Consider the following 461,373-nt stretch of genomic DNA (forward strand, 5'->3'; position numbering starts at 1 on the left):
GCTTGCGTGCCTGATCCAATGACAAGCCGTGAACGCTTTGCAGGATGCCGGTCAATTCGTCGCGCCGCGCCGCTGCAACGGGGGAGGTGTGTGCGATCTGATCGTAGAAATCTATCGCCTGAGCCGCCTGAAGCGGGTTTTCCGAATAGCTGTAGAGCGCGTCATAGACCTGAGCCCGCCCAAGCGTGACACGGGCCTGATCGACGCCTTCTTGTTCAGCGAATTCCAGCAAATCGTGCAAGTAAACTATGTCCTGTGGACGCAGGGCGCGAATCTTGGGGATTTCTTCGGCCAAGACGACGGCGGCAGTGGCATAGCCACCTTTGGCCGCGTTCATCAGCATGTCCATTCCTGCCTTGGGGTCGAGAGCGATACCATTGGTGCCACGCATCAGGTTCCGCCCATAACCGAACTGCGCGATTGGATAGCCCTTGAGCGCGAGCCGTTTGGTCATTTGTCCCGCGACATGGTGGCGGTCCTGACCGGCGGGGACGAGGCCGAAGTCGGGGCAAGCCTCGTTTCCGACCAGCCATGCGATGCTCTGTGCTGCAGGCAGGTTGTCGTCCAGCACGAGGGCGGTCAGTTGGTTGAAGGCGGTTTGTTCGCCATCACAGGCGCGCAGCGCCAGTTCAATGGCAGCCTGTCGCTGGGTTTCCAGAGGTTCGGGCAGTGAATCGCCCATCGCAGGATTTACAACGACAGACGCTGTGGCGAGTAGAGCCGCAACCATAAACGATTTCATGAAGCAAGACGTCCCCGGAACACAAAACGGTGTTCAGACGTCTATCAAGTAATGTCTAAAAACTCAACTATGACGTACGGTCCGGGACGGCGTTAATGTATTGCGATAGATTGGAAATACAGTCTCTCGCAATACGTGTGTTCAGATGATTTAGCTGCGCTCTTCGGCGACGATCTCTAGCATGCCTTCGAGGGGAACATAGCCCCGGATCATCTGGCTACCCATGACGAATGAGGGGGTACCGGATATGTCCAGTTTGGACGCAAGGGCACGGTTGGCGTCGATGACGGCTGTGACTTCATCGCTGCCCATATGCGCAAGGATTGGGGCTGCATCGAGGCCCAGTGAGCTGGCCAGTCGGCCAAGCGCCACTTCACTGGCGTCACCTTTGAAGTCGATCAATGCCTCATGCACCTGTTTGTAGGCGTCATCCCCAGCGACCTGCAGAGTGGCGATCGCAAAGCGCGAGGATACGACTGACGCTTCGCCGAGAATCGGGAATTCCTTGACGATCAGGCGGATGTTGCCATCCGCTGCCAGCAGCTCTTCGACCTCGGGAAAGGCCTTGCGGCAATAACCGCAGCGATAATCCATGAATTCAACGATGGTGATGTCGCCATCCGGGTTGCCGCCGATCCAAGAGTGGCCGTCAGCAAAGAGCGCGTCGGCATTGTCGGCCAGCAGATCGCCGTCATTGGCGGCCTGCATTGCGGCCTCACGTTCCTGCAACACCGCGACCGCTTCGTAGATCACTTCGGGGTTGTCCATCAGATAGGCCCGTACTTCTGCGCGAAAGGCAGTGCGATCTGCATCGCTCATCTCGGAGAGGTCGAGGGCATTGGCGGGGGCGGCGAGGGTCGCGCCAAGTGCTGCGGTGGTCAGTAGCGTACGGATCATGGTCTATTTCCTTTTCGAGGCGGCTTTGGCCGCAGAGAGCACATCCTGCGCCCGTTGCCAACCGGCAGAACCGCGTGGCAGCAGGTCAGAGGCGCGTTTTGCGTGCAGGCCTGCATCCTGCATCCGTCCCTGAAGCGCGTAACGCTCGGCGGTAACGATTGAAGCCATGCCCTTGTTTCCGGATTTGGCATAGGCAACTGCCAGATCGCGCATCACGCGCCCGTCACGGCCATCACGCGCGCGTGCCTTTTCCAACACTTGCAAGGCCTTGTTTATCTGGCCCTGCGCGACCAGTGCGCGCCCGTAAGAGCCGAGGATAAGCGGGTGGTTGGGCGCGGCATTCACGGCGCGGGCATAGGCGGCCGTGGCGGCGGCGAACTGACGGTTTTCCATCAGGATCTGGCCGCGTAGTTCGTGATAATAGGCGTCATTCGGACGCATCGCGATCGCTCGGTCCATCGCCTTGAGCGATTTTTTCAAATTCGAGCGACGGTGCCATGCCACGGCCTCGCGCATGTATCCCACGTCCTTGAACCCGCTTTCACCGGCGCGCGCGATGGTCCATTTCGGGCTGCGCTTGAAGGCCGACAGCTTGCCCTTGGCGCGGGCGAACCAATAGAGGTCGTTGTTGCTGGGCTTTACCTTGTTTCCGTGGGCGTCGGCCATGCGTTTGACCATGCGGTAACGGTCGGCGGACAGGGGGTGCGTGCGCGCATAGGGGTCTTGGCGCGCAGCGGACAGAGCCTCTTGGCCGCGAAAGATGTCCATCACTTCGGCTGCACCAGAAGGATCGAGACCGGCGCGCACCATGTAACGCACCGCGGCATTATCGGCGCTGCTTTCCTCGGCGCGGGTATGCGCAAAAAAGAGCCGGGTTGCAGTGCTGTTGATACCGATAGCGGCCCCGGCGGCGGCCTGAGCATTGCCAGAGATGGCTCCGGCGGCGGCGGCCAGCGCCATGCCGAGCCCCGCGGCAGTGCGCGCGTTGCGGATGTTGATCGGACGGCGCACCAGATGACCGTTGGCAATATGCGCCGCCTCATGGGCAATCACGGATTGCAGCATCTGCGGGGTTTGCATTTTTAGCAGCAGGCCGGAATGAATGAAGATATTGTCGCGATCCACCACAAACGCGTTCAGATTGCGGTCGTCGATGACAAGGATGCTCATCCGGCTGGGGCTAAGTCCTGCGGCCTTGAGCACCGGGGCAGCGAGCTGTTTCAGCGCGTATTCAATATCCGGGTCGCGCAACAGTGTCAGCGCGCGCGCGGGCTGGGCCAGCGTGAGCGCCAGAAGCGAGAGAACAGAAAGAAGACGAACGAGATGCATTGACGCCCCTGCGCGGGTGGAGTGATTAAGGATATAGGTGCAAGCACTCTAGGAACAATGACATGGATAACTCAACCCGGTCTCAGGTCGATCCCTTTATCGTGATGGACGTGATGGAGGCTGCGCGGCGGGCAGAGGCCGAGGGGCGGCATATCATCCACATGGAAGTGGGCCAACCCGGTACACCGGCGCCCGAAGGCGCACGGGCCGCATTGGCCGAGGCGATGCACCGGGATGCGATGGGCTATACCGTGGCATTGGGCCTGCCCGAACTGCGCGCGCGGATCGCGCAGCTCTATGGCACGTGGTACGATCTCGATCTTGATCCGGGGCGGGTGATTGTCACGCCGGGGTCGTCGGGGGCGTTCATTCTGGCGTTTACCGCGCTCTTTGACACGGGCGCACGGGTAGGGATCGGCGCGCCGGGGTATCCGTCTTATCGGCAAATCCTGCGGGCGCTGGATCTGGTGCCGGTCGATATCGAGACTGCAGCGGAAAATCGCCTGCAACCGGTGCCCGACGATATGGCGGGTCTGGCTCTGGATGGTCTGTTGGTGGCCAGTCCGGCGAATCCGTCGGGCACGATGCTGGATCGGCCTGCGCTGGCGGCACTGATGGGGGCGTGCGCCGAAGCGGGTGCCAGCTTTGTCAGTGATGAGATTTATCACGGTATCGAATACGAGGCCAAGGCGGTGAGCGCGCTGGAAATCAGCGATGATGCCTATGTGATCAATTCGTTTTCCAAATATTTCTCGATGACCGGCTGGCGGGTCGGCTGGATGGTGGTGCCCGAGGATCATGTGCGGGTGATCGAGCGGCTGGCGCAGAACCTGTTTATCTGCCCGCCCCATGTCAGCCAAGTGGCGGCACTGGCGGCAATGGAATGCGAGACCGAATTGCAGGCCAACATGGACGTTTATCGTACCAATCGCGCACTGATGCTGGAGGGATTGCCAAAGGCCGGTTTTGATCGCATCGCACCCCCCGACGGGGCGTTCTACGTCTATGCGGATGTGAGTCATCTGACCGATGACAGTCGCGCCTTTGCCGCCGAGATACTGGAACATGCGGGCGTCGCAGTCACGCCGGGGCTGGATTTCGATCCGGCGCGCGGGGCGGGCACATTGCGGTTTTCCTATGCGCGTGCGACGGCGGATATTGCCGAAGGGCTGCGGCGCTTGGCCGTTTACATGGCGACGCGGCAAGCGCGGTAGTGCGCGCATGCGCCAGATGCTATACTTTACCGCGAACAGGTCCGCGACGTGGCCTGAAACATGGCGAGTGAGTGAGCAGATGATCAGGGTATGTCTGACCTTTTTGGCGGCAGTCTGGCTGGCGACCGGCGCGGCAGCGCAAGGTGCTGGCGGGCAGGGATTCGGCGGGTTGGCGCGGCTGGATACCGACGAAAGCGGCATCACCGGGACACGGAATAACGTGCGGATCAATCTGGCACTCAGCCAAGGGGTGCCGTACCGCGTGTTCACGCTGGAGGATCCCGCGCGCGTCGTGTTGGATTTTCGCGAAGTGAACTGGACTGATGTGATCGGCGATGCGCTGAATGAAACCGACAATGTAACCGATGTGCGGGTCGGCGGATTTCGTCCCGGCTGGTCGCGCATGGTGGTTGATCTGGCGGGACCTTTCGCGCTGCAAAACGCAGATATGCGGGTCGACGAGGCCACCGGAGCAGCGGCATTGCGCGTGGTGCTGAAACGGGTCAGTGACGCAGAATTCTCTGCCCGTTCGGGCCTGCCTGCCGCGCCATCCTGGGACGTGATCCCGGAGGGCGACGGGACGGTTTCGCGACCTGCACGCGATCCTGACGCGCCGTTGCTGATCGTTCTGGACCCCGGACATGGGGGCATTGATCCGGGCGCGGAATCAGGCGCTGTGGTGGAAAAGGACCTGATGCTCAGCTTTGCGCGGCAGCTCAAAGAAGTGCTTGTGCGCGGCGGGGGTGTCGAGGTGATGCTGACCCGCGACGATGACAGCTTTGTTTCGCTGGAGCGCAGGGTGGCGATTGCGCACCAAGCGGGGGCGGATGTGTTTTTGTCGTTGCACACGGATTCGCTGGGCGAGGGGTCGGCGCGCGGTGCGACAGTCTATGTTTTATCGGCGGATGCCTCGGATGCGGCGAGTGCGGCATTGGCCGAACGCCACAACCGAGCCGATTTGCTGGCAGGGCTGGACCTGACGGGTACCGATGACATTGTTGCGGACATCCTGATGGATCTGGCCCGGATGGAAACCCAGCCGCGTGCGGACCTGTTGGCTCGCGCACTGGTATTGGGGATACGAGAAATGGATCTGCCGCTGAACAAGCGCCCGCTGCGCAGCGCCAGTTTTTCGGTGCTGAAATCGCCCGATATTCCGTCCATCCTGCTGGAACTGGGCTTTATCTCTGACGGGCGCGATCTGGATAATCTGGCCGATCCTGAATGGCGCAACCGCATGGCTATTGCCATCAGTGACGGGATCAAGGCGTGGTTGATTGCGGATGCCGCAGCGGCAGAACTGGTACGCCAGTGAGACAAAGCAGGGCGATGCGCGGAAACCGGCGCAGCCGGGTTCGCGTTCCCTTTTGACGCAAGGCGTTCGGGTGCCTATATGAAACCCGTAAACAGGTGAATTGGGGGCGGGATGCTCAGATCAGTGCTGACATTTTTTGGGTCGATTTTCACGCTGGTGACGCTCAGCCTTCTGATGGTTGCGCTGAGCATTGGCGCGATCTTCTATATTTACGGTCGCGACCTGCCCAGCCATCAGAGCCTTGCCAATTACACGCCGCCGACGATCAGCCGGATTTTTTCGGGAGAGGGCCGTATCATTGACGAGTTTTCCCGCGAGCGGCGCTTGTTCACCCCGGCCGAGGAGATACCCGTTCTGATCAAAGAGGCGTTCATTTCCGCCGAGGACAAGAATTTCTATACGCATTCGGGCTATGACGCGCGCGGTATCGTCGCGGCAGCGGTCGAGGCGGCGCGTACTCGTGGCGGCACCGTGCGCGGGGCATCGACGATCACGCAGCAGGTGATGAAGAACTTCTTGCTGTCCGGCGATCGCAAGATCGAGCGCAAGATCAAGGAAATCATCCTTGCCACCCGGATTGAAGAAACGCTGGACAAGGAAAGAATCCTTGAGCTGTACCTCAACGAGATTTTCCTCGGGCAGAATTCCTATGGTGTTGCGGCGGCGTCGCAGACCTATTTCAACAAATCCTTGGGCGAGTTGGCCCCGCATGAGGCGGCGTTTCTGGCGTCCATGCCCAAAGCACCGAGCGATTTTCATCCCGTCCGCGCCGCAGAGCGCCTGAAACAGCGGCGCGATTTCGTGCTGCGTGAAATGGCTGAAAATGGCTATATCACTCGCGCCGTTTACGAGTCGGAAAAAGCGCAGCCGCTGCGTTCGGTCCAAAATGGTGATTTTGAGCCGTTCTCGAAATCCTTGCCACCGCGCGACTATTTCACCGACGAAATCCGCCGCCAGTTGAGCCGTGATTTCGGTGAGGGTGAATTCTTTACCGGTGGTCTGTCGGTGCGCGCTACGATCGACCCGGAAATGCAGGTCGAGGCGGCGCTGGCCTTGCAATCCAAGCTGGAGGAATATGACCGCCAGCGTGGCAAGTGGCGCGGCACGGGCGTCACGTTGCCCGCCGAAAGCCTGACCAGTGAAGAGGCATGGCGCGAGGCGCTAGGCGCGGCAGATGTTGCGCGCGACATTCAGCTGGATGGGCAATGGTATCCGGCAGTGGTGCTGAAGATCGAGGATCAGAGCCTGAGCATCGGGATCGAGGGCGTGCCTGCGAGCGATGCAGAGCCGCAAGTGGTGCCGCGCAAGGATATATCGTGGTTGCCCGGAAATTTTCAGAAGACTTTCGAAGTCGGCGACGTCGTGCATGTGCGCCGTATGACGGGCAATGATGGCAGTTTCATTCGCTGGACGTTGCGGCAGGTGCCCGAAGTGCAGGGCGGGTTCATGGCGATGGACGTGAACACAGGCCGGGTGATCGCGATGCAGGGTGGTTTCAGCTACCAGTATTCGGTGTTCAACCGGGCAACACAGGCCAAACGTCAGCCGGGATCGAGCTTTAAGCCCTTTGTCTATGCCGCCGCGCTGGACAGTGGCTACAGCCCGGCGACGATCATCGTCGATGCCCCGATCGAGGTGAACACGCCGCAAGGGGTCTGGCGCCCACGCAATTCGTCGAACAAGTTTTATGGCCCGACACCATTGCGCACCGGAATCGAGCAGTCACGGAACCTGATGACCATTCGTCTGGCGCAAGAGATTGGGATGGAAACGGTGGCCTCTTATGCCGAGCGGTTCGGCGTTTATGATGATATGGGGCCATATCTGGCCAACTCGCTGGGATCGGAAGAGACCACGCTGTTCAACATGGTTGCGGCCTACGCGATGTTTGCCAATGGCGGCGAGCGGGTTGAGCCGACCTTGGTCGACCGGGTGCAGGACCGTTATGGCGAAACCGTCTATCGGCATGATCCGCGTCGCTGTGTCGATTGTTTTGATCCCAATATTCCGCCCACACGCGGCCCGCGGATCGTATCGGACCGCGAACGGGTGATAGATGCAGTGACGGCTTATCAGCTGACCTCGATGATGCGCGGCGTTGTGCAGCGCGGCACGGCGGCTGGCAACGTCCGTCTGGACGTACCTGTGGCGGGCAAGACAGGGACCACAAATGACGCGCGTGACGTGTGGTTCGTGGGCTTTACCAGCAACATCGTTGCAGGCTGCTACATCGGTTTTGATCAGCCGCGCGGGTTGGGTCGCGGGGCCTATGGTGCGGGCATGTGCGGGCCGGTGTTTACCCAGTTCATGCGTAAGGCGACCGCGAAATACGGTGGTGGCGAGTTTGAACTGCCACCGGGTGGCCACTTTATCAAGATCGACCGTTATACCGGCGCGCGCCTGCCCGACAACGCCAGCGGGCAATATGTGGTGGCGGAGTATTTCCGTGACGGAGAAGAGCCGATCTTTGGGCTGGCCTATGATGGTGGCTTTGCCATGGGCAACGATCTGGAGTTGTTCCAGTCCGACGAAGAGGCGGTAAAGGAAGTCACGACTTCGACCGGAGATACGGCCGTGGTGGGCGAGAAGGCGACGTTTGGCTCGATCAGTTCGGGTGGGCTGTACTGACGGACCACGTGCCGGGCTAAAGCCCGGCCTACGGGGTTTCGCTTGCCTTTTGACGTTTGGTTGCCAAACATAGCCGCATGGAAAATATCCCCGCCTTTTGCACTCAGTGCCGCTCTCGTTGTGGCTGTATCGCACATGTCGAAGGCGGTCGGCTGACCGAAATCGTCCCGGATCCGGGGCATCCCAGCGGTAAGAAGCTGTGCCCAAAGGGGCGCGCAGCACCTGAACTGATTTATCACGCGGACCGGCTGACGCATCCCATGCGGCGCGTCTCGCCTAAGGGCGAGCGTCCCGCGCGTTGGGAGCGGATCAGCTGGGGCACCGCGCTGGACGAGATCGCCGCCAAAATGGGGGCCATTCGCGCTGAGCACGGCGCTGAGCAGGTGGCGTTTTCGGTCACGACGCCCAGCGGCACACATATGTCCGACGGTATCGCGTGGGTGGAGCGGTTCATTCGCGGATTTGGCAGCCCCAACAACATTTACAGCACCGAGATTTGCAATTGGCACAAAGATCATGTCAGTCGCCTGACATATGGCTCTGATACAGGGGTGCCTGATTATGCGCGCAGTGACTGCATGTTGCTGTGGGGGCATAATCCGGTGGCGACATGGCTGGCCCGCTCGGTCGAGATGCAGGCCGCGATGAAGCGCGGTGCGAAGCTGATTGTCGTGGACCCGCGCGCGACATTGTTTGCGCGGCGTGCTGATTGCTGGTTGCGGTTGCGACCGGGCACAGATCAGGTGCTGGGGCTGGGGCTGATCCATATCCTGTTGCGTGATGGGACGTTTGACGCAGGCTTTACTGCACGTTGGACCAATGCGGCGGCGCTGGTGCGCGAGGACACCGGTGATCTGTTGCGCGATGCTGCGGGTGGATTGCAAGCGCTCGGTGCCGATGGCGGGGTGGTCGGTTATGACGGACAGAAGCGGGACTGGCGTGGACCGGTTGCGTTGTTCGGCGCGGCAGAGGTGAACGGTGTGCGCTGTCGTACGGCGCTGAGCCTGCTGCAAGAGGTTGTGGCACCGCATGATCCGACCAGTGTCGCGGATGAAACCGGGGTTGATCAGGATGCGCTGGAACAAGCGGCGCAGATGATGAGCGCGGCAGAGGCGCTGAGTTACTGTGCGTGGAACGGTGTCGCGCAAAGCCGGACGGCCAGCCAGACCGAAAGGGCGATGGCGATCCTCTACACCCTCATGGGGCATTACGGACAGCCCGGGGGCAATGTGCCGGGGGCGGCAGCGGCGTTTAACGATATCTCAGGCCTCGACCTGCTGAGTGACGCGCAAAAGGCCAAGGGCGTCGGGCGCGAGGCGCGTCCTATCGGGCCGGGCAATCAGGGCTGGGTCACCGCGCGGGATGTGTACCGCGCCGCGCTCGGGCAGGGGCGGTACCCTGTGCGCGCGCTGATCTCGTTCGGGGGGAACCTGCTGGCGGCGCAGCCTGATGCGGATCTGGCAACAGAGGCGTTCAAGGCGCTGGAATTACATGTGCATGCGGATTTCTTCCTGAATGCGACGGCAGAGTGGGCTGATATCGTGCTGCCCGCCGCGACATCGTGGGAGCGCGAAGGGCTGCGCCACGGCTTTGACGCCACTTTGGAAGGGCAACGCCGGGTTCAGTTGCGCCCCGCTGTCGTCGCCCCCATCGGGGAATCGCGCAGCGACGTGGCGATTGTGATGGCATTGGCGGATCGGCTGGGCATGTCGGAAATCATGTTTGACTGCGATGTGGATAAGGGGCACGCGCATTTGCTGGCCAATACCGGGGTGACGATCGATGCGTTGCGCGCACAACCCGAAGGTGTGGAGGTGCCGGGGCAGGTGCGGGTACGCGCCCACGAGACGGATGGGTTTGCCACGCCCAGCGGGGTAATCGAAATTTATTCCGAACAGATACGGCGCACGGGCCTGCCGCCGCTGCCGGTCTGGCGAGAGCAGGATGCCATGGTTGCGCCTGAAGGGTATCCGGTGCGCCTGAGCAGTGCAAAATCGGTCACCTATTGCCATTCACAGCACCGCAACATTGCATCATTGCGCCGGTTGCAACCGAACCCGCCACTAGAGATGGCCCCGGATGTGGCCGAGCCGCGGGGGATTGCGGACGGCGCATGGGTGGCTGTGACAACACCCAAGGGCAGATTTCTGGCGCAGGCCAAGGTAATCGCGGCACAAATCCCAGGCACGGTCGTCGCACAGCATGGCTGGTGGGTTCCGGGCAGCGCAGATGCCCCCTATGGCGAAGCCGATGCGATGGCGGCCAATATCAATCCAGCGATGGATACCAGCGAATGCGACCCGCTGACCGGGTCGATCCCACTACGGTCGGGATGGTGCGAGGTGGCGCTGCTCTGACGTTGCTTCCGACCCCTTAGGAGCTATGCTGCCGCTTGTCCGCCGCTGCGTGCTGCGATACACCCGCATCTGACCAGACAGGGACCTGAAAATGCGCGCGGAAATACAATCTCTTGTAGCTGAGATCGAGAACTCTCTGGAGTTGCTCCGTCAACGTATGGGGTGGGAGACGGCCCAGCACCGACTGGAGGAATTCAACGCGCGGGTCGAGGACCCCACATTGTGGGACGACCCTGCCAAGGCGCAAAAGCTGATGCGCGACCGCCAGGGACTGGTGGATGCGATGGCGACGCATGATGGCATCACCCAAGACCTGTCGGATAATGTCGAACTGATCGAGCTGGGTGAGATGGAGGACGACGGCGATGTTGTCGCCGAGGCCGAAAATGCCATCCGTGTCTTACAAAAACGCGCAGCCGCCAAGGAGCTGGAGGCACTGCTGGACGGCGAGGCGGACAGCAACGATACGTTTCTGGAGATCAATGCTGGCGCTGGTGGCACCGAGAGCTGTGACTGGGCCAGCATGTTGGCGCGGATGTATGTGCGCTGGGCGGAAAAGCGCGGTTATACAGTCGAGCTGCAATCGGAACAATCGGGTGACGAGGCGGGGATCAAGTCGGCGGCCTACAAGATCAGCGGGAACAACGCCTATGGCTGGTTGAAATCCGAGAGCGGCGTGCACCGGTTGGTGCGTATCTCGCCGTTCGATTCAGCGGCCAAGCGGCACACGTCGTTTTGTTCGGTCTGGGTCTATCCGGTGGTGGATGACGACATCGAGATCGAAGTGAACCCGGCTGATATCCGCATCGACACCTATCGCAGTTCCGGCGCGGGTGGGCAGCACGTCAACACCACCGACTCTGCCGTGCGGATCACGCACAATCCGACAGGCATTGTCGTGACCAGTTCGGAGAAATCACAGCACCAGAACCGTGACATCGCCATGAAGGCGCTGAAATCGCGGCTTTACCAGATGGAACTGGACCGCCGGAATGCCGCGATCAACGAGGCGCATGAGAGCAAGGGCGATGCCGGGTGGGGCAACCAGATCCGTTCTTATGTGTTGCAGCCCTATCAGATGGTCAAAGACCTGCGCACCAATCACGAGACATCGGACACCAAGGGTGTGCTGGACGGCGATCTGGACCCGTTCATGGCCGCGACGCTGGCGCTGAACGTGAGCGGCAAGAGCCGGGCCGAAGCGCAGGGCGATTGAGCGTCGTCGCCAGATTGGATCTGGTGACGACGGTGAGTATTCGAGGAACATTGAAAAAGGGCGGCTTTTTCCGGGGCGGGTCTTGCGCAGGCGGGTGTGCTGCGATTTGTTTGCGTGCGGGGAGGGACAGTCATGGATGATGTTCTGGCGATGGGCGCGCGTGCGCAGGTAACTGCGATCGTGAGTGGACGACTGAGCGCGGAAGACCTGATGCGGGCGTCGTTGACGCGAATAGAGTCCGCGAATGGCGCGGCGAATGCGATCGTATCGATGCGCAGCGCGGATGACCTAATGGCCGAAGCGCGCAGTGCAGATCTAGCCGAGGCGCGCGGCCCCCTGCATGGGCTGCCCGTGGCGATCAAGGATCTGGCCAATGCGCGTGGGTTGCCAACGTCGCAGGGGTCGCCGCTCTTTGCCGGGCAGATGGCGGATGCGGATGATCTGCATGTGGCGCGAATGCGTGCGGCAGGCGCAATCATCATTGGCAAAACCAATACACCCGAGTTCGGCCTCGGCAGTCAGACATTCAATCAGGTCTTTGGCGTAACACCAAACCCCTATGACGCGGACCGTACCTGTGGCGGATCGTCCGGTGGAGCAGCGGTGGCGCTGGCGTACGGGATGGTGTCGCTGGCGGACGGGTCGGACATGATGGGCAGTCTGCGCAACCCGGCGGGGTGGTGCAATGTCTACGGGATGCGGCCCAGTTGGGGTGTCGTGCCGGGCGAGGTCAGGGGCGACACATTCCTGCACCAGATATCGACGAATGGTCCTATGGCGCGCAGCCCCGACGATCTGAAATTGTTGCTGGAGGTGATGGCGGGGCCGGATCCGCGTCAGCCGCATGGTCGGGCACTGGAGCCAGCGCACGGAGCGGGGCGGCGTATTGGCTGGCTGGGCGACTGGGGCGGGGCGATGTCGTTTGAGCCGGGCATTCTGGCGCTCTGTGAAGCGGCGCTGGAGGCGATCGACGGCGCTGAGGTGGATGCACTGCCCGCGCCGTTCGCCCGCGACGCGTTGTGGCAGAGCTGGACGGATTTGCGCAGCTGGGCCGTGGGCGCGTCACTGGCCCCGATGATGGCGGATGAAACCATGCGCGCGCGGCTCAAACCTGAAGCCGTTTGGGAAGCCGAGCGCGGAGCGGCGATGAGTGCGATGCAGGTGCATCGTGCCAGTGTGACGCGGTCTGAATGGTTCATGGCCGCCGATGCGCTGTTTGAGCGCTACGATGTGTTGGCCATGCCCACGGCACAGGTCTGGCCATTTGGTCACGACCAGGCATGGCCAAAGACGATCAATGGTGTGGAAATGGACAGTTATCATCGCTGGATGGAGTGTGTGGTCCCTGCCAGCCTGATCGGATTGCCGGTGGTGGCTGTGCCTGCGGGATTCGGTGGAAATGGCCTGCCCATGGGGATGCAGTTGATCGGCAGACGGGGGGCGGATCGGGATCTGTTGGCGCTGGCTGAAACCTATCACCGTGCGACTGGTTGGCCACAGGCACGACCACCACAAAGCTGAGCCTGACATAGATCTTTGTGCGGCGCGTTCTGCCCGCTAACCTGACGGAGAAAGCGGGAAGGGGAGCCATGCCAGAGAACCGTGCGACAGACAGCGGTGTACCTGAACTGGGTGCCGTAAGTTTTGCAATGCTCGGCGCAGCCCTGCGGCGCGGGTGGGCAGACATGCGTCGTGCGCCGGGTTATGCGCTGTTGTTTGCAGGGATCTACGTCGTCTTTGGCTGGTTTCTGGCGTGGATAACCTTGGTGACAGGGCACAGTTACTGGCTGGTGTTCGCGGCGGTTGGTTTTCCTCTTTTCGGACCGTTTGCCGCTGTCGGGCTATATGAGGTGTCGCATCAATTGGAAGCGGGCAAACCGTTGAGCGCGCGCTGGATTTTTGGTGTGATTGCGCAGCAAAGCCAACGCCAACTGCCATCCCTTTGCGCGATTATCATCATGGTGTTTCTGTTCTGGTTCTTTCTGGCGCATATGATTTTCGCTCTGTTCATGGGACTGTCGGTGATGACGAACGTATCGTCATCCTATGCGGTATTCCTGACCATGAACGGATTGAGCATGCTGGTGGTGGGAACGGTCGTCGGGGGGATTTTTTCGTTGTTGATCTATGCAATCACGGTAATTGCGCTGCCGATGCTGTTGGATCGAGAAGTCGATTTCGTGAGCGCGATGATTGCCAGCGTCGGAGTTGTCACAGCAAATCCGGGGCCGATGCTGGCTTGGGCCATCTTTATCGCGGTCACGACGTTTCTGGCGATGCTGCCGGGGTTTCTGGGGCTGTTTCTGGTGTTGCCATTGCTGGGACACGCGACATGGCACCTGTACAGGTTGGCTTGTGCGGCGGTAGAGAGCTAAGCGATCCGTACATAGGATGTGTTGTTTATCGTGTGTTACCCCAGCGCCGCCGCTAAATGATCAAACACCATCCGAATGCGGCGACTGGTGTGCAATTCACGGTGCGTGGTTAGCCAGATCGGGACGGGAATAACCGGTAAATCAGGCAGCACGCGGATCATTTCCGGGCATCGGTCTGCGACGTCGTGCATCATCACGCCAATGCCAAGGCCCTGACGCACCATTTCCCACGCCACGACACCGCTTTGCGACGCCAGCTTAATATTGTTTTCGGTAAGGCTTAGGCCAAGCGCGTTCAGCCCGGAGAGAAGCCGCGTGTGGTCTGCATCGAAACCGATGAAGGCGGCATCGTTGAGATCTTCGAGCCGCGCGGGAATGCCGAAGCGTTCAATATAAGGCCGGGAGGCATAGAGGCCGGCCCAGCTGTCGCGCAGCAGCCGCGCGATCAGGTCGGGTTGATCGGGGCGGGCGTGGCGGATCGCGATATCGGCCTCGCGGCGGCGCAGGTCACTGATGGCGTTGGTTGCCACGATGTCGACCTCGATCCCCGGTGCATCAATGCGCAGAGTGTCCAGAATGGGCGCAAGCATATGTGCGGCAACCACGTCGCTGGCGCTGATCCGCACTTTACCCTCGATGGTCTGGCTGTGACCTGACGCGGTCAGGGAAATCCGGGTGGCGGCCTCGCCCATTGCGCGCACGTGTTCGAGCAGGTCGAGACCCGACGCGGTCAGCATCAGCGATTTCCCGCGACGTTCGAACAACACGATGCCCAGTGCGTCCTCTAGCCCGCTGACCTGCCGGCCAAGTGTCGGTTGCGCCAACCCAAGGGCACGGGCGGCAGCCGAGAGCGAGCCGAGTTCTACCGTCGCCAGAAACGCGCGGACTTGGTTCCAGTCAAATGTGATCGCCTTCCAGTTCATGCGTATATGCATAACCGTGTATCAGATTTATGCAATTTTATTTGCATATGAGTAGGGTTAAGACGCATGAAGATATGAGGAGAGAAACCATGCCCACGCAAGCACAGTTCTGGGACAGGATTGCCCCGAAATATGCGCAAAATCCGATTGCGGATGTGACCGCCTATGAGGCGACGATGGCGCGCACCAGTCAGTATCTAGGTGCCACTGATCGGGTGCTGGAACTGGGGTGCGGCACAGGGTCAACGGCCGTGCGATTGGCCCCGCAGGTGGCGCAGATCGTCGGCACGGATATTTCGCAAGAGATGATCCGGATTGCGAGAGGTCGGGCGGAAACGGCAGGCGCAAACAATCTGAGTTTCAACACCACGCATGAGTTTGACCAAGGGCCGCCCGCAGCCCCGTTCGACGCGGTTCTGGCGTTCAATTTCCTGCATCTGTTGGAAGATGTGCCCGCAACACTGCGCACAGTACATGCCCAGATCAAACCCGGAGGCATGTTCATATCGAAATCGGGCTGTTTAGGGGGCGGGTTGCCGTTCTTGAGATGGATGATCGGCGGGATGCAGTTGATCGGAAAGGCGCCGCATGTGGGTTTCATGACGCGGCAGGAACTGGAGCGCATGATCATCGAGGCAGGATTTGAAGTATTGGAGGCAGGGGATTATCCTGCCAACTCAGCGAACCATTTTGTGGCAGCCCGTAGATTGTAGAGTCGACTGTGGCTATTCCTCGCGCCCGTGTTCCATCAAACGCGCGCGCAGTAGCGCCGCCTCGCGGGCTCCGGCCTCTAGCGCGAACACATAGGCGTGGGTGAGATAGAAGCAGGCAGCGTCGAGGTCGTTGGCCTCGTCCGCCGCCTGCGTGTAAAGCTGGATCAGCCCGGCCTGATCGTGTCGGTCATGGGCCGCGATCATGGCTGCATCCAAGGCGCTCATTCTGCCGCGATGTCCTTGGCGCGGTGGGTTTCGACCTTGCCCGCGACCCAGTGATGGAAGCAGTGGGTGGGGCTGTCCATGACTGGCGAGAACCGCCCGCCATCGAACTGGGTCACATGGCGACCCTTTTGCATGCCTTCGACGACAAAAATATCTTCTTCGAACACGGTTTTCCAAAGCTGGGTGTTGCGTGCGCGCATGCCCTCATCCGTGCCGGGCACAGCGTAGTAAAGATGCACATGCTCGACAGTGCGCTCGTGGCTCTTCGGCTCTAGGATAATGGTGAATGCGTGGTCACGGTGCACCCCGAGCAGCACGTTGGGGTAGACGGCGATATATTCAGCCTGCTCATTCCACTTAGTGCCCACATCTTCGAAATCGGGGAAGGTATCGCCATGTTCATCGCGCAATTGGCGGTAGACCATGGTGCCTTGGCCAGAAAATGCCTCTGGCTGTTCGATGTGATAGTGATCCTCTAGCCGGGAATAGCTGTTCAGACCGGGGTGAATCCACGGCAGGTGGTAGCTTTCGCAGTAGTTTTCGACCGCCAGTTTCCAGTTGGTCTGAACCTCCAGCTGGAATTTGTTGTCATGTCCGCCGTGATAGAGGGGCAGCTCGAACTCCGACCAGCGGGTGATGATGTCTGACATCGCGTCCTCGAAGGCGGGTGCATCGCCGGACATGTTGATCCACACCACGTCGCGCCAGACGTGGCTGCGCACCTCGTTCAGGCCCAACTCGTCACGTTTGATCGCGGCATGGGTGTTTTGGCCGGGACCACCCACATGCGGCGTGCTGACCAGCTTGCCCTTGGTCGAATAGCACCACGAGTGGTAGGGGCAGCGAATGGCACCTTCGATCTTGCGTGGTTCCTCTACCAAAATCATGCCGCGGTGGCGGCAGATGTTCTGGAAGACGCGCACGTCGCCCTCTTTGTCACGAATGAGCAGCAGCGGCATGCCGAGAAACTCCATCGGGACGGCGTCGCCGGGTTCCGGCACGTCTGCGGCCACGGCAAGACCGGCCCATTGGGAAAAGAGCAGCGCGTGTTTTTCCTCCTGAAATACGTCGGCGTCGATGTAATGCGCATTGGGCAGGCCGTTGGCGATTTCGACCGGAGTGCGGACGTTCGACAGGTCTGTGATGGGTTTGTTCATTGGATTGCCTCCCTCGGGTCTGCTATCCAATTTGCCCAAAATTACAGGTTGGTGACCGCCTTTCCGCGACGGGACTTTTCCAAGGGCGACATGTGGGAAGGGCAGGAGTTTACGATCTCGCGCGACGTGGGCTAGCGAAAGGGCTGATCCAATTGCAAGAGGTTGGCATGGAACGGCGCGACGGCCTCGCGATCGATCAGCCCGGCCTGACGGGCCGTGGCTAAAACGGGGCCAGTGTTGCGACCGAGATGCTCGTACACCATGCGCGTGGCGCGGATGCCGGTCACTTTTTCGCGCACAGTGCGGGTGACGTAGCCGATCCAGAGATTTTGTTGAAAAGAGGTTTCTTGCGCGAGGAAGTTGAAGGAGCAGGCCATCGCGTTCTGATGGGTGGCGATCATCATGATGCCTTCTTCCTGTCGCATGACGATGCCGCGATATTCACGGTCGCGCGAATCCGTGGAAATACCCTGTCTGCGCAAGGCATCGCGTGGCTCGAACCCGCGCAGGAACGTGTAGCCGTCGTCGCGATAGACATAAACCAGCCCGAGAACAAACTTGGTCTCCTCGATGAAGCTGCGACGCACGAAACGATAGAAACCATCGGGAAAGAGGGCTGGTGGAACGTCAATCGGGGCGCGTCCGAAATATCCGTTCAGCTGAGGATGGCCGAGCAAATCAAAGGTGGCGGTGTTGAGGTCGGCGGCTGATTCCAGCAGGATACGGGCATCAACTCCGAAAAACCGACAGATGCGATAAAGCACGTCGGGGCGTGGAAAGCTCTCTCCGCTCAGGTATCTGTTGAATTGGGTCCGGTTGATCCCGAGGTCACGGCAAAGCCCGGCGACCGACGGGTAGTCGGCGCTGAGGGCGCGCAGATTCTTGCCAAACACCGCGCGCAGTTCGGCCGGATCTGCGTCGGTCTGGTCGCTCTGCGGTTGCTTATCCGATTTCGACTGGTTCATCAGTGACACCGAATCCGGTCAGGTGTATACATGTCTGAGCGCCCCCAAATGCCCCTTTCGGAGCATTGCATCACGTTTCTTTGCAACTGTCACGGGTGCTGACGCTATTTAGCGTCATTTTTTTACCATGTTGACACAAATGGGCTTTGGTGGACGCGGAATTGATCATGTTCCTTGTCTGCGATGCACGACATGCTGGTTTGTATGGACATGTTACAGATCGGGGGAAACATGCGCGGAAAAATGCACGGTGTCGTTCTTTGGAGTGATCAGGCTCAGGATCGGGCCGTGATCTGGTGCGAGGACCATGGAGATCTGGCGTTTTATCGGGGCCAAGGCAGCGATGCTGGCGCCGCGAGCCGTATCAAGGCCGGTGATATGGTGGCGTTTGATCTGTGTGAGGGCGGTGAAATGCGTTTGGCCAGAGCCCCCAGTCTGGTCGCACAAGAAAGCCACCCGACCCTGAGTCGCGCGCTGATGCAGGCGGGCATAAATGCTGGTGCGCTGCCCGACACCAGTACGGATTTGCCGTCGGCCACGTCGGTGGCCACGGGCGATGCGAGCCTGAGCAACGTGGTGCCCTTCCGCACGCAACGCTGCGCTGAAATCGCCTGAGGCGCACAGCCGTCCGATACAGATAAATGATGTATGATGAATACGCGGGGTAGAGATTACCCCGCGTATCTCATTCTTGCGGCTCAGATGCCGCGGGGCAGGGCGGCGACGCCGGTGCGGGCGATGTCCGACAGGCCCAGAGGGCGCATGAGGTCGGCAAAGGCGTCGATCTTGGCCGGCGTGCCGGTGATTTCAAACACGAAGCTGTCAAGCGTGCTGTCGACCACGTTGGCGCGAAAGATATCCGCCAGACGCAGGGCTTCGACGCGTTTCTCGTCCTTGCCCTCGACCTTGAGCAGCGCCAGTTCCCGTTCGACCGAGCGCCCCTCGACCGTCAGATCATGGACCTCGTGGACGGGCACGATGCGACCCAGCTGTGCCTTGATCTGTTCGATCACCTGCGGTGTGCCGGTGGTGACGATGGTGATGCGGCTGGTGTGGCCCTCGTGATCGATCTCGGCGACGGTCAGGCTGTCGATGTTATAGCCACGACCCGAGAAGAGGCCGATCACCCGTGCCAGCACGCCGGCCTCGTTGTCGACGATAACCGCCAGTGTGTGGCTTTCTTCAACGTCAGAGAAGGTGGGGCGTAGATTGTAGGCGGAGTGTTTTGTCGCGCCTTTTTTGATTTTTAGCGGGGACATTTTCGGCGTCCTTTATACTTTGTCGGGGTGGTGGGCTGAAGCCCACCTTACGAAAATTGGAAGGGCGGGTATGACACCCCCCTACGGATCACACCATCACCGCACCTTTGGAGCCGATGGCGTCCTTGGTGGAGGCTTCGCCCAGCAGCATTTTGTTGTGCGGCTCGCCTGACGGGATCATCGGGAAGCAGTTTTCGTGCTTTTCCACCAGACAATCAAAAATCACCGGGCCGTCGTGATTGATCATTTCCATGATCGCATCATCGAGATCGGCCGGGTCGTCGCATTTGATGCCCTTGGCACCGAACGCCTCGGCCAGCTTGACGAAATCGGGCAGCGCCTCGGACCAGCTGTGCGAATACCGCTCACCATGCAGCAATTCCTGCCACTGGCGTACCATGCCAAGACGTTCATTGTTCAGGATGAACTGCTTGACCGGCAGGCGGAACTGAACGGCTGTGCCCATTTCCTGCATGTTCATCAGCCAGCTTGCCTCGCCAGCGACGTTGACCACCAGCGCCTCTGGGTGGGCCATCTGCACACCGATAGAGGACGGGAAACCATAGCCCATCGTCCCAAGACCGCCCGACGTCATCCAGCGGTTCGGATCCTCAAAACCCAGATACTGCGCCGCCCACATCTGATGTTGGCCAACTTCGGTACAGATATAGCGGTCGTGGTCCTTGGTCAGTGCTTCTAGCCGGGCGAGCGCATGCTGTGGCTTGATGACTTTGCCTGTCTGCTTGAATGCCAGACAATCGATCTTGCGCCATTCGTCGATCTTGGCAGTCCACTTGTTCAGCGCCTCGCGGTTGACCTTGCGGCCGCGCGCCTTCCAGACTTTGAGCAAATCCTCAAGCACATGGGCCACGTCACCCACGATCGGAATATCGGCTTTGATTACCTTGTTGATCGAAGATGGATCAATGTCGATATGGGCCTTCACCGAACCGGGCGAGAATGCATCGAGGCGTCCAGTGATCCGGTCGTCAAAACGCGCGCCGACATTGATCATCAGATCGCAATCGTGCATCGCCATGTTCGCTTCGTAGAGGCCATGCATGCCGAGCATCCCCAACCAGTGTTTTCCACTGGCGGGATAGGCACCGAGGCCCATCAGTGTCGAGGTGATTGGTACGCCTGTCGCCTCGACCAGCTCGCGCAGGAGCTGACTGGCAGCGGGGCCGGAATTGATCACGCCACCGCCGGTATAGAATACCGGGCGTTTGGCAGTCTCCAGGGCTGCGACCAGTTCGGTAATGGCCTCCATGTCACCCTTGACCTGCGGCTGATAGTGGCTGGTGCGTATCTTTTGCGGCGCGGTGTAGGTGGCGCTGGCAAACTGCACGTCCTTCGGGATGTCCACCAGTACCGGACCGGGGCGGCCAGCGGTGGCGACGTGGAATGCCTCGTGAATGATGCCCGACAGATTCTCGGTGTCCTTGACCAGCCAGTTATGTTTCGTGCAGGGACGCGTAATGCCAACAGTATCGGCCTCTTGAAACGCGTCCGAACCGATCATGAATGTCGGCACCTGACCCGTCAGCACGACGATCGGAATGCTGTCCAAGAGCGCATCGGTCAATCCGGTCACGGCATTGGTGGCACCGGGGCCAGAAGTCACCAGCACGACGCCCGGCTTGCCCGTGGAACGTGCGTAGCCTTCGGCGGCGTGTACGGCACCTTGTTCGTGGCGCACCAGTATGTGGCGGATGTCGTTTTGTTGGAAAACTTCGTCATAAATCGGTAGCACCGCGCCTCCGGGGTATCCGAATACGACGTCCACGCCCTGATCCTTAAGGGCCTGAACCACCATTTTCGCTCCGGTCATCTGACGTGTCATCGTTTTGCTCCGTTTATGACATTCATCTTATTTGTCTCGCGCATAAAAAAGCCCCCGAAATTCGGGGGCGCATGGGGTACCGTTATGGTGTCCGTTACCGGCCCATGCGCCATTTGCCTACGACTACGACTAGTTGGGCCACGGTGGGCGCTCCTCATGCTGCGTGGCGGCGACATTATTGGCGCGGTCAGAAACCGTCAAGCGACAATTGCCTATAAAATGTCGCGCGGGGGCGAAAAACTTTGCATTTGTTGCGCAACTCCGTGTCTGGCAGGGTGACGTCGGGCTGTTACAGGACTCGCGCATATTCCGGGCGAACGACGATTCCCCCATGCCCGCAAAGGAGCCAGCCATGTGTTCGATCGATCTGAACCAGATTTCCGCCGATGATTGGGATGAACTGAACGATCCGCGACCCGATGTTACCGAGTTTGATCGTGTGGTCGACGCCGCGCTGTCACGCCGCGGGTTCGTCAGCGGGCTGGTTGCTTTTGGGTCTGGCGCGGCTGCGATGGGGATGATGCCGGGGGCAGCTCGGGCGATGGAAACCTCGCGGTTCGCCTTTGAGCCGATTGGATTACAGACTGATGCCACGGTGCATGTGCCCGATGGATACGAGTGGCAGATCGTGGCGCGCTGGGGTGATCCGCTGTATTCCGACGTTCCGGCATTCGATCACGCCACAGGCGGCGCGGCGGATTATACCGATCGGGTATTTGGCGAAAACACCGATGGGATGGAGATGTTCGTGGTGGGCGACAGGCAGGTCTTGGTCGTCAATCACGAATACGCCAACCGCAAAGTGAACCTGCCGCAGGCAACAGGCGGAACGCCTCGCGATGCGCAGGACGTGAAGAAGCTGCAAAAGCTGCAAGGCGTCGCCGTGATCGAGATTGCGCGCGGCGAGAGCGGTTGGCAGATCGTGCAGGATAGCTCCTTAAACCGGCGTATCACCCATCTGACGCCGATAGAGATCGCCGGACCTGCCGCCGGACATGCCCTGATGCAGACCCAAGCCGATCCTGAGGGCGTGCTGGCTCTGGGGACGATGAACAACTGTGGATCCGGCAAGACGCCGTGGGGCACCTATCTGACATGCGAGGAAAACTTTAACGGCTACTTTGGTGCAACAGATACCGACGCGATCTATCCAGCCATGGTGCAGGACGGTTATGAACGCTACGGGATCGGCACAGACGGCTGGGGGTACGACTATCACAAATGGGACGAGCGGTTCGATACCAGCGTAACCCCGAACGAGCCGCATCGCGTGGGCTGGGTGGTCGAGATCGACCCGGCAAACCCTGACGCAAATCCGGTCAAGCGCACGGGGCTGGGGCGTTTCAAACATGAGAACGCCGCCGTTGTTCTGGCCTCGGATGGGCGTGTGGTGATTTACATGGGGGACGACGAGCGGGGTGAGTTCCTGTATCGATTTGTTTCAAGCGGGACCTACGTGCCCGGCGGCAGCACCGAAGGTTTGCTGGACAATGGCACGCTTTCTGTCGCCAAGTTCAATGAGGACGGCACGGGTGAATGGCGCGCGCTGACGCCGGAAACCACTGGTATGACGAGCGCGGCCGAGATCCTGATCTTTGCCCGCATTGCGGCCTCTGCCGTCGGGGCGACGACGATGGACCGTCCCGAATGGATCGCGGTCAACCCTCACGCCATTGAGGCATATTGCTGTCTGACCAACAACAAGAACCGGGGCGTAAAACCGAACGCCGGTGGCGACGATACGTCGGTCAATGGCCCCAACCCGCGTCAGAGCAACAAATACGGCCAAATCGTGCGCTGGCGCCCTGTGAACGAAGACCACGGCGCTGATGGGTTCGAGTGGGACCTATACGTGATGGCCGGTAATCCGGAAGTGTACGACAATGCCTATGGCGGGTCGGACAACGTGACGGCGGGCAACATGTTCAACTCACCCGACGGGATGGTGTTCGACAGTGCCGGATTGTTGTGGATCCAGACCGATGGTGATGACAGCAATGATGGTGAGTTTGCAGGCATGGGCAACAATCAGATGCTGGCGGGCGATCCGGTCACCGGTGAAATCGCGCGGTTCCTGACCGGGCCGAAGGGCTGTGAGGTGACCGGGCTGACGTGGTCGGCGGATCGTCGCGCCATGTTTGTGGGCATTCAACACCCGGCTGCACCGTTCCCAGATGGCGAGGGCAAGTTACCGCGCTCGGCTGTGATTGCAGTGACCCGCTCTGATGGCGGGTTGGTCGGGTAGGGGCTGCCCCCAGTCATCCTTTGCCACGGCATGTCCTGCCGCTGTCGTCGGCGGAGCTGTCATCTGGCGCGCATGATCAGTGTGCGGACGGCGGGCATACTGGCTAGAGCTGTACTCCGGTGCCTTGAAGAACGCCGTGTTCCATAGCGTATCGGGTCAATCCGGCTGTAGAGCTGATGCCGAGCTTGCGCTTGATGTTCGCGCGATGGGTTTCGACGGTGCGTACCGAAATATCAAGCGCGCTCGCCACGGCCTTGTTCGACTTGCCCTGAGCCAATTGTAGCAGGATGGTCTGTTCGCGGTTTGTCAGTTGTTCGCGCGCTCCGTCGCCAGAGGGCGTGAGCGAGCCTTGCGCACCGGTACACAAGTAACGCTGACCGGTCATGACGACGTCGATGGCATGTTTGATCTCGTCCGTGGGCACATCTTTCAGCACATAGCCGACGGCGCCGTGGCTGAGTGCGGAGGAGATGTATTCGGGGCTGTCGTGCATGCTGAGGATCAGGATGCGAGTTTCGGGGCGGCGCTCCAGAATGATTTCGGTGGTACTGAGCCCGCCGATACCCGGCATGTTCAGATCGAGCAAGATCACATCTGGATCGAGTGCCTCGACCTGCTCGATGATCTGGCGGCCATCCGACAGCGTCGCAATAACGTCAATGTCATCATAGGTTTGCAGGATCGCCTCGACACCCTCGGCCACCATCGGGTGATCGTCGACGATCACGACGCGGGCGGGGGCGACGGAAGAGGTGGATTTGGTCATGCGCTTGCCTTTGTGGTTTCTTCTTTGTTTTGCGGACCGAGCATGTGGCTGAGTGGTACGGTTGCCTCGATCACGGTGCCACTGCGTGACGACAGAATGCGCAGCGTGCCATCCAGTTGTTCGATCCGCTCCTGCATATTGCGTAGACCCAGACCTGTGGGCGCGCTTTGCGCAGGATCAATGCCGATGCCATCGTCGGTAATGCGCAGCGTTGCGCCGCGATTATGGCCGCGCGCGTCGAGGGTGACACGGCGCGCGCCCGAGTGGCGCTCGACGTTGGTCAACGCCTCCTGAGCGACGCGGTAGAGGGCAGTCTTGGCCTCATCATCCAGACGGTTTCGAAAAACTGCTGTCTGGAATTCGGTCGCGATGCCGGTCCGTCTGCCGAATTCCTCGATCAGAGCATTGAGGGCAGGACCAAGGCCAAGATCGTCCAGTGTGCCGGGGCGCAGATCGCGACTGATCCTTCGGACCTCCTGAATCGCACCGGCAAGGTGGGTGATGCCCTTGTTCAGGTCTTCCGCCGCCCGCGCATCCCCAATTTCCAATCTCCGCCGCGCCATATCGAGCGCGTAACGGATACCTACAAGGATCTGGCTGATGCCGTCATGCAGTTCGCGCGCAACCCGGCCACGCTCTTCTTCCTGCGCGTCGAACACGCGCTGGGTCAGGGCCTTCAGCTTGGCATCGGCGAGGCGGCGTTCTCGGATGGTGATGAACAGCCCGGAGGTAAAGACAACCAGCAGCGCGATGAGGGTAAGACCGCCGATGTAGAGGAATGTGCGCTGTACGCGCGCCTCTACCTCGGCGCGGGATGCGGCAACCGTGGCGAGGACATCGTCGATGAACACCCCCGTTCCCACGACCCAGCGCCAATCCTGTAGGCCGATCACATAGGCGACCATGCGACCCGGCTCTCCGGTGCTGGGGCGGGGCCAGTCATAGGTGTGATAACCGCTGCCCGAGCGCGCCTGCGCAATCAACGTGTTGGTGATGTCGATGCCGTTCGCGTCGGTTAGCCCCATCCAGTTGCGGCCAATCTGACTGGTGTAGCGGGGGCTGACCAGATTGTTGCCGTCATAGTCGTAGACAAAGAAATATCCGTCGGTGCCATAGATCATGCTGGACAGAATGCGCGTCACGGCCAGCATCGCCTCGGCGTCGTCAGGGGCAGCGCGCCCGTAATTGTTGACGAACGCGGTCCGGGCAAGCGACAGGTAATTTTTGAGTTCTGCCCGCTTGGCTTCGATCAGCTGGCGTTCCAACGTCGCGATCTCGCGCTCGGCCAGATGGCGCGATTGCAGCGTGACCAGCACTGAGATGACCACCACCGCCAAAAGCAGAGGGAGCGTGGCTGTCAAAAACAGCTTTTGGCCGTAGTTCCGCCAGAGGCGGTCTGTGAAACGTCGCATGACGAATCGTTATACGCGGATCGCGCGCGCTGCCCAGCCCGATGGTGTGCAGATCGCTTGCAAAGCGGGCAGGTCTGTTCGGGTTGATTGCGAATATGCTGATTATCTACGCAGTAGTCGGTATTCCATTGCAAGCGACGTGGCGTTAGTGTGTCGCCACTTGCAACGATCCGCGCGCCGGCAACGAACCGAGTGCGCATCACTGATCTGGGAGGATATACTCATATGGATCGTCGTTCTTTTCTGAAGAATTCCGCACTTGGCGGCACTGCTGCCGCCGCCACATCGCTGGCTGCTCCGGCCTATGCGCAGGGCAACCGCACGCTGACCATGGTCACCACTTGGGGTCGTGGTTTGGCAGGCGTGTTCGACGCAGCGCAGCGCGCGGCCGACAACATCACCCAAATGTCGGGCGGTAGCCTGACTGTGGACGTGAAAGCCGCAGGCGAGCTGGTTGGCGCGTTCGAAGTGTTTGACGCTGTGACCTCGGGTCAGGCGGACATGTACCACGGCGCGGACTACTATTTTGTCGGTCAGCATCCCGGGTATGCGTTCTTCACGTCGGTGCCGTTCGGCATGACCGCGCAGGAACTGGCCAACTGGTACTATCATGGCAACGGTATGGCGCTGCATGATGAACTGGGCGAAATCTTTGGCCTGAAATCCTTCCTCGGTGGCAACACTGGCGCGCAGGCGGGCGGCTGGTTCGCTAAGGAAATCAACGGTCCCGAAGACTTTAACGGTCTGAAATTCCGGATGCCGGGTCTGGGCGGCAAGGCGCTGGGCAAGCTGGGCGCGAGCGTTCAGAACCTTCCCGGTTCCGAAGTGTATCAGGCACTGTCCTCGGGTGCGATCGACGGAACCGAGTGGATTGGCCCTTGGGCGGATGAAAAAGCTGGCTTCCAAGAGATCACCAAGTTCTACTACACCGCTGGTTTCCACGAGCCGGGTGCCGGTCTGAGCGTTGCGTGCAACCGCGAAGTGTTCGACAGCCTGTCGGCGGAACATCAGAAAATCGTCGAAATCGGTTCGGCCGAAGCGCACCAGTGGAACCTGGCGCAATTCCTGAACAACAACGGTGCAGCGTTGCAGCGTCTGCAGTCGGCTGGCGTGAAGACGCTGGAATTCCCCGATGCCGTCTGGGATGCGTTCGGCGAAGCCTCGATGGCTGTCCATGAAGAGAACATGGGCGACGATCTGTACAAGAAGATTTTTGACGACTACCAAGCGTCGCTCAAATCGTCTTCGGGCTGGATCAAGAAATCGGAAAGCGCGTACCGCTCGCAGCGTGACCGCGTTCTGGGCTAAACAACGTTCTCAACGTTTTGGCAGGCTCTGGGAAACCGGGGCCTGCCTATACGACTTGTGATGCTGGGAGGCATCACGGGTAAGACGGGCCAACAAAGGTCTGCAATCGGGGATTTGGGGGGACAATGCTGGAAGCGATTGTCTGGTTTTTCCAGAATATCGGCCTCGCGTTCTACAATTTCGGCTATGCGATCACACATCCGTCGCTGTGGCTGGATTGGTCGGACAAACAGGCCATCATGCGGGTCGTTTACTACGGCGGGTCCGTCGAGTTCTTCTTTGTGATTTTTACGGCGTTTCTGGTGCTGACGGCCGTCGGGCTGTGGCGCAACGGCTTCATGTGGGGTTGTGTGCGTGTATTGGAAGGGTTCGCAAATACGGTCGGCAGGCTCTTTGCATGGGCGGGGCTCTTGATGGTGCTCCAGCAGATCGTGATCGTTTTTGTTCAGCGCATCTTTGCCCGGCCCGACATTGCCATCGGCTTTGGTATCCCGATCCAGATGGACATCAGTTGGTGGGCGGAAGAGCTAAAGCTCTATAATGCGCTGATCGTGTGCCTGTGCTGTACCTACACATTTGTGCAGGGCAGCCATGTGCGCGTTGATCTGATCTATTCCGCTGTCAGTTTTCGGACCAAGCGGATCATCGACATGGTCGGCAGCCTCATATTCATGATGCCCACCGCAGTCCTGACATGGATGTATGGCTGGTACTTTATGTGGCGGCACATGATCGTGCCGAACCCATCCGCGTCGGATACGCTGGATCGGTTGTTGATGAAGGCGCGCGCATTGCGGTGGAACATCGAAACCATCGGATTCAGCCCGAACGGGTTCAATGCCTACTTCTTGTTCAAGCTGTTGTTGATCGCCTTTGCTGGCATGGTTTTCCTCCATGCGATTGCGTTCTTCTTCCGCTCTTATCTGGAGTGGAAGGAAGGCCCGGAATCAGAGAACAAATATCTCGACAAGGACAGTCTTGGCGAGGGCGAAGAAGCCTTTGAGGGCACGCATTAAGGGGACGCAGACGTTATGCTATTTGGATTGGACGGGGTCGAAGTCGGCCTGATAATCGTCTTCCTTTGCCTCTTTGGAGGCATTTTGTCAGGTTTTCCCGTGGCGTTTGCCATTGGCGGAGCCGGGGTGATTTCCTTTGGGATTATTGCGGCGCTGAATGATGCGGGGCTGTTGATCCATCAGGCGATCGATACGGGCAGCGATGCCTACAATGCGTTGATCGCGAGTGGCGTAAAGGCCGAGAGTATATCAATCTTCCGATACCCTGATCTGGTGCGAACCGCCGTGCCGGTGTTTCCGCAGGGCTGGGAGACTGCGCTGGACCGGAACGTGTCGTTCATCGTGAACCGCATCAACGAGCGCGTTCTGGCGGGCCAGTCGATCGAGACATTGCTGGCGGTGCTGATGTTCGTGCTGATGGGGATCACGTTGGAACGGTCAAAGATCGCCAATGATCTGCTGACCACTATGGCAAAGGTGTTCGGGCCTTTGCCCGGCGGTCTGGCTGTGTCCGTGGTCGTCGTGGGGGCGTTTCTGGCGGCCTCGACAGGGATTGTTGGCGCGACCGTGGTGACGATGGGCCTGCTGAGCCTGCCGACGATGCTACGCAATGGTTACAGCCCTGAAATCGCAACTGGCGTAATCGCCGCGTCGGGCACGCTGGGGCAGATCATTCCGCCGTCGATCGTTATCGTTCTGTTGGGGACATTGGCCGGGGATCTCTATTCGGTCGCGCAGGAAAATCGTGCCATCGAGGCAGGTTGTACCGACGCGCTGACCTATCTGGGAGAGCCTGCGGTCGTGTCCGTCGGGACGCTCTTTCAGGCCGCTCTGTTGCCGGGGATACTGCTGGCGCTGCTTTATGCGCTCTATGCCTTTGGCTATGCGCTGCTGAACCCGTCAAAGGCCCCTGCGGTCGAATTGGGGCGTTCGAATGATCATGTGATCACCCGCTCCGAGGCATTCACATGGTTCATCGGCGTGCCGGTGGGTCTGATTGCCGGTGTTATACTGCTGGCCAATGTTGGTGTCATCGGTTCGCAGAGCCTGATCGTGGACAGCTTTACCGATCGTGGTGAAAGCGCATCGCTGCGGACAAATGTCGGTGAGGAATGTCAGCAAGCAATGATCGAGCTGCATGGCCAGGACGCGTGGGATGCTGCACTGGCCGAGCAGAGCGCCATCGACTCGTCCGGGGGACAACAAGAGAGTGTCAAGCTGACGGAGGACCAGATCGCGGAACTGAAAATCCAGAAGGAAGCGGATGCGGCGCCCATCGGCACCGGAGTTTCTATCATCTTCCTGTTGTTCGCACTGGTGCTGGCTGTTGCACGCGGGGTTGCCCCTAATGCCGAGGCACGACCGTTGTTGATCGGTGCATTGGGTGTCGTGCTGGGACTGTTGATCGACATTGTCTTGATCTCGCCCTCGACCAGTTCGGGGCTGACCGTGATCTTGCTGCTCATCCCGATCGCGATGGCGTTTTATGGATGCGCAGCAGCAGCCGGACGGCTGGCGCAAAACGATATCATTCGGGTCGTTTTTCCGCCGCTGGTTCTGATTGTTGCGGTGCTGGGGTCAATCCTGGGCGGGATTACCAACCCGACGCCGGCTGCGGCGCTGGGGGCCGGTGGTGCGATTATGCTTGCGGCCTATCGCAAGCTGAAGGATCAGGAACGGTCTGGGGCAATCATCCTATGGTCGACCTTTGCGATCGGGCTGGCAATCCTGACGGGCATCAACTTTGATCTGCGGATCAATCAGGACGGGGTCGGCGCCGAGACTGTCATCGCCTTCGTCTTTGCCTATGCGGCCTATCTCTATGCGCTGTTTGGTCTGTTGTTCGCCTGCTGGGTGCTATTCACCCATGGCGTGTTGACGCCGATTGTGCGCGAGACGGCCAAGGTGACGTCGATGGTGTTTACGATTCTCATCGGCTCGCAATTGCTGAACCTCGTTGTGATCTCGTTCGGTGGAGAGCATTATATCCAGCAATTCCTGAAGTCGTTCGATAACGAACTCACGGTGTTTCTGATCGTGATGCTGGTGCTGTTCGTGCTGGGCTTTGTCCTCGATTTTCTGGAAATCATCTATATCGTGATCCCGATTGTCGGCCCGGTGATCTATGGCGGTACGTTCGATCCCAAATGGGTGACGATTATGATCGCGGTGAACCTGCAAACATCCTTCCTGACGCCGCCCTTCGGCTTTGCGCTGTTTTATCTGCGCGGCGTCGCGCCCAAGGAAGTCACGACAGGCCATATCTATCGCGGGGTGTTCCCTTTCGTTCTGATCCAGGTGATCGGACTGGCGATTTTATGGTTCTTCCCGGCGATCGTGACGATCTTCCCGGCATTGCTGAGCTAGGATCTGTTTCCGGGCACCGGAAAAACCAATCGGTTTTTCGGTGCCCGGACTTTGCGCGCTCCGCGTCGTGGCCAAGTGGGGTCCGGCGCGGGGGCGGCAACCTGATCTTGCCGTTTCAGGCGAGAATTCTGCTAAAGAAGCCGCGCCGCATATTCTGCTTGCTCGGTGCGCTCTCGGCCATATCCCGACCCATCATCCGGTGCGCGGCCTCGCTGCGCATGTGGCGGCCACGGGCCATGTAATATCCGGTGTCGATGGAACCGTCGGCGCGGGTTTTGATCTGCGGTGTTTCTGAGAGTTTCATGGTCTGTGCTCCTCGTGCGGTGACAGGTTCATCCAAGCACGCACGCGAATTCGCCGCTTGAAGACGGTCTTTAGAATGTCTTGTGTTTTTCTGGTCATTTCGAATGACTCGCGGGTTTCGCTTGGCATGAGGCGGAAAAACGCGGTTAGCTGGATAGATGATCTATCGCTTTGACCGGTTCAGCATCGACACGACGCGCCACGTTTTTGCCTGCGATGGCGAACCTGTGCATCTGGAGCCGCAGGTGTTTGCCCTTTTGACCGAACTGGCGCGGGCGCATGGTGCGCTGGTCAGTAAGGACCAACTGGTACAGTCGGTTTGGCAGGGGCTGGCCATCTCGGATGCGACCATCAGCGCGCGGATCAATGCCGCGCGTATGGCGCTGGGTGATACGGGCCGGGATCAGCGGATGATCCGCACAGTACCCAAACGCGGCTTTCAACTTGTACCCGAGGTGATCGGCCAAGATGTTCAGGGTGTTGGTGATGTTGCAATGGCAGCACCCAGCGTTCGGTTTGCGATGTCTGGCGACGGTGCGGCAATTGCGCATAGTGTTAACGGATCGGGACCGCCGCTGATGCGTGTTGGACATTGGCTGTCCCATCTGGAACTGGATTGGCGCTGTCCGGTCTGGCAGCCGTTCCTAGCGCGTCTGGGGCGAAATTTTACGCTGCATCGCTATGATCAGCGCGGCACAGGCCTGTCGGAGCGCGACCTGACGCGCGTTGATCTGGATGATTTTGTCGGCGATCTGCTGGCGGTGGCCGATGCGGCGGGGCTGGAGACGTTCCCGATCTTTGCAGCCTCGCAGGCCGTGCCGGTCGCGATCCGGTTCGCGGCACTTCACCCTGAACGCGTCAGCCGCATGGTGCTATATGGCGGATATGCGGTAGGCCGGGCATTGCGCCCGTCACGCCCGGGCGAGATGGATGAGGATACCGTTCTGGGACTGATCCGGGCGGGTTGGGGTCAGGTGGATAGCGCGTTTTTCAAGGCGTTCATCAGCCTGTTCATACCAGATGGCACGCCGGAACAGATCGCCAGCTTTGCCCGTGTGCAAAATCTGTCGATCACGTCCGAGAATGCCGCCATCTTGCGCGCGGCGGTGGATCGGTTCGATGCGTCGGACGATCTGGAACGGGTGCGCGTGCCCACATTGGTGATCCATGCGGGCGGTGATGCGATCCAGCCGATCACACAGAGTCAGCATATCGCGGGCACGATCCCCGGTGCGCGCTTTACGATGCTGGACAGCCGAAACCATGTGATGCTGCCGCAAGAACCCGGTTGGGAAGAGATGATGCAGGCGGTTACGGAATTTTGCCTGCGCTCGGATTAGCGCCGTGCGCAGGTCAGTTGTTTAGTTGATGTGGTGCAGTGTATCGAACTCGGCGCGCAGGGCGGCCACTTCGGGGGCGAGGGTGGCCGGCTCATCGGCGCGCAAGGCTTTTGCAATCAATCCGGCCAGTTGCGGCACATGGTCTGACGTCACCCCCCACCGAACCAGTTCGGGCGTCCCGATGCGCAAGCCGTTCATATCGCCGGGCACCGCATCTATCGGCAGACCGATGCCGCAGGCCAGAAATCCTGCCTTGCGCAGTGTTTTTGATGCGGCCTGCCCGCCGCCCCAATTGGCCGCCTCGATGGCGAACTGGTGCGAATTGGTGTATCCGCGTTTCGCGGCGAAAATCGGCACGCCCTCATCGGCGAGGGCTGCGGCCAGTGCCTGGGCCAGCGTGATCATCTCGGCCGCATAAGCCGCGCCGTGGTTTCGCCAATCCAGCATACCCATGGCCAGTGCGGCAGATTTAGCGGCATCGAAATTGGCGGTCATGCCGGGAAAGGCAATGGCGTCGAGCCGTTCCGCCATCTCGTCGTCATTGGTTACGATCAACCCACCGGCAGGACCACCGAGGCTTTTGTAGGTGCTCATCGTCATAAGATGTGCGCCGTTGTCCAGCGGATTGGCCCATGCGCGCCCGGCAATGATGCCGCATTGGTGCGCGGCGTCAAAGAGCAGCTTGGCGCCCACTTCATCCGCGATTTCGCGGACTTGGGCTACGGGATGCTCAAACAGGTTGAGGCTGCCTCCGATAGTGATCAATGCCGAATTTGATTTGTGCGCCAGTGTGCGCAGGGCGTCGACGTCGACGGTATATCCATCGGCACTGACCGAGGCAGGCAGGGAACGCAGGCCATAGAGGCCCGCACAGCCTGCACCATGATGGGTGACGTGACCCCCGATGCTGGCCGGGGGGGCGATGATCGCATCGCCGGGTTTGCACGTCGCCATAAAGGCATAGAGGTTGGCGATGGCACCAGAGGGCACGCGGATTTCAGCGTGACGCGCGCCGAAAACCTCGGCACAAAGCGCGGCGGCGATCACCTCAATCTCTTCGATGGCTTCCAGCCCCATTTCGTATTTGTCGCCGGGATACCCGAGCGACGGGCGCGATCCGATCCCGGAGGCCAACAGCGCCTCGGCGCGGGGGTTCATCACGTTGGTGGCCGGATTGAGGTTGAAGCAATCGCGCTCGTGGATCTGGCGATTATCCTCGGCGAGCGTTTCCAGTCGCGCGGCGATGTCGGGTGCGGTTGCACCCGCAGTACGCGTGGCGATGGTCTGAACGCGGGTTTCGCAAGCGGCGGGAACCCAAGGGCGAATGGCGAGTGTCATGGTATGGCTCCTGATGTGATAACACCATAAAGCGCGGGCTGGCTGGCGGCGCAAACCAGAATATGTAAAAGTGTCGTTAGAAAAACTAAGGGTAGATTATGTCGGTTTCACCACCACGGCCCAAAGGCCCACCGCTGAATGCCCTGCGTGCGTTCGAGGCCGCAGCACGGTTGGGTGGATTTGCGGCCGCCGCCGAAGAACTGAGCGTGACGCCGGGGGCTATTTCGCAACATATCCGCAGTCTTGAGGATTGGACCGGTGCACTACTGTTTGAGCGGCGCTCGCAAGGCGTGCGACTGACGGCGGCGGGTGCTGCGCTATTGCCCGGATTTACAGATGCGTTCAATCAGATGGGGCAGGCAGTGCGGGCCCTGCGCGCGTTGGGGAACATGCGCACCTTGCATATCGCCGTGCTGCCTAGTGTCGCGCAGTTATGGCTGGCGCCACGTTTGCCTGCGTTGCGGGCGGCCTTGCCGGGGGCAAGGATTTCGATATCGGCGCTCGAGATGCCGCCCAATCTGGATCGCGAGATGTTTGACCTCAGCCTGTTTCTGCGGGAACCAACGGGCACGCAGCAAGAGGACATTTTGGCCGATGACTGGATCTTGCCCGTTTGCTGTCCGACATTGGCGGCGGGGATTGCCGAGCCATCCGATCTGACGGGTCATACGCTGTTACACGATGCGATTTGGGCGGGGGACTGGGCGCATTGGACGCAGGCGGTGGGCTGTGAACTGCCCGATGGCGAGGACGGCCCGCAGTTTTCGCTATATGCGCTGGCGATGGCAGAGGCGCAGAGCGGAGCGGGTGTGCTGATGGGGCATGAGGTGCTGGTCTCTAGGGCGTTGGAGCATGGCGAACTGGTGGCACCGCTGCCGAACCGCGTGTCGACCGGCAAGGCGCTGGTTCTGGAACAGCCGAGAGTTGGGGCGACCAGAGAATTGAAACATCTGGTGGCGATGCTGAAAGACAGCGTTTAAACCCCCCCGGCGAACTGTCGGATCAGCCCCGGCTGGGTCGCAACGGCATCCCGTCGGGCAATGCGATATCCGCGACCTGTTCGGCGATTGGATCATTGCTGAGTGGATGGGCCTGTGCGCTGTAATCATCTGGATCGCGCATTTCTTCCCATGCACCACCAACGTAGATTTCCAAACCTGAGAAGCCAGCCTTGTACCCCATCTTGTCACTACCCGGCACCCAGTAGCCGAGGTAGACATGCGGCAGGCCGCTTTCTCGGGCGATATCGACGTGATCCAAGATCACATGAGTGCCCAGACTGTCACTGGCGCGGGCGGGATCAAAAAACGAGTACACCATGCTGGCGCCATCATCGAGCATATCAGTCAGGCAGACCGCGACCAGATCACCGGTGGCGGTATCGATATATTCGACCACGCGGGTGCGGATCGGTGTCTCTTCGACCATAGCGGCGAATTCGAACGCATCCATGTCGGCCATGCCGCCAGCGGCGTGGCGGCTTTCCAGATAGGTGCGAAAGAGCGCGTATTGCTCTTCTGTGGCCCAAGGCGATGTCGCGCGGCGTTCTAGTCCGGCGTTGCGACGCAGGGTGCGCCGCTGGCTCTTGGTCGGGGCGAATTTCGAGACGTCGATGCGCGCCGAAAGACAGGCGGCGCAATCCGAGCAAGACGGGCGGTAGAGCACGTTCTGCGACCGGCGAAAGCCCTGTTTGGACAGTTTGTCATTCAGCCGTTGTGCGCCATCGCCTTGTAGCGCCGTGAACAGTTTGCGCTCCATCCTGCCTTCCAGATAGGGGCAGGGCTGCGGGGCGGTCACGTAGAATTGGGGCGCAAGTGGCAGGGTGTGACGCATTCAGAAAGCTCGCAGTGAGGTTTTGGTGTGTGTGATCCTGACGATAACAACCACATGTGCATCCGCCAAGACCCTATTGCCTATGACATATCAGACCACCCAGAACGACCTAACGCGTGGCGCGCCGGTTGATCGCGACCGTGCCCAGCATCAGGTCGCTCAGCCCTTGTCCGCGGGGTGATGCCATCATCAGGACGACGGAAATCGCCTGAACGAAAATCATCCCGAACGAGACAGTATAGCCAAGGGTATGCAACGCCGCCGCCGGCAGGTCGAATTTCTCTCCGTTGAAGGTCCGAAACTCGATCGCCATCAAACGCATCCCCCACGTGGCCGATCCACTGGCCAGCGTCGCCGTCCGGTAGACGAAACCGAGCGTCAGAAACAGAAGCGGAAAGAACAGCAGACCGACAAACGCCGTGAGCAGCGTGGCAAGCAAAGTGAAGACGAGAATAATCACTGTGTCCACGCCCCATGCCGCCAGCCGTTTCATCGGCACATCGGCGTAAAACTCAGGTTGCGTGTCAGGGTCTGGAAGATGCCATGTCATATCGTGATTGGTCCGGTCAATTCAGAAGGTTTGTGGATGCATGCGGTCGGGTTGCGCCTGCATCAGATAATACGCGCGGCGATCGTTTCAATCGCGCGTACGCCAGCAAGGCCCGCCGCGGGGGCGGGCCAGACCGTTGACGGAATGGTTATGCTTCTTGGGGTGCCATGTCGTCACGGGCTTTGCGGGCGCGGTCATCCATGAACTGATCGAACTCGGACTTGTCCTTGGCCTGACGCAGACGGTCGAGGAAAGCTTCGAAATTTTCCTGTTCGTCCTGCAAGCGGCGCAGCGTTTCGTCGCGGTAGGCATCAAATGCGCTGTTGCCGCTGCTTCGGTGGGTCACGGATCTGCGCCCGAGGCGTGCATGGCCAGATTTACTGCAATTCATTTTATTGCTCCAGATCATGTAGAAGAGAAGGGCGAGGCCAACAGGCCAGACGACGATAAAGGCCAGTACCATGGCCGCAATCCATGCGCCGCGCCCGCGCGCGTCCAACCAGTCTTCGGCGCGTGAGAGCCACATCACCAGACGGTTATGCCTAGGTGCCATGGCGGATGGGGCGAGTGTGGTCATTCGGGTATCCTTTCTCGAAGGGCTATGTGAAGGTGGTTAACATAAATGAAGATGGCAACTGATCTTGGTTGTTCAAGGGTTGATGTAAATCTTTTTTACATTTGAGGCAGCGGTCGCCGGTTTGAGCCGACTAAACTGTGAAGTCCGCCAGTTCCGCCCCTGACACGCGCAGCACTTCACCGGGGGGCGCGCCGAATACGTGGCGTGGCGTACCGGCTGCGGCCCAGATCTGGTCAAACGCTAATAGGCGGCGGTCAAAATACGCGCGCGGTGCGCTCAGGTGCCCGACCGGAGATACACCGCCAATGGCAAATCCGGTTTGCGTACGGATCAGCGCAGCGTCGGCCTTGCCCAGCGGCTCGCCTGCCAACGCGCTGGCGCAGGCGGGGTCGACCTGTGCGCCGCCTGCGGTGATGAACAAGATCGCCGTACCGGTGTCCGATCCGGCAAAGATGATGGATTTGGCGATCTGGTCGATCTCGCAGCCAACCAGATCAGCAGCCATCTGAGCAGTGGTGGCGTGCCCGATCTCCTGAATGAGACAATCAAGACCGGCCTCGGTCAGGGCACGGGTCACACGTTTGAGGCTTTTGCTCATATGGGGGTCTCCTATGTTGCCGGTTTATGTGTCGTGCCCGGCATTGACCAGACCGGCGCGGGTTGTATCACTGGACAAATGGATTTTGTCAGCCGCATTACACGATTGCCACATTGCTTTGAGCCCGAGCACGGCGCGGAGGCGCGCGCACTGTTGCCTCGGTTAAGTGGTGATCTGGCTGCGTTGGTCGAGGGGGCCGCAGGATGCAGCCCCTATCTGCGGAGCCTCATGCAACAGGAAGCGTATTGGCTGTCCGACGCGTTGGACAATCCGGAGGGCGCGCGCGATGCTGTCTTTGATGCCCTGCGTGACGGTGCCAATGGTGCCGCACTGGCTGCGCTGTTGCGGCAGGCCAAGCGCCGCATCGCACTACTTGCAGGACTGGCCGATCTGGCGGGCGTCTGGACGCTGGAAGAGGTGACCGGCGCGTTGACCACTTTGGCCGATCTGGCCTGCGATGCCGCGATGCGCGAAACGGTCGGGGTGGAAATCAAACGTGGCAAGCTGCCCGGCGCGTGCGAGGACGATATCGCCAGTGCTGGAGGCATGGTCACGCTGGCGATGGGTAAAATGGGCGCGGGAGAACTGAATTACAGTTCTGACATCGACCTGATCTGCCTGTTCGACGAAACCCGGTTCGCGTGCGATGACTATCACGAGGCCCGTGCATCCTTTGTCAGGGCGACGCGGCGCATGACCGCACTGCTGAGCGATCGGACCGGCGACGGTTATGTGTTTCGTACCGATTTGCGTCTGCGCCCCGATCCCTCTGTCACGCCGGTCTGCATGGCCATGGCCACGGCAGAATCCTACTACGAAAGCCTCGGACGGACATGGGAGCGCGCGGCCTATATCAAGGCGCGTGCCTCGGCTGGCGATCTGGCCGCGGGCGAGCGGTTTCTGGAGGCGCTAACACCGTTCGTCTGGCGCAGGCATCTGGATTTCGCCGCCATTGAGGACGCGCATAACATGCGTCTTCGCATCCGTGCCCACAAGGGTCTGGGCGGTGCGATTGATCTGGATGGGCACAACATGAAGCTGGGGCGCGGTGGTATCCGCGAGATCGAGTTTTTCACCCAGACCCGCCAGATCATCGCCGGGGGGCGCGATCCCGATCTGCGGGTGCGCGGTACTGCCGAAGGACTGGCACGGTTGGCAGCAAAGGGCTGGGTGCCACAAGACGCGGCTGAGGCGCTGACCGATCACTATCGGTTTCACCGCGAAGTCGAGCACCGGCTTCAGATGTTGCGCGATGCGCAAACCCATGATCTGCCCAAGGCACCCGAGGAGTGGGATCGTTTGGCTGCCTTCATGGGGCGCGAGGCGGACGAGTTACGCGCCGAACTGGACACGCGACTGGCCGCTGTGCACGAGATGATCGAACATTTCTTCGATCCCGGTGCGGATGCGGCACCCCCTACACCCGTATCCGATGAGGTGGCGGCGTTGTCGCAAGAAGTCATTGCGCGCTGGCCCAGCTATCCGGCCCTGCGTTCGGCCCGCGCGGGCGAGATTTTTCGCCGACTGCGCCCGGATATCCTGTCGCGCTTGGCTGAAACGTCACACCCGTCCGAAGCCTTGTTGGCGTTTGACGGGTTTCTGTCGGGGTTGCCAGCCGGCGTTCAGGTGTTTTCGCTGTTCGAGGCCAACCCTCAACTGATTGACCTGTTGATCGATATCGTCGGGACAGCGCCGACATTAGCCACATATCTGTCGCGCAACGCGGCGGTGTTTGATGCGGTGATTGTCGGCGATTTCTTTGCGGCATGGCCGGGACGCGACGTATTGCTGGAGGGGCTGAGGGCGACCCTAGAGGCAGAGAGCGACTACGAGGCGCGTCTGGATGCGGCCCGGCGCTGGCGACGAGAATGGCATTTCCGCGTTGGGGTGCATCATTTGCGCGGGCTGATTTCCGGTGCAGAGGCAGGCACGCAATACGCCGATCTGGCCGATGCAATCCTGACAGTATTGTGGCCCGAGGTCGTCCGGCAATTCGCGGCCAAGCACGGTGATCCGCCGGGGCGCGGCGCGGTTGTCCTTGGAATGGGGTCGCTGGGTGCTGGATGGCTTAACGCCGGGTCGGATCTGGATCTGATCGTGATCTATGACGCTGACGGGGCAGAGGGATCGGACGGTGTGCGCCCACTGGCGACCCGTCCCTACTATGCGCGCCTGACGCAAGCGATGATCACTGCGCTTACGGCACCAATGGCGCAGGGGCGGTTATATGAGGTGGATATGCGCCTGCGCCCGTCAGGCAATCAGGGACCTGTCGCAACGGCGTGGAAATCCTTCCGCGATTACCAATCTGACGAGGCGTGGGTGTGGGAACATCTGGCATTGACGCGGGCACGGGTTGTGACTGGAGACGAGGCGCTCGGGAATGATGTGGAAACGTTCCGTCGTGAGCTGCTGGCGCGGCCACGCGACCGTGGAAAGGTGTTGAAGGAAGTGTCCGAGATGCGCGCACGTATCCGCGCGGCCAAGGCACCGGGAGGCCCATTAGATGCAAAGTTCGGGCCGGGACGGATACAAGAGATCGAACTGATCGCGCAGGCGGGAGCATTGATGGAGGGCAGTCCGGATCGCGGGACGCAGGCCGGGCTGAACGCCGGTGTCGCAATCGACTGGCTCAGTGACGCAGACGAGAGGGCGCTGACGGATGCTTATGCGCTTTGGTCTAGTCTGCTACAGGCGGCACGATTGCTGGGTGACAAACCCCTGAACCCGGATGCTCTGGGGGCGGGGGCCGGGCAGTTCGTGCTGCGTGAAACGGGTCAGCCTGACACTGCTGCATTGCTGGCGGGGCTGGAACACGTGACAGAACAGGCCGGACGGGTGATTGAAAGCGCGTTGTTGGCCGCACCGAAGGAGTAATGCAGGATGGAACGTGATCCGCTCGATCATAAAAGGCTGATCCGGGAATCCTACCGGATCGACGGCATCGTGGCCGAAGAATGCAGATCGATCTTTCTCGACTGGGCGCTGTCGCTGCCACAAGGGCAGGATACACAAGCCGCGATTGCGGTGATGTTGGACCGGTACGGGGCGGATAACCCGGACCATCCGATGACAGAAGTGTTACGCGGCGGGCAGCAAAGTGCGGCGCAACCGCGTCGTCGAGGCGGATGGAAGTCGCGACCTAGAGATTAACATCAACCACACGGCCAGCTATCGGCCCTGATAGGGTGCTCGGCGCAGATCCATAGAGTCGGCGCGGTTCCCATCACATTTAGACCACATTTCGTGTTGTGCAATTGATACCGCAAGTTTCAAAAATAGGCGATTTCAAACTGTTTTGTGCAGGCTATGGCGGGCTGATCCGCTAGGCTGCGTGCGGCTCAGCGTCCGAAACTGCCCTACAACCATCACCAGATTGCGCTGGATATGCCCAAAACAGGCCCCAATTCGCATGCATTCTCCTTGGCAGAAATTCAGGCAAAATGCCTTTGGAGGATGGAAATGAAAATGATCAAGATAGTGGCAGCAATGCTGATGGGCCTCGCGGTTTCCGCCTGCGCCTCTTCTGAACCAGAATTTGCGTCACGGAACGCACCGCTGGAGACACCCGAGCAAATCGCGCCTGTAGCAGTCAGTGTACAAACGGTCACTGTTAGCGTGCCTCGGGCGCTAAAGGTTTCGGAAGCCAACCGGTTCTATCCCGGCGGTGACATCGTCTGGCGCGAGGACCCGCGCGGGGATCGCCATGTGCAGGTGCAGAGAATTGTGCAGGATGCCATGGTCAAGGGTGTGACCGGCCTCAACAACGGTGTACCGGTCGAACTGTATGTAGAGGTGACACGCTTTCACGCGCTGACCCAAAAGGCGCGCTATACCACCGGTGGCGTACATGATCTGGAGTTTACAGTGACACTGCGGGACCCGGCCACAGGTAATCCATTGACGGAACCGCGACTGATCCGTGCTGACCTCAAAGCCTATGGCGGCAAGCAGGCGATTGCGGCCGAGGGACGCGGTGAAACGCAGAAAGTGCGTATCACCAACCATCTGGCAGAGGTGATCCGGGCCGAGATCACCCAGCCGGGCAGCTACAAGAGCGCCGACCTTGGGATGATGCGTCTGTTCAACAAATCCGGCAGCTGATCACTCTGGCCTTTCAGCCCACCTGAAAAATGCGTATGGGGACGGCATGATGCCGTCCCCTTTGCCTGTGATCCGCCTGAAACCCAAAACCTCGCCGCGCGGCATCCTGCGCGGCTTTCCTTGGGTTTATGACAACGAACTGGTCACCGACCGGCGCACCAAGGCGTTGGCTCCGGGCAGCATCGCCGTTTTGGAGGATGCGAACCGCCGGGCGCTGGCGGTGGTGGCGGTTAACCCTGCGTCGCGCATCATGGCGCGGGTATTGGACCGTGACCCGTCCGCAGTCGTCGACCGCGATTGGCTGCGGGTTCGGCTGACCCGCGCGCTGGAAATGCGTGCACGGCTCTATGATGCGCCATACTACCGTTTAATCCATGCCGAAGGGGATGGAATGCCGGGTGTCGTCATCGACCGTTTTGGAGACACCTGCGTGATCCAGCCCAATGCCGCATGGGCCGAGGCGCAATTGACCGATCTGGCTGATGTTCTGTCCGAAGTGACCGGCTGCGCGCATGTGCTGAAAAATGCAGGCGGTCGTGCACGCGGGTTAGAGGGGCTGGATGACGTTGGCGCTGTTCTGATCGGTGCCGCCCCTGACGCACCGGTGCCAGTGCCGATGAATGGCGCGACATATATGGCCGACTTGACCGGCGGGCAGAAGACCGGACTGTTTTATGATCAGCGGCCCAATCACGCTTTTGCGGCGTCGCTGGCACAGGGTGCGCGGGTTCTGGACGTGTTTTCGCATGTTGGTGGTTTTGGTCTGGCCGCGTTGGCGCATGGCGCGGCTTCTGCTTTGGCTGTCGACGGGTCAGAGCCCGCGCTCATGCTGGCCAAGGGTGGGGCGGCGTCGATGGGGGCCGAATCCCGTTTCGAGACGCGCAAAGGCGATGCGTTTGCGGTACTGACGTCCTTGGCCGACGAGGGGGTGACATTTGACATGGTAATCTGCGACCCGCCAGCCTTTGCCCCGTCAAAAAAGGCGTTGGAGGCCGGGCTGCGCGCCTATGAGCGTGTGGCGCGTCTGGCGGTGCCATTGGTCGCGCCGGGTGGGTATCTGGGGCTATGCTCATGCAGTCATGCCGTCGATTTGACGGCTTTCCGTGCCGCGTGTCTGCGCGGAATCGGACGCGCAGGAGGACAGGCGCAATTGATTCACACTGGCCAAGCGGGACCGGATCATCCAATGCACCCTATGTTGGCCGAAAGCGGGTATCTCAAGGCGTTGTTCTTTCGTCTATGAAGGTGTTGCTGGACACTTGCGTGATTTATCCAACGGTGATGCGACAAATGTTGCTAGGGGTCGCCCGGCAGGGCGCGTTCACGCCGCTATGGTCGGCCCGAATTATCGAAGAATGGCAGCGTGCGTCGGTCAAGCTGGGACCAGAGGGTGTCGCTCAGGCGGGGGCCGAGGCGGCGCTGTTGCGTGTAGCGTGGCCAGATGCCGAAGTGATTGCTTCGCCATCTCTGGAGGGGCGGCTGTGGCTGCCCGATCCGGCAGATATTCACGTTCTGGCCGCTGCAATCGCAGGGTCGGCAGACATGATCGTAACGCTGAACGCCAAGGATTTTCCGCGCAATGTACTGGCCGAAGAGGGTCTGACGCGCAGCGATCCAGACGCGTTCCTGCATGGTATCTGGCAAGCGCAGCCAGAGGTGGTCACGGGTGTGGCGAAGGAAGTTCTGGCAGAGGCGAACCGTCTGAGCGGTAAGGCCTGGGAGATGCGCGCGCTGTTGAAAAAGGCGCGATTGCCGCGGTTGGCCAAGGCAGTGGGCGGCGTGCCGGGGTGAAGCTCAGCCTACGCGGGCAATGCAATTTCGATCAGGTTTTCATCCGGGTCGCGAATGTAGAGCGAGATGATCGGCACCGTTGCACCAGAACGCGGCACTGGCCCGGCTTCGATCTGAATACCATGTGTCGACAGGTGGGCCTGCCACGCGTCCAGTGGTGTTTCGGTCAGAAAACACAGATCGGCGCTGCCGGGCAGGGGTGTTGCTGCATGTGGGGAAAAAGGGGCCGCCGCACTGTGCAGATTGATCTTTTGCGCCCCAAAATAGAGCGCCGTGCGTGTGCTACCATCTGCCCCGGTAAATGCCTCGTGTCGCATGCCGAGGATTTGGGTGTAAAACGCTGCCGCTGCGTGAATATCGCGAACGGTCAACACGAGATGGTCGAGCGCGCTGACCTGTGGCGGCTTCATCCCCATTTCGCCTCCAGTTTCTCGATGGCACCGATGCGTTCTTCGGTCTTGGGGTGGCTCATCAGCCATGCGGGCGCAGCCCCGGCACGGGCCTGTGTCAGCTTTTCAAGTTTGCGAAAGAGTGACTTCTGCGGCTCTGTCCCAATCCCGGCCTTGGTCAGTAGGGCGGCGGCGTATTCATCCGCCTCGTATTCGTCGCTGCGCGATAGTCTGGCCGCCAACAAAGACGTTAGCGCGCCGGCGATCCACGGGCCGATGAAGGGAATGAACCGGCCCAACACCATCGCCAGCGCGGTGCGCAAGGCGTTCTGGCCAGAGAAATCGATCATCCGGCGGCGTGAATGCCCCAACGCCACATGGCCCAATTCATGGGCGATCACCGATGCCAACTCATCCGCGTTGACCTCGCCCGACTGGAATTTTCGGTAAAACCCCCGAGTGATGAAGATGCGCCCATCTGGTGCGGCGAGGCCGTTGACCGGGTCGATCTCGTAGATATGCACGCGGATGCGCGGCAGATCGAGCGCCGCGGCAAGCCGATCCGTCATGTGTTTCAGGATCGGGTCTGCTAACTCGGATGAGAGGCGGTTTAACTCTTGCGTCGTACGCCAGACCGAGAAACGGTACATAACGAACGCATAGGCCACTGCGAGCAGGATGGGCGTAAACTTTAACATAGGCAATATATAGGCCTGCGGGTTCGCCTCATCCAGCCCTGCGGACTGTGTTTGGTTCAGGCTGTGAGCCATTATAGCGGCACGGCGCCGCCGCGCTGTAGGTCAGTTGGTGCCGGGGTGGCGCTATGTCGAACAACTGGCCCCGCCCAACACGCAGAATTTTGCGCAGTGCGGATGGTTGAGAGATACGTCACGCTCCGCTTCGGCCAAGGTGTTACCTAATTCAAACTCGGGCTCATACGGCAAAAGCGTACAGGCGAGCACCGCAGGGCGATCCGCACCGCGACGTTTCACCACCATACGTGAGGATGAACACATCACGGTGTCGGGCGATTTACCCAGAATGTCCCAACATTTCGTGGTGATTTCGGGAACCTCAACCGCTTCGTCCATTTCAGGGAACAGGACAGTCATTCCGGGATCGTTGGCGTCGATTTCAAACCCATGTTCAGCATATAATGCCGCATATCCCGCGCGAGATGCAGTTTCGGTTTCCCCCCAGACAGTGCGCCCGGCGACGGCCATGCGACCCCCGATCTGTTTCAGCCAGTTCATGCCCTCCAGCGTGCGGGCAAATGCGCCGCTGCCGCGTTCCTTGTCGTGCAGATCCTGCGACCAGTGATCAACCGAAATGCGCAGCGTCAGTTTATCGCCGTAGTCGCGGACCAGTTCGGCGATGCCGGATTTCACCGACTTGCGCATCATCGGGCGCATGGCGTTGGTCAGGATCAGCACGCTATAGCCGCGTTCCAAAGCGGCGCGGCTCATGGCGATCATTTCGGGGTTCATAAATGGCTCGCCGCCGGTAAAGGCGATTTCCTTCACGGGCCAGTCGCGGTCCTCGATCTGGTCCAGATAATCGGACACTTCTGCTTCGGTGATGTACACCAGCCGGTCGTTACTGGGAGAGCTTTCGATATAGCAGTTGGCGCAGGTGATGTTGCACAATGTGCCAGTGTTGAACCACAGCGTCTCTGGATGGGTCAACGCGACATGCGCGCGCGCCGTGCCTTGGGCGGTCTGGTTCGGATCCTGAAACTTGCCCGCGTTGACCGGGCCTGCGGCGACATCTTTCATAGTAGCATCCGATTATTCATTGCCTTTCCCCACTACCCGGTCCTTTGTTGCAAGAAAAGCCACCGCTCCGGGTTCTGACACAGTTGTGAACCGGGGCGGGGCTGTTACTCTTGCAGATATGCAAAGGGAGTTTTTGCGATGGTATCGCGTGTCATACCGGTGGATCCGTTTGACCTAGTGATTTTCGGCGGAACGGGCGATTTGGCCCGGCGCAAGATTCTGCCCGCGCTTTTTCGGCGGTTCTGTGCCGGGCAGATGGGCACCGACGCGCGTGTCGTCGGCGCAGCGCGCACCGAGATGGACAGCGCCGCCTACCGCGAGTTCGCACGCGAGGCGATTACAGAGTTCGATGACAATGAGGAATGCGCGGCAGAGAGTCTGGACGGGTTTCTGGAGCAACTGAGTTACATCACTTTGGATGCGCGCGGTGACACTGGCTGGCAGGCAATGAAAGCCGCGATGCGCGACGGGCCAATTCAGGCGTTTTATTTCTCGGTCGGGCCAGGACTCTTTGGTGATCTGGCCGAGCGTTTGCATGCCTATGAAATCGCGGGCCCCGACAGCCGGATCGTTGTGGAAAAGCCGTTTGGCCGCGATCTCGCTTCGGCACAAGCATTGAACAAGGGGTTGGCCAAGCATTTTGATGAAAGCCAGATTTACCGGATTGATCATTATCTGGGCAAGGAGACGGTCCAGAACCTGATGGCGATCCGGTTTGGCAACACCTTGTTCGAGCCGTTGTGGAATGCGCAATATGTCGATCACATCCAGATTACGGTGGCCGAGTCGGTCGGGGTGGGCACACGCGGCGGATATTACGACAAGTCCGGCGCGATGCGGGACATGATGCAGAACCACCTTATGCAGCTGCTGTGTCTCATTGCGATGGAGCCACCTGCCAAATTCGACCCAGCGGCCGTGCGCGACGAAAAGCTGAAGGTGATACGCGCGTTGGAGCCGGTCGATGCCGAAGATGTCGTGCGCGGGCAGTACGAGGGAACCGGCGAGTTGCCGGGGTATCGCAATCAGGTCGAGAACCGCGATACGCGCACGGAAAGTTTTGTGGCGCTCAAAGCGCGTATTGGCAACTGGCGTTGGGCGGGTACGCCGTTTTACATCCGCACGGGCAAACGGCTACGCGCGCGGGCCAGCGAAATTGCTGTGGTGTTCAAGGACGCGCCGCATTCCATTTTTGGCGCAGATGCAGGGCGTCACCGCAATATCCTGACGATCCGGTTGCAACCGAACGAAGGGATTGAGCTGGGTGTGACGATCAAGGAACCGGGGCCGGGCGGCATGCGTTTGGTGGATGTGCCGCTGGATATGAGTTTCGCCGAGGCCTTGGGACCGGATAGTGCTGACTTTCCTGATGCTTATGAACGGCTGATCATGGATGTGGTGCGCGGTGATCAGACATTGTTCATGCGCGGCGACGAGGTGGAAGCGGCGTGGGCATGGGTCGACCCGATTATCGACGCATGGCAGGAGGTCGAGAGCGATCCGATCCTGTATGCTTCGGGCAGCTCGGGGCCAGACGATGCGCTGCGACTGATGCACAAAGATGGACGGCGCTGGCGGGAGATTAAGCCATGAAACTTGTCGAATATGCTGACAGCGAAATGATGGCGATGGCCCTCGCCGATATGATGGCGAGCGAATTGCGCGCGGCGCTGCGACAGCGTGACCGCGTTCTGCTGGTGGTACCGGGGGGTACGACACCGGGACCGGTATTTGACGATCTGTGCGGCGCGCGTCTGGAATGGGAACGGGTGGATGTTCTGCCCAGCGATGAACGCTGGCGACCCGAAGCGCATATCCGCTCCAACGCGCGGCTGATCCGAGAGCGACTGTTGGTAGAAGAGGCGGCGTCGGCGCGCCTGTTGCCGATGTATGCCCGCGACCGCACCCCCGAGGATGCAGTAGGTGATCTGGCCGAGGCGATGGGCGCGAGCCTGCCGATATCGGTCCTGTTGCTGGGTATGGGGGCAGATATGCACACCGCATCCCTGTTTCCACGCGCTGACAATCTGGCACTCGCGCTGGAACCCGGCGCGCCGGTTCTGGTGCCGCTGAATGTCGCAGGAGAGCCGGAGCCACGGGTCAGCCTGTCGGCGCGTGTTCTGAATGACGCCATGTCCAAGCATCTGATCATAATCGGCGATGCCAAGAAGGCGGCACTGGAACGCGCGCGGGGGCAATCGCCTGAGGTCGCCCCGGTGGCGGCCGTGATGGATGACCTGACGGTACATTGGGCGCCGGAATAGGGGTGCATATGTGGGATAGACTGAAATCACTACATGACGGGCAGCAAAACAGAGATATTCTATCGCTCTTTGATGATCAGACACGCGCCGAGAAGTATTCTGTCCTCAGCGATGGGTTGCTCTTTGACTACTCCAAGACGCTGATTGACGCGGATGGTCACGCCGCGCTGATTGATCTGGCAGAGGCTCGCGGTCTCGTTTCGCGTCGCGATGCCATGTTCTGTGGTGATGCGATCAATGAAACCGAAGGGCGGGCGGTGCTTCACACGGCGCTGCGCAATCAGTCAGGCGGCGCAGTTAAGGTGCGCGGCGTGGATGTGATGCCGGGCATACGCGAGACACTGGCGCGCATGCGGTGTTTTGCCGAAGAGGTGCGGAGCGGTGCCTTTGCCGGGGCGGGCGGGCCGATCACGGATGTGGTCAACATCGGTATTGGCGGGTCGCATCTGGGGCCGGAAATGACCGCCCGCGCGCTGGGCCCGTACCATGATGGGCCACGGTGTCATTTCGTGTCGAATGTGGATGGTGCAGATATATCTGGCGCGCTGACGGACCTTGATCCGGGGCGCACACTGGTAATCATCGCATCCAAGACGTTTACCACCATCGAAACGATGACGAACGCGCGCACGGCACTTGACTGGATGGCACGCGGCGTCGACACGCCGGGCGATCAATTCGTGGCGCTCTCTTCTGCTTTGGACAGAACTGCCGAGTTCGGGATTCCGCCCGAACGTGTGTTCGGCTTTGGCGATTGGGTCGGTGGGCGGTATTCGATCTGGGGGCCGATTGGGCTGTCGTTGATGCTGGCGATCGGGGCAGAGCGGTTCGAGGACTTCCTGAGCGGCGGCGAGATGATGGATCGCCATTTCAAAACGGCCCCACTCGCGGACAATATGCCGGTTCAGCTGGCTTTGGTGGGGCTGTGGCATCATCAGGTCTGCGGCTATCCGACACGCGCGGTACTGCCCTATGATCAGCGTTTAGGCCGCCTGCCAGCCTATTTGCAGCAATTGGAGATGGAATCGAACGGCAAAAGCGTGGCGATGGATGGTGCCGCGCTGACCGGTCCCAGTGGTCCCGTCGTCTGGGGCGAGCCGGGGACGAATGGGCAGCATGCGTTTTATCAACTTATCCATCAGGGAACGCAGATTGTTCCGTGTGAATTCATGGTCGCGGCAGAAGGGCACGAACCAGAACTGACGCATCACCACAGGTTATTGGTGGCCAATTGTCTGGCGCAATCAGAGGCGTTGATGCGGGGGCGCAGCCTGAAGGACGCGCGGGCACTGATGGCGGCAGCAGGGTTCGAGGGGGATGATCTGGAGCGACAAGCACGGCATCGGGTCTTTGCTGGCAATCGTCCATCGACAACACTGGTTTACGACCGGCTAACGCCCAAGCGTTTGGGCCAGATCATCGCGCTCTATGAGCATCGCGTGTTTGTCGAGGGTGTTATTTTGGGGATCAACTCATTCGATCAGTGGGGGGTCGAGTTGGGTAAAGAACTGGCCAAGGCGTTGCAGCCAGTTCTGGAAGGGCAGGCGTCGGCCAAAGGCAAGGACGGATCAACCAGGCAGCTTCTTAGCTTTGTGCAATCCAATACTGATCAATCCGCCCTCTGAGCCCGGAGCATTCGGGGGCGCCCCGGGTGTCTGCGGAGTTACTTGGGCACGAGCACGCTGTTGACGACGTGGATCACGCCGTTTGACTGATCCACATCAGAAATCGTCACGCGGGCGGCGTTGCCGGATTCGTCGTAGATGTAGACATTGCCACCTTTGACTTGTGCTGACAGGGCATCGCCTGAAACCGCGTTGAAGTGATAGAAACCATCACTGCTCTTGCGGGCCGCGGCGGCGATCTGTTCTGCTGACCAGTCCCCGGCAACCACATGGGCGGTCAGGACCTTTTGCAGCATTTCCTTGTTCTCAGGCTTCAGCAATGTATCGACCGTGCCCTCTGGCAGGGCGGCAAAGGCTGAATTGACGGGTGCAAAGACTGTGAACGGGCCGTCGGAGTTGAGCGTGTCCACGAGGCCAGCGGCTTTGACGGCGGCAACAAGGGTGGTGTGATCCGCCGAGTTTACGGCGTTTTCCACGATTGTCTTGTTTTCAAACATCGGCGCGCCGCCGACATCGGGGTTAGCGGCCAGCGCGGTCGTGGCGGTCAATGCAGCAGCGCAGGTGAGCGCGATAAAACGTTTATGTGTCATTTGGTTATCCTCCATGTTTTGCCCTTTTTTCGGGCTTCATGGGGGTAGACACGCGGATGGCGCTCCAAGAGTTTCAACGGCGGGAAATATTTCCGCTATTTAATGCGGAATGTCGAAATCCGGTGGGGCCAGCGTAAAGCCATCGAATTCAAAACCGGGTGAGACTGTGCAGCCCACAAGCGTGAACGCGCCGGTCGAGCGGGCCTTTTGCCAGTGCCCAGTCGGCACGATGACCTGTGGGACCTCTCCAGCGGACAGGTTGGGACCAAGAGTTTGCTCTGTTGCGGGGCCATCTGCGTCTGCCGCAAGCGTCAGAACCAGCGGTGCACCCGCGTAAAAATGCCATATCTCGACCGCGTCCACCTTGTGCCAATGATTGTCTTCACCGCCGCGCAGCAAAAAGTAGATCGCAGTGCCCGTCGCGCGACCCGAGCCGCCCGCGCGCCATGTTTCACGAAAATACCCGCCCTCTGGGTGCGGGCTGAGATCGAGATACGCAATAATCTGATCAGGGGTCATGGTGATTTGTCTGTCGAATGATGGTGCATTGCGACCTTGCGGCTTTGGCTTTGCAAAGGCAACGGGCATGAATCTGACCGAAACGGGACAATTGCGCGGAAAAGCGCGTAGGCAGTGGGCGGCATCACATTTTTTGGGAACCATTCTTCGGGGTGAGGCGTCGTCTTCTTATATAGCACGCGACGCGACCGGGGTGACCCCGTGCGCGCAGCAACGCACCCAATGTAGTGAGGAGCATCAAATGAGATACTGGACATATACGGCAGCAGCTGCCGCCATTCTTGGCCTTTCGGCCTGTGATACGATGACGTCGGAACAACGCACTGTTGCCGGTGTGGCAGGCGGTGCAGCCGCCGGGTTGATCACCGCCGAGGCACTGGGTGCGGACGATGACTGGCGTCTGATCTCTGCGCTCGCGGGGGCAGCCGCCGGTACAGTCGTCGCGCAGAACCAGCAGGCGAAGGTCTGTGCTTATGCGCGCGGCGACGGCACCTATTACGAGGCACCTTGCCCGTAGGATGATTTTCTAAGCATCGTACAGAAAAGGCGCGGCATCACTGCCGCGCCTTAATTCATTCGAAGCACCTGATGTCACTTACGTAGGATACTGCGTCCGGCATATTCCGCCGTTTCACCCAGCAATTCCTCAATGCGAATCAGTTGGTTATACTTGGCCAACCGGTCGGACCGGGCGAGGCTTCCGGTCTTGATCTGTCCGCAATTGGTCGCGACAGCGAGATCGGCGATCGTGGCATCCTCGGTTTCACCCGACCGGTGTGACATGACGTTGGTCATGCGCGCACGGTGGGCCATATCAACGGCTTTCAGCGTTTCGGTCAGGGTGCCGATCTGGTTGACCTTGACCAACATAGAGTTGGCGGCACCATTGGCGATCCCTTCAGCCAGACGGGTAGGGTTGGTCACAAATAGGTCGTCACCGACCAGTTGCACCTTGTCTCCGATGGCCTTGGTCAGCGCGATCCATCCGTCCCAGTCATCCTCGGCCATGCCATCCTCGATCGAGATGATCGGATAATCTGCAACAAGGGACGCCAGATAGTTGGAGTTTTCTTCGGAGGTTAGGGATTCCCCCTCACCTGCAAGAACATACTTGCCTTCTTTGAAGTATTCCGTCGCTGCACAATCCAGCGCCAGATAGATGTCCTCGCCGGGTTTGTAACCGGCTTTTTCGATGCTGCGCAGGATGAAATCCAGTGCTTCGCGGGTGGATGCGATGTTGGGCGCAAAGCCACCTTCGTCGCCGATCCCGGTGCTGAGACCCGCAGCGGTCAGCTCTTTTTTCAGCGTGTGGAATACCTCTGCGCCCATACGGATGGCGTCGCGGATGTTGTCCGCACTCACCGGCATGATCATAAATTCTTGAATATCAATAGGATTATCAGCGTGTTCGCCGCCATTGATAATGTTCATCATCGGCACGGGTAACAGCCGCGCTGACGTGCCCCCAATATAGCGAAAGAGCGGCTGACCGGTGTAATCCGCTGCCGCCTTGGCCACGGCGAGGCTGACGCCAAGGATCGCATTGGCGCCGAGGCGTGCTTTGTTCGCAGTGCCGTCAAGTTCGATCATGCTCATGTCGATGGCGACCTGTTCTGTCGCGTCCATTCCGACAAGCGCATCGGCGATCTCACCGTTGACCGAGGCTACGGCCTCGAGGACGCCTTTGCCCAAATAGCGGTCTTTGTCACCATCGCGGCGCTCGACAGCCTCATGCGCGCCGGTGGATGCGCCAGAGGGGACGGCGGCTCGCCCAATGGTGCCGTCCTCGAGGATCACATCGACCTCAATTGTCGGATTGCCACGGCTGTCCAGAATTTCGCGTGCGTGAATGTCGATGATCGTGCTCATGGGCGTGCCCCTCTTGGCAGAAATGGTTTGCATGTCCCCTAGCAAAGTTGCGGGCAAAAGGGAAAGGGCCCGATTGTCTCAGCCTGTTTTCTGGCGCCGGGCCAGACGACGTTCGCGCACGAAGGTATATAGACCGGATGCGATGATCACCGCGGCACCGATCAACGTCCAGTCATCCGGGCGCTCACCCAACAGCAGCATCCCCAACAGCAGCGCGAAAATCAGCCTTGAGTAGCGAAACGGAGTGACAACAGCCACGTCGCCGATACGCATTGCGCCGACAATGGCGTAATAGCCGACCACGCCGAACACCATCGCGCCGCCGAGGATTGCCCAATCGCGGGGTTCCGGTGTGACCGCCCCGCCGCTGAGTGTCAGCATCAACAGGCCGGTCGGCAGCATGATTGCGAAGGCATAACATGACATCTGCATCGTACTGACGTTTGCGGGCGCGGCGCGCGTGGCCAGATCGCGAATGGCCAGGCCGACCACGCCCATGACAGCCCAAAGTGATGCTGGCTCAAACCCCTCAAGCCCCGGCCGGATAATCATCAGCACACCCATGAATCCGATCAGAATCGCGGCCCAGCGTCGCCAGCCAACCGCTGCGCCCATAAACAGGGCGGCACCGAGCGTGACCGCGAGCGGTGTCGCCTGAAGGATCGCCGCCGCTGATGATAACGACGTAAGTGCGATTGCCGTGACATAACCCACTGCCGCGATCAGCTCGCCCACGTTGCGCAGCATGACAGGTTTAGAGAACGCAACGCGCGAGAAGGCAGACTGCCCCTGCACCTGTGCGCTAATTCCGAAAATGAGGGCACCGGCCGTACCCAGCATGGCCAATAATTGCCCTACCGGCATGGCATCGGACAGCAATTTGATAAAGTAGTCCTCGACAGCGAAACCCGCCATCGCAAAGACCATAAGCACGCCGCCGTGCAGGTTGTCGCGCCATTCCATTTGAATTCATGCGTCCAATGTGACCCAGATCGGCACATGATCCGACGGCTTGTCGCGGGCGCGGATATCCTTGTCGATCTGGCAGTCGGTCAACAGGTCCGCGCATTGCGGGCTAAGCAGGAAATGGTCGATGCGGATGCCGTCATCCCGATTCCACGCGCCGGCCTGATAATCCCAGAACGTGTAATGGCCCGGTCCCTGAGTACGGGCGCGGAACGCTTCGGTGAAACCAAGGTTCACGATACGACGGAACGCGGCGCGGCTTTGGGGCAGGGCAAGCGCGTCCTTTGCCCACGCTTCGGGGCGCTTGGCATCTTCGTCCTGCGGAATGATGTTATAGTCACCTGCCATCAGGAAAGGTTCTTCGATTGCCAGCAATGCCTGTGCGCGGGCCTGCAATCGCTCCATCCAGGCCAGCTTGTAATCGTATTTCGGTCCGGGCGTCGGGTTGCCGTTGGGCAGGTAAAGGCCGCAGACCCGCACCGGGCGCTGGTCACCTATCACCGTTGCTTCGATCCAGCGGGCCTGTTCGTCACTGTCATCGCCGGGCAGACCGCGCGTGACGTCTTCCAGCGGCAGCTTTGACAGGATGGCGACGCCGTTGAACCCTTTTTGCCCATGGGTTTCGACGATGTAACCGCGATCCTCAAAGATCTCGCGCGGGAATGCCTCGTCGACCGATTTGATTTCCTGCAGCAGAATCACGTCGGCGTCGGCTTCATCCAGCCAGTCGGGCAGGGCGTTAATGCGTGCCTTGATCCCATTGATGTTAAAGCTCGCGATTTTCATGGGATCACCTCTCTGTCGTGTTTCTCTATCGCGCACGGAAAGCACAAGAGCAAGCCGTTCAGGCGGCGGCGTGACCGAATCAGGATTAGCGCAACTCAGTTGATTGTGCCGAGCGCCACTGATTCGTGCTGCCGTGATACGTGAGTGCTAAAAGTTATCCACAGAAAAACACGTTTAAGTAGTAATTTTATTTGAAAACCAGCGGCGCTCCGCTGCTGTTTCCAGCGTCGTGTTGAAAAAATTTTCCTTGGGTGATTTGAATGAAAAATAAATATAATCAATATGATGTAGCGTAGATTTGTCCGGTATGTAGCGGTGGCTTAGGGCGGTCCCTGTTCATAACTCTCTTGGCAACACAATTTAAACGTGTAATCGTTTTCGTGTCTGCAACTACAATCTGGGGAGATTGAAAAATGACTGCACAACTTAAAGAAGTATTCGAAGCCAACCTGACAAACTACGACGAAACCGCCAATCTGCATGATGGTTCGGCTGTCGAGGCGTTCACCTCTTCGCTCGGTCCTGTGATGGGTGCTGATGCGGGTCTTGGTGACGCAACCGAGATGTTCACTTCATCCTTGGCACCGACCGCACGCGGCGACGCCCGGACTGGCGACGCGACAGAAATGTTCACCTCATCGCTCAGCCCATCGGCCCGCAGTGAAAGCCAAACAGGTGACGCCGTGGAAATGTTCACTTCATCGCTGGCACCCCGTGCCGAAGGCGATGCGGCTACCGGCGATGCTGTCAGCCTGTTCACATCTTCGCTGGCGACAGCGAGCGGCGAAGCAGTGGGCGCATTCACCTCGTCCCTGAGCCCGCGCAGTGATGCACATGCCGAAGACGGTGACGCAGTCGAGATGTTCACTTCGAGCCTGTGATTGTGGATCGGAACGGGGCAGTTGCCCGCACGCTGGAAGGAAAGACCGATATGGAAAACGTCGTCCCGCTCAATACCCCGTTCCATCAACGCAGCAAGGCCGCACGCCAGGCGGCCTTGCTTCGATCCTTTGCCAGTCATCGCCGCAGCGGCGATGATGTTTTCTGGCTCAAGGAAAACGCCGAGGCGCTGAACATTCTGGAATGCACTGGTGCACGTCCCGCTCCGAGTGATCTGGAAGTTTATGCCGCGTTCTACGAAGACATCGAACGCCGGATGGAGTTTTTCCCACAGTATTACCGCTTTTTGCTCTCGCTTTGCCTCGATCTGGAAGATCTGGCAGGTGCGGGCGATAAGGGTCAGCGTCTGGCAGAGTGGGTGGCCCGCGAGGGGCTGGCCCAAGCCGAACTATCTGACTTGCAACGTGGCGAGGCGCGCCGCCTGTGCGCCCGGCGCGGTATCGACCCGCTGATCAAGGACGCAGGCCTAGGTGACAGATTGCGCGAATTCGCATCCCGCTCTGATACATTCGCGATGCCGAACAAGAAAGCCGCGTATGAGTTGACGCATATCGTGTTCTACCTTTCGGAATATGGTCGCCGCGATCCTGACCTGCCCGATGCGGCGATTGACAGCCTGATTTTTGCAGGCACTCTGGCATTTTTGGATTTCAACGTCGATCTGCTGGCAGAGATCTGCATCGCATTGCGCCATGCCCGCCAGACCCCGCCGGAAGTGTGGGAAATCTGGCTGACGCAGCAAACCCGCTGTTTTTCCATTACCGCGGATGCCGCTGCACCGCTGGGCGACGATTACCACGAATATCTGATGCTGAACTGGTTCATGGCCCAATCCGGGCAGGGTGGGTTTGCCGCCCAAGTGCCCGAAGGACGGGTTAGCTTTCGCAGGACACGCCCGCGTTCGGGACCGCTGCGCGAGTTGTCAGAATGCATCTACTCCATGGGCCGCACCCGATCTGGTGACTGGGAGGCGATGCGCGAAACCGTATCTGCGCGCCTGTCGCACGAAGCACACGCCGCGCTGGTGGCGGCAGAGGGTGCAAGCGACCGTTTCGGCCAGTTTTTCGCCGGGTTCGCGCGGGTCAATCTGCGCGAGGTGCGGGCATGATCGCCGCGCGGGCCGGTGGGGTGGTGTTGACGGGCGTGGCGCTGACGGCGATCTATACGTTCCTGATTTCGGGTGCGGATGCGATCACCAAGATGTTTGCAGCCTCCTACGCCGCACCACAGCTCTTTGCACTCTCGGGCGCGGTGGTGGCGGGGCTGGCCATGATGGTGAACCGGCGCGGACCGGCGCGACGCGACATGCGAACCAAGTGCCCGCGCGCGATGGGTATCCGTGTGACGGCGACGGTGTTTGGCGCCGTAGCGTTTTTCTACGCGTTCCGTCTGCTGCCTTTTGCCGAGGTGTTCCTCTTTATCGCGATGATCCCGCTATTTACCGCGCTTCTGTCCGGCCCTGTGTTGGGAGAGGCGGTGCGCCCTCAGGCATGGGCGGCGTTGATGCTGGGTGTCGTCGGATTGCTTTGCCTCTTTCCGGGCGGATTCGAAACGATACAGATGGGGCATTTGGTGGCGTTGGCTGCCGTGTTGTTGGGAACCGCATCGATGATGGCCTCGCGCTATATCGGGGTCCGTGACGACAACCTGTTGAGTCAGGTTTTCTATCCCAATCTGGGCCTGATGGTGGTCAGCCTTGCAGTGTTACCGTTTGTCTATACGCCCATGGCGCTTGCAGATCTGGGCTGGGCAGTGGTCTATGCCACCGTCCTGTTCTTTGCGCGCTGGGTTCTGGTCGCTGCGTTCAAGGCATTGCCTGCCTATGTGATCACGCCTTTGATGAACCTGCAATTCGTATGGATGGTCGTGCTGGGGGCTGCGGTTTTTGGTGAAACGCCTAGCAGCTTTGTCTATCTGGGCGCGGGGATCGTCATTACGGCCGGTATCTGGTTGATCTATGATCAGGCCGCCGCCCGCAATGAAATTCGCCCGATATGGCTGCCCAAGAAGGCGCGCGTGTTCCCGGCAGAATGATGGATCATTCGCCGGGGGCGATGGATACCAACATTCGTGTCACATCGAAAACGACGTGCCACATCCGCATGAACTGCTGGCATTCGGGTTCTCGATGACGAAACGCGCGCCGATCAGTTCTTCTGTGAAATCAATCGTGGCACCGGTCAGGAACGGCAGGGAAATGCTGTCCACAACAACCTTTTGCCCTAACCCTTCGAGGATCAGATCATCCGCGGCAGGGGCATCAAGCTTGATCTCATACTGGAACCCGGAACAGCCGCCACCTTCGACAGCGACGCGCAGAGCTTGACCCTGATCGCCTGCGCCGATCTCGTTCAGCCGCTCGAATGCGCGGGTGGTGACATTGGGGGGCAGGTTCATCGCACTCTCCTGATGTGCCAGCGATAAATGACAGCAGCGGTTTCGCTGCCGTTGTGATTGCAATATATGTGGGATGGGAACAGGCGACAAGGACCAGCGAAGATGACCGCGTGTATTGCGGCCAGCCCCGAACGTTCGCGCGGACGGCTGGTGAAAGAAGAAGAGAGCCTGTTTCGGTCCTGCTATCAGCGTGATCGCGACCGGATCATCCATTCCAGCGCCTTTCGAAGGCTCAAACACAAGACACAGGTGTTCGTTGAACATGAGGGCGATTATTTTCGCACGCGACTGACACATTCCATTGAGGTGGCGCAGGTTGCGCGAACGATCACCGGCGCGCTGGGACTGAACCCTGAGCTGACCGAGGCAGTGGCGCTGGCGCATGATCTGGGCCACACACCGTTCGGCCACACGGGCGAAGATGCGCTGCATGCGCTGATGGCGCCCTATGGCGGGTTCGATCACAACGCGCAGGCGATCCGTATCGTGACGATGCTGGAGCGACACTATGCTGAATTCGATGGTTTGAACCTGACATGGGACACGCTGGAAGGTATCGCCAAGCACAACGGTCCGGTGATAATTCCGACGGGGAGCGATCTGCCCTATGCGCTGGCCGAGTATAACGCCCGACATGACTTGGAACTGCATACCCACGCCAGTGCCGAGGCGCAGGTGGCGGCATTGTCTGACGATGTCGCCTACAACAATCACGACCTGCATGATGGGCTGCGCGCGGGGCTGTTCACCGAAGAAGAAATCGCTGAATTGCCGATTATCGGTGATTGTTATGCCGAGGTTGACCAGAACTATCCCCGGCTGGATGCCTACCGACGACGACACGAGGCGCTACGCCGCGTTTTTGGCGTGATGGTGGCAGATGTGATCGAAACCTCGCGTGCGGTGATCGCGGAATCCGATCTGGCAGACTCAGCTTCGGTGCGGCATCTGGGGCGACCTGTAATCAAGTTCTCCGACGAATTGTGGCGCGATCTGAAGCAGATACGGGATTTCCTCTTTACGCGCATGTACCGCGCGCCGTCGGTGATGTTGAAACGCGCGCAGGTCACGCAGGTCGTCAACGACCTGTTCCCGTTTTACATGGAATGTCCCAGCCATTTGCCGCAGCGCTGGCAGACAGATGTGGCGGCAGCCGGAACAACGCAGGCGCTGGCGCGTCTCGTTAGTGATTATATTGCCGGGATGACGGACCGGTTCGCGCTGTCGCAGCACGCTCGGCATTTGGGCGGGCCGGGCGGCGCCGGTTCCTGGGGGGATAAATAACATGGCAGCGGAAGCGGTGGCAGACGGAACAATTCCGGCGGTTATGGCCTTTGCACTGGTTGGCGTTCTGGGGGTCGGCGCGCAATGGGTCGCGTGGAAGATGCGGATGCCCGCCATCGTGCTGATGCTGATTGCGGGCCTCGCGATCGGGCCGGGTCTGGGCCTGTTCAACCCCGAGCGTGACATTGGTCCGTTGATGGGGCCGATGATCAGCGTGGCCGTGGCAATCATCCTGTTCGAAGGCGGTATGACGCTGAACCTGCACACCTTGCGCGAGGCTGCGGTGGGTGTGCGGCGATTGGTGATCATTGGCGCGCCGGTGGGTTGGCTGCTGTCGGCATTGGCGCTGCATTTCGTGGCGGGCCTGAGTTGGGCCAGCTCGGCGGTGTTTGGTGGGATCATGATCGTGACCGGCCCGACGGTGATCGCGCCGCTCTTGCGGCAGGCACGTTTGCAGCGACGTCCGGCGCAGCTGTTGCAATGGGAGGCGATCGTTAACGATCCTATCGGTGCGCTGGCTGCGGTGCTGGCGTTTGAGGTGGTGTTGATCACTGCGGCTGCAAACACGTTCGGCGATGCGGTCTGGGATATGGCAAAGGGGATCGGGATTGCCAGCGCGTTGGGCTTGGCTGCTGGTTGGCTGATTTCCGAGGCATTCCGTCGCGGTCGGGTGCCGGAATACATGAAGGTGCCGGTCCTCTTCGCGTTGTTGCTGCTGATCTTTGCGCTGTCCGATTACGTGCTGCACGAAAGCGGGCTGTTGGCCGTAACGATCATGGGATTCTACATCGCGAATGCAGGACTGCCCAGCTATACCGAATTGCGCCGGTTCAAGGAACACGCGACGATCCTGCTGGTGTCGGGTGTGTTCATTCTGCTGGCGGCGTCGATGGATCTGGAACGACTATCGTTGCTGGGCTGGCGCAGCGTGTTGTTTCTGGTCGTCGTGATCGTGCTCGTGCGGCCCGTAACTGTGCTGAGTGCGCTGGCATTCAGCAACGTCCCTATGCAAGAGCGGCTGTTGGTGGCATTCACCGGGCCACGCGGCGTGGTGCTGGTGGCTGTGGCCGGGCTGTTTTCCGAACGACTGGTGGCTGCGGGCTTTGAGGATGCGGGTCTGTTGACGCCGCTGGCCTTTGCTCTGGTGGCAGCGACCGTAGTGTTGCATGGATTTTCTCTACGTCCCATGGCGCGGCTCGTGGGGCTGGCGGGCGGACATATCCCCGGCGTGATATTCGCTGGCGGTTCGCAGTTTTCGACGTCGTTCGCCACGGCGCTGCGCGAGTACGAAGTGCCGGTGCTGGTCGCCGATCCGAACCGCGCCCGGCTACGCAGCGCACGCGAGGCAGGTTTGCCGATCTATGTCGGTGACATCCTATCCGACGGGGCGGAAAAAGGGGTGGAGTTCATCAGCTTTGGCCGGATCGTGACGACATCCGACAATGACGCCTACAATACGCTGGTTGCCACGGATCTTGCGCCGGAATTCGGGCGCGAGAACGTTTTTCAGCTGAAACGCGCGAAGCAGGACAGCCAGCGTCATGCCTTGCCTGCGACACTGGGAGGGCGGGTGGTCTGTGGCGGGTTGCGGTATCTGGAAATCGCGCAGCGCATGACCAACGGTTGGTCCGTGCGCGCCACCAAGCTGTCAGAAGAGTACGGTCTGAGCGATTGGCAGGCGGATAATCCGGATTCCATCCCGCTGGCGGAATTGGTCGCCGGACGGGAGCTGCGCCTGCTCGATCACAAGGCGAAGCTGCGCGGAGAGGCCGGAATGCACCTGCTGGCGTTGTCGCCTCCACGCGAGAAGGATCATAATGGCGCGCCCGAAGAGGCGGCAGCGGATTGACGCGGCGCGCGGGGCTGTTAAACCACCTCGCGACGCAAAGGATGACCCGATGAACCTGTTTACTGAGATCCGCAGCGCGGTGATTGACGCTCTTGATGTGCTTGAGGCCGACGGGGTGCTGCCCTCCGGGTTGGACAATGCCAACGTGACGGTGGAGCCGCCTCGCGATCCTGCGCATGGCGATATGGCAACCAACGCTGCAATGGTTCTGGCCAAACCCGCGGGCAAGAAGCCGCGCGATATTGCCGAGGCACTTGCTGCACAGCTATCCGCCGATCCGCGCATCACCTCTGCCGAAGTGGCGGGGCCGGGGTTCTTGAACCTGCGACTGGCGGATGAGCAGTGGCATGGCGTCCTGCGGGCCGTACTGGCGGCAGGAGCGGATTTTGGCCGTTCCGACATGGGGCAGGGGCGGCGCGTCAACGTGGAATATGTCAGCGCGAACCCGACCGGGCCCTTGCATGTGGGGCACACCCGCGGCGCGGTCTTTGGCGATGCTTTGGCGGGCCTGCTGGATTTTACCGGCCATGACGTTACCCGTGAATACTATATCAATGACGGTGGTGCGCAGGTCGATGTTTTGGCGCGGTCTGTCTATTTGCGCTATCTGGAAGCGCACGGGCAGGCGGTCGCGTTTGAGGATGGCACCTATCCCGGCGACTACCTGATCGCCGTGGGCGAGGCGTTGAAGGCCAAGGTCGGAGATGCCTATGTCGACCGCCCCGAGTCCGAATGGCTGGTTGTTGTGCGTGAGTTTGCCACTGATGCGATGATGGATCTGATCCGCGCGGATCTGAAGGCGCTGGGCGTCGAGATGGACATGTTCTACAGCGAAAAGTCGCTTTATGGCACTGGTCGGATCGAGGCGGCGCTGGAGGCGCTGGATGCCAAGGGGCTAATTTATGAAGGCGTGCTGGAGCCGCCTAAGGGCAAGCTGCCAGAGGATTGGGAGCCACGCGAACAGACGCTGTTCAAAAGCACCGAACATGGCGATGATGTAGATCGTCCGGTGAAGAAGTCGGATGGCGGGTGGACCTATTTCGCGCCTGACATCGCCTACCATTATGACAAGATTACCAGAGGCTTCGACGCGCTAATTGATGTGTTCGGCGCGGATCATGGTGGCTATGTTAAACGGATGAAGGCGGCTGTATCGGCGCTGTCAGATGGGCAGGTCAGTCTGGATGTGAAGCTGACCCAACTGGTGAAGCTCTATAAGAACGGCAAGCCGTTCAAGATGTCAAAGCGCGCGGGTACCTTCGTGACGCTGCGCGACGTGGTTGACCTTGTTGGGGCGGATGTGACCCGCTTTGTTATGCTGACGCGCAAGAACGATGCGCCGCTCGATTTCGACTTTGACAAGGTGCTGGAGCAATCCAAGGATAACCCGGTCTTTTACGTGCAATACGCCCATGCGAGGGTGTGCAGTGTGATGCGCAAAGCCGAGGCCGCTGGCATCGACGTCAATGATGATGTTCTCGCCAAGGCGGAACTGGAGCGTGTCAGTCACGAGGCCGAACTGACTTTGGCCCGCAAAATCGCGGAATGGCCGCGGTTGGTGGAAATCGCAGGGCGCACGAACGAGCCGCACCGCGTTGCTTTTTACCTCTATGATCTGGCCAGTGATCTGCACAGCCTATGGAACCGGGGACATGACCATCCCGAGTTGCGCTTCTTGCAGGAGAGTGATTCGGTTACAACACAGGCGAAAATTGCTCTCGCTCGGTCTGTGAATGTTGTTATTTCTGCAGGTCTTGGTATTCTTGGGGTCACTCCGGCTGACGAGATGCGGTAAACCGCGCAAATGCCGGGGGATATGAGGCAGCAATCATACACCCCGGCGACTATGTATCGCTGGTGGCAAAGAGGCGAGACATGGCAGAGATTTATGCGGACCGTCACCCGGACTGGGGTGCGTCTGAAACCAGTGGTTCATTTTCCAAGATCACCTATGTACTCGGCTCGCTTGTTTCGATCGGGTTGATCGTGGGCCTCGGATTATGGGGTTACAAGCTGCTGGTGAGAGACGTCAGTGGTGTGCCAGTTATTCGCGCCGCCGAAGGTCCGATTCGGGTACAACCCGAGAATCCGGGCGGAGAACAGGCGCTTAATCAAGGGCTGTCTGTGAATGATGTCGCGGCGGTTGGCGCCGCCGGTCAGACCCCTGATCAATTGATCCTGGCTCCGGCGCCGCTGGATCTGAGCGACGAGGATGCGCCCAGCACGTGGGCTTCGACGCAATCTGATCAAATGGTTCAGCAGGCGGCAACGCAAGCACCCGAAAAAGAACCGACAGCAGTACCCATGGATGACGCGGGTATGCTGGCGCTGGCCGACGCACTGGCTGACGGTGTCGAGCCTTTGGGCGAGGTCGCCCCCCCGCGCGAAGCGGAGGACGAAGAAGAAGCTCTCCAAACGCAGATCAAGGTCGTCAAGGGTGGTATTGGCACCTCGCTAAGGCCCAAGGCGCGTCCCGTTACGCTGTCGCGGGTTGAAACGGTTGCGGCAATCGACGATCTGGCAGGGCCGCGGGATATAGACCCGGATACAATCGCGCCGGGGACGCGGCTGGCACAGTTGGGGGCGTTCAAGACCGAAGAAATCGCGCGTGAAGAGTGGACACGACTGGCAGGCAAGTTCGAGGATTACCTGACGGGCAAGGATCGTGTGATCCAGCGCGCCACCAGCGGCGGGCGCACCTTCTATCGCCTGCGCGCGATGGGGTTCGAGGATCTGGGCGATGCGCGCCGGTTCTGTTCCGCGCTAGTCGCAGAGAAAGCGGAATGCATCCCGGTTGTTACCCGGTGAGGGCATGGGGTGCGACAATTCTGGATGCGACCGGATATCGGTTGAGTCCAGAGGAAAAATCCTTTTTCGCGCAGGTCGATCCGTTCGGGTTTATCCTCTTTGCCCGCAATATTGATACGCCGGATCAGGTGCGCGCGCTATGTGACGAGATGCGCAGCGCCGTTGCCCGGGACGTACCGATTACCATTGATCAGGAAGGCGGACGAGTGCAGCGCCTGCGATCACCGACATGGCGCGAGTGGTTACCACCTCAGACCTTGATTGAGCGCGCAGGCGGGCAGGCGGCAGAGGCGCTATACCTGCAATACCGGATCATCGCGTCAGAACTATATGCGCTGGGGATCGACAGCAATTGTGCGCCTCTGGTGGACGTCGCTGTGCCTGCAACCCATGCGTTCCTGAGGGATCGCTGCTATGGGACCGAGCCGGGCATTGTCGCTCTGATCGGGCGCGCCGTGGCTGATGGGCTGCTTGACGGCGGTGTGTTGCCGGTTCTCAAGCATATCCCCGGACATGGCCGCGCACAGGCGGACAGCCATTTGGACCTGCCCGTGGTCAGTGCCTCGCAGACGGAACTGATCGATTGCGACTTTGCCCCGTTCAAAGCGCTCAATGATCTGCCGATGGGGATGACGGCGCATCTGGTCTATGATGCCATCGACCCGCGTCCGGCGACGACATCACCTGTGATGATGCAGCTTATCCGTGACGAGATCGGCTTTGATGGACTGATTATGACCGACGATATCACGATGAAGGCCCTGACTGGCACATTGCCCGAGATCACGCGCGCCTCTCTGGCTGCTGGCTGTGACGTGGTGCTGTGCTGCAATGCCTCGCTGGAGGATCGTCGGGCCGTGGCAGACGCTGCTGGCCATATGACGCAACGCGGCCAGCGCCGTGCCGAAGCGGCCCTGAAGGCACGCAAAAGCCCCGATGAGGTTGACATTCCTGCGCTGGAGGCAACACTCGCCGCCATGATTGCAGGGCAGGGGCATGTCTGAGGACGATTTCGAGGATCCAAACACACCACAGCGTGTCGCCGACCGTGTGGCGGCCGAGGCACTCATCGTGGATGTGGATGGGTTCGAGGGGCCGCTTGACCTGCTATTGACGCTCAGCCGCACGCAGAAGGTGGATCTGCGCAAGATCAGTATTCTGCATCTGGCACGACAGTATCTGGCCTTTGTCGAAAAGGCGCGACAGCTACGGATTGAGCTGGCCGCCGATTATCTGGTGATGGCCGCGTGGCTCGCCTTTCTCAAGTCGCGTCTGCTGCTGCCACCCGACCCCACCGAAGAGGGACCCTCGGGCGAGGAACTGGCCGCGCATCTGGCGTTTCAGCTAGAGCGTTTACAGGCGATGCGGGACGCCGCCGCGCGATTGATGGCGCGGGATCGGCTGGGGCGTGATTTCTTTGGCCGCGGCATCCCCGAAGAGATCGAGAAGACCCGGCGCATCACCTATACCGCGTCGCTTCTGGATCTGATGCAAGGCTATGCTCGTATACGGACGCGCGACGAATTTCGCCCCTACGCCATGGACCGCGATGCGATCTATTCACTGGATCAGGCATTGGAACGGATGCGCGGACTGATCGGGTTTGCCGGGACATGGACTGATATATCAACGTATCTGCCAGAGAGTTTCAGCACTGACGAGGCCCGTCGCCGATCGGCCACGGCCTCGACCTTTGCAGCCTCGCTTGAACTGGCCAAAGAAGGTCGGATCGAACTGCGCCAGTCAGAGGTATTCGCGCCGATTCAGTTGCGTCGCAAGGATTAGAATTATGAGCGAAGACGCTGACAACACACCGGAAAGCCTGTTCGAAGCCCCCCCGATGGGGGAACAGGAACGCATGATCGAAGCAATCCTTTTTGCCAGTGCTGATCCGGTGACGGTCCGCGAGTTGAACGCACGTATGCCGCATGGCAGTGACGCCGCCGAGGCGCTCGTGCATCTGCGCAAGCGCTATGAGGGGCGCGGGGTGACATTGATGCGCGTGGGCGACGCCTGGGTGATGCGCACGGCCCCGGATCTGGGCTATCTTATGCAACGAGAGACAGTTGAAACACGCAAACTGAGCCGTGCCGCAATCGAAACTCTGGCAATCATCGCCTATCACCAGCCAGTCACCCGCGCCGAGATAGAGGAGATACGCGGCGTGTCAGTCAGCCGGGGCACGGTGGATCAGTTGCTCGATATGGAGTGGATCCGGTTTGGTCGTCGCAAAATGACGCCGGGCCGTCCGGTAACTTTCGTTGTGACGCAGTCCTTCCTCAGTCATTTTGGTCTGGAAAGCGCACGCGATTTGCCGGGATTGAAGGAGTTGCGGTCCGCCGGACTGCTGGACAGCAGATTGCCGCCCCTGTCGATGCCGGGGAGCGAGGCGGGCGACGACGACTCTGACGAAGGGATGATGCCTGACGAGGACCAAACCGAACTGTTTGAGGAATAGCGGCGGCTGCCCTGAAAATTCCTTGATTGTGTGCTATGTCCATCCTCAGAGGAAAACCGAGGAGGGCGCAATGAACGCCAATCAGATAATCAGCATGGTAATGCGCATGGTCATGCGCCGCCTGATGCGCGGTGGTGTGAACGCGGGCATGGACGCCGTGGGCAAACGGATGAACCGTAGCAAAGGCGGCACAGAACCGCGCGCGCAGGCACCAAGCCCTGAGAGCAAAGAAACCCAGAAGCGTATGAAGCAAACCATGCGTATGACGCGTAAAATAGGCCGGATGTAACTCGGGCGTTCAGCTACTTCTGAAGTGCTTTGACAGCTTGAGCCCCTGACCTTGGTAGTTCGAGGCCAACGCGGCGCCGTAAAGGCGCGCGGGCATCTGCGACATTCGCTCATAAACCAATCGACCGACGATTTGCCCATGCTCCAGCACAAAAGGCGCCTCGTGACAGCGGACCTCCAGCACCCCTCGAGAGCCGATCCCGTCGCTGGAATGGCCAAAGCCGGGATCAAAAAAGCCCGCGTAATGCACCCGAAATTCACCAACCATCGCCAAGTATGGGGCCATCTCTGCGGCGCAATTAGGGGGGATGGTGATCGCTTCGCGGCTCACCAATATGTAGAACGCGCCCGGATCGAGGATGATGCGCCCTTCGGATGTATGGATCTCTTCCCAGAACTCTGCCGGATCGTAGTGGCCCAACTTGTCTAAGTCGACCACGCCGGTGTGCGGTTTGGCACGATAGCCAACCAGATCGCCGCTGGCGGGTTTCAGATTGACCGAGAAGCCCAGCCCGTCGGAGATCACCGGCTCGCCTGACACGATTGGTACGGTCTGGTGCAGTTCGTGCAGTTCCTCGTCCGAGAGGACAGTCTTGCCAACGCGAAAGATGATCTGGTTCAGCATTTGCCCCGTGCGCGCAACGACAGAGAAGGAGCGTGGGCAGATTTCGACATAAAGCTGGCCATGATAGCCATCGGGAACGCGATCGAATTCAACGCCGTTGTCGGTAATCACACGTGTCAGAAGATCGAGCCGCCCGATGGAAGACTTGGCAGAGGCCGCGCCCGAGATACCGTCAGGCAGCGCCAGCGTCTCCATCAGGGGGACGACGTAAACGCAGCCCTTTTCCAGCACGGCACCGCGTGTCAGGTCCATTTCGTGCATTCCGAAATCGGACAGTCGATCGGTTACGGTTGCCGATTTTCCGGTCAGAAATGACGCACGCACGCGGTAGGCGGTCGTTCCCAGCCGCAGATCAAGTGACGCTGGCTGGATTTGGCCATCAAGGATCGGGTTCGTAGCGGCGATGTTACCCGCATCAATGAGCACCTGCATCTGGCTGTCACAGAGTACGCCTGTCGGCAGGTTATTATCGGCTAGGTCTGTCATAGGTATCCCCTGAAACGACAAAACGCCCGCAGGCTGGACCTGTCGGGCGTTTCGATCTTGGTCGGGCTAGCAGGACTCGAACCTGCGACCTTCCGTCCCCCAGACGGACGCGCTACCAGGCTGCGCCATAGCCCGACTTTGCGCGTTACATACCTGTTTTGAGCGCGGGGACAAGAGGTAATTCCCAACTTCCATGCTTAGGACTGCGTGCCCGAGGGGGGCGACGTATGCAGGGCGCGCAGACGGTCGGCCAACGCGCTCAGCGCGGCTGCCTGCGCGGGCGTAGCACGGGGTAGCGCCGCAAGGGCGCTCAGAGCCGAGGGCGTGTGCTGTAGTTCATCATCCTCGGGATCTGACGGAGTGGAAATTGGCGTGGCGCGCGGTGCTTCAGGTGTATCGCTGGACACGGGCTCGGGTACGGCTTCGGGTTCCGGGTCTTGCGCGGGCTCTGACATTGCTGTTTCGTCGGTCGTCGCTTGCTCGGGCTCCGCTTGCGATTGTTCATGCGTCGGCGCTGGCTCGGGCTTGGTCTCTGCCTTTGTTGCTGTCGCGTCTGGTTCGTCTGGGACGTCGTCGTTGGTATCGGCGGTGGCCGAATCATCGTCGTGCTGTGGAGCCCCAGCATTTTCGACGACCTCCGGTGCGTCCGGGCTGTCATTCTCTGGCTTTGCGCCGCCTTCTGTCTGAACGTCGTCGGCATCTGCACCGCGTTCCTCAAGGCTTTTCTTAAGAAAGCTGGGCATCCCATGCGTGCCGCCTGAGGGCGTGACAGGTGTCTGCTCTGGTGGCACCGTTGCGGCAGGTGTGTCGGCATCCGTGCTGATGCCGGACGAAGTGTGTTCCTCCTGCGGCTCGGTGCTGTCGGCTGCGACAGTCGGCTCGGCTGTGTCCGGGGCAGGCGGGGGGGGCACGTCAGTATCGGCTGAGGCGGCAGGTTCTGTCGACGTGTCAGGCTCGGTTGTGTTTGCGCCCGCGCTATCCGAAGTGGTCGGCGCTGTTTCTTCTTGCGGTTTGTCCCGCTCAAAGTTCAGAACTTTGCCCTTTGGCTCGGCCTCATTATCCGGCACATCAAGCGCGATCCCGCTGATTTCCTGCCCATCGTCGGCATTGGCATCGAGCAGCGGGGATAATGCGGAAACTTCTTTAACACCTTGCTCGCGCAGGATTTTCTGCACGCCTTTGATGGTCATCCCATCTTCGTGCAAAAGTTTGCGGATACCGCCCAGCAACTGCATGTCGGCAGGTCGATAATAGCGTCGCCCGCCGGCGCGCTTGACCGGTTTCACTTGCGTGAATTTGCTTTCCCAGAATCGCAGCACATGCGCGGGAATACCCAGCCAGTCGGCCACTTCGCTGATGGTACGAAAGGCATCGGCGGATTTCGCCATGATCCCGCCTTAGGCCTTGTTCCCGGCGGCAACGCGATCTTTCATCAGGTGTGATGGCCTGAAGGTCAGAACGCGGCGCGGGTTGATAGGCACCTCTTCGCCAGTCTTGGGGTTACGCCCGACGCGTGCAGATTTCTCGCGGACCGAGAACGTGCCGAAGGACGATATCTTGACTTGCTCGCCGCGAACCAGCGCATCGGACATATGATCCAGAACACTTTCAACCAGCTGAGCAGAGTCGTTGCGCGACAGGCCAACTTCGCGAAAGATCGCTTCGCTCAGGTCCATGCGCGTCAAGGTTTTGTCACTCATTCCGTCCCCCCGTTTTGTTTTCTTCACAATAGGGGCGAAGAATTTTGAAAGTCAATATAACAGCTTGTGAGCGGCAGCTTATGTTTACCAGATAGCGCGTCGCATATCACCAGCGCAAGGCCACTGCGCCCCACGCCAGACCGCCGCCGATGGCCTCACTTAGGATCAGATCGCCACGTTTGATACGACCGTCCCCGGCACCCACGGACAGCGCCAGCGGGATCGAGGCCGCGGACGTATTGCCGTGGTCCTGAACCGTCAGAATGACCTGATCCATCGGTACGTTCATTTTCCTGGCCGTGCCCGCGATGATCCGGATATTGGCCTGATGCGGTACGATCCAGTCCACGTCCGCCCCTGTCATGCCGATCTTATCCAGTGCGGCATCGGCGGTCTGCGTCAGTTTTTCAACAGCCTGTCGAAACAGGGGATTTCCCTGCATACGTAGCTTGCCGGAGGTGCCCGTCGTGCTGACGCCGCCATCCACGTACAGCATGTCGCGATGCCGTCCGTCGGAATGCAAATCGGTCGCCAGAATGCCACGGTCGGCGTTTGTGCCGTCGCCCTCTGCCGCCTCAAGGATCAGCGCACCGGCACCGTCGCCAAAGAGAACGCAAGTGCTGCGATCGGTCCAATCCATGATGCGGCTAAAGGTTTCGGCACCGATCACGAGCAACCGGTCGGCCTGGCCCGCAACGATGAGGGCGTTTGCATTGCAAAGCCCGTAGATGAACCCGGCGCAGACGGCCTGCACGTCAAACGCAAAGCCGCGTGTCATGCCCAGTTTGCTTTGGACCATTGTGGCGACAGATGGGAATGTCAGGTCCGGTGTCGACGTTGCGACGATGATCCCGTCGATGTCGTCGGGTTCAAGCCCTGCATCGGCTAAAGCGGCACGCGCGGCTTCAGTGGCAAGGTCAGAGGTGCTTTGATCATCGGACGCAAAATGACGCCGCTCAATACCAGAGCGGGTCCTGATCCATTCATCTGATGTGTCGAGCGAGGCTTCGAATTCTGAGTTCGGCACTATTCGTTCGGGCAGGTAATGCCCGATGCCTCGTGCGACGGCGCGTCTTGTCATATTTTCCCACCGTCTTCTTCGGTATCGGCATCCTGCGTGGGCAGCGAGGCAGATGCAACCCGCGCTGCGAGTTTTTCGGAAAATCCTGTTTCGGCCAGTTGAAATGCCAACCTGACGGCAGCCGAGACACCAGTGGCATCCGCTGCGCCGTGGGATTTGACCACCGTGCCGTTGAGACCGAGAAAAACACCGCCGTTGACCTGACGCGGGTCGATCCGTTTTTTCAAGCGCTGGAGTGAAGTGTAGGCCAACAGCGAAGCGAGTCGCGACAGCGGCGAGTATTTGAACGCCTCACGCAGCAGTTCCGCGATCAGCGTTGCAGTACCCTCGCCGGTTTTCAGCGCCACATTTCCGGTAAACCCGTCGGTGATGATCACGTCACAAGTGTCGCCGGGCAGGTCGCGTCCCTCGACAAAGCCGACGAAGTCAAAGTCGGCGGTGCGCGCATTGGCCGAAATGAGATCATATGCCTCTTTCAGCTCGGACCGACCTTTGTGTTCTTCGGTGCCCACGTTCAGCAGACCAATCCGGGGGCGCACCACGCCAAAGCCGTTGCGCGCGTAGGACGTGCCCATCAGGGCATATTGCATGAGATCCTTGGCATCGGCCCGAATATCGGCACCACCGTCGAGCAGAACGTTAAAACCCTGCGGATTGCGCGATGGCCACATGACGGCAATGGCCGGCCGGTAAATGCCGGGCAGGCGGCGCAGGCGCAGCGTGCTCATCATCATCAGCGCGCCGGTATTGCCACAAGAGACACAGACGGTCGCCTCACCATTGCGAACTGATTCGAGCGCGGACCACATCGACGTGTCCTTGCCGTGACGTATGACATGGCTGGGCTTGTCTTCCATCGATACGACATCGGGCGCATCGCGTATTACCACGCAATCCGACAGGTATTTGCGCTTGGCAACGAGCGGCTCAAGCTCGGCCTTGCGACCGTGCAGAATGAAACCGATTCGAGGATTTTTGCGCGCGGATTTGGCAATGCCGGCCACCACAGTGGCCGGGCCCATGTCGCCCCCCATCGCATCGACCGAAATGACGGTTCGTCCGGCCCCCGCCTTGTTATGATCGGGATGCGCGGTCATCAAAGCGGTCCGTCCTATGCGGGTCCCTCAGCGGGGTTAGGCTGCGTCTTCGTCCAGATCGACCTCGTCTGCCATCGCCACGATCTCGCGGTCGGCATAGTGGCCACAGGCCGAACACACGTGGTGCGGGCGTTTCAGTTCGCCGCAGTTGGGGCATTCGTTCGGGTTCGCTGCGCTGAGCGAGTCGTGCGCGCGGCGATTGTTGCGGCGCGATTTCGATACTTTGTTCTGCTGGACAGCCATTGTGCGATCCTACTATCTATCCTGTGGGCACAAGCGGCCCGGTTTCACGTGGTCACGCGGCTCTTAATCTGTCCAGAGCCAGCGGTTCAACCCCAAATTCCGATGGAACGGCGAAAATACAACGAAATCGCGCGGGAGCAAGCGGTTTTTCGCACCTTTGTGCGCTGTTGTTTAGTCGTCTTTTTCCAACTTTGATTTCAAGTCAGCCAAACCGGCGAAAGGTTTCAGGTCTTCATCCCGCAGGGGTGTCGCATCTGGTGGCGCAAAGACGGCTTCTTGCAATTCTGCGCCATCGGCGCGGGGGTAATCCGGTATCGCCAGCGCCAACGCCTCTTGCATGACTTGGGAAAGGTCGACCACGTCGGTTAGCTGCTCGATCGTTTCATCCTCTGGCATTTCGATCTCTTCAACATCCGCGTCGTCGGGCATTTCGGCGAGAAAGCGCCGTATCACCTTGCGATCTACACGGGTCGTGACGGGGGCAAGCGTGACAACGCACGATTGCACGACCGTCGCGCCTAAACTGGCGTCAAGAAGCCAGTCGCGCCGACCGTCAGGCGAAATCTGCCCTCGAAAGCTGAGCTTGCGGATCGCTTCGACGCCGAGCGCCTCTGCCAAAGCGGCGCGCGCGCCCGCGTCGGGAGACAATTCAAAAGGCGTCGCGCCACGTTGCGGTAGATCCGCAATGCGCAAAATTTCGGGGTTTTCGGACTGTCGTGTCATCGGATGGACATTTATCCTTTCTTGAACCTCTCGGTCACCTTGTTGTAAGCCGGATAAAAGCCTGACCGGGCTGAAATCAAGAGGGTACACATGACTGGGCTCAATTTTACGCTGCGCGCGATCGTCGTTGTACTGGGGCTTGTCTCCCTTGTGGCCTGTACTTCGATCTACCGCAACCATGGCTATGTCCCTCCCGAAGAAGATTTGAACCAGTTGGTGGTCGGGGTCGATTCGCGCGCCACGGTGGATGATGTAATTGGTGCCCCTTCGGCGGCCGGTATCCTGGGTGAAGGCGATTACTATTATGTGCGGAGCCGGATGAAACATTTCGGCATGATGCGCCCGGAGGTGATCGAGCGGCAGGTACTGGCGATCAGTTTCGACCAAAGTGACACAATCGCCAATATCGAAACCTTCAGCCTGCGTGACGGCAACATCGTGCCACTGACCCGGCGCGTGACCGATTCGTCGGTCACTGGCAAAGGTGTTCTGCGGCAGATCCTTGACAACTTTGGCAATATCGACCCCACACAGTTCTTCTAAGAGCGCGGGCCCTGCGTCACGGGTTCGTCACTATAGCGTCGTGGCATCGACATAGATTGTGCGTACTATCTGGCTTGGGTATTCTTGTACTCAGGCTTGGATAGGGAATGCCCATGCCGACATTGACGAAACGACGCTACCACACCCGCATCAGCACGGCGCGCGCCGATATTACGGCGGCGCAGAAGCTGCGTGCGCTGACCTTTGGCACCGGTGACGTGGACGGTTCGGACCGGGACAGGTTTGACGATATTTGCTCGCACATCCTGATCGAGGACAGCCGCAGTGGTGATCTGGTCTGCTGTTTTCGGATGCTGCCCCTTGGTGGCGGGGCCGAGATCGGGCGCAGCTACTCAGCACAATTCTACGAGCTGTCGGCGCTGGAGCGATTCGATGGGCCGATGGTCGAGATGGGACGGTTCTGTGTGCATCCAGAATGGTGTGATCCGGATATTCTGCGCGCGGCGTGGGGGGCGATGACGCGGTATGTGGATGATCACGGGGTCGAGATGCTGTTCGGCTGCTCATCCTTTCACGGCACCGACGCCGATAGCTATCTGGATGCCTTTGCGATGCTAAAGGAGCGGCACCTCGCACCGCGACGCTGGCTGCCAAGGGTCAAGGCACCTCTGGTGTTTCGATTTGCCCAGAAGCTACGGTTTCGCAAACCTGATGCAAAACAGGCGATGCTGCGAATGCCGCCGCTGTTACGGACCTATCTGATGATGGGCGGCTGGGTCAGCGACCATGCCGTGGTGGACCCCGAGATGGGCACGCTGCATGTCTTTACCGGCGTCGAAATCCGCGCGATTCCGGCGACGCGCAAGCGTCTGCTCCGCGCGGTCGCGCAGTAGACGAAGCGACACCTTGACGGGCAGGCAGGCGCAGGATAGCCCGCGCTCATGGCAACCAAGATACCCCTTTTGCAATTGAGTGACATCTCGCTGACATTCGGCGGCGAGCCTTTGTTTGCTGATCTGTCGCTGGTGGTTCAGCCGGGCGACCGGGTGGCACTGGTGGGGCGCAACGGATCGGGCAAATCGACGCTGATGAAGGTTATGGCCGGATTGGTGGAATCCGATACCGGGACGCTCGTCGTGCCGCCGGGAATCAGCGTGGGCTACATGGAGCAGGATCCCGACATGACGGGGTTTGCCACGCTGGGGGATTATGCTGCCAGCGCACTGGCCCCAGAAGATATGTACCGCGTCGAGATGGCGGGCGAGGGATTGAAGTTCGATCCGTCGCGTGCGGTTGGCACCGCATCTGGCGGCGAACGGCGGCGCGCGGCACTGGCCAAGCTGATGGCCGAGGCACCGGACCTGATGTTGCTGGACGAACCGACGAACCATCTGGATATCGAAGCGATTGCATGGTTGGAAGCGACGTTGAAGGAAACCCGCGCAGGGTATGTTCTGATCAGTCACGATCGCGCATTTTTGCGTGAACTTACCCGTGCAACCCTATGGATTGACAGGGGAATGGTGCGGCGTAACGAGCAGGGCTTCACCCATTTCGAGGCGTGGCGCGACAAGCTGTGGGAAGAAGAAGACCAGAGCCGTCACAAGCTGGATCGCAAGATCAAATCCGAAGGTCGCTGGGCCGTGGAAGGCATCAGCGCACGTCGAAAGCGCAATCAGGGGCGGGTGCGGGCGCTACAGGCATTGCGCGCAGAGCGCGCGGGGCAGATACGACGTCAAGGTGCGGCAGCGATGGCGCTGGAGGCCGGTCCAAAATCCGGCAAGCTGGTGTTCGAGGCGCGCGGGATTGCGAAATCCTATGGTGACACGCAAATCTTAACAAATTTCGACCTGCGCGTGCAGCGCGGGGATCGGGTGGCCTTTGTCGGGCCGAACGGCGTGGGCAAGACGACCTTGCTAAAGATGTTGCTCGGGGACGAGCAGCCGGACATTGGTGAGGTTCGACGCGGCACCAATCTGATGCCTGCCGTGTTTGACCAAAGCCGTGCGGCTCTCGATCCTGAGATGACGCTGTGGGACAGCCTGACAGGTGACCCCGAGATGCGCGTATCAGGCAAGGCGGATCAGGTTCTGGTGCGCGGTAGCCCGCGTCATGTGATTGGATACCTTAAGGAATTTTTGTTCGACGAACGGCAGGCGCGGGCCAAGGTCAAGGCGCTGTCGGGGGGCGAGAAGGCGCGGCTGCTGCTGGCCAAACTGATGGCCAAGGAAAGCAACCTTTTAGTGTTGGACGAGCCGACCAACGATCTGGATATCGAAACGCTCGACCTTTTGCAGGAATTGCTGGACGACTACGACGGCACGTTGCTGCTGGTGAGCCACGACCGCGATTTTCTGGACCGTGTCGCGACCACGACAATTGCTATGGAGGGCGACGACGGGCGGGCGACTGTCTATGCGGGCGGGTGGAGCGACTACCGCGCGCAGCGGTCCGCCGACAAGGCACCCGAATCCGCGAAAAATACAGCGAAGTCAAAGCCAAAGCCTGCGATTGAGGCGCCACGCAATGCCCCGAAGTTAAGCTTTACCGAAAAGCACCGCCTAGAGGCATTGCCAAGTGAAATGACGCGGCTGGAGGCGGAGATTGGTAAGCTGGAAGGGCTGCTGGCCGATGCAGAGCTGTTTACCCGCGAGCCAGTGAAATTTCGCAAAGCGACAGAGGCTCTGACCACCCGGCAAGAGGCGCTGAGTGCGGCGGAAGAGGAATGGCTGGAACTGGCGGAAAAGGCCGAAAACGGGACGTAGGTATTACGTAGGTATTACGTCGGTATCGTATCGGTGCGAAATCTTCGGACGGTCTGTGTCGCACAGGTCGCGGCGGGGGATGCACCCTGTGGCGCATCCCCCAAAATCTGTGATCAGAGCAGCGCCTTGACCTTGGCGGCCACGGCCTCGGCGGTGATGCCGAACTTCTCGAACAACGTTTCGGCAGGTGCAGATGCGCCGAAGCTGTCCATGCCGACAAAATCGGCCTTGTTCGATTTACCGCGCTCGCCAAACAGCCACTTGTCCCAGCCCTGACGCGCGGCGGCCTCAATGCCGACGCGCACGGGACCACCGGGCAGCACCCGGCGGCGCACGGCCTCGTCTTGTGCCTCGAACAGTTCCCAGCAGGGCATGGAAACGACACGCGTGCCGATACCGTCCGCTTGCAGCAGATCGCGTGCCTTCATGGCGATTTCCACCTCAGAGCCGGTGGCCATCAGGATCGCCTGACGCTTGCCGTCGGCGTCGGCCAGAACATAGGCCCCTTGCGCGGTCATGTTCTTTGTCTTGTGCTCGGTCCGCAGGGTCGGCAGTCCCTGACGGGTCAGAGACAGAACCGATGGTGTGGATTTGCTGGTCAGAGCCAGCTCCCATGCTTCGGCAGTCTCGACCGTGTCGCAGGGACGGAACACCCATGTGTTGGGGGTGGCGCGGCTGATTGCCAGATGCTCGATTGGTTGGTGCGTCGGGCCATCCTCGCCCAGACCGATGCTGTCATGGGTCATCACGAACACGGTGGGCACTTTCATCAGCGCGGCCAGACGCATCGCCGGGCGCGCGTAATCGGTAAAGCACATGAACGTGCCGCCATAGGGGCGGATGCCGCCATGCAAGGCCATACCGTTCATCGCGGACGCCATGCCATGCTCGCGAATGCCCCAATAGATATAGCGACCCTTGCGGTTGTCCGTATCGAACACGCCCAGATCACCGGTCTTGGTGTTGTTCGATCCTGTCAGATCGGCGGAGCCGCCGATGGTTTCGGGCATGATCGGATTGATGACTTCCAGCACCAGTTCACTGGATTTGCGGGTCGCCACCTTGGGGGCTTCTTCGCTGATCTGCTTTTTCAGCGCCTTGATGCGCGCTGACAGCGTTTTGGGCGCTTCCAGAGCAAAGACACGGGCGAATTCAGCCTGACGGCGGCTTGATGCTTCGGCCAGACGCGCCTCCCATGCGGTGCGGTCAGACGCCCCGCGGCTGCCGATCGCCTCCCACGCGGATTTGATATCGGCGGGTACTTCGAACGGGCCGGTGGTCCAGCCATATGCGGCCTTGGCGGCGGCGTTTTGTTCGTCATTGGTCAGCGCGCCATGGCCTTTGGACGTGTCCTGTGCGGCGTGACCGAGGGCGATATGCGTTTTGCACGCGATCATTGACGGCTTGGACGACGATTTTGCCTTGGTGATGGCGGCGTCGATTTCATCGGGGTTGTGGCCGTCGATCTCGATCACCTGCCACCCGGCAGAGCGGAAGCGTTTGACCTGATCTGTCCGGTCGCTGAGTTCCACAGTGCCGTCGATGGTGATGTTGTTGTTGTCCCAAAAGGCAATCAGCTTACCCAGTTTGTGACGCCCGGCGAGCGTGATCGCCTCTTGGCTGATGCCTTCCATCAGGCACCCGTCGCCTGCGATCACATAGGTGTGGTGATCCATCAGCTTGCGGCCATAACGGGCGCGTAGGATTTCCTCGGCCATGGCGAACCCGACGGCGTTGGTAATGCCCTGACCCAGCGGGCCGGTGGTGGTTTCAATCGCGTCGGCGAGAAAATTCTCTGGGTGGCCTGCGGTGCGGGCGCCCCATTGGCGGAAATTCTTGATCTCGCTCAGCGGGAACTGTTCATCGCCGACGAGGTGCAGCAGCGAATATAGCAACATGGAGCCGTGGCCCGCGCTGAGGATGAACCGATCGCGGTCGGGCCAGTTGGGAGCAGAGGCGTCGAATTTCAGGTGCTTCTCAAAGAGCACGGTTGCCACATCGGCCATGCCCATCGGCATGCCGGAGTGACCGGAGTTGGCCGCGTTCACGGCATCGAGCGTCAACGCGCGAATGGCGGTCGCCTTGGACCAGTGATCGGGGTTGGCGGTACGCAGGGCGGCGATATCCACGGTGGCTCTTCCTTTGAATGGCAACATCAATGGGCTGAATACCAGCTAAGAGGCAAAGATCAAGCGCCCGGAACGCGACGTATGGCGCGCAGGACAGCAAGGGGGAGCATTTTTCTCAATCCTTGGGTAGACTTGCTGCCAATGAGGTGTTTGGGCGATTCTGCCGCACGCCGAAAAACGAAGTGAGGATCTGAGGAGATGAGCGACATAGACGCCATGCAGGGCCGTATCATGGCCGCGCTGGACCGTATCGGTCAGGGGTTGGACACGTTGAGCGCCGATAGCGGCGCGGATGGCAGCGCAGAGACTGAAAAACTGCGTCGGGAACTGGAAGATGAGAAACTGGCCAATGCGCAACTCGAAGAGCGGGTGAAGACGCTGAAGGCGCGGCTGCAAGAGGCGGAAGAGGCCGCCGAGCAGGCGGCTGCGGTTGCGGATAGCAGTGCTGAAGAAGCGCATTCCGAGGCACTGCGCAAGCTGGACGCCGATTTACAGTCATTGCGTCATGCCAACCAGCAGCTACGCGACAACAATGCGGCATTGCGCGAGGCCAATGCCACCGGCGTGGTCGAGCCGCACCTGATCAACAAGGCGATGATGGCCGAATTGGAAGGGTTGCGTGCGGTACGCGCATCTGACCGGACCGAGGTGGATGCGGTTCTGGCCGAACTGGACAAGGTCGTGCGCGCGGCGGGGCAAGAGGCCGCTGCGGCGACCGACGACGACACGACAGCCCAGCCCGCTGATCAGGAGGATGAATGATGCCCGAGATTGATATCGAGATCGGCGGACGGACATTTCAGGTCGCATGTCAGCAGGGCGAGGAACATTACCTGCAAGCCGCAGCCAAGATGCTGGATGATGAGGCCGCGGTTCTGGCGGCACAGATTGGGCGCATACCCGAGGCGCGTATGCTGCTGATGGCGGGGTTGATGCTGGCCGACAAGACGGCGGGCATGCAGGACAAGCTGCGTGAAGCCGAGGATGCGATGGCCGAAAAAGAGGCAGAACTGGCGCAGTTGCGGGATGCGCCCGCGCCTGAGCCCGAACGTATCGAGGTGCCGGTGGTGCCAACGGCGGTGACCGATACACTGGCAGAGATTGCTGCCCGTGCCGAGGCTTTGGCCGAGACGGTCGATGGTAAGGCGGCAGGTTAAAACTGACCGACAAACCATTGAAGTGAAATCAGAAAAGGGCCGGCGGTGGGGCCGACCCTTTTCCTTTGTTTCTGGTCTGTAAGGTTACTGACCAAATTGACCGGGGTTTTCAATCCGCTCAATCTCGGCCATTTCGTCGGCTGTCATGCCGATCATGTAGCGTGGGCCGTCCACATCATCGACAATGGTGATGTCGCTGACGGGGAAATACATGAAGCTTTCATCGCTTTCATCGACTGGATCGACCACAACACCTTGAATGGTGCCAGCATTGGTCATCCATACGTCTTCGACGTCGCCAATTTTGACAAAGGCGTTACGATCAAGACCTTCGACGCTGAGATTGCCGGCGCCCTGATTGGTGGTGAAAACATCGCTGCCGATCAGCGTGGCAACGCCGTAGGTGGCCGCGTCCGGGCTAAGTGGGCCGTCTTGGCCGACCTCTGAACCGAGCTGTTCCAGCTGGGTCGTGGCGGTGTTGTCTGCGAGGACCGGAGTGGCGAAAAGAGCCAGTGCGGCGACCGTGGTTGTAAAGCGTTTCATCAGATTTCCTCCTTGGGGTTTCCGAAGTCGTTTCGATTATGCAGCCACAACGTCGCTACCCCTGTTGTTGGTTCCCATGACAGATGGCGATTGTGGGCGAAACCCTGTGGAAAGACCCAGTATGATGCTACGGCATACATTAGTTATGTGGTAGAAGTATTATAAAAATCAGTATCTTATATGGTTTCCTTAACAAATTCGTGATCTGAGCATATTTATATTCAAATAGGCCCGCGACGTAACGGCAAGCGGTGGCGCGATGCAGCGTTTACACGAGAAATACCGGCGCAAGCGGTGTTAAAAACACAAGAACATAGGCTGAACATCTCTTTATTTCACTGCATTGGCGCGCTAGGGTCTGCGCCATGAGCAGTTATGACGAATCCGACGCCTTTGAAGGCGCATCGCTGGCCGCGCGGGCAATGGCCGCCCGTGGCGCGCCATATTTGGACGAACTGAACCCGGCGCAGCGGGCCGCGGTCGAGGCGCTGGATGGTCCGGTCCTGATGCTGGCGGGGGCCGGCACCGGCAAGACCAAGGCGCTGACCGCACGGATCGTGCATCTGCTGAACACCGGGCGGGCGCGCCCGAACGAGATCCTGTCGGTTACGTTCACCAACAAGGCCGCGCGCGAGATGAAAGATCGCGTTGGCCGCCTGTTGGGGCAGAGCATCGAGGGGATGCCGTGGCTGGGCACCTTTCATTCGATTTGTGTCAAGCTGCTGCGCCGCCACGCCGAACTGGTCGGGCTGAAGTCGAATTTTACCATTCTGGACACCGACGATCAAGTTCGGCTGATGAAGCAGTTGATTCAGGCTGCGGGTATTGATGACAAGCGGTGGCCCGCACGCATGCTGGCCGGCATTATCGACAATTGGAAGAACCGGGCATGGACGCCCGCGAACCTGCCCGCGTCCGAGGCCGGGGCCTATGACGGCAAGGGGCCGCAGTTATACGCGCTCTATCAGGCGCGGTTGAAGGAACTGAACGCAGTGGATTTCGGTGATCTGCTGCTGCATGTGGTCACGATTTTTCAGACACATGACGATGTTTTGCAGCAGTATCAGCGGTGGTTCCGCTATATTCTGGTGGACGAGTATCAGGATACCAACGTGGCGCAGTACCTGTGGCTGCGGCTATTGGCCGGAGCGCACAAGAATATCTGCTGTGTCGGAGATGACGATCAGTCGATCTATGGCTGGCGTGGTGCAGAAGTAGGCAATATCCTGCGGTTTGAAAAGGATTTTCCCGGCGCACATGTGGTCAGGCTGGAGCAGAATTACCGCTCGACCCCGCATATTCTGGCCGCTGCCTCTGGCGTGATCGCGGGCAACAAGGGGCGATTGGGCAAGGAGTTGTGGACCGAGGCCGAGGAGGGCGAGAAGGTACGCCTGATCGGCCATTGGGACGGCGAGGAAGAGGCCCGCTGGATCGGCGAAGAAATCGAGGCGATGCAGGGCGGCACGCGTGGGATGCGTCCCATCCGCCGGGATGAGGTGGCGATCTTGGTACGCGCGTCCCACCAGATGCGCGCGTTCGAGGATCGGTTTCTGACCATCGGATTACCTTATCGGGTGATCGGCGGACCGCGCTTTTATGAGCGGATGGAGATTCGCGACGCGATGGCCTATTTCCGCGTTGTGACCAGCCCGAGCGATGATCTGGCATTCGAGCGGATCGTGAACACGCCCAAACGCGGGCTGGGTGACAAAGCGCAACAAACCATCCAGCGGATTGCCCGCGCCAATGGTGTGCCGCTGGTCCAGGGCGCGGCACTGGCGGTCGAGCAGGGCGAGATCAAGGGTAAGGGTGGCACCGAGTTGGCGCGTCTGCTGGACGGTCTGACGCGCTGGGGCCGGTTGATCGGGGATGCTAGTGTCAGCCATGTCGAGTTGGCCGAGATGATCCTAGATGAGAGCGGCTATACCGGCATGTGGCAAAACGACAAGACGCCCGAGGCGCCCGGTCGGCTGGAGAACCTCAAGGAATTGGTCAAGGCGCTGGAGCAGTTCGAGAACCTGCAAGGGTTTCTGGAGCATGTCAGTCTGATCATGGACAACGAAAGCGATGATACTGAGGAAAAAGTCAGCATCATGACGCTGCACGCGGCCAAGGGGCTGGAATTTCCCGCCGTGTTTCTGCCGGGCTGGGAGGATGGGCTGTTTCCGTCGCAGCGGTCTATGGACGAGAGCGGCCAAGTGGGCGTCGAGGAAGAACGGCGGCTGGCCTATGTCGGTATCACGCGGGCCGAAGAAGTCTGTACCATCTCATTTGCGGGCAACCGGCGGGTGTTCGGCCAATGGCAGTCCGCGTTGCCGTCGCGTTTCATCGATGAGTTGCCTGAGGCACATGTGGAGGTGCTGACGCCTCCGGGCCTCTATGGTGGTGGCTATGGCGCGGCGGGGATGGGGGGCGTGCAGAGCAGCATTGATGCGCGGGTCGCCGAGGCCAACGTTTACAATTCCCCCGGCTGGAAACGCCTGCAGGCGCGCGCCGGGCAGCGGCCTGTGGCGCAACCCGGCGAGGCGCGCAATACCGTGATCGACATGAAGGCGGTCAGTTCCCACAGCGTCGGCGAGCGCGTGTTTCATCAGAAATTCGGTTATGGCGCGATCATCGGGATCGAAGGCGACAAGCTGGAAATCGACTTTGAAAAGGCGGGTACCAAGAAAGTCGTGGCCCGGTTTATTTCTGCGGCGGATGATATCCCGTTTTAAATGGGATCAGCCGAGAAACCGCATCGCCTGCGTAATTCACCCCCAACCTGCCGCAAACAAGGTTTGCGCAACCTCGTACCGCTGCTACCATGTCATTTCCAAGGTGCCGCAGAATACGCGGAGAATTGGGAAGCCGGTGCAAGTCCGGCGCTGCCCCCGCAACGGTAAGGGAGGGTGATCGGGCGATATGCCACTGGGCCATCTGCGGTCTGGGAAGGTGCCATGATCACTTGGGTCCGCAAGACCCACCGACCAAGCCCGGAAACCAGCCTGGCCAGGGAATCCCTGGAACGTGACGTCGAATCGCGAGGGGCGATATGGGCGGTGATCGTGCCCGGGACATCGTGCCGGTTCGGTGCATCTCTCTCGTTATCCCTTGCCCTGATTGGCCCGGGGTGTGGCCACGGAGAAGAGAATATGAGTGTAACAGAGATCATCGCTGGGCTGGAACAGAATGGGGCGACCGGTGACGCGGCTATGGTTGCCGCGCGTCTGGGGTTTCTTGAATGGGCGTTTGCGGGCGCGCGGCCTGCAACCCCGGACGCGGCGCGTGCGGCCCTGAGCGAGCGTGCGGTACAACGCGCCGAGAGCGCGGCGGCGCAGGCCTTTGTGGCATATCTGCAAGACGCGACGCGCCCGATCACGGGCTCAGTGCGTCCGGGGGGCAAGCGGCGACGCCGCGCGCGGCCACATTGATGGCGCCGCTGACAGAACGGGACAAGATGCAGGCTGGCGATTGGTATCGGTGCCTTGACCCCGACCTGTTGGCGATGCAGGCGCGCGCCCGCGATGCCTGCCACCAGCACAGCACCACCGCACCCGACACGCGCGGGCCCATCGGCGCGACATTGCGCGCGCTGATGGCGCAGGTCGGCGAGGGGACCTTTGTCGAGGCGCCGTTTCATTGTGCATATGGGATCAACATTCATCTGGGGCGCGATGTCTATCTGAACGCAGGTTGCACCATTCTGGATACGGCACCGGTGCATATCGGCGATCGTTGCATGCTGGGGCCGCAGGTGCAGATTTATTGCCCCGAGCATCACCACGATCCTGTTCAGCGCCGGGCGGGGCTGGAACGTGCGCATCCCGTGACGCTGGGCGCGGATGTCTGGATCGGCGGCGGTGCGACCCTACTGGGTGGGGTGACGATTGGGGCTGGTGCGATTGTCGGCGCGGGCAGTGTGGTGACCCGCGACGTGCCGCAGGGGGCCACGGTGATGGGCAATCCGGCGCGCCAGCGCGGCTGAGGTTTCCACGACCCGCGCGGTCCCTTAGGATGGTTGTATCGCATCGCACCTGACAGGAGCATACTATGGCCGATCTTGAGACCCGTATCGCGCAAGGCAGGGGCGACATGCCTGCCGATCTGGTGCTGCGCGGCGGGCGGATGTTCGATCTGGTGACCGGCGAGATGCTGACTGGTGATGTGGCGATCTGCGGCGATCAGGTGGTGGGTATCTGCGATACTTATGACGGACGAGAGGTGATCGACGTTTCCGGCCTGACGCTGGTGCCGGGATTCATCGACACGCATCTGCATATCGAGAGCAGCCTTGTCACACCTTTCGAGTTCGACCGCTGCGTGGCGCCGCACGGGGTAACAACAGCGATCTGCGACCCACACGAGATTGCCAATGTGATCGGCCCGGACGGCATCCGCTGGTTTCAGGCAGCAAGCGAGCGCACGGTGATGGATATTCGGGTGCAGCTCAGTTCCTGTGTGCCATCGACCGAGATGGAAACCGCAGGCGCGCGGATCGACGCGGCGGATCTGGCACCACTGATGGGTCATGCGTCGGGCATCGGGCTGGCGGAGTTTATGAATTATCCCGGTGTGATCCATCGCGATCCGGGCGCGATGGCCAAGCTGGCGCTGTTCGCGGGCGGGCATGTTGACGGGCATTGCCCGCAACTGACAGGGCGGGACCTGAACGCCTATATCGCGGCGGGCATCCGTACCGAGCATGAGGCGACCACAGCCGAGGAGGCGCTGGAAAAGCTTCGCAAGGGGATGCGGGTGCTGATCCGCGAGGGATCGGTGTCCAAGGACCTGAATGCCTTGCAGCCGCTGCTGAACGAGCGCACTGCGCCTTACATGTGTCTGTGTACCGATGATCGAAACCCGTTGGACATCGCGGAGCAAGGGCATCTGGATTACATGATCCGCACGCTGATTTCGCTGGGCACGTCGCCCTTGGCCGCCTATCGCGCGGCGTCCTTGTCGGCGGCAGAGGCATTCGGGCTGAAGGATCGTGGCATGATCGCCCCGGGTCAGCGCGCTGATATCGTCGCGGTCGGCAGTCTAGAGGCGTGCGATGTGCAAGCGGTGTTTTGCGCCGGGCAGCGGGTCGACGCGCGCGCCTTTGATGCGCGCGGGACGTTGGAGCCTATCGGGCGGAATTCAGTCAAAGCCCCACGGCTGGAGGCAGCGCATTTCCGGGCCAAGGCCAACCGCGAGGACACCGATGTGATCGGTATTGTCGAGGGCAGGATCATCACGGAGCATCTAAAAGAACAGATCGCGATCGAGGACGGAGACAAGCGCCCGGACCCGGCCCGCGATCTGGCGCGTATCGCCGTGGTCGAGCGGCATGGCAAGAACGGCAATATCGCTACTGGTTTCGTCCGTGGCTTTGGCCTGAAGAGCGGGGCCATTGCCTCGACCGTGTGTCACGACCATCACAACATTGCCTGCGTGGGCGTGGATTATGCCGATATGGCGCTGGCGGCCAACCGGCTGGGCGAGATCGAGGGTGGTTTCGTCGTGGCGCAGGGCGGGCGGGTGCTGGCCGAACTGGCGCTGCCGGTGGCCGGGCTGATGAGCCTTGCACCGTTCGAGGACGTGCGCGACCGGCTGGTAGAGTTGCGCGATGCGGCGGTCAGCCTCGGGGTGGAACTGCACGAGCCGTTCCTGCAACTGGCCTTTCTTGCGTTGCCGGTCATTCCGGCCTTGAAGATCACCGACCGGGGCATGGTGGATGTGACCCGGTTCGAGATCATCGGCTAGGAGCCCGCAGGGCGGGTGGCCTGCTATCGGGCCTTTCGTGCGACTCCAATCTCAATGCGCGCTAAGGATAGCGAGGTAAAATTACGTCATGTGTGTTTTGGCATAGGCGATGGCCGCCTCTACCTCTGGGGCGGACGGGACGACGCCGGTGAAGCCCAGCAGATAGCCTTCGGTCCGCTCGATCCGGTCAGCGGCAGGTTCTTGCAGGTCCAGAGCGTAATAACCAATCTGTTGATAATATAGGATCCTGGCCCGCACATCGGCCTCGTAATTGCTATAGCCGTGGCGCGCGAACATCGCGGCAATTGCCGCATGGCGGGTGGCGTCGGTGTTCTCGATGACGCGGCGAATAGCGGTATCACGGCGGGCCCATTCGCGCACGGCAAAATCAAGTTTGTGATTAAAGAGTGCGGGGTTGATGAAGGCGCGAAACAGCAGACAAACCGCCTGCGTGATCGTGTCCGAGGGCATCGCGGCGTGGCGCAGGACAATGCCGGTGTTGGTGCTTTCCCAAACTTCGAGAAGTGCATCAAGAAGATCCTGCCGCGTATTGAAATACCAGTAGAAACTGGATCGAGATACGCCCAGCCGTTGGCCTAATCCCAGAATTTTGACGTGGCTGACACCGTCGCTGATGAGCACGTCCATCGCCATGCTCAACCAGTCGTCGCGGGTGGCCTTGACGTTACCGCCCGGAGAGTGCTTAGGGGTGTTATCTGTCGGGTTTGTCACGTTTGTCTTTCATCAGTCCGGTGGGTTGGCTCAACTTTCGGGTAGCGCGCCGCCCGCCTCTGTACCGCGCACGATGGCGTCATTGAGGGCTGCGGCACGATCGGGGTTGATGGCGGGAGGTCTGAACCCTGCCAGAATCTCCTGCCATTTGTGCGTGGCACGGGCATTGGCATCCTGCGCGCCGCGTTCTGTCCATGTGCCGAAATTCGACCAGTCGCCGATGAGCGGCTCGTAAAATTCGCTCTGGTAGCGTTCCAAAGTGTGCTGCGCGCCAAAGAAATGTCCGCCGGGTTGCACTTCTTCCAGCGCCGAAAGGCCGATATCGGCGTCGGTGGCGCTGACCCCGGCGCAAAGCTCTGCCACCATTTGCAACACTTCCATATCGGTGATCAGCTTTTCATAGCTGACAGTCAGCCCGCCCTCGATCCAGCCCGCAGCATGCACGATGACGGTGGCGCCTGCCAGCAAGCAGCCCCAACTGCCGAACTGGGTTTCGTTCGCGGCCTGCGCGTCGTTGATGTTGGCCGCCGATCCAGAGGCTCCGCGCCACGGCAGGCCAATCCTGCGCGCCAGTTGGCCCGCTGCCACAGACGCCTGAAAATGTTCAGGGGTGCCAAAGGCGGGGGCCCCTGATTTCATATCAACGTTCGAGGTGAACGTGCCGTAACACACTGGCGCGCCGGGCTGGGCCAGTTGCGTCAGGGTGATCGCGGCCAATGCTTCGGCATGGCTGAGCGTGATCGCGCCCGCGACGGTGATCGGTCCCATCGCGCCCATCAACGTGAACGGGGTGACAATGCTGACCTGTCGGGCGCGGGCAAAGTCAATCAGACCTTGGGCCATCGGTGTATCAATCTGACGGGGTGAATTGGTGTTTATGATTGTATAACAATGGGGTGCGCTGTGAAATTCATCATCTGTCAGGCCTCTGAAGTCGCGCAACAATTCAAAGCTTTGCTGCACTTGCGGTGTGCCGCGTGCGTACACAAACGGCAGCTTATCCGTCTGGGTCATCTGGGTCTGCATGGTGAAGTAGTGCCGCAGGTTCAGTGGAATATCCTGCGGTTCGATCAGCGGGGGAACCATGTGCAGAACGTCGAAATGCTGGGTCAATTGGGTCAGTTCGACATAGGATTTTGCATCTCCGGGCCGCCGGCCACGGGACAGGTCGGTGGCATGGGGCGCGCCTGCACCGGGCTGAAAAATCAGATTACCCAGTTCCAGTGTGATGTCCCGGTCGCGCGCACCGGCGCGGCAGTCGATCCGACGCGGTGCAATGGCAAGCGCGGCCTTGACCATGTCGCGCCCGATATGGACCATCTCTGTGCTGTCATTGACACGCGCACCACCCGCCCGGAAAAGCGCACGCGCCTCGGGCAACAGGACCTTTATCCCCAATCGTTCAAGCACATCGAGTGCGGTATTGTGCATCGCCTCGATCCGGTCCTCGGAAAAGACGCTCATCAATGGGAAAGGGTTGCGCAGAGTGCGGTAGTCGACCTTGCGGGTCGGCGCTGCGTCGGCATCGGCGTGTTTTGCGCGCCGCCCGCGGCGTTTGGGGGAAGTGTCGAGGGTCATTGCCGCCTCTCCCTATAAAGCGCGAGGTGATTCTGCTGCAGATGCTAGACACATGTGTACAGTGTGGAAAGAACATACTGGCGGCCTGTTGGGCGGGGCGGGCACCGCAGGGTTTTGGTTACGGGTTCGCGTTGGGAATTTGGGCCTGTGTCAGGTGGCCGAAGGATGCTAATAGGCGGATGACACAGCGAATGAGAGAGGGGTAATTATGGTTGATCTAGAGACATTTGGCGATCTGTCCGCAATCGAGATAGGCGAATTCAAGCCGAAGCCAACAACACTGACTGACGGGCAGAACGAAGCTGCCAAGGGGCTATGGTCCTCGGCGGATGGACGCACGTCCATCGGGGTATGGGAGTGCACACCGGGGCATTTTACCGCGGATCGCACCAAGGGCGGCGAATACTGCCACATCATTTCGGGCCGCGCGACGGTCAGCAATGCCGACGGGTCGCGCAGCCGCGATATCGGTCCGGGCGACCTGTTGGTGCTACCGCAGGGCTGGACGGGCGAGTGGGTAATCCATGAGCATATGCGCAAGCTCTACGTCATCAGCGCCTCATAAGGCTGCGCGCACCTCAGCGTCGTTGGCGTTTCACAAGACCAGTGCGATGAGCAGGATCAGTGCCAGCACGGCTCCGGCCCCGAAAATCCATTGCGCGGACGTTGCACGACGGCGGTCTGCCGGACTTTGATCCAGTGGGCGGGGTGCGTCCGAGGCACCAGCGTCACCCGGGCCGGCGCGCACTTCGCGCTCCGTGTCGGGGCGTGCCCCGGTGGATGCGGCGGGCGGGCCGCTCGGGTCGATCTGAGCGCCGGCTTCTGCGTCGGTCGTGCGGGATGCGGCGGGGGGATGCCGGGTCATGTCATCTCGCTGTTCAGGTGTCACGACATCATCCGTCCGAGGGTCATGTGGTGGTATTTCGTTATCTGGAATGTCGCGATTGTCGCGATTTTTCGGCGTCTTGGCGGCCATGGGATGTCCTTTCCAATTTGTGGAATGTGACAGGTCAACGGTGTGTCGCGGCAGGTGTTCCGGATTCGGGCTGATTGTTTTCGGTCAAAGTGCCGGCTCAGGCACCACCTGCGACCTTTCAGACTCACCTGATGGGAAACCTTGCAAAAGCCACAGATTGGCCGTTTTGACGCACGCCATTCGTGGGTATCTTGGGCAAAAGAATGAAGAGGCAGGACAGATGACGAATTTTCCCAGCATGTTGCGGGGCGCTGTGGCGTTCGCATTGGTTAACATTGGGGCGCTTCCTGTCGCCGCGCAGGACCGGGTGTCGATCCTGCTGGGTTCGCATCACGTCAACGCCAGCACCAACTTTGACGAGGTCAATCCCGGTGCGTTCCTGACTTGGGAGGGGGAGCGCGTGGACTGGACCGTGGGCGGGTTTCGCAACAGTTATGGGCGCGGGGCGGCGGCCGTGATGGCCGGATTGCCCCTCTATGAACGCGGCACGGCGCAGATCGCGTTGACCGGTGGGCTGGCTCTGTATCCCGGCGATGGCCGTCGATTCTGATGTGCATGCGGGCGACGTGATCCCGTTGGCGGGTATGCGCGCGCGCTATGGCAACGCGTTTGTTCAGGTTTTCCCCGGTGATGGGGGAACTGCGGATGCGGTGATAAGCTTTGGTTTGACCTTTGGGTTGCAGGATGCCGATCCCTGAGAACCAGAGCATGGGAGCGGGCGCCGCGTGTCTACCGATAGGTGTTCTGCATTAATAACATACCCAAGCTGTAATTCGTTTGACCGAGTGTCGTTGTGACAGCTAAGCTATTGAATATTGACAGTTCATTATTTCAAAAGCAGGCGATTCATGACTTTTTCAAATTTCACACTGCACCGAATTTTCGGTGCTGCGGCACTTTTCTTCGCTATTCAATGTGCTTCTGGGGCGGCGGCTGGTGATGCCCAGTTGGCCGACTATCACAGCCACAAATGGGGCGGCAGTTGCAATAGCGCCGATAGTTTTGCGGTAAAAATGCGGAATGCATCCGGGAACCGGCGGATTGACCTGAAAGTATGCCTGGAGCGCAAAGACGGAACCTGGACCTGTTACAGCAGTAGGAATATCGCCCCGGGTAAGGTCGTGCCGAGCTACTGGAGCTTTTCTGTCTGCGATGGCACTGGAAACTACAAGTGGTGGGATCACGTGACCGGCAGCGGCCAGAAGTTTGGCAATCCTTAGGGGGGAGTGGCGGATGGCCGAGGAGTCGAACCCCCAACCTTTCGGTGTCGTCACGGTTTTCAAGGCCGTTTGCCGCCCACGCAGCGAGACCATCCGTAATGGCGGTGAGCGGTGGTCTCGATCCACATTCTTTGAAAAAGAACGAAACGATTAGCAGTCGCACCCTAGCACCCGCTAGGTTCACTCACCTGAAATGAGTCAGAGACTGGATGATCGTTGCATGTTCATACGGGTCGTTTACAGCGGCGATAGCGTTTTGGCAACCCCTTTGCATGCAGGGGGGCGAGTGCGCGCAATTATTTATGCAAAAGTAATATCTTAGTTTCGGCGTGGTAGGCCCGGAGGGACTTGAACCCCCAACCAAAGCGTTATGAGCGCTCTGCTCTAACCAGTTGAGCTACAGGCCCGCCTGAGCGGCTTGGTACGCAGGGGCGCGGGCAACGTCAAGGCTTTCGAGATTGCGCGGCGCGCAGGGATGGTCTAACCCGTCGCCAACCTTGGGAGTGCTGCCATGACCGACAAGAAAAACGGGATCACCTACGCCGATGCGGGCGTGGATATAGACGCGGGCAATGCGCTGGTGGACCGGATCAAGCCCGCCGCCAAGCGGACCAACCGATCCGGCGTGATGTCGGGGCTGGGGGGCTTTGGTGCCCTGTTCGACCTCAAGGCTGCGGGATACGACGATCCGGTGCTGGTGGCGGCAACCGATGGGGTGGGCACCAAGCTGCGCATCGCAATCGACACCGACCATGTCGAGGGTGTGGGCATTGATCTGGTCGCGATGTGCGTCAACGATCTGGTGTGTCAGGGGGCCGAGCCGCTGTTTTTCCTCGATTACTTTGCCACGGGCAAGCTGGAGATGGAACAGGCGGCGCAGGTCATCGAGGGTATCGCAGAGGGTTGCGTACGCTCGGGGGCGGCGCTGATAGGCGGCGAGACAGCCGAAATGCCGGGCATGTATGACGGTGGCGATTTCGATCTGGCGGGTTTTGCCGTCGGCGCGATGGAGCGCGGTGCCAGCCTGCCTGACGGGGTGGTGGCGGGCGATATCCTGCTGGGACTGGCCAGCGACGGGGTTCATTCGAACGGCTATAGCCTTGTGCGCAAGCTGGTGGCGGTTTCGGGCCTTGGCTGGGACGCGGATTGCCCCTGGGGCGCTGCGGGCACGCTGGGCGCCGAATTGCTGACGCCGACACGGCTATACGTGCGGGCGGCATTGGCCGCGATCCGTGCGGGGGGCGTGCATGGTTTGGCGCATATCACCGGCGGTGGATTGACGGAAAACCTGCCGCGCGTGTTGCCTGAGGGGCTGGGCGCGCAGATTGATCTGGGCAGTTGGACCTTGCCGGGTGTGTTCCAATGGCTGGGCGAGACTGGCGGCATGGCCGAGGCCGAGATGCTCAAGACGTTCAACTGCGGGATCGGCATGATTCTGGTGGTGGATGCGGGCGCGGCCGAGGGGCTGATCACATTGCTGGAGGCGGGCGGTGAGAGCGTCACGCGTCTGGGCGAGGTAGTCGAGGGCGCTGGTGTGGACTATTCAGGCGCGCTTGCGTGAGCAAACGGGTTGCCATCCTGATTTCGGGCGGCGGGTCCAACATGGTCAGCCTTGTGCGCAGCATGACAGGCGATCATCCTGCCCGGCCCTGTCTGGTGCTGGCCAATAGCGCCGATGCGGGCGGACTGGCGCGCGCGGCAGAGATGGGGATCGCGACCGAGGTGCTGGATCACCGGCCGTTCAAGGGAGACCGCGGCCAGTTCGAGAACGCGCTGCATACGGTGATCTCAGGATATGCCCCGGACATCATCTGTCTGGCAGGATTCATGCGGGTACTGACCGAAGGTTTTGTCAGCCGTTGGCAGGGCCGGATGATCAATATCCACCCGTCGCTCCTGCCAAAGTATCGTGGCCTGCACACCCATGCGCGGGCGCTGGAGGCGGGCGAGACCGAGGCAGGTTGCACTGTCCATGAGGTGACGGCAGCACTGGATGACGGGCCGATTTTGGGGCAGGCGCGGGTGCCTGTGCTGGACGGTGACACGCCGGAAGCATTGGCCGCACGGGTGCTGGAGATGGAGCATCAGCTCTATCCGGCGGCGCTGCGCCGGTTCGCGGCAGGGGATCGGACGCCGATTCTCCTTGAATAGGGGTGGGGATGCTCGTGCGTGTTGCGCAAACCACCTAGCCATTTTCATTCGCCGCGCGCTACCTTATACGGAGGGCCTCTGGGGGCCGCAGAGCCGATAACAACAAAGAAACGATCACCCCATGCAAACACTCACCACCACCGACGCGCTGGCCGCTTTTTGCAAAGAGGCCGCCGGGTACCCCTACGTGACCGTCGACACCGAATTCCTGCGTGAGCGAACCTATTATTCCAAACTGTGTCTTGTGCAGTTGGCGATGCCGGGCGAGGGCGACGAGAATGCGGTTCTGGTCGATCCACTGGCAGAAGGCCTGTCGCTGGAGCCGTTATACGAGCTGTTTCGCGATGAGGCGGTGGTCAAGGTGTTTCACGCCGCGCGGCAGGATCTGGAGATATTCTTTGTTGATGCGGGGCTGATCCCCTCGCCGCTCTTTGACACGCAGGTGGCGGCGATGGTCTGTGGCTTTGGCGAGCAGGCAGGATACGAGACCTTGGTGCGGCGCATTGCCAAGCAGCAGCTGGACAAATCCTCGCGCTTTACCGACTGGTCGCGGCGGCCATTGTCGGATGCGCAGAAGACATATGCGCTGGGGGATGTGACGCATCTGCGCAAGATCTATGAATACCTTGCCAAGCAGCTGGAAAAGAGCGGGCGCGATAAATGGGTGGCAGAAGAGATGGCTGTGCTCAACGATCCGGCCACGTATGTGACCCGCCCCGAGGACGCGTGGATGCGGATCAAGACGCGCAATAATTCGGGCAAGTTTCTGGCCATCGTGCGCGAATTGGCCCGGTTCCGCGAGGCCCATGCCCAAGCACGGGACATCCCGCGCAACCGTGTGTTCAAGGATGATGCACTGGTGGAACTGGCCGCGACCAAGCCCGCCAGCGTGCAGGATCTGGGGCGCTCTCGGTTGCTGCTGCGCGAGGCCCGCAAGGGGGATATCGCCGAGGGCATACTGGCGGCAGTGGCCGCAGGGATAGCGGTGCCGCCCGAGCACCAACCCAAGCCGGATACCAGCCGCGACAAGATGCAGGTCAACCCAGCGATCGCCGATCTGTTGCGGGTCTTGCTCAAAGGCATTTCCGACCGCGAAGGCGTGGCGTCCAAGTTGATCGCCACGGCGTCGGATCTGGATGCAATCGCAGCCGGGCATCGCGACGCCGTGGCATTGAAGGGCTGGCGTCGCGAAGTGTTCGGCGACGAGGCATTGCGGCTATGTGCGGGCGAGATCGCGTTGCGCGTCAAGGGCAGCGCAATCGAGACGGTGGCTGTCTAGGACGCGCCCGGTGCCCCGGAGCAACGCCGGGGCACGTCTGCGCGGGGGGTCAACGGCGTGCGCTGGTGCGGGCGTTGGTCAATCCGGCCACGCGGATGGTGCGCACTTCGTTCAGAGTCTGATCCGAGATGAAGATGGCGGCATTCACCGTGCGGCTGCGCTGTGTGCCTTGTGGCAGGTTAGTTGGCTGAACCGCCTCCAGCATGTAGGTCATCACACCGTTTTGCGGCTCGCCGTCGTTTTGCGACTTTAGCCGTACGTCAAAGGCCCCCTGACGCATTGACACGCCGGTGGCACGCACGATTGCGCCGCCGGACGAGCGTTCAATGACGAGATCGGTCACTGTATGGATCGGGGTGCCGGCATATTTTTCCTCGTCGGATTTACGGCGAAAGATGCTGTCGCGCTGCTCGGGGATCAGCGGGTTCACCTCTTGGGGCGTTTCGGACGCGGCTGCGCGGGCGGCGCGACGCTCTACCCGGCTTCTGCCGAACCAGTTGCCGGGGTTCCAGTTGCTGTCGCGGACACCGCGGCCACAGGCGGCAAGTGCCGTGGTTGATCCCAGCATCAATAGTAGCGCGCGTCGTTGCATGTCCCGGTCCTTGCACTTGGCCTATACGCGGCGGACCCTATCCTGACAGGGCAGGGGCGCGCAAGGTATGGGCGCGGTCGGGCTGGACCTTTTGCGCGGTGAACCCTACGTCTGGGGCCGAGAGCATGTAAAAAGGTAGCAAGATGGCGCAGCCCGATTTTGAAGAGATCGTCGAGGACTTTGAATTTCTGGAAGATTGGGAGGACCGTTATCGCCATGTGATCGAACAGGGCCGCGCTATGGATCCGCTGGAGGATGCGCTGAAGGTGCCTGCCACCAAGGTCGATGGTTGTGCCAGTCAGGTCTGGTTGCATCCGCGGGTGGAGGCGGGTGTGTTTTCGTTCGATGGGGACAGTGATGCGATGATCGTGCGCGGACTGATTGCAGTGCTGCGTATGCTCTACAACGGGTTGCCGGTGGGGGATGTGGTCCGTGTTGACGCCGGGGGAGAGCTGGCGCGGCTGGGGCTGAACGATCACCTGTCGGCGCAACGCTCGAACGGATTGCGCGCGATGATCGAGCGGATCAGGCTGGTCGCGGGCGAGCACGTCTGAGACGCGCGAGAAAATTCGGCGAATTTTCCGGGGCCCCTATGAAGAGACGGGGGAAGAGGGGCCAGCCCCTCACCCCGGGATATTTTCAGCAAGAAGAAGGGCCTACCGGGCCTGTTTGGTCAGCGTCGTCGCCAGATCGCCATAGCCGGTGAAGCGATATTCGTAGTCCAGCCCCAGCCGCGCGGCGCAATCTTCGGCCTTGGCGCGCAGGGCCGGGTCGTCGGTCTGGGCCTGATAGACCAGCTTGGTATAGTTGCCGAATACCATTTCCAGCAGTTGCGGATAACGGTCCAGACCCATCGGTTTCCACACGAAAGCGTCGAATTGTTTGACCAGAAAATCGGTGAGGTAGAAGGCGGTGATCTCGTCATCATGTTCGGCAAAGGCGTCGTTGCCCTCGAAAAACGAGTAGCAATGCGGGCCGGCGACCATCTCGACCCCGAGTTCGGCGCATTTCGCTGCCAGTAAGCCACCAGTGCCGCAATCGGCGTAGACCACAAAAATCTGATCGAATTTTTCGCGGTGTTCACTGACCGCCGCCTCGACGGCCTCGGTGATCTTGTCGGGGTAGAGGTGGTATTTGGCCGGCAGGCAGGTCAGTGTCATGTGGTCCCAGCCGTTCAGGCGAATGAGGGCCAGAATTTCGCGGGCCAATGCACCGCAGGCGATCAGCAGGATGCGTCCGCGTGGCGCGGTAGGGGCCAGCCCGTCCTCGGTCAGGATTTGGTCGTCAAACTGGTGCATCAAGCTTTACCGCCGTTCCGTATGCCACGATCTCGGACGCGCCACTGGCGATCGCAGAGGTTTCCATGCGGACAGCTACGACCGCGTCGGCGCCCATGCGCTGTGCCGCGTCCGCCATGCGGTCCAGCGCCTGTTCGCGCGCGCCTGCCATGAGAGAGGAATAGCCGCGCACCTCGCCGCCAACGAGGTTCTTGAGCGACGCGACGATGTCGGTGCCCAGATGTTTGGCGCGCACAGTCGGTCCGCGGGCAAGGCCGAGGGTTTCGGTGATGGTGCGTCCGGCAATGTCGGGGGTGGTCACAATCAGCATCGTTCAGTTGTCCATGTTGTCATAATGGTCATCCTCGGTATTGCCGACCCGTTCAGAGATCACGCGAAAGACCACGTAGCCGACCAACGCGGCGGGGATCAGGCCGAGCCAGCCAAAAGGCAGTTCGAAGGCGGCGGCCAGCAAAACGGCAATCCAGACGGTTGCCCCGGCAGCGGCGACCACACAGACGAGGATCAGAACGAATTTATCCAATGGCATGGGCATTTCCTTCCTCTTATAGAGATAGGCCTGCACGGCGCATAAAAAAGCCCCGCCGGAAGGGCGGGGCCATTGAGATCGTAGGGGTTGGCGGGCCCTAGCCCGTTGCGCCCTGATTATGTTTGCGCGACACGAACTCCTTGGCGGTTTCCACCGCCACGGCGGCGTCGCGGCAATAGGCATCAGCGCCGATGGCCTTGCCGAATTCCTCGTTCAGCGGCGCGCCACCCACGAGGACGATGTAATCGTCGCGAATGCCCTGTTCGATCATCGTGTCGATAACGACTTTCATGTAGGGCATCGTCGTGGTCAGCAGGGCGGACATGCCGAGGATATCGGGGCCTTCGGACTCCAGCGCCTCAAGATAGTTCTCGACCGGGTTGTTGATGCCCAGATCCACCACTTCAAAACCGGCACCTTCCATCATCATAGAGACAAGGTTCTTGCCGATGTCGTGAATGTCGCCCTTGACCGTTCCGATGACCATCTTGCCGACGCGCGGTGCACCGGTTTCGGCCAGAAGTGGCTTGAGGATGAACATGCCGCCCTTCATCGCATTGGCCGCCAGCAGCACTTCGGGGACGAAAAGGATACCATCGCGGAAGTCCTTGCCGACGATTGTCATGCCGCCAACCAGTGCCTTGGTCAGAATGTCATAAGGGGCCCAGCCGCGTTCCAGAAGGATATTGACGCCTTCTTCGATCTCTTCCTTGAGACCGTCATAAAGGTCGTCGAACATCTGCTGGACCAGTTCCTCGTCGTCCAGTTCCGACAGGATGATGTCGTCATCTTCTTGCGACATGGATGCTATCCCCTTAGTTTGTGGGCCAATTTCGGGCCAAATAATCTCTGCGTCAGCTTTGGTACTTTTGCGTCACAGGCACTTTGCGAAATGCGACACTGGCCGCGTCTGTTCCGACGTATAGCGTTCATTTGCGTGTGCGATAATGACGAATCGTGCCGACGTGTCTGAAAAATCATCATGATGATTATGCCGCGATTGCGTATGTTCTCTTTTTGTTCTATAGTGGGAGCATGACTCATCATGCAACGATCCCTCTAGACCAAAAGCGCGCGGGCCGCGGAGCGGTCAGTAATGCGGTTGGCCGGTACGAGAGGTTCAGCCGTCGCTACGAGGTTGATGGATGGGCAGAGCCGGGCGGTGGTGGTGCGGACCCGGCACGGATGTTGCGTACACAGACGACGCTGGAGGTGCCGCGCAGGGTCATTACCTATAATCGGTCGCCTGACCTGCCGTTTGATCGGTCGATCAATCCCTATAGGGGGTGCGAGCATGGGTGCATCTATTGTTTCGCGCGCCCGAGCCATGCGTGGCTGGGCCTGTCGGCGGGTCTGGATTTCGAAACGCGTCTGGTGGCACGGCCCGATGCCCCGATGCTACTGCGCGACGAATTGCGTCATCGGGCCTATACACCGCGTACCATTGCCATCGGAACCAATACCGATCCTTACCAGCCGATCGAGAAAACCCATGAAGTGACGCGCGGGGTGCTGAAGGTATTGCGCGACTTCCGGCATCCGGTCGGTATCGTCACAAAAGGGACGCTGGTAGAGCGCGATATTGATATTCTACAGAACATGGCGCGGGACGGGTTGGTGCGTGTCGGGATTTCTGTCACGACGCTGGATCCGGTTCTGTCGCGTCGGCTGGAGCCGCGCGCACCAAGCCCCAAGCGCCGTCTGGCGACCATTGCCGCGCTAAGCGATGCGGGCATCCCGGTCAGGATCATGACATCACCGCTAATCCCCGGACTGACCGATCACGAGATGGAGGCGATGCTGGCGGCCGGGCGCGATGCCGGGGCGGTGGCCGCAAGCTGGATCATGCTGCGGTTGCCATTGGAGGTTGCGCCGCTGTTCAAGGAATGGCTGGCGGAGCATTATCCAGATCGGGCGGGGCGGGTTATGGGCCATGTGCGCGACATGCATGGCGGCAAGGATTACGACGCCAGATGGGGGCAGCGGATGCGGGGCACGGGCCCTTATGCAGAAATGGTTGCGCGGCGATTTGACGTTGCCGTGCGACGGCTGGGGCTGGACCGGGCGCTGCCTGCGCTGCGCACTGACCTGTTTCGGGCACCCGCGCAGAAGGGCGATCAGCTGGCGTTGTTCTGAGGGCGCGGGCGCAGGAGGTAGATGGCCAGCAGCACCGCCAGCAGCAATGCGCCGGGGCGCAGTACCAACCAATCAAGGTCCTCTCCGCGAAGCTCCCACGGCAGGCGGGTTCTGCAGGACGAGGTGTTGGGGCTGCCAAAGGCACAGGCCATCCCCATCACCCAGATATAGAAAATCGGCCAGCTGATCGCACCGACGCCGGCGATGATTATCAGGATGACGCGAGATATGCGGCGCATGGGGCAGGGCCTCAGGATTTCGTCTTGAGGGGGCGCGCGCCCTTACAGGGGCGGTGCGGCGGTTAGCGGCGACGGCGCGAGCGACGGGATGGTTCGGGATTGTCGTCGCCGGTGCCGTCCACGGCAGAGGAAAACGCGCCCATTGCTGCGGTGATCTGATCCAGTGTCGGGCGCTCGCCTCTGGGACGTTCTTCCAGTGCGGCGCGCATTTTCGACAGATGTTCGGGCATGGTCCCGCAGCAACCGCCGATGATGGTGGCGCCCGCGTCGCGTGCAAGGCAGGCATAGTCTGCCATCAGGTCGGGCGTGCCATCGTAATGAATATGGCCATCGACGTATTTGGGGATCCCGGCATTGCCCTTGGCGATGATCGGGCGCTCGGTACCTTGGGCCACGAAACCCAGAACCGTGCGCAACAGGTCAGATGCACCGACCCCGCAGTTTGCCCCGTAGGCCAGCGGCGTGTTATCCAGCGTTTCGACCATGTCGGCCATATCGGACGAGGTCAGCCCCATCATCGTGCGCCCGGCTGTGTCAAAGCTCATTGTGCCGCACCACGGCATATCGGCCAGTTTAAAGGCCTCGGCGGCGGCTTTGTATTCTTCGGGGGCGGAAATGGTTTCCAGCCATGCGACGTCGGCGCCACCCTCTTTCAGTCCTTCGGCCTGTTCGTGAAATATCTCGACGGCCAATTCGTGGGTCAACGGACCCATAGGCGCCATGATTTCGCCGGTGGGGCCGACCGACCCGGCAACGATGATGTCGCGATCTGTTTTATCGGCCACTTCGCGGCCCAGCTCGGCAGAGATGCGGGACAGTTCGCGCGCGCGTTTTTGTGCGCCGTGCAATTTCAGGCGGGCCGCGTTGCCGCCGAAAGAGTTGGTCAGGAACAGATCGCTGCCCGCGTCTACTGCCATCTGGTAGAGTTTGGTGATCCGGTCAGGGTGCCAGTCATTCCACATCTCGGGCGCCTCGCCTGCCTCTAGCCCCATGTTAAAGAGGTTGGTGCCGGTGGCCCCGTCGGCAAGTATCCATTCACGCGAGGCGAGCATGCGGGAAAGCGCGTTGGTCATAAGACCCTCCAGATCAGTAATGCCTGATTAGCAATGGCGGTGTTGTGTCATTTCGCCGGTAGGCGTGCAAATGCATATTGCTCATCATGTTGATGAGTCTGCTCAGGCGGCAGCAGGTTCACGCTGCCGCCCGGTCTGACGGGAATCGCAGTGTCGCGCGATCAGAGTTCTTTCATAATCTGCGCTTTGGCCTCGGCCAGTAGTTCCGCCATCTTGGCGCGGATCGTGTCGGGATCGGCCTTGTCGCCCAGATCGCCCGCGACCTTGCGTACGACGTCCTCTGATCCGGCCTCTTCAAAGTCGGCCTTGATGACTTCCTTGGCGTAGGCCAGTGCCTCGTCCTCGGATTTGCCCATCAGGTCGGCAGCCCAAAGGCCCAACAGCTTGTTGCGGCGCGCTTCGGCCTTGAAATTCATTGCCTCGTCATGGGCGTATTTGTTTTCGAATGCATTTTCGCGGTCGTCGAATGTGGTCATGGATCAGATCCCTCGGTTACTGGCGTTACTGTATGGCTCTGATATGCCTATCGCTGCGGCTGATCGCAAGACCCACGAACAGATGCGGCTGTCTGAAGCGCGGCATAAGGGCAGGCGCGGATAGAGGGGAACCCATTATGGCGGCGATATGCGCCGCAAGTTATGTATCCCCCCGCGACACAGTGGTACAATGTGCGGGAGGATGGTCCGTTAAATGCCTACCGGCAGTGTTACAGGCTTATTCGCCCGTGGCGGCCTTGATCCGGGCGAGCGCCATTCCCTCAAGATCCTCGACCCCTGGCTGAATGCGCGCGGCCCATTTTATGTTCTTGATTTCCTCTTCGCCGAAAGCCAGCTCTACCGCTGCACGCTTGTCATCGGGCAATAACTGGATGCCATTCTTTACGGCAGCCACCGCCCCGCTGCTGTCGGACATAAGTGTCACGATCTCGGGCTGAAGCACGAAGTTGATCCACTTATACGCGGCATCGTCTGCCTTGCCGAGACGCGGCAGAGAGAACCCATCGATCCAACCCAGGGCGCCGGTTTCCGGCGCAATAAAGTGAATGTTCGGATTCTTGTCATAGAGTTTGTAGGCGGTCGAGATCCCATGTCTCAGACGCCACCACTTCTTCCGAGAGGATGAGTGCTGCGAGATCGTCGCCACCGGTCCAGTAGGTTTTAACGACGCTTTTGCAGTCGATCAGTTTATCCGAGACCTTGTCCAGCATGTCCTCGTAGGCCTCGAGATCGCCATAGAGCGAGAACGGGTCGAACCCCATAGAGAATGCTGTTCCGATCAGGATCGTCCGGCGCAACCGCATGGATGTGCGTCCAGCGTATTCCTCGTTGCACAGATCGCCCCAGCCGCTGATGTCCGGCGCCTTGCTGACATCGGCCATAATGCCAGACGTGCCCCATTGATGTGGAACAGAATAGGCTTCTCCGTCGATTGTCGTATCGGCCTTGACCCGCTCGAGCATGGTCTGGTCCATCACGCTGGTGTCGATGCGGGACAGGTCGATCGGCTTGTAAATGTCGAATTCTTCCTGAGCGGCAGCCACCCTGTTAAAGCCCGGCTGGGCCAGATCGAATCCGGCACCGCCGGTTGCCCGCAGTTTGGCGATCATCTCTTCGTTGTTGGAAAAGGTCACCTCTACATCGATGTCGGGATACTTTTCCGTGAATTTCTGGATCACTTCTTCAGGGGCGTAGCTGCCCCAAGTGAGCAGGCGCAGCGTTTCGGCCGAGGCGGAACTCGAGACGAAGGCAGCTGTCGTCCCGATCAATAGAGCGCGCAGTGCGGGTCGCATAATGTCTTCTCCTATTGGGTTTGGATGTTGGGGCGGTGTTTCGCCCCTGAAAGAAGAAGATCAGCAATTGGTATTTTGAAAAAGGTAAATTCCACCCGGTTCGGCATACCAATTTCGACTGCAAGCCTGTCGGGCTGCCATCCGACAGGCAAGATTGCGGGCATGGTACACGCGCTTGCGGCAAACCCGTCCATAGACTAAGAGAGCGCCATGCACGAAAGGGCTTCGGCCCCGGACCTCGTGCCCCTGCCTGCGGATGGAGAAATCATGGCGCGTCGCAAGAAGATTTATGAAGGCAAGGCCAAGACCCTCTATGAAGGGCCCGAGCCGGGCACGATTGTCCAATATTTCAAGGATGACGCCACCGCGTTCAACGCTGAGAAGAAGGCGGTGATCGAGGGTAAGGGGGTGTTGAACAACATCCTCAGCGAATATTTCATGACCGGATTGGGCAATATCGGTGTTCCGACGCATTTCATGAAGCGTCTCAATATGCGTGAACAACTGGTGCGCGCCTGCGAGATTATTCCGCTGGAAGTGATCGTGCGCAATTATGCCGCAGGTACGATGGCCAAACGTCTGGGCATGGACGAAGGTACGCAACTGCCACGCCCGATCGTCGAATACTGCCTGAAGGACGACGCGCTGGGTGATCCGTTGGTCACAGAAGAACATATCGCCGCGTTCGGCTGGGCCAGCCAGCAGGATCTGGACGACATGCTGAGCCTTGCACTGCGGGTGAATGATTTTCTGGCCGGTGTCATGTACGGCGTCGGGATCAAGCTGATCGATTTCAAGATCGAGATCGGCCGTGTCTATGACGGTGATTTCCAGCGTCTGATCGTCGCCGACGAAATCAGCCCCGACAGCTGTCGTCTGTGGGATATCGAGACAGGTCAAAAGCTGGACAAGGATGTGTTCCGCCGTGATCTGGGCAGCCTGACGGACGCCTATACGGAAGTGGCCAAGCGTCTGGGTGTGCTGCCCAAGGGGGCGACGCCGATGGCACGCCCGACACTTATTAACTAATTCTGCGAAAGAGGCCTGCCATGAAAGCGCGCGTGCATATCATGTTGAAGAACGGGGTTCTGGACCCACAGGGCGAGGCGGTGCGTCATGCACTGGGATCGCTGGGGTTTGATGGCGTTGACGCCGTGCGTCAGGGCAAGGTGATCGAACTGGACCTGAATGAGACCGACGCCGAAAAGGCCCGCGAGAGCGTAAACGCGATGTGCGAGAAGCTGCTGGCGAATACCGTGATCGAAAGCTACTCGGTGGAGATCGCCTGATGCATGCGGCCGTCATCGTTTTTCCCGGATCGAACTGTGACCGCGATCTGGCCGTTGCGCTGGAACGGGCAGGGGCGCGCGTGTCGATGGTCTGGCACAAGGATACCAGCCTGCCGGACGGGGTCGACCTGATCGGTGTGCCGGGCGGGTTTTCCTTTGGCGATTATCTGCGTTGTGGCGCGATTGCCGCCAATTCGCCGATTTGCCGGTCGGTCGTGGCCCATGCAGACAAGGGCGGCTATGTGCTGGGCGTTTGCAACGGGTTTCAGATATTGACCGAAACCGGGCTTCTGCCGGGTGTTCTGCTGCGCAATGCGGCGCTGAAATATGTATGCAAGCCGGTTGGCCTGCGAGTCGAGACGGCGGCCAGCGCCTTTACCTCCGGGTATGGCGCAGGCGACACGATCACGGTGCCGATTGCGCACCATGATGGCAATTATCACGCTGATGCCGACACGCTGCGCGCGCTCAATGCCGAGGATCGCGTCGCGTTCCGCTATACCGACAACCCCAATGGATCGGCTGAGGATATCGCCGGTATCCTGTCCGCAAACCGGCGGGTGCTGGGAATGATGCCACATCCCGAGCGGATGGCAGAGGCGGCCCATGGCGGAACCGATGGCGCGGCGATGTTCAGCGGTCTGGTGGGGCAGTTGGCTGACGCGTAAGGCAGCGCGCTGCCAACCTGCGGTTACATGGCTAACCACTTGAGCAGCGGCACGCCCGGGCGTACCTTGGTCAGATGAGAGAACAATCCGTCTCCACCAGAACCAAACCCACACGTACCACCGGCTGGCGGGTGCGATTGGCGTTGTTGCTGATGACCGTGATGGCGATCGCGACGGTCTATGTGACCAACCGGTTGCTGACGGATCGCTTTACACAAAATACCCGCAACCGGGCAGAGCTGCGACTGGTGCTGTATTCGGGCAACTTGCTGAGCGAGTTGCGCCAGAACGCCATTGTACCGCAACTGTTGGCGCGAGACCCGGCGCTGATTTCAGCTCTGAATTCAGGCGACTACCAGCTATCGACGCAACGGTTGATCTCATTCGTGGATGAGATCAGCGCGGCCTCGCTGACATTGCTGGACAAAGACGGACGCACGGTGGCGTCCACGGATCGAAACTCACTTGGCAAAAACCACCGACAGGCGTCGTACTACATCGACGCGATCCGGTCGAAAGACACTGTTTTCAAGCTGATCCAGCGTGAAACGGGCAAGTTTGACTTCTTTTATTCGCGCCGGATCGAGAGTCAGGGCGGGCTGGTCGGTGTGATTTTGGTCGAGGTCGATCTGGCCAAGTACGAGCGCGCATGGGCAGGCATATCCGATGCGGTCGTCGTCACCGACAGCGAGGGCAACATCATCCTGTCGACAGAGCCGCGTTGGCGCGGATTGAGCGAGGCGGCGGCATTGCGGCGCGAACCTGTCACCAGTGCCATGGAACGCGCTATACAAGCCACAGCGGACTGGACCCAATTGCCTGCGGATGCCTATCTGCAGGGCGAGGCGGTGATGCGGGTCGAGGGGCGCGTGGCGTTTCGTGGATGGCGCATTGCCAGCTTCACATCTTACGGCAGCGTGCGCGAGAAGGTGAACGGGTTCCTGGCGCTCGAAATCATGGGTTTCGCGATTCTACTGGCGCTGGCGTTCTATTTTATGAACCGCAAGACAGCGGTGCGCATGGCGTTGTTTCAACGCGAGTCGGCAGAGCTTCGCGCATTGAACAGGCGGCTACAGCGGGAAATCGCCGAGCGTGAGCGCGTGCAGGAGAACCTCGCCGTGGCCGAACAGACCCTTGCCCAAAGTTCCAAACTGGCCGCGTTGGGAGAGATGTCCGCCGCGGTCAGTCACGAGTTGAATCAGCCGCTGGCCGCGATGAAGACCTATCTGGCGGGCGCGCGTCTGCTGTTGAACCGCAACCGACCGGACGAGGCGCTTTCATCGTTCCAGCGGATTGATGATCTGATCGAACGGATGGGCGCGATCACCAAGCAGCTGAAATCCTATGCGCGCCATTCAGGCGACACGTTCGAGCCAGTAAATATGGGCGATTCATTAGCTTCTGCATTGGCGATGATGGAGCCGCAACTGCGCCAGCGGCGGGTGATCATCGAACGCGCACTGCCCGATGCGCCTGTGATGGTAATGGGGGATCGGGTCCGGATCGAACAGGTGATGGTCAACCTCCTGCGCAACGCGCTGGATGCGACAGAGGGCGTTGAGAATGCGCAGATTGATATTGTGCTGGCGGCAGGTGACACCGCGACGCTATCGCTGCGCGACAACGGGCACGGGATCGACGATATCGATAACCTGTTCGAGCCGTTCTACACCACCAAGCAACCCGGCGACGGGGTTGGGCTGGGGCTTGCCATTTCATCAGGGATCGTGAACGACCTTGGCGGACGGTTGACGGCGCGCAATGCCGTGGCGGGGGGGGCTGTATTTGAAGTGCAACTGCCTATCTTGAACGAAGAGTCACCGGAAGAAACACGGGCCGCCGAGTAACGGCGCGCCACAAGAGCGGAGGGACGCCCATGGCCAATGCCATGAAGATCGCCATCGTTGATGATGAGAAAGACATGCGTCAGTCGATCAGCCAATGGCTGGCGCTGTCGGGCTATGACACTGAGACATTCTCATCCGCAGAGGATGCGCTGAAAAAGCTGGGGCCGGATTATCCCGGCATTGTGGTCAGCGATATCAAGATGCCGGGAATGGACGGCATGCAATTCCTGAAAAAGCTGATGGGGGCCGACAGTTCGCTGCCGGTCATCATGATCACCGGGCATGGCGATGTGCCGATGGCGGTCGAGGCAATGCGCGTCGGGGCCTATGATTTTCTGGAGAAGCCGTTTAACCCGGACCGCATGACCGAGCTGGCCAAGAAGGCCACCAATGCACGGCGTCTGACGTTGGACAACCGGGCGTTGCGACGCGAGTTGAGCGATGGCACGCAGCTGATGAAAAAGTTGATCGGCTCCAGCCCGGTGATGGAACGTCTGAAAGAGGACATTCTCGATCTGGGGCAGGCGGACGGCCATGTTTTGATCGACGGGGAAACCGGCACGGGCAAGACGTTGGTGGCACATGCGCTGCATGCGGTCGGCGCGCGTGCGGGCAAAAAGTTCGTTCTGGTATCTTGTGCCGCCCACGAGGAAGAGGCGCTGCTCAAACGGCTCTTTGGTCCGATGAACCCCGAGGATACCCGGCTACCTGCTGTAGAGGAGGCGCGCGGCGGGACATTGGTGGTCGAGGATATTGAGGCACTCAGCGACAGCGCGCAAGCACGGTTATTGACCTACCTCAATGACGAAGGCACGCCGCCCGAAACGCGGATCGTGGCGATCTCGAACCTTCAGGACGAGGGTAAGACATCCGAGGACGCGCTGCGGTCGGACCTGTTTTATCGTCTGGCCAGCCTGCGTATCACCGTGCCGCCACTGCGCCAGCGTGGCGAGGACATTCTGACGCTGTTTACCCGGTTTGCCGACCAGTTCGCGGATGATTACGGCTGTGAGCCGCCGCAGGTCAGCGCGCAAGAGGCCGCACAGCTGTTGCAAGCACCGTGGCCCGGCAATGTTCGCCAGCTCTTTAACGTGGCAGAACGCGCGGTGCTGCAATCGCGTCGCGGGTCGGGCACCATCGTATCGCTGCTAATGAGCGATCATCAGGATATGCAGCCGGTGATGACCACCGAAGGCAAGCCATTGAAGGAATATGTTGAGGCGTTCGAGCGGATGCTGATCGACAACACCATGCGCCGCCACAAGGGTAGCATCGCCGCCGTGATGGAGGAGCTGTGCCTGCCGCGTCGGACCCTGAACGAGAAAATGGCCAAGTACGGATTGCAGCGATCAGATTATCTGTAAGGGTTTAAAATCGCTTGGATCTGGCGTGATCAGGATGCCTGCGTCAGTGTCAGCCGACGGGTGTCAGGGGTATGCGTTCGCGGTGCAAGTCACTGATCCAAGCATTTTGCCCATTGTCATTCACTCGCCGCAACCATTAGGGTAGATACAGGATATTGCGCCCATTGGTGCAGTCCCTTGAGTTTCGCTGCTTCAGACATTTCCAGGATACGCTTCCGGTGGATCTGAGCAGACCGATTGGATCCCGTTATGCGGGATCACATACACGCCAGGCACCCGAAACGCGGGACTGCCCGGTCCTGAATGGGCATCTCAGTCGAGGTGCCGGAGAAGAACCGCGATGACGCGCGCGACAGAGGTACACAGATTGAGCGGGGCCGATACCGGCGCCCGCCTGTCGTCTTGCCTGCAGCGGATCGCCCTTATCAGACACCCCTTGCGATCCGATGCCCCACCGGGGCAATCCGGCCCGCCCGGGTGCACACGGAAAACATGGCTAAGAAAATGCTTATTGACGCCACCCACGCGGAAGAGACCCGCGTTGTGGTGGTTGACGGAAACAAGGTCGAGGAATTCGATTTCGAATCCGAGAATAAACGCCAGCTTGCTGGCAATATCTACCTCGCCAAGGTAACGCGGGTCGAACCGTCGCTTCAGGCGGCGTTTGTCGACTATGGCGGAAATCGTCACGGGTTCCTCGCGTTCTCGGAAATTCACCCCGATTATTACCAAATCCCCGTCGCCGACCGCGAGGCGCTGATGGAGGAAGAACGCGCCTATGCCGAGGCGATGAAGTCTGACGACGAAGACAACAAACCCAAGCGCCGGTCGCGCGGTGGGCGAGGGCGTTCCAAAACTGACTCCAAAGCGGAGAAAACCCAGAGCGACGACGCGGTGCAGACTGCCGAAGTGGCCGAGGACGCGATTTCTGGGATGGAGACGATTGACCTTGGCGATAGCGAAGAGGGCAGCTCGCCCATGGAGCGGGTTGCCGAGACGCCGGTCGAAGAGCCTGAAGCAGACGCGGCAACTGCCGAAACGCCTGATGCGACCGGTGGCGATGATCATGCCGACGCAAACCAAGACGGCGTCGAGGATGACGCCGAAGGTGATGCTGACGGTGACAGTGACGGTGACAAAGACAGCAAAACCCGCGCGTCGCGCAAGGATTCCAGCATCGAGGTTGTCGCCGACGAAGACGATCAAGACGACATCCGCCCGCCGCGCAAGCCGCGTCCCAAACGCTATAAGATTCAAGAAGTCATCAAGGTGCGCCAGATCCTGCTGGTGCAGGTCGTCAAGGAAGAGCGCGGAAACAAAGGCGCTGCCCTGACCACGTATCTGTCGCTGGCCGGTCGTTACTGTGTGTTGATGCCGAACACGGCGCGCGGGGGTGGTATCAGCCGCAAAATTACGAACGCGCCGGACCGCAAGAAGCTGAAAGAGATCGCCAACGAGATCGACGTGCCACAGGGCGCGGGTCTGATCGTGCGCACGGCGGGTGCCAAGCGGACCAAATCCGAAATCAAACGCGACTATGAGTATCTGCAACGTCTGTGGGAGCAAATTCGCGAACTGACGCTGAAATCCATCGCGCCGGCCAAGATCTATGAAGAGGGCGACCTGATCAAACGCTCGATTCGCGATCTCTATAATCGCGAGATCGACGAGGTTCTGGTCGAAGGCGAACGCGGCTACCGCATCGCCAAAGACTTTATGAAGATGATCATGCCGTCCCACGCCAAGAACGTGCGCCATTACGCGGATACGATGCCGCTCTTTGCGCGCTTTCAGGTGGAATCCTATCTGAATTCGATGTTCAACCCGACGGTTCAGCTGAAATCGGGTGGTTATATCGTGATCGGCGTGACCGAGGCGCTGGTCGCCATCGACGTCAACTCTGGTCGGGCCACCAAGGAAGGCTCGATCGAGGATACCGCGACCAAGACCAACCTTGAGGCCGCCGAAGAGGTGGCGCGTCAGTTGCGTCTGCGCGATCTGGCGGGTCTGATTGTCATCGACTTTATCGACATGGACGAGCGCAAGAACAACGCCGCCGTCGAAAAGCGGATGAAAGACAAGCTGAAGACCGACCGGGCGCGTATTCAGGTCAGCCGCATCTCGGGCTTTGGCTTGATGGAGATGAGCCGCCAGCGTCTGCGCCCCGGCATGATCGAGGCGACGACGCAGCCGTGCCCATCGTGCCACGGCACCGGATTGATCCGGTCAGACGACAATCTGGCGCTGAGTATTTTGCGTCAGATCGAGGAAGAAGGCGTACGTCGCCGCTCGCGCGAAGTGCTGGTGCGTGCACCGGTGGGGATCGCAAACTTCCTGATGAACCAAAAGCGCGAACATGTCGCGCAAATTGAGGCGCGCTATGGTCTGTCGGTGCGGATCGAGGGCGATCCGAGCCTGATCAGCCCTGATTTCACGTTGGAGAAGTTCAAGACCGCCACCCGCGCCGTGCCCGAAGTCACTGCACCGGTGGTATCGGTGGACAGTTCTTTGATGGCCGATATTGATGAGAGCGGAACGCAGGACGCCGATCCGGACGAGGCGCCAAGGGCCGACACCGATACGGAGGGCGGTGACGACAAGCCGAAAAAGCGCCGTCGTCGGCGTCGCAGCCGTAGCCGCGGTGGCAAGAATCGCAACGATGACGAGAATGGTGGCGATAACGAGAATGGCAACGACGGCAATGATGACGCAATCAACGCCGATGCCGCGCCAGACACCAAGCCGGATTCTGATGAGAAGAAGACTGCGCAATCCGACGCCAAAGAATCGGCGGACCCTGCTGGTGAAGAGGCCGAGAAGCCCAAACCGAAGCGCACGCGTAAACCGCGCGTCAAGAAGGCTGATGTAGAGGCAGAAGCGACGGCTGACGCGGCTGCAACGGGTGACAATGCTGCTGCCGATACGCCGGAAGAAGCGCCCAAACCAAAGCGCACCCGCAAACCGCGAGCCAAGAAGTCAGACATCGCCGCCGATGCTGCGGCTACTGACGAAGCTACGCCTGAACCTGCGCCGGTGGCAGAGCCCACACCGGCAGCGGAACCTGCGGCGCAGCAGGCTATTGAGCCGGTTGTTGAACAAGAGGCCGAAACCGCCGTGATGAAAGAGCCTGTGGCACCTCCTGCACCAGAGCCTGAACCGCAGGAAGACAAACCCAAGCGCAAGGGATGGTGGTCACTGGGCCGCTGACTGCGGGGTGGTTAGGCCAGTCTCTTAACGAGATGACTGTCTGAGGCGTTGTGCGGTGTAAAAGCCGCGCAGCGCCTCAGTCGCTTTTGCGCACCCGGTAGATGGTATGACCGTCGGCTTCGGTCACAGAGAGCAGCGTATGACCCGCCTCGGTGCAAAAATGCGGTACGTCGATCACGGCCGCCGGATCATCCGCACACAGGACGATTTCGCTACCGGCGGGCAGTGGTTTAAGCCGCTTGCGCAGTTTCAGGACGGGCAGGGGGCAAAGCAGCCCGATGGCATCGATTTTTTCCATAGTGGCGCAGATAATCATGCCGGGTGCCGCTGTCCACAAAGTTGTGACATTGCGCGCGGTGACGCCGTCCATGAATTGCGCTAAGGCGGGGGCATGTTCGGAATCGAAATCATAGATGCGGGCCTGATTCCCGCGATGGTCGTGGCACTTCTTGCCGGTGTCCTGTCATTTCTCAGCCCGTGTGTGCTGCCGATTGTGCCACCCTATCTGGCATATATGAGCGGCGTGACAGTGGGCGATCTCAGCGAGGATCGCGGCGCGCGGGGGCGGGCCATTGTCCCGGCGTTGTTCTTTGTGATGGGTCTGTCGACGATCTTTCTCCTGTTGGGATTTACGGCGTCGGTCATCGGCACGGTGTTTTTGCAATATCAGAGCGTTTTCAATACTGTAGCTGGTATTGTTGTCATGGTTTTCGGGGCGCATTTTATCGGCATTTACCGCATCGGGTTCCTTGACCGCGAGGCCCGTATGGATGCAGGCGACCGGGGTGGCAGCGCCTTTGGGGCCTATGTGCTGGGGCTGGCCTTTGCCTTTGGCTGGACGCCCTGCATCGGTCCGCAGTTGGGCGCGATCCTGTCGCTTGCGGCGTCTGAGGCATCGGTGACGCGGGGCACGCTGCTGCTGGCAGTCTATGCTATCGGTCTGGGCGTGCCCTTTTTGCTGGTCGCGGCGTTCCTACCGCGTCTCACCGGCACGATGGGCTGGATGAAGCGGCATATGGAGCAGATTGAACGGGTGATGGGGTTGCTGTTGTGGACCATCGGCCTGCTGATGTTGACGGGCGGGTTCTCGGCCTTTGCCTTCTGGTTGTTGGAGACGTTCCCGGCGTTGGCCGTGTTGGGGTAACTGTCGGCACGCGCGAAGCCTTACTCTTGCCAAACTCATGTTGTAGCATTGCCAAAAGGCAACGCCCAAAGGGTATGGCATGAGCAGCATCGCCAGCAAGACCGTCACAACACGCCGGGTATTCTATATCCCCGGCTATGATCCCATTCATCCGCGGCGCTACCGCGAACTGTATCGCACGGAAAGTGCGGCACAGGCGGAGATTTCGGGGTATGAGGTCACGTTAAAACCCAAGACCGGCACCGCACGCTATGGCTGGCGCGTCGAGGGGGACATTGCCGGACAGACAACCCATGCAGAGTTCGATGTGCTGGTCTGGTCCGATATCGTCCGCGATCTCGATGGAGCAGGGCATTTTCGCCACCTACATGCAGTTGGGTCGCACGGCATGGACCTATATCGCGAGCGGCGCGCTGGGGCGGCTCATGCGGCTGCGCAAGGGGCCGGTGATCGCGGCGTTGTACCCGGTGGGCTTTTTGCTGGTGCAGTTGATGCTGGCGTGTTTCGCCTTTGCTGCCATGTTGTGGCTGGGGATGTTCGCCACGGATCAGTTGGAGCGCGCCATATGGTCCGATCCGTCCTATGCGCCGCTCATCACAGTGGGTACAGGCGTGTCAGCCGCGCTGGGGGCGCTGGCGTTCTGGCGACTGTTGGTGTGGTTCAAGGCCAAGGATGGCAAGTTTTTTGCCTATTATCTGATGCATGATTATGCCTATTCGGCGCGTCACCGGGGTGCCAACCCGCCCGAGTTAGAGGCGCGCATGGCGGAATTCACCGAAGAGATCGCGGCGGCGCTGACCGGGGATGTGGACGAGGTGCTGGTCGTCGGACATTCGTCTGGCGCGCATCTGGCCGTGTCCATTCTGGCGGACCTGATCCGCGAGCGCCGGGCACCCGCGAACGGCCCGACCCTGTCGTTTCTATCGCTGGGCCAAGTGGTGCCGATGGTGTCGTTCCTGCCGGATGCGCAACGGCTGCGCGCCGATCTGCAATACCTGAGCGAGCGGGACGAGCTGACATGGGTCGACGTGACTGCGCCGGGGGATGGTTGTGCCTTTGCGCTATGTGATCCGGTCAGTGTCTCTGGCGTCGCGACAGATGCAAAACGCTGGCCATTGGTGGTGTCGGCGGCGTTTACCCAGACGCTGAGCCCCGAGCGGTGGAAAGAGTTGCGGTGGAAGTTCTTTCGTCTGCATTTCCAGTATCTCTGTGCCTTTGACCGGCCCGGCGATTATGACTATTTCCAGATCACCGCAGGGCCACAAACGCTGGCGGCGCGCTATGACGGACGCCCCCCGTCGAAAAGCCGGATCGAGAAGCCGGTGAATAAATTTCGGGATATTGCCGCGTGACCCTGCCACCCAAGCCACCGGCGCGCGCGGGGCGCGTATCGCTTTGGCGGTATTTGCGGCTCTTTCGGCAGGACATACTGTCGGCGCAGCCTGCGCGGCTCTATCGGGCGTGGATGGCCGAATTCCGCACGCCGTTCTTCCGCTCCTACATGTGTAACCAGCCGGAGCTTGTCGATCTGGTGCTGAAACAGCGCCCCGATGATTTTCCGAAATCGAACCGCGTGCGCGAAGGGCTGACACCGCTATTGGGCAACTCGGTCTTTGTCACCAATGGTGATGTGTGGAAACGGCAGCGCCGGATCATTGATCCGGCGTTCGAGGGTGGGCGGTTAAAGGGCACCTTTCCGGCGATGTGCGCCGCAGGACAGAGTGCCGTGGCCCGGCTGGCTGCAATGGCTGATGGCGCTCCGCGCGAGATCGAGGCAGAGACCAGCCATGTGGCGGCGGATGTGATTTTTCGCACACTCTTTTCCATCCCGATTGAAAACGAGATCGCGGGCCGCGTTTTTGCCGAATTTCGCGAACATCAGCGCGCGCAACCGGTAGTGAACCTCGGGGCGCTGTTGCCGTTGCCGTCTTGGGTGCCGCGATTTCATGCGCGTAGGACCAAGGCGACCGCTGCGATCATTCGCGGGCTGATCACACAACTGACCGCTGCGCGCATGGCCGAGATTGAGGCAGGCGCGGCGCCGGATGATCTGGCAACCAAGATTATGACCACGCCGGACCCGCTGGACGGCAAGACATTCGAGACCGAAGAGATGGTCGATCAAGTGGCGATATTCTTTCTCGCCGGGCACGAAACCAGCGCGTCGGCACTGGCGTGGGCGCTATATTTGCTGGCGATGTTTCCAGACTGGCAAGAGCAGGTGGCGGCAGAGGCAAGTACCGCGTTCGGCGATGGCACACCGGAATTTGCGCATATGTCCAAGCTGCGGATCACGCGCGATGTGTTCCGCGAGACGCTGCGCCTCTATCCGCCGGTGCCGATGATGGTGCGCGAGGCGTCGCAGGATGAGACGTTCCGCGGGCGTGCGGTGCGGCGTGGATCGCAGATCGTCCTCAGCCCGTGGCACCTGCACCGGCACGAGCGCCTGTGGGACGAACCTGATGTGTTCGATCCCGGACGCTATGGCACCGAGAATGGCAAGGCCTGCATGCGCAACGCCTACATGCCGTTTTCTGCCGGGCAAAGGGTCTGTACCGGGGCGGGATTCGCGATGATCGAGGGCGTGCTGCTGCTGGCGATGCTGGTGCGGGCCTATCGGTTCGATGTGGTGGCAGAACGGCCCGCGATGCCGGTGGCGCATCTGACCGTGCGGGGCAAGGACGGGATCTGGCTAAGAATTTCCAAGCGGTAGGACGTGGATCGCGCGGGGGCTGGCGGCCTTGATACCATGCGATCAGGTCATCAGCCGCGCATTCGCGCGCCATCAGCGTCGAACAGCGGCGTGGTGATCAGCGTTGCATCGCACATCTGCCCCAGGATTTCGATCTGCACTGCCAGACCGTTTTCTGCCTTGTCTCTGGGGATCAGCGCCAGTGCGATGGATTTGCCCGCATGGTGCGAATAACCGCCCGAGGTGCAGAAGCCGATCACATCCCCACCCAGCCAGACGGGTTCGTAGCCCGCTGCGTCCGCATCTGATGCGTCCACCTCAAAGGCGCAGAGCTGCCGCGCCGCGCCTGTGCTGCGCTCGGCCTCGGCGGCGGCACGGCCGATGAAGTCGGTGTTCTTGGACCATTGGATGAACCGATCCATGCCCGTTTCTGCCGGAGTGTAGTCGGGTGAAAACTCGTTGAGCCATGAGCCGAAGAATTTATCGAGACGCAGGGACATCATCGCACGCATGCCGAACGGACGCATGCCGTGCTCCTGACCCGCTTCCCAAAGAGTTTTCCATAGGGTGCGTTGTGCCATCGGATCGCAGTAAATCTCGTATCCCAGATCGCCGGTGTAGCTGACCCGTTGCACCAGACATTCGGCCATGCCGATATTGGCATGACGCAGATCCATAAAACGCATATCGCCGATCGGATCGCGGGTGCAGGCCAGCAGGACGTCGCGTGCCTTTGGTCCTGCGATCTGGAACCCGTTCAGGCGGTCACTGACATTTTCGACCGTCACATCGTCGGCCTCGTTGCGCTGGAACCAGCGCATGTGGACTGCCTGCGCGCCATAGGACGCCGTGAGTTGGAACGCCTGATCGCTGAGGCAGGACACAGTGAAATCGCCTATCAGCCGACCCTTGGCCGACAGCATTGGCGTCAGCGATAACCGACCGGGTTTGGGGATACGTCCGGCCATGATCCGGTCGAGCCACGCGCGCGCACCGGTGCCGGTAACAAGGTACTTGCCGAAATTGTGCACTTCGTTGATGCCCACGGCTTCGCGGACGGCGCGGACCTCGCGCGCGGTGGCGTCAAAAGCATTGGAACGTCGGAATGACGGGGTCTCGTAACGCGGCTCTTTTTCCTGTCCTGCCGGATCATGGTTTGAGGGCGAATACCCTGCGGCAAAGTAGTTGACCACTTCCAGTCCGTATTGCTGGCCCCAGACCGCGCCCATGTTGTCAAAGATGTCGTACATTGGTGTCGTACGAAACGGACGGGCTGCAGGCAGTTCCTCGTTCGGGTAGGCGACGGAAAACCGCTTTTGATAGTTCTCGATCACCTTGGGCAGGGTGTAGCCGGGGGTGATGATATCACCAAAGCGCGCCACATCCATCGCCGTCACGTCGCGTTCGCATTCGCCATCGATCATCCATTGCGCCAGCATCAGCCCGACGCCGCCCCCCTGACTGAACCCGGCCATGACGCCGCATGCGGACCAGTAATTGCGCATGCCCGGCACTGGTCCGACCAACGGGTTGCCATCGGGGGCAAAGGTGAAGGGGCCATGAATGACCGATTTGACGCCCGCGCGCTCTAGTGCCGGGAAGCGGCGATAGGCAAATTCGATGCTGGCCTCGATCTTGTCCAGATCATCGGGCAAGAGTTCATGCCCAAAGTCCCATGGTGTTCCATCCACAGCCCACGCTTTGCAAGGTTGCTCGTAAAACCCGATGCACAGGCCGCGCCCTTCCTGACGCAGATAGGATTCTCCGGCGGGATCCATGACATGCGGGTGTTCGCCGCCGCCATTGATGATCTCGACGATTTCGGGCACTTCGTCGGTGACGATATACTGGTGCTCCATCGGGTGCAGCGGCAGATAGACACCGGCCATCGCAGCGACCTCTCGCGCCCACAGGCCGCCCGCGTTGACGATGTGTTCGGCATGTATCGTGCCCTTGTCGGTGACCACATCCCATGTGCCATCAGGACGCTGGTTGGTCTCTGTCACCTTGCAATGCGTCTCAATCTCCGCACCGCCCATACGTGCGGCACGGGCGTAGGCGTGTGTGGTGCCCGACGGGTCGAGATGACCGTCAAGCGGATCGTAGAGCGCGCCGATGATGCCGTCGGTATTGGTGACGGGGGCGATTTTCGCGATGTCCTCGGGCCCGACGATTTCGGTCTCCAGCCCCATGTAGCGGTGCTTGGCCCGCTCCGCGAGGAGCATATCGAACCTGTCACGGTTGTCCGCGAGCGTGATGCCACCGACATGGTGCAGTCCGCAGGACATGCCGGTGATCTCCTCCAGTTCCTTGTACAGTTTGATGGTGTAGCCCTGCAATGCGGCCATGTTGGTGTCGCCATTGAGGGTGTGGAACCCGCCCGCCGCATGCCATGTGCTGCCGCTGGTCAGTTCGGACCGCTCGATCAGCATCACATCGGACCAGCCAAGCTTGGTCAGGTGGTAAAGTACGCTGCATCCGACGACACCGCCGCCGATCACGGCAACTCTGGTGGTGGTTCTCATGGCGGATCTCCTCTTGGTTGGGGGCAGCGTGGGGGTATGTTCGACCCCGTGCAAGTAGCATTGCGACATGACTTGTCGTGAATGGGCTCTGCGGTGTGGCCGGTTCTCGACTTTCTTGATCGATTGCAAAGACGGGCGTTAGCCTCGAGACGGGAGGGTATTTCGAGCTTTACCTAGGTTTCTGATAGCAAGTGTGTTGGCTGTCGGGTCGCCCGCAACCTGCGGGTACCAATCGCCGCTGCGCGAGAGTTGGAGCGGCTCAAAACGATCCGGCGCCAGTACAACAAGGAGGCCGAGAAGGGCGCAGATCTGAAGACGGCAATTTACAGGATGATTATCTGGTAGCGCGCGCAGATAACGAGGATAAGGTTCGGGGTGCCGCGAGGCCATGCGTAGGATCTTTGCCCGGCCACCAATATGCCTGACGCGTTAAGAACTGGGGGAGAAGTACCGACCGAATGGAAATATATTCTGCCGGGGGAAACCTTTGCCGTAGCACGGGGTTAACACGTCATGGATGACATCCGTCTATTGCCCGCAACACTGCTGCGCATGGCACGCCAGTACGCACGCAAGCTGTGGGTGCGGGTGGTGGCGATGGGCCTTCTGGCCGTTGTATCGCTGGGGCTTGCGCAGTTGGCAGGCATCTGGTTGCCAGAAGAGATCCGAGGACGGGTCAACGGCGCGTCGGTCGACCGGCTGTTGGATATTATCGCCAATGCGATGCTGGCGGTCACTATTTTCAGCATGACAGTTATGGTCACGGTCTACCGCAGTTCCTCCACGCAATGGACCCCACGGGTGCATCAGTTGATCATGCAGGACAAGACCACGCAGAAAACGCTGGCCGCGTTTATCGGGGCCTATGTCTATGCGCTGGTGGCAATCGTGATGCGCGAGGTGGCGGTGTTCGGGGATGATCACGCCTTTGTCGTGTTCTGGGTGACGGTGTTGGTGCTGGTTTTTGTCGTGGTCAATCTGGTGCGTTGGGTTCTGCACCTGCAAACGTTCGGCAGCCTGCTGGATACGACACGGCAAGTCGAGGACATCACCACTCGCCAGTTCAAGGAACGGCTGAAAACGCCCTGTCTGGGGGCCAATCCGTTGCCGGATGATCTGCCCGAGGAACTGCAACCGATCTGTGCCAAGCAGAGTGGCTATGTGCAGCATATCTATCCCGAGGGGCTGAATGCGGCGGCCAAACGCTTTGATGTGGATCTGTATCTGACGCAGGCAGTGGGTAGTTTCGTGTTCCTTAACCAACCGTTGGTTTGGGTCGGCGGCGTATGGGATGCTAAGGCGGAAGACGATGACAGCAGCGAAGGGCTGTCGTCGCTCATTCGCGATCATGTCATCATCGGCGATCTGCGTACCTATGATCAGGATCCACGCTTTGGTCTGATCGTCATGGGTGAGATGGCATCAAAGGCGCTGTCGCCGGGGATCAATGATCCGGGCACTGCGATCGATGTGATTACGCGGATCGGGCGCATCCTGTCGAGCTACTGGACCGAAGAGGACAACGAGGAGTCCCCTGAACTGAGCCGCCTCTATGTGCCGCCTTTGTCACCCGCGGACCTGATCGAGGACGGGTACAGCGCGCTGGCGCGTGACGGGGCGGCACTGGTCGAAGTGCAACAGCATCTGCAGGCGACGCTGGGCGGGTTGATGCGGCATCCCGATGTCGGACTGGCCAAGGCTGCGGAACACGCCGCGCGACGCTATCTGGTGCGGGCGATGCGGTCGCTACCGTTCGAGGATGATCGGGCAGAATTGCGGAGCAGCGCGCATGCGGATGTGCGCCGCAACGTTCCCAAATCGACAGCGCCGGGGGATCACGACTGAGGTGTATGGCTGATAAGTTTGTTTCGCGGCACCATTGGCTTACGTAACGTTAATCGAAATGGGAGTGATGCCATGCTGCGGGTTCTGATTTCAACCATTACCGTGATCGCGCTATTTTCGTTCTTGCCCAGCGGCCCGGGCGGGCTGGGTGGTTCGGCGGTCTACGCTAGCGGCGGAGGTGACGGGCCAAATTTGTTTAACAAGAAGCCCAAGAAGAAGGCGTTCAAAAAGCAACCCCAAAAGCCAGCGAACAAGAAAAAGCCGAAGAAAGCCGCAAAGAAGGAACCGCAGGGTCCGTTCATTCCCAATACAGACAGTCTGCGCGCCTCTCGCAACGGTCCTGCGCAACAGGCGCATGACAAGCTGCACAAATATGCGAAAGAGGACAATCTGAAAGGGTTGGCCACCTCGGCGAAGCGCATGAAGGCGTTCAAATCGATGGTTGACGGGCTGGTGGATCGAGCCAAGACCGCCGAGCAAAAGATTGACGCGAACAACGTCTACACGCAGCTCCAACGCTATCGCGGCGCGCACAAGAAAAACGCGGCATTGGGGTACTATGCTAACGGGATCTTGCGCGGGTTGGCCGCCATGTCAGCATATGAACGCTACATGGATGCGGACGGCAAGGCGGCGGTCGCCGAACGTTTCGGGGATGTGGGTAAGAAGGTCGATGCGCGGATCGCACTGGAGGACGCGCGAAAAGACTATAGTGACGCGCGCAACCGCGTACCGAAAGGGTTGCGCCCGCTGCACCCCGAACCCTAGGTGCGGCGTATTCTGGCCTTCTGGCCGTCCTTGCAGATTTTCAGGCACTTGTATTCCCGCGACGTGATCTGTCGCCATCTGGCAATTTGCGAGATGCGGGTGAAGTAAGTCTGGAGCAGACACAGCCAGGGACAAACCCATGAAAACCCATGCACAGGCCGTCGTGATCGGCGGCGGCGTCATCGGATGCTCGATCCTTTACCATTTGACTAAACAGGGCTGGGCCGACGTTGTCCTGCTGGAACGCAATGAGCTGACCAGTGGCAGTACATGGCATGCGGCGGCCAATATCCACGGGTTGCACGACAGCGCCAACATCAGTCGCCTGCAACACTACACGATGAACCTGTATAATTCGCTAGAGCAGGAAACTGGCCAAAGCTGTGGCGTGTTTCAGCCCGGCAGCCTCTATCTGGCGCAGACCGAAGCGCGCGAACACCAGCTGCGGCTGCAAGCGGCCAAGGCCAAGCTATACGGGATGAATTTTCACGAGATTGACCGTGCGAAAGCAGAGGAACTGCACCCGCTGGTCAATTTCGACGGCATTCGCTGCATCATGTGGGAGCCGGATGGCGGCAACGTGGACCCGTCTGGCGTGACCAATGCCTATGCGGCCGGCGCACGGCAGAACGGCGCCGAAATCCATCGCTTTACGCCCGTGACGGGCACTGTGGCGCAACCGGATGGCAGCTGGATCGTCGAGACGCCCAAGGGCAATATCCAGACCGAATGGGTGATCAATGCTGCGGGGCTGTGGGGGCGTGAAGTGGCGGCATTGGCCGGGATCGAACTGCCATTGCAGCCGACCGAACACCAATACTTCGTGACCGAAACCATCGCCGAGATTGCCGGTATGGATCGTCGCCTGCCATCCGTCGCGGACCGCGACGGGGAATATTACCTGCGCCAAGAGGGTAAGGGTCTGCTGATCGGGGCCTATGAACGGGACATGAAGTTCTGGGCAGAAGATGGCACGCCGCTGGATTTTGCGCATGACCTCTTTGCCGATGATCTGGACCGGATCGAGCCGAACATGATGCGCGCCATCGACCGCGTTCCGGCCGTGGGTGAGGCGGGGATCAAACGGGTCATCAATGGCCCGATGATCTGGTCCCCGGACAGCAACGTGATCCTTGGGCCGGTGCCCGAACTCAAAGGGTATTTCTGCTGTAACGGGATCATACCGGGGTTCAGTCAGTCAGCGGGCATGGGGCTGATGGTCGCCCAGTGGGTGACAGAGGGCGAGATGAAGTACGACATGTTCGCATGGGACATGGCACGGTTCGGGCATTGGGCGGACAAGGCGTTTACCAAGGCCAAGGTGCGTGACCAGTATGCGCATCGCTTTGCTATCCACTTTCCCAACGAGGAACGCAGCGCAGGGCGTCCGTGCCGGGTGCGGCCGATTTACGAGATGCAAAAGGACATGGGCGCGGTGTTCGGTCTCAACTATGGGTGGGAGCATCCCTTGTGGTTCGCCGATGCGCCGGGTGCAACGGACACCAACGGGTTTACCCGGCAGAACTGGTGGGGGCCGGTGGGTGATGAATGCAGGATGCTGCGCGAACGGGCCGGAATAATCGACATCTCGAACTTTGCCAAATACCGCTGTGCGGGGCCGGGGGCCGAGGATTGGTTGAACGCCGTTTTCGCCAACCGGATGCCCAAATCTGTCGGCCGGTCCTGCCTGACGCCGCTGATTTCGGTACGCGGCGGGATTGCAGGAGATTTTACCGTGACGCGCACAGGCGACGCGGAGTTCTGGATCATCGGATCAGGCATGGCAGAGCGGTATCACAAACGGTTCCTCCACATGGTGCCGCTGCCCGATGGCACAGTGTTCGAGAGCCATACCGAGGCAATGTGCGGTTTCAACGTGGCCGGTCCACAGGCGCGTAACATGCTGCAACACATGACGAATACATCACTGTCGACGCAGGATTTCCCGTTCATGCGGTCGAAGATGATCGAACTGGCGGGCGTGGAGTGCCTTGCGCTGCGGGTCAGCTTTACCGGTGATCTGGGATGGGAACTGCATTGCAAAACCCAAGATCAGGCGCAGCTATACGCGGCGCTGATTGCCGCCGGAAAGGAGATCGGTGCAGGGCCTGTCGGCGGGCGCGCATTGATGAGCTTGCGGGTCGAAAAAGGGTACGGGTCGTGGAGCCGGGAATACAGCCCCGAATACTGGCCCCAAGAGGTCGGGCTGGCGGGGTTGTGCAAGATGGACAAGGAGTTTTTGCACAAGCCCGCGCTGGCCAAGGTCATGGACAATGCCCCGCGCGAAACGCTGGTGTTGTTGCATGTGAACGAGGATGACACCGCAGCATCGAACGCCGATGCGACGGGCGGCGAGCCGATTTTCAAGGATGGCAAGGGGATCGGGCGGGTCACGTCGGGGACCTACGGCTATACCGTGGGGATGAGTCTGGCGCTGGGATATGTGAAGGGTGCGGTGCCGGGCGATACCGTCGAGGTGATGATCCTCGGGCGACCACACCGGGCGGTGATCCTTGCAGAACCGCCGTTCGACCCAAAAGGCGAGAAGTTGCGGGCGTGATAGCGGGCGGTGCCGTGATCATGTAAAACGCGGCAATGGTTCAAGGCATGACCCGTAAGCTGCTGAATTCTCGCATCGCAGCAGTGTGAGGTCGAGGCCGTTTCGGTATGGTTTTGCACCATACCGGACGCCATTGTTATCCGATAACATCCGGGGGACATTGTCTGTCCGATCCTGCAGCACGTAGAATTGCAGGTATCTCATCGGAACAACCGGAGGACTGCTTACCATGAGGCTGACATCTGTAGGGCGTGTGCGAAAAAGCGCAGGAAATATGATTGGCGGGGTGGGCATCCTACTGGCGGCAGTGCTGGGCGCACCACAGGCCGAGGCGCGCGAAATCTACTTTAAATGCGCACCGGGTGACACCAGCCCCGAGATCGGGCGACTGGTGGTCGAGATCCCCGAGGTCGGGCTTGACGCAAGATTTGCAGAACCGCGCGAAGGCGCCTACGAGATGGCATTTTTCGGTGATCTGCATCTGCGCGATCAGGACCCGAACCGGCCGCGCTGGCTCGGACGTCCGCGCTGTCGTCAGAGCTTTGACTGGCAAGAGACCTGGGCAGAGCCACGCCGCTTCTATCGCACGCCCGTCGGGGCGATGTCACAACACCGGGCGGGCATTCGTATCGTGATCGATAACGTCCCCCGCGATGTGTTGGTACAGTTTCGGCTGGGTGGTTCTGAACAGGACCGCTCGGGGCAGGATTTCATCGGCTTTGCGCCCGGAGAAACTGGCGGGCGGTTAGAGTTACAAGTCGCGCCGCGTGACCGACATGCACGTGTGATCGCGGGCGGGGCGGCACGACAGACGCTAAGGTTTGGGCAAAGCGGTCGCGTCTATGGCGGTCGTCGGCACGGGGCAGGCTACAACGGTGCCGCCGACGTTGTCTTGCGCTACCAGAATGTGCGCCGAAACCCGGCTTACTCGGGGTATCCGCCGGTGGTCGAACCAGAACCCGTACACAACCCCGCGCTGAAACGGGGATGCCGGAAATACGCGCGCGAGGCCGTGGGCCTGTTTGAAGAGGCGCAGGCGTTGGGCTGTGGGTTGCACGGGCGCGAATGGTCCGGTGACGCAGGCGGGCATTTTGATTGGTGCATGCAGGTCGGCAATCTCGATGCGGCGCGAACGCGTAACGCGGGACGGCGCGGCGCGATTAAGGCATGCCGCGGACAGGCGGGCGGCGGAAGCACCGGACATGCGGCAGGCTCAACCATACCGGACGAGGCCACCTGCCAAAGCTATGCCGTGACGGCGGCGGATAGTGCAAGAAAGGCGGCCAGCTTTGAGTGTGGGTTCAGCGGGGATCGCTGGGCGACGGATACACAAACGCATTATCGCTGGTGCATGGGGGCGGCGAGGCTGGACGATTTGCAGGCCGAACGTGTCGCGCGCGGTGAGAAACTGCATATCTGTATGCTGGACCAGCAGAGCGGCGGCAAATAGCGCGCCTGCGGCGCCGGTGGGCCTAAAGCTCGCTGATCTTCAACTTGGTGATCCGGTTGTCCTTGCGCGCGGTGACCTCGAAACGGAAACCGTGAAAATTGAACACTTGGTTCACCTTGGGGATCATCTGCGCCTCGTGGATCACAAGGCCCGCAACTGTGTTGGCCGCGTCGTCGGGCAGAGACCAGTCGGTGGCGCGGTTCAGGTCGCGGATGGTCATAGCACCATCAACGATAAACTGGTTGTCGTCGCCCTTTCTCAAGGAATGTTCGGCCTCTGGGTCGAACTCATCGGTGATTTCGCCGACGATTTCCTCTAAGATGTCCTCCAGCGTGATCAGGCCTTGCAGGGTGCCATATTCATCCACCACTAGCGCGAAATGCGTGCGCATGCGCAGGAACTGGCGCATCTGGTCATCGAGTGTCGTGGTTTCGGGTACGAAATAGGGTTTCATCGCGACGCTGGAGATATCGAAATTGCGCAACGCTGACGGCGCACCGTTGCGCCCCAGAACCAGTTTGTGCATGGCGCGCAACAGATCCTTGGCATGTACCACGCCGATGATGTTATCGGGGTCGCCCTTGAACACGGGCAGACGGGTATGCGGGCTTTGCAGGCATTGATCCAGAATCGCCTGCGGCTCTGAACTGCTGTCGATCATCTCGATCTGGCTGCGGTGAAGCATGATTTCCTCGACCGCGCGTTCGCCCAGATCAAGCGCACCCAGAATGCGGTCACGGTCCTCTTTTTCGACCACGCCTTCGGACTGGCCCAGATAAAGCGCACCGGCGATTTCCTCGCGCACGGCGAGGATATGGCTGTCGGGATCGGTTTTGACGCCAAAGAGGCTAAGGATGCCACGTACGAGAAAGCGGACCGCGGCGACCACCGGGGAAAACACGCGAATGACCAGCATGATCACGGGCGAGACGCGGCTGGCAGCCACCTCGGCATTGGTGATTGCATAGGTTTTCGGCAGCACTTCGGCAAAGATCAGAACCAGCAGCGTCATCACCAGCGTGGCCAGTGCCACGCCGGATCTCGCCGAATAGCCGCGTGAAGAGCGCCGTGGCGAGCGACGCAGCAAGGATGTTGACCAGATTGTTGCCTAACAGGACCGAGCCAATCAGGCGTTCGTTGTCTTCTGTGATGTCCAGCGCACGTTGGGCACCTGTATCGCCCTTCTCGGCACGCGCGCGCAGCTTGCCCCGCGAGGCCGCGGTCAGGGCGGTTTCGCTGCCGGAGAAGAAGCCGGAGAGGACCAGCAGCGCCAGAATTGCGCCGGTGGTAAGCCAGAAAGCCGCGTCGAGCGTCGCGCCGGTGGGGTCCATTGGGTCCTTCGAAGATCGTTTGTCAAAAACTGGTTATGGGGGCAGGTGGCGCGGTGTTCAAGGGTTGGAAAGCGTAGCGCCGACTAATCTGACCCCTTTGCCAGCGGGTGGTGCTCCAGAACCAGTGCCTTGAGCCGTTCCTCCAGCACATGCGTGTAAATCTCGGTTGTGGCGACATCGGCATGACCCAGAAGCGTCTGAATCGCACGCAAGTCCGCTCCGTTGGCCAACAGATGCGTGGCAAAGGCATGGCGCAGGGTATGAGGGGTCACGCGCGCCGGGCTGACGCCGCCCGCAACGGCGAGCTCTTTGATAAGGCCGTAAAACCGATGGCGCGTGAGATGGCCAAGTTTGCCCGCCGAAGCAAAAAGATATGGCGAGGGGCTTGCCCCTTTGGCGCGGGCCGCGTCGGCGCGGTCGTCATGATCCTTCAACCACGCCGCCAGTGCAACGCGTGCGGGGGATGACAGGGGGACCATGCGTTCCTTGCCGCCTTTGCCGCGAATAAGCAGCATACGCGGATCGCCGCGTGCCGCTGTGACCGGGAGCGAGACGAGTTCGGTGACACGCATACCAGTGGCATAGAGCAGTTCCATCAGACACGTGTTGCGCAAACGGTCGCGCGCGTTGCGTCCGTGGCTGCGTGCAGCGTCCAGCAGGCGATCGACCTCTTCCTCGGTCAGGGTTTTCGGCAGACGTTGGTCGCGCCCCGGTCCCTTCAGGCGGATGGCCGGATTATCTGCGCGCAACCGGTCCTCGAACGCAAAGCGGTAGAGCTGTTTGATCGCCGAAAGGCGGCGGGCACGGGTGGATTTCGCCAGCCCCTGAGCCTCGCAATGAATCAGGTAGTTTTCGACGTCCAACTGGCTGGCATTGGCAACGTTGTGCCCGGCGCGGCTCAGCCATTCCTGAAAATCGCCCAAATCACGTGCATAGGCCATGAGCGTATTCTCTGTCGCGCCCTGTTCGGCGGCTTGTGCCTCCAGAAAGGCGGAGATCCATGTGGTGCCGTCACTCATTCGCGGCGATCCAGAATAAGGATTTGCAGGGCTGTGCGCCGCGCAGTGTCCTCTAGCCCGACAGCGCGCAGGGTGGCGAGAGCGGCCGTGATATCGACCAGATCGCCAGACGCCTGATCGGCCTGATTGGCAGCCGACAGGATCGCCTCGCCCAGTTTGCCGTCCGCCAGCAATTGCGCGTGTTCAAGTGCAGGAGAAATGGGAGTGGCAAATGCGTCGGCAATGGCGCGCTCTGGTCCGCTGCTGGCCAGTGTTGCATCGGGTGCGCCGCGCGCGACAGAGGCAAGGAAAAGGGCGCTGCGCGACGCCCCGGCGCGATTGGCGATCTCTTCGTAATCTGATGTCAGCAACAGGATGCGAAAGGCCAGCGTCGCGGCGTGTGGCGGCAGGTCGAGCCGCGCCAATCGAGCCGAGAAAAGTCTGGCGAACGGGATTTCAAGGTGTTCGGCGCGCATCAGCCGCCACACCGGAGGCAGGGTACGGGTGACGGCGGCTACGTCGCGGGCTTCCAAAGCCGCCTCGAATTTTTGCACGGCTGACACACGTTCCCAGACACCACCCGATGCCGCAGGGCGCTGATCGGTATAAAGGCCCAGCAGCCGGTTTTCCGACAGTGCACCGGTGCGAACCAGCCGCTCGGCGGCTTCCAGTTCGGGCTTCCATCCCGAGGTGTTGCGTAGATCGGCAGTGGCGAAGGCCAAAGGCAGATTGCGTGTGGGCAGCGGTGTGCCGACCGCTTCGTATAGCCGAAAGAGCAACGGCGAAGGTTGCGCGACCGGTGCGAGAGAGATCGCTGTTTCAGCCATTTCAGGGTCAAGGAACTGCGCCAGAAGCTGGGCTTCTGTCGGGGGCAGAACATCCAACGCCTGTGCCGTGTCGTACAGCAGAAAGGCGGTTTGCCAGTCGCCGGTCAGGGCGGTGCAATAGATTTGGGCCGCGTATCCGGGGTGCAGGCCGGGGGTGTCGCGTAACGCGGTGCAGGCTTCCACTTCGTCCCCGCTGAGCAGGGTTAAATCGAACCAGGCGGGAAAGAGCAGCGGTGTCGTCGGTCCCGCGCGTTCCAGCAGGGCCTGCGCAGGGTCGACCGCACCGAACCGGATTAGCGCATCAACGCGAGCCTTTAGAAATGCGCCTTTGGCCCCTTGGGGCGGCTCGGCCTCGGCCAGAAGCAGGGTATAATATAGGGCCTGTATCGCGGGCAGTGGTTCGGCCGCCACATCGCGCCACAGGGGCAGGATGTCAGAGGCGGCGCTGGCTGACCAGAGTGTATCGGGCAGCCCGGTGACGGATGGCGGCAGCAGGCCGACGGCCTCGTGCCCAGCCTCTTCGAGCGGCATGACGGTGACATCGGGGATGGTCACGCCGGTGCTGACGGGCGGCTCGTTCTGCACTGGCTGACGAGGTGCGGCCAACGGTGGCGCACCGGGATCATTCAGCCAGTCGATGGCCGACAATGGTTGTTGGGCACCTGCCATGCCGCAAGACATGCAAGCAAACAGAGCGGCACCGAGAAATGTATCAGCCTGTCTCAAGGATGATTTCCTGCCGAATCTCATTGACGGGCGGAGAGAAGTCAGCGCCGAAAAACGGCCCGAGATATGCATAGCCAACCAGCCCTATGAAAGCGAGGATAGCCAAATAGAACAACCACTTGACGATTTTCAGCACGATGAGCCTGCCTGATTAGTTATTGCTTTTGTCCAACTTATAACTGGCCTTTTCAACAAGATCACGTCATTGGTTCACCTCAAATGCGATTTGGGCGGGGGAGTGCCGAGGCGTGAGTGAAGCCAAGGCGTGGAAACTGAAGAAAACCGTTGTTCTGGTGGGTATGATGGGCGCGGGCAAGACCGCTGTGGGCAAGGCTCTGGCGGTGCGGCTTGGGGCACAGTTCCTTGATTCCGATGCAGAGATCGAAGCCGCCGCCAACATGACCATTGCAGAAATTTTTCAACGTGACGGCGAGGCGTTTTTTCGCGATCGCGAGACAGAGGTCATCGACCGGCTGATGGAGACGCAATGCTGCGTCCTGTCCACAGGGGGCGGTGCATTTTTGTCCGAGCGCAATCGCGCGCTGATCTCGCAAAAGGGCGTATCGGTCTGGCTCAACGCCGAGTTGAAGCTGCTGTGGGGGCGGGTTCGGCACAAGGACACGCGGCCACTGTTGCGCACTGATAACCCCTACCAGACGCTACGCGCGCTCTATGACGCCCGCGTGCCGATCTATGCGCAGGCTGATCTGGCCGTGATGGCGCGGCCAGAATATTCGATTGATCAAATGACGGATCAGGTGATGGATGCGCTGGTTCAACGTCCGGACGTGGTGGAGGCAAATACATGACTGAAATCGTGCATGTGGCATTGGGATCGCGCGCCTACGACGTGCATGTGGGGCCGGGCCTGCTGGGGCAATCCGGGCGGCTGATTGCCCCGCTGCTACGGCGTCCGCGCGTCGTGGTGGTGACGGATGACAATGTCGGGCCGCTGCATCTGGAAACCTTGCGCAATGGTCTGGCGCAGAACGGTGTAAAGCTGGAATCGCTGGAACTGCCAGCTGGGGAAGCGACCAAGTCATGGCCGCATCTGGAGCGCACGGTGGAATGGTTGCTGGATCAGAAGGTCGAGCGCAATGACATCGTGATCGCGTTGGGGGGCGGTGTCATCGGCGATCTGGTGGGGTTTGCGGCAGCGGTCCTGCGCCGAGGCGTTCGGTTTGTGCAGATACCGACGAGCCTGCTGGCGCAAGTTGACAGTTCAGTTGGCGGCAAGACCGGAATCAATGCGCCGCACGGTAAAAACCTGATAGGCGCATTTCATCAGCCCAGCCTCGTTCTGGCCGATACTGATGTTTTGGCATCGCTTAGCCGTCGTGATTTTCTGACTGGATACGGTGAGGTGGTGAAATATGGACTGCTGGGAGATGCATCGTTTTTTCAATGGCTTGAGGTGAATGGTTCGCGTGCTGCCGATGGTGATATGGCGGCACGGATCAAGGCTGTGAAACGTTCGGTCGAGATGAAAGCCGAGATCGTTGTGCGCGATGAAACCGAACAAGGCGACCGGGCATTGCTCAACCTCGGGCACACGTTCTGTCATGCGCTGGAGGCGGCAACTGGGTATTCTGATCGCTTGCTGCATGGCGAAGGCGTCGCTATTGGCTGTACACTGGCGTTTGAGCTGTCCGCGCGTCTGGGACTATGCAGCCAAGAAGACCCAAGCCGGGTGCGCGCCCATCTGCGCGACATGAATATGAAGGTCGATCTGTCTGATATTGAAGGGGAATTGCCAGATGAAGAGGCGTTGGTCGCGTTGATGGGACAGGATAAGAAAGTGCTGGACGGTCAACTGCGGTTCGTGCTGGCGCGCGGGATCGGTGACGCCTTTGTGACATCAGACGTCCCGCGCGAGGCGGTTACGGGCGTGTTGCGGGATGCATTGGCCGGGCGTTAACCGGGGCGCTGACCGGGGCGCGCGTGTGCCGGGCTGAAGCCCGGCCTGCGGGATGTTGTCACGGTGCAGGGACAGTGTCCTGCGCTTTACCGATCTCGTCGAGTTTTTCCCGCAGGGTCATCTCGTCAAGCTGGTTCATCGGCAAGTTTACAAAGATCGAAATGCGATTGCGCAGCATCCGGTAGGTTTCTGCAAAAGCAAGCGCCTGTTCGGCCTCCGTGCCGGTCACAGCAGCAGGGTCGGGCAGACCCCAGTGCGCGCTGATCGGCTGACCGGGCCAGAACGGGCAGACCTCATTGGCGGCATTGTCACAGACGGTGAATACGAAATCCATTTGTGGCGCGTTCGGTGTGGCGAACTCGTCCCAGCTTTTGGCGCGCAGATCACCGGTGGGGTGGTTCATATTGTCCAGCAGGTGCAATGCGCGAGGGTGTGGGCTGTCCTTGGGGTCGCTGCCCGCTGAATAGGCGCGAAACCGGCCCAACCCTTCGCGATTCAGGATCGATTCGGCCAGAATCGAACGTGCAGAATTGCCCGTGCAGAGGAAAAGGACGTTCTTGATCGGATCGGACATGGTGGCTCCTGCGTCGGCACTGTTTACGTTCTCTTATCCATCGAGTTTGACAATCGCGTGACGTTTTTTCCCGGCACTCAGCTTGATCGGATTGGCCAATGCCGCTGCGTCGATCATCAGGCCCGCATTGCTGAGGGGTTCGTCGTCGATCCGCGCGCCGTTTTCGGAAATCAGGCGTTTGGCCTCTTTACCAGAGCCAGCCAAACCCGCGCGCACGATAAGCTGTACGATCGAGATGCCGTCACCGATGTCGCCAGCCGTGAGCGAAAGGGTGGGCAAATCATCCCCCACGCCGCCCTTCTCGAACACCTCGCGTGCGGTCGCCTCCGCAGTCTGCGCGGCTTCTGCGCCGTGCAACAGCGTTGTCACTTCATTGGCGAGGATAACCTTGGCTGCGTTGATCTCTGATCCGGCCAATGCGCCCAGCCGATCACATTCATCGACAGGCAGTTCGGTGTAGAGCTTGAGAAAGCGTCCGGTGTCGGCGTCGGTCGTGTTGCGCCAGAATTGCCAGAACTCATAGGGGCTGAGCATATCGGCGTTCAACCAGACGGCACCGCCTTGGGATTTGCCCATCTTCTTGCCGTCCGAAGTGGTCAGCAGGGGGGACGTGAGGCCGTAAATCTCGTTGTCCAGCACACGACGGGTCAGGTCGATTCCGTTGACGATGTTGCCCCATTGGTCCGAACCACCCATCTGCAACAGGCAGCCGTAGCGGCGGTTCAACTCAAGAAAATCATAGGCTTGCAGGATCATGTAGTTGAATTCGAGGAACGACAGCGATTGTTCGCGATCAAGGCGCGACTTTACCGACTCGAATGACAGCATCCGGTTGACCGAAAAATGCCGCCCGATGTCGCGCAGGAAATCTAAATAGTTCAACTGATCCAGCCATTCGGCATTGTTGATCATAATAGCGTCCTGTGCGCCATCGCCGTAGTTGAGATAGTTGGCAAAGACCCGTTGCATACCCGCGATATTCGCGTCGATCTGTTCAGGGCCGAGCAGCGGACGTTCGTCCGAACGAAAACTGGGATCGCCGACCTTGGTCGTGCCGCCGCCCATCAACGTAATCGGCTTGTGCCCGGTCTTTTGCAGCCAGCGCAGCATCATGATGTTCAGCAGATGGCCGACATGCAGCGACTGCGCCGTGGCGTCATAGCCAATATATGTCGGCACAATGCCAGCGCTCAGGGCGTCATCCAGCCCCTGATAATCGGTGCAATCGGCGAGAAAACCGCGCGCCATCATCGTTGCCATGAATTCTGATTTGGGGTGGTAGGTCATATTGCTTGTCCCGGGCAAGTTTGCGCGGCATGTATATGTGTGGATTGGGCAAAGGAAAAGGCCATGTTGAAGGCCGGACGCCTATGGGCGCTGGGGGCGATGTCGGGCACCTCTCTGGATGGTGTCGATGCGGCGCTGATCGAGACCGACGGACAGGACATTTTCGCCTTTGGCGACACTGCGTACCGGGCCTATTCGGATGCGGAACGCGCCGTGCTGAAAGCGGCGCTGGGGCGCTGGCCGGGGGATGATCTGGCCGAAGCGGAGGCCGTCGTTATGGCGGCACATATTGAGGTTCTACAAGGGTTTGACCGTGGTGCACTGGTCGGCTTTCACGGTCAGACGCTGGCCCATGAGCCACGTGGGCGCGGTACGCATCAAATCGGCGACGGGGCGGTACTGGCCGAGGCGCTGAACCGCCCGGTGGTCTGGGATTTTCGCAGTGCTGACATCGAATTAGGCGGGCAGGGTGCGCCGCTGGCCCCGTTCTATCATTTTGCCTGCGCGCGTCATATTGGGGCGGATGCGCCGCTGGCGTTCCTGAATCTGGGTGGTGTGGGCAATATCACATGGGTCGATCCGCGCTGCGCGCGACCAGAGGACGAGGGCGCGTTGCTGGCCTTTGACACCGGCCCGGCGAATGCACCGATCAACGATTTGATGATGGCGCGGCGGGGCGAGCCCTATGATCGCGACGGTCGGCTGGCAAAACGGGGCAACGTGGTGGACGGCGCGTTGGAGCTGTTTCTTGACGAGCCATATTTTATGGCCATGCCGCCGAAGTCGCTGGATCGCGATGCCTTTGCCGACATGATCGGGCTGGTGGGGGAATTGAGCGATGCAGACGCTGTTGCGACGCTGACGGGGATGGTCGCCGCAGCGGTGTTGCGCGGGATGGAGCATTGCCCGACCCCGCCCGAACGCATGTTGGTAACGGGAGGCGGGCGGCACAATCCGGTGATGATGGACATGTTGGGTGCCGCGCTTGATTGCCCGGTAGAGCCGGTCGAGGCCGTGGGGCTGGACGGGGATATGCTAGAAGCGCAAGCCTTTGCATTTTTGGCGGTGCGCGTGGCGCGCGGGCTGCCAACATCCGTACGTGGCACGACTGGGGTACGCGCCGCTGTGTCGGGCGGCATCCTGAGCAGGCCGGAGGGACAGTGATGGACTACGATCTGAACAAGGGCGCAGGGGGCGGCGTCAGGATGGGTATGATCGTGCTGCGGACTGATGAAACGTTGGAATTTGAGGCACGACAGGTGTTGGCCGGGCGCGATGCGCAACTGCTGCACAGTCGTATCCCTAATCAGAACGAGGTGTCACCTGAAACGCTGGCCGAGATGGAGCGCGCATTGCCCACGGCGGCGGGATTGCTGCCCGACGGGCTGGCAGCGATCGGCTATGGCTGTACGTCTGCGGCAACCGTGATCGGGGAGGACGCGGTGGCCCGCGCGATACAGGTGGCACAGGCGGGCGTGCCCGTCACCAACCCGATCAGCGCGGTAAAGGCGGCACTGGAGGCGCTGGGAGCGCGACGGATCGCCATGGTGACCCCCTATGTGCCCAGTGTGACCGCGCCGATGATCGCGTTGCTGGCACAAGGCGGGATTGAAGTCGTGCGCGAGATCAGTTTCGGCGAAGGTGATGACCGACGGGTGGCGCGTATCGCGCCACATTCGACGCGGGCCGCGATGCTGGAGGCCGGGCGTGATGACGGGGTTGATGCAGTCTTTGCCAGTTGCACCAATTTGCAGACGTTTCCTGTAATCGAACTGGTGGAAACCGAGTTGGGGCTGCCGGTGGTGACGTCCAATCAGGCGCTGTTGTGGCACATGCTGCGATTGGCTGGCGCGCAGGCGCAGGGGTGGGGGCCGGGACGGCTCTTCTGTCTGTAGCCGGATTTCCCTGTCTGCCGTTGTGCAAAACTTTGGCGCGGCAGAAGTATTTGTAGAAAGATGAAAACGGGAAGGCGCGACCTTGCCGATAAGGTGGTGCGCGCAGGGCGGTGTTTTGCCAAATTGCAAAGCGCCCCCATATAGTAGAGCATTCCAGTGGATAGGGTTTGACATATGGGTGAGGAAATTTCGCGCGGTGACGCAGAGGGCATTCGATGCGCCAGTGAATTGAGCGCGCATGTGCGCTGGCTTGACGGGATCACCGGGGCGGCACTGGGGGTGCTGGCGGTGGCGTCCGGCATTTACACCTATCTGGGGGTATCGTCGTTGTTGGATGATACAGGCATGTTGAGCTTTGCAGCGGCAGCGTCCTATTCCATCGCGGTTTCTGTCGGAATATTCGTGTTCTGGTCTTATTTGATGCGGCTCTTGCCCGCCGTGCGCACGATGGCGTCGCGGATCGGACTGATGGTATCGATGCTGATTGGCTCGTTGGCGATCATCGCGATGTCATCATGGTTAAACGCGGCGGCATTGGCGGGATCGGCGGCGGTCGAGCAGCATTTGGCCAAGACGGTGCAGGAATATCAGGCATCTCTGGAGCGCGCGAATGCGATTGCCGTGTCGGCACAAGGGCTAGAGCGGGATGTGGCACGGGTGCGGCAGTCGTTCGAGGATCTGAGCGAACAAGAGGCGGATGGAAACCTGTCGGGCCTCGCCGGACGCGGTGCGGTGTTCCGGGTGCTGCGGCAGAAGTCGGACGAACTGCGCAGTCTGGAGGCGCAGATCGCCAGTCAGGCCCCGCTGGTTCAGGCCGCGTTTGCCGAAGGCAACGCGATCCTGAGTCGGATGCGCACATTGACGGTGGAGCCCGGGCCGGTCGAGCCACGTTCGGTCCAGTTCAGCGAGGAAGCGGTGCGGCTGGCCGGCATCATTACCCAGTTGCGGCAGTTGTCAGTGGCCCCGCTGGTATCGCGCGCGGCGCAGGATCTGGCGGCATCGGTGGTATTGCCTGAACTTGATGGGCGCACCGGGGCCGCGCGTGGCGACCAGCAAAGCACGATCGCATCGGTTCTGGCAGTGCTGGGGCAACGTGCTGATACATTGCGCATGGCAGCCGAAGCGGTCGTCGCGATGCCAGCGCCGTCTGATACGACCTATACACCGATCTCGGCGGCGGATGCGGTGATCCTCTATGCGGGCAATTTCGCGCCATCATGGGCCGGGGCGATTGCCATTGATCTGTTACCGGCCGTGCTGGTGTTGATCCTGATGGTCACACAGGCCGCGATCCGTTCGGGGCGCGATGGGGTGCGGGTCGAAGAAACGCTGACCTTGTCAGAGTTGCGCGGTGCCATGTTGGCACTGCGTGAGATGGAAGGGATGCATGCGCCACCTGCTGCGGCTCCGGAAAAGGTGGAACTCGATCTCCGCAAGGCGACAGGGCTGAAACCTGTCGAAGACACCGGAAAGACGGGATGAGCGCCACCGAAAAATCTGCTCTGTCGCGCCGCTGGGATACGCGACGGGTGCTGATGGCGGTGCTGGGGCTGCAACTGGGCATGGCGTTGTTTCTGGCAGGGCGGGACGTCATCGGCGCAGTGCCGCAATTGGTCTGGCCTTCGCCGCAGCCGCAACTGACGACCCCCGTGGCACCCGGCGATCAGACGCGCCGGTATGCACCGCGCGACACGCCGCTGCGAGAGATGCCGGATCGGCCGTGGCGCAATACCGGCGATATGCCGCAGCGGCTGAGTTTCGAGCGCGTGGACGACGTGTTGCATCTGACCGGGGCGATCGAGGTTGGGGATGCCGCACGTTTCGCCGAAGCATTGACACGCGAATCCGGTCTGACAGCAGTGCAATTGAGCAGTCCGGGGGGATCGGTGCACGACGCATTGGAGATCGGTCGCAGTCTGCGCGCGGCTGGGTTGGACACCGTCATGGCGGCGCAGGATGTGTGTTTTTCTGCGTGCCCGTATATTCTGGCGAGCGGAGTTGCCCGCCACGTCGATCACGATGCGGCCGTTGGCGTGCATCAACATTATTTTGGACAGAGCACTGTATTGCCGGCGTTTCTGGCGGTGGAGGATATCCAGCGCGGGCAGGGTGAGGTCATGACATATCTTGATGCGATGGGGGTGGATACGCTGGTGATGCAGCACGCTCTGGCGACGCCGCCCGATGAGATCTATGTGCTACTGCGAGAGGAACTGCTGGATTATCGGTTGGCGACGGAAGTGATCGACTAGCGGCATATCCTCCTCGTCGATGCCGTGTGGCATGTTTGAGTATTCACGGAACATCGAAAACGTGCGGTGAACATGCCGTCAACGCTATCCTGATAATCCAATGTTCAACCCGCGCAGACAGCGTGCAGTTTCAGGGGTTTTCCACGAAAAAATAAAAATGTATCAGCGCGTGAGCATCTTCATGCCGCGCGAGAGGCCCTCTAGTGTCATTGGCACCATGCGCGTCTCGAATATTTCATAAATCATTTGTGTCGATTGCGTGTAGTTCCAACGGTATTCCGGCACCGGATTGATCCAGAGGTTGTCCGGCCATTGGTCGCGGGCGCGTTGCAGCCACGTCTGCCCGGATTCAGCATTCCAATGTTCGTTGGCGCCGCCGGGATAGGCGATCTCGTAGGGGGACATGGCGGCGTCCCCCACAAAGATACATTTGTAATCCGGTCCGTAGGTATGCAGGACGTCCTGTGTGGGGATTTGAGCATCCCAGCGGCGGCGGTTGTCGCGCCAGACGCCTTCGTAGAGGCAGTTGTGGAAATAGTGGTATTCGAGATGTTTGAATTCCGCGCGTGCAGCCGAAAACAATTCTTCGACCACGCGAATATGCGGGTCCATCGAACCACCAACGTCAAGAAAGAGCAGCACCTTGACTGCGTTGCGCCGTTCGGGGCGGGTCTGGACGTCGAGGTAGCCATGTTCGGCGGTGGCGCGGATGGTGCCATTGAGGTCGAGTTCTTCTTCGGCACCGTCACGTACCCATTGGCGCAGGCGCTTTAGCGCCACCTTGATATTGCGTGTGCCCAACTCAACATCGCCGTCGAGATTGCGAAATTCGCGTTTGTCCCAGACTTTGACCGCGCGCTGATGGCGCGATTTGTCCTGGCCGATGCGCACGCCTTCCGGGTTGTAGCCATAGGCACCGAAGGGCGAGGTACCTGCCGTGCCGATCCATTTGTTGCCGCCCTGATGGCGGGCCTGCTGTTCTTTCAGGCGCTCTTTGAGCGTTTCCATCAGCTTATCAAATCCGCCGAGCGCTTCGATCTCTGCCTTTTCCGCATCGCTTAGGTGTTTTTCCGCCAGCTTTTCAAGCCATTCAGCAGGCAGATCGACGGCGTCCAGCACCTGTTCTGCGGTGATCGCGTCCAGCCCTTGAAAGCTGTGGGCAAAGGCGCGATCAAAGCGGTCGATGTGGCGCTCGTCCTTTACCATCGCGGCGCGGGCGAGGTAGTAGAATGCCTCGACATCATAGGTGGCCAGACCGGCACTGACGCCATCAAGGAACGTCAGGTATTCGCGCAAGCTGACCGGAAGACCGGACTTTCGCAAAGTTTCAAAAAACGGCAGGAACATCGGCAGATCAGCGCATGGTCCGGTCGAGCAGGATGGTCGCAAAGAGACCAGCCAGCGCGAAGATCAGCGCATATACTGCGGCGTATTGCAGGATATCAGCCGTGCGCCCCTTGCGACGGCGGGCCTGGTAGGCCCCAAGCGCAGCCCCGATAAGGGCCGCTATCAGAATGATCATGGCTTACCCGTTTGTTCCTTTGAGCGGGTTCAAGGCACCAATTTCGCGCAGTTTTGCACGTACGGCCCAATCCGCGCCGTATCCGTATCGTGCCCAGCCAAGGCTGTCCAGACGCACTGTCCGGGCTTCGGCCACGCGACCAGTCAATTCCAGCGCCTCGGCGCGCAGCATCATCAATGAGGCGAGAAGAGCGGCGTTTTCGTGTTTCTCTGCAACGGGCAATTGCGGCGCCAGCAGCGTCAGGGCGACGTCACCGCGACCATGAGCAATGGCATAGGATGCCAGTTGAGCGGCGGCATGGGCGCGGTGCAATGCGGTGCCGGGGCTGCGCCGGTAATAGGCGTCGGCGGCGGCAAAATGGTTCTGGGCGAAATCTGGATCGGTGTTTTGCGTCAGGCGGCCCAATGCATAGTGGCTAAAGCCGCGGCGATGATCGGTCCAGCCCACCGTTTCAGCAACGTGCAGGGCGGATTGGGCCGCTGTTCGACGTTGCATGGGACCGGCGCCGGGGCCAAGGGCAGTCTGGATGGCGCGCACCCATGCGCGGGGGGTGGTGCTTGTGCGGCGCGGCGCGACATATTCACCATTTGGATTGAGACGCGCAAGGATGGCCGGCAGTCGGGCGGAAACCTCGCGACGGGACATACCCGATTGCAGTTCCGGGGCATAGAAGGCGCGCAGCATGAGCATGTCAAAGCCGGTCAGCACCGTATGAACGTTGTCGTCGTTAAAGACCGAATCGGGCAGACGGTACAAATCGTTGAGCGGACCAATGGCCTGCGCCAATTCCTCGTGCAGGCAATCGCGCACTTCCTGAGGGGCGGCGTCGCTGGGGACAAAAATCGCGATTTTGCGACGGGTGGTCAGCGCGCTCCAGTTCGTGAGGCGCGAGCGTTTAGCAGCACGGTACTGCGACAGGCGCGAAATGTTGGGCACGACGAAACATGCGGCCTGCGGCAGATGCCGTCGAATTTCTGAACGTGGGACGGCCTCAATCGTGATATTGGCGCTTGGGCCATTGATCAGGCTGATGTCGATACTCGCCTCGGTCCGCAGTCGGTGCAGCAGGCGATTGAGATCAGGCAGAAGTGTCGGAGGTGGCGCGCCCACCACCTTGACCGAGATCGGCCCCTCGAACCGCGACAGCACCTTTAGCTCGCGCCCCGATTCAAGCCGCAGACTAAGGTCGATGAAATCGCGCGCCATATCCTGATTTGAGCGTGCCGGGGGGGTGGGCCGCGGTACGGAAAACACCTTCATCGGGGGCATGGATGGGTCGGTTTGGGTTGCCGCGCGGGAGGTGACGTCCCCGGACGCACCGGGCATGCAAGCCCCTAGCATAAGGCAGATCGGCAGAATTAGACGACGCATAAGGCCCCCCGGAAAATCACGGTCACTGAAAACCCTCCGACCATCGTGGCGGAGGGCGCACATTACGACCGGCAATTGCAAAGGTGAGAACGATGGCCGAAAGCGACCATTGTCCCGTCCTAGCCTGCGCTATAACCGGATCGAGGGCAGTGTTGCGTCTCATCCTGTCGTCTGTAAGGAGCATTTGGGGCGAAATTTGGGCACGGTCTTCTGTATATCGCGAATTCCAACAATATCATTTAAATACAATTTGTTGCGATGCTGGTATTTACGAAGGTGACGCGGCATTTCGCGACCAATCTGTTCTGATGTGGCGGGTCGTCCTGCCCAAAGCCGGAACAGCGGGCGCGCCCATGCGCACCCGCCGCGTGCGTTTACCTACCCCGCAGCGGCCTAACGCTGTCGGCGCGCCATAAAGGCCAATCGCTCGAACAGATGCACATCCTGTTCGTTTTTCAACAACGCGCCATGCAGGCGCGGCAGGGCGTCCGCGCCGTCTTTCTTGAGGTCGTCAGCCGTCAGATCCTCGGCAAGCAGCAGTTTGAGCCAATCCAATACTTCAGAGGTGGAAGGCTTCTTCTTCAATCCTTGTTGCTCGCGAATCTCGTAGAACTGCGTGAGCGCAGTGGTCAGCAGCGCATCTTTGATACCGGGGTGATGAACTGCAACGATCTTCTTCATCGTGTCCATGTCCGGGAAGCGGATGTAGTGGAAAAAGCACCGTCGCAGAAAGGCGTCTGGCAGTTCTTTTTCATTGTTGGAGGTGATGATCACGATGGGACGCTGACGGGCGGCGATGGTCTCGCCGGTCTCGTAGACATGAAACTCCATCTTGTCGAGTTCCTGTAGCAGGTCGTTGGGAAATTCTATATCGGCCTTGTCGATCTCGTCGATCAACAGCACCACTTTTTGATCGGCAGTAAAGGCCTGCCACAGTTTGCCGGGGCGGATATAGTTGGCAACGTCATGCACTTTTTCCTCGCCCAGCTGGCTGTCCCGCAGGCGGCTGACAGCGTCGTATTCATACAGGCCCTGATGGGCGCGGGTGGTTGATTTGATATTCCACTCGATCATCTTCAGGCCAAGGCCGCGTGCGACCTGACGGGCCAGTTCGGTTTTGCCTGTTCCCGGTTCACCCTTTACCAGCAGGGGACGTTCAAGCGTAACAGCCGCATTCACCGCAACCGTCAAGTCCTGGGTTGCGACGTAATCGTCTGTGCCTTCGAATTTCATCACGTTATCAATCCTTTTCGGGCCGTTTCTCATCGGCGTCGCGCGGCACAGTAACGGGATGTGCAAAACACATCAATGGATGGTGATTGGCTAGTGACATTCAAGCACGCTTGCAGTAAATGCAGGCCAAAAGGGGAACGAGATTGTCTAAACCAGATATCGTAACCAGCCTTGATGTTGATGAGGACAAGCGCATGAAAGCCGAAGTTTTCCTGCCGGATGACTATCAGCCGGTCGACGACGAACCATTTATGAATGACCGCCAGACCGAATACTTCCGACGCAAGCTGCTGGAGTGGCGTGATGACCTTCTGGCGGGCAGCCGGGACACCATCGAGGGGCTGCAGGACGGTACGCGCGCGATCCCGGACGTCGCCGACCGCGCCAGCGAGGAAACCGACCGCGCGCTGGAATTGCGCACTCGTGATCGTCAGCGCAAGCTGGTGGCCAAGATCGATCAGGCGCTGCGTCGAATCGAAGAGGGTGAATATGGTTACTGCGAAGTGACCGGCGAACCGATCAGCCTGAAGCGTCTGGATGCACGCCCCATCGCGACCATGAGCCTTGAGGCACAAGAGCGTCACGAGCGCCGCGAAAAAGTTCACCGCGACGACTGACCACAGGGTTTCGTATCAGAATTATCTGCGCCGGGGCTTTCGCTCCGGCGTTTTTCGTTTCATCACCTGTGTATGGATCTAAGCGGGCTCAGGATCGCCGTTATCGGCGGCGGAATTGGCGGGTTGGCCGTCGCGCGCGCCTTCGCGCTGCGCGAGGCCAGCGTTACGGTTTATGAACAGGCCAATGCGATTGCCGAGGTCGGTGCAGGCTTGCAGATCAGCCCCAATGGGTTTTCTGTACTGCGCGCGTTGGGGCTGGGCGATGCGGTGCGCGATGTTGGTGTGCAGGCCGCTACCATTGCGTTGCATGATTATCGCGGGTCACGGGTGCTACAGCTCGATCTGGGGCGATTGACACAGCGCGACTATTGGTTCCTGCACCGGGCTGATTTGATTGACGTTCTGCGTCGCGGCGCGGTCGCGGCGGGGGTGAATATCCGGCTGGGATCGCGGGCCATAGAGGCCGCGCCGGGGCCGGTGTTGCGGCTGGAGGATGGTGCGGTCGACGCTGATCTGGTGATCGGCGCGGACGGGTTGCATTCGGTTCTGCGCCCGGCACTGAACGGCGTGGCAGAGCCATTTTTTACTGGTCAGGTGGCGTGGCGTGCGACCGTTCCGTGTTCGCGGGGCGGGGTGGCAGAGGCACGCGTGCATATGGGTCCACGTCGTCATCTGGTCAGTTATCCGCTGCGTGACGGGCAGATAATGAACATTGTCGCAGTCGAAGAGCGCGCCGAATGGACCGCCGAAAGCTGGAGCCACCGGGGGGATCCCGATACCCTGCGCGCGCGGTTCGCCGATTTTGGACCTGACGTGCAAACGATACTGGCCCGCGTGGACACCGTGCATCAATGGGGCCTTTTCCGACACCCTGTCGCGCGTGTCTGGGGGCAGGGCGGTACGGCGCTTCTGGGGGATGCGGCGCATCCGACGCTGCCCTTCATGGCGCAGGGTGCGTGCATGGCACTGGAGGATGCGTGGGTGTTGGCAGATGCGCTGACGATGGCGGAAGATATGGACGCGGCACTGGCAGCTTATCAAATGCGACGCGAGGCGCGGGTGCGGCGCGTCGTAGAGGCCGCGAACGGCAATGCGTGGAAATACCACCTTTCGTTTGGCCCACTGCGGTTCGCAGCGCATACAGCGATGCGTCTGGGAGGGGCGCTGGTGCCGCAGCGGATGATGCAACAGTTCGACTGGATTTACGGGTATGACGTGACGGGCGGACGTTAGCTCGACCCGGATCGCCCGCAGTAGGTCAAATCAGAACCGTTCAGGCGGGCTGGTTTCACCGTTTCTTCAGCGGTACGCCATAAAGTTCCATCTTGTGTCCGGTCAGGCGGTACCCCAGTTTCGCCGCGATCTTTTCTTGCAGGGCTTCGATCTCGGGGTCGACGAATTCGATTACGTCCCCCGTCTTGAGGTCGATCAGGTGGTCGTGGTGCTCTCGCTCAGCATCCTCGTAACGCGCACGACCGTCACCGAAATCGACCTTTTCAAGGATACCGCTTTCCTCGAACAGCTTGACCGTTCGGTAGACCGTCGCAAGCGAGATATGCGGATCACGCGCGCTGGCACGCGCGTAGAGCTCATCCACATCAGGATGATCATCGGACTCTTCCAATACGGCGGCGATGGTTCGCCTCTGATCTGTCATGCGCAGGCCCTTGGCCACGCAACGGTCGATGATTGTGTCGCTCATGGCCTGTCCCACGCCCGGTGCCTTACCCGAATACGGGCTTTGGCGGGCGGTTTCCACCGCTTTTCGGGGTTGGGCTGCTTGCCGAGGTTGACTTTGCTGCGTTGCAGTATCATATCCGCCTCAACCGACATTTCCTGCCGCGTGAGCAGCGGGCCGCCACAAGGGCGCGCCACTACAGACGAAATGTCGCGGAATGATCCCAAAATCACGCGTGGGGCCAACCGTCTGAACGGCGCTGTGGCATCTCCGCCAGTGCGTCAGGACCGGGCGGAACCACGATAACGGCAGGGCGCATATGGCGTGCCTGCACATAGTTTTTGCGTCCTTACATGGGCGCCCGAAAGGATATGAATTGAACTTGTTTGAAGAAATGGGGCTGCCCGGCAGTCTGGTCAAAAAACTTGCCGCGCAAGGTATCACCGACCCCACTCCGATCCAGAGCCATGCGATTCCGCATGCCTTGAACGGATTTGACGTGATGGGGCTGGCGCAGACCGGCACGGGCAAAACCGCCGCGTTTGGTCTGCCGCTGATCGCGCGGATGATGGAGGAACGGACGAAGCCGGGGCCCAAAGCGGTTGCCAGCCTGATTCTGGCCCCGACACGCGAATTGGCTGGCCAGATCAAGGATACGCTATTGCCGCTGGTCCGTGACACGCCGATGAAAATCGGTGTCGTTGTTGGCGGACAATCGATCAATGTGCAGATCAAGCGGCTGGAGAAGGGCACGCATATTCTGGTGGCGACGCCGGGCCGGTTGCTGGACCTGCTGGATCGTCGCGCCGTGCGGCTGGACGAGACCAAGTTCCTGGTGCTGGACGAGGCCGATCAGATGCTGGATCTCGGGTTCATCCACGCCCTGCGCAAGATTGCGGGTCTGATCCCGTCGGAACGCCAGACGATGCTGTTTTCGGCCACAATGCCCAAGCAGATGGAAGAAATTGCGGGAAGTTATCTGAAGCATCCCAAACGGGTACAAGTTGCCCCTCCGGGCAAGGCTGCGGATAAGGTCACGCAAGAAGTCCATTTTATCGCCAAGGCGGAAAAGCCGAACCTGCTGATCGAGTTGCTGGGCAAGCACCGGGATGAATTGGCGCTGGTTTTTGGCCGGACCAAGCATGGATCGGACAAGCTGGCGAAAAAGCTGATGTCAGCCGGGTTCGATGTTGCCGCCATTCATGGCAACAAAAGTCAGGGCCAACGTGATCGCGCGTTAAAGGCGTTCCGTGACGGTGAGGTAAAGGTACTGGTGGCCACCGATGTGGCGGCGCGCGGCCTCGATATCCCGGATGTGAAACATGTCTACAACTTTGACCTGCCGAACGTGCCGGACAACTACGTTCACCGTATTGGTCGGACCGCGCGGGCCGGCAAGGATGGGGCGGCGATCGCGTTCTGTTCACCTGACGAAATGGGCGAACTGAAGGACATTCAAAAAACGATGGGTATATCGATCCCTGTTGCGTCGGGGCGCGCATGGGAAGATTTGCCTGATCCCAAAGCCAAGCCAAAAGGGCGCGGTGGCTCTGGAGGTCCCGGTGGTCGACGTCGTGGCGGCGGTGGCGGCGGCCCCAAAGGGGGCGGCCAGGGTGGTCGTAATGCGCAGGGCGCAGCCGGTGGAGGCGCTGCCGGGCAGGGCAAGCCGCAACAGCGGCGTCGCCGTCGCGGTGGTGGCGGTCCCAAGGCTGCTGCCTGAAGCCTACATCTGCGTTAGATTACCTATCAATGACTGGCCCGGCGTCGCATGAACTATGCGCCGGGCTATTTGCGTGATCGATTGATCGCGCGCGCGTCATCGTCGACCGCTTGGATTAGCGTTATGGCCAAGTTGCTGACGCTCGGACTCTCCTCATATCGCCGCCAACACAACGTAATTCCGCCCTATTGTTTCGATACCGTAAACAAAGCGTTAGGAATCGAAGGATTGCGCGATGGAGTTGAATTGGATCAACGACGTCATCTTGAAACTCACCGGCCTGCTGGTCGGACCCGCAACGCGGTTCTGGCCAGTTTATCTGATTGTTTCGCTCCTGATCTGCATCGCAGTCATCGCGGCGCGACCGATGTACCGGACAAAGCTGCGTCGGCGACTGCCCACGTCGATCTGCAAGCAGGCCTCGTATTTATCTGATCTAAAATTTTTGATTCAGCGCCGTGGGATTACCGCGCCGAAATGGATCATTGCCATACTTTTCTGCGCTGTGCTGACGCACGGGGTGGCCGGGTTGTTTGGTGCAAGGTCGGAAACGTCTCTGCATAACCCGGTGGCTATCGCGGCTCTGCTGCTGTTGATCCACGATTTTGGCACCTATTGGCTGCACCGTGCGCGCAGGCACCTCGTGCCGTGGGCGACCTCTACACTGATGCGGAGTGTCTATATCGGCACGTTGCAGGGCGTTGCCATCGGATTGTTGATCCGTGATGTCCCGCTCCTAGCCCTGATCGGGGTGAATGCGGGTTATGCCGCGCTTTGCATGGCAGGGACGGGCCTGCGCCATAGTCATGTATGGTTGGGGTTCGGTCGCGTGTTGGAGCATATCCTGATCTCGCCCGCGCAACATCAAATCCACCATTCATCGGCCGCGGAACATCGTAACAAAAACTACGGTGAAGTGCTGGCGATCTGGGACTGGATGTTTGGCACGCTATACGTCTCGCGAAAACGCCATGACAGTTGGGTAGCCGCGAAAATGGTGTCGATTCACGACCATTCGACGCGGATAACCATGCAGATCGTGCAAGTGATAGACACGATGTTTGCATCGGCACAGCTGCCGACGGACAGGACGATCCACGCAAAATGAACGCTGGCTTTTCGGCTTATCTAAACGTGTTGCGGTTCGGCGCGGCCCTTGTCGTGTTGATGTCGCATTTTGGTTTCGTACGGTATTCCGGTGGCCGGTGGCTGTGGATACGCGAATTCAACTTTGGCAGCGACGCGGTGATCATTTTCTTTGTGCTGTCGGGGCTGGTGGTCGCGCAGGCGGCATCCCGCAAGCGCAGCGGACTCGGCGGCTTTGCCTTTGATCGGCTGACGCGGCTGTGGTCGGTTGCGATCCCCGCGCTGGTGATCGGTTTCACACTGGACCGGATTGGTGCGCGGATCGCCCCATCCGCGTATGAGGGATGGTTCTACGTGCCGCTGCCATTCGATGAACAAATGTGGCGCGGGATGAGTTTTTCCAATCAATGGGGCGGCATGGCAACCCGGTTGGGCACGAACGGGCCGTATTGGTCGCTGAGCTATGAGGCGGCTTACTATGCGCTGTTCGCGGTCGGTTTCTACTTGCGAGGGCTTTGGCGGGTGCTTCTGCTGGCGGTTGGTCTGTGGGTCTTTGGGCTGAACATCATGCTGCTTATGCCCGCGTGGCTGATGGGGGCTGCGCTCTATTTCTGGCTGGCGCGTGGCGTGCTGCCCCGGCGGCATTTGGCACTGCTGCTGGCTGTTGTGCCAGTGCTGGCCTATGGTGCCGCCGTTGCGACAGGACTACCCGAAGCTTTGCTGGTCGTAACCGATCCGCTGGACGAAGTGGTGAACCTGCGGTTCTCTGACGAACCGATCTGGAGCGCGATTCTGGGTGCGCTGGTCGCGGTTCATTTGATGGGCATGGCGGGGTTATTGACCGACACCAGCCTGTCGCGGGTCGCGCCGCGTGCGGCGTGGGCAGCGGGGGCGAGTTTCTCGCTTTACCTGATGCATTACCCGGCGTTGCAGTTCTTTGGCGGCATCATGCCGAAATCGCGCTATGCGACGCTGAACGAGGCGATGCTGCTGGCGGCGGTGCTGATGTTTTGCGCCCTGTTCGCGCGCCTGTTTGAACGGCCATTGCCGACGTTGCGCGCTGCACTGCTGCGGTTCGCCATGTGGATCAGACCAAATCCGGCTCGCGCCCCACACGGTTCGCCAGCCGACTGACGGTCAGACCTTGGACAATGATGGAAAACACGACGATCATATAGGTAACGGTCAGAATCAACGGCTTCCATTCGCCTTCTGGCAGGCTAAGAGCCAGCGCGACCGAAATCCCACCCTTCAGTCCGCCCCATGTCATGATTGGGATAACCCCTTTTCTGAAATCGCGAAATGGTTTCAACATCATCACCGGAATGGCCACGGCCGAGAGCCGTCCCAAGAGAGCCAATGCGATGGAAAACACGCCCGCGGTCAGGTAATCCGCGCCAAAGGCGATGGCGAACACCTCGAACCCGATCATCAAGAACAGGACCGCGTTCAAAATCTCATCGATTAGCTTCCAGAATCCATCGACATGGCGCCGGGTTTCCTCACTCATCCCGTACTTGGCGCCCACATCGCCGATCAGCAGCCCGGCACAGACGGCCATGATCGGGGCCGACACATGCAGCCAAACGGCCAGTTCATAGCCACCAAAGGCCAGTCCCAGCGTCAAAAGGACCTCTAGCGAGTAGTCGTCAATCAATCGCATCACCCGGAATGTCAGCCAACCCAGCACCAGTCCCAGCGCGGCCCCGCCCAGAGCCTCGCGCAGAAAGAGCGTGCCAGCATCCACAAGACCGCCCCCGCCGTGATGATCCCCGGATGGAAACGCGAGACCGACCAACACCAAAAACACCACATAGCCGACCCCGTCATTAAAGAGCGATTCGCCGGCAATCTGTGTTTCAAGTGATTTCGGCAGGTTCGCCTCGCGCAACACGCCCAGAACCGCCACAGGATCCGTGGGCGAGATCAGGGCACCAAAGACCAGCGCGATCATCAGCGGCATACCGGTGAGCCAACTGAAACCCACGCCGACGATGACTGTCGACAAGCCGACGCCGATGGTCGCCATCAGGAATACAAGTATCCACTCGGCCCGCAGGTCAGAGATCTTGACATGCAATGCCCCGGCAAAGAGCAGCAGCCCAAGCATGCCTTCCAGCAGGGCGTCGGAGAATTCGATACCGATGACAAAGATGCGTACCTGATCCGCCACTCCGAGTGCGGGCCAGACCAGATCGATGCCCAAAAGGGCAAAGGAGGCAAAGAGTGCCACCACCAGAATACCTATGGAAGAGGGCAGCTTGAGAAAGAGATAGTTGATCGCGCCGAACACGCCGGCCAGAACGATCAACAGGGATGTGATTTGCAGAATGTTCATGGACCGGATGCTCCGCCTGTCGCGCTGGGGGCAGACCTATCACGCGGAAAGGCGCAGCGGAACAGGCTGCGCGGTCAGGTGCCGCAGAATGTCTGTTGCACGATTTCGGACGGCTCTGGCGGATGTGTCAGATCACTGGCGTCCGGCTGGTCGACGAATGGACGAGATAACACATCAAGCAACCGCTGGAATGGAGCCATATCGCCGGAAACGGCGGCGGCGATCATCTGCTCAATCCGGTGATTGCGCGGAATGAATGCAGGATTGGCGTCATCCATGCGCGTCTGCCAATCAGGCTCTGATTGCACACGGGATCGCCAGCGCGCTTGCCACGGGTCAAACTGTGCAGGATCAAGGAACTGATCGCGCGCGGCGCGGGACGCAAGGGTGCGGAACGTGTTGGTGAAATCGGCACGACCGTGGGTCATCAAGTCCAGCAGATCGGTGATCAGCGCGCGATCTGCCTCGGTTGCGCTAGCAAGGCCGATCTTGGCCCCAAAGCGGCGCAGCCATTCAGCCTCGGCAATTTCGGGCATGGCATGCACGGCCTCTGTAAAAGCTGCAACAGCGGCTTTCTCGTCGGTCATCAACGGCACGAGCGATGAGGCGAACTGCGCTAGATTCCAAGTGATGACGTTTATCTGGTTGTCGTAGGCATACCGTCCCTGTGCGTCGATCGAACTAAAGACAGTCTGGGGGTGGTAGGTGTCAAGAAATGCGCATGGACCATAGTCGATCGTTTCGCCTGAAATGGCGGTGTTGTCGGTGTTCATCACGCCGTGGATAAACCCGACGGACATCCATTGCGCCACCAGATGCGCCTGCCGTTGTGCCACTGCATTCAAGAGGTCCGCAGGGCCGGTAGCCTGCGGATAATGCCGATCTATCACGTAATCGCAAAGTGTCTTCAGGGCATCTGTGTCACGCCGGGCGGCGAAATACTGAAACGTGCCCACGCGGACATGACTTGAGGCGACGCGCGCCAGAACTGCGCCGGGCAGCCCGCCTGACTCTCGATAGACCGGTTCGCCCGTGGCGACGGCGGCCAAGGCGCGCGTGGTTGGCACGCCCAAGGCATGCATTGCCTCGCTGACGACATATTCGCGCAGAACGGGACCCATCCACGCCCGCCCGTCACCCATGCGGCTATAGGGGGTGGGGCCAGAGCCCTTGAGCTGGATATCGCGTCTTTGCCCATCTCGGTCCACGACCTCGCCCAACAAGTTCGCGCGCCCGTCGCCCAGCGATGGGCTGAACCCGCCAAACTGGTGGCCAGCATAGGCCTGCGCCAATGGCTCTGCGCCGTCGGGTAACCGATTGCCGGAAAAAACTTCGGCCAGTTCTGAGTCGGTTCCACGGGTGATACCCAACTCATCCGCCAGTGCGGTGTTGAAATGCAGCAATTGCGGTGCGCGCACAGGTTTGGGATTGATCCGGGTGTGGAACGGCTGGGGTAGCTGCGCGTAGCTGTTATCAAAGGGTATTTGCAGGGCCATGACCTTTACCTAACGGCTGCGCGCAGGAATTCCAGTCTTTGACTTCGCATTGGCAAGTGTAAATGGGTATTTGCCCAAAAAAGAGAGGTGGGCCGGGTCATTTTTTTCTTTGGTCGACGCTCAAAAGCGCCGAGTCATCAACATATATTGCTCTCGCGGTTCAAAGTGCAGCTTGGCGTAGAGCGCGCGCGCCTTTTCGTTGTCGCGATGGACCTCCAGATGCAGCGCCTTCAGCCCGGCACCGGCCAGCGCCTTGGGCAATGCGCTGAGGATCTCGGTTCCGATGCCGCGCCCGCGCACGCCGGGGCGGATGTAGATTTCGTCGAGAAACCCATCAAGCCCACCGAATTCCAGTGACCAGCCAAAGCAGACCACGGCATACCCGATAGGCGCGCGGACGGGGCCGGCGATGTAGACTGCGCCATGCGGGGATCCGTCCAGCAGCGGTGTGAGGGCTGCGCGCAAGCCGGTGTCGTCCGGCGTGATCCCCGCTTCGGTTTGGAAGGCGATCACCAGCGGCAGCAGGCGATCCAGATCATCGGGTTTGGCGAGGGTCAAAGCGGTCACAGGCGGGCCAGCCTTTCGGTTAACAGGGCAAAGAAACCATCCGCATCCACATCACCGATAAAAAGTGCATTCGGCGCACGGTCAGTGACGCCCCACCAGTCGGCAACAGTCATGCCCATGGTCAGTTCCGACGTTGTTTCGACGGCGACGTTGACGTGACGACCGGAAAACAGGCTGGGTGCGATCAGATAGGCGGTCACGCAAGGGTCGTGCAGCGGTGCACCCGCGCTGCCATACTTTTCTCGGTCATAGCGCTCAAAGAAATCGGACATCTGCGCCACGGCAGTACCGACCGGCGTACCCAACGCGCGGAAGGCGTCATTTCGCGGGCGTGTCACCAGTGCCTTGTGCGTCACGTCGAGCGGCATCACGGTGATCGAGACGCCTGAGGAAAAGACGATATCGGCGGCGTCGGGATCGACGTAGATGTTGAATTCGGCGGTGGGCGTGATGTTGCCTACTTCAAAGTAAGCACCACCCATCAGGATGATTTCTTGTACTTTTTCAATAATATCCGACGCTTTGTTAAACGCTGTCGCGATATTGGTGAGCGGGCCTATGGGACACAGTGTGACTGTGTCTGCCGGGTGCGCGCGCAGGGTGTCGATGATGAAATCGACAGCGTGCTGATCCTGAAGCGGTATCGTGGGCTCCGGCAGGTCGGGGCCATCCAAGCCGGTGCGGCCATGTACATGCTCTGCTGTCACCAATGCCCGTCCCAGCGGGCGATCACACCCGGCGTAGATCGGCACATCCGGCCGTTCTGCCAACTCGCAGATGATCCGCGCGTTACGGGTGGTCAGGTCCAGCGGCACATTGCCAGCGACGCATGTAATGCCGATCAGGTCAATTTCGTCAGGGCTGGCCAGCGCCAGCAGGATGGCCACGGCGTCGTCCTGTCCGGGATCGGTGTCGATGATGATTTTGCGCGCGTTCATGCGCGCGACCATGCAACGGGCGCGGCGCATTGTCCATGTGGTGCGGGGTCAGTTGGGGAAAGATCGCCGGTAGTGGCGCAGCACAAAGAGGCGGATGGCCGACGCAAGGCCAATGTCGGTCCCGCGGTCCGCATCAATATCGGCAGCGAGCGCATTGACTGGTATGGATTTTTCAGCGGCAATATCACGAAAGGCCTGCCAAAACTCATCCTCAAGAGAGACGCTGGTACGATGACCGCGCAACGTGAGGGAGCGTTTGGCAGGCCGCTGTGTCATGGCCTGTCAGGTATCGCGTTTCTTGGCGTCCAGATTCTCCGCGATTTTCCGGGCCTTGGCTTTCAGCAGTTCTTTTTGCGCTTTGGTCTGGCCAAAGGTGACGGCGTTTTCGTCTGCGCGTGCCTTGCGAGAGGCGCGATTGCGCTCTTTCTTGGCTTGGTTCAGATTGATGGGGGCGCTCATTTTGGTCCTACCATGTTTTCGGGGCGTACAACCCGGTCGAAGGTTTCTGCGTCGACAAAGCCGAGCGCAATGGCTTCTTGCTTTAGTGTTGTGCCGTTCTTGTGGGCGGTCTTGGCGACCTTGGTGGCGTTATCATAGCCGATTTCGGGGGCGAGTGCAGTCACCAGCATCAGCGACTCGCGCATTAGCCGGTCAATACGGGTTTCGTCAGCCTGTAGGCCATCGACGAGATTATCGGTAAACGCCGAGGCGGCATCGCCCAAAAGCTGCATGGATTGCAGGACGTTATAGGACATCATGGGTTTGTAGACGTTCAGCTCGAAATGACCCTGCGATCCGGCAAAGCCGACGGCGGCATCATTGCCCATCACATGCGCGCAGACTTGAGTCAGTGCTTCGCATTGGGTCGGGTTCACCTTGCCCGGCATGATCGATGAGCCGGGCTCGTTCTCGGGCAGCACCAGCTCGCCCAAGCCGCAACGGGGGCCGGAACCGAGCAGACGAATGTCGTTGGCGATCTTAAACAATGAGGCGGCCACGGTTTTCAGCGCGCCAGAGATTTCGACCATTGCATCGTGGGCGGCGAGGGCCTCGAATTTATTGGGGGCGGTAACGAATGGCAGGCCCGTGATTTCGGCCATGTTTTTGGCCACCATCACGTCCCAGCCTTTGGTCGTGTTCAGGCCGGTGCCGACGGCTGTGCCGCCCTGCGCCAATTCATAGATACGTCCCAGCGCGTCCTTGATCCGCTGGATGCCCATAGCGACCTGATGAGCATAACCAGAGAATTCCTGCCCCAAGGTCAGTGGCGTGGCATCCTGTGTGTGGGTGCGACCGATCTTGATGATGTCGCCCCATGCATCGACTTTGGTCTGCAGGGCCGCGTGCAGTTTTTCCAGACCGGGCAGGGTGACGTCATGGGCGGTCATGGCTGCCGAAATGTGCATCGCGGTGGGAAAGGTATCGTTCGATGACTGGCCCATGTTGCAGTGATCGTTGGGATGGACGGGATCCTTGGATCCGATGGTGCCACCCAGAAGTTCGATCGCGCGGTTGGCGATCACTTCGTTGGCGTTCATATTGGATTGTGTGCCCGACCCGGTCTGCCAGACCACCAGCGGGAAATTATCATCCAGCTTGCCTGCGATGACCTCGCCGGCGGCCTCAATAATGGCATTGCCGCGTGTTTCGTCCAGTTTGCCCAGTTCGACGTTGGCTTGGGCGCAGGCTTTCTTAATGACGCCCAATGCCCGGACGATGGCGACGGGCTGTTTTTCCCAGCCGATGGGGAAATTCAGGATCGAACGTTGGGTTTGTGCGCCCCAATACTTATCTGCGGGGACTTCGAGCGGGCCAAAGCTGTCGGTTTCTGTGCGGGTGGCGGTCATGTCGCGGCTCTCCTGAAAAAGGTTGCGACAAGTCATACCGTCTGGCGCGGAAAGTTCAATGTGGCGTATGCGCGAGACCGACTTGGGCCAGCAGCCTCAGGCGGCTATCCCGAACGACCGGATCGAGGCGCGGAACGCCTACTTGCGAAAGCTGTCGAGGCTGACCACTTCGGCGTCGGGTTTGCCCTCGGGCAGGGCGTGGTCGTCATCGTCGGCATCGTCCTCGTCATCGCTTTCCTGCGTTTCAAAGCGCAGGCCGAATTCGACTGACGGATCGACGAAGGTCTGGATCGCATCGTAGGGGACATAAAGTGTCTCGGGCGCGTCGCCAAAATTCAGCGTGACGCCAAAACCGTCCTCGTTGACCTCCAGATTGTCGTACCAATGCTGCATGACGACGGTCATTTCGGTCGGATAGCGCTCCTTTAGCCAGTCGGCAAGTTGCGCGTCCGGGTGGGTCGTGTCGAAGGTGATAAAGAAATGATGCGCGCCGGGCAGGCCGTTCGCACGGACGTCTTTTAGCACTTCTTGAATCAGGCCGCGCATGGCCCGATGCATCAGATTTCCATAGTCAATGGTTCCAGACATGCACACCCCCGAATGTCTGCGGATCAGCATAAGGGATCTCGAAGCAAAACAAAAGGGGGTGCGAACGCCCTTTAGACCATCACATGCAGTATCGTGCCCGCTGCCGCCATTCCTGCCAATGCAAGCATCATTGGCAGGCGTAAAATCAGCATCAGGGATGCCGCCAGCATCACCAATCCGAATGCAGTGGTTGAAAAACTGGTCCAGACAGGCACGACGCTAAAGGATGTTCTGGTGACTTGATCAAAGAGCACATGCAGCGCGAACCAGACCGAAAGATTAAGGATCACACCGACCACTGCGGCAGAGATCGCGGCAAGCGCGCCGTTCAGGCGGGGCTGCGCCAGCAGCCACTCGACATAGGGGGCTCCGACAAAGATCCAAAGAAAACAAGGGGTGAATGTCACCCACAACGTCAACGCACCTGCCAACACCGCCAGTGACACTCCACCTTCGGCATACCCGGCCAGCAAGCCAACAAATTCAGTGACAAGGATCAAAGGACCGGGGGTGGTTTCGGCAAGGCCGAGCGCGTCGATCATCTGGGCTGTGCTGAGCCATCCGTGCGTTTCGACCACTGCCTGGGTCATGTAGGTCAGCACCGCATATGCGCCGCCGAACGTGACTATTGCCAGCTTGCTGAAGAAGAGCGCGATTGCGCCCAGAAAGTACGGGTCAATGAGATAGGCAAGCCCGACCGGCGCGGCCCAGATCGCGGCCCAGATCGCCACAGTCCCGAGCGTCTTGCGTGCCGGAACAGTGGGCGAGGGCGCTTGGTTGTCGTCAGGTGCGCCCCGTGCAGTGACATAACCCCACAGCGCGGCCAACGCGATGAGCGCCGGGAAGGGTACGGCAAGAAAGAACATGAGCGCGAAACTCAGGCCGGCCAACATCCAGTGTGCGGTGGCTTGCAGCGCCTTGCGCGACAGTGACCAGAGGGCGCGCAGAACGATGATGACCACAGCCGCCTTGATCCCCAGAAACGCGGCCTGAACCAAGGACAGTTGCCCATAGCTGGCATAGGCCAGTGCCAGCAGCAGGATCACGGCTGCGCCCGGCAGCACAAAGAGCAGTCCCGCGATCAGGCCACCGAGCGTGCCGCGTAGCCGCCAGCCCGCATAGGTGGCCAGTTGCATCGCTTCGGGGCCGGGCAGCAGCATGCAAAAACTGAGCGCGCCCAGAAACTGCGGTTCGGAAAGCCAGCCGCGCCGATCCACCAGTTCTTCGTGCATGAGCGAGATTTGCGCAGCGGGACCGCCAAAAGACAACAGGCCGATCCGGCCAAAACTGCGCAGGAAATCAGCCCGCGTCACCGTCTCAGTATGCATCTGCTCAGCCCGATATATGAGGCCAGTCATGGCCTTCGTCTACGCCGTCGCGTGCCCAGCGATAGAGGCCATCGTATAGTGCCAGTCCTGCCTTGAGCTGTTGTTGATCATCCTTGTACTGGCGTGACAGACCGACAGAGATGGCAAGCAGACCGGGAGCGACCGGGTGCAGATCGTGCCGATTGGTGTCGGCGGCGCGCACCGCAAGTGCGAGGCGTCCCAGCGCCGGGCATTTCAGTTCAAATTCCTCAATCATGGTATCGAACGTGCAGCGGTCACCGCGATGGCTGAAATGCACGCCCTCAATGTCAAAGGGGGTCGCGCCGAAGTGTTCTGCAGCGCTGGCTACCTCGGAGCGGGCGACAAAAAGAAATTTGGCCTCGCGATCAACGAAACGCCGGATCAACCAAGGACAGGCGATGCGGTCGATCTTGGGGCGGGTACGGGTGATCCAGCGTGTCGCGCCGTCTGTGCCAGTGGGCACTGCGGCCGCGGGTATCAGCGGGAGCACCGCATCGCGCCAGTTCAGAAGGCCACCCTTCAGGTATTCCGATGTCGCACCATTGGACTGAAGCCAGCTCACGACACCTTGGCTCAGCTTGCGCCCCTTTTGACAGACGATCACAGAAGCCCGCCCGGCCAAACGTACGATCAAACCGTCCAAGTCGGTATGTTTGTGACGGATCGCGCTGGGGATCATCCTTGGGTCGTCGGCAAAATCATCGCTGGTGCGGACATCGACAATCACGGGGCAATCGGGTGTACCGACCAATCGCATAAGCTGTTTGGTGGTGATTTCATTTGGGCCGGGCATACGGGCATCCTCTGAGTTTTGCAGTGGATGCGACTTTGGGCCAAGGCCTCACGGGGCAGTCGCAGCGCGCCCCTTTTCGTTTTTTGCCCCGCTGCAGCGCGTTTGTCAACTTCGGGCATTTCCAGACATGCAGCGGGCCTGCGCTCCTTCAGGCAGCATGCCCAACTGTTCGTAGAGAGTAATATAGTCGAGATGGTTGTGACCTTCTGCGATCTTGCCATCCTGCATCCGCACCAGAATCTGCCCGGTAACAGAGATGGGCGTGCTCTGCTTACGGCACTTTGCCGAGACGTCGATCAGGACACTCTACCGGTCGTCATCCTCCATGTAATGCGCGATCTGTATCCTGACGTCGGTTATGACGTGCGCGGTGACATCCGATATCATCATCTCGTGGATTGCCGCGAGGTCCTGCTGGTGCCAGACCCGGTCAAACCAGGTTTTCAATCATGTACGATGTGTTATGCGCTTCCTCCCGGATAGGTCCGCCTTGCGCGCAGCCTAGAGTAAACCGGGTCATCCCCATATCCTTACATACCGGGTCGTACGGATGTGGAGCGCGGAACTGTGGGTTGGGAAAGTGCAGGCTTCTGTTGCCAGGTGCCTGCGAACCCCGCCTTACGCGGCTAGGCGCAAGGGCTTAAGTTTCAGTCTCTCCGACCGCTTACGCGGCCATCGCTACTGGAGCACGATTGTCATTTGCAATTGTACTGTTCGGGCCGATACGGTGGCACCCCGCCGAGACAAAGCATAACCCCTTTAGACGTTCGTCGATCCTATTTCGACCCCGCTGTCCCCCAAATGAAGGGATGTTGGTGGAGTCGCCGGGTACCGCCCCCGGGTCCGATCCGCTTATTACGAGCGCGTTTATGTCCATAGTCCCCGAGGGGACAGAACTAATATAGGCGTCCCGGTTGCAGATGCAAAGGGGGTGAAACGATAAAGCCCCGCCGGGCACGGGGCCGGGCGGGGGTGGTGTCGCGGGCAGCGGGTCGTAGCAGGGCCAGATCAGCCCGCAGCGCGCGTCCTTGGTCGGAAATCGGTGGCATCCGTGACCGCGAAACGACCACCTTTCAGCTTTTGCAGCTTGCCGTCGCGCAGCAGCTTGCCAAAAGAGCGCAGCCCTTCTTCACGAGAGAAGTCAGCGGGGCTGGCCTCTTTCAGCTTGTGCATCAACATAGGGCGCGAAAATTCGGAATGTCCTTCTACATCCGACATATAGGCGGCTGCGGCCTCCAGCAGGTCGGGCAAGGACCGCGCGCCCATGTCTTCGGCAAAGTCGATGAAATTGCCAGCCTCTGTGGTGCTTTGCGGAGCAGGCGGATTGGAAGCTGTGGGTTGCGGGGCCTCAGAAGCCGGTGTTTCCTGCCGGGGTGCAGCAGCCAGATCAGAACGGCTGACACGGCGTGGGCGAACCGGCTCTGATGACGGTGCATCGATGCGCTGTTCTGCCACCAGCTTTAGCGGCGCGGGGCGTGTGCTACGCGGACGTTCGGAACGTGCTGAACGTTCGCCGGTCCCGCTGACGGCCTGCGGGCGGCGCGGACGCACGGCGCTTTTCAGATCAAGGCGATAGGGCTCATCGTCGACGTCCTCCTGCATGGCACCACCGGCGCTGCGTTCGGCCTTGGTGGCGGCGACGGCGGCACGCAGATGCTGGATAGCGTTCCGGCGTTCGTTCGACTCTGGCTCCTCGAGTTGCGTTGCGGCCTCATCAAAGATGCGCGGGGCCTGATCATCGGCCGCCATCGGCTCTAGGCGTTTGCCGCGTTTTGCGTCGGTGTCGCGAGCTTCGTGCGAGGCCTCGGATTGCGCTTTTGCGCTTTCGATGACCGCGTCGGCAGTATCTTCGACAGTGGTTTCCTGTGGGAATGACACCTCATCAGGGACTTGTTGCTGGGTGGCTGGACGGCGCGTTTGTTGCAGCTCGGCCTCGACCTCTGCTAGTTCACGCTGCAACTCTGCCTCGTCCTCGTCACTGAGCGGGGAAGGATCAGAACCCGAAGTATCAACTTCGCTGTCTGATGTTTCCTCAAGCGTGCCATCGGCAATGGCGTCGTCGATTTCGCGGCGTTTGACCTTGATGACACGCGCGGCGAGTGGCGGTTTGGTCGGTGCGTTCTCTGCGATTGCGTAGTCTGCATCGTCGGTTGTTGCAGACGCCTCATCGCGCAGCGCGTCGGCCATAAGTTGAGCCAGCGTGTCCTCGGCGGCGAGTTCGATTTCGACGCCGTCACCAGGCGTATCGTCGTCCTCAAACGCTATGTTATCGTTATCGTCATCATTCTCGTTAAGGTTTTCGCGATCGGCAAAGCTTTCGCTGCTCTCGTCGGCCCGAGACTCTTCGGACGCGAGATACGATTCGGAAGGTTCACTTTCGTCACCGTCCTGCCCGTCCTCGTCGGCGAGCACCTCAGTCTGCGCAGCGTCCTCTTGGGCGATTTCGTCTTCGTCGCCTGCAAGCAGAGCGTCGAGCATGGCCTGATCATCCGCGTCAGCGGTCGATGCCGTATCAGCGACAGCATCAGGTTCTTCCTCGGCGTCCTGATCGTCGCTGTCAGCAGTGTCCGCCAGCGGCGATGCGGCGTCTGGGGCGGTTTCAGCGGCCGGAGATATTGCGGTGAGATCATCGGCGTCGCTTTCATCAACCTTCTCATCGATCAGATGGGCAAGAATGTCTTCTTCGTCCTCATCTTCATAAGCTTCGACGTTTTCATATGATCCGGCGTCCGGCTGTGCAGCGGCATCGGGTTCATTGGCATCGTCCACCTCGAGAATTGCATCAAGGTCAGCGGCGGTGCTGCCGAGGAAATCGCGCGCCGCGGTATCTGCATGCTCGTCTTCCGAATAGCTGTTGTCAAAAGCCGGGCTGGCAGGTGAGGCAACCGCGCGAATGCGACGCAGCTTGTCCGCGACGCTTTCCGGTGCTGGTGCTGGTGCAGGGGCGATGGTTTCTACGTCGGCATATGCGTCCTCTGAATATGCCCCGTCGTCGGACGTAAATGCGTCGTCGTCGGTGTCGTCGCTTTCGGGTTGTGCCACGTCTACCGACGGTGTTGCCGTGTGTGATGCGGCTTCGGCCTCTGCCGTTTCTGCTTCGTCCCCATCAGAAGGCGCTTCTGCCGTGTCCCGAGCAGAAGACACGGCAGAATGGGCTGCATCAGCAGCCGCGTCGGTCAGGGCGGAGGCAGCGCCTGTGCGAAGCACAATCTGACCGTTTTCGTCATGGGCCTCGACCCGGCGGGCGACCTCGCGCTCGGCTATGCGGGCCAGCATTTCGGCGTCGGGTGTCGGGGGCTCTGCCCCGAAATAGCGGTCATCCGACGCGAGGTCACGGAAATATTCGGCGATAGCCTTCATCGTGTCGAAGGAATCGTCGAATCCTTCGAGAGTGCACGAAAAGGTGCCATAAGAGACGGTAAGAATTTTACTAGTACTGACCATTGTATGCTCGCTTTGCTTTGCCTGCAACGACAGTATGTACCACGTTTGCCGCGTCGAAAGGTGCCCGAATCTGCGATGTTTACCGTATCATTTCGTGACCAGAATGTGATTTGTTTCGTTAACAGAGTGTAATCCGGAGAGTTTTAGAATGATTGTTCACGCATCCAGCCCGATTACTTTGATTGGAGGTGCTGGAGTGAGTCGGGACGATCTGGCAGCAGCGCAAGCGATTGCTCCGGGTGTTGTGGCCGCGGATGGCGGAGCGGATGCTGCGTTGGCAAATGACGTGGTGCCCGACGCGGTGATTGGTGATTTTGATTCAATCAGCGATGACGCCCGGACGCGCATCCCCGCAGAACGTCTGCACGAGATAGCCGAACAAGACAGCAATGATTTCGACAAATGCCTGCGCAATATCATCGCGCCGCTGATCATCGGAATCGGGTTTAGTGGTGCGCGGCTCGACCATCAGTTGGCAGTATGTAACACGCTGGTTCGCCACCCGGCGCAGCGATGCCTGCTGATGGGCAGTGATGATCTGGTTTTCCTGTGCCCGCCCAGCCTGAAGCTTGGGTTGCCGAAAAAGTGCCCGATCTCCCTGTTTCCGATGGGCGCGGTAGAGGGGGTTTCCGATGGGCTGAAATGGCCAATTGCGGGTCTGAATTTTGCACCTGACGGACAGGTCGGGACATCCAACCGAGTCAAAGGGGCGGTGCATCTGTCGATGACGGCGCCAAAGATGTTGGTGATGGTCCCGAGGAAATATCTGGTTCCAGTCGCAGCGGCGCTGCAAGATGCGCCGGCGCGTTGGTAAGCAAAACACGTCGGGTCAGTCTGGCGGTGGTGTGAGTTTGCGATGCTGTTGTTATGGCGCGGGCAGGGGGCGACGCTTCAGGTCCAGGTGGCGTTCGCGTAAGAAGACGAAAAGCCCCGAGGCGATGATCAGCGCGATTCCGATCAGGCTAAGCATGTCAGGAAAGTCGCCAAAGAGGTAAAGCCCAAGCACTGTGGCACTGACGATCTCCAGATACTGGATTGGTGCAAGCAATGAGGCGGGTGCGTAGCTCAATGCAAAACTGAGGCAGATGTGGCTGAGCGTTGCGCATACACCCATGCCAAGGAGCAAGGCGACTGTCTGCATATCCGGCCAGACGGGATCGAGCGCCGTGATCCCCGACCCGTTGAACCAGATCAGAACGGGCACGCCCAAAGCCGTTGCCGCCAATCCGGTATAGGTTTGTAACGTGATCGGGTGCATCCGCGTCGCCATGCGGCGCGTCAGGATCATGTAGATGGCAAACAACATCGCGGTGCCCAAGGGCAGCATGGCGACCGGGCCGAATGTGGAAAAGGATGGTTGAATGATCAATAACGCCCCTGCGAACCCAACTGCGCATGCGATGTAGCGGCGTGGGCCAATCGGTTCGCGCAAGATCAACCCACCCAAGAGTGTCAGGATGAACGGTTCAACAAAGAAAATCGCGATGGCGTCGGCGATAGGCAATACCTGAAGCGCCTGAAAAAAGAGCGCAGTGGCGATCAGCATGATAGCTGCACGCACCAGGTGGAGGCAGGTTTCGGTACGGTCAGGAAGGTGCAACCAGCCCATCACGGCAGCCAGCGGTAACAGCAGGCCCGCCTGCATGAGAAAGCGCGTCACCGCAACCTGCGCCACGGCGACACTGTCGCCGATCAGCTTGGCAAAGGCATCCATCCCCGGTGCCAGCAACGCAAAGCCGACCATCAAGGCAATGCCCAATCCGGTTTTTTCCTGCAAGGCCATCAGCAGTTGGGGATGTTAACCGCAAGACCGCCGAGCGATGTTTCCTTGTATTTCTCGCTCATATCCACGCCGGTCTGGCGCATCGTTTCTATACACGCATCTAGCGGTACCAGATGCGTGCCGTCGCCGCGCAGCGCCAATGAGGCCGCCGAAACGGCCTTGATCGCGCCCAGCCCGTTGCGTTCGATGCAAGGTACTTGCACCAACCCCTTGACCGGATCGCAGGTCATGCCGAGGTGATGTTCCAATGCGATCTCGGCGGCATTTTCGATCTGCGCAGGCGTGCCACCCAGCACAGCGGCAAGGCCCGCTGCCCCCATCGCGGCAGCACTGCCCACTTCTGCCTGACAGCCGGCCTCGGCACCCGAGATCGACGCGTTCCACTTGACTAGACCGCCAATGGCCGCAGCAGTCAGCAAGAAATCCTCGACCTGTTCCACACGCGCGCCCGGCACATGATCCAGCCAGTAGCGGATGACAGCCGGCACCACGCCCGCGGCACCATTCGTCGGTGCGGTCACGACCTGCCCACCCGCGGCGTTTTCTTCGTTCACCGCCATGGCATAGACGCTCATCCAATCGTTGATCTTGTGCGGCGCGTTCTGGTTCGTACCCTTTTCAGCGATTAGTGCATCGCGGATGCCCTTGGCGCGGCGACGTACATTCAAACCGCCGGGCAGGGTGCCGTCTGTGGTCATGCCACGTTCGATGCAGTCATTCATCACCTGCCAGACCCGTTTCACGCCACTGGACAGATGCACCTCACCATTACGCGAAATCTCGTTCGCTTTTTTCATCTCGGCGATAGTCTTGCCCGACCGTTCGGCCATTTCGAGCATTTCTACGGCGGATTTGAACGGGTAGGGCACCGGATCGCCCTCGTCGGTGTTGCGCCCAGCTGCCAGTTCCGCCTCGGTCATCACAAAACCGCCGCCGATCGAATAGTAGGTTTCTTGCAGGATCACATCGCCCTGCTTGTCCGTTGCGCGCAGGATCATGCCATTCGCATGGCCGGGCAGATTGGGGCCAAAGTCAAAGACCAGATCATCCTTGGGGTTGAACGCCAGCACCGGCAGCCCTTCGGGTGTGATCGTATGGGTGTCGCGGATCGCGTCCAGCACGGTTTCGGCCTTTTCGTGGTCATAGGTTTCCGGCAGAAACCCCGCGAGTCCGAGAATCGTGGCACGGTCGGTGGCGTGACCGACGCCGGTAAAGGCGAGGCTGCCATGCAGCGTGCCACGAACGCCCGCACACTCGAACGGTGCTGCGCGCATTTTGTCCAGAAAACGCGCGGCGGCTACCATCGGCCCCATCGTGTGGGACGAGGACGGTCCAACCCCAATCTTGAACATATCGAAAACAGAGAGGAACATTGCGCGCGCCCTTGACCATTGGCTGACCGGAGTGGCCAGTGCGCCGCTTATAACGGTCCGGCTGAGCGTGGCTCAATCAGAAACGACAATTTGGCGCGCAAACGGGCCGGGCGCCGATGTCCGCGCCGTGGTCTGATATGGCGCGACCCATGTCTATGCGGGGGGGTGAGCTTTTGTTCAGGCGGATTTGCGCAGCGGATCTTCCAGTGCGATCTCGTCAAAAGTGGCTGCGGCCTTTTCGAAATTGTGAACCAGCGGATCGGTCAGCTTGGTCTGGGCGGCGAAATAACCGCCGACGCGGCAAATGTGAGCCGCAAAATCGGGATGCACGCCAGCATCGTCGTATTTTCGCACTTTCTCCTTGGTCAGCCAGCCGCGGCTTTTGGCCTCTTTTACAATCAGCTTGAACCGTTGGATGCAGTGAAATGTCATGTAGATGGACAGATATTCAAGATACGCCTCAAGCGTGTGTCCACAGTCAGGGTCAAAGCAGTCGATAACCACATCGACCATTTTTTCCGCGGACAGCGGCCATGCTTCATCCCCGATCAGCCACGCAACATCTTCGGCTCCGTGGCGCAGGCCTGAATATTCGAAGTCAAACCAACGCAGCTTGCCATCCTCTGCGATGGCGGCGTTGCCCGAACGGCAATCCCATTTGACAAATTGCACGCCTGCCTGTGCGACCGCCTCGCAAGCCGCGTCGCGGTTGAAATAGCGCGAGACGTTCCCATAGGGCTCCATCGCGTTGACGGCATAGACGAAGTTTTCGATCCACTCGTGATTGGTCCCTAGATGCGGCATCATTTCATGGAGTGTTGTTTTGCGGGCCGCGTTCTGGATTCGGAAGATGGCGCTTATAGCCTCGGCAGACAGGTCCAGCTGTCGCGCCTCGTCATGACGTACAATGTCGCGGTTCAGACGCTTGCGCCCGACATCGGACTGAAACATCACCTCGTCGACAACCCCAAGGCATTCCGGGATGTCATCGCAATGTGGTTGAAGGCTTTGCAGTACATAGGCCTCTAGGTGGGTGCGGCGGAAGTTCGGGCGCAGCGTGGCAATGATCGCGCGATCACCCATGTACAGCCGAAAGCTGGAGCGGCCCTCGCCGCCCGGGGCCGTAGCGCGATCAACTTTAGCGCCAAAATGCGCCTCGGCTGCCTCGACGATCCGGGCGAGGCGTTTCTTATTCTCACTGCTGCTCATGTCGGGTCCCCCGCTTCCTGCCAGTTTGGTTCAGGCGCGCAGTATCTCTCGGCGCTATGGCAGAACTAAGGCAACCACATGGTTCGGGTTGGGCGAATCAGCAAGCAAATCTGGTCGACCAACGATCTGGACAAGATTTGATTGACGCAGTTTTTGACAACGATGCGCCATATTTCGACCACACTGTTTCCAGTCCGATATTTTAAAATCCTTTAATATTAAGGGATTAATAATAAAGCTTGCCCGGAATTTGACGCATTTATAGCGTTTTTTGATCGTATTTTCATCACCCGTGAGGGCGCGTGGGGTTCTGGTGTTGGGGCCGTATCTGGAACGACCGCGTTGCGTGTGCTCACGGCTATTACAAGGAAGACGGCAATGGGGAAGCACTCTGAATTTGGCAGGCATTGGGGCGGCACGCGCGGTAGCGGCGGTGCCAAGGCAAGCGCGACGAAATCATATCACAACGGTGGTGTAGAAGGTGGGTCGTTTGCGTCTTGGTATGACGATCATCTCAGCGGTTTCTTTGATGGCTCCGGCTCTGGCGGTACGAAGGGTTCCGGCTCTGGCGGCACCAAGGGCTCCGGTTCCGGCGGTACGAAGGGCTCCGGCTCTGGCGGTACGAAGGGTTCCGGCTCTGGCGGCACCAAGGGCTCCGGTTCCGGCGGTACGAAGGGTTCCGGCTCTGGCGGCACGAAGGGCTCCGGTTCGGGTGGTACGAAAGGCTCCGGCTCTGGCGGCACGAAGGGTTCCGGCTCCGGCGGCACGAAGGGTTCCGGCTCCGGCGGCACGAAAGGTTCCGGCTCTGGCGGTACGAAAGGTTCCGGCTCTGGCGGCACCAAGGGCTCCGGCTCGGGTGGCACGAAGGGCTCCGGCTCCGGCGGTACGAAGGGTGGGGAGACCTGCGATCATGATGGTGGCAAGCAGACGCTGACGTTTACGCTGGGTGACAAGCCCGCTGTGAATATCGAGGTCAGCGAAACACCCACTGGCACACTGTTCTTTAACTTGGTTCCGACCACGTTCTTGTCCGAACAGGCCGATATCGATGGGATTTTCCTGAATCTGGCGGATGACAGCACGATTGACGAGCTGATGTTCTTTCCGGATGAGAACACCCGTGAGGTCACTGATATTCAGGCGCGCGCCAACGATGTGACTGGTTTGTCGAACGGTGCGTCCGTGACCCAGACCTTTGACGTGGCGCTACAATTCGGCCTTGTGCCGGACAGCACTGAAGGTGAAATAAATACTGTCAACTTCACACTCTGGTCCAGCACCGGTGATCTGACGTTCGACGATATCGACCTGAACAGCATGTCACTGATCGTCAATTCGGATACGGACGAACCGCTGATCCTTGAGGTCACGTCGAGTGATGTGGACGACCCGGACGATGGCCACGAGGATTGTGACCATGACGGCTCTGGCGGCACGAAGGGCTCCGGCTCTGGCGGCACCAAGGGTTCCGGCTCGGGCGGTACGAAGGGCTCCGGCTCTGGCGGCACCAAGGGTTCCGGCTCTGGCGGTACGAAGGGTTCCGGCTCTGGCGGCACGAAGGGCTCCGGCTCTGGCGGTACGAAGGGGTCCGGCTCTGGTGGCACCAAGGGTTCCGGCTCTGGCGGCACGAAGGGCTCCGGCTCTGGCGGCACCAAGGGTTCCGGCTCGGGCGGTACGAAGGGCTCCGGCTCTGGCGGCACCAAGGGTTCCGGCTCTGGCGGTACGAAGGGTTCCGGCTCTGGCGGCACCAAGGGTTCCGGCTCTGGCGGCACGAAGGGCTCCGGCTCTGGTGGCACCAAGGGTTCCGGCTCTGGCGGCACGAAGGGCTCCGGCTCTGGCGGCACCAAGGGTTCCGGCTCGGGCGGTACGAAGGGCTCCGGCTCTGGCGGCACCAAGGGTTCCGGCTCTGGCGGTACGAAGGGTTCCGGCTCTGGCGGCACGAAGGGCTCCGGCTCTGGCGGTACGAAGGGGTCCGGCTCTGGTGGCACCAAGGGTTCCGGCTCTGGCGGCACGAAGGGCTCCGGCTCTGGCGGCACCAAGGGTTCCGGCTCGGGCGGTACGAAGGGCTCCGGCTCTGGCGGCACCAAGGGTTCCGGCTCTGGCGGTACGAAGGGTTCCGGCTCTGGCGGCACGAAGGGCTCCGGCTCTGGCGGTACGAAGGGGTCCGGTTCTGGCGGTACGAAGGGGTCCGGTTCTGGCGGTACGAAGGGTTCCGGCTCGGGCGGTACGAAAGGTTCCGGCTCGGGCGGCACGAAGGGTTCCGGCTCGGGTGGCACGAAGGGTTCCGGCTCTGGCGGCACGAAGGGTTCCGGCTCTGGCGGTACGAAGGGCTCCGGTTCCGGCGGTACGAAGGGGTCCGGTTCTGGTGGTACCAAGGGTTCCGGCTCTGGCGGCACGAAGGGTTCCCATTATGCCTCGTCTGGCTTCCAATGGTCGACGAGCGATATCATGGCCCTTATGACCAAGAATCCGGATGATCTGGAAGATCCGGACAAGGACGAAGTGGAAGATGACGAAGAGGAAGACCACGTCTGGTGGTGATAGACCGATTGGATCGCGCCGCTCACCCCCGCGGCGGCGCGGTTCGCCCTCGATAATCCGGTTCGTTTCACAGGCCGGGCGGCAGCGATGCGCGCCCGGCCTTGATACGTGTGCCGACACCTAACCGCCAGCCGAGTGCTGAAACGACAGTGAGTATGGATTTGCGTGGGAGGTTAACCCGCCGCGTGACGGCGGCGGACGGTGCCGGGGCGGCCCGGGATTGACAACGTGGCGTCCATGCGTGGGGTGCGGCTGACAACCTTCCCCTTTGACACAATACAGAGTCGCGCCGCCCGCAGGCGCAGTGCCTCAATCGGATCACCGGCGTCGAGCACGACAAGAGACGCTCGTGCGCCGACGTGCAGACCATAATCCTTCAGCCCCATGATCTGAGCGTTCTGGATTGTGACCATGTCGAAGCAGCGGCGCATCTCTTCCGGGCTGCTCATCTGTGCAACGTGCAGGCCCATGAATGCGACGTCGAGCATGTCACCGGTGCCGAGCGAATACCACGGATCGCGCACGCAATCCTGTCCCCAGCCGACCGTGATGCCGTGGGCCTGCATTTCCTTTACCCGCGTCAGGCCGCGGCGTTTGGGAAACGTGTCGTGGCGCCCTTGCAACATGATGTTGATCAGCGGATTGGGGATTGCGGCAACGCCTGCCTCGGCGATGAGGGGCAGCAGTTTGGATACATAATAGTTGTCCATCGAATGCATCGACGTCAGGTGGCTGCCAGCCACGCGCCCCGAGAGACCATGCCGGTGCGTTTCCTGTGCCAGTGTTTCGATATGTCGTGAATAGGGGTCGTCGCTTTCGTCGCAATGCAGGTCGACCATCAGGCCGCGATCTGCCGCGATCTGGCACAGTTCACGCACGCTGTCCGCGCCGTCCTGCATAGTGCGCTCGAAATGCGGAATTCCGCCCACCACGTCCACGCCCATGTCGAGCGCGCGCAAAGTGTTGGCACGGGCAGTCGGGTCGCGGTAGAGGCCATCCTGAGGGAAAGCGACCAGTTGCAGATCGATGTAGCCTTTGACCTGCTCGCGGACCTCCAACATCGCTTCGACGCCCTTGAGTGTATCATCGCAGGTGTCTACATGGCTGCGGATCGCCAGCAAGCCCAACGAAGCAGCCCAGTCGCAATATTCCAGCGCGCGGATGACCATTTCCTCTTGTGTCACGATTTGCTTCAGTTCGCCCCAGAGGCCGATCCCTTCCAGCAATGTGCCAGAGGCATTGATGCGGGGCAGGCCATAGCTGAGCGTGGCATCAAGGTGGAAATGTGGGTCGACGAAGGGGGGCGCGACCAGATCACCGGTGGCGTCGATGACCTCGCCTGCCTCGGCTTCCAGAGGCTCGATCGCAGTGATTTTGCCACCGCGTATTCCGATATCCGTGACACGGCCATCTGGCAGCGCGCCGCCTTTGATAATCAGATCGAACATCAGCGTTCTCCCTTGTTGAATGGCACCATCAGAGCGGCGGGTACTTCGGCACGGCGCGACATGACGATGAGTGCCAGAATGCTGAGGAAATAGGGCATCATCAGGAACACCTGATAGGGGACATTGGCACCCAACGGCGTTTGTTGGATGCGGATTTGCAATGCGTCAAAGGCGGCAAAGAGGATCGCCCCCAACAGTGCCTTGCCCGGACGCCACGCGCCGAAGACCACCAGCGCGATACAGATCCAGCCGCGCCCGTTGACCATCTCGAAAAAGAAACTGTCAAAGGCGGACATCGTCAGAAATGCACCGCCCACTGCCATCAACCCGCTGCCGACAATAACCGCGCCCATGCGCAGCCCGGTGACCGACAACCCCTGTGCCGCAACCGCCGACGGGTTTTCACCGGCTGCGCGTAAGGCAAGGCCCAAAGGCGTGCGGTAGAGAACCAATGAGACGACTGCGACCAGCAAGAAGGCGAGATAGGTCAGTGGCGTTTGCGCAAAGAGTGCCGGGCCAATCATCGGAACATCTGACAAAAGCGGTATCTCATAAGGCTGGAACGCGTCGATCTTGGGTGGGCTGGTCACTTCGGGCAGGGCCAAGCGGTAGGCGTAGTAAGTCAGGGACGTAGCCAGCAATGTCACCCCGAGGCCGACAACGTGCTGCGACAAGCCGAATGGCACGGTGAGCGTCGAATGCACCAGTCCGAAACACATACCCACCACGAATGCGACCGCCACCCCGGTCCAAAGATCGGTGCCCGAGTAAACTGCCATCCAGCCAGCGAAGGCGCCCGCGACCATGATCCCCTCGATCCCGAGGTTCAGCACACCCGCGCGTTCGCAGATCAACTCGCCCAGTGTGGCAAAGATCAGCGGCGAAGCGATGCGGATCGCGGCGGTCCAGAAACTGGCGGACAGGAGGATATCGAACAGGTCCATGTTATTCCCTCACCACGCGAAATCGGGTCAGCAGGATCGCCACAACCATCAGCAACAGCGCCGTGGCCAGCATGATATCGGCCAGATAGGTCGGCACACCCACGGCGCGGCTCATGCTGTCGGCGCCGACGAAAATGCCTGCGACAAAGAGGGCTGCGGCGATCACCGCCAGCGGATTGAGCAAGGCCAGCATTGCCACGATGATGCCGGTGTAGCCAAAGCCCGGGCTGAGGTCGAGTGTGAGCGAACCTTTGAGGCCCGCCACCTCGGAGTAGCCTGCAAGAGCGGCCAGACCACCGGACAGCAATGCGGTTTTGATCAACACACGGTTGACCGGGATTCCGGCAAAACTGGCAGCCTCGCGGTTCAGACCGACAGCACGCATTTCATAGCCCAGTGTCGTGCGCGCCTGAATGATCCAGACGATCACGGCCGAGATGAGCGCAAGTCCAAAGCCCCAGTGCAGGCGCAGCCCCTCCACCATGCGCGGCAGTCGCGCCTCCGGGATCAGCCGTGCGGATTTGGGCCAGCCCATGCCCATCGGATCCTTGAGCGCACCTTCGAGCAGCATCGACACAAACAACAGAAAGATGAAGTTGAACAACAGCGTCGTGACCACTTCATCAACGCCGAACCTGACCTTTAGCAGGGCAGGGACCAGTAGCACCAGCGCGCCTGCGATCATCGCCAGAATGGCGAGCGTGGGCAGTAACAGGCCAGATGGCCAAGGCATCATGCCAGTGCCCAGAACTGCGACGATCAATGCGCCCGCATATAGCTGCGCCTCGGCACCGATGTTCCACAGTTTGGCGCGAAAGGCGACGGCGACTGCGAGGCCGGTGAAGATCAGAGGCGTGGCACGGTTGAGTGTCTCAAGCAGCGCAAATTTGCTGCCTGCCGCGCCCTTCAGGATGAGGCCCAGCACGCCAAAGGGATTGGCACCGGCAATCATTGCCAGCAGCGATGCAATGACAACCGTGGCAATAATAGCCAGTGCAGGTGGCAAGAGCGTGCGCGCGGCGCTGGGATTGGCAATGGGTTCAAGACGCATGAGCATGCTCCGGTTCGAACCCGTGCCCGGCCATCCAGATGCCCAGTTCTGCTGGTGTCATGCTGCCTCTGGCAAAGGCCGGGGACAGACGTCCCTCGGAGATGACGTGAATAACGTCGGACAGGGCCATGATTTCGTCCAGATCCTCGGAAATCAGGATCACAGCTGCGCCGCCATCGCGGGCCTCCAGCAGGCGTTCGTGCACGTAGTTGACTGCGCCGATATCCAGGCCGCGTACGGGTTGGTTCGCAAGGATGATGCGCGGGCTGGCCTCTAACACACGCCCAAGGATCAACTTTTGCATGTTACCACCTGACAGCAGGCGAATGCGCGTGGTGGGGCCGGGACAGCGGACATCATACGTCTTGATGATTTCATTGGTGAACTCTGCGGCGCGCTGCCAGTGCATCCAGCCGCGGGTGGAATAGGGCGCGTCCATGTAGCATTCGAGGATAGCGTTTTCCGTCAGATCGAAATCGGCGATTGTGCCCGTTTTGTGCCGGTCCTCGGGGATACGTGCGATGCCGTTATGTACCGCCGTGCGCGGCGACCAATGCGCCTGCGTTTCGCCGTTCAGCATCAGTGTGCCGGTCGTTGGGCTGCGGAGCCCGCCGATTAACCCGGCAAGGGCTGCCTGACCATTACCGGACACACCGGCAAGTCCGGTGATCTGACCCGCGCGCAGATCGAGCGTCAGGGATTTCAGGCCGGGGGCATTGCCCTCGTCTGGGGTGGATACGTCGACCAATTGCATCAGCGCGGGGCCGGGGGTACCTTTGGCGATCTTGGGGGCGGCGACTTCGGCGCCAACCATCCGCGCGGCCAGATCATGCCGGTCGGTGTCTGTTGTGCGCCCCTCATGGACCAGTTTGCCATGGCGTAGGATCAGCACCCGGTCGGATATCGCCATGACTTCATGCAGCTTGTGCGAGATGAAAACAATAGAGAGACCAAGTGCCACGGCCTTGCGGAGGGTTTCAAAAAGATCGTCGGTTTCTTGCGGGGTCAGAACCGCCGTGGGTTCGTCCAGAATAAGGATGCGTGCATCGCGGTAAAGCGCCTTGAGAATTTCGACCCGCTGACGTTCGCCCACGGTCAGCGCGCCGATACGAGCGTCGGGATCAACGCTAAGTTTAAAGTCCGCTGCCAACTTGGTGATGCGCGCAAGCGCGGCGGCGCGATCGGTGCCGAGCGACCATAACGAGCGGGTCCCGAGTGTCACGTTCTCGAGCACGGTCATGCCTTCGGCCAGCGTGAAGTGCTGGTGTACCATGCCGACACCAGCATCCAGTGCCGCGCGCGGATTACCGGGGGGCAGGGCGTTTCCCATGACTTCAACCGTCCCGGAGTCAGCGGTGTACTGCCCGAAAAGGATATTCATCAGCGTCGTCTTGCCCGCGCCGTTCTCGCCCAGAAGGGCAATCACTTCACCCTTATGCAGGGACAGGCTAACGGCATCATTCGCTGTGAGCGCGCCGAATGTTTTGGTGATGGAATCGAGGCGCAGGACAACCTGCGCCTCGTCATTGGCAGTCATTTACATCGACTTTGGTTCAGAATCGTCGATCTCGGTGACGAAATCACCTGACATGATCTCGGCCTTGCGCTGTTCGACCAGATCCAGTGCCTCTTGGGGCACTTTGCCGTCGAATGTGCCCAATGGCGCCAGTGATGCGCCGCCTTCTTTCATAAAGGAATAGACGCCGTAATCCGCAGCCTTGAAATTACCGGCCTTGACCTCTTCGATGGCTTTGTCCAGCGTCGGCTCAAAGTGCCAGATTGCGGATGCAACGACTGTTTCGGGATAGTCGGACTGGGTGTCGATCACGTTGCCGATGGCCAGTACGCCTTTTTCCTGCGCTGCGTCAGATACGCCAAAGCGTTCGGCATAGAGCATGTCCGCGCCCCCTTCGATCATCGCAAAGGCGGTTTCCTTGGCCTTTGGTGGATCGAACCATGACCCGATAAAGCTGACCTGGAATGACGCGTCGGGGCGGGTTTCCTTAACGCCCGCCATGAAGGCGTGCATCAAGCGGTTAACCTCGGGGATGGGGAAGCCACCGACCATGCCAATGCTGCCGGTTTCAGTCATTGCACCGGCGACTATGCCGCTGAGATAGGAGGCATCCTGAATGTAGTTGTCGAACACGGCCATGTTGGGCAACGCATCGTCGGGTTTAAAGCTGGAGCCCATCAGGAAAGCGATTTCGGGGTATTCGGCGGCGACTTCACGCGCTTCTGCCTCGACCGCGAACATTTCGCCGATGATCAGGGTATAGCCGCTTTCGGCGTATTCGCGCATGACGCGGGCATAGTCGGTGTTGCTGACATTTTCCGAATAGGTGTAGTCGATATCGCCGCGCTCTTGCGCTGTCAGGGCGGCCTTGTGAATGCGGCTCACCCATTGTTGTTCGACGGGTACGGTGTAGATACCGGCGGTCTTGATCGGGTCCATCGCCAGTGCGCGACCGGGGTGGAACGCTGCCGCCGTGGCCAGGGCAACACCTGCTGCCGTGGTCAGAAAGCGCCGCCGTGTCAGGCTGCCTGGCTGTGTCTTGGGCTGGGTCATTATGTATCCTCTCCGCTGTTTTGGTAGTATTTTTACCAAACGGTAAAATTATTTAAGGGCAAAAGCCAGATATTTCGGCATCGCAGAGCTGGCACATCGCGCGTGCGCTGAAATTTCGAGCAAATCGGCGTTGGCAACCCCCGCCTGCCGGATGCTGTCGCAGGACAGGACCAAGCGCAATGGAAAACCGCCAGCGGTGGGGTGCATATGCGGACGGTTTTGACTTGGTACGTGTGCAGCGGCGCAGTACCATCTTGCCGGATGTCATGCGTTGCTGCACGGGGCGGAACAGATGCCCCCAAAGGAGGTCTGATGAACGTCGATCTGCCGCCGAATTCACCACTACTGGACCGTTGTCCCGAGGCGTTGCCTGCGCGGGCCTATTACGATGCGGATTGGTGCACGCGCGAGTGTGCCGCGATTTGGGCGCGCCAATGGGTTTACGCAGGTCGCCACGATCAACAGCCTATCAACACGTTGCGCCGGATAGAGATCGCTGGGCAAAGCGTTGTTCTTGCGCGGGGTGGGGACGGAATGCTGCGCGCGTTCCACAACACCTGTCGCCACCGGGGCGCCGCGCTTTGTCAGGCCGAGCAAGAGGCGTATAACGGGAAGCTGATCAAATGCCCCTATCACGCATGGGCCTACGACGCGGCGGGGCGGCTGGTCTCAACCGGATATGCAACGCCGACCGCAGATTTCGACAAGTCCGCGCATGGGCTGTTTCCGGTGCATCTGAAGCTATGGAACGGGTTTGTCTTTCTCTGTCTGGCGGATACACCACCGGATTTCACACCAGACATCGGGCTGGACGCGCTGGACAACTGGCCGATGGCGAATCTGGTGGTCGGGCATGTGCTGGAAAAGGACATGGCCTGTAACTGGAAGGTGTTCTGGGAAAATTACAACGAATGTCTGCATTGTCCGGGCATCCATCCGGAGCTGAGCGATCTGGTGCCGGTCTATCGCAGCGGTATCATGTCGGCAGAGGAACGCGCGCGCGTTGCTGCCGGAGAGACGGCACAACCGGCGTTGAAACCCGGTGCGCGCAGTTGGACGCAAACGGGCGCGGCCTGCGGGCCGGAATTTCCCGATCTGACCGAGGAAGAACGCCAGCGCGGTCACACCTTCGTCACGCTCTACCCGACCATGTATATTGTCGGGCATGTGGACTATGTGCGCGCCGTGACGTTGACACCATTAGGACCGGAAACCACGCGACTGCGCGCTGAATGGCTGTTCGCGCCAAAGACGTTGGCACAGCCGGGATTTGATCTGGAAGGTGTGACCCGTTTTGCCAACACTGTGCTGATGCAGGACGGTGCAGCGTGCGAGATGAACCAGCGCGGATTACATTGCTCGAAATTCAACGCCGGGCGGTTGATGCCACAGGAATTCGCGATTTACGATTTCCATCAGTGGGTTCGCGAACAGATGGAGCGCGCCTGACGGCAAGAGAGCACGCCACCCATCGTGCAAGGGTGGCGCGCTCAATGAGATGTGACGCGGTTACGCCGGTTCCTGTTGCGTGATGCAGTGAATGCCGCCGCCGCCAATGGCGATCGCGTCGATATTGACCCGCTCTATGGTCCGATCCGGAAAGAAGTCCTGAAACAATTCTGCGGCGATGTCGTCCTCGCGGACGCCGTATTCTGGCATGATGACCGCATCATTGCAGATATAGGAGTTGACGTAAGAGCTACAGAACATGTCGGGATGCGGGAAATCGCCCATCGCAGGCGGGACTGTGCGGATCGTGATTGGCGCACCGGTCGCATCCGTCTGGCCCTGCATCGCAGCGACGTTGCGGGCATTGATCTTGTCCCAGTCGCTCCCCTCATCCGTCGGGCCTTCCATCAGTACCAGACCGGGTGCCATGAAGGCGGCAATGCCGTCAACATGACCGTTGGTTTCTACCTCCAATTCGCTACCGGGCAGCCAGATCACCTTGGTTCCGCCCAGCATTTCCATTAATTCGGCCTCGATTTGCGCGCGTGACCAGTCCGGGTTGCGGTTGGCATTGGGAAAGCAGGTTTCGGTGGTCAAGATGGTGCCACGACCATCAACATTGACGCCGCCGCCCTCGGCAATCAGTTTGCTGTCAAAGATCGGTACGCCTGCGGCATTCAGGATTGCGCTTGCCGCCCGGTCGTCACCATCGAAGGGGGTATATTTTTCACCCCACGCGTTAAAGCGAAAGTTCACGCCAGCCTTGGCGCCATTTGCACCCGTGACAAAACACGGACCGGCATCGCGACACCAACTGTCGTCGATAGGGCTTTCCAACACCTCGATATCACTCCCCAACAGGTCACGTGCGTCCGCCATATCCTGAGGACGCACCAGCATCGTCAGAGGTTCGTGTCGCGCGACTGCATGGGCGACATTGGCGTAGCTGCGCCGGGTCGCCTGCATGTCATCCCAGACAATCTCGCGGCAGGGCCACATCATCCACGTGCGGGCATGCGGTGCCCATTCGGGGGGCATGGAATAGCCTTGGGATTTTGGCGTGTTCATTGGGATACTCCTTGGTGGGGCTGGTGTTCGCTGCGAGGGTCAGAAGTCAGAAATGACACCAGCGTGGATGGCGTTGTGATCGGTGCGATTCAATCCGGGCAGGCGAAGGGGACAAAAGTGCTCGCCATCCCTTCGTTCATTGTCATGACTGTCAGCAGATTGGCGAGCGCGATCTCTTCTGCTGTGCGTGCGCATACCGTCCCTTGTGTCAGGCAGCCGGAGGCAATGAACCCGGCGTTCTGGTTCAGGAATTCGGGCCGCAGTCCAGCTGCCCCTTGTGCCGTGACCGCATCGGCAAACGCCTGTTGATAGAGATCGCACTTTCGCTGACTCCAGTCATCCTGCGCGACGGCCGAGAGGGGCAATGCGCAGAGCGTAAAGATACCCAGTGCCCGCGTCATTGCGTCAATGCCCTGCCAGCGGTGTCCCAACGGATGACTGCTGGCAGGATTTTGCCGGGGTTCATGCTGTAGCATGCGCTACGCTCCTTCATCGGCGAGGTAGTCCTTGATCGCGCCGCTGATGGCCGCAACTATTTCGTCGCATTCCTCTTTGCTGATAATCAGCGGTGGCGAGACGATCATGCGGTCGCCTACGGGGCGGACAATTACGCCGCGTTTCAGGCAACCTTGGAATATCTTTTCGCCGACGCCGTCACCAATGGCTTCTTTGGTGCCTTTGTCTTTTACCAGATCGACCCCCAGCATCAGGTGACTGCCCCGGACATCGCCGACAATGGGCAGGTTCATCAGTGATTTGGCGCTTTCCTGTAGGTAGGGACCCACCTCGCGGACATGTTCCAGGATGTTTTCGCGTTCCATGATCTCGATATTCTTGAGCGCCGCTGCACAAGCAACGGGATGGCCAAAATACGTGAGGCCCATCGATAGAACGCCGCCCTCGCATTGTGGCTGCGCGATCACATCGTAAACGCGAGTGCTAAGAAGGGTGGCTCCTAGGGGAATGTACCCAGAGCTAAGCCCCTTGGCACACACCATGATGTCGGGTTGGTAGTCATAGAGCGCATCGGACGCGAACCATTCGCCCAACCGGCCAAAGGCGGTTACAACCTCATCCGCGATATAGAGCATATCGTATTTCTGGCACACCTCCCACATCCGGCGATGATAGCCATCAGGTGCCACCAGCACGCCACCAGCCCCCATGATCGGTTCTGCGATGAAGGCCGCGACATTGTCGGGGCCGAGTTGCTGAATGCGGGCATCGAATTCGCGCACTAGGTAGTCGCAGTAATCAGCGTCGGACCAGCCGTCGGGCTTTTCATAGAGGTTGGCGGCGCTGACATGGTGGATGAAATCCTCGCCAATGCGGTCAAAGCCCATCTTGGTGCCGTGAATGCCGGTCAGGGACGCGGCGACATAGGTGGCACCGTGATAGGCGTTCGCCCGGCTGATGATCTTCTTCTTGCGGTGCTGGCCAAGCTGGTCAAAGTAGAAATGCACCAGCCGGATGGCCGCATCGTTGGCGGTGGAGCCGCCGCAAGTATAGTAGACATGGTTCAGGTCGCCCGGCGCCAGTTCCGCCAGTTTCGCGCCCAGCATCGAGGCCGGCACGTTGGTGGAATGCCCGAACGGGTTGTAATATTGCATCTTCATCACCTGTTCGGCGATGGTTTCTGCCATCTCCTTGCGGCCGTGTCCGATATTCACGCACCACAGCCCACCGATCCCGTCGAGCAGCTTGTTGCCTTCGCTGTCGATCACATGCATGCCGCTGGCGCTCTCGATGACTTGGCTGCCTTCTTCGCGGAATGTCGAGAAGTCGGTATAGGGATGCAAAAGGTGATCGCGGTCTGCGGTCCATGCATCGGTTTTCGTCTGGGCGGTCATGGCAGGCTCCTGTTCGAGAGATCGGGTATGTTCGCCATTTTCGACTCAGCCGCTGCTGGCCGCAATTTCCCGAAAGGGGTAGTTGCCACGATCAGTGATTTGGGACAGGTTTTCGACCTGCGGCATTTGGTCGGAGGTGGCAAGCCTGCCGAGATGACCTAGAATTTGATGACGAAGAGGCTAATGTTTGAAACGACACTAAGGAACCGAGCGTATTCCTGCCGCAACTCCCAGGAGGACCTATGAACAAAATTATTACCGCCGCCGCTGCATTGATGCTGGTCGCGCCAGCCCATGCCGAGAACCATGAGACAACCGAGATGGCCGCACCATCGGGCGATGTTGCCGCGGGTGAAAAGGCGTTTCGCCAATGCGTTTCCTGTCATATCGTCAAGAACGATGCAGGCGAGCTTTTGGCAGGAAGCAAGGCGCGATCCGGACCGAACCTATATGGCGCGGCAGGGCATCAGATCGCCGGGCGTGACGATTACAAATACGGCCCATCCATCGCAAAAATTGGTGCCGACGGAATGATCTGGGACGAAGAGTCCTTTGTTGCCTATGTGCAGGATCCCACCGGCTGGTTGCGCGAAACACTGGGTGATCCAGACGCGAAACGTAGCAAAATGACGTTCAAGGTGCGCAAGGCCGACAACGCTGTGGACCTCTACGCCTTTCTTTATTCGCTCAAGCCGCCAGTGAAGGAAGAAAAGGCAGAGTAGTCGTATCCGTTTCGTCGGAGCGCTAATTTTTCGGACCGGCCCATGACAATTGGGCCGGTCTGCTTATTAGGGCGCGATGCGCGCTTAGCACTTCACCTTTTCCATCCGGGGATCATAGAGAGGTGCCAGATGTGCCTTGGCAGGTACGCGTTTGGTTGCGACCTCCAGTTCATACTCGCCCTCCAGAACATAATCGCGGCTGACCCCGTCGGGGTTGCGGACGTACCCCATGCCGATGGATTGCCCCAGCGCATGACCGTACCCCGCAGAGCTAAGCCATCCGACGCGGACACCGTTGCGATAGATCGTTTCGCGTCCTGACAGGATCACGTCCGGATCGGCGGTAAAGGTCGTCATGCGTTTGGCCACACCCTTGGCGCGCTGTGCTTCGACCGCCGCGCGCCCCTTGAAGTCGATATTTTTCTTCAACTTGACCGCCCAGCCCAGCCCGGCCTCGTCAGGTGTGTGATCGGGGCCGATGTCAGACGACCATGCACGATAGCCTTTTTCCAGCCGCAGGGTCTCCAACGCGCGGTATCCTGCATTACGCAGCCCGTGTTTGGCACCCGCACGATGCAGCGCCTCGTATACAGTCACGGCATATTCGACCGGCAGGTGCAGTTCCCAGCCCAATTCGCCCACATAGGTCACCCGCAGGGCGTTCACCGGGCACGCCGCAATGCCTATCGTTTGCGCTGTGCCAAACGGGAACGCCGCGTCGCTCACGTCGCTGCGGGTCACTGATTGCAGGATATCGCGAGCTCGCGGACCAAAGAGCGACAGCACCGCATAAGCCGATGTCACATCGAATAGCTGCGCATTCATCCCGTCGGGTATATTACGTGCGATGTGATCGAAATCGTGCGTCGCAAAACCGGTGCCGGTGACGATATAGAATTCATCCTCGGCCCGGCGCACGGCAGTCAGATCGCATTCGATCCCCCCTTGATCGTTCAACATCTGGGTATAGGTCAGCGTGCCCACGGGTCCGGTTACGTCGTTGGCGGCGATCCAGCTCAGCGCGTCCTCGGCATCCGGCCCTTTCAGGACGAATTTAGCGAATGAAGTTTGATCAAACAGTACTGCAGCCTCGCGCGCGGCCTTGTGTTCGCGTGCGACGGCGCTGTGCCAGTTCGGACGGTCAAACGTGTAGATATCGTGCTGAACCTCGCCCGCGTCGGTGTCTGCGTACCAGTTCGGACGCTCCCAACCGAGCTTTTCGCCAAAAACAGCGCCCTCGGATTTGAGCGTGTCATAGAGTGGTGACTTGCGGCAGGGGCGACCGCTGTCGTGCTCTTCACTGGGCCACGCCATCGTATAGTGTTTGCCATATGCCTCATACGTACGGGCGCGGACCCAGTCGGTATCAAAATGCGGCGCGCCGAAGCGGCGGATATCAACAGACCACAGATCATAGGGCGGGCTGCCGTTGGCCACCCATTCCGCCAACGCCATCCCGGCGCCGCCACCTGCGGCGATACCAAAGGCGTTGAACCCTGCGCCGACGTAGAAATTGCGCAGTTCAGGTGCTTCGCCGAGGATGAAATTTCCATCGGGGGTAAAGCTTTCCGGTCCGTTGGTCAGGGTTTTGATGCCAGCGGTCTCCAACGCTGGCACCCGCCCCAGAGACAGTTCCATCAGTTGCTCGAAATGATCGAAATTACTGTCCAGAAGCGTATAGTGAAAATCCTTCGGAATGCCATTTTGGGCCCACATGATCGGGTTCTTCTCATAGCCGCCCATGACAAGACCACCGACTTCTTCCTTGTAGTAGGTCAGGCGGTCCGGGTCGCGTAGCGTTGGCATGTCAGAGGTGACGCCATCAATCGGCTCGGTCACCATGTATTGGTGTTCAACCGATACCAGCGGGACATTGACGCCGACCTGTTTGGCAAATTCGCGGGTCCATTGCCCGCAACAGGCGATCACAACGCCACAGTCGATGCGGCCCTTGTCGGTCTCGACGCCCTTGATCACGCCCTTTTCAACGATCACTTTCGTAACCTTGGTATCCTCGAAAATCTGCGCCCCGCCCATGCGCGCGCCCTTGGCCAGAGACAAGGTGATATCGGATGGGTTTGCCTGCCCATCCGTGGGCATGAAGGCCGCGCCGACGACATCATCGACCTGCATCAGCGGCCATAGCTCTTGCGCTTCCTTCGGCGTCAGCAGCTCCATCTCCAACCCAAAGGAATGGGCGGTGGTGGCCTGCCGCTTTACCTCTGTCCAGCGTTCCTCGTTACAGGCCAGACGCAGGCCGCCATTCATCTTCCAGCCGGTCGCCTGTCCGGTCTCGGCCTCCAGTTTTTTGTAGAGATCGACAGAGTAACCCAGCAATTGCGTGATGTTGGCCGAACTGCGCAACTGACCCACAAGGCCTGCGGCGTGAAATGTGGTGCCAGAGGTCAGTTTTTTGCGCTCCAGCAGGACAACGTCCCATCCGAGCCGACAAAGATGGTAGGCAGTAGAGCAGCCAATAATGCCGCCCCCCACGATGACGGCTTTGGCCGAAGTTGGGAAATCGCTCATGGTTGGTATCCTTGGGTAGTGAAGGCGGCAAAAGCGCCTGCATATCGGTCTAGGTTCTTATCGGTGTAGTCGGCGTAGTCGAAATCGAGCGTTGAAGTCAGTTCAGACATCATCGACCACATGGCTTCGCGTAGAAGTGAGGCACATTTCATCGCGTCATACCGGCGCCACAGCGCGGCGTCGGGCGATGCGCCATAGTAGCGCGTCAGCATCGCCTCTTCGGCATCGCGGGGCAGGGCGCAGTTGCTGGCCAACCCGCCCAGATCGAATAGCGGAGAGTTGAATCCGCCATATTCCCAATCAATCAGCCAGAGGGCACCATCGTCTGCACGTAACAGGTTCGCTGGCAGCAGATCGTTATGGCCGAGGACCAGTTTGACATGCCCGACTGCGCGCTCCAGCAGGGCGGCCTGTTCCAGCAGATCGGGCAGGGAAGACAGGTGCCGAGAGCCGCGTTCTATCAGGGTCGCGGCATAATCGCGCAAGATGTGAAAGACCCAGAAACTCAGGATCGGGCCGCGCAAATGGCTCGGCATCTGGCAGTGAAGGCGCGCGATCAGGTCGGTCGCGGCCATCAGCGTGGCATGATCGTGCAGATCGTCCTCTGCCAATGCCGTGCTGGGTATGAAGTCGAGAACCAGCACACCCGGTTCGAAGTGGTGTACCGCCGGAGATAGTCCGGCACTTTCGGCGGCGCGGCTAAGCGCAAGTTCGTGCCAGCGCAGGATGCCGTGTTCGGGAATGTCCTGTCCCAGACGGACCACATACTCACGCCCGCGATCGGTGACGCGGATGTTGTGATTGGTAATGCCGCCTTCCAGCGGCTCGATTTTGGTCGGCGCTGTCCAGCAGGTCAGCGCGCGTGCCGCTTCAATGGCTTCGTTGGGTGTCATGCGAGGCCCAGCCTTTCCTTTGAGTGGCGCGCCATCGCCGATACGATCCGGTCCGCAATGATCGCGATGAAGGCGACGCTGAGACCTGCGACGATGCCTTGGCCTGTATTGGCCTTTGTCAGCGCGATATAGACCTCTTGGCCCAGATCGCGGGTGCCGACGAGGGCAGTGATCACCAACATCGACAGCGCCAGCATTATTGTTTGATTAAGACCCAGAAGCAGCGAGGGAGCGGCCAAAGGCAATTTGACCCGCCATAGGAGCTGTCGTTTTGTGCAGCCGGATACGAGGCCCGCCTCGATCATTTGTGGCTCTATCGAGCGTATACCATGTGCCGCGTAGCGCACGGCAGGCGCCAGCGCGTATAGCACGACGGCAATCATCGCGGAAAAGTCGCCGACGCGAAACAGCATGACCACCGGTATCAGATAGACGAAGCTGGGCAGTGTCTGCAGCGTGTCAATAAATGCCCCGACCCAGCGGTGCGCGCGCGCATTCGCCCCTGCCCAGATGCCGAGTGGCACGCCGATCGCGTAGGCAATCAGGACCGAGACACCGCACAGGTAGATTGTGATCATTGCCTTGTTCCATAGCCCATTTGCCGCAATGAACGCCGTCATCAATGCTGCCATAACGCCCAGTTTCCAGCCGCCCACCTTGCCAGCTGCAAGGCCCGCAGCGACGATGCCCCACGCCCACGGGATGCCGGTGAAGAAACGTTTTACCGGCAGCAGAAGATAGGTGAGAAACACGTCCTTGATTGCCTCGAACGTGTCAAAGAAGGTCACGTTGACATAGCGCATCGCGTCTTCCCAGAAGGCCGACGTGGTTAGTGTCGCAGTCTCTGGATAGTCCTGAACGGCGGGGACGAAGAGGCCCGCAACATAGATCAGCACCACAACCGCGAATACTGTGGCGAACCACGGATGGCGCTGTAGGTAATTCAGATCGCGTCCCTGTACCGGGGCTGGCAGGCGTGTACTAAAGGCCTGACTGACACGATCCAGCGCGATGGCCATGACCACGATGGCCAAACCCGCCTCGATCCCGCCACCGATGTCCAGCCGACGCAACGCGCTCAGGACATCAAATCCCAGCCCGCCCGCACCGATCATAGAGGCGATGATCACCATGTTCAGCGTCAACATGATCACCTGATTGACGCCAACCATTAGCGTCGGGGCCGCTGAGGGTACCAATACCTTCCACATCATCTGGCGCTTGGTACAGCCCGCCATCTTGCCCGCCTCGACCACTTCGGCGGGCACGGTCTGTAGGGCAACGGTTGACACCCGAACCATAGGCGGCATGGCATAGATCACCGTGGCGACGAGGGCCGCGACCGGACCGAATCCAAAGAGAAAGAGGATCGGAACAAGGTAGGCAAAGACTGGAACTGTCTGCATCAGGTCCAAAAACGGGCGCAAGGCACGCTCGACCCAAGGCACCCGAAAGCTGAGGATACCAAGAGCCAGACCACCGACGACGCCGATGGGGACCGCGATCACGACAGAGGCAAGGGTGACCATTGCGCTGTCCCATTGGCCGAAAACGGCGAGGTAAAGGAAACAGGCACCAACCAGCCATGCCAGCCCCCAATCCTTGGCGACCCGTCCCAGCACCACCATGATGACGATGACGGCAATCCAGCTGAGTGGTGGCGCGATCTCTACCGCGTTGCTGCCCAAACCCTGTACGAAACCGTCTGCCAGAGCGGCCCGGGCCACATCATAGGGCACTTCGATGATTGCCGAGATGAAACGCGTGAGTTCTCGGAATGTGAAAATGCCAAAGGTTGCATCCTCAAGCAGCCAGCGCATCGCGTCTGAAATCCATGTCTCCAGCGGCATTTGCCATGCCTTGGGGAACCGGATGATCCAACGCGCGTCAAGCGCCTTGTACAATTGGAAAGACGTGGACGACAGGATCCATGTAACGGCCAGCAATCCCCACCAGAATAGGGCATGAGGGGTGGTGAACCGGCGCCAGTTCACGCGGCGCCTCGTCCGATGAGCACGTCAATCACCGCGCGTGCGTCCACGGTGCCCACAGGTGTTCCATCGGCATCCAGCACGCGGTGGGGGCGATCTGCGGCCTCGACCCGATCTGCCACGTCGGCAACACGATCGGTCGCCTGTAGATCGCCCGCATAGGGGCCGTCATCCGCGCCGGGTGACATGATGTTTTGAAGGCTCAGAACTTTGCCGCGTGGGATATGACGAGTGAATTCCGCGACATAGTCGGTGGCGGGATTCATGACCAGCTCCTCGGGCGTAGCCGTCTGTACGATACGACCGTCCTTCATTACTGCGATCCGGTCAGCAAGGCGGATTGCCTCGTCGAAGTCATGAGTGATGAACACGATGGTTTTTTTCAGCAATGCCTGAAGCCGCAGGAACTCATCCTGCATCTCGCGCCGGATCAGGGGGTCCAGCGCCGAAAAAGGCTCGTCTAGGAACCAGATCTCTGGCTCCACCACCAGACTGCGGGCGATGCCAACCCGCTGTTGTTGTCCGCCTGATAGCTGGCGAGGAAAATAGTTCTCGCGCCCTTTTAGACCGACGGTTTCGATCATTTCATGTGCGCGGGCCTCGCGTTTACGGCGTGGAACGCCCTGCACGTCGAGGGGGAACGCCACATTCTGCAACACTGTCAAATGGGGCAGGAGGGCAAAGTTCTGGAAAACCATGCCGATCTTCTTACGGCGCAGTTGGATCAATTCGGCTTCAGTCATGGCCAGCAGATCGTCGCCATCGAATAGGATGTCTCCACCGGTCGGTTCGATCAGGCGTGACAAGCAGCGTACAAGCGTGGATTTGCCGGACCCGGACAGGCCCATGATGACGAAAATCTCACCCTGCCCGATCTCGACGTTTGCGGCTCTGACCGCGCCAATCATGCCGGCCTCGCGCAGTTGTTCGGCGCTTGGATCGGGATTACGCTGAAGGAATTGCGCCGGGTCCGGGCCGTAAAGCTTCCAGACGTTGCGGCAGATCATCTTTTGGGGGCGTTCCATTGTCACCTCGTGACCACCTTAACAGAACCCGCTGACGCAGGATGCTGGGAAGAGGGAAAAAGAGGGGGCCGAAGCCCCCTCGTCCAGTCGCAGGGAGAGTTAGTTAATCCAGCCGTCGACCTTGGCGGCGTTTTCGGCCATCCAGGCGTCAGTGACGTCTTCGATTGATTTCCCTTCGAGATCGACAGCCGCAACGAGCGCGCCCATCTCTTCGTTGGTCAATGTGTAATTCTTGATGATGTCCGCAGCACCCGGCCATTTATCGGCGACACCGGACCATGCGACCTTCCAGATGGGTCCTGTCGGCTTGCCACAATCATAGGCGGCGCTGGTGTTCATGCCCACGGATGGATCGTTGTAGCATTCGGCGGAATAGGGGGGGAATTCGACAAACGAACCTTCGTATTTGGCCGGTGCCCAGTGCGGACTATAGAGCCAGAGCACGATTGGCGCCTCGCGCTGATAGGCCGATTCCAGTTCAGCAAAGAGGGCGGCATCGGTGCCGGCATGGACAACTTCGAAATCCATACCCAAGGCTTCGACACGTTCTTCATCAAAACCACCCCATGTTACCGGACCACCCAGATAGCGGCCCATCGGAGCGGTTTCAGACGTGGCAAATTCTGCCGCGCAGTCATTTAATGCAGTCCAGTCCGGCAGGCCGGGGCAGCGTTCCTCCATGTAGGCGGGATACCACCATTCCTCGATTGCGATCATTCCGCTTTCGCCCATGTTCACAACGTCGCCTGTGGCAGTGGCCTCATCCATCGCCTCGCGACCGGTGGTTTCCCAGATTTCTGTAGCGACATGCAGATCGCCGGTCTTCAGGCCGGCGAACTGCGCGATATAGTCGGCTTGAACGTACTCGACGTTATAGCCTGCTTTCATCAGCACCTCGCCCAGGATTGTCGTGTTTACGATTTGCCCGGTCCAATCATGAGTGGTCAGCTTGATCGGATCCTGATTTTCGACATCGGCAAGGGCCGGTGCGGCAATTGCTGCGGCAATTGCGGCAGCGGAGATAGTGGAGGTGAATTTCACGGCAGACTCCCTGTTTTATATGGCGCAGCTTGGCGCGGCGCCGTTTTGAATGGTGTATTCTGGATCGAGTGAACTGCAAAAAACAACATAATGCAACGTTTTTTGAGGTTTTATGTTGGAAAGTGTTGCCTGTCGTGCAAAAGCTAGGTTGAAGATTATCGACACTGCTGCGATTTGAAGCGCAGAACGGCACTCGAACTTGGAAATCCGCATGGAAAATGCCCATCCCAACCACCGCCAGCAGGAGATACTTGATGCGTTGCGCCGGGCGGGCGGTTCCCTACGGGTCCACAGGCTGGCGCGGGAGTTGCAGGTGTCCGAGGAAACTGTGCGACGAAACCTCAAGCGGCTGGCCGAAAGTGGGCAGGTCGAAAAAGTACATGGTGGTGCGCGACTGGCCGAAGATACCGGTGAAGGCGACTTTCAGCATCGGTTGCGCATCAGTCCGGAAGCCAAGCAGATCATTGCGCGTCATGTGGCGGCGCAAGTACGCGACGGCAGCTCACTTTTTCTGGATGTCGGTAGCACGACATCCTACATCGCTGACGCGTTGCGTGATCACGCCGAATTATTGGTGGTGACTAATTCTGTTTCGGTAGCCTACAAGCTGGCAACACGAAACGCTAATCAGGTCTACATGGCGGGCGGTGCGCTGCGCGCTCATGACGGCGGAGCATTTGGAGCAGAGGCGATGAGATTTGCCAACAATTTCAAGACGGATCTGGCGGTATTATCCTCTGCGGGCATAACGGCACAGAATGGGTTCATGCTGTATGACCTTGAAGAGGCGAATTTTAGTCGCGCGATCCTGCGCAATGCCGGGCGGCGCTGGGTCGCGGCGGATTCAACCAAGTTCGGTCGCGCGGCACCGATCACGTTGTGCGATCCCGCATTGATCAACGTATTGGTGACAGATGCAGCACCGCCACCTGATCTGGTGCAAGCCGCCAGTGACTGGGGCACAGATATTCAGGTGGCGGCATGAGTGGGCTCGACGAAATCGCGCGCCTGGCCGCGCGCATCGCCGAAGATGCAAGCACCATCCCAATGGAACACTTTCGGCAAGGCGGTCTCGGGATCGAGTTGAAGGGGGATGAAAGCCCGGTGACGGTCGCCGATCGTGCAACCGAAGAGGCCATTCGTGCTGCACTGGCCGAGGCGTTTCCCGAACATGGCATCTTTGGTGAGGAATTCGGCATAAGTGGTTCGTTGGACGGTCCGGCATGGATCATCGATCCGATTGACGGCACGCGATACTTTCTGTCCGGGTACCCCGGTTTCGGCATGCTGATCGGGCATTTGCAATCCGGCGTGCCGCAAGTGGGCGTTGTTCGTATGCCGGCATTAAATGAGACTTATGTCGGTGTTCGCGGGGGGGCGGCCACGCTGAACGGCACACCGATCCGTGTGCGTACGACGACCCAACTGACTGAGGCTCTGATTTTCGTGAACGAGCCGGAGCGTACCCATGCGGACGATCCCGCGCGGTTTGCCCGGCTCTGTAAAATCGGGCATACGCGGCGCATGTCCTACGATTGCTATCCGCATGCGATGGTTGCGGCGGGGCAGATTGATGCCGTCACGGATATGGGGCTGGAACCCTATGATTTTCTGCCCCTGACCCCTTTGATCGAGGCCGCGGGTGGAATCATCACCGATTGGCAAGGTCGCCCGCTGGATTTGGGCTCTGATGGCCGCGTGGTAACTGCGGCGACACCGGATCTGCATCGCGCAGTGTTGGAGGTGTTGAACGCGTAGGGCAGATCGTCTGCTCCGACCTTAGAGCGTCTTGGTCGCTTGCAGGACGTCTTCAGCGTGGCCCGGCACCTTGACCTTGCGCCAGACCTGCGCGATGCGCCCGTCACCATCAATCAGGAACGTGCTGCGCTCGATCCCGAGGAATTTCTTGCCGTACATGTTTTTCTCTTTCCACACACCGTAAGCTTCGCAGGTTTCGCTGTTTTCGTCGGACAGTAACGGCATTCCAAGGTCATGCTTGTCGCGAAACTTGGTATGTTTTAAGACACTGTCTTTGGAAATCCCCAGAACGGTCACACCAGCGGCCTGAAATTCGGGCAGAAGATCGGTAAATGCGCGCGCCTCCTTGGTGCAGCCGGGGGTGTTATCGCGTGGGTAGAAGAAGAGCACGACAGGCGCAGGACGCAGTGCACTAAGCTGAATTTCGCCACCACCATCGCGAGGCAGGGTAAAATCAGGTGCAATGTCAGAGATTTGTGGCATGAGCTATCCTTGGTGAAGGGAATATGCGTGTTACATTAGGGCAAATACGCAGGAAATAAACACGGTAATCGCGACAGGCAAACCCGATACGAATAGTTCACCCGTCAGGATGAGATGAGCACGACTGAGATCAACAACGCAAATGCGGATGACACACGACATCTGCGCCGCCAGCACCGCCGCCGGCGTCGGCGCAAGGTCGGGCTGTGGTCGTTGGTCAGTATGGCGGCTGTAGCAGGATTGGCCGTGTTGCTGATGCTGTCTTATCTGGGGACGCCGATCACCGTACCGGACTGGTTGCGTGCGCGTGTCACCGAGCGGATCAACGAAAACACCGGAGAGGTTCAGGTCGAACTGGGTCAGATGGTGGTAGTGATCGAAGAAGGCTGGAAGCCGCGATTGTCGCTGCGCGATGTGGTGTTGCGTGGACCGGACGGCGCGCATCTGGCGAACCTGACGGAGCTCGGGGGACGGGTGGCGATGCGCCCGCTCTTTCGCGGCGAATTGCAGCCGGGCAGCATTCGGGTTTCAGGGGTGCAACTGACTTTGCGCAGGGACAAGAGCGGTACAGTTGATGTTGCATTGGGCGGACCAGAGGCGGCGGGTGCTGGAGCACGCGGCTCTGCGGGGATCACCGCAATCATCAGTCAGATTGATGATGCATTGCAACGTCCTGAATTATTGTCACTTTCTCGTATTTCTGCCGATAATCTGACCCTGCGCTACGAGGATGCGCGAGCGGGGCGTGCGTGGAACATTGATGGTGGTCAGATTGCATTGACCCGCGACGAGGATGATTTGCGTATCCGGGGCAACTTTGCGCTGCTCGGTGCGCGGGCATATGCAACCACACTGGAAATGAACTACGCTAGCAGGATCGGTGACAACCGAGCAGAGTTCGGTGTCAACATCGAGGATGCGCCGTCTGAGGATATCGCCGGACAATCACCGGCTCTGGCATGGCTGGGGGCGTTGGACGCGCCTATTTCCGGGGCGTTACGGGTTGCGGTCGAAGAGGACGGGACTCTGGGCCCGCTCAATGCGACGCTGCAGATCGGTGCAGGTGTTCTGCAACCCACCGAAGCCACCAAACCAATCGCATTCTCATCTGCGCGCAGTTATTTCACCTATGACCCCAACACCCAGACCATGCGCTTCGAGAGTTTGTCGATCAGTAGCAAATGGGTCACGGCACGGGCCGAGGGCACGGCGTTTCTGGTGGGCGCGCGGGATGGCTGGCCTACTGAGTTGCAGGCGCAGATGCGCGTCACAGGAATAACTGCCGATCCGGCGGACCTATACCCGGAGCCGATCCTGATTGATGCCGCAACGATGGACATGCGCCTGCAGATGGAACCGTTTCACCTCAGCTTGGGGCAGTTGAGCCTGTCTGACCAAGGACAGCAACTGATCCTGAGCGGCGATCTGAAAGCGGAAGAGGCGGGCTGGTATCTGGCGCTTGATGGGCGCATGGACGGCCTCGGCCATGATCGCCTGTTAGAACTGTGGCCCGAGTCAACGAGTGGGAAAACCCGCGACTGGATCGCCGAAAATGTGACCGCCGCGCGGCTGAGCAATATCCAGTTGGCCGTGCGCTCGAAACCCAAGCACCGGCCTGACTTGTTTTTGGGATTTGACTATGACGGTTTGAACACCCGATTCATCAAGGAAATGCCGCCGATCACAGGGGCAAACGGGCATGCTTCGCTCTATGACGGGCGCTTTGTGATTCAGGCCGAGAAGGGCAGGGTGAAGGCATCGCAAGGTGGTTATATCGACATCGCGGGCACCAGCTTCGTGGTGCCGGACGTCTGGCGCAAGGATTCCATCGCTGAGGTTGCCCTAGAGACAGAGAGTACGATCACTGCGGCGTTGGCGTTGCTGGACGAGAAACCGTTCGAATTTCTCAGTAAGCAGGATAAGCCTGTCACATTGGCCGATGGCCGTGCCCGGTTAAGTGGGCAGTTGAAATTTCCGCTGGAGAAGAAAGTCGGTCCTGACGATGTCGATTTTGACATTGCGGGAGATTTAAGTGAGGTCCGCAGCTCGGCGTTGGTGCCGGGCCGCGTTTTGAGTGCGGCGGCATTGACCGTGAACGCGAATAACGAAACGCTGGAGATTGGCGGAGATGGTTTGCTGGGGCAGGTCCCGTTTACAGGACGCTGGCGATCCCCGATGGGACCGGAAGGCAAGGGCAAGAGCCGTCTGACCGGAACCATCGAAATATCAGAACGGTTCGCCGATGAGTTCGGCGTCGGATTGCCACCGGGCAGCCTAAGCGGGCAGGGACGCGGCGATATCACGGTTGATCTAAACCGGGACGGAACGGGCAACTTTGCCCTCAGTTCGGATATGTCAGGGGTTGGCCTGCAACTGGCACAGCTTGACTGGTCGCTGGCAAAGGCGGCGCGCGGCCAACTGGAATTGCGCGGCAGACTGGGCACCCCGCCACAGATTGATCTGATCGAGATGGATGCACCGGGATTGCGTGCCCGTGGCAGCATCCAGCTACGTCCGGGTGGCGCATTGGATCGGGCGCTGTTTTCGCGGGTTGAAGTTGGCCGCTGGCTCGATGCACCCGTCGAATTGGTGGGGCGCGGTGTCGGGCTCTCTCCGGCAGTGCTGGTGGATTCTGGAACCATTGACCTGCGCCAGACCACGCTCAGCGGCGGGCGTGACGCGAGCCAGAAACAAGGCGCGCCGATCAGCCTGAATCTGGACCGGTTGCAGATATCAGACGGAATGGCGCTGACGAACTTCAGTGCGAAGCTCGACACATCGAACGGCACCGAAGGCACGTTTTCGGGGCGGGTCAATGGCGCGACCGCTATCACCGGGCGTGTTGTGCCGCAGGGCGGGCGCAGTGCGTTTCGCATCCGATCGGATAATGCCGGTGGGGTTCTGGATGCAGCAGGTTTGCTAAAGAAAGCGCGTGGTGGTGATCTGGAACTGATCCTGACACCGGCGTCGGCGGCTGGTACGTATGATGGTCAGCTGGAGGCCGAGAACGTTTGGCTGACCGATGCGCCTGCACTGGCGGCGTTGTTGAGTTCGCTCAGCGTGGTGGGGCTGCTAGAGCAGATGTCGGGCAATGGTATTCTGTTCAATCAGGTGGACGCGCGGTTCCAGTTGTCGCCTGATCGGCTTACCCTGCTGTCCAGTAGTGCGGTCGGTGCATCGATGGGTATCTCGATGGACGGATATTACTTTATGGAAAACAACCAGATGGATATGCAGGGGGTTGTCTCGCCACTCTATCTGGTGAATCAGGTTGGCGGCGTCTTCACCCGTCAGGGCGAAGGGCTGGTAGGTATGAACTACAAGCTGAAGGGACCGGCAACTGCGCCGCGGGTGCACGTCAATCCGCTCTCGATCTTGACGCCGGGCATGTTCCGAGAGATTTTGCGCCGCTCTCCGCCCACGGTGGCCCGTGAACAGACAGATGGTGTGTCCGGGACGCCCGAACCCGAACAGCGTAGCGCACCACAATTGAACAACCGCCGCGACCGCTGAGAACGATCAGACCGACCGCGCAAGGAATACTGCCTCTATGAAGCTGAGTGATTTTGATTTCGATCTGCCCGAAACGCTGATCGCGACGCGGCCTGCACGTCCGCGTAGTGCCGCGCGGTTGCTGATCGCTGAAGGTGACCAGATCACAGACGCAAATGTTTATGATTTGCCGGATTGGTTGCGTCCGGGGGACCGGCTGGTTCTGAATGATACGCGGGTGATCCCCGCGCGCCTCAGCGGAATACGCCGCCGCAGCGGGGCTGCGGGCGAAACCGAGGCGAGGATCGAAGTAACGTTGCTGGAGCCGCAGGCCGAGGCTGGCGCTTGGCGAGCGATGATTAAACCGCTCAAGAAGCTGCGCGAGGGCGAGCAGGTGGTGTTTGGTGCCGGTTTGAGTGCGACGTTGCTGGCCAAGATTGATGGGCAGGGTGTTCTGCAATTCAATTTGTCCGGAGAGAACTTTGACGCCGCGCTGGCCGAGGCGGGGGCAATGCCGTTGCCGCCATACATTGCGGCCAAGCGTCCAGCGGATGCCCAAGACACCACCGATTACCAGACCGTTTGGGCCCGCCATGCAGGTGCGGTGGCGGCACCGACCGCATCGCTGCACTTTGATGCTGAACTGCTCGACGCGTTGCAGGCACGCGGAGTGACGATGAGCCATGTCACGCTGCATGTGGGCGCTGGTACATTTTTGCCGGTCAAGGTGGAGGACGTGACCACCCATAAGATGCATGCCGAATGGGGGGAAGTGACCGAAACGGCAGCGACCGAGATTGCGGCGACGCGCGCGGCAGGTGGGCGGGTGATCCCGGTGGGCACCACTGCCCTGCGCCTGATCGAAAGCGCGGCGCGCGAAAGCGGTGAAATTGCGCCGTGGCAGGGAGAGACGGATATCTTTATCTACCCCGGTTTCACCTTTCAGGTGACCGATGCTCTTATGACCAATTTTCACCTGCCAAAGTCCACGCTGATGATGCTGGTCTCGGCATGGATGGGGCAGGAGAGGGTCGCGCGAATTTACGCCCATGCCGTGGCGCACCAATACCGGTTTTTCTCTTATGGTGACGCTTCCCTGTTGATCCCGGATCAAATCGCTGCGACGGGAGCGCGCAAGCGACATGGCTGAGTCGTGAAATAGGGTGACAGACCCCGCCACGACCACTAGGCCGGGCAAAACAAAGTGGGAGAGCCGCGATGATCAAGGTCCTGTCTAGTGCTTGGGCGCTGCTTTTGGGGATGATGCTGTTGCAGGTCGGCAATGGTATGCAGGGCACCTTGTTGGGCGTGCGTGGGCAGATCGAGGGGTTTACCACGCTCGAAATATCGCTGGTGATGTCGGGTTATTTCGTCGGATTCCTGTTCGGCTCGCGTATGGCGCCCGAGATGATCCGTCGGGTCGGGCATGTGCGGGTATTTGCGGCGCTTGCATCGATGATCTCCGCGGTGATGATCCTGTATCCCACTTGGGCCGATCCCTGGGCCTGGGGCGTGGGGCGGGTTTTGATCGGGTTCTGTTTCTCCGGCGTGTATGTGACAGCAGAAAGCTGGCTGAACAACGCGGCCAGTAACGAAAACAGGGGTAAGGCACTGTCGCTTTACATGATCGTGCAAATGATCGGGATCGTGTCGGCACAAGGGCTGATGGTCGTGGCCGATCCGGGCGGTTTCATCCTGTTCATCATCCCGTCGGTTCTGATCTCTCTGTCGTTTGCGCCCATTTTGCTCTCAATCAGCCCCGTGCCTGCATTTGACACGACCAAACCAATGACATTACGCCAGATCATGAAAACCTCGCCTCTGGGCTGTGTTGGTATGTTCTTGTTGGGGGGCATTTTCTCGGCGCAGTTTGGCATGGCGGCGGTTTACGGTGCCGAGGCCGGGCTGCGGGTTGGACAAATCTCGATGTTCGTGTCGGCCTTTTATATTGGGGCGCTGATCATTCAGTATCCACTGGGCTGGATGTCTGATCGGATGGATAGACGCATGTTGATCGGTGTCGCAGCCGCCCTGATGGGGGTTGGTGCAGTGGTCGGAATGTTCTTTGGCGGTTACTACCCGGCGCTGTTGGTATCGGCCTTCTTTGTCGGGGGGTTGTCCAACCCGCTGTATTCGCTGCTGATCGCGTACACGAACGACTTTCTGGAGCATGAAGATATGGCCGCCGCGTCGGGCGGTATGGTGTTCATCAATGGTCTGGGTGCTGTGGCTGGTCCGGTGATTACAGGTTGGATGATGGGCATGATCGGCCCCAAAGGATTCTTTGTCTTCATCGCGTTTCTCGGGTTTGCCATGGCGATTTATGCCGCCTACCGCATGACACAGCGTGCCGCACCCTCGGTGGACGAAACGGATCGGTATGCACCAGTTACCGCGTCGTCCTCGCCTGTCGCGGTCACATGGGCGCAGGAATATGCGATCGATATTGCGCAAGAAGACGCCGAGGAACTGGAAACCTAGGCAATTGTGCTCGAATGTGACGGGTATGAAGCATTACGTTACTGTCAAAGCACGTGAAACTGTCATTAATCTGTCATGATAAGGCACGGAATGAGCGGGACAAATAAGGAGTGGACCTGTGGTAACGCCTGACGATGTACTGAGTTTCTGGCTGGATGAGGTCGGACCCAAGGGCTGGTACGATGTTTCCGAAGAGTTGGATGCAAAGATCAGCGACCGGTTTCAAGACGCTTGGCAGCGCGCACGGGAGGGGGCGAATGGTCTGTGGCTCACCTATCCGAATGGCACATTGGCCTATATCATCCTGATGGACCAGTTTCCGCGTAACATGTTCCGCGGGTCGGGCGACTCTTTTGCAACCGACAAGCATTCCGTGGCTGCGGCCAAGGTTGCCATTCATCGCAAATGGGATCTGCGTGTGGCAGAACCCGCACGTCAATTTTTCTACCTGCCGCTGATGCATGCCGAGAACCTGTGCGATCAGGAACGCTGCATTCGCATGATTTGCGAACGTATGCCCGAGAGTGGTGCAAGTAATCTGTTGCATGCGCGGGCGCATCGCGAGGTGATCCGCCAGTTTGGCCGCTTCCCCTATCGTAACGAAGCGTTGGGTCGGGCCTGCACCCTGCCTGAGCGTGCCTATCTTGAGGCCGGAGGATACGCCAGCACGGTGCGCCGACTGCAGCAGAAAGACGCAGCCTGACGGATCAGCCTTTGCTGGCCTCCGCGATCAAATCCTCAGACACCGGCGTATACGACAGGATGTCGTGGCGTATTGCTTTTGCGCGAGAAGCGCGCATAGTTGGCACTGATCGGGGGAATTCTAATGACGCTACGCATTATCGGATCCGGTTTTGGCCGCACCGGCACCACGTCCATGAAAGAGGCTCTGACGCAACTTGGGTTCGGTCCGTGCCATCACATGTCCGAAGCTCTCAAGGATCCGCAGACACATATGCCGAAGTGGCGCGCGGTCTTTTCCGGCGAACAGGTGGACTGGGATGAGGTCTTTGCCGGTTTCGAGGCTCAGGTCGATTGGCCCGGTGCCCATGTCTGGCCTCAGACCATGCGCGCCTTTCCAGAGGCAAAGGTGATCCACACGGAACGGCCTTCCGACGGTTGGTGGGAGAGTTTCAATCAAACCATCGGAAAGTTCTTTCGCATGCTGGACGATCTCGACCTGCCGCCGGAGATTGCCGAACTTTTTGCCGTCATGAAGGGCGGTATCATGCTGGACAATTTCGACGACTTTACGGATCGTGACAGCGCCATCGCCACTTATGAACGCAACAATGCACGGGTGCGCGAAGAGGTCCCGGCCGACCGGTTACTAGTCTTCGACGTACGTCAGGGTTGGGCGCCGCTCTGTGAATTTCTCGACGTGCCCGTGCCGCAAGAAGCATTTCCCAACCGTTTTCCGAAGCGCGAATTCTGGGAGCTTCTGGGCGGAGAACCCGAAGGCTAAGGTCTTCGCTCGGTTTTTCTTGCTCGGAGAAAGCGGAAAAGGCCCACGCATCGTCGCTGCCGTGGCATTTTGCATCCGCTCTAGAACTGAGATTGGACGCAAATGCTTTAGCTGGGCCTTCGAACCAAACGGCGTTGTGCGCCATTTCAGGATAGTTTAATATCAAACTAAATCCGGACAAGGAGGCGCAGATGGCCCCGAAGACCTATGATATGATCGTGATTGGCGCAGGCCCGGGGGGCTATGTGGCTGCCATAAGGGGGGCGCAGTTGGGGCTGAACGTATGTGTGGTCGAGCGAGAGCACATGGGCGGTATCTGCCTGAACTGGGGCTGTATCCCGACCAAGGCGATGCTGCGGTCGTCTGAGGTGTTCCACTTGATGCACCGGGCCAAGGAATTCGGGCTGAGTGCCGAGGGGATCAGCTATGATCTTGATGCAGTGGTAAAGCGCAGCCGCGCCGTAGCCAAACAACTGAACAGCGGTGTAGGCCACCTACTGAAGAAAAATAAAGTTACAACGATCATGGGGGTCGCCACACTGCCCGCCAATGGTCGTGTATCGGTCAAGACCGACAATGGCACCGAAGAACTGAGTGCCAAGCATATCGTACTGGCCACCGGGGCGCGCGCGCGTGAACTACCGGGACTGGAGGCCGACGGTGATCGCGTCTGGACCTACAAGCATGCGCTGGTTCCGCCGCATATGCCAAAGAAGCTGCTGGTGATCGGTTCGGGTGCAATCGGGATAGAGTTTGCAAGTTTTTACAACACGCTGGGATGCGAGACGACCGTGGTCGAGGTGATGGACCGTATCCTGCCCGTCGAGGATGCCGAGATCAGCGGCATGGCGAAGAAGGCCTTCAAGAAGCAAGGCATGACTATTTTGGAGAAGGCGGGCGTCAAGCAGCTAGACCGGGGCAAGGACACTGTGACCGCGCATATCGAACAAGGCGGCAAGGTCGAAAAGCAGGACTTTGATACGGTGATTTCCGCGGTTGGCATTGTCGGCAACACCGAGGGCCTAGGGCTGGACGCGTTGGGCGTCACCGTCGACCGAACTCATGTGGTGACGGATGCATACTGTCGTACTGAGGTCGAGGGCATATATGCCATCGGCGATATCGCAGGTGCGCCATGGCTGGCGCACAAGGCCAGCCACGAGGGTGTGATGGTGGCCGAGCTGATCGCCGGTGGACATCCGCATCCGGTCAAGCCAGAGAGCATCGCAGGCTGTACTTACTGCCATCCCCAGATTGCATCCGTGGGCCTGACCGAAGCCAAGGCCAAGGACGCGGGCCATGAAGTGCGCGTTGGTCGTTTCCCCTTCATCGGCAATGGCAAAGCCATCGCATTGGGAGAACCGGAGGGCATGGTCAAGACCGTGTTCGATGCCAAAACCGGAGAGCTGCTGGGCGCACATATGATTGGGGCTGAAGTGACAGAGCTGATTCAGGGGTACGTGGTCGGTCGCCAATTGGAGACGACCGAAGAAGACCTGATAAACACTGTTTTCCCGCATCCCACGCTGAGCGAGATGATGCATGAAAGCGTGCTGGACGCCTATGACCGGGTGATCCACATCTAGGTTGTGATCGGCGGCGGTGTTACCTCCGTGTCTCACACCCGACGCTATCGTTGTTTCTTTCCATACCGTAAATGGCGCAACCGAGGGCATCGATTGTCGCGCTAAGCGACGTTTGGCTCGATTCCATAAGACTGCAATATTTGCCCGAATCTTTGGATTGTGTATGCTGTGAGGCAGAAAATACCCTTGCACGGGAGCTTTCGATGTTTCGACGACTCGCTTTTGCATGTATTTTGTTGCCGTTTTTCGCGGCGGGCGGTGCCCTCGCGCAATCGACCTCGCAGGATTGGAATGGCCCTTATGTAGGCCTGCATCTCGGCGGTGCTTACGCCGGATTTACCAACCGGGTGCCGACTATGCCGGGACCAACGCAGGATGCCGGGACGTTTCTGGGCGGGGTGCAGTTGGGGTATAACTGGCAACAAGGTAACACTGTATTTGGTGCCGAGGTCGATTACTCTTTGATGGAGTTGCGTGGAAGTTCACCCGGTGGAAGTTTCGAAGAGAACAGTATGGGATCATTGCGTTTTCGTGCTGGGCAGGTTCTGGGTGAGACGCTGTTTTTCGGCTCTCTTGGCGTTGCGTGGACCGAGAAGAAGACCTCTCTGACCGGCCTTGGGTCGACCACGGATTATGAGCCGGGTTTGATGATCGGGGGCGGCGCCGAACGTTGGCTGGGTGAGAACCTGACTGGGCGGATCGAGGCATATTACGTTGACGTCCCCAAGTCGCGGCAGAATGTCGGCGGGGTTACGACCTCGGGTGGTTCGCAGAACGGCGTGTTTCGAGCCGGTCTGAACCTGCATTTCTGAGATACGCCGCCGGGGCGTGTCCAAAAAGGAGAAGAAACCATGAGACTGAAGCACATTTGGTTTGCGTTGGCGGCATTCATGGCCCTTTCGGCGGGGAGTTGTGGCGGCAATTTTTTCTGATCAATGGCCGCTCTGGCTGTGGCACACCGTTTTGCGGTAACTAGCCGACGACCAGTTACTGAATACCCAGCGCGCGCAAATTGTCACCAGACTGCGCAGGTTCACACTTTGTTCACACTTTCCCCTTGGAAGATTCACAGCACTCACCTATCTGTTGGACTCTGACTGCCGGGGGGCCACATGGCTGAGTTGAAGAACATTGAGGTGCGCGGCGCGCGCGAGCATAATCTGAAGAATATCGACGTGGATATTCCGCGCGACCAGCTTGTGGTCATTACGGGCCTAAGCGGGTCGGGTAAATCTTCGCTTGCGTTCGATACGATCTATGCCGAAGGGCAGCGCCGCTATGTGGAATCGCTGTCGGCATATGCGCGGCAGTTTCTGGACATGATGCAAAAGCCGGACGTAGACCACATCAGTGGCCTCAGCCCCGCGATCAGCATCGAGCAAAAGACCACCAGTAAAAACCCCCGTTCGACCGTCGGCACTGTGACCGAGATATACGACTACATGCGTCTGCTCTATGCGCGCGCAGGTACACCCTATAGCCCCGCCACCGGCAAACCGATCGAGGCGCAGCAGGTGCAGGACATGGTCGACCGCATCATGGGAATGGAAGAGGGCACACGCGCCTATCTGCTGGCGCCGATTGTGCGGGATCGCAAAGGCGAGTACCGCAAGGAATTCTTGGAGCTACGCAAGACCGGTTTTCAACGGGTCAAGGTGGATGGCGCGTTCTACGAGTTGGATGATCCGCCAACGCTGGATAAGAAGTTCCGCCACGATATTGACGTGGTCGTGGACCGGATCGTTGTGCGCGAGGGTTTGGAGACGCGGCTGGCGGATAGTCTGCGCACCGCGTTGGATCTGGCCGATGGCATCGCCATTCTGGAAACCGCACCGACGGACGCTGATCCTGAGCGCATTACGTTCTCCGAGAAATTCGCCTGTCCTGTCAGCGGCTTTACCATTCCCGAGATTGAGCCACGGCTGTTCTCCTTCAACGCACCATTCGGGGCGTGCCCGGTTTGCGACGGGTTGGGGATGGAGTTGTTCTTTGATGAGCGGTTGGTCGTGCCGGACCAAAACCTGAAAATTTACGATGGCGCGTTGGCACCGTGGCGCAAGGGCAAGAGCCCGTATTTTCTGCAAACCATCGAAGCGATCGCCAAGCATTACGAGTTCGACCAGAATACCCGGTGGAAAGATCTGGATGCTCATGTGCAGCAGGTGTTTTTACATGGGTCGGGTGATGAGGAGATCCCATTTCGCTACGACGAGGGCGGCCGCGTTTATCAGGTCACGCGTGTGTTCGAGGGTGTAATCCCGAACATGGAGCGACGCTATCGCGAGACAGATAGCAATTGGGTACGCGAGGAGTTTGAACGCTACCAGAACAATCGTCCTTGCGGTGCCTGCGCGGGCTACCGTCTGCGCGAAGAGGCTTTGGCTGTTAAGATCGGCTCTGCCAGTGGTGGGCAGAACCAGCTGCTGCATGTTGGGCAGGTGGTCCAGATGTCCATCCGCGAGGCGCTGGCATGGGTCGAAGAGGTCCCGAACCATCTAAGCAAGCAGAAGAACGAAATCGCCCGTGCGATCCTGAAGGAAATCCGTGAGCGACTTGGATTCCTGAACAATGTGGGCCTCGAATACCTGACGCTGAGCCGCAATGCCGGCACGTTGTCCGGAGGTGAAAGCCAACGCATCCGGTTGGCATCGCAGATCGGTTCAGGGCTGACCGGGGTACTCTACGTGTTGGATGAGCCGAGCATCGGACTTCACCAGCGCGACAATGACAGGCTGTTGGGCACACTCAAGAACCTGCGCGATCAGGGTAACACGGTGATCGTGGTAGAGCATGACGAAGAAGCGATCCGCGAGGCAGACTACGTCTTTGATATTGGTCCCGGTGCCGGGGTGCATGGCGGACAGGTCGTCAGCCATGGCGTGCCATCTGTGGTAGCTGCGGATGCGAATTCGATCACCGGGCAATACCTGTCAGGAACCAGAGAGATTTCGATCCCCGCAGTGCGACGTAAGGGGAATGGCAAAAAATTGAAGGTTGTCAAAGCGTCAGGCAACAACCTTAAAGAAGTTACAGCCGAATTCCCGCTGGGGAAATTCGTCTGTGTTACCGGCGTGTCGGGCGGTGGCAAGTCGACGCTGACCATCGAGACGCTATTCAAAACTGCCTCGATGCGGCTGAACGGTGCGCGTCAGACACCAGCCCCCTGTGAGACAATCAAGGGGCTGGAGCATCTGGACAAGGTGATCGACATTGATCAGCGTCCGATCGGCCGCACACCTCGTTCGAACCCCGCGACCTATACCGGCGCGTTCACACCGATCCGCGATTGGTTCGCGGGATTGCCCGAATCTAAGGCGCGCGGCTACAAGCCGGGTCGGTTCAGTTTCAACGTCAAGGGCGGGCGTTGCGAAGCGTGTCAGGGAGATGGGCTAATCAAGATTGAGATGCATTTTCTCCCAGATGTCTATGTCACCTGCGAGACGTGCCAAGGCGCGCGGTATAATCGCGAAACTTTGGAAATAAAGTTTAAAGGCAAGAGCATAGCCGATGTTCTTGATATGACGGTCGAGGACGCGCAGACCTTTTTTCAGGCGGTGCCGAGTATCCGCGAGAAGATGGACGCGCTGGTACGTGTCGGCCTTGGCTATATTAAGGTGGGTCAGCAGGCCACGACGCTGTCAGGTGGCGAAGCGCAACGCGTGAAACTGAGCAAGGAGCTCGCGAAACGGTCGACCGGACGTACGCTCTATATTCTGGATGAGCCCACGACGGGGCTGCATTTCGAAGATGTAAAGAAGCTGCTCGAGGTGCTGCATGAGTTGGTCGAGGGCGGTAACACGGTGATCGTGATCGAGCATAACCTTGATGTGATCAAGACCGCTGACTGGATCATCGACATCGGCCCCGAAGGCGGAGATGGCGGAGGAGAGATCGTTGCCGTAGGCACCCCGGAAAAGATCACTGACGAGGTGCGCAGCCACACGGGGCGCTATCTTAAACCGATGCTTGTGCCGAAAAACAAGGTCGCGGCGGAATGAGTCGAGCCGGGACGCCCCCGGCCGGGGGCGATCTTGGAACCCGCCAGAACAACACATGGTGTCGTGTGCGCGACCTGACCGGGGAACCTGATGTCCCGAATGGCGCGACGGACAGAAGGGGGGCCTTTGGGGAACATGCGGCGCGGCAGATGATGGACGCGGCTCAGGCCGAAGCCCGCGCCGAAGGGCTTTCGGACGTCGCGGACCACGCCGCGCGCTTGCCGTGGAAAAAGCGCGAGACTGGGACGAGAAGGGTGCACCTACCTGATGACACAAGATTTTCGCGGTCGGTCGCAGTATTGCGGAAAGCTCGCGACAAGCCGCGATGTGCGGTTGACTCCCTGACGCTTAGCCGCGTCCGCGCGTCTCGAACCGGGGCAGCATTGCGCTGAAATCGCGGCCGCGCCCATTCTCATCCTCGACAAACTGGCGATAGAGGGCGAGCGCCGCAGCGCCCATTGGCGTGTCAGCGTCGGCACTTTCGGCGGCGCTTTGGGCAAGCCCCAGATCCTTCAGCATCAATTCCGCCGCAAATCCGGGCTTGTAGTCGTTGTCGGCCGGGCTCTGCGGGCCGATACCCGGAGCGGGGCAATAGGCGTTCATCGACCAGCTATAGCCCGATGAAGTGCTGACCACGTCAAACATTGCCTGCCGATCCAGCCCCAACTTGTCCGCCAGTGCAAAAGCCTCGCATGTGGCGATCATAGTGACGCCGAGGATCATGTTGTTACAGATCTTGGCGGCCTGACCATTGCCCGACGGGCCGCAATGCACTGATTTCTGGCCCATGATATCGAATAGGGGCTGTGCCTTGGCCAGACCCGCATCATCGCCGCCGACCATGAAGGTGAGCGTACCGCCACTGGCACCGCCAATGCCGCCCGACACGGGCGCATCAAGCGCAGAAAGTCCCGCGGTGCGCGCATCGGCGGCAACCGCACGGGCGCTTTCAACGTCGACGGTAGAGCAATCGAGGAAAACCGCGCCCTTGCTCATCGCAGGGATGATTTCAGCGGCGACCGCCCGCAGGATGTCTCCGTTGGGCAGCATGGTGATGACGACGTCCGCATCGGTCGCCGCCGCCGCGGCGCTGCTGGCCACGCTGGCGCCTTCTGCCGTGGCGCCGGCCACATCAAAGCCGCTGACCTCATGCCCGGCCTTTGCCAGATTTGCCGCCATCGGCGCGCCCATGTTGCCCAGTCCGATAAATCCGATTTTCATGGCTTAGCCTTTCTTTTCAAAAGAGAGTTTGTTTGGACCGAGCGGCAAGAGCATATTGCTGACCGCGACGGCGGGCAGCGAATCCAGATCGTGTTGCCAGTTCGGGTTGCGGTCCTTGTCGATGATCGCGGCGCGAATGCCTTCCACGAAATCGCCGTGTTCCAACGCACGATACGTAAAGCGATACTCCAGATCGAGGGCCTTGCGAATGGTTAGTGCGTCACCGCGCAGGCGGTGCATCATCTCGACAGTGCAGGCCATCGATAATGGAGAACTGCGACCGAGCGCCTTGAGCGTGTCGGCAGCAAACTCTGCGTCAGCCGGATCAGCAGTCCGCAACGAACGCAAGATATCGCCAAGCGTTTCGCCAGCAAAGTGCCGGTCCACTGCCTTTTGCAAGGCAGGCAAGTTTGTCGCGGGTCGTGCATCTGTATTTTGTGTAAGAATTTCAACGTCACCCTTAGCGATGAGCGCCGATTTGAGAGAATCCCATTTGCTGGCTGGGATCAACATATCTGCAAAACCGGCATAGACAGCATCCGCGCCCCGCATCCGCGCAGTGGTAAGCCCCAGATATTCGCCGATACGCCCGGGTGCCAATGCAAGCATCATCGATCCGCCCACGTCGGGGACCAATCCGATGCTGCATTCAGGCATCGAGATGGAAGATTTATGATCGACAATGCGGTGTGTCCCGTGGCAACCGATACCGACACCGCCGCCCATGGTGAAACCCTGAAGGAATGACACGATCGGCTTTGAGTACTCAAAGATTTTGGCGTTCAGCCGGTACTCATCCGCCCAGAACGTTTGTCCATATGCGTAGTCTCCGGCCTTGCCGCGCTCATACAGTTCCTGAATATCACCGCCGGCACAGAATGCCTTGTCTCCGACCGCGTCAATCAGGATCAACCGAACATTGTCGTCATTAGCCCAGACATCCAACGCGTCCTCGATGGCTAGACACATGTCGTAGGTCAGGGCGTTCAACGCCTCGGGTCGGTCCAGTGTGATGCGTCCGGCGCAGCCTTCAGCGCGGATATGAATATCAGGCATTTTGGTCGGTTCCGTCGTTTAGCGTTCGTTCAGCATGTGCCGGGCCACGATGACACGCATGATTTCGTTCGTGCCTTCGAGGATCTCATGCACACGTAGGTCGCGCACGAGTTTTTCAATGCCATAATCGGCGAGGTAACCGTAGCCGCCGTGCAGTTGCAGGCACTGGTTGACGATGCGGCTGCCGGCCTCGGTGACGAATTTTTTGGCCATCGCGCAATGTTTGCTGGCGTCAGGCATGTTCTGGTCCAGTTTCCACGCGGCCTGACGCAAGAAGACCCGCGCAGCGGAGAGTTCGATCTCCATCTCGGCTAGGCGGAATTGCAATGCCTGAAACTGGTCGATGGATTTTCCAAAGGCTTTGCGCTCGGACATGTAAGATTGCGTCAGATGCATTGCTGTTTGCGCGGCACCAAGCGAGCAGGCCGAAATGTTCAGACGACCACCATCGAGGCCGGCCATCGCATATTTAAACCCTTTTCCTTCCTCGCCCACCAAATTTTCCGTCGGAATGTAGCAATTATCGAATTGTACCTGCCGAGTTGGCTGGCTGCGCCAACCCATTTTGTCTTCTAATCCGCCATATGACAGTCCCTCTGTCCCGGTCTCGACAAGGACGGTCGAGATGCCTTTGGGGCCATCCTCGCCGGTGCGCACCATGACCACGTAAGCGTCGGAATATCCGCCACCAGAGATAAACGCCTTGGTGCCGTTCAGGCTGTAACCCTCATTGGTCCGTTCTGCGCGGGTTTTGAGTGCCGCAGCGTCACTGCCCGAACCGGGCTCTGTCAGGCAATAACTCAGCACGGTTTGCATGCTCAGAACGTCGGGCATCACCCGCGCTTTCATATCTTCGCTGGCAAACGTGTCGATCATCTTGGCGCACATATTGTGAATCGACAGGAAGGCCGCGACGGACGGGCAGGCCATACTCAGCGCTTCGAACACCAGTGTCGCATCCAGCCGTGTCAGGCCGGAACCGCCTGTCTCCTCGGAGACGTAAAGTCCTCCGAAACCAAGTTCGGCGATCTGCGGCCAAAGTTCCTTTGGGATGGTGCCGTCGGCCTCCCATTTGCGGGCGTGGGGTGCGATGTTGTCTTGGCCAAATGCATAAGCCATGTCGAATATGGCCGTTTGTTCCTCGCTGAGTGCGAAATCCATCACTGTGTCCCCCCGGATCATGGAATTGAACGTATGTTTAATTATCAAACCTCACAGAAATATTGCAAGGCGGATATCGCTATCAGCGTCTGTTACAAATCGACGTGGAATTCGTCGATGAGATGCTGGACCACGGCGCGCAGGGCTGCATCCTTGTCGTCCTCGGCATCCATTTTTTCTGTGTATACGCGGCGCTGGCGGTCGGCACTGGTGCCATTTTGCGCAATCTTGGGCGCGCGCGCTACTTCGTCGAGCGAGTTGAAATAGGCCAGATCTTCGCCGGTCAGTTCCATGAGTTCATCCATCAGCGTTGCCATCGGGACAACTTCTCCGAGGCCAAGATCGATCAGGCCCTCGCGCACCCCATATCGCTGCGCGCGCCAGCGGTTCTCAGAGATCAGGAATGAATCATAGATGCGCCAGCGTTGGTTGCGTGTGGCCAACCGCCACAGCATACGAGCGCAGGCCTGTGTCAGCGCCGCAAGGCATAGCGTGTCCTCCAGTCGGGGCTGGACGTCGCAGATGCGCGATTCAATCGTTGGAAATTTCGACGAGGGTCGCAGATCCCACCATATCTTGGAGCTGTCCTCGATCACGCCGATATCGATGAGCACCTGTACCGAGCGTTCAAATTCACCAAAGCTGTCCATGCGCGGTGGCAGGCCGGTACGCGGGAGGTTGTCGAAAATCGTCAGCCGATAGCTGTCCAACCCGGTGTCGTGCCCTTGCCAGAAGGGTGACGAACAGCTGAGCGCCAGAAGATGCGGCAGAAAGTAACTCATCTGGTTCATCAGGTCGATACGCCGGTCGGGGTTCTCAATGCCTACATGGACATGCATACCACAGATCAGCATGCGCTGAACCACGCCCGCCAAATCGCTGGAGAGTGCGTTATAGCGATCTTTGTCGGTGTGTTTCTGTTCGCGCCAGTCGGAAAACGGATGACAGGATGCGGCGATGGGGGCGAGGTTGAATTTGGCCGCCTCACGGCTGACGCAACTGCGCAAGCGTTTGAGGTCTTCGCGCGCTTCGTGCACATCTCGGCAGACCTTGGTGCCGATTTCGATCTGGCAATTTAGAAATTCCGGACTGACCTGATCCTGTAACTCGGCAGAGCAGGCTTCCATCATCGTTTTTGGCGCTTCGGCAAGTGCGAGACTATCGCGATCCACCAATAGATATTCTTCTTCGATGCCGATGGAAAAGGCAGGTTCAGTCAGGGCCATGTTGGTCGTCCTCCATGACCATTATCAGAGCATATTGCAATACAGTCAGGCAAGCGCGTCAGCGACTGATGCGCTCGAAGGCGCGTTGGGCTTCCTCTACAAACCAGGCCAGCCGATTGGCCGCCGGGCCGGACGGTGCCAACGCGGCAGATTGCCCGTAGAGAGAGAAGTGATGCGTGGCGCTATCTGCGGCCAGTAATGGACGCGTATAGTGATACATCAGCGGGAAAGGAGCGGCTGCAACCTGTGCCATAGCATTCAGCCATGCGGTGCGATGCGCGCGGGCCGGTCGCCCTGAAACGGAGCAGCTGATACGAGTGCTGTCATCACTTCCGCCGTCGGTACTCTCAAAATGGTGTGCCTTCGGAGCGCTTTCATCTGACGTCAGAAAGCCAGTGCCGATCTGAACACCAGATGCGCCAAGCGCGAAGGCGGCGGCAATGCCGCGCCCATCCGCGATGCCACCTGCGGCGATTACCGGCACGTCCACCGCTGAGGCGATCTGTGGCACCAGCGCCAGCAACCCGATCTGCGCGTCATTTTCAACATCCAGAAACACGCCGCGATGGCCGCCGGCCTCCCAGCCTTGGGCGATGATCGCATCGACATTGCGGGCGGCCAGCCACTTGGCCTCGGCCACGGTTGTGGCTGATGACAGGATACGGGTTCCGGCGGCTTTCAACGAGGCAATCGCATCGGCCTCTGGCAGGCCAAAGTGAAAACTAGCCACTGCTGGAGGGTGTTCTAACAGGATGGCCAGATGTTCCGGGCCGAACGGAGTATAGGGTGCCTGAGGCATGGTATCTGGCGCTGAGACGCCTGCGGCGGCGTAGTATGGGGCCAGTACATCAAGCAACTGATTGTGATGTTCTTGTGTCATTTCCGGCGCGACGTGGCAGAAGAAATTCAGGTTCACGCCACGGTTGGTTTGCGCCGCGATTTCGCGGATATGTGCGCGAAGCGTGTCCAGTGGCATAGTCGCGCAACCATGCGACCCCAGCCCGCCAGCGTTCGATACGGCCGCCGCAAGGGCAGGGGTCGTCGTGCCGGCCATAGGGGCCAGAATGATCGGGTGTTCAATGTCCAGCAGGTCAATCAGGCGATTGTCAGGCCACATGTCACGGCTCCTAAGGTGAATGGCGAAACGAAAAGAGGCCGCGGGGATGACCCGCGACCTCTGATATTTATTGCGTTCTCAAATCGATCAATCCATCGCTTTGAAGTTGAACTCGCCGCCTTCCTTGATGCCGCTGGGCCAGCGCGCGGTGACGGTTTTGGTTCTTGTGTAGAACTTGAATGCGTCCGGACCGTGCTGGTTAAGGTCACCAAAGACCGATTTTTTCCAGCCGCCAAAAGTGTGATAGGCTAGCGGCACGGGGATCGGAACGTTGATGCCGATCATGCCGACATTGACCCGGTTAGCAAAGTCTCGCGCTGCATCACCATCGCGTGTGTAGATCGCAGTGCCGTTGCCCATCTCGTGATCCATGGCCAGCTTGATCGCTTCCTCGTAACTACCAGCGCGGACAGTGCTGAGGACGGGGCCGAAAATCTCGTGCTTGTAGATATCCATATCGGGTGTGACGCGGTCAAAGAGGTGTGGGCCGACGAAAAACCCATCCTCGTAGCCTTGCAGGCTGAAGCCACGGCCATCGACAACCAGTTCAGCGCCTTGGTCGATACCGGTCTGCACCAGACGCTCGATATTGGCTTTGGCGGCGGCGGTCACGACCGGGCCGTAATCGACGTCATCGCCCGAGGTGTATGGCCCGACCTTGAGCGCCTCGATGCGTGGCACCAGCTTCTCGATCAGCTTGTCTGCGGTTTCATCGCCCACGGGCACGGCGACCGAGATTGCCATGCAACGCTCGCCAGCCGCACCGTAGCCTGCGCCGATCAGCGCGTCAGCCGCCTGATCCATATCCGCGTCCGGCATGATGATCATGTGGTTCTTGGCGCCACCAAAGCACTGTACGCGTTTGCCTTGTGCGCAGCCGGTGCCGTAGATGTATTCAGCGATGGGGGTCGATCCGACAAAACCGATCGACTGGATGACATCATGGTAAAGGATCGCGTCAACTGCTTCTTTGTCACCGTTCACCACCTGAAGGATACCTTTGGGCAGACCTGCTTCCTCCATCAGCTCAGCCAGCATCAGGGGCACAGAAGGGTCGCGCTCGGATGGTTTCAGGATGAACGCGTTGCCGCAGGCGATGGCGGGGGCAAACATCCACATCGGGATCATCGCAGGGAAGTTAAAGGGAGTGATGCCAGCGGTAACGCCCAGTGGCTGGCGCATCGAATACATGTCGATACCCGGACCGGCGCTGTCGGTGAATTCACCCTTCAACAGTTGGGGCGCCCCGATGCAGTATTCGACCACTTCCAACCCGCGTTGCACGTCGCCCTTGGCGTCGGGAAAGGTCTTGCCATGTTCTGCGCTGAGGGCTTCGGCCAGCTTGTCCATGTCGCGGTTCAGCAGGTCGACGAACTTCATCAATACCCGTGCGCGGCGCTGCGGATTGGTCGCGGCCCATTTGGGCTGCGCTGCCTGTGCTGCGTCCACGGCCTTTTGCATCTCGTCTGCGTTGGCCAGCGGGCATTTCGCCTGCACGTCGCCAGTGGCTGGGTTATAGACATCCGAGAAGCGGCCCGAAGTCCCTTTGACATGGGCGCCGTTGATGTAATGCGTCAGTTCTTTCATGGAATCCTCCGATCAAGTTTGCGCGTAACCTACTCTTGCAAATTTCCTCATAAAAGGGGCAATCTCCCAAAGAGGGTTTGCATAATTGCAAAAGGGGGTAGGGCATGGACTCGCAATGGGATGATATGAAGGTATTTCTGGCGGTCGCCAGAAACGAAAGCCTGTCGGGGGCAGGGCGGGTTCTGAAGGTCGACCCGGCCACGGTAGGTCGACGGATCGCACGCCTTGAGGAATCGCTGAAGGTGGCGCTGTTTGCAAAATCGCCACAAGGTTACGCCCTAACCAACGAAGGCCAGCGCCTGATGAGCCATGCGACGCGCGCCGAGCAGGAAATGCTGATGGCTTTTGAGGATGTCGGCGAGCGGGGACGACAACTGAGCGGGCAGATCAGGCTGGGCGCGCCGGACGGGTCGGCCAACTTTCTGCTGCCGCAGGTTTGCGCCGGGATTGTCGAGCAGAACCCCGATTTGGAGGTGCAGATCGTGGCATTGCCGCGCGTCATCAACCTGTCAAAACGCGAGGCAGATATGGCAATCGCGGTGAGTGCGCCGACAGCAGGGCGACTGAGCGTGCAAAAGATTACCGACTACAAGTTACACCTCACAGCCTCGCGCAATTACCTCAAGAGCGCCGCCCCGATCCGCACCCGCGATGACCTGCGCCATCATAGGTTCGTGGGCTACATCCAAGATATGATTTTCGACAAGGAACTGGATTATCTGGGCGAGGCAGGGTTGGATAAGGTGCATTTGGCCAGCAACTCTGTATCGGTTCAGTTTAACTGGATCCGGCAGGCGGCAGGGATCGGGTTCATGCATGACTTTGCAATCCCGTTCAGCCGTGGTCTGCAGAAAGTGCTGACCGATGAGATCAGCCTGACACGCAGCTTCTATCTGGTGCGCCATGCCGAAGACCGACGGTTGGAACGGATGAACCGTTTTGCGGAGGCGCTGGCGACGGGTATCCGCAAAGAGGTCGCACGGTTGGAAGGGCAAACCTGATCACGGGTACCATTCCGCGTGTGATTTCTTCAGAAAGAGTGTTGTTCATGGTGTGCAGGTCCGGTCAGCGCATTTTGTATCGCATCAGGCAGGATAGCTTGACAGGTTTCGCCGGATCGGGGACGCTGAATCTGATAGCGTATTAAACCGCGAGGGAAACGAAATGCTGGTGCAACAAATCCTGAAGGCCAAGGGCGATACACCCGTGGTGACGATCAAACCCGGCACGCTGGTTTCGGATGCGGCCCGTATCCTTGCGGAGCGACGCATCGGCGGTCTGGTCGTGTCGCGCGATGGTGAAACAGTCGAAGGCATCCTGTCAGAACGTGACATCGTTCGGTCGCTCGCGGTCCGTGGAGCAAGCTGTCTGGCAGAAAAGATCGACGAGATGATGACGCGCAACCCGGTCTGTGCGGCCAAGCAAGACAGTTCAGATGTGGTTTTGGCGCGGATGACGGATGGACGTTTTCGCCACATGCCGGTGGTCGAGAATGGCAAGCTGGTGGGCATCGTCACCATTGGCGACGTGGTCTCGGCCCGGCTCACAGAATTGTCGATGGAAAAGGACGCCCTGCAAGGCATGATCATGGGGCACTGATCGCGCGGTCGCGATCATATTGCACTTGCAATGACGGGGATGTTTCGGCCTTCTGCCTGTGAAACAACCGTGACCATTCTATAGGCGACGAATCTCATGCGCATTGGCCTCTACCCCGGCACCTTTGACCCGATCACCTTGGGGCATATCGACATTATCCGACGGGCGTGCCTGTTGGTGGATCGTCTGGTGATCGGGGTCGCCATCAACGACGGCAAGGGGCCGTTGTTCTCGCTCGAAGAGCGGGTGGCGATGGTCGAGGCGGAATCGGCTGCGCTGGCAGAAAGCACTGGGACCGAAATTGTCGTGCATCCCTTTGACAATCTGCTGATCGATTGCGCCCGCGATGTCAGCGCACAAGTGATCGTGCGCGGACTGCGTGCGGTGGCTGATTTCGAATACGAATTTCAGATGGTTGGTATGAACCGTGCGTTGGATGCCTCGGTCGAGACTGTGTTTTTGATGGCGGATGCGAACCATCAGGCGATTGCATCGAAGCTGGTCAAGGAAATCGCGCGCTTGGGGGGCGATGTTCGCAAATTCGTCACGGGGCCAGTGAATGCGGCGTTGTTGGAGAAGTACAGCTAACGCGTTCCGATCTCGGCGGATCAGCGCCAGAATGCCATCCATTCGATCAGGTCAGCCAGTTTTTGCGCCACAAATATCGACCCTTCCCAATCCTGTAGCGCGTAATCAAGGATTAGCGCAAATGCGATCATCAGGCCGAGGCCAATGGCGATCTTGTTGGTCATTTACTCTACCCTGAAACGATTGCGACCCTGTCGGGTATGCCTGACAGGGCCGCATCGCGCAAGATTGCCAAGGTCAGTTTACCCCAGACGCCCCATCAGCGCAGCCAGATCGGCCATACGCACTGAAAAACCCCATTCGTTGTCGTACCATGCCAGAACACGGACCAGACGACCGCCAGTCACTTTGGTCTGGGCCGGAGCGAAGATGCTGCTTTCTTCGGTGTGGTTGAAGTCGATGCTGACCTTTGGCTCGGGATCATAGGCCAGAATGCCTTTCATCGCTCCATTGGCTGCCGTTTCGACGACGGCGTTCACCTCGGCCTCTGTCACGTCGCGGGACGCGATGAACGTCAGGTCCACAGCGGATACGTTCGGCGTCGGTACGCGGATGGCGGAGCCATCCAGCTTGCCTTTGAGGGCTGGCAGTACTTCGCCCAGTGCTTTGGCTGCACCAGTCGAGGTGGGGATCATCGACATTGCCGCTGCACGCGCTCGGTAGAGGTCCTTGTGGCGACGATCCAACGTCGGCTGATCGCCGGTATAAGCGTGGATCGTGGTCATGATACCGCTCTCGATGCCGATGCCTTCGTGCAGCACTTTGGCTAGCGGAGCAAGGCAGTTGGTGGTGCAGGACCCGTTCGAGATCATCCGCTCGCCCGGCTTCAGGTCTTCGTGGTTGACGCCCATGACCACGGTCCGGTCCACGTTCTTGCCCGGTGCGGACAACAGGACCTTACCCGCGCCGCGTTCCAGATGCTTGCTCGCTTTTTCACCGTCGTTGAATTTGCCGGTGCATTCCAGCAGGACGTCGACGCCGTCCCAGTCCAATTCGTCCAGGTCGTAAGTCGAGAACATCTGCATCGGGCCACGCCCAAGATCCATCGTACCGTCGCCAAGCGTGATTTCATTGGCAAAGCGACCGTGCACGCTGTCGTATTTAATCAGGTGGGCAGCGGTTTCCAGTGGGCCGGTGGCGTTGACCTTGACCACTTCGATATCATCGCGGCTGGATTGGGCAATATGCGCGAGGGTGGCGCGCCCGATGCGTCCAAACCCGTTGATGCCAACTTTGACGGTCATGTAAATTCCTCTCTGGCGGCTGATGTTGTTCGGCATATAGTCCTGCTAACCTCGCACCGAAAGGCGAAAAACGCTTGATCTCAGGGTGATAGCGATAACGGAGGCGGCAAATCGCCGTCGGGGACAGCTGGTTGCGCTAACGGGTGCGTTGCAGGTAGGCGCGTTTATCCTGTATTCCGCAGGTAACGTGAAGGAGAGATGAGATGAGCGGACTATTGGCGCTGCTGGATGACGTGGCTGGCATTGCCAAGATCGCCGCCGCATCGGTTGATGATGTGGTAGGGCAGGCGGCCAAGGCTGGCGCCAAGGCGGCAGGCGCCGTGATCGACGATGCCGCTGTCACCCCGAAATATGTTCAGGGTTTCGAGGCGCGCCGCGAATTGCCGATCATCTGGCGGATCGCGCGCGGTTCCCTAACCAACAAACTGGTGTTCCTGCTGCCTGCGGGTCTGGCGCTGAGCGCGTTCGCCCCTTGGGCGATCTCACCGCTGTTGATGCTGGGCGGGGCGTATCTGTGCTTTGAGGGGGCCGAGAAAGTGGCGCATGTTCTGGGGTTTGGCCACGCAGAGGGCGGACCCGATGGCAGTCACGCGGATGTAGATCCGGCGCATCTGGAAGAAGAAAAGGTGGCGGGTGCAATTAAGACCGATTTTATCCTGTCAGCCGAGATTATGACAATCGCACTCGCGGCGATCCCGGCCAGCGGCTTCTGGATGGAGGCGGCGACGCTGGCTTTGGTTGCGGTTATGATAACGGTCGCGGTTTATGGGGCTGTAGCGCTGATTGTCAAAGCCGATGACTTGGGTCTGTTAATGGCGGCGCGCGGGCGACTGAGGCTAACACGCGCAGCGGGACAAGGGATTGTTCGTGCAATGCCCAAGGTTCTGAAGCTGCTGATGATTGTCGGCACTGCCGCAATGCTCTGGGTTGGCGGAAGTATCATTCTGCACGGGCTGAAAGAGATGGGGCGAGCGGAACCCTATGACATGATCCATCACTGGGCAGAGGTTGCCGCGCATGGCGCCGGATCATTTGCGGCTACGACAGAGTGGTTTCTGGTTGCCGGTATGGACGGAATGCTGGGGCTGGCGCTGGGGTTCGTCCTGATTCCGGTGGGTACAAAGCTGATCGCGCCCATTTGGAAGGCGCTTCGGCGGCTTAATCCCGTTGTGTGATCAAGCCACCCGAACCGGAGCGCGCATCATTGCATACGCAGAGCGCCGTCCAACCGGATCACCTCGCCGTTGAGATAACCGCATTCGATGATGAACGCCGCAAGACGTGCGTACTCGGATGGATCACCCAGACGTTTGGGGCAGGTCACATCCTGTGCCAGACTGTCCTGTACCTCTTGCGGAAGCCCTTGCAGCATGGGGGTCAGGAAAATTCCCGGCGCAATGGCCATGACGCGGATCCCTTCCCGAGCCAGATCACGCGCCATCGGCAGGCTGAGGCCATAGATGCCCCCTTTGGACGCAGCATAGGCGGCTTGGCCCTTCTGTCCGTCAAAGGCGGCAACCGAAGCGGTGTTGATGATCACCCCACGCGCGCCATCGACCTCGGGTGCGTTCTGCGCGATTTCTGCGGCGGCTAGGCGTGCAACGTTGAAGCTGCCGACCAGATTGATGTCGATAACGCGTTGAAACCCGTCCAGAGAATGCGGGCCGTTCCTACCCAGAGTTTTTTCCGCCGGGGCGATGCCGGCGCAGTTGATTGCGGCTGTAATCCGGCCCATCGCCTGTTTTGCCTGCGCGATCGCGGCGCTGACGGACGCCTCGTTTGTGACGTCGGTTTCAGAAAAATGCGCACCGATTTCGGCAGCCAGTGCTGTGCCACGTTCAGTATCGCGATCGAGGATCGTTACGTCTGCTCCCACATTGCGAAAATGTCGTGCGGTGGCTTCACCGAGGCCCGAGGCCCCGCCAGTGATGATCGCGGCGGCATTCTGGATTTGCATGGCGACTCCCTTCGAGGAAATGAACAAGTGTTCAGATAACGTGATCCTGCTCCGCTGTCAAAGGGCGGGACGGATGAAACGGACGGTGGCAATCATTCCGATCACAGTGATAATGATGCGCAAGATGTGATGAAGCGTGACAAAGGCCGGATTGGCTTGAAGGCTGAGGGCGACCAGAGCCATCTCTGTGACACCACCGGGGGCAAAGGTAATCAACAGCACGTCGAAAGGTTCGCCCAGGACAGGCTGCAACAGCAATGCCATTGCTGCCGCCAGCAGTAGCATCCCCCCAACGGAAACAATGGCCAGTGTGGCGCCATGAAGGATCAAAGCGCGGCTTAGCCCTGTGAAGCGCAGCCCGAGGGCCGTGCCGATCACGATCTGCGCAAAATTCACCAGCCATTGCGGTACGTCGAGATGCCCCAACCCGCTGAGCGAAAGGATCGCAGCGACGGCCAATGGTCCGGTAATCTGCCCGGCGGGCAGGCGCATCACCCGTGCTATCCAGATACCCAGAGCGCCTGCTGCGGCTAGCCAAGGAAGCGCATGCCACGGCACTGGACCATGGGACAGGCTAAGACCTGCGGCACTGCCGACGGGCGCTCCAAGATAGAATGATAGCCCGATCGGCAATATGGTAACAACAAGGATAACGCGCAGAAACTGTTGCAACATCAGGCGTGGCATATCTGCGCCGGCTGCCTCGCCCAGCGCGATACTCTCGTACAGCCCACCGGGCGCGCCAGCGTAGAAGGCCGTCGCGCGATCATATCCGCCCAAGCGCCGAAACATCAGGTAGTTGAACATCATAGCTGTCGCGACAAAAACTATCAAAGCAAGGAAGCTGATGGCCAAGTCGCCAGCCTTGTCAAAGAGTGCGGGTGTCACCTGCGCACCAATCATCAGACCGATAATGGCCATGAACACGAGGCGGAATCGCTGGGGAAACTGATAACCGTCTGGCAGTTTATGTGGCAGCAGTGTTGCGACCATTCCCGAGGCCACCATCGGACCCAGCAAAAAAGGCAATGGCATCGCGGTACGTGTGGCAAGCGTTCCGGCGATTGCAGAGCAAAAGATCAGAAGTGTCGTGGTCCGCAGATGTGGCATGAGCATGTTGAAGCACCGGCTGCCCCAGTTGGCAATGGCAAAAGCCGAGGCCTGACAAGGGGATGCCGTTCCAAAACTCGCGCTGATGCGTTTACGCTATAGCAGAGTGTTTCAATCGTCGGGGCAGGGTGTCCCGGCTGCGTCCCAAACTTCGAGGTCGGAAATATGCTCTGCCAGTGAATAGGGGGCTGCTTCGCGGGTGCCGCCGGGTGACCATGCCCAATGCAGGATGATGTCATGGCCCAGATGTTCGGCCAGTTCCTCAGGCGTGCGTCCTCCGTTGCGCTCGGGGTCGCGTAACTGGTTACAGATAACCTCTGAAGGCTGCCCGAACCAGTGCGCCTCGGGAGGGGCCAGCATCCACGCAGTATCGACGCGCGGAGCTGCGTGCGGGGCCGGGTTGCCCCGGTCCGACACCGTGTGGCAGGTTTGGCAGGGGATGGTTTCTGCCCCGATGCGGCTGTCGCCTGCCTGAATGTTCATGCCATGGGGGCGTACCTTCCCATAACTGGAGCCAGACCACATGGGCCGATCCGATGGCCCGACATGGCAGTTGGCGCAGCGCGGATGTGATGTGACTTCGTAAACCCGCTCCCATGCCGCAAGGCCGTCGGCACGGTTGACGGTGTCTTGTGCTGCCATGCTTACGGGCAAAGGGGCAAGAATAGCAAAGAGCAAGACCAGACGGAGCACTTTGAACATTACGCGAAATCCACAAATTTGTTGAATGGCATCTCGCGTATGCGCACCCCTGTGGCGGCAAAAATTGCGCCTGCCAGTGCTGGTGCGGCGGGCGGCACGGGTGGCTCTCCGATGCCGCGCACTTGTTCACCGTTCTCCAAACCTCGAACAGTGATCCGGGGGCACTGATGCAGGCGCATTCCCTCAAAGTCGTGGTAGTTGGTTTGTGTTGCCGTGCCGCCCTGATAGGTGATCTGGCAGTTCATGGCGTGGCCCAGCCCCCAGATGACGCCGCCCGCGACGAGGTTTTCGAAATTGACCGGATCGATCACTGTGCCTACCTCGGCAGCGACCCAAGCCTCGGTAATGCGCAAACCACGATCTGTCTGACGTACTTCGACGATTTCTGCGCAAGGCACACCAAAAGAGTGGGTGAGTGCCACGCCACGCCCAATGCCTGTGCCCGGATGTGGGCCGGACCAGTTTGACATTTTGGCGACGGATTCTAGTGCAGCTCGGGCCAAAGGATCGCTACAAAGACGCAGTCGCTCGTGCAGCGGATCGGCCCCCGCAGCATGGATTATCTCATCCAGTCCAAGGTTGTAGAAGAACCCGCCGGTTGAAGCCCCGACAGATCGCCATGAACTGATCGGCGCCAATTCAGGCGCACGGTGTCCGGTGACACGGTGGTGGGGGATGGCAAAGGGCTGATCCCATGCTCCAGCGACGATCTGGCTGTCGGGGCCGGGTGGCGCAACGCTCTGCCGTCCCATCTGCGACGCAATGACCGATGGCATGGCGATTGAAAGGTCAAACGCCGTCACCTGACCGTTTTCGTGCGCACCGCGCATCCGGGCCATTGCGGGCTGGCGCATGTAGTCGTGGCGCATATCGGTTTCACGGCTGTAGGTCAGCTTGATCGGGGTGCCGGGCATCTGCATGGCGATCTCTGTCGCTTGTCGTACAACGGTATCCTCTAACCGATGGCCAAAGCTGCCGCCGATATAGGCGGCATGGACGGTGACGGCAGCGGACTTTACCTTCGCAATCTTGGCCACGTTGGATTGGACAAAGCGTGGGATTTGTGTGCCGGTCCAGACCTCGACCTGACCGTTGTTCACCAGCACGATAGCGCTAAGCGGTTCTAGGGGCGCATGAGCCAGATAAGGGGCGTGGTATTCGGCCGAGATGGTACCCGTGCCCTGAAATGCATCCGCTACATCCCCGTCATCGCGCGGGCGACTGTCGCGGTGGTCATTGGTGAAACTGTTGGCGAGCGCCTGCCAGTGCGCCTCCATTTCGGAAGGAAAGGGCGCGGGCGCCCACTCGGCCTTGATCAGGTCTGCCGCACGGAACGCATGCCACGTGGTCTTGGCCACAATACCAAGCCCCCCGGTCACTGGAACGACCGCTAGGATGCCGGGCGCGGCAAGAGCCGTATCAGCGTCATAAGACCTAAGCTGGCTGCCGGGTGCCGGGCCAAGCAGAACAGTGGCGTGCAGCATATCGAGCACCGTCAGGTCGATGCCGTAGCTTAGTGTGCCGGTGCATTTGGCCATCATGTCCAGCCGGTGCATCGGCTTGCCGATCAGCCGCCATTCGGATGCGGGGCGTAATGGTACATCTTGCGCCACCTCCAGTGTAGCGGCGGTTGCGGCGAGGGATGTGTAGGGTAGGGCGCGACCGTCTGGCAGGATGACGGCGCCATCTTTCGTGCGCAATCGGGTCAGGTCAGCACCGCTCTGCATTGCAGCGGCTCGTTTCAGCGTTTCGCGCGCCGATGCGCCTGCTGCGCGCAGTTTCACAAAGCCATCAGGCACGGTGGTTGACCCACCTGTGATCTGCATACCCATGAATTTCATCACTGCGTCGATCGTACCGTGAACGGTACTGTTCAGTAGGCCGTCTCCGGGCATCGCAAAGGCTGCGGCCTCTTCGGACAGAGCGGTATTCCAGTAGGCCGGGCTGGGTGGCCCGGGGTCGACGGTGATCTGGTCTAGTGCCACGTCAAGTTCTTCGGCTATCAGTGCCGCCTGAACGTGATAGGCACCTTGGCCCTTGTCGGCGCGTGGGGTGATCAGGGTGATGCCGTCCGCGTCGATACGCACATAGGGCGTGAGCGCGGCGCTGTCTTCGGGTAACCCATCCAGCAAGGGATTATCCACGGCTCTGCGGTATTGATAAATACCGAAGGCGACACCGCCAGCGACGGCCGCTGATCCGACTAGAAACGTGCGACGTGCGATTTTTCCGGCTTTGCTCATTTCGCTATGCCCCGCGCAGCGCCGTGGCGGCGGATTTCACCGCGGCACGGATACGTGGATAGGTTCCGCAGCGGCATAGATTGGCGCTCATCGCGGCGTCGATCTGGGCGTCGGTGGGGTCGGGTGTGTCCACAAGAAATGATGCCGCGGCCATGATTTGACCGGATTGACAATACCCGCATTGGGCCACCTGATGCTGGTGCCATGCCGCCTGCACGGCATGTAACGCGGCAGGAGTGCCCAGCCCTTCGATCGTCGTGATTTCACCCTGCACATCGCCGAGCAGTAATTGACAAGAGCGCACTGCAATCCCGTCTTCGTGCACCGTACAGGCGCCACATTGCGCGATCCCGCAACCGTATTTTGTGCCCGTCATCCCCAGTACATCGCGTAGAACCCACAGCAGGGGCATGTCCGGTTCTGCATCCACATCATGCGGGGTGCCGTTGACAATCAGTTGCACGCGGATCTCCTCGGGTTGCGAGTGTGTCTGGATGATAGCTCGATACGATGAGGTGGAAAATGCCCCTCTGACGAGAGTGACCTCACGGAATGCTTTGTGGAAGAAGACTTTCCGCCAGTCCCGCGCAGAGTTCCACTGATGCCAGCATGTTATCTACCCCGGTGATGCCACAGTCCCTGAGGCAGCGGTCGTGATCTCATTTCAACTATGGCCCCGTTTTATCTGTCTTGCGTGATTTCACCGCTGAACGCCCTTTGAATACGCCCCGGATGCGTGTGTCGTGCTGTCGGAAGATATGCGAACCCACCTTCACCAGCGTCGGATGACACCTGTCGCGGGTGATTTTCAGTCAGCAAAGGATCGCTGGATTGGAGCGGGTGAAGGGAATCGAACCCTCGTCACTTGCTTGGGAAGCAAATGCTCTACCATTGAGCTACACCCGCAACGTTGATTGGATTATCTATCGTGAGCGCAGAAGGCAAGTCTGAAACTTGGTCCGCCCGTGTGTTGATTGTCACTGAGAACTGACCCGGTATTTTCACCGAGATTTGACCCACCCTCAGTTATGCGTCGTGGTCTATGATGCGGTCAATGTTTTGGCCTCCTTTGCAGTTTTCTTTGCTGCCTCAGAACTGACCTTGAAGCGGTAGCTGTCGTTTCCGGTTTCGAGGATGTGGCAGCGGTGGGTAAGCCGATCCAAGAGAGCGGTGGTCATCTTTGCATCCCCGAAGACCTGCGCCCATTCTGAGAAGCTAAGGTTGGTGGTGATGATCACACTGGTGCGCTCATAGAGCTTACTGAGTAGGTGGAAGAGCAATGCCCCACCAGATGAACTGAACGGCAGGTAGCCAAGCTCGTCTAAGATAACCAAATCGACCTTGGTCAGCATCTCAGCCAGTTTCCCAGCCTTTCCAAGCGCTTTCTCTTGCTCCAGTGCATTAACCAATTCCACGGTCGAGAAGAAGCGGACCTTTCGCCTGTGATGCTCAATCGCCTGCACACCAATTGCTGTAGCAGTATGGCTTTTGCCGGTTCCGGGGCCGCCGATCAGCACGACATTTTCAGTCGCTTCAATGAACTCGCACCGATGCAACTGTCGGACTGTTGCCTCGTTGATCTCACTGGACGCAAAGTCAAAGCCGGTGAGGTCTTTATATGCGGGGAAGCGGGCGACCTTCGTGTGGTAGGCGATAGACCGTACCTCGCGCTCGGCGATCTCGGCCTTGAGCAGCTGTGACAGCATTGGTGTGGCAGCTTCGAACGCTGGCGCGCCCTGGGCGACCAAGTCTTCAATCGCATTTGCCATGCCGTACAGCTTGAGACTGCGTAGCATGATCACGATAGAAGCTCCTGCTGGGTCATGACGCATGGCGCTTCTCCTTAGTCTGTCGCAACCCGTCATAGCGATCGACGTTGGCCTCTGGCGTTGACTGCAATGCCAGTGCGTCCGGCGGATCGACCTCGGGGTGATCTGTCGGTCTGCGGTCGATCAATCGATGCAACAGGTTCAGGATGTGCGTCTTGGTGGGGACGCCCGCTTCAAGTGCCAGCTCCACTGCGCACAAAACGTCATCTTCGTTGTGCTGAAGGACCAGAGACAGAATGTCGACCATCTCTCGGTCACCGCCTTCTTTACGCAGCATGTGATCCTGAAGTTGCCGGAAGGCATCCGGCATCTCCGTGAACGGCGCACCATTGCGTAAGGCACCTGGTTTGCGTTGGATGACAGCGAGATAGTGACGCCAGTCATAGATGACCTTGCCGGGCTTGCGATGAGACCGCTCGATGATCCGCGCATGCTCGCAAACCGTTTGCCCTTCAGCGACCATGACCAGCCGTTCGGGATAGACATGCAAACTGACACGTCGGTTCGCAAAGCTGGCGGGAACGCTGTAGCGATTGCGTTCGAACGTGATCAGGCATGTGGGTGACACACGCTTACTATGTTCGATAAAGCCATCGAATGCCGGCGGCAGTGCCATCAGCGTGGGCTTCTCGGCCTCCCACACGTCAGCGATGGACCCCGGCAAAGCCTTGTGCGGTGTCTCTGCCCAAAGGGCGATACAGCGATCTTCAAGCCATTGGTTCAGCTCTGCCTGATCGGCAAAGACTGGCATGACCTGCCACATGCGGTTGCGCGCATCCTGCACGTTCTTCTCAACCTGGCCTTTCTCCCAACCTGCGGCTGGATTGCAGAACTCGGGCTCAAACACGTAGTGGCTGGCCATAGCCTTGAAGCGTGCATTGACGTCCCGCTGCTTGCCTTTGCCCACACGATCAACGGCGGTCTTCATATTGTCATAGATCCCGCGACCAGGCACGCCGCCGAAGACGCGGAATGCATGCCAGTGGGCGTCAAACAGCATCTCGTGCGTTTGCAGCGGGTAGGCCCGCACCAAGAAAGCCCGGCTGTGTGACAGTTTGATATGCGCGACCTGAAGTTTGACGCGCTCACCACCGATGTTGGCCCTGTCCTCGCTCCAATCGAATTGGAAGGCTTCGCCGGGCGCGAACACCAAAGGCACATAGGTGCCGCGCCCCGTCGTCTGTTCCGCTCGATGCCGATCTTCACGCCATGCCCGGGCGAAAGCTGCCACGCGTTCATAGGAACCATTATATCCCAGCTTCACCAGATCAGCATGCATTTGCTTCACTGTCCGCCGCTCTTTGCGTGACTTCCGCGTCTGGATTAAAAGCCAGGCTGACAGCCGATCCGCGTAGGGGTCCAGCTTGCTTGGACGCTTGGGCGTCTTGAACCTCGGCTCCACCGCACCTTCACGCAGATACTTCTTGATCGTGTTCCGAGACAAACCCGTCCGCCGGGCAATCTCCCTGATTGGCATTTTGTCACGCAATGCCCAGCGTCGAATGACACTCAAAAATCCCATGTCGATCACTCCAAATCCCCCCAACCAAAACCGTCGGGGAAGTGTGTTCACATGGGTCAGTTCTCAGTGACAATTTATGGGGCTACCGGGTCAGTTCTCAGTGACAATCAACACATATTGCCTGCGTTACAACTCGACCCAGCATCCACTGTGATTTCGGCGGAGATTGCACCCGCGATGACGGGCGCTTCAGACATGAGCCAGACTGTGCCAATCGATCTGGAAAAGATGCCGGAAGGGTTCCGACTTCAGCGGCTGACGTTCCTCGCTACACGAAAGTGCTTTGCGGGAATGGCGGGAAGCTTCATTGGCCGAGAAGAGCTGTTGCTTAAGCAGCTCATCAAACACGTGGAGACTTTCATTGGCTCAGATACGCTAGAAATCCCCTCGCTGTTTCACCAAGAACCTCTTCGCAAGCGCATACTCATCGGCCTTAACATCGACCTGATTGTTCAACATGTGAGCCAATACTTGCGACAAGAAAATCGTACTGCGCTTGAGCCGATTTTCGACGAGGATGAGCCTATCGGTCGAACGGGCGACATGCGCACATGGTACACCACCAAGCCGACGATAGTGGCCACCAAGTCGCACATCAGCCATGTCGTGGGTGATGCTGGTTGGGAAGGTTACGCCGCAAACGTCTTGGAGAAATCAGACAAGGTTAGATCATACGTCAAGAACGACCATCTTGGGTTTGAAATCTACTACCTGTGGAACGGCTCGAAGCGTCGCTATGTACCGGACTTTATAGTTGAGGCTTCGAACAGCTGCCTCTTGGTTCTTGAAATCAAGGGTCAAAAATCTCCCCAGAATGATGCGAAGCACGCTGCCCTCGAAGAATGGGTTGCGGCGGTCAATGAGGAAAAACGGTTCGGCAGTTGGTCTTGGGCAGTTGCCTATGAGCCGCACGAAGTAGATGATATTATCATTGCGCTTTAAGCGGATAGGCTGAATCGGCAAAAACAAACACAAACTAGGCACACAATGGCCAAGATCATCGCCCATTACATGCAACGAGCCAGCTAATGGGTAGGTGTTCAAATGATCACAAGGGAAGTTCGGTCTGGCGTGACGCAGGCCAAGCAGAACGAGGGTGCTTTAGCCTTAGTTTTTATCGAGTTTACTATGATTTCAGTGTTCGTCGGAGTATTCAACAGCAGTTGGGTATGGGGTGGTCTGACTTTCTTTGTTTCCCTTCTACTTCTCTGCACTGAACATGCTAGCAAGGCTATCCCTCCGCTTGCAACTATTGCTTGGGGCTACTTTGGTTTCACTATAGCGAATTACTTCGGCGGAACGAGCGCTGGAATAGTGGTTGGCCTGATTATAGCTGCGATGGCTTATGGTCTCCACATGCAGGCAATTGAAGGGATCGCCGATCAAAATTTCCAGGATGCCGATGAAAATAAGACTGCTGTCTCGAAGTCTCGCTTCAAAGGAAATGCCGGTCTGACTGATCTCGAACAAGAGCGGAGCCTCCGTGATGCATTCCGAAACAATGATATTGCAGCGCCCAGATCAACAGCCTTAGTTGAGGGCCGTTCTATCACTTTGTCAGTCTTCTGTATCGGCCTCTCGGCGATGGTGTTTTGGTGGTGGTATGAACCCGATCCAACGCGACAGTTTAGTGCTAGCTCTCTGCAGACATGGTCAGCTTTGAGTGATGCGGAGCGAGACATTTTTCGTATGATGCCGGTTGATCTGCGAGAGCGGGCTAATCGCCTGCAAGAGCACGACCGAGGCTACTTGATCACTGAATGGGATCGCCGCCGGAAGATGAGCTGCCCATTTGGTGCGCTCACGGTTGAGAAGTCCCGCGTTCTTTATGGCCTGCGTCGTTGCCGTTCAAAAGACGAAAGAGATTTAGCGAACTTTGCTCTCGACATTATGCTATCAAACTAAAGTGTGAGCCAAAGTGGTTTCTTGGTCCCAAATGCTCCCGATAGTACCCATCTTATTGCGCCCTATCCGCGTCCCAATCAACTTTCGGCAATAAAAATGGGTTAGACATTTCTGCCTAACCCATTCAATTCATTGGCTCCGGCGGTAGGGATCGAACCTACGACCAATTGATTAACAGTCAACTGCTCTACCGCTGAGCTACGCCGGAATACCGAGGTGCCGTATAGCAACCTCGATTTACCGCGTCCAGAGGGTTTGTGACAATTTTTTCTGCATATCTCAGTTGAGAGTGAAAATAGTTCCGGCGGCGAGGGGAGGTTTATGCGAAACGATGTTTTTTCCGTAGAGATCAATGAGATGTGCTAACACATTGCGTGTGGCAGCAGGCATCAGGCCCGCGGGCGTGTCGGTATATATGGCATCGGCAATTTGCCGTGCATTGGCCGGGCCAGCGTGCAGATGTTCCACAATGGCCGTTTCGCGTGCGCGTCGATGCTCAATCAGCCAGCTCAGACGTGCGTGCGGGTCCTCTATCGGGGCGCCGTGCCCGGGCATAAGGCGTGCTGCGCCGAGGTTGCGTAGGCGGTGGCAGGAGGCCATGAAATCGGTCACATCACCATCCGGTGGCGAGACCAGAGAGCTGGCCCACCCCATCACCAGGTCGCCGGTAAAGATGGTGTCATCTGACCTAAACGACATGTGATTGCCGAAATGACCGGGCGTCCATAGTCCCTCTAACCGCCAATCGGGCCCCTCTATAAAATCGTTGTCCTTCAGGGTGATATCGGGCGAAAATCGGCGATCCACGCCTTCGCCACCTGCTATCTCACCGGATTTAGCAAGCGCCGTCATCATGGCACTGCGGCCGGCCCGGGCATCGCCATAGGCGTAGACAGGCGCATCGGTGCGCGCGCTCAGATGTTCCGCCAGTGGAGAATGGTCGAGATGCGCATGGGTGACGAGGATGTGGGTGATCCGCTGACCTGTGTCGAGGGCGCTTAGAATGGCTTCCAGATGTGCAGGGTCCTGAGGGCCCGGATCAATCACAGCTATATCGCTATTTCCCAACATATAGGTGTTGGTGCCGCGCCAGGTCATAGGTGACGGGTTCGGTGCCAGAATACGCCGCAGGTGCGGTGCAATCAGTTCCGGCTTCCCCGGAGTAGGGTTGAATACGGCGTCTGCTGACATTGGCAAAAGGCTCCTCGGGGCGCGTCGTGGCGGGAATACGGGTTGCGCCGGATGGCGCACGGGTTAGGCTTATCTCATGTCTTTTGCTTGGCTCAAACGATATATGCCTCGGGGTCTATATGGCCGGGCCGCACTAATCCTGCTGCTGCCGGTGATTTCGGTGTTGGTGGTGGTCTCGGTCGTTTCGGTGCAACGGCTGATAGAGGGCGTGACCAAGCAGATGACCACAGCCACAGCCCGCGAAGTGCGGCTGGTTCTGGATCCGCGATCAGAGCCGAGAGATGCGGCTATCCTTGCCATTTCGGTGAACTCGATTTCACAAAGTGCAGTTCCCTCGACCGACATCAGGTCATGGTATGATTTCAGCGGCATCATCGTGATCCGCGAGTTCAGTCGTCTGTTACCCACGCTAAGGGCCGTGTCACTGGCGGATAGCCAGCTTGTGTCGCTGTATATCCAGACCGAGGATGGACCGATCGAAGTGCGCTTTGACAGACGACGGGTTTCGGCGGCGAACCCGCATCAGCTGTTTGTGAACATGGCGGTCTTTGGGGCGTTGATGACCCTTGTCGCTTTTCTTTACTTGCGCAACCAGTTGCGCCCCATCACGCGTCTGGCCAAGGCCGCAGCGGCGTTTGGCAGGGGGGAGCGTGTGACTTATCGTCCGGCTGGTGCGAACGAAGTGCGCGCGGCAGGTTTGGCCTTTGTCAGCATGCGTGCGCGCATAGAGCGGCAGATAGAGCAACGTACATTGATGCTGTCGGGGGTCAGCCACGACATGCGCACACCGCTCACGCGCCTGCGACTGAGCCTGGCGATGCTGGATGACGACGAGGAACGCGAACCGATGCTACGCGACGTGCGCGATATGGAGCGGCTGCTGGACGAATTCCTCGCCTTCGCGCGCGACGCCGCCGAAGGCGAGACAGAGCTGATCGACCCTGCTGCGTTGATCCGACAAATCGTCCAAGATTGCGAACGCGCACGTATCCCCGCGACATTGTACAAGATCGTCGGCGAGGGAGAGGTGCGATTGCGAGAGGCGGGCATACGCCGCGCTGTCGAGAATCTGATCGGCAATGCCGTGCGGTATGGCACCCGCGCCGAAGTTTCGATGCGTCTGACAGACAAGTCACTGCGCATTCGGGTCGAGGATGACGGGCCAGGTATTCCGCCTGACCGGCGTGAAGAGGCGACACGCGCGTTCACGCGGCTAGAGCCGGGACGAAATCAGGACAAGGGGACTGGTGTGGGCCTTGGACTGTCAATTGCAGCGGATGTCGCGCGAGTCCATGGCGGTAGTTTGCGATTGGGGCAGTCCGATCGGCTGGGCGGGCTTTGCGCTGATATCGTGATTGCTCGGTGATGCGCCGGAAACATACGAGGGTTAATATTTCGGACCGGTTTCATCCCAAATTCAGCGCAAGCGCGCAGCATTTGTGTGAAAATTCTGGCATTTCAAATGATTGTCTCGCAGTATTTGAAAACAGTTGCCGGGTTGTTTGATTTTGCGGGATGATCTCGCACCCTTAGGGGAAGGAAGTAGAATAACCTTGCGTCAGATCATTGCGTCGTGCCTTATGTTTTGCCCACCTGCTGGGCGGCGACGCCTGCCATCCAACTGTCGTGCGCGATTGCCGCGCGCAAGTATTCGTCTATCCAGGAGATCCGAATGACCGACAAATCTTCCGACATCGACCCGGTAGAATCCCGCGAATGGGAAGAGGCGATAGAAGATGTGATTGCCAAGGACGGCCCCGGTCGCGCGCATTTTCTGCTCGACCGCGCCGTGCGCGTCGCCCGAGAAGCGGGTGCAAACCTGCCATTCTCCGATACAACCGGGTATCAGAACACGATCCCGATCGAAGAACAGATTGGTGACTATGGCGATATTCCGATGGAATGGCGTATCCGCACGATCAACCGTTGGAATGCCATGGCAACGGTCGTCCGTCGCAACAAAATCAGCAGCGAATATGGTGGGCATATCGCGTCATTCGCGTCGTCAGCGACGATGTACGATATTGGCCTGAATCATTTTTGGCGAGCGCGGAATGAAAACCACGGTGGCGATCTGGTGTTTTTTCAAGGCCATGTGGTGCCGGGCATTTATGCGCGTTCCTTCATGGAGGGACGCATCAGCGCGGAACAGATGGATAATTTCCGCTCTGAGGTCGGCGGCGAGGGCCTAAGCAGTTATCCCCACCCTTGGCTGATGCCCGATTACTGGCAGTTCCCGACCGTCTCAATGGGGTTGGGGCCGTTGATGGCGATCTATCAGGCGCGTTTTATGAAATACATGCACAACCGGGGTCATATCGACATGGCCGACCGCAAGGTGTGGTGCTTCCTCGGCGATGGAGAAATGGACGAACCCGAGAGCCTCGGGGCGATCGGGCTCGCGGCACGCGAGCAGTTGGACAACCTCATCTTCGTGGTCAACTGCAACTTGCAGCGTCTCGACGGACCGGTGCGCGGCAATGGCAAGATCGTACAAGAGCTTGAGGGTGACTTTCGCGGCGCTGGCTGGAACGTGATCAAGCTCTTGTGGGGCAAGGGCTGGGATGAGTTGCTGGAGAAGGACGAGAGCGGCAAACTGCGACAGTTGATGGATGAAACCGTCGATGGTGATTATCAGACGTTCAAATCCAAAGACGGTGCCTATATCCGCAAGCATTTCTTTGGCAAATATCCTGAAACGGCTGCGCTGGTCGAAGACTGGAGCGATGAGCAGATTTGGGCGTTGCGCCGGGGCGGTCACAGCCCGCGCAAGGTGTATACAGCGTTCAAGCGCGCGTCGGAGACAAGGGAAAAACCTACGGTTCTGCTGGTCAAAACCGTCAAGGGCCTCGGTATGGGCGGCGCGGGTGAAGGACAGAACACCACCCACCAACAAAAGAAAATGAATGCTGAGCAGTTGAAGCATTTCCGCGATCGCTTTGATATTCCGGTGCCCGACGAGGACGTGGCCGATGCGCCGCTGGTTACGCTCAATGATGAGCAGAAGGCATATCTAAAGGCACGCCGCGACGCGTTAGGCGGTCCGTTCCCCCAACGGCAGTGGCGCGACGCGCCCAAGTTGGAAGTGCCAGACCTCGACAAATTCGAAGCGCAGCTCAAGGGCACGGGCGATCGCGAAATATCGACCACGATGGCCTTCGTACGCATCCTGACCACGCTCTTGCGTGACAAGAAGATGGGTAAGAATGTTGTACCGATCGTTCCGGACGAAAGCCGCACATTTGGGATGGAAGGGCTCTTTCGCTCGGTGGGTATCTACAACCCTCTTGGGCAGAATTACACGCCGCAAGATGCCGATCAGATGATGTTCTACAAGGAATCGAAAGACGGGCAGGTGCTTCAGGAGGGCATCAATGAGGCTGGCGCGATGTCGGACTGGATCGCGGCGGCGACGTCCTATTCCAATCACGGTGTGCCGATGGTGCCGTTCTACATCTACTATTCGATGTTCGGTTTCCAGAGGATCGGCGATCTGGCATGGGCAGCGGGCGACAGCCGGGCGCGCGGTTTCATGCTGGGTGGCACGGCTGGGCGCACGACGCTGAATGGTGAAGGGTTGCAGCACGAGGACGGTCACAGCCATGTTCTGGCGGGCACAATTCCAAACTGCATCAGCTATGACCCGACCTTCAGTTACGAAGTGGCGGTGATCATCCAGAACGGACTGCAACGGATGTATGTCGATCAGGAAGACGTCTATTTTTACCTGACGCTGATGAACGAAAATTATCAACACCCCGATATGCCAGAGGGGGTAGAGGACGGGATCCTCAAAGGTCTCTACCGGATGTCGAAGACCAAGAAACCCGGCAAGAAACATGTCAACCTTATGGGATCTGGCACGATTCTGGTTCAGGCGATCAAGGCGGCCGAGATGCTGAAGGACGATTTCGGCGTCACCAGTGATATCTGGTCGGCAACCTCGATGAACGAGTTGGCGCGTGATGGGCAGGACGTGTTGCGCCACAACCGGCTGAACCCGCTGAGCAAGCCACAAGAAGCTTATGTGAGCAAGGCGATGAAGGGCCTCAAGGGCCCGGTGATCTGTGCCACCGATTACATCAAGACATATGCGGAGCAGATACGCGCCTTTGTGCCGAACCGATTTACCGTGCTGGGCACTGACGGGTTCGGGCGTTCTGACAGCCGTGCCAATCTGCGCCGCTTCTTTGAGGTGGACGCGGCGCATATCGCGGCGGCGGCGATGACCGACCTTTTCCACGAGGGTGCAGTCAGCGAGGCGGAGCTGAAAAAGGCGCTGAAGAAATATGACATTGATGGCGACAAGCCCAACCCGCGTCTGGTGTGAGCGGATTGATCGGGAATAAAAGAGGACAGATGAAATGACAGTTGACGTGCATGTACCCGATATCGGTGATTTCACGGATGTACCGGTGATCTCGATCTTGGTCGCCGTTGGTGACACGGTCGCAGAAGAGGACCCGCTGATTGAACTGGAGAGTGACAAAGCGACGCTAGAAGTCCCAAGCCCTGCAGCCGGAAAGGTCGCAGAAATCAAGGTCAGTAAGGGTGACAAGGTGTCAGAAGGCGCGTTGATTCTGCTGCTAGAGGGGGACGCAAGCGGGTCAGGCGATACAGACGGTAGCGACGAGAAGCCGACGTCTGAGCAAAGCCCGAAGGCAGAAACATCTGGCCCGGCAAAGGAAACGACGGCAAGCCCGCCCAAGTCCGAGGCTGACGCGGCTCCGATGACGACGCCTGATTTCACAGGAATTCATGCATCCCCGTCGGTGCGTGCGTTTGCCCGCAGTCTTGATGTGGATCTGAACCAGATTTCCGGATCGGGGCGCAAGGGGCGCATTTTGCGCGAGGATGTCACTGGCGCATTCAAATCCACCGCAGCACCTGCTGCAACCACGTCCTCGGGACAGGGGGGCATGGGTATCCCGCCGATTCCGGCAGTGGATTTTTCCAAATTTGGTCCGGTGGAAGACGTGGAAATGCCACGCATTAAGAAACTGAGCGGCCCCGCGCTGCATCGTTCGTGGCTGAACATTCCGCATGTCACCCACAACGAAGAGGCCGACATCACCGATCTGGATGGCTATCGCCGCGAACTGGATGCCGAGGCCAAGAAGGAGGGTTACCGCGTCACGCTGCTCAGCTTTGTGATCAAAGCCAGCGTTTCGGCCCTTAAGCAACACTGGGAGGTCAACAGCTCGATCCACCCTGATGGTGATAAGCTGATTAAGAAAGACTTCTACAACATTGGTTTCGCAGCGGATACGCCAAACGGCCTGATGGTTCCTGTGATCCAGGATGCTGACCGCAAAGGCATTGTTCAGATCAGCAAGGAACTGGGCGACCTCAGCGCGAAGGCCCGCGATGGCAAGCTGAAGGGAGACGACATGTCGGGCGCGACCTTTACCATTTCGTCTCTGGGCGGGATCGGCGGCACGTCCTTCACGCCGATCGTGAATGCACCCGAGGTAGCGATCCTAGGTCTCACCCGGTCGAAAATGGCGCCGGTCTGGGATGGTGAGGCGTTCCAGCCACGCAACATGCAACCGCTGAGCCTGAGTTACGACCACCGCGCTATTGACGGCGCATTGGCTGCGCGGTTCTGCGCCAGCCTCAAACATCTGCTCGGCGATGTACGCCGGTTGATGCTGTAAGGGGGCAGAACGATGGATGTAAAAGTACCCGATATCGGCGACTTCAAAGACGTGCCCGTGATCACCGTGCTGGTGGCCGTAGGTGATACGGTCGCAGAAGAGGACCCGTTGATCGAACTGGAGAGCGACAAGGCGACGATGGAAGTGCCGAGCCCAGCGGCTGGCAAGGTAACGGAAATCAAGGTGAGCGAGGGTGACAAGGTCACCCAAGGCGACGTTATCATGGTGCTGGAAGGCGCAGATGCAGGTGACAGTACCGACGACGCGCCGAAAGCCGAGCAAGAAACCACTGCGCCGAAGTCGGTCGCGGCCACCGGAAGCGCCAAGGGCAAGGGCGACATGCACGCCGAGATCGTCGTGCTCGGTTCTGGTCCCGGCGGCTATACGGCGGCTTTTCGCGCCGCTGATCTGGGCAAGGACGTAATCCTGATCGAGAAATATCCGACGCTGGGCGGTGTCTGCCTGAACGTGGGTTGTATTCCGTCCAAGGCATTGTTGCACGCCGCCAAGGTGATAACCGAAGCCGAGGAGATGGGCGAACATGGTATCAGTTTTGCCAAGCCCAAGGTTGATATCGACGCTCTGCGCGGCTGGAAAGATGGCGTTGTCAGTCAGTTAACCGGTGGTCTTAAAGGTCTGGCAAAGGCGCGCAAAGTCAAAACCGTGACCGGGTATGGTAGATCTCGCCGGCCCGAACATGATTGAAGTCGAAGGCGCTGACGGCACCACGACCGTTAGTTTTGACCAATGCATCATCGCCGCTGGTTCGGAATCGGTGAAGCTGCCATTCATTCCGCATGACGATCCCCGCGTTGTCGACAGCACCGGCGCGCTGGAACTGGACGGTGTGCCCAAGCGCTTGTTGGTATTGGGTGGCGGAATCATTGGACTGGAGATGGCGTGCGTCTATGACGCGCTGGGTGCCAAGGTGACCATCGTTGAATTCATGGATCAGATTATCCCCGGCGCAGATAAGGACATCGTAAAGCCGCTGATGAAGCGTATCGACGCACGCTATGAAGCGATTGCATTGAAAACCAAGGTAACCGCTGTCGAGGCCCAGAAAAAAGGCCTCAAGGTTACGATGGAAGGCCCCGACGGCGAAGTGACAGATACCTTTGACAAGGTATTGGTGGCAGTGGGGCGTCGCCCTAACGGCAAGGCGATTGGTGCCGAGGCGGCAGGTGTCGCAGTCGACGAGCGCGGCTTTATTGCGGTGGACAAGCAGCAACGCACCGGGGTGGGTCATATTTTTGCGATCGGCGATGTGGTCGGGCAGCCGATGCTGGCGCATAAGGCCGTGCATGAAGGTAAGGTCGCGGCCGAAGTCGCTGCGGGACACAAACGCGTCTTTGATGCGCGCGTCATCCCATCGGTGGCCTATACTGATCCCGAAGTGGCATGGGTCGGTCTGACCGAGACAGAGGCGAAATCAAAGGGTATCAAGATCGGAAAGGGCGTTTTTCCTTGGGCCGCGTCTGGCCGGGCACTGTCCAACGGACGTTCGGAGGGGATGACCAAGGTTATTTTTGATCCCGAAGACGACCGTGTGCTCGGGGCTGCAATCGTCGGCACCAACGCGGGCGAACTGATTGCCGAGGTGGCGCTGGCCATTGAGATGGGCGCGGACGCCGTCGATCTGGGGCATACCATTCACCCGCACCCGACGCTGAGCGAGACGGTTAACTTTGCCGCCGAGATGTACGAGGGTACGATCACCGATCTCATGCCGCCGAGAAAGCGGACGTGATTGTGCGTTAAGTATTCGAAAACCATTGAAGGGCGGGGGCGGTCAATCCCCGCCGCCGATATGGGCACGGATGCGGGCGGTGCCGTCTTTCAGGTCAAAGCAGATGCGTGAGCTTAGCCCTCCGGCGTCCAGCAAGTCGCCTGCGGCGGGAGCGACATAGGCACGGCGGCCATCGGGCAGCATCACTTCATGCCACCGGTAAGAGGAGGAGGCGTCCGCCTCCTCTGTGACAGTCCATGGATCCGGCATGTATAAGACGGCATCGCGCAATGTTGCCAGTATCGGCGCAGATATCTGCGGGGCGCTGCGATAGTTATAAGAGCCCATGACGGCGCGCAGACGATCCAAGATCAACAAGAGATCATCACCTGACCATGCGATCAATGCGGCCTCGATCATGTCGCGCCCGGAAAAGATGGCATGTGGGGAACAGAACATATCCTCTACTTTGGAATACATCGCATGACCGGTTGCGATCTCAGTGGTCTCAATCCTTAGGTCAGGAAGGATGTCCATTGGCTCGTTCTGATGTGGATGATCAGAAAACATATCCAGAAAGCGCATCTGGGCAGACACGTCCGCGCGGCAGGTACCGCCGAAATCACGCAGACAGGAAAAGTCAGGTGCGACGTGATGCAACAACCATGGCTTTGCCGCCATGCCGTCGAGATCCGGACGCGGCGACATACCAGACCCCGCGTCTAACGCACCGTCGTTCTGGAGATGGCGCAAAGTGGCCTGAAAATGAACAATAGCTGTCGGAGGTTCGACAAGCGTCGAACGATCTACATGCAGCAGGGGATAGATATTTTCAGCGTGAACCGGCATGGCGAAGGCCATCGTCGTCAAGAAGGTCGAGCAAAGCTTGTCAGGTAGGGGCACACTGCGCCAAAGGGAGAATACAGACATGTCAGATGAAATCTGGCAGGTCGATCTGTGGCTGGCAAGCCGTTTCGTTATGTAGATAATGGCGATATTCTAGGTTTGTCATTGCCGATCTGCGTGCAATTGCCTTTTATACGCGCAATCGCTCCGCGTTAGACCCGACTACAGGAAAGCCCGAAAATGACTCGACCGACCGAGGAAAAATCAGAGGCTCCGTTTCTTCGTCTCGGTTGGCGGAACGGGCGCTTAGAGATGTCGGGTCGCCCCACTTGGCAGTCCGACCCGGAAGACCTGCATGAGACCAGCGTCGGTCGTCTATGGGCAAGGTGGAACTGGGACGGAACGCGACTGACTGCCGAAGTGGATCCTTTCGGCTTTTTCAATCTGTTCGTTTACGAAAAGGACGGTGTGATTGCGCTGTCTACTTCGCTGCTGGAATTGGTGGCCAAAGGCTGTGATGCAACGCAGGATCGGCGTGCTTTGGCGGTTTTTCATCGCATTGGCATTTTTATCCACGACGATACCCCCTTTGTTCATATCCACACCTTGCCACCGGGGGCCCGGTTGACTTGGGAAGCTGGCGTTCTGAGGATCGAAGGCGGGGTACCTATCCCGAAAGTTCAGACAATTGACCGTGAGCAGGCGGTTGAAGGCATGACGCATCATTTCCGCGTTGCCATGTCGCGCATATTGGCAGCTTGGGACGGGCCATTGACGTTACCGTTGAGCGGGGGGCGCGACTCGCGGCACACCTTGTTGGAAATGTTTCACCAAGGACGCCAGCCAGAAACCTGCGTCACGTTTCACCACAATGGGCATTCGATGAATGCCGAGGCACAGGCCGCGCGTGCGGTCGCGATCCGTGCCAATGTGCGTCACGATGTGCTGGGCCATGCCCGCCCACGACTGGCCGATAGTATGCGAGCCATCGTTAAAACCAGCCTATGCGCCGATGAACACGCCCAGATGATGCCACTGCATGACTACATGACAGGTCGTGAAGGGGCGGTGTTTGATGGGATCGCCGGTGATATCCTGACCAACCCGGACAGTGACGCGGATCGTTTCTACCGACTGGCGCTGGCGGATGATTATGCGGGGATCGCACAGGGCTTGGTTGAGGGCCATGGGCGGGTCATCTCGCAAGAGAACTGGGCGCGGGGCGCGGGGCCGATCTATTCACCCGGAATGGATGAAGAGGTGCTCGATTATATCGGACGTGCTGTCGCGGCTTACGCCGATGCGCCCGATCCGTATCAGGTGTTTTGGATGTACCACCGCACACGGAGAGAAATTAATTTTGTCCCGCAAGCTATTCTTGCGCAATCAAAAATTGTTTTTTGCCCTTACCTTGATGAAGACTTCGCAAACTTTTGCCTATCACTTCCCTATGCGGTGACAAAGGATCAGCAACTGCATAATGACGTGATCGCTCGGGCCTATCCGAAATATGCGGATATTCCCTATTCTGATGAGTTGGCCACACCGCCGCGACGCGGCGGCACTTTGCGGCACAAACTGCGTAGTGCGGTGGATGTGTGGCGGATCACCGGGTCTCTGGGGAATGTACCGGGAGGCATGCGAACATTCTTCTCCAAGTCGAACAGACTGCGCCGAAACCCGGATACAATGTATCGTCTGCATGCGGCCTGTCTCGATAAGCTGGATGCTGGACGTGCTCGCCATTTGCAGAAGCTGGCGGCAAAGTTGGAGCGGGATCGGCCAAAGCAGTTGATCTCGGACGCGATATGATGCTGGATCGCATAAAAAGGCGGCTACGGGTGATGGCCTACGAGCGTCGCCGAAACGGGGCGTTTCAACAGCCGTTTGACGCAGGTGCCAAACATCGAATTTTGCTGCTGGCCGTGGACCACCGTATCCCGCAGAGCCAGTTTTTTCCATTTCATTATTATGCCGACCGCTTTCGCGACCGGTACGACGCAGATATTCGCGAAGTGGTCATGGAAGAATATGGCGACCCTGCAAAGCATCCAGTTGATGCGACAACCGTTTGTTATCAGTCGAATTTCGACATATCTGATGAAAAATTGAACCGGCATATGTCTGAAATTCGGTCCCTTAACCCCCATGCGCGCATCATCTACATGGACTGGTTCGCACCAACAGATCTGCGAATGGCGTCACGAACGGCGACGCATGTTGATGCGTATCTGAGTAAACACTTGTTGCGCGACCGCGCGAGATACGACCGACCCACCTATGGCGACACAACGTTGATGGACTATTACGGTCAGTCATTTGGCTTGGAACATCAGACGCAACAGTTCGATATCCCCGTTGGCTTTTGGGATGGTTTGCATCTCGGGCCTTCCTTCGCCACAGCCGACTTTATGCTGCCGGTTTTCGACAAGGGGGCGCTGCCTCAGGGTGCGCGTCCTGTGGACCTGCATGCGCGCATCGCGATAGAGGGCACGTCGTGGTACCGCACGATGCGACAGGGGTGTGCTGATGCTGTGGCAGCATTGAACGGCGTGAACTGTGTGACGGGCACGGGGGTGAGGCATGATCTGTTTTTACGCGAAATGCGCGCGTCGAAGATTTGCTTTAGCCCGTTTGGCTATGGCGAGGTTCTGCTGGCGCGATTACGAGGCGGTGATGACTGGTGCGGTTCTGCTAAAGCAGGACATGAGCCATGTGGAAACCGACCCCGATATTTTCGTATCCGGAGAAACATATGTCCCGGTCGCGTGGGACCTGAGTGATTTCGCAGAAAAGGTTGAATGGCTCTTGCGCGACGAGGTGGCAAGACAACGGATCAGTGCGGCAGCGTTCGATGTGCTGCAGACCTATGCGCGGTCCGGTCGCTACGTCGACCAGATGGCGCCGGTGCTGGGGTTATGACCGAGTTGACTTTCGACCTGCCTGCGGTTGACGCAGTCGTCATTGGCCGTAACGAGGGCGCGCGGCTCGAGGCTTGTCTGGCGTCGCTTCGTGGGCAGGTGCGTCAACTGGTATACGTTGATAGTGGATCGACAGATGGTAGCGTGGCATTGGCCGAGCAGATGGGGGCAGAGGTTGTTCTGCTCGCCATGACCCAGCCCTTTACTGCGGCAAGGGCACGCAACGCTGGTCTGGACCAACTGAACGGTCATGGGCTGGTGATGCTGGTCGATGGTGACTGCCGGGTGCAGCCCGATTGGATCCATCAGGCGGCAATGCATTTGGCTGCGCATCCACAGGCGGCGGTGGTGTGTGGGCGACGACGAGAAGCCGACCCGCAGGCCAGTGTCTATAACAGATTGATTGACCGTGAGTGGGCCGGCCCTTCGGGGCAGGTTAATGCCTGCGGTGGCGATGCGATGATGCGACAGACAGCGTTGCGCGAGGTTGGAGGATACAATCCTCGCCTGATCGCTGGCGAAGAGCCAGATCTGTGTCTGCGTCTGCGCAGGGCAGGCTGGCAGATTTGGCGGATTGATGCGGAAATGACCCTGCACGATGCGGCGATATCACGGCTGGGGCAATGGTGGCGGCGCACCAAACGCGCAGGCCACGCCTATGCCGAGGGTGCAGCCCTTCATGGTGCCTCCCCAGACCGACATTGGGTCACCGAAACGCGCCGTGCGCTTTTTTGGGGGACAGGACTGCCCGTCGTTATCTTTGCGCTTTCGTTCGTCAGCCTGCACACCCTTTGGCTGTTGCTGGCGTACCCATTGCAAGTATGCCGAATTGCCATGCGACGTGGGACGGGCTGGGATTGGGCCTTTTTCATGGTGCTTGGCAAATTTGCAGAAGCGCAAGGCGCGATGGGATATTACTTCGGTCGCCTTCGGGGCAGAAAAACGGAACTGATTGAGTACAAATGACCCCATTGGGTCTGGGGATGAACCGGGCCTCTTGGGAACAAGAGGCCTTGATTGTTTCGGTCAGAGTCGGTTGGGGTGTCTTTAACGGCGCAGACGTCGCTGTAGCGCCTGTATCGTCAAACCCGGCAGAATTGCAAAGCAACTGGCATAGCGCGGGATCATCCGGCGCGGACTGCTCAGGGCGCGCCAAAGCCATTCCAGCGCCAGTGACCGAACCAGACGAGGTGCGCGGCGCTGGTGACCGCCTAAAAAATCAAGACCTGCGCCAATCGAGGCAAAGCCGACTGACGGGGCCAATTCGCGACCGCGGGCGGCCAGCTGTTCTTGCTTCGGCGCGCCAAGAGCCAGAAAGCACATGCCCGCGCCACTGGCTTCTAGCTCATGCAGAACAGTTCGGGCCGCGTCACCTTCGGGATCGAAACCCATCGGCGGGGCATGAACATAGGACACTTTCAGGCCGGTCACGGCGGCGGTCAGATATGTCTCGGCATCGTGCAAGGCGACATCGGTACTTCCGATCATCGCGATAGTCCGGCCTTCTTCTGCGGCAATCCTGCAAAGCGGCAACACCAGATCGGAACCGGGCAGTAACTCGACCGGTTGCCCGGCGAGGCGTGACAGCCAAACAATCGGTCGCCCGTCCGCCACCACCATGTCCTGAGCCGCATAGGCATCTGCGAACCGTGCATCGCTACGCAGCTTGACCAAGTGATCGAGGTTGAGCGTTGCCAAGGCAAATCCACGCTGTGCACCCAGACACTTGCCCACCTCCTCCATCAGCGCGCTGCGGGTGGGGGTGTTGACCTCGATACGGTTATTACCCGTAGAAAACTGCAAAACGGCGCTCCGCGCTCTGGTTGACTGCCTGACACAAGGCTTAGCCGGGACAGACGTGCTCGCAAAGCGAAAACCGAGGAGGCACCACAAATGAGGACAAAGCCATGCGACCATGATAGGGTACGGCTAATGCGGCACCAGATCGCACAGACCCAGATCATCAGAGCAGACCAACACGACAATGCCCAACACCATTGCATATCTGATGCTCATGTTCTGGCCGGTGGTCTGCGCCATCCTGTTTCGCCGACTGACGCCGGAACGGGCCATTATCTGGAGCATTCTGGGCGGCTATTTGCTTTTGCCTCAATCAGCCGAATTCGACCTGCCCTTGGTCCCGGATATGAACAAGACATCCATTCCGAATATCTGTGCTTTCGTTTTGTGTGTCTTTTACCTGAAAAAACGTATCAGCCTATGGCCGCAGAACTGGGCGATGCGGCTATTGCTGATGGGGTTCGTGATCGGTGTGGTGCCGACCGTTCTGACCAATGGCGATGCGATGATCTTTACCTTGTTGGGGGATACCGCTCCGATCGTGTTTTCCACGGCATCATTGCCGGGGCTGGGCCTGCGCGACTTGCTGTCAGTGGTGATCAATCAGATCATCGTTGTCCTGCCTTTTTTACTGGCGCGCAGCTACCTGTCGACCGAAACGGGATTGCGGGAATTGCTTTATGCGCTGGTCGTTGCTGCATTGTATTATTCAATACCGGCCCTGATCGAGATACGCCTCAGCCCGCAGATGAATGTCTGGGTCTATGGATTCTTCCAGCACAGTTTTGAGCAGATGATGCGCGATGGTGGTTTCCGGCCTCTGGTGTTCCTGCCGCACGCATTGTGGTTGGCGTTTTTTGTGATGAGCGCCGCAATGGCCGCGCTGGCACTGGGGCGGCAGTCGAGCGGGTCGGAACGGGTCAGGTTTTTCGCTTTCGCCGTTTACCTCTTGGTCCTCTTGGTCCTGTGCAAGAGCTTGGCCTCGATGATCTATGCGCTGCTGCTGGGGGGGCTGCTACTGGTGACGAGTGCCAGAATGCAAATCCGCGTTGCACTGATTTTTGCATTGGTCGCTGTCATATACCCCATGCTTCGGGATCAGGGGATGATCCCGATCGACGCAATTTTGCGACAGGCCGAGGCCTTTAATCCTGACCGGGCGCAATCGCTGGGGTATCGGTTTAGCAATGAAGAGGCGCTGCTGGAACGCGCGCATGAAAAATGGCTGTTTGGTTGGGGCGGCTGGGGGCGCAATCTGGTCCATGACATGCAGACTGGGCAGATCATCAGCATCCCAGACGGCGAATGGATCATCGTCTTTGGTACGTTCGGCTGGGTTGGGTATGTTTGTCAGATGGGACTGTTGGGTGGTCCGCTGATCGTGTTGTGGGCGAGGCTGCGAAACACTGGACCGCACGATGTGCCGCCCTATGTTGCGCCGCTGGCATTGCTCTTGGCGATCACGCTGATTGATATGCTGCTAAACGCGATCCTCACGCCCTATACGTGGATGATGGCGGGCGCGATCCTTGGCTGTTGCGAGCGCCTGAGCTCTGGTCATTCTCTGGGGGCATCAGTGGGGCAATCGGCTCGTAGAACCGTCATGGGCCGTCCGGCAGAGCGTCGCAGAACGTCGTTCTGAACCTGTCCCCGGTCCCGATGTTTTCGCCAAGGCTAGAGAATCAAATAGAATCACTGCCGACAAGCCTATTGTTGAAGAATATGGGCCAATTTGTTTCCACCTTGTGGTTTGTCGCGACTACCGGGTTAAACACAATGACGACACAATTTGAAAATTTCATTACAAAATGGTATGTTACGACTGTTAGTTGATCATTCGTTGAATGCATTGTTTCGTGAATTTTGGCAGATTTGCTACTACACTAACATTCCGACAACCGCATTTTGTAGCTAGTGGAGCTTTGCCGTTTGCCATGACCCAACCGCCCGCAGTTTCGATTTCCGGTGATGTTGCCATTGTCGGTATGGCTTTGACCGTGCCGGGTGCGGCCGATGTCTCTGCGTTTTGGGAAAACCTGCGCGACGGTGTCGAAAGCATCGAGGTGCAGGACGAGGCTGCGTTGCTGGCGGCGGGTGAGTCCCCAGAGCGGCTGCATCGCAAGAACTATGTGCCGGCGGCAGCCAAATTAGACGGGTACGATACTTTCGATGCCGAATTCTTTGGCTTTGGCCCGAAAGAGGCGGCAATCCTCGACCCTCAGCATCGCAAATTTCTTGAAGTCAGTTGGCAAGCGATGGAACAGGCTGGGAGGACGCCAGCGCAATTTCCTGGCCGAATTGGTGTTTATGCGGGCTGTGGCATGGGCAGCTATTTCTATTTCAATATCTGCTCCAACCCCGAACTGGTCGACGATGTGGGCATGTTCCTGCTGCGCCATACTGGCAATGACAAGGATTTCCTAAGCACCCGTGTCAGCCATGTTTTCGACCTCAAGGGTCCGAGCGTAAACATGCAGACCGCGTGCTCGACCTCACTGGTGGCGATGCATTACGCACGTCAGGCCCTGATGAACGGCGAATGTGATATGGCGCTGGCCGGTGGTGTGACGATCGAGTTGCCGCAGGGGCGTGGCTATCTCTTTAAGGAAAACGAGATTCTGTCACCGGACGGGCATTGTCATGCATTTGATCACCGCGCACAGGGTACGGTATTCGGCAGCGGCGCAGGCGCGGTGGCATTGCGACGGTTAGAAGATGCCGTAGCAGATGGTGACCACATCTGGGCCGTCATCAAAGGATCGGCCATTAACAATGACGGGGCGGCAAAAGCCGGCTATCTGGCGCCATCGGTTGACGGGCAGGCCGCAGCCGTGCGCGCCGCGCTCGCGGATGCCTCCGTGCCGGCCGAGAGCATAGGTTATATTGAGTGCCACGGCACCGGCACCTATCTGGGCGATCCCATCGAGGTGGCCGCGCTGACTGAAGCGTATCGTAGCCAGACTGACGCCAACGGTTTCTGTGGCATTGGCTCGGTAAAAACCAATATCGGCCATCTGGACACCGCCGCGGGTGTGGTTGGTGTGATCAAAACGGCACTCTCGTTGCATCATGGCGAAATCCCACCGAGTCTGGGCTATGAGGCACCCAATCCAACGATTGATTTTGATGAGAGCCCTTTCCACGTAAACGCCAGCCTTCGAAAATGGCCGGCGAGCGGCGGCCCACGTCGGGCCGCCGTCAATTCGTTGGGTGTTGGTGGAACGAATGCCCATATGGTGCTGGAACAAGCACCTGCGCGTGCGCCATCGGAGGAGTCAGACTTCCCGTTTCATGTGCTGTGCTTGTCTGCTCGCAACAAGGCGGGGCTAGAGGCAAATTCAGCGGCTCTGGCGGCGCATTTGCGCGCCAATTCCGATCAGCCATTGGCCGACATTGCGTGGACGCTGAAAGAGGGGCGTCACGGGTTCGACAAGCGCCGCGTTCTGGTGGCCGAAACCCACGAGGAGGTCGCCGCGCTGCTGGAGGTGGGTGATCCACAACGGGTATTCACCCATGATCTACTAGGCGAGGCACCCGAAACGGTGTTCATGTTCCCCGGCGGTGGTGCGCAATACCCCGGCATGGCCCGCGACCTGTATGAGACAGAGCCGGTCTTTGCCGAATGGATGGACCGAGGGCTGGCACATCTGGAACCGCAGTTGGAGTACGACATCCGCGCGCTTTGGCTACCTGAAACCGGAGCAGAAGCCGCCGCCGCCGACACGCTGAAGAAACCGTCGGTGCAACTGCCGCTGATTATGATCATCGAATATGCTTTGGCCCAACTTTGGATCAGTTGGGGCGTGCGTCCTGCTGCGCTGGTGGGCCATTCGATGGGTGAAAACACCGCTGCGTGCCTTGCAGGTGTGATGGCCTTCGAGGATTGCATTGATCTGGTGCTGTTGCGCGGGCGTCTGTTTGACACGGATGCCCGCCGGCGGCATGCTGAGTGTTTCTATGGCGCGCAGTGAACTGGAGCCACTGATAGGTGACGATCTGGACATCGCCAGTGTGAACGCGCCCGGTTTATGTGCCGTTTCCGGGCCGCAGGATCGACTGAATGCATTACAAATGCGTCTGGACGACGAAGGCGTCGACTACAATCGCGTGGCCATCGACATCGCTGCGCATTCGCGCATGCTCGATCCTATTCTGGACGATTTCCGTACATTTCTGCGCGGGCTGACACTGAACGCACCCAGCATTCCCTTTGCATCCAACCGCAGTGGTGAGATGATCACTGATGTTCAGGCGACCGATCCCGAATACTGGGTGCAACAGCTGCGCCACACTGTAAATTTCGCGGATTGTATCGACATGCTGGGTACAGAACCGGGCCGTGTGTTCGTCGAGGTTGGCCCGGGCAAGGCGCTCAGCTCTCTGGCGCAGATGAGCGAGACACTAAAGCCCGGACAAGTGCTGAGCACGTTACGCCATCCGGATCAGAAGATCGCCGACGACGTCTATTTCATCGGTGTGATCGGTCGGCTCTGGGCGTGCGGTGTTACGGCGGACTGGGCTCAGATTTGGGGTGATGCACGTCGTAACTCGGTATTGCTGCCGACGTATCAATTCCAACGCAGTCGATATTTCATCGAGCCGGGCAAAGCCACCCAGACGATCGACAGTGCGCTGTCACGTGCTGAAGACATGACCGAATGGGGCTACCGTCCGGTATGGAAACCTAGCCTTGCGGCCTGTGAATTTGACGTGCCCGATGATGTTGGGGCACCAGTTAACTGGCTGATCTTTGAAGATGATGCAGGTGTCGCAGCGCCTGTCATCGACGCGTTGCGCAAGGGCGGGCATACCGTCAGCACAGTGCGCTCTGGTGATAGCTTTCAGCGGCGTGGCGATGACGGGTTTATCCTGTCTCCGGAACAGGGTGTCGACGGGTACGAGGCGCTGTTGAGTGCGCTTTCCGGCGATGGCCGATTGCCGCACCGCATTGCACATTTCTGGCTTGTCACGGCAGACGAATCCCATCGCCCCGGCAGCAGCTTTTATGATCGCAACGTCGAACATGGCTTTTTCAGCTTGCTACATCTGGCGCAGGCAATGGGTGGGGCTGAGATGCCACAACCGTGTCACCTGAGCGTTGTCAGCAACGGCGCTGTGCAGCTACGCAAAGAGCCAGTATCCGCCCCCGAAAAAGCCTGCGTTCTGGGCCCCGTGGGCGTGCTTCCCCGTGAATTCCCCGGCGTTACCGCTTCGCTGCTGGATATTGAATTGCCAGACATGTCTGTGCGGCGCGGTTTTTTCGCGCGACAGGTTGATAGCGAATCCGCGGCTACTGCACTAACGCAGCAGCTTCTGGAGGATTTGCTGGCCGACGGAGAAAACCATGTTGCGGCCCTGCGTGGGGACAAGCGATACGTACAAGCGGTCAAACCCATCGCTTTGGATGCAGACCGTCATTCGCCTGTCTACAAGCAGCACGGCACTTATCTGATCACCGGTGGATTTGGTGGAATCGGCTTGAGCGTCGCGCGCGATCTGGCCGAGAATTTTTCTGCCAACATCGTCCTTTTGTCGCGCAGCGCCGTGCCCGACCGTGACACATGGGACGTCTACACACCCACCAGTCGCGCGGGCCGTCGTATCGCGGCCCTGCGCCAGATCGAGGCGCTTGGCGGTACGGTGATGATTGTGCAGGCGGATGTGACTGACATCGCGCAAATGCAGGATGTGGCTGATCAGATCCGCGCGCGCTTTGGTGCCGTGACCGGTGTCATCCATGCGGCTGGTACTATTGATGATGGGCCGATCCTGGCTAAGGACACGGCCAGCGTCCAAGGCGTTTTTGCGCCCAAGATCGGTGGTTTGCGCGTGCTCGACAAGGTTTTCCCGGACGGGAGCATCGAGCTGATGGTTTTGTTTTCCTCGTCCAGTACATGGACCCGCCCGGCTGGCCAAGTCGACTATGTGGCGGCCAATGCGTATCTTGATGCCTACGCTGCGGCCCGCCGGGATGACCAGACCCGCGTCGTGGCAATCAACTGGGGCGTCTGGAGCGATACCGGCATGGCCGCTCAATCCATGATGGCACGGCAGGGCGAGGCAGAAGTGCCAGAGGGGCGAACACTTGAGACGCCGCTGTTGGACGCGACATGGACTGATGCGACCGATGCGAGCCATTTCCGCGGGGTTCTGTCGGCGAAAAACAACTGGGTGTTGGCAGAGCACCGCACCCGTTCAGGCCAAATACTGCTTCCCGGTACCGGCGTGATCGAACTGGCAGCAGAGGCGATGACAGCGCAACAAGGCTGGTCTCCGTTCGAGATCAGCGACCTGTATTTCCTGCGCCCATTTGATGTGACCGAAGGGCAGGCACGCGCGATCACGCTTTCGCTCAGCGAGGAGGCACATGGGCAGCGGATGGCGTTGCGGGCAGATGTCACATTAGATGGGCGTAATGGCACGATTGAAACAGCCGAGGCGCGGTTGGCACCGCTCGGTGGCACACCGCCCGCGATTGACATTAACGGCATCACAGCGCGTTGTCTTGATATTCTTCCCGCGCCGTTTGTGTCGCCTCAGGAGGCGCATCTCGCCTTTGGTCCGCGCTGGCAGGTTGTAAACGACGCGCGATTTGGCACGACCGAGGGGATCGCCCGACTGTCACTGCCAGTCGCGGCGCGTAACGATCTGGCTGATGGGTATCTGGCACATCCTGCATTGATGGATCTTGCTACCGGTTGGGCGATCGCCCTGCACAAAGACTACGATCCGGCTCAGCTCTGGGTGCCAGCGGGCTATGGAACGGTGCGCCTGTACAAACCGCTGCCTGCCGCGCTGGTCAGCTGGGTTCGGCTGGGGGCATCTGCGACGACAGGCACGGCGGTGTTCGACATCACACTGGCCACGCCTGAAGGCGCGGTGGTCGCTGATATCCGCGCCTTCCAGATGCGCCGCCTTGATGGGACCGCCCTGACCGGAACGCCGGCGTTGACCGCCCGTGATGTGCAGTTCGAGGACGCAATTGCCGAGGCAGCACCACTGTCACCTGCAGAGGCGCGGCTGAGGCACAATATATCACTTGGTATTCGCGCGACAGAAGGCCCCGAGGCCCTGCGACGTGCGATCAGTCTGGGGCAGAGTCAGATCGTAGTTTCATCGCTGAATCTGCCTGCCCTGATCGATCAGGCGGGACAGCAAGACAACGCCGCCGAAAATGCCGACGCTCGTTTCGAGCGTCCCGATCTGGACAGCGATTTCGTCGCTCCTGCGCCGGGTGTTCAGAGCGCGCTGGCTGATATCTGGTCCGGCCTGCTAGGGGTCGCGGAGGTAGGTGCCGAGGACAGCTTCTTTGATCTTGGTGGGCATTCGCTGTTGGCGGTGCGGTTTTTCGCACAGGTCAAGCGGGACTATGGGGTGCAGTTTCCGATCTCGGTCCTGTTCGAAGCACCGACAATCGCCGCGTTGGCCGAGCGGATCGTCTCAGAAACCGGAATGGATGCGACTGCCGAGGAAGGTGCAGCACCACCCGGTAGGGCCGCGCCTGTCGCACCGATCCGCCGTCACCTTGTCGCGTTGCACCCGGATATGTCGGGCAGCAAGATGCCGTTTTTTATCGTCGCTGGTATGTTCGGCAACGTGTTGAACTTGCGGCATCTGGCGTTGTTGATGGGGCGCGAGCGTCCGGTCTGGGGGGTACAGGCGCGCGGGTTGATCGGTGACGAAACTCCACACAGGACCATTGCGGATGCTGCGCGCGACTACATTGCCGAGTTGCGCAGTGTGCAGCCCGATGGACCATATTATATTGGTGGTTTCTCTGGCGGGGGTATCACCGCGCTTGAGATGGCTCAGCAACTCACGGCGGCAGGGCAGGAGGTTCGGCTCTTGGCGATGCTTGATACGCCGTTACCGGTAAGGCCCAGCCTGACGCGCCGCGACAAAGCTCTGATCAAACTGGCCGAACTGCGCCGCAAGGGCCCGGCCTATCTGGTGGACTGGGCAAAATCGCGTATCTCTTGGGAGCTGGAAAAAAGGCGCGGTGTTTCGGTTGCGGATGATACCGGCAGCTTTAACAACGCCGAGATTGAAAGCGCCTTTCGTGCGGCCGTGGCGGATTATGATGTCGCGCCGTGGAATGGTCCCTTGACGCTTTTTCGCCCCAAGCTTGATCGTCATTGGAAGGTGTCGAATGGCAATTGGGTCAGTGCCGCGCGCGAGTATGTATATGACGACAATGAATGGACCCGACATGCCCCGCGCACAGAGGTGGTCGAAGTGCCGGGCGATCATGACAGCATGGTTCTGGTTCCCAACGTCAATGTGCTGGCCAAGCATTTGGGGGCACTTGCCCGCGCGGCCGACGCCCCTGCGGATCGAAGCGTCCAGCAAACGACCAAACTCGACGATGATACGCCGCCTGACTGGGCGCGTTGCGCAGCTGCGGAGTGATCCAGATGTCTGAACCCACAGTTTTAGCCATCGTGCTGAATTATCGCACGCCAGAGCTGACCATCAAGGCAACTGCGGCAGCCCTGCGCGAGATGCAGGGTATCAACGGCGAGATCATCGTGGTTGATAACGGATCGGAGGACGACAGCTGCGCGCTGATCTCAGCCGCGATTGATCGTAACGGCTGGGGTGTAGACGGACGTGTATCGCTTGCCCCGTCAGGGCGTAACGGCGGCTTTGGAGCAGGCAATAACTTCGGCATCCGGCAAGGTCTGAGTAACGGCAAAATCCCGGATTTCTACTACATCCTCAATTCAGACGCGTGGCCGGAACGCGGTGCTATCCGCGCATTGCTGAAGGTGATGCAGGACGATAAACGCGCCGGGATCGTCGGCAGCTTTATCCGCGGCGCCGATGGCCCGCCTCATCAAACGGCTTTTCGGTTCCCATCTATTGCTGGCGAGTTCGAGGGCGCTGTGCGTACCGGTGTGGTCTCTCGACTGCTGAAAGACAGTATCGTTCCCATGCCGATCCCTTCAGAGCTGACCCGCGTTGACTGGGTCGCCGGAGCGTCGGCGCTGTTGCGTCGGCGTATGCTCGAGGAGATAGGCCTCTTTGACGAGACGTTCTTTCTGTATTTCGAGGAAACCGACCTGTGTCGACGCGCTGCTCAGGCCGGGTGGCATACGCTTTATGCACCCGCCAGCGAGGTGGTGCACGTGGGGTCGGTCTCGACGGGTATGAGAACCTGGGCGCGCACACCGCAATACTGGTTTGATTCCCGGCGGCACTATTTTGTCAAAAACCATGGTCGGGCCTATGCGGTCGGCGCGACGGTGGCGCGGATCGCAGGCGCGGCGCTTTGGCGCGTGCGCGTTGCATTGTCCAGTCGAGCATTGGGCGACCCGCCGCATTTCTTGCGGGATCTCACGATTCACGCGCTGCGGGGGGTGTTTCGCCGCGACGTGTCTAAATCTGCTGCAACATTGCCCCAACTGACCACGAAGGATGTGAACAATGTTTGAATTTTCATGCATTCTGGTTGGGGATGAAACGCTCTTGATCGGCTGTGGCGAGCAGTTGATCGAGAGGGGTGCGCAGGTGCGCGCCGTAGCCACCCGTGATGCCTCTGTAGGTGCGTGGGCCGAAGGGCATGGTATTCCCACCATGCACGAGATCACCGACATCAAAGATCACATCGCACCGGGGTCTGTGGACTGGCTGTTAAGTATCGCCAACCTGCGCATCATTCCCAAGGATGTGTTGTCTCTACCTGCGCGTGGAGCGGTAAACTTTCACGATGGACCACTGCCCGAACTGGCGGGTCTAAACACGCCGGTCTGGGCGCTGATACAGGGCGCGCAAACCCACGGGATCACTTGGCACCATATGACAGCGGGGATCGACGAAGGCGATATCATCGTTCAGCGTCGCTTTGATATACGTGGGGATGACACGACGCATACGCTCAATGCACGTTGCTATGCCGAAGCGATGGACAGTTTCCCCGAAGTCATGGTCGAGTTGGCCTCAGACACACCGGCGCATCAACCACAAGGTTCGGCGGAACGACAATATTTTGGACTGACTGCGCGTCCCGAGGCCGCCGGGCATCTGGATTTTTCGCAATCTGTGCAGGTTCTGCTGGATTTGGTTCGCGCGCTTGATTTCAGCACGTATTGGAATCCGGTCACAACGGCCAAGATCACCTTGGGCGACACCGTTCTGGCCGTGGGCACCGCCGAGCGTGCAGAAGGAACGGGCCAGTGTGGGCAGGTTTTGGCCCTGACAGATACGATGATCACGGTGGCGGCTCAGGATGGTGCGCTGCGACTGTCTGATTTGCGGGATATGGCGGGGCGTCCGGCAGACCCAAGCGCGCTGTTGCAAGAGGGCGAGCGGATATCGATGCCCGAACCGCTGGAGGCGTTGGATCGTACGATGGCCACGCTGGCGCGGCACGAGGATTTCTGGCGTGCCCGTCTTGCACAAATGACTGCACTGCAAGTGCCGCTGGCAAAGAAGACCGGTCAGAGCCCGGATTGGGTGCCGGTCAATATCCCTGTTGATCCTGAGCTGGATTTTGCCACGCGGATTGCTGTCGTGTCGCAGTGGGCGCTATATGGGAGCGGACAGCAACAGGCAGATTTCGCCTATCACAGTCCGGTTTTGCGTCGCATGGGCACGCAGGACATATACGTCACCCAATGGGTGCCCCTACAATGTGGGGATGCTGAACAGATCGCGTCTCAGCTTGATCAGGCGGAGAAGCATACAGGCTTTGCCTGTGATATTTTCCTGCGTGATCCGGCATTACGGGATGTGAACACACCAGCTGTCGCGATCAGCGATACAGGGCCATTACCCGGTACGGTCGTGACGGTGACGCCGGGTAAAAGCGACACCATGACCCTGCATTTCGATCAGGCACGGCTGAGCGCAGAGGCGATCACGCTTCTACATGCGCGGCTTGAAGCGACGTTACGCAATGACAACCCGCGATCAACAGATGTATCCCTGATCGAGATCTGGAACGAAACCACCACGCCACTGCCTGAAATTCAAACCATCCATCGCGCATTCGCGGCGCAGGTGGCCAAGACACCTGATGCCGTGGCCGTGATCCATGAGGCTGAGGTGCTCAGTTATGCCGCTCTCAATGCGCGTGCGAATGCTGTGGCGGCGACTTTGATCAAAGCAGGCGTGCATCCGGGTGTGAATGTGGGTTTGTGCCTGCGCAGGGGGCCGGGGCTGTTGATCGGGGCACTGGCAATCCTGAAGGCTGGCGGAGCCTATCTGCCGCTTGATCCCGATTACCCGGCTGATCGCCTACAACATTGCCTGACAGACAGCGCCGCGTCCGTTATCCTGACAGAGGCTGCGCTGAAGACCACCCTGCCGATGGGCAACGCTCAGGTTATCATATTGGAAGATACTTCCGGTGTACAGGATGAGGACGTGGATGGCGGGGCAGGGCCGGATGATCTGGCATATCTGATCTATACCTCTGGCTCCACCGGTTTGCCCAAGGGCGTGATGGTCGAGCATCGCAATGTCGCAAACTTCTTTACCGGTATGGACGCATATATCACCCATAGCGAGGGTGACACATGGCTGGCCGTGACCAGCCTGGCGTTTGATATATCGGTGTTAGAGTTGTTCTATACTCTCGCGCGTGGCTACCGCGTGGTGATCGCGGGGGACGAAAATCGTGCCGCCGTCAGCGGTGGCGCTATCCCGGTTTCGGACAAGGGCATGGCCTTTGGCCTCTATTATTGGGGCAACGATGACGGGGCAGGTCCCAAGAAATATGAGCTGCTGTTGGAAGGCGCGAAATTTGCCGATCAAAATGGATTTACATCGCTCTGGACACCCGAGCGGCATTTCCATGCCTTTGGCGGTCCTTATCCAAACCCGGCGGTGACCGGTGCCGCAGTGGCAGCGGTAACCCAGAATCTGAGCGTCCGGGCAGGTAGCTGCGTGGCACCTCTACATCATCCGGCACGCATTGCCGAGGAATGGGCGGTCATTGATAACCTGACCAACGGACGCGCGGGCATTGCGTTTGCGTCGGGCTGGCAGCCGGATGACTTCATCCTTCGCCCCGAGAATACACCACCCCAGAACAAGCCCGCACTCTACGACACATTAGATACCGTACGCGCACTTTGGCGCGGCGATGAGATCGGGTTTCCGACGGCCAAGGGGGATGAACACCGGGTTCTGACCCAACCGCGTCCCGTCTCGCGTGAATTGCCTGTCTGGGTCACGACTGCGGGCAATCCGGCGACGTGGCGCGAGGCCGGGGAACTGGGGGCAAATGTGCTGACGCACCTTTTGGGCCAGAGCATCGACGAGGTGAAATCCAAGATAGAGATATATCACGCGGCCTTGCGAGAGGCCGGGCACGATCCGGATGATTTTCAGGTCACATTGATGCTGCACAGCTACATCGCGGAGGATCGTGAAACCGCACGTCGCATCGCGCGTGAACCGATGAAGGATTATCTGCGCAGTGCCGCGGGCTTGATCAAGCAATATGCTTGGGCCTTTCCAGCCTTCAAGAAGCCCGAAGGCGTCAAGAACGCATTCGAGATGGATCTCGGCGCGCTGGAGGCTGACGAACTGGAAGCAATCCTTGATTTCGCCTTTGAGCGTTATTTCGAGGATGCCGGGCTCTTTGGAACCGTTGAGGACGGCGTTGCGCGGACTGAACAGCTGAAGGCAATTGGCGTGACCGAGATTGCCTGCCTGATTGATTATGGCATTGACACACCCACGGTGATGGATGGGCTGAAATCGCTCGCCGAAGTGCTGCGCCGGGCCAATGTTCCTGTGGCGTTGGAGGAGGATGACTTCTCGATCGCGGCGCAGATTGTGCGCCACGGCGTCACCCATCTGCAATGCACGCCCAGCATGGCGCGGATCATGGCGATGAACACCGAGGCGCGGCATGCCCTCGGAAGGGTTCGCCACCTATACCTTGGCGGTGAGGCATTGCCGGGGGATCTGGTGCGTGATCTGCGCGATGCAACCAAAGCTGAAATTCTAAACATGTACGGCCCGACTGAAACCACGATCTGGTCCTCCGTGGCGAAGGTAGGCACCGATCCCGGCAATGTGGCTGGGATCGGGACGCCGGTGGCCAATACCGAAATGCATGTTCTTGATGCGGATGGTGCGCCGACGCCGATTGGTGTGCCCGGCACACTTTGGATTGGGGGCGCGGGCGTGACGCGGGGCTATTGGCAGCGTGATGACCTCACGGCTGAACGGTTTCGCCCTGTTCCCGCCAGTGGCAGTGCCGCGCGTCTCTACGATACTGGTGATCTGGCTGCGTGGCAGCCGGACGGCACGTTACTGTTCATCGGGCGCGCGGATAATCAGGTCAAGATCCGCGGTCAGCGGATCGAATTGGGGGAGATCGAAGCGTGCCTCAAGACAGTTTCTGGCGTCACCGAAGCCGTGGTCGTAGCGCGAACGGATTCGGATGGTGACACCCGGCTCACGGGGTACATTACCGCGTCTGCCGCAGTGCCTGAAATGATGTTGCGTCCGCACCTGCAACGGCAGTTGCCAGCAGTAATGGTACCCACGCATTTGATGCAGATCGAAAGATTTCCGCTGACGCCGAACAAGAAAATTGACCGCAATGCGCTGCCCGAACCAAGCGTAAAAGTTGCGCCGCCAGCTGCTGCCAATGTCACGCAGGCACCTGCATCGGATGTGGGGCGCATCGTGGCGGGCGTTTGGTCCGGGATCCTCGGGGTGGGAGCCATCGGAATACGCGATAATTTCTTTGATCTTGGCGGGCATTCACTGTTGGCGGTACAGGCACACAGAGATATTCGCGCGGCACTCGGCAATGCACGATTGACCATCACCGACGTTTTCCGTTTCCCCGTCTTCGGGGATCTCGTGGCACATCTGGAAGCCGCAGAACCCACACAAATATCGCAGCCAGAACCAGACGATGCGCCGGACCGGGCCACCACGATGTCCAAGCGGCGCGCGATGCGGGCGGGCCGGGGGGCAAAGCAATGATTGCCCTCAATGCCCAGACCGCCGCACCTCTGCGCAATGACCTCTCGATCGAAGCCGAGGTACGACAGATGTTCGGGCCGCGGGTCGCGGTATCGGTCACCGACCCTCGTAATCCCAAAGCGCCTTTGTGGCCCGCCGAGGCCGTCGCGATGACGCGTGCGACCTCTGCGCGCAAGTCTGAGTTTGCATCGGGGCGCGCTGCGGCACGACATGCGATGCAGTCGCTCGGGCATGCACCGCAGGCGGTACCCTGCGGTGCAGATCGCGCGCCTGTCTGGCCGCGCGGACTGACTGGTAGCATCAGTCACACGACGGGGGTTTGTATCGCTATTGTAGGCGAAACCGGTTCATTGCGCAGCGTTGGGGTGGATGTTGAGGATGACAGCCCGCTGGACGATGATCTGATCCCGTCCGTCTGCACGCTGGCGGAACGTGCATGGCTGGCGATCCAACCCGAGGCCATGCGCGGCAATCTTGCCAAGTTGATCTTTTCGGCCAAGGAATGTGCCTATAAATGTCAGTTTGCAGTCACGGGAACACTCTTTGATTTTGACACCTTGGAAATCACCCCTGACATAGACACCGGGCAGTTCGAGGCCACATTCACCCGTGATATTGCCCCTTTCGAGGCGGGGACGTGCTTTCACGGCAGGTTCACAGTTTGCCAAGGCGTGATCGTTACGGCGATGGTCCTTGCACGCAGCCCGCGCTGGACAATGCAGGGCCAATGAGCATGCATGTCCGCATCGGAATAGACGCAGGTGATATGGTATGCGGGGACGCATGATGATTTGGGCCATCTGCGGATTGGCCGCGCTGTCGATCGCACTGGTGGTAAGCTGGCGGGGACTTCGCAGCAATTTGCCATCGGCTGAGGTCGTGGCGGCTGCCTATTCGGTGCCTTTGCCTGCTCCGGCCGATCCGTTGCGAGTGTTTCACCTCGGTCATAGTTTGGTCGGACGCGACATGCCCGCCATGCTGGCGCAACTGGCCGGTGACGGACATCAGTACGATAGCCAGCTAGGCTGGGGCACGTCGCTAAAGGAACATTGGGAACCGGATACGCCAATCAATGGTTTCGAGACCGAGAACGCGCATCCCCATTTTCGCGATGCGCGCGACGCGATCGGATCAGGTGATTACGATGCGGTGATCCTGACGGAGATGATCGAGATCAAGGATGCGATCAAATATCACGAGAGCGCGGCCTATCTGGGAAAATGGGCTGCACTCGCACGTCAGGCCAGCCCGGCACCGCAGCTCTACCTGTATGAAACCTGGCATAATCTTGACGATCCCAAGGGGTGGCTGACACGCATCGATGCGGATCTGTCAAACCACTGGGAGAACGCACTGCTGCTGCAAATCCTAGAGCCCGATGCAGCACATTCGCCGATGCGAGTCATTCCTGCGGGGCAGGTGTTGGCGCGCTTTGTGCGCAGCGTCGAGGCGATGGGGGGCATGGTCGCAATGCAAGGGCGCGAGGATCTCTTTCAGCGGCGTGATGATGGAACACTTGATACGATCCATCTGAACGATCTAGGCGCTTATCTGGTGGCCTTGACGCATTACGCAGTGCTCTACCACCGCTCGCCGGTCGGGTTGCCCTATCAACTGCAACGGGCGGACGGCAGTGCCGCAGACGCGCCAGAACTGCAAGTCGCAGAGTTGATGCAGCAAACTGTTTGGGAGGTTGTGACAGGCTACCCAAAGACCGGGGTGGCGCCATGACACTGACACGGCGCGATTTCGGTGCACTTGCACTCAGCCCCTTGGCCGCAGCGGCGTTACCGGGCTGGGCGCAGCCTGTGTCACAGCCAATGGCGATGAACCTTGCACCAGTGACGGATTGGGCGACGCAGCAACCATTTCTGGACATCATGAAAACTGCGCGGCGTTGGATCGGACATCTCCCGGGCCAATGGGGTGGCGTCGAGTTTGACGCATTGGCGGCACGTGGCATTTTCGACGCGCAAGGGTGGCCCAAAGAAATACCCTCCGACCTAGGGTCGATTGGTACGCTTGTCCTGACGGATCTGCCAGAGGATGCCGATCTGGCTGGGCGCTATGTTCTGCGGTTTGACGGCAGCGGTATCGTCGAGGTCGCTGGGCGGGCGACAAACAAGCGGTATGGCAAAGGTGAAATCAGCTTTGATTTCACTCCCGGGCCGGGGCCCGTCGAAATCCGCATTCAGCGCAGCGATCGGCGCGGTACAGGCGATTATATACGCAACATCACAGTCACGCGCGCCGAAGATCGGGCGGCGTTTGAGGAAGGTCGTGTTTTTCGCACGGGTTTCCTCGACATGCTGCGCGGTTGCACTGCGTTGCGGTTCATGGACTGGATGAATACCAACGATTCCCGGCAGGGTGACTGGAACGCACGGCCAAAGCCAACAGACTTTTCTTATACGCGCCTAGGAATTCCAGCTGAAGTGATGATTGATCTGGCGAACACGCTGGAATGCGACGCGTGGTTCAACATGCCACATCTGGCAGAAGATACCTATCTGCGGGCCTTCGCCGAACTGGTGAAGGCAGGGCTTGCGCCGTCGCGCCGCGTCTATGTAGAGCAATCCAACGAGGTCTGGAACTGGCAATTCGAGCAGACAGAATGGGCCGATGCCCAAGCCGAGGCACGTTGGGGGCAGGAACATCGTGGCGCGCAGTTTCACGGGATGCGCGCAGCACATGTTGCGCGGATCTGGGCTGAGATATTCAATGGCGCAGATCGCACCCGGCTGATCAATGTCATTGCCACGCAAACCGGTTGGCTGGGGTTGGAGCGGGATATTTTGGGCGCGCCGCTCTATGTGGCCGAAAATCCAGCGCAGAACCTGCCGCCGCATACGGTGTTCGATGCCTATGCTGTCACCGGATACTTCGGGCACTCGCTGGGGACCGATCGACGTGCTGACCTGATGCATGACTGGCTGGATCAAAGCCGCGCCAAAGCGGAGGATGAGGCTGTGTCAATGGGCCTAACGGGCGCTGCGCTGTCGGATCATGTCACGGCACACCAGTACGATCAGGCGGTGATGCTGGCTGCTGCGGAATTGCGCGATGGTAGCGTAACGGGGCAGGCGGAGGATTCCATCGCCGATCTGCTGGGGCGCGTGCTGCCCTATCACGCAGGCGTCGCCGCCGAACATGACCTGCAATTGCTGATGTATGAGGGTGGCACACATGTGGTCGGGATCGGCTCTCAGGTCGAGGATATCGCGCTGACGGCGTTTTTTACTCATCTGAACTATACCCCCCAGATGGGTGCGCTTTATGACACGTTGCTGGCGGGATGGTTCGATCTGACGGGCGGAATTTTCAGCCACTATGCCGACATGCAGGCCCCTGGGAAATGGGGCAGTTGGGGCGCACTGCGTTATCCCGGTGATACCAATCCGCGCTGGGATGCTATCGCGCGGCTGCTATGAATACGCCACTTGCCGCCAGCGTGATCGTGCCAGCGCACAACGAAGCGGCGTATTTGGGCGATTGTCTGAACGCGGTACTGGCATCTGATCTGGGTCACGCGCAGATCGAGATATTGGTGGTTGCCAATGGCTGCACTGACAGCACCGCGCGCATCGCGCGGGATATCGGCGTTCGGGCGCCGGTTCCGCTACATGTGATTGAGACGCCCCAAGGGGGGAAGTTGCATGCCTTGCGTTTGGGGGACGAGGCGGCGCTGTATGGCACTCGAATATACTTGGATGCTGACGTTGTTGTGAGCCACGGGTTGATCGCTGAATTGATCAGCGTTCTGGCCGTCGAGGTGCCGCGCTACGCCAGCGGAGTCCCCCGGATTGCACGCGCGCGTGACGTCGTGACAAGAGCCTACGCGCGGTTTTGGCAGACGCTCCCCTTTGTTCAACAGAACGCGCCGGGATTTGGCGCCTTTGCGGTGAATGGTGCAGGACGCGCGCGCTGGGGGAATTGGCCCGACATCATCTCGGATGATACTTTCGTAAGGTTGCAGTTTACTCCGAAAGAGCGGGTGCGGGTGGAACACACCTATTGCTGGCCGATGGTCGAGGGCTTTGCCAACCTCGTGCGCGTCAGGCGGCGGCAGGATCGCGGGGTGGCGGAGATCGCCGAGCGGTATCCGCAGCTTTTGACCAACGATGATAAGGATGGCTTGGGTGTTGGTGGCATCGTGCGTCGCGCGTTCCGCGACCCTATAGGATTTATGGCCTATATCGGCGTGGCGTTGGCCACGAAACTACCCGGTCGAGGTGGCTGGGTACGCGGGCGGTGACCTATGTAGGGTTGACGTCTTTAGCGCGTTGGTGAACGGGCCGCACGCATCGCTGTGGCCAGTTTTGCGGCCTCTACCTCGACATCATGCCTTGCCAACACGCGCTTGCGGCCGGCTGCGCCCATCTTGTTGCGGTCCGAAGGTGAGAGGTTTGCCAACTCCTCTACCGCGTTGACAAGCGCATCAACATCGCCCGCTGGAACCAGCCAGCCGGTTTTACCGTCCTGCACCAACTCGGGCGTGCCCGCGATGTAGGTGGCGATCACTGGCCGGGCAGCGGCCATAGCCTCCATCACGACCATCGGCAGACCTTCGGCAAAGCTGGGCATGATCAACGCGTGGCTGGCTGCCAATGCATCGCGCACGCCCGCCTCATCCAGCCAGCCGGAAAAGGTAATGTTTCTACTTAATCCTGCCTCCTGCACCGCGGTTTCCAGATCACGCCGCATTGGGCCATCGCCGATCAGCGTCAGGTGTATCTCTGGGTGCCGGGCGACCAATCGCGTCCATGCAGGGATCAGTACCATCTGGCCTTTCTGCTCGACAAATCGGCCAATCGCGACGAAGGATAGCCCGTGCTCGGGCAGCGGTGTCTGGTTCGCAAACCGGGCGGGCACGATCCCGCAATGCACAACTCTGATGCGGTCCCAGTGATCGAAATCCACCCAGCGGCACAGCTGACTGCGGCCGAATTGGCTGATGGCAATGGTAAAGGCGGAATTTGCGATTTTGCTACCCAGCGACAGGGCGCGCGGCGCATCGAACTCTTCCGGTCCGTGAACCGTGAAAGAATAGCTTGGTCCGCCCAACAGATGGGCCAACATCGCTACGGTTGCCGCATTTGTGCCAAAATGTGCGTGGATATGCTCGGTGCTTTCAGCTGTGCAGCGGTGGGCTACATAGGCCGCCTCGACGAGGTAAATGAAGTGACGCAATCGACCAACCTCGGACACACCGCCCATGCGCCAGGCGTGGCTTATTGCGACCATTGCGGATCGGGGTTGCGTCAGCAGAATCCGAAGTACGGCACCGAACAACGCCAAAACACCAGCCTGCAATACGTAGTCCGTTCTCGTGGCTTCAGCTTTGTCCTCGGCGTCGACCAGCGGCACATCTGCAGCGCGCATCGCAAGACGGGAAATCTGAAATCCCTGACGCTCAAGCGCCTGCAATTCTCGGCGAATGAAGCTATGCGAAGGCTGCGGATAGGTGTTGAGGATGTAGGCGATTTTCAAAGGCGAATGGTTCCGGAGTTGAGTGTTGCATCGCACGGTAGGGCGGGGGGCGGCAAAGGGAAAGCATCCTGCATAAGATTTCCGCTGTTGCGCGGAGGTTTTGGCACAATCACCCAAAAGGTCAGCCACCAGAGATTGACCGCAGTCATGGTCGCGCATAGCGTTGAATTTATGCACAGGCCGCTGGCGGCACAGAGAAAAGCGGCGCAATGAAGTTTCTGATCCAGACAATGAGCGGCAACCAACTGACCGCGCGCATCCTGCGCAGTACGTCTTGGGTGCTGGTCGGATATGGCGGAGCGCAGGCGATACGGCTGGCGTCAAACCTGATCTTGACCCGTATTCTGTTCCCAGAGGCATTTGGCTTGATGGCGTTGGTGACCGTCATCACAGTGGGCCTGATGATGTTCTCGGACGTGGGCATCGGTCCCAGCATCAGTCAGAGCAAGCGCGGCGATGATCCCGCCTTTTTAAACACTGCATGGACGATTCAGGCGATGCGGGGGGGCAGCCTATGGGTGATCACCCTATTGCTGGCTTGGCCCGTGGCGCAATTCTATGATCAGCCCGATCTGGCCATATATCTGCCGATCGCTGGTTTGGCATTGGTCATCACCGGGTTTCTGCCGACCCGCGTTGAGACCGCGCGTCGGCATCTGGTTCTTGGTCGCCTGACCATGCTTGATCTGCTCGCCCAGTTGATCGGGCTGAGCATGATGGTGGTTCTAGCCCTCGTCACGCATTCGGTGCTCGCCTTGGTGCTTGGCGGGATTTTCAGCGCGCTGGCCAAACTGATCCTGACCTGGCGATACCTGCCGGGTGAACGCAACCGGTTCCAGTTAGAGCGCGCTGCAGTCGATGAACAGCTTCATTTTGGCAAGTGGATATTCCTGAGCACCGCGTTCTCCTTCATCAGCGCACAAGGCGATAAGGTGATCTTGGGCAAGCTGCTGCCATTGGGGATTCTGGGCGTTTACAACATCGGATATTTCCTTGCCAGTTTTCCGATCATGCTTGGCATGACGATGGCGCATCAGTTGATGATTCCGATCTTTCGGGATCGTCCTCCGGGGGCGTCGATCGCTAATCGCGCGAGCTTGCGCCGGATGCGGCTGGCAATGTCCGGCGGGCTGTTTGCGATGTTGGCTACGATGGCCTTTGCCGGTCCATGGTTGGTCGATCTGCTTTATGATGATCGCTATGGGCAGGCGGGTGCCATGATCGTGCTGATGGCCTGTGGGTTCCTTCCGCAGGTGATCGGGCTCAGCTATGATCGAGCGGCACTGGCTGCGGGGGATTCACGCGGTGCGTTTATCTTTTCCGGCACTCGGTCACTTGTGCAGATGTTCCTGCTCTATACCGGCTTTACCCACTATGGGCTGATTGGCGGGTTGGTCTCTTACGGGATCGCCATGGCGCTGGTTCATGCGGTACTGGTCGGGCTAGCGTTGCGCCACCGTGCGTGGGATCCTGTCCATGATCTGGGATTTGGCGCGCTGGCCTGTGCCATCACCATCGGAGCAGTCTGGGTGCACTTTGACGTGATCGCAGCGCTATCGGTGCTTGGGGGTTAAGGCACGCCGCAACCAACCCGATGACAGTTTACGACGGCGTACCGGTTTCATTTCAGGAATGGAAATGACAGGGCGCAGGCCGATGTCGCGTTCCATCTGTGCGGCAGAACGGATGACCGGGTGGCGCAAATCCAGCAGAAAAGCCAGGCCAATTCCCAAGAGCAGACTTGCGGCCGCGCCCAGAACAACGATCTGTTTGCGCGCCCTTGTGAATGGGTAATCGGGCAGCGGCGCGGGTTCCAGCACCGTCAGGCGTTCTGACTGGCGTTGGGTTTCGAGTTGGAAACCGACTTGGGCCTCTTTGCGCCGGGCGCTGACCTGTTGCAACTGGGCGCGTAGCTCGCCCAGCTGTCGATCATATTCAGCGAGTTGAAGGTCTAACTCTGGTGTGCCGACAAGGCTTTCGTTCAACGCCTCAAGTGTGCGTGCCAGCAGCGCACGTTCGGCCTCGAGGCCCTGCCTTTCGAGAAGGTCGGCCTCACGCTGGCGTTTCTCGATCCGGCTATTGGCAGGCGTGTCCAGACGGCGCTGTACTGCCAGCATACGCCGATCGATGTTCAGCATCGCTTCGGTCAGACTTTCGACTTCTCGTTGCGTCACTTCCAGATTACCCGGTGGTACTATGTCGTTCTCCGTGCGAAACTGGGTAATATCCGCCTCAAGCGTTGCAATTTCGGCTCTTACGGCCTGTTCCTGCAATTCAAAGAAGCCAAGTGTTTCGCGGGCCTGTTCCAGTCGTGTGCTGATGCTGAGAGCGATGGTGCGCAGTGAAAACTCATGCGCGATCTTCTGGGCACCCGCCGCTGTCGGCCAATTGGCGGTGATCCGCAGCAAAGAAACTGTGCCGTCATCGCTGTACCCCTCACGCGCGGCGGCGACGCCTTCCAGCTTGACCGCTTGGCGGATCAGCGCGACCTTTTCACTGTCGGACATGCCCTGAGCATCCGTGAAAAGGCCAAGCTTTTCGATCAGTTCCATCACGCCACCACGCGACATGACTTGTTGTTCGATCAGTTGTAGACGTCGGGCGGATGATCCGCCGATTGTCGTCGGTGCCAAATCGGCGGCAATGGTCGGACTCTGGACTTGCAGCACTTCAGACGATGTATAGAGGTGCGGTTTGGACAGCGCGTAGAAGAACCCGATGATGGAGCCGATCAAGAAGACGGCAAGTATCGTCACGATGCGGCGGCGCACCATGTCAATCGCGTCTGCAATCGAAAAAATCGATCCCATCTAGTCGCTCTCTGCCTCATCGCGCCTTTTGGCGGCTATTGTCCCGGCTAATCTCGGGTTGCTCGCCCTCAGGCCTCGCATATCATATAGGCAAAACTATGACGCACAGCCAGCTTTTGCAGCCTAGGCCGCCACTTTGCTGGCTGCAGTGCGGGTCCGGTTAAGGATCACGCCCAGCAGATTTGTCTTCCCCTGTAACCTGCGTTCGCATTCTTCGATTTGTGAACCGAGGGTTCTGCTGGCATCGGCCACGAGCAAGACGCCATCGACCTGAGGTAGAAACGCCTGAAGATCATCATACTCCAGCATCGGGGGCAGGTCGTAGAGAACGATATCCGGAAAAAGCGTGCCAATCATGTCATCCAGAACGGCGCCAGTGCGTTTGGAGTGCAGCATTTCCGACGGATTGACCGGACGCGCACGATTCAATCCGACGGTGAGTGTTTCAGAGCAGCGCAACAGATGATCACGCGCCGAGACTTGTCCCGCCAGATAGCGGTGCATATCACCGGGCCCTCGCAAACCCAGCGCCTTTGCGACGCCCGGATTGCGCTGATTCAGGTCCATGAGCACAGTGCGGAAATCGGGGATGCGGCTGATGCTGAGCGCCAGATTCACGGCTGTGAAGGTAGTCCCGCAACCAGATGTGGGCGCGGTGACTGCGATCCGGTTCCATACCTCGCTCTGGAGGGTTTGCAGCAGCTGCGTACGCAGGTCGTCGATCACCCGCAGGATGCGTCGATCGCCACCGGCGAGCGCCATTTGCGCATTGAGTGCCGAAGACGCACCATGGCCGAACGGCACCTGTTCAAGCGTTTCCCAACTGCCGCTATCATATTGCGAAATCTGGGCCGCCCGCTGTGCGGCGGGCAAGTTCAGTTCATCGTCTTCAAAATCATACTGATCAGCCAGACCGAGGGATGGGTCGCGTGTGCCCCATTTCGCCGGCATATACTGTCCGTTGACCCTGCGCGTCAGTTCCAGATCGAAGGGCAGATTGCGCAGATCTTCTGCTTCTGCGCGGACAGTACCACGCGTACCGCTGGCATCACGAGTGTGTTCGTGTGCCGACTGTGGCGTCTTGGATTGCGAGCGGCGTGTGCCGCGTGCGTCTTTATTTCTTTCCACAATTGCACCTTACAAAAATGTGCCAGATACCCAGTCCGGCAAGGCGCCCCCAAAAATCTCAGTATCCGGTTCGTTTCACCACGGCGCCTACCGTCAAAAGCAGGACCTTGAGATCCTGAACCAATGACAGGCAGCGATCATACTCTGCATCCAGCCGGACACGCAACTTGAACAGGCTTTCGTTGCGTTCGGACACCTGCCACAAACCGGTGATGCCGGGACGTAATGCGAAATAGTGATGCGCGTCACCATAGATTGACAACTGATCCACCATCATCGGGCGTGGGCCGACAAGGCTCATGTCGCCTTTCAGCACGTTCCAAAGCTGCGGCAACTCATCAAGAGATGTTTTGCGTAGGAATGCGCCAAAACGAGTTATACGCGGATCATTCTTCAGCTTCTGCGTTGCATCCCATTCGCGGCGCAAATCATCATTTTCGGCCAGCACTTGCTCTAACCGGGCGTCGGCATCGCGCACCATCGTGCGGAGCTTGAGGATTCGGAACACTGATCCACCCGCGCCTAGCCGTTCTTGGCGGTAGAACGGTGAACCGCCTTCAATCCAAAGAAGCAAAGCACTGATCGCGATCAGGAAAAGCGCGACGGGCGCAGTGACAAGTACGAAAGCAAGATCAAAGATCCGCTTGCCTGTCGTTCGATAAAACCTGCTCGAGGGCAGGGGCGGGGCAACAGGCGCCGACAGATTCAGTGGCCGCAATGCGTCAACGACCTCTGCGGGCGACGGACGCACGACATAGCTCAAAAGCGCCGCATGCGGAAAACCAGCCTGAGGCCGCCCGCCGCCCAAACCGTGCGGCTGGCGCATATGCAAATTCGTCTCGGTCATAGGCACTCCTACTCGTCCAAACCCCAAGTCACACCACTCAACAGCCTCTGCCCGGCGCCGCGATTACTGCGGCTTCCCGTGTTTCAAACCCGGCGCGGTTTGGCGGAAAATTTCCACCAGGACCGCATAAAGCGCCGGGATCAAGTTCGGTTTTGGACAGCTCAGAGACGAAAAATTGCCTCTAATTTGACAAAAACCAACCTACCAGTTCTCAACGATTTTTTAATGAATTCTGTAGAAACACATTGTTTCTTAAATCACTGTGATAGCCGGCTAACAACCTGAAAAAATTACATCTTTAGCGTGTATTTTGATGTGTCAAATGACAACGACCGGCCCCAAAATCGCCGACTGTTTCCGTTTGGGAAACGAGGCGTTAGGGATGATTGATAAATGTAAAAAATAGCGGCGGTTTTGCAACGCCGATTGTTTGCCCCATTTTGGGCCGAATTCACCAGAATCATAGCTGCATCCCCTGCTTCGAGCAGAGTTTGCCTCGGATCGATCGCCCATATGCAGGGGAATTATTCATGATTCCCGTCAGAATTGTGGCGGCTGATTCTATTTCCCAAGGCGGATATGGCTTCAATTGTGGCGCAGCTGACACCTCATCTTTGGTGGGCAGCCCTACATATCTACTAAATTTTTAGTTTGACTTTTCGCTCCCGAAACCATGACACTCATCGCATCGGGGGAGACCGATCAAAACAATCTAAGGGAGGAGACAAGATGCGTAAGTATCTGCTCTCCGCAGTTGCGGCCACTGCCGTGATTGCGGGGTCACATGCCGCGACGGCCGACGAGGCTGCGGCGCAACGCTGGATCGACAAGGAATTCCAGCCATCCACGCTCGGTAAGGATCAACAGCTGTCTGAAATGCAGTGGTTCATCAATGCGGCTCAGCCTTATGCCGGCATGGAAATCAACGTGCTGTCCGAGGGCATTCCAACCCATTCCTATGAATCGGATGTGTTGACCAAAGCCTTTGAGGAAATCACCGGGATCAAGGTCAATCATCAGATCCTTGGCGAAGGCGAGGTTGTTCAAGCGGTTCAGACCCAGATGCAAACCGGTCGGAATCTTTATGATGGATATGTCAACGACTCTGATCTCATCGGTACTCATTCGCGCCTGCAACTGGCGTATAATCTGACACAGCAGATGAACGGCGATTGGGCGGCGACTACGTCTCCAACGCTGGATCTGGATGATTTCATGGGCAGTCAGTTCACCACAGGTCCTGACGGCAATCTCTATCAACTTCCCGATCAACAATTTGCGAACCTCTATTGGTTCCGCAAGGACTGGTTTGATCGCGAAGACCTACAGGCGGCTTTCAAAGAAAAATATGGCTATGAGCTAGGCGTTCCAGTGAACTGGTCAGCCTATGAGGACATTGCCGAATTCTTTTCGAACGACGTCAAGGAAGTGGACGGCACGCGCATCTACGGCCACATGGACTATGGCAAGCGCGCCCCGGATCTGGGTTGGCGAATGACAGACGCATGGCTGTCGATGGCCGGTGCCGGCTCCAAGGGCGAGCCAAACGGCATTCCCATCGACGAATGGGGCATCCGCATGGAAGCGGGCACCTGTAACCCGGTCGGTGCTTCGGTGACACGCGGCGGGGCGGCCAACGGTCCGGCGGCGGTCTATGCGATCCGCAAGTGGGATGAATGGTTGCGGAACTATGCCCCTCCGGGCGCAGCGAGCTATGATTTCTACCAGTCTCTGCCTGCACTGGCGACAGGCAACGTGGCCCAGCAAATATTCTGGTACACGGCGTTCACTGCCGACATGGTCGCACCACAATCCGCTGGCAACAACACCGTGGATGGCGATGGCAACCCACTGTGGCGGATGGCGCCCAGCCCGCACGGTCCCTATTGGGAAGAGGGTCAGAAAGTCGGTTATCAGGACGTGGGTAGTTGGACCTTCCTCAAATCCACACCGTCTGACCGCGCGCAGGCTGCATGGCTCTATGCGCAGTTTGTGACCTCCAAGACCGTGGATGTGAAGAAATCCCATGTCGGTCTGACGTTCATTCGGGATAGTTCGGTCAATCACGAAAGCTTTAGTGAGCGTGCGCCGAAACTGGGCGGTCTGGTGGAATTCTATCGCTCGCCGGATCGCGTGGCTTGGTCGCCCACAGGCATCAACGTGCCGGATTACCCCAAGCTTGCGCAGATCTGGTGGCAGCAGATCGGTGACGTGAACTCGGGCGCCTTTACGCCTCAGGAAGCGATGGACCGACTTGCCGGCGAGATGGACATTACCATGTCACGCATGCAGGCCGCGGACGAGGCCGCGAACGTTTATGGCGGTTGTGGTCCACGTCTGAATGAAGAAAAGGACGCGGAGTGGTGGTTCGCCAATGGCGGTGCCAAGCCCAAGCTGGAGAATGAAAAGCCGCAGGGCGAGACCGTCAACTACGACGATCTGGTTGCCCGCTGGGCCGCTCAGTAATCCTTAACGCCAAAGCTGGGCCGGGACGCCAATCGCGCCCCGGCCTGTGCGCCCGAAACCGACAAGGGTTCATATGACACTCGAACTACACGGCATCACCAAGCACGTCGCGGGGCAGGTGCATATCAAACCAACGACACTGACCCTGCGCACGGGTCACTTCAATGTATTGCTGGGCCAAACCGGCGCAGGCAAGACATCTCTGATCAAGATGATGGCCGGGCTGGATCCGATTGCTGCCGGGCAGGTGATCATGGATGGAGAGGACGTCACGCGTCTGAGCACGCAAAAGCGTAACATCAGCCTCGTGCACCAATTTTTCGTCAATTACCCGCATATGACGGTGTTCGACAATATCGCCTCACCGCTGAAAGTTGCCGGTATGGCGAAATCCGAGATTCAGGGACGGGTAGAAGAAGCGGCTGACATCCTGCAATTGCGCCCGATGTTGCACCGCCGGCCACATGAACTATCTGGCGGGCAGCAACAGCGCACGGCCCTGGCGCGTGCCATTGCGAAGGAAAGCCGGGCGGTTTTTCTGGATGAACCGTTGGCCAACCTCGATTACAAACTGCGCGAAGAGTTGCGCGAGCAACTGCCAGAGCTTTTCGCGGGACGCGGTGCCGTGGTGGTTTATGCCACGTCAGAACCGGAAGAGGCGCTGTTGCTGGGTGGCGAAACCGGACTGATGGAGGATGGGAGCGTCGTCCAATTCGGCCCAACGGCGGATATCTACCGCGCGCCTGCGACGCTCAGCGCCGCGCGGGTGTTTTCCGATCCCCCGATCAACGTGGCCGAGGTTACCAAAACCGGCAACGAGATGCAGATGGGGGACGCTGTCCGTTGGTCCGTTCCAACCGCGCAGGCGGGGCTGGCCGATGGCACCTATGCTCTGGCCGTTCGGCCGCATCACGTAACGCCGCGCCCCAGCGCAACCGGAACGGTCCGCCTTAACGGTGAAGTGCTGGTAACAGAACTCAGCGGCTCGGAATCGAGCGCACATTTCCGATTGAATGATACCGCATGGGTATCGCTGTCTCGCGGGGTCCACCCGTTCGAGATCGGGCAGCAACACCCCTTCTATCTAGACCCGGCAGGATGTTTCTACTTTGGTCCCGATGGCACACTTGTCGCGCAAGGAGGGTCTGTCTGATGGCTAAAATCACGCTTAGGCGCCTGCGACACAGTTACGACCCATCCCCGAAGGGGCCAGAGGATTTTGCGCTGAAGCAGATTGACCTCGACTGGTCCGATGGTGGCGCTTATGCGCTGCTCGGCCCTTCAGGTTGTGGTAAATCCACCTTGCTTAACATCATATCCGGACTGTTGGTGCCGACCGAAGGTCAAGTGCTGTTTGACGGGCAGGATGTTACCGGATTGCCGCCAGACAAACGGAACATAGCACAAGTGTTCCAGTTTCCGGTGATCTACGACACCATGACTGTCTACGATAACCTTGCTTTTCCATTGCGCAATCGCGGAGTCGATGAGAGCCGCGTCGCGGCTCGGGTGGCCGAGATTGCACAGATGCTGGATGTGACCGACCTGCTTGGCGTACGTGCTGCGGGCCTTAGCCCTGACAACAAGCAAAAGATATCAATGGGCCGGGGATTGGTGCGCGATGACGTCAATGTGGTGATGTTTGACGAGCCGCTGACCGTCATTGACCCACATCTGAAATGGAAGCTGCGCAGCAAGCTGAAAGAGTTGCATGCACGGGTGCGTGCCACCATGATTTACGTGACACACGACCAGACCGAAGCTCTGACATTCGCTGATCAGGTTGTGGTAATGCAGGACGGCGAAATCGTACAGATCGGCACCCCGGTAGAACTGTTCGAGCGTCCCGCACACACATTCGTGGGTCATTTCATCGGCTCGCCCGGCATGAATATTCTACCCGCGACGCAAGAGGGCGAGCGCGTCATGCTCGATGGGCACGACATCGCGCTGGAGGGACCAATCACCTCCGGCTCCGGACAGCTGGAGATCGGCATTCGCCCCGAATTCATCGAATTGGCCGAAACTGGCTTGCCTGCGCGCGTCCGCCGTATGGCTGATGTGGGGCGGCATAATGTGGTCGAGGCGATGATCGGGGATATCCCTGTGAAACTGGTGACAGAGGGCCCGGTGCCCGCACAGGGCAGTGCCGTGCATTTGGCGTTCCGCCCGGATCATACGCGCGCCTATCGCGATGGATGGTTAGCCACAGAAAGGGTAATGCCATGAGAACCCATAACCAAAAGGCGTGGTTTTTCGTTCTGCCGGTCCTGCTGCTGGTGGCGTTCAACGCGCTGGTCCCGATGATGACAGTGGTCAACTATTCGGTGCAGGAAACCTTTGGTAACAATATCTTTTTCTGGGAAGGGTTGCGCTGGTTTCAGGAGTTGCTGAACTCCGATCGTTTCCACGCGGCGCTTGGGCGGCAGTTTCTCTTTACCGGGATTATCCTGATGATCGAAATCCCGCTGGGGATCATCATCGCGCTGTCCATGCCGCGAAAGGGGATGTGGGTACCGGTCTGTCTGGTTCTCATGGCACTGCCGATGTTGATCCCGTGGAACGTGGTCGGTGCGATGTGGAACATATTCACCCTGCCTAAGATCGGCATGCTGGGCTACTTTATGAACGACGTGTTGGGCGTGCCCTATGACATGACGCAAAACCCGGCAGCGGCATGGATCACGATCATCGTGATGGATGTCTGGCACTGGACGTCGCTGGTGGTGCTGCTCTGCTATGCGGGACTGGTCAGTATTCCGGATGCCTATTATCAGGCGGCCAAGATAGATGGCGCGTCAAACTGGGCGGTGTTCCGGCACATCCAACTACCCAAGATGAAGCAAGTGCTGACCATCGCTATCCTGCTGCGTTTCATGGACAGCTTCAACATCTACACCGAACCGTTCGTCTTGACCGGGGGCGGACCGGGCAATTCGACCACGTTGCTCAGCATTGATCTGGTCAAGATCGCGCTGGGGCAGTTCGACCTTGGCCCCGCAGCGGCGATGAGCCTGATCTACTTTGCGATCACCCTGTTGGTGTCATGGTTGTTCTACACGCTGATGACGAAGGATGACGAGCAATGAAAAAACGTAGTTTGATTCCCATCCTTTATATCGCGTTTCTAATGCTGCCAATCTACTGGCTGGTGTCGATGTCGTTCAAGACGACGAACGAGATCCTTTCAGGATTTTCGCTCTTTCCGCGCACGTTCACGTTAGAGAATTATCGTGTGATATTCACCGATCCCAGTTGGTACTGGGGTTACATTAACTCTATCATTTATGTCTCTTTGAACACGGTAATTTCAATCTGCGTGGCTCTGCCTGCGGCCTATGCGTTTTCGCGCTACCGCTTTTTGGGCGACAAACAGCTCTTCTTCTGGCTCTTGACCAATCGGATGGCTCCGGCGGCTGTTTTTGCGCTGCCGTTTTTCCAACTCTATTCGGCGGTCGGGCTGTTCGATACCCATTTGGCCGTGGCGCTGGCGCATTGCCTTTTCAATATTCCGCTTGCCGTGTGGATTCTCGAAGGGTTCATGCGCGGCATTCCCAAGGAACTGGATGAAACCGCCTATGTTGACGGTTACAGCTTTCCGCGCTTCTTCGTCACCATCTTTTTGCCGTCGATCAAGGCGGGCGTGGGCGTCGCGGCGTTCTTTTGCTTCATGTTTTCATGGGTTGAGCTGCTGCTCGCTAAAACCCTGACAGCGGTCGCTGCGAAACCGATCGCCGCAACCATGACCAAAACGGCGAGTAGCGCCGGGTATGAACTGGGGTTGTTGGCTGCGGCTGGAACATTGACCATCGTGCCGGGGGCGATCGTGATTTACTTTGTGCGCAACTACATCGCGAAGGGCTTTGCCCTGGGGAGGGTATGATGAAAGGATTGGCAATTCTGTTCCTGCTTATGTTCCCCGCTGCGGCCCAGGCCCAGAACAGTTGGGGGACTGTCGGGCAAGAACCGGATAAACCATTTTCATGGACTGCGCCGCTATGGCCAAGCTTCTGGATGGCATGGACGCCGGTTACTCTGCTGTTGTTTATCGGGATATTCTCCGCAATGGGTATCATTACCGTGCTGGAAATCAGACGCCCCGGAGGAGACGAACGCAAGGGTGCGCTGGGTCTGACCACCACACGGGGCGATCGGCTGTTCATTACGCTTTTGGGGACGGTTTATATTTTCCTAGCTTGGCTGGGGCTGGTCGGGATGCCACTCTGGGCTCCGCTTGGGATCAGCATTGCGTGGGGGATTTTCTGCTTTTGGAAGGTCTAACTTGGGTCGCTTGGCAGAGCGCCGCTTTTGTTGTCTACTAACCAGAGACGAGCAGATAAAAGTGTATAAATTGAACTGGGTAATGAATGCGGCAACGGAAGAAACACGATTTCCTTACTGATGTTGAACTCGAACTGATGTCTCATCTTTGGGATCTGGGGCGAGGCTCCGTTCGCGATGTTTTGGGATGCCTCGTTCCGGAACGCAAGCTGGCCTACACTTCTGCGGCCACAATCCTGCGGATCATGGAGCAAAAAGGGTTTGTTCGCAGCGACATGCAGGGCAAATCACTGATCTATGTACCTTTACTGGCCAAGGATACCTATCAGGCCAAAACCCTGCGCGATCTGTCGGACAAGCTGTTCGATGGCACACCGGCCACGCTGGTGGCACGGCTGGTCGATGATACCGGCATGTCGGAGCAGGCTCTCGAAGAGATACGGGCACTTCTGGACAGGAGACTGCGCGATGATCCGGCTGAATGATGCGTTTGATATCTATATCGATGCCAATATTGTCTTGGTGCTCACGGCGGCTGTCTGGATACTGACACGAGCGGCGTTACGCGCAACGCCACTGCGTGCGGCTTTCGCGCTGCAATTGCGGCTTGCTTATACATTGCTAGCAGCCATGGCGTTGGTGCCGCTGTCTGTTTTTGCGCTTGAACTGGCGCGCAACGGCGGTTTGCTGGACAAGAGCGCGGTGTTGAATTTATCCGATATCGCTGTTGCGCAATTTCTGGATGGCAGAATTGCCATGTCTCCGGTGGCATTCGAGGATATGCTGAATTGGCGCGCCAGATTTACACAAGCCATCGTCACACCGACCGGAGCGATCGGGTTGGTTATCGCGGTGTCACTGATGCTGGGCAGCGCGTTGGCGTTGGTGTGTAGCCTGCGCAGCCTGATTCGGGTGCACGGGCTGATTGGACGCAGCTATCTGTGGCGGCGGATCGGATCTGTTGATTTGCGATTGACTGACGAAATTCATGTGCCCTTTTCCACACGGGGCGTGCAGCGTCACTATGTTGTCCTGCCATCGGCGATGCTGGCGAGAGAGGGTGATTTGCGCATCGCGGTCGCGCACGAGTTACAACATGCACGCCAAGGGGATCTGGGATGGGCTCTCGCCATTGAGGGGTTGCGAGCGCTATTTTTCTGGAACCCCGCCTATCATTTCTGGCGCCGGGAGGTCGAACGCCTGCGCGAGCTTGCCTGTGACCAACAGGTACTGGCGCGCCGCCACTTCAGCGTCAAAGCGTATTGCGATTGTCTGATCCGTGCGTGTCGCAATAGTTTGCGCGACGACCGACGCCGCCAGATCGGCGTACCAGTGGTCAGCCTTGTTCCACTGCGTGCGGCGCGCGCCGGATGCCGCGCCTCTGTTGTGCTTCGCGGTCGGATTTTGTCGATGCTGCACGCGCGGCCTCTGGCGCGAATTGGGCGAGGGACGAATGCTGCAATCATCGGAATGGTGGTTGCGTCGCTGCTGATGCTGTCAGCCGCGACGCAACGCTCCGGTGACTGGAGCCACGATCGTCTGATGTTATCCACCATCGTCAATCTAGAGCGTTTGGCACAGCACAACGCGCCAGCACGTCTGGTCTGGTAGGCTGGTATCTGGGCCACGGGTCCTGCGCAGTCTGCATTCGGCGCTATACATTCCGCGCCACGCGGTTTAGGTGCCGCTGTCTTACGGTGCCGCATTGGCGACCCCATCCCCGAAAGAGACGGAACTGACGTGAAACAAGCTATTGCCGATGCCCTGCACGCCCGTGGATACACCACGCTCACACCCGTTCAACAGGCTGTTAGTCTGCCTGAACACGCTGGGGCCGACCTGCTGGTTTCTGCGCAAACCGGGTCGGGCAAGACGGTGGCATTTGGTATCGCCATCGCGCCGTCCATTCTGGGCGAGGCCGACAAGTTTGAGGCCGCCGGCGCGCCGCTGGCGCTGGTCATTGCACCCACGCGCGAATTGGCGATGCAGGTCAAACGCGAACTAGGTTGGCTATTCGCCGGGGCAGGGGCTGTGCTGGCCTCTTGTGTGGGTGGTATGGATATGCGCGATGAACGTCGCGCGTTGGCGCGCGGTGCGCATATCGTGGTGGCGACACCGGGCCGCTTGAGAGACCATCTGATGCGCGGGTCCATCGACTTGGGTGCAGTCCAAGCCGTTGTGTTGGACGAGGCCGATGAGATGCTTGACCTTGGGTTCCGAGAAGATCTGGAATTCATCCTCGGGCAGTCACCAGAGGATCGGCAGACGCTGCTTTTCTCTGCCACGGTGCCCAAAGCGATCGCGACGTTGGCGCAAAATTATCAGCGAGGCGCGATACGGGTCGCGACCCGCGCCGAAGAGTCTCAACATGCCGATATCGACTATCGTGCCATGTCTGTCGCTCCGCAGGATGCGGAAAACGCCATCATCAACGTATTGCGTTATTTCGAGGCCCCCAATGCCATCGTGTTCTGCAACACCCGCGCCATGGTCGGACGGATGACCACACGGTTGTCCAATCGCGGGTTTTCGGTCGTGGCGCTGTCGGGCGAGTTGAGCCAATCAGAGCGTAGCCACGCGCTTCAGGCGATGCGCGACGGGCGCGCGCGGGTTTGTGTTGCCACCGATGTGGCCGCACGCGGTATCGACCTGCCCAATCTCGATCTGGTGGTGCATGCCGAACTTCCCAGCAGCCACGAGACGTTGCTGCATCGTTCTGGTCGGACAGGGCGCGCCGGACGCAAAGGGGTCAGCGCGCTGATCGTACCCCCTAAGTCGCGCAAAAAGGCTGAGCGCATCCTGCAAGGGGCCAAGGTTCGCGCCACATGGACACCTGCACCGGGCGCAGATGAGGTCATGGCGCAGGATGAAACGCGCATGCTGGCCGATCCGGCGTGGCATGAAGCGGTCGCACCGGAAGAACAGGCCGCAGTGGACAAACTGACGGGGCATTTCACTGCGACGCAGTTGGCGGCAGCCTATCTGCGGCTGCGCGCTGAACGCCATTCAGCACCAGAGGATCTGTCCGATCCGGGGGCCAAGCCTGAGCCGCGCGCCCCGTTTGGTCCGTCGGTCTGGTTTTCGATCACCGGCGGTCGTGCTGCGGGTGCCGAACCGCGCCGGTTGTTGCCAGTGTTGTGCAATGCCGGGGGGATCACCCGCGATGACATCGGCGCGATCCGGGTTCGGGACGAAATGTCATATGTGGAAATTCGCAAACCCAGCGCCGCCAGTTTCATCGCTAGTATCGGTCCCGGCGGCACTGTCGAAGGGGGAGCAACTGTTACCCAAATGGATCGCGCGCCCGATTTCGTTAAATCCGGTGGCCCGGCGCGTCCTGCCAAACCAGCGCGCGCACCGAAATATGCAAAACCGGCAGGTGCGTCGAAACATGCCAAGCCCAAAACCAAGTCTGAAACCGCGATGGAAGACGGTGCATTGGTGTCAAAGCGCAGTCCAACAGCCAAGCGCGGCAAGCCAGACCATGCCAAGGGTCCGCCGCCACCCAAAGGCAAACCAAGCAGCAAGAAGAACCGTGTGCGCGCAGCGGCGGCAAAGAACGCTGGTAAACCCGGTGCTCGCGGCAAGGGTGGCCCGAAACGCGGCGCGTCCTAGCGGTGCCCGATCCCTGTCAGGTAGTGATCGTAAAATGCCTGCACCCCCCATTCCATCTGTGACAGAGGGCCGGGGACAAAGCGGTGGGCGTTTACACCCTCCTGATTGATGCGAATGATCCGCTCGTCATCCAGCGATGTGACATGCCACAGCCAAGTCAGCGCCGCGCGATCATAGTCGCGACCCTCTTGGGCATCGCCGCGGACATACCAGACGATCTGGATATCGGTTTGTTGCAGGGCACGCGGGACAAAGCGGTAGCCAACCACATGATCGGAATAGATCAGAAAATTGTTTAGAATTCCGATCTGCAGATCGGTCGTGCCGCCATCATACCCGGTCAACGTGCCCAGCAACGGGGCCAAAGGCGTGCCAGTCTGGCTGCCGGTCTGGTAGCCGGGATATAACGGGTAGCGCCGATAGTAAAAGTTCATACCATGATCGCCGGTGTTTGGCAGGCTGACGACCTGATCCGGCAGCCCGGCGGCGCGGCCCTTGTCGCGCATTGGGTCGAGCAGGTCGGGCGTCATCGACGCTGGATCCTTTAGGCTATGACTGCGCGAGTAGTCCTTGTGTGACGGCGCGCAATGATAGCATTCCATATAATTTTCCACAGCCAGCTTCCAGTTGGCAGGCACCGGATAGGATGCGCTATGGGCAATCCGCAGATTGTCCAATCCGAAGGGGGCAGCCAGTGGGCGCAGACGCTCCAATCCGGTGTCGATCTCGGGGGCGACCTCAGCCGGGCAGACGAATATCATGCCCTCGAACACGCGCAGATGCGCCTTGAACAGTCCGTATTGGGATGGATCAAAGTCCGGTCCCATCTCACGCCCGCCGCGCAGCTGACCGTTCAGGTCATAACTCCACGCATGGTAGGGGCAGACGAACAGACGCGTGTTTCCATGGGCCTCGGTGCAGACGCGTGACCCGCGATGGCGGCAAATGTTGAGATAGGCGCAAACATCGCCAGCACGGTTACGGGTAATGATCAGCGATTCCTGCGCGTAATCGAACAGAAAGTAGTCGCCGGGCTCGGGGATCTGGCAGACATGTCCGACCCAGATCCAACTGTGGTTCCAATAGGCTGCAATATCATGCTCGTAGATGTCCGGGCGTGTGTAAAAGGGGCGCGGCAGGGCAAAGCCGCTCTGACAGCTGCCGATAAGATCCCGTAGATCAGCGGGTGGTGCGGTGGTCATGGGCGCAATCCTTGAGGCGGGGCAGGTTTCTCATCTGACCAGAGAAACGCCTCTGATGGCAAGGGCACGGGCGTATACACAGACCCGGAAAGACCCGGGAACTGGTAACTTTTCGCGCCGAATCTTAGCGGATCCTGCCGGTGGTGCCCCTTTAGCCGACCATCATTTCCTTGGTTGCGGTCAGCTTAACGTCCGGATAATCGCGCTCAATCCGGTCGATATCCCATTGCAGCCGGGTCAGGTAGACAACGTCACCGTCATTATCATGGGCGATGTGCTGCTTGTTGGCCTCGATGAACTTATCGAGTGCGCGTTTCTCTCCCTGCGCCCACCGGGCCGAAGTGAACTGGCTGGCCTCGAACCGCACAGGCAGGCCGTATTCCAACTCGATCCGACTGGCCAGAACCTCGAATTGAAGGGCACCCACAACGCCGACGATAAACCCGGAACCGAAGGCCGGCTTGAACACTTTCGCTGCACCCTCTTCGGCGAACTGCATCAGGGCTTTCTCCAGATGCTTGGCTTTCATCGGATCGCCCGCGCGGGCCTGTTGCAATAGCTCAGGCGCAAAACTGGGGATGCCGGTCACGCGGATCGCCTCACCTTCGGTCAGCGTGTCACCGATGCGCAACTGGCCGTGGTTCGGAATCCCGATGATGTCACCCGCCCACGCCTCTTCGGCCAATTCGCGGTCAGAAGCGAGAAACAATACCGGATTGGCAATCGCCATCGGCTTTTTCGTGCGCACATGGGTCAGCTTCATACCGCGTTTGAAATGGCCCGATGCCAGACGAAGGAATGCCACGCGGTCTCGGTGTTTAGGGTCCATGTTGGCCTGCACTTTGAACACGAAGCCGGCAACCTTGTTTTCATCAGGGGCGATCTGCCGGGGTTGGGCCGATTGCACCTGTGGTTCTGGCCCATAGGTGCCGATCCCGTCCATCAGCTCTTTGACGCCGAACGAATTGATCGCCGAGCCGAACCAAATCGGGGTCATATGCCCCTCCAGCACGGCCTGAGGGTCGAGCGCGGGTAGTAGCTCTCGCGCCATTTCGACCTCTTCACGCAAGGTGGCGACCAGTTCAGCAGGCAGATGCTGTTCTAACGCCGGATCGCCGAGCCCTTTGATCTCAATGCTTTCAGCGACCTTGTTACGGTCAGCACGGTCCATCAGTTCCAGCCGGTCATTCAGCATGTCATAGCAACCGACAAAATCGCGACCTACGCCGATGGGCCAACTTGCAGGTGTTACATCAATTGCCAGATTTTCCTGAATCTCGTCAATGATCTCAAATGTCTCGCGGCTCTCGCGGTCCATCTTGTTACAAAAGGTCAGGATCGGCAGATCGCGCAGGCGACATACTTCAAAGAGTTTCTGCGTCTGACTCTCGACCCCTTTGGCGCCGTCGATCACCATCACGGCAGCGTCCACGGCTGTTAGGGTACGATAAGTATCTTCGGAGAAATCCGAGTGGCCGGGCGTATCCACCAGATTGAACCGGAAGTTCTTGAAATCAAAAGACATGGCCGAGGCGGACACCGAAATGCCCCGGTCCTTCTCCATCTGCATAAAGTCACTGCGCGTGCGCCGTGCCTCGCCTTTGGCGCGGACCTGACCGGCCATCTGGATGGCCCCACCAAAAAGCAGGAATTTCTCCGTCAGCGTCGTCTTGCCTGCATCCGGATGAGAGATGATCGCAAACGTGCGGCGCCGCGCAATTTCGGGCGGCAGATCGGGGCGGTTGGGGGCGGTGTCCAGCATATCCCCGCTATAGAGCGCAGCCGAGACGCGTGCAATACGCCAACGGGTGCAGCCGGAACTATGCTAGGTCCGCGCGCGTTGCCTCTATAGCATAGAAGGAGGATACTCATGTCACAGGACAAGAAAGCCCCGCCAAGAGACGCCAAAAAACCACCAAAAGCAGTTTCAATGACCGATGCAGAACCGGCCAATCCCGTTGCCGAGCGCAAACCGGGTGAACAGGCCAAAACGAACAACTCGGTCGAAGCCAAAGATGCATTTGGCGCGCCACGCCCTGATACGGAATGGACCCGAGAGGCGATGGAATCACAGATGCTGACACCCGGTTTCAACGGATCAGACGATCAGGTGAAGAAAGAGCGCGCAAAAGACCTGAAGGAATGACGCCTTAGCGCGTTGAGGCGCGTCTTAGCAGGGCTGCGGCATCGGGATGATCTAGCAACGCTTTGCTGACTTCGAAATCTAGATGGATGCGTTCGGCATGTCCGGTCAGGGATTGCGCCAGTTTCTCGCTTAGTTCCGGCGGCAATGCCGGTCGCGTGCGCGTATCGACCAACAGCGTTTCTGCTGCGATGCCTTCCGCGTAGATGATCTGGTGCGTATCAAAGAGCAGTTGAAAGTAATCCATGAACCCACCATCTGCCTGAACGATGGTATCTCCGTTTACCAAGTATCGCGCGCGCACCAGTAGTTCGTGCCGTCCGGCCCCCAACGCGTCAGAGCGCTGGTAGATGAACAGCCGGTGATCTGGGCTGACATACAGATCATTTGTGTTGTGCAATGCACCTGCTCGGATACAGATGGGGGCAAAAGCCCCAACCGCGCGCACGGTCGAGCTGCCAACCCAGCGAACCTTTTGCGGTCCATCGTCACGGGTGAGGACCGTGTCGCCAACTTTCAATTCTTCGATTGGTTTCTGTGCGCCGGATGCCAGAGTGATATGGGTGCCGCGCGAAAAGGAAACACAGGCCACTTCGGCAAATTTAGCTGCGGCGCCTTCGGTATCGATCCCAACCAGCGTATAATCCGTGCGTGGAGTCATAGGTGCCAGTGGCAGGGCGAAAACTGCATCCACATCGCCGATATGATCCACTTCGACGAGAATCAATATCTCTGTTGTGGCGCCTGATGCGCTCATCATTGTGAGACAGCAATCTAGGTGCAGCAGATTTCCCGGTCGGCCCAGTCGCGTGCCCTTGGCGACTGTCAAAACGCCAGCGTTGTCGGTGCTGAACGACAGTCGTTCCAGCGCACCACCCAAGTGCAATTCATAAGTGTCGTCGAGGTCTAGTTCCGCTGCAAAAGATAGCGGATCGCCGAGGTTCGCGCCATTCACCACGCTGATGGCTTCGGCGGGATAGACCGGGATGGATTGGACAATGGCTTGGGTCATTATTCAGGAACTCGTTTTTCGTCTTTTGGTCCGGGTGGGTCTGCCTTAACCTTAAGCTAGTGCCAAATTGTGGCAAAGACAGGTCGAACTACAGCGGATTTCAGGACATTCTGACCCGCCGGCGCGTTGGCGTCACGGGGAAATTCCGACCGTTTGACCATGGTCAGGTTTCGTCGCGGATATAGATGGAGAACAAGATATGGATATGGGTCTAAAAGGAAAGCGGGCACTGGTTTGTGCGTCATCCAAGGGACTGGGACTTGGCTGTGCGCGTGCGCTTGCGGCCGAAGGCGTGCATCTGGTGATGAACGCGCGCGGAGCCGAGGCGCTGGCCGCGTCCGCGCAGGCGATTCGAGATGAGTACGGCGTCGAAGTCACCGAGGTGGCGGTGGATGTGACGACATCAGAAGGGCAGGCCGCAGTGCTGAAGGCTGCAGGTGATGCTGACATTCTGGTAAACAACGCAGGCGGCCCCCCTCCGGGGACATGGCAGGATTGGGATCGCGATGATTTCATCAAGGCGTTGGATAGCAACATGCTGACCCCCATCGCGCTGATGAAAGCACTGCTGCCCGGCATGATGGACCGCGGCTGGGGCCGGGTGGTCAACATTACCTCAATGGCGGTAAAGGCACCCAACCCTGTGCTGGGCCTCAGCAATTCGGCGCGCACCGGGCTGACGGGGTATGTTGCAGGCACGTCACGGCAGGTCGCAGGATCGGGTGTGACCATCAACAACCTGCTGCCAGGCATGCACGCGACCGACCGCGCCGTTGCTCTTGATAAGGGCGCAGCCAAGGCGAACGATATTTCCGAAGCAGAGGCTAAAAAGCAGCGCAGCGCCACTATTCCTGTCGGGCGTTATGGCACGATCGAAGAATTCGGCGCTGCTTGCGCCTTTCTCTGTTCGAAGCAGGCAGGCTATATCGTCGGGCAGAACATTCTGCTCGATGGCGGCTTTGTTAACGCCACGATGTAAGCGCCTGCCATTCATCAACCGCGGTTGACGCATATTCACAAATGCGCCAACCGCGCGTTGTGGGGCTGGTCTACCGACATCTGTGCGGCTACCCGATTGAAGTTCTTATCAGAGCAAAAGGGGCCGCCGCATGCATGTTGCTGCCATAACTATTCTGTGTGGCCTCGTTGTGGCCGCCAGCCTGATCGCAGCGCCACGACGCGTCAGCATCGAAGGTTTTTTCAGTGGAGCGGGCGCTGATGGGCGCGCGCCATCTCTTTGGGTTCTGGTGCTCAGTCAGGTTACGACCTGGATTTTTGCCCGGTCACTAATGAATTCTGCAATTCTGGGTTATTTCTACGGCATCTGGGGTACGCTCGCCTATGCGACCTACTATGGCTCGTTCCTGACCGGGGGATTCATTGTGGCCCGGTTGCGTGCGGGCGGCGCGCGTTCTGTGCAGGACTGGTTAGGTGCGCAATTCGGCGCATCTGGACGGGGATGCTACAATCTGGTTATTGCATTGCGCCTGCTGTCAGAGGTGTTTGCCAATCTGCTGGTTGTCGGGTTGATCTTTGCCGCGGTGCTTCCGCAGATTGGGATGGCACGTGAGATGTCCATCGTAATCGTCGCGGCGCTGGGGTTGGCCTACAGCGCCTGGGGTGGGTTGAGCGCGGCCCTGCGCACAGACGTGCTTCAGATGACCGTCTTTCTCGTTATTTTCGCAGCGGCCTTCATCGCATTGGTCGTCAGTCCCGGCTTTTCCTTTACAGCAGTGTTGACCGCACCCGGTACGTCTGGTGCATGGAATGGGCAGGTATTGCTTCTGGTCGCGTTATTGCAGGTGTTTTCATACCCGGCGCATGATCCGGTGATGATGGATCGCGGTTTCCTCGCCGATCCGACCACCACGCGCCGTTCGTTTGTGCATGCATTCTGGATCTCTACAATCTGTATCATCGCCTTTGGCATGTTCGGCATTCAGGCGGGTCTGCTCGGTGTTGCCTATGAGGGGCAACTGCTGGGCACGTGGCGGGCAATGTTTCCTGCATGGCTCTACGTAGCATTGCTTGTCTCGCTGCTTGTGTCTGCACTCAGCACGTTGGATTCGGCTCTGGCCAGCGCTGCGCGATTGGTGGTCGAAGAGTTCGGCTTTGGACCACGCACGCTGGGTTCCGGACGTATGGCAATGTGTGGCTTTATGGCACTTGGGGCGGGGTTGACGCTGTGGGGCAATCAGACGCTATTTGACGCGGTCGCGGTCAGCGGTACGGCCAGTATGTTTCTGACACCTGTTATAATCGTTGGGCTCGTAATGGGTCGGCATATCGCGCTCTGGTCCTATTTTGCAGCATTTGCTGCTGCGATGGCGGGGGCGATGCTGTATTTTGGGCGCGATGCAATCTGGGCCGCCCGGATGGTGCCGGACGGGCATAAATATGAACAGTTGCTGGTGATCTGCCTTGTCGTCCTTCTGATCGGTTCCGTGGTCGTTTTGCTGGGGTCCTCTCGCCGGACATAGTGCCAGCGCGCAAGCCGCGCATGTCTTGCACGCAGCGGTCTGGGTTGCTATCTGCCGAATGAAAATCCCGATTGTTTTCATCGGAGAAGCACGAAGGACAGCCCTTGGCAGACCGGACCCCACGATTGGAGATCAAGAACCTCGTCCGCCGTTATGACGGGCGCGTGGTGGTCGATGATGTGTCGCTCAAGGTGTATCCGGGGCAGGTGACTTGTCTTCTGGGTCCCTCGGGTTGCGGCAAGTCCACCACGCTGCGAATGATCGCAGGTGTCGAGATGCAAGATTCGGGCGAGATTTGGGTTGATGGCAAGCTGGTGTGCGACACTGTTACCCGTGTGCCGCCCGAACGCCGCAATATTGGCCTGATGTTTCAGGATTTTGCACTCTTTCCGCATTTGTCGGTGTTTGAAAACGTCGGTTTCGGCCTCGGTGGTGACCGGGCCAAGCGCGCCGCACGCATCCGAGAGATGTTGGTCCGAGTCGGCCTTGCCCGGTTCGAGACATCACTGCCGCACGAGTTGTCAGGAGGAGAGCAACAACGAGTGGCACTTGCGCGTGCGCTGGCACCGCGCCCACGTATTATGCTGATGGACGAGCCGTTCTCGGGTCTAGACAACCGCCTGCGTGATGGTATTCGTGACGAAACGCTGGATATCCTGCGTGAAGAGGACGCGGCCGTTCTGCTGGTTACGCACGAGCCGGACGAGGCGATGCGGATGGCTGATGAAATTGCATTGATGCGCGCGGGTCAGATTGTGCAACAGGGTGCGCCTTATAATATATATAATGCGCCAGTAGATCGTGACTCTGTATCATTCTTTAGTGATATCAACGTGATACGTGGCGTCGTTCAGGGGGCGTTGACCGACACGCCCTTTGGTCAGTTTCTTACGCCTGGCGTCCCGGACGGACAGGCCGTTGATATCGTGATCCGACCGCAACATATTAAAATTGACTTTGATCGGCAGGGGCGCGGACCGAACCCGACGCCCGGCGATGGCACTCCTGCGCTTGGCGTGGTTCAGCGTGCGCGCTTCATGGGTTCCGAGAGCCTCGTTGAATTCAAGATGGCGCATGACGGGTCGATCCTGCGCGCAACTGTGCCCAATGTATTTTTGCCATCCGAAGGGCAGAATTTGTGGCTGATGATCCGGCGTGATCGGTGCTTTGTGTTCCCCGCTCGACAGGGTACCAGTACGGCTTGAGCGCGCTGGTCGATAAAAATGACGGCGCAGCCGCGCTTTCGTTCTTTTAACCTGCGTGCGGAGCGATTAGATACTATTGACGAAATTCCCGGGGTAAATGTGACACCGCCCCGAGACAGGGAGAATACGCATGCTGAACAATATTGGCCTTCCGGGCATCCTGCTCATAGCTGTTGTCGTGCTGGTCCTTTTCGGACGCGGCAAGATTTCATCGCTTATGGGCGAAGTGGGCAAGGGGATCACCTCGTTCAAGAAGGGCATCAACGACGGCAACAAAGAGCTGGAAGATGCCGCGAATGAATCCGGTGATGATGCCAAGGACGTGACGCCCGAAACCGAAAAAGACAAGGTCTGAACGTCATATGTTCGACCTTGGGTGGACAGAGCTGCTGGTGATTGGCATCGTGGCGTTGATCGTCGTGGGGCCCAAAGATCTGCCGGGAATGTTCCGCACAGTTGGCAAGTTCGTCGGCAAGGCCAAGGGCATGGCGCGCGAGTTTTCCAAGGCGATGAACGACGCAGCGGACGAAGCGGGCGTCAAGGACGTCAGCGATACTCTGCGCAAGGCCACGAACCCGGTCAGTTCTGCCATGTCCGAGGTACGCAAGACCACGGAAAGCTTTACGCAGGCGACCCGGGACGCGGGCAAGCCCAAGCTGAGTGCAGAACGGCAGGAAGCGGCAGATAAAATTCGCGAAAAGACTGCGGCGAAAGCCACCGAACGCAAGGCAGCAGAGGCTGCGGCTGCCGAGAAGGAAGCCAAAGCCACCAAGGCGAAACCGACCAAGACGGCCACCGCGAAGCAGCCCAAAGCCACGTCCACAGCGACCAAGAAGCCAGCGGCGCGCAAATCGCCTGCTAAGACGTCTGCGAAGTCGACCGCAGCCAAACCCGCGGCCAAAAAACCTGCTGCGCAAAAGACCGCTACCAAGCCCGCGACGAAAAAAGCGGCTAAGGACAAGGCATGAGCAACGTCGACGAAATCGAAGACAGCAGCGCACCGCTGATCGAGCATCTGGCGGAACTGCGCACAAGGCTGATCCGGTCCGTAGTTGCGTTTCTCATCGGCATGATCATCTGCTTTACCGTAGCGACACCGATCTTTAACTTCCTGACGGCACCGCTCTGTTCGGTGCTGGCCGATCGGGGGCAAGACTGCGACCTGATCTTTATTTCGCCTCAGGAAGGCTTCTTTGTTGCGATCAAGGTATCGCTCTTGGGCGGTTTCATCCTTGGTTTTCCCTACATTGCCAACCAGATGTGGCGCTTTGTGGCTCCGGGTTTGTACAAGACAGAGAAGGGCGCATTTCTACCCTTCCTCATCGCGTCACCCTTCATGTTCATACTTGGCGCCAGCTTTGCGTTCTACGTGGTAACGCCGCTGGCCTATGACTTCTTTCTGGGGTTCCAGCAGTTCGGCTCTGGTGGCGAGGCCATCGAGGGCGTACAGGGACCTGCGCCGCTTAGTGTCGTGTTTCAGGGATCTGCCCAAGAGTATCTCAACCTGACGATTAAGTTCATCGTCGCTTTTGGTTTGTGTTTCCAACTGCCCGTGTTGCTGACGCTGATGGGCAAGGCCGGTCTGGTCGGTGCCGAAGGACTAAAGGCTGTGCGTAAATACGCAGTGGTCGGCATTCTGGTGCTGGCCGCGCTGGTCACGCCACCGGATGTCATCACCCAAGTGATCCTCTTTGTGGTGGTTTACGGTCTCTATGAGATTTCGATCTTCCTCGTCCGGCGCGTAGAGCAAAAGCGCGAGGCCAAGCTGCGCGCAGAGGGCCTGTGGTTTGATGACGACGATGATATCGAAATGCCCGACGATGAGACGCATCCAGAGGATGTTTCGGACGAGACCGATCAGGACCCACGCCCATGAGTGATCCGCTAGAACGGATCGCCGCGGCGCTGGAACGGGTCAGCCCACCGCCGTTTGACGCGCCGGATTTCGCTGATGCAGATGCCTTTGTCTGGCACGTAGCACCTGACCGGCTGGAGCCGGTGCCGCATGTTTCGCGGGTCGACATGGGCCTGCTGCTGGGGGTGGATCGCTCGCGCGACACGCTGCTTGAAAACACCCGCCAGTTTGCGCGCGGGCTGCCTGCGAATAACGCGCTTCTCTGGGGCGCGCGGGGCATGGGGAAATCCAGCCTTGTCAAAGCGGTACATGCGGCTGTTGTCGCAGAGGGCGCACCCCTCAAAATCGTGGAACTGCAACGCGAAGACCTGACCAGCGTCACGCGTCTTCTGGCGCTGCTGCGCTCCAGTGATGCGCGATTTGTACTCTTTTGCGACGATCTCAGCTTTAGCCATGATGACCAACATTACAAATCGCTTAAGGCGGTATTGGATGGCGGAATCGAAGGGCGACCTGAGAATGTGGTGTTCTATGCCACGTCAAACCGCCGCCACCTTATGCCGCGCGACATGATTGAAAATGAACGTTCCAGCGCGATCAGTCCTAGCGAAGCAACCGAAGAAAAAGTGTCGCTTAGCGACCGCTTCGGTCTTTGGCTCGGCTTTCATCCTTGCGGGCAGGACGAATATCTGGCGATGATCCGGGGCTATTGTGATGCTTATGGCATCTACATTGACGATGAAGCCTTGCGCGCCGAAGCGATCGAGTGGCAAGCGACCCGAGGCGCGCGTTCGGGGCGAGTTGCGTGGCAATATGTCACCGACTTGGCCGGGCGACGCGGCATAGCGATTCCAACCTGATTATCCGCCTCATGCGCGATCAGAGCCCCCTACGGCGGGCAGGGCGTTTCGGTCCGTAAGGGCTTAACGCTCTTGGGCGTTGATCGTTTGTTTTCGACAGATTGCAGCCTGAAACATTCAGCAATTACTCAGTCAGATATGGTACCGGGTCCAGGCTTTCGAACCCATCGCGCACTTCGAAATGGACTGCGCCAGAGCCTGAGCTGCCTGCCTTTGCTAGTGTATCACCACGGCTCACCTTATCTCCGGTCTCGACCGTGACACTTTCGACATTCGAATAAACGGTCATCAGATTGTTATCGTGGCGGATCACGATGATAGATGTCCCGCTTGTTTCTGCGCCAATGTGCGCGATCGTCCCCTTGGCTGCCGATTTGACGGCTGTGCCGGGGGTGGCCGCGATGTCGATACCTTCGTTCTTGCCTTTGGAGTAGGCGCGCACGATGTCGCCGCGCACGGGATAGCTCATACGGGCTTTGCTCTTCTTGGTTTGGGTCGCACCAAGGTCGGGCGCATCACCCGGCTTTGTCTTTGGGGTTGAGATGTTGGTGACCGGGGTCGTGTCATCCTCTGGCAGCGGCTTTTCGGCACTTGGCGGCTCTGGCGTCGGCGATCCGACCCCCGGCGGCTCGGTCTGAGGCACCTCAGTCGCGTCAAATGGCTTGCCGACTTCGCCGGGCAAGGCGACAGGGATCAACAGATATTGTCCCTCACGTACACCAAAGTCAGAGCCCAGCCCGTTCCAGTCCGCGAGGCTGCGGATCGAGACATTATAGAGCCGCGCAATGGTATAGGCGGTCTCACCGCGTGCCACCTTGTGGCGAACCGGTTCTGCGCCGGTCTGCGGGGCAGGTTCCAGCGTGCTGGTCTCGACTTTGTTCTTGTCGGCCTTGTCTATGGCACCACCAGCGATGGTCGCTATATCCACACCACCGGGTTGGATCGGACCGCCTGCCGGTTCGGCAACACGACGGGGCAGGGCAACCACTTCGCCGCGACGGAGGTTGTCATCGGGTGAAATCCCGTTGAACCGGCCCAGTTCGGCGGCATCAATGCCGATTCGGGCCGCGAGGGTGGCTAAGGTATCACCACGCCGCGCGATTGCGACCTGATACCCCGGATAAGAGATGATTCCACGGCTATCCGGTTCCGGCCGATTGGCGGTCGCGGTGCGGGCCGCTTCGGCGGTATCCAGCCCATTGCCGATCCCCCCGCGCATATCAAAGTCGAGCGGACCATCACAGGCACCCAGAACCAGCGCTGCGGTGCCGGCCAAGAGCATGGCGGGGCGTTTGGAAAAACTCATCTCGATCGCGTCCTCATCATCTGCCCCTTATGCGCCGGGGCTTTGTCTTAGATACTCATACATTAGGCCGTATCGCGGCCTAAACCCTCGACCAGCGGCACAAATCGCACCGGTCGCAGCTCGTCATAGTCAAAGCCGTCCGCGCTACGCGTCACTCGGATCAGGCTTTGCACGGCGTCGGACTGTCCAACCGGCACGACCATGATACCCCCGATTTTGAGTTGCGCCAAGAGTGGTCCGGGGGGATCCTCGGCGGCGGCGGTCACGATGATACGATCAAACGGCGCCTGATCGGGTAAACCAAAGCTGCCGTCAGCCGTGAGGGCGGTGATGTTGGTCAAATCCAGCGCGCGAAAAATTTCGCTGGCTTCGCGCACCAGACGTTTGTGCCGGTCCACAGTATAGACCCGTCGCGCTAACTGGCTAAGGATTGCCGCCTGATAGCCAGAACCAGTGCCGACCTCCAGAACCTTGTCACGAGGACTGAGTTTCAACGCTTGGGTCATCAAGGCCACGACCGATGGTTGGCTGATTGTCTGCCCACAGGCAATGGGCAGCGGCATGTCCTCATAGGCGCGGTCGGCGAAATAGCCGCGAATAAATGGCCCGCGGTCGATCTTTTCCATCGCGCCCAACACGCGCGCGTCCGTCACCCCCTTGGAGCGCAGCGCGAAGAGGAACTGCATTTTGCGTTCGGCGATCTGGTCGGGGCCGGTCATTCGATGGCCTTCAGCGGCTCCAGGATATCATGGGCCGTCAGATCGGCCCGCATCGGCGTGACCGAAATGTAGCCTTTGAGGTTCATGTCAGCGTCGGACCCTTCTGACGTTGGCTGGCTCTGTGGTGCGCCGGTGATCCACAAGAACCGACGCCCCGAAGGTGACGTATGCGGCTGCACGCCAAAGCCCATGTCGCGACGGAACCCCTGCCGCGTGGCGCGCAGGCCTTTGACGGCGTCGCCGGGCACGGGGGGGAAGTTTACATTGTAGAAGATACCATAGTCGTCTTGTGTCCAGACACCCTTTTCCAACAAACGTTGAACCGTCGTCAGACCATGCTGACGGGAGGCATCAAACTGATCGTCCAAATCGCGGTTGTCGGGGCCGTAATACTGGCTGAGCGCGATTGCGGGCACGCCTTGCAGGGCAGCCTCCATTGCGGCGCCCAGAGTACCCGAATACACCGCGTTCTCGGCCGAGTTGTTTCCGCGGTTGACGCCCGACAACACCAGATCGGGACGTTTATCCTTCATGATGTCATGCAGGCCGGCCAGAACACAATCGGCGGGGCTGCCTTGTACCGCGTAGCGTCGTGTAGCCATCTGACTGACCATCATCGGCTGCGTGTAGGAGATGCAGTGCCCGACGCCTGACTGCTCGAATGCAGGGGCGACAGTCCACACCTCGCCGCTCGGACCCGCAAGCCCCGAAGCAATCTCTTGCATGACCTCTAGGCCCGGTGCGTTGATACCGTCGTCATTGGTGATGAGAATGCGCAAATGTCCGCTCCTGACAGCCGTTCGGCGTGGCTTTCGCCTTGTGTAGCGGGCAGGGGGCAGGCGGGCAAGCGGTTGCCCGCTTGGCGCAGACATGAATTCACTCGAGAAGCTCTAGCAGGCGGCGGGCTTCGGCACGTGGGTCGGTCAGATCATCACGGGTTTCGCCGGGATGGAACCGGGCGCGTGTGGCTGTCGGCATCGGTGCTGGGTTGACGATATGCACGCGTGGTCCGGTGCGCGATGTCTCGGACTGCCACGACCGCGCCAAAGCGATTTGCGCGGCCTTGGTTGCACCATAGGCGCCGTAAAACGTATCGCCTGCCTTAACGTCCTCGAAAAACATCGCTTGGCCGCTGTCGCCCAGCAAGGGTGCAATGAACGGAATCAGTTGTCCTGTGGCTGTAACGTTGCATGCCACGGATTTATCCCAGTCGCGCGCATCTAGATGCGCCGTCAGCGTAAGCGGTGCGGCGTGAACCGCCGTATGAACCCATAGTGCGATACTGCCCCAGCGATCATGAATCGAACGGCACAGCTGACGCATTGCATCGGGATTGGTGATGTCCATCGGGGCCAGTGTCGCACTATGCCCGGCAGCCTGAATGCGGTCATCAAGCTCTTCCAGCGCGCCGGTGGTACGGGCCACGGCAACGATGTGATACTGCGCTGCCAGTTCTTCGGCCAGTGCCGCACCGAGGCCGCGCGAGGCGCCGGTGATCAGTGCGACGGGGGTGGTGGTGTCTTTGGTCATGCTGGGGGCTTTTCATCCCTTGGCGCGCAAATCAAGAGGCAAAAGTGCCCGTCTTGAGTCAGCCGCCCGGAATGAGCATGCGTTCAGTGCGCCCATTATGCATCAGGATCATCTGGCCCTGCTCGATGGCAGCCACAGTTTGCTTGCCGATCTGATCGCCGGGTTTGACCTGCACGATTTTACCCGTGCTGGATTTCACCAGTGCATAGGCGCGATTCTTGGCGGTGACGGTCCCGATCAGAACGGTGCCTGATGGTATCTGGACCTCTTGAGTCGCCGCGGTCTTGACCACCTGCGACGGTGTCGTGGTATCGCTGAAGTCTGTCACGTTATCCCCTTTCAAGGCGTGGTTCAGCGCGCCGTCTAGGCCCAAATACCGGCAGGTGAAAGGGGGGTGATAACGCATCGGCGGGTTAATGCCGCAACGCAGCATCAGCAGCGGCAAAGCGCCGCTGGCGATCTATGAACAACAGAATCCGGATTGCGTGGTTTATTCGGCGGCCTTCAACTCGAAACCCTTTTCGATCTGGTCGGAAGGTTTCACCGGGTATTCGCCAGAAAAACACGCATCGCAATACTGCGGACAGGATGCATCGCGGCCCGATGCCTCTCCTACAGCGCGGTACAGACCATCAAGCGAAATAAACCGCAGGCTATCCACCTGCAAATGATCGCGCATTTCGTCCTCTGACATGGTCGCGGCCAGCAGCTTTTCGCGCTTGGGCGTGTCCACACCATAGAAACAGGGCCAGGCGGTCGGCGGGGACGCGATACGGAAATGTACCTCTTTCGCACCGGCATCGAGGATCATTTCCTTGATCTTGCGGCTTGTGGTACCTCGCACGACGCTGTCATCGACGAGGATCACGCGCTTGTCCTTGATCAGGGCGCGGTTGACGTTCAGCTTGAGCCGAACCCCCATATTGCGGATCTGCTCTGTCGGTTCGATGAAGGTCCGACCCATATACTGGTTCCGGATGATACCCATCGCATAGGGAATGCCGGATTCGTGGCTAAAGCCGATGGCCGCAGGAGTGCCGCTATCAGGAACCGGGCAGACAATATCGGCCTCCACCGGGGCCTCGCGGGCCAGCTCAATCCCGATCTGGCGGCGTGTCTCATAGACGCTGCGCTGTCCGATGATCGAATCCGGTCGGCTAAAGTAGACATGTTCGAAAATGCAGAACCGTGGTTTTTGCGGGCGGAAAGGAAAGTGGCTCTCAACACCATTGCCGTTGATCACGACCATCTCGCCGGGGGCCACTTCGCGTACATATTTCGCGCCGATAATATCCAGCGCGCAGGTTTCTGAGCTGAGAACCCAGCCATCCGCCACTTGTCCCAGTACCAACGGACGCACACCCAGCGGATCACGCACTCCAATCAGCTTGGTACGGGTCATCGCGACCACCGAAAACGCACCTTCAACCCGGCGCAGTGCATCTTCCATCCTCTCTGGGATGGTACGCTGCAGTGAGCGGGCCATTAGATGGATGATACATTCACTGTCGGAATTGGACTGGAAAATGCTGCCGCGTTCGATCAGCTCTTTGCGCAGCGCGTCTGCATTGGTGATGTTACCGTTATGGGCAATTGCGGCACCTCCCATGGCAAATTCGCCAAAGAAGGGCTGCACATCGCGAATAACCGGGGCCTTGCCGCCAGACGTGGAGTATCGCACATGCCCGATGGCCAGCGGGCCGGGCAGCGTTTCCATCAGGCTTTGCTTGGTAAAGTTATCGCGGACATAGCCGAATCGCCGGGCGCTGTTGAACCCGTGTTCGGGATGGTGGCAGACGATTCCGCCTGCCTCTTGGCCGCGGTGTTGCAGGGCGTGCAGGCCGAGTGCAACGAAATTGGCCGCATCCGTTACGCCGATCACGCCGAAAACGCCGCACTCTTCTTTTAGCTTATCCTCGTCGGCGGCGTCGCGCAGATACGAGGAATCGAACGGGTGGGCAGGGGGCATGTGCTTGGACAAGGCGGGGCAACTCCGAATCCGATTGTCACCGATGCGTCACACATAGGCGCTGCGTTCCCGGTTGTCACCCGTTGATCCGCAGACAGTGCGCTTTGTGACATCCCCGCCGCAACGTCACCTTGTGCGACAGGTGTCAGATCCGCGACAGCACCACGCCACCGGCCACCAGTGCTGCGGCCAGCAATCGTTTGGCTGTCAGTTCTTGTGCAGCTAAGCCGAATGCACCGAAATAATCCAAGAGCAGTGCCGCCACCATCTGACCCAATATCAACATGGTCGTGACAGTCAGCACACCCAAGACAGGCACGCTCCATAAAGCGGAGAAAACGTAAAGCGCGCCCAATGTGCCGCCGATCAACAGCCAGATCGGCACAGTGCCCAATCGGGTCAGACTGGCCCCGTCGCCAATGATCAGAGTCAGCAGTAGCAACACGAGAAAGCCAACGCCGAAAGACACGGTTGCGGCCGCCAACGGGCTGCCGATCCCGCGCCCGAGCATTGCATTAAGAGGGGCCTGAAGCGCAAGCGCCACACCCGAAGCGGCCATCAACACCAAGGCGATGAGGGTCGTATTCGTCATGGTGTTATTGTGCGTCGCAAGCGCCAACCAACGCCTCGTACTGGGCTGTAATCCAGCCAAGCGCCTGTTCCGGGTTGCCATCTTCGATACGCCCGGTGAGATGTGCGAAGACGCGGGCCGAACGGCTGTCGTCGATCATCTGGATATTCTGGCTGGTAATCACCGTCTCATAGACGAAATAGGCCACAGCCACGAGCAAAACGCCGCGCGCCACACCAAAGAGAAACCCGATCCCCTGATCAAGCCCTCCGAGCGCAGACCGCTGGACCAGTGATGAAAACAGCGGCGTGATCAGCGACGCCACAATGAGAGCCAGAGCGAAAACGATGGCAAAAGCACCGATCATGCTCAGCTCGCAACTGTCTGCGATGAAGTCACCGACAACCGGAATTTCCTTGACCAGTGGTTCGACCTGAGGGGCGAAAATGAAGGCGACGATGCCTGCCACGATCCATCCGGCGATTGCCAGTGCTTCGCGCACGAAACCGCGGCTATAGGCCAACAGCGCCGAAAGCACGATAACCAGCGCAACCACGCCGTCGATGATGGTGAAACCTTCCATATGCCTTGCCTCGTCCTGCTGGGGCGCTAGCCTGCGCCGAAAATGTCACCCACAAAAGCGGTCAAATCTTCGAGTCGTGTCAAACTCAGACCGCTCGCGCCACCGGGCTTGCCGCCTTTAGGTACGATTGCCGCGTTGAAACCAAGTTTTTGGGCTTCTTTCAACCTGTTTTCGGTCTGGGGGGCCGGGCGGAGTGCGCCAGAAAGGCTGATTTCGCCAAAAACAACTGTATCTGCGGGCAGTGCGCTATCTTCGCGTGCGCTCAGCAGTGCGGCTGCAACTGCCAGATCAGCGGCTGGCTCGCTGATCTTCATGCCACCGGCCACGTTGAGATAGACGTCGAGCCCCGCGAACGGAATGCCACAACGCGATTCGAGCACGGCGAGGATCATCGCCAGTCGCGCGCCGTCCCAGCCCACCACGGCGCGCCGCGGTTGAGAATGGGGCGTTGGCGCCACCAGCGCCTGTAACTCGACCAGCACGGGGCGGGTGCCCTCGATCCCGGCAAAGACGGCCGAACCCGGCGTAGGTTTGCCACGTTCACTGAGAAACAGTGCCGAGGGGTTGGTGACCTCGGAAAGGCCGCGCCCGGTCATCTCGAATACGCCGATCTCGTCGGCGGGGCCGAACCGGTTTTTGACTGCGCGCAAGATACGGAACTGATGACCGCGCTCGCCCTCGAAGTAAAGCACCGTATCAACCATGTGTTCGACGACGCGCGGGCCTGCGATCTGACCGTCTTTGGTGACGTGACCGACAAGAACAACACTGACGCCCCGGCGCTTGGCAAAGCTGGTCAGCTCATGGGCGGCTGCGCGCACCTGACTGACGCTGCCGGGGGCGCTGCCGATGGTATCGAGCCACATGGTCTGGATCGAATCTATGATCACCAGTTGCGGTTTTTCCGCCTCCATGGTGGTCAGGATGTCGCGCAGATTGGTCTCGGAGGCGAGTTGCACAGGCGCGTCTTGCAGCCCCAGCCGCTCGGCGCGCATACGCACTTGGGCGCTGGCCTCTTCTCCGGAAACATATATAGTTTTCAGACCCTTGCGAGAAAACGCTGAGGCGGCTTGTAACAGCAGGGTGGATTTTCCGATCCCCGGATCGCCACCTACGAGCAAGGCCGAAGCCGGTACGAGGCCGCCACCCAGAACGCGGTCCAGTTCAGCTAGTCCGCTATTGGTGCGTGGTGGTGGCGTTTCCTTGGCGGACAGGTCTGTGAGGGTCATGCCCTTGCCGCGCGCGTTGCCCAGCGAATTTTTGGCAGGTCCGGCGCTGAGACCGGTATCCTCGACAATCGTGTTCCACTCGCCGCATGCGTCGCATCGCCCGGACCATTTGTTATGGACCGCGCCGCAGGCATTGCAGGTGAAGCTGGGTGTTTTCGCCATGCTCTGGGTCATGCCCCAGCGCGCGGGCCGCGTCAAACCCCTTGTGGTTTGCGGCGCTGGGTCAAGTATCCAATGGCGATAGAGACAAGGATGCAACCGGTGAACAAATAGAGACCCCACGCGGTCTCGACCGTGGCCATGCCGACGCCTTTGACCACCACGATATAGAGCGCGATCAAGAACACGTCAGCCATCGCCAATTTGCCCAGTATCTGCAACGCAGGCAGGGTTTTACGCCGCATCAGGCCGAAATGGATGAGCGCCAGACCGACCGTTTTCGCATAGGGCGCAAAGAGGGCAAAGAATGTGACCAGAAGTGCCAGAACCACATCGGTTTCCCACAGCGATTGCAGACCGGAAATGACCGTGATTTCGGTGAGACCAAAGAGCGGCAGGTTCAGCCCCGCGCGCATCATCGGCGCGAACCACGCGAGTGGAAACAGGATCAGCAGCGTCAGGTTGGCGAGGCGAAGCATGGGGTAGCCTTGGGCAGGACTGGTTAACACCAGCTAGGCGTAGCGTACGATAGGTGCAAGGGCGGGTGTGTTCTGGCAGTTGAATTTTGGATCATAAGGTTTTGTAAGTTTGGCGAAATACTGGTTCGGTTTCATGTCGGTTTAACGTCGGTATTGCGTCGGTGCAGATTTCGGAAACATCAAGGAATTGGTTGCGCACGTCCGTGGGCCGGGCCTTAGCCCGGCAGGGACGACGGAATGTTGAGCGTCACATCGTGTGGCGGGGTGCCGGGCTGAAGCCCGGCCTACACCCTTTCTACCGTACCGCCTCGATCGGTCCATCGGCTCGACCGTGGATGAACTGATCTAGGTAAGGATCGCCCGACGCATCCATATCCGCGACCGGACCGGTCCATTGGATCACCCCGTCATGCAGCATGGCAACGTTGTCGGCGATGGCGCGCACGGAGGACATATCGTGGGTGATGGTCATGGCGGTTGCCCCCATCTCGACCACGATTTCGCGGATCAGGTCATTGATCACGCCGGACATGATCGGATCGAGGCCGGTGGTTGGTTCGTCAAAAAAGATGATTTCGGGCTCGGCTGCGATGGCGCGGGCCAATCCGACACGTTTTTGCATACCGCCCGACAGCTCTGCCGGGAAAAGGTCGGCCACATCCGGTGTCAGCCCGACGCGGCGCAGTTTTTCGATCGCGATGGCGCGAGCTTCGTCCTTTGGCCGTTTCAGTGAGCCGCGCAGCAGGCGAAAGGCGACGTTCTGCCAGACGGGCAGCGAATCAAACAGCGCACCGCCCTGAAACAGCATCCCGAAACGGGCGAGGAAACTGTCACGCTCGGCGCGTGCAACGTCCTCGCCATCCAGTGTGATCACGCCGCTATCGGGACGCACGAGGCCAAGAACAGATTTCAGGCAGACAGATTTGCCAGTGCCCGAGCCGCCGATCACGACCATCGACGTGCCCTTTGGAATGCTCAGGTTGACCCCGCGCAGGACCCGTTTCGGGCCAAAGGATTTATGGACGTCGTTAAGCTCAATCATATCGTGAAAAAGATGCTGGTAAGAAGGAAGTTGGCAGCAAGGATCAGCACTGCGGCGGCCTCGACCGCGCCTTTGGTCGCCCTACCGACGCCTGCCGCGCCGCGCGAGGTGTTCATGCCATAGTAGCAGCCCATCAGCGTGGCGATGAAACCAAACGCCGCGCCCTTGGCGAGGGACGAGACGATATCGCGCAATTCGATGAAATTTACGGTGTTTTGCAGATATGCAGCCGGGTTGAATCCCAGGCTGCGGGTGCCGACGATATAGCCGCCAAAAATGCCGATGATGTCGCCAATGCCAACCAACACCGGCACCATGATCAGCCCGGCCAGCACGCGGGGCACGGTGAGGTATTTCATTGGATGGGTGGACAGGGTGACGAGCGCATCAATCTGCTCGGTCACTTTCATGGTCGCGATTTCTGCCGCGATGGACGAGGTGACACGCGCGGCGATCATCAGGCCGACCAGCACCGGCCCCAATTCGCGCACCATGCCGATGGCGACGATTTGCGGCACGACCGCCTCTGCGTTGAACCGCGCGCCGCCAGAGTAGATCTGTAGTGCCAGTGCGCCGCCGGTGAAAAAGGCGGTCAGGCCCACAACCGGCAGGCTGAAATATCCAACGCTCAGGAGGGCGCCGCCGATCTCCTTCAGATAGATCGGCGGGCGGATCATATGGCCGAGGGTTTGCCCTGCATAAATCGAGATACGCCCCATTGCCGCGAGCGCGCCGAGGACGGTGCGACCGATTGAGGCGAGCAGGGCGGTGATCCAGCTCATCCGCCGAGATACCGACGGGTGTAGCGCGCGCCCAGCGAGGTCAGGATTTCGTAGCCGATGGTACCTGCAGCGGTCGCCAGCGTGTCAATCGACTGATGCGGGCCGAGCAACTGAACCGATTTTGGATCATGGCCAAGGTCCGTCACGTCAACGCCGATCAGATCCATCGAGATGCGGCCGGCGACGGGCAGGGCGGTATCTTCGGCGTGGACATGGGCGCGTGGGCCCATCGCGCGGATGATACCGTCGGCATAGCCGGCGCTGAGGGTCGCGATCCGGCTGGGACGTTTCGCAACCCAGCCATCGCCGTAACCAACCGTTTCGCCCGGAACCACATCGCGGCATTGGATCACGGGTATATCGAGTGTCACCACCGGGCGCGCCTCGACAAATGGCAAACCGCCATAAAGACCGATGCCCGGTCGCGTGAGGTCAAAGTGATACGCGGGGTCCAGCAGGGTCGCGCCGGTATTGGCCAAACTGAGCGGACAATCGCAGCCTTGGGTCATATCCAGAAACTGATTGAGCTGCTGCGGGTTCATCGCATGATCGCGCTCGTCGGCGCAGGCCAGATGGCTCATAATCAGTTGCGGGTTTTGTGCCAACGCGATGTCGCGTATCGCGCTCCATTCGGACGGCTCCATGCCGAGCCGGTTCATGCCGGTATCCAATTGCAGGGCAAAGCTGCGGTTCGGCAGCGCCTCGACATGGCGGATCATCTGGTCAAGCGAATTGATCACCGGCAGCAGACCGAGGTCACCGATCATGTCCCCGTCGCCGGGCATATGGCCCGACAGGACATAGATGGCAGGGCCGGGACCGAGCGCCTCGCGCAACGCGACGCCCTCTTCGGCAACGGCAACAAAGAACGTCCGGGCCCCGGCCCGCGCCAGCGCGCGTGCCACCCGATCCGCGCCCAGCCCGTAAGCATCGGCCTTGACCGCCGCACCGGTTTCGCCCTCTGACAAGGCATCCAGTGCGCGCCAGTTGGCGACAATGGCATTCAGATCGACTGTAAGGGTTGGCGTGCTCATATCAGGGGTTTTGACATGGAGGCGCGAGAGGTCAAGGGCAAAGCGTAACCTATGCGATGCATAAGGGGCGGCAGCCCGCCACAGGAAGAGGAAATTCGCGAATTTTCTCTGGCTTCCAGATTATTCGACGAAATATCTTTGGCACGCCGAGGCAGCAGGTTCAGAATTCCTGATCCCCGGATTGCTGCCATGGCTTTACCAAATTGCCAAAGCGGGTGAATCGACCCTCGAAGCTGAGTTCAATGGTACCGATCGGACCGTGACGCTGTTTGCCGATGATCACTTCTGCCTTGCCGTGCAGGCGCTCCATGCGTTCTTGCCATGCGGCGATCTCTTCGAGCTTCTCGTCAGAGGGTTTCTCGCGCTCGACATAGTATTCCTCGCGGAACACGAACATGACCACATCGGCGTCCTGCTCGATCGAGCCTGATTCTGCGCAGGTCGCTGAGTTGGGGGCGTTTGTCCTCGCGACTTTCGACCTGACGGCTGAGCTGTGACAGGGCGATTACCGGGATGTCGAGTTCTTTGGCGATGGCCTTGAGGCCCATGGTGATCTCGGAGATCTCGTTCACGCGGTTGTCGCTCTTGCCGGTACCACGGACCAGTTGCAGATAATCCACGATCAACACGTCGAGGCCTTGAGTCCGTTTCAGACGCCTTGCGCGGGCGGCAAGCTGGCTGATTGGCAGCGCCGGTGTGTCGTCGATGTAAAGCGGGCAGGATTCCAGCTGCTTGGCCGCATCGACGAATTTGCGGAATTCGGCCTCGGTCATATCGCCCGAGCGGATTTGCTGGCTGGGGATTTCAGAGGCTTCGGACAGGATCCGTGCGGCCAGCTGTTCGGCGCTCATCTCTAGGCTGTAGAAACCGACTACGCCGCCCTCGACGGCGCCTTGTGTGCCATCCGGTTTGGTGCCACGACGATAGGCCTTGGCGACGTTGAACGCGATGTTGGTGGCCAACGAAGTTTTGCCCATTGACGGGCGACCAGCGAGGATCAGCAGGTCGGATTTGTGCAACCCGCCCAGCATTTTATCCATGTCGATGAGGCCCGCAGAAACACCGGACAGCCCGCCGTCACGCTGATAGGCTGCGTTGGCGACGTTCACGGCGTCGGTGACGGCACTTAGAAAAGACTGAAAACCGCTTTGGGTCTGGCCCTGTTCGCTGAGTCTGTAGAGTTGCTGCTCGGCCTCGACGATCTGGTCGCTGGGCTCGCTGTCGACATCCATACGCGCGGCCTTGCCCGCGATGTCCTGCCCCAGACTGATCAATTCGCGACGGATCGCCAGATCATAGATCATTTGCGCGTAATCGCGCACCGCAAAGCTGCTGATGGCGGCCCCGGCGAGATTGACCAGATAGGCCGGTCCACCAAGTTCCTTCAGGCCTTCGTCCTCTTCGAGGAAGGCTTTGAGCGTGACAGGGGAGGCCAGATTGTTCTTGGCGATTCGCGCGGCGGCGGTCTCATAAATACGGGTATGAACCGGGTCGTAGAAATGTTGCGGCCCGATGATGCTGGCGATGCGATCATAGACATCATTGTTGGTCAGAATCGCGCCCAGCAACTGCTGCTCGGCCTCGATCGAATGGGGCATGGTGTCGGCGTTCTGAATTTCCGCGCCGGTCGCATTGAATGTGGTGATCTCGTTCATCTGGGGTCCCGTTGGCTGGCGGGGTTCGTCATACAAGTGCCCCGCATGGCCGTGCAATCCACCGCAGCCGAGTGCCGTCATGTATCTTTTTGTGGATAACATGGGGTCGGCTGGCGATGGCCTATATTGCGATGCAATACGCTCATCGGTCAAGATGTTGCGTCACTGTCGGGGCGCTGTCGAAATCGTGCGGCAAAGATGAAACAGCATCGTGCAATTGTTCCGGGGCGCTTGTGAGCTGATAACTCAGGCGAATCGCTCCCGTTATTTGCCTGTGGTGCGGCTTACTCCGGTTCGGCGCGTTGCCGCGCATCCTGCCACGCACGCGGCGCTTTGAGAAAAGATTCAACCTCTCGCAGGGTTTCGTCGTCAAAGCTGCCTTGGGCACGCGCCTCGTCCAGAACGTCCCACCATGTGCACAGGTGATGCAGGGTAACGCCATGGTCCCCCAGTGTTTTCATCGTGTCCGGAAAAATGCCGTAGTAAAAGATGACGGCGGTATGTGCGCAGGTCGCGCCCGTTTCGCGGATCGCATCGACAAAGCTGATCTTAGAGCCGCCATCGGTGGTTAGATCCTCGACCAGCAGCACGCGCTCGCCCTCGGTCATTACACCCTCGATTCGGGCGTTACGGCCATAGCCTTTGGCCTTTTTGCGCACATAGGTCATTGGCAGCGCCATCCGTTCGGCAACGAGGGCTGCAAAGGGGATGCCAGCCGTTTCGCCGCCTGCGATGTTATCGAAGGCCTCGAAACCGGCATTGCGCATCACAGTGACTGTCAGGAAATCCATCAGTGTGGCGCGGATGCGCGGAAAGCTGATCAGTTTGCGGCAATCAATATAGGTCGGACCGGGCAGGCCGGATGCGTAGATATACGGCTCTTTCGCGTTGAAATGGACGGCCCCGATTTCGAGCAGCATGCGGGCGGTGAGGCGGGCGATTTCGGCTTGGTCAGGGTAGGTGGCGGGGATCATGGGGCTGTCCTTTGCGGTGCGGGCCTTTGCGGTGCGGCGGGTAGAAGGCTCTTATTGCCTGCCCTCTCGGCCGGTGAACCCACCGCGCGGCAGCGGGCGAGGATATTGTTAGCCAGAAAATGCGCGCGATACGCGCCAATCAAGGTCAAAACCGGGGTCGAACACCGTCACAGGACCGTCATCGGTATCGATTTGCGTGGGGATCTGTGGTGCGCCGCGTTCCAGCGTCAGTTGGGTGTCGTTGGGAGGCAAGCCATAGAAGGCCGGGCCGTTGAGTGAGGTGAATGCCTCCAGCCGGTGCAATGCATTTTCTTCTTCGAACACATGGGCGAGGATCGGCAGCGTGTTCGGCGCGGTAAAGCAACCTGCGCAACCGCAGGGCTGAAGCTTGGCCGGGTCGGTGTGCGGCGCGCTGTCTGTGCCGAGAAAGAAACGCGCATCGTTGGAGGTGGCCGCAGCACGCAAGGCGAGGCGGTGTTCTTCTCGTTTGGCGACGGGCAGACAATAGTAATGGGGGCGGATGCCGCCAGCGAGGATGTGATTACGGTTGATCACGAGGTGGTGCGTGGTGATGGTCGCGGCAAGGCTACTGTCGGCGCTGCGCACGTAATCGGCAGCCTGAGCAGTGGTGATATGTTCCATCACGACGCGCAGGCCCGGCACACGGGCGCGCAGTGGATCGAGAACCCGGTCGATGAACGCCGCCTCGCGGTCAAAGATGTCGATGGTGGGATCGGTCACTTCGCCGTGCACGCAGAGCGGCAGGCCGATGTCGGCCATACGTTCCAGCACCGCCTGCACGCGGTCGAAATCGCTGACGCCGCTGGCGGAATTGGTGGTCGCACCTGCCGGGTAAAGCTTGACCGCTGTGATCAGTCCGCTGGCATGGGCGGCGGCGACGTCATCGGCATCGGTGTCTTCGGTCAGGTAAAGCGTCATCAAAGGCGCGAAGTTGCTGCCCGCGGGGCGCGCAGCCAAGATGCGGTCGCGGTAGGCTGTCGCATCGGCAGAGGTCACCACCGGCGGCACCAGATTGGGCATAATGATCGCACGGGCGAAATCGGCGGTGGAATGGGGCAGGACGGCGCGCAGCATTGCGCCGTCGCGCAGGTGCAGGTGCCAGTCATCGGGGGTGCGGATTGTCAGGCTCTGGGTCATGGCCCGGCTTTACACAATCGCGGGACGCAGCACCAGAGGCCGGTCGATGGGTTATCAGGTGCCGGTCTTCGGCGGGGCGGGTGCCTCTTCTTCGATCCCGGCCGGCAGGCTGGCGCCTTGGGCCTTGAGCGTGTCGATGGCGGCCTGTCTGTTACGACGAAAGCGCGGGGCGCGGCGTTGTTCGAGCACCTTATTGGTCAGAAGGATCGTCAGGTAGTGACGCGAGTCGGCGGTGACGCGGCGCAGCAGGTTGAACTGGTAGCCCGTATCGGAGCGGCGCGCGCGAAAGAGGCGGGCCAGAGCCGTGCGGGTCAGTTTGTCCGCGCTGGCCTGTGCCAGAATGCGGTAGAGCACCTGCATGCGAATAAGACTTTTGTCCAGATCCTCGGCCATGAAGCGCATGCGGAACTTGGTCACATTCGAGCGAGTAAAGAGAGCGGCGTGCATCGCGTCCAGCTCAATCTCGGGATCATAAAGAATATAGGCGTGATCGGCAGCATCCAGCATGTCGGGGGCATAGCCGTAGCGATCATCGAATGCGGTGCGGCGCATCCGTAGATAGCGATCATCCCATTCGGCCACGCGCGGATCAAGTGTCGCCTGAGGTTGGATCGCCACCACCTTGGCACCGGGGGCTGCGACGGAAAACGCCGCGGCGGCGTAGCCACAAGGCCCCGCGCCATAAAAGATGACCTGATCGAAGTCCTCGAAGAACCCGTCGTCGACGAGCCGATCAAAATAGCCATAAACCGAACGATCACGAAACCACGTGTCACCGTCGCTGACGAGGCAAAGATGCGACCAGCCCAGAGCCTTGACCATATCCCAGCCCATCGGCTGGCTATCCTCGGAAATCTCGGCGATCCGTTGGTGGGTCTCGAAAGTGACGAGCAGGATCGGCTTTTCTTCTACAAATATTGCGGCATGCCGGTCGCCCAGACGTTCCAGATAGCCATCCTCTTCGGTAAGCTCGGTCACTTTGTCGAGCCACGCATCGCGATCTTTCAGATCCGAAAGCGGCATGTCGAATGTATTGGCGGCGTCCTGCATAACGTCGGGTCCTTGCTGCTCGTTCGGTCTTATTTGGCCGGTTTGGAGACGGTTAATAGGGGGCAATCTGGGCAAAACTTGGGAAAATCCATGAGGATTGAACGACGTTGCGCGAATTTCAGCGGCGTAAGGGCACGCGAAATGAATGTGTTCTGGCGATTGTACTTCACCCGTGACAGGCGCATTCTGCCGCCGCAAAGAGATGGGGAGGCGGTGCCATGGACCGATTTGACGATATTCCCGAGACCGCATTGACGTGGTTTCAGGCGGGCAAAGGGGCGGCATTGGCCACAGTGGTCGAAACGTGGGGAAGTGCGCCGCGCCGAACCGGTGCTCAACTGGCAATTTCAGGGGCAGGTGAAATCGCTGGATCGGTATCGGGCGGCTGTGTTGAAGGCGCTGTGGTGGCAGAGGCGCTGGACGCCATTGAGACCGGCAAGCCGATGATGCTGGAATATGGTGTCAGTGACGGTGATGCCTTTGCCGTAGGGTTGGCATGCGGCGGCACGATCCGGGTGTTGGTCGAGCCGGTGGGGCAAGCCCTGCCAGAGCCACTGTTGGCGGAACTGATAGCCGCACGCGCGGCGCGCACGCCAGTTGCCTATGTTACCGGAATGAATGTCGCGCCCCGATTGGACCGGGTGGGGCATGAAGAGCGGTTTCGCATGGACCGCTCCGGGTTTGAGGCCAATGGCGAGACATTTGTTGCGATTCACAACCCGCCCTTGCGCCTGCTGATCGTGGGCGCTGTGCATATCGCGCAGGCATTGGTGCCGATGGCGCGGTTGGCGGGATTCGATCCGGTGCTGATTGATCCTCGGGCGGCGTTTGGCAATGATACACGGTTTCCCGGTGAAACGATCCTGGATGACTGGCCCGACGAAGGCGTGCGCGGTTATGGGCTTGATACGCGCACGGCGCTGGTGTTGTTGACCCATGACCCCAAACTGGATGATCCGGCGTTGATCGAGGCGTTGCAAAGCGACGCATTCTACATCGGTGCGCTGGGATCCAGCCGGACCCAGGCGGCGCGTGTCGCCCGGATGAAGGCTGCCGGAGTGACCGAGACACAGATTGCGCGCATTCACGGGCCAGTTGGCCTCGACCTTGGCGCGGCGGGACCGGCTGAGATCGCGGTGAGTATTCTGGCGGAAATGATCCGCGTGTTGAGGCAGGGCGCATGATCTTTGGTCCGGTTTCACTGGCGCAGGCGCAGGGCGGCATTCTGGCGCATTCGGTGGCTGTGCCGGGCGGTCGGTTGCGCAAGGGGGTGACGATTGGCCCGGACCAGATCGCGGCATTAGAGGCAGCGGGAATCGACGAGGTCACGATCGCACGGTTGGAGCCGGGCGATTTGCACGAGGATGCGGCGGCGACACGTCTGGCCGAGGCGGTTACGGACGGAGTGACGGGGATTTCATTGAGCCGTGCCTTTACCGGACGGGTGAACCTGCTGGCGGATGGACCGGGGGTGGTCACGCTGGACGCTGCGGCGATCCGAGCGGCCAATATGGTGCATCCGATGATTACCATCGCCACTGTTCCCGATCATCAGCAGATGCGTGCGGGCGGCATGATCGCGACGGTCAAGATCATCTCATATGCCGTGCCACAGGCGGCAGTGGACGAGGCGTGTGGGATCGCGCGTGCGACCATCGCGGTGGCTGTGCCAGTGGTAAAGACAGCAACGCTGATCGTGTCAGAGATCGCGGGCGGGCCGGGCGACAAAGGCAGTGACGCGATCCGTGCCCGGCTGGAGGCGCTTGGTATTGATCTGATCGAGATCGTAAGAGTACCGCATGAAACGGAGGCGCTGGCCGCGGCGCTCGGCGCGGCCAGCAGCGATCTGGTGTTGATCCTGACGGCCTCTGCCACATCGGACCCGAATGACACTGCGCCAGCGGCACTCTGGGCTGCGGGAGGGCAGGTCGAACGATTTGGCATGCCCGTCGATCCGGGAAATCTGTTGTTTCTGGGATCGCTGGGAGGCCGCCGGGTGATCGGTTTGCCCGGTTGTGTGCGGTCGCCTGCGCTCAACGGGGCCGATTGGGTGCTGAGCCGAGTGTCCTGTGGAATCGACGTCAGCCATGCCGATATTGCGGGTATGGGCGTCGGGGGGTTGCTGAAGGAAATACCGACCCGACCGATGCCCCGCCGAGGCCGCAAGGGTGCCGCGGGATGATCGCGGATATCTGGCACAGTTTCCGATCATTGCCCCTGTGGGTCCAAATCTGGGTGTTCGGTATTCTGGTGCCGGTCAATGCTGCGGCAATCCTGTGGGTGGATGCCCCCTATGGTGGCTGGGTTGCGGCGCTGGCGATTGGGGGGATGCTGCCGAATGTGTGGATCATGTTGCGTATGCGGGGATTCCCCCGATCAATGGCTGTACCGCACGTGTTAGTCTGGACGCCGCTCGTGGCATTGTTGGTCTGGTTACTGTCCGGTTTGGGCGGGGCGAGTGATGGGTACATTCGCTATCTGTGGCTGTTGCGGGCGGTCGATCTGATTTCGCTGGGGTTCGATTACGTGGATACGTACAGATGGTTGCGTGACAGATAAGCCGTTGCCCAAATGAAAACGGCGCCCGTTTCGGAGCGCCGTTGAAAACTAATCAGATGACAAGTGCTAGCGTGCAGTCGGGCCAATGATCATGATCATCTGGCGGCCTTCCATCTTGGGCATGTTTTCGACTTTGCCGACGCCGTCGACATCGGCGGCCACACGCTCTAGCAGGTTGCGACCCAGATCCTGGTGCGCCATTTCGCGACCGCGAAACCGCAGGGTAATCTTTACCTTGTCGCCATTCTCGAGAAACTTGAAGACGTTGCGCATCTTCACGTCATAATCATGGGTATCGGTGTTGGGCCGGAACTTGACCTCTTTCACCTCAATGATCTTCTGTTTCTTGCGGGCTTCGGCTTCGCGCTTTTGGGTTTCGTATTTGTATTTGCCGAAGTCCATAATCTTGCAGACCGGCGGGCTCGCGTTGGGCGAGATTTCGACGAGGTCCAGTCCGGCCTCTTCGGCCATTTCCAGACCGCGGCGGCCGGTTACAACACCGACGTTTTCGCCGTCGGCGCCAATCAGGCGGATTTCATCGTCTTTGATGCGCTCGTTAACACGGGGGCCTGTGTCGCGCGTTGGCGGCGCATTGTGGGGTCTGCGGGCTATGGTATTTATCCTTCGATGATTTGCAAGGTCGACTGAGTGGGCAAGCTAACTGTGCCAACCCCGCGTTTCAAGCCGCAAAATAGGCTGATCTGAGCCGATCGGGCGGATATTCCCCCTTGTGTCTTGGCAGGAGGGACGGCATTTGATCTGACAATAATGAAGGGCCTCCTATCTAGCATGAGGCCGAACGAACAAAGGGGACTAATTCAATGAAAAATCTGCTGTGGATTATTGTTGCTGCGGTTGTACTGGTCGGCGGGTATTTCCTGATGACGGGCAAGTCGCCAACTGAGATGGTCAGCACGACCGAAGAGCCGATCGAAGCGCCCGCCGAGGTCGAAGTGGCCGCCGAGCCGGAAGAACCTGCCGAGGAAGTGGCCATAGAAGAAGCAGAACCTGCCGAAGAAGTTGTCGAGCCCGTCGAAGAGACAACCGCCGAAGAACAGGTCGAAGAGGCCACCGAGTCGGCGTCTGACGCCGTTGAAGAGATGGCGGATGAAGCCAATTCTATGGCCGACGAGATCGCAACCGATGCCAACGAGGCAGTGAATGATGCGGCGCAGGATCTGACTGATGCGATGAATGACCTGACCGAAAACGCGGAATCCGCCACAGAGACAGCCGAAGAAGCCACCGAGTCGGCGTCTGACGCCGCAGCGGACACTGCGACAGAGGCAGCCGAAGCAACAGAAGAGGCCACCGAGGCGGCAACCGATGCCGCGACGGACACGGCAACCGAAGCGGCCGAGTCGGCGTCTGACGCAGCAGCGGATACTGCGACTGAGGCAACCGAAGCAACGGAGGCCACAGGAGACGCGGCGGAAGCTGCAACCGACGCAGCGGGTAACGACATTGCCGATTTGCTGACTGTGGATGGGTTCGATTATGATAAAGTGGTCGAATATGTGGACAATTCCGACCTGAACATAGGTGTGCGCATGGCCACCAAAACAGCGTTGGAACAGGCCCGCGACAATCCTGAAGTGTTGAAGCAAGTCCTGAGCCAGCTGCGTGAGCGTCTCGGCCTCTGATTACGATAATCAAGCTATGGGAAAGCCCGCCCCGGATCACCGAGGCGGGCTTTTTTATGGTCATGTGTCTGCGGTAGCTGGCCGGGTAGACCGGCCATCGATTCAATCCAGAAACGCTTTTTCCACAACGTAGTGTGCGGGTTTCGAGTTCGCGCCTTCCTCCAGCCCATACCCTTCGAGAAGCTCTTTTAGTTCAAGATTAAAGGCGAGATTGCCGCAAATCATCGCGCGATCAGTCTCAGGGCAGAGCGGTGGTACGCCCAATTCCTGAAATACGTCGCCAGAGCGCATCAGGTCTGTAATGCGGCCCATCTTGGTGCTCGGCTCTCGGGTGGTGGTGGGGTAATAGCGCAGTTTGTCGGCGAAACCCGCGCCAATCAGTTCGGCCAGCATTTCGTCGTTGCGGATGCTGTCGATCAATTCCGCGCCATATGTCAGCTCGCCTGCTTCGCGGCAGGTATGGGTGATGATCACCTCGTCATAATCCGTATATGTCTGGGGGTCGCGCAAAAGCGAGGCAAAGGGGGCAAAGCCGGTGCCGGTGGCAAAGAGCCACAGCCGTTTGCCGGGCAGCAACGCGTCATGCACCAGCGTGCCGACGGGTTTCGGGCGCAGGATGATCTGGTCGCCCGGCTGGATATGTTGCAGGCGGCTGGTCAGCGGGCCATCCTGAACCTTGATCGAATAGAATTCCAGTTCGTCATCCCAACTGGGTGATGCGATGGAGTAGGCGCGCAACAGTGGTTTTTGCTTGCCCGTCTCCGGATGAGGATCCCCCATCAGGCCGATCATCACGAATTCGCCCGAGCGGAACCGTAGTGTCGTGGGGCGCGTCACGCGAAAGGAAAACAGCCGATCGGTCCAATGTTTGACTTGGGTAACAGTCTGGGCGTCGGGCAGGGTCGGGACGGCACGGGTGGGCGCAGCATCGTTCACAGGCAAAATCTCGTTCATGGGTCCATTGACCAGCGGCTCGGCTGGCCCCTCTTACTATGCGTTGATTGGGATCAGGAAAAGGGGGGCTTAACCGCGCACCCGTGCCTGATAATCATTTGCCTGCCAGTTGGCCCGAAACAGCCACTGCTCCTCGGGTTGACGTGCAGCGAGGCTTGTGTCGATCTCGACCTCGTCAAAGCCGGATCGGCGGGCCATGGCGTATTGATCCGCGATCACATGCCCCCGCGCGCGCAGACGGCCTGTATAGCCGTGCAAGCGCAACTGCCGCGCGATGGTAAAGCCGCGCCCATCCGCCGAGTTGGGAAAATCCACGCGCACCATGCGCAGGCTGGGGATTTTTCCTACGACGGCATCCAGATCGGCATCCGCGGGCACATCCAGTACGTCCGTCTCATTGCTGGCCTCTTCCAGCGGTGTAAATGCTTCGTTCCAGCCGTCGGGGGCGAAGCCGTTATCCGTGACGATCACGCTCATGCGGTCACTCCTTGCCTTACAATCTTGCCATTCACGATATGAATACCGCATTCTGATTTTTCTTCGCCACGCCAGCGACCTGCGCGCGAATCTTCACCCGGTTTCACGGGCGAGGTGCAGGGCATGCAGCCGATCGACGGATAGCCGCGCGCCACCAGCGGATGACGCGGCAGGCGGTTTTCTTCCATGTAGGTGCGCACGTCGTCGGGCGTCCAATGTGCCAGCGGATTCACTTTCATCCGCCCGGTTGCATCCTCAGTCTCGAAGAAGTCCATCTCGGCGCGCGCACCACCCTGATAGCGTTTGCGCCCGGTGATCCAGCCATCGAACCCTTGCAAGGCGCGCTCCAGCGGGCGCGTTTTGCGCAGAGCGCAGCAGGCATCGGTGTCGCGTAGATGGAGTGTCTTGTCCGGGTCCTCGTTTGTCGCCTCCAGCGTGTCGGCGCGAATGATGCGGATATCCGTCAGGCCCAGCCGTTCGGCCAGTTCCTGCTGGTAAACCAGCGTTTCGGTAAAGAGCAGCTCGGTATCGAGAAAGATCACCGGCGTGCTGCGCCGGATCACCGAGACCATATGCAACAGCACGACCGATTCGGCACCAAAGCTGGACACCAGCGCCAATTGCCCGCTGTCGGGGGTGTTCAGCGCATGTTGCAGGACGGTATGGGCTGCGTTCAGCCGATACCAGTCATTCAGCGACGCAACCCGCCTGCCCAGATCATTCTGCGGCATAGGCTTGGGCCTCGGTTTGGTAGAGGGCCGCCTTGAACGGAGCCAGACCCACCCGCTGATAGGCGGCGAGAAATGTCTCTTCGGGGCCGGTGCGCAGGTCCAGATAGGCGTACACGATCCGCTCAATGGCCGGAACGATATCATCGGCCGAGAATCCCGGACCAGTGCGATCACCCAAACGCGCATCGGCCCGGTGGTCGCCGCCCAGCGTGATCTGATAGCTTTCCACGCCCGCGCGATCGAGGCCGAGGATGCCGATATGGCCGACATGGTGATGGCCGCAGGCATTGATGCAGCCTGATATCTTGATCTTCATCTCGCCGATTTCATGCTCCAGCTTCAGCTCGTCGAAGCGGGTCGCAATTTCCTGAGCAATGGGGATCGAGCGGGCGGTTGCCAGCGCGCAATAATCCATGCCGGGGCAGGCGATGATATCGCTGATCAGCCCGATATTGGCCGTCCCCAACCCTTCGGCCCGCAAAGCAGCGAACACACTGGGAATATGAGATTTGTGAACATGCGGCAGGATCACGTTCTGCTCGTGTGAAATGCGCAGTTCGTCATGGCCGTAACGTTCGGCCAGTGCCGCCATCAGGCGCATCTGGCGGGCAGAGGCGTCACCGGGCGTTTTTCCATGCGCCTTGAGCGAGATCGAGACGACCGCATAGCCCGGTGCACGGTGCTCTGACAGGTTGGTGTCTGCCCAAGAGCGAAAGATCGGATCGTGCTGGCGCGCATGATTGTACGGTTCGTCCGATGCAGTGAGAAACGCGGGTGGCGCAAAGTCGGCGCGGATCGCCGCCAGCATTTCCTGGTCAATACCTGCAAAGCTGGGTTTGATGATCGCAAACCGCTCGGCCACGCGAGCGCGGATATTTTCGATCCCGTGTTCGTGTACGGTGATCTTGATCCGCGATTTAAACTTGTTGTCGCGACGGCCCAGCAGGTTCCAGACGCTGACGACGGCCTCGATATAGGGCAGCAGATCGGACTCTGGCAGGAAATCGGCCAGCACTTTGCCGATCATCGGGGTGCGACCAAGGCCGCCACCGACGATGACCTGATAGCCGATTTCACCGTCGCGCTCGATAATGCGCAAGCCGATATCATGCGCTGCTGTTACGGCGCGGTCATTGGGGCTGCCGGTGACACCGACTTTGAACTTGCGCGGCAGAAACTGAAATTCGGGGTGGTCTGTGGACCATTGGCGGATCAGCTCGGCCACCGGGCGCGGATCGGCCACCTCGTCAGCGGCAGCGCCAGCAAAATGGTCGGCTGTCACGTTGCGGATGGTGTTGCCGCTGGTCTGGATCGCGTGCATCTGAACTTCGGCCAGCGCATCCAGCATATCGGGCACATCGGCGAGGTTAGGCCAGTTATACTGGATGTTCTGCCGGGTGGTGAAATGGCCGTAGCCCTTGTCCCATCGCTCGGCGATATCGGCCAGTTTGCGCATTTGGCGGCTGTTCAGCGTGCCGTAGGGGATCGCCACGCGCAGCATGTAGGCGTGCAGTTGCAGGTACAGCCCGTTCATCAGGCGCAGCGGCTTGAACTCGTCCTCGGTCAGCGAACCGTCGATGCGGCGTTCCACCTGAGCGCGGAACTGGCTGTTGCGGGCCGCGACAAAGGCGGAATCAAATTCGGAATAGGTATACATCAGATGTCTCCTGAAGGCAGTCTTGGCGCGCGGGGACGGATCAGGTCCGGGACGCGATGTCAGCTTGTTTGCCGTGGAAATGGTTGGATGGGCCGGTGCGGCGAAATTCCTCGCGGAAATGCACCGGTTCCGGGCCATCTGTGCCGGGCTTCATATCTGCCAGATAGACGCCGACCACTTCGCCAGTACGGGCCTGCGCGGACAGCAGGCGCAGATCGGCGTCGGCCTCGTCGGTCAGGACATCGGCATGGCGAAGATCTCGTGTCCACGTGTCCTGAGCGGTGAAGTAGACGACGTCGCCCTGAACAAGCGCGTTGGCGGTGATGACTTTAGGGGTGAATTCGCGGGGCATCAGGCAGTCTCCTGCAACGGTGTGAGATTGGGTAGAGGGGCAATGCCGGGGATGGCCAAGGCGGCGATCCCGGCACTGCGACAGGCCGCGATCATGCGGGCGTCGGGTGCGGCAGGCATCAGGCAGATGACATGGCGGCCAGCGGTGGCCGCGTCGATCAGCGGTCGGGCGGTGCGGGGCAGGGCGCCGAATGTGGCCTCGCGCCGTGCCAGATCAAGGATCTGAGGCGAGACACCCGCGCTATGCAGGACCAGATCAGCCTCGTGCAGGATGTTGCGGGTTTTCAGCGGCAGCAGTTCGGGATCGGCGGCAGCCACGATGGCAAAGCTCACACGGCCCATGCCGGGCTTGGCGTCCAGATGTGTGGCTAGTTGCGCGCGCAGCACGCCGCGCAGATCAGCACCGGCGTCACGGTCCAGCGCATCGGGACCTGTGGCAAAGAAGAATTCCGACCAAAAGCTGCGCCGCGCACGACCCATCGGGAGCGCCTCAGCCATCCGGCGAAAGGCGCTGGCCGCGCGCGCCAGCGGCCCCAGCGACGACGGCAGACGGGTTTCCAGATCCGCCTTGATCGCGCGGGCAAGCACCGGTGCGGTGCCTTCAGTCCCGATTGCAATGGTCACCGGATCACGGTCGACGATGGCGGGGGTGATGAACTGGCTGTCATGGAGGTTATCCACGATGTTGCTCAGCACATTTTCGTCGCGGGCGATCGCAGTGGTGCGCGCGTCCTCGGCTGCCTCCTCGTCAGCGGCGTAAAACAGCGCGGCACCGCGCAGATCGCCGGGTGCAACGGGGCGGCGCAGCAGATCAAGCGCTCCCGTGTCGGCCCATGCCACGATTTCCTCGGCCGGGGTCGAGGCGTGGACGATCAGACGTGCTTGGGTCTTCATCAGCAGCCGCAATTTGGCAAGTGCGGCATCACCGCCGCCCGACAGAACGATCCGGCGTCCTTCTAGCGCCAGGAAGATGGGAAAATGTTTCATGTGCGGCATGCCTGCTCTTTGGTTGACTTGCCTCAATATAGAAAATATTTCCATTTATGCGCCAGATGTGCGGATCAATAAGGACATACGTTCCAAGTTGACTCGAAACATGCTGGAACGTTCCAAATGGAAAAGGATAATGGAATGTCTGTCCGCATCGACGATCTGGATCGAAAAATCCTCATTGAGTTACAATCCGATGGCGGGCAATCGCTGGACGATATCGCGCGGTCCGTAGGCAGTTCAAAGACGCCCGTGTGGAACCGGATTCGCAAAATGCGCGAACGTGGGGTGATCCGGCAACAGACCTATCTGCTGGATGCAGAAGCGTTGGGATTTGAGGCGTGCTTTTTTGTCCTGATCCGAACTTCGGAACATGATGCCGGTTGGCAGAAGCTATTCCTGAAGGCGCTGCAAGATCGGCCAGAGGTGCAGGAAGCGCATCGGCTGGCCGGGGATATTGATTACATCCTGAAGGTCCGTGTGGCCAATGCGCGGGCTTATGACATCTTTTATCAGGCGCTGATTTCAGAGGTGAAGGTGCATAACGTGACGGCACTGTTGTCGATGGAAGAGATCAAGTCGACGACAATGCTGCCGTTGTGACGCGTGGCGGGGTGCCGGGCTGAAGCCCGGCCTACGGGCCGCCGGGTGCTGTTAAGAAGCGGCTTTCAACGCGTTGATAATGGGTGTGAAATCCTCGGCCTTTAGGCTCGCGCCACCGACCAAAGCCCCGTCGACGTTGGAAACCTCGAAAATCTCGGCCGCGTTGCCGGGTTTGACCGATCCGCCATAGAGCAAACGCATGCCGTTCGCCTCAGCCTCGCCAAAGCGGGTGGTCAGACGGGCACGGATGAAATCATGCACTTCGCCGATCTGCGCAGGCGTCGGGGTCAGGCCGCTGCCGATGGCCCAGCACGGCTCGTAGGCGATCACGGTATTGGCGGCAACGGCCGTGTCGGGTACGGAAATCGACAGTTGGCCTGCGATGATGTCGAGTGTGTTGGCCGCCTCTCGCTGTGCCAGACTTTCACCCAGACAGATGATGGCCGTCAGGCCCGCAGCATGGGCTGCCTTGGACTTGGCGCGCACGTCTTCGCTGCTTTCTTCATGTGCATCGCGGCGCTCTGAATGGCCGACGATAACGGCGGTGGCGCCCGCGTCCTTTAGCATGACGGCAGACAGATCGCCGGTAAACGCACCCGAGGCACGCGCGTGGCAGTCCTGAGCGCCGATTTGCACTGCCCCACCATTGATGGCCGCACATGCGGGTACAATCAGCGTCGTTGGCGGGCAGATCAGAATATCTGTAGCCGGATCGGGATGGTCGGCATTCAGTGCCGAAATCTGGGACAGATCAGCAAGTAACCCGTGCATTTTCCAGTTGCCTGCCGCAAGTTTCCGTCGCATGGCCTACCCCTTTTGCTGCGCTTCGATTGCCTGCCTTGCCCAATCGCAAGCTAGGTTCGGATCGTCAAGGGCGTCATCGGGCATGGTCCAATACCCCATCGTGGCGATCTTGCCATCCTTGCTTGTCATGCTGAATTTGCGCGCGCCTGCCGCACCCAGCCGATCCGCAAAAGTGTCGACAGCCTTGAGGAACAGGGTGCTGTCGCTGTCGAGGATCGCGAAGATCGTGCCGTTGGCATAAAAAGTGGCCCCGCCCATCATCTTGCGGTGGGTGATCGTTCCGAGAGGGGCGAACAGGTCGCGCGCATAGGCAATGTCTGCGTTTGAGACGCTCATTCCTTTTGGCTGAGAGTTTCGTCGAACTTGATCGACTCGCCGCAGCCGCAGGCCTCTGTCACGTTGGGATTGTTAAAGCGAAAGCCTGATTCCAGCAGGCTTACAGTATAGTCAATCTCGGTGCCAAAGAGGAACATCTGTGCCATCGGTGCGATCATTATGCGCGCGCCGTCCTGTTCCACGACTTCATCGTGGGGGTCCACCTCGGTCACATAGTCCATGGTATATTCCATGCCTGCACAGCCGCCCTTTTTGACGCCGATGCGCAGCCCCTGATGGCCATCCTTGGTCATCAGCTTTGCAATCTGCTTTGCGGCTTTGTCGGTCATGCTGACCGCTTGTTTTCCGGGTATGCCGAACATGGTGGAACCTCGTGCTTCTGAGTTCAGACCTAATGTGCCTGCGTCGCGATCTCAAGCGGGGGCAGGGCAGAAAGCCACAGTTGCGTGCCCAGCGCGACAGCAATCGCCCAACTAACCGATGCGAGCGTGCCGATGATGACATATTCTGCCGTGCGTTGATCGCGCGTGGCGGTACCATAGCGCAGAATGGATTTGGCGGTGATCAGAAAACCGACGCCCAGTGGCAGGTTGGCAAGGATCAGCAGATAGATCAGCCCACGTTCCAGCACACCAATCAGCCGCCCGCCATCGCGCAGCCCGTTATTGCGGATACGCTGGCTGTGGGGACGCATCAGCAGCCCGACCGCGTATTGGCCTGCGGTGATGCTGAGGATGAACCCGGTCAGCAGCGCATAGAGCGGCAAAAGGCCGGGGTGGTGCGCCCAAGCGCCATCCTGCCATAGCGTCGGGGCAATATAGGCGGCTGCCAGTAGTGTTAAGCCATGCGTGCCCTGATCGGCCATGAAGGCGGAAAACCCGCGAAACCGGTTATATTGCCGCGCGGCCAGTATCTTGGTCGCGTCGATTGCCACATGTGTGACAGCGAGGGTTGTCAGGATCGGATCGTAGGGAGTGCCCAAGGCTGCATGGGCCGTGAGCCAGACGATGCCACCATGCAGGAGCATCACAAGCGGGCGTGATTTGTTGGCGTTGATCCAGTCGGTTTGGAGCGCGAAATCGGCGAGGACGTGGGCGAAAAGCAGCGCGGAGAGGGTGGCGATCATGTATTTTCCCCTTAATCAACGCAAGTGTTTGAGCTTGCGTTTGAAGATCGCAAGCCATTTGGCTTTCGCTTTTTCATTGTTCGCTTTCTATGGCTTCGAGCGCATCAATGAGAGCCGGGAGACCGGCACTGTTCAATGCCTGATCGACAGCTTGTCTGGAGATTCCGAGCGATTCGGCCGCAACGCGACGGGGGCCGCTGTCAGGCGGAAGTGTCAGACATAGCGAGCGCGCCTGCGCCTGAGTCCAGCTCTGCGAAATATGGTCAGCCAGTCTAAATGCGGCATCGACTGCCCCGCCTTGAGCATGTGCCATTAGCGTATGGCCAGTCAATTCCTCTAGAAGGCGACCGGATGCAGTGAAGGCAATTCCGTGCGCGCTGTTGAGATCTGCCATCATCTGATCAAGCGCCTCACCTTCGCTCGTAGCTATAGCGATGCGCGTCGCATAGTCTGGCCCGAGAAGGCGAAGGCGTGCTTGGATGTAAAGGGAAAGTCTGAGTGCAAAGCCCTGACGGTTAGTCGCCAACTGCCATCCGTCGCCACCACGCCGATCAAATCCTGTTATGGTTTCATCGTCGCCGGTGTGACCCCAGCCGGAAGCTTCCAACGAAACCTCTTGTATGCTCCGCATGATTTCGTCCAGTGCATCAGGATCGATTTCGGAGGAAGCTACGATATCACCGGTAAGTACAGCCCACTTCATACGCAAGCTATACAGCTTGCTTTTACAAAATGCAAGCCAAAACGCTTGCGCCCTACATGAACCCCAGTTCCAGACGCGCTTCGTCGCTCATCATGTCCATGCCCCAGGGCGGTTCCCACGTGAGTTCCACATCGACCTGTTTGATACCGGCCAGAGGTTCCACCGCTTCCGCGACCCAGCCGGGCATTTCGCCCGCCACAGGACAGCCGGGGGCGGTCAGGGTCATCACGATCTTGACCGCGTTTTCGGCGTCGATGTCGATAGTGTAGATCAAACCCAGATCATAGATGTTTACCGGAATCTCGGGGTCGAACACGCTGCGGCACGCCTCGACGATCGCATCATATTGCGGATGGTCGGTGCTGGACGGGGCGATCAGGGGAATGCCTTCAAAGGGCTGCGGGTTCTCTGTCATGTTGGGGCCTGCTGCGTTACCTGAGCAAACATATAGGGATTACTGCAGCCCACGTCCAGAGCACCGGCAGTGACGAGAGGTCGCAACAAGGGCGCAACGGTTACTTGACCTTGCGTCGGCGGATCGGCGCGGGACGCACGCGCGTTTCGATCATCTCGTAAAGCGTGCCGACGATATTCTTGCCCGTCGACCCCTCGATCCCCTCAAAGCCGGGGGAGGAATTGACCTCTAGTACTTTGGGGCCTTTTTCAGCGCGCAGCAGATCAACGCCAGCCATGTTCAGGTCAAAAGCCTTGGCCGCGCGCAGGGCGGTATCGCGTTCTTCCTTGGTGATACGCACGGATTTGGCGCTACCGCCGCGATGCAGGTTCGAGCGAAAATCGCCCTCTGCACCGGTGCGTTTCATCGAGGCCACGACCTTGCCACCGATCACAAGACATCGAATATCCTCTCCGGCGGCTTCCTTGACGAAATCCTGCACGAGAAAGTTCGCCTTGAGCCCGCGAAAGGCGTCAATAACCGATTCCGCCGCCTTGCGGGTTTCGGCCAGCACGACACCCTTGCCTTGGGTCGACTCCAGCAGTTTCACGATCAACGGGGCCGTGCCGACGAGGCCGATGATGTTGCCAGTATCGCGTGGGCTGGCGGCAAAGGCCGTGTTGGGCATACCGATTTTGGCGCGGGCCATGATCTGATGGGCGTGCAGCTTGTCCCGGCTGGCGACGATGCCGGTGCTGCCGTTGACGCACCATGTGCCGATGGTTTCGAACTGGCGCAGGATTGCAGCACCATAGGGCGTGATCGACGCACCGATGCGTGGGATCACCGCATCGAAACGTGGCAAGCGTTTGCCATCGTAGTGCACTTCGGGCGCCATCGCGTTGATTGCCATATAACAGCGGGTGGTATTGATTACCTCGACCGTATGACCGCGCTTTTCGCCCTCTTCGACCAGACGGCGGGTCGAATAGTTATCCTCGCGGCTGAGCACCGCGATACGCAACGCACGATCAGGTGCGGATTGGCGCATCTTGGCTGTGTGATAGACATCATAGCTGAGTTCGGGCTGCAGGAACCGGTCGGTCGCGACGATCGAGATATGATCCTTCAACGCCTGCCGACCCAGCAACATCCGGCTGTTCATCCCCGCCCGGTTGGTCAGCGTAATCTCTATCGGCCAATGGTCACCGTTCACCGAAAGGTTCGTCTGAATGACGAAGCGCGATTCCTTTTCGCCGTTTGATGAGGTCACATCGCGTCGGTCGATGATCGGTGCCGAACACGGGATGATCAGATCATCGCGCCCCGGAATGGGATGCACGGTAAAGCGGACTTTGGGTTTTGCCACAGGTCCGAAGGTTTCGATATCGAACGCATGAAGCGCCGAGGTACGAGCACCGGTATCGACCTTGGCCCGGATCGCGGGCACACCCAGATCCGGTAATCCGACCCATTCCTCCCAACCGAATTGCAACGGTTCAACCGGCTCGGATGGGGACATAGGTGGCTCCTGTTGAATTTCTCTGGGCTGCGATTCGGGGCAGGGTAAAGGGTTTCGCAGGGGGCGTAACCCAGGATTTCGGACATACGTTACGTAGCGCGGCGGGAAAAATATTCCTCGTCGTCTATTTATTCACGTCGTCCTCGAAGTAGCGCACTTGCCCCTCGCGTAAACGAAACGTGCGGCGCAGTGCCGCCCATGCGATCAGCGACAGCGCGGCAAAAATCACCAGTAACAGCGGCAGGCCCCAGCCGCCGCCCGTTACGGCCAGCAACAGCCCGACAAGTGCTGCGCCGATGGCAAAGCCCAGAAAAAGAAATCCGGGCAGCATGACCTCGACAATCGCCAACACCAGCGCGGCGGCAATCCACACCCACCACAGCGACCAGAGTGCGGCGGACAGGGTCACGATTTGCCCTTTAGCATCTTGAATGCGTCACCGAACGCCTCAAGCGCGCTGGCGGGGACAACGATGGTGGATGATCCGGGGCTGGCCCCCAGCGCATTTAGCGCCTCGACCTGTTTTAACGCGACCTGATATTGCGCTGCCTCCAGCCCGTTAGCGGCAATCGCCTGCGCCACGGCAGAGGTGGCATAGGCTTCGGCATCGGCCTGAATGCGGCGTGCCTTGGCGATCTGTTCGGCAGCATAGAGTTCTGCATCGGCGTTCAGCTCGACACTGCGTTTATGGCCTTCGGCCTCGGTCACCTGCGCGCGGCGGGCGCGTTCGGCATTGAGCTGTTGAAGCATGGCGTCGCGCGTGGCTTGATCCAGATTGACGTCGAGGATTTCGGCGCGGGTGACTTCGATACCCCAGTCATCAACGGAATCCTCGACCAGTACCTTGATCGTCGCGATCAGTTCATTCCGGTTCGACTGCACCTCATCAAGGTCCATCTTGCCGATCTCGGCACGGACAATCCCGGCCACGGTGGTCGAAATCGCGGCATCGACGTCGCGGATACGGTAGACGGTTTTTTCCGGCTGGGTGATCCGGTAGAAAACCGACGTGTCGACCTGCACCAGCACGTTGTCTTTGGTGATGGCGTCCTGACTGGCGGTCGGCAGTTGCCGTTCGAGGATTGAAATCTTGTGTGCGATCCGGTCGAGGAAGGGCACGATCAGGTTGATTCCCGGCCCGAGAACGGAATGCAGGCGGCCGAAGCGTTCGACCACATGCTGTTCGGATTGCGGTACGATCTTGACGGCCTTGATCGCCAGAACGACCAACAGCACGGCACCGAGAAGATAGAGCAGATTTTGTTCCAGCAGATCGCTGAGCAGCGTATCAATATCCAAGGCTGATCGTCCTTACATTGGGTGCCAATGCAAGAGATATGGCCTCAGTTCTGGAAAACTGCAACGGTTCTGAGATGTCTCAGGACGTAGGCAGACCCTGCACATTCTCTGACGGCAGCATCTGACGGCCTGTCTCGCGTTCTATTTCTCGGGCCTTTTCCAATAGCTGTTCGCGCATTTTGCATTCCATCGCCCAAGACATGGCGGGATCGGAGGTCGGCAGACCAAAGAGGACCTTTTGTCCGAACACGTCTTGTCCGGTCACCATTACCTTCGCCTTGTCCAATGGTCCCGTATCTTCGCCATCTTCTGTCTCTACCTTGTCGAAAAAGAAGTCGCGCAGGGCGTCAACATCCGCCGTCTGCGCCAGTGTCAGTTCGATCAGGCGGATCATTCGGACATCCTCAATCGACCAGTTTTGAAACGCATCCCTGACAAAATAACTGACTGGCACAATCAGGCGATTACCGTTCCAGATAGCGAGTTGGACATAAGTGAAATGAATACGTTCAACCGTGCAGAAATGGCCCTCGAAAATCAACTGGTCACCGATCCGCGCGGACCGGTTCATCGCGATTTGCACGGATGCCAGAATATTGCCCAGCACCTCGCGCGCGGCAAAGCCCAACACGATGGTCAGCGCGCCGGCGGAGGCCAACAGTGACAGACCCAAGGTCTCGAACGTGTTGGCAGAACTCAGGATCAGCCCGGCCCCGGTAATCACGGCGATTACAATGATGAATTTACGTGCCGCCGATATGGTCGTGGCCATGTTGCGCAGATGCGCGTTTTCGGGTTCGGCCAGTTCATGCGGATTGTTCTGGCTGATGTGGTCGAGCACTTCGTCGATGATCAGCACGACAGCGAGGGTTACGGCGGTGACAAAGCCGATCACCACGGCCGGGCTGACGAAGCTGTCAAGCAGACCAGACACAACCATCACATTGCGTGTCACAAAGCCGATGAACCCTACCGTGATGGCGATGGTGGCGGGCCAGCGCAAAGCCCGTACGATGGCGCGGGTTAGACGGGTATCGCGTCGCCGTTGAAACCCGCCGACAATGCGGTATGCCAACCACCCGACCAGCGCCGATACGATCACCAGCAGCGGTAAAAACAGAACTTCCCACAGGTACATGCCCGCCACGGCGCGCTGACGAGACCATGCAGGCAGCCTTTTTTCCAGATTGGTCGGTCCATAGCGCATGTGAAGCGCGCCTATGTTGCCGACGCTTTGGCGGGCGAACACCCAAACCGCGTCGCTGGTCGCGGGCGCAACCCGGTTCAGGCGGACTGGCACTTCGCGATACCCAAGATCGAGCCAGTCAAGCACGATCGAGCGGCGCACCCGCCCGACAGCCTCGTTGTCACTGGGGCCGCTGAGCCATCCATCAGGGCGATCAGGCAGCCGGTCCCATGGTATGACGACCTTGCGATCCATCACGACAAAGAGTTGTTCGGCCAGTAACGGTCCGGCCAGCGGCTGGTTCGGAGCGGGAATGTCACCGAGATCAAGCAGGTGTGCGGCTTCAGCGAAACTCCCCTGATGGCCCAATTCCAGAAAGCTCTCGATCGTGCCTTGTGGCGTGCTTCGGTCCAGACTGGGTGGAGGCGTGCCCAGACCAGCATTGAGGGGTGGCACATCGAAGGCGGCATCCTGAGCGGCAGCGGACGAGATCAGTACCCAGATCAGGGCAATCTGCGCCCCGAGGCGCGACAGTCGGAGCATGATGCGGTGTCCCTTGGCGTAGTGCCGGATAAGCAGTGTCATATGACACAACACCAAATGCGCGCATTTGTTCCCATTGCCTGCCCGCGCGCCAAAGCCTATAGCGCGGCCATGACCCGATTTTCCTTTGACCTCAAGGCCCGTGACGGGCGCGCGCGCAGCGGCGTGATCAGCACCCCGCGCGGCGAGATACGTACGCCTGCCTTCATGCCCGTCGGCACCGCCGCGACCGTCAAGGCGATGCTGCCAGAAAGCGTTGCCGCCACCGGGGCGGACATCCTGCTGGGCAACACCTACCACCTGATGCTGCGCCCCACGGCAGAGCGGATTGACCGGCTGGGCGGATTGCACAAGTTCATGAACTGGGACCGCCCGATCCTGACGGACAGCGGCGGATTTCAGGTGATGAGCCTCGCCGGCCTGCGTAAGCTGACTGAAGAGGGCGTTACGTTCAAAAGCCATATCGACGGATCAAAGCATAGCCTGACACCGGAACGGTCGATGGAGATACAGCGTCTGCTGGGCAGTGACATCGTGATGTGTTTCGATGAATGCCCGGCGCTGCCTGCCGATCGCAAGCGGATCGAGGCCAGCATGCAGCTGTCGATGCGTTGGGCGGCGCGGTCTCGGGATGCGTTCGGTGACAGGCCCGGTCATGCCCTCTTTGGCATTCAACAGGGCGGGTTGGACGAAGACCTGCGCGGGCAGAGTGCGGAGGCGTTGCGCGGCATTGGTTTTGACGGTTATGCGGTCGGCGGACTGGCTGTGGGCGAGGGACAGGAGGCGATGTTCAGCGTGCTGGACTTTGCGCCGGATCAGCTGCCGGAGGACAAGCCGCGCTACCTGATGGGCGTGGGCAAGCCCGATGATATCGTGGGTGCCGTAGCGCGCGGGATTGACATGATGGACTGTGTATTGCCGTCACGCTCTGGCCGGACGGGTCAGGTCTTTACCCGGCGCGGCGTCGTGAACATCAAAAATGCGCGTCATGCGGATGATCCGCGCCCGCTGGATGAAGATTGCACATGTCCCGCCTGCACGGGGTATTCCCGTGCATATCTGCATCACGTTTTTCGCAGCCACGAGATGATCAGTGGCATGCTGCTGACATGGCATAACCTGCATTACTTCCAGGAACTGATGTCTGGGATGCGCGATGCGATCTCAGAAGGCACCTTTGACGCTTGGCAGGAGGGATTTCACGCGCAGCGGACCAAAGGCGATATCATCCCGATTTGAACGTGGACGTGGTATTACGCCGGGACGGTGTTGAGTATCGTGAAGAACATTGAAAGACATTTGAGAAATCGATTTGCGGCAAGGGTTGCCCCACGATTGCTGAAATTTCACGCCATTTGTGAACGGATCGCCCTTGCTGAGCGGTGCAGGGGCGGGCATTGTGCCCCGACCGAGGTTGAAACAGGTGCACGCGCGCCCCAGATTAACCTCCTGTAACGGAGAGGGCGTGGCTGCCGCCAGGCGGGGCCGGACCCTCTTGCCAATAAAGACCCGGGCACAGACCCGGGCATTGCAAAGGAAAGAGCATGCAAGAGCCCCTCAATTCCTCTTACCCGGTGCTGCCACTGCGCGATATCGTGGTGTTCCCGCACATGATCGTGCCGCTGTTCGTTGGCCGCGACAAATCCGTGCGCGCGCTAGAAGAGGTGATGGCCGATGACAAACAAATCCTGCTCTCCAGTCAGGTCGACCCCAGCGAGGATGACCCCGAGGTTGGCGGTATCTACAAGGCAGGCGTTCTGGCCAATGTGCTGCAACTGCTGAAGCTGCCCGATGGCACGGTCAAGGTGCTGGTCGAGGGTGTCGCGCGGGTGCGGATCGTCGAATACCTTGAGAATGAAGACTTCTTTGAAGCGCGTGCCGAGTATCTGACCGAGATGCCGGGTGACGCTGCCACGATTGAGGCGCTGTTGCGCACCGTGGGCAACGAGTTCGAGCGTTACGCCAAGGTCAAGAAGAACATCCCCGAAGAGGCGCTGGCGGCTGTGTCCGGCTCGGAAGAGCCCGCGCGGCTGGCCGATCTGGTCGCGGGTCATCTGGGCATCGAGGTGGAGCAAAAGCAGGAACTGCTGGAAACGCTGTCCGTTTCCGAGCGGCTGGAGAAGGTTTATGGCCTGATGCAGGGCGAAATGAGCGTCTTGCAGGTCGAAAAGAAGATCAAGACCCGCGTCAAATCCCAGATGGAGCGCACCCAGCGGGAATATTATCTGAATGAGCAAATGAAGGCCATTCAGAAGGAGCTGGGCGATGGCGAAGAGGGCGAAGGCGAGATTGCCGAGCTGGAAGCACGCATCAAGGAAACCAAGCTGAGCAAGGAAGCGCGCGAAAAGGCCGAGGGCGAGCTGAAAAAGCTCAAGAACATGAGCCCCATGAGTGCCGAGGCGACGGTAGTGCGCAATTACCTCGACTGGATGCTATCGATCCCGTGGGGCACCAAGTCGCGCGTCAAGAAAGATCTGAGCCGTGCGGAGAAGATCCTCGACGACGATCACTATGGTCTGGAGAAGGTCAAGGAACGCATTGTCGAATACCTCGCGGTGCAGCAACGTTCGAAAAAGCTGAAGGGGCCGATCATGTGCCTCGTCGGCCCTCCGGGCGTGGGCAAGACCTCCTTGGGTAAATCCGTGGCGCGTGCCACGGGTCGCGAATTCATCCGTATCTCGCTCGGCGGCGTCCGGGACGAGAGCGAGATCCGCGGCCATCGGCGAACCTATATCGGATCCATGCCCGGTAAGATCATTCAGGCGTTGAAAAAGGCCAAGACCACGAATCCCCTGATCCTGCTCGACGAGATCGACAAGATGGGACAGGATTTTCGGGGTGACCCGGCGTCGGCGATGCTCGAAGTGCTGGATCCGGAACAAAACTCTACCTTTGTGGATCACTACATGGAGGTCGAATATGACCTCTCGAACGTGATGTTCCTGACCACTTCGAACAGCTACAACATGCCGGGACCATTGATGGACCGGATGGAGATCATCCCGCTGGCGGGCTATACCGAAGACGAAAAGCGCGAGATTGCCAAGCAGCACCTGTTGAGCAAGCAGGTCAAGAACCACGGGCTAAAAAAGAACGAGTTTGAGCTGACCGATGACGCGCTGACCGGTATGATCCGGCACTATACGCGCGAAGCGGGCGTGCGGAACCTTGAGCGCGAGATTGCCAAGGTGGCGCGTAAGGCGGTGACAAAGATCATCAAGAAAGAGGCCGAAACCATCCGTGTGGACGCTGACAATCTGGGTGATTTCCTTGGTGTGAAAAAGTTCAAATACGGACTGGCCGAAGAACGTGATCAGGTCGGTGTCGTCACCGGGCTGGCCTATACGTCGGTCGGTGGTGAACTGCTGAACATCGAGGCGTTGCGTCTGCCGGGCAAGGGTCGGATGAAAACCACCGGCAAGCTGGGCGATGTGATGAAGGAATCGATCGATGCGGCGTCCAGCTATGTCCGTTCGGTCGCACCGACATTGGGGATCAAGCCGCCGCGCTTTGACAAGTGGGACATCCACGTTCACGTCCCCGAAGGGGCCACACCCAAGGATGGACCGTCAGCGGGTCTGGCAATGGTCACATCCATCGTGTCGGTTCTGACTGGTATTCCGGTGCGCAAGGACATCGCCATGACCGGCGAAGTCACGTTGCGCGGCAATGCGCTGCCCATTGGCGGGTTGAAGGAAAAGCTGCTGGCGGCGTTGCGCGGCGGGATCAAGACCGTGATCATCCCGCAGGAAAACGAGAAGGATCTGGTGGAAATCCCTGAGAATGTGAAGCAAGGGATGGAGATCATTCCGGTGACCCATGTACGCGATGTGCTGCGTCTGGCGCTGACCGAAGTGCCAGAACCCATCGAATGGGATGAGGCCGCCGAAGAGGCCGCCGCCGCCGAAGCCGCGCTCAAGAACGAGAGTAAGGGCAGCGGTGCGACAGCACATTAAGTTACTGCAATAAGATATTGAAAAGGGGTGCTTATGGCGCCCCTTTTTTGTGTGAGGCGGCGTATCTGGAGGTCGGCTTATGCAGGTGTCGCGTTACGCCGCAAATCCGCGAGCAGATCGCCATAGGCCTTTTCGGCTCGTCTGATCCGCGAGGCGGGCAGCGATTCTGTTTCGACCCGGATCAACGCCTCGAACCCCAGCATGAACGGCAGAAACGTATTGCGTTCGACGGGCTCTAGCTGGAAGGCGGCGCAGAATGCCTCGAACCCTGCGCGACTAACACCGTAAATCAGCGGGCTACCCATGTCGACGCGCCGTCGCCCCAAATGCATCAGAAACCGCGCCATATCCTTGTAAATGGGCATCCGCCGCGAGCCGCCAATGTCGATACCGGTAAGTTGGTTTTCTTTTGCAATCAGGTTGTTGGGGTGAAAATCGCCATGGCTGATTGCTGTGCGCCATTGGGCTTTTTCGATCTGCCCAGCCAGTCGCGCCATTTCGGTCATAATGCGAGATTCCAGTTCTGCGAGATGCGCCCATGGCTGTTTCTCAGACGCGGCACGCGCGCGACGCAGCCAGCCTTTGGCCGAGGCGACGCGCCAGCCTTCGCTCATCGCTGTGCTTTTGCGCAACCAATCCGCAGCTGCGGGCAGGTAGGGCGACCGGTCGGCAGGGTCCAATGTCCACAGATGCTCCAACAACGGGGTGCCGGGGACGGCCGCAGTGACCACAATACCGTGCGCAGAACAGGCAAAGAGCGGCCGGGCGATGCGCAGGGTGCCTTCGCTCATATATGGCCAGAGACGCTGCATTTCGTCCCATTCGCGTGCTGCGGTGTCGTCGTCCGGAGACAAGAACAAGCGCACCACGGCGTCGTGCCCCTCGAACTCGGCGTGAAAGATGGCCCGTTTCCCCTTTACATGGCGGATCAGAGCGCGCGGTTTGATCTGTGCCACGCGCGGGTCAGTCGCGCACGCCGATTCCAACTGGTGGGCAATCACCATTGCACTGTCAAAATCCGCTGAAGGAGGGGTGAATTCGGGCTGCGTCATGCCTCAATTGAGCCGAACAGCGAAAGGCCGTCAACCGAATTGAACCCGACCTCGTGCATCGCTAAGGTGCCCGGACATTCAGCCAGCAGGGAGGCATCGCCAATGGCCGATAAGTCGGTTTCGGAAATGACGTTTGAAGAGGCAATGACCGAGCTGGAGCAGGTGGTCGGCCAACTGGAGCGCGGCGATGTCGCGCTTGATGCGTCAATCACCTTGTACGAACGCGGTGCGGCATTGAAAAAACGCTGTGAAGACAAACTGAAAGAAGCAGAAGAGAAAGTTGCGGCGATCACTCTGGATGCCAGCGGTCAACCCACCGGAACAACTCCGGTCGAGGCGCAGTAACGCCTGTGCAGGACAAGCTGGAAGCAACGCAGCGTGCGGTCGCGGCGCATCTGGCGCATGTGCTCACCGCTATTGGGGATGCCCCGGTTGCGCAGGCGATGCGTTACGCCGTTACGGGTGGCAAGGGCATTCGCGCTATGTTGGTGATCGAGGGGGCACGGCTGCACGGTGTGGGCGCGGACCGGGCGCTGTGGCCTGCAGCGGCCATCGAGGCGATGCATGCCTATAGTCTGGTCCATGATGACCTGCCTGCCATGGACGATGACGCGCTGCGCCGCGGGCAACCGACGGTGCATATCCGCTGGGATGAAGCGACCGCAATTCTGGCCGGTGATGCATTGCAGGCGCTGGCGTTTGAACTGACCACGCATCCCGACGTTGGTGCAGGAGAGGTGCGCGCGGAACTGGCACTGAACCTTGCAAAGGCGGCAGGGGCACAAGGCATGGTTCTGGGGCAAGCACTGGATATTGCGGCCGAAACTGCGTCAGAGCCGCTGGACATCGCGCAGATCACAGCCCTTCAGGCTGGCAAGACCGGGGCCTTGATCGACTGGGCGGCGACATGCGGCGCGCGGATGGCAGGGGCCGATACCGATCCGCTGCGGCGGTATGCTGCCGCTGTCGGGCTGGCGTTCCAAATTCAGGATGATGTGATCGACGTGACCGGAGATGCCGACGCCGCGGGCAAGGCCGTGGGCAAGGATGCTGCTGCGGGCAAGGCCACGTTTGTGTCGCTATTGGGATTGGATGGGGCAAAGCGCCGCGCCGCCGCGCTGGTTGACGATGCTGTGGATGCTCTATCTATTTACGGTAAGGACGCGGAAACCTTGCAGCAATTGGCGCGTTTCGTTATCTCGCGCGAGAGCTGAACATAGCCAGCCCGGAACCCGTACGCCGACGGAGGCAAGCCATTTAATGTCGAACCGCCCAGAAACACCGCTGCTTGACAGTGTTGGCAGCCCCTCAGACATGAAGCGTTTCAGCGACGCGGAGTTGACGCAACTGGCGCATGAGCTGCGCAGTGAAACCGTCAGCGCGGTCAGCGAAACCGGAGGCCATCTGGGCGCGGGCCTTGGCGTGGTCGAGTTGACTGTGGCGTTGCATGCGATCTTTGACGCGCCGCGCGACAAGATCATCTGGGACGTGAGCCACCAATGTTACCCGCACAAGATCCTGACCGGCAGGCGTGACCGCATTCGCACGATCCGGCAGAAGGACGGGCTGAGCGGTTTTACCAAGCGCAGCGAATCGCCCTATGACCCGTTTGGTGCGGCGCACAGCTCGACCTCGATCAGCGCGGCACTGGGATTTGCCGTGGCGCGCGATCTGGGCGGGGCAAGCGAGACCGGACATGGTGATGCCATCGCCGTGATCGGCGACGGTGCGATGAGCGCAGGCATGGCGTTCGAGGCGTTGAACAATGCCGGGCATCTGAAAAAGCGGCTGATTGTCATCCTGAACGATAACGAGATGTCGATTGCACCCCCGGTAGGGGCATTTTCATCATACCTGTCAAGACTTTATGCCGAGGCACCGTTTCAGGAACTGAAAGCGGCGGCCAAGGGCGCTGTGTCGTTATTGCCGGGGCCGTTCCAACAGGGCGCGCGCAGGGCCAAAGATCTGCTCAAAGGTTTTGCCGTAGGCGGCACGCTCTTTGAAGAGTTGGGGTTTTCCTATGTCGGACCGATTGATGGTCACGATATGGATCAGCTGCTACCGGTGTTGCGTACGGTGCAACAGCGCGCAACGGGACCGATCCTGATCCATGTTCTGACCAAGAAAGGCAAAGGATATGGCCCGGCCGAAGAGGCGCGCGATGGCGGTCACGCCACGGCAAAGTTCGATGTGGTGTCGGGCAAGCAAAAGAAAGCGCCCAGCAACGCACCGAGCTACACGTCAGTCTTTGGTCGAGCATTGGTCGAACACGCGTCTCGCGACGACCGGATTTGCGCCGTCACGGCCGCGATGCCGGACGGGACCGGGCTGAACCTGTTCAACGAACGATACCCAAGCCGGTGTTTCGATGTGGGAATCGCAGAGCAACATGCGGTGACATTTGCTGCGGGCATGGCGGCGGGCGGCTTGCGTCCGTTCTGCGCGCTGTATTCGACATTCCTGCAACGTGGTTATGATCAGGTAGTGCATGATGTTGCGATCCAGCGCCTGCCGGTACGCTTTGCCATTGACCGCGCCGGGTTGGTCGGGGCCGATGGAGCGACCCACGCAGGCAGCTACGATGTCGCGTTTCTAAGCAACCTGCCGGGGTTCGTGGTCATGGCCGCAGCGGACGAGGCCGAATTGGTGCATATGGTTGCGACGGCGGCGGCGCATGATGATGGTCCCATCGCATTCCGTTATCCGCGTGGCGAAGGCGAAGGGGTGGAAATGCCCCAGGCCGGTGTACCGCTGGAAATCGGCAAGGCACGGATGATCCAAGAGGGTACTCGGGTCGCGTTGCTCAGCTTTGGCACGCGATTGGGCGAAGTTCGCCGCGCGGCGGAAAGCCTGGGCGCCAAGGGCATTGCGCCCACCATCGTCGACGCGCGGTTTGCCAAACCTCTGGACCACGACATGATCCTGCGATTGGCGCGCGAACATGAGGCACTGATTACGATTGAAGAAGGCGCGATCGGCGGGTTCGGCAGTCATGTTGCGCAGTTGCTGGCCGAGGAGGGCGTTTTCGACAGCGGCCTGAAATTCCGCTCGATGGTGCTACCTGACATTTTCATTGATCAGGCCAGCCCGGAAGACATGTACAAGGTTGCCGGAATGGATGCCGCGCAAATTGAGGCCAAGGTACTGGATGTTCTGGGCGTTGCACAGATATCTGGAAAACGCGCCTGACGTTGGGTATTGTAAATTTATCCACAGACTTATCCACAGGGACCTGTGAATAAAGTTGATAATTACATGCTGGACTTTGAGGCCAATCCCTCCATTTCGTAGATGGTACGATACGGAGGTTTGCAAATGCGCGTACTGAACACCCTCATATTCCTGCCGGTTTTCTTGCTGGGGCTGGCTGCCCCTGCGGCTGCGCTCGACAGCAGCGCAGGTCGGCTTAAGGTGGAGACAGTCGCAAGCGGACTGAAGTCGCCATGGTCGTTCGGGTTTCTGCCCGGAGGCGGGGTCTTGATCACCGAAAAGCGCGGTCGCCTATGGTATGTCGGGACGGATGGTCAGCGGCGTGCAGTGGGCGGTGTCGGGCCGGTGGACGTGAACGGGCAGGGCGGTCTGCTGGATGTTCTGGTCCCGCGCGACTTTGCACAAAGTCGGCAGCTCTATTTCAGTCATGCGCTCGCACAGCCGGGTGGCGGGTCAGGTACTGCCGTTGCGACGGCCCGGTTGAATGGCGATGCAAGTAGCCTGACCGGCTGGCGAGTGATCTTTGAGATGGAAAGAGGTAGCAGCGGCGGGCGTCATTTCGGCTCGCGGTTGGTCGAAGGACGCGATGGTATGTTGTTTGTCACGGTAGGCGAGCGCGGTGACAGGCCGTCAGCGCAGGATCTGGGGCGCGAAAACGGCTCTGTCCTGCGGATCAGCCGGGACGGACGTGTGCCCGGTGACAACCCGTTCGTCGGGACAGCAGGGGCGCAGCCCGAAATCTGGTCTTATGGCCATCGAAACCCGCAGGGTGCCACATTGGACCTGCGAGGGCAGCTTTGGGTCAGCGAACACGGCGCCAAAGGAGGCGACGAGGTGAACCGTATCCGCAAGGGCGCGAATTTCGGTTGGCCGGTGATTTCCTACGGGCGGCACTATTCGGGTCGTAAGATCGGCGAAGGCACCGCAAAACCGGGAATGGAGCAGCCCGCCTATTACTGGGATCCCTCGATCGCCCCTTCGGGGTTGATGATCTATTCCGGGCGGCTCTGGCCCAAATGGCGCGGTCATTTCTTTGTCGGGTCATTGAAATTTGGCCATGTGGCGCGGTTATCAGGCCAGCCGCTGGCATTGCGCGAGCGGATCAAAGGCGACGAAACATCGCGCACCCGTGACATTCGCGAAGCCCCAGATGGCACAATTTGGGTGTTGTCCGAAGGGCAGGGCGCGTTGTTTCGACTTTCTCCCTAGTCAGGTGGACGAACGCATGCCAAGCTGACCGGATAGAGTTTACAGATTATGAGGTTCTGAATGCGATATTTCCTCGCTTTAATCTTATCTTTGGTTCTGACCATGCCAGCGGCCGCACAGACCGACGAGCCGATTTTCAAAGACTACGCAGACATGCGCGCGACGCTAGACGGGCTGATCATGTCACGCGACATCGCGGACGTGATGCGTGCCTTTGGCGGCGCGGACGAGATGACGGAACAAGAATTGACAGGCCTTCAGGAACGGGTACGCCGCCTGTTTCCGCAGGATTTCGAGCATGTGGATGTGATGAAGATCGACGAGATGGGCGGCGGCTGGCGGCAGGAGCTATACGTCTACTGGACCGGGCTGCGTTATCTGTATGTTTATGTACTTCTGCATGATCGTGGAGACAGATTGATCGCGGTGCATTTCAAGTTCAACACAACGTTTGCCACGTTGAACGAGCTGTTTTAAACGGCAGATGTCAGACAGACAGACGCGAGGCATGTGCACCGCGCTCACGGTAGGGCGTCGTGTCATAATGCGCACGGTAGCATTTTGAGAAATGCGATGGCGAAGAGAACCCGCAGGCCAGTGCGACGTTGATCACGGTCATATCGGTCTGCATCAACAGGTTACGGGCCTTTTGCAGCCGCAACTCCATGTAATAGCGTTTTGGTGAACGGCTGAGATAGCGGCGAAAGAGACGCTCTAACTGACGCGTGGACATGCCCGCGTCCTTGGCAAGGATTGATGGGCTGATCGGTTCTTCGATATTGGCCTCCATCATCTGGATGACCTGGCTTAGCTTGGGGTGTCGCACACCGATGCGGGTCGGCACAGATAGGCGCTGCGTGTCCTGATCGGTGCGGATCGAGCTGTAGATGAGTTGATCGGCCACCGCGCTGGCAAGCTTTTCATCGTGGTCATCCGCAATCAGCTTGAGCATCAGATCAATAGAGGACGTGCCCCCCGCAGTGGTCATCCGGTTGCCGTCAACGGTGAACACCGATTTGGTCAGATTGACCTCTTCGAACTCTTCAGAGAAGCTGTCGTGATTTTCCCAGTGGATCGTGGCGCGTTTGCCCTCCAGCAGACCGGCACGCGCCAGAACATAGGACGCGGTGCACAATCCGCCGATTTTCAACCCACGTCGCGCCTCGCGCCGCAGCCAGCTGAGCAGTCGTTTCGTGGTGGCCTGTTGTATGTCTGCCCCGCCACAAATCAGCACTGTGTCGTCACGAGTCAGCTCATCCAGATTCATGTCAATCTGGAACCGCGCGCCGGCAGAACAGGCAATGGTTGTTTCCGTGTCGCCAGCAACGACCCACGAATACAGAGTACGTTCAGCCATGCGATTTGCGATGCGAAGGCATTCAACGGCGGCGGCGAAACTGAGCAGCGTAAAATTATCAACCAGAACGAATACGAAACGACGTGGGGCACGCTGGGTGCCTGTCGGACCTTTTGTCGTCATTTCGACCATCGGATGCCACTCCTGCGTTACGGTCCCTTGTTCAGATCGTGTTTCACGAAAATGTCGCAAATGACAAGGCTTGGGCAGCTAAATTGCAATAAATTGCACCATCCCCATATGGTCTATCAGAAACGCCTTTGCTAAAGAAGCAATTCAATCTGACGCATATCGGAGACTGAGACCATGACAGAATGGCAAAAAACCACCTGGCGCAGCAAGCCACGGGTGCAGATGCCGGACTATATCGACGCGGACGCGTTGACCGAGGTCGAAGCGAAACTGTCGCAGTTTCCGCCGTTGGTCTTTGCCGGAGAGGCGCGCCGCCTGAAGGCAGAGCTGGGCGCCGCATCCCGCGGCGAAGCGTTCCTGCTGCAAGGTGGGGACTGCGCCGAGAGTTTCGACCAGTTCAGTGCCGATGCGATCCGTGACACGTTCAAGGTGATGTTGCAGATGGCGATGGTACTGACCTTCGCGGCCAAGGTACCCGTGGTAAAAGTGGGCCGCATGGCTGGGCAATTTGCCAAGCCACGCAGCGCGCCGACCGAAACGCAGGGCGGTGTGGAATTGCCCAGCTATCGCGGCGATATCATCAACGAGCTGGCGTTCACCGAAGGCGCGCGGGTTCCCGACCCGACCAAGATGCTTCAGGCCTATACGCAGGCGGCGGGCACGTTGAACCTGCTGCGCGCGTTTTCCAAGGGCGGTTATGCGGACATGCACAAGGTGCATAGCTGGACGCTTGGCTTTACCGAGGGCGAAAAAGCCGAGCGGTATCGTGATATGGCCAACCGGATCAGTGACGCGCTCGACTTTATGAAGGCCGCCGGGCTGGACAGTGACAGCAACGAAGCGTTGCAGACGGTCGATTTCTACACCAGTCACGAGTCGCTGTTGCTGGAATACGAAGAGGCGCTGACGCGGCTCGACAGTACTTCGGGCAAATGGCTCGCGGGGTCTGGTCATATGATCTGGATCGGTGATCGCACACGGCAACCCGATGGCGCGCACGTGGAATTCGCACGTGGTGTACTGAACCCGATTGGCATGAAATGCGGGCCGTCGATGACATCCGAAGACCTGAAAGTGCTAATGGCACGGCTAAACCCGAAAAACGAGGCGGGTCGCCTATCATTGATCGCACGGTTCGGGGCGGGCAACGTCAACGAACACCTGCCGCGCCTCATTCGCACGGTAGAGGAAGAGGGCGCCAACGTCGTCTGGGTCTGTGATCCGATGCACGGCAACACCATCAAATCGGCAAGCGGGTACAAGACCCGTCCCTTTGAGGCGGTGCTGCGCGAGGTTCGTGAATTCTTTGGCATTCACAAGGCCGAGGGTACGATTCCCGGTGGTGTGCATTTCGAAATGACAGGTCAGGACGTGACCGAGTGCACCGGCGGCGTGCGTGCGGTCAGCGACGAAGATCTGAGTGATCGCTACCACACGGCCTGCGACCCACGCCTTAACGCGTCGCAATCGCTGGAGCTGGCTTTTCTAGTGGCTGAAGAACTGTCAGGTCTGCGCGGCGAACGTCCGGCTGTCGAAGCCGTTTGACGGGTGCCGGGCCGAAACGCGGCCTAAACCAACAAAGTATTAAGAGGCCGGGTTTTCGCCCGGCCTTTTTCATTTCCGCAGTGCCAGATCATTCGGACTGAACCAACCGCAGGTATGGCCGCTCTGACGTCTTTCGGGGGGCGAAGTCGGCGCGGGTATCGGCGAATCCTACCTCTGCGGAGAGTGCCGGGTCGATGGCCGAAGTCCGGTGGTGGGTGATGTCAAAGCGCCGTGGCGCGCGGATCACGTCGCCGTGGGTGATCAAACACCCCAATGCGCGCGAAATATCACCCAGATCGCTGGCCAACGGCAGCAGCACCATAGAGCCGGTCAGCGCAGATGTGCCGTAAGCCCCGTCTGATCGCAGCGACAGGTGCATAATGGCGGGAGCATCGAACACCTGCACCAAGTGTTGTGCCAATGCGTCGCGCTGGTCGGGGTTGAAAAAAGCGCTGATCGGCATGCCGCGCACTTCCATTCCCAACAGGTCCGACAGATGTGCCCCTGCCACCCGCAGACGCGCCAGACCGGGCGCGATCCTCTCGACGATGAAGGCGTTGGACAAAAGCGGCTCAATGCCGCGCGGATCAATATCAGATCGACGTGGTACAGGACCGTTGACGCGACACCGTTGCCAATAGGCGATGACCGCCTCCATAGCCTGCGTATCCTCAGCTTCGTTCGGACATGGGTGCAGATGATGGACATCATCCGTGTCATGGTTACCGGGCTTATCACTACAGTCTTCGTCATACATGTTACGCACCTCTCGTATCCGTCCCGCCGGGCGTTGCGTCCGGGGCATTGAAGATATCGCACATTTCAAAGCGATATTATCTAAAATCCGCTGCAATTGGTTAACCCGTCGCGCGCCAAGGATAGGACGTGGCGCATGCTTGCCTATACTGGGGCAACCCCTTAGGACACGAAGCATGATGTGATCTGGCTATCCAGGAGGATCTCGCTTGCTGATATCAATGACCGGTTTTGCCGCGGCACGCGGCGCGCATGAGGGGTATTCTTGGGTCTGGGAATTGCGCAGCGTAAATGGCAAGGGGCTGGATCTGCGTGTACGCGCGCCTGATTGGATCGACGGGCTGGAGGCCGGGCTGCGTGCACGGCTGACCAAGGCACTGGCCCGTGGCAATGTCTCTGTCGGGTTGCGTATTCAGGCCGAAGAACAGGGGGGCGGTTGCGTGTAAACGCGGCGCAGCTCGATGATGTTCTGGCCGCAATGGCAGAGGTCGAGGCGCGGGCAATGGCGCAGGGGCTGTCGCTGGCACCTGCGCGCCCCGGCGATGTACTGTCTGTGCGTGGCGTGTTGGAAACAGCCAGCGCAGATCAGGACAGCAGCGCCCTATCCAAGGTGTTGTTGGCAGATTTTTATTCGGTTCTGGACGCGTTTCAGCAGATGCGCGCCACCGAGGGCAAAGCGTTGCACAGTATTCTGACAGAGCAATTGGACGAGGTCGCGCGATTGACGGATGAGGCGGTGATCGCTGCCGAAGAACGGAGGGACGAGGTGGCGAGTGCACTGCGCGCGTCGCTGGCGCGGGTGATGGACAATACCGACGGCGTGGACGAGGCGCGGCTGACGCAGGAATTGGCGCTGATTGCTGTCAAATCGGATGTGACCGAAGAGATTGACCGCCTGCGAACCCATGTGACCGCAGCGCGCGACCTGCTGACGCAGGATGGCGCTGTTGGGCGCAAGCTGGATTTCCTGATGCAGGAGTTCAACCGCGAGGCCAACACGCTGTGTTCAAAGGCGCAGTCGGGTAGTTTGACGACCATCGGTCTTGCGCTCAAGGCAGTGATCGACCAGATGCGTGAACAGGTGCAGAATGTGGAATAGCCCTCAGATGCAAAAGGATTGGATATGACCCAGCGGCGCGGCCTTTTGATTATTCTGTCGTCACCGTCTGGTGCCGGAAAGTCCACATTGTCGCGGCGACTGTTGGAATGGGACGAGGGTCTCAGTTTTTCAGTTTCGGCCACCACGCGCGCGCCGCGCGATGGCGAAGTGGATGGCGAGCATTATCATTTCCTCACCGAAGAACGATTTCGCCGTGATGTGGCCGAGGGAGAGATGCTGGAACATGCCTTTGTCTTTGGTAACTTTTACGGCTCACCCAAAGCTCCTGTTGAAACCGCGATAGATGCCGGGCGCGATGTGCTGTTTGACATTGACTGGCAGGGGGCGCAGCAAATCCAGAACTCTGATCTAGGCAAGCACACGCTGTCGATCTTTATCCTGCCGCCCTCGATCCCCGAACTGCATCGCCGGCTGGATGCGCGCGGGCAGGACACCGCAGAGGTGATCGCCAAGCGCATGCAAAAGAGTTGGGATGAAATCAGCCACTGGGCCGAGTATGACTATGTGCTGGTCAATGACGATCTGGACGCGACCGAGGCGCAATTGAAAGAGATCATCTCGGCCGCGCGGCTGCGGCGTATCCAGCAACCGAGCCTGACCCAGCACGTGCGCAATTTGCAACTGCAATTCGAGGATCGCAAATGACACTTTATGCTTTGGGCGGTATTGAGCCGCAGCCGCCGGAAGACGGCGATTACTGGGTCGCGCCTGATGCCAACGTGATCGGGCGGGTGTCGCTGGAAAGCGGCACGTCGATCTGGTTCGGTGCCACGTTGCGGGGCGATAACGAGCTGATCACAGTCGGGGCCGGCAGCAATGTGCAGGAAAACACCGTCATGCACACGGATATAGGGTACCCGCTGCGTATCGGCGCGGGTTGCACCATCGGACACAAGGCGATGCTGCATGGTTGTACCATCGGAACCAACTCCCTGATCGGGATGGGCGCGACGATCCTCAATGGGGCGCAGATCGGCGACAATTGCCTGATCGGCGCAGGTGCGCTGATTACCGAAGGCAAAGTGATCCCCAATGGCAGTCTGGTAATGGGCAGTCCGGGCAAAGTGGTGCGCCAGCTGGACGCACAGGCGATTGCGGGACTGAAGGCCAGTGCGTTGCACTATCAGGAAAACATGCGGAGGTTCCGGGCCGGGCTGATGCCGCTGGCCGTACCACTGCGCGGATAGAGCGGATGCAGACGGTCGATTTCAACGCATTGTTACAAGCGGTGCCGATGCCCGCGCTGCTGATTGGTGCGACCGAGCAGATTGTCGGAGCAAACGACCGCGCGCGCGCGTTGTTGGGTGGCGCGCTGACGGGGCGGCATTTTATCACCGCATTACGTCAACCGAACGTGCTGGATGCCATCGAGGGGGCAATGCGCGATCACGATCAGCGCACCACCCGGTATCTGTCCAGTGATGGGGCGCAGGACACCACTTTCATCGTGACTGCCAGCTATGTGGAATTCGCCGGAGAGGTCGGTGTGCTGGTGTGTCTGGAGGACATCACCCATCTGGAGCAAGCCGACCAGATGCGACGGGATTTTGTCGCAAATGTCAGCCATGAGTTGCGCACACCTTTGACGGCGTTGCTGGGGTTTATTGAGACGCTGCAAGGACCGGCAAAGGATGACATGGCAGCGCAAAAACGGTTCCTGACCACAATGCACCACGAGGCCAGCCGGATGGAGCGTCTGGTGCGCGATCTGCTGTCGCTCAGCCGGGTCGAGGGACAAGAGCGTATGCGCCCCAAGGATATGGTCGATCTGGGCGCATTGCTAAAGTCAGTCTGCCACACATTGCGCCCGCTGACCGAAAGCGCGGCGGTCGAGGTGGTTCTCGATCTGCCAGATGACGGTATCAGCGTGCCGGGCGATTCCGATCAGTTGCGGCAGGTCATTACCAACCTGCTGGAGAATGCGCTGAAATACGGAGGGGCCGGCAAACGGGTCGACGTTACTCTGCATCTATCAGAGGCCGAACCGGCGCTACGCGGGTCGGGGGCGGTGATCGCGGTTACGGATCAGGGGCCGGGAATCGACCCTCAGCATATGCCGCGACTCACCGAGCGATTCTATCGCGTGGACAGCCACCGCAGTCGTGAAATGGGTGGGACCGGCTTGGGCTTGGCGATTGTTAAACATATCGTCAATCGCCACCGTGGGCGACTGAGGATTGACAGCAAGGTAGGAATTGGCAGCACATTCAAGGTGTTGCTGCCAGCCGCACCCCAGTAGGGCGATTACCGCATTTGCAGCAACCCCGCGTGTGACCCTACGGCATCCAGCGGTGTCATGTTCTCGTTACAAAACTGCAACAAAAGCGCAGCAGAGCAGGGATATTCAGCAACCTGTGAGGGGCTGAGCAAGCCTCCGCCCAAAAACGAAATCAGGAGTTTTACATGTCCTTTGGAAAAGTCAGCACCTCTGTGCTTGCCCTCGTTGCCGTGTCTGCCACTGCGGCTGCTGCGCGCGACGAAATCCGCATCGTCGGTTCATCCACGGTATTCCCCTACACCCAAGCTGTGGCCGAGCAATTCTCGAACGTCACTGGCGCGCCTTCGCCAATCGTTGAGTCGACCGGCACCGGCGGTGGCATGAAAATCTTTTGCGGCGGTATCGGCGAAGGCCACCCCGACATCACTGGTGCCTCGCGCGCAATGAAGGCATCCGAATATGCGTTGTGCATTGAGAACGGCGTGACAGAGGTCACCGAAGTTCAGATCGGCAATGACGGGTTGTCCATCGCTGTTTCGCGCGAGAGCGCGCACGACTGGGATTTGACCGAAGAGCAGGTTTACCTCGCACTTGCGGCTGAGGTTCCCGTCGATGGCGCAATGGTCGCCAATCCCTACATGAAATGGTCCGACATCGACGCCAGTCTGCCGAATGAAGATATCCTTGCCTATGGCCCCCCGCCGACATCGGGCACCCGTGATGCATTCGTCGAACTGGCAATTGTCGACGGCTGCATGGACATCCCGATGATCAAGGAAAAAGGTCACGACTGGGCCGAAGATAACTGCGCGCGTCTGCGTCAGGACGGCCCCTTTGTCGAAGCCGGCGAAAACGACAACCTGATCGTCCAACGCCTGCAAGCCGACGCGAACGCGGTTGGCATCTTTGGCTACTCGTTCCTGTATGAGAACTCGGACACGCTGAAAGCTGTGTCGATTGAAGGTGTCGAGCCCAGCTTTGATACCATTGAGAGCGGCGACTACGACATCTCGCGCCCGTTGTTCTTCTACGTCAAGAACGCGCATCGCGGCGTGATCCCGAACCTTCAAGAGTTCATCGAGGAATATGTTTCCGAAGATGCAATGGGTCCGGGTGGCTACCTGTCCGAGCGCGGCCTCGTCCCGCTGGGTGACGCGACGCGCACCAAGATGCAGGACAACGCTGTAGAAGCGATGAACATGGAAGCAAAATCCTGATCATCCGCTCTGTTCAATCGGCTGCCCGGCGCGACACCGTCGGGCGGCCTCTTTTTCTCGGATCGAGGGCGTCATGACCACCGCTGCCTTTCTCTGCCTGCTCGTGCTTTCCATTTTTGGCTATGTCTGGAATCGTCAGGCTGCGGCCGGTATCAGAAATGGTGGGGCGCGACTCCATTCGTTGATGCGCTTTCACGGCTCTTATTCTCTGCTTATGATCTTGGTGCCAACACTGGTGCTGATACTGTTGTGGCTGGTGCTGCAGGGCACCGTGATTGACGCGATCCTCAAATCCGACATTTCCGACCGTCTCGAGGGGCTGGGGACAGGTGAGGTCCAGCTGATCGTCGCCGAAATCAAGTCCATCGCCATCGGCAACATCTTTGGCACTCCCGAGCAATGGAAGCTCGACGCCGCAGAGCGGTATGTCGCCGCGAACGCGCGCAGCGGCCAGCTGTTGCTGGTCATGGTGGTGGCGCTCTCGCTGGTCCTGATGGTCTTTTCCCGCCGCAAGGTTTCTGCCGAGTTTCGTGCCCGTCACGGTGTGGAACGTATAGTATCGGGCCTGATGATCTTTTGTGCGGTGGCGGCAATTTTTGTCACCATCGGTATCGTTGCCTCGCTGGTGTTTGAGACGGCAAAATTCTTTGCCAAGGTGCCGGTCACCGAATTCCTGTTCGGGACCAACTGGGAGCCACAAATCCCACTGCGCGAGGATCAAATCGCGGCTGAGGGAGCATTCGGTTGGCTGCCGGTGTTTCTGGGCACATTGGTGATCACGGCCATCGCCCTGTTTCTGGCAGTGCCGGTCGGGCTGATGTCGGCAATCTATCTGAATGAGTTTGCACCAAAGCGGGTGCGCGCGGTTGCGAAGCCGTTTCTCGAAATCCTCGCCGGGGTGCCAACGGTTGTCTATGGCTTCTTTGCGGTTCTGGTCGTGGCACCTGCAATCCGGAGTTTCGGTCAGTCCATCGGGCTTGACGTATCGCCAAACACTGCGCTTGCAGCGGGCAGCGTGATGGGGATCATGCTGATCCCATTCATCTCTTCCTTTGCCGATGATGCGTTGTCGGCGGTACCGCAAAGCCTGCGTGATGGCGCGCTGGGGCTGGGGGCGACGCGAGCCGAAATGATGACGAATATCCTGTTTCCGGCCGCCATACCCGGCATCGTCGGCGGCGTCCTGTTGGCCGTCAGCCGCGCCATCGGTGAAACGATGATCGTGGTCATGGCGGCGGGACTGATTGCCAAGATGACGATCAACCCGCTGGATAGCGTAACAACCGTGACCGTTCAGATTGTTACCTTGCTGATCGGGGATACGTCCTTTGACAACCCCAAGACATTGGCGGCTTTCGCACTAGGCATGATGCTGTTCATCGTCACGCTGATAATCAACGTCTTCGCCTTGCGTATCGTGCGCAAGTATCGCGAAGCCTACGACTAAGGACCCTCGCAATGACTGATATTTCCGCGAACAAGTCGTCCATAGTGTCGGCAGGCAATTCAAACGTGAAACGACGCAACCGCAATCAGGTGATCCTTCAGGGGTTGGGAATCGCTGCGATCAGCTTTGCTGCGGTGATGCTGTTTATCCTGATTGCATCGCTGGTCAGCAGCGGCCACAAGGCGTTCATTCAAACACATATTGAACTTGAAGTGTTTATTGATCCTGACGAAATCTCGAAGGACAAAATACAACGCGGTAAGTTTGATGATATCCTGCTTCACAGTCTCCAGTCATATTTTCCCGAAGTGTCGGGCCGGGCTGACCTGCGTAAACTGGAGAGCATTCTGTCGAAGGGCGCACAATTTCAGTTGCGCGACCGGGTAAAGGATAACCCAGACCTGATCGGAGAGATCCTGACGATCAAAGTGCCGGTTTCAGACGATTATGACCAACTGACCAAAGGCCAGGTCAACCGAGACAGCCCCGAGAACCAACGCAAGCTGTCGGACCGCCAGATCGGATGGTTTGATACGTTGCAACAGGCTGGCACTATCAGCCAACCATTGAACTGGGGGTTGATCACCAACGCCGACTCCCGCTTTCCTGAACTGGCGGGCCTCAAAGGCGCGCTGATCGGTAGCTTTTGGGCACTTCTGGTGTGTTTTCTGATCTCGTTCCCAATCGGTATTGGCGCGGCAATCTATCTGGAGGAATTCGCACCAAGGACGCGGTTCAGCGACATTATCGAGGTGAACATCAATAATCTGGCGGCGGTGCCTTCGGTCGTCTTTGGCTTGCTGGCATTGGCGGTGTTCATAGGCTGGTTCGGTATGCCACGCTCCGCGCCGCTGGTGGGGGGGATGACGCTTGCGCTGATGACCATGCCGACGATCATCATCGCCACGCGCGCCGCGCTCAAGGCCGTGCCACCCTCGATCCGCGAGGCGGCGCTGGGTGTCGGCGCGTCCAAGCATCAGGTGGTATTCGGTCACGTCCTGCCTCTGGCCATGCCGGGTATCCTGACCGGCACGATCATCGGTCTGGCGCAGGCACTGGGGGAGACGGCCCCGTTGTTGTTGATCGGGATGAACGCATTTATCACCTCTGCCCCCGATACACCGCTCGACAGTGCGACCGCACTGCCGACGCAGATTTTCATATGGGCCGACAGCCCGGAGCGCGGCTTTGTCAGCCGGACGTCTGCCGCCATTCTGGTGCTGCTGACCTTCCTGATCACGATGAACGCCGTCGCCATCTTCCTGCGCAGCAAGTTTGAGCGGAAGTGGTAGAAAAGGATAGAAACGATGTATGACGCCCCCAATCTTGCGGAGAACAAAGTGAACCAACAAGATATCAAATTTTCCGCCCGCGGCGTGCAGGTCCACTATGGTGACACCCACGCCATCAAGGATGTCAGTGTGGACATCGCGGACAAGACGGTGACAGCCTTTATCGGGCCTTCGGGTTGTGGCAAGTCCACCTTCTTGCGTTGCCTGAACCGGATGAACGACACCATCGACGTGTGCCGAGTGACCGGTGACATCCGCCTTGATGGCACTGATATCTATGACAAGCGTGTGGATCCCGTCCAGCTACGTGCTCAGGTCGGAATGGTCTTTCAAAAGCCGAACCCGTTCCCCAAGTCCATTTACGACAACGTTGCTTACGGGCCGCGCATTCACGGAATGGCCCGCACCAAGAGCGATCTGGATGATATCGTGGAAAGAGCATTGCGCCGTGGTGCGATCTGGAACGAGGTCAAGGACCGGTTGCATGCACCCGGCACCGGCCTGTCAGGCGGCCAGCAACAGCGCCTGTGCATCGCGCGGGCCGTGGCCACCGAGCCCGAAGTGCTGCTGATGGACGAGCCGTGCAGCGCGCTTGACCCGATTGCAACGGCACAGGTCGAAGAGCTGATTGACGAGTTGCGCGGCAATTATTCGGTGGTGATCGTCACCCACTCGATGCAGCAGGCGGCGCGCGTCAGCCAGAAGACCGCATTTTTCCACCTCGGCCATCTGGTCGAATTTGGCGACACGGCACAAATATTCACCAACCCCGAAGATGAGCGGACAGAGTCCTACATCACCGGACGGATCGGCTAGGGAGAGAACAGATGCAGGATACTCATATCGCCTCGGCCTTTGACCGCGATCTGGAGACGATTCAGGCCCAAATTATGAAGATGGGCGGGCTTGTCGAGGAGGCAATCATAGACGCCGCTATTTCGCTAGAGACACGCGACGGAGAGTTGGCAGATACCGTGCGCCGCCGCGACAAGGCGATTGATGCGCTCGAGATGCAGATCAATGAAGAAGCCGCGCGCGTCATCGCGCTTCGGTCGCCCACGGCCAAGGATCTGCGTCTGATCCTGTCCGTGATCAAGATCAGCGCCAATCTGGAACGGATCGGTGATTACGCCAAGAACATGGCCAAGCGGACGGGGCTGCTGGCGGGCTACGCACCTGTCGAGGGATCACCGGCCGCGTTGCGCCGGATGGCGCGCGAGGTGGAGCGTATGCTCAAGGACGCGCTGGACAGCTATATTCAGCGCGATGTGGCACTGGCAGCCGAAATCATCCAGCGTGATGAGGATGTCGATCAGATGTATAATGCTCTGTTCCGCGAATTCCTGACCTTTATGATGGAAGATCCGCGTAATATCACGTCGTGCATGCATCTGCATTTCATCGCCAAGAACACCGAACGTATGGGGGATCATGTCACCTCGATCGCCGAACAGGTTATTTATCTGGTAACAGGTGAGATGCCCGATGAAGCCCGTCCAAAGGGTGATCTGACATCGACTGACGCCGGGTTGGGTGTGTAAAGGAGCAGATGGAATGAGTTTTGATCGCCCCAGGATTTTGCTGGTCGAGGACGAACCGGCACAACGCGAGGTGCTGACCTACAATCTGGAGGCGGACGGGTTTCAGGTGGCCACCGCCGAAGACGGCGAAGAAGCATTGCTGATGGTTCCCGAAGTTCAACCCGACGTTATTGTTCTTGATTGGATGCTACCACGGGTGTCGGGGATCGAAGTGTGCCGCCAGCTCAAGATCAAGGCCGAGACGCGCGCGGTGCCGATCATCATGCTGTCGGCACGTTCCGAAGAGGTGGACCGCGTACGTGGATTAGAGACGGGTGCGGATGACTATGTCGTGAAACCCTATTCTGTTGTGGAGTTGATGGCGCGGGTGCGCGCGCAGTTGCGCCGTACACGGCCAGCCACGGTCGGCCAGCGACTGGAATACGCCGATATCGTACTTGATGCGGAAACCCACCGTGTCACACGGTCCCAAAAGCAGCTCAAGCTGGGGCCGACCGAGTTTCGACTGATGGCGACGTTCATGGAAAAGCCGGGCCGCGTCTGGAGCCGCGATCAATTGCTGGACCGTGTCTGGGGCCGTGACATCTATGTGGACACCCGGACCGTCGATGTGCATATCGGACGGTTGCGCAAGGCGCTGTGCCAGCATGGTGGTGACGATCCGCTGCGGACGGTGCGCGGCGCGGGTTACGCGCTCGGTTGAAGAACGCGGCGGTCGGTTGCAAAATCCCAAGCCGGAACGCCAGAGCTTTTCGTGCATCTAGCGCGGGAGCAAATCATCTTCGTTGATCTGGCTGCCAATCCAGTCACGAAACTTGGCCAATGCGGCATCCTGCGCTCTGGCTTCTGGCCAGACCAGCCAATAAGCCCCCGGTGATGCTGTCGCACCACCCCATGCCGCGACGAGCCGCCCGGCGGCCAGTTCCTGCTCTGCCAGATAGTCGGGCAACAGCGCCACGCCCAGGCCATGCAGCGCGGCCTGCGTGATGGTTGCGAACTGATCATGGACCGTTCCGGCGGCGCGGGTCACCTCGACGCCATGCGCAGCAAACCATGCCGGCCATGCTTCAGGCCGCGTCTCGATATGCAACAGGGGCAGGGACAACAAATCCTGTGCCGTTCGCGGCGGATGCTCGGCCAAAAGACCGGGCGCGCAGACCGCGATCACAGCTTCGGGCCGCAGCCTTATACCGTCAGTGCCGGGCCAATCAGGCTGACCGAAATGAATCGCCGCGTCGAATCCTTCTGCGGCAAAGTTGAACGCCCGGAAGCGTGTTGAAAGGTTGATTGTCACTTCGGGATGGGCGCGGGCGAAATCCGGCAGGCGGGGCACCAGCCAGCGCATGCCGAAGGTGGGCAGAATTGCCAGATTCAGGCTACCGCCCGCCGGGTTGAGCGCCGCTTTCATCGACGCCTGGGCAATTTGTCCCAGCGCGTTGCGAATTTCCCCGGCATAGGCGACGCCCTCGGAGCTAAGGGTCATACCGCGCCCCTCGCGGCGGATCAGAGACACGCCCAACTGTTCCTCTAACGTCTGCAACTGTCGGCTGACCGCACTTTGGCTCAGCGATAGGGCGTCGGCGGCCGCCGTGGCGCTGCCAAGACGATCGAGCGCCTCGATCGCGCGTAGGCTGGCGATGGATGGCAGAAAACGGCGGGGCAGGGGCATCTATGCGATTTCCTCATGTATGATTGCCAAAACCTCGCTATTCTTTTGCCCTTATGCGCGGTATAGAGCAAGCCAACATGACGCAGCTTGCGCAAACCGCATGAAAGGACCCGACATGAGCCTCGACGCCCCCAAACTCAAAGCCAAAGATGCCCCCGATCTGGGAAATTTTGACTGGCAGGATCCGTTTCGCCTGAACGATCAGCTCGAAGAAGACGAGCGGATGATCGCACAGAGCGCGCGCAGTTTTGCGCAGGAAAAGTTGCAGCCCCGCGTAATCAAGGCTTATGCCGAAGAAACCGTTGCGCCCGAGTTGTTCGCCGAGATGGGCGAAATGGGCCTGTTGGGTACGACCATTCCAGAGGAATATGGTGGGCTGGGCGGCGGTTATGTCGGCTACGGTCTGGTCGCGCGCGAGATAGAGCGTGTTGACAGCGGATACCGGTCGATGATGTCCGTGCAATCGAGCCTCGTGATGTATCCGATCTACGCCTATGGCAGCGAAGAGCAGCGGCAGAAGTATTTGCCGGGTCTCGCTGCTGGCACATTGATTGGGTGCTTTGGCCTGACAGAGCCCGATGCGGGCAGTGACCCGTCGGGCATGAAAACCCGCGCGGTAAAGACCGATGGCGGCTATCGTCTGAACGGGTCGAAAATGTGGATTTCCAACAGTCCCATCGCCGACGTGTTCGTTGTCTGGGCCAAATCCGACGCGCATGACGGCAAAATTCGTGGATTCGTTCTGGAAAAAGACACCAAGGGCCTTAGCGCGCCGAAGATCACCGGCAAGCAAAGTCTGCGCGCCTCTGTCACCGGTGAAATCGTGTTGAAGGATGTCGAAGTTGGCGAAGACGCGTTGCTGCCCAATGTCGAGGGGCTGAAAGGTCCGTTTGGCTGTCTCAACCGTGCGCGCTATGGCATCGCATGGGGGGTTATGGGCGCAGCCGAATTCTGCTGGCACGGGGCACGCCAATATGGGCTGGACCGCCATCAGTTCCGCAAGCCATTGGCACAGACGCAGCTGTTTCAGTTGAAACTGGCCAACATGCAGACCGAAATCACGCTGGGCCTGCAGGCGGCACTGCGGGTGGGGCGCCTGATGGATGATGCCAATGCGGCGCCAGAGATGATTTCGCTGATCAAGCGTAACAACTGTGGCAAGGCGCTGGATATTGCGCGCATGTCCCGCGACATGCATGGCGGCAATGGCATTTCCGAAGAATTCCAGGTGATCCGTCACATGATGAACCTTGAGACCGTGAACACCTATGAGGGGACGCATGACGTGCATGCGCTGATCCTCGGGCGGGCGCAAACCGGGCTGCAGGCGTTTTTCTGATCCCTGTCCTAGGGCGCGCATGACGTGACACAAGTGCAGTGGTTGTGCAATTTTGCACAACCACTCATTACCGCTTGCTATTGCGTGGCGCGTACTTACCTGCTCAATCCCGGGTCTGGCAGATTTGACGCCGCCCACTGTTGATTGAGCATATAAATGACCCTCGCCACCGACCCCAGCTTTGTTTCCGGCAATCTGATGCGCCATGTCTCGGTCATGTCGCTTACGTCCAGTATCGGGCTGATGGCGATCTTTGCGGTCGATCTGATCGATATTCTGTTCATCTCGATGTTGGGGCAGGAGGCGCTTGCCGCAGCTGCGGGCTACGCCAGCACGGTGATGTTCTTTGCCAGCGCGATCAACATCGGCCTCTCGATTGCTGCCGGCGCATTGGTTTCGCGCGCGCTAGGCGGCAAGGACGAACAGGACGCGCAGGAATTTGCGGCCAGTGTCGCTGTTATTGCCGTGATCGTGGGCCTGCTGGTGCCGCTGCTGGCGCTGCCAAATATGACCTGGTTGCTGAGTTTGATTGGTGCCGAGGGCGAGGTCGCGATCGCCGCTGAGCGATATCTGTGGATTATCCTGCCGACCACCGCGATTTCCGGGCTTGGCATGACGGCCGTCGCGGTATTGCGCGCCTATGGCGATGCGGGCCGGGCGATGTATCCGGCATTGGTCGGAGGCACGGTCAATGCTGTGCTGGATCCGATCCTTATCTTCTCTCTCGGGATGGGGCTGGATGGGGCTGCTGTTGCCACGGTGCTGGCGCGGATTGCCACGATGCTGACGGCATTCTATCCGGCAATCCGGCGTTACGCAGCGTTTTCTCTACCCAGAACGCGATGCATAGTACGTGATTTTCGCATGACATCGCAGATTGCGATCCCTGCTGTACTGGCAACGATCGCGACACCTGTCGGATCTCGCCATTGTCACACGTGAGATGGCCAATCACGGAACGGATGCTGTTGCCGCACTGGCGGTTATCAACCGAATGACACCTGTTGTCTTTGCGGTTGTGCTGGCGCTGTCGGGGGCCATCGGTCCGATCATCGGTCAAAACTTTGGAGCAGGTCAGATGGGACGGGTGCGCGAGGCGTTCTTTGATGGGCTGACCTTTGTGGCCCTGTATGTGATTGCGGTCTCGGTATTGCTCTTTATTCTGCGCGGACATATCGCCGATCTCTTTGACGCAACGGGTGAAATGCAGGCGTTGATCTTCCTCTTTTGCGGTCCGCTCGCGTTGGCCACATTCTTTAACGGTGCAATCTTCGTCGCCAATGCGTCGTTCAACAACCTTGGCCATCCGGGATATTCCACTTGGATCAACTGGGGACGCCATACGATTGGGACATGGCCACTGGTCATCGGGGGCGCTGCGCTATGGGGCGCGCCGGGTGTTTTGATCGGTCAGGCTGCCGGCGGTGTGATTTTTGCCTTTATCGCTGTGTGGCTCAGCCTGCGGGTGATTGGCAATCCCACCGTCAATCCGCCCGTTCCGCATTTCCAGTACAAGGATCTACGGATGCATGTGATGTGCAATAGAAATCAGCGGTGATGCCGGGGGCAAAATGCCCCGCTTGGCCCATGCCCAAAGGTCTGACTACTGTTCAGACAACAGCCATTCGGGCAGCCCATTGCGCGCAACACCGTTTAGGGCAACATCTGCACAATCCTGCAAACTGCCGAACCGCACATCACGGCCTGTCAGACCTTTGGCGTAATGAGAGTACTTTCCCGAGTTTGTCATCAGTACAGATGCTGTCGGAGGAAAGATCGGCTCTGTGATCGAACACCAGCAAAGGTCAGGGATGATCCGGACGCCGGCCGCCTCAAGACGTTTCACGATGCCTTCGTCAGTGGCCTCGGCCAGAACGTTGCGCCCCACCGTTACGATTGTTTTGGTGTTGGCGTGACAGGTTCCATCGCCGATGAAGTTTGCGAAGTTTCGACATTCAGTCAAGGATGCGTGCGGGCTGCCGATTGCGACCAGATCAACATGATTATCCGCGGCATTAAATTCCTGCCAAAGTTGCGCCAGACTAGCCGCTGTTATGTCATGCCGTTCAGCGTCCGCAGGTAGGGGCAGGGCACCTTCTGGCGTATGGCCGCGAACGTGCAGCATTGGCGCAGCGGATGTCGTGCCAAAGGCCGCGCAAAGCGCCTTGAGATCATCTGGCGTGGGTGACGCGGCTTCGAGCCCGGTGAGCATGGGGATACCACTTGGCGAGGCGGCTCCAGCCAGCCAGCCAAGCATCGGCCAGATTGCATCATCGTAAGACGCAGGCAGGTGGACATGCACCTCGCAATTGGGCCGTCGGTTTTGGGCCAGATAGACCCCCGTATCGGGCGCGCGTCCGGTCATTGCGATGAACAGGTCCAGATAGTCGGGATGTTTTTGTGTACGCGCACCCAGTACCGAGTTTGCATAGATGACTGCGTTGGACTCGGACCACCCAATCGCCTCGCCTTCGGCGGGAGTATCATCCAGCAAATAGGGAGCACAGGTAAATGTCGGACGCGCACCCATGTTGACATAGGCATCGGCGAGGCGGCTCGCCTTGGAGCCGAACACCGGTACCACGCCCTGATCTTGCCAGTTCTCCCGATCCACCGAAATGGCATTGATCGTTGTGGGGATGGTGGTTCTGGCCCCCATGTGATGCATCTTTTCCGCAAAGTCGAGGTTGGCGTCATGGGCCAAAATGCAGCCGTCGATATGGGCGCGCGACACATCGATCAAGCGGGTTGCACCCTGCGCGGCGGCCATCAGGCACAGGACTTCCATGGCGATCTTCTGGGCGTCGCCACCTTGTCCGCTCAGCATTTTTTGATCGTTTTCACTCAGGCTCAACATGTGGGCGTTGGGCTGATGCAAGGCAATGGCTTGTTCATCAAACAGCAATTCTGCGTCCCGAACCTCTGCCACCTCGGCCGCAGACAAGGCGTCATAGATCGAGGGCGCAAGCCGCAGGATTGCGATCGGCCGATCAAAGAGCCGTGCCGCGATCATGGCACCCAGTGTCAGAATGTCCTCTTCTTCCCGAAAGACGAGCGCGGCAGGGGCCTGCCCGTTACGCGCCAGTTGCAGCATGACACCGCTGCCACTGCACGACCCCCGAGAGGTCGGCATCAGGACAATCCGACCCGCAAGGGTGGCCCCGTGGTCGGGATGATGAGCGTCGATGATCACCCCGGTGTCAGGGTCAACCCCGCCCCAGAAGCTTAACCCTTCCTTACAGGTCAAAACCTGCCCGCGCGCGTTGTTCTGGACAAAGAGTGTCGCTTTGTGTTCGGCTGTCGTCGTCATGTCAGGCCTTTCAGGTCGTCGGTGAGAGGATACGCCATCTGCGCAATGCGCATTGCTCGGAATGCCGGAAAAGAAGCAGGTATTAACCCCACCCCTAGCACGCGCGTTCTCTTTTCGATTTCAGATAATTGCCGAGCGACGTCTTGACGCCTTGCACATGGTCGTATGTCAGCGCGGCTGCTCGGTCAGCATCTCCGGCCTCGCAGGCCAGCAAAATACATTCGTGTTCTTGGGTGGCCGTTTCCATTCTTCCACTCAGAGAAAGCTGTGTGCGCAGATAACGATCCACCCGATCCAGAAGACGGTTGATGACACCCAGATAGTTTGGTGATCGTCCAGCCTCGTAAAGACAGCAGTGAAACTGACGGTTTAGGGCGGTCCATGCTTCTGGTTTTGTCGCCACGGCAAAATTTTCAAAATGTGACCGCGCCTTGGCACATGTCTCTTTGGTCATCAGGGGAACGGCCCGCCGGATCGCATCGCTTTCGACGACAGAGCGCAGGTCGATGATTTCGTTGAACTCTTCTATTGATATGGCCGCGACAACGGCGCCCTTATACCGGCGCGTTTCGACAAGGCCGAGTTGTTCAAGTCGTGCGATCGCCTCGCGAACAGGGATGCGACTGGTGTTGAATGCTTTGGCAATTTCTTCCTGACGCAAAGGGGCGCTGTCTTCCAACTCGCCCAGAATGATGGCCTGACGCAATGCGTCGAAAATAATTTGTGTTGCTGATTTGGTCTGAGCGACGTTCACTGACTTGAAGCCCATGTTATCCTCCAACTGTACCAGTGCCGTTTCCATCGTCGATTGGTCGAATTAAACTCAGTAATTGATTTTTGGATAATGTTTATTGTATCCAATCTAGGCGCACTAGAATCAAACCACAACAGGGAATTGACATGAAAAGCATCATACTCACTGCCATATCAGCCGCGGCGATCGCAGCGTCGAGCGTCGCGACACCCGTGGCGGCCGACACACTTGACGATGTCGTTGACCGTGGAACGCTACGCTGCGGCGTCGTTCTGGACTTTCCACCAATCGGGTATCGTGACGAGAATAACGAACCTGCCGGCTTTGACGTGGATTACTGCGCCGATCTGGCGGCGGCCCTTGAGGTCGAGCATGAAATCCTGCCTCTGACATGGTCCGAGCGTCTGCCAGTTATCGTCACCGGACGCGCGGATGTTGTCTTTGGCGGCACCTCTGACAGCCTTGCACGTGCCCGTACGGTCGGTTTCACCATCCCATACGCAATCTACTATGCGCAGGGTGTGGTTGGTGCGGACAGCGGCATCGAGACATTCGAGGACATTCGCGGCAAACGCGTCGCGGCGGCTGTCGGCACGGTGCCAGAGCAAGAGTGGCTCAAGATCGCTGCCGAATGGGGCGAAGAAGGCAACTACCAAGGCTATCAGTCCGAGAACGAGGTTTTCTTGGCTGTTGCACAAGGTAAAGCCGATATCGGTATCACCACGAACACAACCGTCAAGCCAATCACCCAGCAATATGAAAATATTCTGGCTGGTCCGCGTATGCCTTGGACAACCGACTACACCTCGGTTGTGGGCAAGCGTGAAGACGTTACTTGGCTGAACTACCTCAACCTGTTTGTCACACATCAGGTCCGCTCTGGCCGTTACCAAGAACTCTGGGGACAGTATGTTGGCGGCGAAGCACCTGAGCTACGCATTCCCGGCGTAATGTACTAAGCTGATTTCCTCGCCCATTCATTTGGGCGAGGAACCACACAGGACAGGGCCTCAGGTATGTTCGACTACAACTTCCACTGGCGGCCGGTCTTGAAGAGCCTGCCAGACTTGCTAGAGGCAGGCCTTACAACGCTTCAGGTTGCTGTGCTGTCGATGGTGATCGGCATCATCATCGGGCTGGTGCTGGCCTTGGCCCGTATGCATTTGCGCGGACCGTTGAAATGGTGCGCATCGATCTGGGTCGAACTGGCCCGCAACACGCCCGCATTGTTCCAGCTGTTTTTCTTCGGGTTCGGTCTGGGGGCGATTGGCCTGCATTTGTCGCCCTATACCATCGTGCTTGCAGCGCTCAGCTTTAACTGCGCAGGCTATCTGGCCGAAAACTTTCGCGGCGGATTTCAGGCCATTCCAGATACCCAAATTCGTGCAGCCCGATCATTGGGCATGACAGCTTGGCAAAGCTATACACGGATCATCATCCCGCAGGTTTTCCGCATCGTCTATCACCCGTTGACCAATCAGATGGTCTGGGCGGTGCTGATGTCATCGCTGGGGATGCTGGTCGGGTTCCGTGAACTGTCGGGCGAAACACAGGCACTGGCCAGCCGGACCTACCGGATTTTCGAGTATTTCGCCGTCACGGCTGTCATCTACTACGTGATCGTCAAAATCATTCTGGGCGCGTCGCGACTGCTGGCGACCCGCCTGTTCAAGTATTGAGGAGAGCCGCATGGAACCGACCATTAGTTTCTTTTCCGGCTTTCAGCTCAACGATCTGTGGTTTTTGGCAGAAGCGGCATGGAAGACGCTGTTGATCTCAGTCTTGTCGATCTCGATCGGCACTGTGCTGGGCATCTTCTTTGGCTGGATTTTATACGAGGGGCGGTGGACCGCTGCCCTGACGCTTGGCCCATTGCTCGATGTTTTTCGATCCGTGCCGCTGATCATTCAGTTGGTCCTGTTCTACAACTTCGCACCGATCATCGGGCTGAACCTTGACCCGTTCCTGTCCGGGGTCGTCATCTTGTCGATTTACTGCGCTGCTTTGGTGGCCAACGTGGCGCGTGGCGGCATGGAGGCCGTCGGCAACACGATGCGCCGGGCGGCACGCTCGCTCGGGATGAGCTACTGGCAAGACCTGCGTTACGTGGTCCTGCCGATTGGTGGTCGGGCTGTGTTCCCTTCATGGGTCGGCGTCGCGCTTGGCGTGATGAAAGACAGCGCGCTGGTATCGGTTCTGGGCTACATTGAACTGCTCAAAGCCAGCCAGATTCTGATCACCCGAACGCAGGAACCGCTGCTTATCCTGACACTCGCTGGCGCGTTCTACTTTGCGCTGTCATATCCAATTTCGCGCTACGCCGCGACACTCGAAAAACGGTGGGCCTCATGATTGAAATTCGCGGACTGGAAAAATACTTTGGCACGTTGCAAGTCCTCAAAGGCATCGACCTAGATGTTCCCAAGGGCGAGGTCCTGTCCGTCATTGGCGCATCAGGTTCGGGCAAGTCGACCTTGCTTTACTGCATCAACGGGCTGGAGCCGATACAAGCCGGTTCTGTCAAAGTTGACGGCACGGATGTTCACGCCAAAGGCACCGACATCAACGCATTGCGTCAGAAACTGGGAATGGTGTTCCAGCAGTGGAACAGTTTTCCGCATCTGACGGCGTTGGAAAACGTGGCTCTGGCCCCGAAGATCGTCAAGGGCAAGTCCAAGGCCGAAGCGCGTGATATCGCCGCGAAACGACTGGAGCATGTCGGTCTGGGTGACAAGCTAAACGTTTATCCAAGCGCGCTGTCCGGTGGTCAACAACAGCGCCTTGCCATCGCGCGGGCATTGGCGATGGAACCCGAATACATGCTGTTTGACGAGGCGACATCGGCACTGGATCCTGAACTGGTCGGCGAAGTTCTGGACACCATGCGTCTGTTGGCCGAAGAAGGCATGACCATGATCTGCGTGACGCATGAGATGAGCTTTGCGCGGGATGTATCTGACCGGGTTGCATTTTTCCATCAGGGAGTGATCGAGGAAATCGACACGCCATCTGCAATCTTTGGCGCACCCAAGTCTGAGCACCTTCAGAAATTTCTCTCTAACATCAGGTAAGTTACCGCAATGCGCAGTGCGAAAGTAATCCATGTGGTGTCTTGCCATGCCGAAGGCGAGGTTGGTGATGTAATCGTAGGCGGTATCGCGCCGCCGCCCGGTGACACAATCTGGGAGCAGCGCAACTGGATCGCCGAGGATGACACCCTGCGTAACTTTGTCCTGAACGAGCCGCGCGGCGGGGTTTTTCGGCATGTGAACCTGCTGGTGCCGGCCAAACATCCGGATGCGCAAGCGGCATGGATCATCATGGAGCCGGAACATACGCCCCCTATGTCGGGGTCAAATTCAATCTGCGTGTCGACGGTCCTGCTGGATACCGGGATCATCCCGATGGTGGAACCGATCACAGAAATGACGCTGGAGGCGCCGGGCGGTCTGGTGCGGGTCCGCGCGCATTGCGCGAATGGCAAGGCTGAGCGTATTGAAGTCGAGAATCTGCCATCGTTTGCTGGCCTGCTGGATGTTCCGCTTGAAATCGAAGATGTGGGAACGATCACCGTCGATACGGCCTTTGGTGGCGACAGTTTCGTGGTTGTTGACCCAACATCGCTAGGGGTGGATTTCGACCCGGATCAGGCACAGGCCCTCGCGCAGTTAGGGGTGAAAATCACCAATGCTGCCAATGAACAACTGGCCTTTCATCATCCCACGCAGCCGGATTGGCGGCATCATTCATTCTGTCTGTTTGCAGGGGCGTTGGAACGGGGCGAGAACGGGCTGCGCGCCAAATCGGTGGTGTCAATTCAGCCGGGTAAACTGGATCGTTCGCCCACCGGGACGGCGGTTTCCGCCCGCATGGCCCTGTTACATGCCAAAGGTCAGATGAAGGTCGGGGATAGATTGACCGGCGTTTCGATCATCGGGTCGGAATTTCATGGCAAGATTCTGGGCGAAACGATGGTGGGGGATGTGCCCGCTATTCGGCCGCAGATCAGCGGTCGGGGTTGGGTGACAGGCACCCATCAGCACATGCTGGATCCGAGCGATCCCTGGCCCGAAGGGTACCGGCTGTCAGACACGTGGCCGAAATACACCTGATTGCCAGAGGGTAGAGTTTCCGGCTCAACAGAAAAGGCCACAATCCCAGCAGGTTGTGGCCTCTTGTTTTCGTTATCTGCGACCCCCTGTTTACAGGTCGTCTGGCAGCAGGTCTTCGGGCATATCCTGATAACAGACAGGCCGCAGGAACCGACGGATCGACAGCGTTCCGACCGACGTCGCGCCGAAATTCGTCGAGGCCGGGTAGGGGCCACCGTGCACCATCGTATCGCTAACCTCGACGCCGGTGGGGAACCCGTTGGCCAGCACGCGGCCTGCCTTGCGTTCCAAAATAGGCATGAAGCTGGCTGCATCCGTCGTATCCTCGGCGTCGACATGAACCGTGCATGTCAGTTGCCCTTGAAGGCTGTGAGCGACCTCGCGCATCTGATCAAGCGTGTCTGCGGTTACGATCACACCAAGCGGGCCGAACACCTCTTCTGCCAGTTCTGCGTTCGCCAACCAGTCTTTTGCGGTCGTGGCGTAGAGATAAGGCATTGCGTTGCGGTTGTCGCAGCTGTTTGCCAGCAACTCTTGCACACCTGTGACGCTTGCGACGCGGTTCTGACCATCACGATATGCCGCCGCGATACCGTCGGTCAGCATGGTTTGCGCATCAATCTGCGACAGCGCCTCGGTTGCGTCTTTGGCGAAACTGTCGGCGTGTTTTCCCGCCAGCACGACGGCGATACCGGGATTGGTACAGAACTGTCCCGCGCCCATGGTCAGCGATCCGGCCCAGCCTTTGGCAATCGCATCACCACGATTGGCCAGCGCGCCAGAGAAGATGAACATCGGGTTCACGGACCCCAATTCGCCAAAGAACGGGATCGGTTCAGCGCGCGCGGCACATAGATCGAACAACGCACGACCACCAGCGAGTGAGCCGGTGAAACCGACGGCCTTGATCAATGGATGCTGAACCAGCGCGGATCCGACCTGACGGTTACCACCCTGGATCAGGCTGAATACGCCGGGATGGACCCCGCATTTCTGGATCGCGGCGTGGATCGCCTCGGCCACAATCTCGCTGGTGCCGGGATGAGCGCTGTGGCCCTTGACCACGACAGGGCACCCGGCGGCCAGCGCGGCAGCCGTGTCACCACCGGCGGTGGAAAATGCCAAGGGAAAATTCGAAGCACCAAAGACGGCCACAGGACCAATCGGGCGCTGGATCATCCGCAGGTCGGACCGGGGCAGGGGTTGTCGGTCTGGCAGCGCTTCATCGTGACGCCGGTCAAGATAGCCGCCTTGCAGGATATGGCTGGCAAACAGGCGTAGCTGACCAGTGGTTCGACCGCGCTCCCCGTTCAGGCGCATCTCTGGCAGGCCAGATTCCTGTGTGCCGATCTCGGTGATTGCATCGGCCCGCGCTTCGATTTCATCGGCGATCGCGTTCAGGAACGCTGCACGCTCTTCGCGAGTGGAGTAGGCATAGCTCCAGAATGCATCTTCTGCGGCTTCGGCGGCGGCATCGACATCGCCGACACGACCAACGGCAAAGGAATGGGCCGATCCGGATGCAGGTTCTGACGAGAACCGGGCATCACCATCCACCCAATTGCCTGCGATCAAATGTTTTCCGTGGGGTGCGAAGGTCATCAAACTCTCTTTTCTGCCTGCTAGGCTGCCGATTCCAATTTGTGGATATTGTATCCAAAAATACAGAAGGTGCAAACACCCAAAGGTCGTAGAACCGGGATGTCACAGATTGTCGTCAGCCCGCTTGGCCGCCATCAACTCCAGCAGATTTTTCTTGGTCCGTGAAATGTGGCGCGTCAAGAGGGCGCAGCCTTGTTCGGTGTTGCCCTCACGCGCCAATTCCAACAGTTCCCGATGTTCTTGTCGGGCGGGATCTCGTTGCTTCATCACGCTCAGGTGCATGCGAACGTAGCGATCAGATTGTAGGTTGATCCGTTGCAGCACATCATTGGTCAGCCCGCGGTTCGCCGCGGCATATAGGGCAGAGTGGTAATCATAGTTCAACGCGCCCCACTTGCCGACATCATCCGCATCGTAGGAGAGCTCCATCGCCTCGAGAATTCTCTCGCAGCGCTCAACATGTGGTGCCGTCATCGCAGGGATAGCCCTGCGAAACAGGTCCACTTCGATCAGGATGCGCAGGTCGAAGATCTCGCCGATCTCGTCCAGCGAATGTTTTGTTACCGTCGCGCCCTGATTGTTGGTCAGTTGCACCAAACCTTCGGCATCAAGACGTTTCAGGGCTTCGCGGACAGGCATTCGAGAGACGTCATACTCTTCTGCCAGCGCTTCCTGACGGATGGTGACGCCTTCTGAAAGGTCGCCGTTCAAAATTCGCTCTCGGATGTCACTTGTGATGACATCGGGAAGGCTCTGTCGGGTTATTGATCTTTTCCCAGCCACTTTGGAAATCTCTTACAATTCTGCATTTTGGATATAGCTATTCGTTTCAGATTGTTTTTCCAACATATTATTGCTGTATGGTTTCGACAAAATGGGGCTGTACGGGCAAGCCATAAGGTCGTATCCATTATCCAATAATGCCTAATAATAACGGAAAATCAGACAGATGAACCAGACCGTTAAGATCCGACTGAACGACGTTAAGACGCTGGCCCATGACATCCTGAAAGGGGCTGGATACGGCGCTGACCACGCCCAGTCCATTGCCGAAATGCTCTACACGTGCCAGCTGGATGATTGTCAGTCGCACGGTCTGTTTCGTCTCTTCATGTGTATCGACACCATTAAGGCAGGCAAAATCGACGGGCAGGCTGAACCGCAGATCACGAATCCCGGTAAGGCGATCATTCGTGCCGACGCCCGTGGGGGAATGTCGTTGTTGGCGATGCAGGCGGCGATGCCAGAGCTGATCGACAAAACCCGCGAATTCGGGGTTGCCGCAATGGCGATTAATCGCTGCTTTCATTTCTCTGCGTTGTGGCCCGAGGTGGAGCGTTTGTCTGCCGCCGGTCTGGCGGCGATAGCGATGGTTCCCAGCCATTCATGGGTGGCCCCGGCAGGCGGCACGCGTGGCACACTTGGGACCAATCCACTTGCGTTCAGTTGGCCGCGTCAGGGAAAAATGCCTTTCACCTTTGATTTCGCAACCAGTGCCTTTGCGCGTGGTGAAATCGAGCTTTACAAGCGTGCGGGCAAGCCGCTGCCAGATGGCGTCGCGATCGACAAAGAGGGCAACCCAACCAACGACCCGGACGCGGCGCTGGGTGGTGCGATGCTGACGTTTGGTGGTTACAAGGGTTCGGCCCTGTCGATTATGATCGAACTGATGGCTGGCCCGATGATCGACGATCTGACCAGTCTGGAAAGTCACGAGTTTGCCGAGGGCAAAGGTGGCGCGCCATATCATGGCGAGATTGTTCTGGCCTTTGATCCCGCACAATTCTCGGGTGGGAAACTGGCGGAAAACGATGCGCGTGCCGAACGTCTTTTTGCGGATATCATAGATCAGGGCGCACGCCTGCCGTCGCAACGTCGCTTTGCCGCGCGCGAGCGGAATCTGCATCGCGGATATGTCGAGATACCTGCCGCGCTTCACGAGGATTTGCTGGCGCTTCTGCCCTGATTGCAGTTGTGCAGTCTCAGCAGGGGTGAGCGCCCATTCAGAACCGAGAGGGTGCGAAAGCGGCGGTTGGCAAACTGAGGCCTTCGCCGGACATCTGCGCGGATACCAGTTCTGCTGTTGCAGCGGATTGCGTCAGTCCCAAATGCCCGTGACCAAAGGCATAGAAAACGTTCGGCGCGCGCGGGGACGGGCCGATCACGGGCAGGCTGTCGGGCATCGAAGGCCGGAACCCCATCCATTGACGGCCGCCATCGGTCTGTAGACCGGGCAGGAACTTTGCGGCCTTTTGCAGCAGGATATCAGCACGCTTGAAGTTGGGCGGAAGTTTCAAACCGCCCAGTTCGACCGCCCCGCCGACCCGCACGCCGCCGTTGATACGCGACACAACAAATCCATGACTGCCAAATGTCAGATGGGTGCGCAGATCAAAAGCGCCCTCGGGCAGCGTGGTATTGTATCCACGCTCGGTTTCCAGCGGGATACGATCCCCCAATGTGCGTGCCAGATGGTGTGACCATGCGCCGGCGGCCACCACCACACGAGAGCTGTGCAAGTCGCCTGTAGCCGTTTTCAGCTTTACGTCATTTTCATCCTGCTTCAGCGCCAAAATTTCGGTCTGCTCAATTACGCCCCCCCGGTTTCGAAAGCACTGCGCCAGATGTTCGGTCCAGCGTCGGGGGTCCACGGTATTCAGCCATTCAGGCGTAAAGCCCGCATGGGTGAACCGATCAGCAAGTCCCGGCTGAATCTCAGCGATTGCGCCGGGGCTATGCAGATGTTCGAACTTCACGCCGTGTTGGCGGCGCAACTCCCATCCTTGCAGGCTCGCGCGAAACTCCTGTTCACCTTCGTAGAGCTGCAATTGCCCATCGCGCTGCATCAGAGATTCGCCATCATGTTGGATGATTTGGCGTTCCAGTGCGTCGCGCGACAGGGCATTGAGTTGCGACTGTGCCGTTAGGGATGCCGCGTAGCGATCCCGCCAACTTGCACGCCAAAACCGCAGCATCCACGGCGCAATTTTCAATGCATATGCTGGCGGAACGGACAGGGGACCAAGCGGATCAAGCAGCCATTTGGGCGCCTTCAGCATGATTCCCGGTGTTGCCAAAGGGACGATGTCGGCAAACGCAAAGGCACCCGCGCTTGCGGCGGATGCTTCGCTTGCGACACCGGTGCGGTCGAGAACCCGAACCTTGAATCCGCAACGCTGCAATTCCAAGGCCACGCTGATGCCGATGATCCCGGCCCCGATGACCTTGACTTCGTTATGTTCCATTACAAATCCAAAAGAGCGGATAGCGACCTGATCAACTCAGGGTCTAGATATCAGATGACAGCGAAATGCCCTGTCTGTAGGGGTCGTTTTCACGGAAAATCAACGTGCTTTCGGCCATGATATATGCTTGGCCAGTGATGCTTGGGATAACCCCACCGCCTGATCCGGTTTGATAGGACAAGCGGTAGGGGCTGCCGATCACGCTTTCCTGAACAATCTCTTGTCCCGGTTGCAGACGCCCATCCGCCGCGAGACAGGCCAACCGCGCAGAACTGCCCGTGCCGCAAGGGGATCTGTCATAGGTGTCATCCGGGCAAAGCACGAAATTACGGCTATGAATGGATTCATCCGGTGACGCGCCCTGAAAGATCACGTGATCAATTGGCTGGCCCGCATCGCCGCCGACACCCTGCGCAATCGACGCCTCGCGAATGGCGATACCCGCGTCGGTCAGCGCGCGAATGTTCTGAACGGTAACGGCAATCGGACTGGGATCGATGATGTAAAACCAGTTGCCCCCATATGCCACGTCGCCTGTGAACGTGCCCAGACCATCAACCGTGACCTGGACGGCGCGGCTGGTGCGGCGGCTTTCGATGTTGGTGATCGTTACGGTGTTGGGGTCGGACAAAAGTACCTCGACAACGCCTACGGGCGTTTCAATCTTGTGTCGTCCGATCCCGATCCGTCCCAGATGGGCAAGAGTCACGGCTAAACCAATGGTGCCATGCCCGCACATTCCCAGCACAGCCTCGGAATCAAAGTAGATCACGCCAGTGACGCACTCAGGGTCAACAGGCTCGACCAGAAGCGCGCCGACCATCGCGACCTGACCGCGTGGTTCCAGCATGACCGAACGATAGAAGGGTTCGTATTCGGTTGCCAGTAACTGCGCGCGCTCGGACAGTGGTCCCGTCCCGAGGTCGGGACCGCTGTCAAGGATCACGCGGGTTGGCTCCCCGCCTGTGTGGCTGTCGACTACATGCATTCGGTAATGATTCCACCTTGCTTTGCCCAGTCAGCAAACCATGCGCGGAACAGGCTGTATTGTTGTTCGCAATAGTTGCGCTGCGCGTCTGTCAGTTCATCTGTCTCGTTGAAATGCAGACGATATTCCTCTTCGCCATTCAATACGAGCAGATGCTTGTAATAAAGGACAAGATCCGTACCCTCATCAAAGCTGGAAAGGACGCCGATTGCCTCTTCCAGTTCGCGGGCACGCATCCTTGCCTCGGCACTGCCTTGGGCCGCTTTTTGCGACAGGGCGGCCAGCAGCAGGGCTTCTTTGGGCAGGGCAGTTCCGATGCCGGTGATTGACCCGGTTGCACCGCAATTGACAAACCCGTGGAAGACTTCGGTGTCGACCCCCACCATCAGAGTGACATTGTCATCTTGGGATGTGATGTATTCGGCTGCGTAGCGCAGATCATCCTTGCCGCCGAACTCCTTGAAACCGATCAGGTTTGGGTGTTCGGCGCGTAGAGCAAAGAACAGGTCTGCCCGTGTGGCAAACCCGTAAACCGGGCTGTTATAGATGACCGCAGGCACGTCGGGTGCCGCGTTCAGGATCGACTTGAAATGGTTCTTTTGTGCCAGTGCCGACGATCCGCGTGACAGCACACGTGGAATGACCATCAAACCGGCGGCGCCGACTTTCTGGGCATGTGCGGCATGTGCCGTCGCAGACTTTGAATTGATCGCTCCTGTGCCGACAACGACCGGAATACCTGCGTTTACCAGACGTTCGACTCCTTCCATCCGTTCTTCATCCGAAAGCAGCGGCCAATCCCCCATTGATCCGCAATACACGACAGCGGACATACCAGCCGCGATCATCTCCTTGGCCTTTTTAACCAGTGCATCGAAATCAGGCGTGCGATCTGCTTTGCAGGGGGTCATGAGTGCCGGCATCGTGCCGGTAAAGATGTTGGACATGGTGCTTCTCCTTGGTATCTTAAACGGCTCGATTTCGAGCTATGGCTGATGCGTGGCGCTTGGTGCAGGCTGTGCAGAATACACGGGCTGCGGGTTTTGTTTTGTGTTCTGGCAGGGCACAGAATCCCCGGGAACGCGTCTTTGTCAATTCAGTAATGGATGTTGTATCCAAAATCCATTGGAAAGTTCAACTCGCCCGCACGACGTCGCCAATGAGGCGCCCTCAGTGATGTTCGCTGCTTGAACGTCGACTGCCGTAATGTGTTGCCACCGTCTGATCTGCGGCGTTGACAAATCTGGCTGCAACGCCATAGGGTTTCAAATAAGAAACGACACTGATGCGCTTGCCACCTCTTACTTACCACGACAGGACACGCCGCCGATGCAGGTTTATTGGTCCCCCAATCAGACAAAACATCAGGGCGCACGATTTCTGAAAGCCGGAATGTTGCGTCAAAGCCCGGAAACGCCGAACCGGGCCAATCTCATCCTCAACGCGCTCTGCGAACCAGAGTTCACGATAAGTGAACCGGTCGATCTGGGTCTTGCGCCTTTGCTGCGAACGCATCCGATCGAATATCTAGATTTCCTGCAAACGATACATGCGCGGTGGGTGGCAGAGTTTGGCACCAATGCCGCGATCTTGCCAAATGTGATGGCGGGCGGAAAATCATCCCATGTACCGGTCGGCACGGTCGGTGCCTTGGGTTTTTACGTCAATGACCTTGCGGCGGAGGTTCGAGATGGCACGTGGAGCGCCGTATATGCCTCGGCCCAATGTGCCGCGAACGCCGCCCAGATGGTCACAACGTCAGACGATGCGGCCTACGCCCTGTGCCGCCCGCCGGGCCATCATGCGGCGGCGGCGCTGGCAATGGGGTTTTGTTTCCTGAACAACGCCGCGATCGCGGCAGAGGAATTGAGACAGCGATATGCAAAGGTCGCGATCGTCGATATCGACGTGCATCACGGCAATGGCACACAGGACATCTTTTATAATCGCGCCGACGTGTTGACCGCCTCGATGCATTCCGATCCGTCCTCTTACTATCCGTTTCACACCGGGTATGAGGATGAATGTGGGGTAGGGGCAGGCGAGGGTTTCAACACCAATGTCTGCTTTGCCGCCGATGCGGATGATGGCGGCTTTCTGAACGCATTCGAAAAGATTGCCGACGCTGTGGAGGTGTTTCAGCCAGATGCCGTGGTGATCGCCCTTGGGCTGGACGCACTGCGCTCTGATCCGCATGGCGGTCACTCTATCACGCCCGATGGCTATGTCGCACTGGCCCGGCTGATACGCGACTGGTCGCTGCCGACCGTCTTTGTTCAGGAAGGCGGATATGAGAGCGAAGAACTGGGTCCGACCGTCAGCCGGTTCCTCAGGGAGTTTGAGCATGGATAAACCTACACTTCTTATTGTGTCGGTCGGTGAGTTGGGCACAAATGTGCTGGAAGCAGCGGCACGCTCGGGCCTGTTCAGCAGGATTGTTATTGCTGGCAGGAATGCAGCCAAAGCGCGCGCGCGGGCAAATGGCGCTCTGATCGGTGCGGGACTTGAGGGCCACTATCCAACCATCGTTGGAGAGCAGCTGGATGTCGACAACCCCTCATTCGTCAAGGACATCAAGGCGATCAATCCGGATTTCGTCTTTACCACCGCAACCCTGATGCCTTGGTGGCAGGTCGACCAGTCGTCTGCGCCCAAGCTGCCCTTTGGCGGCTATGTATCATTGCATCTGGCCGTAATGAAAACCTTTCGGGATCGCCTCGCCGAGGCGGATCTGGATGCCATCTGGATCGGCGCATCCTATCCGGATGTGGTGAACCCGATTCTGTGCCGCACAGGCTTTGGCCCGCTATGCGGGATCGGCAATGTGCAGGAGCCAATTCCGAAATTGCTATCGGGCCTCAGCAACCGATTGCAGGTGCCAACCGATGAAATCTCGGTCAGGCTTGTGGCGCAACATGCCTTTGAGTACCCGGTCTTGTCTGACGGCGCATCTGCCGATCTGCCGCCATATCTGCTTCATGCCGAAGCAAACGGCAACGATGTCACCGAGCTTGCCCGAGAGATCTTGTTAGAGCCTTTCCCGTTCACGTTCGACCTGTTCTTTAACCGAGTAACAGCATCTGCCGCCATTCAGGCCTTCGATAGTTTCGTCATCCCAGAGGCGACAGCCGTACATCTGCCCGCACCCAACGGTCTGGTGGGCGGTTATCCGGTCACTGTGCAGAACAATGAGATCAAACTGGACCTACACCCAGCATGGAGCGAGGCCGACGCAATCGACACAAACCTGCGTTCGCTACCGTGCGAGGGCATCGAAGCGATTGAGGCCGACGGTTCCGTTACCTTTACCGAGGTCACGCAGGCAGCGTTTGCCAAGCTGGTCGGTAAGCCCATTGAGCGCGTGACGATCCACACAGCCGCAGAACAAGCCCAAGAGATACTCAAGGCGCTCTGAGCGCACGCAGACAATCCAAACAGATGGAAACGCAACTATGAAAACCGAAAAATCAGCAAAGTTCTTTGACCGGGCCATGAAGGTGCTGGTCGAAGGGTGCAGTTCCGCGTCCCGCGGGCCGCTCAACTACAGCCCACATCCGTCGTATTTCAAAAAAGGGCAGGGCGCGCGCCTGTGGGATGTCGACGACAACGAGTTCATCGACTGGCAGCTGTCCTTTGGTTGCCTGCCTCTGGGTCACGCGCACCCCAAAATTGTCGAGGTTATCCGCGAGCAAGTCGAAAACGGCACCCACTTTGCCACGGCTCTGGAAATCGAGGTTGAGGTGGCCGAGATGATGGTGGCCATGCTGGGGCATGTCGACAAGGTGCGCTTTGCCAATACCGGCACAGAGGCTTGCATGACAGCCGTTCGCATGGCGCGCGGCATCACCGGCAAGCGCAAGGTGCTGAAGTTCGAAGGCCATTATCACGGCTGGTATGATGGTCTGTTGGTCAGCTCCAACCCCCAGCCGGTGACCACTCTGGGGCACCCGAATGATCCAGTGAGAATACCCGATAGTTCCGGCCTGACCCCCGGATCGTGGGAGGATACACTCGTATCGGTCTGGAATGACATCGACGCGCTGGAGCGTATCCTTAAGATCCGCGGGCACGAAATCGCTTGTGTGATGATGGAAGGGGCCATGTCCAATATGGGCGTAATTCCTGCGAAAGACGGCTATCTCAAACAGGTGCAGGAGTTGTGTCGCAAGTACGATGTGTTGTTCTATCTGGATGAGACCGTGACAGGGTTCCGGGTCGCGCCCGGTGGCGCGGCAGAGCTGTACGGGTTGCAGCCCGATATCGTGACCTACGGCAAGGCACTGGGGCAAGGCTTCCCCGTTGCCGCCATTGCGGGTCCCGACCACATCATGGAAAGCATCGAATACGGCAAAGTCCTGCATTATGGCAGCCACAATGCACCCCGGCTGGGGCTATACGCGGTCAAGGCTATGCTCGAAGAGATGACAAAAGACGACAACGCCGGGTTCCGGAAAATAACCGAAATCGGAGAACAGATGACCACCCGGCTGAACGCGGCCGCACGTGATGCCGGTCAGAACATGCGGGTTCAGAATATCGGATCGATGTTCCACCCGGTGTTCACCGACCTGGAAGAGATCACCGGATACCGCGATTTTTGCGCCTCGGTTGATCTGGGGAAATATGCCGCCTTTGCCGCCGGTATGCGCGAAGAAGGTGTGTTCTTTACCGGGAACAAGATCCTGCACAACCTCAGCTGTACCGCGCATACGCAAGAGGACATTGATGTTTCGATCGCGGCGGCAACAAAGGTGCTGCACGAGATGCCGAAATAGCGCGCGAGCGCGAGGGCGGGGTTACTCGAGCCAGACCCACAGGAGTTTTGATTCCTCGTAGGTCCGGTTCACCACCAGATGCTTTTCATTGCTGTCAAAGTAGACCGAGTCGCCGGTTTCCATTGCAATGGGATCATTATCGCCGCCCACGAAATCGACAGACCCTGACAGGACATAAAAGAATTCCTCGCCCTTGTGTGCTGCTGGTTCCTTGGCGGGCAGGCCGTTAGATGTAACCGTGGTCACAAAGGGCACCATGCGCCGGGTTTGCAGGTCTGAGAACAGAAATTCGAACTCGTAATGCTGGTCGGTCATCTTGAAACCGCTTTGCGCACGGCTCAGTGAAATTCCGACATTGCCCAGGCTGTCACGGGACAAGAGATAAGAAGTCGATATCTCGAGGCCTTTTGAGATTTTTTCCATCATCTCGAATGTCGGCGAAATGATACCGTTCTCGATCTTTGATATGTTGGATTTGGACACGTTCGAATCCCGCGCAAGAGCCGAGATTGAAACGCCCGCTTTGGTCCTGATCGCCTTGAGCCGTGCACCGATGCTCACGGTATCGGAGGGCGATGCATTTGGCTGTGGGACGATTGTCTGTCCAGTCCCGATCAGCTTGTGTATCTTGGAAAAGCTCTGCATCAGCCCCGTGTCATTCGTCCCATGGTGTTGCCTTGAACAAACTACCGGACCATTGCGCCAGTGAATAGGGCAAAGGATACCATGATTTGGTAATCGTCACCCGGTTGCAAAAGCGGCGTCCATAGCCTCCAAGAATCGTTCCGCATCAGGCTGTTGCATCACCAAAGGCGGCCGGATTTTCAGGATGTTTGCCCCCGGTCCGGTGGCGCTGATCAGCACGCCGTTCTGACGCAGGTGGTTGACCACATGGGCCGCACGTCGGGCATCGGGTGCATTGGTGTCATGGTCGGTCACGCATTCCATCGCCAAAAACATCCCCGCACCACGTACATCCGCGACGCCTCCGCGATGGGTGCCGATATCTTGCAACCCTTGCTTCAACACGCGGCCGATGCTCCGGGCATTCTGCTGCAATTCTTCGCCCTCGATGACGTCCAGCACCGCCATGCCCGCAGCCGCCGCCACAGGGCTTCCGCCAAATGTGTTGAAATAACGGGCCTTTGTGCCGAACTCTTCGACCATATCATGGCGCATGGCAACGCCTGAGACGGGGAATCCATTTCCCATAGGCTTGCCCATCGTGACCATGTCGGGGATTATGTCATGCCGCTGAAATCCCCAAAATTGATCACCGGTGCGTGCGAACCCCGCCTGCACTTCGTCGGCGATGAAAATACCCCCCTCGGCACGGATCAGCTCAACGGCTGGTTTCAGAAAACCCGCCGGATCGGGGTACAGTCCGTCACTGGAAAAGAGCGTGTCGACGATCAGCGCCGCAGGTTCGATGCCATCCTGACGCATCTCGGCAATTGCAATGGCAAGGTCAGCGGCAAGGCGCGCACCCTGTTCCTCGGGGGGAACCGTCAGCGCATTTGGTGCAGGGATCAGCCGCACGCGGGCGCCCCGATCCACGAAATCACCCAAGGATGGCGACAATTCAGAGACGGCCTCTGTCAGGCCATGATAAGCCAGACGCGTGACGATAACGCCCTGACGCCGGGTATGAGATCGGGCAATACGCAACGCCAGATCGTTGGCTTCTGATCCGGTGCAGGCGAACATGATATGCGCCAGAGCGTCCGGCATCGTAGCCAAAAGCCGCTCAGCATAGTTAACCACGTTGTCGTGCAGATATCGGGTGTGGGTGTTCAGAATGCCTAATTGACCAGTGATGGCGTTGACCACCTTTGGATGGCAATGCCCCACCGAGGCGACATTGTTATAGCAATCAAGATAGGCCTTGCCATCCTTGTCCCACAGCCAGACGCCCTCGCCGCGCACCAAGTGCAGGGGTTGTTCGTAAAATAGGCGATACGCAGGCCCCAGTGCATCATTGCGTCGGGCGATCAGTGCTGCATCTTCCACATTGAGCTGGGTGCCTTGTGTCGAGTCGTAGGCGTTGACCATTGTCATGGTCGATTACTCCTTCTCAGATGCGCGCATAGCGGCTTGTAGAGCGTTGATGACATCAGCGTGGCTGATTTGATCCAGTGCATTCAGTCCGCGTAGCGATGCCGCACCATTGCGTTGGATATACTCGGCGTTCTGCGGATACCGACGCGCCCGCCACGCGCCGATGCCCAGCGTCGTCGCATGGCGCAGTCGGATCAGATCGGGCAACATCTCGATCTCGGCATCCTCGAGCGGCAGGACCGAATTGTAGCCGGTGATCATCTTGGCAATGTGGTCCATCGGGCGCGGGCCGTTGGCGATCTGATAGGAACAGGCGACAGCCAGATCGCAGGCGATGGGCGTATGCACCATGTCGCCAAAGTCGATGATCCCGGTGATCCGCGTCGCGCGCGGTGCATCAACCAGCAGGTTGTGCGGATTGAAATCGTTGTGAACGCATTGTGCGCGGAGGTTTGGCAGACGGGGCGCGATCTCGGCATCGAACCGGTCCAGCAAACGTGTTAATCGACCACGCAGATCGCTATCCTCTACAGCGGCCAGCATTGGCCGCAACCGATGCGCCTGCTTGATGTCCCATTGGAGCAGATGCCCGCCCGCCGGATGGAAAAACCCCCGCAATGCGCGGGTCAACCGTGCCAGCAGCGCGCCGATATCATGGTACAACCCCGAGCCGTCCTCGGCCATGCTGAGGACGGTGCCATTCAGATACGTCAGCAGGCGCACCACATGGGCCTGACCTGTCGGTTCGGTGATAATGTGCGAGGCAGCGCCAGATAACGTTTGGCAGACATGTGGCACCGGGAGAGACGGATCAACTGCCATCAGGTGTATCAATGCAGCGGTCTGCATGTCTGTCACGGCGCGATCTTCGGCGGCGTTGGTAATTTTCAGCAGCGCCTCTTGCCCGGAGGCCAGAGATATATGGAAATTCGCATCTTTCTCCGCGCTAAGCGGACGGATCGTGCCGGTGATCCCGTAGATCTCCATAGCCAGATCCGCGGCACGTTCGACGCTGATCGCCGGCGCATCGTGACTGAGCAGATCGGCAGTGGAAACACCCGCAACTGCATCGGCTACAGCGATCACCGCAGGCAGTCGACCCGCCTGCGTAGAGTGGGGGACACTCATCAGGTTTTCACCGGTTCGACGCCACACCATTCAGCAATGAACAGTGCCATCGCTTGGGTGATCCGCTGCACAGATGACAGGCTGACACATTCATCAATTCCGTGGATGTTGCGCGAAATCGGCCCATAACACAGCGCCGGAATATTGTTGTAGAGCGCATAAACGCGCGTATCGAGGTAGCCCGCAGTCATAAAGGATTTCAGTGGCTGCCCGAGCGCGGATTGATGCGCCCTGCCGAGCACGGCTTCGGCCTCAGAGCCCGGTTCCAGCACGTAACCTTCGGCAAAAAAGCCGTTGAAGACGACGCGCGGCGGACTGTTGGACAGAAAGCTGTCCTTCTGCGCAAAGGCGGCGACCCGATCTGTGATCTGCTGTGCTGCGTCTTCGGCGGTCTGGCCGGGATAGATCGATACACGGCAATCGATGTTGCACCAGCTTGGCACAGAAGAGGCCCAATCGCCGCCCTCGATCTTGCCGATGTTCAAGTTGATCGGGTGCGCCTCGTCCTCGAAATGGGGATGCGCGCCTTTTTCCGCATTCCAATCGGATCTCGATCTCGCGCAGCGCGGCGATGATCCGGGTCGCGCCGTCGATCGCGTTGGCACCTTCGCCCATTTCACGCACATGCACGGGCACGCCGCGCACCTGTATCTGAAACCACAGCACGCCTGTGTTCGCCCGCACCAGCATCTCATCCTCGGGTTCAGGGATCAGCACAGCATCGGCGGTGTAACCTTCCAGATAAGTCTGCAAAGCACCGTTACCGGTGGATTCCTCCTCGACCACGGATTGCACATAAACCGTTGCCGCAGGTTGCAGGCCAATCCGCCGCAAGGCATCGAGGGCAAAGATATTTGCCGCTGCCCCGGCCTTCATATCGCCGGCACCGCGGCCATACATCCAATCGCCATCAATCCTGCCCGAAAAGGGCGGATCGTTCCACATGTCGTGCAACCCTTCGGGCACAACATCAAGATGCGATTGCAGGATCAGCGAGCGGCCCGTTTCATCGCGGGGGCGATGGATACCGACGACAATGGGGGCGTCCGAGTGGTCTTTGGTAAATTTTGATCCGCCGGGATGCGCCTCGATCGCCGCGCGGTCCATCGCGAAACGATCCATTGCATAGTCACGGGACCGAAGTTCGTTGAACAGCAGGTCCTGAATGGCATGTTCGCGACCACGCAGTGATGGCATCTGGACGAGCTTTTGGGTGAATGCGACCTGATCGTCAAACCCGTCCACGACGGATTTAATGATGCGATCGCGCAAATTAGAGTCGAGTGTCATGAGTTTGGCCTTTCGGTTCTCAAATCAGATCATTGCTTCGATCAGGAACGGCCCCGGTTCGGCTGCGGCATCTTCAATCGCGCGTATCAGGTCCTGAACGTCATCGACCCGGCGGCCCGGCACGCCCATTCCGCGCGCCATTGCGACAAAATCAAGCTCCGGCCGGTCGAGATTCAACATGCTCAACGCATCCGGGCCGGGCTGAGCACCAACATTGTGCAATTCACCCTTCAGGATCTCATAGGATTGGTTGGCCAAGATGATCGTGGTGACGTTCGATCCCTCGCGCGCCTGCGTCCATAGACCTTGTATCGTGTACATAGCTGATCCGTCGGCCTGCAGTGTGATTACCGGCCGGTCAGGGCAGGCGATCGCGGCCCCCGCCGACAGTGGTATCCCGATACCGATAGAGCCACCGGTGAGCGCCAGCCAGGTGTTCGGGTTGGCGACATCCCCAGCGGGGAAGGTATCGCCGCCCGATGAAACCGCTTCATCAATGATGATGGCATCCTCCGGCAGCGCATTGGCGAGGGCCGCTGCGATATTCTTTAACGTGATCGCACCGGCCTGCGGGCGTGCAGGCACAGCAGCATCGCGCGGCTTACTCGGCTGTGCGCCGATACGGTCGGCAAGGGCGGCCAGTGCCGCCGGACCATCACCATCCAGTCCGGTCAGCGTGACTGTGTCACAGTTTTCGGGCAGTAGCAGGCTCGGCTTGCCGGGGTAGGCAAAGAAGGCAACCGGCGGGACGGCTTCGACCAAAACAGCGCGGCTGTAAGGGGCAAGACATTCCAATGCGGCGTTGATGGGGTACGGAATTTTTGAGATCGGCACGCGCCCCCGACCACGCTCCATCCGACGGTTAGAGGTCGGCGCAAGGATATCCGCGCCGGTTTTCTCTGCGATGCCTTGCAGCAGAGCCATTGCCGCGACATCCTCAAGCACCGAATTTGCTGCAATGATGACGGTTCTGTCGCCGCTCTCCAACGCATGCACGGCGGCACTCAGCGTGTCTTCGTTCAGCGGGGTAGGGCCATCAGGCGCAATTTCGGCAGCGATCTTACCGCCGTCGTCCCAGCCAATATCAGCGGGTGCAACCAGCGTGGCGATCCGTCCGGGCGCCCCCTTGGCGACACGCAGCGCCTCCATTGCGTCCGCCGCGAAACTGGCCGCGTCACGCCCCGAACGCACCCAGTCCGAGAAAGGCGCGCAGGCACCCTCGACATCGGCCGACAATGGCGCATCGTATTTCTGGTGGCGCAGTGCGTGATCGCCGACCAGATTAACCATGGGCACGCGGGCCTTGCGCGCGTTGTGCAGGTTGGCCGCCGCATTGGCAAAACCGGGAGCAAGGTGCAACAGGGTCACGGCTGGCTTGCCAGCCATGCGTGCATAGCCATCAGCGGCACCGGTTACGACCCCTTCGAACAGACCCAGCACGCAATGCATCAGCTTAGTCCGGTCCAGCGCATCCACGAATTGCATCTCGGACGTGCCGGGGTTTGCAAAGCACACGTCAACGCCTGCGGAGTTCAGGCTGCGCACAACGCTCTCGGCGCCGTTCATTTCCTTTGGATGGCTGGTCATCGGGTCGCCTCGCGGAAGGTGGTGAGAAATGATTTCGCATTGTCTGCCAGCGATGGGCCCAGATATCCGCCTTCCTGCACCAACGCGGTAGGCAGGTTCATTGCCGCCAGCCGACGGGCCATTTCTGCAAAACCTTCGGGATAGACCGACACGCCAGCCAGGGGATCATCTGCAGCCATGTCAAAGCCAAGCGAAACCACCAGCGCGTCAGCGCCGAACGCTTCGATCGCCGCAATCCCCTTGTCGAGCGCCGCCAGCACGGTGTCCTCGCTGGCCCCTTGCTCAAGCAGGATGTTCAGAGATTTCCCTGCCCCTTCGCCTTCGCCGGTCTCATCGGCATGCCCAAGAAAGAAAGTCGGGTAGGTGGTCGGGTCAGGGTGTAGCGAGCAAAAGAATATATCGCCCCGTTCATACAAAATATCGAGAGAACCATTGCCTGTATGCACGTCGATATCAATCAACGCGACCTTCTTGAACGTCGACGTCATGTGATGCGCCACGATGCAGGCGTTGTTAAAGAAGCAGAATCCGTTGGAGCAATCGCGCATCGCATGATGTCCGGGTGGGCGGCACAGGGCATAGGCCGCGCGCGCGCCTGACATGACCTCTTCGGCGGCCTCAATGGCCGTTTGCGCCGACCAATATGCCGCCTCCCAAGTGCCTGCGGTCAGAGGCGTCGAGGTGTCCGTCATCCACCAACCGAGCTGGCCGTGAATGTCGCGCGGCTCCTTGCCGCGGCGCAAGCCGGGATGCGTCGTTGGGATCGCCAGTGCCTCGGTTCCGGCACTCTCAACGAATCGCGCATGGGCATCGGGCAGAAAATCCACGTAATCTGGATTATGCACAGCCTTGATCGGAGCAAGTCCGTGATCGCGCGGGGCGCTGATTTCGAATCCTTCACCTATTAGCATATCGCGCAGGATCTCAGCCCGTTGTGGTTGTTCCTGATGCGGCATCGCGGCCCCGCGCCGGAAATAGACCGTAGGCGCATGCCCCAATTGACGCGCATCGAAGAAGGCTTTCATGTCCGGACCTTTCGCAAGTGACAAGTTATTTCGCCCTAGGAAATAGCGCCCAGTAGCGATCCGAGGGCAACATTGCAGTTTTTGTTTGCCGGTTCAATATTATTGATGCATGATGCATCAAAATTGGCAGTGTGAACGCATAGACCAATGAGAGAGGGGGGAGATGAAGGAAATTAGCAAAGACTCCCTTGGACATACTATTTACGGACGGGTCTGTCAGGATCTGGTACGCGGCAAGCTGCGCCCGAATCAAAAGATCACGATCCGTGGACTGGCCGATGCGCTGGGAACCAGTTCCACCCCTGTGCGGGATGCAGTTCAGCGTTTGCTACAGGACAACGCATTGGATCAGCGCTCTGTGCGGGATGTGCGTGTGCCAGTTCTGAGCACAGGGCAGTACATGGAAATTTCCAGAATGCGTGTCGAGTTGGAGGGACTTGCCGCGGCCAAGGCCGCCGAAGTCGCCGCGGGCAGGGATGTTGCTCGACTACAACGTATCATTGCCCGCAACGAAGAGGCGATAGCAGCGGATCGCTGGCCGCAGGCGGCCGAGCTGAATCAGCAATTTCACTTCGCGCTGGCCGAGATCGCGCAGATGCCCGTTCTGTTAGACACCCTACACCGGCTCTGGTTGCGGATGGGGCCACTGATCGCGAGTTATTATGCCAGCGCGCAAGAGGACATGGTGCAACAACATCACGCCATCGTTTCAGCCTGCGAGCGTCGCGATCCTGATGCCGCTCGAGCCGCGATGCGCGCAGATATCAAAGGATCAAGGGAGGGGATAATCGCATACATCACATCGCTCAAAGCAGACTGACAAACGCCCAGATGCCGCTGCTCCAGTGCCGGGGTGACGTCAGGTCAATTGTTAAGTTAAGCTGACTCGAGCATCGAGTCTCGAACCGATCGCAACAACAGGGAAAGTTAAATGTTAAAACAACTCAAATTTGCTGCCGCTGCCGTCGCTCTTGCGCTGGCCGGGCCGCTTGCCGCGCAAGATGGCGAGCCGCAGGCGGGGGGAACGCTCAACGTCGTCATTCAACCTGAACCACCCGGATTGATGATCGGATTGATTCAGAACGGTCCGACCCAAATGGTCGCCGGCGACATTTATGAAAGCCTGCTGCGCTACGATTTTGACCTTACGCCCTCGGGGCAGTTGGCCGAATCGTGGACAATTTCCGAAGACGGCAAGACCTACACCTTCAAACTGCACGATGGCGTCACCTTCCACGACGGCGAACCCTTTACATCCGCAGACGTAAAATTCTCGATGGATGTGTTCTTGCGTGAATCCCATTCACGGATGCGGACCTACATGGAGCACGTCGAAAGCATCGACACTCCGGATCCGCTGACGGTGGTTTTCAACCTGAAACAGCCGTTTGGCCCCTTCATCGGCATTTTCGAGCCGGGCACCGCACCGATGATCCCCAAGCACATCTATGAAGGCACTGATTTCGCCAACAACCCGGCGAACAACACGCCCATCGGCACCGGTCCCTTCAAATTCGATGAGTGGGTCAAGGGCAGTTATATCCATCTGGTCAAGAACGATGACTACTACATGGATGGCAAACCCTATGTCGATGACATCTATTATCACGTCATTCCTGACGCGGCCTCGCGTGCGGTAGCCTACGAGACGGGCAAGGTGGACGTGCTTCCGGGTGGATCGATCGAGAATTTCGACGTGCCACGTATCCGCGATATGGAGAACACCTGCCTCACCGACAAAGGCTGGGAATTCTTTGGACCACTGTCATGGATCTGGATCAACCTGAACAACAAGCCAATGGATGATCTGAAGGTTCGTCAGGCCATGATGCATGCGCTCGACCGCGAGTTCGCCAAGGACGCGCTGTGGAATGGTCTGGGCAAGGTTGCGACCGGGCCATTGTCTTCCTCGACAAGGTTCCATGCAAGCGACACGCCGGACATCACCTACAATCCGGAAAAGGCAAAAGCCCTGCTTGAGGAATCAAGCTACGACGGCGAGACGATCCGCCTTCTGGGTCTGCCATATGGCGAGACATGGCAACGCTGGGCCGAAGCGGTCAAACAAAACCTGACCGAGATCGGCATGAACGTCGAGATCGTTCCATCCGACGTTGCAGGCTGGAACCAAAAGATCAGCGACCGCGACTTTGATCTGGCGTTTACGTATCTCTATCAATACGGCGATCCAGCTCTGGGCGTTTCCCGGACTTACATGAGCACCAATGCTGCGCCGGGTTCCCCATGGAACAACGTCGCGAACTATCAGAACCTTGAAACGGACAAAATGTTCGACGAGGCAGCCCTGATGGCCAGCCCCGAGGATCGCAAGGCTGCCTACAAGAAAATTCAGGATCAGATCGTCTCTGACGTGCCGAATCTGTGGCTTCTTGAACTGGGTTTCCCAACGATCTCTCGTTGCAACATCAAGAATCCGGTCAACACCGCCTTTGGTGTCAATGACGGCTTCCGGGATGTCTGGATCGACAAAAACTAAGGCAACTGCCTGATGGTCCGGGCTGCTATGGTGGCCCGGACCTACCGATAATCAATAAACGGGGCGGACCGCGTGATACGTTTCATTCTGGGCAGGCTGGTCAAGGCGGTGTTTATCCTGCTGGCCATCCTCGTCTTTAACTTTCTGCTGATCCATGCAGCACCCGGTGATCCCGCTGCCGTCATGGCAGGCGAGGCAGGCGCCGCGGACGAGAAATTTCTCGCCGACCTGCGGGCGCGGTTTGGCCTAGATCAACCGCTATACATCCAACTCTGGACGTACCTAAAAGGTGCCATTCAGATGGATCTTGGGTTTTCTTATCGCCAGCAAATGCCGGTGGCCGAACTGATCGCCAGCCGTTTGCCCGCGACTTTGCTTCTGACTGGCGTGGCGTTCGTGTTGTCGCTGGTGCTTGGCGTAATCGCGGGCGTCGCCGCCTCTGCACGGCAGGGATCGTGGGGCGATACTGTGATCTCAACACTGGCGCTGCTGTTTTACGCGACACCATTGTTCTGGGTGGCGCTGATGGCATCGCTCGTCTTTTCGGTCTGGCTGGGCTGGCTGCCCGGTTTTGGCTACCAGACGATCGGCGCAGGCTACACAGGATTTGCGCATGTCATGGATGTTGCCAAACATCTGGTGCTGCCAGCCTCGACATTGGGCCTCTTCTTTATGGCGATCTACATGCGTATGACACGCGCTTCGATGCTGGAAGTCAGCCGACTGGACTTTGTCAAAACCGCCCGTGCAAAGGGCCTGAAACGCAGCGTGATCCAGCGTCGGCATATCCTGCGCAACGCATTGTTGCCTGTCATCACTCTGGCTGGTCTTCAGGCGGGGCAAATATTCGGTGGGGCAATCCTGACCGAGACGGTCTTTGCCTGGCCCGGCATCGGGCGGCTGATGTTCGAGGCGATCAACCAGCGCGACTATGCTGTGATCCTCGGGGTTTTCTACATCTCCGGCGCCATGGTGCTGCTCTTCAATCTGATTACCGATGTCATCTACGTCATCGTTGACCCGCGCATAAGGCTGACAGGATGAAGGATTTCTGGAAACGTTTCCGCTATAACCGTGGTGCCGTGATCGGGCTGGTAATTCTGGCCATTGTGATTGCCACCGCGATCGCAGCCCCATTCATTTTTCCGCAAAGCCCATGGAAGATGGTGCAACGCCCATTCCTGCCGCCGTTCACACAAGATGGTCTGCCGTTGGGCACCGATGCATTGGGCCGTGATGTGCTGTCAGGTCTGGCACATGGGGCGTATGTCAGCCTGCTGGTCGGGTTGGTGTCGACCGTTGTGGCGCTTGCCATCGGGGTGCCGGTCGGGGCCTTGGCCGGGTATTTCGTCGGACGGACGGATGACGCGCTGATGCGCTTTACTGAATTCTTTCAGACGATCCCCAGTTTTGCATTGGCAATCGTTTTGTTGGCGATCTTTCAGCCCAGTCTGACCTTTGTCATCATCGCCATTGCGATCGTATCCTGGCCGCCGGTGGCCCGCCTTGTGCGTGGCGAGGTCCTGAGCCTGCGCACTCGCGAATTTGTCGAGGCGGCAACGCTGTCGGGCTTGGGGAATACTCAGATCATCCTGCGGCACATCCTGCCCAATGCGCTGCCGCCGATCATCGTTCTGGCATCATTGATGGTGGCGCAAGCAATCCTATTGGAAAGCTCGCTGTCCTTTTTGGGGCTAGGCGACCCGAATATCATGTCATGGGGATATATGATCGGTGCTGCGCGGACCGTCATCCGCACTGCATGGTGGCTGTCCTTCCTGCCGGGCATGGCAATCCTGCTAACCGTGTTGGCGCTGAACCTGATTGGTGAGGGGCTGAACGACGCATTGAATCCGCGTTTGACGAGGAAATCCGAATGAGCCTGCTGAGCATCCGCGACCTTGCCATTGCCCTGCCAGAGGGTGCTGACCGACAACTGGCGGCGAAAGACATCAACTTTGACCTAGAGGCCGGCGAGATCCTGTGCATTGTTGGCGAAAGTGGATCGGGCAAGTCGATGTCCGCCAATGCGGTGATGGGCCTCTTGCCACAAGGCGTCAAAGCGGTCGGCGGCACGATCAACTTTGACGGACAAGAAATACTGGGCCTGTCTGAGAGCCAGATGATGGCACTGCGCGGTCGGCGGATTTCTATGATCTTTCAGGAACCGCTGAGCGCGCTCAATCCACTGTTGAGGGTAGGGGCCCAGATCGCCGAAGTCTTTGAGGCGCACGGCGTCCTGAAAGGCCCCGAACGTCACGCGCGGGCGTTAAAGCTGTTAGACGAGGTCGGCATCCCCGATCCAGAAGCCGCAATCCGGGCCTATCCATTCCAGTTGTCGGGAGGGCAACGCCAACGCGTGATGATCGCCATGGCACTCGCACTGGAGCCGGACATCCTGATTGCCGACGAGCCGACAACGGCGCTTGATGTCACCACGCAGGCACAGATACTGAAACTGATCGAGGATCTGCGCCAGTCACGCCGCATGGCCGTCATTTTCATTACCCATGATTTTGGCGTTGTGGCCGATATTGCGGACCGCGTTATCGTTATGCAGACTGGCGAGATCGTGGAAACCGGCACCGCCGACGACGTGCTACTGAAACCCAAACATCCCTATACCCAATCGCTGATCGATGCGATCCCACGCCTGACGCGCCACGACGAGGCAACCGAGACGGAGCGCAAGCCCATCCTGACTGTCGAGGGACTGAACAAGACGTTTAAGACCGGCTCTGGCACCTTGTTTGGCAAGCAACGCGTGGTAAAGGCGGTTCAGGACGTCAACTTTGAGCTGTTCGCAGGTGAGACCATCGGCATCGTCGGTGAAAGCGGATCGGGGAAATCCACAGTCGGTCGCTGTCTGGTGCGTCTCATTGACCCCGAAGCGGGCCGGGTGATGATTGAGGGTGCCGACATCGCACATATGTCCGGTGCACAACTTCGCAATCAACGACGCAAAATGCAGATGATCTTTCAGGATCCGTTCTCGTCCTTGAACCCACGCGCGCGAGTCTCTCGCATCCTGACCGAAGGACTGATTGCCCATCGCACATCAAAATCCGAAGCGATGGAGAAGGCTCGTGCATTGCTTGAAATGGTCGGCCTTGACGCGTCGGCCATGGGGCGCTTCCCGCACGAGTTTTCGGGTGGTCAGCGGCAACGGATCGGCATTGCGCGCGCGTTGGCGCTGGATCCATCGATCATCATCGCGGATGAAGCGGTGTCGGCACTCGACGTTTCCATCCAGGCGCAGGTTTTGGACCTTCTGGCGGACCTCAAAACACGGCTTAATCTGTCGATGCTGTTCATCACCCACGATCTGCGCGTCGCTGCGCGTATCTGTGACAGGATCATCGTCATGCAGAAGGGGCGTATCGTCGAAGTGGGTCCAACCGGCAAGGTGCTGCATGATCCCGACACGGCCTATACCCGGAGCCTGTTGGATGCGATCCCGGGGCAAGAGTACGAACGCGCGCTTGCTGAGGTGGAATGAACCGCTAGATGGCCAACATCGCGTGTGACTTTGACCCGTTGGGCGTGCGCGCCATTACCAACCCGCTGCGCGGGCCGGAATTCCGCATCGCGAACAAGGGATCTGGAATCCCATGGAAAAGTAATGCCAGCGCCCTCTGGGTCGGCTCTGAGAAGTAGTTCTGATCGGATTGTTCTGTTGCGATCCACCTGCGCATCTTTCGGGCTATGGCCTTTGTTAGAACGGTGGACAGCAGCATGGCTGAGAACCAAAAAGGATGTGACATGTTACAAAATACAGACGCAGCACAGATCGAAATCAATGGTGATCGCCTGTTCGATACGCTGAACCAATCCGCGCAGATCGGTCCCGGCCGGGCGGGTGGGCTGCGTCGTCTGGCTCTGTCTGACGCCGACAAGCAGATGCGTGATCTGTTTGTTCGCTGGTGCGAAGATCTTGGCTGTGTTGTGCGTATAGATCAGGCAGGCAATATGTTTGCCCGGATGGAGGGACGCGAGGATTTGCCGCCGGTCCTGATCGGAAGTCATCTGGACACGCAGATGGCGGGGGGACGGTTCGACGGTATCCTAGGTGTGTTGACCGGGCTAGAGATCCTGCGCGTGTTGAAAGAGGTGGGAATCACTCCAAAGCGTCCGATCGAGGTGGTGAACTGGGCCAATGAGGAAGGTGCACGATCTGCGCCCCCGATGACGTCATCCGCCGTTTTTGCCGGGGTCAAGACACTCGACTGGCTCTACGCGCTGAAGGACGACGACGGGTTAACCTTCGGCGATGAACTGGCGCGGATCGGCTACAAAGGTAAGACACCCGCCGCGGCCTTTCCGATCGACTCCTATTTCGAATTCCACATTGAACAGGGGCCCGAACTCCATAACAAAAGCTTGCCATTGGGAGTGGTGGTCGGTGGGTACAAATCCCACGGCATGAACGTGATTTTTCGGGGCGAAACCGCCCATTCAGGGCCCACGGCGATGGAAAACCGACGTAATGCGCTGGTCGGTGCGGCCAAGTTCATCTCGGCGGTGAATGACATCGGCTGGGCCCATGCGCCCATTGGCAAATCGACCGCCAGCCGGATCAGCCTGTGGCCCAACAAAAACGGGATCCTGCCGGATTATGCAGAAACCACCGTGGACATGCGCCACCGTGACAAGAACGTTACTGATCAGATGGTGGTGCAAGCACGTGAAGCATTGACCGAAGCGGCCCGAGTTGCGCAGGTGGATTATGAAATCGAGGCGGAATGGACCTTTGGCGATGAGGTTTTCGATCCTGAGTTGATCGAATTGATCTGTGATACAGCGCGCGGGCAGGGCATTGAGCCGTTGAAAATGCGCAGTCAGGCCGGACATGATGCCTATAACCTGTGCCATGTAGCACCGACCGCGTTGATTTTCTGCCCGTGCATAGATGGGATCACTCACAACGAGGCCGAGAACATCGCGCGTGAACCGACGGTCCAGGCCGCTACCGTCGTTCTGCAAGCGGTGCTGGCTAGAGCGAACCGTTAGGGCAGCCTCTGGTAGTCCGGCTGACGCGCATCGATGATGTGGCTTTCGTCGCAACAGCTTTGTGCTGAAACCGTCATACGGCAATGCGCATAATCAGTATTATGTAAATAATACATCTTACGATTATCGCCACAATATCCATCAAGAAGAATGGGTTACGACCCAATCATAACTTATCACTCCGATCGGCTACACCCCCAAGAAACGATCTGCTACGTGGGAGTCCAGCTTGCTAAATGGTCCTTGCCACACGCTTTCTCCGCGCTCCAGTATCACCGCGCGATCTGCGACGGCGCGCAACTCTCCCAGCGATTTGTCGATGACGAGAATTGCCATTTCTGTCTGCGTACGTAGCGCCGACAATGCGGCCCAGATTTCTGCGCGTATCAGCGGGGCCAGACCTTCGGTCGCCTCATCTAGAATCAACATTCGCGGATTTGTCATCAACGCGCGGCCAATCGCCAGCATCTGTTGCTCCCCGCCTGACAGCGTTGCCGCGACCTGATCACGGCGCTCTTCAAGCCGCGGAAAAAGCGAGGAAACACGGGCCAGATCCCAATATCCCGACCGCGCAGCAGCAATCAAATTCTCGCGAACCGTTAGCGGCGCAAAGCAGCGTCGTCCTTCAGGCACGAGGCCAAGACCCAGCCTCGCGGCTCTGGCGCTACTCAGCGGCCCCAATTCACGCCCCGCAAAGCGCAGCCGGCCGCCTGTCGGCAGCATTCGGCAGATTGCCTTGACCGTGGTTGATTTTCCCATTCCATTCCGACCCATTAGGGCTAGAACTTCACCCTCGGAAACGGTAAACGACACGTCAAAGAGCGCCTGAGCAGGTCCATAAGACGCTGTGACATGCTCCAGTTCCAGCAGGCTCATGCCGTGTCCCCCAGATAGGCCGCGCGAACTTGGGGGTCTGACCGAATTTCAGCAACTGTACCAGTCGCGATGATCTGGCCATAGACCAGCACACTGATCCGGTCAGCCAGCGCAAAGACCGCGTCCATGTCATGCTCGACAAGCAGCACAGGTGCCTCAGCGCGCAAACCATCCAGCAATGTAGTGATCTGCGCGGCGCCTTCCAGCCCCAGCCCGGCCATCGGTTCGTCCATAACGAATGCTTTGGGCGCCAGTGTCAGCGCAATCGCAATCTCCAACTGACGCCGTTGGCCGTGGGACAGGATTCCGGTCCGGTGCGCCGCGAATTCGGCAAGCCCAACACGCTCTAGCGCCTGCATGGCATGGGCACGCAGATCGGAATGTGACAATGCAGGTCGGAAAAACCCGAGCCTCCAACCGGATGCGCCAAAGGCCCCCAGTAATGCGTTCTGCAAAACGGTGTCTTCCATTGCCAGCGCGGACACCTGAAATGTGCGCGCCATCCCTGCCCGCACCCGCGCTGCAACACCCCAGCCCGTCACATCTTGCCCAGACAGCAAGACTTGTCCGGTGTCGGGTTGAAGTCCACCGCATATCTGTCCGATAAGAGTAGATTTTCCAGCGCCGTTGGGACCAATTATGGCGTGTATCTCACCCGCCCGTAGCTCCAACGACACATCGCGGCTTGCCTCGAGCGCACCAAACCGTTTGGACAATCCACGGGTTTCGATCACCGGGTCAGTCATGGGCAGATCTCTGACGTGTCGCGATCCCGATCAGACCGCCGGGCGCAAACAACACGACCGACAACAAAAGCAGTCCGAGGTAGATATGCCAGTACTCGCTGAGACCACCCAACCAATGCTCGAGCGCGATGAACATCGCGGCCCCGGCCAACGGACCACATAACCGCGCTGTACCACCAAGGATGATGAACACCATGATTTCTCCGGACAATTGCCAGCTGAACATCGTAGGGCTGACGAACCGGTTAAGGTCAGCAAAGAGCGCACCAGCCAAACCAGTGATCATTCCTGAAAGTATGAACGCAGTAAGCCGCAGACGAAACGGATTCAGTCCTGCGGCCTGCACCCGCTCGGGGGATTGGCGTGCGGCGTTCAACGCCAGCCCAAAGGGCGCGCGTACCAATGCTGCATGGAACGCCAGCGCCAGCAGCAACAGCACGAAACAGATGGAAAAGAACTGGATCGGGACAAGCGTATTCAACCCGGGGAACGCGTTGCGAACATAGATGCTCAGCCCATCTTCGCCACCATATGCGGGCCAAAATATTGAAAAGTAATAAAACATCTGACCAAAGGCGAGCGTGATCATGATAAAATAGACGCCGCCGGTACGAAGTGACACCAATCCGATCAGCAGTGCGGCAATCCCCGATGCGATTATCGCCGTCAGCCATATCACCGGCATGGATTTGGTGCCTTCGATCACCAGAGGTCCCAGAGTGAGCGGCTGATAGCTTTGCGCATGGCTGGCAAGGATGCCCATCGCATACCCGCCAATGCCAAAGAAAACCGCATGACCGAGGCTGACCAACCCGCCCTGCCCCAGCGCGATATTCAGCCCGACACCGGCCAGCGCGAGGATCGCCACCTTAGTCGCCAAGGTGATAGTAAACGGCTCGTCCGCGCTGTAGGCCCAGAAAACCACCAACAGCAGCCCCCCTAGCAGAGCGGCATTAAAATAGCGTTCAGCGATCATGCAGCATCACCAAAGAGGCCCTTGGGGCGAAGAAATAGCACGGCCGCCATTAACAGATAGATCAGCATAGATGCCAGTGCCGATCCCGCCGACGTGGCGCTGGAATTCTCCATGAACGTGGCAAAAAACCGGGGCAACAACACACCACCCAGCGTATCGGTCAGCCCCACGAGTATCGCGCCAACCAGCGCCCCTTTGATCGAGCCGATGCCACCGATCACAATGACCACAAACGCAAGAATCAACACCGGTTCGCCCATACCGACCTGTACTGACTGAATCGTGCCCACCAATGCGCCAGCCAGCCCTGCCAGTGCGGCACCAATCGCAAAGACAATCGTGTAAAGCCTTGAAATATCGACACCAAGTGCTGCGATCATTTCACGGTCGGCCTCGCCTGCGCGGATCTGAATGCCCAACCGTGTGCGCGCGATCATCAGATATAGCATACCTGCGACCGTCAACCCGATCGCGATCAGCGACAGCCGATATAGTGGGTACTGTATCCCCCCCGGTAACGTGATTGGTCCGGCCAGATAGTCGGGAACATTGAGGTAAAGTGGAAAAGAACCGAATATCCAACGAGTGCCTTCAGAGAAAATCAGGATCAGCGCAAAGGTCGCCAACACCTGATCCAGATGGTCACGCGCATATAGTCGCCGGATCACTAATATCTCAACAATCGCGCCCGCCGCAGCGGCAGCGGCCAGCGACGCGGCCAATGCCAACAGAAACGATCCGGTCGCCGCCGCCACGACCGCAGCCGCAAACGCCCCGATCATATAAAGCGACCCATGTGCAAGGTTGATCAGGCCCATCACGCCGAACACCAGCGTCAGGCCCGATGCCATCAAGAACAGCATCACACCCAGCTGAAGACCGTTCAGCACCTGTTCGGCGAATAAAACAAATGTCATGGGGAAACCTGATATGTGCCCCGGCGAACGCGCCGCCGGGGCGGATCAGCCTACATCTTGCAATCTGCGGCGTAGACATCCTGATGATCTTCCAGCGCAACACCGATGATTTTGTTGGTGTAAACGTCGCCTTCCTTGATCACTTCGCGAACGTAAATGTCCTGGATCGGGTGATGGTTGTTACCAAACGCGAAATCACCACGGACACTCTCGAAATCTGCTTCCTTCAACGCGGCGCGGAATGCGTCAGCGTCGTGGATATCGGCCTTGCCCATGGCGCTGATCAGCAGGTTCGCAGTGTCATAGCCCTGTGATGCATATAGCGATGGCAAACGGCCATATTCGGCCTGAAAGGCTTCGACGAATGCTTTGTTGGCAGCGTTGTCGATATCCTTGTTCCATTGGCTGGTGTTTACGACGCCCAACGCCGCATCGCCCACGGCCTGCAGGATGCCCTGATCAAAGCTGAACGCAGGTCCAACCACGGGCAGATCAATGCCACTGTCGGCGTATTGCTTGAGGAAGGAAATACCCATTCCGCCCGGAAGAAAGAAGAAGACGCTGTCGGCATCACTGGCCCGAATCTGTGCCAGTTCTGCGGCGTAATCTTTTTGACCCAGTTGAGTGAACAGCTCGCCTGCCAGTTCGCCCGCATATTGCCGTTTATAGCCGGTCAACGCATCCTGCCCCGCCGGATAGTTGGGCGCGAGGATAAAGCTGTTCTTATAACCAGCGGAATTGGCATAGGCGCCGGCCGCCTCGTGCAGGTTGTCATTCTGCCATGCGACGTTGAAGTAGTTCTCGTGGCAGCCCTTACCTGCCAGCGCCGAAGGGCCCGCATTGGGCGACAGATATATTTTCCCCTGCGCGGTTGCGCTCGGCACCACTGCCATCGCCAAATTTGACCAGATGATACCGGTCATAATATCGACCTTTTCGGATTGGATCATTTTGTCAGCGAGTTGCACGGCGATGTCGGGTTTGCGCTGATCATCCTCGATGATCACTTCGATATGTCCGGTATCGGCCATTTTTACGGCCAGCATGAACCCGTCGCGCACATCAATCCCCAGACCCGCACCACCGCCGGACAGCGTGGTGATCATGCCGACCTTGACATCACTCATATGCGCACCGGCCGTTGCGGCCGTTCCCAGCATCGCGGTGCCTAGGGCGACCGCCGAAGCCGCCGCTGCGATCAGTTTGAATTTCATTATCTCTCTCCCTTTTGGTGATGCCGGACGCGTGTCTTTTTCGCGCCTTCGGTTGCTTGATTAACTTGACGCCTAACAAAGATCAAAACGCCGCCCAAGGGAAGGGTCCAGCCACACTTTCCCGCGCTTTCATGGCGTCAATCTGTGCTGTGGGGCCATATGCGAGCACGCAACATGGTCGCGCGTAATCGCCGCCCGCTCGCAATGGCGGCTCGACAGGTATGGGCGCACCAGTCTAAGACTTGGGAAAAGAGGCGCAAAATGACTTCGATCCTGATCCTGAACGGCCCCAACCTGAACCTGCTTGGCACCCGCCAGCCTGACGTCTATGGGCACACGACCCTCGCCGACATCGAGGCGATGTGCCGGACCAAGGCAACGGCATTGGGTATCGCGATCGCCTTCGGCCAAAGCAACAGCGAAGGGGCGCTGGTGGATCATATTCATGCCGCGCGCGGCGTCCATGACGGAATCATCCTGAACGCCGGCGCCTACACGCATACCTCCATCGCCCTTATGGATGCGATCAGTTCGGTGGAGATACCGACAGTTGAGCTTCACCTCTCAAACATCCATTCTCGCGAGGAATTTCGCCATCGCAGTTACATCGCCAAGGTTGCGCTCGGGGTGATCTGTGGCTTTGGTGCGACGGGTTACACCCTTGCGATGGACGCGCTGGCGGGGCATCTCGGACAGGCGGGATGATCTCACCCCCGGAGCTGCAGCAGTTTCTTTCTGTCTCCACCATCGAAGAATTGTGGGGCTTGCTCAGCGCGCGATTGGAGCAAGCTGGTTTTGACAGACTGCTCTATGGTGCCACGCGGTATCGCAGTGGCGCATCTTTGGGCGATCCCGAGGATTTCATCCTGCTCAGCACACATGACACTGCCTACACCGACAAGTTCGTCGGCGGCGCACTCTATTTTCACGCGCCCATGGTCAAATGGGCACTTGAGAACGACGGCGCTTCGTCTTGGTCCGTGTTGCGGGGACGCGCGCAGGATGGCCTGATGACCGACGCAGAGCGCAAAGTCATGGCATTCAACGCCGAACACGGGGTGACGGCGGGGTACTCCATCAGCTTTCGCTCCGCGTCGCCTCGGATAAAAGGGGCCATGGCACTGACGGCGCGCGCAGGGCTGGATCAGTCCGATGCAGATCGCAACTGGGATGCGCATGGGGCAGACATTCAGGCGCTTTGCACCATCGCGCATTTGCGCTTTCTCTTGTTACCGTACATCGCACCGGGTCGTGTGCTGACGTCACGCCAACGCGAGGTTCTTAGCTGGGTCGGCGACGGCAAAACCATTCAGGACATTGCCCTGCTGTTGGAACTGACACCTGCCACGATTGAAAAACACCTGCGTCTGGCGCGTGATGCGCTTTGCGTCGAGACCACAGCGCAGGCCGTGCTAAAAGCCTCTTTTCAACACCAGATCTACATTTCGGCGGCGTGACCAATAAAGCCCACTTGGCATTTTAACCAAAAGGTAAGGAATCCCGGACTTCTCGGATGCGGTATTAGAGCGCATGCTGTGGATGTTCCGTGAGTGGTGGCTTTTTTAGCCCGGGGACATCGGGTCAAAACCCTTGCGATTTCAAGGCTCTTCTGATCTGTCCGGTCTGACCGGATACCGACAGCCGACCGGATTTGAGGATCGGCTGTCGGTGCTTCTCCTGACGCATCAACGCAAACGGGGCGTCCTATCTGGACGCCCCGTTGCAAACTCAATCCGGTAAAAGAGATCAGCCTTTGGCTGCTTTCGCCACTTCGGCGGCAAAGTCTTCTTTCTCGACTTCGATGCCTTCGCCCACTTCGAGACGGACAAAACCGGTGATCTCTGCCCCCGCTTCCTTGGCGGCATCTTCAACCGTCAAGTCAGGGTTCATAACAAAAGCCTGCCCCATCAACGTGGCTTCGGCGACAAATTTCTTCATCCGGCCGACGATCATCTTTTCGATGACTTGCTCAGGCTTGCCGCTTTCACGGGCGATGTCGATTTGAACCTGACGTTCTTTCTCGACGACCGACGCATCCAGCTCTGCCTCATTCAGCGCGGCCGGATTGGTGGCGGCGATGTGCATTGCGATCTGTTTGCCGAATGCCGCGTCCCCAGTGAGCGCGACCAGAACGCCGATCTTGCCCATGCCATCGGTGGCAGCGTTGTGCACGTAAGAAACAACCGTATCACCGTTCACTGACGCCATGCGGCGCAGTGACATGTTTTCACCAATGGTGGCGATCTTGGCCGTGATTGTGTCCTCGACAGATTTGCCATCGAGATCGGCCGCCTTTAGCGCGTCGAGGTCTTCGGATTTGACCGCGACATCGGCGATGGCAGCGACCATCGCCTGAAAATCAGCGTTCTTGGCGACAAAATCGGTTTCGGAGTTGATTTCGACCGCGACACCGCGCCCGCCTTCAACCTTCACAGCCACGAGGCCCTCTGCCGCGGTGCGGCCCGATTTCTTGGCCGCTTTCGCCAGACCCTTGGTGCGCAGCCAGTCAACAGCCGCCTCCATGTCACCATCGGTTTCGGTCAATGCTTTTTTCGCGTCCATCATGCCGGCACCTGTGGTGTCGCGCAGCTCTTTTACCATTGCAGCGGTAATCGCCATTGTGGCTCTCCTCAGAATTCAGATCGGATGGGGGCGGTGATACCCGCCCCCTCATGTCAGTTTCGCGACGTACGAGGCCTTTGGCTTATGCCTTGGCTTCTTCCGTTGCTTCTGCAGCAGGTGCAGCTTCTTCTGCGGCTGCAGGCTCGGCGATCTCTTCGACCGGCGCTTGTTCCATCGCACCAATATCCACGCCAGCGGCGCCCAGTTGTGCGGACATGCCATCCAGTGCCGCACGGCTGACCAGATCACAGTAGAGCGCAATGGCGCGCGCCGCATCATCGTTTCCGGGAATGATGTAGTCGATGCCATCTGGCGAGCAGTTGGTGTCGACGATCGCGACAACCGGGATGCCCAGTTTGTTAGCTTCGGCGACGGCAAGAGCTTCTTTCTTAACGTCAATGACGAACAGCAGATCAGGTACGCCACCCATTTCGCGGATACCGCCCAGCGACGCCTGCAGCTTGGCTTGGTCGCGCTCAATGCCCAGACGTTCTTTCTTGGTCAGGCCTTCGGCGCCGCCCTCCAGCGATTCGTCGATTTCTTTCAGACGGTGGATGGATTTCGACACGGTCTGCCAGTTGGTCAGCGTGCCGCCCAGCCAGCGGTGGTTCATGTAGTATTGCGCGCATTTTTCTGCGGCTTCTGCAACCGGACCAGCGGCCTGACGCTTGGTTCCGACGAACAGGATACGGCCGTTCTTGGCAACGGTTTCACGCACCACGTTCAGCGCCGCGTCCAGCATGGGAACCGTCTGTGTCAGGTCCATGATGTGAATGCCATTGCGCGCGCCATAGATGAACTCGCCCATGCGGGGGTTCCAACGCTGCGTCTGGTGGCCAAAGTGAACGCCAGCTTCGAGCAGCTGACGCATGGAGAACTCGGGAAGAGCCATGTCGTATTCCTTTTCCGGTTTTCGCCTCGGCACGGGGAGAGAGGCGGATGCCTCAACCGGTGGACAAATGGGGATGTCTCCCCCATGAGCCCGCCCGTACCTGCGGATTTCAATGGCGCGCGTATAGCTGCGGTTGTCGGGAGACGCAAGACCACCCTGCCAAATTATGATACCGTGCTGCCAGAGGGATCAGGTATGCCCAAACGCAGCGAAGAAGAACATCTGGAGTGGATGCGCAAAAACATGCCCGGCGTGATCGCGGTGCTGGCGATTGCAACCTTCGTGATTTTCCGCATGGCCGATAAACCTGTCGGCACCGCATTCTGGGCCGCCACTCTGATGGCAGCGATGGCCGCCTTCCTGACCATCGTGCGGATGCTACTGGGCGTGAATGCCAGCATCGCTGCGATCTTTGTACTGGTCGTGATCGGATGGCGGCTTCAGGCAACAGGCGTTTTCTGACCGCCACAATGGTTGATTGGTGGGTGCGCGTGCCCTGCCCGGCTGACGACATACCAACTACAAAAACACCCGTTCCACGAACCAATACGCTCCCACTGCCGCAATCACGCATGACGCGGGAACGGCGATCCGGGCGCGGTACCAGTCCTTGTTACGGAACCACACACCGACTGCCAGAAACGCCAGTGCAATCACGGTCAGCTGGCCCAGTTCGACGCCCACGTTGAAGCCAAGCAGCGCCGGGATGAACTGTTCTTGTGGCAATCCGAACTCACCCAGCACACTGGCAAAGCCCAGCCCGTGCAACAACCCGAAGCAAAAGATCACCACAGGCCGCCAGGGGCTAAGCCCGCGTGCCCAGATGTTTTCGACCGCGACATAAGTAATCGAGGCGGCGATCAGCGGCTCAACAATGCTGCCCGGTACGGTGACCCAGCCCAATGCCCCCAAGGCCAGCGTGACTGTGTGCGCGGCGGTGAATGCAGTGACCTGCCACAGCAGCGGACGAAACCGCGAGGACAGGAAAAACAGGCCCAGTACAAACAGGATATGATCCAGTCCCTTGGGCAGGATATGGTCGAAACCGACAGGGATGTAACTGGCAAAGGCCTGCCACCCCCCTGCGCATCGCCCCCGCCGATACCGATTGCCGGGCTGGATTCGCCGCCCGCGATATAGCCAGTGTAAGGTTTCTCGACCCCCTGTTGACGCAACACCAGCTCGCCAAAGCCCGCGCCCCATCCCATCGTCACGGTTTGGGTGCCGCTTGGGACTGGTCCGCTCAGGTGCAGCACCGTGTTGCGCGGTAGCTCTGTATTGCCCACCGCTGCGACCTCAACCATGTCCAGTTGAAGCGGTATGGCCGTTTCACCGGCCCGCAATGTGATCCCGGCGGCCAAATCATCCCAGCCTTCACGCAACCGGGTTTCCAGTGCCTCAGGTGGAAGGGCACGCAGCGCGTCGTAACTATCGGATTGGTCGGTTTCATTGGTGTTCGTCACGTTGTCCAGGTCAATGCCCGCCACGAATGCTTCGGCGTTCATTTTGATTTGCAGCGCGGCTTGGCCATCCGTGACAGTCAGATCGGCAATGCTGGGCGAAACCTCGTGCGATAGCGCCGCCATACCCCAGAACATCATAACAAAGCTTGACAGTGCTGCGCACCAGTTCAGTTTACCCACCATGAAACACCACCTCACCATTACACTCGCCTGTCTAGTTACCTTGCTTTGGCCAGCGCGCGCCAGCCTTGCTCACGAGTTTTGGATCGAACCTACGCAGTTTCAAGTCGAAAATGGCGCCACGCTCACAGCGTCGTTGCGCAATGGGCAGGATTTCGAGGGTATCAACCTGGCCTATTTCGACCGCCGCATCGTTCGTTTTGATTGGCATATGAACGGCGTAACCACACCCGTTGTGGCCCGCGCGGGCGATACCCCGGCACTCAGCATGACAGCTCCTGCGCCGGGGTTGATGATCCTCACGTATCAATCCACGCCCAGCAAGGTCAGCTACAGCGAATGGGAGAAATTCGCGCGTTTCGCTGAACATAAGCGTTTTGCAGATATTACCTCACGCCATGCGGAGCGCGACCTGCCCGACGCCGACTTCACCGAAGTCTATACCCGTTATGCCAAAAGCCTGATCGGCATAGCGGGAGCGCGGGGCGACGACCATGCCACAGGGCTGGAGATTGAGATCGTCGCGCTGCAAAACCCCTATACCCGTAGTGAAACTGACCCCTTGCCCGTGCAGGTACTCTACCAGAACGTCCCGCGCGCCGACGCGCAGGTCGAGATTTTTGCGCGTGCGCCGGATGGTACCGTCACCGTGTCGACAGCCCAAACGGACGACCAAGGTATTGCACAGGTGCCTGTGCAGCCCGGCCATGCCTATCTGTTGGACAATGTGGTGTTGCGCGCCCCTGCGCCTGATGTGGCTGCCGAACATGATGCGGTGTGGGAAACGCTTTGGGCATCGCTTACCTTTGCGATCCCCAACTGATCCGGTCTGCATTGATTGTTCTGGGGCATCGGCCTGCCACATTGGGCGGTCATTAGGCTTGTTTCCACCGCGTCAGCGCGCCACAAGGTTATCATGCAGCCAGACGAACAAATCCTGTGTATCGGATCGGTCCTGTGGGACATCATCGGACGATCCGCCAGCCATATGCAACAAGGTGCAGATGTGCCGGGCCGTATCCGCCGCCTTCCCGGCGGTGTTGCGCTTAACATCGCGATGGCGCTGGTGCGCGCCGGTCTGCGCCCGTCCATGCTCAGCGCTGTGGGTCGTGATCCTGAAGGCGACGAATTGATCACAGCTTGCGGTCATTTGGGGATCGAGACGCAGCATATCTACCGCTCTGACGACCTGCCAACGGACCGCTACATGGCGGTCGAAGGGGCCAACGGCCTGATCGCCGCCATTGCCGACGCCCATTCACTCGAGGCAGCAGGGGACAAGATCCTGTCGCCGCTCGCCGATGGCCGCCTCGGCAGTGCTGAGCAGCCTTATATCGGTCCGGTGGCACTGGACGGTAACCTGACGCAAAACCTGTTGGAGACGATTGCCACCAGTGATTTGCTGGCGCGTGCCGATCTGCGTGTCGCGCCCGCATCACCTGGAAAGGCCGAACGCCTGCTGCCTTTTGTGCAACGCCATGATGCAGTCCTCTATGTCAATATCGAAGAGGCGGGCATCCTTTGCCAGCGGCAGTTCCGCACCGCGCCCGAGGCCGCCGAGGGGCTGCTGGAACGCGGTGCCGCGCGCGCACTGGTCACCGATGGCGGCAATGCAGCCTGCGATGCTGGGCAATCGGGGCCCGTCACGGCGATGCCGCGCGAAGTGTTGGTTACCCGTGTTACAGGCGCCGGTGACACGTTCATGGCCGCCCATATCGCGGCCGAACTGCGAGGTGCTGATCGCTCTGCTGCTCTGGCCCATGCGCTCGACACGGCTGCCACCTATGTTTCTGGAGATATTGCCACATGATCCTGCTTCACTGGTCTGACGAGGTACGCGCCGCACGCGACGCCGACGCCCCGATCGTGGCGCTCGAAAGCACCATCATCACCCACGGCATGCCCTATCCGCAGAACCTGCAAACGGCCCGCGCGGTAGAGGATGCAGTGCGCGCCAACGGTGCGGTGCCCGCCACCATCGCCGTCTTGGACGGGGTGCTGCACATCGGACTGAGCGATGCGCAACTTGATGCGCTGGCGCAGACACCAGACGCGCGCAAACTCAGCCGCGCCGACCTAGCCGCCTGTATCGCCACCGGTGGCACGGGTGCCACGACGGTGTCGGCCACAATGATTGCCGCCGCACATGCCGGGATCGCGGTCTTTGCCACCGGAGGGATCGGCGGCGTTCACAAGGGCGCTGAAACGACGTTCGACATTTCAGCCGACTTACAGGAATTGGCGCAAACCCCGGTCACAGTGGTCTGCGCCGGAGCCAAAGCAATCTTGGATCTGCCAAAAACCTTCGAAGTTCTGGAAACGCTGGGTGTTCCGGTTATTGCCTACGGACAGGACGTCCTACCCGCCTTCTGGTCGACACGCTCTGATCTGGGTGCACCTTTGCGCATGGACCGCGCTGCACAGATTGCGGCGGCCCACCGCGTGCGGGGCGCGCTTGGTCTGCCCGGCGGACAGTTGGTTGCAAATCCGATCCCCACCACGGATCAAATTTCCACTGAGATAATGGCGCCACTGATCGCGCAGGCCACTGCCGAGGCCGAGGCGGCAGGGATCACCGGTAAGGCCGTGACGCCGTATCTGCTGGATCGCCTTTATACGCTAACCGATGGACGCTCGCTCAAGGCCAACATCGCGTTGGTTTTGAACAATGCGCGCCTTGGCGCTGAAATCGCTTGTTGCCTATCTGTCAGGCAAGGTTGAATGTCTTTTCTGTCTGCCCCGCTGCCGGCGCGCATCACCATTGCTGCCCACGTCAATTGCGCTTAGATAACTGAAGATTAATGAAGCGAGCCACCCGATGAACACGCCTTTCGACGAAGATCCGGTCGTTCCGCGCCGCCCCGGCCTGCTGGCACGGTTCCGCGCGAGCTTCCTGACGGGGCTGGTGGTGATCGCCCCTGTTGGTCTGACGGTATGGCTGATCTGGACACTGATCGGATGGGTGGACGGCGTTGTTCTGCCGCTGGTGCCCTATGAATTCAATCCCGAACGATACATCGGTATCAACCTGCGCGGCGTCGGGGTCATTTTCTTTCTGGTGTTCACGGTTATTGTCGGCTGGATTGCCAAGGGGCTTATCGGAAAGTCGCTGATCCGGTTTGCGGAATCTTTGGTGGACCGGATGCCCGTGGTCCGCTCGATCTACTCGGGTGTGAAACAGATCGCCGAAACGATTTTTGCCCAGACCGAGCGTTCTTTCGAAAAAGCCTGCCTTATCCAGTATCCGCGCAAAGGGATATGGGCCATCGGATTTATCTCGACCTCGGCCAAAGGCGAGATTTCGCGCCGCGCGGAAACCGGCGGGCAGTTGATGAGCATTTTTCTGCCCACCACGCCGAATCCAACTTCGGGTTTTCTGCTCTTTGTTCCAAAAGAGGACGTGATCGAGCTCGATATGACTGTCGAGGATGCGGCTAAGCTGGTGATTTCGGCCGGGCTTGTCTATCCGGGCAGCAAGAAATCACCGGACGACGCAGACACCGCTGACAAGGACGACTGAGGACGGTGCCACCGCGAATGTGGCCATTGCGTACCCGGTGCGTACCCGGCCTTGGCTTTGGACTAAACGCAAAACGCGTTAGCTAAACATCGCCGTCAGGTCGGTGGTGCCACGGGTGCCGATATCGTCCTTGTGCGCATCCAGAAACGCTCCCGCCGCCGCGCGGCCTGCATCCCTTAGTTTGCCCAGCATAAAGGCTGTCGGCACCAGTTTGGTCGCGACAGACAGATCACGCATAAGCGCATCATCGGCAACCATGTGCACATATAGCCGCTTGAGCCCGCCTTCGGGAACGCGCCCAGTATCCAACAGCCGCTGCGCAAAGGAAATCGCGCGCAATTCGCGCAAAAGCGAACTGTTAAAACTGATTTCGTTGATCCGGTTCTGGATGTCTTGCGGGCTGCGCGGGACTTCGGCGCGTTCAAGTGGATTGATGTTAACAATGAGGATATCAGCGGGCAGATCAGCGTCAAAGAGCGGAAAGAGCGCCGGATTGCCTGTATAACCACCATCCCAGTAATGCGCTCCGTCGATCTCTACTGCCTGAAACAATGTCGGCAGGCAGGCGGACGCCAATAGCGCATCGGTGCTGATGTCATGGCCGGAAAAGATGCGTATCTTGCCACTATGCACATTGGTTGCCCCGACGCAGAGCAGCGGCGCGTCTTCTGCGCAAACTTTGTCATATTCGAAGGCTTCGACTACGGTGCGCAATGGATTGCTGTAGAATGGCCCATAGGCATAGGGGGATACCATGCGTGACAGTGTATCGGTGATCGTGAAAGGCCAGGATTGCTCCAGTGCTGCGCTGACCGAAGCTGGCATCGGCAGCGCCCCGGCCATCCACGCCGGCATGCGCATGTCCTGAACGGCCCCCATCCGCCCCCAAAGCCAGTTAAGGTTAGCGCGCGCGCCGTCGCGCCCGTTTTCGACCCAACCAGCCTTGAAAGCGGCACCGTTCAGCGCCCCGGCAGAGGTGCCCGAAATCGCCGCCACCTCTATCTCTTCGTCGTCCAGAAGCCGGTCCAGAACTCCCCAAGTGAACGCCCCATGTGCGCCGCCACCTTGAAGGGCCAGATTGATACGTTTCACTGCCATAGATTGCTGACCCTTCTGAGCATAGGTTGGATGCCTCCGGCGGGTATATTTTCAGCCAGAAGAAGTAAAAGAGAGGTCACTCAGAGCGCAGTCCAGCCGCCATCGACGCTGATTGTGGTGCCCGTGATCTGCGCTGCCGCGTCCGAGCACAGGAACAGGGCCGTGCCGCCCAGTTGCTCAACGGTGGCGAATTCCTTGGATGGCTGGCGGGTCAGCATGACATCGCGGATCACATCCTCGCGGCTCATGTCGTATTCTTTCATCGTGTCGGGAATTTGTGCCTCTACCAGAGGGGTCAGCACATAGCCCGGACAGATAGCGTTGGCGGTGATCGGCTCTTGGGCCGTTTCCAACGCCACGACCTTGGTCATGCCGACGATGCCATGTTTGGCCGCGACATAAGCGGATTTGTACGGCGAGGCGGTCAACCCATGGGCGCTGGCGATGTTGACGATACGGCCCCACCCTGCCTTGCGCATCATCGGCAGCGCGGCGGCGGTGGTGTGAAATGCCGAATTCAGGTTGATCGCAATGATTGCGTCCCACTTTGCCGTCGGGAATTCGTCAATGGGCGCCACATGCTGGATGCCGGCGTTGTTGATCAGGATATCACAGGCGCCTGCGGTCTCGATTAGCCCACGGCAGGCATCAGGATCGGACATGTCCGCCTGAATATATCTGACGTTCGCGCCGGTTTCCTCGGCAACATCGCGTGCCAATGCGTGATCCTCGGGCGAATCGGTGAACGAGTTGAGCACCACATCTGCACCTGCCTTGGCCAACTCGCGTGCGATCCCCAGCCCGATACCAGAATTCGATCCTGTGACGATGGCGGTCTTGCCTTTGACGCTCATGTGATGCACTCCCTTTCTGACGTTGCAGGTGCAGCATACCATGCTGCAATTGCGAATGTCAGGGCGGATTTTCGGGCATCGTTCAAGGGCTGATCTGTCGATGTGCAAACAGATGGCTGGTTCAAAAAAAAAACGCCAGCGCAAGGCTGGCGTTAAGTTATTGAGGCAGGTTTCATACAGGCAAGAAACCTATCGAGCAGTGAGACCTTTATAATCAATCTCGCGGCCGCATCCAAGCTAAAAGTTTGAAAAGACATGAAACCGACTTTACCGTTTGCCCCAAACAAACAACGCGCACGAAGGATTGTTGCCGATATGAGATCACTATTTTTCCGCGCGACACAGCGTCTTGATGCACTTTTGCCCGCTGCTGTTCTGGCGATTCTGCTGTCCAAATCTGCTCTTGCCGACTCGGCGCATGGCATAGCTATGTATGGCTCTCCCGCCTTGCCACCTGATTTTGTGTCCTTACCTTACGCCAATCCAGACGCTCCCAAAGGGGGGCGTGTTGCGACGGGCAATGTCGGCGGGTTCGATCTCGCTCAATCCGTTTCAGCTGACCGGCTCCCCGCCATGGCAACTGCGATATTTTGCCTACGAGTCCCTGATGGGCCGATCTTGGGACGAACCGTTCACGATTTACGGCCTGTTGGCCGAATCGGTCGAGACAGGCGCGAATCGCGAATGGGTCGAATTCACCCTTCGGCCCGAGGCCCGATTCTCTGACGGCACACCGGTCACGCCCGAAGATGTGATCTGGTCGTTCCGCACGATCGGCAGCGAGGGTCACCTGCGTTATCGTGATCTGTGGTCCAAGGTCGAAACGATTGAGCAGACCGGCCCGCGATCCGTACGCCTGACATTCAACGCCGCTGAGCAGGACCTCGCCTTGCTGGCCGGACTGCGCCCGATCCTGAAGAAAGACCAGTGGAGCGAAACTGCCTTTGTCGATGGCACGATCGAGGACATTCCGATCGGCACCGCGCCCTATGTCGTGTCCAGCTACGAGGTGAATCGCAATGTCGTGCTGACCCGTAATCCCGACTATTGGGGCAAGGACCTGCCCCTGCGGCGAGGGACCAACAATTTCGACGAAATCCGGATCGAGTTCTACGGCGACAACGCAGTGTTAAAGGAAGCATTCAAAGGGGGCACGGTGTCTTACGTCCGCGAATTCAACGCCGAGAAATGGGAGACGCAATATGATTTCCCAAGCGTTCAGAACGGCGACATCGTAAAATCAGAGATCCCGCATCAAAAGCCGTCAGGCATCACCGGCTTCGTGATGAACACGCGGAATCCGCCACTGAATGATTGGCGGGTCCGAGAGGCATTGCTGCATGCGTTCAATTTTGAATACATCAACGACACTCTCACAGGTGGTCGCCAGCCCCGCATCACGTCGTACTTCTCCGGCTCGGAACTGGCCATGTTGCCTGGTCCCGCCCCCGACGAGGTGCGCGCATTGTTGGAACCTTTTTGGGAAACCCTGCTGCCCGGCACGCTGGAGGGGTACGCCCTGCCGGTCAGCGATGGCACACAACGCAACCGGCGCAATATCAGGGCAGCGATGAAGCTGTTGCAAGAGGCGGGATGGACTGTGCAGGAAGGCGTGATGCGCAACGCGGCGGGTCAACCATTGGAACTGACCGTTGTTCTGCAACAGGACGGGTTGATCCAACAGGCCACCTCGATCATGGATATCTATGCACGGGCGTTAGAAAGGCTGGGGATCAGGCTGACGATCGAAAGCATCGACAAGGCGCAATATGCCGAGCGCGAACGCACCTATGATTTTGACCTGACCTTCATCCGCCGGGCGCTGTCGCTCAGCCCCGGTAACGAGCAGTATTTTTACTGGGGGTCGGATGGCGTTGACACGCCGGGCAGCCGTAACCTGATGGGAATGAACAGCCCCGCCGCCGAGGCGATGATCGCCGCGATGCTGGCAGCAGACACCCGAGAGGCATTTATCACAGCCACCCGCGCGCTGGATCGGGTGTTGATTTCAGGTCGCTATGTTATTCCGATTCATCAGTACTCTGTCGGGCGTATTGCCCATATCCGTCAGTTGCACTATCCTGATGATCGGTTACCGATCTATGGCGATGGTGTGGGGTTCCTGCCCGAAGTCTGGTGGTATGCCGATGAGTAGACGAGCAGAAGATCATCACAGACTGAGAAAATCAGCGCGATGAATGAAACGAACGAAAAGCAGGCAAGGCTAATTTGATGAGAAAGTGGATCGTTGTTGCGATGCTGACCGCGTTGGCGGGATGTGCCACTGTGGATGGTGTCGGACGTGACATCTCTGGTGCAGCGCGTGGCGTGCAAGGCTGGTTCTGACCAGTTCGCCCGTCAGCACAAGCACATGGTCTCGAAATCGAATCGGGGCATGAATAACGATAGAACCTCGGGCGCATCCGGGGCTTTTTCTGTTTGTCAGGTCAGGGCGGTAACCCACAGGATCGTGGCGTCCTCGGGGCTGGTTGAAATGACATTATGCCCCATCGTCGCGTCATAATAGACGCTATCCCCGCGACGCATCTCGACGGGTTCGTAGAATTCGGTGTAGAGCCGGATAACCCCGGTCAACACATAGAGAAACTCTTCGCCGTCGTGACGCACCCATCCGTCGAACTCTTCGATTTTGCGCGCGCGGATGCGGGCCGTGTAGGGCATCATCGCCTTTTGTCGCAGGCTACCAGCCATCAACGTGTGCTCATAGGTGGCTGTGGCATAGGGCGTTCCACGCCCTACACGGGTCACATCCATGCGCCCGTTGATTTGCCCCTGCTGAGGTGGAGTAAAAAGCTGCGGCACCGAAATCTCTAGCCCGACCGCCAGCTTTTTCAGAGCATCATAGGTTGGCGACATCTGGCCGTTTTCGATCTTTGATAGCGTTGACCGCGCCAGACCCGCCTGACGGGCGGCTTGTTCCAGCGTCCAACCGCGGGATTTTCGCAGGTCACGGACCCGCGCGCCCAAGTTTAATGGCTCGCCCTGATCTGTTGCGCCATCGTCACGGGATATCTGGATCAGGTTTGCATTGCGTGTGCTCATATTCTCCACCTATACGCCAGCCATTTGTGGGCTTGCAATGGTCGCGCGTGCGGCCTAGGCCAATGATATGGTATCTCTTTTCGATGTGGGACCCTTCCCACCCTGCCCCGCTTCATTCAATATGGCCGCCCATGTGCTGGACTGCGCAGCGACGCACCCGGACAAGGTAGCACTGTCGATACTTGGTTTAAATCGTGCGACGCACTGGCGGTATGGTGAACTCCGCTCTGCTGTATTGGCCACCGGCCAAGGGTTGCTGGCCGCCGGCGCGTCCCCCGGAGACCGGGTGTTATTGCGGCTTGGAAATACTGTCGAGTATCCCATTGCCTATCTGGCGGCAATTGCCGTGGGCATAGTCCCGATTCCCACGTCACCACAATTAACGGCGACCGAGGTCGCCAAGGTGTTGACCCATCTCGAGCCAACCCTGATCCTGCATGACGCCGATGTATCCTGTGCAGAAACCGACCGACCTGTCCTGAATACCCGTGCCCTGCGCGCCTTTTGGGGCGGTCCAGAGGCCGATTGGCAGATGGGCGATCCGAACCGTCCAGCCTATATCGTCTATACCTCCGGTACGTCGGGCACGCCGCGCGCCGTGGTCCATGCCCATCGCGCAGTCTGGGCGCGGCAAATGATGCATACCGGTTGGCTCGGGGTTTCTGCCGACGACAGATTGCTTCATGCCGGGGCGTTCAACTGGACCTACACGATGGGTGTCGGATTGATGGATCCGTGGCGTGCTGGCGCGACGGCATTAATCCCCGAACCGGGGGTTGCCGCAGAGCAGCTACCTCTCATTCTTAAATCTTATGAAGCCACGATATTTGCGGCCGCACCAGGTGTTTACCGTAAGTTTCTAAAGCAGGGCAGTTCCCTTAACCTGCCCAAGATTCGCCATGGCGTGTCCGCAGGGGAAAAGCTGTCCCAATCAATCGCCGATAATTGGCGACAGGCGACGGGTACGCCGATTTTCGAGGCATATGGCCTCTCGGAATGTTCGACATTTCTCTCGGGGTCGCCGTCTCAGCCGGCCCCACCCGGTACGCTTGGCAGACCACAACCGGGCCGCCGCGTTGCTATCCTTGGTGACGACGGCCCCGTTCCGATCGGAACACCCGGTGTGATATCTGTTCATCGCGCTGATCCGGGACTGATGCTGGGCTACGAAGGCGCGGCCGAGGCAACAGCGGCCAAGATGCAAGGCGACTGGTTTCGGACTGGTGATTTGGGTCAGATGGATGCAGATGGCGCGATCACCTATCTGGGTCGAGACGACGATATGATGAACGCAGGAGGTTTCCGTGTTTCCCCGCTCGAGGTGGAAGCGGCATTGGCAGATTGTCCCGGCATCGGCCAAATCGCGGTGACGGACATCGAAATCAAGACCGATGTGCGCATCATCGCCGCCTTCTACACCAGTGATACACCACAGAAGGACGCGGACCTGCGCGCCTATGCCAGCACGAAGTTAGCCAACTACAAGCAGCCCCGTGCCTATTATCGTGTTGATCACATTCCAGCGAACGCGAATGGTAAAGTCGCGCGAAAGTCACTGCATTCACTTCTCGAAGGATAATGCCTAGTCACATTTTCCCCGCCTTTACCCGTCGTCTGACGCGGCAAAATGGAATTGACCTTGCTTTCTGCTGATCGAGCATAACGCGAGGCCCTGCCCGAGAGCTTCAGCAACTGCTATCTGTCGGATGTTAATAAGGCCAAAGTTCACGCCTGATGTTTTGCGACGTGCGAGCGCCTGGCAGCAGTGACAAAGGAGGGTTTGGCGCTCGACAAGGGGTCAAATCCGCGATGCGCACGGTCAAGTACAACGGCAGCATACCCCGCTGTCTGGATGACGCCTGACAGGTGTAGGTTAGCCTAAGATTGATTTCTTCCCGTTTGGCTGCCCTATTTCGCAAGCATGGCGATCAGATTTGACCCGCTTTCGGGGTGTACCACACGCTGTTCCGGCCTATATGTGCCCTCCATCCTGTCTTCTTGGGAATGCCCATTCTATCAAAAGGCCCTGCTGTCATGACTGATACTGTCAAGCTCGACATCATCTCTGATCCGATCTGCCCATGGTGTTACATCGGCAAGACACTGCTCGACCGCGCGTTGGAGCAGCGCCCGGATCATCCCTTTGTTATTGAATGGCATCCCTTTCAGCTCAACCCTGACATGCCAGCCGACGGCATGGATCGCCGCGCGTATCTAGAAACCAAGTTTGGCGGCAAGGAGGGTGCGGTGCGTGCCTACGCGCCCGTGGTAGAACGCGCCAAGGCGGCGGGCCTTGGCATCAATTTCGAGGCGATGCAGCGAACGCCCAACACGCTTGATGCGCACAGACTACTGCATTGGGCCGGGATCGAGGGCAAGCAGGACGCCGTTGCGATGGCATTATTCCGCGCCTATTTTGAGGATGGTCGTGATATCGGCGACCACGAGGTTCTGGGCGACATCGCCGACGGGTTGGGCATGGATGCCGCCGTGGTGCACAAACTGTTGAAAAGCGACGCGGATCGCGACGACATCAGCGCCCGTGACACACAGTTCCGTGAGATGGGGATTACCGGTGTGCCGACCTTTATCGTCAACGGTCAGCATGCTGTGCCGGGCTGTCAGGACACAGATCTGTGGTTGCAGGTGATCGACGATATCATCGCCCGCATTCAGGCCGCCGACTGACTTTGCCGATGACCAGCTTTCGGGTCATCACCCTTGTTTCCACATTGCTGCTGGTGATGTGCAGCGGCACGGTATTCTTCGGGCTGACCGTAGGCTGGAGTTAGCTCGACGCCTATTTCTTCACCGTCGTGACCCTGCTTACCGTCGGATATGGCAGCCTTGTCCCGGTCACGGCCGCGGGCAAGATCGGTACGCCGAGCTTCATCTTTGTCGGCCTCGGGGCTTTCGCGGTCACGATACAACAATTCGTTAGCTACACATTACGCGAGCGAGAACATGGCGGTCATCTGCGGCGCCACCCCGCGGGGGCGTTTGCCCACAAAGAAGATCGATCCGGTCCCGAGGACTGATCCGCTAGCAGATCATAGGCGCTTTGCCTGCAAGTAAAATTGTATACGTTCGCATACAGTGCTTCCCCCTCCCCGCTTTTTGAGGTATGAGGCCCCATAAATTCAATTCACCTTTCCCCGCAAAGGACACCAGAATGACCGATACATCCCGTCCCGATATCATCTACACCAAGGTCGACGAGGCGCCCGAACGCGCCAGCGCATCGTTGTTGCCGATCATTCAACGATTTGCCGCCGCTGCAGATGTTTCTATCGGTACCAAGGATATCTCTCTGGCGGGGCGCATCCTCGCTACCTTTCCGGATCACCTGACAGACGATCAACGTATTCCTGATGATCTGGCAGATTTGGGTGAGTTGGTGAAAACACCAGATGCAAACGTCATCAAACTTCCCAACATCTCTGCCTCGGTGCCGCAATTGCTCGCGGCAGTCCGTGAATTGCAGTCCCAAGGCTATGCGGTGCCAGATTATCCCGAAACACCCGAAACGGATGCGCAAAAGCAGATCCGCGCGCGTTTTGACACGATCAAGGGGTCTGCGGTGAACCCGGTCCTACGCGAAGGCAATTCCGACCGCCGGGCCGCGGCTGCTGTCAAAAAATTCGCGCAGAACAATCCCCACCGCATGGGCGAGTGGAGAGCAGACAGCAAAACGCGTGTTACCAGCATGTCCGGCGATGATTTCTTCTCGAACGAAAAATCCATCACTCTGAAAGATGCCGCCACAGCTAGGATTGTGTTGAAAACGGCCTCTGGCGAGACAGTTCTAAAGGACGCGGTTTCCTACCCGGCAGGCACCGTGGTCGATGCTACATTTATGTCGGCTGAGGCATTGGACGACTTTCTCGCGGCCGAGATCGACCGGACCAAGTCCGAAGGCGTGCTGTTTTCACTGCATATGAAAGCTACGATGATGAAGGTTTCCGACCCGATCATCTTTGGCCACGCGGTCAAAGCCTGGCTCGCGCCGGTATTCGAGATCCACGGTGATCGGATGAACGATCTGGGCGTGAACCCCAATTCCGGCCTTGGCGATCTGCTCGAGCGGGTCAAGGATGTCCCCGAGATCATGGCTGCGATTGAGGCAGTCACGGCAGAGCGTCCGCCGATGTACATGGTGAACTCGGACAAGGGTATCACCAACCTGCACGTACCATCTGACGTGATCATTGATGCGTCTATGCCCGCCCTGATCCGCGCGGGCGGCAAGGGCTGGGGCCCTGATGGCAACGAGGCAGATACCGTTTGCGTCATCCCCGACAACTCTTATGCACCTGTCTATGATGAGGCGGTCAAGTTCTTCAAAGCCAATGGCAAGCTGAACCCCGCCACGGCGGGGACTGTCCAAAACATCGGCCTGATGGCGCAAAAGGCCGAGGAATACGGCAGCCATCCGACCACCTTTGAAATCCCCGAAGATGGGACGGTTCAGATGATCCTGGGCGATGGGACAGTTCTGCATGAACATGCCGTTTCCAAGGACGATATCTGGCGGTCTGCGTCGGCCCGCAAGGCGCCAATTGAGGATTGGGTCAATCTGGCCATCGAACGTCAGAAAGCGACTGGCTATCGCTCGATCTTCTGGCTGGACGCGAACCGCGCCCACGATGCTGAGCTCATCGCGCTGGTCAAACCGATCCTTGAGGCCAAAGGTGTAACCGACAAATTCGAAATCATGGCCCCAGCCGAGGCAACGCGCGCGTCACTGGAAACAATCACCAAGGGTGAGAACACCATCGCAATCACCGGCAACGTGCTGCGCGATTATCTGACTGACCTCTTTCCGATCCTCGAACTGGCGACATCGGCCAAAATGCTATCAATTGTGAAGCTGATGCAAGGCGGCGGCCTCTTTGAGACTGGCGCAGGTGGCTCTGCGCCCAAACACGTTCAGCAGCTGGATGAGGAAAACCACCTGCGTTGGGACAGTCTGGGAGAGTTCTGCGCACTCGGCGAAAGTTTCAAGTTTCTTGCCGATGCCAAGGGCAATGTGCGCGCGCGCGTTCTGGGCGAGGCAGTCGAGGCCGCAACCCAGGGCATTCTGGATCACGACCGTTCGCCCAGCCGCAAAGTCGGTCAGCCGGATAATCGCGATAGTCACTATTGGTTCGCCCGTTACTGGGCCGAAGCACTGGCGGCACAGTCGGATGACGCGGCATTGGCCGAAGAATTCGCACCGGTGGCCAAAGCATTGGCCGAAAACGAGACCGCGATCACCTCCGAACTGGCCGCTGCGCAGGGTCGACCGGCAGATACCGGTGGCTATTTCCACCCCGACCCGAAAAAGCTAACGGCTGTCATGCGCCCGAGTGCGACGTTGAATGGGATCATTGGCTAAACCGTGAATTGACCAGCATGACAACACCGCCTTTGACCTTCGTCAAGGCGGTGCTATCTGCTGTGCAGGCAAACCACGCATATCTGTAGCATTCCGAAAGGCTGTCACATGTCCAAGATCAAAGTCGATAATCCCATTGTAGAGCTAGACGGCGATGAAATGACCCGGATCATGTGGGATTTCATCAAGAAAAAGCTGATCTTGCCATATCTCGATATTGATCTGAAATACTATGATCTGGGCATCGAAGAACGCGACCGTACCGAAGATCAGATCACCGTCGATGCCGCCCACGCGATTCAGGAATTCGGGGTCGGCGTAAAGTGCGCCACGATTACGCCGGATGAAGCGCGGGTCGAGGAATTCGGCCTGAAGAAGATGTGGCGCAGCCCAAATGGCACGATCCGCAATATCCTGGGCGGAGTGATCTTTCGCGAGCCGATCATCTGCAAGAACGTGCCGCGCCTCGTCCCCGGCTGGACCAAACCTATCGTTGTGGGGCGTCATGCGTTCGGCGATCAATACCGCGCCACCGATTTTAAATTTCCCGGCGCGGGCAAGCTGACGATCAAGTTCGTCGGCGAAGATGGCACAGAGATAGAGCACGAAGTATTCGACGCCCCCGACAGCGGCGTGGTCATGGCGATGTACAACCTCGACAAGTCGATCATTGATTTCGCCCGTGCGTCAATGAACTATGGTCTGGCAAAAGGTTGGCCGGTTTACCTGTCGACCAAGAACACCATTCTCAAGCAGTACGATGGTCGGTTTTTGGAACTGTTTCAGCAGATTTTCGACACTGAATTTGCCGACAAGTTCAAAGCGGCAGGCATCACCTATGAACACCGCCTGATCGACGACATGGTTGCCTGCGCGATGAAATGGAATGGTGGCTATGTCTGGGCGTGCAAAAACTACGACGGCGATGTGCAATCTGACACCGTTGCGCAGGGTTTTGGATCGCTCGGATTGATGACGTCCGTTTTGATGACACCGGACGGACAGACCGTCGAGGCCGAAGCGGCACACGGCACTGTGACGCGACACTACCGCCAGCACCAGAAGGGCGAAGCGACATCGACCAATTCAATCGCGTCAATTTACGCATGGACCGGCGGACTGAAGCATCGCGCAAAGCTGGACGAGAACGATCCGTTGCTGAACTTTGCCGAAACTCTGGAAAAGGTCGTGGTGGACACAGTCGAATCTGGTCACATGACTAAGGATCTGGCGCTTTTAGTTGGTCCGGACCAAAGTTGGCTGACCACGATGGGTTTCCTTGAAAAGGTCGATGAGAATTTGAACAAAGCGCTGCCGGGCTAAGCCTTCGTACACCTTTCATTTCCCCCATTTGGGCGGGGGTATCCAAAGCGCCCGTCCTTTTAAACGCTGTCGTTTCGGAACCTTCCCATGGCTCACCGGGTTGTTCATTGCAACAACAAGGACGGGATATGGCGGACAGCACCGAGACGATTGCAGACAACGCGGCTGAGGTCGCCAGCGCGGCATCACAGTCTGTTTGGGCAATAGCCCCAGAACCGATGCGCGAAAAGCTGAACGATTACATCGAAGGTTTCTGGGCCGTTCTGCCTCAACTCATCGCGTCGCTTATCTTTGTTTTGTTGGTTTGGGTCGTTGCTGCACTTGTACGTGCCTTCCTGCCCCGTATCCTTCGACGCGCGCGAACCCGCAACGCGTTGATCGAAGTGTCTACAATGCTGTTGACCGTACTGATTTGGTTTTTCGGCCTTCTTATTGCGGCAACGATCGCTTTCCCCACCATAACCCCCGGCAAGGCACTAACGGCGCTGGGTGTGGGCGGTATCGCGATCGGTTTGGCGTTCAAGGACACGTTTGAGAATTTCTTTGCCGGTGTACTGGTTCTTCTTCGAGAGCCGTTTACCCGAGGTGATTTTATCGAATGCGAGGGCATCGAAGGACAGGTTGAACTGGTCACGGTTCGGGACACGCGGTTGCGCCAGACCGACGGTCAATTGGTTGTCACACCTAATGGATTCTTGTTCAAAAATCCGGTCACTGTACGCACATCAAAGGACCTGCGCCGCACCACGATTATCTGTGGCGTCGCATACGGAGAGGATGTAGATGCCGCGCGCGACGTCATAGCAGAGGCGGTGCGCAAGGTTGATTTAGTGCACAGCGATGTCAAAGATGTACAAATCTATGCCCACGAATTCGCGGATAGCTCCATAAATTTTGAAATCACTTGGTGGACCGGCTCTACGCCGCTCGATATCCGGCAATCGCGTGACAAAGTCATTGCCGCGGTAAAGAGGGCGCTTGACGACGCCGAAATCGAAATTCCGTTTCCTTATCGGACACTCACGTTCAAGGACCCGCTTCGCACCCGCGCAGAGAACGGCAAAGATTCGGAACGTTCTGACGAGGATACAGTCAATGCATAATCACCAGTGTTGGCGTCATCCCATTTGGCGTAACCGCTTGAGCAGGCTGGATGTGTCCCAGCGTCCTCCGCCCATTTTCTGTACATCCTTGTAGAACTGGTCGACCAGTGCCGTGACCGGCAGAGATGCGCCGGTTTCATTGGCCGTATCCAGACAGATCCCCAGATCCTTGCGCATCCAGTCCACCGCAAATCCGTGTTCGAAATGGTCGTCCAGCATCGTCTCGTACCGGTTTGCCATCTGCCAACTCCCGGCGGCTCCCTGGCTGATCACTTCGGTGACCGCGCGCCCGTCCAGCCCTGCCTTTTCGGCAAAGTGCAGCGCCTCGCTCAGCCCCTGAACCAGTCCGGCAATGGCGATCTGATTGCACATTTTTGTTACTTGCCCCGCCCCGCTATCACCGATCCGGCGACAAAGCTTGGCATAGGTATTCATCACCGGTTCGGCTGCATCATAGGCCGATTGGTCACCGCCACACATGATGGATAGCTGCCCATTTTCCGCGCCCGCCTGCCCGCCTGAGATTGGCGCATCGACGAAATTCAATCCGGCATCCTTGGCCATCGCATACAACTCTTCGGTAACTTTTGATGACACGGTCGTATGATCGACAAAGGTCGCGCCGGGTTTCATCCCTGCAAAAGCACCATCTTCACCCAGACAAACCGAGCGCAAATCATCGTCATTGCCAACGCAGGCCATTACGAAATCGGCGTCTGCCGCAGCCTCTCTTGGGGTTGTCGCATGGGTGCCACCGTGTTCGGAGGCCCATTTTTCTGCCTTTGCGGTGGTCCGGTTGTACACACAGACCGAATGACCCGCAGCCTGCAAGTGGCCCGCCATCGGATAGCCCATAACTCCCATGCCCAAGAATGCCAGTGTGCTCATGTTCTTTCCCCGCTTGCCATTGTCTTGGCCTGAATTTCTGACTATCCCGGCCCAGGATGCAAGGGCAAATGACAGGTTAAGTGGCGCGGCCAATGGCAGATCTCTTCAAATGGTTGATGCGGATCACGGGCGTGCTGTTGGCGCTGGCGGTACTGGCGGTCATCGGGCTCTACTTTTTGTTGTCACGCTCACTGCCCGAGTACGATAAATCGCTCGATGTGGCGGGCCTCTCTGCGCCGGTCGAGATTGTACGCAACAACGCCAACGTTCCACACATCTTCAGCGAAAAAGATACCGGTGTCTTCTTTGGCCTTGGATATTCGCATGCGCAGGACCGGCTATGGCAGATGATCGTATTGCGCCGCACAGCGCAGGGTCGCCTGTCAGAGGTGTTCGGGACACGGACACTGAGCGTAGACAAACTGCTGCGCCGGTTCGACATCTACGGGGCCGCGCGTGCATCGGTGGCGGCGCAGGATCCGGCCACGACGGCCGCACTCGAAGCTTATGCCGCGGGAGTGAACGCCCGCGTGGACGAAATCAATTCCTCGGCCTTGGGGCGCGGCGCGCCCGAGATGTTCCTCTTTAATGCACCGATTTCGCCTTGGTCTGCCACGGACAGCATTGCAATTATCAAGCTGATGGCGGTTCAGCTATCGGCCCAGATGAGTCACGAGGTACGCCGCGCGCGCACATCGCTGGTTCTGGGGGACTCAGCCCGGTTGGCGGATATTCTGCCCGATGCGCCCGGCACCGGTATCGCCGCACTGCCGGACTACGCCCAGTTGATGCCGGGGCTGGAGCTTCCGCGCTATGCGATCGGCACACCGATGCCGCAACACCCGCTTTCTCCATTCCCTGCGCCAGAATTCGCCGGTGCCTCGAACGCATGGGCCGCAGCGCCGTCGCGTTCCGCTGCTGGCGGTACACTCTTGGCTAACGATCCCCATCTGGGGTTTTCAGCGCCTGCGATCTGGTATCTGGCACGGCTGGAACTGGTCAGCGGAGGGGTGATCGGTGGTACAATACCCGGTGTACCGGCCGTTCTGACAGGGCGCAGTGAACGGTTGGGATGGGGCATCACCTCGGCCAATCTTGACGATCAGGACGTCTATATCGAGCAGTTGAATCCCGACAACCCCGAAGAATACCTGACGCCGGATGGATTCAAACCATTCGAAACGCGCCGCTCGATCATCAACATTTCCGGAGAGGACCCGGTGACGATGACCTTGCGGTGGACCGAGAATGGCCCGGTGCTGCCCGGGTCGCACTACAACCTAGGGACGGTGACACCTTCTGGTCATGTGGCCAGCCTCGCTTGGACCGCGCTCAGCGCGCATGATACAACCATGAGCGCCGCGATTGCCCTGATGCGGGCAGGTACCGTCGAGGATGCACTTGAGGCCGGTGAACTCTTTGTAGCTCCGGCCCAGAATCTTACCGTCGTGGATCGTGAAAAAATAGCGATGAAACTGATGGGTGCAATGCCCCGCCGCAACGCCGATCACGAAAGCCAGGGACGCCTGCCCAGTCGCGGTTGGATTGATAATAACCGCTGGCAGGGGCGTTTTCCGCACTCTGCGAACCCAGAATTCGTAGCCCCGGTTGGTGGTATCCTTGGCAATACCAATAACAAGACGGTTGACCGGCCTTTTCCCCAACATGTCAGCTATGTCTGGGGCGATACGCAGCGTATTCATCGCTGGCAGCGGTTGATGCAAACCCGACATGTCCACACCAGAGACAGCTTTATCGAGGCGCAACTGGATACCGTCAGCTTTACCGCAAGGTCGTTGCTGCCACTCATTGGTGCCGATCTGTGGTTTACTGGCGAAAGCGCGCCCGAAGGCTCTGCTCAGGGTCTGCGTCAACGTGCCCTGTCGCTTTTGGCCGATTGGAATGGCGAGATGAACGAACATCGGCCAGAACCGCTAATTTACGCGGCATGGCTGCGTGCGCTCCAAACGCGATTGGCCAAGGACGAATTAGGACCGCTCAACTCCGAGTTCACCCATGCCGACCCGATATTTATCGAGCGCGTCTATCGCGATGTAGATGGCGCGGCGATCTGGTGCGACGTGGTCCAGTCCAGCCCGGTTGAGACCTGCACAGATATCGCCCGACTGGCGTTGGACGATGCATTGGTCTGGATCACAGACCGCTATGGAACAGCTTTGGAATCGCTTCGCTGGGGCGATGTTCATCAGGCGGTTCAGGATCATCCGGTTTTGGGGGACGTCCCGTGGGTGCGGTATTTCGTCAACATCCGACAATCCACCTCGGGTGGCGACCACACACTGCAACGCGGACTGACACGCGGCACAGGACCGGACCCATTCCAGAACGTGCATGGTGCCGGATATCGTGGTGTATATGACTTTGCAGACCCTGACAGCAGCGTTTTCGTTATCTCTACCGGTCAGTCGGGGCACTTCCTCAGCAGGTATTACGATGATCTTGCGCAGCTTTGGCGGCGAGGGGAGTATATTCCGATGTCACTAGATCCGCAGTTGGCCCGCGCGGCGGCAGTCGGGATCACCAACCTGCGCCCTGCCAGTCCCTAGATCGTGATGATCAACCACCCCATGTAAGCCAGATACGCCGCGAACAACAGCGCGCCTTCTGCCCGTGAAATCCGCGCCCCGGAATAGCCGAGCACAAGCAGCAGCACCGTGGCGCCCAACATCACCCATATGTCAAACGCCGCGATCTGATCGGGAATATTCAGCGGCTGTACCAAGGCAGTCACTCCGAGAATGCCGAGGATGTTGAAAACATTGCTGCCCAGAATATTGCCCAACGCCACCTCGCCTTCTCCCTTGCGTGCAGCAATTACCGATGTGACCAATTCGGGCATGGAGGTGCCGACTGCAACGATTGTAAGACCGATCAGAGCCTCTGAAAGTCCCAGATCTGCCGCGACTGCGATTGCGCCACTGACCAAAGCATGCGCGCCCAGCAGGACGAAGATCAAACCGCAGGTGAAGAGCAGCGCCGCGCGGCCGATACCGGAGCGGGTCATTGAAACGTCGTCGACCGTCTCTGGTGCGTGACTGCGATGCTCCAGCCAAAACGTGGCGACAAGATACAGGACCAACACCAAAAACAACCCCAACCCCGCGAGTCGTCCCATTGTGCCCGATAGCACGGCGATAACGCACAGCACTGTTGCCAGCAGCATCACCGCGCCGTCCCGTGCCAGCACGCCCTGCGGCACCGCCAAGGCCGATATTATCGCCGCCAGGCCTAGGATGAGCAGAATGTTGCTAATATTGCTGCCGACAACGTTACCGACGGCAATACCCGGCGACCCTGCCAATGCAGCATTGAGGCTGGCAGCAAGTTCTGGGGCGGATGTGCCGAATCCGACTAGTGTTATTCCGATCACCATCGAACTCATGCCGATTCCGCGCGCCATCGACACAGCGCCACGAACCAGCAATTCGCCACCCGCCAAAAGGGCGATCAACCCTATGCTAACGAGAAAAATATCCATCACCGGCGTTTACTCTGGGCTTTGAAACCGGGATGCCTGGGGCAAAGCCGACCCGCAGTACTGCGCAAATGGGAGCGAGATGTTATGCTGTCAAGGGGCCTAGTTCAGCGCGTTAAACTGCGCCGCTTCGCGCGCCGTCCAACGTATCGTCAGGTCGAATCCACTGTCGGTTTGCACTTCGTGTTCAACCAGCCCACGCTCAAACAGCCAAGCACGTTTGCGGCCTTCGTCAAAACGCAGATGTAGCTGTTTCTCTTCGGTCTCTGGCGTGAGCGCCGCTGCGATGCGCGCCACCAATGCCGACATTCCCTCTCCCGTCACTGCGGAAAGTGCCTGTACGTCCTCTAACCGCTCTGCGCGGGTCATCATCGCCGCGCGGTCATCATCGTCCAGTAGATCAATCTTGTTCCATATCTCGATTCTCGGCGTGTCCTCTGCCACATCAAGGCTTTCCAGAATTGCCTCTACGTCCTTCTTCTGAGCTTCTGTCTCGGGGTGGGCAATATCGCGCACATGGCAAATCAGGTCCGCACTCAGCACCTCTTCCAGTGTTGCCCGAAAAGCAGCGACCAGCTCTGTCGGCAAATCGGAAATAAAACCAACGGTGTCACTCAGAATAAGCTCTGGACCACCTTCCGGCAATTCGATCCGGCGCATCGTTGGGTCAAGCGTGGCAAAGAGCATGTCCTCTGCCATCACTTCGGCCCCTGTGAGGTGGTTGAACAGCGTCGACTTGCCGGCGTTCGTGTATCCCACCAATGCGACGATCGGGAATGGCACCTTGGCTCGTGCAGCCCGATGCAGGGTCCGGGTTTTGACCACCTTTTCCAACTGGCGGCGCAGGCGCACCAACTGATCGTCAATGGCCCTTCGGTCCGCCTCGATCTGCGTTTCACCGGGGCCACCGACGAAACCGAGACCGCCACGTTGCCGCTCCAAGTGCGTCCAGGCCCGTACCAGCCTTGTGCGCTGATAGCTCAGCGCAGCCATCTCGACCTGCAATACACCTTCTCGGGTGGCGGCACGGTCACTGAAAATCTCCAGAATCAACCCGGTTCGGTCCAATAGCTTTACGCCCCAGGCTTTTTCGAGATTGCGTTGTTGTACTGGCGTCACGGGCCCGTCGATCAACACTAGTTCGATGTCTTCCGCCTCGAATTTTGCGCGCAGTTCTTCGATCTTGCCCTTACCGAACAGCATACCGGGATGTGCCTTGGGCAGCTTGACGACTGTGCCACCCACTGCCTTGAGACCGGGCAGCGCGTGAGCCAGCCCCATCGCCTCTTCCAATGCCAACGCGGGTGTGCGGGCAGAGTCGTCGCGAGACCAGATATCAGGGTGCAGCACCCATGCGCGGGTGTCTACGGGCGCGTGATCCATCAAGTGGGGTCGTCACCATCATAAAGGTTGATCGGCGACGACGGCATGATGGTCGAAACCGCATGCTTATAGACCAGCTGAGACTGCCCATCGCGGCGCAGCAGAATACAGAAGTTGTCGAACCAAGTAATAACGCCCTGCAACTTCACACCATTGATCAGGAAAACCGTGACAGGTGTTTTCGTTTTGCGCACTTGATTCAGAAATGCGTCCTGCAGATTTTGACGGTCAGAAGCCATTTATCCCCAAAGCCTTTATTCTTGTATGCGCGGCGGATCCGTGCCGGAATTTTATACTTGATACCAAGTATGTCTCGCCCGTGACAGAGTTTCCAGCCTAAAAATCAATTCCCTGTCAGTGTTTAGTTCCAACTCGTCTCAATCCCGCCACAGGGACGGATTGATCAACGCGATTATCGCCAGCGTTTCGAGCCGTCCCAACACCATAGCAGCGCATAATACCAGTTTCGCTGCCGGACCGATCTGACTAAGTATGATCGGCGCCTCGCCGGCTACTTGGGTCAGTGGCCCCGTGGTCGACAGCGTGGCGATCGACAGGATCAACGATGGTTCGAACCCGAGCCCGAGCCCGCAAAGAATGACCGTGATCGTCGCCAATGACAGCGCAAAGAGCATAAAGAAAATCCAAGCCACGAATGCGCCCTGCCGTCGCATGCGGCGGCTGCGCGCGCCTGCCCGCCCCACTGACGACGGATGTACCAGTCGTTCCATCTCGCGCTGACCGTTGAGGTAAAGCGCGTAGACCCGCAACAGCTTGACCCCGCCGGCCGTGGTCGCGACACCGCCCCCCACCAGCGACAGGCCCAACAGAATCAGCCCCGGCGTCCCAAGACCGGACCAGTCACGCGCCGTCTCCCAATAGGCACTTTCAAATCCGGTTGTGCTCAGGAATGACAATACGCTGAACGTGCCCCCCCAGAGCGCCCCGATGGCCGTCGGGATTTCTTCGAACTGGTCCACCTCGAGCGCACCCAACCAATGTCTTGAAAACAGCAGCAACGGTACACCGAGGATCAATAGCATTCCCAGCCGAAACTCTGGATCATGATGCAGTCCGGGGCGCGCAGTCGTGATCGTGTCGGATGAAAACGTGAGGCGTGAAAGTGCAAACATCATGAAAAAGAAGATCACGATCTCTCCACCCAGACCGGAGCCGGCATTCTGAACGCCGTTGACCGGTGAAATGCCACTGGTGGCCATGGTTGACATCGCATGTACAACCGCCACCAGCGGCCGATCGCCACACAACACCAGAAAGAGCCAAAGCGCCGCAGTCAATCCGATATAGATCGGCCCCAGCAAATACGTGGCCTGCCCCATGCGCTTGCCCGCGCCCGCGCGCTCGAACCGATCGAGACGTGTCTCGCCCTGCCCCGGCTCAGCCGTTGCTGTAACTTCGAAACCACCCAAATTTAGAGGCGCAAGTACCGCCGAGGCAGCAACCCACATCAGCAATCCGCCGAACCAGCCGACCATGCCCCGCCAGAGGTGCAGGCTATCGCCCAGACGACCCGGTGTGTTAAAGAGCGTCGTGCCCGTGGTGGTCAGTGACGAGACCATCTCGAAGTAAGCATTCAGAAAACTTGTATTGCGCACACCCTCGTAAAACGGCACCGCAAGGAACACCGGAAGCACGATGAATGTCAGGCACAGTGACAGAAGGTTGCTCAGGTCGCTGGCCTCGTGGCGACTGACGTTGCCGCTCATTGCCAAGCCAATCAATCCGACGGCGGCAAGCCCCAATATCCCGGAATATGCAAAGCTGCGAGAAACTGAATGATCCTCCAGCACCAGTGCATGCAACGCAGGCAGGAACATGGCAACGGATGCGATGCCTCCCAGGATCAGGATCAGAGGAAACCGCAGCAAGCGGTCCGATATCGGGTTAGAAGAAATCAATCGAAACCTGAAGCAGCTGCTCAACCCGCGCCACATCCGATGCCATGGCAAAGATCACGATGACGTCGCCTTCTTCGATACGCATCGTGCCAGTCGGCTTGAAAATCTCCTTCCCCTTCTTCACCGCGCCAATCAACACGCCTTCGGGGAAATCAATATCGCGGATCGCGGCACCCGCGATGGAAGACGTGGACATGACTTGCGCTTCGATCACCTCAGCTTCGGCATCGCCGATAGAGTAGACACCGCGCACCCGCCCATGTCGGATATGGCGCAGGATCGAACTGACTGTAGTCGCACGGGGGTTGATATAGGCATCTACCCCGATAGGCTGAAGTAATGGCACCAGCGTCGGATCATTGACCAGACTGATGGCAAAGGGGCAGCCTTCGGATTTGGCGCGCACCGCGGCCAGCAGGTTTGTCTTGTCATCGTCGGTCACAGCCAGCACGGCATCGGCACGCGAAATGCCTGCCTCGTTCAACAGCGTGCTATCTAGCGCATCACCATTCAGCACGATGGTTCGTTCCAGCGCGTCGGCGGCATGTTCGGCACGGGCGCGGCTTCGTTCAATCATCTTGGCGCGGATACGCCGTCCGCTGGTTTCCAGCGCGCGCGCAACCGCCAGCCCGACATTGCCGCCACCCAAGATCACGACGCGTTCCTGCTTTTGCGCTTTCTTGCCGAACACCTCCAGCGTGCGTGGAATATCTTCGTTCGGGGCAAAGACATAGCATTCGTCATCGACAAACAGCTGATCTCCGGCCTCCGGCGCAAACAGTCGCCCCTCTCGGCGCACGGCCAGAACCACAACCCGTAGCGTCGAAAACAGATCGCTTAACTGGCGCAGTGGCGTGTTGACCACAGGACAATCTTCTTCGAGGCGCAGGCCCATGAGCTGAGCTTTGCCATCAAAAAACTTTTCCGTATCAAAAGCCGCTGGGGCACCCAAACGTTGCAACGCGGCTTCTGCCACTTCTTTTTCCGGGCTGATCACCACGTCGATCGGCATATGATCACGCCGATAGAGGTCGGAATAGATAGCATCCAGATAGGATTGACTGCGCAGGCGCGCAATCTTGCGACTGATGGCAAAGACCGAATGGGCGACCTGGCATGTGACCATGTTCACCTCGTCCGAATAGGTCGCGGCGATGATCATATCGGCGTCGCGCGCGCCCGCACGATCCAAAACGTCAGGATAACTGGCAAAACCAGCCAGTCCCTGCACATCTAGTGTATCAGTGGCGCGGCGCACCAGATCGGGGTTGCTGTCAACAACAGTAACGTCGTTACGTTCGCCCGACAGATGCCGGGCAATCTGCCAGCCAACCTGCCCCGCACCGCAAATGATGACCTTCATATGACCTCAAGCCTCTGGCCCTGACCGGACCCAAGGCATGGCAGAGGGGGCGTGCGGGGTCAAATCAATTCACAGCCAGCGATGGTGCTGGCCTGCCTATTCGTCCGCCTCCTCCTCTGCAATCTTGGCCACGCGCGCGCCGGATTTTGCCGACGTGACCACGCCCAGCGATTTCAGCTTGCGATGTAGTGCGCTGCGCTCCATTCCGACGAACTCAGCGGTGCGGCTGATATTTCCTCCAAACCGGTTGATCTGTGTCAGCAGGTACTCTCGTTCGAAGGCTTCTCGTGCTTCGCGTAGCGGCATTGTAGCGAGCGCCCCGGCCAATACCACGCGTCCATCGTCCGGGCCGACGGCGCTTTCACCGGGCAATTCCTGTGTCTCGATATCGCCTGTGCCTTCCCCTAGGATCAAAACCCGTTCGACCATATTGCGCAACTGGCGCACGTTTCCGGGCCATGGCATCGTCTGCAACAACGCATTTGCCTCTCCGCTCAGCTTGCGGAGTGGCAACCCTTGCGTTTTGTTCAGCATCTCGATGAAGTAGTTGGCAAGTAGGGGAATATCGTCTCGACGCTCTTCCAGCGATGGCACACTGATCGGTACAACGTTCAAGCGATGGAAAAGCTCGCGGCGGAACCTGTCGGCCGCAATTTCAGTCTCCAGATCATGGCTGGTAGAGCTGATCACGCGCAGGTCGACCTGAACTTTTTCCGAGCCACCGACACGCAGGAATTGCTGGTCAACCAGTACGCGCAAAATCTTGGACTGTGTACCCGGAGGCATATCCGCCACCTCGTCGAAATAGATCACACCACCGCTGGCCTCTTCCAGCAGGCCCGGCTCTATCCCGCGGTCTTCGCTTTCACGTCCAAACAGCACCTCTTCCATGCGCTCGGCCTCGATTGATGCGCACCCGACTGAGATGAAAGGCGCATCCGCCCGGTTGGAATTGACATGGATATACCGCGCCGCCAGTTCCTTGCCACTGCCCGCCGGACCGGTCAACATGACCCGCCCATTCGAGCGTGTAACTTTGTCCAACTGACTGACCAAGGAACGAAAGACGCTGCTTTCGCCCAGCATGTCCGCCGGGCCGGTCTCACGCCGTTTAAGACTTTGGTTCTCGCGTCGCAGGCGGCTGGTTTCCATACCGCGACGTATGACGACCATCAGTTGATCAATGTTGAACGGTTTCTCAATGAAATCGTAGGCACCCTGCTTGATCGCGGCGACAGCGATCTCGATATTGCCATGGCCAGAGATGATGACCACCGGCACATCGGGATAGTCGCGCTTCACCGCCTTAAGGATGTCGATCCCATCCATGTTGCTGTCTTTCAGCCAGATATCCAAAATCAACAATGCCGGGGGCTGTTCTGCAATCGCTGCCATCGCGTCGTCCGAATTCCCCGCCAGCCGAGTGGAATATCCCTCGTCCTCCAGAATATCCGAGATCAGCTCACGAATATCACGCTCGTCGTCTACAATCAGAATATCGTTCATGGGTCCCCTCACACTGCCTCTGCGGCATGACCTGTGCCGCTGTCCGCTACTGTCAAATCAAGGGTGATGACTGCCATCGCCCCCCTATGCGCCCCGTCGGAAAACGGATCGGCATCCACCAGTTCCAACTTGCCGCCATGTTCTTCGATAATCTTCTTCACGATCGGCAGGCCTAATCCGGTGCCCTTGTCGCGGGTCGTCACATATGGCTCAAACAATCGTGATCTGTCCTCCGGCAGGCCGACGCCGTTATCGGCGATGCGCAGTTCGGCGCGACCTGCGTTGCGACAACTTGAAATCCTGATGGTTGGTTTAAACCCCTCAGGGTCACACCCTTTTTCCACAATGGTTTCCGTTGCTTCTCCGGCATTCTTTATCAAATTCGTCAGAGCTTGACTGATCATGGTTGCATCTACATCGGCCCACAAATCGCCATCGGCAAAGTCGGTCTCGAACCGCACGTCAGGCTGCCCGGCTTCTTGTAACAACGTGGCCTCACGTATCAGACGCGTCAGGCTCTCGGCTTTGCGCTGTGGCTCGGGCATGCGGGCGAATTTGGAAAACTCATCGACAATGCGGCGCAGATCATCTGTCTGGCGAACGATCACGCCGGTCAACTGCGCAAGATCGGCCGCATCTTTTTCCTCCAGCAACTTGGAGAATTTTCGCTGGGTGCGTTCTGCCGACAGCTTGATCGGCGTCAGCGGATTCTTGATCTCATGCGCAATGCGCCGCGCGACATCGCCCCATGCCGCCATACGCTGTGCACTGACCAGATTGGTTACATCGTCAAAGGCCACCACATACCCCTCGCGTCGGCCAGATTCGCTGCGGCGGGTGGAAATGCGCAACAGCAGATGCTCTTGCGTGCCGCCCCGCGTCACGCGGACTTCGTCCTGAACAAAATCGGCCGCACTGCGTCGGAGGCGATCAAAAAGGTCGGCAAATTCCGGCACTGCTACGGACAGGTCGACCGATTGCCGGTCTTCCTGCCAGTCAAGCAGCCGTTCAGCGGCGCGGTTCACAAAGGTGACACGCCCTTTGGCATCTAGTCCGACAACGCCCGATGAAACCGAACCGAGCACGGAATCAAACAGCCTGCGGCGGCGCTCTACCTGTTCGGTATTGCTTAGCAGCTTGGCGCGCTGCGCCTTTAGCTGCCGGGTCATCTGGTTGAAAAATGTACTGAGTTGCGCGATCTCGTCGTTGCCGTCTTCCTCTCGGACCTGCGTATCCAGATCGCCGGCACCGACACGCTGTGCAGCGCTGGTCAGACGTCCCACCGGGCGCGATAACCGCTCTGCGAACCACAGACCCAGCCACACAGCAGCGAGAATCAAAATGACGGCAAAGCCTAGGTATAACAGGCCGAATTCAAACAGAACCCGCCCCCGTTCGCTTTCACGTTGTTGATAGAAAACGGCCGTTTCCTTGGTCTCGTCCAGCAGGTTCAGGATGTCACCATCCACGTTGCGGCTGACATAGAGAAACCGGTCGGGAATGGTCCGCAAGGGCAACAGCGCGCGAAATTCGTTGTTGTCCCAATCCTGAATGACGATCACATCCTCATCCAGCGCGCGCTTGATTTGTTCTGGAGTCGGTTCCTCGAAATCAAAGAGGTACGAACTTTGGCCACGGGCACGGATCTCGCCCGTTCCGTCAATCACAAAAGCCTCGCGCAGGCCACGCTGGATTTCGCGCTGCCCCTCCGACAGCACTTTGCGGATGTCACCATCATCCAGAAACACGGTCGCGCGCTTGGTCGCATTTATGATCGATGCCAGAACTTGTGCATCGGTGATCAGGTCGCGCCGGTGTTCCTCTTCATACGCCTCCGCCGCAGCAACCGAGTTGCTGACCACGCGCCCTACACGATCGGAAAACCACGCCTCTAACCCCATGTTGACAGAAAGCGTTGCGAAAACCGCGACAGTAACCGTGGGCAGGAGCGCCATCACTGCAAACACGCCGGTCAGGCGCAGGTGCAGACGTGAACCCGCCGATTGATCGCGGCGTGCCGCTATCATCTGCACCACACGTTGCAGAACCAGCGCTGCAACGATGATGACATAAATCAGGTCCGACAACAGCACGATGCGCAGTACGTTGGATTGCGCACCTTGTTCGAGCGGTCCCATTACAAGGAACGTAACCAGTGCCAGAACTGGCCCCAAAACGACCAGACCCAGCGTCGCAACGTTCTGAAAACGTTGCCAGCGCCGCAGCCGGACGATCCGATCCCACGTGGTTTTGCGTGTCCCGGTTGCCACCGGTCCCCCCCTGTCTCTGAGGCATGCTGGCATAGCACACCACAACATCTTGTGGCGAAAACGGACAGTGCCCCTTTTGCGCCACAGGTATGTTGCGGTTTTACATCAACTTGCGCCGACGAGTCACGCGAATATCCAGATCGGTGATCTTCTTGCGCAGAGTGTTACGGTTGATGCCCAGCAGATCGGCGCATTTTGCCTGATTTCCACCCGTTGCCTCAAGCGCGATTTCGATTAACGGCAACTCCACTTCGCGTAGGATACGCGGGTACAGGCCAGCGGGCGGTAACATCGCACCGTGCAGATCAAAATAGCGCCGCAGATGCTGCGCAACCGAACTGGCCAACCGTTCAGAATCGCCCTGCCCCATCACCGGCTCTGCGGCGGGCTGGTTCCCCAATACCGCGATGACCTCGTCGCGGCTGATCTCATCCGCGCGCGCGGTCAACCCCATGCGTCGCACTGCATTCTCCAACTGGCGAACATTGCCCGGCCAGCTGTAATTGCGCAGCGTCGTCAGCGCGGCTTCGGACACACGGCGACCAGACGCGCCGTCGCGTTCGGATTTTTGCAAGAAATGCGTGATCAGTAACGGAATATCATCAACGCGTTCACGTAAACCGGGCACATCAATCACGGCCCCACCCAAGCGATAGTACAAATCATCACGCATTTCGCCGGGTTGTGACAGTCGGGACTGGCTTGTTGCCATGAAGCGCGGCAGGTGATCGCCCGGCGCGTCCATCATACGCACCACGCGCCCCTGCGCCGCATCGTCGAGATCTGTGACTTCGTCCAGTACGATGGTTCCGCCCTTTGCGCGCGCCATGATACGTGCGGGTCCTTCAAGGTCATTCAAATCTGCAGGCGTTACGGTGATGAAGGGCAACGTGCGGCGATCCGAAAAATCATGGATCGCCCGTGCGATCAGCGATTTTCCTGTACCCGACTCGCCGCGGATCAGTACCGGCAAGTCGGCATTCATCACCTTGGCCACGACGCGATACAGCGCCTGCATTGCAGGTGTCTGACCGATAAGCGGTAAATCCTCCGGGCGGTCCACCCGATCATTGTCAACGCGGCCGCCGCTCCTGCGCCGACTCTCCAGCGCGCGCGCAGTGCGCTTCATCAGATCGGGCAGATCAAAGGGCTTGGGCAGGTAGTCATACGCCTCTGCCTCGGCAGCCTGAATAGCCGTCATGATGGTGTTCTGGGCGGATATCACGATGACCGGCATGCCGGGCCGGTCTTCGGCGATCTTCGGCAGCATCTCCAATCCGTTACCATCCGGCATGATCACGTCCGAAATCACAACATCTCCGCGCCCTTCAGCCACCCAGCGCATCAGCGTCGTCAGCGAAGAGGTCGCATGCACCTTGCATCCCGCGCGAGTCAGTGCCTGCGTCAGGACCGTACGAATTGTACGGTCATCATCGGCGACCAGAACCGTGCCATCCATCAGCCGTTCTCCTTATCAGTGGTTTGCGCGCGTGCCAGCGAAATGCGGAATATCGTTCGTCCCGGAACCGAACTGACCGAAATCCAGCCGCCAATTTCAGAAATGATTTTGGCCGCAAGCGCGAGGCCGAGGCCGGTGCCGTTTTCACGGCCGGAGACGAACGGATCGAAAACGTCGTCCGCGATGTCAGCAGGCAGACCGGGACCATCGTCGATGACCTCTATCTGCAAGGGCAATGACCGCCCCGCGCCATCAGAGCCGCGAACCCGCAAGGACTGCTCGTAATAGGTACGCAAGGTGATCGTGCCCCCCTGCCCACCTGCTGCTTCGGCAGCGTTCTTCAACAGATTCTGAATCACTTGCAGCAATTGATCAGGATCGCCGCTGGCAGATGGCAACGATGGATCGTAGGCCTCGATCACAGTCATGTCGGCGGCAAATCCCAGCAAAGCAGAACGCCGGGCACGATCCAAAACATCGTGGATGTTCACCGGTTGCAACCGCGGGGCTGTCACATTGCCGAACTGCTCTACCTGATCGAGAATACCAACGATCCGACGGCTTTCACTGACGATCAGATCGGTAAGCTCAAGGTCGTCGGGCGACAGCCCCATAGACAGCAATTGCGCGGCGCCAGTGATTCCCGCCAGCGGGTTCTTGATCTCGTGGGCCATCATTTCGGCCATGCCGATTGCCGACTTGGCCGCAGATTTCACGGAATGGTTCTGTGTCATCCGTCCCGCCAACTCGCGCGGGGACACCAACACCAGCATGTGCCCCGGTGACCCGCCAAGCGGTGCAATTTGAAGATTGCACTGTAACGGTGCCCGGCTACCGGTGCCGATATCCACATCATTGACAAACAACGGCGTTCCGATTTGCCGGGCGCGGGCGAATGCCTCTTCCAGAGGCGCGTCGACCATCAAGATGTCCCAGACGGGTACGCCGATAACCGCCTTGGCAGAAGAGTTCAGAAACCCTTCGGCTGCGGGATTGATCCGGACAATCCGATCACTCGTGTCGAGGATCAGCCCCGGCACCGGCAGCGAAGTCCAGATTGCATCGTCCCCATCGATCATGCAGCAGCCTCCTGCGGCGTACTCAACGCCTCTGGCAGCAGACGCAGGACATCTGTGGGCGCGCGGCTGGTCAGGATGCGGCGACGCATCTCTATTCCTACCTCAGCACCGTCCAAGTACCATCCCAAGTGCTTGCGCGCGACACGTAGTCCTAGGTCAATCCCGTAAAAGCCAAGTATTGCTTCGTAATGGTTGGAAACCATCTGGATCAGTTCCGGCCCTTGCGGAACCACCGGCGCGGGCGCACCAAAAAGCTCATGTGCGATTTCAGCCAACAGCCAGGGCCGCCCTTGCGCGCCGCGACCGACCATCACACCATCTGCCCCGGATTGGTCCAACGCACGACATGCGGTGTCCTCATCAATGATATCTCCGTTAGCGATAACAGGGATGCGCACCGCATCCTTGATCTTTCGGATTGCGGCCCAGTCGGCGCTGCCTTTGTAAAACTGACACCGCGTACGCCCATGGATCGTGATCATCTTGACCCCTGCCCCCTCAGCCCGGCGGGCCAACTCGGGTGCGTTCATCAGGGTGTCATCCCACCCCAACCGGGTCTTGAGCGTGACCGGAACATCGACGGCAGCCACGACTGCGTCAATCAGGCTGAGCGCATGATCGAGATCTTTCATCAAGGCCGAACCAGAAGCGCCTGTGCCACTGGCGCTGGTCACCCGCTTGGCCGGGCAACCCATATTGATGTCGATCAGACGCGCGCCATTCGCGCAGGCCATGCGCGCAGCTTCGGCCATCCAATAGCCCTCGCGCCCGGCAATCTGCACTGCGCTTGCCTCTTGACCGAAACCCAGTTCAGCGCGCTCGCGCACGCCCGGCTTTGCCTGTACCATCTCTTGGCTGGCGACCATTTCGCTGACAACAAGCCCTGCACCAAAGCCCGCGACCAACGTGCGAAAGGGCAAATCGGTGATTCCGGCCAATGGTGCCAGCAGGACTGGTGGCGTCAGGGTCATATTCGGTAGCGTCAGGTGCAAATGCTCAATCCTTGTGCAATGTGGTCGTTTTACCTGTCTGGGTTTAGTATCACAACAAACACAGGGTATATTTGCACGATCCCTGGCAGAATTGCCTAAAATTTAGGCGCTCAACAGCCCCATTGCGCTGGCTGGACCGGCCGGGCTATCACACGCCGTATGAAAGTCGCCGCTATCATCGTCGCCGCCGGGCGTGGCACCCGCGCAGGCGGGCCAGTGCCAAAGCAGTGGCAACCGCTGGCAGACCGGCGCGTGATCGATTGGGCTCTCTCTCTTTTCCTCTCGCACCCCCGCATTTCACGAGTCGTTCTCGTACTGCATCCCGATGATCTGCCTGACTGGCCGGAAACGCGCGGCATCGAGGCTGTAACCGGAGATGCCTCGCGCACCGCATCCGTGCGAAACGGGCTGGAGCATCTGGCCAGCAGCGATGTGACCCACGTTCTGATCCATGATGTTGCCCGCCCCTGCACTTCACCTGAAACGATTGATGCCGTGCTAGACGCGCTGGGGGTCGCCGCCGCCCCGGCGCTGCCCGTCACGGACGCGCTCTGGCACGGGGAAAATGATCGTGTAGTTGGCACACAAGATCGCACCGGACTCTTTCGTGCCCAAACGCCACAGGGTTTCGAGTTTGCGGCCATACTCGCGGCGCACCGGAACCATCCGGACATTGCCGCCGATGACGTCACCATTGCGCGGGCCGCCGGGCTTGACGTGGTGATCGTGCCGGGTGATGAATCCAACCTGAAAATAACGCATCCAAGCGATTTCGCGCGCGCAGAGATGCACCTGAGGGGACAGATGGATATTCGCATCGGTAATGGCTATGACGTGCATCGCTTTGGTCCCGGAAATCACGTTATGCTCTGTGGCATCGCGGTACCGCATGATCGCGGGTTACAAGGGCATTCTGATGCAGATGTCGGGCTTCACGCGCTGACGGATGCGATCTATGGTGCCCTTGCCGAGGGTGATATTGGTCGCCACTTCCCCCCCAGTGATCCGCAGTGGAAAGGTGCCGAAAGCCATATCTTTTTGCGCCACGCGGTTGAACTGGCAACAGAAAAAGGCTTTAGGATCAGCAATATGGATCTCACACTTGTGTGTGAACATCCTAAAATCGGCCCGCATGCCGCAGCGATGCAGTCAGTTGTGGGCGAGATGACGGACCTTGCGCCAAACCGCATCTCGATCAAGGCCACCACGTCAGAACGATTGGGCTTTACCGGTCGCGAAGAAGGCATTGCCGCAATCGCAACTGCCTTGTTGATAAAACCATGAAAATTGCCGCCCTTATCGCCACCGTCTGCGGTGTTGGACATTTGCGCCCGGCACCGGGCACATGGGGGTCTCTGGCCGCGTTACCATTGGGCTGGCTGATCCACGTGATTGGCGGACCATGGTTACTATTAATTGCGATTATATCCGGATTTATCAAAGGTGTATGGGCCACAACTCAGGTTACGCGCGGAAGTGATGATCACGATCCTTCTGAGATTGTCATAGACGAGGTCGTGGGCCAGTGGATCGCGCTGCTGCCGCTGTCATTCGGCGCATGGCACGCTGGTGCTTCAATTACTGCGCTTTGGCCGGGCTGGATCGCGGCCTTTGCTCTTTTCCGGCTTTTTGACATTGCCAAACCCGGCCCTGTGGGTTGGGCAGATCGGCGTGGCGATCCGCTGGGCGTGATGCTCGATGATGTCATCGCGGGCATCTTTGCCGCTGTTGGTGTCATCCTGTTTGCGGCCATTAGCCACGGGGTTTTGGGATTGTGAACGCCGCGGCTGTTTTGAACGCCGCACGCGCGGCCGGGCTGCGGATCACCACCGCAGAAAGCTGTACAGGCGGTATGGTCGCCGCGGCCCTCACGGATATTCCCGGCAGCTCGGACGTGGTTGAACGAGGGTTTGTAACCTATTCAAATACCGCAAAAATAGAGATGCTTGGTGTTTTGCAGGACACACTGGAACGCTATGGTGCCGTTTCCGAGCAGGTCGCCGCCGAGATGGCCACTGGCGCGCTGACACATGCGCATGCAGAACTGGCCGTTTCGATCACAGGTGTCGCCGGTCCCGGTGGATCGGATCACAAGCCCGAAGGTCGCGTATGCTTTGGCATTGCGCGCGCAGGTATGCCCGCCGTCCTCGTCGAAACGCAGGAGTTCGGCCCACTTGGTCGCACAGCTGTTCGGCAGGCCGCTTGCGCTCATGCGCTTACATTGCTGTTGCGTGCCGCGTCCTAAGTTCGGCGCAGTTTTCGGCATATCCCTCCAGTCGCGCCCAGCAATCAGGCACGTGGCAAATTGCTAGCTTCGTCCGCAGCGTCACCAGACCACGGCAACGCACAATCCTGACTATGTGATCGTTGGCACCGCGATGCTTTGGGTCGGGTGGTTCGGCTTTAACGGTGGCTCGCAACTGGCTGCCGATGACGGGGCAGCGATGGCGCTTACGGTCACGCATATCTCCGCCGCAGTGGCATCTTTGGCACGATTATGGTCGCCGTGTTTGGTGCCGGCACTTGGGCGGCGCAACTGGGGTCATTGTGACCATCGTGCTGGTCAAGCTGGTCAGCCTAGTCACACTACGGCGAGTCGATGCCGAATCCGAGACGAACGGTCTGGACCTCAGCTCTCATGGCGACCGCGCCTACGACATGTCCAGTTAATGCCGCAAGTTCGATAAAGAGAGCAAACCAGCGCGCGCCGAATTAGCCGTAAAGGGCGTCGGCGCGCGCCTCGAATGCGCGTACGATCCGTTGCATCGCCTCATAAAAAAATAGCCCACCCGCTTTTTGCAACAAGAGATTTCGGAACTCGAAATCAACTTCGAACGAAACATCACAGCCAGCGTCGGTATCGGTGAAACCCCACTTGGAAATCATATACTTAAACGGGCCATCCAAGTATTCCGTGTCGATCGTCAGCGCATCCGGGCGCAAAACGACGCGACTGGTGAACCGTTCGCGGAACACCTTGAAGCTGATCACCAGATCAGCGGTCATCACCTCACTCCCATCATCCTGAGGCGTGACAGAACGTATCCGCGCGGCTGCGGTCCACGGCAGGAACTCGGGGTAATGCGCCACATCAGCCACCAGATCATACATCTGCTGCGCGGTGTATGGCAGTTGGCGGGTTTCAGAGTGGCTGGTCAATTGCGCCTCGGATTTCGCGTGACAGGAGTTCACGTTGTCTTAGACTGGACCCGGAAATTCAAGGGGGCTGCATGAGCGACAAACCATACGTGATCGACCAGATGATTTCTGCCAAATCCATCGCCGCGCGGATCGAAACACTGGCGGGCGAGATCGAGACGGAGTTTTCAGGCACCGAAAAGCTGGTCGTCGTTGGACTGCTGCGCGGCTCGTTCGTCTTTATTGCCGATCTGGTCCGAGAATTGCCGCTGCCCGTCGAGGTCGATTTTGTCGAAACCTCCTCCTATGGCAACGCGATGGAGAGTAGTCGGGAAGTTCGTATTCTCAAAGACTTGCGCGGCGACATTGAAGGGCGCGATGTGTTGGTCGTCGAGGATATCGTCGATACCGGGCACACGCTTGCCCATGTGTTGACGCTGCTGAACAACCGCAAACCACGCAAGCTGCGGACGATTGCATTACTGGACAAACCGTCGCGCCGCGAAGCGCCGATCAAGGCAGACTGGACCGGGTTCGAAATACCCGACGAATTCGTTGTCGGTTATGGGATTGATTATGCACAACGTAACCGCAACCTGCCCTATATCGGCAAGGTGCGGTTTACCGGGACGTGACACCTGCGCCATGAATACCCGTTGGTTGCTCAAAATGGCCCGCTGGGCGCAGAACCCACCCAGTCCGGCAAAGGTCAAGTTCGTACTGGGGATCGTTGTCCTGTGCCTCGCGCTGGCGGCGTATGAACATTTCTATGGCTGGCCAGACGCCCTGACGCCGAACCGCGATGTGCATCGTGGTTACAAGCCATAGAAAGCAAAGGGGAAAGTGGCGCGGTTGACGGGGCTCGAACCCGCGACCCCCGGCGTGACAGGCCGGTACTCTAACCAACTGAGCTACAACCGCGCGTGAGGGGTGGATTAGGCCAAGCGCGCAGGCCAGTCAATGCCCCAAAGCAGATAAAAGCTGCATGGCGGTGCGATTTTTGAATCGCGCGCCAATACGGAATGAACCACGTCGTTGGAAAACACCTGAATGTCTGAAAATGCAGCGGTGGCGCGGTTGACGGGGCTCGAACCCGCGACCCCCGGCGTGACAGGCCGGTACTCTAACCAACTGAGCTACAACCGCCCACTGCGCGCTCTGTTCGGAGCGTTAGAAGGGTTTAGTGGCGGCGCGCAGCGGCGTCAAGCGCAGAGGCCGGTATCACGTCGGTAAAACGTCGGTATTGCGTCAGTGCGATCTGCGTTCGCCTCGGGACCATCAGAAACAGGTCGGTCTGCGATCTCGCTCGCGGCATTTTGCTATGCGAAACGCGTGTCACTGGTCGTGGGTGTTCGGGGGGACCGGTCTTTTGCTATGCGAAAGGCGCTTGGTGGGTGATGAGAGGCTCGAACTCCCGACATCTTCGGTGTAAACGAAGCGCTCTACCAACTGAGCTAATCACCCTGCCATGCGCCTCTTAACGGGACACGCCACGCCGCGCAAGAGGGTCTGTTGAATTCTGTGTATTCTGCCGGCGTAGTCGTCGCTACTGCGGTGTCTCCAGCAGTGTTTCTTCACCGTTGCTCAACAAAAAGACGCATCCCTGCCGGTTGGGAAGCGTGGCCATCGCCGGGCGATCCAGATTGCAGATCAGGCCGCGCATCACCTGCCCCAACAGCCCATGAGATACGACGATGGCGGGCGCACGCAGGCGGGCCAGAAACCGACGCACGCGGGCCTCTAGTTCGTCGAAGCCTTCTCCGCCCGGTGCAGCGGCGTAGATGTCCAGATCTGTGCCAGCATGAGGCAATTCCGATTTCAGGCATCCCTCCCAGTCGCCGGTGCCCACCTCTGCCAAGTCCTGTGATATCTCGAACGTGGTGCCCGGCATTGCAATCTCGGCCGTCGCCTGCGCGCGCCCCAGCGGCGAGACGTAAACTGCGCCGCCAGCGGCCAGAACGCGCGGTACAATCGGCGCGATAAGCGTGGCCTGCTGTGCAGCCTGCGCCTTGCCCTGCGTGGTCAGGTCGGAATCCAGTCGCCCCTGAATGCGACCTTCAAGGTTCCACAATGTTTGGCCATGTCGCAGAAACCAGATATCGGGATAATCAGGCAAGAGACCAGTCTTTCATATTGGTAGTGCGCAGAACTTGGCGACGTATGCGTATAACAGGTGGTTTTCACCCGCTCTCGGCATTCCGCGAAGCGAAACGCCTGCCGCTAAATGGTGGGTGGTTGAAGAGACGGGCATTTCGCGGGGCGAGATACCTTTGGTGGGTGATAAGAGATTCGAACTCCTGACATCTTCGATGTGAACGAAGCGCTCTACCACTGAGCTAATCACCCGCCGCGCGTTGTTTAGCGTCAGTCAGTCGTGTCTGCAACACTCTCTTTCACGTCCAGCGCGCCCGCTGCACGCGGTTTTTTCTGGCGTATCTTGGCGACGATAATTCGGGCGGTCGGGGTTTCCTTGGTCCGATTATGTTTCAGCTTGCCCAAGGGTTGCAGGTTAAGTTCGCGCCCTTCGGCCAGTGCCTCTCCGAGAACGGCAATCATCGCCTCTACGACCGGTTTGGCATATTTTTTCTTGATGTCGGAACGTTCAACAACCTTGGCCAAAAGCTCTTGCTTTTTCATCTCAAGATCTGCTGCTGGCTCTGTCACCACTGGCGATGCCGCTACAACGGGTCCGCGATCCGCGCGTTTTACAGGTTTTACCCCCGGTGGTTTGGGAACACCGGGATTCAGTCGCGCCTTGGCGGGCGGTTTCGGATTCTTGGACCGAGACGGTGATTTCGCCTTGGTGGTGCCCTCAGCTGTCGATTTGGTACGGGTTGTCATTATGTTTGCCCCCATTGTTTCTGCTCTGGAAACAGATTAGGAGGAATGCCCTCGAATAGCCAGCGGACAGTTGACGTGGCTGCGGGTGCGCAGATAAAATGGCAACACAAATTTCTGGGGGAAATATTGTGAAAAATTCTATTTGTGTTTTGGGTTGCGTGCTTTTTCTCGCTGCAACTCCAGCAGTATCCGGTAGCTTGTCTGACCCGATCGTGACGTCCGAAGTGGTGGCCGAAGCGGCGGTGCAAAGCAGCAATGGTGATGTGCAGGGCATGATCGCCCTGCTGACCGTTGCATTGATTCTGGGCGCCGCTATGGGAGCCGGTGGCTAACCCCCCTGCCCTAGATCTCTACGTTGGGTCAGTGCCACATCCCGGTATTGGCCTTGCCCGTCAGGATCGGATTTCTCAACGTCCCTTGAACAGTCCGCCGAGGATACCGCGCACGATACGGCGGCCGGTGGTCCCTTTCATTTCCTTGATCACGGCACCGCTGATGGCCTTGCCGAACTGGGTGCCGAACCCTTCGTCACGAGAGCTGGATCTGGTCACGCGCTTACCCGAGTAGCGACGCCCTGCATTGAATTCGCGTTCTGCGGTACTTTGTTCATCCGCCGCTTCTTCGGCGGTTTGTGCTTCGCGTGCAGCTGTTTCAGCCCGCCCCTTGAGGATCTCATAGGCAGACCGGCGGTCGATCAACGCCTCGTATTTGCCCGCGATAGGAGAGGTTTTCATCAGTTTTTGCCGGTGGGCGGTGTCGATTGGCCCCAGTTTCGACGATGGCGGTCGGATCAGTGTGCGCTCGACGACGCCGGGCGCGCCCTTGGATTCTAGCATCGAGGTCACGGCCTCGCCGGTGCCGACGTCCCGGATCGCGTCAACGGTGCTAAAGCGCGCGTTGGGGCGATAGGTTTCGGCAGCGCGTTTCAGCGCCTTGCGATCGCGCGCGGTAAAGGCGCGCAGGGCATGCTGTATCCGGTTGCCCAACTGCCCCAGAATATCCTCGGGTACGTCATCAGGATTCTGGGTGATGAAATAGACACCTACCCCCTTGGACCGGATCAGGCGCGCGACCTGCTCGACCTTGTCCACCAGCGCCTTTGGCGCATCGTCGAACAGCAGATGCGCCTCGTCAAAGAAAAAGACCAGCTTGGGTTTGTCCGGGTCGCCCACTTCGGGCAGCGTCTCGAACAGTTCGCTAAGCAACCACAGCAGGAACGTGGCGTAGAGGCGCGGCGCGCCCATTAGCTTGTCAGACGCGAGGATATTGATGCGGCCCCGGCCATCCGGATCGGTGCGGATCAGATCGGCCAGTTCCAGCGCGGGTTCACCAAACAGCGCGCTACCGCCCTGATTTTCGAGCACCATCAACTGTCGCTGGATCGCGCCCACGGATTGCGGCGAGACGTTCCCGTAGCGTAGCGAAAGCGCATCGCGGTTCTCGCCAATCCAGACCAGCAATGCCTGCAAATCCTTGAGGTCCAGCAGCGGCATGCCGTCCTCGTCGGCCACGCGAAAGGCGATGTTCATGATGCCCTCTTGGGCGTCGGTCAACTCCATCAGACGGCTGAGCAGCAAGGGCCCCATTTCGGCCACTGTGGTTCTGACAGGGTGGCCCTGTTGGCCGAAAAGGTCCCAGAATGTGACGGGGAACGATTGATAGCTGTAATCAGTAAAACCGATCTTGGCAGCGCGACTGGTGAACGCGTCGTGCAACTTGAAATCGACGCTGCCGGCTTCTGCCAGCCCCGACAGGTCGCCCTTTACATCCGACAGGAATACCGGGACGCCCGCCGCCGAGAACCCTTCTGCGAGAATTTGCAGCGTGACGGTCTTGCCGGTACCGGTGGCCCCGGCAATCAGCCCGTGACGGTTGGCGTAGTCAAGGCGCAGTCCTTGCTTTTCACCGTATTCCGGCCCGCCGCCGCCGATAAAGACCTTGTTTTCCAATGCTATGCCCCCAGAATTATGCCCATCGCGCGCATAGACCATACTTAATTAACCACTCCCCGCCAGTATAAAACAGTCCCGATGCCGCATGTCCTCTTGGTGTCTGGGGCGACTTCCTCCCTGTCAGACTGGTCGCGCCCTCGGGTGCGGCCTTTTTTCGGTTCCGATTGCCGATATTTTGGCTGTTGACGATGATTCCATTCTGTCCTAGCGTCCATCTAATATTTAGTCGGCCATGTCCGGCAGGGAGAAAACGCGAGAAGGGGCCGTCGAGGCCCCTTTTCTTTGCCCGCCGACTGTCGCGTTTACTATGGTCTTTATTCAGCCGCTATTGAGAACAAGCAGCAGAATTCCGCCTTGCGGCGTCAAGCGGTCTGCGATTTATTCCTGACACTGGCGACGCAACATGTTAGATCGCCACTGACTTTAAATGATAGACGGGGACACTATGCCCAGATCACTTTCCATATTGGCGGTTGCACTGGCCGCGACCCTTGGTCATGCGGCTCTGGCCCAAGAGGCCACAACAGCGGAACCCGAAGACTCCACGGCAGCAGAAGCCGCCGAAGGCAGCGCAACGGGCGACTCTGCGTTCTCCACAGGCCGAGAAGTGTCAGAAGACGAAAGCCCGACATACATCAAAGAGACGTTCGGTGATTGGAGCTTGCGCTGTTTTCGCACGCAAGGAGAAGACGATCTTTGCCAGCTCTATCAACTGCTGACCGAAGCAGAGGGTAATCCCGTCGCCGAATTCAGCATTTTCGATATCGAGGATCAGGGTGCGGCAATCGCGGGCGGCACGGTCATTGTGCCTCTCTTTACGCTACTGACCGAAGAGTTGAAAATCTCGGTCGATGGCGGCAATCCCAAAAGCTATCCCTACCGTGTCTGCACCGAGTCCGGTTGTATTGCCCAGATCGGCCTGACGAGCGAAGACATTGCGTCGTTCAAGCGCGGAGCAAAGGCGACGATCACGCTGGTTCCCGCTCAGGCGGCGGATCAAAAGGTCCGCATCAACGTGTCGCTGAGCGGGTTTACCAAAGGCTTCGACGCCGTTTCAGTCTTTAAGGACTAGAGTCGCAGCGATCCGCGATGGAAATCAAAAAATGGCCCGGCTCTGAAATTTCAGGCCGGGCCATTTTTTGAATGCGATGTCAGGTACGTCCTGCCGTGTTCGGCTGTGTCTAAACCCCACGCAGCGCCAGCACAGCATTCAGCCCGCCGAAGGCGAATGCGTTCGATAGCGCCACGTCGATACGCGCCTCGCGCGCCTCGTTCGGCACAACATCCAGCGCACATTCCGGGTCGGGTTCTTCGTAACCGATCGTTGGTGCGATCACGCCGTCGCGCACAGCCATGATGCAGGCCAGCAATTCAACCGCGCCAGTGCCGCCGATCAGGTGACCATGCATGGATTTGGTCGACGACATCATCAGCTTGTCCGCGTGTGCGCCGAAAACGTCTGCAACCGCAGCACTCTCGGTTTTGTCATTGGCAGCCGTACCCGTGCCATGCGCGTTGATATAACCGACATCCTCGGGATTCACGCGCGCATCCTGCATCGCCCCCGCGATGGCACGCGCCGCGCCCTGTTTGGATGGCATCACGATGTCGGCGGCATCTGACGACATGGCATAACCGATCACTTCGGCAAGAATCTCGGCACCACGCTTTTTCGCGTGCTCGTATTCCTCGAACACAAAAATGCCGGCCCCCTCGCCCTGTACCATGCCATTGCGGTTGGCCGAGAATGGGCGGCAGGCGTCCTTGGACATGACGCGCAACCCCTCCCACGCCTTAACGCCGCCAAAGCACAACATGGATTCCGACCCACCGGTGATCATCGCGGGTGTGACGCCGCCATGTACCATCTGAAAGGCCTGCGCCATTGCATGATTGGACGATGCACAGGCCGTGGACACGGTAAAGCTGGGTCCTTTGAGGTTGAACTCCATCGACACATGACTGGCGGCGGCGTTGTTCATCAGCTTGGGCACCACGAACGGATGCACCCGGTTTTTGCCGTCTTCATAGACTGTGCGGTAATTTTCATCGAGCGTGGTCATGCCGCCGCCCGAATTGCCTAGGATCACCCCGGCACGCGCGGCCAGTTCGCCGGAAAACTCCAGACCAGATTGCGAGATCGCCTCGCGCGCGGCAATCAGCGTGAACTGTGTAAAACGATCGTAAAGCGACAGCTGCTGACGGTTAAAGCGCGCCTCGGGTTCGTAGCCGCGCACCTGCCCGCCAATGCGAATTTGCAGGCGTTCCACATCACGAAACTCCAGCGGACCGATCCCGCAGCGGCCCTCGCGCATCGCCTCTAGCGTGGTGGGGACGTCATGGCCCAGTGAATTGATGGTGCCGGCACCGGTGATGACAACGCGTTTCACGACTGCTCTTTCACCAGCTTCGTGATGCCAGCGACGATGCTGGCAACGGTAGAGATGTCAAAATCGCTCTCTGTCGGTTCGTTGGCATTGAACGGAACGTTGATGTCGAATTCTTCCTCGATCGCGAAAATGCTTTCGACCAGACCGAGGCTGTCGATGCCCAGTTCTTCGAGCGTGCTCGACATCGTGACATCGGATGGCTCCAGTACAGCCTGCTCTGCGATGATGGCTATCACCCGGTCCGGTATGTCGCTCATGTGTTCTGCATCCTCTTCGGCGTCCTTGCCGTATTGTTCTAAAGCATTCCGCATTCTTTTAGATGCGTAATGTGACATCTCTGGGTCTGCCGCGATAACGTGTCGCGGCTATTGCCTTGTATAGCACGACATATCGTCCAGATGCAGAAACGCTTTAGTCGCTCTGCTTTGGCTTGAAAACCGCTTTCTTGATCTCCGCCACGTCAGCAAAAAGACGCGTCAGACGTCGCATGCCTTTGTACATCTCCACATGGCTATCCATTTTTACCGCCGGATACCCCATCATCGCGCGCCCTGCGGGCACATTGCTGATCACGCCAGAGCCGCCGCCGATGATCGCTCGATCCCCGATAAAGGTGTTGTCAGCCACCGCCGCACGTCCACCCAGAACCACGTGATTGCCGACCGTCACCGACCCCGCCAGCCCGACCATGCCGCAAATCAGGGTATCTGTCCCGACGACACAATTATGACCGATCATCACGGCTGCGTCGAGTTTGGTTCGGTCCCCGATGACCGTATCGCGGATCGTGCCGCGATCGATCACCGTATTCGCCCCAATCTCAACCTCGTCACCGATCCGGACCGATCCAAGACTGTGAATACGAGAGTAAGGCTGTGCTTTTGCCTCGCTCTGATCGCCCAGTGTTTCGCGGACCTTTTCGGCGGCCGATACCTCGGCGGTGACAAAGCTGAACCCGTCCCCCCCCAGAACCGCGCCGGGGTGGATGATCACACGCGCGCCGATACGTACACGCGCCGCGATACGTGCGCCTTCGCGGATTTGGCCATTCGCGCCGATTGTCGCATCCGCCCCGATGCTGACATGCGGGCCAATCCGGGTATCGTCACCGATACGCGCCCGCGCGCCGATAACGGCCAGTGGCCCAACATGAACGCGCGCGCCCAGTTCGGCGCTGGGATCAATGACCGCAGAGGGATGAATGCCATCCTCCCAGCCCTCTCCGGGGTCCATCATCGCGGTGAGTGCTGACATGGCGAAGCGAGGACGCGGCGGTAGAATCGCGGCCTTCAGCCCCAACGCCTGCCAATCGGCCCCTTCCCAGAGGATCGCCGCCACTGCGCGCCCCTTTGGCAGCGCCTCGGCATAGGCGGGTTTGGTGGCCAGCGCCAAGTCGCGCGGTCCGGCCTCTGCCGGCTCTGCGACGCGGTCGATTTCAATGTCACAGGCACCCAAGGCTGTCGCCCCGAGTGCCTGCGCAATCTCTTTAATCGTATAGGCCATCTGAACCCTCAATTCCGAGGGTGTATTTAGCCCTGAAAGGCGCGCAGTGAAACCCCTGCCTTTTGCAGAGCGGACCAAATCCGTGCATCGCGTCCATAAACGTCATCGCGGTATTGCGTCGGGCCTTTGGCTTGCGTGAATGCCGTCCGATATATGATATGCACCGGGACTTTCTTTTTCAGCTTTACTTGGGTTTGCTGCCGCGTATCCAAAATCGAGTGGAAGAACGTCTTTGGGTCCGCTTCCTGCTTGGCCAGGATCGCATAGGCAAAGTCGAAGGGATCCTGCAAACGGATGCAACCGTGGCTGAAGGCCCGGACGTTGCGTTGGAACAGGCTCTTGGATGGGGTGTCGTGCAGGTAGATGTTATGCTTGTTCGGGAACATGAACTTGACCAGCCCCAGCGCGTTGCGCGACGATGGCGGCTGTTTCAGGTCAAAGGGGAAATTACGCGCGTTGTAAGCGCCGAAGTTGATGTTTGCCCGGCTGACCTGCTGTCCGCGTGCATTATAGAGCTTGAGGTGGCCTGCCGCTCCGGGATTGCGCTGCATCTGCGGCAGGTATTCCTTGACCGCAATCGAGCGTGGCACATTCCAGGTCGGATTGATCTCGAGATATTCCATCTCGTCCGAGAATTCGGGCGACCGGCGATCGCCGGTATTTTTGCCAACCACGGCGCGGGTTTTGAATGTTACCTTGTCGTCGTCAATGATACGGGCGCTGAAATCGGTCAGGTTGACCAGCACGTGCCGTTTGCCGCGTGGCATGTTCAGCCAGCGCTCGCGTTCCATTGCGACCATGATCGAGGCCAGCCGCGTCTCGACCGTTTCGTTGATTTCCTTGATCGTGGATGCCCCGGCGGTGCCGTCGGCCTCCAGCCCGTGGGCGGCCTGAAACCGCTGAACGGCCTGTTCGATCTTTACGTCATAGGTGCTGGAGGACGAGCGCGCCAGAAAGCCCATCAGCGTCAGCCGGTTCCGCAGGGCCACGACGGCATTGCCCGAGGATCCGGGTTTGAGCGCGTTGGCAGGCACCTTGGGACCCCAGCCACCAGCGCCTAACTGGCGCTCCAGCCGGGTCTTTTCCTTCAGTAGGCGGGCGTATTCGCCGGATGTCGGCGGCAGAGCGCGGAAAAACCCCCGCGGGCTACTTTTGGTGAAATTGGTCAGATAGGACGTGGGATCGCGATACGGCACCGCCCGCACGATTCCGCTGTCCACGTCGGATGGAATCAGCATGCCGGTTTGCAAGTCGCGTGCCAGCCGCAGGAATGTGCGGCTCAACTCGACCTCGACGCGGCCCAGATCACGCGGGGTGCGGGCCGATTTCATCATCGTCATCAGATTGGCCGCATCATATCGTGACGCCGGCAGGCCATGAACGCTGGATTCCTCGATCGCCTGCAAAAGCGCCTGACGCCGCTGGCGGTCCTTGCTATCCTGCCCCGTCCAGATGCCCGTGTAATCATTGGCCCGGTAGAATGCTGACAATGCTTCATCGCGCGCCGCCGCTTCGGCAACGGATTGCTTGAACGCCGTTACTTGCGCCGTGACAGGCGCGGGCAACGCAAACACAGCCAGCAAGACGGCGGCGAGACCCGTCATCAGCCAGCGTTGAATGGAATATGAAGCCGTGAAAAACATCGATCCCCCCGAGGAAAAAGAACAACATGTGGTTACAGGTGCCTAATAATCTGGGCGGCAGCCCCCTACTGTCCATTCAATTTTGCGCCATCGCTTTGCTAAGTTATGTCCTGCGGCCAATTCGCACCGGTTTCGTGGGATTTGACACAGTTCAGATGTTTTGCGCGGATTTGTGCCGAAAACCCTTGCCCGGACAAAAAAGCACCAACCGACGGGTTGGTTAGCGATTCTTTATATGTCATACGTATGGTGCATCTGGGGACGAGATGAACGTATCCGCGGCAACGCGGGCAAACGAAGTGACGGGACAGGCGCAGATACATGACTTTTGACAATTCGGGACACGTGACGCGACGCGCGTTGCTGGGTGCTTTTGCGGCGACAACGCTTGTGGCAGCCCCCACATTCTCCAACGCAGCTGGTTTTCTCAAGGGTGCCGGCGATATTCGCAGACTTAGGATGGTTTCGACCCGTACGGGCGAAAAAATCGACACGATCTACTGGATTGAAGGCCAGTATATCAAAGATGCGGTGAAAGAGATTTCGATCTTTATGCGCGACTGGCGGCTGGACGAAGTCAAAAACATCGACACCCGCACCATCGACATCATGGCCGCGAGCCATAATCTGGTCGATACGAGTGAACCCTACACCCTGCTTTCAGGCTATCGTAACCCCAACACCAACGCCATGCTGCGCCGCCGGTCCAGCAATGTCGCGCGCAACTCGCGCCACATGGCAGGCCAAGCCGCTGATCTGCGCCTGAAGTCGCGATCGGTCGGACAATTGACCAAAGCAGCCGTTGCCTGTCACAGCGGCGGCGTCGGGAGATATTCCCGCGCCAATTTTGTCCACATGGATTGCGGTCCCACCCGCACATGGGGCGGCTGACAAGACCCCTCCAAGCCTCTCTCAGGTTCAAAAACGCCGATCCGTAACCGGGTCGGCGTTTTTTTTTGTTCTTGGATTTGATGTCAGCGACCAGCAACAGAGCTGCCGCTGGAAGTGGGGTTAGTCAGGCGTAGCCTTACCCTCGGGCCAGCTTGGCCATCCGCGCGTCGCGCAGGCGCGCGAAATCGTCGCCCGCGTGGTAGGATGACCGCGTCAGTGGCGTGGCTGATACCATCAGGAAGCCTTTGCCATAGGCGGCCTTTTCATAGGCGGCGAATTCTTCGGGCGTCACGAAACGGTCAATCGCGTGGTGCTTGGGCGTGGGTTGCAGATATTGGCCAATGGTCAGGAAATCGACGTCGGCCGCGCGCATGTCATCCATGACTTGATGCACTGCTTGGCGATCTTCGCCCAATCCCGCCATGATACCGGATTTGGTAAAGATCGTAGGATCCAGTTCCTTGACCCGTTGCAACAAGCGCAGACTGTGGAAATAACGCGCGCCTGCGCGTACTTCTGGATAAAGGCCGGGCACAGTTTCAAGGTTATGATTGAATACATCCGGTTTTGCGGCCACGACCACTTCGACAACTTCGGGCGCGCAATGCAGGAAATCCGGCGTCAGGATTTCGATGGTCGTCTTTGGGCTGCGGTGACGAATCGCGCGGATCGTCTGGGCAAAGTGTTCGGCTCCGCCGTCCTCGATATCGTCGCGATCAACCGAGGTGACAACCACGTGGTTGAGGCCCAGTTTCTGTACCGCGTCGGCCACCCTGCCCGGCTCGAACGCATCCAGATCCTCTGGTGGTTTGCCGGTGGCGATGTTGCAGAAACTACAGGCCCGGGTGCAAACCTCGCCCATGATCATCATGGTGGCGTGGCCTTGGCTCCAGCATTCGCCGACGTTGGGGCATCCGGCCTCTTCGCAGACGGTAACGAGCTTGTGCTCACGCATGATGTTGCGGGTGTCGGCGTAGCCCTGACCAGACGGGGCCTTGACCCTGATCCAGCTGGGCTTTTTCGGTTGAGGATTGTCCGGGCGACGGGCTTTTTCGGGGTGCCGCTGTTCGGGTATCTTGAGGTCACGCACGTTATTTTCCCCGCGAAAGGTTTGGTAACTCTGTTTAGCTATAAGAGGTGGCGGGGGAAAGTTCCAGTGACGCAATGCTGCCATGCGGCGCACGCGATTTGGGTAATGAGTATCCCCCGCACCCGTGTTTTTGGGTGAACTGGTGCCAGTGACCTGCCATCCGACCTGATCGGATGGCAGGTATCAGTCATAGCCAGTGTTCATAGCTCTGGTGTGGTGATGCGCACGTCCTCGATCAGCGCGCTGCCAACGCGCGCCAAAACCCCGGCCAGTTGATCCAGCCAGCCCTCTGTCCGGGTCGCCATACGGTGAACCAGTGCAATCTCTCGACCCGGCTCTGGCCCGGCGAACCGCATGAGGTGCACACCTGATGTTGACCGCGTTTCTGTCATTGCCGCCAGTTCCGGCATCAAGGTCAGGCCGAATCCCGCTGCTACCAGTCGCGTAAGTGTTGCAAGCGACGAGGCCGCCATGTCGATCTGCGCATGTTGCCTGCCGCGACCGCACAGGTCCAGCGCCTGATCAGTGAGGCAATGACCATCCTCCAAGAGCAACAACTGCGCATCGCCCAGACCATCGGGGCGCAGCGCCTCTACCCCTGCCCCGAGAGCCTGAAGCCGTGCGTTGCTGCCAGCCAGCAAGAACCGATCCTCAAAAAGCGGAATCGCATGCAACCCGTCGGCCTCGACCGGCAAGGCCATGACTGCGGCATCCAACGCGCCATCCGACAGATCGGCGATCAATCGTTCGGTTTTGGATTCGTGAATCTGCACGTCCATCGAGATGTCATGGCTGCGCAACGCCTCTAGCGTGCCGGGCAGGATATAGGGTGCAATCGTCGGAATCATCCCAAGTCGCAACCGCCCCGACAGCCCGCCCTGCCAACGCGCTGCTTCCTCAAGGCTTTGCATTTCTGCATGGACGCGCTCTGCATGGTTCAGGATCAACCGCCCGAAAGGCGTCAGTATCGCGTGGCGCGCGCGCCGCTCGACCAGAGGTTGGCCCAGTTGTGCCTCCATCTCGCGGATTTGCACAGACAATGCGGGTTGCGAGATGCTGACCATCTCGGCGGCGCGGCCAAAATGGCGCTGCGCGGCCAGCGCGCGAAAATAGCTAAGTTGGCGAAGTGTGATGTTCATAACCTTGGATTATCGCAATCAGAAGAAACTGCAATTGGATTTTATTGCACCGATACCAGACACTCTGTTTAGAATCGTTCCAGACAAACGGGCGGCCTGCGCGGCCCCCGACCAGATAATCAACGGAGGATACCCCATGGACGGCGACATCAAATGCCCTTTTGCAATGCAGAAACCAGTCACGAACCGCGACTGGTGGCCAGAGCAACTGAACCTGAAAGTGCTGCATCAGCACGGCCGCACCCCCGATCCGTTGGGTGACGATTTCAATTATGCCGAGGCGTTCAAAACCCTTGATCTGGACGCGGTAAAGCAAGACCTTTTCGCTCTGATGACGGACAGTCAGGACTGGTGGCCTGCGGATTACGGCCATTACGGCCCGCTCTTTATCCGCATGGCGTGGCATAGTGCCGGCACCTATCGCACCGGCGACGGGCGCGGCGGTGCATCGACCGGTAACCAGCGGTTTGCACCGCTTAACAGCTGGCCTGACAACGGCAACCTCGACAAGGCGCGCCGCCTGCTGTGGCCGGTCAAGAAGAAATACGGTAACGCGCTGAGCTGGGGTGACCTGATGGTTCTGGCGGGCAATTGCGCCATCGAATCAATGGGCGGCAAGGTCTTTGGCTTTGGCGGCGGCCGGACTGATATCTTTGAACCCGAAGAAGACATCTATTGGGGTGCAGAGGGCGAGTGGCTGGCCACGTCCGACAAGGAAAACAGCCGCTATTCCGGCGAGCGCAATCTGGAAAACCCGCTGGCCGCCGTGCAGATGGGCCTGATCTACGTCAACCCCGAAGGCCCGGACGGTAACCCCGATCCGGTCGCATCCGGCCATGATATCCGCGAGACGTTCACGCGCATGGGTGTCGATGATGCCGAAACGGTTGCCCTGGTTGCGGGTGGTCACACCTTTGGCAAGGCGCATGGCGCAGGCGATCCGATCTATGTTGGTCCCGAGCCGGAAGCGGGTGACATGGCCGACATGGGGTTCGGTTGGAAGAACACCCATGAAAGCGGCATGGGTGCGCATGCCACCACATCCGGTATCGAAGGCGCGTGGAAGCCGAACCCGACAACGTGGGACATGGGCTTTTTCGATGTGTTGTTCGGCAATGAGTGGCGGCTGACCAAAAGCCCGGCAGGCGCACAGCAGTGGACGCCCAAGGATTGCAAGCCCGAGCATATGGTTGAAGACGCGCATGACCCGTCCAAGAAGCATCCGCCGATGATGACCACCGCCGATCTGGCGATGCGGTTTGACGAGAAATATGAAAAAATCTCGCGTCGTTTCCATGCCAACCCTGAAGAATTCGCCGAAGCCTTTTCCCGCGCGTGGTTCAAGCTGACCCATCGCGACATGGGACCGAAGGTACGTTATCTGGGCAAGGATGTGCCGTCAGAAGACCTGATCTGGCAGGACCCGGTCCCGGCTGTCGATCACCCGTTGATCGACGCGGACGATATCGCACAACTGAAATCCGATCTGCTTGGCAGTGGTCTGAGCGTGTCGCAGTTGGTCAGCACCGCATGGGCATCGGCCTCGACCTTCCGCGGGTCCGACAACCGGGGTGGTGCGAATGGCGCGCGTATCCGTCTGGCACCTCAGCGGAGCTGGGAGGTTAACCAGCCTGCCGAGCTGTCCAAGGTTCTGGATGTGCTGGAAGGCGTGCAAGCGACCTTTAACAATGCTCAATCGGGGGGCAAGCGCGTGTCGCTGGCCGATCTTATCGTGCTGGGCGGATGTGCCGCGGTCGAACAGGCCGCCAGCGAAGGTGGCCACAACATCGACGTGCCGTTCCATCCGGGTCGCATGGATGCGACTGCGGAACAGACCGACACTGACAGCTTTGCCGTGCTGGAGCCGGTCGTCGACGGGTTCCGCAATTACATGCAGGCAGAATACAGCATACCGGCGGAAAAGCTGCTGGTTGATCGTGCCCAACTGATGGGGCTGAACGCCCCCGAAATGACCGTACTGGTCGGCGGATTGCGGGTGCTGGGCGCCAACACGGGCGGATCGAGCCACGGCGTTCTTACCGACCGTGTCGGCACGCTGAGCAATGACTTCTTTGCCAACCTGCTGGACATGAACATCGGCTGGGCGTCGTCCAACGAGTCGCAGACCGAATTCGAGGGCAAAGATCGCAAGACCGGTGCTGTCAAATGGACCGGCACCCGTGCCGATCTGGTATTTGGCTCCAGCTCGCAACTGCGGTCGATTGCCGAGGTCTATGGTCAGGACGATGCAGGGCCGCGCTTTATCCGCGATTTCGTTGCCGCGTGGTCCAAGGTGATGGATGCAGATCGGTTCGATCTGGCCTAAGCTACGGTAGTATAAACAAGAAAACGCCCCGCACCTGTCGGGGCGTTCTCATTTCTGCGTCCTTGGCAGTGGACCTTCTGCGCCGTGTTTGGCATACGCTGAAGGCAACAAAAAAGGGGGGCATGATGGACTGGCAGTCACACCGGCGCGAGGCCCATAACCTCAGCCACTTGCAAGAATACCTCAAGCAGATCGTCTATGGTGGCAATGATGGGATCGTGACGACCTTTGCCATCGTTGCAGGCTTTGCCGGGGCGGCGGCGGACGGGGTAGCGCAGATCGGTGGGCTGGCTGTGTTGGTTTTTGGCCTCGCCAACCTCTTTGCCGACGCAACCAGCATGGGCTTGGGCGAATTTTTATCCTTGCGGTCGCAACACGATCTGTACCACGCCCGCCGTCATAGTGAATTGCGCGAGATCGCCACGAACCCCGAGCACGAACAGGTCGAACTGTTTATGATTCTGCAACAGCGTGGGCTGCCAGCGGGTGAGGCAGATACGCTGGCGGATATTCTGACCCGACACCCGCCGATTATGGCCGATCTGATGATGACCTACGAATTCGGCATGCAGGATCCGGCGGACGAAAGCCCCGCGGTCAGCGGCTTGTTCACTTTTGGATCGTTTCTTGTGTTCGGGGCTGTGCCTTTGGTCCCCTATTTTTTGCGTGAACCCACGCAAGACACCTTTTATCTGTCGATCGCCGCGACGCTCGCGGCGTTGATTTCGCTGGGCCTGCTACGGTGGAGTGCAACGGGTGAGCGGCTGGTTCGCACCGTCACCGAGACGGTGTTGGTCGGCACTGTTTGCGCGTTGGTGGCCTACGGGGTTGGGGCATTGGTCGGTGGCTGAATGAGCCACTGACGGCCCGCGCTACCCGATCATGCCGCCCGCATCGCCCAGCATGGCGTAGTGCCGCTTGAGCCTTTGCAGCGCTATACGCAGCACGATCTTGCCCGATCGTGCAGACCACCCCATGCGTTTTTCCGCGCTTTCCAGCCCTTCAAGCTGGCAACAACACCGCAGGGCGATATCCCCCAGACCGGGGCCCAGATCACGCAGAGCGCCCTGAACCCTGCGACGCGCTGCGATGGCTCCGCTGGTTTGTGCGGGCTCCGCAGCGCCGTCGATGTCGGTACACGTCAGGAACCGATCCCAATCCTGCGCGGCGTCCGCACCCATCTGGGACAGTTCGAAATCCTCGCGCAGCCGTTCGCCCGCGCTGACCAGATCCTCTGAGACAAAGCGTTCCCCGTCTCGGTCGCGTCGGCGCGACAGTGCCACGAGCGGAGATTCAGCAATGCCGTACCTGATCCTGCCACGCGCCTCTTCCGGGTCAGAGGTCAGTGGTGTTGACGCATCTCGTCCGACAAATGTTACTTTCGCGTCGGCAAATCCTGACGCATGGTTTTCACCAGCGGCAAGCATCTGACCGACGGCCGCGCGCCCTTTGCGCGTTATGGTGTAACGTGCGATCCGGCCCGGTTGCTCGCACACGATCCATCCTTTGAGCGCCATTGCCTCGGCAATTTCCCGGTCAACCACTGCGGTGCGCGTGGCCTCGCCGGTTGCACCGTCACGCACGACGACCGCCTTATCCATTTGCGACGCAACAGCCAGAACCGCACCGGTTTCACATAGTCGTCGCAGGATGCGCTGGCTTTCGGTCTTTAACCGGGCTTCTGAAACTTGACCCAGATCTTTGGCAATTTTCGTCATTGGTTTCCCCTTGAGTGAGGAACCGGTTTTTTTGCAGGGGGCTAGGCGCTGTCCGAGTGTGCGCAGCGCTTCATCGACAAGATGATCATCGCGACGCGTCTCGAAACGCCTGATCCGACGCAGGATAGTGGACGCATGGCAGCCCGTTCCCCGCGCCAGTGCGCGGATGGAAGCACCCGTCTCGGTATGCAACAGATACAACAGCGCCCCGTCTGGTACCCAAGACGGAACACATTTCGTGCCCCTCAGAGACCTGCCCCAATTTTGCATCCGCTACCCTCCATTATTGTGGTGCTTGCCCGGATCAGGCGGGGTACACCATCGTTCTCACAAGTTGCCCAAGCCTTTCATAGACTTATCCACAGATTTACTCACAGCGTTGTCCACAGCGGCGGAACGCAACCTAGGCGAGCAAATGTTACCGGTTCGTTAATTGTTGCTTGCCCCTCAACCTTTGTTTCGAATTGGTAAACAATCAGCCACAGGTGCGTTCGCTGCGATGACGAGAAGCGCAACACCCGCTTAGGTTGCGTCATGGTGATCCGATCTGAAAACCGGAGACCCGATATGAATGAGATTATGCACACCCTCGCCACGTTGCGCCGGCCCCGCATCCTGATCCGCGCCGCCCGTATCGGGGCCGCAGATTATCGTCGCGAGGCGCATCTAAGGCGGTATCTGGGACAGGGCCGCCTGCCGCGCAGCGACGCCGCCCTGAGCGATCTGGTCGAAATGGAAGCGGCGCTGGAAAACCAGCGCCGCGAAGATAACGCGGGCTATTCGGCCTCGCGCCATGTCGATATTCTGATTGCGATGATGGGTGAGGCGCGCATGCTGCGCGCCATCACCCCACAGCCCGTTACATAAAGGCGTCGGGCATCGACTCTTTCTTGCGCGCGGTGTAGTCGGCCAGCCCTTCGGCGATACCTTCGTCGAGGGGCGGCTGCTGATAGGTGTCCAGCATCCGGCGCATCCGTGCATTGGCCAGTGTCATCGTATCGCGTGCGCCGTCCTCTTCCCACGTCTCGAATGGCTTGTAGTCCAGCACTTCGGTACGCCAGAAGGCGTCCTTGAAATTCGCCTGCGTATGGGCACAACCGAGATAGTGCCCGCCGGGGCCAACCTCGCGGATGGCGTCCATCGCCTGACCGTTTTCGTCATGCATGACACCGCGCGCCATATGGTGCAGAACGCCCAGCTGATCGGCGTCCATCACGAATTTCTCGAACGACGATACCAGTCCCCCTTCGAGCCAACCACACGAATGCAGCATGAAATTCACGCCGCCCAGCAGCACCGCGTTATGAGTATGCGCCGTTTCATATGCTGCCTGTGCATCGGGAAGTTTAGAGCCACAAAGCCCCCCGCCAGAGCGATACGGCAGGTTCAGGCGGCGCGCGAGCTGACCGGCACCATAGAGGATATGACTGGCTTCTGGTGTGCCAAAGGTCGGCGCGCCGGAGTTCATGTCGATTGATGTCACAAACGCGCCAAAGATCACTGGCGCGCCGGGTTTCACCAACTGGCTATAGGCGATGCCGGCCAATACTTCGGCCAAAACCTGCGTCAGCGTACCAACCACCGACACCGGCGCCATCGCGCCACCTACAATGAAGGGCGACAGGATGCAGGCCTGATTGTTCTGCGCGTAGACTTCCATTGCGCCCATCATCACGTCGTCGAAGGTCATCGGCGAGTTCACGTTGATGAGCGAGGTCATAACGGTGTTTTCCTGCACGAAATCCTTGCCAAAGAGGATCTCACACATATCGACGCTGTCCTGTGCGCGGCTGGGTTCGGTCACAGAGCCCATGAACGGTTTGTCCGACAGAGTCATGTGGGCATGCAGCATGTCGAGGTGACGCTTGTTCACCGCCACGTCTGTCGGCTCGCATACCGTGCCGCCCGAATGGTGCAACCATTTGGACATATAGCCGAGCTTCACGAATTTGCGGAAATCGTCCATTGTTGCATAGCGGCGGCCACCATCCATGTCGCGCACGAAGGGCGGGCCGTAGACAGGCGCGCAAACCAAACTGTTACCACCGATTTCGACGGTGCGCGCAGGGTTGCGGGCGTGTTGGGTGATCCGGCTGGGTGCGGTCGCGCACAGCTTGCGCGCCAAACCCTTGGGGATGCGCACGCGTTCGCCATCGATATCAGCCCCGGCCTCGCGCCAGCGGTCCAGCGCTGCGGGGTTGTTCACGAAATTGACACCGACCTCTTGCAGGATCGTTTCGGCATTGGCCTCGATGACCTCCAGCGCCTCTTCGCTCAGCGGCTCATAGAGCGGGATATTCCGCTCGATGAACCTGGCGGTTTCGATGCTAACGGCCGTGCGTTCGGCTCTGCGTGCGGCACCGCCGCCTCCCCTTGCCCGTCTGGGGGCTGCTGTTTCGGACATATGTGACTTCCCTCGTCAGTCGTGACGGCCCATCGAGCCTTGAATACCACCCGACAATATCCGAACGCGAAACCGCGCCACAGGAGATAACCGCCCCTTGAGGGGGGAAAGCGACATGTCGTGATCAGACAATGCCCCGGCTGGACCGTCATCAACCCGCCAAAACCCGATCCGCCCTCTTGCTTTGGGCCGCGCTGCGCCCTACTAGGCGAACATGACAGATACATCGCATGACCGCCTTTTGATTATCGACTTTGGCAGCCAAGTGACGCAGTTGATTGCGCGTCGCCTGCGCGAGCTGAATGTTTATTGCGAAATTCACCCCTTCAATACTGTCACGGACAGATTCCTAGAGGAATTTGCGCCGCGAGCCGTGATATTGTCCGGCGGACCGTGCAGTGTGCTGGATACGGACTCTCCGCGACCGCCTGCCGATGTTTTCGACCTCGGCGTGCCGATTCTGGGCATTTGCTACGGCCAGCAGGTGATGATGCAGATGTTGGGCGGTCAGGTCGAGCGCGGCGATTCCACGGCCGAGTTCGGTCGCGCCTACGTGGTTCCCGGCGCCGAGCGTATCGACATGCTGAACGGTTGGTTTTTGGAGGAACGCGAACAGGTCTGGATGAGCCATGGCGACCATGTCAGCCATATCGCCCCCGGTTTTGCCGTCTATGCGACGTCACCCGGCGCGCCCTTTGCCATCACCGCCGATCTGGACCGCAATTTCTATGCGGTGCAGTTTCATCCCGAGGTGCATCACACCCCGAACGGCAAGACACTGTATGAGAACTTCGTCAAACTGGCTGGTTTCAAGGGTGACTGGACCATGGCCGCCTACCGCGACGAGGCCATTCGCGCCATCCGCGAACAGGTCGGCGACGATCATGTGATCTGTGGTCTGTCGGGCGGGGTCGACAGCTCTGTTGCCGCTGTTCTGATTCACGAGGCGATCGGCGATCAACTGACATGCGTATTCGTCGACCACGGTCTATTGCGTCAGGGCGAGGCCGATGAAGTCGTGGGCATGTTCCGTGATCATTACAACATCCCCTTGATTCATGCCGATGAGGCAGATCTGTTTCTGGGTGAGCTTGACGGCGTAAGTGACCCGGAAACCAAGAGAAAAATTATTGGCCGCCTGTTCATAGACGTATTCCAGAAACATGCCAATTCTATCGAGAACGCGAAATTCCTGGCCCAAGGAACGCTCTACCCGGACGTGATTGAATCGGTCAGTTTCTCTGGCGGGCCCAGTGTCACGATCAAAAGCCACCACAATGTCGGTGGCTTGCCGGAAAAAATGGGGCTCAAACTGGTTGAGCCGCTGCGCGAACTGTTCAAGGACGAAGTGCGCGCCCTAGGCCGCGAACTGGGTTTGCCCGACAGCTTCATCGGGCGGCACCCCTTCCCCGGCCCCGGTCTGGCAATCCGCTGTCCCGGCGAGATCACCCGGGAAAAGCTGGAAATTCTGCGCAAGGCCGACGCGGTCTATATTGACCAGATCCGCAAACATGGCCTCTACGACGAAATCTGGCAGGCGTTTGTCGCTATTCTGCCCGTGCGCACGGTGGGTGTGATGGGTGACGGGCGCACCTATGATTTTGCATGCGCCCTGCGCGCAGTGACTTCTGTCGATGGGATGACGGCGGATTATTATCCTTTCAGCCATGACTTTCTGGGTGAAACGGCGACGCGCATCATCAATGAGGTACGCGGGATCAACCGAGTAACCTACGATATTACCAGTAAACCCCCCGGAACGATTGAATGGGAATAAGGTCATAACGGCAGGAAATTTCGGCATCGAGACATGGGTATGAGGTGGGTCAGGTCAGACACCGCCAAGATCGTACTGGCCGTTTTCCTGATCTTTGCCCTGCTGGAGCAGATTGTTCGGATCTTTGATCTGCGCACCCGCCTCTCTGCCGCGCCAGCCGCCGTCAGCGAGGCAAACTATTCCTTGCGCGACATCCACGGCGAGGATTGGCAGGATTACATCGTGGTTGGACGCGAACAAACCACGTCGGCGATCTATAGCCCGTTCATCGAGTATATCAGTGGCCCGATCGACGGGGCGTTTGTGACTGTTACGGACGCGGGCCTGCGCTGCCATGACGCGGCCAAAAGCGCCTGCAGCATTTCGGGTGGCGCGGGAGAGGTATGGGTCTTCGGGGGCTCCACGACCTTTGGCTACGGCGTCAAGAATAACGAAACGATTCCTGCCTATCTGAACCAGATGCTGCCGGCCTACAATGTTCTGAACTTTGGCGTCGCTTCGTATTATTCGACGATCGAGCGGATCGCGTTTCTGAACCTGCTAACACATTTTGACCCACCTGCCGCCGTCGTCTTTATCGATGGTCTGAATGATTTCTATTATCATCGCATTCCTGACGAGAGCATGGTCTCGGACGAGTTGCGCAACACGTTTGAACTGCCGGATGCCGCGCGAACCCTGTCCAAATTGAATACATTGGCGCAGAAGTCCGAACTGATCAGCCTCATATTTGATATGGCGGGTGATAAAGCAGACAAAACGCCGATCCTGCTGCGGTCGGATGAGGCGCTCGGCAGAATAATCGAGCGGCTGGAACGTAACATCGCAATGCGCACAGCAGTCGCGAACGGGTTCGGGACAAGAATCGTTAACGTTCTTCAGCCTGTTCCACTCTACGGGCCGGGCCACGCGACATCGTATGTTCCGGCGGAATTCCTGCATTTCAAGGATCACGTCAACAGTGGTCGTGGTTACGAATTGATCCATGAGCGCCCGACGCTGCTGTCCAACCCCACGGTGCTGAATCTGGCCGAACTGGGTGCGACAGGTCAAATGTATGTCGATACAGTGCACTATCATCCGGAATTTAACCGGCTCATCGCAGAACGGATATTTCAGAAACTACAATTAGATTAATCCACGGAGCTTGTGGGTATTACGGCGGCTCCTGAACGGAGAATTTGAAAATGAAGATTTGGTATTTGCTGCGGCATTTCAAAGCGCTGAGCGACTGGGAACGACGCGGTTGGTCCGACCACGCGCCACAGTTTGTCAAACAGGCGATTTTCGAGAAATACGCAATCGACGGTGCCACTTGGGTAGAGACCGGGACGTTCATGGGCCGGACGACGCGGTTTCTGGCATCGCTGTCGCCGCTTGTCTATACGATCGAGCCTGCGCCCAAATTGTTCAAACGTGCGAAACGTCGTTTCAAGAACACTCATGTTCATGTCCTGAATGGCACCAGCGAGGACATCATCCCCGCATTGCTGCCCAAACTGAACAGTGATGTTTGCTTCTGGCTCGACGGGCATTACTCTGCCGGACAGACCCACAGAGGGCCAACCGATTGCCCGATTGAACAAGAGCTTTTCGCCATTGCCGCAAACCTCGACAACTTTGAAAAGATGAGTATCCTGATCGACGACATTCGCCTGTTCGTGCCCAGCGAAACCACCTACACAGACTATCCAACGGTTGATTTTCTGGTCGACTGGGCGCGGAGGTATGACTTCGAATGGCGCATCGAGCAGGATATTTTTGTCATGCGTAATTGGTCTGAGGGCTGACTTTCGCGCCATGACATTGCCGAGCAATACCAAGACCATTCCCGAGACAGCAAATGTGCTGGGCGCCGCGCTGTGGATGACCGGGGCGATCGCGTCATTTTCGCTGATGGCGATTTCGGGCCGCGCAGTCAGCTTTGAGCTGGACACCTTTGAAATCATGCTGTTCCGCAGTGCCGTCGGCCTGATCGTCGTGTTGATCGTGGCCGGTATGGCAGGCACGCTGCATCAGGTTTCGCGCCGCCATCTGGGGCTGCATTTGCAGCGCAACATCTGTCATTTCGCGGGGCAGAACCTATGGTTTCTGGCGATTACATTGATTCCGCTGGCGCAGGTATTTGCGTTAGAGTTTACGGCCCCGCTTTGGGCATTGCTGATGGCACCGTTTGTTCTGGGCGAGCGGCTGACGCGTGTGCGGGTGTTGGCAGCGATGACCGGGTTCATCGGTATCCTTATCGTCGCCCGGCCTGCCCCTGACACGATCAGTATTGGCATGCTCGCCGGGATCACTGCCGCGGTCGGTTTCGCCGGTGCGGCAGTGCTGACACGGAAACTGACGCGCTCAGAGAGCCTCACCTGCATTCTCGTATATATGACGGCTATGCAGTCGGTCCTCGGTATTGTCTGCGCGGGAATTGATGGGGACATCGCGCTGCCCTCGGCAGGGTCTGTTCCCTGGCTGATCCTGATCGCGCTTTGTGGGTTGGTTGCGCATTTCTGCCTGACCAAGGCTTTGATGATCGCCCCGGCATCGGTGGTGATGCCTTTTGACTTCGTCCGCCTACCCCTGATCGCAGTGGTCGGGGCGCTGATCTACGGAGAGGTGTTGGATATCTACGTCTTTATCGGCGCCGTGGTGATTTTCGGGGCCAACTACATCAATATCCTATCCGAAATCCGTGCGCGACGCCTGCGAGCCAGCGCCGTGTGACTTTTTTGTGTCATTTTCTACGCCCGTATGCCTGCCGCATTTCGTGACGCGGCGTCATTATATCGCGATAAAAATCCAGACGGTATGACAATTCGCAACTTCTGGAGGAGCGAAACAATGAAATCCACTGTCCTGTCTGTCGCCTCTGCGATGACCTTGGCCGCAGGTGCGGCAACTGCTGGCGGTCTTGACCGTAGCGGCACCCCGATCGATATCATCTTTGAAAAGGGCAACTATGCCGAGCTGTCTTTTGGCTTTGCTGCGCCGGATGTGACCGGGAACGATGTACTGGGCAACAGCATTCCGAATATTGCCAATGATTTCGCAATGGTCGGCGCGGCCGTAAAAATGCAGTTCAGCGATTCATTCTCGGTTGGCGTGATCTTTGATCAACCCTACGCGGCAGATGTTTCGTACTCCGGAAACCGTCTGACAACGATGCTGGGCGGTACATCAGCCGACGCCAGCAGCAACGCGCTGACCATTTTGCTCAAATACAATCTGAGCGATCGTCTTTCGATCTACGGTGGTCCACGCGTCGTCGAAGCCGATGGTGACATCACTCTGTCCGGACGCGCCTATGGGCCGCTCAATGGCAACAATTACAGCTTTGATTCCAGCCGTGGCATTGGTTACGTCGTGGGCGCTGCGTATGAAATCCCCGATATCGCGTTCCGCGCCTCGCTGACCTATCACTCGAATGTACGTCTGGATCTGAACACCACGATCACGCCCTTTGGCGGTGGCCCGATTCCCGTCGGTTCGACCCAAGCCAAGCTGCCCGAAAGCATCAAGCTGGCCGTTCAGTCGGGCGTCGCCAAGGACACTCTGGTGTTTGGTAGTGTGCGTTGGTCAAACTGGAGCGAGTTCAAGCTGGACCCGGCGGGTCTCACGCCCAACTTGGCCGAGCTGGATGACAGCATCATTTATGAAATCGGTGTCGGGCGCAAATTCTCGGACAAATTCTCGGCTTCGATCAGCTATGCCTATGATCACAGCGATGGCAACGATCTGGTGTCACCCCTCGGCCCACGTGATGGCGAGCAGTCGATCTCGGTGGGTGGCAAGTATCAGGTCACCGACGCGATCAACGTATCCGGCGGTATCAAATACATCTGGTTCGGCGACGCCCGTCCGGAAACCGGTACACCAGACGTCGCGCGTGGGGCGTTCAACAGCAACACCGCGATTGCCGCTGGTTTCAAGGTTGGTATCAACTTCTGATTTCAACCAATCTGGTATCTTGTTTGACCCCGCAGAGCATGTCTTTGCGGGGTTTTTTCGTGTTTCGTGGGTTGCGCGTTCAATAGATTCAGGTTGTGTTTCAACTTGGGGGGAAAACGGTATAGGACACCGCTAAAGAAGGGCGGCACGATGATTTACGAAACACCTGAGGACTGGCGCGATGCCCCGCACAAGCGGGTGCTGTTCTATGGAATGTCCGGTTTAGGCAAAACGCATTTGTCGAACATGTTGCGAGGCTCTGGCGGGTGGTTTCACTATTCCATCGATTATCGCATCGGCACGCGCTACATGGGCGAACTGATCGCCGATAATGCCAAACGTCATGCGATGCAGGTGCCGTTCCTGCGAGAATTGTTGTTGTCGGATTCGATCTATATCGGCTCCAACATCACCTTTGATAATCTGGCACCGGTATCGACCTATCTGGGCAAACCCGGAAATCCTGAGCGTGGTGGTTTGCCGATAGACGACTATCACCACAGGCAAGAGCAGTTCCGCCAAGCTGAGATTGCGGCGCTGAATGATACCGGCCATTTTGTCGAGCGGGCGCAATCGCTCTATGGGTATCCGCATTTCATTTGCGACACGGGCGGTTCAATCTGCGAGTGGGTGGATGGGGACGATCCGAACGACCCACTGCTGACCGAGCTATCACAACAATGCCTGCTGGTGCAGCTCAGGGGCACTGACGCGCATACCCAAGAACTGATCCGACGCTTTGACCGCGCGCCCAAGCCGATGGCCTATCAGCCCGAATTTCTGGACACGGCATGGAATGTTTATCTAAAAGAAAACAACATGCTGCCTACCGATGTTGATCCTGATACCTTTATCCGCTGGACCTATGCACGCGCGCTGGCCCATCGCGCGCCACGCTACGATGCAATGGCGCCTTGGGGCCTCACGCTGGAGGCATCGGACGTTGCGCAGGTCAAGGATACTGACGATTTCGATGCGCTGATCATGCGCGCGCTAGAAAACCGCGGCTAAGCCGCCTATCTATCCTCTTTCCACCCCCTGCCAAAGGCCAGAACAATGCCCATCAAAATCCCCGCCTCGCTGCCCGCCTACGACGTGCTGACGCGCGAGGGTGTTATGGTGATGGACGAGGATTCCGCCGCGCGTCAGGATATACGCCCGTTGCGCATCGGTCTGCTGAACCTGATGCCAAAGAAGATACAGACCGAAACGCAGTTTGCCCGCCTCATTGGCGCGACGCCTCTACAGATCGAGCTGAGCCTGATCCGTATGTCCGAGCACGAGGCCAGAAACACGGCCGCCGAGCATATGGAGAGTTTCTATCGTCCCTTCAGTGAAGTCGAAGCCTCGGGAGAGTATTTTGATGGCCTCGTCATTACCGGCGCACCGATCGAACATCTGCCCTTTGAGGAGGTGACATACTGGGACGAGCTACGCACAGTCTTTGACTGGACCCAGAGCCATGTGCATTCAACATTCGGCGTGTGCTGGGGCGGCATGGCGATGATCAACCATTTTCATGGTGTGGCCAAGCACATGCTGCCAGCCAAGGCATTCGGCTGTTTCCGGCATCGCAACATGTTTCCTGCGTCGCCGTATCTGCGGGGGTTTTCAGATGATTGCGTGATTCCGGTCAGCCGCTGGACCGAAATGCGCAAATCCGAGATTGACGCCGCCGCTGGTCTGACCACGCTGCTACACAGCGAAGAAGTCGGCCCTTGTCTGGTCGAAGATCCGGCACGGCGCGCCCTCTATATTTTCAACCATCTGGAATATGATAGTGACACGCTGAAGCAAGAATACGACCGCGACGCTTCGCAGGGTGAACCGATCAATGTGCCCGGCAACTATTATCCAGACGATGATCCCACACGCCCACCGCAGAACCGTTGGCGCAGTCACGCACATTTGCTCTATGGTAACTGGATCAACCAGATATACCAGACAACCCCCTTTGAGATGTCGCAGATCGGTCTAGGTTCCGCCTGAACACCCCAATGATAGGGAGAGGCGGACAATGACGACGAAACTGATACTGATGGCGCTAGCGGCTGTGGCTCTGGCCGCCGGCTGCGGCGGGTTGGCTGGCAAACGCGAGCGTGATGCGCGTACCGAATTTCCGCCGATTGGGCAATTTGTCGAGGTAGGTGACACGACGGTGCACGCGTGGGTTCGTGGCTCTGGTCCCGATCTGGTGCTGATCCACGGGGCTGGGGGTAATCTGCGTGATTTCACCTTTCGTCTCGCTGACCAACTGACCAATCGTTACCGTGTCATCGCCTTTGATCGCCCCGGTCATGGATGGACTGACCGACTGCCGGGTTTTGGTGGCGCAGGTAGCACACGCGGCGAGAGCCCGGCAGAACAGGCAGCATTGCTGCAAAAAGCGGCAAAGCAACTGGGCGTGCAGCGCCCGATAGTGCTGGGGCATTCCTTTGGCGGTGCCGTGGCTCTGGCATGGGGACTGTCGCAACCGCGTGACACGGCTGCGCTGGTGATTGTCGGCGGGGTATCGCAGCCCTGGCCGGGCGAGATTGACCGCTATTACAAGGTCACCAGTTCGGCCATTGGGGGCGCCACTGTCGTTCCCCTGATCACCGCACTGGCTCCGGATAGCCGTATCGAGGATGCACTCGCAGGGATCTTTGCGCCGCAAAGTCCGCCCGACGGCTATGCTGAATATGTCGGCCCCGGCCTAACGCTGCGCCGCGCGTCCCTGCGTGCAAATGGTCAGCAAGTGAGCAGTCTAAAGGCCCATGTCACCGAAATGTCAAAACGTTACGCCGACACGCTGACGATGCCTGTCGAGATCGTGCACGGCACCGCCGATACCACCGTCCCGTTGCAAATTCATGCAGAACCGCTGGCCCGTCAGCTGCGCCGCGGTACGCTGACGCAGTTAGAGGGCGTCGGGCACATGCCGCAGCACGCGGCCCCCACCGCTGTGATCGCCGCGGTCGACCGCGCCGCGCGGCGCGCCCGATTGCGCTGAGCCTGTCGGCAGGCCATAATGCGCAAAAAAGGGAGCAGCTTCATGGACCTACCGTTTGACGGTGCGATCAGCGCCTATTTCAACGCCGAGGCACCAGAAGACGTGCGCAACGCCATCCGTCGCGCCGAAAAGGGCGACATTCTGGATGGCGATTATCCACATTCCGACCGGATGCCTCGCAAGGCCTATGAAAAGGATCTTGCCAAGCTTCAGATCGAACTGGTCAAGCTGCAAGCGTGGAGCAAGGAAAGCGGCGCCCGTATCGCATTGATTTATGAGGGCCGAGATGCCGCCGGAAAAGGCGGCACAATCAAACGTTTCCGAGAGAATCTTAATCCTAGAGGCGCGCGCGTTGTTGCGCTGCCAAAGCCGTCGGACACCGAACAGACGCAATGGTATTTCCAGCGCTACATCGACCATCTGCCTGCTGCCGGTGAAATCGCGTTTTTCGATCGCAGCTGGTACAACCGCGGTGTCGTGGAAAAGGTCTTTGGTTTTTGCACTGATACGCAGCGCGAGCATTTCTTTGCACAGGTGACTGATTTTGAGCGGATGCTTGTCGAGGACGGGATTATTCTCGTCAAATTCTGGCTGAATGTGGGGCGGGCCGAACAGTTGCGCCGCTTCCTAAGCCGAGAGCGCGACCCGCTAAAGCAATGGAAGTTGAGCTGGATCGACGTCGAAGGGCTAAAGCGGTGGGATGCCTATTCCGCTGCCATCGCCGAGACGCTTGAGCGTAGCCATAGGGATGCTGCCCCCTGGACCATCGTACGGTCGGACGACAAACGCCGCGCACGGCTGGCAGCGATCCGTACCGTGCTGCACCGAGTGGACTATGCCAACAAGGACGTGCAGGCCATCGGTCCAATCGACACAGACATTTGCGGCGGCCCCGATATCTGGAATGTCTAAACGTGGCTATCACCACGGCAACCTGCGTCAGGCGTTGGTCGAAGCAGCACTGGCGTTGATCGAGGCGAAAGGACCGACCGGCTTTACCCTATCGGAGGCGGCCAAGCAGGCCGGTGTGACCCCTGCCGCAGTCTATCGCCACTTTGCCGGGCGCGACGATCTGATCGCCGAAGCCGCGCGGCAGGGTTACGAGATTTTCGCCGAGTTGATGCAATATGCCTATGATGACGGCCAACCTTCGGCCCTCGCAGCGTTCGAGGCAACGGGCCGAGCCTATCTGGCGTTTGCCAGAAAGCATCCGGGCCATTACATCGCGATGTTTGAAAGCGGAATTTCGGTCAACCGCACTGTTGATCTGGCGGCTGTCGCACTGCGCGCCCGCAGCGTTCTGGAAAAGGCAGCACTTGAACTGTCACAGCACATTCCTGCGCACAAACGCCCCCCGCCTGCAATGTTCTCGGCGCATATCTGGGCGCTGAGCCATGGTGTGGTGGAGCTGTTTGCGCGCGGCTCGCCCGGTACGCAGTCGCCCTACCCGCCCGAAGACCTGCTGGAAAGCGGTATCGGCATTTACCTGCGCGGGCTGGGCCTGTTGCCGCCCGATCAATAGCCGCCGCGACGCTATCACAATCGACATGTGCCCTGCGCTTTATTCTCCGGTGGAGCGGCGCAAAGTCTTGGAGAATGTCAGCACCAGCATGGAACTGACAATCCAGCCCAGCAGTTTGTAAATCGATCCGGCCAACTGCCAGAACCTAGGTGTATCGAGAAAAGAACGCGACCATGTGGGCACTTCTGGTGCCTGCGTCATATCGGCCCTCACCCGGCACAGGCGCTCTTGGCCCAGCTCGATCAGCGGCACGAATTTGTCCAGCGCAAAGAGGATCGGCAGGATTTCATTGCGACAGGGTTCATTTGGGATCGCCGGTCGGCCGCCTTGTATGAACGCGGAATCCGGGCTGGTGTTCAAGACGAGGACATCGCGACTGAGCGCCATATGTGTACCCATGACACCAAGCGCGACCATCAGAATGAATGTCGATAACGACCGGTAAATGGAAAACCCATAGCCAAATGCGACGCCGAACATCCAGATAAAGGGACGAAGGAGGATGTTGGTCTGTGTCCCGTTCTGCCATCTGGCCTTGAGCCGCGAAATCCGGCGGAACCCTTCCTCATCGCCCTGATGTCGCATGACCTGCGCCAATTGCTCCATCGGCTGGGGATTGAACTCCATCCGGGTGGGTCGGTAATCATAGAACTGTAGCTTCAGCCATCTCTTGCGTTTTTTCCATGGGCGCGCGCCGTCTCTCAGAGGCTCCATATGCCTCACGGAGCGCGCCAAGATCACGAGTGCGCACAAGAATATCGACCATTGTACCATCCATCCGTAATCTCGTGTCATCGCCGCATCGAGGGCTCCTTCGATGAACATCAGCGCTGCATAGCCAATCAGACCAAAGACAACGGCCCAAATCAGCCAAAATAGCCCCGGTGATTTTCGGCGCGTTTCCCGCTGCATATGCCGCGCTTTCTTGCGTCCGACCACTTTGGGTCTGGGGTCAGGCATTTCCAGCGCATCATAGGTAAACCCCGACAGATCGAGACGGACCGTCTTGGGCCATTTGTTCCCGTGATTGTCGGTGAGTTTGCCCACGTGACTGTTGCGCAGCCCGATGGTGGGACGCAGGCGAAACGTGTCCTCTGTCACGCCACGCTCCTTGACGAACGCCCGCTTGGCGCGCCGGGGCATTTTCTCGAAACGATGCTCGGTTGCCAACAACGGCGCTCTGGGCCAGTCATCGCTGAATGTCGCCACGGCCTCTTCAGTGAAATAAAGCGGCTGTGCTGGCCAGGTCATCGTCGGCAAATCCGAATGGAGTTCTTCTTCGTCCAGCATTTCGACCACGTGGTTGCGCCTGTGAACCACGAATTTGGACCGGAACAACGACTCGCCATACCAGATGGACGCGTGCGCCCCAAAGAGACAGTTGCCTCGTTTTGCCTCTTTCAGTTCTTCTGCGGTCATTAGCGTTAATGGTTCGATCGCCTCGCGACCGAAATCGGGGAGCTGCTGATAGGTCCAGTCATCGGGTTCCACGATGCGGAAATGGCCCGCGTCGGCCATCAGAGTGCCGCAGAAGACGCGCAGATAGTCCTTCTTCTGTTCGTCGGTTTCCAGCAGCAGATCACCGCGCCTGAACGCCGGGAAGAACGCCTTGCCTGCGCCTTCGAGTAGCTGAAAATGTCGACCCACGCGGATGGCTTCGCCAAAATGCTTCCGTCCGCGAAACGACACCTGAAACTCCCACAACTCCGCATCCTTGGCAAAGCTGAGCGGGGTCACACGGCACGCCACCGGCTTGCGCGTGGACAGGGTTTTGCGCATCGCGCCCCAGCTATCCTCGGAATCCACCGTCAGAGTGCCCAGATCCAGCCCGACCGATGCCCGCGAAGCGTTGAGCATCAGCGCATTCACGGCTTTGGGCGGGCTCATTAACGTCAGCCCATTGCTGAACCCGAGATTGATCGAAGTTTCGACCTTGCATTCCGACAGTGTCACCGACCCGCGCCATTCACCGCTGAGGAACAGGCTGCCGCCGACATTGCACCCGCTGAAGTTGGCGAGAAGCACTTCATCATGTTCAGGTGTGGCTTCGGCCTCGTTCGGGCGCGCTATGCGGCGGGGGCGCACCAGAATTGTTTGCAGATTGATCGTGCCCGCAACGATGCAGTTTATTGCTTGAATTTGGCCGCGTATGTCTGTTTGAAGCCCGTTGGAGCTCGCCTGCAGGCTGCGAATCCGTGAATTGCTGAGTTCGAGCGCGACCAGATGGTTGCGTTCTTCCGCGATCAACGCGGCGCCCGCAATATCAAGCGCACCGTCAATCTCGCTGTTCAGAAAATCAACCAGCCCCTTGGCCTCAAAACGCACAGCAGATTTGTCTTGGGGCTTTACGTCCCGCAATCCGACAAACCCGCTGATCCGCGCCTGTTGCGCATTCAATGCGGACCCTTCTCCGGCAATGAGCTTGCTGCTGGCGAGAAAAAGATTGGCGCCGATCCGGGACGCTGCAACAGAAACGCCACCCAATACGGCGCTACCTTCATAGATATTTACACTCTTCGCAATGCATGCGTTGCCAAGTGACACCGCATATTCGAGGATCGTATTGGTCGTATCGATATGCGCGCGCGGTGGTGGACCACACAGCAGCGATCTCTTGATCACGAAGGACTGATCAAGGTCCGCATTGTGAAAGTTCAGTCGGCACATCCCCTGTGCCGCCACGCCCTCGATCACCGATGCATTTTCGGGCGCGTTCTCATCACCGTGATCAGGATCGAATGCGCCGGTCATTGGGCCGCGATCTTTGCCATACCAAGTATCACGCGCCACGATACCTGTGCGATTGTCGTCCGGCTCTGACGAGAAAACCTGTTCAAATTCAACCTGACCGAACACTTTGCAGGCCTCGGCAGTCACGACCCTGAGGCCACATTTCTGAAACCGCAGCCCCAGCAGGGTCGATCCGGTCAGATCGATCTCGTCAGCAAAATGACAATCAATGAAATAGAGGCCGATCAACCCCTCTTGACGACCGCGAAAGAGGTTGGCCAGATCGACGCGCCCATGAATATACGCATGACTGAGGGTAAATGTCCGCTCTTCCAGCGGGGCGACCTTGTGCCGTTCATGTGCATTGAAAATTGCTTTGACCAGCAGATCGGCGCTGATCTCAGGACGATCTTCGGAACTGGGAAATACCGTCGTCGACCTGGTCAATATCGTCTTCGTATCCAATTGGCATCTCCGATAGGTGTGCCACGTTACGCAACCATACGCAGTTAGAGCAACCAGTCATTCGGCCTCGAAAACGAGAAAAGGGCCACCCGAAGGCAGCCCTTTTCCAAAAATATGCAGGCGTCTTAACGCTTGGAGAACTGGAAGCTCTTCCGGGCTTTGGCCTTGCCGTATTTCTTACGCTCAACCACGCGGCTGTCGCGGGTCAGGAAGCCCGCAGCCTTGAGCGCGGCGCGCAGGCTGGGATCATAGAGCTGCAGAGCCTTCGAGACGCCGTGCTTGACCGCGCCGGCCTGACCAGAAAGGCCACCACCAGTGACAGTCGCCATCACGTCAAACTGATCCTCAGTGCCCGACACGGTGAAGGGCTGGCGCAGGATCATTTGCAGAACGGGACGCGCGAAATAGACGCTCATCTCTTTGCCGTTCACGGTAACCTTGCCGGAGCCCGGCTTGATCCACACGCGGGCGATAGCGTCTTTACGCTTGCCCGTGGCGTAAGAGCGGCCCAGATCATCACGGACGGGTTCGCGGGTGATTGCCTCTTCGGCGGGTGCGGCGGTCACGCCTTCGGCAACCGCTTCGAGCCCTTCGAGGGATTTGATTTCTTCAGCCATCAGTATGCCACCCGAGTATTCTTGGAGTTCATGTTCTTCACATCCAGCACTTCGGGGCTTTGCGCCTCGTGGGGATGTTCGGTGCCCGCATAGACGCGCAGATTGGTCATCTGTGTGCGGCTCAGACGGTTGCCCGGCAGCATGCGCTTGACAGCTTGCATAACCACACGTTCGGGGTACTTGCCCTCAAGGATCTGACCGGTGGTGCGGGATTTGATCCCACCCGGATGGCCGGTATGCCAGTAGTTGGGCTTTTCACGCTTCTTGCCGGTCAACTGAACCTTGTCCGCATTGATGACGATGACGTTGTCGCCCATGTCCATGTGGGGGGTAAAGCTGGCCTTATGCTTGCCGCGCAGGCGGGTGGCGATAATCGAGGCGAGACGGCCCAGAACAACGCCCTCGGCGTCGATCAGGATCCATTTCTTGTCGATATCTGCCGGAGTTGCAGAGAATGTCTTCATTGTGTGTCGAAACCTTATCTGGTGTCCGTTTGGGACGCGTCGGAACGCACCCGTATGTGATGGGCGGTGTATATAGGGACTGCGCGCCACGTCAAGCGAGGTTTTACTTAATAAACAAAGCAAAAACAGCAAGTTAGTATTTAGGTATTATAATACCCCACTAAAAATCAACATTCACGGGCGGTCGCGACAGCAGCGCCGAAATACGACGCAGGCCGTCCTCGAGTGCGGATTGTTCGGCAATGGCGTTCAGGGTCAGGCGTACTGCATGTGGTGCTGCCCCGTCTGGCGGTGCAAATTCATCTGCGGGCTTGATTCGCAGTCCTTCTGCCTCGCAGGCCATGGCAAATGTCGAGCCACGCCACCCCTGCGGCAGCCGCAGCCACACAAAGGAAACATCGGTGCGCCACTTGATGTCCCATTGGCCCAGTATATTGACGGCAATCTGTACCCGGTGCGCCACTTCGCGCTCCACAAGATCGCGAATCCGCTCCGCCTCGCCAGAGCGGATCAACTCAGCGCAGAGATCCAGAACCGGCTGCGGCAAGCCGTAGAAGGTGGATTGCGCCACTTGGCGTGCCGTCGATGCCTGCTCTGCCGGGCAGGCTGCGAACCCGAAACGCAACGCGGCAGAGACCGATTTCGTCAGGGAGGAAACCAACCAGCCGCGTTCCGGGCAGATGGCGCGGAATGTGGGCATGTCGGGGCGGTTTATCACATGGCAATCATCCTCGATGATCTGCAACTGATACCGTCGGGCAATGTCACCGATGCGCTGACGACGTTCCAGACTCATGCGGGCGGTGGTTGGGCTGTGCGCGTGAGGCGACAATAGCAAGACCTGCCCCCCGTGGCGGCGCAATGCCTCTTCCAGACGGTCGGGACGCAGGCCCTCTTGATCGATCTCGACCCCGATCAACTGTGCACGCAGCAACCGCGCGGCATGGCGCACACCGGGATAGGCCAAGCCTTCGGTCAGGACTACGGGACTCGCACCGTGCAAACAGGCCTGAAGTGCCATCATCACCGTGTTTTGCGCCCCAAGCCCCAGCACGATGTCATCTGCTACCAATCGCCCGGCGCGCTCCGGCCCGATCCAGCGAACCACCTGTTGACGTGCAGCCAGATCGGTCTGTGACGTCGGATAATCAAGATAGGGCGCGTCCTGCATTTGGCCCAATTGGCGCAGCACGGTGCGGATTGCCGCGCTCTGCCCCACTTCGGGCACACGGGCGGCGCGAAAATCCAGCAAATCCGTTTGCGCAAGCCCGATCAGCGGTTCCGGCGGCGGCGGGGCCAACTGCGGTGCGCCGGTGACAAAGGTGCCGCGTCCGACAGCAGCCTCTACCAGCCCTTCGTCAGTCGCCAGCTTGTAGGCGCGCGCGACTGTGCCCGGCGTGATACCAAACTCCCAAGCGAGCTCTCGCACGGGTGGCATCTTGGTGCCGGGCTTTAGGCGGCCAGATCGAATAGCTTCGCGGATGGATTGTATCAACACAATGTACTTTGGATCTGACTTCCCGGCAAAATCAGGCAGGCCAATTGTATCAATAACAATGTTTCCCTCGCCAATCATCGCAAATCCCCATAATTTACACCTACGTAGCACGCAAATTGTACCAATACAATGCAGGAGAAAAGACCATGTTGACCCTCACCCAAACCGACAGGATGGCCCTGACGCAGCTGAATGCGCGCACTGCACTTCCCTTGGCGGCAGTGGCAGCGGTTCGCGTGGCATATCTGATTACCCTGTGGTCATTCCGCTCCCGCACACGAAAGACCCTGAATGCCCTGCCTTACAGTGCGCTCGAAGACATCGGACTGACGCCGCGTCAGGCCGCATCGGAAAGTCGCAAATGGTTCTGGAGGTCGTAACGTCCCCGGTACGAGACCTCTTCTACTGGCCGGGCCATGCGCCCGGCCTTTTTTTCGTCGCACCGTTCTGATTGCGTTTGCGATCAGCCCTTGGGGGGAATTGAGTAGGTCATGCTGGCGCGCGCAACCGGTGCCTCGCCCCCTTCCGAGAATATCAAAACCTCGCCCACCGCCAGCACGCGCCCCAGCTTGAGCAGGCGACATTCGGCGATCAGATCCACGCCCGAAATCGGCTTGCGCATGAAATCAATCGAACAGTTGGTGGTGACGGCCAGCCCCTGCGGCCCGATCATCGCCAGAACCGCCAGATAGACTGACACATCGGCAAGCGCAAAAATTGACGGACCAGATACGGTGCCACCGGGGCGCAAATGGCGTTCACCTACCAGCAAACGGGTGCGAATACGCATCTCCCCCACTTCCTCGATGGCGAACTCGCCACTCACTTGTGGAAACTCCGCTTTCAGGAACGTGTCCAGTTCCGCCGCGCTCATCTGCAAACCCATGCTTTTCTCCGTCCCTGCGTATCGCTACAACTGACCCCAAGTTTGAGGGAGTGGCAAGATGGCGATATTGGAACGGACCGACACAGGGGCAGTGGCACACCTGCGGATGAATGCGCCCGAGCGACTGAACGCCCTGAGCGACACGATGCTGGCCGCACTGAAGTCTGAATTCGAAACGCTCTCCGACCAGCCACAGATACGCGCCGTGGTGCTGTCTGGTGCGGGCAAGGCATTCTGTGCCGGTCATGACCTGAAGGAAATGACCGCTGGCAGGCAGGCCGAGGACGGTGGCAAGGCCTATTTTCACGATCTCTTTGAACGTTGCGGGGCGCTGATGATGGCGATCCGCGCCCTGCCCCAGCCCGTGATCGCCGCACCGCATGGCATCGCCACCGCGGCGGGCTGTCAGCTGGTCGCCTCATGTGATCTGGCCATCGCCGCGACAGGCACGCGGTTCGGCGTGAACGGTGTCAACATCGGGCTGTTCTGCTCTACCCCGATGGTCGCACTCAGCCGCAATATCGGGCGCAAACAGGCGTTCGAGATGCTGACGACTGGCAGCTTTATCGACACCGACCGGGCCGAGGCACTGGGGCTGATCAACCGCGCCGTGCCCGCCGAAAACCTAGAGGCAGAAGCGATCGCTCTGGCGACGACCATCGCCGGAAAACTGGGCGCCGCCGTGCGCATCGGCAAGGAGGCGTTTTACAAACAATCCGAAATGTCACTGGCCGACGCCTACGCCTATACCGGCGACGTCATGGTGCAGAATATGCTGTGGCGCGATACGGAAGAAGGCATCAGCGCCTTTATCGAAAAGCGCCTTCCCAAGTGGGAACAATAGGCGCGACCTGCCCGAATACTGTGTATTGAACGCTCACGTGGTGACCCAACGTCAGCCGTAGCCCCCTGAATTCCCGTGTGTTCACAATTCCTTGAGGTTTGTTTCCAAATCAGTGCCACATTATTTCCATATTTGCCGTTTTTCCGCCCCAATTTACCAAGTATCTATTTTAATTGAATTTTAGGTGAGATTATTTTGGGGTTGTTGCACCATGAAATTATGGATCTCTATCGGCGTTTTTTCTCTTCAGGCCAGCATCGCATTGGCCGCCGATCTGCCGAGCCCCGCAGCCCATGACGATTTCCCAGTCCCCGGAGCCACATCAGTTCTGTTGGGGCGGCAGCTCTTCTTTGATCCGGTCCTGTCTGGCAACCAGAATATTTCCTGCGCGACCTGCCATCACCCGGCTTTGGGCAGTGGTGACGCGGTGTCATTGTCGATTGGCGAAGGCGGTATTGGTCTTGGGGTAGAACGCATCGCCGATCCGGCCAACATGCCGCTGGCGCGCATCCCCCGAAATGCGCCAGCACTATACAATTTGGGTGCGCGTGAATTTACCACGCTCTTTCACGACGGACGGGTGCAGGTCGACGACAATGCCCGGTTCAACCTCGCAATGCCCCCCGGCCACGAACTGGAACGCCACCTACCCTCGCCACTGGCGGCTCAGGCCATTCTGCCAATCACCTCGCATGACGAGATGGCTGGCCAACCCGGCGAAAACCCGATTGCCGATGCCGTCGAAGAAGGCCACATTCGCGGTCAAGACGGTGCCTGGCAGATGCTGGCGACGCGGGTCGAGGCGATCCCGGCCTACCGCAAACAGTTCGATTGGATCATTGGTGAGGGCGAGCCGATCCACATCACCGATATCGGCCGGGCGATTGCCGACTACATCTCTTTTGATTTCCGTACGACGGACAGCAAATTCGACGCGTTCCTGCGCGGCGACGATGCATCGCTGACCAATGCCGAAATCCGCGGCATGTCGCTGTTTTACGGCAAGGGCGGCTGCGGCGATTGTCATAGCGGTGTTTTCCAGACCGATCACAGCTTTCACGCCATTGGAATCCCGCAATTCGGACCGGGCAAAGGTCACGGACCGGGCTATGCCGATCATGGTCGCGCGGCTGTGACAGGCGATCCTCAAGACGCCTACAAGTTCCGCACACCGTCGCTGCGCAATGTGTCACTGACAGCGCCATACGGCCATAATGGTGCTTATGCCAATCTAGAGGACATGGTGCGCCACCATCTGGACCCGCTGACCATGCTGGCGGAATATACGTTGGAATACGCGCTGTTTCAGGACATGCAACTGAGCGTGTCAGACACCGAAGTGTTGGAGGATTTCGATGAAATGCTGCGCCTCGGTATGGCGGTCGAGCTAGAACCACTAGAGCTGCATGATGACGAAGTCGATGCCATCCTCGCGTTTCTCGGCGCACTAGAGGATCCGATCGCGCGCACCGGGCGTCTGGGTGTGCCGGATGCTGTACCGTCGGGGTTACCGCTGGATCCATTGAACCTGACGGATTTGCCTCCCTCCTGACCCTTTCCAAAGTGTCCGCGATGGCCTACATCGCGGCGCATGGACAACAATACATTGCATATCATTGGCGGCGGCATGGCCGGATCAGAAGCAGCCTGGCAGGCGGCCCATATGGGCGTCCGCGTCGTGATCCACGAGATGCGTCCCGCTGTCGGCACCTTTGCCCATCGCACCGGCGATCTGGCGGAAATGGTGTGTTCCAATTCATTCCGCTCGGATGATGATGAACAGAACGCTGTGGGTCTGTTGCATTGGGAAATGCGGGCGGCGAACGGGCTGATCATGCAAACCGCCGATCGCCATCGTCTGCCTGCGGGTGGCGCGCTGGCGGTTGATCGCGATCCCTTTGCCCGCAGCGTGACCGAAGCATTGATGGCCCATCCCAACGTATCCGTCGAATATGGTGAGGTGGACAGCCTGCCCGAGAGCGGCCAATGGATCATCGCCACCGGCCCGCTAACCTCTCAAAAGCTGGGTCAGGCCATCGCTGCGGAAACCGGACAAGGTGCGCTGGCGTTCTTTGATGCCATTGCACCTATCGTACACCACGACAGCATCGACATGTCCCGCGCATGGATGCAGTCGCGCTATGACAAGGGCGAAACCGAGGCGGAGCGCACCGCCTACCTGAACTGCCCGATGGATAAACCGACCTATGAGGCGTTCATTGACGCGTTGCTGGCAGCGGACAAGACCGAATTTCACGAAGGCGAAACAGCCGGGTATTTCGATGGGTGCCTGCCGATCGAAGTGATGGCGGAACGCGGGCGCGAAACACTGCGCCACGGCCCGATGAAACCCGTCGGCCTGACCAACCCACACATGCCGGATGTAAAGCCGTGGGCCGTGGTCCAATTGCGCAGGGATAATGCATTAGGAACGCTGTATAACATTGTGGGTTTTCAAACTAAAATGAAATATGGCGCGCAAACTGAAGTGCTGCGCATGATTCCCGGCCTTGAGAACGCGCGTTTTGCCCGGCTGGGCGGGATTCATCGTAATACATTTTTGAACTCACCCACATTGCTGGACGATCAGATGCGCCTGCGCGCGCGCCCGAATATCCGCTTTGCCGGGCAGATCACCGGTGTCGAAGGATATGTCGAGTCTGCGGCGATGGGTCTGCTCGCCGGGCGCATGGCCGCCGCCGAGATCCTCGGGCATCCGCTGGCCACGCCGCCGCAGGATAGTGCGATGGGCGCGCTCATCCACCACATTACAGGCGGGGCAGAGGCGAAAACATTCCAACCGATGAACGTCAATTTCGGCCTTTTCCGGCCGGTCGATGGACTTAAAGGCGGACGTCGTGGGCGCAAGGATCGTTACAAGGCTTACACGGACCGCGCCAAGTCGGCGTGGAATGATTGGCTGGCAAACAGCAGACTGGACGCCGAACAACCGGTGTGATTTTCTGGATCCATGACCGGAAAATTCCTCGATAAAGCCTATGATCTCGACGGGGCAGACAAGACTCAGGCGCATTACGATGCCTGGGCTGCCACGTATGACGCCGAAATTTCCGAAAACGGCTATGCCACTCCGGGGCGCTGCGCTGCTGCCCTTTGGGCCAAATTGCCCCGCCCTGATGCACCGATCCTCGATTTCGGTTGCGGCACCGGTCTCTCTGGGCTTGCGCTGAAACTTGCTGGGTATCGGGTGATTGACGGCACCGATCCCAGCGTTGAAATGCTGGAAGGTGCGCGCGCCAAGAACGTTTACCGCACGCTATCTGCACTCGACCTGTCAGACCCCGCCCCCATCCCCACCGGCCGCTATCGCGCCATCGCGGCAATTGGCGTGATAGGCACTGGCGCGGCCCCGGCCAGAACCCTGGATTTGTTGATGAAGACGCTCGGGCGTGGTGATTTTCTCGTCTTTAGCTACAATGATCACGCGCTGGCCGATCCGCACTATGTTGGCCGTCTTAACCAGTGGCTGGATTGCGGTGCCGCCCGCCTGATCACCAAGGATTACGGACCTCACCTGCCCGGACAAAACCTGAACTCCAACGTTTATGTTGTTGAAAAAAATTGAAATTTAAGACTCGATTTGCGCCATCTCCGACTGGCCCGCTGCACTTGGGGCATGCCTATTCGGCGCTGCTTGCTAATGATCTGACTGCCGCAGAAGGCGGGCGATTTCTGCTACGGATCGACGATCTGGATCAGACCCGTTCACGCCCGGAATGGGAGGCCCAGCTAAAGGACGACCTTGGTTGGCTCGGGCTACGATGGCCTGAACCCTGCCGACGAGAATCCGACTGCACGGCAGACTATGACGCCGCGCTGGACCGGTTGTGGGGAATGGGGCTGATCTATCCATGTACCTGCACACGGCACGACATCCGCGACGCAGCGAATGCGCCTCAGGAGGGCATAGCTGCACATGGGCCAGACGGCCTGATTTACCCCGGAACGTGTCGCGGTAAGACATTATCAGAACGAGATTTTTCCAAGTGCCACCTCCGCCCCAGAGGCGTCACGCTACGGCTCGATATGGCGCGGGCTTGTAGCTATGCCAACGGAGCAGAGAACAAAACCGAAGCCCCCAACCGAATGCCAAAGAGTTTCGCCAACTTCCACGAAACAGGTCATGGCCCGAATGGGGAAACCGGACTGATCGAGGTCTCCGCAGATACACTTGTTCACGGGGTCGGCGATGTCGTGCTGGCACGCCAAGGCGGAGAAGCCGCGTACCATCTGGCTGTCGTTGTGGACGACGCCGCGCAGGACATCAGCCACGTCGTACGCGGTCAGGATCTGTTTGATGCCACGCAGATCCATATCATGCTGCAACGTCTGCTCGACCTACCGACACCGATCTATCACCACCACGGCCTGATCCGCGATGACATGGGCAAGCGATTGGCCAAACGTGACGACGCACGGGCGATCGCAAAATATCGCACAGACGGTGCTACGCCTCAGGAGATTCGTCGCCTTGTTGGTTTAGATTAGAATTTCATCTTGCTGTAAATGCAGGATTATTCCTACTTTGCCTCGGGTTTCATGATCTCGACCTCTGCACCGTCCCGCAATGCGGTATAGAAGCAACTGCGGCGGTTGGTGTGGCAGGCAGAACCAACCTGTTCGATCAGAACAAGCAGGCAATCACGGTCGCAATCGATGCGCATCTCAACCAGTTTTTGGGTGTGGCCGCTGGTTTCACCCTTGATCCAGAATGCCTGACGCGACCGGGACCAATAGGTAACGCGCCCTGTTTCCAGTGTGCGTGCGACCGCATCGGCATTCATCCATGCCATCATCAGCACGTCACCATTGGTGGCATCCTGTGCGATGGCCGGGATCAACCCGGCGTCATTATAGGTCAGGCTGGCAGGATCGAACGACATTGGACATTTCCTTGGCAACTGGAGCACGCGGGATTATCTATGGGATATTGAGACAAAGGAAAAGTGATGAGCGGCAACAGCGACATGATCAAGCTCTACTCGGCACGCATTCTGGCGCTGGCGGCGGATATTCCACGGCTGGACCGGTTGTCCGCCCCGTCTGCGACGGTGAAACGTCGCGCACCGCTCTGCGGGTCGACAGTCACGGTTGATCTGACAGTCGAGGATGGTCGCGTCACCGATTTCGGCCAGGATGTGAAGGCCTGCGCGCTGGGTCAAGCTGCGGCCAGTGTTGTCGGTGCGAATATCGTCGGCTGCACACCGGCAGAGGTCGTTGCAGCCCGCGATGCACTAAAGGCCATGCTGAAGGCTGACGGACCGACACCACCCGCCCCATTCGACGGCCTCGAAGTGCTGAGGCCCGCGCAAGAATACAAGAATCGCCATGCCTCTATCCTGCTGACGCTTGAGGCCGCGGTAGAGGCGCTGGATGACGCGTGCGCCGCCAGTTCCTGCGCTTGAGTGACTGGTAGACTGATGTCGCCACGCGTTGTCTGGGCTTTCAACTTCACCGGCTGGATCCTGTTCACATTCTCTGCCGTGGGCTTTGTCTGGACCACATGGCGCGCTGGCGACATGATCGGTTTGGCCGCCAGCCTCTTTTTCCTGATTGCCTGTCTGGTTTTTCTGGTCCCGGTTTGGGCACACCGGCCCGGTCGTCGCGACTAGCCAAAAAAATCCGCCGCACATCCGGGGATGGATGGCGGCGGTCAGTGGGGTGCGATCCCCCATGGAACCCTGTCGTGCCGTCCGGGGGAACGAGGTAAACCCGGAGAGGACGTCGAAACAGGCAGTGTCAGTTACGTCGCATCAGGAATGGGGACAGGAGATGCAGGCACGCAAGAGGCATGGGTCGGATCGCAGGCAGAAACTCAAAAACTCAGACAAGACCGGGCAGATAAAGACCGACAACCAAAATGATCATCAATGCCGCACATCCGATCGCGTCCCCTACGAGGGTGTCGTTTGAACGGGCGGCGGCGGTTTTGATCTGTTGGAACATCGAGGCTTCCTTTTCAGTCCTTAGTGTTGCCTCTTTGTTCTCATTTTCAGCGTCACCTGTAAAGAACTTTTTAAGAACATCTGTGAACAAACAGACATTCCATATGTCAACTGTCTGAAAATATGGGAAAGTTTTCTGTTCAGCCGACCTCGATCAATCTGATCGCCTGATCCTGTTCCATCAACCACAACAGAACGCGGGCCGCCTGACCACGCGAACTGATCAACTCCGGATCATCGACGAGCAGTTTGCGTGCATCAGACTGGGCCACGGCCATCAGGGCAGTCTGTCCCTCGAGATCGGCCACGCGAAACTTTGGCAACCCGGATTGGGCCGTGCCGATCAAGTCACCCGCGCCGCGCATCTCCAGATCAACTTCGGCGATGCGAAACCCGTCTTCGGTATCGCGCATGGTGGCCAGCCGTTGCTCGCCGCTCTCACTGAGCGGCGTCTGATACAGCAACAGGCAGGTCGAGGCCGCCTCGCCGCGCCCCACCCGGCCGCGCAGCTGATGTAACTGCGCCAAGCCAAAGCTTTCGGCCCGCTCGATGACCATGATCGACGCATTGGGCACATCCACCCCCACTTCGATCACCGTGGTCGATACCAGCACCGCCGTTTCGCCGCGTTGAAAGGCACGCATTGCGGCGTCCTTCTGTTCGGATGGCATTTGGCCGTGCACCAATCCCACATGTGCCTCACCCAAGGCGGCGCGCAGGCGGCGGAATCGTTCCTCGGCACTGCTCAGGTCGACCGATTCACTTTCCTCGACCAGCGGGCAGACCCAATAGGCTTGCCGCCCCTCGGCAATGGCACGGCGCAACCGGTCCACCACTTCGTCCATTCGCTCCATCCGCACCAGCGCCGTCTTGATCGGTTTGCGCCCCGGTGGCTTTTCATCCAGCACCGATATGTCCATATCGCCGTATTGCGCGAGGCTAAGGCTGCGCGGGATCGGTGTCGCAGTCATCACCAAGACATCGGCCTTGTCCCCTTTGCGGCCCAGTTCCAGCCTCTGACGCACACCAAACCGATGTTGCTCATCAACGATAGCCAGCCGCAGATCGGCAAACCCGACGTCCTTTTGGAAAACGGCATGCGTTCCAACCAAGATACCAATATCACCGGCAGCCAATGCAGCCAATTTGACGCGCCGCTCTGCGCCTTTGTCCCGGCCGGTCAGGATTTCTAGCCGCACACCTGCCGCCTCTGCCAACGGTCGCAATCCTTCCAGATGCTGCCGGGCGAGGATTTCTGTCGGTGCCATCATCACCCCCTGCCCGCCGGCCTCGACTGCGATCAGCAGCGCCTTGAGCGCCACCAGTGTCTTGCCCGCGCCCACATCGCCTTGCAGCAGGCGGTTCATCCGGGCCGAACCCGCCATGTCGCCGGCGATCTCGGCAATGGCTCGGGTCTGTGCACCTGTCGGGGAATATGGGAGCGCATCCAATACTTTAGACTGCAAAACTCCAGTTCCGATACTGGCGCGTCCCTTGGCTCTCTTTAATCGGCTGCGCGCCAGCGCGAGGGTCAGTTGATGCGCCATCAGCTCGTCATAGGCCAACCGCGCGCGCGCCGGGTCAGCAGGGC

General features: G+C 59.1%; 418 protein-coding genes, 8 tRNA genes, 1 other RNA gene, 10 pseudogenes and 1 riboswitch (1 of these 438 only partly in view). Of the genes and pseudogenes, 221 read left to right on the plus strand and 216 right to left on the minus strand.

Annotated elements, in window-relative coordinates:
- Window positions 1-28: 28 nt before the first annotated feature.
- Window positions 29-673: a hypothetical protein gene (locus N7U68_RS01110; RefSeq protein ID WP_263047959.1), complete on the plus strand. Its 645-nt coding sequence runs from the start codon at window positions 29-31 to the stop codon at window positions 671-673.
- A gap of 219 nt (window positions 674-892) precedes the next feature.
- Here N7U68_RS01110 and N7U68_RS01115 read toward each other — a convergent pair whose 3' ends face one another.
- Both N7U68_RS01115 and N7U68_RS01120 read right to left on the minus strand, forming a co-directional pair.
- Complete coding sequence (locus N7U68_RS01115; RefSeq protein WP_165192583.1) at window positions 893-1,639, minus strand: DsbA family protein; 747 nt, start codon at window positions 1,637-1,639, stop codon at window positions 893-895.
- A 3-nt stretch (window positions 1,640-1,642) separates the two neighbouring features.
- Window positions 1,643-2,968 (minus strand): M48 family metalloprotease, encoded by a 1,326-nt coding sequence (locus N7U68_RS01120; protein ID WP_263047960.1) that lies wholly within the window; start codon window positions 2,966-2,968, stop codon window positions 1,643-1,645.
- A gap of 62 nt (window positions 2,969-3,030) precedes the next feature.
- Here N7U68_RS01120 and N7U68_RS01125 point away from each other — a divergent pair, with 62 nt between their 5' ends.
- The 7 genes from N7U68_RS01125 (at window position 3,031) to N7U68_RS01155 (ending at window position 14,073) form a co-directional block, all read left to right on the plus strand.
- Window positions 3,031-4,182, plus strand: coding sequence for a pyridoxal phosphate-dependent aminotransferase (locus N7U68_RS01125; RefSeq protein WP_165192579.1), 1,152 nt, complete (start codon window positions 3,031-3,033; stop codon window positions 4,180-4,182).
- 79 nt (window positions 4,183-4,261) lie between these two features.
- Window positions 4,262-5,497, plus strand: coding sequence for an N-acetylmuramoyl-L-alanine amidase (locus N7U68_RS01130; protein WP_263047961.1), 1,236 nt, complete (start codon window positions 4,262-4,264; stop codon window positions 5,495-5,497).
- Between the two features lie 111 nt (window positions 5,498-5,608).
- The gene (locus N7U68_RS01135) at window positions 5,609-8,125 is read left to right on the plus strand and encodes a penicillin-binding protein 1A (RefSeq protein WP_165192575.1); all 2,517 of its coding nucleotides are present in this window, start codon (window positions 5,609-5,611) and stop codon (window positions 8,123-8,125) included.
- Window positions 8,126-8,202: 77 nt separating this feature from the next.
- Window positions 8,203-10,482, plus strand: coding sequence for a molybdopterin-containing oxidoreductase family protein (locus N7U68_RS01140; protein WP_263047962.1), 2,280 nt, complete (start codon window positions 8,203-8,205; stop codon window positions 10,480-10,482).
- A gap of 91 nt (window positions 10,483-10,573) precedes the next feature.
- The gene (prfB, locus tag N7U68_RS01145) at window positions 10,574-11,698 is read left to right on the plus strand and encodes a peptide chain release factor 2 (RefSeq protein ID WP_165192571.1); all 1,125 of its coding nucleotides are present in this window, start codon (window positions 10,574-10,576) and stop codon (window positions 11,696-11,698) included.
- Window positions 11,699-11,830: 132 nt separating this feature from the next.
- Window positions 11,831-13,219 carry an amidase gene (locus N7U68_RS01150; protein ID WP_263047963.1) on the plus strand — a complete coding sequence of 463 codons (1,389 nt, stop codon included), beginning with the start codon at window positions 11,831-11,833 and terminating at the stop codon, window positions 13,217-13,219.
- 68 nt (window positions 13,220-13,287) lie between these two features.
- On the plus strand, window positions 13,288-14,073 hold the full coding sequence (locus N7U68_RS01155) for a DUF2189 domain-containing protein (protein WP_263047964.1): 786 nt from the start codon (window positions 13,288-13,290) through the stop codon (window positions 14,071-14,073).
- A 35-nt stretch (window positions 14,074-14,108) separates the two neighbouring features.
- Here the strand turns inward: N7U68_RS01155 and N7U68_RS01160 are convergent, their stop codons facing one another.
- The gene (locus N7U68_RS01160) at window positions 14,109-15,008 is read right to left on the minus strand and encodes a LysR family transcriptional regulator (RefSeq protein WP_263047965.1); all 900 of its coding nucleotides are present in this window, start codon (window positions 15,006-15,008) and stop codon (window positions 14,109-14,111) included.
- Between the two features lie 77 nt (window positions 15,009-15,085).
- On the opposite strand from N7U68_RS01160, the gene N7U68_RS01165 reads away from it, so the two are divergent.
- A complete protein-coding gene (locus N7U68_RS01165) occupies window positions 15,086-15,709 on the plus strand; it encodes a class I SAM-dependent methyltransferase (protein ID WP_263047966.1) in 624 nt (207 codons plus the stop codon).
- Between the two features lie 12 nt (window positions 15,710-15,721).
- Here N7U68_RS01165 and N7U68_RS01170 read toward each other — a convergent pair whose 3' ends face one another.
- The 3 genes from N7U68_RS01170 to N7U68_RS01180 all read right to left on the minus strand — a co-directional run bounded on the left by N7U68_RS01170 (window position 15,722) and on the right by N7U68_RS01180 (window position 18,056).
- Entirely contained in the window at window positions 15,722-15,934 is a 213-nt protein-coding gene (locus N7U68_RS01170; RefSeq protein ID WP_165192559.1) for a hypothetical protein, read from the minus strand.
- Window positions 15,931-17,091: an aromatic ring-hydroxylating oxygenase subunit alpha gene (locus N7U68_RS01175; protein WP_263047967.1), complete on the minus strand. Its 1,161-nt coding sequence runs from the start codon at window positions 17,089-17,091 to the stop codon at window positions 15,931-15,933. The genes N7U68_RS01170 and N7U68_RS01175 overlap by 4 nt, the downstream gene beginning before the upstream one ends.
- A 131-nt stretch (window positions 17,092-17,222) precedes the next feature.
- Complete coding sequence (locus N7U68_RS01180; protein ID WP_263047968.1) at window positions 17,223-18,056, minus strand: helix-turn-helix domain-containing protein; 834 nt, start codon at window positions 18,054-18,056, stop codon at window positions 17,223-17,225.
- Between the two features lie 231 nt (window positions 18,057-18,287).
- Here N7U68_RS01180 and N7U68_RS01185 point away from each other — a divergent pair, with 231 nt between their 5' ends.
- A complete protein-coding gene (locus tag N7U68_RS01185; protein ID WP_165192553.1) occupies window positions 18,288-18,671 on the plus strand; it encodes a hypothetical protein in 384 nt (127 codons plus the stop codon).
- An 83-nt stretch (window positions 18,672-18,754) separates the two neighbouring features.
- Here the strand turns inward: N7U68_RS01185 and ilvN are convergent, their stop codons facing one another.
- Window positions 18,755-19,315 carry an acetolactate synthase small subunit gene (gene ilvN, locus N7U68_RS01190; RefSeq protein ID WP_165192551.1) on the minus strand — a complete coding sequence of 187 codons (561 nt, stop codon included), beginning with the start codon at window positions 19,313-19,315 and terminating at the stop codon, window positions 18,755-18,757.
- 88 nt (window positions 19,316-19,403) lie between these two features.
- Window positions 19,404-21,158 carry an acetolactate synthase 3 large subunit gene (locus N7U68_RS01195; protein WP_165192542.1) on the minus strand — a complete coding sequence of 585 codons (1,755 nt, stop codon included), beginning with the start codon at window positions 21,156-21,158 and terminating at the stop codon, window positions 19,404-19,406.
- Window positions 21,159-21,510: 352 nt separating this feature from the next.
- Between N7U68_RS01195 and N7U68_RS01200 the strand changes: the two genes are divergently transcribed.
- Window positions 21,511-23,403, plus strand: a complete 1,893-nt coding sequence (locus tag N7U68_RS01200) for a PhoX family protein (RefSeq protein WP_263047969.1) — start codon at window positions 21,511-21,513, stop codon at window positions 23,401-23,403.
- 103 nt (window positions 23,404-23,506) lie between these two features.
- On the opposite strand, the gene N7U68_RS01205 is transcribed toward N7U68_RS01200, so the two are convergent.
- A complete protein-coding gene (locus tag N7U68_RS01205; RefSeq protein ID WP_165192540.1) occupies window positions 23,507-24,169 on the minus strand; it encodes a response regulator in 663 nt (220 codons plus the stop codon).
- Window positions 24,166-25,581, minus strand: coding sequence for a cache domain-containing protein (locus tag N7U68_RS01210; RefSeq protein ID WP_263047970.1), 1,416 nt, complete (start codon window positions 25,579-25,581; stop codon window positions 24,166-24,168). The genes N7U68_RS01205 and N7U68_RS01210 overlap by 4 nt, the downstream gene beginning before the upstream one ends.
- 225 nt (window positions 25,582-25,806) lie before the next feature.
- Between N7U68_RS01210 and N7U68_RS01215 the strand changes: the two genes are divergently transcribed.
- The 3 genes from N7U68_RS01215 (at window position 25,807) to N7U68_RS01225 (ending at window position 30,272) form a co-directional block, all read left to right on the plus strand.
- Window positions 25,807-26,889: a TRAP transporter substrate-binding protein gene (locus N7U68_RS01215; RefSeq protein WP_165192538.1), complete on the plus strand. Its 1,083-nt coding sequence runs from the start codon at window positions 25,807-25,809 to the stop codon at window positions 26,887-26,889.
- A gap of 125 nt (window positions 26,890-27,014) precedes the next feature.
- Window positions 27,015-27,905 carry a TRAP transporter small permease subunit gene (locus tag N7U68_RS01220; RefSeq protein WP_263047971.1) on the plus strand — a complete coding sequence of 297 codons (891 nt, stop codon included), beginning with the start codon at window positions 27,015-27,017 and terminating at the stop codon, window positions 27,903-27,905.
- A 15-nt stretch (window positions 27,906-27,920) separates the two neighbouring features.
- Window positions 27,921-30,272 (plus strand): TRAP transporter large permease, encoded by a 2,352-nt coding sequence (locus N7U68_RS01225; RefSeq protein ID WP_263047972.1) that lies wholly within the window; start codon window positions 27,921-27,923, stop codon window positions 30,270-30,272.
- A 115-nt stretch (window positions 30,273-30,387) separates the two neighbouring features.
- Here N7U68_RS01225 and N7U68_RS01230 read toward each other — a convergent pair whose 3' ends face one another.
- Window positions 30,388-30,576: a hypothetical protein gene (locus tag N7U68_RS01230; protein ID WP_263047973.1), complete on the minus strand. Its 189-nt coding sequence runs from the start codon at window positions 30,574-30,576 to the stop codon at window positions 30,388-30,390.
- Between the two features lie 157 nt (window positions 30,577-30,733).
- Between N7U68_RS01230 and N7U68_RS01235 the strand changes: the two genes are divergently transcribed.
- Window positions 30,734-31,915 (plus strand): alpha/beta hydrolase, encoded by a 1,182-nt coding sequence (locus N7U68_RS01235; protein WP_263047974.1) that lies wholly within the window; start codon window positions 30,734-30,736, stop codon window positions 31,913-31,915.
- A gap of 21 nt (window positions 31,916-31,936) precedes the next feature.
- Here N7U68_RS01235 and glyA read toward each other — a convergent pair whose 3' ends face one another.
- Entirely contained in the window at window positions 31,937-33,253 is a 1,317-nt protein-coding gene (gene glyA, locus N7U68_RS01240; protein WP_263047975.1) for a serine hydroxymethyltransferase, read from the minus strand.
- A 98-nt stretch (window positions 33,254-33,351) separates the two neighbouring features.
- On the opposite strand from glyA, the gene N7U68_RS01245 reads away from it, so the two are divergent.
- On the plus strand, window positions 33,352-34,233 hold the full coding sequence (locus tag N7U68_RS01245; RefSeq protein WP_263047976.1) for a LysR family transcriptional regulator: 882 nt from the start codon (window positions 33,352-33,354) through the stop codon (window positions 34,231-34,233).
- Window positions 34,234-34,255: 22 nt separating this feature from the next.
- Here the strand turns inward: N7U68_RS01245 and N7U68_RS01250 are convergent, their stop codons facing one another.
- From N7U68_RS01250 to N7U68_RS01265, 4 genes are all read right to left on the minus strand, one after another.
- Window positions 34,256-35,086 carry an arginyltransferase gene (locus N7U68_RS01250; protein ID WP_263047977.1) on the minus strand — a complete coding sequence of 277 codons (831 nt, stop codon included), beginning with the start codon at window positions 35,084-35,086 and terminating at the stop codon, window positions 34,256-34,258.
- Between the two features lie 109 nt (window positions 35,087-35,195).
- Window positions 35,196-35,636, minus strand: coding sequence for an RDD family protein (locus tag N7U68_RS01255; protein WP_165192530.1), 441 nt, complete (start codon window positions 35,634-35,636; stop codon window positions 35,196-35,198).
- A gap of 148 nt (window positions 35,637-35,784) precedes the next feature.
- Window positions 35,785-36,213 (minus strand): DUF2852 domain-containing protein, encoded by a 429-nt coding sequence (locus tag N7U68_RS01260; RefSeq protein WP_165192529.1) that lies wholly within the window; start codon window positions 36,211-36,213, stop codon window positions 35,785-35,787.
- A 130-nt stretch (window positions 36,214-36,343) separates the two neighbouring features.
- Window positions 36,344-36,811, minus strand: coding sequence for a YbaK/EbsC family protein (locus tag N7U68_RS01265; protein WP_263047978.1), 468 nt, complete (start codon window positions 36,809-36,811; stop codon window positions 36,344-36,346).
- Between the two features lie 78 nt (window positions 36,812-36,889).
- On the opposite strand from N7U68_RS01265, the gene N7U68_RS01270 reads away from it, so the two are divergent.
- The 5 genes from N7U68_RS01270 to N7U68_RS01290 all read left to right on the plus strand — a co-directional run bounded on the left by N7U68_RS01270 (window position 36,890) and on the right by N7U68_RS01290 (window position 42,706).
- A complete protein-coding gene (locus N7U68_RS01270; protein ID WP_263049200.1) occupies window positions 36,890-39,688 on the plus strand; it encodes a bifunctional [glutamine synthetase] adenylyltransferase/[glutamine synthetase]-adenylyl-L-tyrosine phosphorylase in 2,799 nt (932 codons plus the stop codon).
- Window positions 39,689-39,694: 6 nt separating this feature from the next.
- Entirely contained in the window at window positions 39,695-39,964 is a 270-nt protein-coding gene (locus N7U68_RS01275) for a hypothetical protein (RefSeq protein ID WP_165192527.1), read from the plus strand.
- Between the two features lie 309 nt (window positions 39,965-40,273).
- Window positions 40,274-40,915 (plus strand): DUF6778 family protein, encoded by a 642-nt coding sequence (locus tag N7U68_RS01280; RefSeq protein WP_165192526.1) that lies wholly within the window; start codon window positions 40,274-40,276, stop codon window positions 40,913-40,915.
- A 46-nt stretch (window positions 40,916-40,961) separates the two neighbouring features.
- On the plus strand, window positions 40,962-42,158 hold the full coding sequence (locus N7U68_RS01285; protein WP_165192525.1) for an RSP_2647 family RNA methyltransferase: 1,197 nt from the start codon (window positions 40,962-40,964) through the stop codon (window positions 42,156-42,158).
- Window positions 42,155-42,706, plus strand: coding sequence for an RSP_2648 family PIN domain-containing protein (locus N7U68_RS01290; RefSeq protein ID WP_165192524.1), 552 nt, complete (start codon window positions 42,155-42,157; stop codon window positions 42,704-42,706). The genes N7U68_RS01285 and N7U68_RS01290 overlap by 4 nt, the downstream gene beginning before the upstream one ends.
- 8 nt (window positions 42,707-42,714) lie before the next feature.
- On the opposite strand, the gene N7U68_RS01295 is transcribed toward N7U68_RS01290, so the two are convergent.
- The 3 genes from N7U68_RS01295 to N7U68_RS01305 all read right to left on the minus strand — a co-directional run bounded on the left by N7U68_RS01295 (window position 42,715) and on the right by N7U68_RS01305 (window position 44,870).
- Window positions 42,715-43,116, minus strand: a complete 402-nt coding sequence (locus N7U68_RS01295) for a VOC family protein (protein ID WP_165192523.1) — start codon at window positions 43,114-43,116, stop codon at window positions 42,715-42,717.
- A complete protein-coding gene (locus tag N7U68_RS01300; protein WP_165197623.1) occupies window positions 43,113-43,793 on the minus strand; it encodes a M48 family metallopeptidase in 681 nt (226 codons plus the stop codon). Before N7U68_RS01300 ends, N7U68_RS01295 begins: the two co-directional genes overlap by 4 nt.
- 123 nt (window positions 43,794-43,916) lie before the next feature.
- Window positions 43,917-44,870 (minus strand): radical SAM protein, encoded by a 954-nt coding sequence (locus N7U68_RS01305; protein ID WP_263047979.1) that lies wholly within the window; start codon window positions 44,868-44,870, stop codon window positions 43,917-43,919.
- A 138-nt stretch (window positions 44,871-45,008) separates the two neighbouring features.
- Here N7U68_RS01305 and zwf point away from each other — a divergent pair, with 138 nt between their 5' ends.
- The 3 genes from zwf to pgi are packed head-to-tail and all read left to right on the plus strand — an operon-like array spanning window position 45,009 to window position 48,759.
- Window positions 45,009-46,463, plus strand: a complete 1,455-nt coding sequence (gene zwf / locus N7U68_RS01310; protein WP_263047980.1) for a glucose-6-phosphate dehydrogenase — start codon at window positions 45,009-45,011, stop codon at window positions 46,461-46,463.
- A complete protein-coding gene (gene pgl / locus N7U68_RS01315; RefSeq protein WP_165192520.1) occupies window positions 46,460-47,134 on the plus strand; it encodes a 6-phosphogluconolactonase in 675 nt (224 codons plus the stop codon). The genes zwf and pgl overlap by 4 nt, the downstream gene beginning before the upstream one ends.
- Before the next feature lie 8 nt (window positions 47,135-47,142).
- On the plus strand, window positions 47,143-48,759 hold the full coding sequence (gene pgi / locus N7U68_RS01320) for a glucose-6-phosphate isomerase (RefSeq protein WP_263047981.1): 1,617 nt from the start codon (window positions 47,143-47,145) through the stop codon (window positions 48,757-48,759).
- A 38-nt stretch (window positions 48,760-48,797) separates the two neighbouring features.
- On the opposite strand, the gene N7U68_RS01325 is transcribed toward pgi, so the two are convergent.
- Both N7U68_RS01325 and N7U68_RS01330 read right to left on the minus strand, forming a co-directional pair.
- Entirely contained in the window at window positions 48,798-49,349 is a 552-nt protein-coding gene (locus N7U68_RS01325) for a fasciclin domain-containing protein (RefSeq protein ID WP_165192518.1), read from the minus strand.
- Window positions 49,350-49,448: 99 nt separating this feature from the next.
- The gene (locus tag N7U68_RS01330) at window positions 49,449-49,868 is read right to left on the minus strand and encodes a cupin domain-containing protein (protein WP_263047982.1); all 420 of its coding nucleotides are present in this window, start codon (window positions 49,866-49,868) and stop codon (window positions 49,449-49,451) included.
- Window positions 49,869-50,109: 241 nt separating this feature from the next.
- On the opposite strand from N7U68_RS01330, the gene N7U68_RS01335 reads away from it, so the two are divergent.
- On the plus strand, window positions 50,110-50,385 hold the full coding sequence (locus N7U68_RS01335) for a YMGG-like glycine zipper-containing protein (protein WP_165192516.1): 276 nt from the start codon (window positions 50,110-50,112) through the stop codon (window positions 50,383-50,385).
- 74 nt (window positions 50,386-50,459) lie between these two features.
- Here N7U68_RS01335 and eno read toward each other — a convergent pair whose 3' ends face one another.
- The 3 genes from eno to xth form a co-directional block, all read right to left on the minus strand.
- The gene (eno, locus tag N7U68_RS01340; protein WP_263047983.1) at window positions 50,460-51,737 is read right to left on the minus strand and encodes a phosphopyruvate hydratase; all 1,278 of its coding nucleotides are present in this window, start codon (window positions 51,735-51,737) and stop codon (window positions 50,460-50,462) included.
- A 78-nt stretch (window positions 51,738-51,815) separates the two neighbouring features.
- Window positions 51,816-52,700: a DMT family transporter gene (locus N7U68_RS01345; RefSeq protein WP_165192514.1), complete on the minus strand. Its 885-nt coding sequence runs from the start codon at window positions 52,698-52,700 to the stop codon at window positions 51,816-51,818.
- Window positions 52,701-52,706: 6 nt separating this feature from the next.
- Window positions 52,707-53,489 carry an exodeoxyribonuclease III gene (gene xth / locus N7U68_RS01350; protein WP_165192513.1) on the minus strand — a complete coding sequence of 261 codons (783 nt, stop codon included), beginning with the start codon at window positions 53,487-53,489 and terminating at the stop codon, window positions 52,707-52,709.
- 413 nt (window positions 53,490-53,902) lie between these two features.
- On the opposite strand from xth, the gene N7U68_RS01355 reads away from it, so the two are divergent.
- From N7U68_RS01355 to N7U68_RS01365, 3 genes are read left to right on the plus strand one after another with little or no spacing between them, the layout of a single operon-like run.
- A complete protein-coding gene (locus N7U68_RS01355; RefSeq protein WP_263047984.1) occupies window positions 53,903-54,370 on the plus strand; it encodes a DUF6749 family protein in 468 nt (155 codons plus the stop codon).
- A gap of 50 nt (window positions 54,371-54,420) precedes the next feature.
- Window positions 54,421-55,497 (plus strand): DUF6902 family protein, encoded by a 1,077-nt coding sequence (locus tag N7U68_RS01360; RefSeq protein WP_165192511.1) that lies wholly within the window; start codon window positions 54,421-54,423, stop codon window positions 55,495-55,497.
- Window positions 55,494-56,423, plus strand: coding sequence for a DMT family transporter (locus tag N7U68_RS01365; RefSeq protein WP_263047985.1), 930 nt, complete (start codon window positions 55,494-55,496; stop codon window positions 56,421-56,423). Before N7U68_RS01360 ends, N7U68_RS01365 begins: the two co-directional genes overlap by 4 nt.
- A 39-nt stretch (window positions 56,424-56,462) precedes the next feature.
- Here the strand turns inward: N7U68_RS01365 and N7U68_RS01370 are convergent, their stop codons facing one another.
- The gene (locus tag N7U68_RS01370) at window positions 56,463-56,786 is read right to left on the minus strand and encodes a HesB/IscA family protein (RefSeq protein ID WP_165192509.1); all 324 of its coding nucleotides are present in this window, start codon (window positions 56,784-56,786) and stop codon (window positions 56,463-56,465) included.
- Between the two features lie 102 nt (window positions 56,787-56,888).
- Here N7U68_RS01370 and N7U68_RS01375 point away from each other — a divergent pair, with 102 nt between their 5' ends.
- The 8 genes from N7U68_RS01375 (at window position 56,889) to N7U68_RS01410 (ending at window position 65,474) form a co-directional block, all read left to right on the plus strand.
- Window positions 56,889-58,070 carry a deoxyguanosinetriphosphate triphosphohydrolase gene (locus N7U68_RS01375; RefSeq protein WP_165192508.1) on the plus strand — a complete coding sequence of 394 codons (1,182 nt, stop codon included), beginning with the start codon at window positions 56,889-56,891 and terminating at the stop codon, window positions 58,068-58,070.
- A gap of 1 nt (window position 58,071) precedes the next feature.
- A complete protein-coding gene (locus N7U68_RS01380; RefSeq protein WP_263047986.1) occupies window positions 58,072-59,919 on the plus strand; it encodes a cation:proton antiporter in 1,848 nt (615 codons plus the stop codon).
- Between the two features lie 49 nt (window positions 59,920-59,968).
- On the plus strand, window positions 59,969-61,714 hold the full coding sequence (gene argS / locus N7U68_RS01385) for an arginine--tRNA ligase (RefSeq protein ID WP_263047987.1): 1,746 nt from the start codon (window positions 59,969-59,971) through the stop codon (window positions 61,712-61,714).
- A gap of 80 nt (window positions 61,715-61,794) precedes the next feature.
- Window positions 61,795-62,727: an SPOR domain-containing protein gene (locus N7U68_RS01390; RefSeq protein ID WP_263047988.1), complete on the plus strand. Its 933-nt coding sequence runs from the start codon at window positions 61,795-61,797 to the stop codon at window positions 62,725-62,727.
- A complete protein-coding gene (nagZ, locus tag N7U68_RS01395; RefSeq protein WP_263047989.1) occupies window positions 62,703-63,731 on the plus strand; it encodes a beta-N-acetylhexosaminidase in 1,029 nt (342 codons plus the stop codon). The genes N7U68_RS01390 and nagZ overlap by 25 nt, the downstream gene beginning before the upstream one ends.
- Complete coding sequence (locus tag N7U68_RS01400; RefSeq protein WP_263047990.1) at window positions 63,724-64,512, plus strand: segregation and condensation protein A; 789 nt, start codon at window positions 63,724-63,726, stop codon at window positions 64,510-64,512. The genes nagZ and N7U68_RS01400 overlap by 8 nt, the downstream gene beginning before the upstream one ends.
- A gap of 4 nt (window positions 64,513-64,516) precedes the next feature.
- Window positions 64,517-65,185 carry an SMC-Scp complex subunit ScpB gene (scpB, locus tag N7U68_RS01405; protein WP_263047991.1) on the plus strand — a complete coding sequence of 223 codons (669 nt, stop codon included), beginning with the start codon at window positions 64,517-64,519 and terminating at the stop codon, window positions 65,183-65,185.
- Between the two features lie 70 nt (window positions 65,186-65,255).
- Window positions 65,256-65,474: a hypothetical protein gene (locus tag N7U68_RS01410; protein ID WP_263047992.1), complete on the plus strand. Its 219-nt coding sequence runs from the start codon at window positions 65,256-65,258 to the stop codon at window positions 65,472-65,474.
- Between the two features lie 9 nt (window positions 65,475-65,483).
- Here the strand turns inward: N7U68_RS01410 and N7U68_RS01415 are convergent, their stop codons facing one another.
- From N7U68_RS01415 to N7U68_RS01450, 8 genes are all read right to left on the minus strand, one after another.
- Window positions 65,484-66,584 (minus strand): 2'-deoxycytidine 5'-triphosphate deaminase, encoded by a 1,101-nt coding sequence (locus tag N7U68_RS01415; RefSeq protein WP_263047993.1) that lies wholly within the window; start codon window positions 66,582-66,584, stop codon window positions 65,484-65,486.
- Window positions 66,585-66,642: 58 nt separating this feature from the next.
- Window positions 66,643-66,719, minus strand: a tRNA-Pro gene (locus N7U68_RS01420).
- 62 nt (window positions 66,720-66,781) lie between these two features.
- Entirely contained in the window at window positions 66,782-67,972 is a 1,191-nt protein-coding gene (locus tag N7U68_RS01425) for a MerR family transcriptional regulator (protein ID WP_263047994.1), read from the minus strand.
- A 9-nt stretch (window positions 67,973-67,981) separates the two neighbouring features.
- The gene (gene ihfA, locus N7U68_RS01430) at window positions 67,982-68,284 is read right to left on the minus strand and encodes an integration host factor subunit alpha (protein WP_165192499.1); all 303 of its coding nucleotides are present in this window, start codon (window positions 68,282-68,284) and stop codon (window positions 67,982-67,984) included.
- 106 nt (window positions 68,285-68,390) lie between these two features.
- Window positions 68,391-69,365: a beta-ketoacyl-ACP synthase III gene (locus tag N7U68_RS01435; protein ID WP_165192498.1), complete on the minus strand. Its 975-nt coding sequence runs from the start codon at window positions 69,363-69,365 to the stop codon at window positions 68,391-68,393.
- The gene (gene plsX, locus N7U68_RS01440; protein ID WP_165192497.1) at window positions 69,362-70,462 is read right to left on the minus strand and encodes a phosphate acyltransferase PlsX; all 1,101 of its coding nucleotides are present in this window, start codon (window positions 70,460-70,462) and stop codon (window positions 69,362-69,364) included. The genes N7U68_RS01435 and plsX overlap by 4 nt, the downstream gene beginning before the upstream one ends.
- A gap of 36 nt (window positions 70,463-70,498) precedes the next feature.
- Window positions 70,499-70,705 (minus strand): 50S ribosomal protein L32, encoded by a 207-nt coding sequence (gene rpmF / locus N7U68_RS01445; protein WP_165192496.1) that lies wholly within the window; start codon window positions 70,703-70,705, stop codon window positions 70,499-70,501.
- A 171-nt stretch (window positions 70,706-70,876) separates the two neighbouring features.
- The gene (locus N7U68_RS01450; protein WP_263047995.1) at window positions 70,877-71,428 is read right to left on the minus strand and encodes a YceD family protein; all 552 of its coding nucleotides are present in this window, start codon (window positions 71,426-71,428) and stop codon (window positions 70,877-70,879) included.
- 90 nt (window positions 71,429-71,518) lie between these two features.
- On the opposite strand from N7U68_RS01450, the gene N7U68_RS01455 reads away from it, so the two are divergent.
- The 3 genes from N7U68_RS01455 to N7U68_RS01465 all read left to right on the plus strand — a co-directional run bounded on the left by N7U68_RS01455 (window position 71,519) and on the right by N7U68_RS01465 (window position 74,697).
- A complete protein-coding gene (locus N7U68_RS01455) occupies window positions 71,519-71,971 on the plus strand; it encodes an outer membrane protein assembly factor BamE (protein WP_165192494.1) in 453 nt (150 codons plus the stop codon).
- 113 nt (window positions 71,972-72,084) lie between these two features.
- Window positions 72,085-72,825, plus strand: a complete 741-nt coding sequence (locus N7U68_RS01460) for a GNAT family N-acetyltransferase (RefSeq protein WP_263047996.1) — start codon at window positions 72,085-72,087, stop codon at window positions 72,823-72,825.
- A 48-nt stretch (window positions 72,826-72,873) separates the two neighbouring features.
- Window positions 72,874-74,697: an ABC-F family ATP-binding cassette domain-containing protein gene (locus N7U68_RS01465; protein WP_263047997.1), complete on the plus strand. Its 1,824-nt coding sequence runs from the start codon at window positions 72,874-72,876 to the stop codon at window positions 74,695-74,697.
- A 113-nt stretch (window positions 74,698-74,810) separates the two neighbouring features.
- On the opposite strand, the gene tkt is transcribed toward N7U68_RS01465, so the two are convergent.
- Window positions 74,811-76,826 carry a transketolase gene (tkt, locus tag N7U68_RS01470; protein ID WP_165192491.1) on the minus strand — a complete coding sequence of 672 codons (2,016 nt, stop codon included), beginning with the start codon at window positions 76,824-76,826 and terminating at the stop codon, window positions 74,811-74,813.
- Between the two features lie 198 nt (window positions 76,827-77,024).
- Between tkt and N7U68_RS01475 the strand changes: the two genes are divergently transcribed.
- Both N7U68_RS01475 and N7U68_RS01480 read left to right on the plus strand, forming a co-directional pair.
- Window positions 77,025-77,588: a coiled-coil domain-containing protein gene (locus N7U68_RS01475; protein WP_263047998.1), complete on the plus strand. Its 564-nt coding sequence runs from the start codon at window positions 77,025-77,027 to the stop codon at window positions 77,586-77,588.
- Window positions 77,588-77,983, plus strand: a complete 396-nt coding sequence (locus tag N7U68_RS01480; protein WP_165192489.1) for a cell division protein ZapA — start codon at window positions 77,588-77,590, stop codon at window positions 77,981-77,983. Before N7U68_RS01475 ends, N7U68_RS01480 begins: the two co-directional genes overlap by 1 nt.
- 84 nt (window positions 77,984-78,067) lie before the next feature.
- Here N7U68_RS01480 and N7U68_RS01485 read toward each other — a convergent pair whose 3' ends face one another.
- Window positions 78,068-78,526, minus strand: a complete 459-nt coding sequence (locus N7U68_RS01485; RefSeq protein WP_165192488.1) for a hypothetical protein — start codon at window positions 78,524-78,526, stop codon at window positions 78,068-78,070.
- 365 nt (window positions 78,527-78,891) lie between these two features.
- Here N7U68_RS01485 and N7U68_RS01490 point away from each other — a divergent pair, with 365 nt between their 5' ends.
- From N7U68_RS01490 to ade, 4 genes are all read left to right on the plus strand, one after another.
- Window positions 78,892-81,243: an ATP-dependent helicase gene (locus N7U68_RS01490; protein WP_263047999.1), complete on the plus strand. Its 2,352-nt coding sequence runs from the start codon at window positions 78,892-78,894 to the stop codon at window positions 81,241-81,243.
- Window positions 81,244-81,327: 84 nt separating this feature from the next.
- Window positions 81,328-81,531: riboswitch (cobalamin riboswitch) on the plus strand.
- 129 nt (window positions 81,532-81,660) lie between these two features.
- Entirely contained in the window at window positions 81,661-81,939 is a 279-nt protein-coding gene (locus tag N7U68_RS01495) for a hypothetical protein (protein WP_165192486.1), read from the plus strand.
- Window positions 81,939-82,493, plus strand: coding sequence for a sugar O-acetyltransferase (locus N7U68_RS01500; protein ID WP_165192485.1), 555 nt, complete (start codon window positions 81,939-81,941; stop codon window positions 82,491-82,493). Before N7U68_RS01495 ends, N7U68_RS01500 begins: the two co-directional genes overlap by 1 nt.
- A gap of 65 nt (window positions 82,494-82,558) precedes the next feature.
- The gene (ade, locus tag N7U68_RS01505; protein WP_165192484.1) at window positions 82,559-84,253 is read left to right on the plus strand and encodes an adenine deaminase; all 1,695 of its coding nucleotides are present in this window, start codon (window positions 82,559-82,561) and stop codon (window positions 84,251-84,253) included.
- A gap of 81 nt (window positions 84,254-84,334) precedes the next feature.
- Here ade and N7U68_RS01510 read toward each other — a convergent pair whose 3' ends face one another.
- Window positions 84,335-84,985 carry a TetR/AcrR family transcriptional regulator gene (locus N7U68_RS01510; RefSeq protein ID WP_263048000.1) on the minus strand — a complete coding sequence of 217 codons (651 nt, stop codon included), beginning with the start codon at window positions 84,983-84,985 and terminating at the stop codon, window positions 84,335-84,337.
- A 30-nt stretch (window positions 84,986-85,015) separates the two neighbouring features.
- Complete coding sequence (locus tag N7U68_RS01515; protein ID WP_263048001.1) at window positions 85,016-86,563, minus strand: trimethylamine methyltransferase family protein; 1,548 nt, start codon at window positions 86,561-86,563, stop codon at window positions 85,016-85,018.
- A gap of 208 nt (window positions 86,564-86,771) precedes the next feature.
- On the opposite strand from N7U68_RS01515, the gene N7U68_RS01520 reads away from it, so the two are divergent.
- Window positions 86,772-87,128: a cupin domain-containing protein gene (locus tag N7U68_RS01520; RefSeq protein WP_263048002.1), complete on the plus strand. Its 357-nt coding sequence runs from the start codon at window positions 86,772-86,774 to the stop codon at window positions 87,126-87,128.
- Window positions 87,129-87,158: 30 nt separating this feature from the next.
- Here the strand turns inward: N7U68_RS01520 and N7U68_RS01525 are convergent, their stop codons facing one another.
- Entirely contained in the window at window positions 87,159-87,539 is a 381-nt protein-coding gene (locus N7U68_RS01525; RefSeq protein ID WP_263048003.1) for a hypothetical protein, read from the minus strand.
- Between the two features lie 220 nt (window positions 87,540-87,759).
- Between N7U68_RS01525 and N7U68_RS01530 the strand changes: the two genes are divergently transcribed.
- The 3 genes from N7U68_RS01530 (at window position 87,760) to N7U68_RS01540 (ending at window position 88,759) form a co-directional block, all read left to right on the plus strand.
- Window positions 87,760-88,089, plus strand: coding sequence for a hypothetical protein (locus tag N7U68_RS01530; protein ID WP_263048004.1), 330 nt, complete (start codon window positions 87,760-87,762; stop codon window positions 88,087-88,089).
- The gene (locus N7U68_RS01535) at window positions 88,073-88,237 is read left to right on the plus strand and encodes a hypothetical protein (protein ID WP_263048005.1); all 165 of its coding nucleotides are present in this window, start codon (window positions 88,073-88,075) and stop codon (window positions 88,235-88,237) included. Before N7U68_RS01530 ends, N7U68_RS01535 begins: the two co-directional genes overlap by 17 nt.
- A 150-nt stretch (window positions 88,238-88,387) precedes the next feature.
- Window positions 88,388-88,759, plus strand: a complete 372-nt coding sequence (locus N7U68_RS01540; RefSeq protein ID WP_165192480.1) for a hypothetical protein — start codon at window positions 88,388-88,390, stop codon at window positions 88,757-88,759.
- A 330-nt stretch (window positions 88,760-89,089) separates the two neighbouring features.
- Here N7U68_RS01540 and N7U68_RS01545 read toward each other — a convergent pair.
- Window positions 89,090-89,166: transfer RNA gene (locus N7U68_RS01545), tRNA-Ile, on the minus strand.
- A gap of 104 nt (window positions 89,167-89,270) precedes the next feature.
- On the opposite strand from N7U68_RS01545, the gene purM reads away from it, so the two are divergent.
- The 3 genes from purM to rnd all read left to right on the plus strand — a co-directional run bounded on the left by purM (window position 89,271) and on the right by rnd (window position 92,189).
- Window positions 89,271-90,320, plus strand: coding sequence for a phosphoribosylformylglycinamidine cyclo-ligase (gene purM, locus N7U68_RS01550; RefSeq protein ID WP_263048006.1), 1,050 nt, complete (start codon window positions 89,271-89,273; stop codon window positions 90,318-90,320).
- On the plus strand, window positions 90,317-90,910 hold the full coding sequence (gene purN, locus N7U68_RS01555) for a phosphoribosylglycinamide formyltransferase (protein ID WP_165192478.1): 594 nt from the start codon (window positions 90,317-90,319) through the stop codon (window positions 90,908-90,910). Before purM ends, purN begins: the two co-directional genes overlap by 4 nt.
- Window positions 90,911-91,031: 121 nt before the next feature.
- Window positions 91,032-92,189: a ribonuclease D gene (rnd, locus tag N7U68_RS01560; protein ID WP_263048007.1), complete on the plus strand. Its 1,158-nt coding sequence runs from the start codon at window positions 91,032-91,034 to the stop codon at window positions 92,187-92,189.
- Between the two features lie 49 nt (window positions 92,190-92,238).
- On the opposite strand, the gene N7U68_RS01565 is transcribed toward rnd, so the two are convergent.
- Window positions 92,239-92,781 (minus strand): hypothetical protein, encoded by a 543-nt coding sequence (locus N7U68_RS01565; RefSeq protein WP_263048008.1) that lies wholly within the window; start codon window positions 92,779-92,781, stop codon window positions 92,239-92,241.
- 143 nt (window positions 92,782-92,924) lie between these two features.
- Here N7U68_RS01565 and N7U68_RS01570 point away from each other — a divergent pair, with 143 nt between their 5' ends.
- On the plus strand, window positions 92,925-93,335 hold the full coding sequence (locus tag N7U68_RS01570; RefSeq protein ID WP_165192475.1) for a SufE family protein: 411 nt from the start codon (window positions 92,925-92,927) through the stop codon (window positions 93,333-93,335).
- A 102-nt stretch (window positions 93,336-93,437) separates the two neighbouring features.
- On the opposite strand, the gene N7U68_RS01575 is transcribed toward N7U68_RS01570, so the two are convergent.
- The 4 genes from N7U68_RS01575 to N7U68_RS01590 form a co-directional block, all read right to left on the minus strand.
- On the minus strand, window positions 93,438-94,079 hold the full coding sequence (locus N7U68_RS01575; RefSeq protein WP_263048009.1) for a DUF1638 domain-containing protein: 642 nt from the start codon (window positions 94,077-94,079) through the stop codon (window positions 93,438-93,440).
- Window positions 94,066-94,389 (minus strand): YbjQ family protein, encoded by a 324-nt coding sequence (locus tag N7U68_RS01580; protein ID WP_263048010.1) that lies wholly within the window; start codon window positions 94,387-94,389, stop codon window positions 94,066-94,068. Before N7U68_RS01580 ends, N7U68_RS01575 begins: the two co-directional genes overlap by 14 nt.
- 3 nt (window positions 94,390-94,392) lie before the next feature.
- On the minus strand, window positions 94,393-94,608 hold the full coding sequence (locus N7U68_RS01585; RefSeq protein ID WP_263048011.1) for a hypothetical protein: 216 nt from the start codon (window positions 94,606-94,608) through the stop codon (window positions 94,393-94,395).
- 97 nt (window positions 94,609-94,705) lie between these two features.
- Window positions 94,706-95,410 carry a cobalamin B12-binding domain-containing protein gene (locus N7U68_RS01590; RefSeq protein WP_165192471.1) on the minus strand — a complete coding sequence of 235 codons (705 nt, stop codon included), beginning with the start codon at window positions 95,408-95,410 and terminating at the stop codon, window positions 94,706-94,708.
- 233 nt (window positions 95,411-95,643) lie between these two features.
- Here N7U68_RS01590 and N7U68_RS01595 point away from each other — a divergent pair, with 233 nt between their 5' ends.
- The gene (locus N7U68_RS01595; protein WP_263048012.1) at window positions 95,644-96,744 is read left to right on the plus strand and encodes a PA0069 family radical SAM protein; all 1,101 of its coding nucleotides are present in this window, start codon (window positions 95,644-95,646) and stop codon (window positions 96,742-96,744) included.
- On the opposite strand, the gene N7U68_RS01600 is transcribed toward N7U68_RS01595, so the two are convergent.
- From N7U68_RS01600 to N7U68_RS01620, 5 genes are all read right to left on the minus strand, one after another.
- On the minus strand, window positions 96,726-96,983 hold the full coding sequence (locus N7U68_RS01600; protein WP_165192469.1) for a methionine synthase: 258 nt from the start codon (window positions 96,981-96,983) through the stop codon (window positions 96,726-96,728). The two genes, N7U68_RS01595 and N7U68_RS01600, sit on opposite strands and share 19 nt — an antisense overlap.
- A 62-nt stretch (window positions 96,984-97,045) precedes the next feature.
- Complete coding sequence (bmt, locus tag N7U68_RS01605; RefSeq protein ID WP_263048013.1) at window positions 97,046-98,056, minus strand: betaine--homocysteine S-methyltransferase; 1,011 nt, start codon at window positions 98,054-98,056, stop codon at window positions 97,046-97,048.
- 161 nt (window positions 98,057-98,217) lie between these two features.
- Entirely contained in the window at window positions 98,218-98,532 is a 315-nt protein-coding gene (locus N7U68_RS01610) for a DUF1476 domain-containing protein (RefSeq protein ID WP_165192467.1), read from the minus strand.
- A gap of 238 nt (window positions 98,533-98,770) precedes the next feature.
- Complete coding sequence (locus tag N7U68_RS21020) at window positions 98,771-98,995, minus strand: hypothetical protein (protein ID WP_373322948.1); 225 nt, start codon at window positions 98,993-98,995, stop codon at window positions 98,771-98,773.
- 118 nt (window positions 98,996-99,113) lie between these two features.
- Entirely contained in the window at window positions 99,114-99,845 is a 732-nt protein-coding gene (locus N7U68_RS01620) for an extracellular solute-binding protein (RefSeq protein ID WP_263048015.1), read from the minus strand.
- A 267-nt stretch (window positions 99,846-100,112) separates the two neighbouring features.
- Between N7U68_RS01620 and purC the strand changes: the two genes are divergently transcribed.
- The 6 genes from purC to N7U68_RS01650 all read left to right on the plus strand — a co-directional run bounded on the left by purC (window position 100,113) and on the right by N7U68_RS01650 (window position 108,220).
- Window positions 100,113-100,874 carry a phosphoribosylaminoimidazolesuccinocarboxamide synthase gene (gene purC, locus N7U68_RS01625; RefSeq protein WP_165197620.1) on the plus strand — a complete coding sequence of 254 codons (762 nt, stop codon included), beginning with the start codon at window positions 100,113-100,115 and terminating at the stop codon, window positions 100,872-100,874.
- Window positions 100,875-100,894: 20 nt separating this feature from the next.
- On the plus strand, window positions 100,895-101,134 hold the full coding sequence (gene purS, locus N7U68_RS01630; RefSeq protein WP_165192465.1) for a phosphoribosylformylglycinamidine synthase subunit PurS: 240 nt from the start codon (window positions 100,895-100,897) through the stop codon (window positions 101,132-101,134).
- On the plus strand, window positions 101,134-101,802 hold the full coding sequence (gene purQ / locus N7U68_RS01635; RefSeq protein WP_263048016.1) for a phosphoribosylformylglycinamidine synthase subunit PurQ: 669 nt from the start codon (window positions 101,134-101,136) through the stop codon (window positions 101,800-101,802). Before purS ends, purQ begins: the two co-directional genes overlap by 1 nt.
- A 74-nt stretch (window positions 101,803-101,876) precedes the next feature.
- The gene (locus tag N7U68_RS01640; RefSeq protein ID WP_263048017.1) at window positions 101,877-103,649 is read left to right on the plus strand and encodes an ATP-binding protein; all 1,773 of its coding nucleotides are present in this window, start codon (window positions 101,877-101,879) and stop codon (window positions 103,647-103,649) included.
- A gap of 29 nt (window positions 103,650-103,678) precedes the next feature.
- Window positions 103,679-105,013 (plus strand): sigma-54-dependent transcriptional regulator, encoded by a 1,335-nt coding sequence (locus N7U68_RS01645; RefSeq protein ID WP_165192462.1) that lies wholly within the window; start codon window positions 103,679-103,681, stop codon window positions 105,011-105,013.
- A 492-nt stretch (window positions 105,014-105,505) separates the two neighbouring features.
- The gene (locus tag N7U68_RS01650; protein ID WP_263048018.1) at window positions 105,506-108,220 is read left to right on the plus strand and encodes a ribonuclease E/G; all 2,715 of its coding nucleotides are present in this window, start codon (window positions 105,506-105,508) and stop codon (window positions 108,218-108,220) included.
- Between the two features lie 76 nt (window positions 108,221-108,296).
- Here N7U68_RS01650 and N7U68_RS01655 read toward each other — a convergent pair whose 3' ends face one another.
- Window positions 108,297-108,590, minus strand: coding sequence for a sulfurtransferase TusA family protein (locus N7U68_RS01655; protein ID WP_373322949.1), 294 nt, complete (start codon window positions 108,588-108,590; stop codon window positions 108,297-108,299).
- A gap of 21 nt (window positions 108,591-108,611) precedes the next feature.
- Between N7U68_RS01655 and N7U68_RS01660 the strand changes: the two genes are divergently transcribed.
- The 3 genes from N7U68_RS01660 to N7U68_RS01670 all read left to right on the plus strand — a co-directional run bounded on the left by N7U68_RS01660 (window position 108,612) and on the right by N7U68_RS01670 (window position 112,077).
- Entirely contained in the window at window positions 108,612-109,364 is a 753-nt protein-coding gene (locus N7U68_RS01660; protein WP_263048019.1) for a cytochrome c biogenesis CcdA family protein, read from the plus strand.
- 293 nt (window positions 109,365-109,657) lie between these two features.
- Window positions 109,658-110,716 carry a hypothetical protein gene (locus N7U68_RS01665; protein WP_373322950.1) on the plus strand — a complete coding sequence of 353 codons (1,059 nt, stop codon included), beginning with the start codon at window positions 109,658-109,660 and terminating at the stop codon, window positions 110,714-110,716.
- Window positions 110,713-112,077, plus strand: coding sequence for a cytochrome P450 (locus tag N7U68_RS01670; protein ID WP_263048020.1), 1,365 nt, complete (start codon window positions 110,713-110,715; stop codon window positions 112,075-112,077). Before N7U68_RS01665 ends, N7U68_RS01670 begins: the two co-directional genes overlap by 4 nt.
- 50 nt (window positions 112,078-112,127) lie before the next feature.
- Here N7U68_RS01670 and N7U68_RS01675 read toward each other — a convergent pair whose 3' ends face one another.
- Window positions 112,128-114,581 (minus strand): GcvT family protein, encoded by a 2,454-nt coding sequence (locus N7U68_RS01675; protein ID WP_263048021.1) that lies wholly within the window; start codon window positions 114,579-114,581, stop codon window positions 112,128-112,130.
- Window positions 114,582-115,094: 513 nt separating this feature from the next.
- On the opposite strand from N7U68_RS01675, the gene N7U68_RS01680 reads away from it, so the two are divergent.
- The 4 genes from N7U68_RS01680 (at window position 115,095) to N7U68_RS01695 (ending at window position 121,204) form a co-directional block, all read left to right on the plus strand.
- Window positions 115,095-116,426, plus strand: coding sequence for a DUF2254 domain-containing protein (locus N7U68_RS01680; RefSeq protein ID WP_263048022.1), 1,332 nt, complete (start codon window positions 115,095-115,097; stop codon window positions 116,424-116,426).
- 72 nt (window positions 116,427-116,498) lie between these two features.
- Window positions 116,499-117,194 (plus strand): hypothetical protein, encoded by a 696-nt coding sequence (locus N7U68_RS01685; RefSeq protein WP_263048023.1) that lies wholly within the window; start codon window positions 116,499-116,501, stop codon window positions 117,192-117,194.
- Between the two features lie 139 nt (window positions 117,195-117,333).
- Window positions 117,334-119,754: a GcvT family protein gene (locus tag N7U68_RS01690; RefSeq protein ID WP_263048024.1), complete on the plus strand. Its 2,421-nt coding sequence runs from the start codon at window positions 117,334-117,336 to the stop codon at window positions 119,752-119,754.
- Between the two features lie 229 nt (window positions 119,755-119,983).
- On the plus strand, window positions 119,984-121,204 hold the full coding sequence (locus tag N7U68_RS01695; protein ID WP_263048025.1) for a hypothetical protein: 1,221 nt from the start codon (window positions 119,984-119,986) through the stop codon (window positions 121,202-121,204).
- Window positions 121,205-121,226: 22 nt separating this feature from the next.
- Here N7U68_RS01695 and N7U68_RS01700 read toward each other — a convergent pair.
- The 3 genes and pseudogenes from N7U68_RS01700 to N7U68_RS01710 form a co-directional block, all read right to left on the minus strand.
- Window positions 121,227-122,535 (minus strand): annotated as a pseudogene (locus N7U68_RS01700) (HlyC/CorC family transporter).
- An 83-nt stretch (window positions 122,536-122,618) separates the two neighbouring features.
- Complete coding sequence (locus N7U68_RS01705) at window positions 122,619-123,554, minus strand: site-specific tyrosine recombinase XerD (RefSeq protein WP_165192451.1); 936 nt, start codon at window positions 123,552-123,554, stop codon at window positions 122,619-122,621.
- A complete protein-coding gene (locus tag N7U68_RS01710) occupies window positions 123,551-125,086 on the minus strand; it encodes a hypothetical protein (protein ID WP_263048026.1) in 1,536 nt (511 codons plus the stop codon). Before N7U68_RS01710 ends, N7U68_RS01705 begins: the two co-directional genes overlap by 4 nt.
- Window positions 125,087-125,385: 299 nt before the next feature.
- Between N7U68_RS01710 and N7U68_RS01715 the strand changes: the two genes are divergently transcribed.
- Both N7U68_RS01715 and aroB read left to right on the plus strand, forming a co-directional pair.
- Window positions 125,386-125,895, plus strand: a complete 510-nt coding sequence (locus N7U68_RS01715; protein ID WP_165197616.1) for a shikimate kinase — start codon at window positions 125,386-125,388, stop codon at window positions 125,893-125,895.
- Window positions 125,892-127,004, plus strand: a complete 1,113-nt coding sequence (gene aroB, locus N7U68_RS01720) for a 3-dehydroquinate synthase (RefSeq protein ID WP_263048027.1) — start codon at window positions 125,892-125,894, stop codon at window positions 127,002-127,004. The genes N7U68_RS01715 and aroB overlap by 4 nt, the downstream gene beginning before the upstream one ends.
- A gap of 58 nt (window positions 127,005-127,062) precedes the next feature.
- On the opposite strand, the gene N7U68_RS01725 is transcribed toward aroB, so the two are convergent.
- Both N7U68_RS01725 and tyrS read right to left on the minus strand, forming a co-directional pair.
- Window positions 127,063-127,578 (minus strand): arsenate reductase ArsC, encoded by a 516-nt coding sequence (locus tag N7U68_RS01725; RefSeq protein WP_165192449.1) that lies wholly within the window; start codon window positions 127,576-127,578, stop codon window positions 127,063-127,065.
- Between the two features lie 33 nt (window positions 127,579-127,611).
- Window positions 127,612-128,865, minus strand: a complete 1,254-nt coding sequence (gene tyrS / locus N7U68_RS01730; protein WP_263048028.1) for a tyrosine--tRNA ligase — start codon at window positions 128,863-128,865, stop codon at window positions 127,612-127,614.
- 63 nt (window positions 128,866-128,928) lie between these two features.
- On the opposite strand from tyrS, the gene N7U68_RS01735 reads away from it, so the two are divergent.
- From N7U68_RS01735 to N7U68_RS01750, 4 genes are all read left to right on the plus strand, one after another.
- The gene (locus tag N7U68_RS01735; protein ID WP_263048029.1) at window positions 128,929-130,029 is read left to right on the plus strand and encodes an anhydro-N-acetylmuramic acid kinase; all 1,101 of its coding nucleotides are present in this window, start codon (window positions 128,929-128,931) and stop codon (window positions 130,027-130,029) included.
- A complete protein-coding gene (locus N7U68_RS01740; protein WP_263048030.1) occupies window positions 130,029-130,760 on the plus strand; it encodes a maleate cis-trans isomerase family protein in 732 nt (243 codons plus the stop codon). Before N7U68_RS01735 ends, N7U68_RS01740 begins: the two co-directional genes overlap by 1 nt.
- Window positions 130,761-130,934: 174 nt before the next feature.
- Window positions 130,935-132,242 (plus strand): hypothetical protein, encoded by a 1,308-nt coding sequence (locus tag N7U68_RS01745; RefSeq protein WP_263048031.1) that lies wholly within the window; start codon window positions 130,935-130,937, stop codon window positions 132,240-132,242.
- Window positions 132,239-133,012 (plus strand): COG3904 family protein, encoded by a 774-nt coding sequence (locus N7U68_RS01750; RefSeq protein WP_263048032.1) that lies wholly within the window; start codon window positions 132,239-132,241, stop codon window positions 133,010-133,012. The genes N7U68_RS01745 and N7U68_RS01750 overlap by 4 nt, the downstream gene beginning before the upstream one ends.
- A 162-nt stretch (window positions 133,013-133,174) precedes the next feature.
- On the opposite strand, the gene N7U68_RS01755 is transcribed toward N7U68_RS01750, so the two are convergent.
- The 4 genes from N7U68_RS01755 to N7U68_RS01770 form a co-directional block, all read right to left on the minus strand.
- On the minus strand, window positions 133,175-134,359 hold the full coding sequence (locus tag N7U68_RS01755; protein WP_263048033.1) for a vWA domain-containing protein: 1,185 nt from the start codon (window positions 134,357-134,359) through the stop codon (window positions 133,175-133,177).
- 7 nt (window positions 134,360-134,366) lie between these two features.
- Window positions 134,367-134,534, minus strand: a complete 168-nt coding sequence (locus N7U68_RS01760; protein ID WP_165192443.1) for a hypothetical protein — start codon at window positions 134,532-134,534, stop codon at window positions 134,367-134,369.
- Between the two features lie 3 nt (window positions 134,535-134,537).
- Window positions 134,538-135,905, minus strand: a complete 1,368-nt coding sequence (locus tag N7U68_RS01765) for a DUF2927 domain-containing protein (RefSeq protein ID WP_373322951.1) — start codon at window positions 135,903-135,905, stop codon at window positions 134,538-134,540.
- Window positions 135,906-136,298: 393 nt separating this feature from the next.
- Complete coding sequence (locus N7U68_RS01770) at window positions 136,299-137,138, minus strand: AAA family ATPase (protein ID WP_165197615.1); 840 nt, start codon at window positions 137,136-137,138, stop codon at window positions 136,299-136,301.
- Between the two features lie 194 nt (window positions 137,139-137,332).
- Between N7U68_RS01770 and dksA the strand changes: the two genes are divergently transcribed.
- Both dksA and N7U68_RS01780 read left to right on the plus strand, forming a co-directional pair.
- Entirely contained in the window at window positions 137,333-137,755 is a 423-nt protein-coding gene (gene dksA / locus N7U68_RS01775) for an RNA polymerase-binding protein DksA (protein WP_165197614.1), read from the plus strand.
- Window positions 137,756-137,827: 72 nt separating this feature from the next.
- The gene (locus N7U68_RS01780; RefSeq protein ID WP_263048035.1) at window positions 137,828-138,988 is read left to right on the plus strand and encodes an FAD-dependent monooxygenase; all 1,161 of its coding nucleotides are present in this window, start codon (window positions 137,828-137,830) and stop codon (window positions 138,986-138,988) included.
- A gap of 55 nt (window positions 138,989-139,043) precedes the next feature.
- Here N7U68_RS01780 and N7U68_RS01785 read toward each other — a convergent pair whose 3' ends face one another.
- Entirely contained in the window at window positions 139,044-139,457 is a 414-nt protein-coding gene (locus tag N7U68_RS01785; protein ID WP_165192440.1) for a Fur family transcriptional regulator, read from the minus strand.
- Between the two features lie 352 nt (window positions 139,458-139,809).
- On the opposite strand from N7U68_RS01785, the gene N7U68_RS01790 reads away from it, so the two are divergent.
- The 3 genes from N7U68_RS01790 (at window position 139,810) to N7U68_RS01800 (ending at window position 143,373) form a co-directional block, all read left to right on the plus strand.
- Window positions 139,810-141,153 carry a DEAD/DEAH box helicase gene (locus tag N7U68_RS01790; protein ID WP_241188180.1) on the plus strand — a complete coding sequence of 448 codons (1,344 nt, stop codon included), beginning with the start codon at window positions 139,810-139,812 and terminating at the stop codon, window positions 141,151-141,153.
- Window positions 141,154-141,388: 235 nt separating this feature from the next.
- Window positions 141,389-142,261, plus strand: a complete 873-nt coding sequence (locus N7U68_RS01795) for a sterol desaturase family protein (protein WP_263048036.1) — start codon at window positions 141,389-141,391, stop codon at window positions 142,259-142,261.
- Complete coding sequence (locus tag N7U68_RS01800; RefSeq protein ID WP_263048037.1) at window positions 142,258-143,373, plus strand: acyltransferase family protein; 1,116 nt, start codon at window positions 142,258-142,260, stop codon at window positions 143,371-143,373. Before N7U68_RS01795 ends, N7U68_RS01800 begins: the two co-directional genes overlap by 4 nt.
- Here the strand turns inward: N7U68_RS01800 and N7U68_RS01805 are convergent.
- From N7U68_RS01805 to N7U68_RS01860, 12 genes are all read right to left on the minus strand, one after another.
- On the minus strand, window positions 143,327-144,577 hold the full coding sequence (locus N7U68_RS01805; RefSeq protein ID WP_165192437.1) for a cation:proton antiporter: 1,251 nt from the start codon (window positions 144,575-144,577) through the stop codon (window positions 143,327-143,329). The genes N7U68_RS01800 and N7U68_RS01805 overlap by 47 nt on opposite strands.
- Before the next feature lie 74 nt (window positions 144,578-144,651).
- Window positions 144,652-146,073: a protein adenylyltransferase SelO gene (locus tag N7U68_RS01810; protein ID WP_263048038.1), complete on the minus strand. Its 1,422-nt coding sequence runs from the start codon at window positions 146,071-146,073 to the stop codon at window positions 144,652-144,654.
- 120 nt (window positions 146,074-146,193) lie between these two features.
- Window positions 146,194-146,640 (minus strand): GNAT family N-acetyltransferase, encoded by a 447-nt coding sequence (locus N7U68_RS01815; protein WP_263048039.1) that lies wholly within the window; start codon window positions 146,638-146,640, stop codon window positions 146,194-146,196.
- Window positions 146,637-147,578 (minus strand): nucleoside hydrolase, encoded by a 942-nt coding sequence (locus N7U68_RS01820; RefSeq protein WP_263048040.1) that lies wholly within the window; start codon window positions 147,576-147,578, stop codon window positions 146,637-146,639. Before N7U68_RS01820 ends, N7U68_RS01815 begins: the two co-directional genes overlap by 4 nt.
- A gap of 48 nt (window positions 147,579-147,626) precedes the next feature.
- On the minus strand, window positions 147,627-147,854 hold the full coding sequence (locus N7U68_RS01825) for a ribbon-helix-helix domain-containing protein (RefSeq protein ID WP_263048041.1): 228 nt from the start codon (window positions 147,852-147,854) through the stop codon (window positions 147,627-147,629).
- A gap of 6 nt (window positions 147,855-147,860) precedes the next feature.
- Window positions 147,861-148,037 (minus strand): DUF4169 family protein, encoded by a 177-nt coding sequence (locus N7U68_RS01830; RefSeq protein ID WP_165192432.1) that lies wholly within the window; start codon window positions 148,035-148,037, stop codon window positions 147,861-147,863.
- Window positions 148,034-149,425 carry a class II fumarate hydratase gene (fumC, locus tag N7U68_RS01835; protein ID WP_165192431.1) on the minus strand — a complete coding sequence of 464 codons (1,392 nt, stop codon included), beginning with the start codon at window positions 149,423-149,425 and terminating at the stop codon, window positions 148,034-148,036. The genes N7U68_RS01830 and fumC overlap by 4 nt, the downstream gene beginning before the upstream one ends.
- A gap of 138 nt (window positions 149,426-149,563) precedes the next feature.
- On the minus strand, window positions 149,564-150,013 hold the full coding sequence (locus N7U68_RS01840) for an SspB family protein (RefSeq protein WP_263048042.1): 450 nt from the start codon (window positions 150,011-150,013) through the stop codon (window positions 149,564-149,566).
- A gap of 71 nt (window positions 150,014-150,084) precedes the next feature.
- On the minus strand, window positions 150,085-151,341 hold the full coding sequence (gene chrA, locus N7U68_RS01845) for a chromate efflux transporter (protein WP_263049103.1): 1,257 nt from the start codon (window positions 151,339-151,341) through the stop codon (window positions 150,085-150,087).
- Between the two features lie 4 nt (window positions 151,342-151,345).
- The gene (locus N7U68_RS01850) at window positions 151,346-152,155 is read right to left on the minus strand and encodes a chromate resistance protein ChrB domain-containing protein (RefSeq protein ID WP_263048043.1); all 810 of its coding nucleotides are present in this window, start codon (window positions 152,153-152,155) and stop codon (window positions 151,346-151,348) included.
- A 579-nt stretch (window positions 152,156-152,734) separates the two neighbouring features.
- Window positions 152,735-153,086, minus strand: a transfer-messenger RNA (tmRNA) gene (gene ssrA / locus N7U68_RS01855).
- A gap of 77 nt (window positions 153,087-153,163) precedes the next feature.
- Window positions 153,164-155,599, minus strand: coding sequence for a hypothetical protein (locus N7U68_RS01860; protein ID WP_263048044.1), 2,436 nt, complete (start codon window positions 155,597-155,599; stop codon window positions 153,164-153,166).
- A gap of 196 nt (window positions 155,600-155,795) precedes the next feature.
- On the opposite strand from N7U68_RS01860, the gene N7U68_RS01865 reads away from it, so the two are divergent.
- On the plus strand, window positions 155,796-156,413 hold the full coding sequence (locus N7U68_RS01865; protein ID WP_263048045.1) for a thiamine diphosphokinase: 618 nt from the start codon (window positions 155,796-155,798) through the stop codon (window positions 156,411-156,413).
- Window positions 156,414-156,464: 51 nt separating this feature from the next.
- On the opposite strand, the gene N7U68_RS01870 is transcribed toward N7U68_RS01865, so the two are convergent.
- From N7U68_RS01870 to N7U68_RS01880, 3 genes are all read right to left on the minus strand, one after another.
- Window positions 156,465-157,358, minus strand: a complete 894-nt coding sequence (locus N7U68_RS01870) for a DMT family transporter (RefSeq protein ID WP_263048046.1) — start codon at window positions 157,356-157,358, stop codon at window positions 156,465-156,467.
- A 23-nt stretch (window positions 157,359-157,381) separates the two neighbouring features.
- The gene (locus N7U68_RS01875) at window positions 157,382-158,755 is read right to left on the minus strand and encodes an L-serine ammonia-lyase (protein ID WP_165192425.1); all 1,374 of its coding nucleotides are present in this window, start codon (window positions 158,753-158,755) and stop codon (window positions 157,382-157,384) included.
- Between the two features lie 177 nt (window positions 158,756-158,932).
- Window positions 158,933-159,964 carry a hypothetical protein gene (locus tag N7U68_RS01880; RefSeq protein ID WP_263048047.1) on the minus strand — a complete coding sequence of 344 codons (1,032 nt, stop codon included), beginning with the start codon at window positions 159,962-159,964 and terminating at the stop codon, window positions 158,933-158,935.
- A 378-nt stretch (window positions 159,965-160,342) separates the two neighbouring features.
- On the opposite strand from N7U68_RS01880, the gene N7U68_RS01885 reads away from it, so the two are divergent.
- Complete coding sequence (locus N7U68_RS01885; protein ID WP_263048048.1) at window positions 160,343-162,505, plus strand: hypothetical protein; 2,163 nt, start codon at window positions 160,343-160,345, stop codon at window positions 162,503-162,505.
- A 173-nt stretch (window positions 162,506-162,678) separates the two neighbouring features.
- On the opposite strand, the gene N7U68_RS01890 is transcribed toward N7U68_RS01885, so the two are convergent.
- Genes N7U68_RS01890 through N7U68_RS01910 form a run of 5 tightly spaced genes read right to left on the minus strand, consistent with a single transcriptional unit; the run spans window position 162,679 to window position 168,517 of the window.
- The gene (locus N7U68_RS01890) at window positions 162,679-163,953 is read right to left on the minus strand and encodes an amidohydrolase family protein (protein WP_263048049.1); all 1,275 of its coding nucleotides are present in this window, start codon (window positions 163,951-163,953) and stop codon (window positions 162,679-162,681) included.
- Window positions 163,953-164,897: an ABC transporter permease gene (locus N7U68_RS01895; protein WP_263048050.1), complete on the minus strand. Its 945-nt coding sequence runs from the start codon at window positions 164,895-164,897 to the stop codon at window positions 163,953-163,955. Before N7U68_RS01895 ends, N7U68_RS01890 begins: the two co-directional genes overlap by 1 nt.
- Window position 164,898: 1 nt before the next feature.
- Window positions 164,899-165,948, minus strand: a complete 1,050-nt coding sequence (locus N7U68_RS01900) for an ABC transporter permease (RefSeq protein ID WP_263048051.1) — start codon at window positions 165,946-165,948, stop codon at window positions 164,899-164,901.
- On the minus strand, window positions 165,938-167,485 hold the full coding sequence (locus N7U68_RS01905) for an ABC transporter ATP-binding protein (protein WP_263048052.1): 1,548 nt from the start codon (window positions 167,483-167,485) through the stop codon (window positions 165,938-165,940). Before N7U68_RS01905 ends, N7U68_RS01900 begins: the two co-directional genes overlap by 11 nt.
- Window positions 167,486-168,517, minus strand: coding sequence for a BMP family protein (locus N7U68_RS01910; RefSeq protein ID WP_263048053.1), 1,032 nt, complete (start codon window positions 168,515-168,517; stop codon window positions 167,486-167,488). It lies immediately after the preceding gene.
- A 312-nt stretch (window positions 168,518-168,829) separates the two neighbouring features.
- Here N7U68_RS01910 and N7U68_RS01915 point away from each other — a divergent pair, with 312 nt between their 5' ends.
- Complete coding sequence (locus N7U68_RS01915) at window positions 168,830-169,966, plus strand: aromatic ring-hydroxylating oxygenase subunit alpha (protein ID WP_263048054.1); 1,137 nt, start codon at window positions 168,830-168,832, stop codon at window positions 169,964-169,966.
- 60 nt (window positions 169,967-170,026) lie between these two features.
- Here N7U68_RS01915 and N7U68_RS01920 read toward each other — a convergent pair whose 3' ends face one another.
- From N7U68_RS01920 to N7U68_RS01930, 3 genes are all read right to left on the minus strand, one after another.
- Entirely contained in the window at window positions 170,027-171,034 is a 1,008-nt protein-coding gene (locus tag N7U68_RS01920) for an agmatine deiminase family protein (protein ID WP_263048055.1), read from the minus strand.
- Window positions 171,035-171,123: 89 nt separating this feature from the next.
- Window positions 171,124-171,510: a hypothetical protein gene (locus N7U68_RS01925; RefSeq protein ID WP_263048056.1), complete on the minus strand. Its 387-nt coding sequence runs from the start codon at window positions 171,508-171,510 to the stop codon at window positions 171,124-171,126.
- A 3-nt stretch (window positions 171,511-171,513) separates the two neighbouring features.
- A complete protein-coding gene (locus N7U68_RS01930) occupies window positions 171,514-172,884 on the minus strand; it encodes an aminotransferase (protein WP_165192415.1) in 1,371 nt (456 codons plus the stop codon).
- Between the two features lie 27 nt (window positions 172,885-172,911).
- On the opposite strand from N7U68_RS01930, the gene N7U68_RS01935 reads away from it, so the two are divergent.
- Window positions 172,912-173,046, plus strand: coding sequence for a hypothetical protein (locus N7U68_RS01935; RefSeq protein WP_263048057.1), 135 nt, complete (start codon window positions 172,912-172,914; stop codon window positions 173,044-173,046).
- Window positions 173,047-173,126: 80 nt separating this feature from the next.
- Window positions 173,127-173,606, plus strand: a complete 480-nt coding sequence (locus N7U68_RS01940; RefSeq protein WP_263048058.1) for a c-type cytochrome — start codon at window positions 173,127-173,129, stop codon at window positions 173,604-173,606.
- An 84-nt stretch (window positions 173,607-173,690) separates the two neighbouring features.
- Here N7U68_RS01940 and N7U68_RS01945 read toward each other — a convergent pair whose 3' ends face one another.
- From N7U68_RS01945 to N7U68_RS01965, 5 genes are all read right to left on the minus strand, one after another.
- Window positions 173,691-176,135: a GcvT family protein gene (locus N7U68_RS01945; protein ID WP_263048059.1), complete on the minus strand. Its 2,445-nt coding sequence runs from the start codon at window positions 176,133-176,135 to the stop codon at window positions 173,691-173,693.
- Window positions 176,132-177,028, minus strand: a complete 897-nt coding sequence (locus N7U68_RS01950; protein WP_263048060.1) for a phosphotransferase — start codon at window positions 177,026-177,028, stop codon at window positions 176,132-176,134. Before N7U68_RS01950 ends, N7U68_RS01945 begins: the two co-directional genes overlap by 4 nt.
- Window positions 177,025-179,022 carry an ABC transporter permease gene (locus N7U68_RS01955; RefSeq protein ID WP_263048061.1) on the minus strand — a complete coding sequence of 666 codons (1,998 nt, stop codon included), beginning with the start codon at window positions 179,020-179,022 and terminating at the stop codon, window positions 177,025-177,027. The genes N7U68_RS01950 and N7U68_RS01955 overlap by 4 nt, the downstream gene beginning before the upstream one ends.
- Window positions 179,019-180,044 carry a quaternary amine ABC transporter ATP-binding protein gene (locus N7U68_RS01960; RefSeq protein WP_263048062.1) on the minus strand — a complete coding sequence of 342 codons (1,026 nt, stop codon included), beginning with the start codon at window positions 180,042-180,044 and terminating at the stop codon, window positions 179,019-179,021. The genes N7U68_RS01955 and N7U68_RS01960 overlap by 4 nt, the downstream gene beginning before the upstream one ends.
- A gap of 99 nt (window positions 180,045-180,143) precedes the next feature.
- Window positions 180,144-181,085 carry an ABC transporter substrate-binding protein gene (locus N7U68_RS01965; protein ID WP_263048063.1) on the minus strand — a complete coding sequence of 314 codons (942 nt, stop codon included), beginning with the start codon at window positions 181,083-181,085 and terminating at the stop codon, window positions 180,144-180,146.
- A gap of 211 nt (window positions 181,086-181,296) precedes the next feature.
- On the opposite strand from N7U68_RS01965, the gene N7U68_RS01970 reads away from it, so the two are divergent.
- Together N7U68_RS01970 and N7U68_RS01975 are read left to right on the plus strand one after the other, a co-directional pair.
- On the plus strand, window positions 181,297-182,070 hold the full coding sequence (locus tag N7U68_RS01970) for a DeoR/GlpR family DNA-binding transcription regulator (RefSeq protein ID WP_165192409.1): 774 nt from the start codon (window positions 181,297-181,299) through the stop codon (window positions 182,068-182,070).
- Window positions 182,067-182,843, plus strand: a complete 777-nt coding sequence (locus N7U68_RS01975) for an inositol monophosphatase family protein (protein WP_263048064.1) — start codon at window positions 182,067-182,069, stop codon at window positions 182,841-182,843. Before N7U68_RS01970 ends, N7U68_RS01975 begins: the two co-directional genes overlap by 4 nt.
- 21 nt (window positions 182,844-182,864) lie before the next feature.
- Here the strand turns inward: N7U68_RS01975 and N7U68_RS01980 are convergent, their stop codons facing one another.
- Window positions 182,865-183,326 carry a peroxiredoxin gene (locus tag N7U68_RS01980; RefSeq protein ID WP_263048065.1) on the minus strand — a complete coding sequence of 154 codons (462 nt, stop codon included), beginning with the start codon at window positions 183,324-183,326 and terminating at the stop codon, window positions 182,865-182,867.
- A 114-nt stretch (window positions 183,327-183,440) separates the two neighbouring features.
- Between N7U68_RS01980 and N7U68_RS01985 the strand changes: the two genes are divergently transcribed.
- From N7U68_RS01985 to uvrA, 8 genes are all read left to right on the plus strand, one after another.
- The gene (locus N7U68_RS01985; RefSeq protein WP_263048066.1) at window positions 183,441-186,839 is read left to right on the plus strand and encodes a YhdP family protein; all 3,399 of its coding nucleotides are present in this window, start codon (window positions 183,441-183,443) and stop codon (window positions 186,837-186,839) included.
- Window positions 186,840-186,876: 37 nt separating this feature from the next.
- Window positions 186,877-187,968 carry a tRNA preQ1(34) S-adenosylmethionine ribosyltransferase-isomerase QueA gene (gene queA / locus N7U68_RS01990; protein ID WP_263048067.1) on the plus strand — a complete coding sequence of 364 codons (1,092 nt, stop codon included), beginning with the start codon at window positions 186,877-186,879 and terminating at the stop codon, window positions 187,966-187,968.
- Between the two features lie 68 nt (window positions 187,969-188,036).
- The gene (locus tag N7U68_RS01995; RefSeq protein ID WP_165192404.1) at window positions 188,037-189,299 is read left to right on the plus strand and encodes an MFS transporter; all 1,263 of its coding nucleotides are present in this window, start codon (window positions 188,037-188,039) and stop codon (window positions 189,297-189,299) included.
- Window positions 189,300-189,417: 118 nt separating this feature from the next.
- Window positions 189,418-190,002: a DUF924 family protein gene (locus N7U68_RS02000; protein ID WP_165192403.1), complete on the plus strand. Its 585-nt coding sequence runs from the start codon at window positions 189,418-189,420 to the stop codon at window positions 190,000-190,002.
- Between the two features lie 123 nt (window positions 190,003-190,125).
- Entirely contained in the window at window positions 190,126-190,764 is a 639-nt protein-coding gene (locus N7U68_RS02005; RefSeq protein ID WP_263048068.1) for a sulfotransferase family protein, read from the plus strand.
- A gap of 191 nt (window positions 190,765-190,955) precedes the next feature.
- On the plus strand, window positions 190,956-192,350 hold the full coding sequence (gene lpdA / locus N7U68_RS02010) for a dihydrolipoyl dehydrogenase (protein WP_263048069.1): 1,395 nt from the start codon (window positions 190,956-190,958) through the stop codon (window positions 192,348-192,350).
- A 203-nt stretch (window positions 192,351-192,553) separates the two neighbouring features.
- Window positions 192,554-193,162, plus strand: a complete 609-nt coding sequence (locus tag N7U68_RS02015; protein WP_165192400.1) for an outer membrane protein — start codon at window positions 192,554-192,556, stop codon at window positions 193,160-193,162.
- Between the two features lie 300 nt (window positions 193,163-193,462).
- Window positions 193,463-196,348, plus strand: coding sequence for an excinuclease ABC subunit UvrA (uvrA, locus tag N7U68_RS02020; RefSeq protein WP_263048070.1), 2,886 nt, complete (start codon window positions 193,463-193,465; stop codon window positions 196,346-196,348).
- Between the two features lie 348 nt (window positions 196,349-196,696).
- Here the strand turns inward: uvrA and mmsB are convergent, their stop codons facing one another.
- The 6 genes from mmsB to N7U68_RS02050 form a co-directional block, all read right to left on the minus strand.
- Window positions 196,697-197,569, minus strand: coding sequence for a 3-hydroxyisobutyrate dehydrogenase (mmsB, locus tag N7U68_RS02025; protein ID WP_165192398.1), 873 nt, complete (start codon window positions 197,567-197,569; stop codon window positions 196,697-196,699).
- A 3-nt stretch (window positions 197,570-197,572) separates the two neighbouring features.
- Window positions 197,573-198,625 (minus strand): enoyl-CoA hydratase/isomerase family protein, encoded by a 1,053-nt coding sequence (locus N7U68_RS02030; RefSeq protein ID WP_263048071.1) that lies wholly within the window; start codon window positions 198,623-198,625, stop codon window positions 197,573-197,575.
- Between the two features lie 18 nt (window positions 198,626-198,643).
- Entirely contained in the window at window positions 198,644-199,786 is a 1,143-nt protein-coding gene (locus tag N7U68_RS02035; RefSeq protein WP_263048072.1) for an acyl-CoA dehydrogenase family protein, read from the minus strand.
- A gap of 92 nt (window positions 199,787-199,878) precedes the next feature.
- Entirely contained in the window at window positions 199,879-201,012 is a 1,134-nt protein-coding gene (locus N7U68_RS02040) for a carboxylate-amine ligase (RefSeq protein WP_263048073.1), read from the minus strand.
- 58 nt (window positions 201,013-201,070) lie between these two features.
- Window positions 201,071-202,129 carry an NAD(P)H-dependent flavin oxidoreductase gene (locus tag N7U68_RS02045; protein ID WP_263048074.1) on the minus strand — a complete coding sequence of 353 codons (1,059 nt, stop codon included), beginning with the start codon at window positions 202,127-202,129 and terminating at the stop codon, window positions 201,071-201,073.
- Window positions 202,130-202,216: 87 nt separating this feature from the next.
- Entirely contained in the window at window positions 202,217-203,716 is a 1,500-nt protein-coding gene (locus N7U68_RS02050) for a CoA-acylating methylmalonate-semialdehyde dehydrogenase (protein WP_263048075.1), read from the minus strand.
- A 104-nt stretch (window positions 203,717-203,820) separates the two neighbouring features.
- Between N7U68_RS02050 and N7U68_RS02055 the strand changes: the two genes are divergently transcribed.
- From N7U68_RS02055 to coaD, 3 genes are all read left to right on the plus strand, one after another.
- Window positions 203,821-204,717, plus strand: a complete 897-nt coding sequence (locus N7U68_RS02055) for a LysR family transcriptional regulator (RefSeq protein ID WP_165192392.1) — start codon at window positions 203,821-203,823, stop codon at window positions 204,715-204,717.
- Window positions 204,718-204,880: 163 nt separating this feature from the next.
- Window positions 204,881-205,315 (plus strand): CBS domain-containing protein, encoded by a 435-nt coding sequence (locus N7U68_RS02060; protein WP_165192391.1) that lies wholly within the window; start codon window positions 204,881-204,883, stop codon window positions 205,313-205,315.
- A 96-nt stretch (window positions 205,316-205,411) separates the two neighbouring features.
- The gene (gene coaD, locus N7U68_RS02065) at window positions 205,412-205,903 is read left to right on the plus strand and encodes a pantetheine-phosphate adenylyltransferase (RefSeq protein ID WP_165192390.1); all 492 of its coding nucleotides are present in this window, start codon (window positions 205,412-205,414) and stop codon (window positions 205,901-205,903) included.
- Between the two features lie 20 nt (window positions 205,904-205,923).
- Here the strand turns inward: coaD and N7U68_RS02070 are convergent, their stop codons facing one another.
- Entirely contained in the window at window positions 205,924-206,067 is a 144-nt protein-coding gene (locus tag N7U68_RS02070; protein WP_165192389.1) for a hypothetical protein, read from the minus strand.
- Between the two features lie 78 nt (window positions 206,068-206,145).
- Window positions 206,146-207,147, minus strand: a complete 1,002-nt coding sequence (gene gap, locus N7U68_RS02075) for a type I glyceraldehyde-3-phosphate dehydrogenase (protein ID WP_165192388.1) — start codon at window positions 207,145-207,147, stop codon at window positions 206,146-206,148.
- A 203-nt stretch (window positions 207,148-207,350) separates the two neighbouring features.
- Between gap and N7U68_RS02080 the strand changes: the two genes are divergently transcribed.
- Window positions 207,351-208,322 (plus strand): DUF808 domain-containing protein, encoded by a 972-nt coding sequence (locus N7U68_RS02080; RefSeq protein WP_263048076.1) that lies wholly within the window; start codon window positions 207,351-207,353, stop codon window positions 208,320-208,322.
- Window positions 208,323-208,348: 26 nt separating this feature from the next.
- Here N7U68_RS02080 and N7U68_RS02085 read toward each other — a convergent pair whose 3' ends face one another.
- The 8 genes from N7U68_RS02085 to istA form a co-directional block, all read right to left on the minus strand.
- Window positions 208,349-209,104 carry an SDR family NAD(P)-dependent oxidoreductase gene (locus tag N7U68_RS02085; protein WP_263048077.1) on the minus strand — a complete coding sequence of 252 codons (756 nt, stop codon included), beginning with the start codon at window positions 209,102-209,104 and terminating at the stop codon, window positions 208,349-208,351.
- A gap of 57 nt (window positions 209,105-209,161) precedes the next feature.
- Complete coding sequence (locus N7U68_RS02090; RefSeq protein WP_263048078.1) at window positions 209,162-210,220, minus strand: AbrB family transcriptional regulator; 1,059 nt, start codon at window positions 210,218-210,220, stop codon at window positions 209,162-209,164.
- Window positions 210,221-210,325: 105 nt separating this feature from the next.
- On the minus strand, window positions 210,326-210,916 hold the full coding sequence (locus N7U68_RS02095; RefSeq protein WP_263048079.1) for a hypothetical protein: 591 nt from the start codon (window positions 210,914-210,916) through the stop codon (window positions 210,326-210,328).
- Entirely contained in the window at window positions 210,916-213,159 is a 2,244-nt protein-coding gene (locus N7U68_RS02100; RefSeq protein ID WP_263048080.1) for a xanthine dehydrogenase family protein molybdopterin-binding subunit, read from the minus strand. Before N7U68_RS02100 ends, N7U68_RS02095 begins: the two co-directional genes overlap by 1 nt.
- 4 nt (window positions 213,160-213,163) lie before the next feature.
- Complete coding sequence (locus N7U68_RS02105) at window positions 213,164-213,622, minus strand: (2Fe-2S)-binding protein (protein ID WP_263048081.1); 459 nt, start codon at window positions 213,620-213,622, stop codon at window positions 213,164-213,166.
- 369 nt (window positions 213,623-213,991) lie between these two features.
- A tRNA-Gly gene (locus N7U68_RS02110) sits at window positions 213,992-214,065 on the minus strand.
- A gap of 134 nt (window positions 214,066-214,199) precedes the next feature.
- Window positions 214,200-214,991: an IS21-like element helper ATPase IstB gene (istB, locus tag N7U68_RS02115; RefSeq protein WP_263046774.1), complete on the minus strand. Its 792-nt coding sequence runs from the start codon at window positions 214,989-214,991 to the stop codon at window positions 214,200-214,202.
- A complete protein-coding gene (gene istA / locus N7U68_RS02120) occupies window positions 214,981-216,510 on the minus strand; it encodes an IS21 family transposase (protein WP_263046779.1) in 1,530 nt (509 codons plus the stop codon). The genes istB and istA overlap by 11 nt, the downstream gene beginning before the upstream one ends.
- 51 nt (window positions 216,511-216,561) lie before the next feature.
- Between istA and N7U68_RS02125 the strand changes: the two genes are divergently transcribed.
- Both N7U68_RS02125 and N7U68_RS02130 read left to right on the plus strand, forming a co-directional pair.
- Entirely contained in the window at window positions 216,562-217,452 is an 891-nt protein-coding gene (locus N7U68_RS02125) for a hypothetical protein (protein WP_263048082.1), read from the plus strand.
- Window positions 217,453-217,581: 129 nt separating this feature from the next.
- On the plus strand, window positions 217,582-218,415 hold the full coding sequence (locus N7U68_RS02130) for a hypothetical protein (protein ID WP_263048083.1): 834 nt from the start codon (window positions 217,582-217,584) through the stop codon (window positions 218,413-218,415).
- Between the two features lie 133 nt (window positions 218,416-218,548).
- Here the strand turns inward: N7U68_RS02130 and N7U68_RS02135 are convergent.
- Together N7U68_RS02135 and N7U68_RS02140 are read right to left on the minus strand one after the other, a co-directional pair.
- Window positions 218,549-218,623: transfer RNA gene (locus tag N7U68_RS02135), tRNA-Asn, on the minus strand.
- Between the two features lie 71 nt (window positions 218,624-218,694).
- Window positions 218,695-219,606, minus strand: a complete 912-nt coding sequence (locus N7U68_RS02140) for an MBL fold metallo-hydrolase (protein WP_263048084.1) — start codon at window positions 219,604-219,606, stop codon at window positions 218,695-218,697.
- A gap of 76 nt (window positions 219,607-219,682) precedes the next feature.
- Between N7U68_RS02140 and N7U68_RS02145 the strand changes: the two genes are divergently transcribed.
- The 4 genes and pseudogenes from N7U68_RS02145 (at window position 219,683) to lpdA (N7U68_RS02160) (ending at window position 227,013) form a co-directional block, all read left to right on the plus strand.
- Window positions 219,683-220,972, plus strand: a complete 1,290-nt coding sequence (locus tag N7U68_RS02145; protein ID WP_263048085.1) for an ATP-binding protein — start codon at window positions 219,683-219,685, stop codon at window positions 220,970-220,972.
- Window positions 220,973-221,278: 306 nt separating this feature from the next.
- Window positions 221,279-223,936, plus strand: a complete 2,658-nt coding sequence (gene aceE / locus N7U68_RS02150; protein WP_263048086.1) for a pyruvate dehydrogenase (acetyl-transferring), homodimeric type — start codon at window positions 221,279-221,281, stop codon at window positions 223,934-223,936.
- A gap of 34 nt (window positions 223,937-223,970) precedes the next feature.
- Window positions 223,971-225,263 carry a dihydrolipoyllysine-residue acetyltransferase gene (gene aceF / locus N7U68_RS02155; protein ID WP_263048087.1) on the plus strand — a complete coding sequence of 431 codons (1,293 nt, stop codon included), beginning with the start codon at window positions 223,971-223,973 and terminating at the stop codon, window positions 225,261-225,263.
- 12 nt (window positions 225,264-225,275) lie between these two features.
- Window positions 225,276-227,013: pseudogene (lpdA, locus tag N7U68_RS02160) on the plus strand (dihydrolipoyl dehydrogenase).
- 42 nt (window positions 227,014-227,055) lie between these two features.
- On the opposite strand, the gene N7U68_RS02165 reads toward lpdA (N7U68_RS02160), so the two are convergent.
- Window positions 227,056-227,922: a hypothetical protein gene (locus N7U68_RS02165; protein ID WP_263048088.1), complete on the minus strand. Its 867-nt coding sequence runs from the start codon at window positions 227,920-227,922 to the stop codon at window positions 227,056-227,058.
- 156 nt (window positions 227,923-228,078) lie between these two features.
- Here N7U68_RS02165 and N7U68_RS02170 point away from each other — a divergent pair, with 156 nt between their 5' ends.
- From N7U68_RS02170 to N7U68_RS02180, 3 genes are all read left to right on the plus strand, one after another.
- Window positions 228,079-229,650, plus strand: a complete 1,572-nt coding sequence (locus N7U68_RS02170; RefSeq protein ID WP_263048089.1) for an asparagine synthetase B family protein — start codon at window positions 228,079-228,081, stop codon at window positions 229,648-229,650.
- 101 nt (window positions 229,651-229,751) lie between these two features.
- The gene (locus N7U68_RS02175; protein ID WP_263048090.1) at window positions 229,752-230,621 is read left to right on the plus strand and encodes a hypothetical protein; all 870 of its coding nucleotides are present in this window, start codon (window positions 229,752-229,754) and stop codon (window positions 230,619-230,621) included.
- 135 nt (window positions 230,622-230,756) lie between these two features.
- Complete coding sequence (locus N7U68_RS02180; protein WP_263048091.1) at window positions 230,757-231,725, plus strand: glycosyltransferase family 2 protein; 969 nt, start codon at window positions 230,757-230,759, stop codon at window positions 231,723-231,725.
- An 81-nt stretch (window positions 231,726-231,806) separates the two neighbouring features.
- On the opposite strand, the gene N7U68_RS02185 is transcribed toward N7U68_RS02180, so the two are convergent.
- Window positions 231,807-232,562, minus strand: coding sequence for a WecB/TagA/CpsF family glycosyltransferase (locus N7U68_RS02185; protein ID WP_373322952.1), 756 nt, complete (start codon window positions 232,560-232,562; stop codon window positions 231,807-231,809).
- Window positions 232,563-232,743: 181 nt separating this feature from the next.
- On the opposite strand from N7U68_RS02185, the gene N7U68_RS02190 reads away from it, so the two are divergent.
- The 9 genes from N7U68_RS02190 (at window position 232,744) to N7U68_RS02225 (ending at window position 250,767) form a co-directional block, all read left to right on the plus strand.
- Window positions 232,744-234,201 carry a hypothetical protein gene (locus N7U68_RS02190; protein WP_263048092.1) on the plus strand — a complete coding sequence of 486 codons (1,458 nt, stop codon included), beginning with the start codon at window positions 232,744-232,746 and terminating at the stop codon, window positions 234,199-234,201.
- A gap of 292 nt (window positions 234,202-234,493) precedes the next feature.
- Window positions 234,494-236,530, plus strand: a complete 2,037-nt coding sequence (locus N7U68_RS20955) for a type I polyketide synthase (RefSeq protein WP_308446157.1) — start codon at window positions 234,494-234,496, stop codon at window positions 236,528-236,530.
- Window positions 236,517-240,968 (plus strand): SDR family NAD(P)-dependent oxidoreductase, encoded by a 4,452-nt coding sequence (locus N7U68_RS02195; RefSeq protein ID WP_308446158.1) that lies wholly within the window; start codon window positions 236,517-236,519, stop codon window positions 240,966-240,968. The genes N7U68_RS20955 and N7U68_RS02195 overlap by 14 nt, the downstream gene beginning before the upstream one ends.
- 5 nt (window positions 240,969-240,973) lie before the next feature.
- The gene (locus N7U68_RS02200) at window positions 240,974-241,993 is read left to right on the plus strand and encodes a glycosyltransferase (protein ID WP_263048093.1); all 1,020 of its coding nucleotides are present in this window, start codon (window positions 240,974-240,976) and stop codon (window positions 241,991-241,993) included.
- Complete coding sequence (locus N7U68_RS02205) at window positions 241,986-246,512, plus strand: MupA/Atu3671 family FMN-dependent luciferase-like monooxygenase (RefSeq protein WP_263048094.1); 4,527 nt, start codon at window positions 241,986-241,988, stop codon at window positions 246,510-246,512. Before N7U68_RS02200 ends, N7U68_RS02205 begins: the two co-directional genes overlap by 8 nt.
- The gene (locus N7U68_RS02210; RefSeq protein WP_241188173.1) at window positions 246,509-247,243 is read left to right on the plus strand and encodes a 4'-phosphopantetheinyl transferase family protein; all 735 of its coding nucleotides are present in this window, start codon (window positions 246,509-246,511) and stop codon (window positions 247,241-247,243) included. The genes N7U68_RS02205 and N7U68_RS02210 overlap by 4 nt, the downstream gene beginning before the upstream one ends.
- Window positions 247,244-247,298: 55 nt before the next feature.
- On the plus strand, window positions 247,299-248,243 hold the full coding sequence (locus tag N7U68_RS02215) for a hypothetical protein (RefSeq protein WP_373322988.1): 945 nt from the start codon (window positions 247,299-247,301) through the stop codon (window positions 248,241-248,243).
- Window positions 248,240-249,943: a hypothetical protein gene (locus N7U68_RS02220; protein ID WP_263048096.1), complete on the plus strand. Its 1,704-nt coding sequence runs from the start codon at window positions 248,240-248,242 to the stop codon at window positions 249,941-249,943. Before N7U68_RS02215 ends, N7U68_RS02220 begins: the two co-directional genes overlap by 4 nt.
- A complete protein-coding gene (locus tag N7U68_RS02225) occupies window positions 249,940-250,767 on the plus strand; it encodes a glycosyltransferase family 2 protein (RefSeq protein WP_263048097.1) in 828 nt (275 codons plus the stop codon). Before N7U68_RS02220 ends, N7U68_RS02225 begins: the two co-directional genes overlap by 4 nt.
- Window positions 250,768-250,787: 20 nt before the next feature.
- On the opposite strand, the gene N7U68_RS02230 is transcribed toward N7U68_RS02225, so the two are convergent.
- The gene (locus N7U68_RS02230) at window positions 250,788-252,002 is read right to left on the minus strand and encodes a glycosyltransferase (protein WP_263048098.1); all 1,215 of its coding nucleotides are present in this window, start codon (window positions 252,000-252,002) and stop codon (window positions 250,788-250,790) included.
- A 209-nt stretch (window positions 252,003-252,211) separates the two neighbouring features.
- Between N7U68_RS02230 and N7U68_RS02235 the strand changes: the two genes are divergently transcribed.
- Entirely contained in the window at window positions 252,212-253,576 is a 1,365-nt protein-coding gene (locus tag N7U68_RS02235; protein ID WP_263048099.1) for an oligosaccharide flippase family protein, read from the plus strand.
- On the opposite strand, the gene N7U68_RS02240 is transcribed toward N7U68_RS02235, so the two are convergent.
- From N7U68_RS02240 to N7U68_RS02250, 3 genes are all read right to left on the minus strand, one after another.
- Window positions 253,556-254,812: a GumC family protein gene (locus N7U68_RS02240; protein WP_165192360.1), complete on the minus strand. Its 1,257-nt coding sequence runs from the start codon at window positions 254,810-254,812 to the stop codon at window positions 253,556-253,558. The two genes, N7U68_RS02235 and N7U68_RS02240, sit on opposite strands and share 21 nt — an antisense overlap.
- A 123-nt stretch (window positions 254,813-254,935) precedes the next feature.
- Window positions 254,936-255,940, minus strand: a complete 1,005-nt coding sequence (locus N7U68_RS02245) for a CpsD/CapB family tyrosine-protein kinase (RefSeq protein ID WP_165192359.1) — start codon at window positions 255,938-255,940, stop codon at window positions 254,936-254,938.
- 58 nt (window positions 255,941-255,998) lie between these two features.
- Window positions 255,999-256,787: a sugar transferase gene (locus N7U68_RS02250; protein ID WP_263048100.1), complete on the minus strand. Its 789-nt coding sequence runs from the start codon at window positions 256,785-256,787 to the stop codon at window positions 255,999-256,001.
- Between the two features lie 729 nt (window positions 256,788-257,516).
- On the opposite strand from N7U68_RS02250, the gene N7U68_RS02255 reads away from it, so the two are divergent.
- The 9 genes from N7U68_RS02255 (at window position 257,517) to N7U68_RS02295 (ending at window position 267,149) form a co-directional block, all read left to right on the plus strand.
- Window positions 257,517-259,253 carry an ABC transporter substrate-binding protein gene (locus N7U68_RS02255; protein ID WP_263048101.1) on the plus strand — a complete coding sequence of 579 codons (1,737 nt, stop codon included), beginning with the start codon at window positions 257,517-257,519 and terminating at the stop codon, window positions 259,251-259,253.
- Between the two features lie 73 nt (window positions 259,254-259,326).
- Window positions 259,327-260,406: an ABC transporter ATP-binding protein gene (locus tag N7U68_RS02260; RefSeq protein WP_263048102.1), complete on the plus strand. Its 1,080-nt coding sequence runs from the start codon at window positions 259,327-259,329 to the stop codon at window positions 260,404-260,406.
- Window positions 260,406-261,482 (plus strand): ABC transporter ATP-binding protein, encoded by a 1,077-nt coding sequence (locus N7U68_RS02265; protein ID WP_263048103.1) that lies wholly within the window; start codon window positions 260,406-260,408, stop codon window positions 261,480-261,482. Before N7U68_RS02260 ends, N7U68_RS02265 begins: the two co-directional genes overlap by 1 nt.
- Window positions 261,479-262,342: a carbohydrate ABC transporter permease gene (locus tag N7U68_RS02270; protein WP_165192355.1), complete on the plus strand. Its 864-nt coding sequence runs from the start codon at window positions 261,479-261,481 to the stop codon at window positions 262,340-262,342. The genes N7U68_RS02265 and N7U68_RS02270 overlap by 4 nt, the downstream gene beginning before the upstream one ends.
- Window positions 262,339-263,136: a carbohydrate ABC transporter permease gene (locus N7U68_RS02275; protein WP_165192354.1), complete on the plus strand. Its 798-nt coding sequence runs from the start codon at window positions 262,339-262,341 to the stop codon at window positions 263,134-263,136. Before N7U68_RS02270 ends, N7U68_RS02275 begins: the two co-directional genes overlap by 4 nt.
- A gap of 131 nt (window positions 263,137-263,267) precedes the next feature.
- Window positions 263,268-263,534 (plus strand): DUF2160 domain-containing protein, encoded by a 267-nt coding sequence (locus tag N7U68_RS02280; protein ID WP_308446181.1) that lies wholly within the window; start codon window positions 263,268-263,270, stop codon window positions 263,532-263,534.
- An 86-nt stretch (window positions 263,535-263,620) separates the two neighbouring features.
- Window positions 263,621-264,019 carry a BlaI/MecI/CopY family transcriptional regulator gene (locus N7U68_RS02285; RefSeq protein ID WP_263048105.1) on the plus strand — a complete coding sequence of 133 codons (399 nt, stop codon included), beginning with the start codon at window positions 263,621-263,623 and terminating at the stop codon, window positions 264,017-264,019.
- Window positions 264,003-265,145, plus strand: a complete 1,143-nt coding sequence (locus N7U68_RS02290) for a M56 family metallopeptidase (RefSeq protein WP_263048106.1) — start codon at window positions 264,003-264,005, stop codon at window positions 265,143-265,145. Before N7U68_RS02285 ends, N7U68_RS02290 begins: the two co-directional genes overlap by 17 nt.
- 129 nt (window positions 265,146-265,274) lie before the next feature.
- Window positions 265,275-267,149 carry a DEAD/DEAH box helicase gene (locus N7U68_RS02295; RefSeq protein ID WP_263048107.1) on the plus strand — a complete coding sequence of 625 codons (1,875 nt, stop codon included), beginning with the start codon at window positions 265,275-265,277 and terminating at the stop codon, window positions 267,147-267,149.
- On the opposite strand, the gene N7U68_RS02300 is transcribed toward N7U68_RS02295, so the two are convergent.
- Together N7U68_RS02300 and N7U68_RS02305 are read right to left on the minus strand one after the other, a co-directional pair.
- On the minus strand, window positions 267,146-268,351 hold the full coding sequence (locus N7U68_RS02300; protein WP_263048108.1) for an aromatic ring-hydroxylating oxygenase subunit alpha: 1,206 nt from the start codon (window positions 268,349-268,351) through the stop codon (window positions 267,146-267,148). The two genes, N7U68_RS02295 and N7U68_RS02300, sit on opposite strands and share 4 nt — an antisense overlap.
- 151 nt (window positions 268,352-268,502) lie before the next feature.
- Window positions 268,503-270,113 carry a peptide chain release factor 3 gene (locus N7U68_RS02305; RefSeq protein ID WP_165192348.1) on the minus strand — a complete coding sequence of 537 codons (1,611 nt, stop codon included), beginning with the start codon at window positions 270,111-270,113 and terminating at the stop codon, window positions 268,503-268,505.
- A gap of 168 nt (window positions 270,114-270,281) precedes the next feature.
- Here N7U68_RS02305 and N7U68_RS02310 point away from each other — a divergent pair, with 168 nt between their 5' ends.
- On the plus strand, window positions 270,282-270,497 hold the full coding sequence (locus N7U68_RS02310) for a hypothetical protein (RefSeq protein WP_263048109.1): 216 nt from the start codon (window positions 270,282-270,284) through the stop codon (window positions 270,495-270,497).
- A gap of 4 nt (window positions 270,498-270,501) precedes the next feature.
- Here the strand turns inward: N7U68_RS02310 and N7U68_RS02315 are convergent, their stop codons facing one another.
- Entirely contained in the window at window positions 270,502-271,506 is a 1,005-nt protein-coding gene (locus N7U68_RS02315; RefSeq protein ID WP_263048110.1) for a Hint domain-containing protein, read from the minus strand.
- A gap of 199 nt (window positions 271,507-271,705) precedes the next feature.
- Between N7U68_RS02315 and N7U68_RS02320 the strand changes: the two genes are divergently transcribed.
- The 7 genes from N7U68_RS02320 to N7U68_RS02350 all read left to right on the plus strand — a co-directional run bounded on the left by N7U68_RS02320 (window position 271,706) and on the right by N7U68_RS02350 (window position 277,906).
- Window positions 271,706-272,485 (plus strand): SDR family oxidoreductase, encoded by a 780-nt coding sequence (locus tag N7U68_RS02320; RefSeq protein ID WP_263048111.1) that lies wholly within the window; start codon window positions 271,706-271,708, stop codon window positions 272,483-272,485.
- Between the two features lie 130 nt (window positions 272,486-272,615).
- Window positions 272,616-273,986: an SLC5/6 family protein gene (locus N7U68_RS02325; RefSeq protein WP_263048112.1), complete on the plus strand. Its 1,371-nt coding sequence runs from the start codon at window positions 272,616-272,618 to the stop codon at window positions 273,984-273,986.
- 104 nt (window positions 273,987-274,090) lie between these two features.
- Window positions 274,091-275,191 (plus strand): ABC transporter ATP-binding protein, encoded by a 1,101-nt coding sequence (locus N7U68_RS02330; RefSeq protein WP_263048113.1) that lies wholly within the window; start codon window positions 274,091-274,093, stop codon window positions 275,189-275,191.
- Window positions 275,192-275,321: 130 nt separating this feature from the next.
- Window positions 275,322-275,546 (plus strand): twin-arginine translocase TatA/TatE family subunit, encoded by a 225-nt coding sequence (locus tag N7U68_RS02335; protein ID WP_165192342.1) that lies wholly within the window; start codon window positions 275,322-275,324, stop codon window positions 275,544-275,546.
- A gap of 7 nt (window positions 275,547-275,553) precedes the next feature.
- Window positions 275,554-276,159, plus strand: a complete 606-nt coding sequence (gene tatB, locus N7U68_RS02340; RefSeq protein WP_263048114.1) for a Sec-independent protein translocase protein TatB — start codon at window positions 275,554-275,556, stop codon at window positions 276,157-276,159.
- Window positions 276,156-277,067, plus strand: coding sequence for a twin-arginine translocase subunit TatC (gene tatC, locus N7U68_RS02345; protein ID WP_263048115.1), 912 nt, complete (start codon window positions 276,156-276,158; stop codon window positions 277,065-277,067). The genes tatB and tatC overlap by 4 nt, the downstream gene beginning before the upstream one ends.
- Window positions 277,064-277,906: an ATP-binding protein gene (locus tag N7U68_RS02350; RefSeq protein WP_263048116.1), complete on the plus strand. Its 843-nt coding sequence runs from the start codon at window positions 277,064-277,066 to the stop codon at window positions 277,904-277,906. Before tatC ends, N7U68_RS02350 begins: the two co-directional genes overlap by 4 nt.
- Before the next feature lie 124 nt (window positions 277,907-278,030).
- Here the strand turns inward: N7U68_RS02350 and N7U68_RS02355 are convergent, their stop codons facing one another.
- From N7U68_RS02355 to N7U68_RS02435, 17 genes and pseudogenes are all read right to left on the minus strand, one after another.
- The gene (locus N7U68_RS02355; protein ID WP_263048117.1) at window positions 278,031-279,212 is read right to left on the minus strand and encodes a peptidoglycan DD-metalloendopeptidase family protein; all 1,182 of its coding nucleotides are present in this window, start codon (window positions 279,210-279,212) and stop codon (window positions 278,031-278,033) included.
- Between the two features lie 62 nt (window positions 279,213-279,274).
- Window positions 279,275-279,931, minus strand: coding sequence for a protein-L-isoaspartate(D-aspartate) O-methyltransferase (locus tag N7U68_RS02360; protein ID WP_165192337.1), 657 nt, complete (start codon window positions 279,929-279,931; stop codon window positions 279,275-279,277).
- Window positions 279,928-280,710 (minus strand): 5'/3'-nucleotidase SurE, encoded by a 783-nt coding sequence (gene surE / locus N7U68_RS02365; protein ID WP_263048118.1) that lies wholly within the window; start codon window positions 280,708-280,710, stop codon window positions 279,928-279,930. The genes N7U68_RS02360 and surE overlap by 4 nt, the downstream gene beginning before the upstream one ends.
- Window positions 280,711-280,807: 97 nt before the next feature.
- Entirely contained in the window at window positions 280,808-281,461 is a 654-nt protein-coding gene (locus N7U68_RS02370) for an SDR family NAD(P)-dependent oxidoreductase (RefSeq protein WP_165192335.1), read from the minus strand.
- Between the two features lie 58 nt (window positions 281,462-281,519).
- The gene (locus N7U68_RS02375) at window positions 281,520-281,789 is read right to left on the minus strand and encodes a pilus assembly protein PilP (protein WP_263048119.1); all 270 of its coding nucleotides are present in this window, start codon (window positions 281,787-281,789) and stop codon (window positions 281,520-281,522) included.
- Between the two features lie 162 nt (window positions 281,790-281,951).
- Window positions 281,952-283,430, minus strand: a complete 1,479-nt coding sequence (gene purF / locus N7U68_RS02380; RefSeq protein WP_165197597.1) for an amidophosphoribosyltransferase — start codon at window positions 283,428-283,430, stop codon at window positions 281,952-281,954.
- Window positions 283,431-283,575: 145 nt separating this feature from the next.
- Complete coding sequence (locus tag N7U68_RS02385; RefSeq protein WP_263048120.1) at window positions 283,576-284,022, minus strand: DMT family transporter; 447 nt, start codon at window positions 284,020-284,022, stop codon at window positions 283,576-283,578.
- A 4-nt stretch (window positions 284,023-284,026) separates the two neighbouring features.
- The gene (locus tag N7U68_RS02390) at window positions 284,027-284,584 is read right to left on the minus strand and encodes a CvpA family protein (protein WP_165192332.1); all 558 of its coding nucleotides are present in this window, start codon (window positions 284,582-284,584) and stop codon (window positions 284,027-284,029) included.
- Window positions 284,585-284,610: 26 nt separating this feature from the next.
- On the minus strand, window positions 284,611-285,975 hold the full coding sequence (radA, locus tag N7U68_RS02395; protein WP_165192331.1) for a DNA repair protein RadA: 1,365 nt from the start codon (window positions 285,973-285,975) through the stop codon (window positions 284,611-284,613).
- 32 nt (window positions 285,976-286,007) lie between these two features.
- Entirely contained in the window at window positions 286,008-286,451 is a 444-nt protein-coding gene (locus N7U68_RS02400; RefSeq protein ID WP_263048121.1) for a paraquat-inducible protein A, read from the minus strand.
- A gap of 295 nt (window positions 286,452-286,746) precedes the next feature.
- On the minus strand, window positions 286,747-287,493 hold the full coding sequence (locus N7U68_RS02405) for an ABC transporter ATP-binding protein (protein WP_165192329.1): 747 nt from the start codon (window positions 287,491-287,493) through the stop codon (window positions 286,747-286,749).
- Window positions 287,490-288,275, minus strand: coding sequence for an MlaE family ABC transporter permease (locus N7U68_RS02410; protein WP_263048122.1), 786 nt, complete (start codon window positions 288,273-288,275; stop codon window positions 287,490-287,492). The genes N7U68_RS02405 and N7U68_RS02410 overlap by 4 nt, the downstream gene beginning before the upstream one ends.
- Window positions 288,272-289,309 (minus strand): alanine racemase, encoded by a 1,038-nt coding sequence (gene alr / locus N7U68_RS02415; RefSeq protein WP_263048123.1) that lies wholly within the window; start codon window positions 289,307-289,309, stop codon window positions 288,272-288,274. Before alr ends, N7U68_RS02410 begins: the two co-directional genes overlap by 4 nt.
- 160 nt (window positions 289,310-289,469) lie before the next feature.
- Window positions 289,470-290,964 (minus strand): annotated as a pseudogene (locus N7U68_RS02420) (replicative DNA helicase).
- A 284-nt stretch (window positions 290,965-291,248) separates the two neighbouring features.
- Window positions 291,249-291,938, minus strand: coding sequence for an orotate phosphoribosyltransferase (locus tag N7U68_RS02425; RefSeq protein WP_263048124.1), 690 nt, complete (start codon window positions 291,936-291,938; stop codon window positions 291,249-291,251).
- A 108-nt stretch (window positions 291,939-292,046) separates the two neighbouring features.
- Complete coding sequence (pyrC, locus tag N7U68_RS02430) at window positions 292,047-293,096, minus strand: dihydroorotase (RefSeq protein WP_263048125.1); 1,050 nt, start codon at window positions 293,094-293,096, stop codon at window positions 292,047-292,049.
- Between the two features lie 54 nt (window positions 293,097-293,150).
- Window positions 293,151-294,146, minus strand: coding sequence for a phosphoadenosine phosphosulfate reductase (locus tag N7U68_RS02435; RefSeq protein ID WP_206295726.1), 996 nt, complete (start codon window positions 294,144-294,146; stop codon window positions 293,151-293,153).
- Between the two features lie 218 nt (window positions 294,147-294,364).
- Here N7U68_RS02435 and N7U68_RS02440 point away from each other — a divergent pair, with 218 nt between their 5' ends.
- The 3 genes from N7U68_RS02440 to N7U68_RS02450 are packed head-to-tail and all read left to right on the plus strand — an operon-like array spanning window position 294,365 to window position 296,705.
- Window positions 294,365-295,330, plus strand: a complete 966-nt coding sequence (locus N7U68_RS02440; RefSeq protein WP_263048126.1) for an XdhC family protein — start codon at window positions 294,365-294,367, stop codon at window positions 295,328-295,330.
- The gene (locus N7U68_RS02445) at window positions 295,327-296,328 is read left to right on the plus strand and encodes a molybdopterin-binding protein (RefSeq protein WP_263048127.1); all 1,002 of its coding nucleotides are present in this window, start codon (window positions 295,327-295,329) and stop codon (window positions 296,326-296,328) included. Before N7U68_RS02440 ends, N7U68_RS02445 begins: the two co-directional genes overlap by 4 nt.
- On the plus strand, window positions 296,325-296,705 hold the full coding sequence (locus tag N7U68_RS02450) for a hypothetical protein (protein WP_263048128.1): 381 nt from the start codon (window positions 296,325-296,327) through the stop codon (window positions 296,703-296,705). The genes N7U68_RS02445 and N7U68_RS02450 overlap by 4 nt, the downstream gene beginning before the upstream one ends.
- A gap of 66 nt (window positions 296,706-296,771) precedes the next feature.
- On the opposite strand, the gene infC is transcribed toward N7U68_RS02450, so the two are convergent.
- Entirely contained in the window at window positions 296,772-297,326 is a 555-nt protein-coding gene (gene infC / locus N7U68_RS02455) for a translation initiation factor IF-3 (protein ID WP_165197595.1), read from the minus strand.
- Between the two features lie 200 nt (window positions 297,327-297,526).
- On the opposite strand from infC, the gene N7U68_RS02460 reads away from it, so the two are divergent.
- Complete coding sequence (locus tag N7U68_RS02460; RefSeq protein WP_263048129.1) at window positions 297,527-298,348, plus strand: translation initiation factor 3; 822 nt, start codon at window positions 297,527-297,529, stop codon at window positions 298,346-298,348.
- A 102-nt stretch (window positions 298,349-298,450) separates the two neighbouring features.
- On the opposite strand, the gene N7U68_RS02465 is transcribed toward N7U68_RS02460, so the two are convergent.
- The 6 genes from N7U68_RS02465 to N7U68_RS02490 form a co-directional block, all read right to left on the minus strand.
- Entirely contained in the window at window positions 298,451-299,302 is an 852-nt protein-coding gene (locus N7U68_RS02465; RefSeq protein ID WP_165192319.1) for a ferredoxin--NADP reductase, read from the minus strand.
- Between the two features lie 69 nt (window positions 299,303-299,371).
- Entirely contained in the window at window positions 299,372-299,779 is a 408-nt protein-coding gene (locus N7U68_RS02470) for a DUF934 domain-containing protein (protein WP_165192318.1), read from the minus strand.
- On the minus strand, window positions 299,776-300,510 hold the full coding sequence (locus N7U68_RS02475; RefSeq protein WP_263048130.1) for a phosphoadenylyl-sulfate reductase: 735 nt from the start codon (window positions 300,508-300,510) through the stop codon (window positions 299,776-299,778). Before N7U68_RS02475 ends, N7U68_RS02470 begins: the two co-directional genes overlap by 4 nt.
- Entirely contained in the window at window positions 300,497-302,167 is a 1,671-nt protein-coding gene (locus tag N7U68_RS02480) for a nitrite/sulfite reductase (RefSeq protein ID WP_263048131.1), read from the minus strand. The genes N7U68_RS02475 and N7U68_RS02480 overlap by 14 nt, the downstream gene beginning before the upstream one ends.
- A gap of 40 nt (window positions 302,168-302,207) precedes the next feature.
- Window positions 302,208-302,519 (minus strand): DUF2849 domain-containing protein, encoded by a 312-nt coding sequence (locus tag N7U68_RS02485; protein WP_165192315.1) that lies wholly within the window; start codon window positions 302,517-302,519, stop codon window positions 302,208-302,210.
- The gene (locus N7U68_RS02490; RefSeq protein ID WP_263048132.1) at window positions 302,519-303,505 is read right to left on the minus strand and encodes a siroheme synthase; all 987 of its coding nucleotides are present in this window, start codon (window positions 303,503-303,505) and stop codon (window positions 302,519-302,521) included. Before N7U68_RS02490 ends, N7U68_RS02485 begins: the two co-directional genes overlap by 1 nt.
- Window positions 303,506-303,649: 144 nt before the next feature.
- Between N7U68_RS02490 and N7U68_RS02495 the strand changes: the two genes are divergently transcribed.
- Complete coding sequence (locus N7U68_RS02495) at window positions 303,650-304,111, plus strand: Lrp/AsnC family transcriptional regulator (RefSeq protein WP_165192313.1); 462 nt, start codon at window positions 303,650-303,652, stop codon at window positions 304,109-304,111.
- 51 nt (window positions 304,112-304,162) lie between these two features.
- On the opposite strand, the gene tpiA is transcribed toward N7U68_RS02495, so the two are convergent.
- The 10 genes from tpiA to N7U68_RS02545 all read right to left on the minus strand — a co-directional run bounded on the left by tpiA (window position 304,163) and on the right by N7U68_RS02545 (window position 312,066).
- Window positions 304,163-304,915, minus strand: coding sequence for a triose-phosphate isomerase (gene tpiA / locus N7U68_RS02500; protein ID WP_263048133.1), 753 nt, complete (start codon window positions 304,913-304,915; stop codon window positions 304,163-304,165).
- Between the two features lie 3 nt (window positions 304,916-304,918).
- Complete coding sequence (locus tag N7U68_RS02505) at window positions 304,919-305,251, minus strand: TfoX/Sxy family protein (protein WP_263048134.1); 333 nt, start codon at window positions 305,249-305,251, stop codon at window positions 304,919-304,921.
- On the minus strand, window positions 305,248-305,613 hold the full coding sequence (locus tag N7U68_RS02510; protein WP_165192310.1) for a HesB/IscA family protein: 366 nt from the start codon (window positions 305,611-305,613) through the stop codon (window positions 305,248-305,250). The genes N7U68_RS02505 and N7U68_RS02510 overlap by 4 nt, the downstream gene beginning before the upstream one ends.
- A gap of 29 nt (window positions 305,614-305,642) precedes the next feature.
- A complete protein-coding gene (locus N7U68_RS02515; protein WP_263048135.1) occupies window positions 305,643-306,377 on the minus strand; it encodes a DUF3307 domain-containing protein in 735 nt (244 codons plus the stop codon).
- Window positions 306,378-306,450: 73 nt separating this feature from the next.
- Window positions 306,451-307,080: a MarR family transcriptional regulator gene (locus tag N7U68_RS02520; protein ID WP_263048136.1), complete on the minus strand. Its 630-nt coding sequence runs from the start codon at window positions 307,078-307,080 to the stop codon at window positions 306,451-306,453.
- Window positions 307,081-307,132: 52 nt separating this feature from the next.
- Window positions 307,133-307,495 carry an SUF system Fe-S cluster assembly protein gene (locus tag N7U68_RS02525; protein ID WP_165192307.1) on the minus strand — a complete coding sequence of 121 codons (363 nt, stop codon included), beginning with the start codon at window positions 307,493-307,495 and terminating at the stop codon, window positions 307,133-307,135.
- Between the two features lie 100 nt (window positions 307,496-307,595).
- Window positions 307,596-308,996 carry a 30S ribosomal protein S6--L-glutamate ligase gene (rimK, locus tag N7U68_RS02530; RefSeq protein ID WP_263048137.1) on the minus strand — a complete coding sequence of 467 codons (1,401 nt, stop codon included), beginning with the start codon at window positions 308,994-308,996 and terminating at the stop codon, window positions 307,596-307,598.
- A gap of 124 nt (window positions 308,997-309,120) precedes the next feature.
- Window positions 309,121-309,399 carry an NfeD family protein gene (locus tag N7U68_RS02535; protein ID WP_165197593.1) on the minus strand — a complete coding sequence of 93 codons (279 nt, stop codon included), beginning with the start codon at window positions 309,397-309,399 and terminating at the stop codon, window positions 309,121-309,123.
- A gap of 2 nt (window positions 309,400-309,401) precedes the next feature.
- Window positions 309,402-310,295, minus strand: a complete 894-nt coding sequence (locus tag N7U68_RS02540) for an SPFH domain-containing protein (protein WP_165192305.1) — start codon at window positions 310,293-310,295, stop codon at window positions 309,402-309,404.
- A 79-nt stretch (window positions 310,296-310,374) separates the two neighbouring features.
- Window positions 310,375-312,066 carry a mechanosensitive ion channel family protein gene (locus tag N7U68_RS02545; RefSeq protein WP_263048138.1) on the minus strand — a complete coding sequence of 564 codons (1,692 nt, stop codon included), beginning with the start codon at window positions 312,064-312,066 and terminating at the stop codon, window positions 310,375-310,377.
- Window positions 312,067-312,135: 69 nt separating this feature from the next.
- Between N7U68_RS02545 and tgt the strand changes: the two genes are divergently transcribed.
- Both tgt and lon read left to right on the plus strand, forming a co-directional pair.
- Window positions 312,136-313,263: a tRNA guanosine(34) transglycosylase Tgt gene (gene tgt / locus N7U68_RS02550; RefSeq protein WP_165197591.1), complete on the plus strand. Its 1,128-nt coding sequence runs from the start codon at window positions 312,136-312,138 to the stop codon at window positions 313,261-313,263.
- Between the two features lie 305 nt (window positions 313,264-313,568).
- Window positions 313,569-315,980, plus strand: a complete 2,412-nt coding sequence (lon, locus tag N7U68_RS02555; RefSeq protein WP_263048139.1) for an endopeptidase La — start codon at window positions 313,569-313,571, stop codon at window positions 315,978-315,980.
- A gap of 77 nt (window positions 315,981-316,057) precedes the next feature.
- On the opposite strand, the gene N7U68_RS02560 is transcribed toward lon, so the two are convergent.
- Entirely contained in the window at window positions 316,058-317,032 is a 975-nt protein-coding gene (locus tag N7U68_RS02560; RefSeq protein WP_263048140.1) for a phosphotransferase, read from the minus strand.
- A gap of 102 nt (window positions 317,033-317,134) precedes the next feature.
- On the opposite strand from N7U68_RS02560, the gene N7U68_RS02565 reads away from it, so the two are divergent.
- The 5 genes from N7U68_RS02565 (at window position 317,135) to N7U68_RS02585 (ending at window position 321,928) form a co-directional block, all read left to right on the plus strand.
- Window positions 317,135-317,377: an exodeoxyribonuclease VII small subunit gene (locus tag N7U68_RS02565; RefSeq protein ID WP_165192301.1), complete on the plus strand. Its 243-nt coding sequence runs from the start codon at window positions 317,135-317,137 to the stop codon at window positions 317,375-317,377.
- A 5-nt stretch (window positions 317,378-317,382) separates the two neighbouring features.
- Window positions 317,383-318,246: a polyprenyl synthetase family protein gene (locus N7U68_RS02570; protein WP_263048141.1), complete on the plus strand. Its 864-nt coding sequence runs from the start codon at window positions 317,383-317,385 to the stop codon at window positions 318,244-318,246.
- Window positions 318,247-318,292: 46 nt separating this feature from the next.
- Complete coding sequence (gene dxs, locus N7U68_RS02575; RefSeq protein ID WP_263048142.1) at window positions 318,293-320,221, plus strand: 1-deoxy-D-xylulose-5-phosphate synthase; 1,929 nt, start codon at window positions 318,293-318,295, stop codon at window positions 320,219-320,221.
- Window positions 320,222-320,347: 126 nt separating this feature from the next.
- A complete protein-coding gene (locus tag N7U68_RS02580; RefSeq protein WP_263048143.1) occupies window positions 320,348-321,451 on the plus strand; it encodes a PQQ-dependent sugar dehydrogenase in 1,104 nt (367 codons plus the stop codon).
- A gap of 60 nt (window positions 321,452-321,511) precedes the next feature.
- Window positions 321,512-321,928 carry a hypothetical protein gene (locus N7U68_RS02585; protein WP_263048144.1) on the plus strand — a complete coding sequence of 139 codons (417 nt, stop codon included), beginning with the start codon at window positions 321,512-321,514 and terminating at the stop codon, window positions 321,926-321,928.
- Between the two features lie 10 nt (window positions 321,929-321,938).
- Here the strand turns inward: N7U68_RS02585 and N7U68_RS02590 are convergent, their stop codons facing one another.
- Window positions 321,939-322,940, minus strand: coding sequence for a GlxA family transcriptional regulator (locus N7U68_RS02590; protein ID WP_165192297.1), 1,002 nt, complete (start codon window positions 322,938-322,940; stop codon window positions 321,939-321,941).
- A 174-nt stretch (window positions 322,941-323,114) separates the two neighbouring features.
- Between N7U68_RS02590 and N7U68_RS02595 the strand changes: the two genes are divergently transcribed.
- Window positions 323,115-324,485, plus strand: coding sequence for a class II 3-deoxy-7-phosphoheptulonate synthase (locus tag N7U68_RS02595; RefSeq protein WP_263048145.1), 1,371 nt, complete (start codon window positions 323,115-323,117; stop codon window positions 324,483-324,485).
- A gap of 88 nt (window positions 324,486-324,573) precedes the next feature.
- Here the strand turns inward: N7U68_RS02595 and N7U68_RS02600 are convergent, their stop codons facing one another.
- On the minus strand, window positions 324,574-325,242 hold the full coding sequence (locus tag N7U68_RS02600; RefSeq protein WP_263048146.1) for a PAS domain-containing protein: 669 nt from the start codon (window positions 325,240-325,242) through the stop codon (window positions 324,574-324,576).
- 220 nt (window positions 325,243-325,462) lie between these two features.
- On the opposite strand from N7U68_RS02600, the pseudogene N7U68_RS02605 reads away from it, so the two are divergent.
- From N7U68_RS02605 to phoB, 10 genes and pseudogenes are all read left to right on the plus strand, one after another.
- Window positions 325,463-326,340 (plus strand): annotated as a pseudogene (locus N7U68_RS02605) (YicC/YloC family endoribonuclease).
- 24 nt (window positions 326,341-326,364) lie between these two features.
- On the plus strand, window positions 326,365-327,006 hold the full coding sequence (gene gmk, locus N7U68_RS02610) for a guanylate kinase (RefSeq protein ID WP_165192294.1): 642 nt from the start codon (window positions 326,365-326,367) through the stop codon (window positions 327,004-327,006).
- Window positions 327,003-327,548 (plus strand): gamma carbonic anhydrase family protein, encoded by a 546-nt coding sequence (locus tag N7U68_RS02615; RefSeq protein ID WP_263048147.1) that lies wholly within the window; start codon window positions 327,003-327,005, stop codon window positions 327,546-327,548. Before gmk ends, N7U68_RS02615 begins: the two co-directional genes overlap by 4 nt.
- A gap of 5 nt (window positions 327,549-327,553) precedes the next feature.
- Entirely contained in the window at window positions 327,554-328,600 is a 1,047-nt protein-coding gene (locus tag N7U68_RS02620) for a sensor histidine kinase (RefSeq protein WP_263048148.1), read from the plus strand.
- A 164-nt stretch (window positions 328,601-328,764) separates the two neighbouring features.
- On the plus strand, window positions 328,765-329,796 hold the full coding sequence (locus N7U68_RS02625; RefSeq protein WP_165192291.1) for a substrate-binding domain-containing protein: 1,032 nt from the start codon (window positions 328,765-328,767) through the stop codon (window positions 329,794-329,796).
- Window positions 329,797-329,869: 73 nt separating this feature from the next.
- Entirely contained in the window at window positions 329,870-331,243 is a 1,374-nt protein-coding gene (gene pstC / locus N7U68_RS02630; RefSeq protein WP_263048149.1) for a phosphate ABC transporter permease subunit PstC, read from the plus strand.
- Between the two features lie 11 nt (window positions 331,244-331,254).
- Complete coding sequence (gene pstA, locus N7U68_RS02635) at window positions 331,255-332,535, plus strand: phosphate ABC transporter permease PstA (protein ID WP_263048150.1); 1,281 nt, start codon at window positions 331,255-331,257, stop codon at window positions 332,533-332,535.
- 15 nt (window positions 332,536-332,550) lie between these two features.
- A complete protein-coding gene (gene pstB / locus N7U68_RS02640) occupies window positions 332,551-333,351 on the plus strand; it encodes a phosphate ABC transporter ATP-binding protein PstB (protein WP_165192288.1) in 801 nt (266 codons plus the stop codon).
- Window positions 333,352-333,362: 11 nt separating this feature from the next.
- Entirely contained in the window at window positions 333,363-334,076 is a 714-nt protein-coding gene (phoU, locus tag N7U68_RS02645) for a phosphate signaling complex protein PhoU (protein WP_165192287.1), read from the plus strand.
- A 13-nt stretch (window positions 334,077-334,089) separates the two neighbouring features.
- Complete coding sequence (gene phoB, locus N7U68_RS02650) at window positions 334,090-334,779, plus strand: phosphate regulon transcriptional regulator PhoB (protein WP_165192286.1); 690 nt, start codon at window positions 334,090-334,092, stop codon at window positions 334,777-334,779.
- A 57-nt stretch (window positions 334,780-334,836) separates the two neighbouring features.
- Here the strand turns inward: phoB and N7U68_RS02655 are convergent, their stop codons facing one another.
- On the minus strand, window positions 334,837-335,745 hold the full coding sequence (locus tag N7U68_RS02655; protein ID WP_165192285.1) for a LysR family transcriptional regulator: 909 nt from the start codon (window positions 335,743-335,745) through the stop codon (window positions 334,837-334,839).
- Between the two features lie 115 nt (window positions 335,746-335,860).
- On the opposite strand from N7U68_RS02655, the gene N7U68_RS02660 reads away from it, so the two are divergent.
- The 3 genes from N7U68_RS02660 (at window position 335,861) to N7U68_RS02670 (ending at window position 338,642) form a co-directional block, all read left to right on the plus strand.
- Window positions 335,861-337,084, plus strand: coding sequence for an acyl-CoA dehydrogenase (locus tag N7U68_RS02660; protein ID WP_165192284.1), 1,224 nt, complete (start codon window positions 335,861-335,863; stop codon window positions 337,082-337,084).
- A 156-nt stretch (window positions 337,085-337,240) separates the two neighbouring features.
- Window positions 337,241-338,026 carry an MATE family efflux transporter gene (locus N7U68_RS02665; RefSeq protein WP_263048151.1) on the plus strand — a complete coding sequence of 262 codons (786 nt, stop codon included), beginning with the start codon at window positions 337,241-337,243 and terminating at the stop codon, window positions 338,024-338,026.
- Between the two features lies 1 nt (window position 338,027).
- Window positions 338,028-338,642 carry an MATE family efflux transporter gene (locus N7U68_RS02670; protein ID WP_263048152.1) on the plus strand — a complete coding sequence of 205 codons (615 nt, stop codon included), beginning with the start codon at window positions 338,028-338,030 and terminating at the stop codon, window positions 338,640-338,642.
- Window positions 338,643-338,687: 45 nt separating this feature from the next.
- Here the strand turns inward: N7U68_RS02670 and lhpI are convergent, their stop codons facing one another.
- Window positions 338,688-340,394: a cis-3-hydroxy-L-proline dehydratase gene (gene lhpI / locus N7U68_RS02675; RefSeq protein WP_263048153.1), complete on the minus strand. Its 1,707-nt coding sequence runs from the start codon at window positions 340,392-340,394 to the stop codon at window positions 338,688-338,690.
- A gap of 94 nt (window positions 340,395-340,488) precedes the next feature.
- Entirely contained in the window at window positions 340,489-341,163 is a 675-nt protein-coding gene (locus tag N7U68_RS02680; RefSeq protein WP_165192282.1) for a GntR family transcriptional regulator, read from the minus strand.
- A 131-nt stretch (window positions 341,164-341,294) separates the two neighbouring features.
- On the opposite strand from N7U68_RS02680, the gene N7U68_RS02685 reads away from it, so the two are divergent.
- Genes N7U68_RS02685 through N7U68_RS02705 form a run of 5 tightly spaced genes read left to right on the plus strand, consistent with a single transcriptional unit; the run spans window position 341,295 to window position 345,260 of the window.
- Window positions 341,295-342,107, plus strand: a complete 813-nt coding sequence (locus N7U68_RS02685) for a transporter substrate-binding domain-containing protein (RefSeq protein ID WP_165192281.1) — start codon at window positions 341,295-341,297, stop codon at window positions 342,105-342,107.
- 57 nt (window positions 342,108-342,164) lie between these two features.
- The gene (locus N7U68_RS02690) at window positions 342,165-342,827 is read left to right on the plus strand and encodes an amino acid ABC transporter permease (protein WP_165192280.1); all 663 of its coding nucleotides are present in this window, start codon (window positions 342,165-342,167) and stop codon (window positions 342,825-342,827) included.
- Window positions 342,828-342,837: 10 nt separating this feature from the next.
- Entirely contained in the window at window positions 342,838-343,500 is a 663-nt protein-coding gene (locus tag N7U68_RS02695) for an amino acid ABC transporter permease (RefSeq protein ID WP_165192279.1), read from the plus strand.
- Window positions 343,497-344,219: an amino acid ABC transporter ATP-binding protein gene (locus tag N7U68_RS02700; RefSeq protein ID WP_165192278.1), complete on the plus strand. Its 723-nt coding sequence runs from the start codon at window positions 343,497-343,499 to the stop codon at window positions 344,217-344,219. Before N7U68_RS02695 ends, N7U68_RS02700 begins: the two co-directional genes overlap by 4 nt.
- 9 nt (window positions 344,220-344,228) lie before the next feature.
- Window positions 344,229-345,260 carry a trans-3-hydroxy-L-proline dehydratase gene (locus N7U68_RS02705; RefSeq protein WP_263048154.1) on the plus strand — a complete coding sequence of 344 codons (1,032 nt, stop codon included), beginning with the start codon at window positions 344,229-344,231 and terminating at the stop codon, window positions 345,258-345,260.
- A gap of 90 nt (window positions 345,261-345,350) precedes the next feature.
- Here N7U68_RS02705 and N7U68_RS02710 read toward each other — a convergent pair whose 3' ends face one another.
- Both N7U68_RS02710 and N7U68_RS02715 read right to left on the minus strand, forming a co-directional pair.
- On the minus strand, window positions 345,351-346,862 hold the full coding sequence (locus tag N7U68_RS02710; RefSeq protein ID WP_263048155.1) for an aldehyde dehydrogenase (NADP(+)): 1,512 nt from the start codon (window positions 346,860-346,862) through the stop codon (window positions 345,351-345,353).
- Between the two features lie 102 nt (window positions 346,863-346,964).
- Complete coding sequence (locus tag N7U68_RS02715; RefSeq protein ID WP_263048156.1) at window positions 346,965-347,645, minus strand: GntR family transcriptional regulator; 681 nt, start codon at window positions 347,643-347,645, stop codon at window positions 346,965-346,967.
- Between the two features lie 166 nt (window positions 347,646-347,811).
- Between N7U68_RS02715 and N7U68_RS02720 the strand changes: the two genes are divergently transcribed.
- Complete coding sequence (locus tag N7U68_RS02720; protein WP_263048157.1) at window positions 347,812-348,828, plus strand: Ldh family oxidoreductase; 1,017 nt, start codon at window positions 347,812-347,814, stop codon at window positions 348,826-348,828.
- Between the two features lie 37 nt (window positions 348,829-348,865).
- Here the strand turns inward: N7U68_RS02720 and N7U68_RS02725 are convergent, their stop codons facing one another.
- The 3 genes from N7U68_RS02725 to N7U68_RS02735 are packed head-to-tail and all read right to left on the minus strand — an operon-like array spanning window position 348,866 to window position 352,042.
- Window positions 348,866-350,107, minus strand: a complete 1,242-nt coding sequence (locus N7U68_RS02725) for an NAD(P)/FAD-dependent oxidoreductase (RefSeq protein WP_263048158.1) — start codon at window positions 350,105-350,107, stop codon at window positions 348,866-348,868.
- Between the two features lie 43 nt (window positions 350,108-350,150).
- Window positions 350,151-351,095: a 4-hydroxyproline epimerase gene (locus N7U68_RS02730; protein ID WP_263048159.1), complete on the minus strand. Its 945-nt coding sequence runs from the start codon at window positions 351,093-351,095 to the stop codon at window positions 350,151-350,153.
- The gene (locus N7U68_RS02735) at window positions 351,086-352,042 is read right to left on the minus strand and encodes a dihydrodipicolinate synthase family protein (RefSeq protein WP_165192271.1); all 957 of its coding nucleotides are present in this window, start codon (window positions 352,040-352,042) and stop codon (window positions 351,086-351,088) included. The genes N7U68_RS02730 and N7U68_RS02735 overlap by 10 nt, the downstream gene beginning before the upstream one ends.
- Window positions 352,043-352,424: 382 nt before the next feature.
- On the opposite strand from N7U68_RS02735, the gene N7U68_RS02740 reads away from it, so the two are divergent.
- The 3 genes from N7U68_RS02740 to N7U68_RS02750 are packed head-to-tail and all read left to right on the plus strand — an operon-like array spanning window position 352,425 to window position 355,870.
- Window positions 352,425-353,447 (plus strand): histone deacetylase family protein, encoded by a 1,023-nt coding sequence (locus N7U68_RS02740; protein ID WP_263048160.1) that lies wholly within the window; start codon window positions 352,425-352,427, stop codon window positions 353,445-353,447.
- Entirely contained in the window at window positions 353,440-354,510 is a 1,071-nt protein-coding gene (locus N7U68_RS02745) for a hypothetical protein (protein WP_263048161.1), read from the plus strand. The genes N7U68_RS02740 and N7U68_RS02745 overlap by 8 nt, the downstream gene beginning before the upstream one ends.
- Window positions 354,511-354,547: 37 nt before the next feature.
- Window positions 354,548-355,870, plus strand: a complete 1,323-nt coding sequence (locus N7U68_RS02750) for an aspartate aminotransferase family protein (protein WP_165192268.1) — start codon at window positions 354,548-354,550, stop codon at window positions 355,868-355,870.
- A gap of 21 nt (window positions 355,871-355,891) precedes the next feature.
- Here N7U68_RS02750 and N7U68_RS02755 read toward each other — a convergent pair whose 3' ends face one another.
- From N7U68_RS02755 to N7U68_RS02790, 8 genes and pseudogenes are all read right to left on the minus strand, one after another.
- Complete coding sequence (locus tag N7U68_RS02755) at window positions 355,892-356,515, minus strand: helix-turn-helix domain-containing protein (RefSeq protein WP_263048162.1); 624 nt, start codon at window positions 356,513-356,515, stop codon at window positions 355,892-355,894.
- 96 nt (window positions 356,516-356,611) lie between these two features.
- Window positions 356,612-357,928 (minus strand): aspartate aminotransferase family protein, encoded by a 1,317-nt coding sequence (locus tag N7U68_RS02760; protein ID WP_165192266.1) that lies wholly within the window; start codon window positions 357,926-357,928, stop codon window positions 356,612-356,614.
- A gap of 6 nt (window positions 357,929-357,934) precedes the next feature.
- Window positions 357,935-359,056, minus strand: coding sequence for a phosphotransferase (locus N7U68_RS02765; protein WP_165192265.1), 1,122 nt, complete (start codon window positions 359,054-359,056; stop codon window positions 357,935-357,937).
- Window positions 359,056-359,328, minus strand: coding sequence for a hypothetical protein (locus N7U68_RS02770; RefSeq protein ID WP_263049201.1), 273 nt, complete (start codon window positions 359,326-359,328; stop codon window positions 359,056-359,058). The genes N7U68_RS02765 and N7U68_RS02770 overlap by 1 nt, the downstream gene beginning before the upstream one ends.
- A gap of 126 nt (window positions 359,329-359,454) precedes the next feature.
- Window positions 359,455-359,682, minus strand: a pseudogene (locus N7U68_RS02775) (hypothetical protein); the annotation flags it as partial.
- Window positions 359,621-360,346 (minus strand): annotated as a pseudogene (locus N7U68_RS02780) (M20/M25/M40 family metallo-hydrolase); the annotation flags it as partial. The pseudogenes N7U68_RS02775 and N7U68_RS02780, both read right to left, overlap by 62 nt.
- A gap of 24 nt (window positions 360,347-360,370) precedes the next feature.
- A complete protein-coding gene (locus N7U68_RS02785; protein WP_263048163.1) occupies window positions 360,371-361,933 on the minus strand; it encodes an acetolactate synthase large subunit in 1,563 nt (520 codons plus the stop codon).
- Entirely contained in the window at window positions 361,930-362,958 is a 1,029-nt protein-coding gene (locus N7U68_RS02790; RefSeq protein ID WP_165192262.1) for a histone deacetylase family protein, read from the minus strand. Before N7U68_RS02790 ends, N7U68_RS02785 begins: the two co-directional genes overlap by 4 nt.
- Before the next feature lie 163 nt (window positions 362,959-363,121).
- Here N7U68_RS02790 and N7U68_RS02795 point away from each other — a divergent pair, with 163 nt between their 5' ends.
- From N7U68_RS02795 to N7U68_RS02825, 7 genes are all read left to right on the plus strand, one after another.
- Entirely contained in the window at window positions 363,122-363,778 is a 657-nt protein-coding gene (locus tag N7U68_RS02795) for a GntR family transcriptional regulator (RefSeq protein WP_263048164.1), read from the plus strand.
- Between the two features lie 111 nt (window positions 363,779-363,889).
- Window positions 363,890-365,455 (plus strand): ABC transporter substrate-binding protein, encoded by a 1,566-nt coding sequence (locus N7U68_RS02800; RefSeq protein WP_165192260.1) that lies wholly within the window; start codon window positions 363,890-363,892, stop codon window positions 365,453-365,455.
- A 72-nt stretch (window positions 365,456-365,527) separates the two neighbouring features.
- A complete protein-coding gene (locus tag N7U68_RS02805; RefSeq protein ID WP_165192259.1) occupies window positions 365,528-366,499 on the plus strand; it encodes an ABC transporter permease in 972 nt (323 codons plus the stop codon).
- Window positions 366,496-367,335, plus strand: a complete 840-nt coding sequence (locus N7U68_RS02810; protein ID WP_165192258.1) for an ABC transporter permease — start codon at window positions 366,496-366,498, stop codon at window positions 367,333-367,335. The genes N7U68_RS02805 and N7U68_RS02810 overlap by 4 nt, the downstream gene beginning before the upstream one ends.
- Window positions 367,332-368,954, plus strand: a complete 1,623-nt coding sequence (locus tag N7U68_RS02815; RefSeq protein ID WP_263048165.1) for an ABC transporter ATP-binding protein — start codon at window positions 367,332-367,334, stop codon at window positions 368,952-368,954. Before N7U68_RS02810 ends, N7U68_RS02815 begins: the two co-directional genes overlap by 4 nt.
- Before the next feature lie 8 nt (window positions 368,955-368,962).
- Entirely contained in the window at window positions 368,963-369,112 is a 150-nt protein-coding gene (locus N7U68_RS02820; RefSeq protein WP_263048166.1) for a hypothetical protein, read from the plus strand.
- A 105-nt stretch (window positions 369,113-369,217) separates the two neighbouring features.
- Window positions 369,218-370,465 (plus strand): Zn-dependent hydrolase, encoded by a 1,248-nt coding sequence (locus N7U68_RS02825; protein WP_263048167.1) that lies wholly within the window; start codon window positions 369,218-369,220, stop codon window positions 370,463-370,465.
- 189 nt (window positions 370,466-370,654) lie between these two features.
- Here N7U68_RS02825 and N7U68_RS02830 read toward each other — a convergent pair whose 3' ends face one another.
- The 5 genes from N7U68_RS02830 to N7U68_RS02850 are packed head-to-tail and all read right to left on the minus strand — an operon-like array spanning window position 370,655 to window position 375,194.
- Window positions 370,655-371,341, minus strand: a complete 687-nt coding sequence (locus N7U68_RS02830) for an ABC transporter ATP-binding protein (RefSeq protein ID WP_263048168.1) — start codon at window positions 371,339-371,341, stop codon at window positions 370,655-370,657.
- On the minus strand, window positions 371,338-372,087 hold the full coding sequence (locus N7U68_RS02835; protein ID WP_263048169.1) for an ABC transporter ATP-binding protein: 750 nt from the start codon (window positions 372,085-372,087) through the stop codon (window positions 371,338-371,340). Before N7U68_RS02835 ends, N7U68_RS02830 begins: the two co-directional genes overlap by 4 nt.
- Window positions 372,080-373,063 (minus strand): branched-chain amino acid ABC transporter permease, encoded by a 984-nt coding sequence (locus N7U68_RS02840; protein WP_263048170.1) that lies wholly within the window; start codon window positions 373,061-373,063, stop codon window positions 372,080-372,082. Before N7U68_RS02840 ends, N7U68_RS02835 begins: the two co-directional genes overlap by 8 nt.
- Window positions 373,060-373,980, minus strand: coding sequence for a branched-chain amino acid ABC transporter permease (locus N7U68_RS02845; protein ID WP_263048171.1), 921 nt, complete (start codon window positions 373,978-373,980; stop codon window positions 373,060-373,062). Before N7U68_RS02845 ends, N7U68_RS02840 begins: the two co-directional genes overlap by 4 nt.
- Window positions 373,981-374,030: 50 nt before the next feature.
- Window positions 374,031-375,194, minus strand: a complete 1,164-nt coding sequence (locus N7U68_RS02850) for an ABC transporter substrate-binding protein (protein ID WP_165192235.1) — start codon at window positions 375,192-375,194, stop codon at window positions 374,031-374,033.
- Between the two features lie 261 nt (window positions 375,195-375,455).
- On the opposite strand from N7U68_RS02850, the gene aroQ reads away from it, so the two are divergent.
- Both aroQ and N7U68_RS02860 read left to right on the plus strand, forming a co-directional pair.
- Window positions 375,456-375,899, plus strand: a complete 444-nt coding sequence (gene aroQ, locus N7U68_RS02855) for a type II 3-dehydroquinate dehydratase (RefSeq protein ID WP_165192234.1) — start codon at window positions 375,456-375,458, stop codon at window positions 375,897-375,899.
- Window positions 375,896-376,651, plus strand: a complete 756-nt coding sequence (locus N7U68_RS02860) for a LuxR family transcriptional regulator (protein ID WP_165192233.1) — start codon at window positions 375,896-375,898, stop codon at window positions 376,649-376,651. Before aroQ ends, N7U68_RS02860 begins: the two co-directional genes overlap by 4 nt.
- Before the next feature lie 289 nt (window positions 376,652-376,940).
- On the opposite strand, the gene tsf is transcribed toward N7U68_RS02860, so the two are convergent.
- The gene (gene tsf / locus N7U68_RS02865; RefSeq protein WP_165192232.1) at window positions 376,941-377,813 is read right to left on the minus strand and encodes a translation elongation factor Ts; all 873 of its coding nucleotides are present in this window, start codon (window positions 377,811-377,813) and stop codon (window positions 376,941-376,943) included.
- A gap of 85 nt (window positions 377,814-377,898) precedes the next feature.
- Entirely contained in the window at window positions 377,899-378,708 is an 810-nt protein-coding gene (gene rpsB, locus N7U68_RS02870) for a 30S ribosomal protein S2 (RefSeq protein ID WP_165192231.1), read from the minus strand.
- A gap of 84 nt (window positions 378,709-378,792) precedes the next feature.
- On the opposite strand from rpsB, the gene N7U68_RS02875 reads away from it, so the two are divergent.
- Window positions 378,793-379,170, plus strand: coding sequence for a hypothetical protein (locus N7U68_RS02875; protein WP_165192230.1), 378 nt, complete (start codon window positions 378,793-378,795; stop codon window positions 379,168-379,170).
- Between the two features lie 57 nt (window positions 379,171-379,227).
- On the opposite strand, the pseudogene N7U68_RS21030 reads toward N7U68_RS02875, so the two are convergent.
- Window positions 379,228-380,309 (minus strand): annotated as a pseudogene (locus N7U68_RS21030) (HupE/UreJ family protein).
- A 43-nt stretch (window positions 380,310-380,352) separates the two neighbouring features.
- On the opposite strand from N7U68_RS21030, the gene N7U68_RS02885 reads away from it, so the two are divergent.
- From N7U68_RS02885 to N7U68_RS02900, 4 genes are all read left to right on the plus strand, one after another.
- Window positions 380,353-381,174 carry a DUF4198 domain-containing protein gene (locus N7U68_RS02885; protein WP_263048172.1) on the plus strand — a complete coding sequence of 274 codons (822 nt, stop codon included), beginning with the start codon at window positions 380,353-380,355 and terminating at the stop codon, window positions 381,172-381,174.
- Between the two features lie 93 nt (window positions 381,175-381,267).
- Window positions 381,268-382,161, plus strand: coding sequence for a PfkB family carbohydrate kinase (locus N7U68_RS02890; RefSeq protein ID WP_263048173.1), 894 nt, complete (start codon window positions 381,268-381,270; stop codon window positions 382,159-382,161).
- Window positions 382,158-383,072 (plus strand): pseudouridine-5'-phosphate glycosidase, encoded by a 915-nt coding sequence (locus N7U68_RS02895; RefSeq protein WP_263048174.1) that lies wholly within the window; start codon window positions 382,158-382,160, stop codon window positions 383,070-383,072. The genes N7U68_RS02890 and N7U68_RS02895 overlap by 4 nt, the downstream gene beginning before the upstream one ends.
- 97 nt (window positions 383,073-383,169) lie before the next feature.
- Entirely contained in the window at window positions 383,170-383,871 is a 702-nt protein-coding gene (locus N7U68_RS02900) for a DUF502 domain-containing protein (protein WP_165192225.1), read from the plus strand.
- A gap of 78 nt (window positions 383,872-383,949) precedes the next feature.
- On the opposite strand, the gene N7U68_RS02905 is transcribed toward N7U68_RS02900, so the two are convergent.
- Both N7U68_RS02905 and N7U68_RS02910 read right to left on the minus strand, forming a co-directional pair.
- Window positions 383,950-384,969, minus strand: a complete 1,020-nt coding sequence (locus N7U68_RS02905; protein ID WP_263048175.1) for a patatin-like phospholipase family protein — start codon at window positions 384,967-384,969, stop codon at window positions 383,950-383,952.
- A gap of 80 nt (window positions 384,970-385,049) precedes the next feature.
- Window positions 385,050-385,823, minus strand: a complete 774-nt coding sequence (locus N7U68_RS02910; RefSeq protein ID WP_165192223.1) for a 3-hydroxybutyrate dehydrogenase — start codon at window positions 385,821-385,823, stop codon at window positions 385,050-385,052.
- Between the two features lie 315 nt (window positions 385,824-386,138).
- On the opposite strand from N7U68_RS02910, the pseudogene N7U68_RS02915 reads away from it, so the two are divergent.
- Both N7U68_RS02915 and N7U68_RS02920 read left to right on the plus strand, forming a co-directional pair.
- Window positions 386,139-387,978: pseudogene (locus N7U68_RS02915) on the plus strand (extracellular solute-binding protein).
- A gap of 77 nt (window positions 387,979-388,055) precedes the next feature.
- Window positions 388,056-388,169, plus strand: coding sequence for an entericidin EcnA/B family protein (locus tag N7U68_RS02920; protein ID WP_165192221.1), 114 nt, complete (start codon window positions 388,056-388,058; stop codon window positions 388,167-388,169).
- A gap of 96 nt (window positions 388,170-388,265) precedes the next feature.
- Here N7U68_RS02920 and N7U68_RS02925 read toward each other — a convergent pair whose 3' ends face one another.
- Complete coding sequence (locus N7U68_RS02925) at window positions 388,266-388,886, minus strand: helix-turn-helix domain-containing protein (protein WP_263048176.1); 621 nt, start codon at window positions 388,884-388,886, stop codon at window positions 388,266-388,268.
- Window positions 388,887-388,953: 67 nt separating this feature from the next.
- Here N7U68_RS02925 and N7U68_RS02930 point away from each other — a divergent pair, with 67 nt between their 5' ends.
- The 6 genes and pseudogenes from N7U68_RS02930 (at window position 388,954) to N7U68_RS02955 (ending at window position 396,689) form a co-directional block, all read left to right on the plus strand.
- Entirely contained in the window at window positions 388,954-390,465 is a 1,512-nt protein-coding gene (locus tag N7U68_RS02930) for a class I adenylate-forming enzyme family protein (RefSeq protein WP_263048177.1), read from the plus strand.
- Between the two features lie 455 nt (window positions 390,466-390,920).
- Window positions 390,921-391,574, plus strand: a complete 654-nt coding sequence (locus tag N7U68_RS02935; RefSeq protein ID WP_263048178.1) for a DsbA family oxidoreductase — start codon at window positions 390,921-390,923, stop codon at window positions 391,572-391,574.
- A gap of 116 nt (window positions 391,575-391,690) precedes the next feature.
- Window positions 391,691-391,924 (plus strand): annotated as a pseudogene (locus N7U68_RS02940) (potassium channel family protein); the annotation flags it as partial.
- Window positions 391,925-392,058: 134 nt separating this feature from the next.
- Complete coding sequence (locus N7U68_RS02945; protein WP_263048179.1) at window positions 392,059-394,263, plus strand: NADP-dependent isocitrate dehydrogenase; 2,205 nt, start codon at window positions 392,059-392,061, stop codon at window positions 394,261-394,263.
- 108 nt (window positions 394,264-394,371) lie between these two features.
- On the plus strand, window positions 394,372-395,586 hold the full coding sequence (locus N7U68_RS02950; protein WP_165192215.1) for an NADP-dependent isocitrate dehydrogenase: 1,215 nt from the start codon (window positions 394,372-394,374) through the stop codon (window positions 395,584-395,586).
- A gap of 218 nt (window positions 395,587-395,804) precedes the next feature.
- Window positions 395,805-396,689 (plus strand): mechanosensitive ion channel family protein, encoded by an 885-nt coding sequence (locus tag N7U68_RS02955; protein WP_263049105.1) that lies wholly within the window; start codon window positions 395,805-395,807, stop codon window positions 396,687-396,689.
- A 15-nt stretch (window positions 396,690-396,704) separates the two neighbouring features.
- Here the strand turns inward: N7U68_RS02955 and N7U68_RS02960 are convergent, their stop codons facing one another.
- Window positions 396,705-397,577, minus strand: a complete 873-nt coding sequence (locus tag N7U68_RS02960) for an NAD(P)-dependent oxidoreductase (protein ID WP_263048180.1) — start codon at window positions 397,575-397,577, stop codon at window positions 396,705-396,707.
- A 92-nt stretch (window positions 397,578-397,669) separates the two neighbouring features.
- Here N7U68_RS02960 and N7U68_RS02965 point away from each other — a divergent pair, with 92 nt between their 5' ends.
- Complete coding sequence (locus N7U68_RS02965; RefSeq protein ID WP_263048181.1) at window positions 397,670-400,144, plus strand: penicillin acylase family protein; 2,475 nt, start codon at window positions 397,670-397,672, stop codon at window positions 400,142-400,144.
- Here N7U68_RS02965 and N7U68_RS02970 read toward each other — a convergent pair.
- The 10 genes from N7U68_RS02970 to dusB form a co-directional block, all read right to left on the minus strand.
- The gene (locus tag N7U68_RS02970) at window positions 400,141-401,076 is read right to left on the minus strand and encodes a calcium/sodium antiporter (protein WP_263048182.1); all 936 of its coding nucleotides are present in this window, start codon (window positions 401,074-401,076) and stop codon (window positions 400,141-400,143) included. The genes N7U68_RS02965 and N7U68_RS02970 overlap by 4 nt on opposite strands.
- A gap of 99 nt (window positions 401,077-401,175) precedes the next feature.
- The gene (gene hflX, locus N7U68_RS02975; RefSeq protein ID WP_263048183.1) at window positions 401,176-402,456 is read right to left on the minus strand and encodes a GTPase HflX; all 1,281 of its coding nucleotides are present in this window, start codon (window positions 402,454-402,456) and stop codon (window positions 401,176-401,178) included.
- Window positions 402,456-402,695: an RNA chaperone Hfq gene (gene hfq / locus N7U68_RS02980; protein WP_165192210.1), complete on the minus strand. Its 240-nt coding sequence runs from the start codon at window positions 402,693-402,695 to the stop codon at window positions 402,456-402,458. Before hfq ends, hflX begins: the two co-directional genes overlap by 1 nt.
- Window positions 402,696-402,833: 138 nt before the next feature.
- Window positions 402,834-404,294 (minus strand): TrkH family potassium uptake protein, encoded by a 1,461-nt coding sequence (locus tag N7U68_RS02985; RefSeq protein WP_373322989.1) that lies wholly within the window; start codon window positions 404,292-404,294, stop codon window positions 402,834-402,836.
- 67 nt (window positions 404,295-404,361) lie between these two features.
- Complete coding sequence (trkA, locus tag N7U68_RS02990) at window positions 404,362-405,738, minus strand: Trk system potassium transporter TrkA (RefSeq protein WP_165192209.1); 1,377 nt, start codon at window positions 405,736-405,738, stop codon at window positions 404,362-404,364.
- Window positions 405,739-405,834: 96 nt separating this feature from the next.
- Complete coding sequence (ntrX, locus tag N7U68_RS02995) at window positions 405,835-407,244, minus strand: nitrogen assimilation response regulator NtrX (protein ID WP_165192208.1); 1,410 nt, start codon at window positions 407,242-407,244, stop codon at window positions 405,835-405,837.
- Window positions 407,245-407,252: 8 nt separating this feature from the next.
- Window positions 407,253-409,514 (minus strand): sensor histidine kinase NtrY-like, encoded by a 2,262-nt coding sequence (locus tag N7U68_RS03000; RefSeq protein WP_263048185.1) that lies wholly within the window; start codon window positions 409,512-409,514, stop codon window positions 407,253-407,255.
- A 100-nt stretch (window positions 409,515-409,614) separates the two neighbouring features.
- The gene (locus N7U68_RS03005) at window positions 409,615-410,973 is read right to left on the minus strand and encodes a response regulator (RefSeq protein ID WP_165192206.1); all 1,359 of its coding nucleotides are present in this window, start codon (window positions 410,971-410,973) and stop codon (window positions 409,615-409,617) included.
- Window positions 410,973-412,052 carry a two-component system sensor histidine kinase NtrB gene (locus N7U68_RS03010; protein WP_165192205.1) on the minus strand — a complete coding sequence of 360 codons (1,080 nt, stop codon included), beginning with the start codon at window positions 412,050-412,052 and terminating at the stop codon, window positions 410,973-410,975. The genes N7U68_RS03005 and N7U68_RS03010 overlap by 1 nt, the downstream gene beginning before the upstream one ends.
- Entirely contained in the window at window positions 412,049-413,044 is a 996-nt protein-coding gene (dusB, locus tag N7U68_RS03015) for a tRNA dihydrouridine synthase DusB (protein ID WP_263048186.1), read from the minus strand. The genes N7U68_RS03010 and dusB overlap by 4 nt, the downstream gene beginning before the upstream one ends.
- A gap of 159 nt (window positions 413,045-413,203) precedes the next feature.
- On the opposite strand from dusB, the gene N7U68_RS03020 reads away from it, so the two are divergent.
- The 4 genes and pseudogenes from N7U68_RS03020 to N7U68_RS03035 form a co-directional block, all read left to right on the plus strand.
- A complete protein-coding gene (locus N7U68_RS03020; RefSeq protein WP_263048187.1) occupies window positions 413,204-414,328 on the plus strand; it encodes a bifunctional 2-C-methyl-D-erythritol 4-phosphate cytidylyltransferase/2-C-methyl-D-erythritol 2,4-cyclodiphosphate synthase in 1,125 nt (374 codons plus the stop codon).
- A complete protein-coding gene (locus tag N7U68_RS03025) occupies window positions 414,325-414,822 on the plus strand; it encodes a phosphatidylglycerophosphatase A family protein (protein ID WP_165192203.1) in 498 nt (165 codons plus the stop codon). The genes N7U68_RS03020 and N7U68_RS03025 overlap by 4 nt, the downstream gene beginning before the upstream one ends.
- Entirely contained in the window at window positions 414,819-415,289 is a 471-nt protein-coding gene (locus N7U68_RS03030; RefSeq protein WP_263048188.1) for a CinA family protein, read from the plus strand. Before N7U68_RS03025 ends, N7U68_RS03030 begins: the two co-directional genes overlap by 4 nt.
- Window positions 415,290-415,356: 67 nt before the next feature.
- A pseudogene (locus tag N7U68_RS03035) lies at window positions 415,357-415,714 on the plus strand (ammonia channel protein); the annotation flags it as partial.
- A 42-nt stretch (window positions 415,715-415,756) separates the two neighbouring features.
- Here the strand turns inward: N7U68_RS03035 and N7U68_RS03040 are convergent.
- Entirely contained in the window at window positions 415,757-416,203 is a 447-nt protein-coding gene (locus N7U68_RS03040; RefSeq protein WP_165197575.1) for a type II toxin-antitoxin system RatA family toxin, read from the minus strand.
- Window positions 416,204-416,274: 71 nt separating this feature from the next.
- On the opposite strand from N7U68_RS03040, the gene hpt reads away from it, so the two are divergent.
- A complete protein-coding gene (hpt, locus tag N7U68_RS03045) occupies window positions 416,275-416,817 on the plus strand; it encodes a hypoxanthine phosphoribosyltransferase (RefSeq protein WP_165192201.1) in 543 nt (180 codons plus the stop codon).
- Between the two features lie 34 nt (window positions 416,818-416,851).
- A complete protein-coding gene (locus N7U68_RS03050) occupies window positions 416,852-417,010 on the plus strand; it encodes a hypothetical protein (protein WP_308446160.1) in 159 nt (52 codons plus the stop codon).
- 16 nt (window positions 417,011-417,026) lie between these two features.
- On the opposite strand, the gene N7U68_RS03055 is transcribed toward N7U68_RS03050, so the two are convergent.
- The 6 genes from N7U68_RS03055 to N7U68_RS03080 all read right to left on the minus strand — a co-directional run bounded on the left by N7U68_RS03055 (window position 417,027) and on the right by N7U68_RS03080 (window position 419,023).
- A tRNA-Asp gene (locus tag N7U68_RS03055) sits at window positions 417,027-417,103 on the minus strand.
- Window positions 417,104-417,251: 148 nt separating this feature from the next.
- A tRNA-Asp gene (locus N7U68_RS03060) sits at window positions 417,252-417,328 on the minus strand.
- A 242-nt stretch (window positions 417,329-417,570) separates the two neighbouring features.
- A tRNA-Val gene (locus N7U68_RS03065) sits at window positions 417,571-417,646 on the minus strand.
- Window positions 417,647-417,728: 82 nt separating this feature from the next.
- A complete protein-coding gene (locus N7U68_RS03070) occupies window positions 417,729-418,298 on the minus strand; it encodes a histidine phosphatase family protein (RefSeq protein WP_263048189.1) in 570 nt (189 codons plus the stop codon).
- A 155-nt stretch (window positions 418,299-418,453) separates the two neighbouring features.
- Window positions 418,454-418,528: transfer RNA gene (locus tag N7U68_RS03075), tRNA-Val, on the minus strand.
- Window positions 418,529-418,546: 18 nt separating this feature from the next.
- Entirely contained in the window at window positions 418,547-419,023 is a 477-nt protein-coding gene (locus N7U68_RS03080) for an HU family DNA-binding protein (RefSeq protein WP_263048190.1), read from the minus strand.
- A 98-nt stretch (window positions 419,024-419,121) separates the two neighbouring features.
- Here N7U68_RS03080 and N7U68_RS03085 point away from each other — a divergent pair, with 98 nt between their 5' ends.
- Entirely contained in the window at window positions 419,122-419,355 is a 234-nt protein-coding gene (locus N7U68_RS03085; RefSeq protein ID WP_165192197.1) for a hypothetical protein, read from the plus strand.
- Between the two features lie 75 nt (window positions 419,356-419,430).
- On the opposite strand, the gene N7U68_RS03090 is transcribed toward N7U68_RS03085, so the two are convergent.
- Entirely contained in the window at window positions 419,431-420,972 is a 1,542-nt protein-coding gene (locus N7U68_RS03090; RefSeq protein WP_263048191.1) for a helicase HerA-like domain-containing protein, read from the minus strand.
- Between the two features lie 448 nt (window positions 420,973-421,420).
- Between N7U68_RS03090 and N7U68_RS03095 the strand changes: the two genes are divergently transcribed.
- Window positions 421,421-422,047, plus strand: a complete 627-nt coding sequence (locus N7U68_RS03095) for an invasion associated locus B family protein (RefSeq protein ID WP_263048192.1) — start codon at window positions 421,421-421,423, stop codon at window positions 422,045-422,047.
- 109 nt (window positions 422,048-422,156) lie between these two features.
- On the opposite strand, the gene N7U68_RS03100 is transcribed toward N7U68_RS03095, so the two are convergent.
- The 4 genes from N7U68_RS03100 to N7U68_RS03115 form a co-directional block, all read right to left on the minus strand.
- Window positions 422,157-423,365 (minus strand): beta-ketoacyl-[acyl-carrier-protein] synthase family protein, encoded by a 1,209-nt coding sequence (locus tag N7U68_RS03100; RefSeq protein ID WP_263048193.1) that lies wholly within the window; start codon window positions 423,363-423,365, stop codon window positions 422,157-422,159.
- Window positions 423,362-423,622: an acyl carrier protein gene (locus N7U68_RS03105; protein WP_165192193.1), complete on the minus strand. Its 261-nt coding sequence runs from the start codon at window positions 423,620-423,622 to the stop codon at window positions 423,362-423,364. The genes N7U68_RS03100 and N7U68_RS03105 overlap by 4 nt, the downstream gene beginning before the upstream one ends.
- 154 nt (window positions 423,623-423,776) lie before the next feature.
- A complete protein-coding gene (lpxD, locus tag N7U68_RS03110; RefSeq protein WP_263048194.1) occupies window positions 423,777-424,868 on the minus strand; it encodes a UDP-3-O-(3-hydroxymyristoyl)glucosamine N-acyltransferase in 1,092 nt (363 codons plus the stop codon).
- A 26-nt stretch (window positions 424,869-424,894) separates the two neighbouring features.
- On the minus strand, window positions 424,895-426,511 hold the full coding sequence (locus tag N7U68_RS03115; protein ID WP_373322954.1) for a L,D-transpeptidase family protein: 1,617 nt from the start codon (window positions 426,509-426,511) through the stop codon (window positions 424,895-424,897).
- Between the two features lie 321 nt (window positions 426,512-426,832).
- Here N7U68_RS03115 and mepK point away from each other — a divergent pair, with 321 nt between their 5' ends.
- Window positions 426,833-427,402, plus strand: a complete 570-nt coding sequence (gene mepK, locus N7U68_RS03120) for a peptidoglycan L,D-endopeptidase MepK (RefSeq protein ID WP_165192191.1) — start codon at window positions 426,833-426,835, stop codon at window positions 427,400-427,402.
- A 136-nt stretch (window positions 427,403-427,538) separates the two neighbouring features.
- Here mepK and lipA read toward each other — a convergent pair whose 3' ends face one another.
- Together lipA and N7U68_RS03130 are read right to left on the minus strand one after the other, a co-directional pair.
- Window positions 427,539-428,492, minus strand: a complete 954-nt coding sequence (lipA, locus tag N7U68_RS03125) for a lipoyl synthase (protein WP_165192190.1) — start codon at window positions 428,490-428,492, stop codon at window positions 427,539-427,541.
- A gap of 200 nt (window positions 428,493-428,692) precedes the next feature.
- The gene (locus tag N7U68_RS03130; protein ID WP_263048195.1) at window positions 428,693-429,631 is read right to left on the minus strand and encodes a LysR substrate-binding domain-containing protein; all 939 of its coding nucleotides are present in this window, start codon (window positions 429,629-429,631) and stop codon (window positions 428,693-428,695) included.
- Between the two features lie 136 nt (window positions 429,632-429,767).
- Here N7U68_RS03130 and katG point away from each other — a divergent pair, with 136 nt between their 5' ends.
- Window positions 429,768-431,957, plus strand: coding sequence for a catalase/peroxidase HPI (gene katG / locus N7U68_RS03135; RefSeq protein ID WP_263048196.1), 2,190 nt, complete (start codon window positions 429,768-429,770; stop codon window positions 431,955-431,957).
- Between the two features lie 122 nt (window positions 431,958-432,079).
- Window positions 432,080-432,808 (plus strand): VIT1/CCC1 transporter family protein, encoded by a 729-nt coding sequence (locus N7U68_RS03140; RefSeq protein WP_263048197.1) that lies wholly within the window; start codon window positions 432,080-432,082, stop codon window positions 432,806-432,808.
- 21 nt (window positions 432,809-432,829) lie between these two features.
- Here the strand turns inward: N7U68_RS03140 and N7U68_RS03145 are convergent, their stop codons facing one another.
- Window positions 432,830-433,945, minus strand: a complete 1,116-nt coding sequence (locus N7U68_RS03145; protein WP_263048198.1) for a DUF6456 domain-containing protein — start codon at window positions 433,943-433,945, stop codon at window positions 432,830-432,832.
- Window positions 433,946-434,242: 297 nt separating this feature from the next.
- On the opposite strand from N7U68_RS03145, the gene N7U68_RS03150 reads away from it, so the two are divergent.
- Window positions 434,243-434,542 carry a DUF6477 family protein gene (locus N7U68_RS03150; protein WP_165192185.1) on the plus strand — a complete coding sequence of 100 codons (300 nt, stop codon included), beginning with the start codon at window positions 434,243-434,245 and terminating at the stop codon, window positions 434,540-434,542.
- Here the strand turns inward: N7U68_RS03150 and N7U68_RS03155 are convergent.
- The gene (locus tag N7U68_RS03155) at window positions 434,535-436,079 is read right to left on the minus strand and encodes a trimethylamine methyltransferase family protein (protein ID WP_263048199.1); all 1,545 of its coding nucleotides are present in this window, start codon (window positions 436,077-436,079) and stop codon (window positions 434,535-434,537) included. The two genes, N7U68_RS03150 and N7U68_RS03155, sit on opposite strands and share 8 nt — an antisense overlap.
- Before the next feature lie 214 nt (window positions 436,080-436,293).
- On the opposite strand from N7U68_RS03155, the gene guaA reads away from it, so the two are divergent.
- The 10 genes from guaA to N7U68_RS03205 all read left to right on the plus strand — a co-directional run bounded on the left by guaA (window position 436,294) and on the right by N7U68_RS03205 (window position 446,312).
- Window positions 436,294-437,856: a glutamine-hydrolyzing GMP synthase gene (gene guaA, locus N7U68_RS03160; RefSeq protein ID WP_263048200.1), complete on the plus strand. Its 1,563-nt coding sequence runs from the start codon at window positions 436,294-436,296 to the stop codon at window positions 437,854-437,856.
- Window positions 437,857-437,895: 39 nt separating this feature from the next.
- Window positions 437,896-438,993: an SGNH/GDSL hydrolase family protein gene (locus tag N7U68_RS03165; RefSeq protein WP_263048201.1), complete on the plus strand. Its 1,098-nt coding sequence runs from the start codon at window positions 437,896-437,898 to the stop codon at window positions 438,991-438,993.
- A 50-nt stretch (window positions 438,994-439,043) separates the two neighbouring features.
- On the plus strand, window positions 439,044-439,646 hold the full coding sequence (locus N7U68_RS03170) for a class I SAM-dependent methyltransferase (RefSeq protein WP_165192181.1): 603 nt from the start codon (window positions 439,044-439,046) through the stop codon (window positions 439,644-439,646).
- Window positions 439,647-439,656: 10 nt separating this feature from the next.
- Entirely contained in the window at window positions 439,657-440,574 is a 918-nt protein-coding gene (locus N7U68_RS03175) for a DMT family transporter (RefSeq protein ID WP_263048202.1), read from the plus strand.
- Between the two features lie 117 nt (window positions 440,575-440,691).
- Entirely contained in the window at window positions 440,692-441,798 is a 1,107-nt protein-coding gene (locus N7U68_RS03180; protein ID WP_263048203.1) for an OmpP1/FadL family transporter, read from the plus strand.
- 150 nt (window positions 441,799-441,948) lie between these two features.
- The gene (locus N7U68_RS03185) at window positions 441,949-442,809 is read left to right on the plus strand and encodes an ATPase (RefSeq protein WP_165192179.1); all 861 of its coding nucleotides are present in this window, start codon (window positions 441,949-441,951) and stop codon (window positions 442,807-442,809) included.
- A 45-nt stretch (window positions 442,810-442,854) separates the two neighbouring features.
- Complete coding sequence (gene metA / locus N7U68_RS03190) at window positions 442,855-443,787, plus strand: homoserine O-acetyltransferase MetA (protein ID WP_263048204.1); 933 nt, start codon at window positions 442,855-442,857, stop codon at window positions 443,785-443,787.
- 28 nt (window positions 443,788-443,815) lie between these two features.
- On the plus strand, window positions 443,816-444,790 hold the full coding sequence (locus N7U68_RS03195) for an alpha/beta fold hydrolase (protein WP_263048205.1): 975 nt from the start codon (window positions 443,816-443,818) through the stop codon (window positions 444,788-444,790).
- Between the two features lie 42 nt (window positions 444,791-444,832).
- Window positions 444,833-445,702 (plus strand): polyphosphate kinase 2, encoded by an 870-nt coding sequence (ppk2, locus tag N7U68_RS03200; protein ID WP_263048206.1) that lies wholly within the window; start codon window positions 444,833-444,835, stop codon window positions 445,700-445,702.
- The gene (locus N7U68_RS03205) at window positions 445,695-446,312 is read left to right on the plus strand and encodes a TetR/AcrR family transcriptional regulator (RefSeq protein WP_165192175.1); all 618 of its coding nucleotides are present in this window, start codon (window positions 445,695-445,697) and stop codon (window positions 446,310-446,312) included. The genes ppk2 and N7U68_RS03205 overlap by 8 nt, the downstream gene beginning before the upstream one ends.
- Window positions 446,313-446,351: 39 nt before the next feature.
- Here the strand turns inward: N7U68_RS03205 and N7U68_RS03210 are convergent, their stop codons facing one another.
- The 4 genes from N7U68_RS03210 to N7U68_RS03225 form a co-directional block, all read right to left on the minus strand.
- Window positions 446,352-449,489, minus strand: a complete 3,138-nt coding sequence (locus N7U68_RS03210) for a hypothetical protein (protein WP_263048207.1) — start codon at window positions 449,487-449,489, stop codon at window positions 446,352-446,354.
- Window positions 449,490-449,632: 143 nt separating this feature from the next.
- Window positions 449,633-450,124 (minus strand): 30S ribosomal protein S9, encoded by a 492-nt coding sequence (gene rpsI / locus N7U68_RS03215; RefSeq protein ID WP_165192173.1) that lies wholly within the window; start codon window positions 450,122-450,124, stop codon window positions 449,633-449,635.
- Window positions 450,124-450,588 carry a 50S ribosomal protein L13 gene (gene rplM, locus N7U68_RS03220; protein WP_165192172.1) on the minus strand — a complete coding sequence of 155 codons (465 nt, stop codon included), beginning with the start codon at window positions 450,586-450,588 and terminating at the stop codon, window positions 450,124-450,126. The genes rpsI and rplM overlap by 1 nt, the downstream gene beginning before the upstream one ends.
- 160 nt (window positions 450,589-450,748) lie before the next feature.
- Window positions 450,749-452,164, minus strand: coding sequence for an aminotransferase-like domain-containing protein (locus N7U68_RS03225; protein ID WP_165192171.1), 1,416 nt, complete (start codon window positions 452,162-452,164; stop codon window positions 450,749-450,751).
- Between the two features lie 68 nt (window positions 452,165-452,232).
- Between N7U68_RS03225 and N7U68_RS03230 the strand changes: the two genes are divergently transcribed.
- Window positions 452,233-452,466, plus strand: coding sequence for a DUF1127 domain-containing protein (locus N7U68_RS03230; RefSeq protein WP_241188164.1), 234 nt, complete (start codon window positions 452,233-452,235; stop codon window positions 452,464-452,466).
- Between the two features lie 83 nt (window positions 452,467-452,549).
- Here N7U68_RS03230 and N7U68_RS03235 read toward each other — a convergent pair whose 3' ends face one another.
- On the minus strand, window positions 452,550-452,972 hold the full coding sequence (locus tag N7U68_RS03235; protein WP_165192170.1) for a PaaI family thioesterase: 423 nt from the start codon (window positions 452,970-452,972) through the stop codon (window positions 452,550-452,552).
- A 58-nt stretch (window positions 452,973-453,030) separates the two neighbouring features.
- On the opposite strand from N7U68_RS03235, the gene N7U68_RS03240 reads away from it, so the two are divergent.
- The 5 genes from N7U68_RS03240 (at window position 453,031) to gluQRS (ending at window position 458,325) form a co-directional block, all read left to right on the plus strand.
- Window positions 453,031-453,816: an enoyl-CoA hydratase gene (locus N7U68_RS03240; protein ID WP_263048208.1), complete on the plus strand. Its 786-nt coding sequence runs from the start codon at window positions 453,031-453,033 to the stop codon at window positions 453,814-453,816.
- A gap of 211 nt (window positions 453,817-454,027) precedes the next feature.
- Window positions 454,028-455,368 carry a cytochrome-c peroxidase gene (locus N7U68_RS03245; protein ID WP_263048209.1) on the plus strand — a complete coding sequence of 447 codons (1,341 nt, stop codon included), beginning with the start codon at window positions 454,028-454,030 and terminating at the stop codon, window positions 455,366-455,368.
- A gap of 39 nt (window positions 455,369-455,407) precedes the next feature.
- On the plus strand, window positions 455,408-456,775 hold the full coding sequence (gene trmFO, locus N7U68_RS03250; RefSeq protein WP_263048210.1) for a methylenetetrahydrofolate--tRNA-(uracil(54)-C(5))-methyltransferase (FADH(2)-oxidizing) TrmFO: 1,368 nt from the start codon (window positions 455,408-455,410) through the stop codon (window positions 456,773-456,775).
- A gap of 12 nt (window positions 456,776-456,787) precedes the next feature.
- On the plus strand, window positions 456,788-457,402 hold the full coding sequence (locus tag N7U68_RS03255; RefSeq protein WP_263048211.1) for a class I SAM-dependent DNA methyltransferase: 615 nt from the start codon (window positions 456,788-456,790) through the stop codon (window positions 457,400-457,402).
- A complete protein-coding gene (gene gluQRS, locus N7U68_RS03260; protein ID WP_263048212.1) occupies window positions 457,399-458,325 on the plus strand; it encodes a tRNA glutamyl-Q(34) synthetase GluQRS in 927 nt (308 codons plus the stop codon). The genes N7U68_RS03255 and gluQRS overlap by 4 nt, the downstream gene beginning before the upstream one ends.
- A gap of 32 nt (window positions 458,326-458,357) precedes the next feature.
- Here gluQRS and hisI read toward each other — a convergent pair whose 3' ends face one another.
- On the minus strand, window positions 458,358-458,720 hold the full coding sequence (gene hisI, locus N7U68_RS03265; RefSeq protein WP_165192164.1) for a phosphoribosyl-AMP cyclohydrolase: 363 nt from the start codon (window positions 458,718-458,720) through the stop codon (window positions 458,358-458,360).
- A gap of 66 nt (window positions 458,721-458,786) precedes the next feature.
- Here hisI and N7U68_RS03270 point away from each other — a divergent pair, with 66 nt between their 5' ends.
- Both N7U68_RS03270 and N7U68_RS03275 read left to right on the plus strand, forming a co-directional pair.
- Window positions 458,787-459,242 (plus strand): iron-sulfur cluster assembly scaffold protein, encoded by a 456-nt coding sequence (locus N7U68_RS03270; protein ID WP_263048213.1) that lies wholly within the window; start codon window positions 458,787-458,789, stop codon window positions 459,240-459,242.
- 15 nt (window positions 459,243-459,257) lie between these two features.
- Window positions 459,258-459,449: a hypothetical protein gene (locus tag N7U68_RS03275; protein ID WP_165192162.1), complete on the plus strand. Its 192-nt coding sequence runs from the start codon at window positions 459,258-459,260 to the stop codon at window positions 459,447-459,449.
- A 211-nt stretch (window positions 459,450-459,660) separates the two neighbouring features.
- Here the strand turns inward: N7U68_RS03275 and N7U68_RS03280 are convergent, their stop codons facing one another.
- Both N7U68_RS03280 and recG read right to left on the minus strand, forming a co-directional pair.
- Entirely contained in the window at window positions 459,661-459,873 is a 213-nt protein-coding gene (locus N7U68_RS03280; protein WP_263049202.1) for a hypothetical protein, read from the minus strand.
- Between the two features lie 49 nt (window positions 459,874-459,922).
- Window positions 459,923-461,373, minus strand: partial view of an ATP-dependent DNA helicase RecG gene (gene recG, locus N7U68_RS03285; RefSeq protein WP_263048214.1) — the 3' portion only. Its footprint extends 676 nt past the window's final position; the window shows 1,451 of its 2,127 coding nt (coding positions 677-2,127); the start codon falls outside the window, past its right edge; its stop codon occupies window positions 459,923-459,925.

The organism is Roseovarius pelagicus (genome assembly GCF_025639885.1).
Lineage (GTDB): Bacteria > Pseudomonadota > Alphaproteobacteria > Rhodobacterales > Rhodobacteraceae > Roseovarius > Roseovarius pelagicus.

Coding starts and splice junctions, on each gene's coding strand:
- istB (WP_263046774.1), bottom strand. CDS start 214,991: ATGCGTCATGACCCAGCAGGAGCTTCTATCGTGATCATGCTACGCAGT.
- N7U68_RS02210 (WP_241188173.1), top strand. CDS start 246,509: ATGATTGCCCTCAATGCCCAGACCGCCGCACCTCTGCGCAATGACCTC.
- N7U68_RS01345 (WP_165192514.1), bottom strand. CDS start 52,700: ATGGAATGGCGCGACAACCTGCACGGCGGCGTGCTTATGGTCTTTGCG.
- tgt (WP_165197591.1), top strand. CDS start 312,136: ATGACCCGATTTTCCTTTGACCTCAAGGCCCGTGACGGGCGCGCGCGC.
- N7U68_RS02440 (WP_263048126.1), top strand. CDS start 294,365: ATGGACCGATTTGACGATATTCCCGAGACCGCATTGACGTGGTTTCAG.
- N7U68_RS02080 (WP_263048076.1), top strand. CDS start 207,351: ATGAGCGGACTATTGGCGCTGCTGGATGACGTGGCTGGCATTGCCAAG.
- rimK (WP_263048137.1), bottom strand. CDS start 308,996: ATGTCCCCATCCGAGCCGGTTGAACCGTTGCAATTCGGTTGGGAGGAA.
- N7U68_RS02890 (WP_263048173.1), top strand. CDS start 381,268: ATGCAGCCAGACGAACAAATCCTGTGTATCGGATCGGTCCTGTGGGAC.
- N7U68_RS01830 (WP_165192432.1), bottom strand. CDS start 148,037: ATGAGCGCCCCCATCAATCTGAACCAAGCCAAGAAAGAGCGCAATCGC.
- ntrX (WP_165192208.1), bottom strand. CDS start 407,244: ATGAACGATATTCTGATTGTAGACGACGAGCGTGATATTCGTGAGCTG.
- N7U68_RS03230 (WP_241188164.1), top strand. CDS start 452,233: ATGTTGACCCTCACCCAAACCGACAGGATGGCCCTGACGCAGCTGAAT.
- dksA (WP_165197614.1), top strand. CDS start 137,333: ATGAAAGCCGAAGTTTTCCTGCCGGATGACTATCAGCCGGTCGACGAC.
- ppk2 (WP_263048206.1), top strand. CDS start 444,833: ATGGACCTACCGTTTGACGGTGCGATCAGCGCCTATTTCAACGCCGAG.
- N7U68_RS02280 (WP_308446181.1), top strand. CDS start 263,268: ATGGCATGGACGCCGGTTACTCTGCTGTTGTTTATCGGGATATTCTCC.
- N7U68_RS01890 (WP_263048049.1), bottom strand. CDS start 163,953: ATGTTCGATCTGATTATCAAAGGCGGCGCGCTGCCAGATGGCCGTGTC.
- N7U68_RS01280 (WP_165192526.1), top strand. CDS start 40,274: ATGAAAATGATCAAGATAGTGGCAGCAATGCTGATGGGCCTCGCGGTT.
- N7U68_RS02750 (WP_165192268.1), top strand. CDS start 354,548: ATGAAAACCGAAAAATCAGCAAAGTTCTTTGACCGGGCCATGAAGGTG.
- N7U68_RS02695 (WP_165192279.1), top strand. CDS start 342,838: ATGGAACCGACCATTAGTTTCTTTTCCGGCTTTCAGCTCAACGATCTG.
- N7U68_RS01880 (WP_263048047.1), bottom strand. CDS start 159,964: ATGAGCAGCAGTGAGAATAAGAAACGCCTCGCCCGGATCGTCGAGGCA.
- N7U68_RS02070 (WP_165192389.1), bottom strand. CDS start 206,067: ATGACCAACAAGATCGCCATTGGCCTCGGCCTGATGATCGCATTTGCG.
- N7U68_RS01520 (WP_263048002.1), top strand. CDS start 86,772: ATGGTTGATCTAGAGACATTTGGCGATCTGTCCGCAATCGAGATAGGC.
- N7U68_RS01950 (WP_263048060.1), bottom strand. CDS start 177,028: ATGACACCCAACGAAGCCATTGAAGCGGCACGCGCGCTGACCTGCTGG.
- N7U68_RS02090 (WP_263048078.1), bottom strand. CDS start 210,220: ATGCTCATGCCACATCTGCGGACCACGACACTTCTGATCTTTTGCTCT.
- N7U68_RS02950 (WP_165192215.1), top strand. CDS start 394,372: ATGTCCAAGATCAAAGTCGATAATCCCATTGTAGAGCTAGACGGCGAT.
- N7U68_RS02470 (WP_165192318.1), bottom strand. CDS start 299,779: ATGAGCGTGATCGTCACGGATAACGGCTTCGCCCCCGACGGCTGGAAC.
- N7U68_RS02655 (WP_165192285.1), bottom strand. CDS start 335,745: ATGCCCCTGCCCCGCCGTTTTCTGCCATCCATCGCCAGCCTACGCGCG.
- N7U68_RS01185 (WP_165192553.1), top strand. CDS start 18,288: ATGCGCGGAAAAATGCACGGTGTCGTTCTTTGGAGTGATCAGGCTCAG.
- N7U68_RS03240 (WP_263048208.1), top strand. CDS start 453,031: ATGGCGATATTGGAACGGACCGACACAGGGGCAGTGGCACACCTGCGG.
- N7U68_RS01125 (WP_165192579.1), top strand. CDS start 3,031: ATGGATAACTCAACCCGGTCTCAGGTCGATCCCTTTATCGTGATGGAC.
- N7U68_RS02050 (WP_263048075.1), bottom strand. CDS start 203,716: ATGAAAGAACTGACGCATTACATCAACGGCGCCCATGTCAAAGGGACT.
- N7U68_RS02830 (WP_263048168.1), bottom strand. CDS start 371,341: ATGAGCCTGCTGGAACTGGAGCATGTCACAGCGTCTTATGGACCTGCT.
- N7U68_RS01930 (WP_165192415.1), bottom strand. CDS start 172,884: ATGACCGCCCAGACGAAAACCGATGCATGGACCGCAGACCGCGATCAC.
- guaA (WP_263048200.1), top strand. CDS start 436,294: ATGACAGATACATCGCATGACCGCCTTTTGATTATCGACTTTGGCAGC.
- N7U68_RS01175 (WP_263047967.1), bottom strand. CDS start 17,091: ATGAACAAACCCATCACAGACCTGTCGAACGTCCGCACTCCGGTCGAA.
- N7U68_RS01895 (WP_263048050.1), bottom strand. CDS start 164,897: ATGGACCTGTTCGATATCCTCCTGTCCGCCAGTTTCTGGACCGCCGCG.
- alr (WP_263048123.1), bottom strand. CDS start 289,309: ATGAGCACGCCAACCCTTACAGTCGATCTGAATGCCATTGTCGCCAAC.
- N7U68_RS01115 (WP_165192583.1), bottom strand. CDS start 1,639: ATGATCCGTACGCTACTGACCACCGCAGCACTTGGCGCGACCCTCGCC.
- rpsI (WP_165192173.1), bottom strand. CDS start 450,124: ATGGCTGAAGAAATCAAATCCCTCGAAGGGCTCGAAGCGGTTGCCGAA.
- N7U68_RS02740 (WP_263048160.1), top strand. CDS start 352,425: ATGCAGGTTTATTGGTCCCCCAATCAGACAAAACATCAGGGCGCACGA.
- N7U68_RS02875 (WP_165192230.1), top strand. CDS start 378,793: ATGAGCCCGCCCGTACCTGCGGATTTCAATGGCGCGCGTATAGCTGCG.
- N7U68_RS01370 (WP_165192509.1), bottom strand. CDS start 56,786: ATGAACCTGCCCCCCAATGTCACCACCCGCGCATTCGAGCGGCTGAAC.
- trkA (WP_165192209.1), bottom strand. CDS start 405,738: ATGAAGGTCATCATTTGCGGTGCGGGGCAGGTTGGCTGGCAGATTGCC.
- N7U68_RS02580 (WP_263048143.1), top strand. CDS start 320,348: ATGCGCGTACTGAACACCCTCATATTCCTGCCGGTTTTCTTGCTGGGG.
- coaD (WP_165192390.1), top strand. CDS start 205,412: ATGCGCATTGGCCTCTACCCCGGCACCTTTGACCCGATCACCTTGGGG.
- hisI (WP_165192164.1), bottom strand. CDS start 458,720: ATGTCGTTCGATCCTGCCAGCCTGACCTATAATGACGCCGGGTTGATC.
- scpB (WP_263047991.1), top strand. CDS start 64,517: ATGAGCGAAGACGCTGACAACACACCGGAAAGCCTGTTCGAAGCCCCC.
- N7U68_RS01435 (WP_165192498.1), bottom strand. CDS start 69,365: ATGACAAGACGCGCCGTCGCACGAGGCATCGGGCATTACCTGCCCGAA.
- N7U68_RS02480 (WP_263048131.1), bottom strand. CDS start 302,167: ATGTATACCTATTCCGAATTTGATTCCGCCTTTGTCGCGGCCCGCAAC.
- N7U68_RS01840 (WP_263048042.1), bottom strand. CDS start 150,013: ATGTCTGGAACCATTGACTATGGAAATCTGATGCATCGGGCCATGCGC.
- N7U68_RS02710 (WP_263048155.1), bottom strand. CDS start 346,862: ATGACCTTCGCACCCCACGGAAAACATTTGATCGCAGGCAATTGGGTG.
- N7U68_RS01295 (WP_165192523.1), bottom strand. CDS start 43,116: ATGAAGCCGCCACAGGTCAGCGCGCTCGACCATCTCGTGTTGACCGTT.
- N7U68_RS01900 (WP_263048051.1), bottom strand. CDS start 165,948: ATGCGTCTTGAACCCATTGCCAATCCCAGCGCCGCGCGCACGCTCTTG.
- N7U68_RS02985 (WP_373322989.1), bottom strand. CDS start 404,294: ATGTTCCTGCCTGCGTTGCATGCACTGGTGCTGGAGGATCATTCAGTT.
- N7U68_RS01740 (WP_263048030.1), top strand. CDS start 130,029: ATGGACTACGATCTGAACAAGGGCGCAGGGGGCGGCGTCAGGATGGGT.
- N7U68_RS01935 (WP_263048057.1), top strand. CDS start 172,912: ATGTTCGCCATTTTCGACTCAGCCGCTGCTGGCCGCAATTTCCCGAAA.
- N7U68_RS02800 (WP_165192260.1), top strand. CDS start 363,890: ATGTTAAAACAACTCAAATTTGCTGCCGCTGCCGTCGCTCTTGCGCTG.
- ade (WP_165192484.1), top strand. CDS start 82,559: ATGGCCGATCTTGAGACCCGTATCGCGCAAGGCAGGGGCGACATGCCT.
- N7U68_RS01650 (WP_263048018.1), top strand. CDS start 105,506: ATGGCTAAGAAAATGCTTATTGACGCCACCCACGCGGAAGAGACCCGC.
- N7U68_RS03275 (WP_165192162.1), top strand. CDS start 459,258: ATGTCGCCACGCGTTGTCTGGGCTTTCAACTTCACCGGCTGGATCCTG.
- N7U68_RS03255 (WP_263048211.1), top strand. CDS start 456,788: ATGACCGGAAAATTCCTCGATAAAGCCTATGATCTCGACGGGGCAGAC.
- N7U68_RS02250 (WP_263048100.1), bottom strand. CDS start 256,787: ATGACCGAGACGAATTTGCATATGCGCCAGCCGCACGGTTTGGGCGGC.
- N7U68_RS02490 (WP_263048132.1), bottom strand. CDS start 303,505: ATGAAACATTTTCCCATCTTCCTGGCGCTAGAAGGACGCCGGATCGTT.
- N7U68_RS01915 (WP_263048054.1), top strand. CDS start 168,830: ATGAACGTCGATCTGCCGCCGAATTCACCACTACTGGACCGTTGTCCC.
- N7U68_RS02180 (WP_263048091.1), top strand. CDS start 230,757: ATGACCGAGTTGACTTTCGACCTGCCTGCGGTTGACGCAGTCGTCATT.
- N7U68_RS02955 (WP_263049105.1), top strand. CDS start 395,805: ATGCGCGAAAAGCTGAACGATTACATCGAAGGTTTCTGGGCCGTTCTG.
- pstA (WP_263048150.1), top strand. CDS start 331,255: ATGACTGATATTTCCGCGAACAAGTCGTCCATAGTGTCGGCAGGCAAT.
- N7U68_RS01960 (WP_263048062.1), bottom strand. CDS start 180,044: ATGGAACGCCCCCAAAAGATGATCTGCCGCAACGTCTGGAAGCTTTAC.
- N7U68_RS02195 (WP_308446158.1), top strand. CDS start 236,517: ATGGCGCGCAGTGAACTGGAGCCACTGATAGGTGACGATCTGGACATC.
- N7U68_RS01685 (WP_263048023.1), top strand. CDS start 116,499: ATGCTGCGGGTTCTGATTTCAACCATTACCGTGATCGCGCTATTTTCG.
- N7U68_RS01265 (WP_263047978.1), bottom strand. CDS start 36,811: ATGAGCAAAAGCCTCAAACGTGTGACCCGTGCCCTGACCGAGGCCGGT.
- N7U68_RS02970 (WP_263048182.1), bottom strand. CDS start 401,076: ATGGATATTTTTCTCGTTAGCATAGGGTTGATCGCCCTTTTGGCGGGT.
- N7U68_RS02125 (WP_263048082.1), top strand. CDS start 216,562: ATGGGTCAGTTCTCAGTGACAATTTATGGGGCTACCGGGTCAGTTCTC.
- N7U68_RS02255 (WP_263048101.1), top strand. CDS start 257,517: ATGCGTAAGTATCTGCTCTCCGCAGTTGCGGCCACTGCCGTGATTGCG.
- N7U68_RS02945 (WP_263048179.1), top strand. CDS start 392,059: ATGACCGATACATCCCGTCCCGATATCATCTACACCAAGGTCGACGAG.
- N7U68_RS02910 (WP_165192223.1), bottom strand. CDS start 385,823: ATGAGCGTCAAAGGCAAGACCGCCATCGTCACAGGATCGAATTCTGGT.
- N7U68_RS01595 (WP_263048012.1), top strand. CDS start 95,644: ATGACTCATCATGCAACGATCCCTCTAGACCAAAAGCGCGCGGGCCGC.
- N7U68_RS01460 (WP_263047996.1), top strand. CDS start 72,085: ATGCCGACATTGACGAAACGACGCTACCACACCCGCATCAGCACGGCG.
- N7U68_RS02290 (WP_263048106.1), top strand. CDS start 264,003: ATGATCCGGCTGAATGATGCGTTTGATATCTATATCGATGCCAATATT.
- N7U68_RS02485 (WP_165192315.1), bottom strand. CDS start 302,519: ATGCCCCGCGAATTCACCCCTAAAGTCATCACCGCCAACGCGCTTGTT.
- N7U68_RS02790 (WP_165192262.1), bottom strand. CDS start 362,958: ATGAAAGCCTTCTTCGATGCGCGTCAATTGGGGCATGCGCCTACGGTC.
- N7U68_RS02845 (WP_263048171.1), bottom strand. CDS start 373,980: ATGACATTTGTTTTATTCGCCGAACAGGTGCTGAACGGTCTTCAGCTG.
- N7U68_RS01225 (WP_263047972.1), top strand. CDS start 27,921: ATGCTATTTGGATTGGACGGGGTCGAAGTCGGCCTGATAATCGTCTTC.
- N7U68_RS02565 (WP_165192301.1), top strand. CDS start 317,135: ATGGCCGATAAGTCGGTTTCGGAAATGACGTTTGAAGAGGCAATGACC.
- N7U68_RS01945 (WP_263048059.1), bottom strand. CDS start 176,135: ATGAGCGATTTCCCAACTTCGGCCAAAGCCGTCATCGTGGGGGGCGGC.
- N7U68_RS03195 (WP_263048205.1), top strand. CDS start 443,816: ATGACGACGAAACTGATACTGATGGCGCTAGCGGCTGTGGCTCTGGCC.
- N7U68_RS02600 (WP_263048146.1), bottom strand. CDS start 325,242: ATGTATGACGAAGACTGTAGTGATAAGCCCGGTAACCATGACACGGAT.
- N7U68_RS02360 (WP_165192337.1), bottom strand. CDS start 279,931: ATGACCGGCCCCGACCAGATCGCCGAACGCAAAATGCAGTTCCTCTTC.
- N7U68_RS01885 (WP_263048048.1), top strand. CDS start 160,343: ATGGGGAAGCACTCTGAATTTGGCAGGCATTGGGGCGGCACGCGCGGT.
- prfB (WP_165192571.1), top strand. CDS start 10,574: ATGCGCGCGGAAATACAATCTCTTGTAGCTGAGATCGAGAACTCTCTG.
- N7U68_RS03005 (WP_165192206.1), bottom strand. CDS start 410,973: ATGGATGGCACGGTTCTGGTCGCCGATGATGACCGTACAATTCGTACG.
- N7U68_RS02835 (WP_263048169.1), bottom strand. CDS start 372,087: ATGACTGACCCGGTGATCGAAACCCGTGGATTGTCCAAACGGTTTGGT.
- N7U68_RS02355 (WP_263048117.1), bottom strand. CDS start 279,212: ATGAGTTTTTCCAAACGCCCCGCCATGCTCTTGGCCGGCACCGCAGCG.
- uvrA (WP_263048070.1), top strand. CDS start 193,463: ATGGCTGAGTTGAAGAACATTGAGGTGCGCGGCGCGCGCGAGCATAAT.
- N7U68_RS03115 (WP_373322954.1), bottom strand. CDS start 426,511: ATGTTTTTCACGGCTTCATATTCCATTCAACGCTGGCTGATGACGGGT.
- N7U68_RS03140 (WP_263048197.1), top strand. CDS start 432,080: ATGATGGACTGGCAGTCACACCGGCGCGAGGCCCATAACCTCAGCCAC.
- N7U68_RS01665 (WP_373322950.1), top strand. CDS start 109,658: ATGCAGAGTTCGATGTGCTGGTCTGGTCCGATATCGTCCGCGATCTCG.
- N7U68_RS02665 (WP_263048151.1), top strand. CDS start 337,241: ATGACCCTCGCCACCGACCCCAGCTTTGTTTCCGGCAATCTGATGCGC.
- N7U68_RS01210 (WP_263047970.1), bottom strand. CDS start 25,581: ATGCGACGTTTCACAGACCGCCTCTGGCGGAACTACGGCCAAAAGCTG.
- N7U68_RS02300 (WP_263048108.1), bottom strand. CDS start 268,351: ATGACCACCGCACCACCCGCTGATCTACGGGATCTTATCGGCAGCTGT.
- N7U68_RS01525 (WP_263048003.1), bottom strand. CDS start 87,539: ATGGCCGCCAAGACGCCGAAAAATCGCGACAATCGCGACATTCCAGAT.
- N7U68_RS01565 (WP_263048008.1), bottom strand. CDS start 92,781: ATGCAACGACGCGCGCTACTATTGATGCTGGGATCAACCACGGCACTT.
- mepK (WP_165192191.1), top strand. CDS start 426,833: ATGACTTTTGACAATTCGGGACACGTGACGCGACGCGCGTTGCTGGGT.
- N7U68_RS02170 (WP_263048089.1), top strand. CDS start 228,079: ATGACTCGACCGACCGAGGAAAAATCAGAGGCTCCGTTTCTTCGTCTC.
- N7U68_RS03080 (WP_263048190.1), bottom strand. CDS start 419,023: ATGACAACCCGTACCAAATCGACAGCTGAGGGCACCACCAAGGCGAAA.
- N7U68_RS01770 (WP_165197615.1), bottom strand. CDS start 137,138: ATGAAATTCGAAGGCACAGACGATTACGTCGCAACCCAGGACTTGACG.
- N7U68_RS02140 (WP_263048084.1), bottom strand. CDS start 219,606: ATGTCAGCAGACGCCGTATTCAACCCTACTCCGGGGAAGCCGGAACTG.
- N7U68_RS02310 (WP_263048109.1), top strand. CDS start 270,282: ATGACCGATGCAGAACCGGCCAATCCCGTTGCCGAGCGCAAACCGGGT.
- N7U68_RS01500 (WP_165192485.1), top strand. CDS start 81,939: ATGGCGCCGCTGACAGAACGGGACAAGATGCAGGCTGGCGATTGGTAT.
- N7U68_RS01170 (WP_165192559.1), bottom strand. CDS start 15,934: ATGAGCGCCTTGGATGCAGCCATGATCGCGGCCCATGACCGACACGAT.
- N7U68_RS01805 (WP_165192437.1), bottom strand. CDS start 144,577: ATGAACATTCTGCAAATCACATCCCTGTTGATCGTTCTGGCCGGCGTG.
- N7U68_RS02045 (WP_263048074.1), bottom strand. CDS start 202,129: ATGTGGCCTGACAATCGCCTGATTGACCTGCTGGACATTGAACACCCG.
- pgl (WP_165192520.1), top strand. CDS start 46,460: ATGAAACTTGTCGAATATGCTGACAGCGAAATGATGGCGATGGCCCTC.
- N7U68_RS03130 (WP_263048195.1), bottom strand. CDS start 429,631: ATGAACATCACACTTCGCCAACTTAGCTATTTTCGCGCGCTGGCCGCG.
- hfq (WP_165192210.1), bottom strand. CDS start 402,695: ATGGCTTCTGACCGTCAAAATCTGCAGGACGCATTTCTGAATCAAGTG.
- N7U68_RS03175 (WP_263048202.1), top strand. CDS start 439,657: ATGACATTGCCGAGCAATACCAAGACCATTCCCGAGACAGCAAATGTG.
- N7U68_RS02705 (WP_263048154.1), top strand. CDS start 344,229: ATGCGCAGTGCGAAAGTAATCCATGTGGTGTCTTGCCATGCCGAAGGC.
- N7U68_RS02930 (WP_263048177.1), top strand. CDS start 388,954: ATGGTATCTCTTTTCGATGTGGGACCCTTCCCACCCTGCCCCGCTTCA.
- N7U68_RS02460 (WP_263048129.1), top strand. CDS start 297,527: ATGAAAAATCTGCTGTGGATTATTGTTGCTGCGGTTGTACTGGTCGGC.
- N7U68_RS01875 (WP_165192425.1), bottom strand. CDS start 158,755: ATGTTCCTCTCTGTTTTCGATATGTTCAAGATTGGGGTTGGACCGTCC.
- N7U68_RS01680 (WP_263048022.1), top strand. CDS start 115,095: ATGGATGACATCCGTCTATTGCCCGCAACACTGCTGCGCATGGCACGC.
- N7U68_RS02220 (WP_263048096.1), top strand. CDS start 248,240: ATGACACTGACACGGCGCGATTTCGGTGCACTTGCACTCAGCCCCTTG.
- N7U68_RS03205 (WP_165192175.1), top strand. CDS start 445,695: ATGTCTAAACGTGGCTATCACCACGGCAACCTGCGTCAGGCGTTGGTC.
- N7U68_RS01285 (WP_165192525.1), top strand. CDS start 40,962: ATGATGCCGTCCCCTTTGCCTGTGATCCGCCTGAAACCCAAAACCTCG.
- N7U68_RS01640 (WP_263048017.1), top strand. CDS start 101,877: ATGAGAGAACAATCCGTCTCCACCAGAACCAAACCCACACGTACCACC.
- pgi (WP_263047981.1), top strand. CDS start 47,143: ATGTGGGATAGACTGAAATCACTACATGACGGGCAGCAAAACAGAGAT.
- N7U68_RS02690 (WP_165192280.1), top strand. CDS start 342,165: ATGTTCGACTACAACTTCCACTGGCGGCCGGTCTTGAAGAGCCTGCCA.
- N7U68_RS01205 (WP_165192540.1), bottom strand. CDS start 24,169: ATGACCAAATCCACCTCTTCCGTCGCCCCCGCCCGCGTCGTGATCGTC.
- radA (WP_165192331.1), bottom strand. CDS start 285,975: ATGGCGAAAACACCCAGCTTCACCTGCAATGCCTGCGGCGCGGTCCAT.
- N7U68_RS01495 (WP_165192486.1), top strand. CDS start 81,661: ATGAGTGTAACAGAGATCATCGCTGGGCTGGAACAGAATGGGGCGACC.
- rplM (WP_165192172.1), bottom strand. CDS start 450,588: ATGAAGACATTCTCTGCAACTCCGGCAGATATCGACAAGAAATGGATC.
- N7U68_RS02510 (WP_165192310.1), bottom strand. CDS start 305,613: ATGTTCGGCATACCCGGAAAACAAGCGGTCAGCATGACCGACAAAGCC.
- N7U68_RS01675 (WP_263048021.1), bottom strand. CDS start 114,581: ATGAGAACCACCACCAGAGTTGCCGTGATCGGCGGCGGTGTCGTCGGA.
- N7U68_RS01785 (WP_165192440.1), bottom strand. CDS start 139,457: ATGAGCGACACAATCATCGACCGTTGCGTGGCCAAGGGCCTGCGCATG.
- N7U68_RS01825 (WP_263048041.1), bottom strand. CDS start 147,854: ATGACACAGCGGCCTGCCAAACGCTCCCTCACGTTGCGCGGTCATCGT.
- N7U68_RS01220 (WP_263047971.1), top strand. CDS start 27,015: ATGCTGGAAGCGATTGTCTGGTTTTTCCAGAATATCGGCCTCGCGTTC.
- purC (WP_165197620.1), top strand. CDS start 100,113: ATGGCGCGTCGCAAGAAGATTTATGAAGGCAAGGCCAAGACCCTCTAT.
- N7U68_RS01160 (WP_263047965.1), bottom strand. CDS start 15,008: ATGCATATACGCATGAACTGGAAGGCGATCACATTTGACTGGAACCAA.
- N7U68_RS01130 (WP_263047961.1), top strand. CDS start 4,262: ATGATCAGGGTATGTCTGACCTTTTTGGCGGCAGTCTGGCTGGCGACC.
- N7U68_RS02095 (WP_263048079.1), bottom strand. CDS start 210,916: ATGTTCAAAGTGCTCCGTCTGGTCTTGCTCTTTGCTATTCTTGCCCCT.
- N7U68_RS02265 (WP_263048103.1), top strand. CDS start 260,406: ATGGCTAAAATCACGCTTAGGCGCCTGCGACACAGTTACGACCCATCC.
- N7U68_RS02425 (WP_263048124.1), bottom strand. CDS start 291,938: ATGATCCCCGCCACCTACCCTGACCAAGCCGAAATCGCCCGCCTCACC.
- N7U68_RS03165 (WP_263048201.1), top strand. CDS start 437,896: ATGAGGTGGGTCAGGTCAGACACCGCCAAGATCGTACTGGCCGTTTTC.
- N7U68_RS01425 (WP_263047994.1), bottom strand. CDS start 67,972: ATGGCGAAATCCGCCGATGCCTTTCGTACCATCAGCGAAGTGGCCGAC.
- N7U68_RS02450 (WP_263048128.1), top strand. CDS start 296,325: ATGATCGCGGATATCTGGCACAGTTTCCGATCATTGCCCCTGTGGGTC.
- N7U68_RS02370 (WP_165192335.1), bottom strand. CDS start 281,461: ATGACCAAAGACACCACCACCCCCGTCGCACTGATCACCGGCGCCTCG.
- N7U68_RS01695 (WP_263048025.1), top strand. CDS start 119,984: ATGAGGCTGACATCTGTAGGGCGTGTGCGAAAAAGCGCAGGAAATATG.
- aroQ (WP_165192234.1), top strand. CDS start 375,456: ATGACTTCGATCCTGATCCTGAACGGCCCCAACCTGAACCTGCTTGGC.
- ihfA (WP_165192499.1), bottom strand. CDS start 68,284: ATGAGTGACAAAACCTTGACGCGCATGGACCTGAGCGAAGCGATCTTT.
- N7U68_RS01260 (WP_165192529.1), bottom strand. CDS start 36,213: ATGACCACACTCGCCCCATCCGCCATGGCACCTAGGCATAACCGTCTG.
- N7U68_RS01475 (WP_263047998.1), top strand. CDS start 77,025: ATGAGCGACATAGACGCCATGCAGGGCCGTATCATGGCCGCGCTGGAC.
- N7U68_RS02925 (WP_263048176.1), bottom strand. CDS start 388,886: ATGAGCACACGCAATGCAAACCTGATCCAGATATCCCGTGACGATGGC.
- N7U68_RS01755 (WP_263048033.1), bottom strand. CDS start 134,359: ATGTTCCTGCCGTTTTTTGAAACTTTGCGAAAGTCCGGTCTTCCGGTC.
- N7U68_RS01230 (WP_263047973.1), bottom strand. CDS start 30,576: ATGAAACTCTCAGAAACACCGCAGATCAAAACCCGCGCCGACGGTTCC.
- N7U68_RS02100 (WP_263048080.1), bottom strand. CDS start 213,159: ATGAGCAAAGCCGGAAAAATCGCACGTCGCACGTTTCTAGTCGGATCA.
- N7U68_RS02755 (WP_263048162.1), bottom strand. CDS start 356,515: ATGCAGAGCTTTTCCAAGATACACAAGCTGATCGGGACTGGACAGACA.
- N7U68_RS01905 (WP_263048052.1), bottom strand. CDS start 167,485: ATGACTGCCAATGACGAGGCGCAGGTTGTCCTGCGCCTCGATTCCATC.
- N7U68_RS02035 (WP_263048072.1), bottom strand. CDS start 199,786: ATGGATTTCGCACTCAGCGAGGAACAAACGGCCATATTCGACATGGCT.
- N7U68_RS02405 (WP_165192329.1), bottom strand. CDS start 287,493: ATGATTGAGCTTAACGACGTCCATAAATCCTTTGGCCCGAAACGGGTC.
- N7U68_RS02590 (WP_165192297.1), bottom strand. CDS start 322,940: ATGGTCGAAATGACGACAAAAGGTCCGACAGGCACCCAGCGTGCCCCA.
- N7U68_RS01270 (WP_263049200.1), top strand. CDS start 36,890: ATGGATTTTGTCAGCCGCATTACACGATTGCCACATTGCTTTGAGCCC.
- N7U68_RS01570 (WP_165192475.1), top strand. CDS start 92,925: ATGGCGCAGCCCGATTTTGAAGAGATCGTCGAGGACTTTGAATTTCTG.
- N7U68_RS01800 (WP_263048037.1), top strand. CDS start 142,258: ATGAACGCTGGCTTTTCGGCTTATCTAAACGTGTTGCGGTTCGGCGCG.
- N7U68_RS02475 (WP_263048130.1), bottom strand. CDS start 300,510: ATGCCGCAGAATGATCTGGGCAGGCGGGTTGCGTCGCTGAATGACTGG.
- hpt (WP_165192201.1), top strand. CDS start 416,275: ATGAGCGACAAACCATACGTGATCGACCAGATGATTTCTGCCAAATCC.
- N7U68_RS01150 (WP_263047963.1), top strand. CDS start 11,831: ATGGATGATGTTCTGGCGATGGGCGCGCGTGCGCAGGTAACTGCGATC.
- N7U68_RS01820 (WP_263048040.1), bottom strand. CDS start 147,578: ATGAACGCGCGCAAAATCATCATCGACACCGATCCCGGACAGGACGAC.
- N7U68_RS02620 (WP_263048148.1), top strand. CDS start 327,554: ATGCAGACGGTCGATTTCAACGCATTGTTACAAGCGGTGCCGATGCCC.
- N7U68_RS01515 (WP_263048001.1), bottom strand. CDS start 86,563: ATGACCCTCGACACTTCCCCCAAACGCCGCGGGCGGCGCGCAAAACAC.
- glyA (WP_263047975.1), bottom strand. CDS start 33,253: ATGACACTCGCCATTCGCCCTTGGGTTCCCGCCGCTTGCGAAACCCGC.
- N7U68_RS02190 (WP_263048092.1), top strand. CDS start 232,744: ATGCCCAACACCATTGCATATCTGATGCTCATGTTCTGGCCGGTGGTC.
- N7U68_RS02700 (WP_165192278.1), top strand. CDS start 343,497: ATGATTGAAATTCGCGGACTGGAAAAATACTTTGGCACGTTGCAAGTC.
- N7U68_RS02215 (WP_373322988.1), top strand. CDS start 247,299: ATGATTTGGGCCATCTGCGGATTGGCCGCGCTGTCGATCGCACTGGTG.
- N7U68_RS01725 (WP_165192449.1), bottom strand. CDS start 127,578: ATGTCCGATCCGATCAAGAACGTCCTTTTCCTCTGCACGGGCAATTCT.
- N7U68_RS01535 (WP_263048005.1), top strand. CDS start 88,073: ATGGCCGTCGATTCTGATGTGCATGCGGGCGACGTGATCCCGTTGGCG.
- N7U68_RS02840 (WP_263048170.1), bottom strand. CDS start 373,063: ATGATCGCTGAACGCTATTTTAATGCCGCTCTGCTAGGGGGGCTGCTG.
- N7U68_RS02935 (WP_263048178.1), top strand. CDS start 390,921: ATGACTGATACTGTCAAGCTCGACATCATCTCTGATCCGATCTGCCCA.
- N7U68_RS20955 (WP_308446157.1), top strand. CDS start 234,494: ATGACCCAACCGCCCGCAGTTTCGATTTCCGGTGATGTTGCCATTGTC.
- N7U68_RS01140 (WP_263047962.1), top strand. CDS start 8,203: ATGGAAAATATCCCCGCCTTTTGCACTCAGTGCCGCTCTCGTTGTGGC.
- N7U68_RS02285 (WP_263048105.1), top strand. CDS start 263,621: ATGCGGCAACGGAAGAAACACGATTTCCTTACTGATGTTGAACTCGAA.
- tyrS (WP_263048028.1), bottom strand. CDS start 128,865: ATGACCTACCACCCCAAATCAGAATTCATGGCAACGATGATGGCGCGC.
- N7U68_RS02350 (WP_263048116.1), top strand. CDS start 277,064: ATGAGTGATCCGCTAGAACGGATCGCCGCGGCGCTGGAACGGGTCAGC.
- N7U68_RS02240 (WP_165192360.1), bottom strand. CDS start 254,812: ATGGGATCGATTTTTTCGATTGCAGACGCGATTGACATGGTGCGCCGC.
- N7U68_RS03245 (WP_263048209.1), top strand. CDS start 454,028: ATGAAATTATGGATCTCTATCGGCGTTTTTTCTCTTCAGGCCAGCATC.
- N7U68_RS01200 (WP_263047969.1), top strand. CDS start 21,511: ATGTGTTCGATCGATCTGAACCAGATTTCCGCCGATGATTGGGATGAA.
- N7U68_RS01235 (WP_263047974.1), top strand. CDS start 30,734: ATGATCTATCGCTTTGACCGGTTCAGCATCGACACGACGCGCCACGTT.
- N7U68_RS02670 (WP_263048152.1), top strand. CDS start 338,028: ATGGCCAATCACGGAACGGATGCTGTTGCCGCACTGGCGGTTATCAAC.
- N7U68_RS01850 (WP_263048043.1), bottom strand. CDS start 152,155: ATGCCCGGCCCAAATGAAATCACCACCAAACAGCTTATGCGATTGGTC.
- N7U68_RS01745 (WP_263048031.1), top strand. CDS start 130,935: ATGGGTGAGGAAATTTCGCGCGGTGACGCAGAGGGCATTCGATGCGCC.
- N7U68_RS02305 (WP_165192348.1), bottom strand. CDS start 270,113: ATGCTGGACACCGCCCCCAACCGCCCCGATCTGCCGCCCGAAATTGCG.
- N7U68_RS02390 (WP_165192332.1), bottom strand. CDS start 284,584: ATGGAAGGTTTCACCATCATCGACGGCGTGGTTGCGCTGGTTATCGTG.
- N7U68_RS01390 (WP_263047988.1), top strand. CDS start 61,795: ATGGCAGAGATTTATGCGGACCGTCACCCGGACTGGGGTGCGTCTGAA.
- N7U68_RS01245 (WP_263047976.1), top strand. CDS start 33,352: ATGTCGGTTTCACCACCACGGCCCAAAGGCCCACCGCTGAATGCCCTG.
- N7U68_RS01780 (WP_263048035.1), top strand. CDS start 137,828: ATGGATCTAAGCGGGCTCAGGATCGCCGTTATCGGCGGCGGAATTGGC.
- trmFO (WP_263048210.1), top strand. CDS start 455,408: ATGGACAACAATACATTGCATATCATTGGCGGCGGCATGGCCGGATCA.
- N7U68_RS01330 (WP_263047982.1), bottom strand. CDS start 49,868: ATGACCCCTGATCAGATTATTGCGTATCTCGATCTCAGCCCGCACCCA.
- N7U68_RS01195 (WP_165192542.1), bottom strand. CDS start 21,158: ATGACACGTCAGATGACCGGAGCGAAAATGGTGGTTCAGGCCCTTAAG.
- N7U68_RS01970 (WP_165192409.1), top strand. CDS start 181,297: ATGGAAAATGCCCATCCCAACCACCGCCAGCAGGAGATACTTGATGCG.
- N7U68_RS01765 (WP_373322951.1), bottom strand. CDS start 135,905: ATGCGTCGTCTAATTCTGCCGATCTGCCTTATGCTAGGGGCTTGCATG.
- N7U68_RS01585 (WP_263048011.1), bottom strand. CDS start 94,608: ATGCCATTGGATAAATTCGTTCTGATCCTCGTCTGTGTGGTCGCCGCT.
- nagZ (WP_263047989.1), top strand. CDS start 62,703: ATGCATCCCGGTTGTTACCCGGTGAGGGCATGGGGTGCGACAATTCTG.
- N7U68_RS01920 (WP_263048055.1), bottom strand. CDS start 171,034: ATGAACACGCCAAAATCCCAAGGCTATTCCATGCCCCCCGAATGGGCA.
- N7U68_RS01975 (WP_263048064.1), top strand. CDS start 182,067: ATGAGTGGGCTCGACGAAATCGCGCGCCTGGCCGCGCGCATCGCCGAA.
- purQ (WP_263048016.1), top strand. CDS start 101,134: ATGCATGCGGCCGTCATCGTTTTTCCCGGATCGAACTGTGACCGCGAT.
- bmt (WP_263048013.1), bottom strand. CDS start 98,056: ATGACCAACGCGCTTTCCCGCATGCTCGCCTCGCGTGAATGGATACTT.
- N7U68_RS01135 (WP_165192575.1), top strand. CDS start 5,609: ATGCTCAGATCAGTGCTGACATTTTTTGGGTCGATTTTCACGCTGGTG.
- N7U68_RS02765 (WP_165192265.1), bottom strand. CDS start 359,056: ATGAGTGTCCCCCACTCTACGCAGGCGGGTCGACTGCCTGCGGTGATC.
- N7U68_RS02055 (WP_165192392.1), top strand. CDS start 203,821: ATGGACTCGCAATGGGATGATATGAAGGTATTTCTGGCGGTCGCCAGA.
- purM (WP_263048006.1), top strand. CDS start 89,271: ATGACCGACAAGAAAAACGGGATCACCTACGCCGATGCGGGCGTGGAT.
- N7U68_RS02745 (WP_263048161.1), top strand. CDS start 353,440: ATGGATAAACCTACACTTCTTATTGTGTCGGTCGGTGAGTTGGGCACA.
- eno (WP_263047983.1), bottom strand. CDS start 51,737: ATGAGCACGATCATCGACATTCACGCACGCGAAATTCTGGACAGCCGT.
- N7U68_RS03050 (WP_308446160.1), top strand. CDS start 416,852: ATGGCCCGCTGGGCGCAGAACCCACCCAGTCCGGCAAAGGTCAAGTTC.
- N7U68_RS02785 (WP_263048163.1), bottom strand. CDS start 361,933: ATGACCAGCCATCCAAAGGAAATGAACGGCGCCGAGAGCGTTGTGCGC.
- N7U68_RS01450 (WP_263047995.1), bottom strand. CDS start 71,428: ATGACACGACAGTCCGAAAACCCCGAAATTTTGCGCATTGCGGATCTA.
- N7U68_RS01375 (WP_165192508.1), top strand. CDS start 56,889: ATGACCGCGTGTATTGCGGCCAGCCCCGAACGTTCGCGCGGACGGCTG.
- N7U68_RS01995 (WP_165192404.1), top strand. CDS start 188,037: ATGATCAAGGTCCTGTCTAGTGCTTGGGCGCTGCTTTTGGGGATGATG.
- N7U68_RS01750 (WP_263048032.1), top strand. CDS start 132,239: ATGAGCGCCACCGAAAAATCTGCTCTGTCGCGCCGCTGGGATACGCGA.
- ilvN (WP_165192551.1), bottom strand. CDS start 19,315: ATGTCCCCGCTAAAAATCAAAAAAGGCGCGACAAAACACTCCGCCTAC.
- N7U68_RS01910 (WP_263048053.1), bottom strand. CDS start 168,517: ATGACCCAGCCCAAGACACAGCCAGGCAGCCTGACACGGCGGCGCTTT.
- N7U68_RS03145 (WP_263048198.1), bottom strand. CDS start 433,945: ATGCAAAATTGGGGCAGGTCTCTGAGGGGCACGAAATGTGTTCCGTCT.
- N7U68_RS01590 (WP_165192471.1), bottom strand. CDS start 95,410: ATGTCGCAAGAAGATGACGACATCATCCTGTCGGAACTGGACGACGAG.
- purS (WP_165192465.1), top strand. CDS start 100,895: ATGAAAGCGCGCGTGCATATCATGTTGAAGAACGGGGTTCTGGACCCA.
- N7U68_RS02885 (WP_263048172.1), top strand. CDS start 380,353: ATGAAACACCACCTCACCATTACACTCGCCTGTCTAGTTACCTTGCTT.
- tatB (WP_263048114.1), top strand. CDS start 275,554: ATGTTCGACCTTGGGTGGACAGAGCTGCTGGTGATTGGCATCGTGGCG.
- N7U68_RS01410 (WP_263047992.1), top strand. CDS start 65,256: ATGAACGCCAATCAGATAATCAGCATGGTAATGCGCATGGTCATGCGC.
- N7U68_RS03170 (WP_165192181.1), top strand. CDS start 439,044: ATGAAGATTTGGTATTTGCTGCGGCATTTCAAAGCGCTGAGCGACTGG.
- N7U68_RS01645 (WP_165192462.1), top strand. CDS start 103,679: ATGGCCAATGCCATGAAGATCGCCATCGTTGATGATGAGAAAGACATG.
- N7U68_RS02680 (WP_165192282.1), bottom strand. CDS start 341,163: ATGGGCTTCAAGTCAGTGAACGTCGCTCAGACCAAATCAGCAACACAA.
- N7U68_RS01255 (WP_165192530.1), bottom strand. CDS start 35,636: ATGACATGGCATCTTCCAGACCCTGACACGCAACCTGAGTTTTACGCC.
- N7U68_RS01540 (WP_165192480.1), top strand. CDS start 88,388: ATGACTTTTTCAAATTTCACACTGCACCGAATTTTCGGTGCTGCGGCA.
- N7U68_RS03185 (WP_165192179.1), top strand. CDS start 441,949: ATGATTTACGAAACACCTGAGGACTGGCGCGATGCCCCGCACAAGCGG.
- N7U68_RS02545 (WP_263048138.1), bottom strand. CDS start 312,066: ATGACACTGCTTATCCGGCACTACGCCAAGGGACACCGCATCATGCTC.
- N7U68_RS03020 (WP_263048187.1), top strand. CDS start 413,204: ATGAAAGTCGCCGCTATCATCGTCGCCGCCGGGCGTGGCACCCGCGCA.
- N7U68_RS02015 (WP_165192400.1), top strand. CDS start 192,554: ATGTTTCGACGACTCGCTTTTGCATGTATTTTGTTGCCGTTTTTCGCG.
- N7U68_RS02920 (WP_165192221.1), top strand. CDS start 388,056: ATGAGAAAGTGGATCGTTGTTGCGATGCTGACCGCGTTGGCGGGATGT.
- N7U68_RS02060 (WP_165192391.1), top strand. CDS start 204,881: ATGCTGGTGCAACAAATCCTGAAGGCCAAGGGCGATACACCCGTGGTG.
- N7U68_RS01580 (WP_263048010.1), bottom strand. CDS start 94,389: ATGCTGATTGTGACCACCCCCGACATTGCCGGACGCACCATCACCGAA.
- N7U68_RS01860 (WP_263048044.1), bottom strand. CDS start 155,599: ATGGTCAGTACTAGTAAAATTCTTACCGTCTCTTATGGCACCTTTTCG.
- N7U68_RS03085 (WP_165192197.1), top strand. CDS start 419,122: ATGGCAACACAAATTTCTGGGGGAAATATTGTGAAAAATTCTATTTGT.
- istA (WP_263046779.1), bottom strand. CDS start 216,510: ATGGGATTTTTGAGTGTCATTCGACGCTGGGCATTGCGTGACAAAATG.
- N7U68_RS01165 (WP_263047966.1), top strand. CDS start 15,086: ATGCCCACGCAAGCACAGTTCTGGGACAGGATTGCCCCGAAATATGCG.
- N7U68_RS02225 (WP_263048097.1), top strand. CDS start 249,940: ATGAATACGCCACTTGCCGCCAGCGTGATCGTGCCAGCGCACAACGAA.
- N7U68_RS01530 (WP_263048004.1), top strand. CDS start 87,760: ATGACGAATTTTCCCAGCATGTTGCGGGGCGCTGTGGCGTTCGCATTG.
- N7U68_RS01620 (WP_263048015.1), bottom strand. CDS start 99,845: ATGCGACCCGCACTGCGCGCTCTATTGATCGGGACGACAGCTGCCTTC.
- N7U68_RS02595 (WP_263048145.1), top strand. CDS start 323,115: ATGACAGAATGGCAAAAAACCACCTGGCGCAGCAAGCCACGGGTGCAG.
- N7U68_RS01355 (WP_263047984.1), top strand. CDS start 53,903: ATGACTGCACAACTTAAAGAAGTATTCGAAGCCAACCTGACAAACTAC.
- tsf (WP_165192232.1), bottom strand. CDS start 377,813: ATGGCGATTACCGCTGCAATGGTAAAAGAGCTGCGCGACACCACAGGT.
- N7U68_RS03225 (WP_165192171.1), bottom strand. CDS start 452,164: ATGATTGGCGAGGGAAACATTGTTATTGATACAATTGGCCTGCCTGAT.
- N7U68_RS02895 (WP_263048174.1), top strand. CDS start 382,158: ATGATCCTGCTTCACTGGTCTGACGAGGTACGCGCCGCACGCGACGCC.
- rpmF (WP_165192496.1), bottom strand. CDS start 70,705: ATGGCTGTCCAGCAGAACAAAGTATCGAAATCGCGCCGCAACAATCGC.
- lhpI (WP_263048153.1), bottom strand. CDS start 340,394: ATGACGACGACAGCCGAACACAAAGCGACACTCTTTGTCCAGAACAAC.
- dxs (WP_263048142.1), top strand. CDS start 318,293: ATGTCGAACCGCCCAGAAACACCGCTGCTTGACAGTGTTGGCAGCCCC.
- N7U68_RS01705 (WP_165192451.1), bottom strand. CDS start 123,554: ATGAGTGACGGCACCACATGGATCTCCGCCTTTCTGGAGGCACAAGCC.
- plsX (WP_165192497.1), bottom strand. CDS start 70,462: ATGACCGCGCATCCCGATCATAACAAGGCGGGGGCCGGACGAACCGTC.
- N7U68_RS01980 (WP_263048065.1), bottom strand. CDS start 183,326: ATGCCACAAATCTCTGACATTGCACCTGATTTTACCCTGCCTCGCGAT.
- N7U68_RS03180 (WP_263048203.1), top strand. CDS start 440,692: ATGAAATCCACTGTCCTGTCTGTCGCCTCTGCGATGACCTTGGCCGCA.
- N7U68_RS01795 (WP_263048036.1), top strand. CDS start 141,389: ATGGAGTTGAATTGGATCAACGACGTCATCTTGAAACTCACCGGCCTG.
- N7U68_RS01300 (WP_165197623.1), bottom strand. CDS start 43,793: ATGTTAAAGTTTACGCCCATCCTGCTCGCAGTGGCCTATGCGTTCGTT.
- phoB (WP_165192286.1), top strand. CDS start 334,090: ATGAGTTTTGATCGCCCCAGGATTTTGCTGGTCGAGGACGAACCGGCA.
- purF (WP_165197597.1), bottom strand. CDS start 283,430: ATGCCCCCTGCCCACCCGTTCGATTCCTCGTATCTGCGCGACGCCGCC.
- fumC (WP_165192431.1), bottom strand. CDS start 149,425: ATGACCGCCACCCGCACAGAAACCGACAGCTTTGGCCCGCTCGAAGTC.
- N7U68_RS01715 (WP_165197616.1), top strand. CDS start 125,386: ATGATGGGCGCGGGCAAGACCGCTGTGGGCAAGGCTCTGGCGGTGCGG.
- N7U68_RS01180 (WP_263047968.1), bottom strand. CDS start 18,056: ATGAACCAGTCGAAATCGGATAAGCAACCGCAGAGCGACCAGACCGAC.
- N7U68_RS02560 (WP_263048140.1), bottom strand. CDS start 317,032: ATGACGCAGCCCGAATTCACCCCTCCTTCAGCGGATTTTGACAGTGCA.
- N7U68_RS02085 (WP_263048077.1), bottom strand. CDS start 209,104: ATGCAAATCCAGAATGCCGCCGCGATCATCACTGGCGGGGCCTCGGGC.
- N7U68_RS02760 (WP_165192266.1), bottom strand. CDS start 357,928: ATGACAATGGTCAACGCCTACGACTCGACACAAGGCACCCAGCTCAAT.
- N7U68_RS02810 (WP_165192258.1), top strand. CDS start 366,496: ATGAAGGATTTCTGGAAACGTTTCCGCTATAACCGTGGTGCCGTGATC.
- metA (WP_263048204.1), top strand. CDS start 442,855: ATGCCCATCAAAATCCCCGCCTCGCTGCCCGCCTACGACGTGCTGACG.
- N7U68_RS01465 (WP_263047997.1), top strand. CDS start 72,874: ATGGCAACCAAGATACCCCTTTTGCAATTGAGTGACATCTCGCTGACA.
- N7U68_RS02905 (WP_263048175.1), bottom strand. CDS start 384,969: ATGGCAGTGAAACGTATCAATCTGGCCCTTCAAGGTGGCGGCGCACAT.
- N7U68_RS02145 (WP_263048085.1), top strand. CDS start 219,683: ATGTCTTTTGCTTGGCTCAAACGATATATGCCTCGGGGTCTATATGGC.
- tpiA (WP_263048133.1), bottom strand. CDS start 304,915: ATGCGACGGAAACTTGCGGCAGGCAACTGGAAAATGCACGGGTTACTT.
- N7U68_RS02385 (WP_263048120.1), bottom strand. CDS start 284,022: ATGACGAATACGACCCTCATCGCCTTGGTGTTGATGGCCGCTTCGGGT.
- queA (WP_263048067.1), top strand. CDS start 186,877: ATGAAGCTGAGTGATTTTGATTTCGATCTGCCCGAAACGCTGATCGCG.
- N7U68_RS03105 (WP_165192193.1), bottom strand. CDS start 423,622: ATGAGCGACATACCGGACCGGGTGATAGCCATCATCGCAGAGCAGGCT.
- N7U68_RS01655 (WP_373322949.1), bottom strand. CDS start 108,590: ATGGACGGCGTCACCGCGCGCAATGTCACAACTTTGTGGACAGCGGCA.
- N7U68_RS02495 (WP_165192313.1), top strand. CDS start 303,650: ATGTCTGTCCGCATCGACGATCTGGATCGAAAAATCCTCATTGAGTTA.
- N7U68_RS02615 (WP_263048147.1), top strand. CDS start 327,003: ATGACACTTTATGCTTTGGGCGGTATTGAGCCGCAGCCGCCGGAAGAC.
- N7U68_RS02515 (WP_263048135.1), bottom strand. CDS start 306,377: ATGATCGCCACCCTCTCCGCGCTGCTTTTCGCCCACGTCCTCGCCGAT.
- N7U68_RS01120 (WP_263047960.1), bottom strand. CDS start 2,968: ATGCATCTCGTTCGTCTTCTTTCTGTTCTCTCGCTTCTGGCGCTCACG.
- N7U68_RS03235 (WP_165192170.1), bottom strand. CDS start 452,972: ATGGGTTTGCAGATGAGCGCGGCGGAACTGGACACGTTCCTGAAAGCG.
- N7U68_RS02965 (WP_263048181.1), top strand. CDS start 397,670: ATGGCAGATCTCTTCAAATGGTTGATGCGGATCACGGGCGTGCTGTTG.
- mmsB (WP_165192398.1), bottom strand. CDS start 197,569: ATGAAAATCGGATTTATCGGACTGGGCAACATGGGCGCGCCGATGGCG.
- N7U68_RS02685 (WP_165192281.1), top strand. CDS start 341,295: ATGAAAAGCATCATACTCACTGCCATATCAGCCGCGGCGATCGCAGCG.
- N7U68_RS01380 (WP_263047986.1), top strand. CDS start 58,072: ATGGCAGCGGAAGCGGTGGCAGACGGAACAATTCCGGCGGTTATGGCC.
- N7U68_RS02725 (WP_263048158.1), bottom strand. CDS start 350,107: ATGGAACATAACGAAGTCAAGGTCATCGGGGCCGGGATCATCGGCATC.
- katG (WP_263048196.1), top strand. CDS start 429,768: ATGGACGGCGACATCAAATGCCCTTTTGCAATGCAGAAACCAGTCACG.
- N7U68_RS01940 (WP_263048058.1), top strand. CDS start 173,127: ATGAACAAAATTATTACCGCCGCCGCTGCATTGATGCTGGTCGCGCCA.
- N7U68_RS01455 (WP_165192494.1), top strand. CDS start 71,519: ATGACTGGGCTCAATTTTACGCTGCGCGCGATCGTCGTTGTACTGGGG.
- N7U68_RS02735 (WP_165192271.1), bottom strand. CDS start 352,042: ATGTCCAACATCTTTACCGGCACGATGCCGGCACTCATGACCCCCTGC.
- N7U68_RS01415 (WP_263047993.1), bottom strand. CDS start 66,584: ATGACAGACCTAGCCGATAATAACCTGCCGACAGGCGTACTCTGTGAC.
- N7U68_RS03010 (WP_165192205.1), bottom strand. CDS start 412,052: ATGATCGATGGGGACGATGCAATCTGGACTTCGCTGCCGGTGCCGGGG.
- N7U68_RS03025 (WP_165192203.1), top strand. CDS start 414,325: ATGAAAATTGCCGCCCTTATCGCCACCGTCTGCGGTGTTGGACATTTG.
- N7U68_RS01660 (WP_263048019.1), top strand. CDS start 108,612: ATGTTCGGAATCGAAATCATAGATGCGGGCCTGATTCCCGCGATGGTC.
- N7U68_RS02520 (WP_263048136.1), bottom strand. CDS start 307,080: ATGAAGTGGGCTGTACTTACCGGTGATATCGTAGCTTCCTCCGAAATC.
- pyrC (WP_263048125.1), bottom strand. CDS start 293,096: ATGACCCAGAGCCTGACAATCCGCACCCCCGATGACTGGCACCTGCAC.
- lpxD (WP_263048194.1), bottom strand. CDS start 424,868: ATGGCCTATACGATTAAAGAGATTGCGCAGGCACTCGGGGCGACAGCC.
- N7U68_RS02005 (WP_263048068.1), top strand. CDS start 190,126: ATGACGCTACGCATTATCGGATCCGGTTTTGGCCGCACCGGCACCACG.
- N7U68_RS02860 (WP_165192233.1), top strand. CDS start 375,896: ATGATCTCACCCCCGGAGCTGCAGCAGTTTCTTTCTGTCTCCACCATC.
- N7U68_RS02525 (WP_165192307.1), bottom strand. CDS start 307,495: ATGACAGAGAACCCGCAGCCCTTTGAAGGCATTCCCCTGATCGCCCCG.
- pstC (WP_263048149.1), top strand. CDS start 329,870: ATGACCACCGCTGCCTTTCTCTGCCTGCTCGTGCTTTCCATTTTTGGC.
- pstB (WP_165192288.1), top strand. CDS start 332,551: ATGTATGACGCCCCCAATCTTGCGGAGAACAAAGTGAACCAACAAGAT.
- N7U68_RS01250 (WP_263047977.1), bottom strand. CDS start 35,086: ATGCGTCACACCCTGCCACTTGCGCCCCAATTCTACGTGACCGCCCCG.
- N7U68_RS02205 (WP_263048094.1), top strand. CDS start 241,986: ATGTTTGAATTTTCATGCATTCTGGTTGGGGATGAAACGCTCTTGATC.
- argS (WP_263047987.1), top strand. CDS start 59,969: ATGAACCTGTTTACTGAGATCCGCAGCGCGGTGATTGACGCTCTTGAT.
- N7U68_RS02465 (WP_165192319.1), bottom strand. CDS start 299,302: ATGAACGAGATTTTGCCTGTGAACGATGCTGCGCCCACCCGTGCCGTC.
- N7U68_RS02435 (WP_206295726.1), bottom strand. CDS start 294,146: ATGCAGGACGCCGCCAATACATTCGACATGCCGCTTTCGGATCTGAAA.
- N7U68_RS01215 (WP_165192538.1), top strand. CDS start 25,807: ATGGATCGTCGTTCTTTTCTGAAGAATTCCGCACTTGGCGGCACTGCT.
- chrA (WP_263049103.1), bottom strand. CDS start 151,341: ATGCATACTGAGACGGTGACGCGGGCTGATTTCCTGCGCAGTTTTGGC.
- N7U68_RS02165 (WP_263048088.1), bottom strand. CDS start 227,922: ATGTCTGTATTCTCCCTTTGGCGCAGTGTGCCCCTACCTGACAAGCTT.
- N7U68_RS02030 (WP_263048071.1), bottom strand. CDS start 198,625: ATGCCTGATATTCATATCCGCGCTGAAGGCTGCGCCGGACGCATCACA.
- N7U68_RS02315 (WP_263048110.1), bottom strand. CDS start 271,506: ATGACCCAAGCCATTGTCCAATCCATCCCGGTCTATCCCGCCGAAGCC.
- phoU (WP_165192287.1), top strand. CDS start 333,363: ATGCAGGATACTCATATCGCCTCGGCCTTTGACCGCGATCTGGAGACG.
- N7U68_RS02815 (WP_263048165.1), top strand. CDS start 367,332: ATGAGCCTGCTGAGCATCCGCGACCTTGCCATTGCCCTGCCAGAGGGT.
- N7U68_RS01925 (WP_263048056.1), bottom strand. CDS start 171,510: ATGCTACAGCATGAACCCCGGCAAAATCCTGCCAGCAGTCATCCGTTG.
- N7U68_RS01325 (WP_165192518.1), bottom strand. CDS start 49,349: ATGACACATAAACGTTTTATCGCGCTCACCTGCGCTGCTGCATTGACC.
- N7U68_RS02850 (WP_165192235.1), bottom strand. CDS start 375,194: ATGAAATTCAAACTGATCGCAGCGGCGGCTTCGGCGGTCGCCCTAGGC.
- N7U68_RS02625 (WP_165192291.1), top strand. CDS start 328,765: ATGTCCTTTGGAAAAGTCAGCACCTCTGTGCTTGCCCTCGTTGCCGTG.
- N7U68_RS01985 (WP_263048066.1), top strand. CDS start 183,441: ATGAGCACGACTGAGATCAACAACGCAAATGCGGATGACACACGACAT.
- N7U68_RS01480 (WP_165192489.1), top strand. CDS start 77,588: ATGCCCGAGATTGATATCGAGATCGGCGGACGGACATTTCAGGTCGCA.
- N7U68_RS01610 (WP_165192467.1), bottom strand. CDS start 98,532: ATGACCACATTCGACGACCGCGAAAATGCATTCGAAAACAAATACGCC.
- N7U68_RS01400 (WP_263047990.1), top strand. CDS start 63,724: ATGTCTGAGGACGATTTCGAGGATCCAAACACACCACAGCGTGTCGCC.
- aceE (WP_263048086.1), top strand. CDS start 221,279: ATGACCGACAAATCTTCCGACATCGACCCGGTAGAATCCCGCGAATGG.
- N7U68_RS02040 (WP_263048073.1), bottom strand. CDS start 201,012: ATGGCCCTGACTGAACCTGCCTTTTCCATCGGCATCGAAGAAGAATAT.
- aroB (WP_263048027.1), top strand. CDS start 125,892: ATGACTGAAATCGTGCATGTGGCATTGGGATCGCGCGCCTACGACGTG.
- gmk (WP_165192294.1), top strand. CDS start 326,365: ATGACCCAGCGGCGCGGCCTTTTGATTATTCTGTCGTCACCGTCTGGT.
- N7U68_RS01275 (WP_165192527.1), top strand. CDS start 39,695: ATGGAACGTGATCCGCTCGATCATAAAAGGCTGATCCGGGAATCCTAC.
- N7U68_RS01335 (WP_165192516.1), top strand. CDS start 50,110: ATGAGATACTGGACATATACGGCAGCAGCTGCCGCCATTCTTGGCCTT.
- gap (WP_165192388.1), bottom strand. CDS start 207,147: ATGACCGTCAAAGTTGGCATCAACGGGTTTGGACGCATCGGGCGCGCC.
- N7U68_RS01360 (WP_165192511.1), top strand. CDS start 54,421: ATGGAAAACGTCGTCCCGCTCAATACCCCGTTCCATCAACGCAGCAAG.
- N7U68_RS01575 (WP_263048009.1), bottom strand. CDS start 94,079: ATGCACCAGTTTGACGACCAAATCCTGACCGAGGACGGGCTGGCCCCT.
- N7U68_RS02235 (WP_263048099.1), top strand. CDS start 252,212: ATGAAGTTTCTGATCCAGACAATGAGCGGCAACCAACTGACCGCGCGC.
- rpsB (WP_165192231.1), bottom strand. CDS start 378,708: ATGGCTCTTCCCGAGTTCTCCATGCGTCAGCTGCTCGAAGCTGGCGTT.
- N7U68_RS02660 (WP_165192284.1), top strand. CDS start 335,861: ATGAGCCTCGACGCCCCCAAACTCAAAGCCAAAGATGCCCCCGATCTG.
- N7U68_RS01490 (WP_263047999.1), top strand. CDS start 78,892: ATGAGCAGTTATGACGAATCCGACGCCTTTGAAGGCGCATCGCTGGCC.
- N7U68_RS02275 (WP_165192354.1), top strand. CDS start 262,339: ATGAAAAAACGTAGTTTGATTCCCATCCTTTATATCGCGTTTCTAATG.
- N7U68_RS02730 (WP_263048159.1), bottom strand. CDS start 351,095: ATGCATGTAGTCGACAGCCACACAGGCGGGGAGCCAACCCGCGTGATC.
- N7U68_RS02400 (WP_263048121.1), bottom strand. CDS start 286,451: ATGCTTCGCCTCGCCAACCTGACGCTGCTGATCCTGTTTCCACTCGCG.
- lpdA (WP_263048069.1), top strand. CDS start 190,956: ATGGCCCCGAAGACCTATGATATGATCGTGATTGGCGCAGGCCCGGGG.
- N7U68_RS02260 (WP_263048102.1), top strand. CDS start 259,327: ATGACACTCGAACTACACGGCATCACCAAGCACGTCGCGGGGCAGGTG.
- N7U68_RS03150 (WP_165192185.1), top strand. CDS start 434,243: ATGAATGAGATTATGCACACCCTCGCCACGTTGCGCCGGCCCCGCATC.
- N7U68_RS01485 (WP_165192488.1), bottom strand. CDS start 78,526: ATGAAACGCTTTACAACCACGGTCGCCGCACTGGCTCTTTTCGCCACT.
- lon (WP_263048139.1), top strand. CDS start 313,569: ATGCAAGAGCCCCTCAATTCCTCTTACCCGGTGCTGCCACTGCGCGAT.
- N7U68_RS01305 (WP_263047979.1), bottom strand. CDS start 44,870: ATGAAAGATGTCGCCGCAGGCCCGGTCAACGCGGGCAAGTTTCAGGAT.
- aceF (WP_263048087.1), top strand. CDS start 223,971: ATGACAGTTGACGTGCATGTACCCGATATCGGTGATTTCACGGATGTA.
- N7U68_RS02200 (WP_263048093.1), top strand. CDS start 240,974: ATGTCTGAACCCACAGTTTTAGCCATCGTGCTGAATTATCGCACGCCA.
- rnd (WP_263048007.1), top strand. CDS start 91,032: ATGCAAACACTCACCACCACCGACGCGCTGGCCGCTTTTTGCAAAGAG.
- N7U68_RS03095 (WP_263048192.1), top strand. CDS start 421,421: ATGCCCAGATCACTTTCCATATTGGCGGTTGCACTGGCCGCGACCCTT.
- N7U68_RS03270 (WP_263048213.1), top strand. CDS start 458,787: ATGAGCGGCAACAGCGACATGATCAAGCTCTACTCGGCACGCATTCTG.
- N7U68_RS01365 (WP_263047985.1), top strand. CDS start 55,494: ATGATCGCCGCGCGGGCCGGTGGGGTGGTGTTGACGGGCGTGGCGCTG.
- N7U68_RS01760 (WP_165192443.1), bottom strand. CDS start 134,534: ATGATCATTCTGATAGCGGCCCTTATCGGGGCTGCGCTTGGGGCCTAC.
- N7U68_RS02960 (WP_263048180.1), bottom strand. CDS start 397,577: ATGAGCACACTGGCATTCTTGGGCATGGGAGTTATGGGCTATCCGATG.
- N7U68_RS01290 (WP_165192524.1), top strand. CDS start 42,155: ATGAAGGTGTTGCTGGACACTTGCGTGATTTATCCAACGGTGATGCGA.
- N7U68_RS02325 (WP_263048112.1), top strand. CDS start 272,616: ATGCATGTTGCTGCCATAACTATTCTGTGTGGCCTCGTTGTGGCCGCC.
- N7U68_RS02820 (WP_263048166.1), top strand. CDS start 368,963: ATGGCCAACATCGCGTGTGACTTTGACCCGTTGGGCGTGCGCGCCATT.
- N7U68_RS02410 (WP_263048122.1), bottom strand. CDS start 288,275: ATGAGCTGGATCACCGCCCTGCTCGCCTCAATCGGTCGCACCGTCCTC.
- tatC (WP_263048115.1), top strand. CDS start 276,156: ATGAGCAACGTCGACGAAATCGAAGACAGCAGCGCACCGCTGATCGAG.
- N7U68_RS02585 (WP_263048144.1), top strand. CDS start 321,512: ATGCGATATTTCCTCGCTTTAATCTTATCTTTGGTTCTGACCATGCCA.
- hflX (WP_263048183.1), bottom strand. CDS start 402,456: ATGGATCACGCGCCCGTAGACACCCGCGCATGGGTGCTGCACCCTGAT.
- N7U68_RS02270 (WP_165192355.1), top strand. CDS start 261,479: ATGAGAACCCATAACCAAAAGGCGTGGTTTTTCGTTCTGCCGGTCCTG.
- N7U68_RS02795 (WP_263048164.1), top strand. CDS start 363,122: ATGAAGGAAATTAGCAAAGACTCCCTTGGACATACTATTTACGGACGG.
- N7U68_RS01735 (WP_263048029.1), top strand. CDS start 128,929: ATGTTGAAGGCCGGACGCCTATGGGCGCTGGGGGCGATGTCGGGCACC.
- N7U68_RS02335 (WP_165192342.1), top strand. CDS start 275,322: ATGCTGAACAATATTGGCCTTCCGGGCATCCTGCTCATAGCTGTTGTC.
- N7U68_RS03155 (WP_263048199.1), bottom strand. CDS start 436,079: ATGTCCGAAACAGCAGCCCCCAGACGGGCAAGGGGAGGCGGCGGTGCC.
- N7U68_RS01810 (WP_263048038.1), bottom strand. CDS start 146,073: ATGGCCCTGCAAATACCCTTTGATAACAGCTACGCGCAGCTACCCCAG.
- N7U68_RS02720 (WP_263048157.1), top strand. CDS start 347,812: ATGAACCAGACCGTTAAGATCCGACTGAACGACGTTAAGACGCTGGCC.
- N7U68_RS02505 (WP_263048134.1), bottom strand. CDS start 305,251: ATGAGCGTCTCAAACGCAGACATTGCCTATGCGCGCGACCTGTTCGCC.
- N7U68_RS02320 (WP_263048111.1), top strand. CDS start 271,706: ATGGATATGGGTCTAAAAGGAAAGCGGGCACTGGTTTGTGCGTCATCC.
- N7U68_RS02900 (WP_165192225.1), top strand. CDS start 383,170: ATGAACACGCCTTTCGACGAAGATCCGGTCGTTCCGCGCCGCCCCGGC.
- N7U68_RS02445 (WP_263048127.1), top strand. CDS start 295,327: ATGATCTTTGGTCCGGTTTCACTGGCGCAGGCGCAGGGCGGCATTCTG.
- xth (WP_165192513.1), bottom strand. CDS start 53,489: ATGAAAATCGCGAGCTTTAACATCAATGGGATCAAGGCACGCATTAAC.
- N7U68_RS01155 (WP_263047964.1), top strand. CDS start 13,288: ATGCCAGAGAACCGTGCGACAGACAGCGGTGTACCTGAACTGGGTGCC.
- zwf (WP_263047980.1), top strand. CDS start 45,009: ATGGTATCGCGTGTCATACCGGTGGATCCGTTTGACCTAGTGATTTTC.
- N7U68_RS01690 (WP_263048024.1), top strand. CDS start 117,334: ATGAAAACCCATGCACAGGCCGTCGTGATCGGCGGCGGCGTCATCGGA.
- N7U68_RS02825 (WP_263048167.1), top strand. CDS start 369,218: ATGTTACAAAATACAGACGCAGCACAGATCGAAATCAATGGTGATCGC.
- N7U68_RS01600 (WP_165192469.1), bottom strand. CDS start 96,983: ATGCGCCGCATATCTCGCGTCATCCTGATAATCATCGCCGGCGTCGGT.